The sequence below is a fragment of the Mannheimia glucosida genome (assembly GCF_046267875.1).
GTDB classification, from domain to species: Bacteria; Pseudomonadota; Gammaproteobacteria; order Enterobacterales; family Pasteurellaceae; genus Mannheimia; species Mannheimia glucosida.
On sequence record NZ_CP176502.1, the window covers coordinates 1151025 to 1612397 of the forward strand.

The window sequence follows — 461373 nt, forward strand, 5'->3', positions numbered from 1 at the left end:
TCCATCCGTACACCCGATTTAGCCTGTTTTATTAATGGATTACCTTTGGTGGTGATTGAAGGCAAACGTCCTGACGGTAAAGAAAAAAGCACCATTGAAGAAGGTATTTCGCAGACCCTTCGCAATCAACGCTCGACTGAAATCCCCCATTTATTTGCCTATACCCAGCTGGTTTTGTCACTCAACGGTGTGGACGGGCGTTACGGCACTTGCGGTACACCGTCAAAATTCTGGGCGGCGTGGCGTGAAGAGATGTTCAGCGAGGCGGAAATGGCGGAGATCAAGAATGTTGCAAATTCTCCGCAAAATTTAACCGCTTGTTTGCCCAATGAAGCCGATCGCCTTTGGTATCAGCAACTGATTGCACAGGGAAAATTAGCGGTAACAGAGCAAGATCGGCTGTTGATCGGCTTGCTGACCAAAAAACGTTTGTTTGAAATGATCCGCTATTTCACGCTGTTTGATCGTAAATCACAAATTCGGGTAGTGGCACGCTATCCGCAAGTGTTCGGCGTAAAACGCTTATTGGAACGAGTCACGACACAGAATGAAAAAGGGGCAAGAAACGGTGGGGTAATTTGGCACACCACAGGATCGGGCAAGTCTTTTACGATGGTCTTTTTCAGCAAGGCGTTGCTGCTGCACCCTGCGTTAAAAAGTTGCCGCATTTTGGTGGTGACAGATCGGGTGGATTTAGAACACCAGCTAAGTAATACTTTTTACAACAGTGGCGAACTGGCGACCAAACGGGAGAGACAAAATTCGCTGGCGACAACCGGCAAACGCCTTGCCGAGCAGATCAGCCAAGGCAACGAGCGGATTATTTTCTCCCTGATTCAGAAATTCAATACCGCCATTGCTCAAACTGATTGTTTTAACCCGAGCGAAAACATTATCGTGCTGATTGATGAAGGGCATCGCACCCAAGGTGGGGAGAACCACACGGCGATGCGAAGAGCCTTGCCGAAAGCATCGTTTGTGGCGTTTACCGGTACGCCGTTGTTGAAAGACGATGAAACCACACAGAAATTCGGTAGTATTATCCACGCCTACACGATGCAACGGGCGGTGGAAGATAATACGGTAACACCGTTGCTTTATGAAGAGCGGATTCCCGAGCTTGATGTGAATGAAAGAGCGATTGATAACTGGTTTGAGCGTATTACCAAAGCCCTGAACGAACGTCAAAAGGCGGACTTAAAACGCAAATTCAGCCGTAAGGGGCAGATTTATCAGGCGGACGAACGAATTCATCTGATTGCTTTAGATCTTGCCGAACATTTGGCGACTAAAATTCCGCAAGGATTAAAAGGGCAATTGGCTTGCGAAAGCAAAAGTACCGCTATTCGCTATAAAAAATACTTTGATGAAATCGGCTTGTTTGAAAGTGCGGTGGTGATCAGTCCGCCCGACAGCCGAGAAGGTAACAGTGAGCTAGACGAACAAGCCAGTGATGAAGTGGTGCGTTGGTGGAATGCCAATGTACAAGGCAGTGAAGCGGTATATACCCAGCAGGTACTGAACCGTTTTGCCGACCCCGACAGTTCATTACGCTTACTGATTGTGGTAGATAAATTACTGACTGGGTTTGACGAGCCGAGTAATGCGGTGCTGTATATTGATAAGCCATTAAAACAACACAATTTGATTCAGGCTATCGCTCGGGTAAATCGTCTGCATAAACAGAAAGAATTCGGCTTGCTGATTGATTATCGGGGGATTTTAAAAGAGCTGGATACGACCATCAGCAAATATCAGGATTTAGCAAACAGAACCCAAGGCGGCTATGCGATTGAAGATTTGGCAGGGCTGTACCGCCCTATAAAAAGCGAGTATTTACGCTTGCCGAGCCTGTATAAAGCATTAAAGGCGATTTTTGCAGCGGCTGAAAATCAGGCAGATATTGAGCAGCTTCGCCGTGTGCTAATGCCGAATATGGTACAGGACGAAACAAGCGGTCTTTTTTTCGACAAAAATAACAAATTGCGTGATGATTTCTACCTTGCATTACGGGACTTTAACCGCTGTTTGCAGGTGGCGTTGCAGTCGGAAGCATTCTATCAAGATCCCAATTTCAGTGAAAATGACCGCACTTTATATAAAGAAACCGCCAAACAGTTTGGCTATTTGCGTCGCTTGGTGCAACAAGATGCGGGTGAACAAGTAGATTATGGCGACTATGCCGATCAGGTTGCACAGTTGATTGATAAACATCTGGTAGCAATTGGCATCAAAGAACCGAATGGCGTATATACGGTTACTAAAATGGGTAAAGCGGAAAACAAAGCGTGGGACGAAACCAAAACCCGCAACGAAGCGGATAAAATCCGTTCCCGTTTGGCACGTTCTATTGATCTGGATTTGAATGATGACCCCTACGCCAAAGCCCGTTTTTCCGAGCTGTTGCAACAGGCGATTAAAGAGGCGGAAGCCTTATTTGACAATCCTATGAAGCAATACCTGCTGTTTGAAGCTTTTGAAACCCAACTTAATGCCCGCAAGTTGCCTGAAATTCCCGACCGCTTTGCCGACAACCGTTCGGCACAGGCATATTTCGGCGTATTTAAAACCGTTCTGCCGGAAAGTTTGGCGAATGATGAAACCCAATGGGTTGAGTTGGCATTTACCATTGATCAGTTGATTGTGCAGGTAGTTGCCCAGTATTCACTCAATACCGATCAAGTGGAAAAAGAGATCCGCAAACAGTTATTGCCGATGATGTTTAGAACCTGTCAATCCGTCGGAGCTGGCATAGAACAGGCGAAAGAGATCGTGGAACGCATTGTACAAATCGTGCGAGTAGGACAAGCAAATGGCAACTAATCCTATTCAAGAGTGGCTTGCTATTCCTTATGGCGAAAGCCATTTCACTGTCGGCATTCTTCCCCAAGCGAACTTGAAACGTGTGCGATTAACTGTTCAGCCGAATGGAGAAATTATTGCCAAAGTCCCACCACAAGTGGTCAAAAATGAGCTGATTTTTGCCATATCTAAACAAACCCAATGGATTGCCAAACAGCAACGCTATTTTACCCAAACACCAAAAAGCCGAGAGCGACACTATATCAGCGGTGAAAGTCATCGTTATTTAGGGCGACAATATCAGTTAAAGGTTTATGAAACCCCGCACTTACCGAATCAAGTGAAACTGTTTCGGGGATATTTGGAAATCTATGTTAGGCAAAAAACCACTGAGAATGTGAAAAAATGCCTGCACCAATGGTATCAAGAACGAGCAAAGCACATTTTTCACGAACGCCTTAACCATTTATTGCCACAAGCCCTTTGGATAACCTCACAGCCCAAAATCCACTTACGCACAATGCAAAAACGTTGGGGAAGCTGTTCGGTAAAAGGCAGATTATTACTCAATCCACTACTGGTCAAAGCCCCCAAAGCCTGTATCGACTATGTGATTCTGCACGAACTCTGCCACCTCGCCGAACACAACCACAGCGAACGGTTTTACCGCTTGATGACAACAGTGATGCCAAATTGGAAAACCATAAAAGCAAGGTTAGAGAAAATAGAGGAATAATTTTTACAAAATTTTCAGCAAATTTGACCGCTTGTAGAGGGGTGGGGAGGAATTGTTAGGCATAAATCAAGACAAAGAAGTTTCCGCTCAGCCCGATACTTATCAAGTCGTATTCGGGACATAGCAAGAGATATTGTGGTTTTCCACATATTGGGGGGAAGTTTGATTTGGGTCAAGGGTGAGATATATCCTTATTTTAATAAAATAAGGATATAAATCTATTGAAGCTAAAAAATTTTATAAACTTCTGCTAAATAAGTATAACGAGGAACAACTAAGGGGCGTTCTTCTATATGAGTAGTAAATCTAATTTCAATTTTTTGACCTGCTTTAAGTTCTTTTGGAAAATCAACCCAAGAATACGGAGTACCGAGCAACGCTGAAAATAACCTTTTTCTAAAAGGACGATGATTTATCAACAGATCATTGTTATAGCGAGAATAGGGTGATTCTTTAAACACAGATTCTTTGGGTTTATTTGGCTCTTTAATAAACCGTTCAAGATCCTGTTCAGAGCGTTGATTTATAGCATCTACCAGATCTCGACATTGATCGTTAAGAGGCTTAAGTTTTATGCCAACAAAAAATCCCCCAGCCTCAGTATGATTTATTAATACTGCATTATTTAATACTTCTGATGTTGTTATGCAATTTGTATGAGAAGAGAAAGTAGTGCAACTATTTAAAATAAATATCGTAAAAATACTTAATAATTTTTTATACATTTTAACCCCTATAGATTAACTAAAAAATCAGCAATATAAATATGCTCAACCCCATCCAAATTCTCTTTCCATAATTCATCCATTGTAATCACATATTTAGGGTAATTATCCGCAATTTCCTGTAACGGAGAAAATTCTCTTTTTACAGTCTCTTCACTTTCTAATTTATAGGCAACTTGAATATAGATTTTTTCATTCTGTTTTTGGGCGATAAAATCGATTTCTTGTTTATCCAATTTTCCGATATAAATCTGATAGCCTCGGCGTTTTAGCTCTAAATAGACCAAATTTTCTAAAATGCCTGAAATTAAACTGGTACGGAATCCCATTGTGGCATACAGCAGAGAAACATCACCCAAGTAGAATTTTTCTTGGGTTTTTAAAATCTCTTTGCCCTTAATATCAAAGCGTTCGACACGGTGCAAAATAAAAGCGGATTCTAAGGCTTTTAAATAGTTATAAACCGTATTTAAATCGATTTTGCGTTGCTGACTTTTAAAATAATCGGCAACATTTTTACCCGAAAACGTATTGCCAATATTATCAAAGGCATATTTTACAATGCGCTCCAGTAACTCGACATCACGAATTTTATGGCGTTGAACAGTATCCCGTAAAATAACGGAGGCGTATATATCCTGCACGATTTTATAGACCGTCTCAGCTTCATAATTCGCGGTATGTACCATTGGGAAACCGCCTTTTCGTAAATATTCATGAAAAAGTGCGGTTGGATTTGATGAAGTTTCGGGTGAATATGCCGTCTTGAAATCCAAAAATTCCTGAAAAGAGAGGGTAAAAATCGGGATTTCCACATAACGACCGGCAAGATAAGTGGAAAGCTCGGAAGAGAGTAAGTGCGAGTTGGAGCCGGTGATATAGAGGTCAAGATTAAAATCCACCATAAACGCATTCACCGCTTTTTCCCACTCGCTCACTTCTTGAATTTCATCAAGCAGAAGATAGTATTTATCGGTAGTCAGGATTTTTTCTTTCACCAACATATAAAGCTTGTTGGCGGTTTTAAAGTCGCTAAATGCAAAACTTTCAAAGTTAATATGAATAATCTGCTGTTCGGCAATGCCTTGAGAAATCAGCTCTTCCCGAAGCAGTTTCATCACGGTCGATTTACCCGAACGGCGAATGCCGGTCATTACTTTAATTAACGGTGTATTAATAAACGGTTTGAGTTGTTGAAGATAGTTTGGTCGGTTAATCATTTTTTTATGGGTATAAGCCTAAAAGCATTATTATTTTAACAAGTTTTTATGGTTATAACCATAAATAATATTGAATTATGTTGTATTTTTATGGTTATAACCTAAAATAGTGTAAAGTTTTTGGCTAGATTGACCGCTTATAAACTTTTATCGTATTAGGAAAAAATCACTTCTCTTGCTGAGTCGTGAGGCTGATGATTTGCCCCACACCCACCGTCACCAGCACCGTTAGCCCAAAAATCGAGACAATCCCCAATCCACCATCGACGGCAGTCCAATCAAAATGATACGGATTTTGCAAGGCATTGGTTTTGGCGATGGTTTGGACTTGGATCACCAGCACCCAGCGGAGTAGCCAGCCGAAGGCGATGAGGGCAAGCACTCTGAGGCATTGCAAGCGGTAGTTTTTGGCGGAAAAATTGCAAATGAGGGCAATCAGCCAGAAAATGCCGACAAGGTAGGCGGTGATTGAGCCATTAAAGAGCAGAGCAAAATCACGTTGAGCGGTTTCACTGCTGAAAGCAAGACCAATGAGAGAAAGTGCGGTTAAAATCAGGCAGAGTTTTGTCCATAGCCCCGTGTTGGTTTGGGGGTGGAACAGCATTTTGCAGACCGCTTGGGTAAGCCCAAATGCCACCGCCCACGCCGAAAAGAGCATAATCGGTAATAGCCACGCACTGTGCCACAAGGCTCTTGTGCCGGTTTGATAGGTTTCAAGCACGGTGTAGCCGATAATGCCGACAGCGGTGAGTGCAGCAAACAAGCGGAATGCCCAAAGCAAGCCTTGATTTTTCAGTATTGGCAAGTGTAGCCACGCTAACCATTTCGGCAAGTTCGGCTGGGTGTGATGAGCCAATGCCAGCACAAAATAACCCGCTACCGTCACGCTGAACAGGGGCAAAATAATCGCTCCCCACGCCATTGGCGACCACCACGCAAAATCGGTGTAGAAATGCAGAATACGGCTCGGCTGGTGCAGGTCGGCAGTCAGTGCCACAGGGGCGACAATCGAGCCAATCAAGGCGACCGTCACTGCCGCCAGCTCGCAAGCGGTCGGTTTACTCGATTTTTTTGCAAACAGCACGGCGGTAAACACTGCCGTTGCCGCCACGCCCACGAAGAAGAAATAATGCACAATCCACGGCAACCAGACGATATGTTGCGGTTCCACTAATACTTCACGAATCATTTTACGCCTCCCCCGTCCAGAGCATTGGTTGCCCGTCAATTTTGCTCACAAAGGCATCGTCTAGCCCCACATAGAAAACGTGTGGCATGGTGCCAGCCTCCGGTTTTAGCACTTTCAGGTCATCTTTATGGGATTGATAAAGCTGGGAAATTTGGCTTTTCGGATCATTCAAATCGCCAATTACCCTCGCTCCGCCCACGCAACTTTCCACGCACGCCGGCAGCAGACCTGCCTCCAAACGGTGAGTGCAGAAGGTGCATTTATCGGCAGTTTTGGTCTCTTCATTGATAAAACGGGCATCGTACGGACAGGCTTGCACGCAGTAACCACAGCCGATGCACTGCTCGTTGTTAATCACCACCACACCGTCTTTGCGTTGGAAGGTTGCTTGTACAGGGCAGACCGGCACACACGGAGGTTGGTCACAATGGTTGCACAAACGAGGCAACACCACATTGTTCGCCACCTGCGTGCCGTTGGTGATTTCATACTGACGCACGGTGGTGCGGAAACTGTGCAACGGCGTGGCGTTCTCCACCGAACAGCTCACGGTACACGCCTGACAGCCGATACATTTGCGCAAATCAATCAGCATTGCATAGCGTTTGTTCTCATCGCCCTCACGCCGAGCCGGCATAAACGCCTGAGCCGATTGCAACGGCACAAAACTCGCCCCCACCGTCAAGGCTGAAAGCTCTTTCAAAAAGGAACGTTTGCTTAAATCCATATTTCCCCCACAAATTTAAAAATAACGAGGGTATTCTAAGGCGGAGAGGGAACGGCAAGGTATTGTGGTTTTCCACATATCAGGGGGAAAGTTGATTGAGATCAAGGGGAAGGCGGTCAAGGTGCAAGGATATGTAGGTTGGGTTAGCGATAGCGTAACCCAACGTATTTAGATAGCATAACCCAATCGATTGATTTAGAATTGTTACTTAAAATATGCTCTATCTATCTTAAAAATATGCAATATCGCCGTCTTTATAAACCAAATTCTACCTACTTTTTTACCCTTAATCTGGCAGATAGGAAAAGCGATTTATTAATAAAATATATTAATGAATTACGTATGGCGATTAAAATTGTCAAAAATCGCTACCCATTTGAAATTGATGCGATTGTCGTTTTACCGGATCATTTACACATGCTTTGCACCTTTGGTGAAGATTGTGATTATTCCAAACGTATTCGCTTAATAAAAACACAATTTTCTATGAGTATTCCTAAAAATGAGGAAGTATCGATAAGTCGTCAAAATAAAGGTGAGAGGGGAATATGGCAAAGACGATTTTGGGAACATTGTATTCGTGATGAGAAAGATTTAGAACATCACATTAATTATATCCATATTAATCCGTTAAAACATGGATTGGTTGAGAAAGTCGCTGATTGGAAATATTCCTCATTTCATCGTTATGTCAAAATGAGAATATTACCTAATGATTGGGGTAGTTGATGTTGAAATTTACTGCTTGTTATTTAAATAATGAATCTTGGGTTTCCGTAAGTTTAACCAATAAATGTTGGGTTTTCGCAAGCTCAATCAATAAATGTTGGGTTTCCGTAAGCTCAATCAATAAATGTTGGGTTTTCGCAAGCTCAACCCAACCTACGATATTAAAATGAAAAAACTGTTCCTTTTTCTTCTATTTCTCCCCAATTTGCTTTTGGCAGAAACCTATCAAATCGGCATTCTCGCCCAACGAGGGGAAGCCTACACTCGCACGCATTGGCAGCCTTGGGTGGATTGGTTAAATGCGCAGTTTCCTAACGAGCGGTTTGAGCTTGTTCCATTGGGGATTAACGAGGCGAGTCGCCGTGCGGAGTTGGATTTTCTGCTGACCAATCAAGCTCAGTTTTTCTATTTGAGTAACCAAAATGTGCGTTGGCTTGCTACGCTCAACAGTCCGTTTTCGGCAAATGGTGAGCAAGGGGCGGTGGGCAGTAGCATTTGGGTGCGTGCCGAGAGTCGTTATCAGCAGTTAAGCGATCTGAAAAATCAAACAATCAGTGCGGTGGATAACGATGCCTTCGGCGGTTTTTTGCTCGGGTTGTATCAATTTCATCAGGCAGGAATGCAGCAAAATCGGGATTTTTCGGTGCAGTTTAGCGGTTTTCCGGTGGAAAATGCGTTGGCTTTGCTGGCGGAAAAACAGGTGGAAGCAGCGATTGTGCCGGTCTGCTTGCTGGAAGAATTGGAGAAAGAGGGCAAGTTCAAGCGGTCGGATTTTCGCTTAATTTTGCAAAACCCACAGGCGCAGGGTTGCCTTACCAGCACGCCGTTGTTGCCGAACTGGTCGCTGGCGGCGATGGAAAATGTGCCGAACGAGCTGGCGGTTCAGCTTGCCACCCGCTTGCTAAACAGCCATAATCCCGACCTGCCCCGCTGGACGTTACCGTTTTCTTCCGCCCAAGCCGATCACATTCTGCGTGAACTGTATCGCCACCCGCAACAAAAAAGCCTGTGGGCAACGGTGCTGGATTGGGTTCGGCTCAATAAATTCGGGCTGCTGGCGGTGGCGTTGTTCATTTTGCTCAACTTTGTCGCCCTGCGTTATCAGGTCTATCGCAAAAGCAAGGCGTTACAGCAGGCTCACCGCAAAATGCAGCAGTATCAACAGGAGCTGACCCGAGCTGACCGCCTTGCTTTGTTGGGCGAGATGACCACCGGTTTTGCTCACGAACTGAAACAGCCGTTGTCGGCGGTGCGAATGTACGCTGAGGGGCTGAAAAGCCAAAACAGCGATCCTTATCAACAGCGGATTTTGGATAAGCTGATTGCGCAGGTAGATCGAGCGGTGAAAACGATGCAGAGTATTCGGGACTGGGTGCAAAACCGTCCGAACGGTGAACCGCAAGCGGTCATTTTGAACCAATTAATTACTAATGTGATCGAGTTTGTGGCGGTGGAAAATCGCCAAAATGCACAAATCTTGCTGATTGCCGACCGCACTTTTCGGCTTAATTTACACGCCACGGTACTGGAACAAGTGCTGACCAACTGCCTACTCAACGCCCTGCAAAGCGGTGCAAGCGAGATTTCGGTGCGGTTACAAGCGGTCGAAAACGGCTTGGAAATTGCAATCGAAGACAACGGCGGCGGTTTTTCCCCTGCTCAGCTTGAATTTCCGTTTGCACCGTTTCGCAGCGACAAACCGCACGGCTTAGGGCTAGGCTTGGTGCTATGTCAACGGCTGATGCAATCGCTCAACGGACAGATTGTATTGGCGAACGGGGAGAAAGGGGCGAAGGTAAGCTTGTTTATCCCAGATGATTAACTTACTGAGTACGAGCCGTACTCAGTTAAATAACCCTCGTCACTTTGTGACGATTAGATAGAGCGACAAAGTCGCTCGGATTCAATAACCCTGCACGGCTCGTGCAGGGAGAATACGGAGAAAAAATGATTATCCACATTCTTGATGACGAAGAAAGCATTTTAGACGCCATGTCTTTCCTGCTTGCTCCGCTTGGGGTGGAAATCCAAACGTGGCAATCCAGCCTAGATTTTTTGGCACAGGCGGATTTACACCGGCAAGGCGTGCTGTTACTAGATATTCGAATGCCATTGCCGGACGGGCAGCAGGTTCACCAACAACTGCGAGAGGCACAATCGACCTTGGCGGTGGTGATTATGACCGCCCACGGTGATGTGCCGATGGCAGTCGCTGAATTGAAAAAAGGCGCTGTGGATTTTCTGCAAAAGCCGGCAAGTTTTGAACAGCTAAAACAGGCGATTGTACAGGCGGAAAAAGTAAGTGAAAAAGCGGTGAAAATTCGTGAAATTTCGCAAAATTACGCCAAATTGACGGAAAAAGAGCGTAACCTTGTGCCACTGATTATGCAAGGTTTCACCAATAAACAGATCGCAGATAAATTAGCGATTTCAGTGCGTACGGTGGAAGTACACCGAGCAAATGTGATGGAAAAAATGCAGGCGGAGAGTTTGGCGGGGCTGGTGCAGATGCTCGGAGAGTTACAATATTAAAGGTAGCGGAAATTGTTCTGCTACCTTTAGTTCCGACTTTTGCCGTATTAATTTACTTCTTTAAACTGAATCATTCCCGCTTCGGCAAAATTGTTGTCGTCATCTTCATCTAAGAAAGTTTTGGTTTCAATTTTGACATCATCAAAAGCGGTGTCGCCTTCTATGCCATCAATGGTTTGACCGTGTTTAATCCCTTTAAAATCAAACAATTTCGGATCGCATAAGTGGGACGGCACGATATCTTGCAAAGCACTGAACATCGTTTCTAAACGCCCCGGGTATTGGCGATCCCAAGTATTCAGCATTTCTTTCACCACTTGGCGTTGTAAATTAGGCTGAGAACCACACAGATTACAAGGAATAATCGGGAACTGCTTGGCTTCGGCATATTTGATAATGTCTTTTTCTTTACAATAGGCGAGTGGGCGGATCACAATTTGCTTGCCGTCATCAGAAATCAGTTTAGGTGGCATACTTTTCATTTTGCCGCCGTAGAACATATTTAAGAATAAAGTCGCCAGCATATCGTCACGATGATGCCCTAATGCAATTTTGGTTGCACCCAATTCGGTGGCGGTGCGGTATAAAATCCCACGGCGAAGGCGTGAGCAGAGCGAGCAGGTGGTTTTGCCCTCCGGAATTTTCTCTTTTACGATGCCGTAGGTGTTTTCTTCCACAATTTTATATTCCACGCCAATGCTTTCTAAATAGCGAGGTAAGACTTCTTCCGGAAAGCCCGGTTGTTTTTGGTCTAAATTGACCGCTACCACACTAAAATTGACCGGTGCACTTTGTTGTAAATTGAGCAAAATATCTAACAGCGTATAGCTGTCTTTACCGCCGGAAAGGCAGACCATTACACGGTCGCCCTCTTCAATCATACCAAAGTCAGCAATAGCATTGCCGACATTGCGGCGTAAACGTTTTTGTAACTTGTTGAAATTATAAGTAATTTTTTTATCAGATTTTTGAATATCGTCTGTCATAATAGTTATACTAGGCTTAGAAATTAGCGGTGTATAGTAAAGATTTCGCACTATTTTGCAAGTTAATTATTCGGCTTCAGCGTAGCGATATAGTTACAACTCACATCATTATTGAGCCAAAATTTTTCGGTTAATGGGTTGAAATGGTAGCCTTTCATCTCTTGGCAACGTAAATCAGCCTGATCGCACCAAGCTAACAATTCGGCAGGCTTGATGAATTTTTCAAATTCGTGCGTGCCTTTTGGCAACATTTTCAGCACATATTCCGCCCCGATAATTACCAACATATAGGCTTTAAAAGTACGGTTAATGGTAGAGAAAAACAGCACACCGTCAGGTTTGAGCAATGCTTTACAGCTTTGAACGATAGAAAGCGGATCGGGAACGTGTTCCAGCATTTCCATACAGGTTATCACATCGAATTTTTCTGTATTGCAAGCGGTCATTTTTGCTAAAAAATTTTCAATCGTGGTTTGCTGATAATCAATGTCTAAGCCGTTTTCTTTAGCATGTTGTTTAGCGATCTCAAGTGGCTCGGAGGTCATATCAATGCCGGTAACAACCGCCCCCTGTTTTGCCATTGCCTCACTTAAAATACCGCCGCCACAACCGACATCTAACACCTTTTTGCCAAATAAACCGTTCGATTTTTCTAAAATATAGGCTAAACGCAGTGGGTTAAGTAAATGAATCGGCTTGAAACTGCCGTTTGGATCCCACCAGGTTTTAGCCATATTTTCAAATTTGGTAATTTCTTGCTGATCGACGTTTTGCATAAACTGTTCCTATGGTAAATTTAGCCGTTACTATACCGTATTTAATCTAAAAGGAAAATCATAATGACCCGAATCAACCTTGTTCCGCCAACGGAATTATGTGATCAACATCTGCTTGCCGAACATCGTGAACTCACTCGGATTCCGAATGCGGTAGCGAAAGGTAAATTTAGCTTAAAAGGACAGCCAGAAGATTACAAACTGGGCGAGGGGCACGTTCGGTTTTTCTTTAATAAACTCACGTTTTTGAAAAAGCGTTACGATGCGTTACACGAGGAATGTTTAGCAAGAGGGTTTAAGGTGCAATATTTCTGGGCGGAACATTTACCGCAAGATCCCTCTCTCTGGCTAGATTACCAACCGACTGAAACCGCTCTGGCGGCGAATCGGGAGCGAATTGCATTAAGAATGCCGGCAAATCCGCGTTTTAGCGAAAGAAAATGACCGCTTGTACGCCTTTTTGTTGCTTTTTATGCTATAATCTCGCCAATTTTTTCGCCTTATTTAAGGCTCTTTTACTAATAAAATTAGGAAATTTCAATGAGCGAATTAGCCAAAGATATTATTCCCGTAAGTATTGAGGACGAATTAAAAACCTCTTACCTTGACTATGCGATGTCGGTGATTGTTGGGCGTGCCTTGCCTGATGTGCGAGACGGTTTAAAGCCCGTACACCGCCGTGTGCTTTTTTCAATGGATCAAAACAGCAACACCTATAATAAACCGCACGTTAAATCTGCCCGTGTGGTCGGTGATGTGATCGGTAAATATCACCCACACGGTGACTCTGCGGTGTATGACACCATTGTGCGTATGGCTCAGCCGTTTTCTCTACGTTATATGTTGGTGGACGGGCAAGGTAACTTCGGTTCTATTGATGGCGATGCACCGGCAGCAATGCGTTATACCGAAGTGCGTATGCAGAAAATTACGCAGGAATTATTAACCGATCTCGATAAAGAAACCGTGGATTTCTCACCGAACTATGACGGCAAAGAGATGATTCCTGATGTTTTGCCAACCAAAATTCCGGCTCTGTTAGTCAATGGTTCTTCGGGGATTGCGGTCGGTATGGCAACCAATATTCCACCGCATAATTTAGGCGAAGTATTAGACGGTTGCTTGGCTTACATTGAAAATGAAGAGATTAGTGTTGAAGAGCTAATGCGTTATATCCCGGGACCGGATTTCCCTACCGGGGCGATTATTAACGGTCGTAAAGGGATTGAAGAGGCTTACCGCACCGGTCGTGGCAAGGTGTATGTGCGAGCGAAAGCCAGCGTGGAAACAACTGATAAAGGGCGTGAGCAAATTGTTGTAACCGAACTGCCATACCAAGTGAATAAGGCAAAATTAATTGAAAAAATTGCCGAGCTGGTTAAAGAGAAGAAAATCGAAGGCATCAGCAAAATTGATGACTATTCCGATAAAAAAGGGATTTCGATTGTCATTGAAGTCAAGCGTGATGCCGTGGGTGAAGTGGTGTTAAACCACCTTTATTCTTTAACCCAAATGCAGGTCACTTTTGGTATCAATATGGTAGCGTTAGACAATGGTCAGCCAAAAGTGCTGAACTTACGCCAAATCATCGAAGCCTTTGTAAAACACCGCCGTGAAGTGGTTACACGCCGTACGATTTTTGAATTACGCAAAGCTCGTGAACGTGCCCATATTTTAGAGGGCTTAGCGATTGCGTTAGCGAATATCGACCCGGTAATTGAATTAATTCGAGCCTCAAAAACCGCAGAAGAAGCCCGTGAAGGCTTATTGGCTCGCCCTTGGGCATTAGGCAATGTTGCACCAATGTTAGAGGCTGCTGGTGTTGGGGCTTCCCGACCGGAAGATTTACCTGAACACTTAGGCGTGCGTGATGGCGAATACTATTTATCTGAAGCTCAAGCCAGAGCGATTTTAGAGCTACGCTTACACCGTTTAACCGGTTTAGAACACGAGAAAATCGTTGAAGAATACAAAGAACTCTTAACTGAAATTGGCGAATTAATCCACATTTTAACCAGCCCGGAACGCTTAATGGAGGTGATCCGTGAAGAGTTAGAATGTGTGAAAACTGATTTTAACGATGAACGCCGTACTGAAATTACCGCAGCCTCCGGCGACATCAACATTGAAGACTTAATCGCACAAGAAGATGTTGTGGTTACGCTTTCTCACGCAGGCTATGTGAAATATCAACCGCTTTCAGACTACGAAGCACAGCGTCGTGGCGGTAAAGGTAAGTCTGCAACCAAGATGAAAGAAGATGATTTTATCGAAAAACTCTTGGTGGCAAACACCCACGACACCATTCTTTGCTTCTCAAGCCGTGGGCGTTTATATCAATTAAAAGTGTATCAATTACCGCAGGCAAGCCGTGGGGCAAGAGGCACGCCGATTGTCAATATTCTGCCGTTAGTGAAAGAAGAAAACGAACGGATTACCGCCATTCTGCCGATTCCAAACGGTGAATTTAGTGCCGATAAGTTTATCTTTATGGCAACTGCCAGCGGTGTGGTGAAAAAAGTGTCCCTTGATGCCTTTAGCAATGTGCGTGCAAGCGGTCTGATTGCGTTAAAACTTCGCGAAGGTGATGAGCTGATCGGGGTAGATATTACTGATGGTAACAGCGAAATTATGTTGTTCTCGGCACAAGGGCGAGTAGTTCGCTTTGCTGAAACCGCGGTGCGTGCGATGGGACGTACCGCAACCGGTGTACGAGGGATTAAACTTGCTACCACCGAAATTACAACTGATGAGATAGAAGAAGCTGAAATCATTGAAATTGAAAATGAAGAGGCAGAAGATTCCTCCAGCGTCAGCCTTGATAAAGACCGTGTGGTTTCCTTAGTGATTCCTCGCACCGAAGGCGATATTTTAACCGTTACCCAAAACGGCTATGGTAAACGCACGGTGATTAGCGAGTACCCGGTGAAATCCCGTGCAACTAAAGGGGTGGTTTCAATCAAAGTGAACGAGCGAAACGGTAAAGTAGTAGCGGCTGTTCAAGTTGAGGAAACCGACCAAATTATGTTGATTACCGATGCCGGCACGCTGGTTCGCACCCGAGTGGCAGAAGTCAGCCTCGTTGGACGAAACACCCAAGGCGTACGCATTATTCGCACCGCAGAAGACGAACAGGTCGTCAGCCTAGAGCGAGTTTGCGAACCTGAAGACGATGAAAATGAAAGCCCGGACGCATTAGAAAATGCCGAAACAGCAGAAACATCAACTGAAGAATAATCTTAACTAAACAAGCGGTCGAATTTTCACAATTTTTTGCAAAAATAGAAGGAAATTCGACCGTTTTTGGATCATACATTAGATAATAAAAACTATGGCACTTATCAATCTTTCCAACGCCTACTTAGGCTTTGGCGATCATCCTTTATTAGATCATACCGAATTGCACATTGAACCCGGCGAGCGGGTTTGTTTGGTAGGGCGTAACGGGGCGGGTAAATCGACCTTGATGAAAATTCTGGCGGGCGAAGTTCAGCTTGATGACGGCAAGTTGGTGTTTGAAAAAGACATTGTTGTTACACGCCTTGAGCAAGATCCGCCCCGCCATATTGAAGAAACGGTGTTCGATTATGTGGCAGAAGGCATTGCCCATCTTGCCGACTTATTGAAGCAATATCACCACATTTCCCTGCAAATGCAGACCGATTACAGCGATGAACTGCTCGCCAAACTTTCCGCGGTGCAGTCGCAATTAGAACACGCTAACGGTTGGCAGTTTGAAAACCGCATTCAAGATACCTTGAAACTGTTGGAACTCGACCCTGACAAACGCCTGTGCGAACTCTCGGGCGGTTGGGTACGCCGTGCGGCACTGGCTCGGGCGTTGGTTGCCGATCCTGATGTATTACTGTTGGACGAGCCGACCAACCACCTCGACATTGAGGCGATTGCGTGGCTGGAAAATCTGTTGTTGGATTTCAAAGGCAGTATTATTTTTATCTCGCACGACCGTGCCTTTATCCGCAAAATGGCAACTCGGATTGTGGATTTGGATCGAGGCAAACTGGTATCTTACCCAAGCAATTACGATAAATACTTGGAAGAAAAAGCCGAAGATCTGCGGGTGGAAGCGTTGCAAAATGAGCTGTTCGACAAAAAACTCGCCCAAGAAGAGGTTTGGATCCGTCAAGGGATTAAGGCAAGACGCACCCGAAACGAAGGGCGAGTGCGGGCCTTGAAAGCGTTGCGAGAAGAGCGTAGAAACCGCCGAGAGGTGCAAGGTACGGCGAAAATTCAGATCGACAACACCGCACGCAGCGGCAAAATTGTGTTTGAAGTGGAAAATGCCAGCTATGAAATTGGGGGCAGAACCCTGCTGAAAAATTTCAGTACCACCATTTTGCGTGGCGATAAAATTGCCCTGATTGGGGCGAATGGGATCGGCAAAACCACGCTGATTAAGCTGTTACTTGGCGAAATTCAGCCGACATCAGGTTCGGTGCGTTGTGGCACAAAATTGGAAGTGGCGTATTTCGACCAATATCGAGCCGATCTTGACCCTGAAAAAACCGTGATGGACAACGTGGCAGACGGCAAGCAAGATGTGGAAGTAAACGGGGTGAAACGCCACGTTCTCGGCTATCTGCAAGACTTCCTATTCCCTCCAAAACGGGCAATGACACCAGTGAAAGCCCTCTCGGGTGGTGAACGCAACCGTTTGTTGCTGGCAAAACTGTTACTCAAACCAAACAACTTGCTGATTTTGGACGAACCGACCAACGATTTGGACGTGGAAACCCTCGAACTTTTGGAAGAGATGCTCACCGACTATCAAGGCACCTTGATTATTGTGAGCCACGATCGTCAATTTGTGGATAACACCGTGACCGAATGCTACTTCTTCGAGGGCGAAGGCGTGGTGAATAAATATGTCGGCGGCTATTTCGATGCTAAACAACAGCAGGAAAATTACTTCGCCGCCACTGCCGACAAGCGGTTAAATTCGAGTAAAAATTTGCAAAAAGTGGAAGAAATTCCCCCCCTCCGTCCTGCGGACACCTCCCCCCGCAAGCAGGGGGAGGGAAATCGGAAAACCAAACTTTCCTACAAAGAACAGCGTGAACTGGACGAGTTACCGGCAAAAATGGAACAGCTCGAAGCTGAGATTGAAGCTCTGCAAGCCGAAGTAAATAGTGCCGAGTTCTTCGCCAAAGATCCAAGCTACACCAACGCCCAGCTACAAAAACTTGCTGACACCGAAGCTGCATTAGAACAAGCTTTTGAGCGGTGGGAAGCGTTGGAAAATATTAAAAATGGGAATGTGTAAGCGGTCATTTTTACGGAAAATTTTGCAAAATGGAACGAATTGATAACTACGAACAACGTTTTGGCGGTATTGGTCGTCTTTATACGCCGGAAGGATTGGAGAAACTACGCCGTTCGCATATTTGTGTGATTGGGATTGGAGGGGTTGGCTCGTGGGCGGTAGAGGCATTGGCTCGCTCAGGTATCGGCAAGATCACGATGATTGATATGGACGATATTTGCGTGACCAATATCAACCGCCAAATTCACGCAATGAGCGGCACGGTGGCTCAACTGAAAACCGAAGCGATGAAAGAGCGGATTGAGCGGATTAATCCTGAATGTGCGGTGGAGATTATCGATGATTTCTTAACGCAGGATAATCTCGCAGACTACCTCAATCGGAGCTATGACTATGTGATCGATGCGATTGACAGTGTGCGAGTAAAAGCGGCGATGATTGCGTTTTGTAAACGCAATAAGATCAAAATTATCACCACCGGTGGGGCAGGCGGGCAGACCGATCCGACCAAAATTCAAATTACCGATTTAAGCAAAACGGTGCAAGATCCGTTGGCGGCAAGGGTTCGTACCTTGTTGCGGAAAGAGTATGGTTTCAGCAATAAAAGCAAATTCGGCGTGGAGTGCGTTTCTTCGACCCAGCAACTGATTTTCCCACAAATGGGCGAGGGCTGCGAGGTATCGGCAACAATGAACTGTGCCAACGGCTTTGGCGCGGTAACAATGGTGACTGCAACGTTCGGCTTTTTTGCGGTAAGTCGGGTAATTGATAAACTATTAAAATAACAAGCGGTCATATTAAATGAATTTTTTGCAAATCAAGGAGTAAATAATGGCAATACATCGAGTCAACCCGAAAGGGAGTATGGAACAGCTTTCCCATTTGGAAATGGAGTTGTTGGCAAAGAATACGCAGGGTAATTTGCATCAACTTTATCGTAATTGTTCTTTGGCGGTGCTAAATTCCGGTGTGCATACCGATGACAGCCGAGCGTTGTTAAGCCAATACCCTGATTTTGAAATCCGCTTATTAACCCGTGAAAAGGGCGTTTCGCTTGAATTGCATAATCCGCCCGAAACTGCGTTTGTTGACGGCAAGATGATTTTGAATATTCAATATCACCTTTTTGCGGTGCTGCGGGATATTGTGTTTGTGAATGCGTTAAAAAATGCGATTCGACCGCTTGAAGCGACTTCTTTAGAAGCCTTAACCACGAATACCGTATTTTCGATTTTGCGGAATGCGAAAGCGATTGAAATGAATACCGACCCAAATTTGGTGGTGTGCTGGGGTGGACATTCAATCAATGAAACCGAATACCAATATTGCCGTGCCGTCGGGCAAGAGTTTGGCTTGCGTGAGCTGAATATTGTGACCGGCTGCGGAGCCGGTGTGATGGAAGCCCCGATGAAAGGAGCGGCTATCGGACACGCCAATCAGCGTTATAAAAACGGACGTTTTATCGGCATTACCGAGCCGTCTATTATTGCCTCCGAGCCGCCAAACCCGATTGTGAATGAATTGGTAATTATGCCGGATATTGAAAAACGGTTGGAAGCCTTTGTGCGTTTAGGGCACGCCATTGTGGTTTTCCCGGGCGGGCCGGGAACGCTGGAAGAGTTACTGTATATTATCGGCATTAAATTAAACCCTGCTAACAATGCACAAAAATTACCGCTGATTTTAACCGCTCCGAAAGAATCGGCAGACTATTTCTATGCTATCGATCAATTTATTGGCGAAACCTTAGGCGAAGAAGCACGCAGTTTGTATGAAATTATTATTGATGACCCGGTGTTGGTGGCTCGTAAAGTGAAGCAATCTATGACAGAGGTAAAAAGCAGCCGTTATGAAAGTGGTGATGCTTATAATTTCAACTGGTCGTTAAAAATTGAGGAAGATTTTATTACGCCATTTATTCCAACCCACGAAAATATGGCGAATCTGAATTTAAGTTTAGCACAGCCAAAAGAGCAGTTGGCTGCGAATTTAAGACGGGCATTTTCAGGGATTGTTGCAGGTAATATTAAGCCGGGAACCTCGGATTTAATTGAGAAATATGGCGTGTTTAAATTACACGGCAATCGTAAATTAATGGATCATATGGATAAACTACTGGAACGTTTTGTGGTTCAACACCGTATGAAAATTCCAACCGGAGAGGCGTACCAACCTTGCTATGAAATTGTAAAAAGGTAATGCAACAAGGGGGAAGGTATGTATCTAAAACAGATTGAAATAAGCGGCTTTCGTGGCATTAACCATTTATCGCTCCAACTGCGACCGAATATGGTCTTGATTGGCGAAAATGCGTGGGGTAAATCCAGTCTGATTGATGCATTAAGCCTGATTTTTAACCTTGAACAGGCGTTGTACCAATTTCGGTTTAAAGATTTCCATATTCAATATATCGATACACCTAACCAAGTGCGGGACATCAAATTGGTGTTTACCTTTTGTGAAGAACAGCACGATTTAGTGGTGCAATTTCCCCCTTATTTAGAAAAAGCCGCTTTTTATATGGATAACCACCGCTATGTTTCGCTTGCCGTAACCGGAAAATTACAAGCGGAGCAGATTAGCACCGACTATCAATTTGTCGATCAAGCCCTAAAGCCTATTCACATAGAACAGGCTGAAAACGCCATTCGGCAGTTTATTTATCATCACCCTGTTTATCGCTTGCGTGATGCAAGACTCAATAACAGGGTGCATAATGACTTATTACTTAAAGGATCGTCTCAACTTGAAGATGATTTTCAGCGTGAATTAAATGCCCTCTCTTCGCTGCTTAAATACTATTTTCTAACCAGCCAAAGTCGCTATTTGATCAAAACTAGTATGCAAGATACGACTCTGTGGTGGGAAAAAGTAAAATCCCTCTGTTTACGCCTAAAACAGCAGCCGGAATTGGTCGAATCTGTTCAGCAGCATATTTCTGCTCTATTTTTGTTTAATCCTAAATCTACAGTAATAGAAAAGCCGATTATTTTATTTGAAGATCTGAATGCTCAACTACACCCTCGAATGATTGCGATTTTTTGGGAACTGCTCGGTTTTTTACCCAGCCAACGGATCACCACTACTAATTCTATTGAATTATTATCGCAAGTGCCGCTGCGGGAAATCTGCCGTTTGGTGCGTTATAACGATCACACTCAAGCCTATTGGCTTGAACGCCACAGTTTAGGCAAGGAAGATTTGCGGAAATTAACCTTTCATATTCACCACAATCGGGGCTTGGCTCTATTTGCTAAAGCGTGGATTTTGGTTGAAGGTGAAACTGAAGTATGGTTGTTGATGGAATTGGCTAAGTTACTTGAGATTAATTTAGAGATGGAAGGAATCAAAATTGTGGAATTTGCTCAATGTGGTCTACGTCCATTGATTAAATATGCAAAAGCAATGGGGATTGAGTGGTATGTATTAACCGATGGTGATGATGCAGGAAAGCGCTATGCCGATACGGTAAAAAGTATGGATGTGCATTTTGAGCAAAGGTTGACGACATTACCACAAAAAGATATAGAGCATTTTTTTTATAAAGCTGGCTTGCGAAATGTGTTTGTGCGTTTGGCAAATTGGCGCTCACAAGAGAAATTTCCAGTTTCTTACATTATTAAACGCGCTATTCAAAAAAACTCAAAACCTGATTTAGCCATTGCGTTATCTAATGAGATGCGTAATCGAGGAGAACATTCAATTCCAACTTTATTTAAACAATTATTTGCAGATGTGCTGGCATTGATAAACAAAGTATAGAATACAAGCGGTTAAATTTGACAAAAAATTGCCAATTTTGACCGCTTGTTTGCTTGTGATGAAAACTAATCATACAAAACCCTAATTTATTTCAAGTGCAAGCTATTATTTTATGCGTTATGCTTATTTGGAATAAAAAAATCGGGTTAGTTGATTGACATAGCATTCTAGACGTCTAAAATAACCAAAAATAATAGTTAATTGAATGTGGATAAATAGAAAATGATTCAGCTGAAAAATATCAGCAAACAATTTGAGGTAAAGGGCAAAAAAATTACCGCTCTGGATAATGTAAACCTAGAAGTACCAAGAGGCACTATTTATGGTGTCATTGGGGCATCAGGGGCAGGAAAAAGTACCTTAATTCGCTGTGTAAATTTATTAGAACGCCCGACAATGGGGCAAGTGATTGTTGATGGGCAAGATTTAACGGCAATGTCGGATAAAGAGTTGATTCATGCTCGCCGTAATATTGCAATGATTTTCCAACATTTTAATTTGCTTTCATCACAAACTGTGTTTGAAAACGTGGCGTTATCGTTGCGTTTAAGTAATACGCCAAAAGAGCAAGTTGAGAAGAAAGTTAATGAACTGTTGGATTTAGTGGGCTTAACAGATCGTAAAGACGTTTACCCGGCAAATCTTTCAGGGGGACAAAAACAGCGTGTGGCGATTGCTCGTGCGTTAGCCAGCGATCCGCACGTTTTATTGTGTGATGAAGCGACCAGTGCGTTAGATCCGGCGACTACACAATCCATTTTGCAGTTATTAAAAGATATTAATAAACGTCTTGGTTTGACGATTTTATTAATCACTCACGAAATGGAAGTGGTAAAACGCATTTGTGACCGAGTGGCTGTGATTGATAAGGGGCAGTTGATTGAATCTGGCTCGGTAAGTGAAATTTTCTCTAATCCGAAAACCGAGTTGGCTCAGAAATTTATTCAATCGACTTTCCATTTTGAATTGCCGCAAGAATATACCGAGCAGCTTTTAAGTTCGCCGACTGAGCATAGTAAGCCGATTATAAAGTTTGAGTTTACCGGACGTTCGGTTGATGCTCCTTTGCTTTCAATGGCATCGAAAAAATTCGGCATTGATTTTAGTATTTTGATGTCACAAATCGATTATGCTGGTGGGGTAAAATTTGGGTTTGTGATCGCAGAAGTAAGTGGTAATCCGGATTCTATTGCAGAAGCAAAATTTTATTTAATTGATAACAATGTAAAAGTAGAGGTGTTAGGCTATGTGGGCTGATTTTTTACGTGAGATGACGCCACAGATGTGGGGCTTAGTATGGGAATCTACTTTTGAAACCGTTTATATGGGCTTTGTGGCAACGGCATTGGCGGTAGTCATCGGTTTACCGATTGGTTTCTTGGCTTTTTTAACCGGTAAAGGTGAAATTTTAGAAAATCCGAGATTACATCAAGTGTTAGATGTCGTTATTAACATCGGGCGTTCGATTCCGTTCATTATTTTATTGATTATTTTGTTGCCGTTTACACGTTTAATTGTAGGCACAACATTAGGCACAACGGCGGCTATTGTTCCTTTAAGCGTGTCTGCCATTCCGTTTTTTGCCCGTTTAACTTCTAATGCGTTGCTTGAAATTCCGTCCGGTTTAACAGAAGCGGCAAAATCAATGGGAGCAACAAATTGGCAGGTAGTAACGAAATTTTATTTACCGGAGTCATTACCGATTTTGATTAATGGCATTACGCTAACGCTGGTTGCTTTAATTGGCTACTCAGCAATGGCGGGGGCTGTTGGTGGCGGCGGTTTAGGCAATTTAGCCATCAGCTATGGAGAACACCGTAATATGGTGTATGTGAAATGGATTGCTACCATTATTATTGTTGCAATTGTGATGATCAGCCAAAAATTGGGTGATTATTTAGCAAAACGTTACGATCATCGTTAATTTTATTTAAAAGAGGTTTCTATGAGTTTCAAGAAAATTTTAGGTGTTGCATTGGTTTCTGCATTAGCATTAACTGCTTGTAAAGAAGAGAAAAAGGCAGAATCTACCGCTGCTCCGGCAGCTCAAGCTCCGGCTAAAATCAAAGTAGGGGTAATGTCAGGCCCTGAGCATACCGTTGCAGAACGTGCAGCACAGATTGCAAAAGAAAAATATGGTTTAGAAGTTGAGTTCGTTTTATTTAACGACTACGCTTTACCGAATACTGCAGTAAGTAAAGGTGATTTAGATGCAAACGCATTCCAACACAAACCATATTTAGATAAAGACAGCCAATCAAAAGGTTTAAACAACTTAGTGATTGTGGGTAACACCTTTGTTTATCCGTTAGCGGGCTACTCTAAAAAAGTGAAAAATGTGTCTGAGTTAGCAGAAGGTGCGGTAATTGCAGTACCAAATGATCCTTCAAACTTAGCTCGTGCTTTGATTTTATTAGAAAAACAGGGGTTAATTAAATTAAAAGATAATACCAATTTATTCTCAACTTCAGTGGATATTATCGAAAATCCGAAAAACTTAAAAATTAAAGAAGTGGATACTTCAATTGCCGCAAAAGCGTTAGATGACGTAGATTTAGCGGTGGTAAATAACACTTATGCCGGGCAGGTAGGCTTAAATACCCAAGATCACGGTGTATTTGTTGAGTCTAAAGATTCACCGTATGTGAATATTATTGTGGCTCGCCAAGACAATAAAGATGCAGCTAATGTACAAAACTTTATTAAATCTTACCAAACCGAAGAAGTGTACCAAGAAGCACAAAAACACTTTAAAGATGGTGTAGTAAAAGGTTGGTAATTTAGCTGATTTTTACTTAAATGGCGATTAAGCGCTAGGTTAATCGCCATTTTCATCTTTAAAATATAGGAAGGAGCAAACAATGAACTTTAAAAAATTATTAGGCGTGGCGTTAGTCTCTGCATTAGCGCTTACTGCATGTAAAGATGAAAAAGCACAGTCTGTATCACCGGCTAAAGTTGAAAAACAAGTCCCATTAAAAGTGGGTGTGATGACCGGTCCTGAAGCCCAAATGACCGAAGTGGCGGTAAAAATCGCCAAAGAGAAATATGGCTTAGATGTAGAGTTAGTACAGTTTACGGAATACACTCAACCAAATGCCGCACTTCATTCTAAAGATTTAGATGCTAACGCGTTCCAAACGGTGCCTTACTTAGAGCAAGAAGTGAAAGATCGTGGTTATAAATTAGCGATTATCGGCAATACGCTAGTATGGCCAATCGCGGCTTATTCTAAAAAAATTAAAAACATTTCCGAGTTAAAAGACGGAGCGACTGTTGCGATTCCAAACAATGCAAGTAATACTGCTCGTGCGTTATTATTGCTTCAAGCTCACGGTTTATTGAAATTAAAAGATCCGAAAAATGTGTTTGCTACCGAAAACGATATTATCGAAAACCCGAAAAATATCAAAATCGTACAGGCGGATACCTCACTTTTAACCCGTATGTTAGATGATGTAGAACTTGCGGTAATCAACAACACTTACGCAGGTCAAGCTGGGTTAAGTCCGGATAAAGACGGTATTATTGTGGAATCTAAAGATTCACCGTATGTGAATTTAGTGGTAAGCCGTGAAGATAACAAAGATGATCCACGCTTACAAACTTTCGTGAAGTCATTCCAAACCGAAGAAGTATTCCAAGAAGCGTTAAAATTATTTAACGGTGGCGTAGTGAAAGGTTGGTAATCAGTTGGACGGCATATTCTGCCGTCCTTTTCTTAAAAGGAGAAACAGATAATGAAAATAATGAAATTAGCCGGTGCAGTTGCAATTTTTTCGCTTTTTTTGACCGCTTGTAATGATAAAGCCGAGACGCTGAAAGTGGGGGTGATTTCCGGCCCTGAACATAAGGTAATGGAAGTAGCGGCGAAAATTGCAAAGGAAAAATATAACCGTAATGTTGAATTAGTCGTATTTACCGATTATGCTACGCCAAATGCTGCTTTAGATAAGGGCGATCTGGATTTAAATGCTTTTCAGCACAAACCTTATTTAGATAACCAAATTCAGGAAAAAGGCTATAAATTAGTGCCAGTCGGTAATACCTTTGTTTATCCGATTGCAGCTTATTCAAAGAAAATTAAATCGCTGGCAGAATTGAAAGATGGCGATACTATTGCTGTTCCCAATGATCCGACTAACTTAGCCCGAGCTTTAATTTTATTGGAAAAACAAGGTTTAATTAAGCTGCGAGCAGATGCAGGTTTAAAAGCAACCAGTGTGGATATTATTGAAAACCCTCGTAAATTGGTGATCCAAGAAATTGAAGCTCCATTATTGCCTCGAACATTGGACGATGTTGCCTTTTCGATTATTAATTCTACCTACGCTGGGCAAAACGGATTAACGCCAACCAAAGACGGAGTATTTGTTGAAGATAAGGATTCACCTTATGTGAATTTAATTGTAGCTCGTGAAAATAACCAACATTCTGATGCGGTGAAAGATTTGGTAAAAGCCTACCAAACAGAGGAGGTATATAACAAAGCGAATGAAGAGTTTAAAGGAGCAATGATTAAAGGTTGGTAATTGAAGATAAAATAAGGCATAGATTTCTATGCCTTATTTTTTAGGTTACAGACCTGCTCCGGCTCTTAATGCTTCGGCTTTATCGGTTTTTTCCCAAGGGAAATGTTCACGGCCGAAGTGTCCATAGGCAGCGGTTTCACGGTAGATAGGTTTGATTAAATCTAACATTTTGATTAAGCCATACGGGCGTAAGTCAAAGTTTTGGTAGATTAATTTCACAAGTGTTTCATTGCTCACTTTACCTGTGCCGAAGGTTTCCACCATAATTGATGTTGGGTCAGCCACCCCGATAGCATAAGAAAGTTGGATTTCACAGCGATCGGCTAGGCCGGCAGCAACAATATTTTTTGCGACATAACGGGCAGCATAAGCGGCAGAGCGATCCACTTTTGACGGGTCTTTACCAGAGAATGCACCACCACCGTGGCGAGCCGCACCACCGTAGGTATCTACAATGATTTTACGCCCGGTTAAACCACAGTCACCCATTGGGCCGCCAATCACAAAACGACCGGTTGGGTTGATGAAGTATTTGGTATTTTGGCTGAGCCATTCGCTTGGTAGTACCGGTTTGATGATCTCTTCCATCACCCCTTCAATTAACTCTTTTTGCGAAATATGCTCTGCGTGTTGTGTGGAAAGCACCACGGCATCAATGCCGATGATTTTATTGTTCTCATAAGCAAAGGTTAATTGGCTTTTCGCATCAGGGCGTAACCAGTCGAGTTTGCCCGATTTACGCACTTTCGCTTGTTGTTCCATTAAGCGGTGTGCGTAAGTGATCGGAGCCGGCATTAACACCTCAGTTTCATTGGTGGCGTAGCCAAACATAATGCCTTGGTCGCCTGCACCTTGTTCTAACGGATCGGCACGGTCAACACCTTGATTGATGTCTGGAGATTGTTTACCAATCGCATTTAATACCGCACAAGAGTGAGCATCAAAGCCCATATCAGAGTGAGTATAGCCGATGTCACAAATCACTTGGCGGGTTAAGTTTTCAATATCCACCCAAGCAGAGGTAGTAATTTCTCCCCCTACTAATGCCATACCGGTTTTCACGTAAGTTTCACAGGCAACGCGTGCTTTAGGGTCTTGTTTTAAAATTTCATCTAATACTGCATCTGAAATTTGGTCTGCGATTTTATCCGGATGCCCTTCTGAAACCGATTCAGAAGTGAATAAATTAATTGCCATTTGTATTCCTCTCTATCTTAAATATTAGATTTAAATAATAACAAGCGGTCATTTTTTGCAAATATTTTACAAATATGCACCGCTTGTATGAATTCTGTTTGGAAGTGTTTCCGTCTAGACGTCTATAATATATTTTTTGAACGTTTTAGGCAAATAGAATTTGCTTATTTGGCTAAATATGCTCTCAAGCCAGCCAACGCATTTCGGGCATCTTTTACCCCTAAATCGTACATTCCTTGGATTTTGTCTACATCTTTTTCCAAACGGCTGATTTTGACTGTTCTGCTTGGACGAATCACAAAAATCTGTTGTTTTTCATTGAGTTGAATAATCTGCTCAACAGCTTGATTATATTCCGCATAGCGGTTTTCCCAGCGTTGCACTAATTTCGGATATTTTTTATAAAAACGTTTAAACAGCCACATCGAGCTTGGTTTCTTACGGTATTCAAGTGGGCGAGTAAGCACCACGATAATTTTGTCATATCCCATTTCAATAAATTTCTGCACCGGAATACTGTCTGACACCCCACCGTCTAAGTATTTTTTCCCCTCAATTTCGACTATTTTAGAAACAATCGGCATTGAGGAGGTGGCTCGAAAGGCCTCCATTTGCTCGAACACATTGTCGATTTTGATATATTCGGGTTTGCCTGTTTCGACATTCGTCACGGTGACCCAAAAGTCCATACCGGAAGCCTCAAATGCCTGTTGGTCAAACGGATCGAGCCTAGAAGGAAGTTCATAGTAGGCAAAATCTCGATTAACGATATTGCCGGTGGTGAGCAAACTGTGTAACCCCATATAACGCTTATCTTTAGCGTATTTTTTGTTATATCGCAACGCTCTGCCTTTTTGTTTTGAAGGCAGGTTCACACCAAATAACGCCCCGGCGGAAACGCCGATTGCCCCGTCTATATGAATATTTTCATCTAAAAACACATCTAACACACCGGCGGTAAAAATACCACGTAAACCACCGCCTTCCAGCACTAATCCAACTTTCATATCATTCTCCCTGTAATTTGTGTATTATAACCCGAATTATCTTGCTAGGAGAAATCACAATGGCTGATGCAGAATTTATGGATTTCCTGTTAGATCAACTAAGCCCGATTTCCGGTTTGCGTTCGAAAAAAATGTTTGGTGAATATTGCTTGTTTTTTGATAATAAAATTGTCGCTATTATCAGCAAAGATTATCGCATTTTTGTCAAAGCTAATCCGCAAACCTTGCCGTTATTCTTAGCTGAAAATGCCGAACAATTTCACTATTTTGCTAAAGGAAAAGTGCAAAAAATGCACTACTGGAGCATTCCGGAATTAGCGATTGAAGAAGCTGATGAACTGGTCAAATGGATTCGGCTAGGCTTACAAGCGGTGTAATTTAGCGAAAATTTTGCAAAAAAACGCTAAAATATGCCCTCTTGTTAGGGGCGTTTGTCCTAATATTTCTATACTTTAAGATTTTATATTTATGAACCAGAAAAAATTAGTTTCTTTGATTGTCGTTATTGTGTTGGCAATCATTTCTCAGATTTTTAGCTTTTTTGATAAAAAAGAGCCTTCAAAAGCACAGGAAAAATCTACCCGAAGTAGCCAGACTCATCAAGTTTCAACTTCATCATTGGGTAACTATGATGTGCAGATGAAAAACGACCGTTTGAAACAGCATATTGTAGATACCGATTATTACACCTTAGCGTTGTCGTGGTCGCCGGCGTTTTGCCAAAAACAAAAGCGAAATAATCACGGTAAAATTCCGTCTCATTTGGAATATCAATGTGGTGGCTCAGCAGATTTTGGTTGGGTTATTCACGGCTTATGGCCGCAAAGTGGCAAGGCAAGAAGTGTTGATGAACACCCTCGTTATTGCCAAGGCGATTTGCCGATGGTGGCAGAGCAGACGATTAAGCAATATTTACCCGAATCACCGGGTGCAACTTTGTTGCAAGGCGAATGGGAAAAACACGGTGCTTGTGCCTTTAACCAAGCGAATGATTACTTCGCCAAACAAAAAGAGCTATTTAATCAGCTCAAATTACCGGATACTGAAATGTCTAAATTAGCACTGTTTAACTGGATGCGAGCGAATAACCCTCATTTGCAAAACATCTATTTAGGTGGCGGCAAAGACGAGCTGTATATTTGCTATGATAAGGCATTTCAACCGATGGACTGCCCACGTTAATGGCAGATCTTCGTCAACTAAAAATGCAGGTTCAACGCCAATTAAAGCGTGATCTTGAACGTGCAAATCACTATTTCAATACCACTTTTACGCCACCAACCATTAGCTATGCGGTGCGTGGTGTAAAAGCCGGTGTTGCTTATCTTGAACGCAACGAAGTGCGGTTTAACCCTGTGTTATTGCAAGAAAATGAACAGGCATTTATCCGCCAAGTTGTGCCGCACGAATTGGCTCATATCTTGGTTTATCAACACTTTGGGCGGGTACAATCTCACGGTAAAGAGTGGAAAATGATGATGGAAACCGTACTGGGTGTACCGGCGGAAATTTACCATTGTTTTGATACCCAAAGTGTGCAACAGCAATTTAGTTACCAATGTGCCTGCCAGACTCACCAACTTTCCATTCGCCGACACAATGCGGTGATGCGAGATAAAAAAAGCTATATTTGCCGTTTATGTAAAACCCCGCTCCACCTTGTAGAGAACAGTTAAGGTGGATAAAAGTTAAGAGAATGTTACGATTTAGCTAGACATTCCCATTTAAACACCTAAAATCTGCCATAGTTTTTATTTTAATTTTATTTCCGGAGTATTTATGGAAACGATTGTGATTGTAGGTGGTGGAGCAGGTGGTTTGGAGCTTGCAACCTATCTAGGTAACAAATTAGGGCGTAAACAAAAGGCAAAAGTGGTGCTAATTGACCGTAATGCAACGCATTTATGGAAACCATTATTGCACGAAGTGGCAACCGGTACTATTGATGAAGGTACGGATGCACTAAGCTATCGGGCTCACGCTAAAAATCATAGCTTTGAATTTCAGCAAGGCACGTTGGTGGCGGTAGATAGAGAGAGGAAAACTGTTTCACTCGCTCCAATTTATAATGACCAAAACCAACTTCTCGTCAAAGAACGCCATATTAGTTATGACAAATTAGTGATCGCTATCGGCAGTAAATCCAATGATTTTGGTACTAAAGGGGTTGCAGAGAATTGCATTTTCTTAGATGGCTCAGAGCAGGCAAAAGATTTCCAAAAACGAATGATGGAGCTGTTTTTACGTTTTTCACATAGTGAAAATAAAGATGTAAAAATTGCGATTGTGGGCGGTGGAGCAACAGGTATTGAGCTTTCAGCCGAGCTTTACCACGTTGTGAAGAATTTAAATTCTTACGGTTTTGGTAAATTAAATCGAGCCAGCTTGAAAGTGACTTTAATTGAGGCTGGCCCTCGTTTAATTCCGGCATTACCGGAGAAAGTATCAGTTTCTGCTTTCCACGAATTGAAAAAAGCCGGTGTTTCGGTGCGTTTAGGCACGATGATTACCGAGGCTCGCCCAGACGGATTAATGACCCGCTTAGGTGAGAAAATTGAGGCGGATATTATGGTTTGGGCTGCCGGAGTAAAAGCACCCGAAATCACCCGTGAATTTGGCTTTGAAACGAACCGCTTGAACCAAATTGAGATTAAAGATACGCTACAAACTACCGTTGATGAGTCGGTGTTTGTCATTGGCGATTGTGCGGCGTTAATCCAAGATGGCAAGCCAATTCCGCCAAGAGCGCAAGCGGCTCACCAAATGGCAACCCGATGTGGTAAAAATATTGTGGCACTCATTGATGGGAAAGAGATGAAGTCGTTTCGATTTAACGATAAAGGCTCGTTGCTTTCATTCTCAAAATTTGGCACGGTGGGTAATTTAATGGGGAATTTAGTGAGCGGTGATATGTTTATTGAAGGTAAAATTGCCCGCTTGGCATATCTCTCGCTTTATCGAATGCACCAAGTAGCTCTGCACGGTTGTGTTAAAACCGGCTTGATTGTGTTAGTAGGGCAAATTAACCGTTTCTTAAGACCAACAATGAAACTGCATTAAACGAAAATCCGCATCAAATGATGCGGATTTTTTCTTATAAGCAAATAGCAAGCGGTTGTTTTCTTGCCTATTTTTGCAAATACTCACGCCTAGTTTGCTAATTTAATTTCCGCCAACCATTTATCAATTAAGCGTTTGCCCTCTTCGCTGGAACCTGCTTTTTGGTAATCAATTTCCACAAAGTCTAACGCATCGGCTTTGGTTGATTGTGGCGCAACTTCGGCGTTGATGTTTGTTGGGGTTTGGTAAACACCGTGTTTTTTCCAAGGAATTTCCTGTGCTTCTTTTGAAAGCACCCAATCCATAAACAGTTTGGCGTTATCTAAATTACGGGCATTTTTGATAATGCTGACACCGCCTAACGCATAGCCCACTTTACCTTCCGGAATAATAGCTTCAATAGGCGCACCTTTTTCTTTTTCAGTGGCATAACTATGTACAAAGCCTACTGTAACTGCACTTTCACCACGGGCAAGATTGCTGGTGACTAGGGTGCTTTTCACATATTGTGAGACGTTATTGTTGAGTTTTTTCAGATAATCAAAGGTTTTCTCTTCGCCCCATAAGGTTGAAAGAGTGGTCATAAACGTATAAGTCGTGCCGGAGCTACGAGGATCAGGTAGTTGTACTTCACCTTTTAAGCGAGGATCTAATAAATCTTCCCATTTTTTCGGTGCCTCAATGCCTAGTTTGGCGAGTTTTTCGGTATTCACGCCTAACCCTAATACAAGCATATAAACGATAGAAGTAAATTTACCTTGTTCACTTTCAACTAAGGATTTAAATTGTGGCAGAATTTCAGCTTGTTTTGGTGAACGGTAGGCTTCCAGTAAGCCTAATTCGCCTGCTTGAAAGTGAGGTTCAATCGTGCCGCCATACCAAATATCTGCCTGAGGGTTCGATGCTTCCGCTTTTACTTTTCCGAAAATTGTACCGGTTCCGCCGTGAATGAATTTAGTTTCGACATTATATTTGTGTGAAAATTGCTTGGTCATTTCTTCACAAACATTATTTTGTACCGAGCAATAAACAGTTAAACGGCCTTCTGCTTGTGCTGCTTGAGCTGATAAGAAAATGCCAGAGGCGATTAAGATCGATTTTAATGAGATTAATTTGAGTACGTTCATCACTTTCCTGAAAACATAAAATAAAAGGTAGTGAAGTCTAGCATTTCAAAGCTCTGGTTGAAAATAGTTAATTGCAATGAAGTAGGGCAATTGTGCCTATTACTTTAATATTTACCAACTATTTGCAAGTTTTAGCAAAAAATAACCGCTTGTAGTAGCTCTTGCTATTTTGTCAAAATTCAGAATAATAAATGCCTTTAGTCTAATGTTAAATTTTAGTTATGGAAAATAGTTGGAAATATGCTCTTAAATTAACCATGCCGATTTTTATGGGCTATTTTGCCGCAGGTGTAGCTTACGGAATGCTTGCCACTAATGCCGGAATGCCTGCGTGGTTTACGATTGTAATGAGTTTTACCGTGGTATCGGGGACGGCACAATATGCAGCGATTCCGTTTTTTGTCTCCGGTGTTGGGGCAGTGTCGGTTTTTTTGAGTACGCTGTTAATGAGCCTACGTTTTAGTTTTTATACCTTAAATATGATGGAGCATAAGCCGATATCCAAAGCGAAAAGTTTGGTTGCTATTGCCGGTTTAACCGATGAAGGCTTTGCGGTGTTATCTTCATTACCGAAAGAGCAAAAGCAAGCATTATTCTTTAAAATCGCTGTGCTATGTGTGGCTTATTGGACATTTTCCACGATTGTCGGTGTGTTGTTAGGCGATTCAGTGGCGAACTATATTCCGCATTTGGATTTTGCTCTGCCTTGTTTGTTTGCAATTTTAGCCTATGAGCAATACAAAAACCAAAAACAATGGAAACCGATTGTGATTGCGTTAATCGGATTTTTACTTGCTCGTCAGATTACCGAAACCAGCGTGTTATTGGTGGCAATTTTAGTAGCGATTGTTATTGTGGCTTTATTACCTCAATCTTCTTCAATCAAACTAGAGAAAGGAGTAGAAAATGAGCACAAATGATATTTTGATAATGTTTGCAGCATTAGTGCTCGGCTCGCAAATTTGTCGTTTTTTGCCGGAATTTTTACCGAAAAAGGTGTTATCTTCGCCCATTTTGCAAAAATTAAACAAAATGTTACCGCTTGTGATTATGCTTTTATTGCTTTTAACGAGCCTAAACTTTCCTAAAAACGGGGAAGGCTTTAACTTAATATTGGCACAAATTCTGGCTTTAATAGGCGTATTAGGTAGCTATGTTTGGCTGAAAAATACCTTTTTAAGCGTAGCGTTGGGGATTTTAGGTGTGAATGTGTTTTTATCTATTTTAAGTTGATTGCAAATTTTAGAGCAAAAATAACCGCTTGTAATTGAACATTACAAGCGGTATTTTTTCTCTTATGTTTTGCAAATTAAATCGCTAAGCCAAAAGCGTAGAAGGCAACTAACATAATCGCAATAATCACTGTGCCTAGGTTTAATTTATTGGCTTCACCTGAAATTAAGCGACCAATCACCAGTGTTGCGAAGCCTAGCATAATACCGGTTACGATGTTAGCGGTTAATACGATAAATACCGCACATACTAAGCCTGCCATTGCACCTACAAAATCGCTGAAATCTAATTTAGAGACATTACTTAGCATTAATAAGCCCACATACATTAATGCCGGTGCGGTAGCATAGCTTGGCACTAAGAATGCAAGAGGTTGGAAGAACAGCATAAATAAGAAACCGATACCAACCACTACAGCGGTTAAACCGGTTTTACCACCAACGGCTGTACCTGCTGCCGATTCAATATACACTGCCGCTGGTGCTGTACCAAATAAGCCCGATAAAATTGAGCCGAATGAGTCAGAAGTTAGGGCTTTATCGCCATTGATAATTTGTCCGTCTTTATCTAATAAACCGGCTTGCCCTGCAACCGCACGGATAGTACCTGTTGCATCAAAAATAGCGGTCATTACTAACGCAAATACGACAGGTAAAATGGCGGTATTTAATGCTCCCATAATATCAAGATTTAAGAATTGCGAATTTTCACCAAAACTCGGCATTTTGAAAAAGCCTGCGTATTTTACGTTAGGGTCAAAAATTAAACCTACGATGGTAATAGCAATAATGACCCATAAAATACTGCCTTTTACTTTCAGTTTTTCTAACCCGATAATGGCGGCTAAACCGATTAATGACATTAAAACCGGAAATGAAGTGAAGTCCCCTAATTTAACCGGAATATCCATACCGCTATTGACCACTAATTTAACGTTAGTGGCGGCAATAATCAGTAAGAATAAACCAATACCAATTCCAGCACCGTGGGCAATGCTACTTGGCAAATTACGTAAAATCCAAGTACGGATACCGGTAGCAGAAATCAGGGTAAACACCACCCCCATTAAGAAAATCGCCCCAAGTGCGACAGGAATAGAAACTTGTTGCCCTAACACTAAGCTAAAGGCTGTAAAAGCAGTTAAGGAAATCGCACAACCGATAGCCATTGGTGCATTTGCCCATAAGCCGATTAAAATGGAGCCTAAGCCTGAAACTAAACAGGTGGCAATGAACACCGATTCGGCAGGGAAGCCGGCTTGGCTTAACATTCCCGGCACAACAATAACCGAATACACCATTGCGAGGAATGTAGTTAAACCTGCAATTACTTCTTGACGAACGTTTGAACCACGCTCCTCAAATTTAAATAAAGACATAAGAACCTCAAAAAAGAAAAAATGAAAGGGGAAATTTTGGGATGCGGAATTTTACAGAAATTTGGCACAATAAGCAAACGTTTGCGTAGCTTAAAATATAAGGCAAAAAATAAAAGCAGGAATGAATCCTGCTTTTGTATGATGGTTAGTAATCGATGAAAGCGTCTTGATCTGCCCCTTCTTTTTCAATCTTAGGCTGAACCATATGCTCACGCTTTAAGCCAAGCTGTAGTGCTAAGCCAATGGCAATATAAATCGATGAGTAAGTACCGAAGCCGATACCGATTAATAAAGCCAGTGAGAAACTGTGTAAGGTTGGACCACCGAGATAGTATAGAGCTAACACCACAAATAGGGTAGTTACCGAGGTCATTAATGTACGAGAAAGCGTTTGGCTCAAGGAAATATCAATAATTTCAATGGAGCTGGAGCGGCGAACTTTGGAAAAGTTTTCACGCACACGGTCAAACACCACAATCGAGTCATTTAACGAGTAACCGACAACCGATAAAATCGCTGCTACAAAGGTTAAATCGATTTCAATCTGTAAGAAAGAGAAAATCCCGATAGTCACTAATACATCGTGGAAAAGTGCCACGATACCGCCTACCGCTAAGCGCCATTCAAAGCGTGTTCCTACATAAATGAGTAGCATCGCCAGCGTGGCTAAAGTGGCATAAATTGCCCCTTGAGTCAGCTCTTCCCCTACGTTTGGTCCTACAAATTCAATACTCTTGATAGTGGCATTTGGATCTAATTTCTGATGGATCATCTCCATCACTTTATTCCCAACAGACATATCACCGGCACTGGCGGCAAGTCGGATCATTAAATCTTTTTGACTGCCTGTGGTTTGCACTAACGCATTGCCGTAGCCGCTATTTTCAAGCTCCGTACGCAGTTTTGCTAAATCAGCAGGTTGTGAAAATTGAGTTTCGATTACTGTCCCGCCGGTAAAATCTAACCCCCAGTTAAAGCCTTTTGTCGCAATAGTAAAAATGCATAAAGCAGTTACAATCAGCGAAAAAATGAACCCGACATAGCGGTATTTCATAAAAGGGATTAATTTATAAGGCAGTTTAATCTCTGCTACATCTTGTTTTGTGTTTTCAATAGCCATTCTTCCACCTTAAATCCAAAGTTTTTTCACTCGTTTACCACCATAAGCCCAGTTCACTAACATACGGGTACCGGTGATTGCGGTAAACATTGAAATAATTACCCCTAACGCAAGTGTGACTGCAAAGCCTTTTACCGGCCCTGTACCTACACCATAAAGCACAAGAGAAGTTAAAATTGTGGTGAGGTTAGAGTCAAAAATACTTGAGAATGCGCCATTATAACCTTCGTGGATTGCTTGTTGAATTGGGCGACCGTTACGAATCTCTTCTTTGATCCGCTCGTAGATTAGTACGTTGGCATCAACTGACATACCCACAGCAAGTACGATACCGGCAATTCCCGGCATGGTAAGGGTTGCACCGATTAATGACATTAAACCAATCGTTAAGATCATATTCACAATCAAGGCAAGAGAGGCAAATATACCAAATACTTTATAAAAGGCTAGACAGAACAGGATCGTTAAGCCTAAGCCTAAAATACTAGCTTCCATACCTTGTTTAACATTATCTGCTCCAAGAGAAGCACCGATAGTACGCTCTTCCACAATCACGATTGGAGCAATCAACGCACCTGAACGTAATAATACCGCAAGGTTTTGAGCTTCCGCCGGTGAATTAATCCCTGTAATCTGGAATTGATTACCTAAACGGGTTTGAATGGTTGCAACGTTAATTACCTCTTGGTGTTTTTCTAAAATGACTTTACCGTTAGCATCTTTACGACCTGAATCTTTAAATTCGGTATAAAGTGTTGCCATTGGTTTTTGGATTGCCATTTTAGTAATTTCACCCATCATCTCGCCGCCTTCGGTATCGAGTCGGATACTCACTTGCGGCAAGCCACGCTCATCAGTGCCTGAGGTTGCATCAATAATATGTTCACCCCCTAACGAAGGTTTACGGCGTAACACAACTGGCTCGCCATCACGGGTGTTTTGCACTTCTGAATCAGCCGGCACAATGCCTTTCGCCGCAGAGGCCACATTGGCTTCGGTATTGACTAACCGGAACTCAAGGGTTGCAGTTGCCCCTAAAAGCTCTTTGGCACGAGCGGTATCTTGCACACCCGGTAATTCAACTACGATACGATCTGCACCTTGACGCTGAATGGTCGGCTCAGAAACGCCCAATTCCTCAACACGTTTACGCAAAATAGAAAGGTTTTGTTCGATTGCCATCGTGCGAGATTCAGAAAGAGCTTGTGCTGATGGCGTTAAGGTGACTTTATTATCATTTACCAAAATATCAAGCGTTGGGTGAGAGCGACGCACTAAACGCACAGCTTTTTCTGCCGTATCGTTATCGGCAAATTCAATCTCAGTTGCAAAATTTTCGCCTTTTTTGACCGCTTGATATTGCAATTTTTCTTTACGGAAATCACTACGCAGGCTGTCTTGCAAAGTGTCTTGTTGTTTTGCAAGAGCCGTGTTCATATCCACTTCCATTAAGAAACGAACACCGCCAAGCAAGTCCAAGCCTCGCTTCATCGGGCTACCGCCAATGTCAGACAACCACTGTGGCGTTGCTGGTGCAAGGTTTAAGGCAACAGAGTAGTTATTCCCCAATGCTTCTGAGATTTTTTCTTTGGCAGGCAATTGCTGTTCGCTGCTTTCGAGACGAACCAAAATCGAGCCATTTTCTAACACGGCAGATTTCGGCTGAATATTCATTGCTGAAAGTGTGGATTGCACTTGAGACAGTGTCTCAGGTGTGGCTTGTTGCCCACGAGTACCGGAAATTTGTACCGAAGGATCATCGCCATATAAATTTGGAAGGGCATATAAAGCACCAATGGCGATCACGAAGATCACCATTAAATTCTTCCATAGAGGGAAACGGTTTAACACAATAACTCCCCGAATGTTAAAGTTGGATAAGAGGGTTGATTAAAGTGATTTTAATGAACCTTTTGGTAATACCGCAACAACGAAATCACGTTTGATGGTTACTTCGGTAGTGTCATTTAATGCAATCACGATGTTGTCGTTATCAGCAGTCACTTTAGTAATTTTACCGATTAAACCACCGCTGGTTAACACTTCTTCTCCTTTTGCCAGACTTGCAAGTAAATCACGTTGTTGTTTTTGGCGTTTTGCCTGTGGGCGATAAATCATAAAATAAAAAATTGCACCGAAAATAATCAGGATAAAGATCATTTCCATTCCGCCACCTTGTTGCATAAAAACTCCTTAAATGTTTGAGTGGTATAAAAATAAGTGTTATGAAAAACGCTTGCTAAAATACCACAAATTCAATGAATTAACGAGTAGAAAAATTCATCGAATGCTTTTCTTTTAAACAAAAATTTGAGTAGAATCAGCACTTTTAGTGTAGCATTAGGTTACTGGCGTGTTATGCCGCCGACATAATAGGAGAAAAAATGAAAAAATTATTCACTCAAGCGGTTATTTTTGGGGCTTTTTTTGCAAGTTCCGCTTTTGCTCACAATGTGCAATTAAATCAAGCATTACCTGCTGTCTCGGTTGCCAAAGATGGTGAGTTGGTGGTGTCAGCCGAGAAAGTCAGCTATAAAAATTGGCATTCATCATCTTTGGCAGGCAAAGTACGCATTATTCATCATTTTGCTGGTAGAAGCTCGGTGAAAGAGAAGAATGAGGCCTTGATGACAGCAATTAAAAATGCCGGTTTTGATCGTGCCAAATACCAGACTGTGACGATTGTAAATGCTGACGATGCGATTGTTGGCACAGGGGTATTTGTGAAAAACAGCGTAGAAAACGGCAAACTTGACAACCCTCACAGCCAAGTAGTGTTAGACCAGCAAGGCAGTGTGAAAAAAGCGTGGGGCTTAAAAGAGAAAGAGAGCTTTATTGCGGTGTTGGATAAATCAGGTAAAGTACAATTTACCTCTGAGGGCAAACTCTCTGCAAAACAGATTCAAGAAGTGATTGGGTTGGTGAAAACATTAACGCAATAACCAGTGTTTTTATGGGCAGATTTTGTGTCCGCCCATAATTCTAGATAATAAATCGATAACTTATCGTGTGATGATACCCTTCTCCTGCTTTTGTTATCCCTCCAAATTGGAGTAATTCAGGCTGGTTTAGTGAGTTGGGGAAAAACTCAGGTTCTAACGCCACGCCTGCGTAATCGCTATATTCTCCCCCGTTTAAGTCAGGTTGCCCTTTAAGCCAGTTGCCGGTGTAAACTTGCAGGGCAGGCATTGAGGTGCGGAGTTCCATTTTTAAGTCTTCCACGGCTAAACAAGCGGTCGGATTTTCACTATTTTTTGCAAGATGAAAGGCGTGATCGTAACCTTTTACCGCTTTTTGGTCACTATCCGCCAATAAATCCAGCCCGATTTTTTTAGCACGGCGGAAGTCAAAACCGGTACTGTCCACTTTTTTCAGCGGAGCATTTGGAATCCCGCTTGCATCAACCGGCAGATAGGCTTCTGCATTAACCATCAGTTCGTGATCTAAAATCGTCTCTGAACCTTGCAAATTAAAATAGGCGTGGTTGGTTAAACAAAGCGGAGTGTCTTGGTTGGTCGTGGCATCAAAGCTGATTTGAAGTTCATTTTCGGTTAAGCGATACTCCACAAAAGCGTTCACTTCGCCGCAAAATCCTTCCTCGCCATCTGCAAAAACATAACTAAATTTGACCGCTTGTTCGCTTTGGCTTTCAAGTTGCCACACTACTTTATCTGCCCCAAGCTCGCCACCGTGTAGATTATGTTCACCGTTATTTTTAGCGAGTTGATAGGTTTTGCCGTTTAAGCGATATTCCGCATTGGCAATGCGGTTAGCGTAACGCCCGATGGTTGCCCCAAAGAAAGCGGTCTGTTTTTGCCAATTTTTTGCAGACGTGGTAACTAATACTTCCCGTTCTTCGTTCGGCATTTTGACAATACACGAAAGCCAAGATGCCCCAACATCAGAAAGAGTAATGCGTAAAAATGCATTTTCAAGGGTAAATAATTTCATAGATTACCTCTTTCCCCCATACGAGCCGTATGGGGTTAGAAAATCTGAGCCACTCTGTGGCTCTCTATTTTTCAGCTCCAGAGGAGCTGGGATAATTTAAACTAGCACGGCTCGTGCTAGGTAAGGAGGCTAGACTTCCCGCACCCCATCGGAGGCAGTACAAACGTGGAAGGTTTCTTTAATGCCGGTTTGCTTTTCGTAATTTTCAGCAACGGCTTGGCGAAGATCTTCCACTTTATCATTTGGTACTAGGCACACAACACAGCCGCCAAAGCCGCCGCCGGTCATTCTGGCTCCGCCGTTTTTACCGATAGCTTGTTGGGCGATTTCGGCTAAGCAATCCACTTCAGGGCAGGTGATTTCAAAATCATCACGCATTGAGTCGTGAGATTGAGCCATCAACTCCCCGAGTTTGACCATATCATTCGCTTTTAAGGCCTCTACTGCTTCCAGCACTCGTTGATTTTCGCTGATGATATGTTTTGCTCGTTTATACGCCAGCTCATTCGCTTCGCTGAGTTCCGCTGCACGTTCAATAAATTGTTCAGGTGTAACATCACGCAATTTTGCTTTGCCGAAGAAATGGGCGGCAAATTCGCACTGTTCACGGCGGCTGTTGTATTCGCCTGTGACTAAATCGTGTTTCACATTAGAGTTGATGATCGCAATCGAATAGCCTTGTGGCACAGGGGTTGGGGTGATTTCTAAGCTGCGGCAGTCGATCATCACTAAATGATCTTGTTGCCCGAGAGCGGAGGTGAGCTGATCCATATTGCCACAGTTACAGCCCACAAATTTATTTTCAGCCTCTTGCCCGATTAATGCGATTTGTTGTAAAGAAAGCGGTAAATCGCCGAGTAATTGAGCGGTTTTACCAATCGACACTTCCAATGCAGCAGAAGAACTTAAACCTGATGACATCGGCACATCGCTGGTAATAGCTAAATCTGCCCCTTGTTTGAATTCGGGGTGTTTAGCTTGAATAAATTTCACCACGCCACGCACATAATTCGCCCATTTCTGTTCGCTTAGCTCAATCGGCTGGTTTAAATCAAATTCATCTTGTTGGTTGAGATCAACAGCAAATACCCGCCATTTGTGGTCATTACGTTTGGCAAAACTGACTGCTGTGCCGTAATTGATGGCACAGGGCATTACAAACCCATCGTTGTAATCAGTATGTTCGCCGATAATATTCACTCTGCCCGGGGCAAATACCGTGCGTTCTGCTTTATAACCAAAATGTTGTTCAAATTGTTGCAAAGCGATTTCTTGTGGTTTCATTTCAATTCCTTATTTATCTTTATAGTGTTTGGTATCACTTACCGCATTTAAACGTTCGGCAGCTTGTTCCGGGGTTAAATCACGTTGGCTTTCTGCCATCATTTCATAACCGACCATAAATTTACGCACCGTTGCCGAACGCAAGAGCGGTGGATAGAAGTGAGCGTGTAATTGCCAGTGAGCATTTTCCTTGCCGTTAAACGGAGCGAAGTGAAAGCCCATTGAATAAGGAAAGCTGATGTTAAACAGATTGTCGTAACGGGTGGTGAGCTTTTTCAATGCAAGGGCTAAATCAGCTTTTTCCGCTTCGTTTAAATCGGTAATGGATTTAAACTGTTTAGCTTTTGGCAACAGCAAGGTTTCAAACGGCCACGCTGCCCAGTAAGGCACAACTGCAATCCAATCTTCGGTTTCTGCCACAATTCGCTCTTGTTTGCCTAATTCACGTTGGGCATAATCTAGCAACAGTAGCGAGCCATATTTCGCAAAATATTCCGCTTGGCATTCGTCTTCAATCGCAATTTCATTGGGTAGAAAATTACTTGCCCAAATTTGCCCGTGTGGGTGAGGGTTAGAACAACCCATCATCGAGCCTTTGTTCTCAAAAATTTGCACCCACTGATAACGCTCTCTCAACTCATTGGCTTGCTCTTGCCAAACTGTTACCACATCAGTAATTTCCTCGATGGAAAGTTGCGGTAAGGTTTTACTATGATCAGGCGAGAAACAGATCACACGGCTTTCGCCTTGGGTATGAGAAATCTGAAACAGCGGATCATCATTCGGTGTTGGTGCCGGTGTGTCCGGTAGTAGAGCAGAGAAGTCGTTTTTAAACACAAACGGCTTGGTGTAATTCGGGTTTTGTTCACCGGTAATCCGCTTATTGCCAGGGCAGAGGTAACAACTTGGGTCGTAGCTCGGTTTTTCATCTTGCACGATTTCTTCTTGTTGCCCTTGCCACGGGCGTTTTGCCCGATGCGGAGAGACTAAAATCCATTGGTTTTTTAATGGGTTAAAACGGCGATGTGGGTGATCGTTGAGGACAAATTCGCTCATATAAAACTCCTCGAAATTAGTTATGCAAAGAGTATAGCGAAACTAAGCCAAAATGACTGTGACATAGCTCACAAAATAATGATGTCAAGCGGTCAGATTTCAGAAAAATTTTGCAAGTTTTCCTCCATTTTGCGATTTTAGGTAGCTTAAGTGGAATTGAATGTGGCTTTTGGTAGAATAGATGAATATGCAAGATATTAAGACAAAAATAGATGGAAAGACTGAATAAATTTGACACTTGGTTAATGAATCATAAACCTAATGCTAGGTTAAGTGGAATGAGTCGTTTTTTGACAGAGTTTTGGTTCTTTGGGCTAAAAGAAGCTAGAGCCTGTTTATTTGCGGGATTATTTTTTATTGCGATGTTTTCGGTACCAAAAACGGGATTATGGGGCTTACCTCGTTATGATATTTTGCTGATTTTTGCCGTAGTGGTGCAAATTGCTATGGTGAAAATGGGGCTGGAAACGTGGGACGAGCTAAAAGCAATAAGCCTATTTCATTTGGTTGGTTTTGTGTTAGAAGTATTTAAAACATCGAGTAATATTCAATCGTGGGCATATCCGGATTTTGCCTATACTAAATTGTTCAATGTGCCATTATTTACTGGTTTTATGTATGCAGCAGTTGGTTCTTACATTATCCAAGCGTGGCGGTTGTTTGATTTGAAAATTAAAAGCCACCCGCCCTATTGGTTAGCCACTTTAACGGCACTGATGATTTACCTGAATTTCTTTACGCATCATTACATTGGGGATTACCGTTGGTATATTGCCGCTTTTGCATTAGGGCTGTATGCACGTACTTTTGTATTTTTCACCCCTTATGACATTACACGAAAAATGCCACTGCTGCTTTCTTTCTTCCTGATAGGTTTTTTCATTTGGTTGGCGGAAAATATCGGTACGTTTGCCGGAATTTGGCGCTACCCGAATCAGTTTGGGGCTTGGTCTATGGTGCATATGAGCAAGTGGAGTGCTTGGGCGTTATTGGTGATGATGACTTTTACCATCATTGTGCATTTAAAGCATATCAAGCAAACAGTCAGAGTCTCGAGCGATTAACAAGCGGTGGGTTTTAGCGAAAATTTTACTCATCAGTTATTTTCAGTGAAATTGGGGGCAAATAATAATTTGCCCCTATATCAAATTATGGATTTTTCCCTTCCACATCAATAATCATCACTTCCGACTGTGAGCCTAACCGCATCGGCACGCCCCAGAAGCCGTAGCCGGAGGTGACAAAATAATGCCCGAAACCTATTTTTTCATAGCCATAGTGTAAGCGGTAGATCAGCTTGGTAATAATACTTGCCGGGAAAACTTGCCCTTTGTGAGCGTGGCCGGAAACTTGAATATCAATCGGCAATTTAGCATGTTGCTCAATTTCAGTCGGGCGGTGGTCGAGCAAAATCACCGGTAGCTTGGTATTCACGTTTTGTAAAAGTTGCTCGGTAGAAGGACGGTTTTTGACTAAATCATCATTACGCCCGATAAGGGTAAATTTTCCGTTAATTTCGACCGCTTGATCCCATAAAACAGTAATACCGGCGTCGGTAATTTCTTTTGCAATCGTTTCTTGAGCCCCAAAAAAGTCGTGATTGCCAAGGGTAGCATACACGCCAAGAGGAGCTTTTAATTTGGCTAAATGAGGCTGCATTTTATCGGCAACATAAACTTCGGTATTGTCGTCCATAATATCGCCCGGCAATAAAATCAGATCGACTTTTTGCTGGTTGAAAATCTCTGCCAGTTGGTCAAGTTGCTTGGCTCCGAACAGTTTTCCTAAATGCAGATCGCTTGCCATACCAATGCGAAGCGGTTTCTCTAATGGTTTATCCAATTTCACCGAATAATGTTCTACTGTTGGGGTATAAGCGTTGTAATAGCCAAGCCCAAGTAAGCCAAAGAATGCAAATGGGTAGGCGATTTTCAGCCAGCGATTGACGGTAGTATTGCCGTTGAATATTTTGTAAATACAAGCGGTGAAAAAACTGATAAAAAATGCAAAAAGTAGTAATACCAAGATGAATGCCATTATTCTAAATAGCGTAAAAGTGCGGGTAAGGTGCAAAATCACGAGGCCGTTCATCACTAAGAAAGTGAGAATGCCAACGGTTTTACGACTTTTTGCAGATAAATTAAATAACCAGCCAACTGTTTTAGTTAAACTGAATAGAAACAGTTGCAATAAGGCAACCGCAATAGCAGTAGTGATGTAGTAACGATATTCCATATTATTCCTTTAATTAATAAATTGGCTAAACCCAGCCGATTTGTCTTAATAAAAATAAACCGATACTGGCACTAAACATTGAGCCAAGCGTGGTAATGCCGATAAGATTTGCGGCTGCTTCGCCATCACCGCCGTAATTTCTGGTCATCGCATAAGTGGCGGCTGCTACAGGGGCAGAGGCTGCTACAAAGACAATGCCAAGTTCCATTGGCGGAAGCTGAAATACAAATTTTCCGAGTAGTAGAAAGAAAACCGGGGCAAAAATCAGCCGAATAGAGGCAGAAAACAGCACAATTTTATTGATGGTGCTTTCAGCCCCTTGGTTAAATTGTTTTAATTGCTTGAAATTAATGCTTGCTCCGGTGCAGATAAGTGCCAGTGGAAGCGTCAGACTTGCCATTAATTTACCGGCAGATTCAAGCGGTTTAGGAATGAGGTGGCTGAGTTTAAAATAGTTAAAAATTAAGCCCGCAATCACCGCTAAAATCAGCGGATTTTTCAAAATTGATAGCATTAATCTGCCAAAATTCACTTTTTTATCACTTAATGACGAGGTAAGTGTAATCACTGCCAGCACATTAAAGGTAATCACCAAGCACGAAATATAAACTGAAGCGGCAGCGAGAGCTTTATCGCCATAAGCATTGAGAATTAAGGCAATGCCTAAAATCGCCGCATTGGTACGGAAAGTGCCTTGAGTGAAAATACAACGATAACGGCGGTTTTCAATATATCGAGCCGCCCACCATTCCGCCCATAAATAGATCAAAATCGAACCGCCGACTCCGGTCGAAATCAGGTTGATTTGGCTGGAGAAATCTAACGGGCTTTTTAGCATATTCAAGAAAATCATCGGTGGCAGGGTAAAATTAAACACCACCTTTGATGCCATATTGCAAAAGGTATCGTCAATAAATTTTCGTCTGCGTAGAAAAATACCGAACAGCATTAACAAAATGGTTGGTAAGGTAACGCCAATGCTAAATTGGAGGGAATCGAATAGCATAATGTTTGCCTCGAAATGACACAAGCGTTTTCGCTTGTGCCGTATATTATAAATAAAGTACCAGCGTGGACGCTGGCACTATCATTAATGGGAATGAAATTATAATCCAGCCTTTAAGCTAGCCTCGACAAATTTATCCAAATCACCATCTAATACTTGTTGCGTAGTACGATGTTCCACGCCGGTGCGGTGGTCTTTAATGCGTGAGTCGTCCAACACATAAGAACGGATCTGGCTGCCCCAGCCGATGTCGGATTTATTGTCTTCCATCGCCTGTTTTTCCGCATTTTTCTTGCTCATTTCCAGCTCATATAATTTCGCTTTAAGCTGTTTCATCGCCTGATCTTTATTTTGATGTTGCGAGCGACCGTTCTGGCACTGTACCACAATGCCGCTCGGCATATGGGTAATTCGCACCGCCGATTCGGTTTTATTGACGTGCTGACCACCCGCCCCTGAGGCACGATACACATCAATCCGCAAATCCGCAGGGTTGATTTCAATATCAATATCGTCATCGACTTCCGGATAAACGAAAGCCGCCGAGAACGAGGTATGACGACCATTATTGGCATCAAACGGGCTTTTACGCACCAAGCGGTGAATGCCTGTCTCAGTTCTGAACCAGCCGTAAGCATAGTCACCGGAAATTTTCACGGTGGCGGATTTAATCCCTGCTACATCACCGTCTGAGGCTTCCATCAGCTCGGCTTTGAACCCTTTGCTCTCTGCCCAACGCAAATACATACGCAGTAACATTTCCGTCCAGTCCTGAGCTTCCGTTCCACCCGAACCGGCTTGCAAATCCAAATAGCAATCGGCACTGTCGTGTGGGCCACTGAACATTCGCTTAAATTCTAAATCGGCAAGTTTTTTCTCTAATTCGTCCGCTTCCACTTGAGCTTCGTTAAAGGTATCCACATCTTCAGCCTCCACCGCCAGCTCAATCAAGCCTTCAACATCTTCAATCCCTTGCTCTAATGCCTTGATGGTATTGACGATCTGCTCCAACATAGAGCGTTCTTTGCCTAGTGCCTGTGCCTTTTCCGGCTTGTTCCACACATCAGGCTGTTCCAGCTCTGCATTAACCTCTTCTAAGCGTTCGACTTTATTATCAAAGTCAAAGATACCCCCTGATGACCGCTGTACGTTCGCTTAAGTCAGCCAGTTGGTTTTTAATCGGGTTTAATTCAAACATTGTCTTTCCTGTTTTTGCTTATTTTAAAATAATGAATTATAGCTGAAGTTAAGCAAGCGGTCGAATTTTCACAATTTTTTGCAAAAAATTTCCCAAATTCCACCGCTTGTTGGCGTACAATAGGCATAATTTTGATTTACGATGGAGGCAGAATGTCTGAAGCGATAAAACTTACGCAGTTCAGCCACGGGGCGGGTTGAGGCTGTAAAATTTCGCCTAAGGTGTTAGGGACAATTTTACAAACTCAATTAGAGCAATTTGTCGATCCGAATTTATTGGTTGGCAATGAAACGGCGGACGATGCTGCCGTCTATGATTTAGGGAACGGGCAGGCGATTATCAGCACCACCGATTTCTTTATGCCGATTGTGGACGACCCGTTTGATTTCGGGCGAATTGCTGCTGCCAATGCGATTAGCGATATTTATGCGATGGGTGGCAAGCCGATTATGGCGATTGCGATTCTGGGCTTTCCGGTAAATAAATTGCCGGCGGAAGTAGCTCAACAAATTGTCGAAGGTGGGCGTTTTGCGTGCCGGCAAGCCGGTATTGCGTTGGCTGGCGGACATTCTATTGACTCGCCTGAGCCGATTTTCGGCTTGGCTGTTACCGGCATTGTGCCGACCGAGCGGGTGAAACGCAATGCCTCTGCGGTGGCTAGGTGTGAGCTGTTTTTAACCAAGCCTTTGGGGATTGGCATTCTAACCACGGCAGAGAAAAAAGGCTTGTTGAAACCTGAACATCAACATTTGGCAAGTGAGGTAATGTGCCAAATTAACTTGGTTGGCTCGGCATTTTCCGAACTGCCTGAAGTCACGGCAATGACTGATGTAACCGGCTTTGGCTTACTCGGGCATTTAAGCGAGGTGTGCCAAGGCTCGGGCTTACGGGCGGAGGTTCATTTTGCGGATATTCATACCCTTGACGGCACAAAAGAATATATCGCATTGGGGGCCGTTCCGGGTGGGACAAACCGCAATTTCGACAGCTATGGGCATTTGATTTCGGCAATGACGGACGAGCAAAAAGCGATTTTGTGCGATCCGCAAACCTCGGGCGGTTTGTTGGTGGCGGTGCTGCCACAAGCGGTCGAAAAAGTGCAACAAATTGCAAATCAGGCAAATGTGCCGTTATTCCACGTTGGCAGATTACTGGAAATGGAACAGGGCAAGCCACTGATTGAGGTAATTTGATGTTTAAACCAAATGTAACAATGGCTTGCGTGGTGCATTGCAAGGGCAAATTTTTGTTTGTGGAAGAAATCGAATACGGTAAACGTACCCTTAACCAGCCGGCAGGGCATTTAGAAAAAGATGAAACCTTGCTGGAGGGGGCAAGCCGTGAGCTGTTTGAGGAAACCGGTATTCGGGCAGAAATGGCAAATTTGGTGAAAATTTATCAATGGCAAGCTCCTCGTTCACAAACCGATTTCTTGCGTTTTCTGTTTTCGGTGGAACTGGAAGAGTGGCTGGAGCCGAATCCGCAAGATGCGGATATTACCCAAGCCCTTTGGCTTACTTTAGCAGAATTTGAAGACTACATTCAGCAACAAGGGCAATGTGCCAGAAGCCCGTTGGTGGTTCAATCGGTCAAAGATTATTTAAGCGGTGAGCGTTATCCATTAAGTTTGTTGAATGCGTTTGAATGGGCGAAAAATGGAAAATAAAACAACAACCCAATTTGATGTGGTGATTGTGGGCGGGGCAGTGACCGGCTCGGTGCTGGCATTAGCGTTAAGTAGTTTCACCCATCACAACATCTCGATTGCGATAGTGGAAAAATCGCTGCCGGACTATGAACAGCAAGGCGGTTTTGATGCTCGCAGTATTGCCTTAGCCGAAGGCAGTTTGCAAAAAATGGGGCAAATCAGACCGCTTGCAGGCTCAAGTTTAGGCGAGATGATTAGCGAAATCGGCACGCCGATTCAGCAAATTCAAGTAGCGGATAAAGGGCATTTTGGTAAAACCACCCTGAAAGCGAGCGAGCAGAATGTGGCCCAGCTGGGTATGGTGGTGGAACTTGCAAAATTCGGCAGAAAATTGACCGCTTGTCTTGCACAGCAAGCTAATATTACGCTTTTTTGCCCGAATGAAGTGGTCGGCATTGAGCGTAGCCAGCAACATTGTGAATTGAACTTGAAAAATGGTGAGAAGCTCGATTGTTCCTTGCTGGTGGCGGCAGATGGTATTCAATCCCAGATTGCAAAACAGTGCGGCGTGGAAACCGTAAAAGTAAGGGATTATGCTCAATCGGCAATTATTGCCAACGTAGAGCTGAGTGAACCACACCAAAACCAAGCCTTTGAATATTTTACGCCTCAAGGCCCTTTTGCCTTATTGCCTTTGAGTGGAAATATGATGTCGCTGGTGTGGTGTGTGAAAGAACCGAACGAGTTAATCCAGCTTTCAGACAGTGAATTTCTAGCCCGTTTGCAACAACAATTTGGTTGGAAGTTAGGGCAATTTGTTCGAGTGAGCAAGCGGTTTGTTTATCCGCTCATTTTGCAAAAAGCCCAGTCGCATATTCACCACCGCTTAGCAGTTGTCGGCAATGCCGCACAAATGCTTCACCCGGTTGCTGGGCAAGGTTTCAACTTAGGCTTGCGTGATTTGACTACCTTAGCGGAATTAGTGGCTTTGGCGTTTAATCAAGGGAAAGATATAGGCGAATTTTCGCTCTTATCAACTTTTGAGAATGAGAGAATGCAAGATCAAGCTCGAATGATGGGGGCTACAAGCGGTCTGATTTCGCTTTTTTGTTGCGAAATGTTGCCGGTTCAGGTTGTGAGGAATTTAGGGTTATTAACGGTTTCCCATTCAAAAATAGCCAGAGATTTTGTTGCTAATCAGGCATTAGGTTGGTAAAAACACAAAAGCAGCAATTTTCTATTTGACACTGTTTTTAAAAAGGCGTATTATCCAGCCCGTTTAAAAATCTCACCAAAGCCTTGAATGCAAATTCAAGGCTTTTTCCTTTTTAGTGAAAGCCTATGAATTTTGTTTGCCGTAAAATCGGCAAAAAAATTTTGCCTAAAATTCGCAATCGTTTGCGAAATAGGTTTATAGCGTTGTTTTCATCTGGGTAACTGCAATGGTTACATCGCAATCACATCAAAGAGAGTAAAAAATGACCACAGAAAATATGAGTACGCCAAAGCAGGCGTTTATCGGGCTGCAAATGCTGTTTGTTGCATTTGGGGCGTTAGTATTAGTTCCGCTGATTACCGGTTTAGATCCTAATGTTGCCCTTCTTACCGCCGGTGTCGGTACGTTAATCTTCCAAGTTTGTACTAAACGTCAAGTTCCTGTTTTCCTCGCATCAAGTTTCGCTTTTATCGCTCCAATCCAATTCGGTGTTCAACAATGGGGAATTCCCGTCACAATGGGAGCATTGCTCTGTTCTGGTTTTATTTATATGGCATTATCAGCTTTAGTGAAAGCGAAAGGAGTGAATATTCTGCATAAATACTTCCCTCCAATCGTAATTGGACCGGTAATTATGGTGATTGGTTTAGGTCTTGCTCCTGTTGCGGTGGATATGGCAACGGGTAAATCGGCGAATATTGCCTATAACACCGCTATTATTGTTTCAATGATAACGCTGGTAACTACGCTGATTGTGGCGGTGTTTGCGAAAGGGCTATTAAAGCTCGTGCCAATATTAGCAGGTTTAACGGTGGGATATATCTTGTCTGTTTTTATGGGATTGGTGGATTTTACTAAAGTGGTTGAAGCTCCTTGGTTTAGTTTACCGAAAGTTTCCGCACCAGAATTCCAGCTGGATGCAATTCTTTACTTACTGCCAATTGCTCTTGCTCCTGCGGTAGAACACTTAGGTGATGTAATGGCAATCAGCCAAGTAGCAGGTAAAGATTTTATGAAAAAGCCGGGGTTACATCGTACATTGTTAGGAGATGGTTTAGCCACTTCAGCGGCGGCGGCATTAGGTGGTCCACCAAATACTACTTACTCTGAAGTAACAGGTGCAGTAATGCTAACCAAAAACTTCAATCCGAAAATTATGACTTGGGCTGCGTGCTGGGCTATCGCTTTCTCATTCTGCGGAAAAATCGGGGCATTCCTTGCCACTATCCCTACTTTTGTGATGGGCGGTATTATGATGTTGCTGTTCGGTGCAGTTGCGGTGGTGGGGATCAATACTCTAATTAAAGCTAAAGTTGATTTAAGCATTCCACGTAATCTTTGTATTGCTTCTGTAGTAATGACATTCGGTATTGGCGGTATGTTAATTAACATCGGCGAATTCTCATTAAAAGGGATCAGCTTGTGTGCGTTAGTCGCTATTGTACTTAACATTGTATTACCAAAAGAAAAAGCAGAAGATTCTGCTGCTCATTAATCAAAGGACGCTGTGGCGTCCTTTTTGCTAATAACCCCTCTATTTGTAAATAAAAAGGAATAACACTATGCAAAAACTCACATTTTCACCACCACTTTTAAATGCGCCTTGCCCTTGGTGTTCGGAGTTAGAGAACTTGCGTGAACTTTATGCGTGTGAATATACCGGTGCGGTAACAACCCGTACTTCAATGCCTCAGCCATATCCACACGATTGGGCGAAGAACCAATATGTACTCTTTGATTCCAATGCACAGAAAACAGCAAGCGTGAATACTCAAGATGCAACTAGCTTACAAACAGCAAGCCTTAACACCATCGGTTTAAGCCCAAATAATCTGGATACCACCATCAGCTTTGTACGCACCATTTCAAATGAGCTTACAGTGCCATCAAGCAAACCATTTATTATTTCGGTGTTTGGTTCACCCGAAGAGGTGGGGGAATGTTATGAAAAAATTGTTGCTTTCCAAACTGAAGTGAAAATGCCTTTGGCAATGGAGATTAATATCTCTTGCCCGAATATTCCGGGTAAAGTTTCGCCGGCTTATTCCGCAGAGGAACTTTTACCTTATTTAAATGCACTGCAAACAACATTAGAGAAATTAAATCAAGGGGAAAATGCACTGCCAATCGGCATTAAAATTCCTCCTTTTACCTACCAAAATCAATATGATGAATTGGTTAAAGGGCTATTACAAGCGGTCGAAAATGGCGAAAATTTACCAATTGCCTTTATTACTTCAACCAATACGCTTGGTTCATCGCTCGTCTTAAATGATGGGCAGGCGGTATTAAATTCAGAAGTAGGAACGGGCGTAGGCGGAATGGCGGGAACGGCAATTCACGCCCTCTCTTTGGGAAATGTTTACACACTTCGCCAAATGTTAGATCAAGAGCCTAAGCTCAAACATCTTCAAATCATTGGTGTGGGCGGTGTAAATGATAAAGCCGGCTTTGAGCGAATGAAATCGGTCGGGGCTGATTTTGTGGGGCTAGCAACCGCATTAGGGGTGAAAGGAATCGGGGTCTTTAAAGAGATTCTGTCTGAATAATGAAGAGGGCGTGCTTCGCACGCCCGAATAAATTAACCTAACCATTTCTCCACTAATTCATTGGTGGTTTCTTTATGCACCCACATACTGCCTAGTTCCGGCACTGGGAATTTGGTGTGGTTGTAGCCGACAAATTGACGGAAATCGAACACGGCGTGCGGGTAGCCGTTGATAAGCAAAAAGGCTTGATAGCCGTCTTCACTCCAACAAATTTCTAAACGGCGAGGTTCTTTTAATGAATTTTGCTCAATATCACTCAGCCGAAACACAAATAGACTATCCACCACCGGTTGTTCGGTTTGATGTAAATCCATCGCATAAAAATAGCCGCTTTCTTCATCAATCTCAAACATTACCACTAAATGTTCGTGCTGGGTTGAATGAGCCCCATTGCGATAAGGTTCGTTCAGTAAAATATGATCAGTTAAAACAGAGTAGAGCATTGAATTATCCTTATAAACAAAATGCCACCGATTTCTCAGTGGCATTTAAGAGTATCGAGCCGATTATGCTTGACCTTTAATCTCTTTACGACCGTTGAACGGAGCCGGTGTACCAGCACGCTCTAACGCTTCTTCGATACGGATTAACTGGTTGTATTTCGCTACACGGTCTGAACGGCTCATTGAACCGGTTTTGATTTGACCTGCTGCTGTACCTACTGCTAAATCTGCAATGGTTGCATCTTCAGTTTCGCCTGAACGGTGAGAGATAACTGCGGTATAACCTGCATCTTTCGCCATTTTGATTGCAGCTAAAGTTTCAGTTAAAGAACCGATTTGGTTGAATTTGATTAAGATTGAGTTTGCGATACCTTTCTCAATACCGTTTTTCAAGATTTTGGTATTGGTTACGAATAAGTCATCACCTACTAATTGTACTTTGTCGCCTAATACTTTAGTTTGGTATGCGAAACCTTCCCAGTCAGATTCGTCTTGACCATCTTCGATAGACACGATTGGGTACTCTTTGCATAAGCCTTCTAAGTAGTGAGTGAACTCTTGTGAAGTAAAGGTTTTGCCTTCGCCTTTCATATCGTACACATTGCGTTCTTTATCGTAGAATTCAGATGATGCACAGTCCATTGCTAAAGTTACGTCTTTACCTAACACATAGCCTGCTTTTTCTACTGCTTCTTTAATGCACGCTAATGCGTCTGCATTTGAAGCCAAGTTTGGTGCGAAACCACCTTCATCACCTACAGCAGTATTTAAGCCTTTTGCTTTTAATACTTTTGCAAGATTGTGGAATACTTCAGCACCGATGCGTAACGCTTCTTTTAATGTAGAAGCACCTACCGGCTGAATCATAAATTCTTGAATGTCCACGTTGTTGTCAGCGTGTTCACCACCGTTGATGATGTTCATCATTGGTAATGGCATTGAGTAAACGCCCGGTGTGCCGTTTAATTCAGCAATGTATGCGTAAAGCGGTAAACCTTTTGACGCTGCTGCTGCTTTTGCTGTTGCTAAAGAAACCGCTAAGATAGCGTTTGCACCGAATTTTGATTTGTTTTCTGTGCCATCTAAATCGATCATAATTTGGTCGATTTCAGCTTGTGCAGAACCATCTTTACCTACTAATGCGTTTGCAATTTCGTTGTTTACAGCAGAAACCGCTTTTAATACACCTTTACCTAAGAAACGACCTTTGTCGCCATCACGTAATTCTAATGCTTCACGTGAACCGGTAGAAGCACCTGATGGAGCAGCCGCTAAGCCTACAAAACCACCTTCTAAGTGAACTTCTGCTTCTACAGTTGGGTTACCACGAGAGTCGATGATTTCACGACCGATTACTTTAACAATTTTAGCCATTGTTGATGTCCTCTAATATACGAGTTAATAGAAAAAAAGAATAGGTATATAGTAAAGCGATTTTCTGCTTTTGTCTTGGAAAAACTGATTGAGTGGCGGAAAATTTACCACTAATTTGATCTAAGACTATATTCGGGCAAGATTATAGCAATGTTTGCAAAAAACGGCAAAAATTTGCCCGCTTGTAATGCCTATTTTTTGACTAAAAAAGTCAGCGTTTCATAATGTGCAGTGTGGGCGAACATATCAAATAACTGCACTTTGTGTAGTTCATAGTTGGTTAAAAATGCAAAATCATTCGCCATTGAGATGGCATTACAACTGGAGTAAATCAAATAAGGCGAGCCTAATTGATTTAAAAATTCAGCCAATGGTTTGCCGATACCACGCCGAGGTGGGTTTACAATCACTAAATCGGGCGGAGAACCGGTGTCATTTAAGGCAAATTGTGCCGAATCTAATGAGGCAAATTTCACCTGTTTTAAGCCGAGTTTTTCGGCCGATTTGGTCGCACTTGCAATGGCAGAGGCGGAAATCTCAATGCCGGTTAGTTCCACGTTTGGGCACTTTGCTTGCAAGGCGTTGGCACAATGTAAGCCAAAACCACCGACACCGCAGAACAAGTCCCACAATTTAGTAATAGGTAAATCTTCCACCCAGCTTTGTGCGGTGCGGTAAAGCTGGCTTGCTACCACAGGGTTGGTTTGGAAAAAGCCTTGTGGGCGAATAAAAAGCGGTATGCCGTTAAAATGTTCTTCCAAGACCTTTTGTTCAGTAAGGAAAATCTCGGTTTCGCCTTCTAAAAGAGCAGCGTGTTGGGGCTGAATATTCAGACTAACCACCGAATTAGGTGGCAGTTTTTCCAACAGTTTTGGCAATTCCCGTTCAACCAAGGCTCGCTTTGCCTCGCTGCGAACGACAAAACGGAGCATAAGTGATTGATTATATTGGCTTTCGGTAATCAGAATATATTTTAGCTCGCCCTTTTTCTTGCTGATGTTATACGGCACTAATCCGGCTCGAGCGATAAAATCTTTCAGAATCGGAAACAGCTTGTGAAACGAGGGCGGGTAGAGCAGACAGTCGGTTAAATCCACACCGCTTTGAGCATCATTTTGATCTTTTAAAATGCCTAAAATCGGACGTTCTACACTGCCGGAGACCACCATTTTTGCTTTGTTACGAAATTGCGAAAGTGGCGAGCCGACAAGCGGTAAGATTTCCGTTTTATTTTGCAAAATAAACGGCAAAATCAACTGCTTGAGATCAGCCTCTTTGGCGGCTAATTGGGTAGTGTATGGCTTTTCAATCCATTGGCACGAGCTACAATCACCACGCTCAAAATGCGAACAATGCAACAAGCTAGACATTTGCTTCCTTCCATTCCAGCCAGTTGTTTTGTAAGGCGGTTAATTGCCCTTGAGCTTGTTGGTAGCGAGGGCTGTTTTCCAGTTCCCGCCAAGTCACGGTTTTACGTTTCATTAAAGAGAGATGACGCTCTTTTTGTGCTTGAGTCGGCTGATATTTCAGCCCGTCTAACACTTGCACCACACCTTCAGGCTCGTTGCAAAGGAGTAATAAATCACAGCCGGCTTGGATTGCTTTTTCAGAACGCTCGACAAAATTGCCCATAAAGCCCGCACCTTTCATTCCCAAATCGTCAGAGAATATCACACCGTTAAAGTTCAGCTGTTTACGCAATACCTCTTTAAGCCAATAGCTTGAACCGCTTGCCGGCTGGCTGTCACATTGGGTGTAAACGACGTGGGCTGGCATAATGGCAGAGAGTTTTCCTTTGGCAATAAGCTGTTTGAACGGCAGAATATCGTGATTAAAAATCTGCTCTTTCGGGCGATCATCAAACGGGGTTTCTAAATGCGAATCGGCTAAAACGTGTCCGTGGCCGGGGAAGTGTTTGCCGGTGGTCGCCATACCGATTTCACGCATTCCGTCAATAAAGGCTTCGGCAACAGGCAAAATCGCTACTGGCTCTTGCCCGAATGAGCGATCGCCAATCGCTTTGCATTCGTGTCCTAAATCCAGTACCGGAGCGAAACTGAGGTCTATATCAAGAGCAAACATTTCTGCTGCCATCAACCAACCGGTCTCTTTCGCTAATTGCATTGCTTGCTCTGGCGTTGCGGCAAGTTGGTTAAAAGATTGCATTGCCGGCAGTTTAGTAAAGCCTTCACGAAAGCGTTGTACTCGTCCGCCCTCTTGATCAACAGTAATAAGCAACGGTTTTTTCACCCGCTGGCGAATGGATTTCACTAATGCCTGAATTTGTGCTTTGTCGTAGAAATTACGGGTGAATAAAATTAGCCCGGAAACCAAAGGGTGTTCCAGCATTTCGACTTCTTCTTGAGTCAGTTCTTTATCTTTAATATCAATCAGTAACATAATTTTCGTTGAGCTATTTGCAAAAAAATGAGCAGATATGACCGCTTGTTGTGCCTATTTTACATTAAAAAGCCCTTGATTTTCATCAAGGGCTTAGCGAGTAAATTATATTTGTTGCACTTTTAGTTGATTACGACGCATTTTGATGTTGAGCATTTCAACTACCACCGAGAAGCCCATTGCCGTATAAACGGCTGCTTTTGGAATATGGATATCAAAGGCTTCACCGACTAACACCACGCCGATTAAAATCAAGAATGCCAAAGCAAGATTTTTAATAGTTGGGTTGTTATCCACAAAGTCACCAATGGTTTTCGCTGCTAACATCATTACCGCAACTGCAATGATAATCGCAATAACCATTACCGGAATATCATCTGCCATTGCCACAGCAGTAATGACTGAATCAAGGGAGAAAATAATATCAAAAATTGCAATTTGAATTAACACCATAAAAAAGCTGGCTTTTTTAATGGATTCGCTTTTTTCTTCGTGATATTCGGCAGAAACGGATTCTTTCAGCTCCATTGCACTTTTAACAATCAGGAATAATCCACCGATGAGTAGAATGAGATCTCTACCTGAAATTGGATTGTTGCCAATAGTGAAAAGAGGCTCGACCAAACGCATCATCCAAGCAAGCGAGAGAAGCAATAAAATACGGGTTCCCATTGCCAGAGCCAAGCCGATAATTCGGGCAGATTGGCGTTGTTCAATAGGTAAGCGGGAAACTAAAATGCTGATAACAATAATGTTATCAATGCCTAACACGATTTCAAGCCCGGTAAGTGTAAATAGTGCAACCCAAGCTTCAGGATTTGTGATCCAATCAAACATAAAAATATCCTTTTAAAAATAAGGGATTAAGTGGATTTTTCTATCAATAGAAAGATGAACATCTTATAGAGACTGAACACAAATTTAAAGAGGGGAATGCAAAAAGTTTTGTAAAATTTCGGCAGTAAACTGTTTGCGTAAATAAAATCCTAACGGTAAAGATTGCACCGCCTCGCCTTTGGCATTGATTGCGGTAGTGACGGAGCGGTTATTTCTACCTTTGGGTCTGAGCTGTAACACTTCGCCTAAGGTTGCATTAATTTTATGCAGTTCACCTAACACAATCAACTCCATTAATTCCTCCCAATCTTGCTTTAGGCGGGATTCTTGTGTGATAGTCGGAGACCATAAAATCGGCTGACCGATATGGCGTTCGGCAAGCGGTATGTTTCGCTCGCCCTCAATCGGAATCCAAAGCACTCGAGAGAGTTTATGTTTAACGTGAGAGGTTTCCCAAGTAATACCGTTATTTTGGGTTAAAGGGGCAAGGCTGACGAAGGTAGTTTCTAGTGGTAAACCTTTCTGGTTGACGGGAATGGTTTTCAGCTCAATGCCTAAATGTGCAAAATCCTGTTCGGCTTTACTGCCGGCTTTCGCACCTAAAGCGGTTTCAATCAGAGTACCGACCCAGCCTTTATCTCGTTTCAGATCTGCTGGTATCGGAATATGAAGCATCTCGGCAATTTCACCTAAAGTGAACCCTGCCAGCCATTCCGCTTTGCTTAATAATGCCTGCTCGGTTGGAGAGAATGTAGATAATTGCATTGCACTTAGTTAATTAGACCAAACTGGCAAGCGGTCAAATTTAGGCAGAAATTTGCAAAAAATTACTAAAAAATAACCGCTTGTGAGGAAATTACATCCAAGCATTACTGCGAATAACGCCTACTGCAATGCCTTCAATTTCAATATATTCTTGAGCAGGGTTTACTACAATCGGTTTTAATTCATCGTTTTCAGGGTGTAAGTAAATTAATTCACCTTTCTTCTCTAAGCGTTTAACAGTCACTTCATCATTTACCCGAGCAACCACCACTTGCCCGTTACGAGCGGTATTGGTTTTATGAACGGCTAATAGGTCACCGTCTAAAATACCGATTTTTTCCATTGAATTGCCATTTACTTTGAGTAAATAATCAGCACTTGGATTAAACATCGCACCATTCACCGGGTAATGGTTTTCAACGTGTTCAACAGCTAGAATTGGTGTGCCGGCAGCCACTTTTCCAATTAGAGGTAAGCCTTCATCTTCATCGTTGGCAGCTTGGTTTTCATCTTCGACTAAAATGCGGATCCCTCGAGATGTACCGGATAACATTTCAATATAGCCTTTACGAGCAAGGGCTTTTAAGTGTTCTTCTGCTGCATTAGGCGATTTAAAGCCAATTTCACGGGCAATTTCTACTCGAGTGGGTGGCATACCGGTGGTTTCAATATGGTTTTTGACGAAATCAAAAATTTCTTGCTGACGGGCAGTTAGATGTTTACGCATTTTAAGTTAATCCTCACTGTCTTTATATACAGAAAATATTGATAGTATATACAGTATTTTTGATTTTGTAACTAATAATTTCACGAAATTCCATAAAAATTTATGGTAGAATGGAAGAAATTAGAGGTTAGACCTCCAACAATAACGATTCTAAAAGGATATTTATATGTCTGGCTTATTAAATTTTTATCGAGCTTTCCTAAACTTACCACTTTCACTTTTAGTAAAATCTCGCTCTATTCCGACTCATCCAGTGGCTGAACTGGGACTAAATCTTGAACAGCCGATTGTCTATGTTCTACCTTATACCTCGCAAACCGATTTATTAATTTTACAAAAAAACTGCTTGGCTTTGAATTTGCCCGACCCGTTGCAAGAGAATGTGATTGAAGGGCAAGCTCTGCCTCGTTTTGTATTTTTAGATGAAGGTCGCCGTTTTTTTAAATCTAAAGGGGCGAAAAGTGAGACGGAGTCGATTTTTTATCGTTATTTAGATTTACATCGTGCCAATGCTGAATTAGACGTTCAATTAGTGCCAGTTTCGGTGTTATGGGGGCGTGCGCCGGGTAAAGAAGATGTTCGCCATTTACAGGTGCTTACCTCATTCCAACGTTTTTTATCCATGGTTTGGTTTGGGCGTGATAATTTTGTACGTTTCTCCCCTGCAGTATCGTTACGCTATATGGTAACTGAATATGGTGCAGATGAAAAAATCGCTCAAAAAATCGCGCGTGTGGCGAAAATGCACTTTGCAAAATTGCGTTATTCAGCAATGGGGCCTCGTTTACCAAATCGTGATGCGATGTTTAATAAAATCCTGAATTCAGAGGTGATTCAAGCTGCGATTGCGGAAGAAGCGAAGAAATCATCGCCTGAAAAGGCTCGCAAAGAAGCCGAGAAAATCATTAATGAGATTGCTGCTGATGTGAAACACGAGAGTTTGCGTGTAGCAGATCGAGTTCTGAGCTGGCTTTGGAATAAGCTTTACCAAGGGATCAACGTGCAAAATGCAGACCGTGTGCGTAAATTGGCATTAGAAGGTCACGAGATCGTTTATGTGCCTTGCCACCGTAGCCATATGGACTATTTGCTCCTATCTTATCTACTTTACCATCAAGGATTAGTACCGCCACATATTGCCGCTGGGATCAATTTAAATTTCTGGCCGGCAGGCCCGATTTTCCGTAGTTGGGGAGCATTTTTCATTCGCCGTACCTTTAAAGGAAATCGCCTCTATTCCACCATTTTCCGTGAATATTTAGCGGAATTATTCTATCGTGGTTATTCGGTCGAATATTTTATTGAAGGCGGGCGTTCACGCACAGGTCGTTTATTAGAGCCTAAAACCGGTATGATGTCGATGAGCCTACAAGCCTTACAGCGAGGGCTGAATAGACCTTTAAGTATTGTGCCTGTTTATATTGGTTATGAACACGTGCTAGAAGTCGATACCTACGCTAAAGAGTTGCGAGGTGCGGCAAAAGAGAAAGAAAATGCGGGCTTGGTACTACGGGTACTGAAAAAACTGAAAAATTTAGGTCAAGGATATGTGAATTTCGGTGAGCCGATTTTGGTAAATAATTACCTGAATCAACATTTCCCTGAATGGAAAGAGCATTCTGAAGATGGACGACCTAAGTGGTTAAATGAAGCCGTGGATAATATTTCACATCAAGTAATGGTGAATATCAATAAAGCCGCAGCAGTTAATGCGAAAAACTTAGTCGGTTCAGCGTTATTGGCATCTCGCCAGCGTGCATTAACTCGTGAACAACTGATTGAACAACTTGAAAGTTATATTCAGCTATTTCGCAATGTACCTTATTCTAAAGATATGACATTACCAGCTGAAAGTGCAGAAGTGATGTTGAATCATGTTATTCATTTACCTCGTTCGGGCGTTTTAATTGAAAAAGATAATTTTGGTGAACTGGTTCGTTTAGAACGAGAATCTGCTGTGTTAATGACATATTACAGAAATAATGTGCAGCATTTATTTGTGTTGCCTTCACTTGTTGCAAGTATGGTACTTCATCATGAGGCTGTTTCGAAAGATGTTGTGATTAAGTCGGTTAATCGTATTTATCCATTCTTGCAAGCAGAGTTATTCTTACACTTTAAGCAAGAAGAATTAAAAGCGCATATTGAAGCAATTATTACGGAACTAAGTCGGCAAGGGGTGATTAAAAACGAAAGTGATATGTTAATGATCAATCGCCCACATATTCGTACCTTACAATTACATTCAGCTGGTGTGCGTGAAATCCTTCAACGTTATTATATTAGCCTAAGTGTCTTGTTGGAGCAGCCAAATATTAGTCGTGGCTCTTTAGAAAAAGAGAGTAGTTCAATTGCTCAGCGTTTATCAGTCTTGCATGGTATTAATGCGCCGGAGTTTTTTGATAAAGCGATTTTCTCTACCTTTACATCAAGTCTAAAAGCACAAGGGTATTTTGATGGTGATGATAATTTAGCGATTGCAAAAGTTAAAGAAACGGAATCGTTATTACGTAGTTTGATTTCGATTGAAGTTCAGCAGACCATTCAGGGTGCGATGGCTAAAGTCACAGAATCTGTAGAGAATCCTAATATCGCAGGATAATAAATCAAAGAAGAGCGCTAACAAGCACTCGTTTCTTGCAATTTTGTTGCCAAAAATAAAAGCTGAATGCGATCACATTCAGCTTTTTTACTTCCTATATAATTATTTTGGTTCACCGATTGGTAAAACAGTCTTACCAAAACTTTCATTAATAATATCCGCAGCGGCTAAGTAGAACGCTAAGAATGCGGTTAATAAACCAAAGTTACCACCAATGTTAGTTAGGGTGGTGTTATGAGTGAAATCGCCAGCGGCCAATAGGTAGAATGTAATAGTTAAGCTTAAGAAAATAGCTTGTAATGCACGGGCTTTTGCTAGTGTGCCGATGAACATCATAAGTGTGAATGTTCCCCAAGCTACTAAGTACCAACCAACGAATTCTGCCGATACATTCGCAGCAAAGAACACTTTAAATAATGCAAAAGACCACCAGAATGCACCATAGCTGGTAAACGCAGTAAAGCCGAACGTGTTACCTTTAGCAAATTCAAACATACCTGCAATCATTTGTGCTGTGCCACCGAAAGCAAATCCCATTGCTAAAACTAAACCTACGTTTTCACCGCTGAATGTACCGTTATTGATTAGGCTTAGTAAAAATGTAGTAAGTGCAAAACCGCATAAACCGAGCGGAGCCGGGTTAGTTCCTGAATTTGGAGCTGACATTGAAAACCTCTGTTATATTGTTACACCATAAGTGTGGTAATTGTTTATCTACGCCGATAAATCAGACGTTATATGCCTAAAATTTAGGGCGATAAAGTATAGCGATTTTGCAGTAAATTGACTAGAAATTTCCGAGACAAGCGGTGAGATTTTTGCAAAATTTTGCCAAAAAATGACCGCTTGTTGTTGTCATTTAGCTATGGATTTAACTGCCGATATTGGCTGGGTGTTACGCAATATTGCTTTTTAAAGGCGGTAATAAAATGCGGCTCGGATTGGAAGCCGCAAGATAAGGCGATACTTAATACCGACCCAGCTTGGCTTTTGAGCAGCATTGCTGCTTTTTGTAGCCTGATTTTGTGTACAAAAGCATGTGGGCTAATACATAAATGTTTGTTAAATAAGCGGACTAACTGGGCACGAGAAAGGTGGATAAATGCCGCCATATCATCGACTTGCCATTCGTGTTCGGGATTAAGCAAAATAGCTTTGATCAAAGGTCTTAAGCGTAAGTCTTGCCAACCTTTTAAAATACCGAATAACTGATTGTTATGGTTAACTAGATGTTCTCGTAAGATCATAGTTAAAATAACAACAGCAAGCGAGTTAACCACAGATTTTACGGCTAAATTAGGTGTTTCTGCTTCTTGTTTTAGAATATCTAACATTGCTTTTAATGGTGTCTCGGCAACTTGAAATACGATCATTTCAGGTAAGCTTTCCATTAATTCGGCTTGATGGTCATAATAAAAATGGAGGCAGAACATATCGCATTCTGATTGAGAAAGTCCTGCTTGGGTGAGTGTAAATGCACCCAATTGTTCATGGTTTACCGCATTTTTGCTGGTCAAAGGCTGTATTTGACTACGTAATGTATGATCGGCAAATCTGGGGAAAAATACAATATCTCCCTGTTTAAGGTGATGGGTTTTCCCATTATGTTGTAGATAAGCTTGCCCATAGCTGATGATATGAGCGATTGCTTGTCCGGTTTGATGCGGATTCTCAAGTTGCCAATCTCCCTGTAACTGACATTTCACACTGATTCCGGCTGAGATTTGAGCGAAAGCTAGAAGCCTATCTAATATATCCATTGTTCATTCCTTATATTTCCACCTTAAATTGCGATTATTTCATTATAATATGAGCTGATTTGATAATAAAGTTTATCAGATAAACGCAATAATAAATGCGTTTTTTCATATTATTCACTTTAGGAGGAAATCAATATGTCTTCATTCCAAAATTGGACAGAACACACAGCTCACGTTAAGCAATCTTTTGGTAAATTAGGGCAAAAACACCCTAAAATGCTTGAAGCTTATAAAGCATTAGGTACAGCGGCCGCAGCGGAAGCATTAGATCACAAAACTCGTGAATTAATTGCATTAGCAGTAGCGATTACAACACGTTGTGAAAGTTGCATCAGTGTACACGCAGAAGAAGCGGCAAAAGCAGGTGCAACCGAAAGCGAAATTGCCGGTGCATTAGCGACTGCGATTGCATTAAATGCAGGTGCAGCTTATACCTATGCTTTACGTGCATTAGAAGCGGTAGAAGAGCAAAAATAAGGAGCAATCAATGAAGAAATTGGCTTGGATTTTAGGGTTTGCAACAATGATGCCAATGATGGTAAATGCTGAACAAGCATCGGTGCAGCAAGTACAAGCTGAGAAAGCAGCGGGTATTTGGATTGATGTACGTTCTGCTGAAGAATTTCAGCAAGGGCATTTAAAGGATGCAATTAATTTAACGCATACTGAAATTGCACAACGTATTTCAGAAGTTGCTCCTGATAAAGACCAACCAATTAATCTTTATTGTCGTTCAGGGCGCAGAGCGGAAGTAGCTCTGAATGAGCTCAAAAAATTAGGTTACAGCAATGTAACTAATCATGGTGGTTATGACGATCTGATTAAAGCCGGGTTGAAATAGCTGTTTTGAGTGCCAAGCATTTGCTTGGCACTTTTCGTTTATATCTGAGGTTAAAAATTATGAGTGCTTTTAACAATTTTGTTAATTTTGTTGCAAATATTGTTGCTCCGATGCAACGCCAATTTATTAACTTTGTACGTATTGCCATTTGTATCGTGATGGTTTGGATTGGTGGTTTAAAAGTCTGCCAATATGAAGCAGACGGTATTGCCCATTTTGTGTCTAATAGCCCGTTCTTTAGTTATATGTACAAAAAAGGCCCGAATTTAGTTGATGACGGCACAGGTAAAATGGTGATGGAATATACCCTTCACAAAAACCCTGAAGGTAAAATGGTGGCAAAAAACATCGAATGGCATAAAGAAAACGGCACTTATACTGCATCTTATATCATAGGTGCAACCATTGTGACGGTTGGTTTATTGACGTTATCCGGTATTTGGTTCCCGGTTTCCGGTATGGCGGGGGGCTTACTCACCTTTGGTATGTCGATTGTTACACTCTCTTTTATGATCACCACCCCTGAAATTTGGGTGCCGAATTTAGGTGGGGATATGCCAACCCCAGCGCACGGTTTCCCATATCTGTCAGCAGTCGGTCGTTTAATTGTGAAAGATGTGATTATGATGGCAGGTGGCTTGGTTGCTGCAGCGGAATGTGCTAATCGCATTTTAGCCAGACGTAAAGCGATTGCTTAATTAATAGTGCTAATGCAAGCGGTCATTTTCTTGTAAAATTTTGCAATAAAATGACCGCTTGTTTTTTGTCAATTTGCCATAATTTCAAGTATAATTCGATAACGCAATCGTTTGCTTTTATTAAGGAGAGACAAAAATGACAATAATCGGTACGCCCCTAAGAGCTAATGCTACAAAGGTGATGATGTTAGGTTCGGGCGAGTTGGGTAAAGAGGTTGTAATTGAATTACAACGTTTAGGCGTAGAAGTGATTGCGGTAGATCGCTATGAAAACGCTCCTGCACAGCAAGTAGCTCATCGTGCTTATACGATTTCGATGTTAGATGGGAAAGCATTACGAGAACTGGTTGAAAAAGAAAAGCCGGATTTTATTGTGCCGGAAGTGGAAGCCATTGCAACTGCAACCTTGGTTGAGTTAGAGCAAGAGGGGTATAACGTAATCCCAACGGCAAAAGCAACGCAATTAACAATGAACCGTGAAGGGATTCGCCGATTGGCAGCAGAAGAGTTGGGCTTAAAAACGTCGCCTTATCGTTTTGTGGATAATTTTGAACAGTTTCAACAAGCGATTCAAGAAATTGGGATTCCGTGCGTAGTGAAACCGATTATGTCTTCTTCCGGATACGGACAATCAGTGGTTAAATCTGAAACGGATATTCAACAGGCTTGGGATTATTCACAACAGGGCGGGCGTGCCGGCGGTGGACGTGTGATTGTAGAAGGTTTTATTAAATTTGATTATGAAATTACCCAACTTACCGTTCGCCATATTCACGGCACGTCGTTTTTAGCTCCCATCGGGCATATTCAGGTTGATGGCGATTATCGTGAATCTTGGCAACCGCAGCAAATGTCAGACATTGCATTGAAAAAAGCTCAAGAAACCGCAGAAAAAATTACCTCTGTACTGGGCGGAAGAGGCATTTTCGGCGTGGAACTTTTTGTCTGTGGCGATGAGATTATTTTTAACGAAGTCTCCCCACGTCCGCACGATACCGGAATGGTAACAATGGCATCACAAGAGCTTTCCCAATTTGCCCTACACGCCCGTGCGATTTTGGGCTTACCGATTCCGGAAATTTACCACATCAGCCCAGCAGCCTCTAAAGCGATTGTAGTTGAAGGAATCTCGGATAATGTGCGTTTTGGCGGTTTAGATAAGGTATTAGCTGAAATCGGGACGAATATCCGATTATTCGGTAAGGGCGAAGTAAATGGTCACCGTCGATTAGGCGTGATTCTTGCTCGTGATGAAAGTACAGTGAGAGCATTAGAAAAAGCTCGGCGAGCCTATGATAAGTTAGATATTCAATTATAAAGCTAGGGCTTTGATATTCGTGGATAGTAGGCATTTTTATGCCTACTATCTTATTGGTTTCTAATCACATTAGACAAAAAAGTCGAAGATTGTTAATCTTCTTTGCCGAGAATCTGATTCACTTCACTCTTATACAATACCGCTTTCGCCCCGAAGACAGCTTGTACACCGCCGCCGACTTCCAGCACGTCAATCGCACCAAGTTTTTTCAGCGTTGCTTTATCTACTGCTTTCACATCTTTCACCGCCACACGCAAACGAGTGATGCAAGCATCGACATTTTCGATATTGGTTGCAGAACCAAGCGCAGCGATAATTTTATGGGCATTTTCAGTCAGCGAGCTGGTTTGCTGTTCCACAACCTCTTCGCTATCTTCCGCACGCCCCGGTGTCATTACGTTGAATTTTTTGATCAAGAATAGGAACGAGAAATAATACAGTGCTGCCCACGGTAAGCCTACCAGTATTACTCGAATCCAGTTGGTGTTCTCGTTGCCTTGCAAAATGCCGAACAGGGTGAAGTCAATCACGCCGCCGGAGAAGGTGTTACCAATCGAGATGTTGAGTAAGTCGGCAATGTAGAACGATACGCCGTCTAAAAAAGCGTGGAACACATAGAGCCACGGGGCAACAAACAGGAACATAAATTCAATCGGCTCGGTAATGCCAGTGATAAAAGAGGTGAGCGCTGCACCTAAGAACAGACCGCCAATCGCACCACGGCGGGCTTTCGGCACAGCGTGATACATCGCTAAACAGGCGGCAGGCAAGCCAAACATCATTGTATCGAAACGCCCAGCGAAGAAACGTGTACCTTCGGTAAATAAGCCTTGATGGGTTGGATCGGCGAGTTGGGCGAAGAAGATTTTTTGCGCCCCGATAATGGTTTCACCATTTACCACTTCTGTTCCGCCCAATTCGGTGTACCAAAACAGTGGGTAGATCATATGATGCAAGCCGACCGCACCACTTAACCGCATTAAGAAACCGTAGAAAAAGGTGCCGATTTCGCCCATTTCCGCAATCCCTTGCCCTGCGGAAACCAACCACTGTTGGAAAGTCGGCCAGATCAAAAAGAACACTGCCCCGACAAAAATCGCAGCAAAGGCGGTCACAATCGGCACAAACCGAGAGCCACCAAAGAAACCAAGAATTTGCGGCAGCTGAATGTTGTGGTATCTGTTATGCAGTTTCACCGTAATCAAGCCCATCATCAGCGAGCCGATCACACCGGTATCAATCCCTTTGGTTTCAGGAGAGAACAGCGGAATGAGGGCAGAAATCGTGCCGGTCATAATCAAATAACCGACCACTGCCGCCAGTGCCGCTACGCCTTTATCCCGTTTGGCAAGCCCGATCCCCAGCCCGATACAGAGCAGCAAGGCAAGGTTGCCAAACACCACGCTCCCTGCCGATGCCATAATCTGGAAAATGCCCTGTAAAGTCGGGTTATCCAATATCGGGTAGGCTTGCACCGTTGCCTTATTGGACAAGGCTCCGCCAATCCCTAACAGCAAACCGGCTGCCGGTAAAATCGCAATCGGCAGCATAAAAGCTTTGCCGACTTGTTGCAGTTGTTTGAACATAAAATTTCTCCTTTTTTATGATTGTAATTTGATGGTTTATAGCATACTTAAATTTAAGTAGATACGGTGTGATATAACTCACAGATTTGCAAAATTTTTGCTAATTCTGACCGCTTGTAAAAAAATTACCGCTTGCCGAAAAATTCAAGTAGAATGAAGTATTTTTAGCAAACACAACATAAAAAATTGGAGAAGATTATGCCTATTTTACGTTCAGCGACCTCAACGCAAGGTCGTAATATGGCGGGGGCTCGTGCATTATGGCGAGCAACCGGTATGAAAGAAAATGATTTTGGTAAGCCGATTATTGCAGTGGTGAACTCATTCACCCAATTTGTGCCGGGGCATGTTCACTTAAAAGATATGGGGCAGTTGGTTGCGGCAGAAATTGAAAAAGCCGGTGGGGTGGCAAAAGAGTTTAACACTATTGCGGTTGATGACGGCATTGCAATGGGACACGGCGGAATGCTTTATTCTTTACCAAGCCGTGATTTAATTGCAGACAGCGTGGAATATATGGTGAATGCTCACTGTGCCGATGCGATGGTGTGTATCTCTAACTGCGATAAAATCACCCCAGGAATGTTAATGGCAGCAATGCGGTTAAATATTCCGACTATTTTTGTCTCTGGCGGCCCGATGGAAGCCGGAAAAACCAAACTTTCCGATCAATTAATTCGCTTAGATTTGGTTGATGCAATGATCGAAAGTGCCGACCCGAATGTGTCTGATGAGCGTATTGATGCGATTGAAAAACACGCTTGCCCAACCTGTGGTTCTTGCTCGGGAATGTTTACTGCAAATTCAATGAACTGCTTAACCGAAGCGTTAGGTTTAAGTTTACCGGGCAATGGTTCAATGTTAGCAACTCACGCTGACCGTAAAGAGCTTTTCTTAAGAGCTGGGCGTGAAATTGTGGAGCTTTGCCGTAAATATTACCAACAAGATGATGAAAGCGTGTTACCTCGCTCAATTGCTACCTTTGATGCGTTTGAAAATGCAATGAGCCTTGATATTGCAATGGGTGGCTCAAGTAACACCGTGCTTCATTTGTTAGCTGCGGCTCAAGAAGCAGGCGTGGATTTCAAAATGGCAGACATTGACCGTCTTTCTCGTGTTGTGCCGTGCTTAAGTAAAATTGCCCCGAATACCAATAAATACCATATGGAAGATGTACATCGTGCCGGTGGGATTATGGGCTTACTGGGCGAATTAGACCGTGCTGGTTTAATCCATCGCCACGTTAAAACAGTGTTAGGTTTGACGATTGAGGAGCAGCTTAATCAATACGATATTATTCGTAATAAAGATGAAGATTTACACAAATTCTTCCGTGCCGGCCCGGCAGGTATTCGTACCACCAAAGCCTTCTCACAAGATTGCCGTTGGGATACTGTTGATGATGACCGTGTAAACGGCTGTATTCGCAATGTGGAAAATGCCGTGACCAAAGAGGGCGGTTTAGCCGTATTATTCGGTAATATTGCAGAAGACGGCTGCATTGTTAAAACCGCAGGGGTGGATGAATCTATTTGGAAATTCACCGGCACGGCAATTGTGTTTGAAAGCCAAGAAGATGCGGTAGCGGGTATTTTAGGTGGCAAAGTTAAAGAAGGGCATATTGTGATTATTCGCTACGAAGGCCCGAAAGGAGGCCCGGGTATGCAAGAAATGCTTTATCCAACCAGCTACTTGAAATCAATGGGCTTAGGCAAAAAATGCGCCTTATTAACTGACGGTCGTTTCTCCGGTGGTACATCAGGTTTATCTATCGGACACGCCTCACCGGAAGCGGCTTCAGGCGGTGCGATTGCCTTAATTAATGATGGTGATACGGTATCAATTGATATTCCGAATCGTTCGATTAACCTAATGATTTCAGATGAAGAACTTGCCGCCCGCCGTGCAGAAATGGAAGCCCGTGGCGATAAAGCGTGGCAGCCGCTAAAACGTGAGCGAGAAGTGTCGTTTGCGTTAAAAGTATTCGGGCATTTTGCCACCTCTGCCGATAAAGGTGCGGTGAGAGATAAATCGCTGTTAAAGTAAATAAATTAGAAAAAAAGAAGCATTTCAATAATATATTGATCTGCTCTCCATTCAGCTGGATATTTAATCTAGCTGAATGGAGAGCAGATCGATAGCCTAGTTTACATCTTTTTGTTTTGATACAGGGAAATGTATTACAAGCATTTTGCCGGTTTTGGCAGGCCTGCAATTTTAGTGGCTTGTTTTGCAGGACCATCAGGAAACAAGCGTTGTAAATAACGGCTGTTGCCTTTTTCTTCACCGAATTTTTGTGCCATTGCTTTTACTAGCATTCTGATTGCCGGTGAAGTTTTGTATTCTTGGTAGAAATCTCTTACCAGATAAATGATTTCCCAGTGTTCCGCAGTTAAGCTAATTTGCTCTTGTTCGGCGATCTTTTCTGCTAATTCTACAGACCAATCATTTAAATTGGTTAAATAGCCCGAAGCATCGGTTGGGTATGGGATATTATTTAATTCGATCGTCATCAAATAAAAATGCCACATAATGTGGCATTCCTCTTAAACTAAACTGTTAGTCGTCGCTACCTAGCACACCGAAGATTTGTAAGAAGCTCACAAATAGGTTGTAGATAGAAACATATAAATCAACGGTTGCACGAATGTAGTTGGTTTCGCCACCGTGAATAATATTGCTGGTTGCCAGTAAAATTGCACCGCTTGAGAAAATGACAAATAAGCTGCTTAAGGCTAAGCTTAATGCTGGAATCGCTAAGAAGATATTTGCGATAATACCAACTAATAACACTACGAAAAGAGCCATCATCATTCCGCTGATAAAGCTCATATCTTTTTTAGTGGTTAAAACATAAGCAGAACAAGCGAAGAAAACCAATGCAGTTGCACCTAGTGCAAGGGCAACAATATCGCCTAAACCTGCACCGATGTAGCGGTTTAAAATCGGGCCTAAGGTGTAGCCTAAAAAGCCGGTTAAAGCAAAGACACTTAAAATGCCTGCACTGCTGTTTGCGGTTGCATTGGTTAAGAAAAGTAAGCCGTAAAAGCCGACTAATAATCCCCACCAAGGCATAGCCGGTGCGTTCATTTGCATTGCAACAAAAGCGACAACTGCCGAGAATGTTAGCGTCATTGCCAATAACATATAGGTGTTGCGAAGCACTTTGTGGGTGCTAATCAGTGATTCGCCGGTTGAATAGCTGTGAGCTAAACGATTTTCCATAAAAATTCCTTCTGTTTTGTGTCTAAATCGGAACATCCGATGGATTAATATCTATGGATAAATTTCCATAAAGCAAGAGGTAAGGTAGCCGTAATTTATTGTAAAGTCAATGCGATTTTGTGACAGGAGAGTAAAAAAAAGTATTTAGTTATGTTACACTTGACATCACTCTACTTTATGTTCCTTTTCATCGATGAATTCGCTATGAAGCTCAATTTCCCAACTTATTTAACCTTATTTCGGGTAGGATTAATCCCACTTTTTATTGTGGCTTTTTATCTGCCGACAAAATATGCGCCTGAAATTTCAACACTTATTTTTTTTATTGCATCGATTACGGATGCCTTTGACGGCTATTTAGCACGCAAATGGAATCAAACCACCCGACTTGGTGCATTTTTAGATCCTGTTGCGGATAAAGTCTTGGTTGCGGTTGCTTTTGTCTGCGTGGCGGAGTATTACCACACTTGGTGGATTACTATTCCAATCTGCATTATGATTGCCCGTGAAATTATTATTTCGGCTTTGCGTGAATGGATGGCGGAGCTTGGGGAAAGGGCCAGTGTTGCCGTTTCGATTTGGGGGAAAGTAAAAACGACTGCCCAGATGCTCGCATTAGGTGGAATGTTATGGAGACAGAGCCAACTAATGGAGATTTTAGCCTTTATTCTGCTTTATATTGCAGTGGGTTTAACGATTTGGTCTATGATGCAGTATTTAAATGCTTCGAAGAGTAGTCTATTGAAGTCATAAGCGGTCATATTTTTATTATTTTTTGCAATTTTGTAGAGTGGAAATACCGCTCTACAATTTTCAATTTTATCAACTCTAATGTCTGAATTTAACGCTAAATCTTTCCTGTTAAATGTGCCTCACCAACCGGGTGTTTATCGTATGTATGATAGCAAAGGCACGATAATCTATGTGGGTAAAGCCAAAGATTTAAAAAAGCGTTTAGCCAGCTATTTTCGTAGCCAACTTTCCAGTAAAAAAACGGAAGCCTTGGTGGCAAATATTGCTAATATTGAAACGACGATCACCCATTCTGAAACAGAGGCGCTGCTTCTTGAGCACAATTATATTAAGGAAAATCAGCCGAAATATAATGTGTTGCTAAGAGATGATAAATCTTATCCCTATATTCTGCTAACTAAACATAAGCATCCTCGTTTAACGGCATTTCGTGGCAGTAAAAAGATCGCCGGTGAATATTTTGGGCCTTATCCGAATGTTACGGCAGTTCGGGAAACACTGAATTTATTGCAAAAAATTTTTCCTATTCGTCAGTGTGAAGATACTTATTATAAAAACCGCTCACGACCTTGCTTACAGTATCAGATCGGACGCTGTTTAGCCCCTTGTGTAGAGGGCTGTTATTCACCCGTTGAATACGATCAGCAGGTTAATTTGGTTCGTTTGTTTTTACAGGGAAAAGATCACCAAGTAGTCGAGCATCTGGTACAGAAAATGGAAGATGCGGCGGAGGTTTTGGATTTTGAAGGTGCAGCACGTTTTCGGGATCAAATTCAATCCGTAAGAGCGGTGCAAGAAAAGCAATTCGTCTCTAATGATCGGCTAGATGATCTTGATATTATCTCAATCCTTTATCAAAATGGGATTGCCTGTGTGCATATCTTGTTTGTTAGACAAGGTAAGGTGTTGGGCAATCGTTCTTACTTTCCAAAAGTGCCAAGTAATACAGACTTAACCGAGCTAGCAGATACCTTTGTTGGTCAGTTTTATTTACAAATGAACCAGCATCGCACCATACCTAACCAAATTGTGATTGATCATCAATTAAGTGAATCTAAGGCACTCAGCGAAATTTTAAGTGAGCAAGCAGGGCATAAAGTCAGCATTTTAGATAATACCATCAGAGGTGATAAACAGCGTTATTTAGCTTTAGCGAGAACTAATGCAATGGCAGCATTAGCTTTACAACTTAAGCAAGAATCCCATATTCAAAGCCGTTATCAGGCATTGAAAGAAATGTTGAAAATGTCAGAGATTAAAAGAATGGAGTGCTTTGACATCAGTCATACAATGGGCAACCAAACAGTGGCTTCTTGCGTGGTGTTTGATGAAAATGGGCCGCTAAAATCGGATTACCGCCGTTTTAACATTGAGGGGATTACCGGAGGTGATGATTATGCAGCAATGGAGCAGGCTCTCTTGAAACGCTATAATCGAGAATTACCGCCAGAAAAGATCCCTGATATTATTTTTATTGATGGTGGCAAAGGGCAGTTGAACCGAGCGTTAGATGTCTTCGCTAAACTTGATGTGGAATGGGATAAATCGAAACCACTTTTAATTGGTGTGGCAAAAGGCGTGGAACGTAAAGCTGGGCTGGAAACTTTAATTATCAGCAAATGGGATAAAGAAATTCACTTACCGCCAGATAGTCTTGCCTTGCATTTAATTCAGCATATTCGAGATGAATCCCACCAGCATGCCATTAGTGGGCATCGTAAAAAACGCCAAAAGGCCTTTACCGAAAGTGGATTAGAATCTATTGCCGGTGTCGGTGCAAAACGCCGACAAGCGTTGCTAAAATATTTAGGCGGAATGCAGGGGGTGAAGTCTGCAACCTTGGAAGAGATTCAATCAGTTCCGGGAATTTCTAAAGCTTTGGCAGAGGTTATTTTTGATACATTAAAAAATAGTTAAATTATCAATAGCGATATCGCTTCCAGCCGTAATGGTAGCCCACTCCTATGCTCGGGTAAATTACAGGGTGAATTGGCAGATTTATGCTTTTTGAGCGTTTATCGCTTTGGTTTAATGGCTCATCATGTTGCTTTGTATTTTTATCAACAGTTTGCTTATTGATTACTCGTTGATGGTAATCCTGAACTGCTTGCATATCCATTGGTACTGTGCTTTGTTGTTGGGGTGTCGAACAGGCGGTTAGTGCAACGCTTAATCCGAGTAAAATTAATTTTTTCATATCATTTCCTTATATTGCAAAATATTTTGCTTTTTTGACCGCTTATTTTGCTATTAATTCTTAAAAAGATTATTTTATCCATAAAAAAGGACGCACTAGGCGTCCTCATTTCTATTCTTTAAAATTAAAGAGCAGATTTTGCTTTTTCAACTAAAGCTGCGAAAGCAACTTTGTCAAATACTGCGATGTCAGCTAAGATCTTACGGTCGATTTCAACAGATGCTTTTTTCAAGCCGTTGATGAATTTACTGTAAGATAAACCGTTTTGACGTGCTGCTGCGTTAATACGAGCAATCCATAATTGACGGAATTGACGTTTACGTTGACGGCGGTCACGGTAAGCATATTGAGCAGCTTTAACTACTGCTTGGAAAGCAACGCGATACACGCGTGAACGTGCACCATAATAACCTTTAGCAGCCTTAAGAACTTTCTTATGGCGTGCTCTTGCAATAACACCACGTTTTACACGAGCCATTATTTAATCTCCTAATTGTCTATTTTGATTGGTGGTCGTCATCACGACCTTTACTAAGAATTCTATCCGTACGTCCGTACTTTACTACACTACGCTAACCTAAAAGGCTTATGCGTATGGTAAGCACGCTACTACTAAAACTTGGTCAGCTTTCGCTACCATTGATTTGTGACGTAATTGACGTTTACGTTTAGTGGTTTTCTTAGTCAAAATGTGACGTAAGTGAGATTGTTTACGTTTAAAACCGCCGGAAGCTGTTTTTTTGAAACGCTTAGCAGCACCACGTACTGTTTTAATTTTAGGCATTGTTAAAAAACTCCGCATTGTTTGTTAGATATTATGAAAATAAGGCGAATTTTGTGAACAAAATTACTTGGAAGCACTTATTCTCCGCTATACGATTTTCATCGTTAAAAAGTCAAGCAGGCTGCTGAGTTTGCCTGTTGAGCATTTTCTCTTTCTTGGCTAGGCAAAAAAGCTTGCGAATTTTAGCGAAAATATAACCGCTATGCAAGCCAATTTAAGCTTTATCAAGAAAAAAGCACATTAAAACAATGTGCTTATCGAAATTATTTCTTCTTAGGTGCGATCACCATCACAACTTGGCGACCTTCCAATTTGCCTGGGGCTGACTCTACCATTGCAATCTCTGCGGTATCTGCTTTGACACGTTCTAAAACGTCCATACCGATTTCTTGGTGAGCCATTTCACGACCACGGAAACGCACTGTGATTTTTACTTTATCCCCATCTTCTAAGAAACGGATAATGCTACGAAGTTTAACTTGATAATCGCCATCATCAGTTCCAGGACGGAATTTGATCTCTTTAACTTGAACAACTTTTTGTTTTTTCTTTTGCTCTTTTGCTGCTTTCTCTTTTTCGTAGATGAACTTTCCATAGTTCATAATACGACAAACTGGTGGTTCAGCATTTGGGCTGATTTCCACTAAATCCAATTCAGCTTCCTCTGCTCTATTTAGAGCATCTTGAAGTGATACAATACCCACTTGTTCGCCGTTTTCATCGGTTAAGCGAACTTCTTTTACGCCACGAATTTCGTCATTAAGACGATGTGCACGATTTGATTGAACACGTTTTACAGGTTTAATAGCCTTATTCCTTCTAGTAAATTTTTGCTTAAATTTTACCGCTTGAGAGCGTATAAATATTTTAGATTGCTTGTTTTAAGTGATTAAAAAACAGCTAAACGTGCGGATTCTATAAGATTTTCAGTGCTTATGCAATAATAAAGCCCTTATTTAACTGCCTATTTTCGGTTATTTTGATGTTCTTTGATTAAACTCATAAATGCTTGCCCAAATCGTTCAAATTTTCGTTCACCAACACCATTAATTTCTAACATTTCCACTTTTGAAGTCGGGAGAAATTCTGCCATTTCTTGCAAGGTGGCATCGTTAAAGACAATATAAGGCGGAATATTTTCGAGGTCAGCGATCTGTTTACGCAAGAAACGTAAGCGTGCGAATAAGTCTTTATCATAGCGGTGGCTTGCCTGTTTTTGCACAAATGCCGTAGCAGAAATACCTAAACGTGGCAAAGCAAGCTGTAGTGGTTTTTCGCCACGCAAAAACGGTCTGGCACTTTCGGTTAATTGCAGGGCGGAATGGTTAGCAATATTTTGAATAATCAGCCCTAAATGAATCAGTTGTCGAACCACATTTTGCCAATAATGTTGGCTTTGCTCTTTGCCGATACCATAAACGGAAAGTTGGTCGTGTTGATGCTCACGAATTTTGAGGTTGTTCATTCCTCGCAATACCGCAATAATATGGTGCTGACCGAAAATTTGACCGGTGCGATAAATCACCGACATCACTTTTTGGGCATCAAGTAATCCATCATATTGTTGCGGTGGATCTAAACAAATATCACAGTTTTTGCATTGCTCCTGCCTATGTTCTCCAAAGTAATTCAGCAAGACTAAACGGCGACAAGTTTGTGATTCGGCGAAATCGCCAATCGCTTGTAATTTATGTTGTTTTATATTCCGCTGTTCACTTTCAGGCTCTTCCAATAATATTTTTTGTAGCCAAGCATAATCGCTCGGATCATAAAACAGCACCGCTTCAGAGGGTAAGTCATCTCGTCCTGCTCGTCCGGTTTCTTGGTAGTAAGATTCGATAGAACGAGGCAAATCGAAATGCACTACAAAACGGACGTTAGATTTGTTGATCCCCATACCAAACGCAATGGTGGCAACCACAATTTGAATATCATCACGCTGAAACGCATTCTGCACTCGTTCCCGTTGTTCAAAACTCATACCGGCGTGATAGCCCATCACGCTGATTTTGCGGGCTGAGAGTTTCTCGGTGATTTCTTCCACTTTTTTGCGGCTATTGCAGTAAACAATCCCACTTTTGCCTTGCTGTTTGCTGATGAATTTAATCAGCTGCTCAAGCGGTTTAAATTTTTCCTGCACGGTGTAGCGAATATTTGGACGATCAAAGCTACCTAAATAGATATGTGGGCTATTTAAGCGTAAATGATGCAGAATGTCGGCACGAGTTGTCGGATCTGCCGTGGCGGTAAGTGCCATTAACGGCACATTCGGAAATGTGTTTCGTAAGCCACCCAGTAGCGTGTATTCAGGGCGAAAATCGTGCCCCCATTGGGAAACACAATGGGCTTCATCAACCGCAATAAAGCTAATTTTACACAGTGAAATAAAGTGAAAGAAGCCTTGCGTCATTACCTTTTCAGGGGAAAGATAGAGTAATTTTAATTGCCCGGATAAGGCTTTTTGTTCCACAAATTGCTGTTCTTCAAGCGTTTGAGTGGAGTTAAGATAAGCTGCTTCAATGCCATTAGTGATAAGTTGATCCACCTGGTCTTTCATCAACGAAATCAGCGGAGAAATCACCAAAGTGATGCCGTCTAGGCACAAAGCCGGCACTTGGTAGCACAGAGATTTGCCACCGCCTGTTGTCATAATCACGAGGCAATCACGATTTTCCAACACGGCATTGATAACTTCTTCTTGCCCGTCTCGGAATTTTTGATAGCCAAAAATATTATTTAAAACAGAAATTGCGGTGGTGTTCATTGGTAGTTGGTTGCTACTTACGATAGTACTCGTCTTCTGCGAGTATCTTTTAAAATGAAAATAAAGCACTCATCAAAGACGAGTGCTGTCTTAGTTAACAATTAGGTATTAGAAAGAAACGCTTTCTCCGTGTCGAGCAAAAGCTTCTTCTAAATGTTGCCAGAACGAGCGACCTTCATCTGTTACCCATTCGCCTTCTACATTTTTAAAGTGGAAACCGCCTAATTTGCTGGCAAGCCATAATTCTAACATTGCCTCTTGTTTATTGATGATAATTTGCGATTCATCATCAAAGGTTAAGGTGCAAACCGCTCCTTGGATTTCAGTGTCCACTGATAATCCTTCGTCATCAATTTTTTCCTCAATTTGTTGCCATACTTGCTCTACGGCTTGGTGGAATTGTGCTGTGTTCATTGGTGTATCCTTATTTGAATGTTATATAAGTAGTAAATACTTTTTGTTTTAGCTGTTTAAATGGTCTGTAAAGTTCTTTTTGTATTTTTGTTAAGAAATAATTAGGCTTTTTAAGTTTAGCTTGATTTTTTATTTTATCCTCATTGTTACAACGAATAGCTCTATCACCCTGTAATGAGCTTTTAAAATTAGTTTTACTATTTAAAATAAAATCTTGTACACATAAAGCAGGAGACATTTGTAATACTTTATATTCTTTAATTTTTAAATATTCATCAAAAATTAAGTCGTCAATAGGAATGTTAAGTGTTTTTAATATATTAATTAAAAATTCTGCTCCCTTGGTCGTTAATATGTAGCCAGCCATACCAACATGTCTACTATTTAATTTAAAAAGCTTTCTATTTAATATATATTTCTCGGTTTTGTTAAAACGATTTATTCTATCAAATGGCAGTGTCTCTAATTTAACAATGTGAGTGTCTTCTGGTATATAATTTGTTTTTAGTAATTCAAATGCATTATTACCTAAATAAATATCATCTTCAAAAATACAAATATAATCCAAATTTTGTTGTTTGGCTAAATGCCATAATGCAATATGACTCAAAGCACAGGCTATTTCACCTTTTGTTAAGTTTGTATTTGAAATGTCAATATTAAATGCTTTGGCTTTTTCTTTAATTAAATCCGGCGTAATCGCATCGAAAAATTGAAAAGGAATATTTTGTTTGCCGAATTCAGCTTCAATATGTTTTCTACGCTCCTGTGCGGAGGTTAGGCTAATTACATAATTATTCATAAATTTAATCTATCATATAGCAAGCGGTTATTTTTGATTAAATTTTTGCAAAATTAACAAGAAATTTCACCGCTTGAAAGGTTAATTAATCGGTGGTAATTCGGTCATAGCCCAGCGGGGTTTTACGCTAATGCTTAAGTCGGTTTGTTCGCCGTTTTTTAAGCGAAGAAAGCCAGTGTAGGCAATCATTGCGCCGTTGTCGGTGCAAAATTGCGGGCGAGGGTAGAACACTTCGCCTTTTAATTTTTTCATCATTTCGGCAAGGTCGGCACGTAATTGCTTGTTGGCACTCACGCCTCCTGCCATCACTAGGCGTTTATAGCCGGTTTGCTCTAACGCCCGTTTGCATTTAATTAAAATAGTATCAACCACGGCTTGTTGGAATGCGTGAGCGATGTCGCATTTGGTCTGTTCATCAAGTTCGCCATTTTCATTAAGATTGGCTTTAATCGTATTCGCAGCAAAGGTTTTTAAACCGGAGAAACTGAAATCCAGTCCCGGTCTGTCGGTCATTGGACGAGGGAATTTGAAACGATTTGGCGTGCCGGATTCCGCTAATTTCGACATCGCTACACCGGCAGGGTAGTCTAAACCGAGTAGTTTGCCTGTTTTATCAAAGGCTTCGCCGGCAGCATCGTCAATCGATTCACCAAGTAGTTCGTATTGCCCGACGCCGTCAACTTTTACCAGTTGGGTGTGTCCACCTGAAATCAATAATGCCACAAACGGAAATTCAGGGGCATTTTCTTCCAACATTGGGGCAAGTAAATGCCCTTCCATATGGTGAACGCCCAATGCCGGAACATTCCAAGCATAAGCCAGAGAACGGGCAATGGTTGAGCCGACCAATAAAGCCCCGACCAAGCCTGGGCCGGCAGTATAGGCAATGCCGTCAATATCTGAGGGTTGCAGATTGGCTTCTTTTAAGGCTTCTTGAATTAGCGGCAACGTTTTACGGATATGGTCTCGAGAAGCCAGTTCAGGCACGACGCCACCGTAATCGGCGTGCATATCAATTTGGCTATAAAGCTGGTTTGCCACTAAGCCTTTGTCTTCATCATAAATGGCAACACCGGTTTCATCACAAGAGGTTTCAATACCTAAAATTCGCATAGTGGGTGAAGTCAAAATAAGTTAGAAAACCAAAAGGGGCGAAGAACGCCCCTCACATTATTCTCTGTACGACTAGAATTGTTCGCCATACTTCGGTTTTTCAGGATTCGGTAGCTCTTTGCTTTCATATTCTTGGATCAAGAGTTCCGTTTTTTGCTCTGCATCTGGGATATTCATTTGCTTATATGCTTCTTTTAAGTATGGCAATGCTTGTTTGGTTGCCAGTGTATTCGGGTAAAAACGCAACATTTCTTCGATACGGTTTACTACAGCCACATAGGCATTACGTTCATCATAAAATTTAACAACGGCTAATTCGTGTTCCGCTAAACGGTTAAATAAGTAATTCATCCAATTTTGAGCATCTTGTGCATATTGGCTTTGAGGGTAGCGCTGTACAATAGTTTGGAAGTTACCGTAAGCATTACGAACATTATCTACGGCTCGAGAGGCGCGATTTACACCAAAGAAGTCTTGAATAAAATTATCACTTAGACGTGCATTTGATAATCCTGCTAGATAGAATACGTAATCCATATTAGCTGCATTCTGGTAAGAGCGAGCAAAACGTTCTGCGGCATCAAGTGCTTTGTAGTATTCGCCAACTTTATATTGAGCATAAATTAAACTTAGTTGGGTTTGCTCACCAAGTCCTGAATATTGGCCTCCTTTGGTTCCAACCGCTTCTAAGTAGCGAATGGCAGAATTATAATCTCCATCTTGTAAATAGGTCTGACCTTTGCCATAAAGATCTTGAACGTTGGATTGTTCTAACTCTTTATTTGAATTTGAACAACCTGCAACAAACAGTCCGGCTAATACTAATGTGGCAAGAGATTTAAATTTACGCATATGTTTTACCTATAAAAAGTGTCTAGGACGAAAAGTTAATGTACAATGTCCTCTGACTAAGAATAACTTATGAAGTTCATCTCGCTATTCTATATAACATCACGCAAGTAAGCAAATGACTAATTAGGATTTATGGTTTAATGACTCAACAAAAGATTTTAACAGCAGAAATTACTGCAGATTTACTAGGTGCTCGCCTAGATCAGGCTCTGGCACAACTTTTTCCAGACTATTCTCGTTCACGCATTAAAGTGTGGATTGAAAGTGATCTAGTGAAAGTTAATGGCAATATCGTGAATAAAGCAAGGGAAAAAGTATTTGGTGGTGAAACTGTTGAAATTACCGCTGAAATAGAAGAGGAAATTCGTTTTGAGCCTCAAGATATTCCACTAAATATTGTGTATGAAGATGACGATATTATCGTCATTAATAAACCGAAGGATTTAGTGGTTCACCCAGGGGCTGGTAATCCGGACGGTACAGTGCTGAATGCTTTGCTACATTATTATCCACCGATTGCAGAAGTGCCTCGAGCAGGGATTGTTCACCGATTGGATAAAGACACGACAGGCTTAATGGTCGTGGCTAAAAACATTCCGGCACAGACTCACTTAGTAACCGCATTGCAAAAACGTCGTATTACCCGTGAATATGAAGCGATTGCCAGCGGCATTATGACACAGGGTGGAAAAGTTGATGAGCCAATGGCTCGCCACCCAACTAAACGTACGGCAATGGCTGTTCACCCAATGGGAAAACCGGCGGTTACGCATTATCGTATTATGGAGCGTTTTCGTAATTACACACGTTTACGTTTAAGATTAGAAACAGGGCGTACTCACCAAATTCGGGTACATATGGCGCATATTGCTCACCCATTATTAGGTGATCAGCTCTATGGCGGTAGACCTCGCCCACCTAAAGGTGCGAGTGACTCGTTTTTATCGGTGTTACGAGGCTTCCAACGCCAAGCCTTACACGCCACAATGTTGAGATTAGAGCATCCGATTACTGGTGAAATGATGGAATGGCACGCCCCATTACCTGATGATTTTATTGAATTGATTCAGGCACTAAAAGCGGATTATGAGCTTTATAAAGATCAATTAGATTATTAAGTTTAGGTGTTGCTTAAATAATGTAAAGTTGCTATATTGAAATCGTTTTCATAAGTAAACAACAAAAAAGGAGCTTTCTATGAAAAAATTAGTATTAACTATTTTAGCAGCTGCAACTTTCTTGACTGCGTGTAATACCGTTGATGGTGTTGGTAAGGATGTTGAAAAAGCGGGCGATAAAATTCAGCAGGCTGCACAATAACAAAAAGCTTCGAATTCTAAGAAGCTAATAATATATATACCTTATTGAACAATTGTTCAATAAGGTATATTTTTGCGAAAAATACGGTAAATTTTACCGCTTACTCTTGGAATAAAAAATAGGGCTAAATGATATCTCTCATTTAGCCCTTATTATTAGATGTAAAGTTTAAACATCAATGTTCATTTTTCTCTTTTAGTTTAATTAACTGACCTTCTAATTTCTTCTTAACATCAAAAATTGCAGTATATAAATCTTCATGTTCAGCTTTAGCGACTAAATCACCTAAAGGGGTGCCAATTGTTGCTTCAACTTGGAATGAGTTAGGTTGTTTTATCAGCATAAAATGTGGGTTTATCAATTGGGTGTGGTATTTTTCTAACTTAGCTAAACGCTCCTCAATATGAGTACGGATTGCAGGGGTAATGTCCATTTGTTTGCTTGAAATATTTAATGACATAACATTTTCCTCTTGTTTAGTTAAGGCTTTTGCCGTTGATATTCTAATAACCAAAATATGCTCATCACTCCAAAAATTCAAGTGAAAAATGAAATAAGTTTCCAAAAATTTGATCTACTTAACACTTTTAGCGGTTTTTAGCTATAATATAATCATAATCTAGTATGTGAGAATAATTAATGAGTGAGAAAAAACAGTTACCTCCATTCCAGACACAATTTTTACACCCTAAATATTGGGGATTGTGGCTCGGTTTAGGTGTTTTTAAGTTAATTTTATGTTTGCCTTATCCTATTTTAGTAAAAATTGGTCTGGGACTAGGTAAATTGTTTACTAAATTGGGTTTTGGTAAACGTCGTATGCGTATTGCTCGCCGTAATTTAGAGCTCTGTTTTCCCCATTACTCTGCTGAGAAAGTAGAGGAATTAGTCGAAGAAAATATGAAATCGGTTGGAATGGCGATTATTGAAACCGGTATGGCTTGGTTTTGGTCGGATAAACGTATTCTTAAATGGTCTAAAATCGAAGGGCTAGAGCATTTAACACAGCGTGATCAGGAAAGGGGTATTTTACTTGTAGGGGTGCATTTTCTGACTTTAGAACTCGGTGCAAGAATTATTGGGCTGCATCATCAAGGAGTAGGGGTTTATCGACCGAATGATAATCCATTATTAGATTGGATACAGTTTCGAGGACGTGTTCGCTCAAATAAAGCAATGTTAGACCGTAAAGATGTGCGTGGAATGATTCGAGCTTTAAAAAATGGCGAGATGATATGGTATGCGCCTGATCACGATTATGGAAGACGAAATAGCGTTTTTGTACCATTTTTTGCAGTGGAGGAAACTTGTACTACTGCGGGTAGTTATATGTTACTTCGTTCTGCCCCAAAGAGTTTAGTGATCCCGTTTAGCCCGATGCGAAATTTGGACTATTCAGGCTACACAGTAAAAGTTAGTCCTGCCGTTGATTTTAGTCAATGTCAAAATGAAGTTGAAACGGCTATTTTAATGAATCGGGTGGTAGAACGTGAAATTATGGCTGCGCTAACTCAATATATGTGGCTACATCGCCGTTTTAAAACTCGCCCAAATGAAGGTGATCAAAGCCTATATGATTAATTTTAAATAATTTCAAAAAAGTGCTTGCATATTTAAGCTGAATTTTGCAATCTAGCAATGTTATCAAGCATAATAAAAAAATACAGGAGATGATTATGGCGACCCCTTTATTTCACGGTAGTATCGTAGCATTGGTTACACCAATGACTCATGGTGAGGTAGATTATCAGGATTTAAAAAAATTAGTTGAGTATCATATTCAAGCAGGTTCTCACGCTATTGTATCTGTTGGTACAACAGGTGAATCTACCACATTAAGCATTGATGAAAATGTTAAGGTGATTAAGAAAACGGTTGAATTTGCTGATGGACGTATTCCAATTATTGCAGGAACCGGTTCTAATGCGACCAGTGAAGCTATCACTATGACTAAATTATTAGCAAACAGTGGTGTAGCCGGTTGTTTAAGTGTAGTGCCTTATTACAACAAGCCAACGCAAGAGGGGATGTACTTACACTACAAAGCGATTGCAGAAAGTACAGATTTACCACAAATTCTGTATAATGTGCCGGGGCGAACAGGGAGTGATTTAAAACCTGAAACAATCGGTCGCTTAGCGAAAATTGAGAATATTGTTGCTGTGAAAGAAGCAACGGGTGATTTAAGCCGCTTACCTTTAATTAAGCAATTAGCCGGTGAAGATTTTATTTTCTTGAGTGGTGATGATGCTACTGGTTTTGAGTCTATGAAATTAGGTGGTCAAGGGGTGATCTCGGTCACCAATAATGTTGCCGCTGCTGATATGGCAAAAATGTGTGAGTTAGCCCTTGCTGGCAAATTTGCTGAAGCAGAAGAAATTAATAACCGCTTAATGGCGTTACACCATGACTTATTTGTGGAATCTAACCCGATTCCAGTGAAATGGGCAGCTTACAAATTAGGGTTAATTAGTGAGCCTAATTTACGTTTACCGCTTACCACACTGTCTGAATCAGCACAGCCTATAGTGTTAAAAGCATTGCAACAAGCGGGCTTAATTTAGCTATTTTTTGCAAATTAAATTTGAAACCGGTTAAGTTAATTCTAACCGGTTTTTTCATATCTAAAAGAAATTTCCTCATAAAAATAAAATGCTAAATTTCTTTGATTTAAGTGAAATTTAATTCTGTTTGATTGAATTTTGTTCGCCAAAAATACTATTTTTTCTGCTTTTTCTAGTTTGATCAAAAAACAGTTAAAAATCCGTTGTCTTCCTTTTTTCTGGATCTAATATACGGATAATTATTTTTTAGATACTTGTTTAAGGAGAAGTTATGGCCACTCAATCTCAACGTTTTTCTCTTACTTGGGTACTAAATTTATTTGGTACTGCGGTAGGAGCCGGCGTTTTATTTTTGCCAATTAATGCAGGTATGGGTGGGTTCTACCCACTTATTATTATGACTTTGTTAGTTGGACCAATGACATATTTAGCTCACCGTGGCTTAACACGTTTTGTGCTTTCTTCAAAATACAAAGGGAGCGATATTACGGCTGTTGTTCGTGAACATTTTGGTGAACAGGCCGGTAAATTGATCACGCTACTGTACTTCTTTGCCATTTTTCCGATTTTACTGATTTATGGTGTAGGTATTACCAATACCGTGAGCTCTTTTATAGAGAATCAGCTTCATATCGCGCCACCATCTAGGGCTGTATTATCGTTTATGCTAATAGCTGCTATGATCGGAGTAATGTTATTAAGTGAGCAAGTCATGTTAAAAATCACAACTTGTCTTGTGTATCCATTAGTGTTGATTTTATTGGGCTTATCTATTTATTTAATTCCACAGTGGAATACAGCTGCCTTACAGCAAATGCCAACTACAGGAGACTTCCTTACTACACTTTGGCTGACTATTCCTGTTTTAGTCTTTGCTTTTAACCATTCGCCGGCTATTTCTTCTTTTGCACTTTCTCAACAGAAATATTACCAAGATGACAAGAAGGCTGAAATTGAATCAGCTAAAGTATTACGTTCTACCGCCTTTATCTTGGTGTTATTTGTGATGTTCTTTGTATTTAGCTGTGTATTAACTTTGACACCTGAAGAATTAGCACAAGCTAAAGTGCAAAATATTTCGATTCTTTCTTACCTTGCGAATAAATTTGATAATCCGATTATTTCCTATTTTGGACCGTTGGTTGCTTTTTTGGCGATTGGTAGCTCTTTCTTTGGGCATTATTTAGGTGCGCGCGAGGGGTTAGAAGGATTGGTTAATCAAATGCGTAAAGAGCCGATTGAGCCAAGCAAATTCCGTAAAATTACCGCTATTACTTTTTTAATCATTTTATGGATTGTGGCGACTATCAATCCAAGCATTTTAGGCTTCATTGAAAGCCTTGGCGGGCCGATTATTGCGATGATCTTGTTTATTATGCCTGTCTATGCCGTATATAAAGTACCGGCACTTGCACGTTTTAAAGGTGAATTTGGCCATTTATTTGTGCTTGTTATGGGTTGTATTGCTATTTCAGCAATAGTATATGGGTTACTGTAATCTTTCTAAAATCAATGTAGAATACGCCCTTTTATTTTCTATGTGAATTTGTGTTTATGATTAGTGTATTTGATATGTTTAAAGTGGGAATTGGGCCTTCCAGTTCCCACACAGTGGGGCCGATGAAAGCGGCAAAGGAATTTGTTGATGAGTTACAAAATCGCAAATTTTTAAACAAAATTGACCGCTTGCGGGTAGATGTCTATGGTTCATTATCACTCACCGGGCGAGGGCATAATACGGATATTGCCATCATAATGGGGTTGATGGGGTATTTGCCTCATAATGTGGATATTGAACGTATTGAGCAAACTATTGAAAATCTAAAACAAAATAAGCAACTTATCATTGCTGAAAGCAGTGTTGAGCCTAAAGTGATCGCATTCGACTTTTATGATGATATGCCGTTTCATCGAGATTTCTTACCTCGACACGAAAATGGTGTGAAATTTAGTGCCTTGAGCGGTGAAGAGTTGCTATTTCAAAACACTTATTATTCTATTGGTGGTGGCTTTATTGTTGATGAAGCTAACTTTGAGCAAGTTAAAAATTCAGCTCTTTCTGTTCCATTCCCATATCAGAATGCAGCAGATTTACTTGCACATTGTAAGAATAACGGGTTGCCGCTTTCTTCTTTAGTCTGGAAAAATGAGCTTGCTTTACGCAGTAAAGCAGAAATTTCGGATTATTTGGCAATGATTTGGAAAACAATGGAAGCCTGTATTGAGCGTGGTTTGAATACGGAAGGGTTACTACCCGGTCCTCTGAAAGTGGTACGCCGTGCCAGTGGGCTACGCAGAATGTTAGAGGCAAACAGTAAATTCAATACCGACCCAATGCAAATTATCGATTGGGTGAATATGTTTGCCCTTGCAGTCAATGAAGAAAATGCAGCCGGTGGACGAGTAGTCACCGCACCTACCAATGGAGCTTGTGGTATTGTTCCGGCTGTTTTGGCTTACTACCAGAAATTTATTGCACAGCTTAATCAAGATACTATTGAGCGTTATTTATTGACTACCAGTGTGATTGGTTCGTTATACAAAATGAATGCCTCTATTTCTGGCGCTGAAGTAGGTTGTCAAGGGGAAGTTGGTGTTGCTTGTTCGATGGCGGCAGCAGGTTTAACAGAAATTATGGGGGGCAGTGCTGAACAAGTGTGTATGGCAGCAGAAATTGCAATGGAGCACAATTTAGGCCTAACTTGTGACCCTGTTGGCGGACAAGTGCAAGTGCCTTGTATTGAAAGAAATGCAATCGCTTCAGTCAAAGCGATTAATGCCAGCAGAATGGCACTACGCCGTACTTCTTCGCCTCAGGTAAGTTTAGATAAAGTCATTGAAACAATGTACGAAACCGGCAAAGATATGAATGCAAAATACCGTGAAACCTCAACCGGTGGCTTAGCAATCAAAATTTTACCTTGTGATTAATTAATGAAAAAGGCTATCTTATCAAAATAAGGTAGCCTTTTAGTTTGCAGAACATTAATGACGGAAATGTCTCATTCCGGTTAGTACCATTGCCATACCGTGTTCGTTGGCGGCATCAATCACTTCTTGATCACGCATTGAACCACCTGGGTGAATCACACAAGTAATCCCTACTTTTGCAGCAGCGTCAATACCGTCACGGAATGGGAAGAATGCATCGGAAGCCATTACACAACCGGCAACTTCCAAGCCTTCATCTTCGGCTTTAATACCTGCAATTTTGGCGGAATAAACACGGCTCATTTGTCCTGCACCGATACCGATAGTTTGCCCATCTTTCGCATATACAATCGCATTCGATTTCACATATTTTGCTACTTTCCAGCAGAATAATAAGTCTTTCAGTTCAGTTTCGGTTGGTTTACGCTCTGAAACCACTTGTAAATCCTCAATAGAAACAGAACCTTGATCAGCATCTTGCACTAATAATCCGCCGTTTACCCGTTTGAAATCTAAGCGTTTCACTGCTTCTGAGAACTCGCCACATTCAAGCACACGCACGTTTTTCTTAGTGGCTAACACTTCTTTGGCAGAAGCAGAAACGGTTGGTGCAATAATCACTTCAACAAATTGACGGTCTGCGATGGTTTGAGCAGTTTCGCCGTCTAATTCACGGTTAAAGGCAATAATGCCACCGAAAGCAGAAGTTGGATCGGTTTGGTAAGCACGGTTGTAGGCATCTAAAATATTTTTACCCAAAGCAACACCACAAGGGTTGGCGTGTTTTACAATCACACAAGCAGGCTCGCTAAATTCTTTCACGCATTCAAGAGCCGCATCGGTATCTGCAATATTATTATATGAAAGCGCTTTGCCTTGTAATTGTTTGGCGGTGGAAACAGAGGCTTCTTTTAATTCGTTCTCCACATAGAATGCAGCGTTTTGATGCGAATTTTCGCCATAACGCATTGTTTGTTTCCGCACAAAATTGAGGTTTAAGGTGCGAGGGAATTGCCCACTTGGTTGGGTTAAATCTTCTTCCTCAGCCCCTTGATAAGGCGGCACTTTTTGCCCGAAATAGTTGGCAATCATTGAATCGTATTGTGCGGTATGCTCAAACGCTTTAATAGCAAGATTAAAACGGGTCTCTAGAGTTAAACTGTTTTGATGTTGATCCATTTCGGCAAGAATAGCATCAAAATCATTGTTATTGACCACAATCGCCACATCTTTATGATTTTTCGCTGCAGAACGCACCATTGTCGGACCACCGATATCAATATTTTCCACCGCATCTTCAAGGCTACAATTTGGATTGGCAACGGTTTGAGCAAAAGGGTAGAGGTTTACTACCACCATATCAATTCGTTCAATGCCGTGTTGGTTCATCACTTCATCATCAGTACCACGGCGACCTAGAATTCCGCCGTGCACTTTCGGATGCAGGGTTTTTACACGCCCGTCCATCATTTCAGGAAAGCCGGTGTAATCTGATACTTCTGTTACTGGCAAACCGGCTTCAGCCAGTAATTTTGCGGTTCCGCCCGTAGAAAGTAATTTTACCCCACGAGCCGATAGCCCACGAGCAAATTCGACAATGCCTTTTTTATCAGACACACTTAATAACGCCTGTTGAATCGCCATTTTTAAATTCCTTAAAATGAGTGTTAACGTGAAAATAAACGGCAAAGATTATAACGCAAACGTTTGCTTTTTTCATCTACAAGTGGTCGATTTTGCAAATTTTTCTGCAAAATCGACCGCTTGCACTCGTGATTAAAGCGGGTAGAATAGAGGAAAAAAATCGGAGGAACTATGATTAACCACAATTTAGCAGATTTCGTATTTGAGTATTTTACCGAAAACAACCTAAAAGCAGGCACATTACGTTATCGCTATATAAAAGAGAACGTGATTGATGCTTACAGTACCCGAGTAGATGATGCCTTTCAAGGTAAAGGTATTGCAGGAGAGCTTTACAATGCTTTAATTGCGTTTGCGCAAGAAAAAGGGCTGAAAATCAAGCCAAGTTGTAGTTATATTGAGGTAAAAATGCAACGAAGTCATCGAGATTTAATTGTTTATAGAGGAGCAAGCGGTCGTAAAATGTTAAAAATTTACGACCGCTTGCGTTATTCAATTCTCAAAAATCCGTCACACAAAATATAAGCCCTATTCATTAAACAATGCCATATAAAACTTATTTTCAAACGTATTAAGCGGAGCTCGCTTAGTTTTGCTTTCTAGCTCGCCAGTGGAATAGCCGTTAATAAATTGCACAAAAGCAATGCGTTCGCCACGGGCGTTTTTCATAAAGCCGGCAAGGTTGTAAACCCCTTTCAGCGAGCCGGTTTTAGCAATCAGGTTTTTAGCAAGCGGTTCGGTTGAAATTGAGCCTCTGCCGGAAATAGTACCGTCCACGCCTGCAATCGGGAAGGTTTCAAACAGTTTTAAGCTTTCTTCGTGTTGGGCGATATATTCAAGGCTTTCCAGCATTGTTCGGCTACTCACTTGATTATGGCGGGAAAGCCCTGAGCCGTCAGCCACCACGCTGTTTTTAAAATCAATGTTGGCTTTGGTTTTTAATAACTGGCGAATCACATAACTACCTAATTGGAACGAGGCAGGGCGGTTATGTTGCTTGTTGGCAACGGCCCTAAACAGGGCATCGGCAATTTGGTTATCCGATTTTTTCATCATTTTCTTCAGCAACACCGGCAACGGCTCAGAATAATGCTCGGCAAGTAGCGTGCCGTTTTGGGCGGTTAATGGCTCTTTTACTTGCCCGTTAAACGCAATTTTCAGGCTTTTTAAATGAGCTTTAATGATATTTGCCCCGTAATTGGTTGGATCTTGCACTGAAAAACTTAAGCCGAACGGCTGAGACTGGCGAGCCATACAGCCTTTGATTTGGTAGCGGTTGTTATCGTGAACCACTACATCAAGCTGGCAAAATGGGACTTCTTTCGGCTCGACAATATAAGCAGAGCTAAACACCTGCACTGGGTAGGCAGCCGGCACATTCACTTTAGCAAATTCGCCAATGGGCTGGTCTGCATTTAAAGTGACATAAAAACAGTTGTGATCTACATTAATTGCCGCCGGTGGAGCGTTAAAGCACATCGTCAAGTCGTTCCAAATCCAACCGGAGGCTTTGTCGTGGCTGGCAAAAACCGACGTGTCTAAAATTAAATCCCCTTCAATTTTGGTAATGCCCTGTTGCTTTAATTTGCTAATTAATTGATAAATTTGACCGCTTGTAAGCTCAGGGTCGCCACTAAAACGGGCAATTAAATTGCCTTTTAACACCCCGTTTTCTACTTTTCCGTTGCTTAAAAGGGCAGTTTGAAACCGGAAATCATCGGTTAAGGTTAATTTGGCTGCTAATGCCGTAAAGACTTTTTGGGTGCTGGCAGGTAGCATAAAAATATCACTTTGATATTGAGTGATGATTTGGTTAGTGTCTAAATTTTTAGCAATAAAGCTAACAGAAGTGCCGGCAGGCAAGGTATTTAATAATTCTTCGGTATTAATTTCAGCCTGGGTAATGCTTGGTATCAGAAGTGTAGATAAGATAAATTTATTTAAAAAAGCACGAGTGAAATTTTTAAAAATCATAATAAAAGGGGAGTTGAAATTTTTAGTGAGAAATTGAATAATAGCCCTTTCGTTTTAATTCGTAAACCGATAATTTTTAGTAAGGAAATAGATTTAATGAAACAAATTCCTATGACGGTGCGTGGTGCAGAGCAACTGCGTGAAGAATTGGATTTTCTAAAAAATGTGCGTCGCCCTCAAATTATTGATGCGATTGCAGAAGCCCGTGAACACGGCGATTTAAAAGAGAACGCCGAGTATCATGCAGCCCGTGAACAACAAGGTTTCTGTGAGGGGCGTATTCAAGAAATTGAAGGCAAATTAGGCAATGCTCAAATCATTGATGTAACGAAAATGACCAATAACGGCAAAGTGATTTTTGGGGCAACCGTGCAGTTAGTGAATGCCGATACTGATGAAGAAGTCACTTACCGCATTGTGGGTGATGATGAAGCCAATATTAAAGAGGGCTTAATTTCAGTTAATTCCCCGATTGCTCGTGGTTTAATCGGCAAAGAAGTGGACGATTCAGTCAGCATTACCACACCAGGCGGTAAAGTCGAGTTTGACATTGTGGGTGTAGAATATATTTAATCTACGCTAGGGCGAATTACAATAGTGGGGCGAAAAAATTTTCGCCCCTACTTTATTAAACAATCTCACTCGGCACAAAGAAGTACGCAATTTCACGTTTTGCCGACTCTTCGGAATCTGAGCCATGAACGGAATTTTCACGCATACTTAAGGCATATAAATCTCGAATCGTTCCTTTTTCACGATTATCCGGATTGGTTGCTCCCATTAATGCACGATAATGGTTGATCGCATTTTCCCCTTCCAGTACAGAAACGACAATAGATCCTGATGTCATAAATTCCACTAACGGCTCAAAGAACTCTTTGCCTTTGTGTTCCGCATAAAATCCTTCCGCTTGCTCACGGGTAAGATGTACTTTTTTTAGAGCTTTGATAGTCAGCCCGTTTTCTTCCAATTGAGCCAAAATTTTGCCGATTAAATTACGGCGTGTAGCATCCGGCTTAATAATAGAAAGCGTTTGTTGAATCATCATCTTCTCCTATTTAACTTGCATTCCCGGCTGAACACCGCTGTCTGCATCTAATAAGAACAGGTTCGCACCGCCTGTGCCGGCAGATAAAATCATTCCTTCCGACATACCGAACGACATTTTGCGTGGAGCAAGGTTGGCAATTACAATCACGAAACGCCCGATAAGTGCTTCCGGATTTGGGTAAGCCGCTTTAATACCGGAGAACACTTGGCGTTGGTGGTCGCCTAAATCCAGCTCAAAACGTAACATTTTGTCTGATTTTGGTACTGCCTCGCAGTTCAATACTTTGGCTGCACGCAAATCTAATTTCGCGAAATCATCAATCGTAATTTCAGGGCTGATTGGCTCAACTGTAATATTTTCTTGTTTTTCGACCGCTTGTTGTTCCACTTTTTGTGTTCCTTTAATTTGGTTTTCGGTTTTCTTATTCGCCTCTGCAAATAAGGCTTTGGTTTCATCAATCACTGCATCAATCTGTTTTTTCTCAAGGCGTGAGAACAGCGATTTAAACGGTGCAACAGTATGCCCGAATAATGGGGTAGCGATATTATCCCAACGCAATTCGCTTTGTAAGAATGCTTCGGCACGTTCTGCCAGTTTTGGCAACACCGGTTTTAGGTAGCTCATTAGCACACGGAATAACTCAATGCCCATTGAACAAACCGCTTGTAATTCAGCCTCTTTGCCCTCTTCTTTGGCGATGACCCAAGGAGCTTTTTCGTCAATGTATTTGTTGGCTTTATCGGTTAATTCCATAATGGCACGAATAGCTTTATTAAATTCACGATTTTCATAGAAATTCGCAATGGTTTCCGCTTGAGCAGTAAATTCATTGAATAATGCTTCGTCATCTAATTTTTCAGCTAATTTGCCGTCAAAACGTTTAGCTATAAAACCGGCGTTGCGTGAAGCAAGGTTCACTAATTTATTCACTATATCGCTGTTTACACGTTGCACGAAGTCGTCTAAATTAAAATCTAAATCTTCAATGCGATCGTTTAATTTTGCCGCATAGTAATAGCGTAAACATTCGGGGTCGAGATGTTTTAAATAGGTATTAGCTTGAATGAACGTACCACGAGATTTCGACATTTTCGCCCCGTCCACCGTCACATAACCGTGAGCAAACACATTGGTCGGTTTGCGGTAGCCGCTGCCTTCCAACATTGCCGGCCAGAACAAACTGTGGAAGTAAACAATATCTTTACCGATGAAGTGATAAAGCTCGGTGGTGGAATCTTTTTGCCAAAACTCATCAAAATCAATGCCTGCACGGTCGCATAAATTTTTAAACGATGCCATATAACCAATAGGGGCATCTAACCAAACGTAGAAGAATTTGTTCTCTGCGTCCGGAATTTCAAAGCCGAAATAAGGGGCATCACGGCTGATGTCCCATTGCTGTAAGCCACTTTCAAACCATTCTTGCATTTTATTGGCAATTTCAGGTTGGAGTGAGCCGGAACGAGTCCACTCTTTCAACATTCCCTCAAAACTTGGCAGGTCGAAAAAGAAATGTTCAGATTCTTTCACCACCGGAGTTGCACCGGAAACCGCCGAGCGAGGGTTGATTAAATCCATCGGGCTGTAGGTAGATGCACAGACTTCGCAGTTATCGCCATATTGATCTTCGGCTTTACATTTCGGGCAAGTCCCTTTCACAAAGCGATCCGGCAAGAACATATTTTTTTCAGGGTCGAACAGCTGCGAAATCACTTTGCTTTTAATAAAACCGTTCGCTTTTAAGGTTTTATAAATATCGGTGGTGATTTGGCGGTTCTCTTCGCTGTGAGTGGAATGGTAATTGTCAAAGCTGATATTAAAACCGGCAAAATCCGCTTCGTGATCGGCTTTCGCTTTTTCAATTAACTGCTCGGGCGTAATGCCTAATTTATCTGCATTAAGCATAATAGGTGTGCCGTGGGCATCATCAGCACAGACAAAGTGGACTTCATTGCCACGCATACGTTGAAAACGCACCCAAATATCCGCTTGAATATGTTCAAGCATATGACCTAAATGAATTGCACCGTTAGCATAGGGCAAGGCACAAGTAACAAGCATTTTTCGTTTTTGGTTAGCCATTCTTTTTCTCATTAAAATTAGGGTAAAAATTGCCGTCTATTTTAGCCCAAAAGTGGCGGGTTTACCAGTTGGCGTGAATTTATTAGAGCTTTGGGCTAACAAGCGGTAGAATATGATGTGGTAGGGGCGAAATATTTTTCGCCCTAATTTCCCAAATGATGATGTGGGCGAAAAATGTTTCTCCCCTACACCTATTTTGGATAAAAAATAGTATGCGAAAAGTAAAGTTATACCGCTACCAACTCCCCATTCAAACCGGCGTAGTGTTACGCAAGCAACCTTTGAAAGAACGGCAAGGGTTTCTGGTGTGCTTGCAAGAACAGGAGAAAGTCGGCTGGGGCGAAATTGCACCGCTTCCAAGTTTTAGTCAAGAGAGCCTAGAACAAGCCGAAAACCAAACTGTGAATTGGTTAAAGGCGTGGCAGAAAGGAAAGCCTGAAATGTTAGAGCAGCTTTTCCCGTCTGTCGCTTTTGGGCTAAGCTGTGCTTTGGCGGAGCTGAATAACAAATTAGGCGAGCAGGCGAATAACCAATCGGCGGTGTTGTGTTATGGCGATTTGGAAAAGTTACACACCGCATTTAGCCAACGTTCCCATTCAATCGGTAAGCTCAAAATCGGTCTCAATCCTGAGCAGGAAGGCGAGCAAGCAAATTTGCTGTTGCATACGTTCCCGAATTTACGCCTAAGGCTTGATGCCAACCGTCTTTGGAGCTTAGAACAAGCGGTTAAATTTGCTGAGAAAATTGCAAATGAACATAAACCCCGCATTCAGTTTATCGAAGAACCTTGCCAAACTCCGGAGCTTTCCCGTCAATTTGCTACACAAACCGACATTGCGATTGCGTGGGACGAGACCGTGCGAGAGGCGAATTTTTTGGTAAAAAAAGAGCCAAATTTGACCGCTATTATTATTAAACCTATGCTGGTTGGTTCGCTTGAAAAATGCGTGAATTTAATTCAACAAGCACAGAAGCAAGGATTAGTAGCGGTGATTAGTTCAAGTCTTGAGAGCAGTTTGGGCTTAACCCAACTGGCTCGTATCGCCCACCAATACACACCAAACAATGTGCCGGGGTTGGATACGCTGAATTTAATGCAACACCAATTATTGCGGGCTTGGCACGGCTCAAGCTTGCCGTTGGTTGGGCTAGAAAGCGAATTTGTGAGAGAAGTTGTGGTATAATTACACACCTTTCTAAGGCAAGACTTCAGCTCCCCTCTTTAGCAAAGAGGGGAGGGGGAGATTTGGCAGAGCGAATAAACGGAGAAAATAATCAGTATTTCTCAAAGTAATTAAATTTTGTTTATTCTCTAATTATTTATTATCTTTCTTCGCTAATTATTACTGCCAAATCTCCCCTAGCCCCTCTTTGCTAAAGAGGGGAATTATTCAAAATAAACATAGATTAGAAAATATGCGTTTAGACAAATTTATCGCCGAGAATACCGGTTTAACCCGTTCACAAGCGGCTAAAATGCTGAAAAGTGGCATGGTGACGGTAAACGGCAACATTGAAAAAAGTGGTGCGGCAAAAATCAGCCAAGAAGATGAAATTTATTACGAAGATCAAAAATTAGAGTGGGTGGAAGAGGGGCAGTATTTTATGCTCTATAAGCCACAAGGCTATATTTGTTCGCACGATGATGGCGAATATCCAACAGTTTTTCAATTCTTTGATTATCCGTTAATGACGAAACTACATACCGCAGGGCGGTTAGATGTGGATACCACAGGGCTGGTGCTGTTAACCGATGACGGCAAATGGTCGCACCGTATTACCTCGCCCAAGCACCATTGTGAAAAGACATACTTAGTGACGCTTGCGGATCCGGTGGAAGATTTTTATGCACAGCAGTTGGCAGAAGGAATTTTACTGCGTGGCGAGAAAGAGCCAACTTTGCCGGCTCAACTTGAAATTTTAGACGATTACAATGTGAATTTAACCATTAGTGAGGGGCGTTATCATCAAGTTAAGCGAATGTTTGCAGCATTGGGGAATAAAGTCGAGGCATTACATCGCTGGCGAATTGGCGATGTGGTGTTAGATGAAAGGTTGGAAGAAGGTGAATTCCGTCCGCTCACTTCAGAGGAGATAGCAAGTTTTAATGGAAAGTAGAAGACCAAGCCTGAGCTTTTTCATCATATTAGGTATGATGGCAATGTTGCCGCCATTAGCCATTGATATGTATTTGCCTTCATTTTTAGATATTGCCCGTGACTTGGCGGTTTCGCAAGAAAAGGTGCAAACCACCTTAGCGGTGTTTACCTTAGGTTTTGGGGCAGGTCAGCTATTCTGGGGGCCGATGGCAGACAGCTTTGGGCGGAAAATCATTATTTTAATCGGATTAGTCGGCTCGGCGATTGCCGCTTATTTTCTGACCCAAGTTCAGAATATCGAAACATTTTACCTGCTAAGGTTAGTACAGGGCTTATGTGCGGCAGCCCCGGCGGTGGTGCTGGGAGCATTAGTGAGAGATCTGTTTGAGCGTAATTTATTTGCCAGATTGATGTCGGTTATTATGATTATTTCTATGCTTGCCCCATTGCTTGCACCGATTGTTGGCGGTTATATTGCCAAATATTTCCACTGGCACTCAATTTTCTATGTGTTAGTGGCGATGGGGATTTTGTGCGTGGTCTTAATCAGTTGGAAAATTCCTGAAACATTAGCCCCTGAAAAACGCCTGCCGTTAAGTTTTGCCAAAACCTTAAGCAATTTTGCCACCTTACTGAAACATAAACCTACACTTGGTTATGTGCTGATTGGCGGCTTAACCTTTGCCGGTATTTTCTGTTTTTTGACCTCAGGCTCGATTGTCTATATTGGGCTTTATGGCGTGTCGCAAGAACATTTCGGCTATTTCTTCGGGCTGAATATGATTGTGATGGTGACGATGACGGCAATTAACAGCAAAATGGTGGTGAAAGTCGGCTCTGAAACGATGTTGCGAATTGCCTTAGGTATGCAAGTATTAGCAGGCATTTGGCTGGCTTTGGTGGCGATTTTTGATTTAGGCTTCTGGGCAATGGCAATCGGTATTCCGCTTTATATCGGAATGCTTTCCACTATTGGCAGTAATGCAAGTGCTGCCATTTTAGAGCAATTTCCTCAAATGGCAGGCACGGCTAACGGAGTAGCAGGTACGGCTCGTTTTGGTGTCGCTTCCCTTGTTGGAGCAGGGCTTTCACATATTGCTGTAACCAGTGCTGCCCCAATGCTTTTGGCGATGGCATTGTGCGTTATGTTAGCCGGTGTGGTGTATTATTTTCTGTGTTATAAGCGATAACTAGGTTGGGGTAGCTTGCGAAAACCCAACAAATTTCTACAAGCGGTTAATAATAGTACATTTTTTGCAAATTTTTAGGCAGAATTAACCGCTTGTGTGGTACGAGCGTGGACGCTCGCACCATCGGGGCAATATCTACTAAGATTTTAAAAACAGCGAAATAGATTCCAAATGCCCGGTGTGGGGGAACATATCAATCATTGCCGCTTTTTCTAGCCTGTATCCTAATTGCAACAGCTTTTCGGCATCTCGCACCAGTGTTGCCGGATTGCACGAAACATAAACAATCCGCTCAGGATTGAGCGAAGCTAAATGGTCTAGGCAAAATAATGCCCCGTTGCGTGCCGGGTCGAGCAACACTTTGTTAAACGGCTCTTTTGCCCAAGGTTTGTCAGAAAACGGCTCATCTAAATTGGTTTGGTAAAATTCCACATTTTTTAGACCGCTTGTCACCGCATTCTCTCGGGCTTGTTGCACCATTGGTTCTACCCCTTCCACACCGACCACCGATTTCGCTCGCCCAGCAATAGGTAAGGTAAAATTCCCCATTCCACAGAAGAGATCTAACACTCGATCTTGGCTGGATAATTCCAGCCACTCAAGGGCTTTTTCCACCATTTTTTCATTGAGCGTGGCATTCACCTGAATAAAATCCCGAATTGAAAAATGCAACTTTAGCCCCTGAATTTGATAATACGGGCGTTCACCGCACAGATGTTCAATGCGGTTTTCTTCCGTCATCACAAAAAGAGATAATTGCTCTTGTGCAGCGAATTGACACAAATTGTGGTTATCTTGTGCCGATAATGCCCCTAAATGGCGGAAAAATAGGGCAATGGTATTATCCGCACTGACCAGCTCAATATGCCCCAATTTTTTCGGCTGTTGCCAGTTTTCAATCAGGTGTTTTAATTTGGGGAGCAAATTGGCAAGCGGTTCAACCAGCACTTCACAGTGTGCAAGCGGTATAATTTGGTTGGAATTTTGCAAACGAAAGCCGATTACTGCCTTTCCCTGTTGAATCGCAATGCTTAATTTTGCCCGGCGGCGGTAGTGTTTATCGTGTCCGATAATCATCGGCTGAAAATCAATAGTGTGGGGTTGCAATTTCTGTAAGCGTTGAAATAATGCCTGTTGCTTTGCCTCACGTTGCAGTTCAAGCGAAATATGCTGCATTTGGCAGCCACCGCATTGCCCGTAAAGTTCGCAGCTTGGCATTCGCCGATTTGCAGATTTTTTAAGAATTTTAACCGCTTGTCCACGTCCGTATTGGCGTTTTTCTTCCAACACCTTAAATTCCACCTGCTCTCTCGGCAACGCATTTTCAATAAACCACGTTTTGCCATTGATTTTGGCAATGCCTAAGCCTTGATAGTCTAATGATTGAATCTGTGTGGTTTGGCAAGCGGTCGATTTTTGTGATTTTTTTGCAGATTTCTCGGAATAAAAAATAGCCATTGTTTTCAGATGAATTGTTATGATATAAAGTGTCGAAATGGGGAGATTATATAAGAAAAGCAGTTGGCGGAAAATGGAGGCAATATGATTTCATCGGTTTGGAATGAACGTTATTTGGCGGATAAAAAACGGGAACAAGATCACCGCTCGCCTTTTCAGCGGGATCGGGCAAGGTTGTTGCATTCGGAGGCTTTTCGCTGTTTGCAGGCGAAAACGCAAATTCACGCCGTGGGGGAAGATGATTTTTATCGAACCCGCTTAACCCATTCGTTGGAAGTGGCTCAAATCGGTAGCAGTTTGCGAGAAAAATTATTAGCCGATGTGGAAGGCTTTCAAGCGGTCTGTTCAGAGCAGGAATTTGCAAAAAATACGGTAAATCTGACCGCTTTACTGCCGGATCATAGCTTGGTGGAATCGCTCTGTTTCGCCCACGATCTCGGGCATCCGCCGTTCGGGCACGGTGGCGAAATGGCGTTAAATTATAAAATGCACGCTTTTGGTGGCTTCGAGGGCAATGCTCAATCGTTTCGGATTATGACCCAGCTTGAGCCTTACACTGAAACAGCCGGAATGAATCTAACCCGCCGTACTTTGCTTGGCGTGATGAAATATCCGGCTCTGTTGTCGCAAACCTCGCCGATTGAGCCGGCAGAAATAAGTGAATCTCGGCATATTAATTTGCATCATTTCCCACAGAGCAAAGGGATTTTTGATGACGATACTCATTTTTTTGAGTGGGTATTAGCCCCGTTAAGTGAAAAAGACAGACGCCAATTTTGCACGGTTAAGCCCAATCAAGATCCGAAACAGTCGAATAAAACGCAATATAAATCTCTTGATTGCAGCATAATGGAGTTGGCAGACGATATTGCCTATGGTGTACACGATTTGGAAGATGCGATTGTAGGTGGAATGGTTACACCGCAATCGTGGCAAAATGCGGAAAAATTGCTGGCGGAGTGCCAATCCGATTGGGTGAAACAACGCCTGCTGGAGATTCGGGAAAAGCTCTTTTCTCAGCACCGCTACGAGCGAAAAGATGTGATCGGGGCATTAGTGAATCATTTTATTACCAATGTGCGTTGGAAAGTACTGCCTGAATTTGACGAGCCGTTGCTCCGCTATAATGCTTATTTGCCGGAGAATGTTGCTTGTGTGCTGAAAATCTTAAAAGATTTTGTGTATCAATATGTGATTTGTGATGCCAAAACTCAGCGGGTGGAACGCAAGGGGCAACGCATTCTAATGGAATTGTTCGATATTTTAAGTAGTGATCCGATGAGATTACTCCCTAATAATGTGCGGAAGCGTTGGAAAAATGCGGAAGAACCTAAGCGTGCAAGGGTAATTTGCGACTATTTAGCCGGTATGTCTGACGGGCAGGCGTTTAAACTTTTTGAAAGTTTATAATGAACTTTGTTAATTTTGCAAGGTCTCAGTAATAGGTTTCATTTATTTAATAGGAGATTTCAATGAAAACTGTTTCTAAAGGTCTTTTAGTATTAGCAACTTTGGCTTCTGCAACAGCATTTGCGGTTTCTATTCCAAGTGAAATTTATCAGCCTCGTGGCGAATTAGTTAAAGCAGATCGTCAAGGTAATGGTGAGTTTGAAGTAGAATATCGTGTCAGTGGTAATGATGTTCGTGGCTTAGCGAAAAGTGCGATCGCCCACGCTAAACGTAAAGGTTTCCATTTAGTAGAATCTGATATTCATAGAGATGATGCTGATTTAAAATTCAAACGTGGTGACCAAGAGCTGGATATTGAAATTGAAGTAAAAGGTAGAAATCGGATTGAATATAAGGCAGATCTAGATTTAGATAAAAACTAAATTTACCCCTTAAAACGACCGCTTGTGTGATTTAACCGCACAAGCGGTCTTTTTATTGTGCTTTTTTGCAAAAATACTCAAGCCGACCGGTCCCGGAATTTGGTAAAATAGCCGTTTAAATGACAATAATGATGCTTTTACTTATTACTTAGAGGAAAAAATGTTTTTAGTCGGTCAGCGTTGGCTAAGTGAATCGGAAAATAATTTAGGTTTGGGAATCGTGACTTCGGTGGATCATCGCACTGTCACTATCAATTTCCCGGCAGCGGAAGAAGAGCGGGTCTATGCGATTGCAGTTGCACCTTTAACTCGAGTGCAGTTTCAAGCCGGAGATAGAATTAACAGTATAGATGGCTGGCAGTTAGAGGTTTCAGAGGTTGTGGAAAATCAAGGTGCCGTAATCTATTTGGGCAAAAGGGTGGATAACGGTGAAGAAGCGGTACTGCCTGAAATGTTGCTCGATCATAAAATCAGTTTCAGCAAACCGCAAGACCGCCTTTTTTCGGCTCAGATTGATCGCTCAGATCGCTTTGCATTACGCTTTAACGCTTTGCAGCACCAGCAAGCGCAATATCAGTCGCCACTGCGTGGTTTGCGAGGCATTCGAGCTAGCCTGATTCCACATCAATTACATATTGCAAAAGAAGTCGGGCAACGCCTTGCTCCTCGTGTCCTATTAGCCGATGAAGTGGGACTGGGTAAAACTATTGAAGCCGGTATGATTTTGCAGCAACAGCTATTTTCGGGCAGAGCAGAACGAGTATTGGTATTAGTGCCGGAAAGTTTGCAACACCAATGGTTGGTGGAAATGCTTCGCCGTTTTAATCTGAAATTCTCGTTATTCGATGAAGAACGTTGTAGTGATTTTGATAAACAAGATGAAAATGGCGATGATGTTAGCGAAAATCCGTTTGAAAGCGAAGCGTTAGTAATCACCTCGCTAAATTGGTTGGAAACTGCCCCAAACCGAGCCAATCAAGTGCTTGCGGCTGACTGGGATCTCTTAATTGTGGATGAGGCTCACCATCTGGAATGGTCGGAAACCGAATCTTCTATCGGCTATCAGTTGGTAGAGCGTTTATCTCAACAAATTCCTGCCGTTCTGCTTTTAACGGCAACACCGGAACAATTAGGGCAAGAAAGCCATTTTGCCCGCTTGGCGTTGTTAGATTCGGATCGTTTTTATGATTATGCCGAGTTTGTACAGGAGCAAGCACAGTATAAACCGGTTGCAGATGCGGTGAGTAGCTTATTAAGCGATAAACCGCTAACCAATGACGAGCAGAATGCGATAGCAGAGCTGCTAAGCGAGCAAGATACCGAGCCGATGTTCCGTGCGATTAATAGCAAAAAATCGGACGAAAATGACCGCTTGCAAGCCCGTCAAGAGCTAATTAGTGAGTTAATTGACCGCCACGGCACCAGCCGAGTGCTGTTTAGAAATACCCGTCAGGGGGTGAAAGGTTTCCCACATCGGGAATACCACCAAATCAGCCTAGAAATGCCTAAACAGTACCAAAATGCGTTAAAAGTGATGGGTATGATGGGGAGCGTGAGCCAAAGTGATTTGCTCTATCCTGAATATTTGTTCCAACGAATGAACCCGAATGCGAAATGGGCTGAATTCGACCCTCGGATTGATTGGCTTATCACCTTCTTAAAAAATCATCGTGATGAAAAAGTGCTGGTGATTTGCAAACAGGCAGACACCGCAATTGCTTTGGAGCAAGTTTTGCGTGAGCGTGAGGCAATTCGTTCGGCAGTGTTCCACGAGAAAATGTCGATTGTAGAGCGGGATAAAGCGGCGGCTTATTTTGCTCAACAAGAAGAAGGAGCTCAGGTGCTGATTAGTTCAAGCATCGGTTCAGAAGGGCGAAATTTCCAATTTGCTAAAGATTTAGTGCTGTTTAATTTGCCGGATAACCCGGATTTATTGGAGCAAAGTATTGGGCGATTAGATCGTATCGGACAGAAAAATGACATTCAGATTTATGTGCCTTGCTTTAATTTATCGGCTCAACAGATGTTGGCAGAGTGGTATCACAAGGGCTTGAATGCGTTTGAAGAAACCTGCCCGATGGGAACAGCGATCTTCCGTGAATTAGGTGAAGAATTGCAACAATTCCTGCAAAAACCGGAACTTTCAGCCCAATTTGATGATTTTGTTGCGAAAACCTATAAACGCCAACAGTATTTGAAAGCCGAACTGGAGAAAGGACGGGACAGATTATTAGAACTGAATTCTAATGGCGGAGAAGCAGCTCAACAGCTCGCTAATGATATTGCGAAAGAAGATAATAATCCGCAGTTGGTTAATTTTGCCTTGAGTTTGTTTGATGTGATTGGCGTTGAACAGGAAGATTTAGGCGAGCAGAGCATTGTGATTAGCCCAACCGGACATATGCTTGTGCCTGATTTCCCGGGGCTATCGGAAGATGGCACGACCATTACCTTTAATCGTGAACTGGCGTTAATGCGGGAAGAGGTGGAATTTCTCACTTGGGATCACCCGATGATCCGCAACGGTATTGATTTAATCACCTCCGGCGATATTGGCAAATCGGCAATCTCATTGCTGGTGAATAATAAATTGCCTGCTGGTACATTATTACTTGAAGCGATTTATGTAGTGGAAGCACAAGCACCGAAAGGGCTAAATTTAACCCGTTTCCTACCGCCAACCCTGATTCGGGTTTTAGTGGATAACAAAGGCAACAATATTGCTCCGCAGGTCTCTTTTGCCGGGCTTGAACGCCAATTAAAACCAGTGAATAAACAGATGGCAAATAAAATTGCCAAAATGGCTCGAGCGGATATTGAAAAATTAATTAAAGCGAGTGAAAAAGCGGTAGAACCTCAGGTTCAACAGGTGATTGAAACTGCCAAATTTGAGGCAAATAGCAAATTAAAAGCAGAATTACACCGCTTGGAATCACTCAAAATGGTGAATAAAAATATTCGAGCCGATGAAGTTGAAGCCTTAGAACAACAGCTTAACGATTCCCTTGCCCAGCTTGAAACGGCAAATTATCGCTTAGATAGCTTGCGAGTGATTGTAAGTAATAAAGCGTAATTTTTTGCAAGTACGAAAAGTGATTTTTTCGATCTGTGTCGAAAAAATCACTTTTCTATTTTGTGTCATCCTTGCAGATTATTTATGCTATTCCTCATATTGTAAAAGGTATAAAAAAGGAATAGTATGTATATAGATTTGCAATATGCTGCACCGTTATTATTTGAATACGACCCAAACAAAAGCCAAATTAATTTAGCCAAACACGGTATTGATTTTGAACAGGCAAAGTTGCTTTGGGAAGATGAAAAACGAGTGACATTAGTTTCACGTTCAGATATTGAACCTCGTTATTTAACGGTTGCAAAATTAGCTGGCAAACATTGGAGTGCATTTTTTACAATGCGAAATGAGGCTATTCGTTTGATTTCCGTCAGACGTTCACGTAAAAAGGAAATTTCTTGTTATGAAAAATACCATTAGTGCCGAAGAATTAGAACGTATCTTCGATGAAGGCAAAGAAGATGTTATTCAATATTTTGATCTTTCCACCGCTCATCGCCCGGGGCAGATGAAAAGGGTGAATGTTGATTTCCCAAATTGGATGGTGGAAGCGTTAGATAAGCAAGCCAGACATTTAGGTGTGCCACGTCAAGCCTTGATTAAAATGTGGATTGCGGAAAAATTACCGGCTCAATCACCTAGGTAAGCGAGTGGCAAATGGCATTAATTGAATATAACCCTCCATTAGAACCTTTTTTAGATGAGGTTTATCGAGATAACTATATTTTAGTGATTAACAAGCCGAGTGGTTTGTTATCAGTACCGGGCAATCGCCCCGAATATTACGACAGTGCAATGACTCGAGTACAGCAAAAATATGGCTTTACCGAACCGGCTCACCGTTTGGATATGGCAACAAGCGGTATTCTTTTGTTCGCCCTGAGTAAAGCGGCGGAAAAAGAACTAAAACGCCAATTTCGGGAACGCGAACCGAAAAAACACTATATTGCCTTACTTTGGGGCAAATTAGGCGAAAAAGTTGGGGATAAGGGCGAAATGAATTTTCCGCTGATTTGCGATTGGGAAAATCGCCCTCGTCAGAAAATTTGTTATGAACGGGGTAAAAAAGCGATTACCCATTATGAAGTGTTAGCTCATTATCCGAATAATACAACCCGAGTAAAACTCACACCAATTACCGGTCGTTCGCACCAGCTAAGGGTTCATAGCCTTGCATTAGGGCACCCGATTATTGGTGATAAGTTTTACGCTAATCCGCTGGCAAAAAGTTTGTCACCTCGATTATGTTTGCACGCGGAGTCTCTGACCATTACTCATCCGATTACAGGTGAGCTGATGACGTTTACTGCTGAGCCGGCTTTTTAGCCTCGTTCAGTAGGTGCTTGTAATATGCCCAATCAAAATATTGCCCCGGGTCGATTTTCCGTTCCGGGGCAATATGGCAATGCCCAGTGATGCGTTCATCGGTAATTTGTGGATAGCTTTGCTGAATGGCTTTGGTCAAATTAGCTAAAGATTGATATTGAGCCTGGGTAAACGGCTGATTATTACTGCCTTCCAGCTCAATGCCAATCGAATATTCATTGCATTTCTCCCGCCCTTCAAAACAAGACACGCCGGCGTGCCACGCCATATCGTTAAAATTCACATATTGCGTGATTTCCCCCTCCCTATTAATCAAACAATGGGCGGAAACCCGTAGATCTTTGATTTCTTCAAAATAAGGGTGAACGGTTGGATCGAGTTTTCCTTGGAAAAACAGATCGATAAAATTTCCACCAAATTCTTCCGGCGGTAAGCTGATGTAGTGAATAACCAACAAGGAAATATCCTCTTGATCAGGACGTTGGCTAAAATGCGGAGACGGCACTTGTTTTTGACGGGTTAAGCAGCCCTGTTCGATTTTTAAATTTGGCATAGTCTAAATAGGGTGAATACGTTAAAATATGGCTCATTTTACTAGAAAAAGAGAAGAATATGTTAAGTTATCGCCACAGTTTCCACGCCGGCAACCACGCTGATGTGTTAAAACACATTGTCCAACTTTTGATTTTACGTTCCTTAAAAGAGAAAGAAAAAGGGTTTTTATATCTCGATACCCACTCTGGTGTAGGTCGTTATAGCCTGTTAAGTTTTGAATCGGAAAAAACAGGCGAGTATTTAGAGGGCGTTGCCCGTTTATGGGAACGTGACGATTTACCGGAAGAAGTGGCATTCTATATTGATGAGCTGAAAAAATTAAACCGTGGCGGCAAGTTAAAGTATTACGCCGGTTCACCATTATTGGCGGTACAGCAACTGCGTGAGCAAGACCGAGCCATTCTTACCGAACTTCACCCCAATGATTTTCCGCTATTACGACAAGAATTTGCCAAAGCAAAAAACGTGCAAACCAAGCGTGAAAACGGCTTTCAACAATTAAAATCCGCTCTGCCGCCTAAAGAACGCCGAGGCCTTGTGCTGATTGACCCGCCTTATGAATTAAAAGAAGATTATGAATTGGTGGTTAAAGCGATTGAAGAGGGATACAAACGGTTTGCCACCGGTGTGTATGCCATTTGGTATCCGGTTGTGCTTCGCCAACATACTAAACGCATCGTGCGAGGTTTAATGGATACCGGTATTCGCAAAATTCTACAAATTGAACTTGCCGTTCGCCCTGATAGCGACCAACGAGGAATGACGGCAAGTGGTATGATTGTGATCAACCCACCTTGGCAGCTTGAAACTCAGATGAAAAAAATCCTGCCTTATTTAACCGAGGTGCTTGTGCCGGAAGGAACAGGTTCTTGGAAGGTGGAGTGGATTACGCCTGAGTAAATTAAATACGGATAGCACAAGCGTGGACGCTTGCGCCATCATAAATTCTGATTTGCAATATTTTTTAGAAAAATAACCGCTTGTCTTATCAAGAAGTGGGGGAAATATAAAAGGAAAAAACTATGCAACAATACAAACACGACTTTATTGAATTTGCCTTAAGCCGTAATGTGCTGAAATTTGGCGAATTTACCTTAAAATCAGGCAGAATCAGCCCCTATTTTTTCAATGCAGGGCTTTTCAATACCGGGCGGGATTTAGCCAAATTAGGCGAATATTACGCCAAAGCAATTCAAGCCAGCGGCATTGAGTATGATGTACTGTTCGGGCCGGCTTACAAAGGCATTCCGATTGCAACCACGGTTGCGGTGGCACTAGCCAACCTGTTTGATGTGGATAAACCTTGTTGCTTTAACCGCAAAGAGGCAAAAGATCACGGAGAGGGCGGGAATTTAATCGGTGCTCCTTTAGCGGGCAAGATTTTGCTGGTGGACGATGTGATTACCGCAGGCACGGCAATTCGTGAGTCGATGGAAATTATCAATGCCAATAATGCCCAACTTGCCGGTGTGCTGATTGCGTTAAACCGCAAAGAGAAAGGCAAGGGCGAGTTGTCTGCGATTCAAGAAGTCGAACGTGATTACGGTTGCCAAGTTTTCTCGATTGTGGATTTTGATGATTTGGTAGCATTTATTGAAACGTCGCCACAATACGCTCCTTATTTGCCGAAAATGCGTGAATATCGTGAAAAATACGGTGTTTAAGTTTTGCAAAAAAACAGCAAAAATTCACCGCTTGTACTTCTATAATCTCACCATTATGAATCACTTTCATCTTTTGGTGAGATTTTTTCAATTAAAAAGCCGATAAATTGATTGTGAGCTTGGCTTAATTGGCTTAGGATAAACTCCAGTAATACAGGAGTTGGAGAACTAAAATGGCAAATCAAAAATTACCTTTTCACGCAGACACCGTTGGCTCATATTTGCGTTCCGATGCTTGGAAAAAAGCTCACGCAGACTATAAAGCAGGCCACATTTCCCTCGAAGAGCGTGATGAAATTGTAGAAGCGGAAGTGAAAAAATTAGTACAAGCTCAATTAGATGCGGGCATTCAAGTTGTTACAGACGGCGAATATCACCGCTCTTGGTGGCATATTGATTTCTTGGAAAACCTGAACGGCATTGAAGGCTATGTGCCGGAAAAAGCCTATGCGTTTAAAGGGGTTGAGGTTCGCCCTTATAATACACGTTGTTGCGGTAAGGTTTCTTGGAATCCGAATCACCCTTTTATTGAGCATTTCAAAAAATTCAATGCGATTGTAGGCGGTCGTGCGGTGGCGAAATTTACCATTCCAAGTCCAAACCAATTAATGTACCCGATTCAGTGGGATCACGGCATTTATCCAAACCGTGAGGAATTTGCCAAAGATGTACAGCAGGCTTACAAAGAGGCGATTAAAGCATTTTACGATGCCGGTTGTCGCTATTTGCAAATTGATGATGTGTATTGGGGATCGTTGTGTAATAACGTTGGTCAACCGACATTTGAAGCCGATAAAGCTCAGGCGGTGGCAAATATTCAAGCGATTCTTGCCGATAAGCCGGAAGATCTAACCATCACCACCCACGTTTGCCGAGGTAACTATAAATCCTCTTATTTATTGACAGGGGCTTATGACCCGATTGCTGACGGCTTATTTGCTCAAACCAACTATGACGGCTATTTCTTAGAATATGATGATGAGCGTTCAGGCGGCTTTGAGCCGTTAAAACATTTTGCCAACAACAAAGGGCGTGTGGTGTTAGGCTTAATTAGTTCAAAATTCCCTGAATTGGAAGATAAAGAAGCGGTTAAAGCCCGTATTCAAGAGGCGGCAAAATATGTGCCGTTAGAGCAGCTTTGTCTCAGTCCGCAATGTGGTTTTGCCTCAACCGAAGAGGGAAATATAATGTCGGAAGCACAACAGTGGGCGAAAGTCCGCTTTGTGGAAGAAATCGCCAAAGAAGTTTGGGGCGAAGATTAATGTGAGAAAATGCCCGCAACAAGCGGGCATTTTTTGCAAATTGAATCGATTTAGCGAATGCGGTTAAAACCTTGTTCTAAATCGGCAATTAAATCTTCCACCGCTTCCAAGCCAACGTGAATGCGAATTAATGTACCCGTTAGTTTTCGCTCAATAGACGGACGGATTTTGGCAATTTCTTCCGGCTGATTGGCAAGAATCAGCGATTCAAACCCACCCCAAGAATACGCCATTGAAAACAGTTCAAAATGCTCTAGGAAGTTGGCTAATTTCTCATTCGAGAGCTTTTCGCAAAGTTCAAACGAAAATAGACCGCTTGATCCTAAAAAATCCCGCTTGAAAAACTCGTGCCCCGGGCAGCTTTCCAACGCCGGGTGATAAACTGCTTTCACTTCAGGACGTTGAGCCAGCCAGTTGGCAACCGCAATACTGCTTTGTTCGTGCTGCTTTAAGCGAATGCCTAAGGTGCGTAGCCCCCGAGCAGTGGTATAAGCGGAATCGGCATCCACCATTTGTCCCATTAAATAAGAGCCTTCACGCAGTTTATCCCAACAACGGGCGTTGGAAACGGCAGTCCCGATCATCACATCAGAATGCCCGACCAAATATTTAGTGCCGGCTTGAATTGAAATATCAATCCCATATTCTAAAGCAGGGAACAGCACACCGGCAGACCAAGTGTTATCGATCATAATCACGATTTCCGGATTGATTTCACGAGCAACACGCACTAGAGTCGGAATATCAGGCACTTCCATTGTCAGCGAACTCGGCGATTCTAAAAAAAGCACTTTGGTATTCGGTTGTACAAGGGCTTTCAAGCCTTCGCCAATCATCGGGTCATAATAAGTAGTTGAAACACCCATACGTTTTAACAGCATATTGCAGAACTCTTGTGTTGGTTCGTAAGCCGCACTGGTCATTAAAACGTGATCGCCTTGTTCCACAAAAGCTAAAATTGCATTGGTGACTGCCGCCGCACCGCAAGGGTAGAGGTAGCAACCTGCCCCGCCTTCTAATTCACACATTGCTTCTTGTAATGAAAAATGAGTGAGAGTGCCACGTCTGCCATAAAATAATGCTCCTTTGTAGCGGTTTTGTGTAGCGTGTTTTTTCTCTTCTAAGGTTTCAAACACTAAAGATGAAGCACGCTGAATCACCGGGTTAACTGCTCCTTGTGTGTTACGTTTTTTACGCCCTGTATGAACAAGTTTGGTGGAAAGATTTTTATAGTTAGGCATAACTTTTCCTAAAGTAAAATGCATAGGGGCAAATCAACATTTGCCCCTTTATTAATAATTAACGAAACATAAAGTTATTTCTTTGACGGCTACGTTTAAATTGGCTGATTAGCACAATGACCGCAACAATTAAGTAAACCGCAAAAGTAAAGATTAGCCATTGTGCCATTGAAAAGCCGAACATTTCCCATTGGCTTTGGCTACAATTAACCGGACCGGGGGCAAACACTTGTGGTAGCCATTGGTCAAGCGGCAAGGTTTGCGGGAAATTAACTTTAAATTCGCATTGATTCCAAGGCGATGGATTGACTTGGTAATCGTGATGTTTAATCGAAAGGGTTAAACCTTTGAATGCACTACCCAACCAAATTAAAATGGCGAGCCAACGCATAATGGCATAGCGGTTGCCAAGAAAACCTAAAATACCGGCAAATAAAATACCAAATAAGGCAACCCGCTCATAAATGCACATTACACAAGGCACAAGCCCCATTCCGTGTTGGAAATAAAGTGCTACACCTTCCAGCACAATACAGCTTAAGCATAATAGAAACCACGCTCCACGAGAGAGTGATAGCGTTTTAAAATAGTGGAGCATAGTTATTCCTCATTTTATGAACTTTAGGCATTCTACCTTATTTGCGTTGGCTTATCTATTGAATTAACGTGTTACGATCCAACCCCAATTTAGCATCATTTCCGTGAGTGATGGCAGTAAAAATTCCAAGGATAAAAAGCCAACAATGGAAAGTACGATAGTATAAGGCAATGCCATATAAACCATTCTGCCGTAAGAAAGTTTAATTAACGGAGCAAAAGATGATGTTAATAAGAACAAGAATGCTGCTTGCCCGTTCGGTGTTGCCACAGACGGTAAGTTTGTACCTGTATTGATCGCAACCGCAAGTAGATCAAACTGTTCACGTCCAATAATACCTTCGGTTAAGGCAGTTTTCGCTTCGTTAATATACACCGTTCCTACGAACACATTGTCTGAAATCATTGAAAGTAAACCGTTGAAAATGTAGAACAACGACAGTTGTGAATGCGGTTCAGCCGATAACACAAAAGCAATGATCGGTTGGAATAATTTTAAATCAATAATTACTGCTACAACGGAAAAGAATACAATAAGTAATGCTGTAAAAGGCATAGATTCTTGGAATGCTTTCCCTAAAGTGTGTTCATCAGTAATGCCACAAAATGCAGTGCAAATAATGATGATGGTTAAGCCAATAATCCCTACATCGGCAAGGTGTAGCGCTAAGCCAATAATTAACCAAATTCCAGCAATGGCTTGTACCAGCATCTTTAAGCGATCTTGTTTCGTCATTTTTTGTTCTTTTAGTTGGCTATAGCGGGCGAGTACGACCCAAACTTTGCGAGGAAGCCTGTCTCCATAACCAAATAATTTATATTTTTCTACAAGAAAGCAGGTTGCAATCCCACAAATTAACACAGGTAAGCTAACTGGTAATACTCTAAGTAAGAATTCGATAAATCCCCATTCCGCTTGTGAGGCAATAATTAAGTTTTGTGGTTCTCCCACCATGGTCATTACGCCACCTAAAGCTGAGCCAATACCGGCGTGCATCAATAAACTTCTTAAAAAACCACGAAATTGCTCTAGGATTTCTTTATTAGAGATGATTTTTTCATCATTAGTAATATCAGTAGAATCTTCAAAGTTATTACCTGATGCGACTTTATGATATACGCCGTAGAAACCTGTCCCAACGCTAATGATTACAGCAATAACCGTTAAAGCATCAAGAAAGGCGGATAAAAAAGCAGCGCTTAAGCAGAAAGAAAGGGAAAGAATTTTTTTCGAATGAATGGCGACAAGTAGTTTGGTGAAAATATAAAGCAATAATTGCTTCATAAAGTAAATACCGGCAACCATAAACATTAAAAGAAGAATAACATCAAAGTTCGCAATAATTTCTTCTTTAATGTGGTGAGGGCTTGTCATACCGATTACAACTGCCTCGATCGCTAATAAACCACCGGGCTGTAATGGATAACATTTTAATGCCATAGAAAGAGTAAAAATAAATTCAGCAACTAGAAACCAGCCTGCAACAAAAGGGCTGATAAAGAAATAAATGAGCGGATTGATAATTAAAAATGCCAAAATGCACAATTTATACCACTCGGGGCTTTTTCCTAAGAAACTTTTAAAAAGAGCATCAATGCTACTCATATAAAGGACCTCAAAATTTGTAAACAGATATTACAATTGTAATATAGTTTAGATTAAAGGATAATAGTATTACTGAACTTTTTAGTCGCAATAATTGATTAGAAATAAAGAATAGTTAGATTTTAGATAAGTATATTTTATGCTTGGGGGGCATTAATGGGTCACAGTGATATTTTAAAAGCGCAGAGCCCGGCAGCATTAGCGGAAGAATATATTGTAAAGAGTATTTGGAATAATCATTTCCCTGCCGGCTCTGATCTTCCTGCCGAGCGAGAGCTAGCAGAGCGCATTGGGGTAACAAGAACAACTTTACGTGAAGTCCTACAACGTCTAGCGCGAGAAGGCTGGTTAAGTATTCAGCATGGAAAACCAACAAGAGTGAATGATATTTGGGAAACTTCCGGGCCTAATATTATTGGCACTATCATTAAGCTTGATAAAAGCTATCTTCCGGTGGTAATTGCCAATGTGGTGTCATTACGTACTCGTATGGCGGAGGCTTATATTCCAGAAGCGATTTACCTTGCTCCTGAAGCAAGTGCTAAACTCTTTGATGGGCTAAATGAATTAGAAAATACAGCAGTTGCTTATGCTGAATTTGATTATAAGTTATTCAGACAATTTACTTTTTTAGCTAATAAGCCCGTGTATGCATTGATCTTAAATAGCTTTAAATCAATGTATCATCAAGTCGCAAAAATTTTCTTTGCTGATGAAAATAATCGCCAATTAACGTTAAGTTTTTACAGAGCATTATTAGCTGCCTGTATTGCAAAAGATAGCGAAAAAGCGGCCGCTTGTATGGCTAAAAATCGCCAATCTAGTGGTGAAATTTGGCAAAAATTATCCGCTAATATTCCTGAAAGCTTTGGTCAGCTTTAACAGAAGGTAGAATGTTGAACGAAATTATTTTTAGTTTAGAACCGCAAGATAATGCTCGTCTGCAATCGCTTTGTGGTGCATTTGATGAGCATTTAGCCTTAATTGAAAAAAGTTTTAATCTCATTATTGCTCGAACAGGCTTCAACTTTACGATTCAATCGGAAGATGACAATCACTATTCTGCTACCTTAGTTCAAAATAGTGTGAAGCTGATTAAGCAACTGTATAATGAAACTGCCCCGATTAAAGGCAAAATTAAGGAATTGGACTTAGAAGATATACATTTGGCGATTCAGGAAAGCCGAATGCTACTACAAAACCAATGGCAAGCCGGCTCGCAAGGCGAAATAGCGATTAAAACCAAGCGAGGGGTGATTAAACCTCGTGGCGAACATCAACAAGCCTATCTGCGGAATATTTTAAGCCACGACATCAGTTTCGGTATCGGACCGGCAGGCACGGGCAAAACCTTTTTGGCGGTAGCGGCGGCGGTAGAATCGCTTGAACGCCAAGAAATCCGCCGTATTTTACTCACCCGCCCTGCAGTGGAAGCCGGTGAAAAGCTCGGTTTTTTACCCGGCGATTTAGGGCAAAAAATTGAGCCTTACTTACGCCCGTTATATGATGCCCTGTTTGAAATGCTTGGCTTTGAAAAAGCTCAAAAATTGATGGAGCGTGGTGTGATTGAAATTGCCCCACTTGCTTATATGCGAGGGCGTACTTTAAACGATGCGTTCATCATTTTAGATGAAAGCCAAAACACCACCACCGAGCAAATGAAAATGTTCTTAACCCGTATCGGCTTTAATTCCAAAGCGGTAATTACCGGCGATATTACCCAAGTGGATTTGCCCCGCAGCCAAAAATCGGGCTTAAAACACGCAATGGAAGTGCTAAAAGACGTGTCGGAACTCAGCTTTAATTTCTTTGATAGCAAAGATATTGTCCGCCACCCTGTGGTTGCCAAAATTGTGCAAGCCTATGATGCGTGGGAAGCGGTTGATGAAGAGCGTAAAGAACAGCGAAAACTGGAAAAATTAGCTTTAGAGCAAGAAAAAATTCTTGCTCAAGCTGAAATGTTATAGCTTACAAGCGGTCATATTTCGCTAATTTTTTGCAAAAAATCGCTGAAATTTCACCGCTTGTCATAACAGTTGTTCAACAAAAAAGCGGGAAGTTAATTCCCGCTTTTCTTTATCTTATTGTTTCATTATAAGATTTCTTTTGCTTTAGCAACCACGTTTTCAACGGTAAAGCCGAAGAGTTTGAATAATTGATCTGCTGGTGCGGATTCACCAAAGCTATTCATACCTACAATTCGACCATCAAAGCCGACATATTTATACCAGAAGTCAGCTAATTGAGCTTCAATCGCCACACGTTTAGTGACTGAACGTGGTAATACCGATTCACGATAGGCTTCATCTTGTTTGTCAAACACGTTGGTGCTTGGCATTGAAACTACACGCACTTTCACGCCTTCTGCATCTAACACATCAGCGGCTTTCATTGCTAAATCTACTTCAGAACCGGTTGCAATTAAGATTAAATCCGGGCAACTACCTTTTTCGCAACATTCACGCAAGATATAACCACCACGAGCTACGTTGGCTAATTGCTCCGCAGTACGTTGTTGTTGAGCCAGATTTTGGCGAGTAAAGATTAGTGCTGTCGGGCCGTCTTTACGTTCTACCGCCGCTTTCCAAGCAACAGCAGATTCTACTTGGTCTGCCGGACGCCAGGTTTCTAAGTTTGGAATTTGGCGTAATGAAGCAGTTTGTTCTACCGGTTGGTGGGTCGGGCCGTCTTCACCTAAACCGATGGAGTCGTGTGTATAAACAAATAAGGCACGTTGCTTCATTAAGGCTGCCATACGCACCGCATTGTGTGCATATTCGTAGAACATTAAGAAGGTTGCACCGTAAGGAATGAAACCACCGTGTAGGGCAATCCCGTTCATAATCGCAGACATACCGAATTCACGCACGCCGTAGTTGATGTAGTTACCATCTACATTGTGTTCCGCACGAATCGGTTTTGAGCCAGACCATAAGGTTAAGTTAGAGCTTGCTAAGTCAGCTGAGCCGCCGAGGAATTCAGGTAAGATTGGCGCGTAAGCTTCGATTGCATTTTGTGATGCTTTACGGCTTGCAATGGTTGCCGGATTTGCTTGTAATTTTTCAATAAAAGCTTTGCTTTCAGCTTCCCAGTTAGCCGGTAATTCGCCTGCGTAACGGCGTTTAAATTCAGCGGCTAGTTCAGGGTATGCCGCTTCATAAGCAGCAAATTTAGCGTTCCAATCTTTTTCTGCTAATGTACCTTTTGCTTTTGCGTCCCACTCTGCATAAATTTCAGCTGGAATCACAAATGGGGCATGTTCCCAACCTAAAAATTCACGAGCGGCTTGGATTTCAGCATCACCCAATGGCGCACCGTGGCAATCGTGAGAGTTTGATTTATTTGGTGAACCATAGCCGATAATGGTTTTACAAATAATTAAAGTTGGACGCTCGGTTTCGGCTTGTGCATTTTCAATCGCAAATTTGATTTGTTCTGGGTTATGACCATCGACATTACGGATAACTTGCCAGCCATAAGACTCAAAGCGTTGTGCGGTATCATCAGTGAACCAACCATCAACGTGGCCGTCGATAGAGATATTGTTATCATCGTAGAAAGCAATCAGTTTGCCTAAGCCTAATGTACCGGCGAGAGAGCAAGCTTCGTGTGAGATACCTTCCATTAAACAGCCATCGCCTAAGAAAGCGTAAGTGTAGTGATCGACAATTTTATGACCTTCACGGTTAAATTGTGCTGCAAGGGTTTTTTCCGCAATCGCCATACCGACCGCATTGGTAATACCTTGACCTAACGGGCCTGTGGTGGTTTCAACACCCGGTGCATAACCATATTCAGGGTGACCAGGTGTTTTAGAATGTAACTGACGGAACTGTTTTAAATCTTCAATAGAGAGATCATAGCCGGTTAAATGAAGTAAGCTATAGATTAACATTGAACCGTGTCCGTTAGACAGAACAAAACGGTCACGATCTGCCCATTTAGGATTAGTTGGATTGTGTTTTAAAAAATCACGCCATAAAACTTCTGCAATATCAGCCATACCCATTGGTGCGCCAGGGTGGCCTGAATTAGCTTTTTGTACAGCATCCATACTTAAAAAACGAATTGCATTCGCTAGCACTTTACGTTCTGTCATTTGTGTTACTCCTAATCGAGAATGTTATATAAAATGGAAAGGATATCGAATTGGATTCTACACTATTTTGCTAGAAAAACTCAAAAATGGAAATGAGAAATGTGATCTGTATCACAAAAAATGATTAAATTGTGATTTGTTTTGATTGGATTTGATTTGATTTTAATAGACGTTTTTTTCCTAATACAATATTTTCTTGATAAAGCGAATGTTTAGTAGTTGATCTAGGCAACAAATTTCTCTAAAATACGCACTCTTTTTGGCGTTGAGCATTTGCTCAACATTTTTATTAATTACATATGGTACCTATCAGCGGTAGAGATTCTAACAAGATAGGCGGCGATATGGCTTCTTATGAGGTTCCCCAATGAAACAAGGTATTCACCCAGAATATAAAGAAATTACGGCAACTTGCTCTTGCGGTAATGTAGTTAAAACTCGCTCAACAGTGGGTAAAGATTTAAACTTAGACGTATGTGGCAACTGCCACCCGTTCTATACTGGTAAACAACGTGTTGTTGACACCGGTGGTCGTGTTGAACGCTTTAACAAACGTTTCAGCATCCCAAGCTCAAAATAATTTGATTATTGCAAACCCCGCTAATGCGGGGTTTTGTTTTGCTTATATATCTATATAGAATTAACAAGCGGTGTATTTTTCTATCAATTTTGCAAATTGGTGATTTAACCATTTTGCAGGAGCTACCAGAGAAAAACCTCGAGTATCATTATTATCCTCAGTCCATTTGTTTGCGATAACCATAAAAGTTTCAATATCTTTTTTAGGTTTTGGATACCAGCGTGCAATATTAGCTGGGTGGTTGGCATAAAATGAGAGCAATTTTTTTCCTAATGCGCAAGAAATATGAACTCCACCTCCATCAACTGCAATCACAATATCTGAAGAATTGACTAATGCACAATAACCTAAAATATCACTACTAGGAGCTAGCTCTATTTCAAGCGGAGTTTCCAGTCTTGATAAATATTCGGCACTATTGGTTGTATTGGTCATCAAGCAACTAATATGTTGAACATATCTTTTATCAATCATAGATAATAGCTCTGATAATTCTTGAGTAGGAATTTCACGCATACTACCTTGAGGATTCAGTAGTAATCGGATTTTCTTCTCTTGCCACAGATTATTTGCAAAACTGATTTTTTCACTAGGAATGGCTAAATTATAATTGACCTGATTTTTTTCTAAAAAATCAGCAAAAATAGCATAGTTTAGATAGTCAGCAAAATGAACCTGCTTTGGAAAGATAGTAGTGAAATCGTAATTTTTTACGGTATCTAAATTGTAAATACTTTTCTGTTTTTTGCCGAAGTTAATAATAAATTTAGGCTTTAAAATACTATCTAAAATAATACTTTTTGTGGTAAATGTTGGTTTGAAATCTAAATAAAGATCCCATTTTCCCTGTTGGGATAAATAAGTGGATACTTTATCTTCTAAGATCAGATCTACCACATTTGCTTGAGAAAAAATCAATTTGTTACGAGCTGTAACTAAAACCGCTATTTTTACATTTGGGAGAGCTTTTTTAATTTGCTCCAAATGAGCTATATGCACAACAGCATCACCAATAGCATCTCCGATAGGTTTGAGTAATACGGATTCTATTTTGCTAAATTTGAAGGTTTTTTTCTCTTTTTTTGTACCAAAAAGTTTTATAACTAAGGATTTCATCTCTATAATAGGTTGATTCTTTTAATGATTGGTTATAGTAAGTAAAAATGAATATTAAAGCAACGTTAAGAAAAGCAAGATTGGCGATAGGTAAAGCCATTTTAGATAGTAAAAATACTGATCTGATATTATCGGAAATTCCCAATAAAATTCTATTTCTTCGTCACGATGGTAAAATTGGTGATTATGTCGTTAGTTCCTTTGTCTTCCGTGAAATAAAAAAACAGTCTCCCCAAACGCAAATAGGCGTGGTTTGCTCACAGAAAAACCGATATTTATTTGAGAATAATCCTTATATTGATAAGCTCTATTTGGTTAAGACAAAAAGTATTCCTGATTATATTCGTGGTGGCAAACAACTTGCAAAAGAGCAGTATGATGTTGTAATTGATCCGACTGTTACTTTACGGAATCGTGATCTCTTATTTTTACGCACTATATCAGCCAAACATTATGTAGGTTATCAGAAACAAAAATATCGATTATTTGATCTAAATGTAGAGGATAGAAAACAGCATTTTTCAGAGATTTATCAAGATGCGTTAGCTTTAATCGGGTTTGAAAATATAGAAACTCAGTATGATGTGCCACTAAATGCCACAAGCAACCAATCCATAAAGCATTATTTATATGAAAACCAAATTAGAAATTATATTGCGTTAAATCTTTTTGGTGCAGGTTCGGCAAGACGTTTTAGTGACCAGAAAATTAATGAATTGCTAAGTTACTTAGCACAGCATAGTGATAAACCGATAGTTTTACTTACTTTTCCTGAAGTAACGGAAAAATTGTGTTCCTTCACTAAGCAGTATAAAAATATATTTGTGTATGAGAAAACCAAAAGCGTTTTTGATTCAATAGAACTGATTCGTTTTGCGGACTTATTAATTTCACCTGATACTGCAACCGTGCATATTGCCTCAGGCTTGAGTAAAAAGATAATTGCTTTTTACAGTAGCGATGAACAGAATTTTATACATTGGCATCCGAATAATCAGGCTGAAACCCATATTCTCCGTTTTAGAAAAAGCGTGAATGATTTAGATTTTGCTGCAATAAAACCGGAGTGGCTAAAATAATATGGACTTCCAAAGCCTTAAACTTTTCCTAGATATAGCCCAAAGCCGTAGTTTTATTCGCAGTGCGGAGAAGAATTATATGACGGCTTCCACTCTTACCCGCCATATTCAGCGTATGGAGGAGGAGCTAGGGCAGCCGTTGTTTTTGCGTGATAACAGGCAAGTCCATTTAACTGAAGCTGGGGAAAGGTTTTTGGCATTTGCTCAACAAGGTTGGGCAGAGTGGCAGCAGTTGCAAAACCAGTTGTCGCCTGCTCAGGGGGAGTTAGAGGGGGAGCTAAAAGTATTTTGCTCGGTAACGGCTTCTTACAGCCATTTGCCGCCGATTTTAGGGCGGTTTCGCCAAAAATATCCGAAAGTAGATATTAAACTAAGTACCGGCGATCCTGCTTTGGCATTGGAACAGGTTCAGTCATTGACTGCGGATATTTCGGTTGCGGGTAAGCCGGAATTTCTGCCGAATAATATTGTGTTTCACTATATTGATGATATTCAACTTTCGATTATTGCCCCTCGTGTGGCGAGCCAAGCCACTCAATTTTTGCAACAGTCGCCGATAGATTGGAAAAATATCCCCTTTATTTTGCCGGTGAACGGGCCGGTGCGAAAACGGATTGACCGTTGGTTTAAAGAGCAAAAAATCAAAGACCCGATTATTTATGCTACCGTCTCCGGACACGAAGCGATTGTGCCGATGGTTGCACTAGGCTTTGGGGTCGCACTGTTGCCGGATATTGTGATTAAGCATAGCCCGATGAATAATCAAGTTTCTTATGTGAATTTGCCCTCGCCGATAACCCCATTTGAGCTAGGCATTTGCGTTCAGCAAAAACGCTTGCAAGAGCCGATTATCAAGGCATTTTGGCAATTATTGTCTGACAATTAAGCATAACAAGCGGTCAGATTTTATGAAATTTTTGCAAAAAATAGAGCAAAACCGACCGCTTGTAGATAAATGACAGATAAAAAATAAGGTGAGACTCAATCTTAAAGTCGCACCTTATGTTATTTTAGATTATTGCACTTTATTGTACTGTGGCTTTAGCTCGCGGTTTTTTCACCTTGATCTCGGCTTTTGGCAAGATTTCAATCCCCATTGGCGGATTTTCTAATGCCAGAGCTAGTACCTCGTCAATGGTTTCTACTGCGTGAATATCCAACGCTGCTTTTGCATTTTCCGGAATTTCCTCTAAGTCTTTTTCATTTTCTTTCGGAATAATTACCGTCGTAATGCCGCCACGATGGGCTGCCAGTAATTTCTCTTTTAAGCCGCCGATTGGCAATACTTTGCCACGCAAGCTGATTTCACCGGTCATCGCTACTTCTTTACGCACAGGGTTACCTGTTAGGCTAGAAATTAATGCGGTACACATCGCAATCCCTGCACTCGGACCATCTTTCGGTGTTGCACCGTCCGGCACGTGAACGTGAATATCCCGTTTTTCGTAGAAGTCTTCGGCAATGCCTAATTTTTCTGCACGGGAGCGAACAACGACCATTGCCGCTTGAATTGACTCTTTCATTACATCGCCTAATGAGCCTGTGTAAGAGAATTTACCTTTACCTACAACAGAGGCTGTTTCAATGGTTAATAAATCACCGCCAACTTCTGTCCACGCTAAGCCGGTCACTTCGCCAATGCGGTTTTGACTATCCATTTTGCCGTAGTCAAAACGTTTCACACCTAAGTATTCTTCGATATTTTTCTCAGAAACCGTAATGGATTTTAATTTCTTATCCAACACTAATGCTTTCACGGCTTTACGGCAAATTTTCGCAATTTCACGCTCAAGGCTACGAACACCGGCTTCACGGGTATAGTAGCGGATAATGCTTAAAATCGCACTGTCTTCAACGGTCAGCTCACCTTCTTTTAGCCCGTTATTTTCTTGCTGTTTAGCCAGTAAATGACCACGAGCAATGTGCATTTTTTCATCTTCTGTATAACCTGAAAGACGAATCACTTCCATACGGTCAAGCAATGCCGGTGGGATATTCATTGAGTTTGAGGTTGCCACAAACATTACATCGGATAAATCGTAATCCACCTCTAAATAATGGTCGTTAAAGGCTTTATTTTGCTCAGGATCTAACACTTCAAGCAGAGCAGAAGCCGGGTCGCCACGCATATCTTGAGCCATTTTGTCGATTTCATCTAACAAGAACAGCGGATTACGCACGCCGACTTTCGCCATTTTCATCATTAGGCTACCCGGCATTGAGCCGATGTAAGTACGGCGATGCCCTCGGATTTCCGCTTCATCACGCACGCCACCTAACGCCATACGCACATATTTACGCCCTGTGGCATTGGCAATAGATTGCCCTAACGAAGTTTTACCGACCCCCGGCGGACCAACCAAGCATAAAATCGGACCTTTTAATTTATTTAGACGACTTTGCACTGCTAAGTATTCCACAATCCGTTCTTTCACTCGTTCTAAGCCATAGTGGTCTTTATCCAAAATCTCTTGAGCTTTGGCTAAATCTTTTTTGACCGCTGATTTTTTATGCCACGGCATTTGTAAAATCCAGTCGATATAACCACGCACAACGGTGGCTTCGGAAGAGCTTTGTGGCATTGCTTTGAGCTTTTTGAACTCCGTATCCAGCTTGTCTTTTACCTCGGTCGGTAATTTTGCGGCGTCAATTTTCTCTTTAAGTTTATCTAGCTCGCTTTGTTCAACGTCATCGCCATTACCTAACTCTTTTTGAATCGCTTTAATTTGCTCGTTGAGGTAGTAATCACGTTGGTTTTTTTCCATTTGTTGTTTAACACGATTACGAATCCGAGTTTCGGTTTCAAGCGTATCCATCTCAGTTGCCATCGCAATTAACAGGGCTTCAAAACGGGCAATCAGATTTGGTTGCTCTAATAATTCCTGTTTTTTCTTCACCGGAGCAATTAAGTTAGAGGCAATGGTATCCGCCAAGCGGTCTTCCAGCGTAATTTTTTGCAGTTTAGCAATAATTTCCGCTGGAATTTTCTTGTTATTTTTAACGTAATTTTCAAATTCAGTTAAAGTGGTTTTAGCAATCGCTTTTAACTCTTCGTTTTCGTCATCATATTCCGAATACATCGGCTGAATTGCCGCCCAGAAGCCGTTTTCATCATCGTGAATTTGCTCGATTTTGGCACGGGTTTGCCCTTCCACCAGCACTTTAACTGTGCCGTCTGGCAGGTTTAACATTTGAATAATGTTGGCAATTACACCTACGCCATACATATCTTCTGCATTCGGCTCTTCTTTATTTGGATCTTGTTGGGTGACTAAAAACAGTTGTTTATTAGAATCCATCGCCGAGCGTAGGGCTTGAATTGATTTTTCACGTCCTACAAATAACGGCATAACCATATAAGGAAAAACCACCACATCACGCAATGGGAGTAGTGGTAATTCAATCGCTTTCTTTTTTCTTGGTGCCATAAATTTGCTCTCTTCTATAAAAATATAATTCCCCATTATGAGGACGAATTTGGGAAAAACAAGGGATAAATTTGATTTATCTTAAAAAAACTCTGGCTATCAAAACAGTAGATGCTGGCGATTTAATCAATCGTTAAAATCAGGGTAATTTGCTCAATTTCTCGCTTGACATCAAATCGTAATGCGAGCAAAATTCTTTGCATATTTTAATCTTCAGGGCAGGGTGAAATTCCCGATCGGCGGTAAAGTCCGCGAGCCGAGTAATCGGCAGGATTTGGTGAAATTCCAAAACCGACAGTATAGTCTGGATGAAAGAAGAGTCAAAAATCGCAAAAATACCGTGCAAGCGGTTATTTTTTGTGTCTTTTTTGCAAGCCTTGAGTCGTGAGATTTCAAGGCTTTATTGTTTTGCAGGCAGCGTTTGCAAATTTTTTACTAAAAACGACGGCTTGTATTGCAATAATCCTTTCATTACGCCCTCTATTTTTGCTAACAATTTATGACAGACGCTCAATATATGGCTTATGCCATCACCCTTGCCGAAAAAGCTCGAGGCTGGACAAGCCCAAATCCGTTGGTGGGCTGTGTGATTGTCAAAAATGGCGAGATCATCGCCGAAGGCTATCACCAAAAAGCCGGCAGTTGGCACGCAGAACGTAATGCGATTTTAAACTGCGAGGAAGATCTGAGCGGGGCAACTGCTTATGTCACCTTAGAGCCTTGTTGCCACCACGGGCGAACGCCACCTTGTTCCGATTTGCTGATTGAACGAGGGATTAAAAAAGTGTTCATTGGCTCTCGGGATCCGAACCCTCTGGTGTCAGGCAAAGGGGTAGCACAACTGAGAGCCGCCGGCATTGAGGTAGTGGAAGATTTTATGCGTGCCGAGTGCGATGCACTAAACCCGATTTTTTTCCACTATATTCAAACCAAACGCCCTTATGTGTTGCTGAAATATGCGATGACGGCAGATGGTAAAATTGCAACTTCCAGCGGTGAATCTAAATGGATTACTGGGGAGCTTGCTCGTGCTAACGTGCAGAAAACCCGCCACGAATATAGTGCAATTATGGTTGGGGTGGAAACGGTACTTGCCGATGACCCAATGCTCAACAGCCGAATGGAAAAGGCTAAACAGCCGGTACGGATCGTGTGCGACAGCCAACTGCGTACGCCACTGGATAGCAAGTTAGTTCAAACTGCACGCCAATATCGCACCATTATTGCGACCCTCAATAATGATGCAAAAGAACAGGCAGAATATACCGCTTGCGGTGTCGAGATTTTAGTGACAGGCGAACGTAACAAGCGGGTGGATTTAGCCGATCTTTTGCAAAAGCTGGGCGAACTCGGGATCGACAGCTTATTGATTGAAGGCGGTTCACAACTCAATTTCAGCGTGCTGGAGCAGGGTTTAGTTAATCGAGTACACTGCTATATTGCCCCGAAACTGATTGGCGGCAAAGAGGCGAAAACGCCGATTGGTGGCAAAGGGATTAGTGAGTTAGCACAAGCGGTTAAATTACGTCTAAAATCTACCGAATTAATCGGAGAAGATATTTTATTGGATTATGAAGTGGACTCGCTTCGTAATTAAATTGAAATTTCCTTACTCTCGCCCGTTTAAGGGAGAGAGACAGCATAAAATTTCGTTCAGAAATTTGATGCAGAGAGAGGGGAAAATGAGTGGAATCTTCCCTCTCCCTCCGAAAATCCTACGGATTTTCTCTTCCCTCTCCCGTAAACGGGAGAGGGGAATAGTAAGATAAGCAGTTCTCAGACTAAATTGGAAGTAAATCGGAGAAAAATTTAAATGTTCACAGGCATTATCGAAGAAGTTGGTCAGATAGCCCAAATTAAGAAACAGGGCGAGTTTGCGGTGGTAACGGTTAAAGCAAAAAAGATTCTGACCGATGTACATTTAGGGGATAGCATTGCGGTAAATGGCGTGTGTTTAACCGTGACTTCATTCACGCAGGAGCAATTTACTGCTGATGTTATGTCAGAAACTTTAAAACGTACATCACTTGGCGAATTAAGTATCAATAGCCCGGTTAATCTTGAGCGGGCAATGGCGGCGAACGGGCGTTTTGGTGGACATATTGTGTCAGGTCATATTGACGGCACTGGCGTGGTGGCAGAGATTACACCGGCAGATAATTCAACTTGGTATCGAATTAAAGCCGAGCCTAAGTTAATGCGTTACATCATTGAAAAAGGCTCGATTACTATTGATGGCATTAGTTTAACGGTGGTGGATGTTGATGCGGAATCTTTCCGAGTATCGATTATTCCGCATACCATTAAGGAAACCAACCTCGGTACGAAAAAAATCGGTAGTTTGGTGAATTTAGAAAATGACATTGTCGGCAAATATATCGAACAGTTTTTATTGAAAAAAGAGCCTGAAAATCCGCAAAGTAAAATCACCGCGGATTTTCTTAAAAATGCAGGGTTTTAACCAAATAAAGGACAAATAATGTTTAAGTTTTCAACGGTAGAAGAAGCAATTCAAGCAATTGCACAAGGGAAAATTATTTTAGTCAGCGATGATGCCGACCGTGAAAATGAAGGGGACTTCATTTGTGCAGCGGAATTTGCGACACCGGAAAATATCAACTTTATGGCGAAATATGGTAAAGGGTTGATTTGTACGCCGATTTCGACAGAAATTGCCAAGAAATTAAATTTTCACCCGATGGTGCTAGAGAACGAAGATAATCATCAAACCGCATTTACCGTTTCTGTTGACCATATTCAAACCGGCACCGGTATTTCCGCTTTTGAGCGTTCATTAACTTGCCTGAAAATGCTTGATGAAAACGCTAAACCGGAAGATTTCAGACGTCCGGGACACGTTTTCCCGTTAGTGGCGAAAGACGGGGGCGTATTAGTGCGTAACGGGCATACTGAAGCAACGGTGGATTTAGCTCGTTTGGCGGGCTTGAAACCGGCAGGGCTTTGCTGTGAAATTATGGCAGAAGATGGTACGATGATGCAGATGCCGGAACTAAAGGCGTTTGCTCAAGCACACAATATGCCGTTTATTACTATTCAGCAATTACAAGAGTATCGTAGAAAACACGACAGCTTGGTGAATGTGGTTTCGGTGGTAAAAATGCCGACCAAATATGGTGAGTTCAAAGCACACAGTTTCGTTGAAACCATTTCAGGAAAAGAGCATGTCGCTTTAGTTAAAGGCGATATTGGTGATGGCGAAAATGTATTGTGCCGTATCCATTCCGAATGTTTAACCGGCGATGCCTTTGGCTCACAACGTTGCGATTGTGGTCAGCAATTTGCCGCGGCAATGAACCAAGTGGAGCAAGAGGGCAGAGGCGTGGTGCTTTATTTACGCCAAGAAGGACGTGGCATCGGTTTAATTAATAAACTGCGTGCTTACGAATTGCAAGATAGAGGAATGGACACGGTTGAAGCCAACCTGGCATTAGGTTTCAAAGATGATGAGCGTGAATATTATATCGCCGCTCAAATGTTTGAAAAATTAGGCGTAAAATCGATTCGTCTGTTAACCAATAATCCGGCAAAAATTGAAGGACTCATTGAGCAAGGTTTAAACGTAGTGGCTCGTGAGCCGATTATGGTTGAGCCAAACGAACACGATTTGGAATACCTTAAAGTTAAACAGCACAAAATGCGACATATGTTTAATTTTGATAAAGCGTAACAAATTCTGGTGTAGGGTGGACGTAAGTCCACGTAAAAAAGTTAAATAGATTGCGTGGGCTTACGCCCACCCTACAATTTACCTTATAAACCCATTTTTAATTGATTATTCTTTTAGAAGGAAAACCAACAATGGCAACATTTCAAGGAAACTACATCGCAACCGGTTTAAAATTCGGTATTGTGGCAACTAACTGGCACAAAATTTTTATCGACCAACTGTTAAACGGTGCAACCGATAAATTATTGCGTCACGGCGTAGAAGAAAAAAATATCGACACCGTATGGGTGCCGGGTGCATTAGAAATCTCAATTGCAGCGAAAAAAATGGCACAAAGCGGTCGTTATGATGCGATTATCTGCTTAGGTGCGGTCGTGCGTGGAGCAACCAGTCACTATGATGTGGTAGTGAACGAGTCAGCAAAAGGCATCAGCTCTTCTGCTTTAGAAACCGGCGTGCCGATTATTAACGGTATTTTAACGGTGGAAAATTTAGAGCAAGCGATTGAGCGTTCAGGCACTAAAGCCGGTAATAAAGGCGAAGAGTGTGCAATGGTAGCGATTGAAATGGCGAACCTATTAAAAGCCTTAGCCTAATCAGCGATAAAATCCCCTTAGACCCAAGAGCCTAAGGGGATTTTTTTATTTTTTGCGTAGTAACAGGCTGGCAATGACACAAAATAGACTAAAACTGTAAATCAACCAGTGACCGAATTGTTTAAATGGTGTATCGCCTATGGTTGGCACAATGGTAGCAGTTAGTACATCGGTAGTGAATTGCGGCAGTTGTTCTGTTACTTTTCCGTTGGCATCAACAATGGCGGTAATACCGGTATTCGCAGCTCTAAGTAATGGTTTGCCGAGTTCTAACGCTCGCATTCTTGCCATTTGGAAATGTTGCCAAGGCCCGATAGAAGAGCCAAACCACGCATCATTGGTGATAGTTAATAAATAATCTGAATTTTGGCTTTTTTGGTTTTGTTGTAACTGATCACCAAAAATAATTTCATAGCAAATCGCCATATTAAAGCGGTTGTTTTTCGCCAAGAATGATGGTTGAACGAAACTGCCTTGTGAAAGATTAATCGGCAGAATAAACACGTCTCGCATCCAATCCAGCACCGAGCCAAACGGCACATATTCGCCAAACGGCACAAGGTGATGTTTGTTGTAGCGAGGGTTGCCGTGCAGGGCATATTCCCTCTCTTTTTCGCCTAATAGCACGCTACTGTTAAACAGTTCCTCTTGCTCATTTTGATAGAGCGTGCCGATAATAATTTCACTTCCGTGTTGGCGGGCTAAGTGGTCGAGCGAGCCAAGCAACGGGCTGATTTGATTTTCAAGTGCCGGAATGGCGGATTCAGGTAAAATAATCAACTCACTTTTACCTAACAGCGGTAGAATAAGTTGCTCGTAAGTTCGCACGCTGTGGTTGAAATGTTGCGGATCCCATTTCATTTTTTGCTCAATATTCCCTTGCACCAAACTCACTACAAGCGGTTGTTTTTGGTCATCAATTTGCACAAATTGGATAAAGCGAGTTGCAAAACTTAAGCCAAAAATGACTGCTAGTGTTGCTAATGATGGCACTATTTTCGCTTCTTTTTGAGCAAAATGAACCAAATAGCCACTTACAAGGATCACTAAGAAAGTTAAACCTTCCACGCCCAAAATCGGAGCAACGCCGGCAAAAGGGCTGTCTATTAAACTATAGCCGAATTGTAGCCACGGAAAGCCGGTAAACACGACGCCTCGTAAATATTCGGTAAAGGTAAAAATGGCTGCTAATGCAAACGGATTATTCAGCTTTAGCCTGTGTGAAATCACACTAAACAGCAGATTATAAATAGCGAGATAACACGCCAACAGAAATACGGCAATATAGCTTACAATGGTCGGCACACCGCCAAATTGGGTCATACTGACGGAAACCCAGTTTACACCGGTGCAGAAGTAGCCGATAGACCAAGCAAAAGTTGCCCACAATGCAGTTTTTCGATTTGCTAGAGTGGCTGACCAAACCAAGCCGGCTGCGGAAGCAAAGGCAATAATCCAAATATCAAAAGGCGAATAGGCGAAAGTGCCGATAGCTCCTAGCAAGAGAGCAAGAATACAAGCGGTTAAAAATGGTGGATTTTTTGCAAAATTCATAATGGCTCACTAAATAAATGAGGCACGCCGAAACGTGCCTTGGTTGATATTCTCTATATTATTCTTCTTCGTTTGGAGAGACTTTTTCCATTTTCTCCAACTGCTCATCGGAAAGTGTGACTCGTAGCTGAATCAACTGGCGGCTATTGGCTGAGGTGACTTTAAAATCAATTCCGTTTAACTCAATTTGCTCATCTCGTTTCGGGAAATAGCCGAAAGCCTGCATCACTAAACCACCAATGGTATCCACCTCTTCGTCATTAAAGTCGGTAGCAAAAAATTCATTGAATTTTTTGATGTCGGTGAGCGGTAATACCGCATAAGTATGTCTTGAAAGCTGGCGAATTGGTTTGACCTCTTCTTCATCAAACTCATCTTCAATATCACCCACAATTTGTTCAAGAATGTCTTCAATAGTGACTAAGCCTGAAACCGCACCAAATTCATCAACCACTACTGCCATATGGAAGCGTTCTGAACGGAACTCTTTTAGCATTCGGTCTAGGCGTTTGCTTTCCGGTACAATAACCGCAGGGCGTAATACCTGTTGCAGATTAAAGGGTTCAGAGTCAGAACGTAAATATTTCAATAAATCTTTAGAGTGAAGAATACCTTCGATAATATCTTTCTCACCCCGAATCACTGGAAAACGAGAGTGTGCGGATTCAATAATTAAATCAATACAGACATCTAAAGGTTCATTGGCATCAATAAACACGATTTGTGCTCGGGGGATCATAATATCCCGCACTCGTAATTCCGAGATTTCCATTACTCCTTCGATCATCTCTTTGGTGTCGCTGTCGATCAATTCATTTTCGACAGAGTCTCGAATCACTTCGACTAGATCTTCACGGTTTTTAGGCTCGTTTTGAAAAAGCCCGCTAAATAGAGAGTGTAAAATCGATTTTTTTTCTGATTTTTCGGTGGTGTTTACACTTTGCTGTTCATCACTCATAGTTTGTTCCACTTAAATAAAGTACGCTTATAATAAGCAAATTCAGTCACAAAGCAAATAAAACATTGCTATTTTCACTCAAATTAGCATAGGATAAGCAAAAATCTTTTTATTTCTTCATATTTTAGGAGTTTGAAATGAAATTAACCAAAATAGCAGTAAGTTTAGCAGCTTTAGTCGTCAGTTCGATGAGTATGGCCGGGACGTTAAGTACATCATCAATGGTGGACATTTTAGCCTTTGACGGGCAACGTGTTAAATCCGGCACGACTTCGGTTCAAATGAGTGAGAATAAAACGCATCAAGTGGTAGTGGAAGTCGGTGGAACAGTTGAAGGGGATTTTTTCACCTCTGATCAAATCATTTTGACTTTCCAAGGCAGTGCGGAAAATGCAAAATTAGAAACGCCAAGATTAAATTCAAAGTTAGATCTTCGTAAATTCCAAGAGAATCAGACTGTGGCAATTAAAACCGATTCAGGTAAGGTTATTTCACATAAACAAGATTTCTTAAAAGGGGAAGGTTTCCTTGCGAAAACAAGAGTTGAAGATAATTTAACGAAATATAACTTAGCGAAAAAAACAGCTTCAGTTGAACAGTTTGCGACGGCACCTCTTGAAGCAAAAGGACAAATTGTGGTGGATACAAATAAAGTTTCACAAGAAGAGTTACAGCTTTTATTTAGGAAAGCAGATAAAGACACCCAAAAACGTTTCTTAGAATGGGCGAAGAAAAATATAAAATAAGCCTATCAATTAATAAGCGGTCATTTCTCGCCAATTTTTTGCAAGGTGTTAAAAAATGACCGCTCATACAATGAGATTTACCAGCAATAATAGCAGTAACGCCAGCCTCTATACATATAATCTCTATCGTAATTCCAACGAATTTCTTCAAGTTCTACTTGTGCCTTGTAATTTTGCCAAGCAAGATTATAACAGGCTTGGAACATTGGGTCATTGACTTTTTCGGCATAGCGTTTCTTAAATGCTTTCTCTTCTTGTTTAGTTTGGCTAAGTGGCGGATTAAATTGTTGGTAGATTAACTCCGCCGTTTCTACATCACATTGTTTGGCGAGCTGAACTTGCAAATCTTGTTCTGCCCGAATTTGCTTCGCTTTACGTTCAGCTTGTTGCTCTGGAGTTGAAGTACAGCTACTTAACATAAGTGCGAGTGAAAAAATGCAGCCTAATTTGAGTGTTTTCATGGCTGAATCCTCTAGTTGAAATTGGTGATTTATTCTACCGCTTCTAACTCACTTTCTTCAAGTTCATCAGCCATAGCACTAAGGGCATCACGGCTAAGTTGTGCGAGGGCTTTATAAAAACCATTGTCGAAAGCTTCTATTTTTCCTAAGAATTTGCCTGCACAAGGTAGTAAAAATCGTTCGAATAATATTTTTTGAGCTAAGGCAGAATCGAGATTATCTTCGATCCAAGATGCCGTGAGAAATAGTAACCCAACGTGATCGGCATTTTCTAATTCAGGCATTGCCCGTTCTTGTCTAAAAGCCACAAAATCACTAACTGATAATCCATAGGCTGAAATTGTTGGAGAAATAGCCCCATTTTCAGCAAAAAGCGCTTGATAGCTTGCCTCTAATTGCGTAGGGTTAGCATTCTTTTGTAAGAGAGTCAGCGCATTTTCACTTTGGCTATCTGTATTTAAGGCCCAAGCTTGGCGTAATCCTCCTTGGGCAAGCCAGTTAAATGTGCCAGCTAAAATAGGGTCGGTAGGGTGACGATAAAATAAGTTGCCAAACAAACGGCAAAGCAGGGAAAAATCGTTAATGGTAGTTTCGCTCATAATTTGAAATAGATAGAAAAAAAGAATTGCTAGTATAGCAGAACACAAGAGAGGACTGAATGAAATATATAGGCGCACACGTTAGTGCTTCAGGTGGGATGGAAAATGCAGTTTTGCGTTCCGTAGAAATTGGTGCTAATGCATTTGCGTTATTTACTAAGAATCAACGTCAATGGCAGGCACCGGCATTAAAAGCCGAAACTATCGAAAAATTTAAGCGTTTTTGTAAAGTGCATCATTTTTCAGCAGAGCAAATCTTACCACACGATAGCTATTTGATTAACTTAGGAAATCCGGAAGCGGAGGCATTGGAGAAATCTCGTGTAGCATTTATTGATGAGATGTCTCGAGCAAATCAATTAGGTTTAAAATTGTTGAATTTTCACCCGGGGGCGCATTTAAAGCAAATTTCCGAGCAAGATTGTTTGGCTAGAATTGCAGAATCGATCAATATTGCAGTTGAAAAAGTACCGAATGTTATTGCCGTGATTGAAAATACGGCAGGACAGGGTTCTAATTTAGGTTGGCATTTCGATCATTTGGCAACTATTATTGAGCAAGTTGAGGATAAAAGCCGAGTGGGGGTGTGTTTAGATACTTGTCACTTATTTTCTGCCGGATATGATATTAGCTCTTATGAAAAGAGCGAGGCGGTATTTAATGATTTTAACCAAACGGTTGGTTTCTATTATTTAAGGGGGATGCACTTAAATGGTTCAAAAACACCATTAGGTAGCAGAGTAGATCGCCATCATACTTTAAGAGAAGGTACAATAGGGACTGATGTATTTGCATTTATTATGCAAAATACGAATTTTGACCATATTCCTATGATTTTAGAGACAATTTCGCCTGAAATTTGGGCAGATGAAATAAAATTTCTACGCACATTGGAACTAAAATAGGTTATACTGGTCTGAGTAGTGGGTCTAGCAGAGTCTAGACCTTATTTTGTTATCTTTTTTAATCTTTTAGAAGATTTAGTTAAGGAATTTACCGCTGTAATTGTTCTGGCGAGACGAGACATAAATTATGAAAAAAAATCTTTTTGCAACAACCTTCAAGCCCGTATTTATTGCTTCTATTTTGTCTGTTTTTGGAGGGTATTCTTCCATTGCTGTAGCAAGTTTAAGTTCTAAACCGGCCACACCAAATCAAATCATTGCAAGTAAAGCAGAAAGATTAGCTAAGTCTTCTTCAGTATTTACCAATCGAGAAAATCTTCCAATTTCTGCCGCTCATACAGCGAATTATAGTGGTCGTATTAATAGTGTTTATCATAATTGGGTAGGGACACGCTATCGTTTAGGCGGCACAACAAAAGCAGGGATTGATTGTTCCGCCTTTGTGCGTGAAGTGATGGGCAAAGCATTTAGTAAAGATATGCCTCGTTCAACTGCAGAACAACGCCATGTCGGGCATTCCATTTCAAAATCTGATTTACGCCCAGGTGATTTAGTCTTTTTCCGTAAGAATAACCATGTAGGGGTTTATATTGGTAATGGTAAATTTGTACACGCTAGTTCAAGTAGAGGGGTAACCACCAGCTCATTGTCAGAAAGCTACTGGTCAAGAAACTACACACAATCTCGCCGTGTAATTTAATAAATTACAATTCCAAGATGAAAAGAACACTCACTTTTGCGAGTGTTCTTTTTTAATTAAAAAAGTTATGCTACGCGTTGCTTAGCTTGTGTAAATGCTCCACGAGTACGCATTTGATGAACCACATTAGTAATTACACCTGCTATTTTTACTTCAGCCCAATCAGCAATTCTAAGATTTGGTTCGCTCACATCTAATGAAAATAAAATTTTTTCAGCAATACCTTCCCCATTCTGAATTTCATTAAAGAATTGATAGAATTTATATTCCCCATCTTTTTCAAGCACCAATAGATCATTAACTAAATATTGATTGGTCTGTTCTACAATCAATAAATCGTCTAGTTCAATTCCCCACGCGATTAAATTTGGGTTTTTCACGTGGATAAAAAAAGTGTCTCTCGGACGTTTGATACAAAGTGAGTTAAGATCGAGTTTTACAGAGCGGCTGCTATTGAAATCCCGATAAAGCGGAATCGGCTGATAAGCTGCCGTTTGATCTGAAATTTGTCTAATTGAAGCCATAGTAAAATCCTCTATCTGTTTTTTTATACAGGTGTATTTTACTGGCTAAAATAGCAGTGTCAACCATTATTTTGGAATTTTTTGTAAATTTAACCAGTGTTTTGACCGCTTGTTATCCTTTAAAAAGTAATAAAAAAGCACCCATAGGGTGCTTCTTATGCTTAAAAGCTGTTATTATAGGCTTTCAGTAAATGTACGAGTAATAACATCGCGTTGTTGCTCAGGGGTTAATGAGTTGAAACGAACTGCATAACCTGAAACACGAATCGTTAATTGTGGGTATTTCTCAGGGTTTTGAATCGCATCTTCTAATGTTTCACGGCGTAAAACGTTCACGTTTAAGTGCTGACCGCCTTCAACTTTAATCGTTGGTGCAACATTAACCGGAACTTCGCGGTATGCGATATCACCTAATTCGCTGATAGCAACAACTTGATCTTCTTCAAAGCCAGCTTTCGCAGCTAAACAACGAGCTTCATTTTTAGATTCGTCTAATAACCAGAAAGAGTTTAATAAGTTGCTGTTTGATGATTTTGTGATTTGTACACCTTTAATCATTTTGATATCTCCTATAAGGGTAAATTGTAAAAAAATTTTAAAAATTCAAATTTATTTGAAGTTATTGTACCCCTTTTTAGATAAAAAGCGATAAAAATTTAACCATTTTTAGACATGATTAAGTTAATTGAATAAAAAATATACATTTGGTGGTTTTATGAAAACTTGGACAGAAGCCTTAGGTGAAGAAAAGAAAAAAGCGTATTTTCAACAAATTTTACACTATGTACATAACGAGCGATTAGCCGGCAAAGTCATCTATCCTCCGCAAAACGAGGTGTTTAGTGCTTTTGCCTTAACTGAATTTAGTGAGGTGAAGGTGGTGATTTTGGGGCAAGATCCGTATCACGGCCCAAATCAAGCTCACGGTTTAGCATTTTCGGTGAAACCACCAGTTGCTCCACCGCCTTCTTTGGTTAATATGTATAAGGAATTGTCTGAAGATATCGAGGGCTTTCAAATTCCACAACATGGGTATTTAATTGATTGGGCAAAACAAGGTGTGTTTATGTTAAACACCAGCTTAACGGTTGAGCAAGGTAGAGCAGGTTCGCATTCACAAATTGGTTGGGAAATTTTTACCGATAAAGTGATCGCACAATTAAATCAACACCGTGATAATTTAGTCTTTCTACTTTGGGGAAGCCACGCTCAGAGAAAGGGGCAATTTATCGATCGTAATCGCCATTGTGTGTTAGCTTCTCCGCACCCATCACCACTTTCCGCATATCGTGGATTTTTTGGTTGTAAACATTTTTCTAAAGCCAATAACTACTTGATTTCTCAAGGAATATCCCCAATTAATTGGCAATTATCAGTAGACGTTAGTTATTCTTCAACACATTAGTTTAAGGAGCAAACGATGACTTTTGATTTACCGATTGTTAGTATTGCATTTGTTGTGCTTGTTTTAGTTGCATTAAGTTCGACTATTAAAATTGTGCCACAGGGCTATCATTGGACAGTAGAACGTTTTGGTCGTTACACTAAAACGCTAAGCCCTGGATTGAACATTGTTGTGCCTTTTATTGATCGTATTGGTCGGAAAATGAATATGATGGAACAAGTTTTAGATATTCCATCGCAAGAAGTTATTTCACGTGATAATGCAAGTGTTGCGATTGATGCCGTATGTTTTGTTCAAACGGTTGATGCTCGCCGAGCTGCCTATGAAGTGAATCATTTAGAGCAAGCAATTGTCAATTTGACCATGACAAATATGCGTACTGTACTTGGCTCTATGGATCTAGATGATATGCTCTCTCAGCGTGATTTAATTAACGGTAGATTACTTTCTATTGTCGATGAAGCGACTAATATTTGGGGAGTAAAAGTCACCCGTATTGAGATTCGGGATGTTCGTCCACCGAAAGAGCTGGTTGCGGCAATGAATGCTCAAATGAAAGCTGAACGTAATAAACGTGCTGATATTCTTGAAGCAGAAGGGATTCGACAAGCTGAAATCTTGCGCGCTGAAGGGGAAAAACAATCTCGTATTTTAAAAGCAGAAGGTGAAAGACAAGAAGCATTCTTGCAGGCAGAAGCTCGTGAACGAGCCGCAGAAGCGGAGGCTAAAGCGACCCAAATGGTTTCTGAAGCGATTGCTAAAGGCGATACTACAGCGATTAACTATTTTATTGCACAAAAATACACCGAAGCCTTGAAAGAAATAGGTTCTTCAGATAACAGTAAAGTTGTGCTTATGCCGTTAGAAGCCGGAAATTTGATTGGTTCGGTTGCCGGTATTGCTGAAATTTTAAAAAGCAATAAAACAAACTCATAGCCTCAAACTGGATTAATTGAGTATATGGAGGGAGTATGGATTGGTTTTTTAATTGGATTGGCTGGAGCATATTAGGCTTTGTGCTCCTTGCATTAGAATTAGTATTACCGGGTGTCTTTATTATGTGGTGGGGATTTGCCTCGCTTATTCTTGCTTTCATCGTTGCATTTTTTACATTAGGGCAGGCGTCACAAATCTCGTTATTTGCGATAATTGCGACTATCTTTAGTCTGATTTGGTGGAAATATCAACATGGAAAAGACAAGAAAGAGGATCAGAACAGTTCCCTTAACTCTCGGGAGCATGCTATGCTAGGAGCTCAAGGTTTTGTGGTTGAAATCTTACCTAACGGCATAGCTCGAGGAAAATTTGGTGATACGACTTGGCGTGTTATAGGTAATAATTTACAAGTGGCAGATAAGATTGAGGTCCAGAAAGTTGATGGGATTACCTTGTTTGTCCGTAAGCAATAAGTTGTTTCTTATTTAGTCATAGAACACTAAACAAAAACCTTGAACAGTTGTTCAAGGTTTTTTCTCTCAAGCGGTTGAAAATAGAGTGAAATTTGCAAATTTTCACCCTAAATTAACCGCTTGTATCCCACCATAATAAGTTAGAAACTAAAACCAACATTTACTTTCCAACCAAATAGGTTTGCAGATTTCACTCGACTGTAATCTAAATTCATCGCAGTAAACCAATTTTTATAATGCAGTTTCACCCCGACTTCGCCGTTTAATTGGCGATTACGTTTCGTCGTTGTTTCACTATGCAGTGTTTTTCCTGCAATGTCACTGGTAATTTTGGTCGTTTTTCCATTTAATCTGTGCAAGTAATTTAACCCGATATAAGGGGAAATAGAGCCTTGCTCAAGTTGGAAAGTTCGCTGTAATTTCACGCTTGGAACAATATTCACATCACGATAACGCATTGCAGCCGTTTGAGTCGCAAGTTCGCCGCTTTCATTTAAACCATTCATTTTGGTTTGAATCCATTGTACGCCAAGGCTTGGTTCAATTATCCATTGGTTTGGCATAAATTGATAACCGATCCGCATTTCACCACCGAGTGTTGAACCTCTGGTTTCTGCAGTACCTAGTTGATGGCTAGCAAATCGACGGCTTTGTTGATATTTCTGGCGAGCAAATTGCAATGTAGCTTCACTAAACCAAGCGTTATCTAAATGATAACGTAAGCCAATATTTAATGCTGTTTGTTTTAAGGTAGCTTGTGCAAATGGTTTTTCTAAGCGGTTTTTTTGCTGTGAAAGTGTTGCGCTAAGTACCGTTTTATCTGCCAGTTTGTGGTTTACTCCCAATTGTGATTGGTGGTGTTTAACATCGGTATGCTTCGATGAGGCTGATTGTTTTTGATTCAAATGTTCAGCCCAAACAGTTGTTTGCAGTGGTGTATGGTATGCCGTAAACAAATGTTGCTGTGCTTGGGTTAAGCCTTTGGCATTTTGGCTACGTAGCAATTCAAGGCTATCTGGATAAATATTGTTAGATACAGCATAGTGCAGATTATCTAATTTACGTTGTTCGAGTGCAGATTGCAGCCAACCGTTATACCAACTACGGCGATAGGCAATAGGTGTAGTTCTTAACGCATTTAATAATGCTAAACCGGCTTGCCCGTTTGTATCGGCTTTCTCATCAGTTAGTGGCTTATTCACTTTTGCGATAATTTCGCTGTCTTTGAAATAGAGATCTTGGATTAACCCTCGTTTGGCTAAATTCTCGTTTTCGGCTAATTGTGTAAATCCGCCTTGATAAGTTGCTTTATCTTTCAACTGTACTACGGTCGCTGAAACATCACCTGCTTCGGTTTTTTCTGTTAATTTATCATCAATTTTTAACGAGCCGGCTAAATGTATATTGGCTTGAGCATTGGCAATTAGTCCAGATTTGCCCAACACTTCTAATTGGCTTTGTCCAGACGAAGAATAATTTTGCTCAACTTCGGTTCCATTGACAGCTAAATTTGCATGGTTACTGATTGTTTTCACCTTAGTTTTACCGTTTAAGGCCAATCTACCTTCTTCAACTGCTACCGTAGCTAAATGATTTTCGCCGTCTAAATGCAGTGATTTGTCCCCTTTTTTTGTAATTTTAAATTGGCTGGCGAGTGGGTTTGACCAATGGTCATCACGAGTTACGGTAATAGTTTCATCATTTAAGAATTGAGTTGGGCCATTAACAGCTTTTTTCAGGTTAATGAGACCCCAGCCATAAACATTATCGACCCCTTTTTCACCTAAATCAGTGGCGGTGGTCAATAAAGTATCGCGAATTTGAGTCGCAGTCAGATAATCAAAGCGTTCTTTTAATAATGCTAATGAAGCAGTTATAGCGGGTGCTGAAAATGACGTACCTTGTTCTTTTGTTAAGCCATATTGTGGTTTTTTATGTTCATCAGCAACGCCAATTAAAACATGTAAATCGCCCGGTGCTGCTACACACCAGTTTTTACTTGCTCCGCAGTGGTTAGAGTATGGAGCAATTTTTTGTTCTTTATCTACCGCAACGGCAGAAATTAAATTTTTCTCAAGCTCGGGAAAGTAACGTGGTAGAAGAGCCATTACGCCTGGCTGTTTCTTGCTCTCATTACCAGCAGCAAAGACTAATAAGGTGTTGCTATTTTTGGCTCTCATAATAGCTTGAAGTAGCGGATTGTGCTTATTTTGCTTGATAGATTGATAAAATTTATCTACAACATTGATGTCATCTCTAATAGAAAAAGGATTCCAACTATTATTGATTGCAAAAACATTATTATCTAGTAATTTATTCAGCCCGGATGCCCATTCAGCACGTTCAATTGCCATTTCTTTTTCTTTGCTTGCTAATAAGTCATTCTTTGCCATCTGATCCAGACTTGGCGTTTTTTCATCCTCTTCGTCTTGTGCATTTTCTAATTCTTTCTTAGCATCTTGAATAACTTCTTCTAAAGTTCGCTTATATGACTTCGTTGCAACATAAAGCTCAGCTCCCTTTGCAATACCACCACTATAGCCATCACCAAGAGTTTTATCTGCTTGAGCAGCAATAATACCAGCTACACCTGCACCGTGTGTTTCAAGAGAAGGAATAAGATCAATTCCATCTTCTTTTTCTACGGGTTTTACCTCGAATTGAGGATAACTTGAATCGTAGATTCTTACTTCGCCTTCGGGTGTTGTTAATTGGTGAGTAAGAGGATGAAGATGTGAACTATGGCGAGGGTGTTTAACCATGAAGCCCTCATCCATTACCCCTAGTTTAACACCCTTGCCACTATATTTTGAGCTGAGGCTCTCAGATAATTGAATGATAGGTTGTGGATTCTCTATTGATTCTGTAGCGTATGCAATAGATAAAAAACTAGAAATGCTAATTGCAATAAGTGTTTTGTTAAATGAGTGCTTTATTTTATACATGATTTTACCTCCAAAAAATAAGCTTATTTTACGTAGTTAATTTTTTATTACAAATAATTATCATCTGGTTAATGATAAAGATCAAACTTTTTGATATATTTAGTTTTCTAATTTTTATCTTGAGATTTTTTTAATCAAAAAAATGTAGCAGGTTTGCTTCTGAAGCGAGAGGAATAGGTATTCGAGAAAACAAGCGGTCAGAGTTGCAAAATTTTTTACTTATCTGACCGCTTGTTGTATAGGGAATATTACTTTATTTCATTGATCGCATTCAAAATCCGCTTGTCCGAAATCGGGTATTTTGTGCCGAGCTGTTGAGCGAACAGGCTAACCCTAAGTTCTTCGATCATATAGCGAATTTCCAGTACCTCGTCCGGCACGGCTTTGGATTTTGGCAATTTGGCAAGGAGCTGTTTATATGCCTCTTGCACCGCTTCCACCCGTAGCATTTTGGCTCGGTCGGTGTTGCTGTCCACCAACAGTTTATCCAAACGGCGTTCGATAGCGGTTAAATAACGGTATAAATCCGCAAGGCGGGCGTAGCCGGTTTTGGTGACAAAATCGGGGTAAATCAGCCCTTCGATTTGGGCTTTGATGTCGCTTAACGCAAACGCCATCGTAAAATCGAGCTTGCCTTTTAACCGCTTGTTTAGCTCGTATGCCAGCGTGAGGCATTTTTCAACCTGTTTGGCAATTTCTACGGTTTTATCGTTTAAATTTGCCCGTACAAATTCGTGCAGTTGAGTGAATTTTTCCTCCGTCCAGACAAAGCCGCCGAACTCTTCTACCAGCTGATCTACCGCACAGGCAATGCAGTCGTCAATCAGCTCCAACACTTTGCCGAACGGGGCAAAATATAAACCGAGCTTGGCTTTGTTCGGCAGTTTTTCGTGCAGATATTTAATCGGCGATGGTACATTCAGCAGTAGTAAACGGCGAAGTCCCGCTTGCATTGCACGTTGTTGTTCAAACTCGGTTTCAAACAGTTTTACCCCCACAGCCGTTTGTTCATCGACAATCGCAGGGTAGGCTTTCACGCTGAAATGGGCTTTTTTCTGCTCATAGCACTGTGGTAATTCAGCAAAATTCCAAATATGCACGCCACTTTGCTCAATGCCGTCATCGGCAATGTTAGAAAGGGTGTTCTGCACCTCATCTTTCAAGGCAAATTTCAGCTCATCAAGGTTTTCGCTCTCTTGCAGTTTCTTGCCTTTATCGTCAATCACACGGAACGTCATTCGCAAATGTGGCGGCAGTTGGCTTAAATCCCACTGCTCAGGCTCGACCAATACACCCGTCATTCGGCGTAGTTCGTGGCTTAGGCTGTCCAGCAACGGCTTTTTAAACGGCTCGGCTCGCCCTAAAAAAGCGTCCGCATAATTCGGTGCCGGTACAAAATTTCGCCGTAGCGACTTCGGTAAAGATTTAATCAGCGAGACGATCAACTCGTGGCGTAGCCCCGGAATTTGCCAATCGAAACCTTCGGGTTCCACTTGGTTGAGCAGCGGCAGCGGAATATGCACCGTCACGCCATCGTGATCTTTTCCGACCTCAAACTGATAGCTCAGTTTGAGTTTTAAATCGCCTTGATGCCAGAAATTCGGGAAATCCAGCTCACTGGCAAGGTTGGCGTTGTCGTTGATCAGGAACGATTTTTCAAAGTTAAGCAGTTCAGGATCTTTTTTGCTTGCCTGTTTCCACCAAGTATCAAAATGCTTGCTCGACACGACTTCGGTGCCAATCCGTTGATCATAGAACTCAAACAGCACTTGCTCGTCCACCAAAATGTCACGGCGGCGGGATTTATGTTCCAATGCCTCGACTTCACGGATCAAGCGGTGATTTTCTTTGAAAAATTTGTAATTGTTGTGCCATTCGCCTTCCACCAACGCCGAGCGGATAAAAATCTCACGGCTGACGGTTGGGTCTATCGAGCCATAATTTACCGAGCGTTGTGCCACAATCGGAATGCCATAGAGCGATACTTTTTCCGATGCCATTACCGCCCCTTTTGACTTCGCCCAGTGCGGTTCGCTGTAACTGGATTTAGTGAGGTGTACCGCTAACGGTTCTACCCACTCCGGCTCAATCTGTGCCACCATTCGACCCCAGAGTTTGGTGGTTTCTACCAGCTCTGCCGCCATTACCCATTTTGGCTGTTTTTTGAAAAGTGCCGAGTTCGGGAAAATGAAAAAGTGGGCATTTCTTGCCCCCAAATAGTGCATTTTTTCATTATCTTTCAAGCCGATATGCGATAACAAACCGGTGAGCAAGGCGGTGTGAATTGGCTGGTAACTTGCAGGCTCACTGTTAATTTTTAAGCCCATTTCTCTCACTGCAAGGCGGAGCTGGTGATAGATATCCTGCCACTCCCGCACACGGTTGTAGTTTAAATAATCCTTACGGCAGAGATTACGGAACTGGTTTTTCGACAGTTCTTTTTGTTGGGCTTGGATAAAGTGCCACAAATTCACAAATGCCAAGAAATCGCTCTCTTTATCGGCAAAACGGCGGTGTTTGTCGTCCGCCGACTGCTGTTTCTCCTGCGGACGCTCACGGGGGTCTTGGATTGAGAGTGCTGAGACGATCATCATTACTTCGTGCAATGAACCGTTTTTCGCCGCCTCGATCACCATTCTGCCTAAGCGAGGATCGACCGGCAGTTGAGCGAGTTGGCGACCGATTGGGGTTAATCTAAACCCCTCCCCCCGTTTACGGGGGGAGGTTGGGAGGGGGGGAGTGCCATCATTAGAATGGTTTTCCCCCCTCCCTAGCCCTCCCCCGCGAGCGGGGGAGGGGATTTTTTCATTTGGAATAATCGCCTGCAATTCCTCCAACAACCGAATCCCGTCCTGAATTTGTCGGCTATCAGGCGCATCAACAAACGGGAAATTGGCAATATCACTCAATCCAAGTGAAGTCATTTGTAAAATAACGGCTGCAAGGTTAGTTCGCAGAATTTCCGGGTCAGTAAATTGCGGACGGCTGTTGAAATCTTCTTCCGAATAGAGGCGGATACAGATCCCTTCCGAGGTTCGCCCGCAACGCCCTTTACGCTGATTGGAGGAGGCTTGCGAAATCGGCTCAATCGGCAGACGTTGCACTTTGGTACGATAGCTATAACGAGAAATACGAGCCGTGCCGGTATCGATCACATATTTAATATTCGGAATAGTGAGCGAGGTTTCCGCCACGTTAGTCGCCAGAATAATGCGGTTTAGCCCACCGCTTGGCTGGAAAACCCGTTGCTGTTCAGCAGCCGACAAGCGGGCGTAAAGCGGTAAAATTTCGCTATGTCGCAGTTCCTGCTTTTGCAAGGCTTCGGCGGTGTCACGAATTTCCCGTTCACCGTTCATAAAAATCAGAATATCGCCACGCCCTTCGGCTTGCAGTTCGTCCACCGCATTCAGAATACCTTGTAGCTGATCTTGATCCTCTTCCTCAACAATCGGGCGATAACGTACTTCCACCGGGAACGTCCGCCCAGAGACTTCAATAATCGGGGCGTTGTTAAAATGTTTGGAAAAACGTTCTACATCAATGGTTGCCGAGGTGATGATCACTTTCAGATCGGGGCGTTTATGCAGAATTTGTTTCAGATAACCCAAAATAAAATCGTTGTTCAACGAACGCTCATGGGCTTCGTCAATAATTAGCGTGTCGTACTGATTTAAATAGCGGTCGTGCTGGATTTCCGCCAGCAGAATACCGTCCGTCATTAGTTTGATTAAGCTGTTTTCGCTGACTTGGTCGTTAAAGCGGACTTTGTAACCGACCGTCTCGCCCAGTTCCGATTTCAGCTCTTCGGCAATGCGAGTCGCCACCGAACGTGCCGCAATTCGGCGGGGCTGGGTATGCCCAATCAAGCCCTTTACGCCGCGTCCAAGTTCCAAGCACATTTTCGGTAACTGGGTGGTTTTGCCCGAACCGGTTTCCCCTGCGATCACCACCACCTGATTTTCGCTAATCAGTTTTAAAATTTCCTCACGGCGAGCGGAAACAGGCAGATCAGGGTAGTCAATTTTCAGGTTTTGGGCGTGCTGAGTTCGTGCGAAAAAACGTGCCTGACAAGCGGTGAGATCTTGCGAAATTTCTGCTAAAACTGACCGCTTGTTCTCCTCGTTTTTAATGTTTTCCGCCCCTTTTAAGCGCCCCAACAGACGGCGGAAATCGGCGGTGGTGATATTTTCCAGCTTCACAAGCGGTGATTTTTTATGATTTTTTTGCAATTTATCTGTCATCACGATTTCCCTAATACCAACGACAAAATCCCTGCCGCAATCAACGGTCCGACCGGTACACCTTTTAAGAACGCCACACCGATCACCGTGCCGATTAAAAGCCCAGTCACCAGCACCGGTTGGTTGCCCATTAAATTCACGCCTCTGCCACCTAGCCACGCTACCAGCACGCCGGCAATTATTGAGAGTGCCATTTTCCAGTTCAGCAGTTGGGCAAGTTCGGGGAGCGTAATTCGCCCTGAAACCAAGGGGCTAAGTACGCCGATGGTTAAAATGATAATCCCGATTTTTAAGCCGTATTGATCGACAAAGGGGATAAATTTAGAAAGTAAGGTTTGTTGCATAATCAGCAACACCGCTGCCGAAATGGTAACAGCACTGTTTTGGCTGATTAAACCAAGTACAATTAATACCACTAAAAGTAGGGCAACAGAATTAAATTGTAATGTCATAGCGATTTAAAAATGTAAAAACCCTTACCTCAAAGGTAAGGGTAGATTAAAGGAAATGAGTGTTAGTTGATAAATTTCATCAGCCCCATAAGCACTCCCACACCAGCTAAAATAAATCCTGCCATTTTATACATTGACGAGGTTAATCTCACTTCAAGTTGAGAAATTTCGGTTCGAATTTCTGCTTTTAGTTCTTTGAGATCTTGCTTGGTTGCTAATGCTGATTGGCTCTGTTCTAACGCATCATCTAATGCGTCTGCAAAAGCTTCGGCAATCTCAGGCGATTGATTGGCTTCTTGTAGCTTTTTCACAAAGCGTAATTTATCAAATTTTAAGCTCATTGTTGCTTCCATTTTGTAGCTCCTGTTGCAGTTGAAGTGCATTTAATTTAGCACAACCACAAGAGCAAGTTTTAGCTGATTTTGCGATCTTCGTCGAAAATTTACAATTTAGTTTGCCACCATCACCATAGCAGGGCGAATCACTCGTCCGTGAAGCGTGTAGCCTTTTTGTAGAACGCTGCTGATATGGTTCGCTTCAATTCCTTCGGCAGGTTGCATTGAAATAGCTTCGTGCAATTCAGGGTTAAATGCTTCACCCACTTCGCCAATTGCCACCACACCAAATTTAGCCAGTGTGTTGATGAATTCTTTATGGGTCATTTCAACGCCGTCAACTAACGCTTGAGTGGTTTCATCGGTTACGGCTTTATCAAGGGCATCTAAACCACGCTCAAGGTTATCAACTACAGTTAATAATTCCTTAGAGAATTTTTCTAAAGCGAATTTGTGAGCTTTTTCAACATCTTGCTCTGCACGGCGGCGGATATTTTGAATTTCCGCTTGAGCTCGTAGTTGAATATCTTGCTCACGTTTGTCGGCTTCTGCAATATAGGCTTCTAACTCGGCAATTCGAGCTTGAGCGAGAGCTAACGGTTCTTCTTGAGGTGTATTTTGTTCTTCCGCTTGAGTTTCTTCAGTTACAACTTCAGGTTGAATTTCTTCTTGTTTTACTTCTTCTTGTAAGTGTTCATTTTGAGTGGTCATTTTTTATCCTTTAAAAGACTAATCTGGAAATGTAAATCTTCCTTAATATAGCGATAAATTAAGGGATTTCAAGCATATCTCTTTCTTTTTGCGAAAATAATTCACTTTTTAATCAGAAAAGGCTTGCAAAATACGGGGGGGGGCTTAAAATGCCCTAGTCTTTTCCGCCCTTAGGCAAGGCTATATTTTTTAATCACTTTTCTTTAACGGAGAAAACTTAAATGAAAAAATTAGCGGGTTTATTTGCAGCAGGTTTAGCAACAGTTGCATTAACAGCGTGTAATGAAGAAAAAGCAGCAGAGCCAAAAGCAACTGCGGCTGAAGCAAAACCTCAAGCAACAAATCAAACAGTTCATCTTTATACTTGGACTGAATATGTGCCTGAAGGTTTGTTAGATGAATTTACGAAAGAAACTGGCATTAAAGTTGAAGTTTCAAGTCTTGAATCTAACGAAACAATGTACGCTAAATTAAAATTACAAGGTAAAGATGGCGGCTATGATGTAATTGCTCCATCAAACTACTTTGTATCTAAAATGGCGAAAGAAGGAATGTTAGCGGAATTAGATCACGCACAACTTCCGGTTATTAAAGAATTAAACCAAGATTGGTTAAATAAGCCTTACGATCAAGGTAACAAATATTCATTACCTCAATTATTAGGTGCACCGGGTATTGCATTTAATACGGCAGATTACAAAGGTGAAACATTCACTTCTTGGGGTGATTTATGGAAACCTGAATTTGCAGGTAAAGTGCAATTATTAGATGATGCTCGTGAAGTATTCAATATTGCATTATTAAAATTAGGTAAAAACCCGAATACTACTGATCCGGCTGAAATTAAAGCAGCTTACGAAGAGTTAAGAAAATTACGTCCAAACGTACTTTCATTTACCTCTGATAACCCTGCAAACTCATTTATTTCCGGTGAGGTTTCAGTAGGTCAGTTATGGAACGGCTCTGTGCGTATTGCTAAGAAAGAAAACGCACCTGTTGATATGGTGTTCCCGAAAGAAGGTCCGGTACTTTGGGTTGATACATTAGCGATTCCTGCAAGTGCGAAAAACAAAGAAAACGCACATAAATTAATCAACTACTTGCTAAGTGCAAAAGTAGCTGAAAAATTAACGTTAGCGATTGGCTACCCAACTTCAAACGTGGAAGCGTTAAAAGTATTACCAAAAGAAATTACCGAAGATACAGCAATTTACCCATCTGCAGAGGTTTTACAAAAATCTCAATGGCAAGATGATGTTGGTGATGCAATTGAGCTTTACGAAAAATACTACCAAGAGTTAAAAGCAGCAAAATAATAGCTGATTAATTCTGAAGCCTCTAGGGAGCAATCTTTAGAGGCTTTCTCTTTTGAGTTGCAAAAAATTTGGCAAAAACGACCGCTTTCTAAGGTACAATCATAAAAACATACTTAGATTTTGAGAGATTAAACCATGAACTTAAGATGGCAAGAATATCCTGAAAATGCCCGCAAATTATTTAAACTATCCCTACCCATTTTTATTTCCCAGCTTTCAGCTTCCGGAATGGGGCTGGCGGATATTGTAATGGCTGGCTTGGTGAGTGATGATGATGTCTCGGCGATTGCGGTAAGTAATTCGATTTACTTTCCGCTCTTTCTGTTTGTGTTAGGGTTGCTGAATGCAATTACCCCAACCGTTTCTTACTTAAACGGCTCGAGCAATCGCCATTTAATTGCTAACCAAGTAAGGCAGGGCTATTGGATTGTGTTTGCAATGTCTATTCCATTAATGGCAATTTTCCTAAACAGCCATCTGATTTTAGACTTAATGCAAACACCGGCTGAGTTTTCAATCAAATCGCAACAATATTTAGCAGTAATGGCAGTTGGGCTTATTCCTGCTTTGCTGGCGGTGAGTTTACGTTGTATGAATGATGGTTTATCCAATCCAAAACCTGCAATGCGGATTACTTTTTTCGGCTTATTGCTAAATATTCCGCTAAACTATATTTTCATTTTCGGCAAATTTGGACTGCCCGAAATGGGGGCGGTAGGCTGTGGCGTGGCAACCGCAATTATTAACTGGATAATGTTTTTGATGCTGTTGCATTATTGCTACACCAATTCTGCCCAAAAAGATATTCGTTTGTTTGAGAAATGGATTGATGCCCCAAGCGGTCAAATTTTGCTAAAACTTTGCAAATTAGGGCTGCCGATTGCCTTTGCGATTTTTACCGAAGTGATGTTGTTTTCTACCTCATCGCTGATTCTGTCACCACTTGGTTCACAGGTGGTGGCTAGCCACCAAGCTGCATTGCAAACCAGCTCGCTATTTTTTATGATTCCGATGTCGTTTGGTATTGCAACCACCATTATGATCGGGCAAACACTCGGGCAGCAAAATGTGGAAGGGGCGAAAGTTTTAAGCTACCACTCTTTAATTACCGCTACCATTTTTGCCATTATTGCGGCGGTGATTATTATTTTATTGAATAATCTGATTCCGCTTGCGTTTACCAGCAATCCGGTTTCGATTGCGATTACCGCTCATTTATTGATTTTTGCGGCGGTTTACCAAATTCCTGATGCCATTCAAGCGGTAGCAAACGGGATTTTACGTGGCTATAAATATACCCAACCGATTTTATATATAACCCTTTTTTGCTACTGGGGTGTCAGTATGCCACTGGGTTATATTTTGGCAAGAACCGATTGGATTGTGCAACCGATGGCGGCTCAAGGTTTTTGGTTAGTCTTTTGTATCGGCTTAAGTTTGGCTGGTGGCTTGTTATTATGGCAAATGCGAAAAATACAAGCGGTACCAAAAGCTCAATTAATTGCAAAATTAGAACAGATTAAATAACAGATTCTCTGCTATGGAACATAGCAGAGATTTTCACTTTTAGAAGATGACCTTGCTGATGAAAAATCTAAATCCTATTGAGTTACCGTTGAATAAATCGGTGCTAATTGAGGCTTCCGCCGGTACGGGGAAAACGTTCACCATTGCCAACCTCTATTTGCGTTTATTGCTCGGAATTGGTTGCTCCCCATTAACGGTAGAACAAATTTTGGTGGTAACTTTTACCAAAGCCGCAACCGAAGAGTTGAAAAACCGTATCCGTAAAAATATTCAGCAATGTGCCGACTTTTTAAAAGATCAAGCCGATGGTTTGGAAGCGGAAAATACAAAATCCTATCGAAACAATCTTGAATTTTTAGCACAGATTTATCCGCTCATTCCGAATATTCAAAAAGCATTGTTACGTTTAAGCATTGCCGAACGGGAAATTGACACTGCCAGCGTGTTTACCATTCACGGCTTTTGCCAAAAAATGTTGGTGCAGTTTGCATTTGAATCGGGGGTGCGATTTGATCTTGATTTACAGCCAAACCAAAGCGATCTACTTAAAAAATTAAGTGAAGAAGTCTGGCGGGAACAATTTTATCCGCAAGATTTAGATATTACTTATGCGGTTGCTGAGCAACTGGGTACGCCGGAATATGCCCTCAATGCAGTAAGGCGTTATTTATCTACTGAATTACCTGCACCAAAGGCATCTTTAAATCAAGATATTGCCGAGCATTTGGCACAATACCAGCAGTTTATTACGCAAGTAAAATCCTACTGGAAAACGCATTCAGCCGAACTGGTTGAAACTATCCGCCACGATTTAAAGCATAAAATTACGCTACACGGAGGTTGGTATAAAGCAACCACTTTTGAAGCCGGTGTGGAAGTAATGAACCAGTGGGCAACTTCACCACATAACTATTTCCCGGCAGAGCTTTATTTGTTTACGGCAGAGAAAATTGCGGCTGGTACGAAAAAGAGCAGTGAGCCGATAGATTCCCCCAATCTTGCAAAAAATCAGGCATTTTTAACCGCTTACAAGGAAGATTTTGAGAACAACTTGTCAGCGATGTTGCTATATCAATTTTTAATTGCTCTCAAAGCAAAATTGGCAGAGTACAAACAAACGCACCCACAACGCAGTTTTGATGATTTACTCACAATGCTAAACCAAGCGTTGAAAAATCCACACACGGGCGAAGCCTTAGCTCAAAAAATTCGGGCGATTTACCCTTTTACGATGATCGATGAGTTCCAAGATACCGATTTAACCCAATATGAAATTTTCAGCCAAATTTTTATGGCAGAGAATGCAGAGAACGGCTTTATTATGATTGGCGACCCGAAACAGTCGATCTATAAATTCCGTGGGGCGGATATTTTCACGTATTTGCGAGCAGCAAAGCAGGCTGATGAACAATTCACATTGGGCAAAAACTGGCGTTCGTTGCCTGAAGTGGTGCAAGCGGTCAATAATTTGTTTTCTTTTGCAAATGATAACTCTCCGTTTCTTTATGAGGATATTGGCTTTCACCCAGTGGAGGCTGATAGCCAAAAAGGTCAGTTAGTTAGTGAGCAAGGGCATTTTGTAGGCTACATCACGGAAAACAGTAAATTAGATGATTTGGCTGAAATGTGTGCTTATCAAATTCATCAACAGCTTGAGGCGATGGCTCAAGGCAAATTCGGAGTTGAAAAAAACGGCGAATTTCAATCCTTTGCTGCAAAAGATATTGCGATTTTAGTCCGAAAAGGTTCACAAGCTAAGCGAATCAAAAAGGCGTTGGCAAAACGTAATATCAAATCCGTCTATTTAGCTGAATCAGCTTCTGTATTTGGTTCGGAAATTGCAACAGAATTGTGTTGGTTATTGCAAGCCGCACTGAATCCGTATCATTACAAGGCATTATTATCGGCGTTAGGCTCAACCTTGTGGGGCTTAACGGCGGCAGAGATCTACCGCTATAAGGAAAATGAGCAACTTTGGGATCTGAAAGTCAATCAGTTTGTGGAATACAGCAACATTTGGAAAGAGCAGGGCGTTCTGCCGATGCTGCATAAAATCTACTTAGAGCAGGGCATTATCGAACGTTTGAAAGGTTTGGAAAATGCGGATCGCTTGATTACGGATTTATTGCATTTAACCGAAATTTTGCAGGAAGCCTCGCAAGCGTTAGAGTCTGAAGCCGAACTATTGCGGTGGTATGAAAAGCAAGTTAATTCGCCGGATTTTAATGATGAGCAACAACTTCGCCTAGAAAGTGAAGAGGAGCTCATCAAAATTGTGACGATTCACGGCTCGAAAGGCTTGCAATATCCAATTGTTTGGCTACCTTTTGTTTCACAAAAAAGTGAGGGCGACACACAGACAGCATTAAGTTTATATCGCAATTCGCAAGGTGAGCTGGATTGGTGTTTAGGCTCAGAAGATGCAACTCTTTCGCTACAGAATGAGGCTTATGCGGAAGATTTACGCTTGCTGTATGTGGCATTAACCCGTGCGGAATCTCAGCTTAACTTAGTGTTGCCGAAAGAGATTTCCGGTTGGTCTCCACTCCATTACTTATTGGCAGACGGGGAAATACCTACAGGAAAAGTGCCTGTTTCAGATTATTTTAGCCAAAAACGGATTGCTGCTAATTTGGTTGAAGTAGCAGCGGAATTGCCTTTCTCGTTGTGGGAAGGGGAGCCATCTTCAGACGATTACCAAGCAAAAACCTTTAGCGGCAATATCCGTGTGGTCGGGCAAATTACCAGCTTTACGTCGCTTTACGCCCAACACGAGCGTTTTAGTGAACGGAAAGCAGAAAAGGTAATGGATTTAACCCAAGATCGAGATGTGCATATTGAAAGCATTGAAGCGGATTATTCAAGTGAAACTGCCGCTTTCTCACCATTTCAATTCCCACACGGTATTAAAGTAGGCACGGTGTTACATCACTTCTTTGAGCATTGCCGATTTAACGAACAAATTGATAGAGATGCAGTAGCTAAAGTATGCGAGCAATTAGGGATAAGCGAGGAATGGATTGAACCAACCGCATTATGGTTTGAACGTATTCTTAACACACCTTTGGCACAGTCGAATTTCTGCTTAAAACAGATTGATGAAACCAAACGATTAAACGAATGGCAATTCTATTTACGCTTAAAAAATGATAAAGCCTTACACCAATTAAAGGCGTTATTAAAGCAACATAGCCCGTTAGCGAAAACCTTACCTGAATTGCAATTACCGCAATTAGAGGGTTTTGTGCGAGGTTTTGTCGATTGCATCGTGCAAGTGGAGGGGAAATTCTATTTGATTGATTACAAATCGAATTTCTTAGGCTATCTGCCACAAAATTATGTGAAAGAACACATTCAACGGGAAATGGGCAGACAACGCTATGATTTGCAATATCTGCTGTACACTCTCGCCCTCCACCGCTATTTAACTGCCCGTTTGGGGGAGAAATACGACTATGAACGAGACTTCGGCGGTGTAGCTTACTTGTTCTTACGGGCGATGAACGGCGAGAACGATAACGGCGTTTATTTTGACAAACCAACTAAGCAGTTGATTGAAGAAATGGATCGGTTGTTTGGGTAAATATGTGTAGGGGCGAAAAATTTTTCGCCCCTTTAATTTTTAGCCCCTTTACGAGTAATTAATTCGCTTGCCCATACCAAATCTTATTGATATAAAGCAACACTTTGCCAAGCGGCGTTTCTACCCGAATTTCATCGTCAACCTGTTTGCCGATTAAGGCTCGGGCGACAGGGGAGTCGATGGAAATCCAGTTTTTTGCCGGGTCGAACTCATCGCAGCCGACAATACGGTACTGCTTTACCTCGCCTTCTTCATTTTCCAATTCCACCCAAGCACCGAAAAAGACTTTGCCTTCTTGTTTAGGGTGATAATCAACAATTTGCAGTACCTCTAGCCGCTTAGAGAGAAAACGCACACGGCGGTCGATTTCCCTCAAACGGCGTTTACCGTAAATATATTCGGCATTTTCACTTCGATCACCCAATGCGGCAGCATCAGACACCGCTTGGGTTACTTTGGGGCGTTCTTCTCGCCATAGAAATTTTAATTCCTGATCTAAGGCTTGCCAGCCTGAACGGGTAATGTAATTGGATTTAGCCATAATTATTTAATTGTTTATAGGGCAAATAGTGATTTGCCCCTACTAAGTTTCTATTTTGAAAGCAACAAATTCGCGACTGTTCTCATTCCCAGTCCGGTTGCCCCTGCCGCCCATAAATCGTTAGCGGTTTTGCGGAAAGTTGCTGAAGCATCAATATGTAGCCAGTTTTTCTGGTAGTTTTCTACAAAGTAAGATAAAAATGCGGTGGCGGTACTTGCCCCTGCACCCACTGGCACTGAGCCGATATTGGCGATGTCTGCAAAGGAAGAAGAAATTTGCCCACGGTGAAATTCTTCAAAAGGTAAACGCCAGAACGGTTCATTTTCCGCTTTGGCAGACTTAAACAGTGATTCGATTAGGCTTTCGTCCATTGAAAGCACAGAGTGGTAGTCATTACCAACCGCTACTTTGGCTGCCCCTGTGAGGGTTGCCGCATCAACAATAAATTGTGGATTTTGCTTGCACGCATCAATTAAACCATCTGCAAGCACTAAACGCCCTTCGGCATCAGTGTTTAATACTTCAACAGTTACGCCATTGCGGTAAGTGATAATATCGCCTAATTTGAACGCATTGTGACTGACCATATTTTCTGCACAGCAGAGGTAGAGTTTCACTCGTTTATTCAAGCCTCGAGCAATGGCAAAAGCAAGTGAGCCGGTTAAAAGTGCCGCTCCGCCCATATCGGTTCGCATTGTGCTCATACTGTCGCTTGGTTTTAGACTATAACCGCCGGTGTCAAAGGTAATGCCTTTACCGACCAAGCAAGCCAGTACCGGTGCGTTTTCATCATTGGTTGGGTTAAAGTCTAATGCTAAGAATGCAGGCGGATTGGCAGAGCCTTTTCCAACTGTCCAAATGCCGTGATAGCCTTGTTCTTGTAATGCTTCACCACGAATGATCTGATAAGAAACCGTATTCGGTTTTGCTATTTTTTGGATAAATTCGACCGCTTGTTCGGCTAATTTTTCAGGGGTTAATTTATCTGATGGCTCATTAATTAATTCACGCACGAAAGTGGCACATTTTACACGGTTATCAAATTTGGCTTGCTGTTCGCCTAAGTCAGGATATTGTACCGAGCCTTGATTTTTTACCGAATGAAATCCTTGATGAAACGCCCAGCAGGATTCTAAATCCCAACTATCGCCTGCTAGTTCCACGGTTGAAATCCCTTGATTTTTAATTTTGCGGGCGGCTTTTTGAATAGTGGCTAACTCATTTTTGGGATTATGTACGGTAAACCCCGTGTCATTTGCAGAAAGAATGGCATTCTTACCCCAAATTTCAGGGGCATTTTGAGTAGAAAGTGAAATTTTCATTGCTGTCATTATCGGTTTCCTTAAAGAATGGATTTTGCTTTATCCTAACAAACTTTTGCAAAGTTTTATACAAAAATGACCGCTTGCAGAGCATAGCCTTGACAAGCGGTCATTGTTGCGTGTTTTTTACAACCTGATTAAGGGCGGATTATTTGCCGTCCCAAGCCTTAATTGCATTGTGGCGGATTTTAACACGGCTTTCAGCGTTACCTTTGTAGTAATCTTTATCTAAACCGCCTTCCCAGTCACCATAGTTCGGGTTCGGTAACATAATGAATTTTTTACCGAATTGTTGGCTGTTTTCGGCGACGAATGCACGGCGTTCCGCGTTTGATTTACGGTAAGTCGCATCGCCGAAATCGTTTAAGTTGTCGCCAATATAGAGCACGATTTCATAGCCTTGTTTTTCGATTTCTTCAAAGCGAGGGGTTTTGTTCGATTTGTCTTTTTTCAACAAGAGCGTTTGTTCGCTCACGCCGCTAAAGCCTAATTTGTTCATATCATCAATAGTACCGGCTTTTTCACTGCTGTCTTTACGGTTTGAAACGTAGAACATAGTCCCTTTGTGGCTATTAACGTAGTTGTTAAATTCCACTGCACCGGCAATCGCTCCGGTTTGGCGGGCATTTACCCAGCGAGTCCAGCTTTCGCCGTCAAACGGCTTGTGGTTTTTTACCTGCCAGCCTGCATAAGGGCTGTTGTCCACCATAGTTTCATCTAAATCCACCACTACGGCTTTTTTCTTGCCTTTTTTCACTTTGGCTTGGTCGAACGCTACTTTAGCTGCATTGAATGCTTGGTGGGCAAGAGCTTGGTATTCGCCGGATTGTTGCATCCAGTTTACCCCTAATGTGGCTTGCTCTTGTAACACCATTTGATGATGCTCATCGCTGTTTTTATGCGTGTGTGAACAAGCAGTTAATACAAATAAAGCTGTGAGGCTCATAGCAGAAAGTTTGATGTTTTTCATACGTATATCCTTAGTTTTATTGTTGATAAACAGAGTGATTATACCTAAAAAGAGTTGCTTATGGCTAATAGTTTATTGCTCCTATTCACTTTTAAGGCAAACTGAGGTAGCCTATTAACCTTTTTATAACAATTACACAGAGGCTATATGCAAACATTATTAAAATTTACACAATTTATCAGCAAAACGTTCGCCATTTGGGTGGTGGTTTTTGCTTTCATCGCAGCACAATTTCCGGAAACCTTTAAGCAATTCGTGCCTTGGATTCCTTATCTGTTAGGGATTGTGATGTTGGGAATGGGGTTAACTTTAACTTTCAAAGATTTTGCCGAGGTGACGAAAAATCCGAAATCGGTCATTATCGGCGTGATCGCTCAATTCGTGGTAATGCCGAGTGTAGCTTATGGATTGGCAAAAGCGTTTAACTTACCCGCAGATTTAGCCATTGGCGTGATTTTAGTCGGTTGCTGCCCGGGCGGTACTTCTTCAAATGTGATGACCTATTTGGCTCGTGGTAACACTGCGTTATCGGTAGCTTGTACCACTATTTCAACTTTACTTGCTCCAGTGTTAACGCCGGCAATTTTCTATTTATTTGCCAGCCAATGGTTAGAAATTAATGCCTCTGCAATGTTTATTTCGGTGTTGCAAATGGTGTTATTACCAATTTTTGTGGGTGTGGTAATTCGTACTATTTTCAAACAAAAAGTAGAGCAATTTAGCCAAACAATGCCATTGATTTCAGTAATTGCCATCGTATTAATTGTAACGGCGGTAGTTTCAGTTAGCCGTGATCGCATTATTGAATCCGGATTATTAATTTTTGCGGTGGTTGCATTACACAATGGCTTAGGCTATTTAATTGGCTACCTCGCAAGCCGTTTATTAAAATTACCGATGGCAGACAGCAAAGCGGTAGCAATTGAAGTGGGGATGCAAAACTCAGGATTAGGGGCAGCACTTGCCGCATTACACTTTAAAGCAAATCCGGTCATTGCGGTGCCGAGTGCGGTATTTAGCTTCTGGCACAATATTTCAGGCCCGATTTTGGCGATGATCTTCGCTAAAATGAAAAACGATAATGAGAAATAAAGATTTGTTTTAAACAGACGTTTTAATAAAGAATAGACAAGTGGTTAAATTTTTCTGGTTTTTTGCAAAATGTGAAGGAAATTTAACCGCTTGTGATTTGGCGGGGACTTAGAGAATTCTTGGGCCTCGTGTGGTACTTACGTTCTCTCCGTCTGCTCTTTGGGTAACAATCACTTTCTCGCCCTCGCTCAAGCCTGTCAACACCTCAGTATTTTGCGCATCTGCAATGCCAATTTGGATTGCTTTTTCAACCGATTTTCCGTTTTCTAGTACCAATACATAATTCTCTTTGCCACGTTTTTTGATTACGCTGGTGGGTACAACTAAAACTTGTTCCCGTTTATCAATAGTAATTTGGGCTTGAGTAGTCATTCCGATGCGTAAACTGTTATCGGCATTATCAACGGAAACATTAGCGTAGTAATAAACCGCTTCGGTATTACCCGATTGTTCGGTGTAGTTATTATCGGTCAGCGTGGTGAGTGCCGGATCAACTGAATCAATGGTAGCACTATATTCTCGATTTGGCTCAGCAAGGGTGGAAAACTTAACTTTTTGCCCGACTTTAACCTGTGCAATATCGCCCTCCGAAATTTCAAGTTTAATCAGCATCTTAGATAAATCTGCTACCTGTACAATAGTTGGCGAAGTTTGATTGGAATTGACCGTTTGCCCGACAGAAACTGGTACAGACACAATCACGCCGTCCATTGGCGAGATAATTTGCGTATAAGTTAAGTTGGTTTTAGCATCGTTTACCGAAATTTCAGCCGATTTTAATTGTGCTTTAATGTTATCCACCGTGGCTTTGGCTGAAGCTAAGGTATTTTTAGCCGTTTCAAGATCGTTTAAAGAGGCACTATTTGCCCGATAGAGTTTATTTAAGCGGTTGTAGTTCGATTGAGCTACTTCAAGTGCAACCTGTGCAGAGGTGAGCTGTGCTTTATAAGAAGAAAGCTGGGCTTGAGCGGTGCTTAAGGTGTTGCTCTGGTTGCTGGAATCAATATCTGCAATTAAATCTCCTTGCTTCACCGATTGCCCGAGCTCGACATAGAGTTTTTGGATTTTGCCCGAAACTTGAGCCCCCACTTCGGTGCGTTTATTCGCTCGAACCGAACCGGTTGCCAGCACATTTTTGTTAATTTCTGCCCGTGTGACAGCTTGGGTAATGTAATGGATTTGCGGTTTATTGGTTTGTTGCTGATAATAAAAATAGCCGCCTATTCCGAGAGCGGCAATTAGCACAAGAGTGGCTAATGTTTTACGTTTCATACTGTTCCTTGATGATATACAAGCGGTCAAATTTAGACAAAAATTTGCAAAAAAGTTGCTCTCAACTAAACAATGCCAAATGTGGCTCGAAGATAGCTTGCTACCGCTTCATCTTTGTTAAAACCAATCACTTCATTATTCGGCAATACGGCTTTTAAACGAGGGTCTGCATTGCCCATTAAGCACCCTTTTCCGGTTAAACTCAGCATTTCAACATCATTCATACCGTCACCAAAGGCGATACAATCGGCTAAGGTGTAGCCCCGTAATTTGACCAATTCGGCGAGAGCATTGGCTTTGCACACTCCTTTTGCCATCACTTCAAGGCAAAGTAGGGCAGAGTAGGTCATTTGCACACGGTCGCCATAGGTATCCCGAATATAATGTTCAATCTGTACTAAAGCTTCAGCAGTTTTGCCGATAAAAAACACTTTCTCGGTATTTCGACCGTGATGATGAGCAAAATTCACTACTTGATAGCTAAACCCTGAATCTTGATGGAATTTTTTCAGCTCTGCAACCTCTTTATTGATAAACCATTCATCACCTTGATAACTATTTAGGCAAACATTTTGATCGTCAAATTCAATGTTCATTAATTCAAAGGCAAGATCTTCCGGTAAATAATGGTTGAGAATTTTTTTACCCTCTAAATTGTTGGCTCTTGCTCCGTTTGAAGTGACTAACATTGCATTTTTAACGTTTACTTTCCCAATAATCTGGGACACATCTGGATGATTGCGACCGGTGGCGAAAAAAATATCAACACCTTTTTTTGATAGTTGTTCTAATGTATCAATAGTGAAATCACCAATTTTATGATTAGCATTTAATAGTGTGCCATCAAGATCGGAAATAACTGCACGAAATGGGAGAGTCATAATCTATTCCTAACAATAAAATAATACCAAAGGCTACCAAATTTGATCTGAAACTTCAAAGAAAACAAATTTTTTTAAATTTTTTTACAAAAATATCATTAAATTCTAAATATCTGTTTTATGATTAAAATTAATTCTTTGTATTATTTTGTTTAAATGAATTAGTGTTTTTAACTGATAAGTGGGTTATATTCAATATAATAATCTGGTATGACTTGAATTAATGGGCGGGTAAACGGTTGCGTAAAGAGAAAAATGCTATTGACATTGATTTGGATAAGGATAATATAAGCTTCAACTACCGAATAACAATGCAAACATAAACACATAACACAACATGGAAAAATTTACCTTACTCCGATTATCTCTGTTATCGCATTCTGTGCGAGGATAAAGATTGGTTGGAAAAAGTAAATGGACTATCCACATTCTTGCCCGCACCTTAAAATGCGGGCTTTTTTTATCAAATAAAAAACTAAAAAGAGGCTTCTATGAGCAACAATAACATTATTATTTTTGATACGACTTTACGTGATGGCGAACAATCATTAAAAGCAAGTTTAACTGTAAAAGAAAAATTACAAATTGCCCTTGCTTTAGAGCGTTTAGGGGTTGATGTTATGGAAGTCGGCTTTCCGGTTTCATCAGCGGGTGATTTTGAATCGGTACAAACCATCGCTCGTCATATCAAAAACAGCCGTGTGGCGGCACTTTCCCGAGCGGTCGCAAAAGATATTGATGCAGCTTATGAAGCCTTAAAAGTAGCAGAAGCATTCCGTATTCATACCTTTATTGCTAGCTCGGCATTACACGTTGAAGCTAAATTAAAGCGTTCATTTGATGATGTAGTCGAAATGGCGGTTGCAGCGGTAAAACGTGCCAGAAATTATACTGATGATGTTGAGTTTTCCTGTGAAGATGCTGGGCGTACTGGAATTGATAACATCTGCCGTATTGTAGAAGCTGCCATTAATGCCGGTGCAACCACAGTGAATATTCCGGATACAGTCGGTTTCTGTTTGCCGAATGAATACGGCAATATTATCCACCAAGTGATGAACCGTGTTCCGAATATCGATAAAGCGATTGTCTCTGTTCACTGCCATAACGATTTAGGTATGGCAACCGCCAACTCATTGACAGCGGTGCAAAACGGAGCGAGACAGATTGAGTGTACTATCAACGGTATTGGCGAACGTGCCGGTAACACCGCACTTGAAGAAGTGGTAATGGCAATTAAGACCCGCCAAGAATTTATGGGGGTTGATACCCGCATTAATACCCAAGAGATTCATCGTGTCAGCCAAATGGTGAGCCAGCTTTGCAATATGCCGATTCAGCCGAACAAAGCGATTGTCGGTAGCAATGCCTTCGCTCACTCTTCAGGTATTCATCAAGACGGTATGCTGAAAAATAAAAATACCTATGAAATTATGTCACCGGAAACTATCGGCTTGAAAAAAGAGAAGCTGAATTTAACTGCCCGTTCAGGTAGAGCAGCGGTGAAAGGGCATATGGCTGATATGGGTTATACGGAAACGGATTACGATTTAGATAAACTTTATGAAGCCTTCTTGCAACTTGCTGATAAAAAAGGACAAGTGTTTGACTATGACTTAGAAGCTCTTGCCTTCATTGATATGCAGCAAGGCGATGAAGACCGCTTAAAGTTAGATGTGATCACCACCCAACTTATCAGCGGTTTACCGGCATCTGCTTTCGTACAAGTTGAATTAGACGGCGTTCGTCAAAGTGCGACTTCTCAAGGGGGAAATGGTCCGGTTGAGGCAACTTACAATGCCATTATGAACATTGTAGGAATGGAGCTCAAAATGTCGCACTATAATCTGACTGCGAAAGGCGAAGGAGCAGAAGCATTAGGGCAAGTGGATATTGTAGTGGAATATGAAGGTCGAAAATTCCACGGTGTGGGTTTGGCAACCGATATTGTGGAATCTTCAGCCCGAGCTTTAATTCACGCCATTAATGCGATTTACCGTTCACAAAAAGTGGCAGATTTAAAAGCGAAGAAATAACTTATAGAGCGAAAGCATAACATAGACAAGCGGTCGGATTTTTTGAAATTTTTGCAAAATTTCGCTAAAATCCGACCGCTTGCTTAGTTTATTAAGTAGGTTTTATCTAGGAATGTAAAAAATTACACAATTTTTCAAATTTTTTGAACTTTTGTCATAAAGCACGCACTAACAAAGTGTGCAATGGAAAATGACATATTGATATTTAGGAGAGTCCGCAGTTGAGCGAACAGATCACCGACCAAGAATTAGTCGAAAAAGCACAAAAAGGTGATAAAAAAGCATTTAATTTACTTGTTGTACGTTATCAAAATAGAGTTGCCGGTTTGCTGACTCGTTATGTTGCAAGAGATGATATTCCGGACATTGTGCAAGAATCTTTTATTAAAGCCTATCGTTCTTTAGAGTCTTTCCGTGGCGAAAGTGCTTTTTATACGTGGCTTTATCGGATTGCAGTGAATACTGCGAAAAATCATTTAACCTCTTTAGGTAGAAGACCGCCAAAAGAAGATATTCTCGCCGAAGACGCTGAAAGTTATGATGTAGGCGCGCAGCTTCGTGAAAGTGATACACCGGAGAATTTGATATTATCTGAGGAATTAAAGCAAGTCGTGTTTGATACGATTGAAAATTTACCTGATGAGCTTAAAACCGCCATTCGTTTAAGAGAATTGGAAGGTCTAAGTTACGAAGAAATCGCAGAAGTGATGGAGTGTCCGGTTGGTACTGTACGTTCCCGTATTTTCCGAGCAAGGGAAGCGATTGATGCTAAAATCAAGCCACTTATGCAATAGATAGAAAGATTATTTTAGAAGAGATTTAAATCATTGGAGTCAATCATGCAAGAACGCATCACTCAACAAAATGAACGCCTTTCAGCTTATATGGATGGGCAAAATGTTGATACTACATTTGTAGAAACATTAACTAACAGCCCTGAATTACAGCAAAAATGGGCAAGTTATCACACTATTCGTAGTGTGATGCAAGGTGATGAGATCATTTTAGGGACAGATTTCTCTGCTAAAATGGAAGCATTACTGGAAAATGAAGAAATTGAATCTCAAGCAAATGTAGAGAAACCTAAAGGCTTATTGCTCAAGCTCAAGCGTTGGGGAACTCCAATTATGCAAGCCGGTATTGCAGCTTCAGTGTGCTTAGTTGCGGTATTAGGGGTTAATTCAATGAATGCGAGTGATGAAATGGCTCAAACGCAACAACCAGTATTACAAACATTGCCATTTAGCAATTCAGTTGAAGCGGTAAGTTATAATGCGCCAGTTCAAGATCAACCAACAGAAGAACAGTTAGAGCTTCAACAGCGTAAGATTAATGCGTTATTAGAAAACCATGAGTTACAACGCCGTACTAATAACGTTAAAAATTTAACCTTATCTGAGGAAGAAAAGCAAAAAGCACAAACTTCTTCCAATACAGAATCAGAGTCAAATATACAAAAATAATAGGTAAAATAAGTTACTGAAAGCCACATAATTTATCCATAATTATGTGGCTTTTTGTATGTAAATGTAGCGAAAAAATAAGAAATAACCAACAAGTAGCGAAATAGTGAAAATTTTTTGCTAAAATAACCTAAGTTAATTTGGCTTGAGAATAAATATGCTTTTTAAGATAAAAAAATACTTATTGTTGTTTTGGGTTATTTCTGCCTGTTATACATTTGCTTGGGCAGAATCAACTATTAAAACACCATTAGCATATTTAACGGCTATGTCAGAAGCACATAAAAAATCCACTTATGAATTAGTTTATATTCTTCAACAGGGAAGTGATACAGAATCTTTCCGTTTACGTCATGCTTTTACCCATAATAAAGAATATGCCCAATTACTGAATTTAGATCATAGCCGAGAAGAAATTATTTTAAAAAATAACAAGGTCAGCTATTTGGGTTATAATTTTCGTCCTTTTAGTTTAAATAGTTCACAGATTTTAGATAACCTCCCTAATGTACTTTACACAGATTATGCAAATTTAAAAGGTTATGCCTTTTTAGATGCTGGTAAAGATCGTATTTCTGACCGAATTACAAAGGTAATTCGTATGAAGCCAAATGATACTTTAAGATATGCTTACACACTATGGATTGATGAAGAAACACATTTATTACTTAAAAGCCAAGTCTTGAATATGGATAATTTGGTATTAGAAGAATTCAGAGTTTTGCAACTTTATCAATCTCCAGAATTGGATAGGATTGCAAATGTAATAGGATCACTAATGTTACCAACATTAACGACAGTGAAAAAAGAAGAATTTCCCAAGTCTGATGGCTGGAAGGTGAATTGGTTGCCGACAGGGTTTAGGTTAATTCAGCAACAAACAGTCACAGGTGCGACATATCAAGTGGAAAGTGAGTATGTAGATAGCAGAGTATATAGTGATGGTTTATCTACATTAACTATTTATATTATGCCTAGCCAAGGTGTGAGTTTTAATGAGTACGCTTGGCAACAAGGTAAATTAACGATTTTAAATCAAACGATTAATGATAAAGATATTGTGATTATTGGTGATGTGCCGTTGCAATCTGCTAAGCAAATTATGAAAAATATTCACTTTAAGGAAGGGATTCAGCCATGATGATTGAACAGGCAACAGTAGTAGAATATCAGAATGGTGTGGCTATTGTACAATGTTATGCTAAAAGTAGCTGTGGTGGCTGTGCAGCTCAGTCTGCTTGTGGAACAAAAGCATTGTCGGCATTAGCTGGGGAAAAAATTGCCCCTCGTTTTAGTATTGAGGTAGATGAACCCCTAAAAGTAGGCGATAAGGTTCAACTGGGCTTAGCTGAAAATATCTTGCTCAAAAGCGTGTTTTTAATTTATGGCATTCCTCTGCTGGTTCTTGTGATGACAGCGGTCGGATTTTCGCAATTTTTTGCAAATGAGCTTATTGTTTTATTTATAATGTTGCTTTCAACAGGTATAACATTCTGGGCTGTAAGAAAATTGATTCATAAACACAGCAAACAAGCAAATTTTTCACCTATCTTTTTAGGTAAGGTTTTAGGAGACTATAATGGAAAAAATATGGCTAAATAATTATCCGCCTTATTCACCAAAAACGATTGAAACAGATCAATATGAATCGTTAGTGGAAATGTTTGAAACAGCGATAAACCGCCACCCCGATATTCCTGCTTACATCAATATGGGGCAAGTTTTGACTTTCCGCAAATTGGAGGAGCGTAGCCGTTCTTTTGCAGCCTATTTGCAAAATGAATTACGCCTGAAAAAAGGTGATCGAATCGCATTGATGATGCCGAATTTATTGCAATATCCGATCGCTTTATTTGGCGCATTACGTGCCGGGCTTGTAGTAGTGAATGTCAATCCGCTTTATACGCCACGTGAATTAGAACATCAATTAAATGATAGTGGTGCGAAAGCGATTGTGATTGTTTCGAACTTCGCGGCTACCTTAGAAAAAATTGTCTTTAATACTGAGATTAAGCACGTTATTTTGACCCGAATGGGCGACCAACTTTCATTCGGCAAACGCACCTTAGTCAATTTTGTGGTGAAATACATCAAAAAATTAGTGCCGAAATATAAATTGCCACATGCGGTCAGCTTCCGTGAAGCCTTAAGCATTGGCAAACAGCGTCAATATGTAAAACCGAATATTGTCAGCCAAGATCTCGCCTTTTTACAATACACTGGCGGTACTACAGGTGTAGCGAAAGGGGCAATGCTGACTCATCAAAACTTAATTGCTAATATGATGCAGGCAAAATGGATTGTTGAGCCATTGTTGGGTAATTCTGCCAATATGATTGGATTGGTGCCTTTACCGCTGTATCACGTCTTAGCACTTTCGATGAATTGCTTGCTCTTTATCGAATTAGGACTTACCGGATTATTAATTACTAATCCGCGCGATATTCCAGGCTTTATTAAAGAATTAAAAAAGTACAAAGTTTCAGTGATTACTGGGGTAAATACATTGTTTAATGCATTACTTAATCACGAAAGTTTTAAAGAGGTTGATTTTTCACACCTAAAATTAAGTGTAGGTGGCGGTGCAGCGATCCAATCTAGCGTGGCAAAACGCTGGCACGATTTAACCGGAGTACATATTATCGAAGGTTATGGAATGACAGAATGTTCTCCGCTGATTAGTGCAACCCGTGGCGATTCGGTGGAATATTCCGGCTCTATTGGTGTGCCGGTGCCAAATACTGACATTCGTATTGTGGATGATGAAGGCAAAGAAGTGCCACAGGGCGAACGAGGAGAATTAGTCGTTAAAGGTCCGCAAGTGATGCAAGGCTATTGGAACCGTCCTGATGAAACGGCACAAGTGCTACAAGATGGTTGGATGGCAACCGGTGACATTGTGGTAATGGGGGATGATCTGAACTTACGCATTGTTGATCGTAAAAAAGATATGATTATTGTCTCCGGTTTTAATGTGTACCCAACCGAAATTGAAGAAGTGATTTCCCAAAACCCAAAAGTGAATGAAGTAGTGGCGATTGGTGTGCCGAGTGAGGCTTCCGGCGAAAGCATTAAAATTTTTGTAACCAAAAAAGATGAAAGTTTAACCCGAGATGAATTGAGAACCTATTGTCGTCAATTCTTAACCGGCTACAAAATTCCAAGAGACATCGAATTTCGTGACGAACTACCAAAAAGTAATGTTGGCAAAATTCTTCGCCGAGTATTAAGAGATGAAGAATTAGCAAAGGTTAATAAGGCTTAAATTACCCTAATTAAGGAGCTTAAAATGAAAATTGTTGAAGTAAAACACCCGCTTGTAAAGCATAAATTGGGCTTAATGCGTGAAGCGGAAATCAGCACCAAAGATTTCCGTGAGCTAGCGAATGAAATTGGTAGTCTGCTTACTTACGAAGCAACCAAAGATCTGGAAATGGAAACAGTTGAGATCAATGGCTGGAGCGGAGAGAAAATTGCGGTTGAGCGAATTAAAGGCAAAAAAGTGACTGTTGTGCCGATTCTGCGTGCTGGCTTAGGTATGATGGACGGTGTGTTAGAGCATATTCCAAGTGCCAGAATTAGCGTGGTTGGGATTTATCGTGACGAAGAAACCTTAAAACCTGTGCCGTATTTCTCAAAACTTGCTAACGATGTTGATGAGCGTTTAGCCATTATCACCGACCCAATGCTTGCAACCGGTGGCTCAATGGTAGCAACCATTGACCTCCTGAAAAAATCAGGCTGTAAGCAGATTAAAGTGCTAGTGTTAGTTGCCGCTCCAGAGGGGATTAAAGTATTAGAAGCTGCTCACCCTGATGTTGAACTCTACACCGCCTCAATCGATAGTCACTTAAACGAAAACGGCTATATCATTCCAGGCTTAGGCGATGCAGGGGATAAAATTTTCGGCACCAAGTAACATCAAAACTAAGTAACAGCAAAACAAGTAAAGCTGATTTAAACAAGCGGTCATTTTTCACTAAAGATTTGCAAATCTTGGTAGAAAAATGATCGCTTGTAATTTATTGATTAGCAATCTTCATCAACCAATTCTTCGGTTGTATCAATTGTCGGCGGGTTGTCGTGTAGCCAGTTAGCCAAACGCACATAATCGGCAATGGTAAGGTTTTCCGCTCGGGCGGTTAAATCAACGCCTAAGGCTTCTAGTTGCTCCGCACTAAACAGGGTTGAAAGAGCATTGCGTAAGGTTTTACGGCGTTGGTTAAAGGCTTGGGTTGTGACCCGATTGAGCCAATACACATCTTTTGCCGGATAAGGCAGTTGGTTATAAGGCACTAAACGAACCACCGCAGAATCCACTTTTGGTGCTGGTTTAAAGGCGGTTGGCGGCACTTCCAGCACCGGAATTACTTGGCAATAGTATTGAGCCATAATGGTTAAACGCCCGTATGCTTTACTGTTTGGCGCGGCACATAAACGTTTCACCACCTCTTTTTGCAACATAAAGTGCATATCTTGAATTAAGTCGTGAAAGGTCAGCAGGTGGAATATCAAGGGCGTAGAAATGTTGTAAGGTAAGTTACCAAACACACGCACCGAGTCTTCGTCTAAGTTGAGTTGGTTAAAATAGTCACGGAAATTAAAGCGTAGGGCATCTTGCTCAATAATGGTGAGTTTTTGGTTTAAAAACGGGTGGTGGCGTAAACGCTCTGCTAAATCACGGTCAATTTCAACCACCGTGAGTTTATCTACCAATTCGGCAACCGGCTCGGTTAATGCTCCTAAACCCGGACCGATTTCTAATAAAAATTGTCCGTTTTTCGGGTTAATGGCTGAAACTATGCTGTGAATAATGTTCATATCGTGCAAAAAGTTTTGCCCGAAACGCTTACGAGCGGTATGACCTAAATGTTTTTTGGAATTTGTGGAACTCATTGTTATCCTTTTTAAAGTTATCCTTTTTGAAATAAGAAAAGAACCCCGCATATGCGAGGTTCTTGAAGATTTTAATTATTGACCGACATATTGAATATTGGCGGTTTTTCTAAGGGCTTTTACCCAATCTTTAGAGGCTTCTTCGGCTTGCTTGTTCACCAGTTGCTGATAAGCACGTTGGTGGTAAGCATCTTCGGTTCTGTCTCCGTTACGAGTGTCGGTGACTTTCAAAATATGCCAACCAAATTGCGATTTAAACGGAGCAGAAATTTGGTTTGGTTTGATTTTTGATGCAACATTCGCAAATGCCGGATCGTAAATTTCTAAGAAGTTAAAACCTAAATCTCCACCGTCTGCCCCTGAGGCATAATCAACAGAATGGGTTTTTGCCGCTTCTTCAAAGCTGATTTTGCCTGAGTTAATATCAGTAGTTAAGCTGCTAAGTTTTGCTTTGGCTTGAGCATCATTTAAAATCGGGTTGGTTTTGAGCAAAATATGACTAATGCGATGCTCTTTGCCAGAAACGGTTTTCAATTTGCCCGCTGCTTTATCTTTCGCCATTAAATCTTTTGCGAGAGCTTGCACTTGCTGTGGCGCAACCTGAATAGATTTGCTGATACTGATGTGGCGAACCTGCTCCATTGCCATTTGTTGAGCAATATTACGTTTGAATTGCTCCAGCGTAATGCCTTGATAATCTAACGCATCTAATAACTGACCGTAAGTAATACCGTTTTGAATTGCCACATTTTCAACCGCTTGGTTTACCGCAGCTGGGCTGACTTTAACGCCGGCTTCTTTCATTGCCTGTTGCACCAACATATCATCAATCACTTGATCAATAGCCGCACGTTGAGCAGTTTCTGTCGCCTTTTTCTTGCCAAGCACACGTTGAACCTGGCTTTGCATAATAGGGGTATCATTCACTAATACCACCACTCTTTCTTCAAATGCGTGGGCGGTTTGGGTAAGACTCATTGTTGCAACGGCAACAGCAAATAATGATTTGATTAATTTCATTTTTATAACAATCCTAATGGAGATAATTAAGGAATCACTTTTCCTTAGAGATAAGTTTACCGAAAAGGTTCACTTAATTTAAGCACTTTCTTTATTTGCAGCAGGAACTAAGACCACTTGATTAATCCCATCGTAAGAAACCGTCTGCACTTGAATTTGCTCGTTTTTAGCGGTCGGGATATTTTTTCCGACATAATCGGCTCGGATCGGCAATTCCCGATGACCTCTATCGACCAAAATCACTAGCTCAATTCTAGCGGCTCTGCCGAAATCTAAGAGTGCATCAAGAGCCGCCCGAATGGTTCTGCCGGTAAAGAGAACATCATCAACTAAAATCACTTTTTTACCGTTCAGATTTAGCTGGTTATCCGCTCCCATAAATACGGGGTCTTGATAAATCAAATCTAAGTCATCACGGTAGAAAGTAATATCCAACGCCATTATTGGTAATTCAATTTGAGCCAATTCTGCGATACGTTTTTGAATAAATTCAGCAATGTTAGCACCTCGGCGTTTGATGCCAACAATCACAACATCTTGCAAGCCACCGTGTTTTTCAATAATTTGGTGTGAAATACGAGATATTGTGCGATGAAATTGCTCGGTATCAATAATGATTTTTTCTATCGCCATTAGTTATATACCGTTAGAGTGCTTGAATTTTTTTAATCACATTGGTGGTAGAGCAGCCGTTTTCAAAGTTTAACACTCTGACATCACCACCGTTTGCCCATACTTCTTGGCTACCGGCGATTTCTTCCGGTTTGTAATCGCCACCTTTTACTAATAAATCCGGCAAAATTTCACTAATTAAGCGTTGCGGTGTATCTTCATCAAAAGGTACAACCCAATCTACAGAGGCTAAACCAGCTAAAACTGCCATACGGGCAGCTAAATCATTAATCGGGCGAGCTTCGCCTTTTAGGCGTTTTACCGAAGCATCGGTATTGACGGCTACAATTAATCGGTCGCCTAATTTACGGGCGTTTTCTAAATAGGAAACGTGGCCGGGGTGGAGAATATCAAAGCAACCGTTCGTCATCACGATCTTTTCGCCACGTTTTTTCGCTTCTTCCACAATCGCTTTTAATTCGGCTTCGGACACCACGCCAAAACCGGTGCTGGTGCGTTGGTGAATCGCATTTTCCAGCTCAACCGGGCTGACTGTTGATGTACCTAATTTACCTACTACTACACCGGCAGCAGCGTTCGCTAAATAGCAGGCTTCTTCATAGGCTCTGCCATCGGCAATCGCAGTGGCTAATACACTGATTACGGTATCGCCGGCACCGGTTACATCATAAACCTCTTTGGCTTGGGTCGGCAGATGATAAGGCTCGTGGTTCGGGCGAAGTAAGGTCATTCCTTTTTCCGAACGGGTAACTAATAGTGCAGATAAATCATAGTCGGCAACCAGTTTTAACCCTTTGCTGACAATCTCATCCTCATCTTTACAATGCCCAACCACCGCTTCAAATTCCGACATATTTGGTGTAAGCAATGTTGCCCCACGATAGCGTTCAAAGTCTATGCCTTTCGGGTCGATCAACACCGGCACGTTCGCATTGCGGGCAATTTGGATCATTTGTTGCACCGATTCCAACGTGCCTTTGCCGTAATCTGAAAGAATTAATGCACCGTAAGCGGTGATTTCTTGCGAAAGTTTTGCAAGTAGGGCAGTGGAATCGACATTATGAAAGCCCTCTTCAAAATCTAACCGTAATAATTGCTGATGGCGGGAAAGAATCCGCAATTTGGTAATGGTTGGGTGCGAATTAATCGCCACACATTGATTTTGAATCTGGTGTGAATTCAGTAATTTATCTAAAGCACGTCCGGCATCATCATCGCCAATTAAGCCGTGTAATGTTACCGGTACGCCAAGACTGGCGATGTTCATCGCCACGTTTGCCGCACCGCCGGCACGCTCTTCAATATCTTGTACTTTAACCACCGGCACAGGGGCTTCAGGCGAAATTCGATTGGTTGCCCCGAACCAGTAACGGTCTAACATTACATCGCCAAGCACCAGCACTTTAGCATTATTAAATTTTGGAGAGTATTGCATCATCATAGTTAATATTCTCTGTTAAATGATGGCGCAAGCGGCCACGCTTGTGCCATTATTAGTTTTAGCACAAGCGTGGACGCTTGCGCTATCGTTAGATATTATTTCTTACTTTTCTTAATAAACTTCATCAAACGTTTACGTTTGCGTAATTGGCTTGGCGTTAGTTTGTTTTTCTTACCGGCAAACGGGTTATTGCCTTCTTGGAATAAAATCCGAATTGGCGAGCCGATAATTTTTAAACTTTTACGGAAATAATTACTTAAATAACGTTTGTAAGAATCCGCTAATTTTTCAACCTGATTGCCGTGAATCACAATAATTGGTGGGTTGTAGCCACCCGGGTGAGCATATTTTAATTTCACTCGGCGACCATTAACCAATGGTGGTTGGTGTTCATCAGCAGCCATACGCAAAATGCGAGTCAGCATTGAGGTCGAGGTTTTTTGCGTTGCACAAGCGTAGGCTTCTTTTACCGAATCAAACAAATTCCCCACGCCTGAGCCGTGCAATGCCGAGATAAAATGCACTCTGGCAAAATCAATAAAATCTAAACGGCGATCTAACTCCGATTTCACTTGATCTTTAATATCTTGCGATAAACCGTCCCATTTGTTTACTACAATTACCAATGAACGACCGGCATTCAGAATAAAGCCGAGTAGTGATAAATCCTGATCGGAAATGCCTTCACGAGCATCAATGGTTAATAGCACCACGTTTGCATCTTGAATGGCTTGCAAGGTTTTAATTACCGAGAATTTCTCAACCGCTAAGTTCACTTTGCCACGCTTACGCACGCCGGCGGTATCAATAATGGTATATTGCTGACCGTCACGCTCCATTGGAATATAGATAGAATCACGGGTTGTTCCCGGCATATCATAAACCACCACACGCTCTTCGCCTAAAATGCGGTTGGTCAGCGTTGATTTACCGACATTCGGACGACCGACAATCGCAATTTTGATATTTTTATCTTCAATCGACTCTTCTGCCTCTTCTGCCAAGACTTCATCTAATAATGCCGCATCTTCTTCGCTCTCAAAGTCGAATTCGGTATCCCATTCATCGGTTTCTTCATTTGCAACATTTTCAGCATTTTCGCCCGCTTGTTCTTCGTTAAATTGCTCAGCATTTAGCTGTTCTCCTAACGGAGCTAACACTTGCTCGATAAGCTGTGTAACTCCACGCCCTTGTGCAGCGGCAATTTGTTCTACTTCGCCTAAGCCTAATTGATAGAATTCGGCACAGTGAGAGTCGGCATCAATACCATCGGTTTTATTGGCAACCACCACCGTGGTTTTTTCACGTTGGCGTAAATATTGAGCAATGCCGACATCAGCAGGTAATAATCCGGCTCGGGCATCAACCAAGAAAAGCACCACATCGGCTTCTTCAATCGCCAATAACGATTGTTCTGCCATTTTTTCTTCTACGCCTTCTTCAGTGCCATCAATACCACCGGTGTCGATTACGATGAAATCGTAGCCTGCAATATTAGCGTGGCCATATTTACGATCTCGGGTTAAGCCGGGAAAATCTGCTACTAAGGCATCTCGGGTGCGAGTTAAACGGTTAAATAAAGTCGATTTGCCGACATTAGGTCTGCCCACTAGGGCAACAACAGGAGTCATTTTGTATCCTCTATATCCAGTTATTTGCAAAATCGTTGCAAAAATTGGCTTATTATAGCGGAAATTTGGGGAAGTTGAAATTAGAAGAAGATCGGGAACACGGGGAGGAACGCACGGCGTGCGTCCGCAAGCGGTTAAAAATGTTCAATTTTTTGCAAATATGCCTAAAAGAATGTGCTGAGAATCATTCTTCTAGCCGTAATGCTCTTGAAAAACTTTGCAAGCCGGTGGAGTTGCCACTTTTTGCCATTGCTTGTAACGCTTGGGTTGGAGCGTGTAGTAACTGGTTGGTGAGTTTGTAGCTTAGCTCGCTCAACACTTTTTGGCTGTCTTGCCCTTGACTGATTGCTTGCAGGGCTTTTTCCAACAACTCTTGGCGTGTTTGCTCTGCGTCTTGGCGGTAGCGTTTAATTAAATCGCTAGACTGCTGTTGTTTTAACCATTCAAAAAACGCTTTGCTTTCCTCTTTGACAATTTCAGCGGCTTGTTTGGCGGCTTCTTCACGCTGAGCCATATTGCGTTGGATAATATTTTGTAAATCATCAACACTATAAGAATAAACGCCATCTAAATCGCCGGCTTTTTCATCAATATCACGAGGGACGGCAATATCAATCAGCAAAAATGGGTCAAATTGGCGTTGTTTTTGTGCAATTTCCACCATTTCTTTGCTAATTAGCGTATCAGGGCTACCGGTGGAGCTAATGACTACATCAGCTTGGTTTAAACCGAGCTGCAAAGCACTTAACGACAGAATTTGCATTGGAGCGTTTAGTTTTTCCGCCAACATTTCCGCCCGAATATGGGTGCGATTTGCCAACATTATATTTTTCGCCCCGTGTTGAATTAAATAGCGGGCGACTAATTCAATGGTTTCGCCTGCCCCTACCAGCAAAAAGCGTAACTTGCCAAAATTATCGAAAATTTGACGGGCTAAACCGCAAGCAGCATAAGCAACCGACACCGCTTGGCTACCGATTTCGGTTTCGGAACGTACTCGTTTGGCGGTGGCAAAGGTGCGTTGGAACAAGCGAGAAAGCTTGGTGGACATTGCTTTTTGCTGATGTTGGTAGAAATCTTCGCTATATTGATAGGCTTGTTTAACCTGCCCTAAAATTTGTGGTTCGCCTAAAATTAGTGAATCTAATCCGCTTGCCACTTTCATTAAGTGGCTAGCGGCGTCTAAATTTTGTTTAAAATATAAACATTCACGCAACTCGTTTTCATCAAGTTGATGAATTTGGGCAAACCAGCGGAAACATTGCTCACGCCATTGGATATTTTCCTCGCTCTCTTCACGGGGAGAAATATTAGGCTGGTGGAAATAGAGTTCGGTGCGGTTGCAGGTAGAAAGAATGACCACGCTTTCAGCCAATCCGCTCGTTTGGATTTGTTCAAGAGCCAGTTTACGTTTGTCATCTACAAACGCCACTTTCTCTCTTAAACCCACAGAGGCGGTTTTATGGTTGATTCCTAACGCTAAAATTGTCATTGCTACCCACAAAAATAAAGATCAAAATAAAAACGCAAGTATTTTAATCAAGAGCGTGAAGTCGTGCAAATGATTGTGTTGATAGGTTTGATTTATCACAAGGTTGCTACCTCTTAAGGAGTAAAGAGGATAAGACAACTTGGATTAAATTTTCGATTAGGGGTAAATTTTTTCTGAATTTCAACGTATAATAAAACTCCATTTTAAGCGATAACAAGCGGTCTGATTTCCACAAAAATTTACAAGGAGGCCTTATGGTAGCAATTCGTTATTCCCATCAACTTGATCCGAATAATTTTGAGTTGTCGAGTTGGTGTGCAAGCCTGAATATGTCTCCTGTGACTTTTGAGCAGATTCACAATGCGTGGACTTATGCACAGGAAAAGCTGGATACAGACTACAGCCTGATGTGGTATGGCATCGAAATGGTTGAAGTATTGCACGGTTTGAATATGGACGATGACAGTTTGGTTGCCGCCTTGCTTTTTCCGCTGGTCAAACACAATGTAATCGACTTGGTGCAATTAAAAGAAGATTTCAGTAACGACATCAAAAACTTGGTGAAAGGCGTACTCGAAATGGAGAATATCCGCCAGCTTAGTGCCAATAATGTGTCGGATCTGCAAATTGACAATATCCGCCGTATGTTACTGGCGATGGTGGACGATTTCCGCTGTGTGGTGATTAAACTTGCCGAGCGAATCGCCTACCTGCGTGACGGTAACCACCATTCCGAAGAAGATACCGTGCTTGCCGCTAAAGAGTGTTCCCACGTTTATGCCCCGCTTGCCAATCGCTTAGGAATCGGACAGCTCAAATGGGAGCTGGAAGATTACTGTTTCCGCATTTTACACCCTGTCTCTTACACCCAAATTGCTAAATTTGAATTGGGCGAACGCCGTGTGGATCGTGAGCGTTATATTGCAAATTTTGTGGCAGAACTGACCGCTTGTTTAAGCCCTGAAATCAACAATGTACAGATTTATGGTCGCCCGAAACATATTTATAGCATTTGGAAGAAAATGCAGAAAAAACGCTTGAAATTCAATCAGTTATTTGATGTGCGAGCGGTGCGGGTGATTGTGCCAACGTTAGAAGATTGCTATACAGCATTAGGCATTATTCACACCAAATATACCCATTTGCCGGAACATTTCGATGATTATATTGCCAACCCGAAACCTAACGGCTATCAGTCTATTCATACGGTTGTATTAGGCGAAGGCGAAAAAGCGATTGAAGTGCAAATTCGTACCCAGCAAATGCACGATGACGCGGAGCTAGGCGTAGCCGCTCACTGGAAATATAAAGAGGGCGCAACAGCAGGGCGTTCCGGCTACGAAGAAAAAATTGTGTGGTTACGCAAATTGCTCGAGTGGCAAAACGATCTTGCCGATTCGGGCGATATGGTGGCGGAAATGCGTTCGCAAATTTTTGATGATCGTGTTTATGTCTTTACCCCGAGAGGCGAGGTGATCGATTTACCACAAAAAGCCACACCGCTTGATTTTGCTTATGCGATTCATAGTGAAATCGGACATCGTTGCATTGGTGCAAAAGTGGCAGGGCGGATTGTGCCGTTCACTTACCATCTGCAAATGGGCGATCAGGTTGAAATTATCACCCAAAAAGAGCCGAACCCAAGCCGAGATTGGCTCAATCCGAATACCGGTTTTGTGAACACCGGCAAAGCTCGCTCAAAAATTATTGCGTGGTTTAAAAAATTAGATAGAGAGAAAAATATTCCAATCGGCAAAGAAGCCCTTGAAGCCGAAATGGAAAAATTCGGTTTTACACTCAAGCAAATTGAAGAATATGCACTGCCTCGCTATAACTTAAAACAGTTTGACGATCTCTATGCCGGTATTGGCGGTGGTGATATTCGGCTTCATCAGCTAATGCACTTCTTGCAATCAAAATTAATTAAACCGACTGCCGAACAAGAAGACGAAGCGGTGCTTAAACAGGTGAATAAAAACACCAATCAGCCGAAGCCAAGCAAAGGCTATGTGATTGTAGAAGGGGTGGGGAACTTAATGCACTCCATTGCCCGCTGCTGCCAGCCAATTCCGGGCGATCCTATTGTTGGTTACATCACTCAAGGCAGGGGCATTTCGATTCACCGTGCAGATTGCGAGCAACTGTTTGAATTACAAAGTCTAAATCCTGAGCGAGTTGTGGAGGCTGATTGGGGAGAAGGCTACACATCAGGCTTAAGCTTAACCATTCGAGTGATTGCCAATGACCGCAACGGATTACTGCGAGATGTCAGTGCAATTATGGCAAATGAAAAAGTAAACGTGTTAGGCGTTTCCAGCCGAACTGATGTGAAACGCAGCCTCGCAACCATTGATATGGAAATTCAGCTTAACAACGTTGAAATTTTGAATAAATTATTGGCTCGCATCGCTCAATTAGATGATGTTATTGAGGCAAAACGGCTTTCGAGTTAATTTACAAGCGGTCGTTTTTGCTAAAAAATTTACTTATAACAAAGTAGTAATGAGCATACTTGAAGCGTAGGGGCGAAAAATCTTTCGCCCTTATCAGTCATTAGATAAAGAGAAACAGAATGAAAAAATTAGTGATTTTAGGTTCAACCGGTTCTATCGGTAAAAGCACCTTATCGGTGGTTGATCATAACCCAAACCAATATGAGGTGTTTGCCTTAGTTGGTGGTAAGAATGTTGAATTAATGCTGGAGCAATGTCGTCAATATCAGCCGACTTTTGCGGCAATGGATGATGAAAAAGCCGCACAAGCATTAAAAACGGCATTGGCAACTTTGGGGTCTAAAACTGAAGTGTTAGCCGGTCAAGCAGCTATTTGTGAGCTTGCTGCACATTCCGAAGTGGATATGGTAATGGCTGCTATTGTAGGGGCAGCAGGACTATTGCCGACGCTTTCTGCAGTGAAAGCCGGTAAAACCGTGTTGTTGGCGAATAAAGAATCGCTGGTAACCTGTGGGCAAATTTTTATTGATGAAGCCCGTAAATCTGGGGCGAAACTTTTGCCGGTGGATAGTGAACATAATGCGATTTTTCAATCTCTCCCACCGGAAGCCCAGCAAAAAGTCGGGTTTTGTCCACTCGCTGAACTGGGTGTCAGTAAAATTATTTTAACAGGATCGGGTGGACCGTTCCGTACTAAGCCATTAAATGAATTTGATGCGATTACACCGGCTCAAGCAGTGGCTCACCCTAATTGGTCGATGGGAAAAAAGATCTCGGTCGATTCAGCCACAATGATGAACAAAGGCTTGGAGTATATTGAAGCTCGCTGGTTGTTTAATGCCTCGGCGGAGGAAATGGAGATCATCATTCACCCGCAATCAATTATTCATTCAATGGTGCGTTATATTGACGGCTCGGTGATTGCTCAAATGGGCAACCCTGATATGTGTACGCCAATTGCTCACACGATGGCATATCCAAACCGAATTAATGCCGGTGTGCCACCATTAGATTTCTTTAAATTAAAAGAGCTAACTTTTATTGAGCCGGATTTTGCCCGTTACCCGAACTTAAAATTAGCGATTGAGGCTTTTGCAGAAGGACAGCATGCGACAACAGCGATGAATGCCGCCAATGAAATTGCCGTTGAGGCGTTTTTAAACGAGCAAATCCGCTTTACGGATATTGTGAACGTGAATAGAGCGGTGGTGGAAAATATTGCTCCAATTCAAGTCAGTGAAATTGCTGATGTATTGCATATTGATAAGCTCGCCAGAGAATTAGCAAAACAAGCAGTGTTGCAACTTTAGCGGAGAAAAGAAAATGCCTACAAATTTGTAGGCATTTTTCACATATTAGTTAGCTTTTTTACTGATTGTTACCCCGGTAAATCCAAAAATTAAGGTAAGGATTAAACAGATATAACAGAAGAATGCGTATGGTAGATAATCTAACACCGGTACATTTAATACGCTACTGATAAAGACACCGCATACACTCCAAGGCACTAACGGGTTGATAACTGTGCCTGCATCTTCAATGGTACGGGATAAATTTTTCAACTCTAAACCTAAGCGTTCGTAAGTTGAGCGGAAAGTATTACCCGACAATAATAAACTTAAATATTGCTCACCGATTAAGACGTTAATTCCCACCGCGGTGCTGGCAACCACAAAGGTAACTCGTCCGGTATTGGTTAAAAAGCCGCTAATGCCTTTCAGTAATGCCGGCAAAATACCGAGGATTTGTAATAATCCACCCAAGCTTAATGCTAATACGACAATGGTAATGGTAAAGAACATACTGTTAATCCCTCCTCGAGAGACTAACGATGCCACATCTCCTAAATCCACGCCTTCAACGGGTTTATAACCGGTAAAGAAATAATTACCGAGTTGTTCTAATGTCGGCGAACTATGAATATAGGTAATCACTAATGATAATGCGACAGTAGTAACAATGATATAAATCGAATTAATCCGTTTCATTGCCATTAAAATTAAGGTAATGAAAGGCAATAATGTATAACCGTGAATCAAGCCTGTTTCTTGTAAATTGGTTTTTAATGCCTCAATGTTGGCTAAGTTGTGAGCATCAGAAGGATCGGTTAAAAACCAAAGGAATAGTGCTGTTAAACCCCACGCCGGAATGGTGGTATAAAGCATATTGCGGATATGAGCGAACATATCAATGCCCACTACAGAAGCGGCAATAGTAGTTGTATCTGAAAGCGGCGAGGTTTTATCGCCAAAAAACGCCCCTGAAACCACCGCTCCTGCGACAATTGCAGGGTTCGCCCCAAAAGCGGAAGCCATTCCGATAAAGGCAACGCCAATGGTGGCGGTGGTGGTTAAACTACTACCTAATGCAATCCCCACTACTGAACTTAACGCAAAAGCCGAAATATAAAATAACTCAGGCGAAATAATGCTTAAACCGTAATACATTAAGGTTGGAATTGCCCCCGACATCATCAACGCCGATACCAATAAGCCGATGAAAAAGAATAAGTAAACTGCCCCAATTCCTGACATCAAGCCTTTAGACATCCCATCTTGCATCTCTTTAAACGGGATTTTATTGACTAATCCAAACAATAACAGAATGACAATAACCGCTAAAATTGAAATTTGCGGTACCCAACCCAGCCCGATCATCGTAAAACCTAAGATAAAAACGGTTAAAAGTGACAGTATGACAGCGGTAGTCGGTTTTAATTTAAGTAGGTAGTGGTTCATTCATACTCCTAGATTTATTATTCTTAAAACAAACGTGCATTATAGACTAATTTTGTTCATCTAAGTAGTGTGCACCTAAACTCTGCTCATTTAGCATTTGATTGACCACTAATTGTGCGGTTTTTAACGCATTGTACACCTCAATCCCTTGATATTGAGCGTGGTAAAGTGGGTCAAATTTTTGCTCTAACCTTGCTAATTCATTCAGTAGATATTGAAGATTTTCTCTGGTTCGGTAAACATTGGCATATAACGCCATATTTTCCCGAATGGTCGAAAGCACTTCGCTTGCTGTCAGTGCTAAATTTGCATTGGGGTTGGCAAGCTGATTTAACGCCTTTTCTGCCTTTGCAAGCGGTGAAATTTCGCTGTTTTTTTGCAAATTACCTGATTGCAAATCCTCTTGTTGCAATCTCTGCTTAATTTCGGCTATCGCCCGTTTAGCGAATACTAAACCACCACCCACGGAATTTCCGCCCATACGGTTTGCCCCTTCAATGCAGTGAGAAATTTCGCCAATCGCAAATAGCCCTTTTACTGCACTTTCGCCCCATTGATTAATTTGAATGCCGCCGTTACAGCTATGAGCAAACGGCTTGATTGCAATTTTATCTTGCACTAAATCAATCCTGACTTCATTTTTGAGCCAATTCAAATAGACGGTGTAAAACTCTTCCGTGTCTTCATACAGTTTTGGGCTGTATTTTAGGTAAATGCCTTTTTCGTGAGGGTTTTCAAGCAAATGTTTCATCATCACTAAATCGAACTCCACGCCGGCAAAATCAAGGCTGAAAGGAGCATAATGGCTACGTTCCAGCACCATTTTTGCAAATTGCTCGGCATTTAAGTGTGGAAATAGGTTGTTGTCCTTAGAATCGGTAATTTGGGTGACATATTTCAATGTATGTTCGCCAAATAGCACCTTGTATTTTGGCTCGACAAAGGCAGGAATGAACTGAATAAAGGCAAGATTAACCAAGGTTGCCCCGGCTTGTTGTGCCACATAATGAAGTGAACCGATAACATCAGCCGGGTAGAGATTATCTTTATACAGCCCGGCAATCCCGCCTGCGGCTAAAATAAGATGCTTGGTTTTGCAAAAAATATAGGAAATTTTACCGCTTGTAGAGAGCGAAAATACCGCACCTTGCACCTGATTATCTTCCACCACAATGTGTAGTAAGGTAGCATTTTCATAGAAAGCAATGTGTTGCTCTTGCAAAATCTGCTTCGCTCGCAGAGCAGATTCTCGCCAATCTTTAATTAAATAAATCGGGCGAGGGTATTTGGCAAAACAAGCAGGACGGTTATCGTTACGTTTCCAAGGCTGAAAGCCGATACGGTTTAGTAATTCAATTGCTTGTGGTGAATCTTCAATATAAGCTTGCACCACATTGGGGTTGATTTTACCCTTGCCGATGTTTTCAATATCTTCTTTAAAGTGAATTTTATCGGCTTCATCGCCGGTTACTTGAATGCCAAGTGTCGCTTTAAGCGGAAAGTAGCTTGCTCCCGAGCCAATGGTGGATTTGCTAATCAGTAAGGCATTAATGCCTTTTTCTTTTGCCTTAACAGCCGCAGAAAGCCCGTCGATGCCAGAGCCGACAATTAATAAATCGGTGTTAATGGTTTGGGTAATTTGGATCATAGAATAAAACACAAGCGGTAAAATTTTTCAAAAATTTTACCGCTTGTAGGCACAAAGCACAATTATAATAAAGATGGTGCTGCTTCAATTAAGGTTCGGGTGTACTCTTGCGTTGGGCGTTCAAATACGTCTGAAGCATCGCCCATTTCCACAATTTTACCGCCGTTCATAACCACAATGCGGTCTGAAACTTGGTGAACGGTTTGTAAGTCGTGAGAGATAAATACCATCGCTAAATTGAGTTCTTTTTTCAAGTCTGCCAGCAGGTTCAGTACTTGAGCTCGAACCGATACGTCAAGTGCAGAGGTTGGTTCATCAGCCACAATCAGCTTCGGATTTAATGCCAATGCACGAGCAATCGCTACACGTTGCTTTTGCCCACCGGATAATCGGGTTGGCTCGACCAACGCCGCTGAACGAGGTAGACCGACTCGAGAGAGCAAATCATAAACCCGCTTCTCACGTTCTTGCGGTTGTAAGATATTATGAATATCCATCGGATCTTTTAAAATATCTAACACACGCATACGCGGATTTAGGGCGGTTGCCGGGTCTTGGAAAATTACTGACACTTGGCTACCGAAATATTTGCGAGCTTCCGCACTGCCATATTTCATCTCTAAGCCGTTAAATTTTACTGTGCCGGAGGTTGGTTTTTGAAGCCCGATCATCACACTGGCTAAAGTAGATTTGCCACAACCAGATTGTCCAACCAGACCGACTGTTTCACCGGCGTGAATTGCTAGGCTGACATCATTTACCGCCGTGAATTTTTTCGGGTTAAATAAGGTGCCGTCACGAGAAGCAAATTGCACAACAATATTAGACAGTTCAATAATTGGCTGTTCTTTGATAAATTTCATACTCATCGTATTGCTCTCCTTTATGCTTCTTTAGATTGTGGATCTTCTAAGTGTGAAGCCCAGAAGTGTTGTGGGTGATCACCGGTTGGCACTAATTTCAAGTGCTGTTCAGGGTTTGCATCTGGTCTTAATGAACGACTCGCAAAACGGTCACCTTTCGCAAAATCAAATGGTGAAGGCACACTGCCCGGAATTTGATATAAGCGTTCTGCACGCAATTCGGTAGAAAGTACCGAGCCTAATAATCCACGTGTGTATTCGTGTGTTGGGTTTGCCAATAATGGCGTAGTTGGTGCAGTTTCAACCACTTGACCAGCATACATTACCGTGATGTGGTGAGCGATTTGTGCCACTAAAGCTAAGTCGTGGCTCACGAATACCATTGCAAATCCAAGTTTCTCACGTAATTCGTTTAATAATTTGATCACTTCAGCTTGAACGGTTACGTCTAATGCTGTTGTTGGTTCATCAGCAATCAATAGTTTCGGTTCACGAGCAAGTGCCATTGCAATTAATACACGCTGACGTTGTCCTCCGGATAACTCGTGAGGATAACGGTTGAGCGTTTTTTCCGGGTCAAGTTTTACCCATTGCAATAATGTTTCTGCTGATTGTTTACCACCACGGCTGATTAATTGTGCCATTTGGTCTTTAATACGCATTGATGGGTTTAACGCACTTAATGCATCTTGGTAAATCATCGAGATTTCGTGACCACGAAGGGCATTTAAATCGGCTGATTCTAAAAGATTGTGTTGTTTACCTGAACGGTCGGTAAAGAGGATTTCACCAGTGATTCTTGCAGTTTTTGGTAATAAACCCATAATTGAGAATGCGGTGATTGATTTACCACAACCAGATTCACCCACTAAGCCCATGGTTTCGCCTTCGTGAACAGTAAAGCTGATATTATCAACAAGCGGAGTTTCACCATAACGATTCGGAAAACGGATTGATAAGTTTTTCACTTGTAAAATCGGTTTGGCCGTTGAGTTTAATTGCATACGGTCAGTACGGGTCGTTTCTTTCTCGTGTAATTTGAGTAAGTAACGTTTTAACGCAAGAGTTTCAGACATTGCTTCTTGAACGTCTGTTGCCAATGGTTTTGCGACATCTTCTTTACTTTGAGTTGAACGTTTTAGTTTTGGATTTACTAACGCATCGGTTAAGCCTTCAGCAAGGATATTTAACGCAAGTACGGTTAATAAAATCATAATCCCTGCGAAAGTTGTCGCCCACCAGAAGCCACTTAAGACTAAGTTACGACCTTCAGATAAAATATTTCCCCAAGATGGGAATGGAGGTTGCACACCTGCACCTAAGAATGAAAGTGATGCTTCAAATACGATGGCATCAGCAACCATCACTGTTGCGAATACTAAAACCGGTGCAGCAGTATTACGCACAACGTGTTTTAATAGAATATAAGTACGGCTACCACCAATTACACGCTCGGCACGCACATAATCTTCTTCCCATTGAGATACTACGTTAGCACGCACCACTCGGGCAAGTTGGGGAGTGTAAACAACCGCAATAGTCACGATAATCACAGGTACAGAGTTACCGAAAGTGGCAAGTAATACAGCAGCTAATGCGATACCCGGGAATGCCATTAAGATATCCATAAAACGCATAATCACTTCGTTACCGAATTTATCGGCGGTTGCCGCGGTTGCCCCTAAAATACTACCGAATAGAATCGCAACGCCTACCGCACCTAAACCGATAAAGAGAGATGTTCTTGCTCCCCATACCATACGCGAGAAAATATCACGTCCTAAACGGTCTGTACCGAATAAATAATCACCGCTTGGAGCTTGCACTGGACGTAGCGTTTGCAGTGGGTCATAAGGCGCTACTAATGGTGCAAAAATAGCGACTAATGCGATAAATACAATAAAGAGTAAGGCGATTTTTGAACTGGTTGATAATGCTCTAAATCTTGCACCGCCTGAAGCAAGTCGAGCAGCTAATCCTTGGCGAAACATATTATAAACTCCGAATTTTTGGATTAATGAGCAAGTAAAGAATATCAACAATGATATTCACCAACACGAAGGTAAATGCAATGGTTAATACCACACCTTGCACTAAGTTTAAGTCGTGATTGACGATACCGTTGAAAATTAATTTACCCATTCCCGGTAAGTCGAAGATCTGTTCAATCACAACTGCACCACCTAATAAATAACCAACCCGTAAACCTAGCACGGTTACCGGAGTAATTAAGGCATTACGAAGCACGTTGTGGCGAATCACCGTTGAGTAAGGTACACCATTACCGATGGCTGTTCGAACATAATCTTTATCCATTTCTTCTACCATTGTTGTACGCACGACACGGATCAATGAGGCACATACAGGAACAGCTAAAGCGAGTGAAGGGAGAACCATTGAGTTTACATAGCCTTTTGGATCTTCGCTAAATGGAATAAAACCGCCTGAAGGCAACCAATCTAATTTTAAGGAGAAGTATTGAATCAATAAAATACCCAACCAGAAAGAAGGTGTGGCAACAGCGGCAACCGAGATTAAACGGATTAATTGATCAATCCAAGTATCACGGTAAAGTGCTGCCGTTACACCTAATGTGAAAGAGACGATAGCAGCTAAGAAGACCCCAATAAAGGTAAGCTGTAATGTTAAAGGGAATGCTTTAGCAATCATATCAACAATAGGCTGTTCTGGAGGGGTTGTCATACCGAAATCTAATACGAATAAATTCCCTAAAAAGCGAAAATATTGTACAAGCAATGGATCATTTAACCCATGTTGTTCACGATAGATTTCTTTAGCGGCTTCGCTGGCGCTTTCACCGAGAGCAACGGTTGCCGGATCTCCGGGGGTGAATTGTAAAACAATAAATACCAAGGCAGTTACGCCTAAGATCATTACCGGCAGAGCCATTAGACGACGCCATAATAATCGGAGTATAATTTCCATTTTCTTCTCCTTGAGTGTAGTTACACTCCAAAATTAAATCTAAGTTTACCTACAAGCTAATATAGTGATATGTAGGATTATAAATGAAAATATAGAAATGGTAAGAATTCTGAGTGATATAAGACGAATATTACATCATTTTGATTTTTATTTATGCAAGCGGTAAATTTTTTGTAAAATATTACCGCTTGCATTTAGCTAGCCGTTAAGACTATTTAGCACGACCAACACCGATAAATGACATACCTGTTGTTGGTAATGGTTGGAAACCTGTTAATGCCTTATCATTCCACGCAGTTGGCAATTTACGGTGAATAATTGGGTAAAGAGGCACTTGTTCAGCGATAATATTGATTGCTTTCGCCCAGGCTTCTTTAGAAGCAGCAGGATTTTTGGCCGCTTCATCAAGCAGTTTTTGTACTTCTGCATATTCAGCTGTTTCAGACCAGCGGAAACGACGTTTCGGCCATACATCACCACGATACCACCAGCTTAATAATAGGTCTAAGTCATTACCGAAAACTGATGGGTCGCCAGGTGCAATCACAACTTCATATGCGCCTTTATCTACGTGTGTGCCGTATAATGCACCAGATTGTAAATGTTTAAGAGAAACTTTTACGCCTTTTAAGCTGTTCCACGATTCAAGAATTAATGGCGCACATTCTTTCACCCAAGAGTGATCTGTTGCTAACAATTCAAATTTTAACTCTGTCACGCCCGCTTCTGCTAATAATGCTTCGGCTTTCGCTTTATCGAAATCATATTGCGAATTTGCTTTCACATAATCCGGGTGAGTATCTTGCACGTAAGATGTAGCAGCTTTTGCATTGCCTAAGAACACCACATCAATTAATTTTTGGGTATCTAAGCCATAATGTAACGCTTGGCGAACTTTCGGGTTGTTAAACGGTGCTTTTTCACAGTTAAACATTAAGAACAGTAAGCCGAATGATTGTACTGACTCAACTGTACCTTTACGTTTTAAGCGTTCTGCGTCTAAGTAAGGCACAGACTCGATTGCTTGAACACGGCCAGATTCTTGAGCAGTTACACGAGCGGCATCATCAGAAAGTAAGAACCAAGTCATTTTCTCGACTTGTGCCGGGTAGCCACCGTTATAATCTGCAAATGCTTCGAAAACAATACGATCATCTTTAGTTGCGGATACAAATTTATATGGGCCAGTCCCCACTGGATTAGCATCAAATGCAGCTTGACCAGCTTCAACTACTGCTTTCGGTACGATTTTAACGATAGTTAAACGCTCTTTGAATAACGCAAACGGATATTTCAATTTGAATTCAACCACTTTTTCATCGACTTTTTTCACTGTATCAATGAACGGAATAAATTGTGCGAAAAGTGATGCTTTAGCTGGGTCTAATACACGTTCAAATGAGTAAACTACGTCTTCAGTGGTAACCGGATTACCATTGTGGAATTTAGCCCCGTCACGTAAAGTAATTCGATAGGTTACATCATCAATTTTTTCAGGCTCTGCTGCTGCCAATGCTAAATATGGTTTGCGAGTGGCTGGATGTAAGTCCACGAGGCCTTCAAAAATATGGAGGTTTGCCGCCATTGAGGATGCACCGCTTGAGGTAAGCGGGTCAAATCCGGTTGATATGGGATAAGCTATACCGGCCTCAATCGTTGAGCCGGCGGCAGGGGCTGCAAATGCTTTAGGTGTAAATGTACCTAAAGTGCCACTAAATGCCATACCGGCACCAACACCTGCAATTAGTTTCATAAAACCACGACGGGATTCGTTGTGTTCAAACTGTTTTTTCATCTTAAAGCTCCTTTAAGTTTTTATGATAGGGGCGGTATTGTTTGCTGAAGTGAATTTGTCAAAAAATACACTTTTTTTGAATTGAATTTATCATATCATTAATGTTAAAGCGGTAAAGCAAGAATTATTGAATTTGTGATCTAGCTCACGAAAATCTTTGCTTTTCACTTCACTTGCTTTTCGTTATTATTTGCCAATTTAATCATAAATGAAAAATTGACAGTGAACCTGATTTTACCGCCTTTAAGCCTTTATATCCATATCCCTTGGTGTGTGCAAAAATGTCCTTATTGCGATTTTAACTCGCACGCTCAAAAAGGAATCATTCCCGAGCAAGAATATATCGAACATTTACTTGCAGATTTATCCCAAGATTTGACCGCTTACCGAGTGGCAATAGGTGATCGTAAATTACATTCTATTTTTATTGGCGGCGGCACACCGAGCTTATTTTCAGCGGAGGGGATAGCTTATTTATTAAGCGAAGTAGAAAAACGGATTGCATTCGAGCCAAATATCGAAATTACACTGGAAGCGAACCCGGGAACGGTAGAGGCAGAGCGATTTTTAGGTTACGCACAAGGTGGCGTAACCCGCATTTCAATGGGAATCCAAAGTTTTGAGCCGGAAAAATTATTGAAATTAGGACGGATTCACGATGCAAATGAAGCAAAACAAGCGGTTAAATTTGCCCAAAATTCTGCAAAATCGGGCTTGCAAAGTTTTAACATTGATTTAATGCACGGTTTACCAAACCAATCGGTTAAACAAGCCTTGGCGGATTTAGAAACAGGGATTTCACTCAATCCACCGCATTTATCGTGGTATCAGCTCACGATTGAGCCTAACACGATGTTTTATTACCGCACGCCAACTCTGCCCGATGATGACGAGTTATGGGATATTTTCGAGCAAGGGCATCAACTTTTGACTAATGCCGGCTATGAACAATACGAAACTTCGGCTTATGCCAAAAAAGGCTACCAATGCAGACATAATTTAAATTATTGGCGATTTGGAGATTATTTGGCGATTGGTTGTGGGGCTCACGGCAAAATTTCGTATCCGACAGGGGAAATTTATCGTTTTAGCAAAACCAAACACCCGAAAGGTTATATGCGAGGTGAATATCGCTATAGCCAAGAGCTGATTGAATTAGACGACCGCCCGTTTGAGTTTTTTATGAACCGCTTTAGATTACTTGAAGCTACACCAAAACAAGAATTTGAATGGTTTACCGGGTTAGACAGGGAAGTTGTTCGACCGACAATGGATTGGGCATTAAGCCAAAACTATATTTCAGAAACCTCAACTCACTGGCAAATTACCCAACACGGTAAACTGTTTTTAAATGAATTATTGGAAGGCTTCTTGGACTAATTTGCAAAAAAACGACTCAAAAAGACCGCTTGTAATGTTAAATTACAGGCGTTTTTTTGTGATCTGCGTCGAAAAATCTTCATTTTTTACTAGACAAAAAAACAGTGTTCAGTAGCATAGCCTTCACGAATAAGGAGAGCTTATGACCGATAAACAAATCCGTAATAGTACCGCCGAATTTTTGATTTTTACTCAACAAAATGGGGCAGAAAATATTACTATTCGTTATGAAAATAACGAAATTTGGCTTACGCAAAAATTAATTGCTCAGCTTTTTGATTGCTCAACAGATAATGTTTCTTTGCATTTAAAAAACATTTTTAATAGTGGGGAACTCGATCCAAATTCAGTTACCGAGGATTTCTCGGTAACTGCCGCAGACGGCAAAAATTATCGTACTAAACACTACAACCTTGATGCCGTTATTTCGATAGGCTATCGGGTAAACTCGGTGCGGGCGACACAATTTCGCCAATGGGCAACTAAAGTATTACGGGATTTCGCCCAAAAAGGCTATGTGATTGACCGCCAAAGAATGGAAAACGGTACATTTTTAAATGAAGATTATTTTGAGCAGTTGCTGGCAGAAATTCGTGAAATTCGGTTATCTGAACGGCGTTTCTATCAGAAAATTACGGATATTTATGCAACCTCAGTGGATTACAATAAAGATGCACCAACCACCAAGCAATTTTTTGCCAGCGTGCAAAATAAATTGCATTTTGCTATTCATCAACACACGGCAGCTGAGCTGATTTATGAACGAGCAGATAGCGAAAAACCAAATATGGGGCTAAGTAGTTGGGCGAAATCGCCTGACGGCAAAATTTTAAAAAGTGATGTTGTAGTGGCAAAAAATTACTTAACACCGGAAGAACTCAAAGAGCTAGGGCTAATTGTCAATGCCTTTTTAGATTTAGCAGAAAGGCGAGCGAGACGTAAGATTCCGATGACGATGGAAGATTGGGCAAAAAGGTTGGATATTTTCTTGAATGCCGATGAACTACCTCTACTTGAAGGCAAAGGCAAAATGCGTTTTGATGAAGCAAAATTGCACGCAGAAAGTGAGTTTGAGAAATACCGCATTGTTCAAGACAGATTATTTGAAAGCGATTTTGATAAGGTTTTGAAAGAAGTGCTGCGTTCGGAAAATCAATACAGCCCATCATTTTCAACAACATAAAACAACCGTATTTTGCAAATTTTTTGCCAAGTTTGACCGCTTGCCGTGTATAATGCAAGCGGTTATTTTTTATGGAAAAATTACAAATGAATACTTTAAAAGCAGGCGATAAAGCCCCTCAATTTACCCTTCAGAATCAGGCTGATGAGTCGGTTTCACTCTCTCAATTTGCCGGTAAAAAAGTGTTGGTTTATTTTTACCCGAAAGCCCTTACACCTGGTTGCACTACGCAAGCTTGTGGATTGCGTGATAGCAAGTCAGAACTTGACGAACTAAATGTCGTTGTTTTGGGAATTAGCACTGATTTACCGAAAAAATTAGCTCAATTTGTAGAGAAAAAAGCCCTTAATTTCACATTATTATCTGACCCGGCTCACCAAGTTGCGGAAGCCTTTGGTGTATGGGGCGAAAAGAAGTTTATGGGAAAAACCTATGACGGCATTCACCGCATCAGCTTTTTAATTGATGAACAGGGCGTGGTTGAGCAAGTGTTTGATAAATTTAAAACCGGCGAACATCACCAAATGATCGTTGATTATCTACGGGGTTGCTAATGGGAAAAAAAGCCATTTTTTTAGACCGAGACGGCACAATTAATATCGATCACGGCTATGTGCATCAAATTGATGATTTTCAATTTATTGACGGTGTCGGCAAGGCGTTAAAACAGTTGCAAGACAAAGGTTATTTATTGGTGTTGGTGACCAATCAATCCGGCATTGCCCGGGGCTATTTTAGCGAAGCACAATTTATGCAACTGACCGAATGGATGGATTGGTCGCTCGATGAAGATCATGGCGTGGTGTTAGATGGCATTTACTACTGCCCACATCACCCCGAGGGCAAAGGTGAATACCGTGAAGATTGCGATTGCCGTAAGCCTAAAGCCGGTATGTTTACCCAAGCGATTCAAGATTTAAACATCGACCCAAGCCAATCTTATATGGTAGGTGATAAATTAGAAGATCTCCTCGCCGCCGAAGCCGCCGGCGTGAAAACCAAAGTGCTGGTTCGCACCGGCAAAACGGTGACAGAAGAAGGCCAAGCTAAAGCCGATTTGGTGTTAGATAGTTTAGTTGATTTAGTGAAATATATTAAATAACGCAATGAATTATAACGATAAATCTCTTTCAGCCCTGAAATTAGGGCAAAAAACCGAGTACAAAAGCGAATATGATGCCTCGCTTTTGCAACCTGTTCCTCGCAAATTAAACCGTGATGGTTTAGGCATTACACAAGATCAGCCTTTTAACCGAGGGGCTGATGTGTGGACTTGTTATGAGCTATCTTGGTTGAACCAAAATGGGCTGCCGCAAGTAGCGATTGCAGATGTCGCCATTGATTTTAAGAGCGAAAACTTAATTGAATCGAAAAGTTTCAAGCTCTATTTGAACAGTTTTAATCAAACCAAATTTAGCTCAATAGAAGACGTTGAGAAAACGATCCAAGCGGATCTGGCTCGTTGTGCAAGCGGTCAAGTTTCGGTAAAAATTTACAAATTATCGCACTACACAAAACAACCAATAGTTGATTTTGCAGGTGATTGCATTGATGAGCAAGATATTCAAATCGACAGCTATGCGTTTTCGACTCATTATTTAGAGAACATTGCAGAAGATGATCTGGTGGAAGAAACCTTAGTCAGCCATTTGCTCAAATCTAACTGCTTAATCACCTCACAGCCTGACTGGGGAAGTGTGCAAATTCGCTACAAAGGCAAAAAGCTAAACCGTGAAAAGCTATTGCGTTACTTGGTGTCATTCCGTGAGCATAATGAGTTCCACGAACAATGTGTGGAACGCATTTTCTGCGATTTAATGCAATTTGCTCAGCCGGAAAAATTAACAGTTTACGCACGCTACACCAGACGAGGCGGGCTAGACATCAATCCGTTTAGATCGAATTTTGAGGTAGTGCCGGAAAATCTAAGAATGGCACGTCAATGATTTCATTGTTTTTTGTTCCCGTCTGAACCGCCTGAGCGTGTTTGAATTGGTAGGTAAATTTACTCTGAGCGGAGCGAATGTAAATTTGCCGTTAAGCCAATTCAAACTAAGCGAGGATAGCGGTGAAGCTCGGGTTGCCTTTCTTTTGGTTACTTTTCTTTGGCAAAGCAAAGAAAAGTAACAAATAGCAGATGTTGATTTTTATGATGAATGAATATAGCCCAAATTACTATATAGGCGTAATGTCCGGCACGAGCCTTGATGGGGTGGATATTGCTTTGCTGGATTTTGCAAAAAATCCACCGAAAATGACCGCTTGTGATTTTTTTCCAATGCCGGAGGAATTACGGGCGGATATTTCTGCGTTACTTAAAACCGGCGAAACCAATCTTCAAAAACTGGGGGAAATTGATCACCGATTAGGCTTGCTTTATGCAGAAACGATTAATGCGTTTTTAGCGAAAAATCAGCTAAAAGTAGAGGATATTCAAGCCATAGGTTGTCACGGGCAGACGGTGTGGCATTCACCGGATTCTGCATATCCCTTCACTACCCAAATTGGCGATATGAATTTGGTGGCAGAGCAAACAGGTATTACCACTATTGCTGATTTTCGGCGTAAAGATATGGCGGTTGGCGGACAAGGGGCTCCGCTTGTGCCGGCATTTCATCAAGCTGTTTTTAGCGATCCAAATCGTCTAACAGTGGTGCTGAATATTGGCGGCATTAGCAATATTTCGGTGTTAAATCCCAATTCCCCTACAGTTGGTTATGATGTAGGAGCCGGAAATACTTTGATGGATAGTTGGATCGAACAACATCAAGGCAAAAGATACGATAAAAACGGTGAATGGGCGAGAACGGGCAAGATTAATATCGAACTGTTATCAGCCTTATTAGACGAGCCGTTTTTTGCCAAAGCACCCCCAAAAAGTACCGGGCGAGAGTTATTTAATTTAACGTGGCTTGCAAAAAAACAGCAAAATTTGACGTCTTGTCAGCCACAAGACGTGCAACGCACGCTGGCAGAATTTACTGCTCAAAGTATTGCCAATGAGTTATTACGCTTTGAAAGCTCTCTGCCTCGCTTGCTTTTAGTTTGTGGTGGTGGGGCAAGAAATCCGTTATTAATGGAACGGATTTCTGCTTTACTTCCCGAGTGGGAGGTTACAACCACTACAGAATTTGGTTTAGATATTGATTATGTAGAGGCTGCCGCTTTTGCTTGGTTAGCTTACCAGCGAATCCATAATTTACCCAGTAATATGCCTAGCGTGACAGGAGCAAAAAAAGCCGTGAGTTTGGGCGTGATTTACCCTGCTTAGATTAAGAAAATGTAAGGTAATACATTCATTACTCCGAGAGTGGTAATAGCTAAAATTAATTTAGAGCTTCCAAACATTAAGCCTTGGTTTTTACCATTGTCTAATTTCACTAGCATATTAGATAGTGCCGTATTCGCATACACGGTAATAGTGGCAAAAATCACTAAATAGAGAAATGCAGTGATGGTTGAAAGCCATTGGAGTGCATAAAACCAAGGCATTATTTGAAGTATAATCAGTATTGGTGCAATATAAATAAGTTTATGTACTGTCAGATTTAATTTTCGTGAAAAATCAGATTGCAATAGCACTGCAATTAAATTATTCACAAAGAATGCGACAGAGACTAATTCTGGTTTATCCAGAAGATTGGTGAATATATAGGGGAATATAATATAAAATGCACTTCCTAAACCAAGCGGAATAAAAAGTAATAAATGCACAAAAATAAATTGTTCATTTAGTATTCCTTTTAATGCACCAAATTTAAAGCGTTCGCATTGCCCATTTGCACATTCATGCGTTTTGGGTGCGGTTTTAAACATAACGAATAGCATAATAATTTCAATGCAGCAGCTAATCCAAATAAGCCATTCTGCTTTACGGTAGAAAATAAATGGAATAGTAAGTAATGGTGCTACCATCGCTGACAGGCTTGATACCTTCAGAAATTTACCTTGAGCCTTAGTTTTGAGTTGGTAACTATCTCCGGTATCTTGAATATTGGCTAATAAGAATGCTCTCGCATTGGTACTAAATAAGGTGCTACCGAGCCCGAAGAAAAAGGTAGCAAGTAATAGCAGGGGGTAATTTTTTGTTGTCAGTAATAAAATGTAAGCTAGGGCATCGAGCAAACAGCCAAGCATCATGATAGGGTAACGTCCAAAACTATCACCCCAAGAACCTGCAAAAAGGGAAAATGCTTGGCTGGTAAAGACCAACAAAGAAAATGCAGTTGCAATTTGGCTGGTTTCAAAGCCTTTGTAGAATTGTAAGTAGATAAAAAATACGCTTTGCATTGCAGCATAAGCAAGACCGGAAAAGAATTTCCGCCATAAAATGATATTTTGGATATTCATAGACAATATTTAATGAGAAAAATGATTTCTAATATAACTAAATTTAATAAGGAAGCACAATGAGAAAAATCAAATTATTGCATGTTATTTTATCTTTAATATTAGGGCTTTCTGCGGCAGCAATTGGGAGTTATCCGGCAATAAAAGAGATTGGCGAGGAGCGGGCAAAAAAACATCAAGATATATTAGATTTAAATAGAGAACTTTATAGTGCAATGGTGAACCGTGATTTTTCGGCTTTACAAGCATTATTAAGCGATGATTTTGAGCTTTACTCATCAACAGGTGAAGTGATTGATAAGCAAGAATGGATCAAATTAATCCAAAAGAGAGTATTGGAATTTGATAAGGTTGATTTGTTATCTACCGATTTTCAGGGAAATCAATCATCTGGATTATTAAGAGTAAATGGTGAGTTTTTTGGGATAGAGAGGGATAATGTGGTGGTAGAAATGAATATTCGAACCATTGTGAGAAATACAGAACGTCAAATTAAATGTATTGTGATTAAAGAGGTTTAAGTGTCGCAACTATTGAATGCCTTAGGGCAGATGATTACCGAGCAACGCAATCCGAATTCGATGAATATTGACCGCCTTTCGGCGTTAGAGATAGTCCAAGTCATCAACCAAGAAGACAAACAAGTAGCGATTGCGGTGGAGAAGTGTTTGCTACAAATTGCTCAAGCGGTGGAAAAAATTGTGCAAGCCTTTGAGCAAGGTGGGCGATTGGTTTATGTTGGTGCTGGCACGAGCGGAAGATTAGGCGTACTCGATGCTTCGGAATGCCCGCCTACTTATGGCGTGAAGCCTGAAATGGTGGTTGGGTTGATTGCTGGTGGTGAGAGAGCCTTACGTTTTCCGATTGAAGGGTCGGAAGATAATCGTGAGCAAGGCAAAGTGGATTTACAAGCGGTCAATTTTAGCCAAAAAGATGTATTGGTTGGGATTGCTGCCAGCGGGAGAACGCCTTATGTGCTAGGAGCGATGGAATATGCCAAGCAACTTGGGGCGACCTCGGTGTCGATTGCCAGTAACCCAAATTCGGCAATGGCACAAATTGCGGATATTGCGATTGAAACTGTGGTTGGGCCGGAAGTGCTAACCGGTTCCAGCCGTATGAAATCCGGCACGGCTCAAAAATTGGTATTGAATATGCTCACCACCGCTTCGATGATTTTAATCGGTAAATGCTACCAAAATTTAATGGTAGATGTGCAAGCAACCAATGAAAAACTCAAAGCCAGAGCAATTCGGATTGTGATGCAAGCGACAGAATGTGAACGAGAAGTGGCTGAAGATACACTAAAATTAGCCGAAAATAACGCTAAATTGGCAATTATGATGATTTTAGGTAACTTAGATAAGCAGAAAGCCGAAGATTTATTAAGCCAAAATCAAGGGCGATTACAAAAAGCGTTAAAATAGAAGTATGTCTGCTCTCTCCCCTTATGGGAGAGAGACAGATAAATCATTCGTTCAGAATGATTTATCAGAGAGAGGGGAGGCAGATTTAAGCAAATAAATGACGATGTTTCACTAACTCCTCTTTGCTTAAACTGAACACCCCTAAGCCACCATGTTCAAATTCCAGCCAGTTAAACGGCACACTTGGGAATTGTTCGACTAAATGCACCATACTGTTGCCGACTTCGCAGACTAGCACGCCATCATCATTTAAATAATCAGCGGCTTGGGCAAGAATACGTTTGGTTAAATCCAAACCATCTTTTCCTGAACCAAGGGCTAATGCCGGCTCGTGGTGGAATTCTTGTGGCATATCGCCTAAGTCTTCTTCATCAACATAAGGTGGATTAGTCACAATTAAGTCGTATTTATCTTGTGGTAGATCGTTAAACAGATCGGAACTGATCGGGAACACTCGGTGAGACACCTGATGACGCTCAATATTAATTTGAGCAACGTCCAAGGCATCAAGGGAAAGATCGACCGCATCGACTTCGGCTTCCGGAAAACGCTCTGCACAGGCAATCGCAATGCAACCGCTACCGGTACACATATCCAAAATTCGATGTGGCTCGTTTTTGATAATGCCTTTAAACCCTTTTTTGATCAGCTCACCAATCGGCGAACGAGGCACTATTACACGCTCATCAACGTAATATTCACCGCCACAAAACCAAGCTGAGTTGGTAAGGTATGCAACCGGTTTGCGAGAGCTTAAACGCTCACAGATTAAATTGATGATACGTTCTTTCTCAACTCGGGTTAAGCGAGAGGAATAAAGTGTTTCCGGTACATCAAAGGGTAAATAAAGTCCTGCCAACACTAATTGTTGTGCCTCGTCCCACGCATTATCGTAGCCGTGTCCGTAATAAAGATCAGAAGCGTTAAAATAGCTATATCCCCAACGCATCATATCTTGAATAGTGACTAAATCATTCACAATGGGCAGGGCGGAAATTTCATCAAGAAGTTCGGTATTATATTTAAACATTGGCGTGCCTTTTTTCGTATTGTTAAAATGGCTGTGTTATACCATATTTTGCTTTGTGTTAGAATGTAAAAATGAATAAGAAGGAAAAGATAATGAATGATACTTTATTAGACGATGAATTCGCATTATTCAGAGAGGCAGCAAAAGGCACGAAAAAGCTGACACAAAATACCTTTGTGCCGAAAGCAGAACCTCGTAAGAAATTGCAAGAATTGCGAGAGTTAAAAGAAAAAGCCGATACGGAATTTTATTTCTCGGATGAATATGAGCCTTTGTTGAAAGAAGAAAATGAAAAAGTGAAATATCTGCGAGAAGATGTTGATCCTTATATTCTCAAACAATTACGGCGAGGCGATTTCCAACCCGAGCTATTTTTAGACTTGCATGGTTTAAGCCGAGAAAAAGCGAAGAAAGAGTTGGCTGCGTTGATTTTAGCCTGTGAGCGGGAAAAGGTATATTGTGCCAGTGTGATGACCGGCTTTGGTACTCGCACGCTTAAAGATCAAATTCCACGCTGGTTGGTTCAGCACCCCAAAATAATGGCGTTGCACCAAGCCCCGAAAGAGTGGGGGGGCGATGCCGCCATTCTGATTTTGGTCGAACAGCCGGAAAACCCTGAAAAAATGTTTGGGCGTTAAAATTCGGCTTAATTACCAATAATGGTAAATTTTTTATTAAAAACGACCGCTTGTGTCTCATTAAGGAGAAATGATGTCAGAACAAACTTTCCGCCAACTTACAGCATTGTTAGATTCGCACCAAGCTCGCTATCGTGTGGTAGAGCATTCTTCTGCCGGGAAATCAGAAGAAGTGGCAAAAATTCGAGGAACAGAAATCGGGCAAGGGGCGAAAGCCTTAGTTTGCAAGGTAAAAGGCAATGGGGTAAAGCAAGCTGTGCTTGCTATATTACCTGCTGATTACCAAGCGGATTTAACGAAAATTGCAGAGCATCTTGGTGGGTTAAGAGCCTCACTTGCCAGCCCGGCTGAAGTGGCAGAATTGACCGATTGTGTATTTGGGGCAATTCCGCCGTTTAGCTTTCACCCCGATTTACTATTGGTGGCTGAGCCAAGTTTATTCGAGCGTTATGATGAATTAGCTTTCAATGCAGGCACATTGGAACGTTCGATTATTCTAAATACGGAAGATTATCAGCGGATAGTTAATCCTGTGTTGATTCAATTCGCTAAAGGCTAACTTATGGGGCGAAAAACTCCACGATTTTGCCGATAGCGATATCCATTAATTTAGGGTTAGAAAAAGCGTGATCCGCTCCTTCAATCGGGAGCAGTTCAATCACGTTATTATCGGCAAACTGCTGCGAAGTGCTTAACGCGACCATTTCATCTTCCGTGCCGTGCAGAATTAACATTTGCTCGGCATAATCCAAATAATCGTTTTGGGTAATATCGGTTAGCTCATCAAAAAAGGCTTGGCTGATTTTCATCTGGCGATCAAACCCCCACAAAATTTCTCGCCCTTTGGCAAGTTTTTGCCGTTCATCTTCTGACAAGCGGTTCATTAACGAATGGTAGATTTGCACTGCCGGTGCCCGCAATGCAATTTTCCGAAACGGATTGCCTTTTTCCGCCAGATATTTCAAGGTTAAATAGCCACCAAAACTGGTGCCGTAAGCATACAGATTTTTAGCATTCAGGTTGGTTTTGGCATAATCAATCACCAGTTGCAGATAAATAATGGATTCCTCAACCGAGAGTTTTTTACGGGCATCATTACCGTGGCAAGGGAAATCAAAGGCAAGGGCAGCGTAGCCTTTATATTTTGAGCTAAGGCGTTCCCCAAATTTGGTATTCGATTTCAGATCTTTAGACGAACCAAAGCCGTGCAACACAATCACTACATTCTCGATCTGCTGCAATTCTTTTTCATAAAACAGTTTACAGCGAATGCTGAGACCCTGTTCATTAATCTCAAAGCGTTTTTCCATTTTACTAAGTATTGAAATTGAAGATGACAAAATTTTAGCACTATTTGAGTGCAAGCGGTCGGATCTCTCACAAAATTTGCAAATTTTCCGCTAAATTTAACCGCTTGTACTAGCCAAAATTTAAGCATATTTATAGAATACAGCCTTCGTTTTTAAAAGGAGAAATGAAATGTTACAACTTATTTTAGCGATTTTATGTAGCGTGACTGTTGGCGTGTTAATTAAATTCGCCCGCCAAAAAGGTATTCGGATTGACCAAAGTATTGCGGTGAACTATATCGTCACCACCACGATGACTTTTTTATTACTGAAGCCGGATTACCAAGGGCAGTCGATTACCGATATTATCGCTAATAATCCGACTTCTTACATTTTTGTGATTTTAAGCATCACATTACCGACTATTTTTTTAGTGCAAGCAAAAGCTTTAGAGTTTGCCGGTATTATCCGAACCGATGCAGCACAACGCTTATCACTGTTCCTGCCGATTTTGGCGGCATTCACCATTTTTGGTGAGCAGGTCACTCAAAACAAATTAATTGCTCTGTTATTAGCTTTTGTGGCACTCGGTTGCTTATTATGGAAAGGCAATCAGGGAATGGAAAAAGGCGGGAAAATTGCGATTATCAGCCTCGCTCTGGTTTGGGTCGGCTATGGTGTGAATGATATTTTATTTAAACAGATTGCCAAATCAGGTTCGGCCTTCCCGGTTACGCTTTCGATTGCCTTTATCGGTGCAGGTTGTTTTATGTTTATCTATTTGCTGCTAAAACGTACTCAATGGCACGTTCCAAGTGTCTTAACCGGCTTGTTATTAGGTGTACTCAACTTCGGCAATATTCTGTTCTATATTCAAGCTCACCAAGCAATGAAAGATGATCCAACCTTAGTGTTTACGGGAATGAACTTAGGGGTAATTTGCTTAGGCACTTTCGTAGGGGCATTCTTCTTTAAAGAGAAAATCCACAAAGTGAACTACTTAGGCGTAGCGATTGCGATTGTGGCGATTATTTGCTTGTTTTACTGGCGGTAAATATACTTTCCAAAATTAAGGGCGAACATAATGTTCGCCCTTAATTTTTGAGCAATATAGTGTAAAATATTCGCTAAATTCGACCGCTTGTTGTACCGATTCATATTTTATAAAGGACAAAAAATGAAGCTAAAAGCCTTATCTACACTTATTGCCTCTTCAATGCTATATACTCAGAGTTTTGCTGCACCGCCGGAAAAACCGGCTGAAGAGACACAGCCATTCTTTAATAAGACTGAATCGGGCTATGATTTAGTCTTTAATGATCAAAACTACCGTTTAATTGAAACGGAATTAAATGGTGAGAAGATCCAATTCCGTGCCTTTGAGCGAATAGTGTATGTAAATAATCCTGTTGAGCCTGAATATCAAACGCTCAACTTTTATGTGCCTGAAGCCTATTATAATGAGGGCGAGATCAACGGTTATAAAGCGAATACCGCCCCGATCTTCTTGCCAAATTCAGTGGGGGGCTATATGCCGGCAAAAGCGGCAAGTTATGATAGAAAAAGACGTGACGGTTCACCAAGTACGATTTTGGTGGCGTTATCTAAAGGCTATGTGGTGGCAAGTGTGGGAGCAAGAGGACGCACGCTACAAAAAGAGGGAAAATACACCGGCAAAGCACCTTCTGCTATTATTGATTTAAAATCAGCAGTGCGGTATCTGCACGCTAATGATGAAAAAATGCCGGGCGATGCAAATAAAATTATCTCAAACGGCACCAGTGCCGGAGGAGCATTATCTACTTTGTTAGGGGCTTCAGCTGATCATTACGACTATGAGCCTTATTTGAAAGAGGCGGGGGCATTGAATGCCAGTGACAAAATTTTTGCAGTTTCTGCTTATTGCCCAATCACCAACCTTGAAAATGCGGATATGGCGTATGAATGGCAATTTAACGGTGTAAATGAATATAGCCGAATGGATATGAGCCGATTAAATGCAGCAGAGTTTAACGACCGCTCAAAACCAAAGCCAAAAATTGAAGGCTCGTTAAATGAGGCGGAAATTAAAGTTTCTAATGAATTGGCAGAACGCTTTCCGACTTATTTGAACAGTTTGCATTTGGTTGATGAGAAAGGCAATCCTTTAACTCTTGATCCAAAAGGCAACGGCTCGTTTAAAGATTATTTGGCTGAAGTGGTAAAAACGTCGGCAAATAAAGCCTATAGCGATTTAGCTCAAGATAGCGAAGAGCAAAAAGCCTTTCAACAAACCAGTTGGCTTTCATTTGAGAAAGGAAAAGTCAGCAGTGTGGACTGGTTTGGTTATGTGTTTTCAGATAAACGAATGAAATCTCCACCGGCGTTTGATGCGTTAAATGGAAGTTCGGGCGAGAACAATTTATTTGGCACAGAAACGGAAAATAACCGCCATTTTACGCTTTATAGTGCAGAACGCTCTGCCAATAAAGATCTTAATTTAGCCGAATCACAAATCGTGAAACGTATGAACCCGATGCACTATTTGGATAATCCAAATGCGGCAGAGCATTGGCGGATTAGGGTGGGGACGGCAGATAGAGATACCTCGCTGGCAATTTCGGCGATCTTAGCCATAAAACTGCAAATGGCAGGCAAGAATGTCAGCTATGAAACCCCGTGGAATGTACCCCATTCAGGTGATTATGATGTAGATGAATTATTCCAATGGGCTGATGAGCTAGTCAAAGGCAAAAAGTAAAAAATAGAGTAGAATAAAGCAGATCAAATGGTCTGCTTTTTGTTTTGAGGTCGTATGCAAGTTAAAAAATTTAGCCAAAAATATATTAATTGGGTATTAAAGCTAGGGCGGTTAAAAGCTTCTCTTTTAGGCTTTTTTATGGTCGCTCTTTCGGCAATTTTAATTCAAAGTAGCTTAACCTATCTTTTTATTGGGCGAGTAGTCGTGGTGGATATTTTACGCTCCATCGCTTTTGGTTTAATTTCTGCGCCTTTTGTGCTTTATTTCTTCACGTTATTGGTGGAAAAACTTGAAATATCTCGCTTGAAATTAGAAAAAGCAGTAAGAGATTTGGAAGAACTCCGGGAACAAGATGCCTATCTTAACGCTAAATTAGAAAAAAACAGCCGCGATAAAAGCATTTTAATGGCGACCATTAGTCACGAACTTCGTACTCCCCTTAATGGAATTATCGGCTTGAGCCAAATTTTGCTAGATGATAAAACCACCGAAAAACAGCAAGAATATTTAAAAACTATCAATATGAGTGCCACTGCATTGGCTCATATTTTTGGCGATATTATTGATTTAGAAAAAATTGATAGTAGCCGAATTGAATTGGTAAGAAAAGAGGTGGAATTTGAACAACTCATTCACGATATTGCTAATTTTGGGCATTTTATGGCGGGCAATAAGCAGATTAATTTTGAAGTGAAGTATCCGCCTGATTTGCCGAAGTATATCTATATTGACCACGCACGCTTGAGCCAAATTTTATGGAATTTGATCAGCAATGCGGTGAAATTTACCCCTGCAAGCGGTCGAATTTTGCTGGAAATTTACCAATTAGATAAAGAACAGTTTAGCTTTGCGGTGACGGATTCAGGCATCGGTATTCCGGAAAAAGATCAACGCAAAATTTTTGATATGTTCTACCAAGCGGAAAACTCTAAAGAGAAAAAAGCGCAAGGTAGCGGGATTGGCTTATCGGTCTCGAAACGCATTGCGAAGCTAATGGGCGGTGATTTGGTGGTGGCAAGCCAAGAAAATCAAGGCTCAACTTTTACCCTCACTGTGCAGGCGGAAAGCACGGAAACCAAGCCGATATTTGCTATTCAGCAACATTCCCTTAAGGTGCTATTGGTAGAAGACATCGAAATGAATGTGGTGGTTGCTCGAGCAATGTTGGAAAAAATTGGTTGTGAGGTTGATGTGGCAATGAGTGGTGAAGAAACGTACCAACATTTTGCACAGAACAGCTATGATCTGATTTTACTTGATATTCAACTGCCCGACACCACCGGCTTTGAGATTGCTCAGCAATTAAGAAGGCAATATGAAAACGAGGAAATTGACTATTTACCGTTGTTGGTTGCTTTGACTGCGAATGTGATTCAAAGCCGACAAGAATACCAAGCACAAGGTATGGACGATGTTCTACACAAACCGCTCTCTTTAGATGAATTAATGCGTTGTTTAAATCAGTATTTTGGCGATAATTTTTTGCAAAAAAATGAAGAAAAACAACCGCTTGTAGAGAGCGGTTCTGAAAATTTACCTTATAGCATCACAATTCTTAATGAATTGATTGGGGTAATGGGGAAAGAGAATGTGCTTGCCAATATGGATTTATTTGCTGATTTAATGCCCACTTATTTGGCAAATTTACAGCGTTATTTAAGCGATTGGCAAACCACAAATTCGGCGGAAAGCCGTAAATTAACGGCAGATGAGGCTCATAAGATTAAGGGAGCATTAGCATCAGTCGGATTACATCAGCTACAACAAACTGCTCAGCTTGCTCAATCCGATAACGGCGAGCAGTGGGAGCAAAATATTGCACACTGGGTGGAAATGATTTATTCCAAATGGCAGATGGATTTACAATTAGCTAAGGAATATGTTAGAAGCAAGGGGGACATTTAGTAAATTTGAAATGTTACGATGGCGCAAGCGTCCACGCTTGTGCCAAATTTTAAGATCTAAGCACAAGCGTGGACGCTTGCGCTATCAAAACGTATTTACCATTTCTTAGTTTTCGGTTTTACAAATTCAATGCCTTTATCTTTATAGGCAATGCCTTCAAGCTGTAATAGAAAACGTTTATTCGGCAAGCCACCACCGAATCCGGTTAAGGCTTGATTTTTCCCTAATACTCGATGGCAAGGCACTAAAATCGAAATCGGATTTCGCCCAACCGCACCGCCGACGGCTCGCATTGCACTTGGTTTGCCTAATTGGGTGGCAATTTCGCCATAGGTTGTGGTTTGCCCGTAAGGAATTTCACGCAAAATTTTCCAAACTGATTGCTGGAATGGTGTGCCTTGCGGAGCAAGAAAATCCAACTGCTGAAAATCTAATAGCTCGCCGGCAAAATAGCGGTCTAAAATCTCTTTGGTTTTGCAAAAAATTTCTAAAATCTGACCGCTTGCAACTTGAGCAGAAAGAAAATTATCAAGCGAGGTGGTTTGTTGCTCTTGCCCTAGCTCAATGTAAATTAAGCCTTTTTCTGTGACTAAAAGCAATAATTGCCCGATGGGGCTAGGGTAGTAATCGTAGTAAATTTGAAATTTCATTTTTTTATGCCAATAAAAAAGAGGTGTAATTGATTTTACACCTCTTTAAACCTTAATTCATCAAATTAGAATTTGTAGTTTACGTTTAAACCGTAAAGGTTAGCACGTGATTTCACGTTAAATACTGCATTTCCTTCTTTAAATTGGTTTTTTGAACCTCTTAAATGCGAGTAACCTAAATCTGCTGAAAGATTTGGGGTGAAGCGATAGGTTGCGCCTAGGCTATACCAAGTACGATCAGTGTCTGGAATAGAAATTGACGGACTGGTTACACTTGCAGTTTCATCATAGGCAATGCCGGTACGCAATGTTAAGGATTCGTTTACATCATAAGAGAAACCTAATGCAACACGAGAAGAGTCGCTGTAGTTTTCTTCTTTATTTAATAAAACATTACCGGATTCACCATAAGCGGTTAAAGCTTTGAATTTTTCCCATTCTGTACGTTTATAGCTATATTGCATTGCTAATTTGTCGGTTAGTTTGTGATAACCTGAAATTTCCCAGTAAGCCGGTAGATGTAGCGTTAAGCGACCCGGGATTTCTTGTCCGCCGGTTGCTTGGCTCATTGGTGATTGAGCTGCAATAGCTGGGTTTGCTAACAAAGCGTTAAATGCGGTTGGGAACCCATTTGAGTATTGGCCTTTAAATTTCACATTAACTGCAGAGTGATAAGCAACACCTAAACGGTTTCTTTCATTGATCTCATACATTAAACCAGCATTCCAGCCTAAGCTCCATTCATCGCCTTTAACACGGGCAATTTCAGTATTATTTTGCATTTGAGCTAGTGAGGCGGCAGCTGTAGGCAATCTGCTTGCTAATACTTTACCGCCAATACCTAGATGGCGAATAAATTCCGCTTCAGAGTAAAGTACATTTAAGCCCGCACCAGCACTAAAACCGTAGCCTAAATTATAAGCACCGCTTAAGTTAAAGTTGATGACTTTTAATTCGGTATTACCGCCGTACATACCTGCATTGAAATCAGGATCAAAGTGTGACTTCATACCATAGTTTACATTTACGCCACCACCAATTGCAAAGCGGTCATTGATAGGTGAAACAATATATAAATTCGGGACTAAAGCAGTTGGAATAATATTCTTTTGAGATGCTTTATAAGGGCCTAAGTTGCCATCAACATTAACATCAGCATTAACCACAACACCACCAGCAGAAATTTCAGTTTGTTTAAATAATGTCATCAATGCCGGATTGCTTGCCACCACAGAAGCGTTATCGGCAACTGCAGCATTACCTGCATAGGCCATTCCTAAGCCTGAAGTTGAAACTTCTGCCAATTGGAATGCAGCAGCTGATGCCCCTGCTGAACTAAGTGTAATCACTGAAGCAAGTAATGTTTTTGAAAAGTTTTTCATAGTAAGTCTCTTAAATTTATGAAAAGGAAAGAATTGTAATTTGAATAAATAAAATGATGTATTGTTAATATTTAATATAACAGGCGGATTTTACGGGGCTAAATTTACTCTATCAATTAAATTTTTATAAAAAAACATCTGTTCCGATCAGTTGAACGCAAAATTGCGTAAATTATCGACTTATTTTGACTTTCTTTTGGTTTTTTAGTGTATTTTTCCGTATAATTAGCTCGGACATTTAGGGTATTTTTAATATATAAAACCTTTCACACTAATTAGTTCTAAATGATTGACTAAATTAGTGGGGTATATCAAAATTTAACAACTTCCCCAGATGATTTTCTGGGAAATTCACGAGGAGATTTATGAAACTTACCTCAAAAGGCCGTTATGCGGTAACAGCTATTTTAGATATTGCTTTACACGGAAAATCAGAACCGGTGAGTTTAGCCGATATTTCAGATCGCCAAGCTATTTCCCTTTCCTATTTGGAACAGCTTTTTGCACAACTTCGCCGTGATGGGCTTGTGCAAAGTGTTCGAGGCCCGGGTGGTGGTTATCAGCTAGGTAAAAGACCTGAAGATATTAGCGTAGGAATGATTATTAACGCAGTTAATGAAAATATTGATGTAACTAGATGTAAGGGCAGTGGTAATTGTCGTAAAGATTCTCAATGTTTAACGCATTCTTTGTGGGAGCGATTAGAAGATCAAATTGAGCAGTTTTTAGGGACAATTTCAGTTGCTGATTTAGCTGCTGAACATGCTGATCACGATTGTGAAAAAGAGCATTGTCACGATCATCCGCATCATCACTAATTGCAAATTTTTTATTAAAAATAACCGCTTGGTTATTTTAATCAGGAGTAAAAATGAAATTACCAATTTATTTGGACTATGCTGCAACTACGCCAATGGATGAGCGTGTTGCAAAAAAAATGATGGAATATATGACCAAAGACGGCATCTTTGGTAACCCTGCTTCTCGCTCACACAAATTTGGTTGGGAAGCAGAAGAAGCTGTTGATGTGGCTCGTAACCAAATTGCCGATTTAATTGGTGCAGACAGTCGTGAAATCGTTTTCACTTCTGGTGCGACAGAGTCTGATAACTTAGCTATTAAAGGTGCTGCGCATTTCTATCAAACCAAAGGTAAACACATTATCACTGTTAAAACCGAACATAAAGCAGTATTAGATACTTGTCGTCAGTTAGAGCGTGAAGGTTTTGAAGTAACTTACTTAGACCCTGAAGAAGACGGTATTTTAGATTTAGCTAAATTAGAAGCGGCTATCCGCCCGGACACGATTTTAATTTCGGTAATGCACGTCAATAACGAAATGGGCGTAATTCAACCGATCAAAGAAATCGGTGCAATCTGCCGTGCGAAGAAAATCATTTTCCATGTTGATGCAACCCAGTCTGTAGGTAAAATTCCAGTTGATGTACAAGAGTTAAATGTTGATTTAATGTCTTTCTCAAGCCACAAATTATACGGACCAAAAGGGATCGGCGGTTTATATGTTTGCCGTAAACCACGTGTACGTTTAGAAGCGATTATTCACGGTGGCGGTCACGAGCGTGGTATGCGTTCGGGTACATTACCTGTTCACCAAATTGTAGGTATGGGTGAAGCATATCGTATTGCTAAAGAAGAAATGGCAAGCGAAATGGCTCGTTTAACCGTGTTACGTGATCGTTTATATAACGGCTTCAAAGATATTGAAGAAGTATATGTAAATGGTTCAATGGAAGACGGTAAACGTATCGGTTCAAACCTAAATATCAGCTTTAACTTTGTTGAGGGCGAATCGTTAATGATGTCATTACGTGATATCGCAGTATCATCAGGTTCAGCTTGTACTTCTGCAAGTTTAGAGCCATCTTATGTATTACGTGCAATCGGTCGTGACGATGAATTAGCTCACAGCTCAATCCGTTTCACTTTAGGTCGTTGGACGACTGAAGAAGAAATCGATCATACTATTGAAATCGTGAAAAAAGCTATCGTGAAATTGCGTGAGCTTTCGCCTCTTTGGGAAATGTTCAAAGATGGTGTAGATTTGTCTAAAATCGAATGGAATCACCACTAATTCAGAAAAATTTTGCAAGGGCAAATAATAATTTGTCCCTACAAAATAAGCTTTCATCACAAATAGTAAATTGAATGTAGGGGCGAAATATTTTTCGCCGGAAATAAAAGGAATATAAAAATGGCATATAGCGAAAAAGTAATTGATCATTACGAAAACCCACGCAACGTAGGGACTTTTGATAAAGAAGCATCAGACATCGGTACCGGTATGGTAGGTGCGCCAGCTTGTGGTGATATTTTACGTTTACAAATTAAAGTGAACGATCAGGGTATCATTGAAGATGCACGCTTTAAAGCATACGGTTGTGGTTCTGCAATCGCATCAAGTTCTCTCATTACCGAATGGGTAAAAGGTAAATCCTTAGAGGAAGCAGGTGCGATTAAAAACAGTGATATCGCTGAAGAGTTAGAATTACCACCGGTAAAAGTTCACTGTTCAATCTTAGCAGAAGATGCAATCAAAGCTGCAATTGCAGACTACAAAGAAAAACAAGCTAAGTAATATGATACAATCAATGCAAGCGGTCGATTTTTGCAAAAAATTTGCAAAATTTAACCGCTTGCATTTGCTATTTCTATCTTGATTTAATCCATTCACATAAGGAAAACTATGAGCATTACCTTAACAGAAGCTGCCGCAAACCGAGTTCGTACATTCTTAGAAAACCGAGGTAAAGGCATTGGGCTAAGGCTTGGCGTAAAAACCTCCGGTTGTTCGGGGCTTGCCTATGTGCTTGAATTTGTTGATGTATTAAATGAAGACGATCAGGTTTTTGAACAACACGGTGTAAAAGTTATTGTGGATGAAAAAAGTCTGACTTACTTAAACGGTACGCAGCTGGATTTTGTGAAAGAAGGCTTAAACGAAGGCTTTAAATACACCAACCCGAATGTTAAAAACGAATGCGGCTGTGGCGAAAGTTTTAGTGTGTAAGGAACTGTAATGAATAACCCTTTTACTTTATTTGATTTACCCGTTCAATTTCAACTTGATAACGCCCAGCTTTCTGAGCGTTATCTTGCATTACAGAAACAGCTTCATCCAGATAATTTTGCTCATAAATCAAGTGCAGAACAGCTAGAAGCAGTGCAAAAATCTGCTGATGTCAATGAGGCACTCAATATTCTTAAAGATCCGGTTTTACGGGCAGAAGCGATGATTGAAATCCATACAGGTGAAGCCAAAAATCTCGAAGAAAAAAGTATGCGAGATGTGGATTTCTTAATGCAGCAACTCGAATGGCACGAAAAACTGGAAACCATTGAGCATCGTAAAGACGAAACCGAACTGACCGTCTTTTTAAAACAGATTAAAGCGGAACAAAAAGCAGTATTAGAACAGCTTGAACAAACGTTAAATGCAGCCGACTGGCAAAAAGCCAATGCGTTAACCGACAAGCTCCGTTACTTTAAAAAATTAATTATTCAGATTGAGAAAGTGGAAGAAAAATTCTTTGATTATTAGTCCTATATTTGTATGGTTTTCGCAAGCGGTCAAATTCTAAGGAAATTTTGCAAATGAAAAATTTAGAACAATTATTAGATAAACAATCGGCTTGGTTAATTTTAAGAGACTGGTTTACCCAAGCCAAAAATCATTACGAAATTTTAGCGAGTTACCCTGAAGATGCCGGAAGTGCTTTAGTTGGTATGCAACTTTCCACTCGTTCGCCGCTTGGGGCAATACTTTATGAAACAGGTGGTGTGTTTATTGATCACGGCTGGTTACGTATTTTAGGCTCGGGTAATGAGAAATTACCTCGAGGGCTATTCGATTGGAACTTCGGCAAAACGTTTAAACAATCGGGCGAGCAACCTAGCCATTTATTAATCGCTGATGATGCAATTGGCGGTTATTTTGCTATTAATGCAGGCGGAATTGGCTCAGAGCTCGGCAAAGTTTATTACTATCACCCAAAAGCTAAAAAATGGGAAAACACCCAATTAGGTTATTCAGAATTTCTAGGCTGGGCATTAGCAGGGGATTTAAACCATTTTTACCAGGATTTGCGTTGGGAAAACTGGCAAACCGATGTAGAAAAATTACAAGGACATCAGGTGCTGGATCTCGCTAGTAAAATCGCTGTACCGATTGAACGCCACTACCAGGGTGAATTTGCCCCTGAAAATATGGGATATTCGGTGGCGTAGTTTTAACTTTCTCCCACAAGGGGAGAGAGTTAATTTTGCGGTTATTTTAGAATTTTGAAAGAACAACATTTTCTCCTACAAAAGGAGAATGCTAATTTTTTAGTTGTTTTGACTTTTTGAAAGAATAACCCTCTCCCCTTGTGGGAGAGGGATAGATTTTTCTTCGTTCAGAAGAAAAATCAGGGAGAGGGGAATCTCCAGCTTCTCTTAAACAATATATTTCACTCCATTTAATACAATAGAGAACTAAGTTAGAAAGATAAAGAGATAAATAAATGGCATTATTACAAATTTCTGAACCCGGTCAAACCGCTGCACCGCATCAACATAAATTAGCGGTAGGAATTGATCTAGGGACAACTAATTCATTAGTAGCTGCTGTGCGTAGTGGGCAGGCTCAAGTATTACTTGATGAACAAGAAAGAGCATTAGTGCCGTCAGTAGTGCATTATGCAGAAGTAGAAAAAACGGTTGGGGTTGAAGCCTTTGCCAAAGCGGCTCTTGACCCGAAAAATACCGTTATTTCAGCTAAACGGCTAATTGGGCGTTCTTTGGCAGATGTTCAGCAACGCTATCAAAATTTACCTTATCAATTTGTGGCGAGCGAAAACGGTTTACCTTTAATTCAAACTGCTCAAGGCAATAAAAGCCCGATTGAAGTTTCGGCAGATATTCTAAGCCACTTGACACAATTTGCTGAAAAGCGTTTAGGTGGAGAGCTTTCAGGTGTAGTAATTACCGTACCGGCTTATTTTGATGACGCACAACGCCAAAGCACCAAAGATGCTGCTCGTCTTGCAGGCTTAAATGTCTTGCGTTTACTCAATGAACCAACGGCAGCAGCGATTGCTTATGGCTTAGACAGCGGACAAGAAGGTGTGATTGCTGTTTACGATTTAGGTGGAGGTACTTTCGACTTATCCATTTTGCGTTTACGCAAAGGCGTATTTGAAGTATTGGCAACCGCAGGGGATACCGCACTTGGCGGCGATGATTTCGACCACCTATTAGCGGAATGGATTGCCAAACAGGCAAATTACCAGCCACAAACTGCAAGCGAACAGCGTGAGTTATTAACCTTAGCTACTCAAGCAAAAATTGCTCTTTCGCAAGCGGTCGAATTTGAGGTGAAATTTGCAAATTGGATAGGTGTAGTAAGCCGTTCGCAATTTAATGAGCTAATCCAACCGCTTGTAAAACGTTCATTGATGACTTGTCGCCGAGCATTGAAAGATGCAGGTGTTGAAGCAGAAGAAATTCAAGAAGTGGTAATGGTAGGCGGTTCAACCCGAGTTCCGTTTGTGCGTGAACAAGTCGGCGAGTTTTTTGGTAAAACGCCATTAACCTCTATCGACCCGGATAAAGTGGTTGCTATTGGTGCGGCGGTGCAAGCGGATATTTTAGTCGGCAATAAACCGGATTCCGATATGTTGTTGCTTGATGTTGTGCCGCTTTCACTCGGAATTGAAACGATGGGCGGTTTGGTGGAGAAAATTATTCCACGCAATACCACCATTCCGGTGGCTCGGGCGCAAGAATTTACCACCGGTAAAGACGGACAAACGGCGATGACAATCCACGTTTTACAAGGCGAGCGTGAATTAGTGGAAGATTGCCGCTCTTTAGGCAAAATCACCTTGCGTGGCATTCCGGCAATGGCGGCAGGGGTTGCACAGGTGCGAGTGACTTACCAAGTCGATGCAGACGGTTTATTAAACGTGACCGCAATGGAAAAATCGACCAAAGTGCAGGCTTCAATTCAAATCAAACCATCTTATGGTTTAACTGATGAAGAAGTGACACAGATGATTAAGTCCTCGATGGCAAATGCCAAAGAAGATATGGAAGCTCGTCAGTTAGTTGAGCAACGGGTTGAGGCCGACCGAGTGATTGATAGTGTCGTAACGGCATTGAAAGAAGATGGTGCAGAGGTGTTGAGCGTAGAGGAATTCCAAGCGATTGAAGCACAATTAGCCCGTTTAATCGAATTAAAAGAAGGTACTGATCGCTTTGCAATTCAGCAAGGTATCAAAGAGGTGGATTTAGCTACGCAAGAATTTGCAGCACGGCGTATGAATTTATCAATTCAAAAAGCGTTAGCCGGTAAAAAAATGGACGATTTAGCATAAGGGGGCAGTATGTCTAACTATGTAAAAACCGAGATTTCAGAACAATTCAGAACCGTTGCAGTTGAATTTGATTTAGAGGATAACCGCATTTTTGAGCTGGGCGAGCGGATTAATACTGAATATGATGTTGCTTATATGAACGGTTATAACTGGGCTGCATTTTTACGGGCTTATCTTAGTATTTATCGTCCAAGCCTATTAGAGTTATTAGAAGAAGATCCGGACGTAGGATGTTATTATGTTACCTATCCGCTTTCCGAGAAAAGTAAAGAGAAAGCAAGGGAATTAAAGAAGATTATTGTTTATCTGGTTGAAAATGAGGAAGAGATTTTAAACTTCATCGGCGAACATCTGGATAATATTGAATGGGATTAGTAAAAGGAAACTAAAAATGCCAAAAATTGTTTTTCTTCCACACGAAGAGTTCTGTCCGGAAGGTATGGTTGTTGAAGCTAAAGCCGGCGATAATTTATTAGAAGTTGCACACGAAGCAGGCGTTGAAATTCATCACGCTTGCGACTGTTCTTGTGCTTGTACCACTTGCCATGTGGTGATTCGTGAAGGTTTTGATTCGTTAAATGATACTTCAGATCAAGAAGAAGATATGCTAGATAAAGCTTGGGGTTTGGAAATGGACAGCCGCTTAAGTTGCCAATGTATTGTTGGTGAGGAAGATTTAGTCGTTGAAATTCCGAAATATAATTTAAATCACGCAAATGAGGCAGCACACTAATGAAATGGACAGATACCCGAATGATTGCAGAAAATCTGTATGATATGAACCCGGATTTAGACCCGACCACGGTTCGTTTTACAGATATGCATAAATGGATTTGCGAAATGGAAGATTTCGATGATGATCCGGAAGCATCAAACGAACATATTCTTGAAGCGATTTTAACTATTTGGCTAGAAGAGTATGAATAGCAGCAAGAACCTAAAGCAAGTGCTTTAGGTTTTTCTTATTACAAGCGGTTAGAAAAATAACATTTTTTACATATGACTGTTATAAAGGCGAATACAGTTATGCATTATATGAGGACAAATTTATGAGTGAATCTAAACCTTTTCCAATAACGACAGGTTTTTTTGCAATGCCATTAGGGCTGGGAGCGTTAGGCCTTGCCTGGTTAAATGCAACGCCTATCACTCCTTATGCTACAACAATTGGTAATATCATTGCTGGAACGTCAGTCATACTTTGGGTAGCCTTATTAGGCTGTTATGTGTATCGTGTGTTTTTTTGTTTTGAGCAGATTAAAGCAGAATTTATGCACCCGGTGCAATGTTGTTTATTTTCCTTAGTGACAATGACAACCATGATAAGCGGTGATGTACTCTATGTATGGGGCTTTTATTTAGGCGAACTATTGATTTTTTTAGGCGTCATTGTGCATTTAATTTTCTTGGTTTTTATTATTGGTGGATTATGGAAAGGCACACAATTTTTGCCGGAAACGCTACACCCGGTACATTACCTACCGCCAATTGCAGGAAGCTTCACTATGGCAAGTTCATTAAGCTTAATTGGCTACAGTGAAATTGCCTCTTTATTTTTAGGCATTGGCATAATTTCCTGGTTAGTATATGAACCCACTATGTTACAAAGAATTCGGCTTAGTCCGCTTTTTCCGATTGCTAGACCATCTTTAGGAATTGTTCTTGCTCCGGCATTTGTGGGCGCTTCTGCCTATTTTTCTATGGGTGGAGAATTAGACTTGTTGGCAAAAATGTTATGGGGATATGGATTCTTACAATTCTGTTTTATTTTACGAAACCTCAAATGGATAGCTGAAAATGGCTTCTCGATGGGTTTCTGGGCATTTTCATTTGGTTTAGCTGCAATGGCAAGAGGTGCGATTGAATTTTATCAATTTGAACCTTTATCTTTTATTGGGTTAGCCGGCTTCACTATTGCCAATTTCGGCATTGGGTTATTGCTGATCTTTACCCTGAAATTGTGGCTACAACAATCAAGAGCATAGGAACATTATAAATTCACTAAAATAACGCCACCTTTTAAAGAATCCATACATTTAACCAACTTGAACTTTGGGAATTGATTTTGAGAAAGTGGCGGATAACCTAATGGTTTATTAGGTCGCTATCTAGCTTGATGCTTCTTACCGCATACACTCTGCGTTTATTCAGCTCTTCCCGAATTGCTTGTTTTTCAAAACCGTCTTGAATAACTTGCTGCACATCAATTTCGATTGCGGCTTGGTAATATTTTTTCGCCAATTCAGGTTGGGGGTAATTCCGCTGTTCAAAACCTAATCGCCCTCTAGCATCCGCTTCACAGGCGAGCAGGAAATCAAAAAAGCGGTTTGGTTTACGCCACACATCTAGGCTGTTAAACAGTTTTATTACCGTTTCAGGGCGAAGTTCTGCCATTTTATGGCAATGCGTGTGGTATTCGGTCACTAAAAGGGCAAAATCTTTAATCTCAGTTGGGATTTTTAATCGATTGGCTAACTCTCGGGTTGGTTGAATACCTTTGACTTCGTGTCCGTAGTGATGAGGCAAAATATCAGCAGGCGTTAAGCCTTTGCCTAAGTCGTGGCAAAGAGCAGAAAATAGTAAAGCGGTCGGATTTTCCGCTTTTTTTGCAAGTCTTTTTGCCTGTTGTAGCACCATTAACGTGTGTTTGCCGGAGTCAATTTCAGGGTGGTGTTGGGTAGGCTGTGGCACGCCAAACAGGCGATCCAGTTCAGGGAATAGCACTTTTAACGCCCCAACTAAGCGTAAAATGTCAAAATAAACGTGCGGATTATCGGTTTCAAAGGCTTTTTGTGTTTCCAGCCACACCCGTTCTGCGGTTAAATTTTCCAACTCACCGCTTTTTACCATCTCTCGCATTAATTTCAGGGTTTCAGGAGCAATGGCAAAACCAAATGAATGAAAACGGGCGGCAAAGCGGGCAACCCGTATCACCCGTAGCGGATCTTCACTGAATGCCGGAGAAACGTGGCGGAGTAGCCGATTTTCTAAATCTTGCACACCGCCATAAGGATCAAAAAGCGTGCCGTTCTCATCTTGGGCGATGGCGTTAATGGTTAAATCTCGGCGGATTAAATCTTGCTCAAGCGTGACGTTTGGGGAGAAATCGCAAATAAAGCCGTTGTAACCATTGCCGTTTTTACGTTCTTGGCGAGCAAGGGCATATTCTTCTTTGGTTTTTGGGTGTAAAAACACCGGAAAATCTGCCCCAACTTGTTGAAATCCTTGGGCTAAAAGTTGTTCGGCAGTTGCGCCAACCACTAAAAAATCTCTATCTTTCACTGGCAGCCCAAGAAGTTGATCCCGCACTGCTCCACCGACTAAATAAATATCCATTTGCAAAAAATCTCAAAAAAATGACCGCTTGTCGTATTTTACGCTCGATCTAATTCCCCTCTTTAGCAAAGAGGGGGTAGGAGAGATTTGGCAAAATTTCTATACGCTCATACGAAATGTTGAAATAGTATCAAATCTCCCCCAGCCCCTGATTTTCTAAAGAGGGGAGTTATTTATTAGACTATGAATACCATCGGATAATGTTATTCCGTTTTCTCTTTAAATTCGCATAAATCTTCAATAATACAAGAGCCACAACGAGGCTTACGGGCAATGCAAGTGTAGCGTCCGTGTAAAATCAGCCAATGGTGAACATCGACTTTAAATTCATCTGGTACAACTTTCAGCAGTTTTTCTTCCACCTGAACCACATTTTTGCCCGGGGCGAAGTTTGTGCGGTTTGATACTCGGAAAATATGGGTATCAACTGCAATTGTAGGGTGTCCGAATGCGGTATTCATCACCACATTGGCGGTTTTTCTGCCGACACCGGCAAGGGCTTCGAGGGCATCTCTGTCTTCAGGCACTTCGCCGTTGTGTTTTTCGATCAGATCTCGGCAGGTCTTGATAATATTTTCTGCCTTGCTGTTAAATAAGCCGATAGTTTTGATGTACTCTTTTAGCCCATCTACGCCTAAATCTAAAATCGCTTGTGGCGTGTTGGCGACAGGGAAGAGCTTGTCTGTGGCTTTATTTACGCCTTTATCGGTCGCTTGGGCGGATAGAATTACGGCAATTAATAATTCAAACGGATTACTGTAATTGAGTTCAGTTGTCGGTTTTGGATTTTCATTGCGTAAACGGGTTAAAATCTCAATACGTTTTGCTTTATTCATTGTTAATTAAAAATTCCTTGCTCGTAGAGCATTTTGCCGACCATCATAAAAGACATCGTCACTAGCATCGGACGGATTAATTTTTTGCCTTTTGTCATTACCATTTTCGCACCGAGTGTGCCGCCAATAAATTGCCCGACCATCATAATTAAGCCGATTTTCCACATTACCGCACCACCAAGTGTAAAGAAAATTAATGAGGCAAAGTTGGAGGTAAAATTAATCACTTTGGCGTGTGCTACGGCTTTAGAGAGGTTGAAGCCGAGCAGCAAAATAAATGCCAGAGTCATAAAAGAGCCGGTTGCCGGTCCGAACATTCCATCATAAAAACCGAGAGCGACAGCGGCGGTAAAGGCAAATAGGGTAAAGCTAATGCGTTGTTTACGATCTTCATCGCCAATTTTAGGGCTGACCAAAAAATAGATGCCGATAATCAGAATTAAGAAAGGCAACAATGTTTTTAAGAAATCGACATTGATCATTTGCACAAAAATAGTACCGGCGGCAGAGCCTAAAAAAGTGCATAGAATTAGCAACCAAATTTGTTTTAAATTAACAGCTTTTTTGCGAATAAAATAGAGTGAGGAAGAGAGTGAACCGCCACACGCCTGTAATTTATTCGTGCCAAGTGCCATTGCCGGAGGAAGCCCTGCTGCCATTAATGCCGGAATAGTGAGTAAGCCACCGCCACCAGCGATGGCATCAATAAAGCCGGCAAGGGTCGCAACGGCAAACAAGATTGCTAAAACATCAATTCCCAATTCCATTAATACACCACCATTTCGTCACTATGCACTGCAACAGAACCAAATTCATAACCAAGGAGCGATTCAATTTCTTTTGATTTCTTACCTTTAATTCGCAGCAATGCCTCACTGCTATAACGGGCAATGCCGAGTGCTAAGGCTTTGCCGTCTTGGCTGAAAATTTTGATTACTTCACCTCGAGTAAATTCGCCTTTGATGGCAGAAACTCCCACCGGCAGTAATGATTTATGTTGAAGCAAGGCTTGTTCCGCCCCGAAATCTACCACAATTTCACCCACTTGCGGAGCAGCAAATAACCAGCGTTTTCTGCCTTCCAAGCGGTCAGATTGGACTAAAAATTTACTGCCGATGTTTTGCCCGTTTGCTAAATCAACTAACACATTTGGGCGAGAACCGGAGGCGATGATGGTTTCCACACCGGAGCGGGTAGCAATATCAGCAGCAGTAATTTTGGTACTCATTCCGCCTGTGCCTAATCCGGTTGAACTGCCACCGGCAATTTGGCGGATTTCAGGCGTGATTTTTTCCACCACCGAGAGCAGTTTGGCATCAGGGTTCGAGCGAGGGTCGGCACTAAATAAGCCCTCTTGGTCGGTTAATAAATAGAGCTGATCTGCTTGAGCCAAAATCGCAACTAAAGCTGATAAATTATCGTTATCACCGACTTTAAATTCTTCGGTGGCAACGGCATCGTTTTCATTAATCACCGGAATGATTCTTTGTGCAAGCAGAGCATCAAGGGTATCTCGAGCATTAAGGAAACGTTCACGATCGTCCAGATCGGCTCGGGTTAAGAGCATCTGCCCGATATGAATATTATAAATATCGAATAAATTTTCCCACACCCGAATAAGCTGACTTTGCCCGACCGCCGCTAACATTTGCTTAGAGGCTAAGGTTTTAGGGAGTTCAGGGTGTCCTAAATAGTCCCGACCGGCAGCAGCAGCCCCGGAAGTCACCACAATCACACGATGTTGTTGGTGTAATTGAGCGATTTGCTTTACCAGCTCTAACATATAAGGACGGCTTAAACTTTTAGTGCCGTGTGTGAGAGTGCTGGTGCCAAATTTTATCACGATAGTTTTTGACATAATCTGTTCACTTGTAACTAAAAATAATGTTGCCAAAAGTATCACTTTTAGGGTGTAAAATCACGCTTAATTTGATATAAAATCAAACCAATTTGCATAATAGGAGAAAAAATGAAAATCAGCATTATTGTTGCCCGAACAATCAACAAGGTGATTGGCAAAGATAACCAAATGCCGTGGCATTTGCCGGTAGATTTAGCGTGGTTTCGCCAAAACACGTTAGGCAAACCAGTGATTATGGGGCGTAAAACCTATGAATCAATTGGTAGGCTATTGCCAGAACGTCCTAATATTATTCTTTCCCGTTCAGGTTTTACAGTGGAAGGGGCTTATGCGGCACAATCGCTTGAACAAGCGGTCGAATTAGCAAAAAATTTTGCAAGCACAGATGAAATAATGATTATTGGTGGCGGAGAACTATTTAAACAGGCACTACCGAAGGCTGACACGCTGTATCTCACAGAAATTCAAGCGGAAATTGATGGCGATACGTTCTTTGAATTTGATGAACAAAATTGGGCGTTAGCAGAAGAAAGGTGGTCAGAAATTGATGAAAATAACCCGTTACGCTGCCGTTTTATGCGTTTAGAACGAAAATCTGCTTAATAACTAAGCGGTTAAAAGCAAAAATGTGAACGCAAACCTTTGCTATTTTTGGAGCTAGATACAAATAAAAAAACAGCCTTTAAAATATCGGCAGTTTATTTTATTTGAGGAGGTTCTAAATGGACTATGTTGAAATACTTGGCTATGTGGCGATGATTTTAGTTGCCTGTTCTTTTTTATTAAAAGATGTGATTAAACTGCGGGTGGTGAATTCGCTGGGTTGTGCCTGTTTTGTTATTTATGGCTTGCTGATTGGCTCGATTCCGGTGACTGGCTTAAATGCGTTGGTGGTGTGCATTAATTTGTACTATATTTTCAAAGCGAATCAACTGACAACTGCACATTCGTAAATTTTTGTCTAAAACAGACCGCTTGTAAGACAGGCTTACAAGCGGTTTTTGATTTTAGAGATTATACAGAATATCTAACGCATCACTGAGTTTTTTCACGGTGAACACCTGCATATCTTTAATTGCCTTTTTCGGGGCATTGCCGTGAGGAATTATCGCCCGTTTAAAACCGTGTTTTGCGGCTTCGCTGATCCGTTCTTGCCCACTGGTAACTGGGCGGATTTCCCCAGCTAAACCGACTTCTCCAAAAATTACCAAATCCTGCGGTAACGGGCGGTTACGGAAGCTGGAAATTAACGCTAAAATTAAGGCTAAATCGGCACTGGTTTCCGTGACTTTCACCCCACCGACCACATTCACAAACACATCTTGATCCGACATCTGCAAGCCACCGTGTCGGTGTAGCACCGCAAGTAATAGCGATAAACGGTTATGATCTAAGCCAACCGCCACTCGGCGAGGGTTTGCCAGCATTGAGTGATCAACTAAGGCTTGAATTTCAACCAACAATGGGCGTGTCCCTTCCCATAACACCATTACCGAACTGCCCGGCGTTTGCTCTTCGCTACGGCTTAAGAAAATCGCTGATGGGTTTTTAACCTCTTTTAGCCCCTGTTCGGTCATCGCAAATACGCCCAATTCATTAACAGCACCAAAACGGTTTTTCTGGCTACGCAAAGTCCGGAAGCGGGAATCGGATTCGCCTTCCAAAAGCAAGGAGGCATCAATGGCGTGTTCCAATACTTTCGGGCCGGCAAGCGTGCCATCTTTAGTGACGTGCCCAACCATAATAATCGCCACTTGGCGGGTTTTGGCGTAGCGGGTAAGGAAAGATGCACATTCACGCACTTGTGAAACACTGCCGGGTGAAGATTGAATATCCGACAAGTGCATAACCTGAATTGAGTCAATCACCATAATCTTCGGTTTTTCTTGGTCTGCAATATTGCAAATATGCTCGACAGAGGTTTCAGACAACATTTTCAGATTTGCGGTTGGTAAGCCTAAGCGATTTGCCCTCATTGCCACTTGTTGTAACGACTCTTCACCGGTGACATACAGCGTTGGCAGATGTTGGGCTAAACCGCACATTACTTGCAGTAATAATGTACTTTTCCCTGCCCCCGGGTGGCCACCAATCAGAATGGCCGACCCCGGCACCACACCGCCACCGAGTACACGATCCAGCTCGTTAAAGCCACTGCTAAAGCGAGGCACTTCCTGCAAGCTGATGTCAGACAGCGTTTGTACTTTGCCTGACGTTTCACCGGCATAGCCGCTAAAGCGGTCAGATTTCGCCGTTTCTTTGCTGGAAATCAACCGTACTTCACTGATGGTATTCCAAGACTTACATTCCTTACATTGCCCCATCCAACGGGAATATTCAGCCCCGCAATCGTTACAAACATAAGCGGTTTTAGGTGCTTTTGCCATTCTTGATTCCTAATTGAGTAAATTTGGCAAATTCTAACAAAAAACTGTATGGATAAACAGATAAAAATTTTATTTTTTCGATCTGCGTCGAAAAATTAAAATTTGCCGGTCGCAAAGCAGGCAAAAAATTTGCACACTTGATTCGCCACAATTTGTTGGTGCAATTTATAAGGAATTTATATGCAAAAAATTGTACATTTTCGACCGCTTGGCATTCGCCAACTTCATCGGGCATTTACCCTCATTGAGTTGATGATCGTGATTGCGATTATTGCCATTCTTGCCACTATTGCGATCCCTTCCTATAACTCATACACCCAAAAGGCGGCGTTATCGGAGTTATTACAAGCATCTGCTTCGTATAAATCAGACGTTGAAGTCTGTATTTACAACAGTGGCGGGTTGGATAACTGCTCCGGTGGCACGAATGGGATTCAGGCGAATAAAACCAGCAGTAATACCACTAAATACCTAAATTCGATTGCGGTAACAAAAGGCGTGATTACAGTAACCGGCAAAGGCTCGCTGAATGGTTATAGCTACACCTTAACACCATCGTTCTCAAATAATACGATTAGCTGGGCGGCAAGTTGTAGCGGCAGTGATACCAGCCTATTTCCAGCTAATTTCTGTAGCACAACCACTACACCAAACGGCTAATTTGAGGTGAGGAAATCAAAATGGAGTATTCGGTAACCGACTTAAACAGCCAAAGGTTCATTGAGATTTCAGCAGAGCAGTGGCAGAAAAATTGCAATGAAAAACAGATTTTGTTGCGTTATTTAGCTGTTCCACTGCAAGAAACCGAAGAACAGCTTTGGCTAGGGATTGATGATATGCAAAACCTCAATGCCTGCGAGATTTTTGCGTTTATCTACCACAAACAGATTGAACCTGTTTTGATTTCCTCCGAAGAATTAAAATTTTTGCTCAATGCCCTTTCGCCTGAGCAGAGTAGCCAGCAGAGTGAAATTTATGAAGAAAATCCGCTTTATCCTTTTTCCGAGAATAACGAGCAGCCGGATAGAAATGATCCGATTATCCAAATTTTAGAGAATTTGTTTAAGTTCTGTTTGCAACAGAACGCTTCCGATATCCATCTTGAACCACAAAAAGAGACATTATTAATTCGATTAAGAATTGATGGCGTGCTACATATTTATAAAAGCTTGCCGAGTAGTTTATCCAGCCGTTTGATTTCACGGGTTAAATTATTGGCGAAGCTCGATATCAGCGAGACTCGCTTGCCACAAGACGGGCAATTTCATTTCAAAACACTGTTAGCTGAAACACTGGATTTCCGTGTTTCTACCTTGCCAACGCACTTCGGCGAAAAAGTGGTGCTACGGCTACAAAAAAATAAACCGACCCATTTTGATTTTTTAGATTTAGGCTTTAACCCGGCTCAGAAAGCCAATTTGCTGAATGCCCTCAGTCAGCCTCAAGGGTTGATTTTAGTAACCGGCCCGACCGGGAGCGGTAAAAGCATCACGCTTTACAGTGCATTAAGCCATTTAAACAGCAGTGAAAAGCATATTTTAACCGCGGAAGACCCGATTGAAATTGAGATTGAGGGAATTATCCAAACCCAAGTGAATCGAGGGATTAATTTAGATTTCAGCCAACTGTTAAGAACCTTTCTACGCCAAGATCCGGACATTATTATGCTCGGCGAAATTCGTGATGAAGAGAGTGCAGAAATGGCACTAAGGGCAGCACAAACCGGGCATTTGGTGCTTTCGACTTTGCACACCAATGATGCCCCTTCAGCGGTGGAACGGTTGCTACAGCTTGGCATAAAAGAGTATGAACTTAAAAATTCATTGCTACTCGTGATTGCTCAACGCCTGTTACGCCGAGTGTGTGAGAAATGTAGCGGAGCAGGTTGCGAGCATTGTTATCAAGGCTATAAAGGGCGAATCGGTGTGTATCAACTCTTTAGCCGAGCTGCAAAAAATTTTGAAAAAAACACCGCTTGTTTGGATTTTAAAACCCTTGCCGACAGTGCAAAAGAAAAATTGGCGGAAGGAAAAACCAATCAGGCAGAAATTTTAAGGGTGCTAGGCAATGACGAAAATCTATGAATTTCACTGGAAAGCTCTGAGCCGATTCGGGCAGAAACAGAGGGGCAAGCGGTTGGCAACGAATCGAGAAATGTTGGAAAACCTTTTACTGGCACAAGGTTATCAGCACATTCGGATTAGCCGAAATTTTGTGCTTTCAGCGAACCCAAAAAAAGAAGAGGTAAATAGCCTGTTATCACAGCTTGCATTGTTGGTTAATTCTGCCATTCCGCTAAAACAGGCATTGTCTATGTTATTGCAAAACTGCCGAAATATCCGCCTTTATCAATGGTTGAATGCACTGATTCAACTCATTGAAAGTGGCTATGCTTTTTCACAATCGTTAGAAAAACTAGGTCAATTTGTGAGCAATCAAGAAATTCAGCTAATCAAAATGGGCGAACAAAGCGGAAAACTGGGCATTATGCTGACTAATTTAGCTGAAAGCCGAGCGAAATCGGAAAAATTGGCGAAAAAAGTGAAGAAAATCCTGTTCTACCCGGTGATTGTGTTGCTGATTTCACTCGCTTTATCTATCGGGCTATTGGTTTTGATTGTACCGCAGTTTGCTCAACTTTATGGCTCAAAAGACAAAACTTTACCCCTCATTACCGATATTTTATTTACCCTTTCCGAATGCTTGATTGAGCAAGGTACAGTGTTGCTTGGTACGTTACTACTAGCGGTCATTTTTTACCTGTTTTTTGCAAAAAAGAGCAGGTTAGTCGCAAAGTGGAAAATGGCTCTATGGGCTAAAATGCCACTGTTTAGTCGAATTATTGAGCAATCTCGCATTATCTTTTTCAGCCAAAACATTGCCTTAATGCTGAATGCCCATATTCCGCTTGATGTTGCCTTGAGGTCGTTTTTATCCGAGAAAAATGATGACCCGATTTTACAGCAAGAAATTGGCACTATGCTTAATTTGTTACAACAAGGCTACAAATTTTCACAAGGGATCAACCCGAATGTGTTTGGGGCTGAGATGGCACAAATGCTTGAGGTTGGGGAGAAAAGTGGCAATGTGGCGAAAATGTGTGAGCATATTAGTGAGATGTACCAACAAAAATTAGATTACCAAATTGATATTTTGTCTCAGCTATTAGAACCGATGCTAATGCTGATAATAGGCGTGATTGTCGGCACTATTATTGTCGGGCTGTATTTACCGATTTTTGATATGGGTGCTTTGGTGGAGTAGCGATGTTAATACTGTTTTCCCTCTTCATTGCGGTTTGGCTCAAAGCGGAGATCCCTCGATTTGCTATTAGAGTTAATCACCAAATTTACCAAGAAACGACTTCATTGGTGAATATTGGCTTAACCGAGCAACAGTTTTTGGCTCAATCGTTGCTACAACCGAAACAGCCCCAATCGGCAAATCTATTTTTTCTCCTTTTCCCATTAATTATGCTTTGCTCGGAAAGCCCTATTATCGGCACGATTTTTATTCTGCTCTGTTTTTTATCACTGTTAGATATGTGCTATTACCTAACGGATATTCGCTATCTCGTGCTTATTTTTTTGTTGGTGTTATGGGAGAGTTTAGCCGATTTCCAACACCAAACTTTTACCTTTACCCTTGTTTTTTGCCTGTTGATTGGCTGTGTATCACAGCTTGTGTTTAAAAAGGAGGCATTTGGCTACGGCGATATGTTGCTATTGGTTGCGTTATCCCCACTCTTTCGGCTCGAAAAAATGCTCTTATTGATATTAGCCGCTTGCCTGCTAGGGATTGGATATTTCTTGGTTTATTGGATAATGAAAAAGCAGAAATTAGCAAAATTGGCGTTTATTCCGTTTATTAGCACAGCGATGTTGCTAGTGCTAATGCTTGAAAGCAGGGGGATTAATTACTAGAATTGAGTTGTTTTCATTTTGAGGAAAGGAATTAATTTTTATGACTTACGTTGTAGGCTTAACCGGTGGAATAGGTAGTGGCAAAACCACAGTGTCTGATTTATTTTCAGCTCTTGGGGTAGAGGTAATTGATGCTGATGTGGTGGCTCGCCAAGTTGTTGAACCGGGTACACCGCTTTTAGCCAAGATTGTAGAACACTTTGGCGAAGAGATCTTAACCGCTGAAAAAGCATTAGAACGCACTAAACTTCGCCAAATTGTCTTTAACAATGAACAGGAAAAAACGTGGCTCAATAATTTGCTTCACCCCGCCATTCGAGAAGAAATGGTAAAAAAATTGCAAGAATCGACCGCTTGTTATGTGATTTGGGTCGTGCCGCTTTTAATTGAAAATAAGCTCACCGAATATTGTGATCGCATATTGGTTGTTGATGTTTCTCCTGAAATCCAACTGGAAAGAGCAACCAAACGTGATAACAGTAAAATTGAAACCATTAAAAATATTATGGCAGCCCAAGTCAGCCGTGAAGAAAGATTAAGTTATGCTGATGATGTGATTGAAAATAACTTGCCATTTGAACAGGGCTTGCTTTTAATTAAAGAGCAGGTTCAAGCCTTACATTATAAATACTTAGCATTAGCAAAAAAGGAAAAAGAATGCCAGAAACTATTGTAAACTGCCCGACTTGTGAAAAAGATGTGGTGTGGAGTAAAGAAAGTAAATACCGCCCGTTTTGTTGTGAGCGTTGTCAGCTCATTGATTTAGGGGATTGGGCGGCGGAAAAGCATAGTATTGCGAGTGTGGAAGAAACACTGTTTAGTGAGGATTTGGAAAAGTATTGATTTACGCAAAATTAGCGGAGAAACGTTCCAGCTCTTGCCAAATATCATCGCTAAACTCTTGTTTCACCTTACGCTCTAATTCAGCAAGTTGTTGGATTAGAGCGTAAAGTTTTTGGTAAGTCAGTCGTTGAGTGATCTGGTTGTAAAAAGGTCTGCGGTTTTGCCAAATTTTCAGGCGGTCAAATTCTGTTCGTAAATTACCAATAAAAAGCGGTTGTTCGCTGGAAATCACGTCAGTAGGGTTCCGTGTGATTTCGAGCAAAATCATCAACTCTTTTTGCACAATTCTTAATAAAACGACCGCTTGTACTTCTTCATTTTGCAGATGGTGCAAAATGCGTTGAGCTCTTTGGATTTTCCCTTCAAATAACGCATCAATCCATTGAAATGGGGTAAATTGGGCGGAGTGTTCAACCACTTCTTGGGCTTTTGTCAGCGTGATTTTTCCATCAGTCGCATTGAGTTGTAGCAGTTGTAATGCCTGTTTAAGAGCCAGTAGATTTCCTTCATAGCTATAACAAAGCAGTTGGGTTGCTTCATTTTCAATCTGCAAATTCATCGCTTTTGCTCGATGATTTACCCATTGTGGGAGCTTGCTAAGTTCCGGTGTTTGGCAGTTGATTTGCACGAGATTTGGCTCAATTTGCGTGAACCAAGCCTGTTTTTCCATTGTTTTGGAAAATTTAGGTAAGTGCAGAATAAAGAGCAAATCACCATGAATGAAGGTGCAAAGCTCAGCCAGTTTTTTAAACTGTGTTGCCGTGGGGGAATCCGGAAAATTCAGTACCATAATTTGGCGTGCAAAAAACAATCCCATTGATTGGGCTGTTTCAAAAAGCTCTTCCCAGTTGGTGTCGTTTTTGATTTCAACTTCTTTTTTTTCATCAAAACCGTTGAGGCGGGCGGTGTGAATAATGGCATCTTTGGTTTCATTCACCAATAGTAGATCGTTCCCTGTTAATAGATAAAAGGGCTGCAGGCCTTTGTTTAATGAAAGTTGAAGTGTTTCCGGAAAGATTTTTTGCATATAGATAAACAATGGGCGAAATATATTTCGCCCCTACAATGATTATTTTGAAAGTTCTTTTTTTAAGCCCGCCATTTTGATAATTAATTGGCGAGAGGCTTGTTCATACATATCTTTCATAATCATCTCTTTTTCAGCGGATTTTGCCAGTGCTGCACGAGAATCATCAAAGAATGTACGGTGAACTGAAACTTCTAATGGGTATTGCCCTTTATTTGGAATATCGGCAATCGCATCAACGTTTAGCGTTAAGATTTTTTCTGCTTCACGGGCTTGTTTAAATACAGAAACTACCTTGCTATCTGTTGAGGTTGAAACCAAACGTAGTTTTGCCACATTAGCAGAGCTTGGCACTAATTTTACATCGCTTAGTTGTAACTGATTGCGTAAAATTCGAGACATTTCGCTATGTTGATCTGCACTTTCAAAGGTTAATGTTCTGAGCGATTCAGGTAATACCTCATTGTTTTTAAAGTGCCAACCGCAGGCGGTAAGAGCAAAAACAGCAATGAGAGAGAGTTTTTTAATCATAACTTTTCCTCTAAATCGGTGTAAGCGTTACGCTTATGCCATTGATTAAAATGGTACAAACGTAACGCTTGCACCATCTATTTATACGGATATTATCCTTTTACTGCAAAGCTCAACATTTTAAATGGAATGTAGATTTCTTTTACAATCTGCTGACCATCTAAGAATTTAGCCACGTTTGGATCGGCTTTGGCGATGGCTTTAACTTCATCTTCCGTTGCGGTTGCTGAAACAGTGATTTTTCCACGCACTTTTCCGTTTACTTGTACTACCACCAATTTTTCGTCTTCCACCATAGCGGATTCGTCAGCTTGTACCCAAGGGGCAAAATCGATGGTTTGCTCATTGCCTAATACTTGCCATAACTCAAAGCAGATATGTGGCGTGATTGGGTAAAGCATACGCACCACCGCACTTAATGCTTCTGCCATTACGGCTTTATCTTGTTCGGTTTCAAGTGGGGCTTTGGTGAGCTTGTTCATCAATTCCATCACCGCAGCAATCGCTGTATTGAAGGTTTGACGACGACCAATATCATCACTCACCTTAGCGATGGTTTTGTGTACATCACGGCGAAGTTCTTTTTGAGCTTTGTCTAAGGCATTCACATCTAATGCAGTCGTTGCCGGATCTTGAGCATAGTTATACACTAAATTCCAAACACGACCTAAGAAACGTTTTGCCCCTTCAACGCCGGATTCTTGCCATTCTAATGTCATTTCCGCAGGGGAGGCAAACATCATAAACAAGCGAACTGTGTCAGCACCATATTTTTCCACCATTTCTTGCGGATCGATACCGTTGTTCTTTGATTTCGACATTTTAGTCATACCGCTGTGAACCAGCTCACGCCCTTGTGGATCGGTTGCTTTGATGATACGACCTTTCTCATCACGTTCTAATGTGACTTGTGTCGGACTGACCCAAATACGCTCGTTAGTCGGGCTGGTGTAATAGAACGCATCGGCAAGTACCATACCTTGGCATAACAGTTTAGTCGCCGGTTCGTCCGAATTTAAAATGCCTGCATCACGCAATAATTTGTGGAAGAAACGGAAGTAGAGCAAGTGCATTGTGGCGTGCTCAATGCCGCCGATATATTGATCGACCGGTAGCCAGTAGTTTGCCTCGTCTGAATCTAACATTCCTTCGTGATATTGTGGGCAAGTATAGCGTGCATAGTACCAAGAGGATTCCATAAAGGTATCGAAGGTATCGGTCTCACGCAATGCCGGTTTGCCGTTGTAAGTGGTTTTGGCCCACTCAGGATCCGCTTTAATCGGGCTTTGAACGCCGTTCATTACCACATCTTCAGGCAGAATCACCGGTAAATCTTGTAATGGAACGGTAACCACTTCGCCCTCTTCTGTCGTCATCATTGGGATTGGTGCACCCCAATAACGTTGGCGAGAAACGCCCCAGTCACGCAGGCGGAAGTTTACTTGGCGTTTACCTACGCCCATTGCTTCTAATTTATCGGCAATTGCATTGAAAGCCGTATCAAATTCTAAGCCGTCAAACTCGGCAGAGTTGATTAATTTACCGTGTTCGGTGTAAGCCGCTTTGCTGAAGTCCCACTCTGAACCATCAAGCGGTTGAATTACCTGATTAATTTGCAAATCGTATTTTTGTGCAAATTCAAAGTCACGCTCATCGTGAGCCGGAACTGCCATTACTGCACCTGTACCGTAGTGCATTAACACGAAGTTTGCGACCCAAACCGGTACTTCTTTGCCTGTTAATGGGTGAATAGCAAACAAGCCGGTTGCCATTCCTTTTTTCTCCATGGTGGCTAATTCTGCTTCTGCCACTTTGGTGTTTTTCGCTTCACGGATAAATTCAGCCAATGCCGGATTATTTTGTGCAGCTAATTCTGCTAATGGGTGAGCCGCAGCAATCGCCACATAGCTTACGCCGAAGAAGGTATCCGGACGGGTAGTGTAAACCGGTAATTCTGCATTTGAACCGGCAATTTTAAAGGTGATTTCTACCCCTTCGGAACGACCGATCCAGTTGCGTTGCATGGTTTTTACTTGATCCGGCCACTGTGGGAGATTATCTAACTGCGTTAATAATTCTTCAGCATAGTCAGTGATTTTGATAAACCATTGCGGAATTTCACGCTGTTCCACCGGGGTGTCACAACGCCAGCAACAACCTTCGTGCACTTGCTCGTTGGCAAGTACGGTTTCATCATTCGGACACCAGTTTACGGTTGAGGTTTTTTTATACACCAAGCCTTTTTTATAAAGCTCAGTGAAGAACCATTGCTCCCATTTGTAGTATTCCGGACGGCAAGTGGTGACTTCACGATCCCAGTCATAAGAGAAGCCCAACATTTTAAGCTGACCTTTCATATATTCGATGTTTTCGTAAGTCCATTTTGCCGGTGCGGTATTATTTTTCACCGCAGCACCTTCCGCCGGTAAACCGAAAGCGTCCCAACCCATTGGCTGTAATACATTTTTACCGATCATTCGCTGATAACGAGACACTACATCACCAATGGTGTAGTTACGCACGTGCCCCATATGTAGCTTACCTGACGGATAAGGCAACATTGAAAGGCAATAATATTTCTCTTTGGTAACGTCTTTAACTGCTTTAAAAACTTTATTTTCTGCCCAATAACGCTGAACCTTAGGTTCAATCTCACTTGGGTTATACTGCTGTTGCATAAAATTTAACCTTTAAATTTAACTGAAAAAATTGCCGATAGGATACCGCAAAAACGCCTTTTTTTGAATGGCAAGCGGTGGAATTTAGCTGGTTTTTTGCAAATTTTTGCTATTAGCCACATATTGACTCACAAGGTATTCCATCTCGATCTCTATCTAAGCTTTTTATGCCACATTGGCGTAAATAAAATTTAGCCTCAGCACAGTTATTCATTTCTGAACAATATCGTTTTCCCCCACATTGTAATGATGTTGCTGGCTTTTGAGTATTTCTAGAGTTTAGTTGTTTTGTGTTTGTCTTTGGTTTTACTTTAGTTTGTGAAGTAGATAATGTTTTGGCTGATTCTGGGTGATTTATTTTCTTAGAATAATTTTGTTTTTGATTATTTGAATTTAAGGGGATCTCTTTTGTAGATATAAGAACATCTTTCTCTTTTTCCTGATCGTTTATTAGAGATGAATTTTGAGCTGGTTTAGATGGTGTATCTATTGATTGCACTAATGATTGAGTTTGTGTAGAGCTCCCTTTTAAAGGTTCTTTGGAATCTCCACCAATACATTTAGATAGTCCGCTGGCAACGAAGAGTATTAGCATAAAGCCCCCTATATTGCCTGAACCTTTTATTTTTCTACGTCTTGCCATATAGCCTCCATAAACAAAAAAACCAACCCCATTTCTGAGATTGGTTTCATTTATTAATTATTAAGCTGCAATTACTTCCAAACCACCCATATAAGGTCTTAACACCTCAGGTACAGTAATAGAACCGTCCGCATTTTGGTAGTTTTCTAGCACAGCAACCAGTGTACGACCAACCGCTAAACCCGAGCCGTTTAAGGTGTGAACCAAGCGAGTTTTCTTGTCGCCTTTGGCTTTGCAGCGGGCAGACATTCGGCGGGCTTGGAAATCCCACATATTTGAGCAAGAAGAAATCTCACGGTAAGTGTTTTGTGCCGGTAGCCACACTTCTAAGTCGTAGGTTTTTGCCGCACCAAAGCCCATATCACCAGTGCAGAGTAGAACTTTGCGGTATGGCAAGCCTAAAAGTTGTAATACTTTCTCAGCGTGACCGGTTAATTCTTCTAAGGCTTCCATTGATTTTTCAGGGGCGACAATTTGCACCATTTCCACTTTTTCAAATTGGTGCATACGAATTAAACCACGAGTATCACGCCCATAAGAACCGGCTTCTGCACGGAAACAAGGAGTGTGGGCGGTATAACGCAGTGGTAAGCTGTCTTCATCAATGATTTCATCTCGCACTAAGTTCGTTACTGGCACTTCAGCGGTTGGAATCAAACCGAATGGGCGTTGCACCTCGTTTGGATCTTGCCCTGTTAATGGTTGAGTATGGAATAAATCTTCGCCAAATTTTGGTAGCTGACCTGTGCCGTATAGAGTGTCGTGATTGACTAAAAATGGCACATTGGTTTCCACATAGCCGTGTTGTTCAGTGTGTAAATCCAACATAAATTGAGATAATGCACGATGTAAACGGGCAAGTTTACCTTTCATCACCACAAAACGGCTGGCGGTTAATTTTACACCGGCAGCAAAATCTAAACCGTTTAAGTTTTCGCCAAGGGTAACGTGATCTTGAACTTCAAAGTCAAATTGACGTGGTTCACCCCAACGTAATACTTCTAAATTCTCGCTGTCGTCTTTACCAAGAGGCACTTCATCTGCCGGTAAGTTTGGTACAGAAAGCAATAACTCACGGATTTCTGCCTGTACTTTATCCAATTCTACTTTCGCAGTGTCTAATTCGTTGCCCATTGAATCCACTTCGGCTAATAAGGCTGAAATATCTTCGCCACGGGCTTTTGCTGCACCGATATTTTTAGAACGAGTGTTACGTTCTGCTTGTAAGGTTTCTGTTTTAACTTGTAGCGTTTTACGTTGTTCTTCAAGGTTTTTTACCCGCTCTACATCTAAAATAAAATTACGTTTGATTTTAAGAGCTGCAGCAATGTCTTCTAAATTGGTACGAAGTAGGTTTTGGTCGATCATTTTATGTTCCTTAGTTTAAATTTGTTTTTCACTCTCTCTTTATGGGAGAGAGTAATTATTCATTTAGCCACGATTGGCATTTTTCATAATACGCTGTTTAGCCACTTGCCATTCACGGTCTTTAATATCTTCACGTTTATCGTGCAGTTTTTTACCTTTGGCTAAGCCGATTTTTACTTTCACCCACGCATTTTTCCAATACATTGAGGTGGCAACAATGGTATAACCTTCACGATTGACTTTACCGAACAGTGAGTCTAACTCACGTTTATTCAGTAAAAGTTTTCGGGTGCGGGTTGGGTCGCTGACAATATGAGTGGATGCCATATTCAAAGGCGTAATCATTGCCCCAAACAAGAAAGCTTCGCCATTGCGAAATATCACATAGCTATCGCTGATATTGCCTTTGCCGGCACGCAATGCTTTGACTTCCCAGCCTTGTAGCGCTAAGCCGGCTTCAATTTCATCTTCAATGAAATATTCGTGTCTGGCACGTTTATTTAATGCAATCGTATTTGATGCAACTTTAGGTTTTTTTGCCATAATTTTAAAAGTCTTATAAAAATTCCTTAAATTCTACCCTAAACAAGCTAAACAGTGAACAACCAAAGGGCGGAAAGGTTTACAAGCGGTCAAATTTGCTGAATTTTTTGCAAAAAGCCAGAGAAAAATCACCGCTTGTAATTACTCAAACATATCCGCCAATAAAAATTGTAGCACCGAATCCATTCTGAGGTGTGGAATCGGTTGGTCGTAGGCAATTTGTTTGGGCTCGAATTGATCAAATTCAAAACGGTTAAATTGCCAGTAATGCTTATCCGGTAAACGGCTTGGCACTGTGCCGGGGTAGAGCGTGACTTGTTTTCTGTCGCTAGAACGAATCCCTCTTATCGCTTTAATAACTTTATCCTGCTGAGTCACTTTCACCGCATCGGTCGCTTGAATCGAGGAAATGGCTAAATAGCCGGTTTCGATACCGTCAAATTCTGCGTGTCTTCCGCCTTCTTGCACTAATTGTCGCATTAGGCTTTCTAAATTTGGCACTTGGTCGCTGGTAATGTGATCCGCCTTTGTTGCGATAAACAGCAGTTTGTCAATATTTGACGAAAACAGGCGGTGGAACAGCGAACGATTGCCATAATGAAAATGTTTAAACAGTTGCTGTAACCCTAATTTCATTTCCATAAATTCATTGTAGCCATAATTTAACGGAGTTAGGCAGTCTGCCAGAATCACTTGGCGGTCAAATTGCGAGAAGTAATCTTCATAAAACGGCTTAACGATTTTTTTCTGGTAATGCTCATAGCGTTTTTTGAGAGTATGGAAAACACTGTTTCTGTCGCTTTGTTCCAATTTCTCCCAATCCGTTTCGCTTAAATCTAATAACGGAAAAAATTGGAAAACCGGTGCACCTTTGGCGTTCTCAGTGGGCAGTACAAACCGCCCCGGCTGAATATATTGCATTCCTTGAGCTTTGCAGGCGAGCAAATAATCGGTGTATTGTTGGCTGAGGTCTGCCAGTAAATTTTCATCAGCTTTTGCAAAAAGATCGAGTTTTTTAACCGCTTGTAACCAAGGCGTGGCAAGCTCTGCACGCTCATCTTTATGCACATTTTGTTGCGTTTGCGACCACTCTTTATAGGAAAGGGAGAGCAAGGGTAAATCTAGCAACCATTCGCCCGGGTAGTCGAAAATATCCAAATAAAGCGTGCCGGTTTCCTTAATATGACGCAGCAGGGAATGTTGCCGTTGGTAGCGAATTGCAAGGCGAATTTCGCTGATGCCGGTAGTTGAATTTGGCCAACAGGGAGGCTGGGCTTCAAAACATTGCCGGTTTTTGTCATATTCAAAACGAGGAATAGTTAAATCCCCTTGCTCAACGCGTTTTACCGATAGAATCTGCCCGTGGCGTGCAGGCGCAAACAGGTTTAAATGCGAATTACCGCCTTTGTTGATATGCAAAAGCTGATCAACCAAGCTGGTAATAAACGCCGTTTTACCACTACGGCTTAAGCCGGTAACGGCGAGGCGTAAATGGTTGTCGAGTCCACGCTGGACAAAGTTATTCAGTTTGTGGTGAATTTTTGAAAACATTTTGCAAAATTTATTGATAAAATAACCGCTTGATTATACAACGTTGCAGGGGCGTGTGAAATGGAAAACCAAAAACAAGCAGAAATCGAACTGAAAATAATGTTGGAGCCGCAGAATGTGGCGTTAGTGGAAAACTACTTGAATCAAACCATGCCATTCCCTGTGCTTGCTCATCAAACAGAACTGTTAGGCAACACCTATTATGATACCCCGGCACAATTTTTTGCTACGCAAAAAATGGGGTTACGGGTGCGTTCCGTGAATCAACAATATGAAATCACGCTAAAAACGCAAGGGGAAATTGTAGGCGGTCTGCATATTCGCCCGGAATATAATTTAGCCTTACCCAATAGCCAGCCGGATTTTCAAACATTAGTGGAAAAATACCAGTTGCCGTTTGAAAATTCAGAGCAGATTGCAGAAAGCCTGCAAGCGACTTTCAGCACCGACTTCACCCGCAAAACTTGGTTGTTGCGAGTGGGGCAGTCTGAACTTGAGGTAGCGTTAGATTTGGGCACCATTAAAAATCATTTTGGTGAAGAGCCGATTTGTGAATTGGAATTTGAAATCAAGCAGGGAGAATTGAGCGATTTGTTTACCTTGGTTGATGCAATACCAAAAGCGAATGGGATGTGGTTGAGCAATTTAAGCAAAGCCCAGCGGGGTTATTTGCTTGGGCAAGCGGTCAAATTTGAGCAAAAAATTGCAACCGCAGTGGTGGGGGAAAACAGTGAAAAATTAGCTCAATTATTGGCTGATTTTATTCGTATCGGTAATGAAAAATCAGAAGTGCTGGCACGTTTTAATCAATGCACTCAGCAACAATTTAGCAACTGGCAACAGGCGAGAGCCTTTGTGAAAAGTCAGGCTTATTTAGAGGATAATTTAAAGGCATTGAAACAACAATTCTAATAAAGAAAGCCACAGAGAGTATATACTCTGTGGCTTTTAAGTTATTTTACAATTTCAAATTCTAAACCTTTGAAAATGTGATCGTTAATTTGAATTTCCATTTTGTATTTACCGACAGGGTCAGTTTTATCAAAACCCCAGCAACGATTTAATACTTGATTATTCGCAAGGTTTATTTCAGTAATGATAGTATGATTTTTCTTGTCAGCAGAAGAATCAATTTTAGAGCCGGGAGAAGCTAATTTCATTGCAGCAGGAGCATAGAAAGCTTCTGCAATAGTAACTTTATTTTGTACAGGAAGATTAATACTGTGCCAGCAAAGCCTTGTTTGTTTTTTGCTAATAAAGAGCTTATTCCCCTTAATAGGTTTTGCAATTTTTCCACTTTCATCAAAAACCTGTAGCACGACTGCAGGTTTTCCTTCTGCCGGTAAATCTTTAGTGACTGTTTTTTCAGCGGCAGCAAAGCTATAGTGGGAAGTTATTGTTAGGGCAAGCACTGTCCATAATCTATTCATTGTTTGATTTCTCCAATATTTGATGTTTGTCACGTAATTGATTAGCAATACGTTGAATTGCTTCTCCGGCACTTACGCCTTCTGCCATCAGTTTTTGAATTTCTTCCACTGCGGCTTGTTGTTGCTCGTGTGTCAATGATAAAAGTGAATTATCCATTCAATCCTCTTTTTTGTCTAATAATATTGAGTAAAGTTCCAGTCAAAAAATGCAAAGAGGCGTTGCCATTGCTCATCAAACGGTGCAATTATCTCTATTTTTTGCAAATTTTTCGGGTGCTGAAATTGCAATTTATGGGCGTGTAACATTAAACGACTTACGCCTGATTTTTCAGCTAAAGCACGGTTTTGGTGTAAATCGCCATATTTGCTGTCTCCCATAATCGGGTGAAACAGGTGTTTCAGATGGCGACGTAGCTGATGTTTCCGCCCGGTTTTAGGACTAAGTTCAACCAAACTATAACGAGCGGTTTGGTGTTTGCCGACAGCGTAAGGCATTTCAACCTTTGCCAAGCCTTTATAATCCGTAATGGCTGCTTGAGCCTCTTTTTCCTGTGAAAATTTATCCGCAATTTTATCTAAAATCACTTTAAGTGGATAATCAATTTGTGCCGAACCTTGTAAATAGCCACGTACCACCGCCAAATAAATTTTTTGCACTTGATGTTGCTCAAATTGTTCGCTCATTACTCGGGCTGTTTCACTGTTGAGAGCAAAAAGCAACACTCCGGAGGTTGGGCGGTCAAGGCGGTGAATCGGAAAAACGTGTTGCCCGATTTGATCCCGCAGGGTTTGCATTGCAAACACCGTTTCGTGCTTATCTAACCAAGAACGATGCACCAACATTCCGGCAGGTTTGTTGATGGCGATAAGAAAGTCGTCTTGGTATAAAATATCTAAAGTCATAATACATTAAGTATAATTTATCAAATCTCTATGATGGCGCAAGCGTCCTCGCTTGTGCCAAATTTTGAAACAAACGATTAATTTAGCATTAAACTTAGCACCAGCGTGGACGCTGGCGCTATCAACAAGATTTGTCAGATTAATAAAAGAACTGAGAGAGAAATTAATCTTTCAACAACGTTTCCAAGCCTAATAGCGGTTCACAAATTGCTTGTAAATAACTCTCGTTTTTCAATGCCTCTTCTAAATAAGGGGTGATTGCAAAATTGCGAGGTAAATCGGCATTTGCATCTAAAATGGCTCGCATTCTGGGAATAAAAATCCACTGTAGCCATTGGGTTGGGGTTAAAGTTTCCACGCAGAAAGGTTGTTCATTGGCTAAGGCTTCAGGGCTTGGTGGTGTCACCTCCCAAAGTTGATTAACTCTAAGGGCGATTTCTAAATCAGATAAATGCTGTATAACTTGTGATTTCATCTTAGTTTTGCTTGTGAAATGAGGCTTTTTCGGGTAAAAATAAGGGCAAATTTTACCATTCAAACCGATTTCGCTCTAGGAATTTATATGCAAAACACCGTTCAAGATAACGCTCAACAAAACCAACCAACGATTTTACAAAAGATCGTACAAGATAAAGCCATTTGGGTAGCACAAAAAGAGCAAGCCTTTCCGTTAAGTGAATTTCAGCACAAAATTGTTAAAAGTGACCGTGATTTCTATGCGGCTCTTGCCAAAGGCACACACCAAGAACCGGCTTATATTTTAGAATGTAAAAAAGCCTCACCGTCAAAGGGGTTAATTCGTGCTGAGTTCGATTTAGACAGTATTGCTCAAGTGTATAAAAATTATGCTTCAGCGATTTCAGTTTTAACCGATGAGCAATATTTCCAAGGTGATTTCCGTTATATCGATCAAGTTAAACGCCAAATCACACAGCCGATTTTGTGTAAGGATTTTATGATTTCGGCGTATCAAGTTTACCTTGCGCGTTTTTATAATGCCGATGCGATTTTGTTGATGTTATCGGTGGTAAATGATGAGACCTACCGTGAACTTGCCGCACTTGCGCACGAGTTAGGAATGGGCGTTTTGACCGAAACCAGTACGGAGGCGGAATTTGAGCGTGCTTTAGCTTTAGGGGCGAAAGTGATTGGTGTGAATAACCGTGATTTGCACACGCTTACGATTGATATGAACCGCATTGTGCGTTTGGTGGAAAAATACCAAGCTCAAATTCCTTCTGATGTCTGTTTGATTTCGGAATCAGGCATTAACGATCACCAGCAAGTCAAAAACATAAAGCCGTATGTCCACGCTTTTTTAATCGGCAGTAGTTTAATGGGAAGTGCGGATCTTAATAATGCGGTGCGGGCAGTGATTTTCGGCGAAAATAAAGTCTGTGGCTTAACCCGAGTGCAAGATGTGAAAGCGGTTTATGAGCAAGGGACATTATATGGTGGTTTGATTTTTGCTGAAGGCTCGCCTCGCCAGCTTTCACTTCGCCAAGCCCAAGAATTGGTAGTGAATGCACCGTTACGTTATGTAGGCGTGTTCCAAAATCAAGCGGTCGAATTTGTGGAAAAAATTGCAAAACAGCTTGAATTATTTGCGGTTCAATTGCACGGCTCGGAAGATGAGCAATACATTGCAGAACTGGCAGAAAAATTAGGTGGTAAAACCCAAATCTGGAAAGCTTTATCGGTTGATGTTGAGGCTGAAAGCCTAGAATTTAACGACAATCCGCAGATTGCCCGTTATGTGCTAGACAGCAAAATAGGCAATCAGCAAGGCGGCACAGGCAAAACCTTTAATTGGGCGTTGATTCCAGAAACCTTAAAACAAAAAGCGTTATTGGCAGGTGGCATTGGCACTGAGAATATTGAGCAAGCCCTTGCTCAAGGCTGTGTCGGGTTAGATTTAAATTCTGGCGTGGAAAGTGCCAAAGGCGTAAAAGATTTACAAAAATTGACCACTTGTTTTGGCAAAATTATTCAAGCATAGGCATTCAAAGCGATGGAAATTATGCTAGAATAAAGCCGTTTTAATCATAATTAACAATGAGGATTGTAAAATGGGTACTTTTGGTTATTCAATGCTAACGGTTGTAGGCGCACTTGGTATGATCGTTATTTTTGCCAGCAACATTTTCTAATATTGGTACTATTGAACTGGTTGAAACACGGAAAATCTTGAGGTTTTCCGTGTTTTGTTTTTTAAGGGGATATGATGGGTAAACTGACTTTTGCGACACTTACATTTAATGATGCAGATACACCGGTGTCGGCGCAATTTGATGATATTTATTTTTCCACCCAAGATGGTTTGGCGGAAAGTTACTATGTGTTTCAAGAAGGTAACCAACTGTGGGAAAAGTGGCAATCTCACCCGAAAGAGGCTTTTGTTATTGCGGAAACCGGCTTTGGCACGGGCTTGAATTTTTTAGCCGTTGCTGACAAATTCCAACAATTTCGGGCAGCATTTCCGCAAAGTAAACTAAAACGACTCTATTTTATCTCATTTGAGAAATTTCCTCTGACGGCCAGCCAATTAGCTGATATTCACCAACGCTATCCGCAATTTGCAACATTATCTGAAAATTTAACCGCTTGTTGGCAGCCTCGCCAAATAGGTTGCCAACGTTATCATTTTGAGCAGGTTTATTTAGATTTATGGTTCGGTGAGATTGCTGAAAACTTACCCCAATTAGGCGATCTTTATAGCGGCACGATTGACGCTTGGTTTTTAGATGGCTTTTCGCCTGATAAGAACCCCGAAATGTGGAACGAACAGTTATATCGCCAAATGTTTCGATTAAGTGCGAATGGCGGTAGCTTTGCCACTTTTACCGCCTCAAGTATGGTAAGAAGAGGGCTGGAACAGGCTGGGTTTACAGTAAAAAAACGCAAAGGATTCGGCAAAAAACGTGAAATGCTTTGGGGCGAGAAACCGTTAGATAGCCAAATTATTACACCTCAGTACCCCTATTTTTATGCCAAAAATGAAACCGCTGATGACATTGCGATTATTGGTGGTGGAGTAGCGAGTTTCTTCGTTGCGTTATCGCTGTTAGAAAAAGGCAAGCAAGTTACGCTGTATTGTAAAGATGAAACCTTGGCAATGAATGCTTCAGGAAATTTACAAGGGGCGATTTACCCACAGTTGAGCGATGATGACGAGCGAAATGTGCGATTTTATATTCATAGTTTTGATTATGCGTTGCAACGCTTACAACAACTGAAATCCAATATTGAGTTTGAGCATAATTTAAGTGGAGTAGTGCTTTATGCCTATAACGAGAAAACGGCTAAAAAGCTGGAAAAAATAGCGGAGCAGACGGCTGATGAGACCTTATTAAAATCTTGCTCAGCGGCAGAATTAAGCGACAAATTAGGCTTAAGCGTGCTAAACAAGGGAGCATTTATTCCACAAGGTGGTTGGCTTTCACCGGTACAACTTGTTAGAAATGGCTTTGCTTGGTTGGAGCAGAAAGGTTTGAAGATTGTATTGAATCACAAAGTTGAGAATTTAGCCTTTTCTAATAGAATGTGGCAATGGCAAGCAAAAGGAAAAACGGTTCGACACCAAGCGGTTGTGCTGGCAAATGGGCATACGTTGAATGAATTTAGCCAAGCAAATGGCATTCCGTTGTATCCGGTGCGAGGGCAAGTGAGCCAAATTCCGACTACAAGTCAATTACAAAAACTGAAGTGTGTGCTTTGTTATGATGGTTATTTAACGCCGATTTCTACTTCGGGCACACATTGCATTGGAGCAAGCCATATTCGGGATAATGCAGAAACCGAGTTTAGTTTATCGGAGCATTGGGAGAATGTTGCAAAACTTCAGCAAAATGTAACCGCTTGTGAGTGGACGAAAGGAATTGATTTATCTGAAAATAAAGCCAAAGTCGGTATTCGTGCGGCGTTTCGTGATCGTGTACCGATGGCCGGGGCAGTGCATCATTTTGAGCAGCAAAAAAGCCAATATGCTAATTTATACAACCAGTTGAGACGCAAACAAGCGCTCGAAAATGCCGACATTTTTACCAATCTGTATATGGTAAACGGCCTGTCTTCTCGAGGTTTGACGACTGCACCACTTCTAGGGGAATTGTTAGCAAGCCTGATTGTGAATGAGCCTGTGCCAATCAGTGAGGATATTTGGCATAACCTTAGCCCAAATCGAGCTTGGATTCGAAAATTGTTGAAAGGTTCGACAGTCGCTTGATAAAACAAACCCCGAATTGATTTCGGGGTTTCGTTTATTAACGAATAATACCACGGGTAGAACGTTTGAAGAATTGTTTAAAAATAGCAATTGCAGGTTCTGTTGCTGCAATTTGCTCAATTTCTACTAGGCACTCTTCCAATGTTTTTCCGCTGGAGTAAATCAGTTTATAGACTTTGCGAATAGCGTGCATAGTTGGTTTATCAAAGCCACGACGTTTTAACCCTTCAAAGTTAATACCAAATGGGCGTGCGTGGTTACCTTGTGCCATGACATAAGGCGGTACGTCTTGGCTGACCATTGAACCGCCTCCAAGCATAACGTGTGAACCAATCACAACGAATTGGTGAATGGCGGACATTCCTCCCACAATCACGAAATCATCTAGGGTAACGTGACCTGCCAGCGTACCATTATTGGCGATAATACAACGGTTACCGATAGAGCAGTCGTGTGCGATGTGGGTGTTGATCATAAATAAGTTATCATCACCGATTTTCGTCACGCCACCGCCTTGTACTGTACCTCGGTGAATAGTAACACTTTCACGAATACGGTTACGATTACCGATCACCACTTTGGTTGGTTCGCCTTGGTATTTTAGATCTTGATTAATTTCACCAATGCTGGCAAATTGGAAAATATGGTTATCTTCACCAATTTCAGTCATACCGTTAATGACAACATTTGAGTGAATTTTTGTTCTCGCCCCGATTTTGACATCTTTACCGATGACTGAAAATGGACCAATTTCAACGTGAGCGCCAATTTCAGCACCTTCTTCAATGATGGCAAGCGGGCTAATTTTTGCTGTTGAATCAATTAGACGCATAGTTTGTTCCCTCTAGTTTGGGCTTATATCGAATTATTTACGGCGAGCGCACATTAAATCTGCTTCACAGACTAATTTGCCATCAACGTATGCTTTACCGGTAAATTTAGTAATACCACGTACTTCTTTAAGAAATTCAACCTCAAGTTGAAGTTGATCGCCCGGCACAACAGGGCGTTTAAAGCGAGCATTGTCAATTGCGGCAAAATAGTAGAGTTCGTCTTCACTTAACTTACCATAAGTGGCAACGGCTAATACGCCAGTTGCTTGAGCCATTGCTTCAAGAATCAATACTCCTGGGAAGATTGGTGCGCCAGGAAAATGCCCGGTAAAACAAGGTTCATTGAAGGTTACATTTTTAATGGCTTTTAACCATTTCCCTTCTTCATAATCGGTTACGCGATCAACTAACAGGAAAGGGTAGCGATGCGGTAACATATCCATAATTTCGGTTACTTCAATAATATTTGGCTCACGATTTTCAGTTGTCATTTCTGTCACTTTAAGACCTCTAATAAAATTAATCGTTAAAACGTTTTTCTAACGATTTTAAGCGTTTGTTCATTTCATCAATATTCATTACAAGTGCTGCGGTTTTTCGCCATTCTTTATTGGTTTGTAATGGAATACCTGATGAGTAAATTCCTTTTTCTGTAATTGGGCGCATAACCATACCCATACCGGTAATTATGGCACCATCACAGATTTCCATATGACCGTTGATAACACTTGCTCCACCAATTTGGCAAAAGCGACCAACTTTTAGACTGCCTGCCATAATGACGCCGCCGGCAACGGCAGTGCCAAAACCAATGTGTACATTATGGGCGATTTGGCAAAGGTTATCAATAATCACATTATCTTCGATTACGGTTGGATCTAATGCACCTCGGTCAATACAAGTACAAGCACCAATTTCAACTCGATTGCCGATAATCACACCACCGGTTTGTGGGATTTTAATCCATTGCCCTTTGTCATTCGCATAGCCAAAACCATCACTCCCGATAACCGTTGAGGATTGGATTAAGCAATCAGCACCGATTTGTACATTGTGATATACCGAAACATTTGCCCAGAGTTGGGTTCTTGCCCCGATTTTACTGTTTTTTCCCACAAAACAGCCTGCACCGATCACGGCATCATCGCCCAATTCTACGCCACTTTCAATAACGGCATTTGCCCCTACCGATACGTTATTACCCAGTTTAGCTTCAGGTGAAATCACCGCACTTGGGTGGATTTCGCTCGCTGCTTTCGGAGTAGAATCCATATATTGAGCCAGTTGAGCATAAGCAACATACGGATTGGCAACGATGATAAGATTTTGATCTGCTCGGCAAAATTCCACATCTGCCGGGCTGACGATAATAGCTCCAGCATTGCAAGCGGTCAAATTTTCCCGATATTTTGCATTTGAGATAAAGGTAATTTGCGAGCTGTCGGCTTTATCTAAAGCAGCAATACTTTGAATAGCCAAATCGGCGTTACCCCTAAGAGTACCGCCGATATGCTCCGCTAAATCAATTAAACGGAAATTTGCCATTATTTTTTCGCTTCTTCTGGTTTAGTTTCTTCAGCTTTGGTTTCTTTTTCTGTAGCTGGTTGAGCTTCAGTTGCAGGTTTTTCTATTTTAATTTCCGGATGTTTTTTAACAATAGCATCAAGTACTGCTTCAGTAATATCTTTACCTTCATCTTCAGCATAAAGTGCTACTTGTGGTTGTAATACTAAAGTGTAACCTTTCGATTTTGCGATCTCTTTAATGGTTGCATTTACTTCATCAACCGCTTGTTTTTGCGCTTCTTGTGGGTTAATGCCACCATTTTCTTTATTTGCTTGTTCAATACGTTTTTGGAATTCATCTGCACGTTTCTGGAAGGCTTCTGCTTTTTTTGCAAAATCAGCTTCACGTTTTTGAATTGCTGTTACTTTAGCTTGGAATGCGTTTGCTTCTTTTTGAATCGCATTTTGACGTGCTTGAATCTCTTTTGAACGTAAGCGAGGTGCATCTTTCTCTAATGCTGCAACTTTTTTCTTGATAGAAGCTTCTACATTTTTTTGTTCATTTTGTAGTTTTTGTGCATCTTCGTTAATTTTGTTACGTTCAGCCGTTAATGTTTTATTCTCATCAGCTAATTTTTTTTCATCAGCAGCAAATTTTTCTTGGCTTTCTTTCATAAATTTATCAAATTTTGCTGAAGCATCTAATAATACAGGGTGGTTTTGTAATACATAGCTTGGATCTACGAAACCAATAGTATCTGCAGCATTCGCGATTCCGGTTGTAGAGGCTAAAGCTACGGCTAAGCCAGTCATTTTAAATAATTTTTTCATTTGTTTTCCTTGTATGAACAGTTTTGAAATAAGCGGCTAAGTTGCAAATTTTTACATTTATTAACCGCTTGTGGTTAATTAGAATGAACTACCAATGTTGAACTGGAATTGTTCAATATCATCATTATCATATTTACGAATTGGTTTCGCATAAGAGAATGATAATGGCCCGATTGGAGACATCCATTGGAATGCAATACCGGCGGAAGCACGGAAACGTTTGAAATCACCATAGTCAGGCAAGTTCGTATATTCATCTTTCTTCCATTTTGTATTCCATGCACTTGCAGCATCAACAAAGAGAGAGGTTCTTACATTGTGCTGATATTTTTCGCTCACAAATGGCGTTGGTGTGATTAATTCCAAGCTTGCCGCAGCTAACGCATTACCACCGATAATATCATTATTCATGCTATCAAATTTGCCGGATTTTGTATTATAGTAAATCGCTTGAGGCCCTACTGCACCGTAAGAGAAACCTCTTAGTGTACCAATACCTCCGGCAGTATAAAGCTGATAGAACGGAACTTCTTTACCACCAAATCCATTAGTATAAGCAATGCTAGCTTTCGTTGAAATTACCCATTTGTGCTCACGGTTTAACGGGTAATAATTTCTAAAGTCTGCACTGACTCGGTAATATTTATTATCAGAGCCAGGAATTGTGATTTTACCGCCAATGTTTGCGGTAGTTCCTTCAGTCGGGAAATAGCCTCTATTCAAGCTGTTGTAGTTCCAACCGAGAGAAAAATCAAAATCGTCCGCTTTGATTTTTTTGTAATAATCGGCAGCTGGATCGAACTCAAAGTTCATTGATTTTACATATTTTTCTCGAGTATATTCTCGAGCCGCATTTTTTATTTTATCGTGTGTGTAACCTAAGCCTAAATAATAGGAGTTATTTTCATTAACAGGGAAGCCAAGAGTTCCGTTAATACCATAGGTTTGGCGCTTATATGACGCTACGGAATCATTGTCTGAGTTATCATAATCTTCATAGAAAATATTACCGCCTAAACTTACACCATCTTTAGTAAAGTAAGGTTCGGTATAGCCTAAGTTAACGCTGGTACCATAGTCATTACGGGTACCATTTAGACTGATAGTTGACCCCATGCCTAAGAAATTGTCTTGTTTAATTCCTGCTTGATAGCTGATACCGCTTTCCGTGCCGTAACCGATACCAAAGTTAATACTACCGGTATTGCGTTCTTTAATTTTATACACTACATCAACTTGATCGGCTGTACCTTCTACATTTGGCATTGACATATCAACACTTTCATAGAAACCGGTTCTTTCTAAACGAGCTTTACCTAGAGAAGCTTTGTTTGTGGAAAGCCAAGCACCTTCTTGTTGGCGCATTTCACGACGTAATGTTGAATCTGCAGTGACATCATTACCTTCAAAACGGATTTTACGAACATAAATACGACGACCGGCATCCACAACAAAACTGATTTTTACGGTTTTATTTTCTTCATTAAATTGAGGATAAATGTCTACTTTAGCTGAACCATAACCTGCGTCCCCTAAAATAGATTTAATTTCTTCCTCAATTTGAGTAAGGTCTGATTTACGGAATAATTGACCTGGTTTGAATTCTTTTAGTAGGGCGTTGAGCTTGCTATCCATATTGGCTGTATTGCCGATAATTCGCATTTCACTGACATGGTACTGTGACCCTTCATCTAATTTATAGGTCAATGCAACTTCCGTTTTATTATCATTGAATTGAACATCGGTATCTTGGATAGCAAATTTTGCATAGCCACGATTTAAATAGAAGTCTCTTAATGTTTCTAAGTCTTTTTGATAGGTGGTTTGTTCAAATTTGCTACTTTCAAAAATATTCCACCAAGAAACATCAGGCTGAATATCTAAGTTTTCTAATAATTTTTTATCAGAGAAGGCATTATTACCTTCAAACTTAATTGTTTTGGCTTTAGCGACTTCACCTTCATTAATCACTAATTTAATATTAACGCCACCCTCTGTGTTATGCACGACAGATGTGTCAATTTTGGCTTCATAACGACCAGTAGAGTGATAATGTTCAATTAGCCCTTCTTTAAAAGTCTCAAGTTTGGCAGCATCAAAAATTTCACCTTGGTTAATTAAGTTTGCTTTCAAATTTTGCTCTAAAGCATCTTTAGGAATCGCTTGGTTACCCTCGATCTCTACCTTGCCAATAATAGGTTTTTCTGCGACTTTGATTACAAGCGTATTGCCTTCTCGTGTTGCACGAACATCTGCAAAACGTTGTTGGCTGAATAGATGGCGGACGACATTAGATACATCAGTATCTGTCGCTGTTTGGCCTACTCTGACTGGAATAGATGAAATGATAGCTTCACCTGTTGTAGGTTGCACACCTTCAACACGAATGTCTTTTACTACGAAAGGTGCAGCAACTACACCGTTTGCAATTAAAAGAGAGGAAAGTAATAATTTTTTCATTGAAATTATCCTATGATCGTTTTGCAATATTATTAATAATATAGTTTAAATCCACATTATGGATTTTGATGTATGGGTGCTTTTTGCAAAAAAGTCACCTTTTTTAACCGCTTGTTAAAAGTGAATTATATCGTTGGCAAAGGCGAATAACATTAAACTCAGTACGAATGCAATTCCTATTTGTTGGAATCTGAGTTGTACTTTTTCTGATAATGCTTTTCCACGAATTGTTTCAACAGCCAATAAAACAAGTTGCCCACCATCTAAGGGTAAAAGTGGAAATAAGTTCATTACCCCCAAATTGACACTGATTAGAGCCATAAAACTAAGGTAATAAACTAAGCCGATTTCAGCTGTTGCACCGGCTCCTTTTGCCATTGAAATTGGCCCACCTAAATTTTTAATGGACAAATCACCGCTTATTAAATTACCGATAAATTGGAGTATGGTTTGGGTAAGAGACCACACTTTTTCGATACTTTTATAAAATGCGGTAAGAATATCATATTTTAATTCGGTACGATATTTATCTGCAAGAGGCTCATAGGTCGGAATCACACCGATAATATAGCGTTCATCTTGTTTTTTTGGTTGGATAACAAGGTCTTTAATCTGACCTCGTTGTTCAATTTTAAGTTCAATAGGTTTACCTGTTTGTACCAGTTCAACTAAATTGAACCAATTAAACGGTTGCTGATTAATTTGAAGAATCCGATCACCAGCTTGAATGCCTACCTGGCTTGCAGGAGAATTTTCGACAACTTGTTTAATTTCAGCGGTAACTTTTGCACTTTTTGGGCGAATACCTAATGCGGTTAATGGGTTTTCTTTGGCTGAGTCAATATTCCAGTTAGACAAGTCGAGTTCATATTTTTGTGTTGATTTGCCGTAGATATTGCCCTCTAACGGTACATTTTTATTGCCCACGAAACCAACTAGTGCTAAAGATGCACTTTCCCAGTCTTGAATAGATTGATGACCAATTTTTGTAATCTCAAGTTCACTAGGCAGCTTTGCTTGGGCTGCAATAGTATTTGGTAAAATTTCCCCAATAACAGGTTTAACAGTTGGAATACCGGCAATAAAAACGACCCAGTATGACAAAATCGCAAAAATAAAATTTGCAGCAGGACCGGCTATAATAATAAATGCACGTTGCAATACAGATTTTGTTTTAAGAGCTTGTTGAGCTGGAGCGTTGATATCCGTTTCACCATTCCACATTTGTACATAGCCGCCCAGAGGAATAAGTGAAAAAACAAATTCGGTTCCTTGTTTATCTTTTTTCTTAAATAAGACTTTACCAAATCCGATCGAAAAACGGATCACCTTTACCCCGCATTTGCGAGCAGCCCAAAAGTGCCCGTATTCATGCACAAAAACCAGTACACAAATTAAAATAAAAAATGCAATGATGGAAGTCATATTCTATAGTACAAAAAAGAAGAATGTGGCAAAAAATGGAACTGCAGCAGTTAAACTATCAATACGATCTAAAATACCACCGTGACCGGGGATAAGTTGGCTACTGTCTTTAATGCCTGCTTGGCGTTTAAACATACTTTCTGCAAGGTCGCCTAATACTGAAATAGCAACTGTTGCGATTGAAACTAAAATAAATGGCATTGTTGATAGTGCTTTGCCGAACACATTTGCAGGAGTAAGTTGTAAAAAGACAAAGGCAATCACGCCTGAGGTAAGGACACCGCCAATCACCCCCTCCCACGATTTACCCGGAGACACTTTTGGAGCAAGTTTACGTTTTCCAAAAGCTCTACCAACGAAATAAGCACCGGAATCAGCCCCCCAAACTAATAAGCAAACATAGAGGAATAAATAAGTACCTTGGTATGGATCAAGTGCATAATTATGGAAACGCAATGCGAGCGTGCCAATTAAAAACGGCACTAAGGTAGCAAATCCGAATAGGAATTTAGCTGCAACAGATTTTTCCCACAGTTTTGCCGAGTTGGGGTAAGTTGCCACTAGGACAAGGGCAATTAACCACCAAATACAGCCAATAAAGAGGATAGGGGTAGTCTCATCAGTAATAAAACGGGTTGCTCGGATATAATCAGTATTCGCAACGATTGCAAAAAGTAATAAGCAGATTGTCACCATTGCCACAATTGCACGCGGCACAGGGCGTTTAAAGCCGGCAAATTGAGCCCATTCCCACATTGCTGCCACAACAATTGCCGATAACACTAAAGTTAAAGGAAGTGGTGAGAGCCAAAATATGGCAGCCAGCACGGCAATAATCATAATAATCGCTGAAAGTACACGTTCTTTAAGCATTGTATTTCCTTATTCTTTTTATATTAACAACCACCGAATCGGCGTTCACGTTGCTGATAAGCATAAATTGCATCACTAAAAGCCTCATCATTAAAATCAGGCCATAAAACCGGGCTAAAAAACAGCTCGGCATAAGCAATTTGCCATAATAGAAAATTGCTGATCCGCTGCTCGCCACTGGTTCGAATTAATAAATCCACTTGCGGCTGGTTTTCTGTCACTAAATGTTGTTGAAATAATGCGGGTGTAATCTGCTCCACAGCAAGTTGTTCTGATTTAACTTGTGCTGCTAGTTGTTGAGCAGCTTGAACAATATCCCAGTAACCACCATAGTTGGCAGCAATGTTTAAGATTAGCCCGGTATTGTTTTCGGTTAATTTTTCCGATTCGGCAATGCGTTTTTGTAAATTTTCGCTAAAGGCGGATTTATCGCCAATAATCTTTAAGCGAATATTATTTTTATGTAATTTTTTAACTTCAGAATCTAAAGCTTTCATAAACAGAGACATTAAAGCTGAAACTTCAGTTTCTGGTCTGCTCCAATTCTCACTGCTAAATGCGTAGAGGGTTAAAACTTGGATATGATGCTTTGCTGCAAAACTAACGGCAGAACGAACTGCCTTTACACCATTCTGATGACCAAAAATGCGTAATTTTCCTTTCTGCTTAGCCCATCTGCCATTGCCATCCATAATAATGGCAACGTGCTTAGGCATATTTTGAGGATCGAAGTTCACAGAATTTTACTCACTAAAATAATAAATTAAGCTAAAAATAGTCGTAACTATACCATAGGATAAGCCAGAGTGGAATTGACAAGCGATGTTTGCAAAGGTTTTATTTAACCAAAAAGCATTAAAGTAAGAGGCTTTAATGCTTAATTAGAAATATGAGGTTAAAAATTGTCTTTTTGCTGACGAAGTGCAATAAATTCGGCTAAATCGACCGCTTGCATAAACGGGTTCACCTGCATTTCCAAGCCAATAGTGGTTGGCAAAGTCGGTTTGTTTTGCGAACGTAAAAGATCAACCTGTTCTTGATATTCTGCCAATATACAGCTTGGCGGTAGAACTGCTTCGACAAATTTCAAATTACTTTGGGTGTATTCGTGAGCGGGGTAGACTTGAGTGGAATTAGGTAGTTGTTTAAAGCGTTGTAACGCATCAAATTGCGCTTGGTAATCACCAGTAAAAACCCTGCCACAGCCACCAGAAAAGAGCGAATCCCCACAGAATAGGTAATCATACCCAAACAAATAGCTAATATGCCCTGCAGTATGCCCCGCGCTTTCAAGAATGTTTACTTCATAATCAAATAATTTAAGCTGTTGATCCGGCGATACAATAACGGTAGCAAATTTTGCGGCTTCTTTCGGACCGTAAACCGGAATATTGGGGTAGCTTTTTGCTATGTTAGGCACGCCGTCAGTATGGTCGTGATGATTATGGGTAAGCAAGATAGCGGTCAAATTTAGCGAATTTTTTGCAATAAAATCAAATACAGGTTGTGATTCAGCCGGATCTACGATAATCAGATTGTTGTGTTGTTGGATTGCCCAAATGTAATTGTCACTTAAGGCTGGAATTGGGGTAATCTGGAGCATCATTTTCTCCTGATAAATAGGGTTTAAATAAAAAGGGTGGGGCGTTACCAGCAACCCTCGGCACACAGAAATTTCAACCCAGACTGCTTTCTTCCGAACCTGATCAAGTAAGCTGAACACCATTGCGAGGAACCAATAACGCCCCATCGAATTACGCAAGCTCGCGTAAGACCTCACATTATAGATAAATTTTAAAATAAGACAAGAACGAATTTGACAAGCGGTTATTTTATGTTAGAAATTTGCGTAAAATAACGCTTGATTCTTTAATTTTTAGGCAAAAATCATTGGCACTCAGGCTATATATTGTAGCGGATATAAATCTAATTTATCCATTAATTGGCGATCATGATCTTCTTCCGGATTTTCTGTAGTAAGTAATTTATCGCCATAGAAAATAGAATTTGCTCCCGCCATAAAACAGAGGGCTTGCATTGCTTCCGGCATAGTAGTTCTGCCAGCAGAAAGTCGGACAAAGCTTTGAGGCATAGTAATTCTTGCTACCGCAATGGTACGAACAAATTCTGTCCAGTCTAAATCTTCGGCATTGGTAAGCGGTGTACCTTCTACTTTAATCAACTGATTAATCGGTACGCTTTCAGGTTGAGGATCGAGGTTAGCGAGGCTTGCAATTAGGCCTGCTCGCTCGGGGCGGGTTTCGTTCATTCCCACAATACCGCCACAGCAAACTTTCAAGCCGGCATTGCGAACTTTACCTAAAGTGTCCATTCGATCTTCGTGATTTCGGGTATGGATAATTTTGTTATAGCGTTCAGGGTCGGTATCTAAATTATGGTTGTAGTAATCCAGCCCTGCTTGCTTTAATTCCTCTGCCATTCCCTCTTCAAGCATACCGAAGGTACCACAGGTTTCTAGCCCCAATGATTTCACCGCATTGATGATTTCTGAGACTACTTTAATATCTTTAGGCTTAGGTCCTCGCCACGCTGCCCCCATACAAAAGCGACTTGCTCCACGCTCTTTGGCAATTTTAGCTTTTTCTACAATCGTCTCTACATCAAGCATTGTTTGCTTTTCTATTCCTGTATCATAGCGGGCAGATTGGGGGCAATATTCGCAATCTTCCGGACAGCCTCCTGTTTTAATTGAGAGTAACGTCGAAAGCTGGATAGCATTAGCATCAAAATTTTCACGGTGAACTTGTGCCGCTCTAAACACTAAATCCATAAACGGCAGATCAAATAGTTCTTCCACTTGGCATTTTCGCCAATATTGTGCTGTTGGGTGTGGGGTGAGTTCATCTTTGGCTTTCAGCCTTAATTGGAATGTTGTCATTATTGTACTTCTCCTTTATACAAAAGGACTAAACCTCATTCAAGGTTTAGTCCTAAACTAATTTTTTAGCGATTATAACTTATAATTACAACTTATAACTTCGGACCAGCAGCAATTAATGCTTTGCCTTCCTCGTTGGTCGCATATTTTTCAAAGTTTTTCACAAATCTGCCTGCTAAGTCTTCCGCTTTAGCTTGCCATTGTGCTTTGTCTTCATAAGTGTTACGAGGGTCTAAAATGTGGGTTTCTACACCCGGTAACGCAGTTGGAATTGCTAAATTGAAGATTGGTAATGTACTCATTTCTGCTTTTTCGATTGAGCCGTCTAAGATGGCATCAATAATACCCCGTGTATCTTTAATCGAAATACGTTTACCTGTGCCGTTCCAACCGGTATTCACTAAATAGGCTTCCGCACCAGCTGCTTCCATACGTTTCACTAACACTTCTGCATATTGTGTTGGGTGAAGTGATAAGAATGCCGCACCGAAACAAGCAGAGAAAGTTGGGGTTGGCTCGGTAATACCCCGTTCTGTACCGGCTAATTTAGCTGTAAAGCCTGATAAGAAGTAATATTTGGTTTGTTCAGGCGTTAATTTAGACACCGGTGGCAATACGCCGAATGCATCTGCTGTTAAGAAGATCACTTTCTTAGCGTGCCCTGCTTTTGACGGTACAGCAATATTATCAATATGATAAATCGGATAGCTTACACGGGTATTTTCTGTTTTTGATTTGTCATCAAAATCAATAGTGCCATCTTCACGCACCACCACGTTTTCTAATAACGCATCACGGCGGATTGCACGGTAAATATCCGGTTCGTTTTCAATAGAAAGGTTGATGGTTTTCGCATAACAACCACCTTCATAGTTAAACACACCGTTTTCATCCCAACCGTGTTCATCGTCACCGATTAATTTACGTTTCGGATCGGTTGAAAGTGTGGTTTTACCGGTTCCTGATAAACCAAAGAACACCGCTACATCACCTTCTTCGCCCACATTGGCTGAACAGTGCATTGAAGCGACACCTTTTAATGGTAAGAAGTAGTTCATCATAGAGAACATACCTTTTTTCATCTCACCACCGTACCAAGTACCACCAATAATTTGAACGCCCTCTGTCACATTAAAGGCTACAAAGTTTTCTGAATTTAAGCCTTGCTCTTTCCAGTTCGGGTTAGTTACTTGGGAACCGTTCATTACCACAAAATCCGGTTTGAAATCTTTTAATTCTTCTTCTGTTGGACGAATGAACATATTTTTCACAAAGTGAGCTTGCCACGCAACTTGGGTAATAATACGCACATTGATGCGATGCTCAGGGCTTGCACCACAGAAAGCATCAATAATAAATAAACGCTTATTAGATAACTCATCGGTCACTAAGGTTTTTAAACTTTGCCAAGTAGATTGAGTCATCGGTTTATTATCATTTTTAGCTGCATCAGATGTCCACCAGACGGTATCTTTTGTCGTTTCATCTAATACGATATATTTATCTTTCGGCGAACGCCCCGTGAAAATGCCGGTATCTACCGCTACTGCGCCTAAATTTGTTAGGACGCCTTTTTCATAACCTTGAAGGTTTGGATTCATCTCCTCCTCAAACAGTTGCTCATAGCTAGGATTACGCACGATTTCTTTTACATTTGTAATGCCTAAGTCTGCAAGTTCTTGTTCAATACGATTTAACATAGTGTTTACCTCATAATAGTTATAAATTTAAAACTGGGTTGATTATACGAAAATTGAAAAATAAAAAATGTTACATACTTCAAATTTTTGACATTTAGTTTAAAAAAATCGCTTTAAAATACGCATTTGTTTGTTTTATATCAATTTTTCGAATACATTTAGCACTATCCATCGCCTGTTTAAGTAACAAGCGGTAAGATTTTTAGAATTTTTTGCAAATTCAAGGTAAAATCAACCCGCTTAGTTCATTACTATTTCATATAAGAGAAAATAAATGCGTTTATTAATTACTTTTTTTGCCCTATTACTCGGCTTTTTCCAATATAGCTTTTGGTTTGGAAAAAATGGTTGGAGTGATTATCAAGAAGTGCAAGAAGAAATTGCTTTATTAAAAGTAGAAAACACAAAGCTTACTTCACGCAATAAACTAATTGAAGCCGAAATTTACGATTTAAAGAACGGCGTAGATGCACTTGAAGAGAGAGCAAGACTTGAACGAGAAATGGTAAAAGAGAACGAGATGTTCTACCGAATTGTACCAAAAAACAAATAATACATAATTGATATATTATGAAGCGAAAAATTATTGCAGTAATTCCGGCGTCAGGAGTTGGTAGCCGGATGCAAGCAGAAAAACCAAAACAATATTTACAATTAAAGGGTAAGACTATCTTAGAGCATACAGTGTCTATTTTTCTTGAACACCCTCATGTTGAAAAAGTGATTGTAGCGGTGGCAAGAAAAGACCCTTTTTATTCCACATTGGAACTCCTAAAATCCCCTAAGATCCAACTTGTTTTTGGAGGAGAAACGAGAGCAGATTCAGTGCTAAATGCCTTACAGGAAATCAACACTGAAAATGCTTGGGCATTAGTTCACGATGCGGCTCGCCCTTGCCTCAAGCGGTCAGATTTAGATAAACTTTTGCAAATTAACGATCCGCAAGGTGGCATTCTCGCCATTCCAGCGGTAGATACGATGAAAAGAGCAAACGGCACGAAAATCGCACACACAGAAGATCGCTCAACCTTATGGCACGCTTTAACCCCACAATTTTTTCCTGCTCAAGCATTAAAACAAGCATTATCCTCTGCTTTTGCCAATAAGCTTCAGGTAACAGACGAAGCATCTGCAATGGAGCTTGCAGGCTACCAGCCACAATTGGTTTCAGGTAGAAGTGATAATATCAAAATCACTCGCCCTGAAGATTTAGCCTTAGCGGAATTTTACCTTACACATAATTTGGAGAACTAAAATGATACGTATTGGACACGGTTTTGATGTTCACGCTTTTGGCGAAGATAGACCACTGATGATTGCTGGGGTTGAAGTGCCTTATCATACAGGCTTCATTGCGCATAGTGACGGAGATGTAGCGCTGCACGCTTTAACAGATGCATTGCTTGGCGCAGCAGCTTTAGGTGATATCGGCAAATTATTCCCTGATACTGATATGCAATACAAAAATGCCGATAGTCGTGGTTTGTTGATTGAAGCTTACCGACAAGTGCAAGAATTGGGCTATCAAGTCGGTAACGTCGATGTAACCATTATTGCTCAAGCTCCGAAGATGCGACCACATATTGATAAAATGCGTCAGATTATCGCAGGCGATTTGCAATGCGATATTTCACAGGTAAATGTAAAAGCCACTACAACAGAAAAATTAGGGTTTACCGGGCGAGGTGAAGGCATAGCTTGTGAAGCCGTAGCATTGTTACTAAAAAGGGCATAGCTTAGAGAAGTGAGGAAGCGGTCTTATTTTCACTAGCCTTAGCGGTCTTATTTTCACTAGCCTTTTGGGGTGTTTAGCGAAAAATACGCAATTTTTTCGAGAAATATGACCGCTTGTATTGTTTTAAATTTGGCGGAAACTACCAGCTCCCTCCGGCTCCACCACCGCCTGATGAACCACCGCCGAAGCTGTCGCCACTGCCTCTGCTTCCGCCAAAACCACCACCGAAGCCTCCGCCAAATCCGCCTGAGCCACCACCAAAGCCACCTCCGAGACCACCGCCAAAGCCTCCACCTCTGCGTTGGCTTTCTCTTAGTATTTGTCCTAGTTGATCCATTGAACCAGGGCTAATATAGGTGCTGTTTCCTCGTGGGCGGAAAATTAGGAAAATCACAATGCCGGCAAACAAGAAAAAGAGTAAGCCGTCTATGTCATCAAATTCTTGCATTTCTTCGCCATAACTTGCATAAGGGGCATATTCCCCGTTAATGGCTGCCATAATGGCAGATAAGCCACGAGCGATACCGGCTGCATATTGCTCTTGTTTGAAGAATGGCGTGATGTCATTGCGGATAATGCTCGATGCAATCGCATCAGGTAACGCTCCTTCAAGCCCACGACCTGTGGCAATAAAGAGTTTGCGATCATTTTTGGCAATTAATAACAGTACACCATTGTTTTCGTTGTTTTTGCTCCGCCCGATCCCCCATTTGTTAAACAAGGTGTGAGCATAGGTTGAAACCGCTTCGCCTTCCGTACTTGGGACGATTACGACAGCAATTTGCGAACTCGTTTTGGCACGGTTGGCAATTAAGGCATCTTCTAATGTCCGCCATTCTTGTTGGCTTAAGGTGTTTTTGGTGTAGTCCGTAATGTAATAAAACGGATTTGGCGGTTCAGGGTAGGTCACCGCCGTGGCATTTAGGCTAAACAGAGCCAAGCACACCAATAACAAGCGGTTGAAAATAGATGGAAATTTGCAAAGGGATTTCATCATTTGACTACCACCTCGTTTGAAAGCTCGTTTTTATCATCAGCCTGATAAGGGAAATGGTGAGCAAGCGGAGCTTCCACCATTTTGATTGCATCGCAAATGGCTTGGGTGTAATCGCTCTTTTGGCAATCTAGGCACATAGTGGCATAGATTTTTTGCCAAAAATCATCATCGACTTTTTGGTGAATGCCTTCATCACCAATAATGGCAGCGTAGTGAGGTTTGAACGAAAGGTAGATCAACACACCGTTACGTTCAGCCGTTTCACGCATTTTTAATTCATCGAAAAGCTCGCTTGCTCGCAACATAGCAGCGTTGTCGGTTTTGCCGATTTTGGCTTTTCGTTCCACCACCACACGCAATTCGGCAGAGGTTTTTTGCTCTAAATCGGCAATTGCTTGTTCAATGCGTTGCGTATCTATCGGTAATTTGTTGGAGAGAAAAGAAAATAATCCCATTTGTTCCCCTTAAAAATAAAGCAATAAGCACCGGATTTGAAAGAGCTTATTGCTTTTAATATGAATAAATTGAAACTAAAATTAGTTGAAGTTTACGGTTGGTGCTTTATCAGAACCTGCTTCAGATTTAAATTGTGGTTTTGCTTTAAAGCCCATAATCATTGCCGCTAATTTGGTTGGGAATTCACGCACTTGTTTGTTGTACTCTTTCACTTTTTCGTTAAAGTTATTGCGTTCAACGTTAATGCGGTTTTCCGTGCCTTCTAATTGAGCTTGCAGATTTAAAAACGCTTCGTGAGCTTTTAATTCAGGGTATTTCTCAACTGAAACCAATAAACGTGAAAGGGCAGAGTTTACACCTTGTTGTGCTTCTTGGAATTTAGCCATTTGCTCTTCGGTAGCATTGCTTGGGTCAATCGTTACCGCAGTCGCTTTTGCACGAGCCTCAATCACAGAGGTTAAGGTTTCTTTCTCAAAGTTAGCCTGACCTTTTACGGTATTCACTAAGTTTGGAATTAAATCCGCACGGCGTTGGTAAGCCGATTCAACATTTCCCCATACGGAGTTGATGTCTTCTTCTGCACGCATTAAATCGTTGTATTTTGTTAAAGAATAACCGCCAACGGCAAGCACAGCGATCAGTAAAATCCAAAAAATCTTTTTCATTATGAAATCCTATAAATAAAAGAGTGAAAAATTGGGAGCATTGTATCGGGAAAAAGCGGATATAGCTAGCGTACTTACAAATTTTTTCATACTATGGGGCGTAGATAAGATTTGTAAATTTTTGTTCAAAGTCAACCGCTTGTTGTTTGATTGTTGATAAGAGGAAAGCCAAATGCTCAAAGGAATTTTAGCTTCGCTTGCAGCCAATGTACTGTTTGGAGCAGTTTACTATTTTGCGATATTGCTTCGCCCGTTAGAGGGAGAGGCGATGTTCGGCTTTCGGATAGTGGTGGTGATTCCGTTTATTTTGCTCGCGATTATATTGTTTAAACAGCAATCGGCTTTTGCTGACCTTTTGCAAAAAATTCGACAAAATCCACCGCTTGCATTCGTCATTTTGCTCCTTGCATTCAACACCGGTGTACAGCTTTGGCTGTTTTTATGGGCACCGAATCACGGGCAAGCGTTACAGGTGTCGCTCGGTTACTTGCTTTTGCCGATTGTGGCGGTAGCATTAGGTAAAATGGTGTTTAAAGAGCATTTTACCCGGCTGAAATGGCTTTCTTTGCTTTTTGCGGTAATCGGTGTTGGCAGCAGTGTGTTTTTTAGCGGCACGATTTCGTGGGCGACTTGGGTAGCTGGGCTAGGCTACCCGCTTTATATTACTCTTCGCCGTTATTTTCAAATCAACACGTTAGCTACTTTTTTTGTGGAGTTGTTATTGGTGTTACCCGTTGCACTTTATTACCTCAGCCAAGTAGAAATGACGCCGATTGTGGCAGCAAATCCGCAAATTTATTTCTACCTTGCATTGCTTGGCGTGGTAAGCGGTAGTGCCTTTATTCTCTACATTGCTTCCAGTAATTTATTACCGATTAATGTGTTAGGCTTGCTAGGCTATGTTGAACCGCTGGTAATGTTGCTGATTTCTTTTGCCATCGGTGAAAAACTCGATGCCAATTCCTATATTTTGATGGTCTGTTTGCTGACTTCGATTGGATTATTGAGTTGGGATAGTTTTCGTAGAAAGGTGCAATAATTCAGGAAAAATAAACCGCTTGTAGCACAAGCGGTGTAAAGATTATTTGACAGGTTTCAATAGACCGGCTTTTTTTGCTCGCTGATAGGCTTGCTTAAAAGCAATTAAACCTTCTTTCATTTTAGATTTCCTTTTGGCGTAATTAAAATGAAACAATCTTGATTAACGCTCAAGGGATAAATCACTTGGAAAGATTGCATAAAATCACATCGTGGCACACACATACGCTGATATATTCGTTATCTATGTGATATAAAAAACGGAGCATTTCGCTCCGTTTTTTGTTCGTAAATTATTCCGCTTTTTGTTTGATAGCGGCATAGACTACGCCGGTGACTAATGAGCCGATGGCAATAGCAGCTAAGTACATTAACGGTTGTGAAACGAATGGAATCACGAATAATCCGCCGTGTGGGGCTTGTAGGGTAATGCCTAGTGCCATTGAAATTGCACCGGCGGTTGCACCGCCTAAGATTGAGCTGGCAATTACACGCACAGGGTCTGCCGCTACGAACGGTAATGCCCCTTCTGAAATAAAGCATAAACCTAACACGAATGAAGCTTTACCTGCATCACGTTGGTTGGTGTTGAATTTGCTACGAGCAATCAGGGTCGCAATCGCCATACCAATTGGTGGAACCATACCTGCCGCCATCACCGCTGCCATTGGCATATATTGTTGTGAAGCAATTAAACCCACACCAAAGGTATAAGCCGCTTTATTCACCGGACCACCCATATCGGTACACATCATCGCACCGAGAATAATACCTAAAATAATTGCATTGGTTTGCCCCATCGTGTTTAACCATTCCACTAAGGCGTCCATTAATGCTTTCACCGGTGGGTTGATAACATAAATCATCAACAAGCCAACAATCGCAGAGCCTAAGAGCGGTAAAATCAAAATCGGTTTAAGCGAGGTTAAACTTGCCGGTAGCTGAATTGCACCATTTAAGAATTTTACGGTATAACCGGCTAAGAAACCGGCTACGATACCACCTAAAATCCCTGCTCCTGCGGTGGTGGCAAGCATACCGCCGATAAGACCGACTGCTAACCCCGGACGGTCTGCAATTGAGAACGCTACATAGCCAGCGAATACTGCAATCATTAAGTGGAATGCCGCACCGCCACCAATATCCATTAAGGCTTTCGGTAAACCACCTGCGATAGTTTCATCTTTGAAGGCTTCAATCCCGAACATAAATGAGATCGCGATTAATAAGCCACCTGCTACCACCAGCGGTAACATATGTGATACACCGGTCATCAAGTGTTTATATAACCCTTTTTTCTCAGAAGTTGGAGCTTCAGCATTATCCGCTTTTGCCACACCACCTTCGTAAATTTTCGCTTGAGCAAAGGCTTTTTCAAATTCTTGAGCGGTTTTCTTCAATGCTAAACCGGTTGAGGTGCGATACATCGGCTTGCCTTTGAATTTTTCCAAATCAACATCAATATCGGCAGCTACAAAGACTAAATCTGCCGCTGCGACTTCTTCGGCGGAAATCGGATTTCCTGCTCCTACTTGACCACGGGTTTCAACCTTGATGTTCCAACCCTGTGCTTTGGCATAATTTTCGATTGCTTCCGCAGACATAAAAGTATGAGCCACACCGGTTGGGCAAGCAGTAACCGCAACGATATTTTTCACACCAGATGAAACCGCTGAAACCGCATTGGTTGCGGTGGCATTTGCAAAAGTTTGTGCATTTTCGACCGCTTGTTTGAGACTGGCTTCAGGTTGAGCAAAGGCTTGTTCTAAGTCCAAAATTGCCCCTTGCTTGCCGGTAGCTTCTTGTGGAATTGCGTTATCGAATAACACCACAAAATCAGCTTGGTTTGCCGCCACAACATTGTGTCCTTGTTGCTTGGCAGCCGTAGATAACATTTCATTCACTAAGAAACGGCGTGCGTTGCCTAGTGTTTGAGGAAATACAAAAGAAATATTCATATTGGTTTGTTCCTTTGATTGAGGTTTAATGATTTTCTGAAATCACGGTAATGTCGGTTTGTTTAATAATATCGTCTAACGCCGCACGGTCTGCAATCCCAACGTTACTTTGAGCAACAGCTAGAGCAGAAGTAGCTGAGGCAAAACGCAAGGTTTGCTCTTTGCTCCAACCTTGAGATAAGCCGTAAATCAAGCCGGCAACCATTGAATCACCTGCACCTACCGTGCTGACTACGTTTTCACAACGTGGCGGACGGGCTTGTAATACGCCTTCTTGATTGAGCCAAAGAGAGCCTTTTTCGCCCATTGATATAATTACATTTTCAATACCACGGGAACGTAATTGTTCAGCTGCACTAATAATCTCTTCGATTGAGTTGAGTGGATGCCCGACCAGCACTTCCAGCTCACGGCGGTTTGGTTTTACTAACCAAGGGTGAGCAGTTAAGCCAGCGGTGAGTGCCGCATTGCTGGTATCTAACACCACTTTTAAGCCTTGGCGGTGTAAAGATTCCAACCAAGAAGCAAATTTTTCCGGCGTTACACCACGAGGAAGCGAGCCACACACCGCAATTAAGTCAAATTTATTTTTCCATTGGCTGGATTGAATGACAAAATTATCCCAATCGTTTTCCGAAATTTCAAAGCCGAGGAAGTTCAGATCGGTGACATCAGCTTCGGTTTCGGTAATTTTAACGTTAATGCGAGTTTTGCCTTGAATACGGTAAAACTCATCAGTGAGATCGTTTTGTTTGAAAGCAGTAACGAAGTCGCCTTGATTCTCCTCGCCTAAAAAACCGGTTACAGAAAGTTTTGTGCCTAAGTCAGCTAAAACTTTAGCAACGTTAATGCCTTTGCCGGCAGGGTATAAACCAAGAGTTTCTACGGTGTTCACTTCGCCGATTTCAATACGTTGAAGTTTGCCGACTAAATCAAAGGCGGGGTTGAGGGTAACGGTTGCAATACGCATAATGATTCCTCACTTATTCGCCTAAACCGGCTTCAATCGCAGCTCCGATAGCCACTAGTGCTACTTCGGCATCATCACCGGTTGCGACAAAGCGTAGCGTCGTGCCTTTGGTTACGCCAAGGGCAACAATTTTCATTAGGCTTTTGGCACTGACAAGCGGTGAATTTTTATCAACATTTTGCACTTCAATTTTGGCGTTGAATTTTTTTACTTCATTCACCAACACAGCACTTGGTCGAGCGTGTAAACCGTGTTCGTTTTTGATTACAAAGGTGGCTTCTTTCGTATTGGCATCGGTAGCAGTCGCAGTTTCTTCCGCAGGAATTGCTGAAACAGCAACGCTTTCAATCGTATCTTCTACAGCCGGCACAAATGAAACATTTTCACCTAAACCGTTAATAATGGCTTGTTGTAATGCCTCAATCGCTTGTTGGGCGTCTTCGCCCTCTGCCACAAAGCGTAAACGATGCCCTTGGCTCGCCCCTAACGCTACTACTTTCATTGCACTTTTCGCACTTGCCGGAGAAGTGTTGCGGTCTAAGTTTTCTACGCTAATTTTTGAGGAGAAAGGTTTCACTGTTTGTACTAACACCGCAGCAGGGCGGGCGTGTAAGCCGTTGTCGTTACGAATAGTGAATGTGCCAACCACTTGGTTGCCACTCGTTTCGGCATTGGTTACAGGGGGTGTAGCTACGTTTTCGCCTTTTAATAAACCAAGCATTTGCTCCGCAGAGAAATGAGCAAATTGAGTTCTCACTTCTGATTTTAATAATTGAGCTAACAGTGGCTGTAGAGCGTTGTCGGTTTCTGCCACAGTTAGTAGGGTTTGACCTTGCGTATTACGGGCAATAGCGATACCGTTAGCTTGGTTACCTTTGGCGGAATCCACCACAAATAGATTATTGCCTAAATGTAATGCTTTGTTGGCAACCACATCACTGATGAATGCTTGGGAAACATAGCCTTGCTCTTGTAGTTTTGCGGCGTTAATGGCTGATAAAGTGATAAGGCTTGAAGACTCTACATTCAAAGAAATCAGCTCTGGAGATAAGGTAGGAAGGTTTTTCTTACCGCTTAATACGGCAATAAATTCATCTAAATTTTGCGTTTTCGCTAAGATGGCAGCAGCCTCTTCATCGCTTAACACGGTAGTCAGTTGGCGGAGTAAAGTAAGGTGTTCGTCTGATTTAGCCGCAATCCCAATAACCACATAAGCGGTATTACCTTCCCCCCATTCCACGCCTTGTGGAAGTTGGATAATTTGCACGCCGGTTTCTTTGACTAAATCACGGGTATCAAGTGTGCCGTGGGGAATAGCAATTCCGTTACCTAAAAAAGTAGAGGTTTGGGTTTCACGATTAAGCATACCGACTTCATAGCCGGCTGCTACATTGCCCTTGGCGACTAATTCGGCGGCAACAAAACGGATAACTTCTTCTTTGTTGCTTGCTGAACCATTTAAACGGATGTTTTTTGCCGATAAATTAAGCATTTTAGCTCCTTGGATTTAAAGTTGATTTTTAAACTGTAATGTTATGGTTAGTTTACTCTATATTTTGCTAAACCGTTATAGCCAACTAAAAATATCCATAAAAATGTTTCAAAATGTGATCTATGTCACAAAATTTAAGGTTTGATGATTTAAACTAAAGATTAAAACGATTTTATTTTGTGATTTAGCTCAAAAAATGGCGTAAATCCACTTCTTTTATTTCTATTTAGTGATAGAGTGAGAACTATTGAAATTTAAGTATTAAACGCTTTAAGCAAGGAGTGCCGATGCAAGACTATACTTATTCTGAAAAAGAGGCTTCTTTTGTTGAGCGACTTTCTTCGGGTTCTTGTAATGATCCTTTCTCCTACCTAGGTATTCACCCTAGCAATAACGGCGTTATTATTAGGGTATTTCTTCCTTCTGCTATAGCTTGCCAAGTGATCGATTTAAACGGAAAGCCTGTGTCATCAATGCTAAAAATTGATGATAGAGGCTTTTTTATTGCAGAGCTGATTGGTAAAAAAACAGATTTTTCTTACCGCTTGTTGGTGGAATACCCCGATTTAACAGTAGATATTGAAGACCCTTACCGTTTTAAAACCCACATTCAAGAGCTGGATAACTGGCTGTTTGCTGAGGGAAAACAACTTCGCCCGTACGAAAAATTAGGCGCACATTTAGTCACACAAAATGAAGTTGGGGGCGTGCATTTTAGCGTCTGGGCGCCGAACGCTCAGCGGGTTTCCGTGGTTGGGGATTTCAACCACTGGAACGGCTTGGTGCATTCAATGCGATTCCACCCCGATTCCGGCATTTGGGATATTTTCCTGCCGAATGTGAAAAAAGGGGCTTGCTATAAATTTGAAGTGTTGGATCGAAACGGCGTGCTACGGTTGAAATCCGACCCTTACGCCTTTGCCTCCCAATTCCGCCCAGAAACAGCCTCTATTGTTTCCGGCTTGCCAAGCATTGTGCCAGCCGAGAAAACCTGCCGTAATGCGAATGCTCCCGATAAACCGATTTCCATTTATGAAGTGCATTTAGGCTCTTGGCGACGCAATATTGAAAACAATTATTGGCTTAGCTATGAAGAACTCGCTGATGAACTCATTCCTTATGTGAAAGATATGGGCTTTACCCATATTGAATTGCTGCCTATTTCCGAATTTCCGTTTGATGGCTCTTGGGGTTATCAAACCACCGGCATTTATTCGCCAACCAGCCGTTTTGGTACGCCTGAGGGCTTGAGTTACTTTATCCAAAAAGCTCACGATAAAGGCATTGGCGTGATTCTGGATTGGGTAGTGGGGCATTTTCCGGTTGATGAGCACGGCTTAGTCTATTTTGACGGCACCCATCTCTATGAGCATTCCGATCCGAAAGAGGGATACCACAAAGACTGGAACACCTTAATTTTTAACTATGGCAGAAACGAGGTGAATAATTATTTGTCAGGTAATGCACTTTATTGGATTGAGCGTTTTGGCATTGATGCGTTGCGAGTTGATGCGGTGGCATCAATGATTTATCGAGACTATTCACGTTCAGACGGCGAGTGGATTCCAAATAAATATGGCGGGCGTGAGAACTTAGAGGCAATCGACTTCTTGCGTCATACCAACAATATTTTGAGAGATGAAAGTCAAGGTGGTGCGAGCATTGCAGAGGAGTCCACCTCTTTTGCCGGGGTGTCTCACCCAACCGAACAAGGTGGCTTAGGCTTTAATTACAAGTGGAATATGGGCTGGATGAACGATACTTTACGCTATATGCAAAAAGATCCGATTTACCGCCGTTATCACCACAATCTAATGACTTTTGGTATGACCTACCAATACAGCGAACAGTTTGTTCTACCGCTTTCACACGATGAAGTCGTTCACGGCAAAGGTTCATTACTGAATAAAATGCCGGGGGATTGCTGGCAAAAATTTGCGAACTTGCGAGCCTATTATGGCTATATGTGGGGCTATCCGGGCAAAAAATTACTCTTTATGGGCAATGAATTTGCACAAGGTAAAGAGTGGAATTTTGCCGAGAGCTTAGATTGGTATTTACTCGGGGAAGAAGGGGGCGAATGGCATAAAGGCGTGTTGGGTTGGGTAAAAGCCCTTAACCATTTATACACCCAAACCCCTGCACTGTTTGAGCAAGATTACAATCCTGAAGGTTTTGAGTGGTTAGTGGTGGACGATCACGATAATTCGGTGTTTGCTTTTGAGCGTAAAGCCAAAAATGGCGATTCGGTGATTGTGGTGAGTAATTTCACCCCGATTGTGCGTGAAAATTACCGTTTTGGAGTGAATGAATTATCGGAATATCAAGAAATTCTTAATTCTGATTTAGCTTGCTATTGCGGTAGTAATATCAGCAATGCAAACCGATTTGCCAGTGAGTTGGTCGCATCGCACGGTAAAGCCTACTCCTTGAGCATTACTTTGCCACCACTATCGACTATCTTCCTCAAAAGAGCCGCAGACAAAAAAACAAAACAAAACATAACTTAAAGAAACATAAAAAATAATATGCACTATTTTAGAGGTAAGCCTTTTCCTTTAGGCAGTAAACTTGATAGACAAGCGGGCGAATTTGGTACAAATTTTGCAATTTTTTCGCAAAATGCAACCGCTATTGAGTTATGTCTTTTTGATGAAAATCACCACGAAACCCGTATTCCGATGTTTTCTTCTGGAGATACTTGGCATATTTTTGTAGCAGGTGTACAAGCAGGGACAAAATATGGCTACAGAGTGAAAGGCATACAAGATGAACAAGCCGGTTTGTTATTTAATCCGCAAAAATTATTGATTGATCCTTACGCTAAAGCGATTGAAGGGAAGCCGGATTTAAGTAGTGCAGAGGTAGCCGCTTGGTATAAATGGAACGATGAACGGGATAATGCCTCTCTTGCACCTAAGTCTATCGTGATTGATGAGCATTTTGATTGGGAAAATGATAGCCAGTTATTCATTCCTTGGGCAGAGACTATTATTTATGAAATGCAGGTGAAAGGTTTTAGCCAGCGAAATTTTCAGCTTCCAAGCGATATTCGAGGCACTTTTGCCGGTTTGGCTCACCCTGTTTCGATAGACTATTTAAAAACCTTAGGAATAACCGCTGTAGAACTTCTACCCGTTACTTATCATATTGATGAAACCCATTTGCAGAAACAAGGGCTTGTGAATTATTGGGGCTATAATGTATTAGGCAATTTTTCCGTTGAATCGAACTTAGCCGCTGATAAGCAAAATCCTCTCAAAGAGTTTAAACAGCTCGTAAAAACGTTACATCAAGCACATATCGAAGTGATTATGGATATTGTGTTTAACCACACAGCTGAAAGTGATAAAAGCGGGCCGATGCTGAGTTTTAGAGGCATTGACAATACAGCTTATTGGCTAGATAAACAGGGCGAATACGAAAATTGGACAGGCTGTGGCAATACTTTAAATTTGAGCAATCCTTATATACTTCGATGGGCAATCGATTGCTTAACCTATTGGGTGGAGGAGTGCCATATTGATGGATTCCGCTTTGATCTTGCCTCAATTCTAGGTAGAACACCGAGTTTTTCTGAAAAAGCAGATTTTTTCACAGCACTTAAAAGCCATTCTAAATTAACGCATATTAAGCTGATTGCCGAGCCTTGGGATATTGGTGCAGAAGGTTATCAATTAGGGCAATTCCCCGAGTCTTTTTATCAGTGGAACGATCGTTATCGTGATGATATGCGTCAATTTTGGTTGCAAAGCCAAGGTGATTGGGGGCTTTTTGCACGGCGATTGGCTGGAAGTGATGATGTATTTAAAAGATATTCCGGCTCAAAAAGTATCAATTTCATTACTGCGCACGATGGTTTTAACTTACAAGATCTCACTAGCTATCACCAAAAACATAATTGGGCAAATAGTGAACAAAACCGAGACGGGCATAACAGCAACTATAGCAATAACCACGGTGTTGAAGGGCAAACAGCTGATGAATTTGTAAAAAAACAGCGAGAAATCACCGTTTGTAGTTTGCTCTCTACTCTCTTTTTATCGGCAGGTGTTCCAATGCTTTTAGCCGGTGATGAAATCGGGCATAGCCAGCAGGGTAACAATAATAGTTACTGCCAAGATAATGAGATCACTTGGTTAGATTGGGAAAATATGAATCAGATAAGACTGGATTATGTTCGTAGTTTAATTCGGTTGCGTAAAAAAATCGCTTTGCTTTCCAAGCAAAATAGTTGGTGGTACGAGGATTCAGTACAATGGCTGAATCCTACTGCTCAGCCAATGAATATTGATGATTGGCATAATCAACGTAATGGGCTTGCCGTTTTATTACAGCAAGAATGGTTGCTTTTATTCAATGCTAATCGACAACCTCAATCGTTTTTACTGCCACAAGGCAACTGGAAAGTTGTGTTGGAGCAGGCTCAAGGTACTTTGATGACAGACACGCAAGCGGTTACGCTCAATAATATGGGGGTATGCGTACTTCAAAAAAGTGATGTAATGTTCGCTAATAAATTGGAGACACAATATGCTTAACCAAGAATCAACGGCTCTTGTTGCAAGACAAGATTTAACCAACGATACCTTAGTATTAATTCTCGCAGGAGGACGAGGCTCTCGCCTATACGAATTAACCGATAAACGTGCAAAACCAGCAGTCTATTTCGGTGGAAGTCGCCGTATTATTGATTTTGCGTTATCAAACTGTATTAACTCGAATTTATTAAAAATCGGGGTAATTACCCAATATGCAGCACACTCTTTGTTGCGCCATTTACAACGTGGTTGGTCATTTTTACCTTATGAACGTAACCAATATATTGATATGTTACCGGCACGCCAACAGCTAGATGAAAACACTTGGTATCGAGGCACAGCCGATGCGGTGTATCAAAATATGGCGATGATGAAATCGCACTATAGACCAAAATATGTGGTGATTCTAGCCGGTGATCATATCTATAAAATGGACTACACCCAAATGTTGAAAGATCACGTCGATCAAGGTGCAAAATGTACGGTAGGTTGTATCGAAGTGCCTCGCTCACAAGCAACGGAGTTTGGGGTAATGGCGGTGAATGAAAAGCTGAAAGTGAAAGAGTTTGTAGAAAAACCGGCTGATCCACCTGCAATGCCGGGAAAACCTGATTCCTCGCTCGCATCAATGGGGATTTATGTATTTAATGCAGATTATCTATATGAAATGCTGGAAAAAGAAGCCTCTACACCAGGAACCTCACATGATTTCGGTAAAGATATTATTCCAAAAGCAGTAGAGCAAGGTGTGCTATATGCCCACCCATTTGAACGTTCTTGTAAAGGGCGTAATGCCAGTGGGGCAATTTACTGGCGAGATGTTGGGACGATTGACAGCTACTGGGCTGCCCATATGGATTTAGTGTCTGAAGATCCGGAATTAGATTTATATGATGAATCTTGGCCGATTCACGGTCGTCCGCAACAAACCGCACCGGCACGTTTTTTCTATAATCGTGCACGGGCCAGAACCTTAGATAACTCTCTGATTGCCGGTGGTTGTGTGATTACCGATGCAGAAATCAGTAATTCGGTCTTATTTAACCGTGTTCACGTTGAAGCGGAGTCGGTGATTGAACACACAGTGATTTTACCGCAGGTGACTATCGGTAAAAATTGCGTGATTAAGCGCGCTGTGATTGACAGACATTGTGTAATTCCTGATGGCTTAGAAATTGGTGTAAATGCCGAAGAAGATGCGAAACGTTTTCGTGTCAGCAAAAATGGCATTGTATTAGTGACACAGTCAATGTTAGATAAATTAGCGGGAAAAGAAGCCAATTCGGATATTAAATATACAATTTAGTAAGAGATGATATAATGCTTCGAGTTTGTCATTTGAGGTCGCAAGCTCGAAGTATTGTTATGATTAAAGCGCTTCAAGCGGTCTTATTTTTCAACTATTTTACACATAGAAAACGGTTAAAAATGAAAGTTTTACATATTTGCTCTGAAATGTACCCTTTAATTAAAACAGGCGGTTTAGCTGATGTAATGGGGGCATTGCCATTTGCGCAACAGCAAGCTGGTAATGATGTCAGAGTGTTAATTCCTTATTACCCGAAAGTCGCGCAAACTTTAGGGGAAACGGTAGAAGTTGCTACTATCGGCACTTTTGCCGGAACAGTCTCTGTTCGATTTGCTTATTTTAATGGCTTAGGCGTTTACGTTATCGATGCGCCTCATTTATTTATGCGTGATGGTAACCCTTACCACGACAGCAATTATCAAGACTATCCAGATAACTATAAACGCTTTGCTTTATTAGGTTACATTGGGGCGCAATTAGCCCAAGGTTTGGATCATTGGTGGGGAACCGCTCAAGTTTTACACGCACACGATTGGCAAGCAGGGCTTGCTTGTGCCTATCTTAAAAGTTGGGGAAGCAATGTAAAAACGCTCTTCACTATTCATAATATTGCCTATATCGGGCGCTTTAATGCCTTCCATTTAGCAGAGCTTGGCTTACCTTGGGAATTTTTCCACGCCGAAGGCTTAGAATTTTACGGTGAAATTTCGTATTTAAAAGCTGGATTATATTTTGCTGATCGCATTACTACCGTTAGCCCGACCTATGCTCGTGAAATTACTGAGGAAATTGCCGGTGCAGGCTTGCATGGTTTACTGGCAACCCGTCAATATCAAGGTAGATTGCGTGGCATTTTAAACGGGGTCGATGCTGAGGTGTGGAATCCTGAAACGGATACGCATATTGTAGCGAATTACCGAGCGAACTATATGCACGGTAAAGCTAAAAACAAAGCGGAACTTCAACGAATTTTTGGTTTGCCGGAAGACAAAGAAGCATTGTTGATGGTAATGGTGACTCGTTTAACTGAGCAGAAGGGGGCAGATTTCTTACTCGCCAATATAGATACCTTAATGCAACATAAGGTACAGATTATTGTATTGGGCAGCGGTTCGCCTGATTTGGAAAATGCACTACGTTATTTCCAACACAAATACCCAAATCAAATTGGCATACGAATTGGCTATGATGAAGCTTTATCGCACCAAATTATTGCCGGTGGTGATCTGATTTTAGTGCCGAGTCGTTTCGAGCCGTGCGGATTAACTCAACTTTACGGGCTGAAATATGGCACATTGCCTCTGGTTCGTCGCACCGGTGGCTTAGCGGATACGGTGGTAGATAGCCATAAAGAGAGCATTGAAAATCGTAGTGCCACCGGATTTGTATTTGATTACCCTGATGCTCCGGCATTTTTAGAGGCAGCAATGCGGGCAATCAGCTTATGGCAGAAACAAAAATTGTGGTCGAGCGTTCGCCAGAATGCCCTTGCTCAAGATTTTGGTTGGGCAAAAGTGGCTGAACAGTACCAAAATTTATACCACGAAATTGTTTAATTTGTATTCACAACATCATTTCAAGCGGTCAAATTTGCGGATTTTTTTGTAAAAACGACCGCTTGCGATATTAAAAATTAGGAGAATTTACTCAATGAGCAGGCAGTCATTAAGCCCGGAAATGATCAAAAATGTTAAAAATGCGATTTTGCACAAAATGGTGTTCGCTTTAGGGGTTGAACCCCGTGATGCCAGTAAGCGTAACTGGCTTAATGCAACGTTGCGTGTAGTGCGTGATTTATCTACCGAAGATTGGTTACAAACCCGCCGTAGCCAGGTGGCAAATGGTAGCCGCCGTGTTTATTACCTTTCAATGGAATTTTTAATGGGGCGTACGTTCAGTAACGCAATGATTTCTGAAGGTGTGTATGAGCTGATTGGCGCAGCGTTAAAAGAGCTAGGGCAAGATTTGGAAGAAATTATCAATGAAGAGGGCGATCCGGGCTTAGGTAACGGTGGCTTAGGGCGTTTAGCCGCCTGCTATATGGACAGCCTTGCTACAATGAAAATTCCGGCAATCGGCTACGGTATTCAATATGAATACGGTATGTTCCGCCAAGAAATCCGCAACGGGGAGCAAATTGAGCAACCTGATGAATGGTTAGAGAATGAATTTGTGTGGCCATATCTACGTTCAAGCAAGCGTTTCCCGGTACGCTTTGGCGGTAAAACCTGGCGTGAAGGCAAAAAAGTAGTATGGCAGCCGGAAGAAGAAATTACCGCTCAAGCTCACGACCAACTGATCCCGGGCTTTGAGACCACCTCAACTAACAGCTTACGTTTATGGTCTGCACACGCATCGGGTAGAGGGTTTGGCTTATCTGATTTTAACCGTGGCGATTATTTTGCAGCAATGGTTAAACAAAACAGCTCGGAAAACGTCTCTCGTGTGCTTTATCCGGACGATTCTACTTATAACGGTCGTGAATTACGCTTACGCCAAGAGTATTTCCTTTGCTCGGCATCTGTACAAGATATTATCCGCCGCCACGAAGCGGAGTTCGGCTCTTGTGTGAATTTAGCTGACAAAGTGGCAATTCACCTAAATGATACTCATCCAACCCTTGCCGTGCCTGAGTTAATGCGTATTTTAATTGACAAAAAAGGCTATGACTGGGAACAAGCGTGGGCGATGACTCGCAAAATTTTCTTCTACACCAATCACACTTTGATGAGTGAAGCGTTAGAAACTTGGCCGGTAGAAATGTTAGCCCGTGTGCTACCACGCCATTTAGAGATTATTTTCGACATTAACGAATATTTCTTAGAGGAAGTGCGTAGCCAATTCCCGGAAGATCACGATTTGATTTCTCGTGTTTCCTTAATTGATGAACAAGGCGATCGCCGTGTGCGTATGGCGTGGCTTGCGGTAGTCGCCTCAGCAAAAGTAAACGGCGTGGCGAAAATTCACTCTGATTTAATGGTTGAATCTATTTTTGCCGATTTTGCCCGTATTTACCCAAATCGTTTTACTAATGTGACTAATGGGGTAACACCTCGCCGTTGGATCAAAATTGCCAACCCAGGGCTTGCTAATATTTTAGATAAATGTATCGGCAATAAGTGGCTGACTGATTTAAGTGAGTTGGAAAAATTCAACGTGTTTGTTGATGATGCTGATGTGCAAGCTCAGGTGGCTGCGGTGAAAGTGGAAAATAAACGCCGCTTAGCTAAATATGTGGAAGAAACACAAGGCATTAAACTCAATCCTGAAGCGATTTTTGATGTACAAGTTAAGCGTATTCACAAATATAAACGCCAGCAAATGAACGTGTTGCATATCATCACGCTTTATAACCGCATTTTGAAAAACCCGAGCGCGGATTGGACGCCTCGTGTATTTATCTTCGCAGGGAAAGCAGCAAGTGCCTATTATGCAGCGAAAAAAGTGATTCGTTTGATTAATGATGTGGCAAATGTGGTGAATAATGACCCTCGCATTAATGATTTAATTAAGGTGGTGTTTATTCCGAACTACGGTGTTTCATTAGCACAAATGATTATTCCGGCAGCGGATGTTTCAGAGCAAATTTCCTTAGCGGGTACAGAGGCCTCCGGAACCTCTAATATGAAATTTGCCCTCAATGGTGCTTTAACCATTGGTACATTAGACGGTGCGAATGTCGAAATTTTAGATCACGTTGGTAAAGAGAACATCTTTATTTTCGGTAATGAAGTAGAGCAGGTGGAAGAGCTTCGCCGCAACGGTTACTCACCGTATCACTACTACGAAAAAGACAGCGAATTGAATGAGGCAATTTCACAAATTCTAAACGGTAAATTCTCACCGGAAGATCCGTATCGCTATCAAGATTTGATCTTAAATTCAGGTGACTACTACCAAGCCTGTGCCGATTATCGTAGCTATGTGGAGGCTCAAGAAAAAGTGGCTCAAGCCTATCGTAACAAGAAAGCTTGGACACGTTCAGCCATCATCAATATTGCCAATATGGGCTATTTCTCCTCAGACCGCTCGGTGATGGATTATGCGAAAAATATTTGGCATATCGAACCGATGAGCGAAGAACAATTAAAAGGCGATTCTACAATGGGCAGTATTATTGAAAGTTCAAATAAACTGTTGAATTTAAAATAATGATTTAGAGAAAACGGTAAGAGTAATCTTACCGTTTTTGTTTTAGTCAGGGATTTTGCAAATTTCTACTAAAAATTAACCGCTTGTCAATTTGCCTTCTCCACCGCCGTGAGCATTCCCCTCAGTAAATTCAGCTCATTAGTTTCCAGTTCGGCACGTTGGTATAAACGGCGGAGTTTTAGCATCACTGAATCATTGCGGATAAAGCCTAATTCGGTATATAAGCGTTCGGTGTGAGCAAAGAAATGCTCTAAGGCCTGAGCGGTTGGGTAATCCTTATCTGCTGCAAGCGGTTGTTTTTCGCCAGAATTTTGCAAATAAGCCATTCGGATTTCATAACTTGCGAGCTGTACTGCCATTGCCAAATTCAGAGAGCCATAATCAGGATTAGTCGGGAAATTCAAATGGTATTGGCATTTCAATAATTCTTCGTTGGTTAGCCCCACCCGTTCACGTCCAAATACAATCGCCACTTTGCCAAGATTGGCTCGATTTACCACTAATTCACCACAGTCTCTTGGTTCAATCAGGGTATTTTGCAAATGGCGAAGTCTGGCACTGGTGCCGATCACCAGTTGGCAATCGGCAATAGCTTCATCAAAAGTAGCGTAGCATTGAGCGTTATCCAACACATCTTTTGCCCCGGCAGCAAGGGCTTCGGCTTGTTCATCAAGCGGTTGTTTTGGGGCGACTAATCGCAAATGGGTTAAGCCCATTGTTTTCATTGCTCGGGCTGCGGAACCGATATTTGCCGGGAGTGAAGTTTCAACAAGAATGATCTGAATTTGGTTGAGAATCTGCATTGGTTTTGTTTCTTTTTTGTTAAATTTAGCCTGTTAATAGTGTAGCAAAAATTTAGCCTGCTTAAAATTTGAAAAAATGGGAAATAATCGGTTTAATTGGGAATAATTTTTTACCTATTTGTTTTATTTAGTGGTACATTTAGAGCGTTTTTAATCACAACAACCATACAGGAGTCTTTATGCTTATTGGTGTACCAAGAGAGCTGTTAGACGGTGAAACTCGAGTGGCGGCAACGCCAAAAACCGTTGAGCAGATCAAAAAACTTGGCTTTGACGTACTTGTGGAACAAGACGCGGGTTTTAAAGCCAGTTTTGAAGATAATGCATTTTTAACTGCAGGTGCAAATATCGGCACACAACAAGAAGTTTGGAATGCAGACATTATTTTTAAAGTGAATGCGCCGACAGAAGCTGAAATTGAGTTAATCAAAGAAGGGGCAACCTTAGTCAGCTTTATTTGGCCGGCACAAAATCCACAATTGATGGAAAAATTGCAGTCTAAGAAAATTAATGTGTTGGCAATGGACGCTGTGCCTCGTATTTCCCGTGCCCAAGCTCTCGATGCTTTAAGTTCGATGGCAAATATTTCGGGTTACCGTGCGGTGATCGAAGCGGCAAACGCTTTTGGTAGCTTCTTTACTGGGCAAATTACTGCAGCAGGTAAAGTACCACCGGCAAAAGTGTTGGTAATTGGAGCCGGTGTTGCTGGCTTGGCTGCAATCGGGGCGGCAAATAGCCTGGGGGCGATTGTGCGTGCCTTTGACTCTCGTCCTGAAGTAAAAGAGCAAGTTAAATCAATGGGGGCTGATTTCCTCGAAATTGATTTTGAAGAAGAAGGCGGCTCAGGTGACGGCTATGCGAAAGTGATGTCGGAAGAGTTTAACCGTCGTGCAATGGCGTTATATGCCGAGCAAGCCAAAGAGGTGGATATTATTATTACCACCGCTGCCATTCCGGGCAAACCTGCTCCTCGTTTAATCACTAAAGAGATGGTTGATTCAATGAAACCGGGTTCAGTGATTGTTGATTTAGCCGCTGCAACCGGTGGTAACTGTGAATACACCAAAGCCGGCGAGATTGTGGTGACCGATAATCAAGTGAAAGTGATTGGCTATACCGATTTTCCTGCACGTTTACCAACGCAATCTTCGCAACTTTATGGTACTAACTTGGTGAATTTACTCAAACTGTTAGCACCAAATAAAGATGGTCAAATTGAGATTAATTTTGATGATGTAGTGTTGCGTGGCGTAACGGTGGTGCGTGACGGCGAATTAACCTGGCCGGCTCCGCCGATTCAAGTATCTGCGCAACCGCAAAAACAAGCAGCCGCACCACAAGCGGTCAAAAAAGAGGAAAAACCTGCAGACCCTCGAGTGAAATATGGCGTGATGGCAGCAGCAGGCGTGCTGTTCCTATGGCTTGCATCTGTGGCTCCGGCAGCGTTTTTATCGCATTTTACCGTATTCGTTCTCGCTTGTGTGGTAGGGTATTATGTGGTTTGGAACGTCAGCCACGCACTACATACCCCATTAATGGCGGTAACAAATGCGATTTCAGGGATTATCATCGTAGGTGCGGTATTACAAATTGCCCAACCGACCGGTAATTTCTTTATTGATATTTTGGCATTTATTGCGATTTTGGTTGCCAGCATCAATATTTTTGGTGGCTTTAAAGTAACGCAACGTATGCTTGCAATGTTTAGAAAAGGTTAAGGAGAAACGAAACTATGTCTTTTGGATTTGTGACTGCTGCGTACATTATTGCAGCTATTCTCTTTATTATGAGCTTAGCCGGTCTTTCTAAACACGAAACCGCCAAAGCAGGTTGTTGGTATGGGATTGTGGGTATGGCGATTGCTTTAGTGGCAACCATTTTCGGCCCGCAATCACATGGCACGATTTGGATCTTAATCGCAATGGCAATCGGTGGATTCATCGGGGTGAAAAAAGCCCTAAAAGTAGAAATGACCGAAATGCCTGAATTAGTGGCAATTCTACACAGCTTTGTCGGTTTAGCAGCGGTATTGGTTGGTTTTAACAGCTACGGACTTCATACCAATGCATTAATGCCTGCAAATTTAGATGAAACTGCACAAGCGGCATTTTTAGCGGAACAAGCCACTCTTGCCAATATCCACAATGTGGAAGTGTTCTTAGGTATTTTCATTGGAGCGGTGACTTTCTCCGGTTCATTGGTTGCCTTTGGTAAACTAAGCGGTAAATTATTTGGTCGTAAAGTTTCTTCTGCGGCACTGAATATTCCACACAAACACAAATGGAACTTAGCTGCCATTATCGTTTCTGTCTTTTTGATGATCGTCTTTTTAAATAATCCGCACAATATCTTCCCTGTGCTGATTATGACAATTATTGCGTTAGTTTTCGGCTGGCACTTAGTTTCTTCTATTGGCGGGGCGGATATGCCGGTGGTGGTTTCAATGCTGAACTCTTATTCAGGTTGGGCAGCCGCAGCGGCAGGCTTTATGCTAAGCAACGATTTATTAATCGTAACCGGTGCATTAGTGGGATCATCAGGTGCTATCCTTTCTTATATTATGTGTAAAGCAATGAACCGCTCATTCATTAGCGTGATTGCCGGTGGTTTTGGCAATGAAGTTCAGTCTGGCAAAGGTGATGAAGAATACGGTGAACACCGTGAAACGACAGCCGAAGAAGTTGCAGAAATGCTGAAAAATGCAAGCTCTGTGATCATCACGCCGGGTTATGGTATGGCAGTGGCTCAAGCACAATATCCGGTAGCGGAAATCACCGCAAAATTGCGTGAAAAAGGCGTGAATGTGCGTTTTGGTATTCACCCTGTGGCAGGGCGTTTACCGGGGCATATGAACGTATTATTGGCGGAAGCGAAAGTACCTTATGATGTAGTGCTGGAGATGGACGAAATCAATGACGATTTTGAAGAAACCGATGTGGTATTGGTAATCGGCGCAAACGACACCGTAAACCCTGCTGCATTAGACGACCCATCAAGCCCTATTGCCGGAATGCCGGTGCTTGAGGTATGGAAAGCACAAAATGTTATCGTGTTCAAACGTTCAATGGCAGTAGGCTACGCCGGTGTGCAAAACCCACTGTTCTTTAAAGAAAATACCCAAATGCTATTTGGTGATGCAAAAGAACGTGTTGATGATATTTTACGAGCGTTAAATTAAATTTAAATAAAAAGGCGAACATAAGTTCGCTTTTTTGTGCTTAGGCTAACATAAATTGTTAATTTTTTACTCTAATACCATCAATCCAGGAAGAGTCGCAAAACTCTGCGATTTTACGGTATCATGGAAATCATCTAAGTAGGCTAGGGTAGCATCGGCTTCTCGAATAGCGCCATAAAGGGTGCTATATAGCCCTTGCTGAGTTATTTTTCTTGCCACCACATACCCCCTATCTAAATATGGTTTAACCGCCCAATAAGGTAGTGCAGCAATGCCTCGCCGACTTGCTACTAGCTGAATAATAGCAATAGTTAACTCACTATTACGCCTAGTAACTTTGATGCCAGCAGGACCTAATATTTTTCGCAGTAAATCTAGCATATCATCAGGTACTGGATAGGTAATTAATGTCTCATCTTTAAAATCTTCAGCTTCCCATACATCTTTTGTGGCAAGAGGGTGATCTTTAGAGCAAATAGCTACCATTTCATATGAAAAGAGAGGTTTGTATATAATACCAGCACTATCTTCCTCTTCAGCGACAATTGCCAGATCTGCACGATGGCTTAATAGCAAACCAACCGTATCAGTATGGAAACCCGATACGATATCTAATTCAACTAGAGGCCAATGTTGGCGGAAGGTATCCATTGCCGGCATCAGCCAGTCAAAGCAAGTATGGCATTCTACCGCCACTCGCACTTCTCCCACTTCGCCCTGTTTTACGCGGGCTAAATCCAACTCGGCTTCAATGACCTGTGGCAAAATATCATAGGCAAGTTTGATTAAACGCTCACCGGCAGGTGTGAAGCGAATAGGTGAACTTTTGCGTTCAAATAGGGTGAGATCGTACTGATCTTCCAATAATTTAATTTGATGAGAAAGAGCAGACTGGGTCAAATGCACACGCTTTGCCGCTAAAGAAACGCTGCCACTCTCTTTTAAAGCGATTAGGGTACGAAGATGGCGGATTTCTAAAAAGATGGGTTTCATAATTTAAAGATTGAAAGCAAAAGACTAAAAGCAAAAAGTAGGGCAATTATAACAAACAAGCGGTCAAATTCTGCAAAAAATTTGCAAAATTCAACCGCTTGTAGAAGCTGGTAAATTATTGGGTTAATTGAACTAAAATGCGGCGTACCGGCTCAGCAGCACCCCATAATAATTGGTCACCTACCGTAAATGCAGCTAAGTATTCGCCACCCATCGCTAATTTACGCAAACGACCAACCGGCACGCTCAATGTACCGGTCACTTTCGCCGGTGTTAATTCATGCAATGTAGTTTCTTTATCGTTTGGAATTACTTTCACCCATTCATTGTGAGCGGCAATAATTTGCTCAATTTCCGCTAACGGAATGTCTTTTTTCAGTTTAATCGTAAATGCTTGGCTATGGCAACGTAATGCCCCGATACGCACGCACAAACCATCAACCGGAATCGGGTTATCACTTAAACCTAAAATTTTGTTGGTTTCAGCATAGCCTTTCCACTCTTCTTTGGTTTGTCCGGTTTCCGGTAATAATTTATCGATCCAAGGAATTAAGCTACCGCCTAATGCGGCACCGAAGTTCTCGGTTGGGAAGTCTTCCGCACGCATTTTAGCCGTCACTTTACGCTCAATCTCTAAAATAGAAGAGGCAGGGTTTGCTAATTCAGCTTTTACGCTATCTTCTAATTCACCCATTTGAGAAAGCAATTCACGCATATTTTTCGCACCGGCACCGGAAGCAGCTTGGTAAGTTGCCACAGAAACCCACTCAACCAAATCTTTTTCAAATAAACCACCGATAGCCATTAACATTAGGCTCACTGTACAGTTTCCGCCTACAAAGGTTTTAATGCCGTTTTTTAAGCCTTCTGAAATAACGTGTTGGTTTACCGGATCTAACACAATAATGGCATCATCTTTCATACGCAATGCAGAGGCAGCATCAATCCAATAACCGTTCCAGCCGGTTTCTTTTAATTTTGGATAAACTTCGTTTGTGTAATCGCCACCTTGGCAAGTGACGATAATGTCTAATTTTTTTAATTCTTCGATATCAAACGCATTTTTTAATTCGCCGGCATCTTTTCCACCAAATACCGGTGCTTTTTGACCCGCTTGTGAAGTAGTGAAAAAAACAGGGTTGATATTGGCAAAGTTATTTTCTTCAACCATACGATCCATTAAGACCGAACCGACCATACCACGCCAACCGATAAAACCTACATTTTGCATTGTGTTTGCTCCTAAAAATGATGTTATAAAGATTGTGAATAAATACAGGATTTTAGTGCAAAAATCAATGTTTTTTATTGATTTGCAAAGTTTTGACAAAATTTAACCGCTATTGTTAAAATAAAACATCGATTATGGTGTATTTTTGGAAATAAAGAGAATCTTATAAATAGGGAAATGCTCACAATTTATGCATTCCAATTGTGGTCTAATCAATAAATTTTGCCGATATATCGATAGGAAGTAGATGTAATTACCTAAAGTTTGATCTAGGTTAGTTAAATGGGAGGTTTTTAACTATTATTTCTAATACTTTTATTTTAAGCTTTACAGTAATGAATGAGTTTATTTTACATTTTACAAAGGAACATTCTATGTCTAAGTTAAACAAATTATTATCGAGAAAAACATCGCGTAAAATTATTCCTGAGCAAGTTAATTTTGACATTAACTTACCTATCTATATCCCGCTGTTTTTATCAGATAAGACAGCGAAAATTCAAGCAGTATGGGAGTTAGAACAAGAAAATGGTGAGCGTGATGCTGGCGCTGTAAAGCGAAATCGTATTCAGTTTAGATACTTGCCAGAAGGGGTACATAAATTAACATTAATTGTTGGTACGCCTTTATTATCAAAAGGAAGTAAGGTTTATCAATGCCTAATTAAAGTTAATAAATAATATTAACTTTATGTTGTGATCGTATTTATGTGTATATTGTAAAACAGAAACTATTTTAAAAATAACAAACACACTGATGAGGGTAGTTTAAAAGAAATCAAAGATAAATTACGTCAACATAGTAATTTAGAAAGAAGTATAATATATTATTTATACAATTTTTTTAAAATTTTGATTTTACTACTACATTTATTTTTATGAAAAATAAAAAGCCTTGAAATATTTATTTTCAAGGCTTTTTTACTATATCTATAATACTATAGAATTTTAATTTGGTGCTCTGGGCGAGACTTGAACTCGCACGGACTACGTCCACCACCCCCTCAAGATGGCGTGTCTACCAATTCCACCACCAGAGCTTATATTCTATTTTGTAACGATTATTGAGGGATATCGTTATTTTCGGTTTTTACCGGTTCTGCTTGTTTTTGTTCTACTTGACTTAAATCTTCGAATTGGCTTTTTGGTGCTACGCTATGAGAGCTTAAATTGCCAATCACTAAGCTAATTGCGAAGAAAATTGTTGCAAGTAGAGCAGTTGTTCTTGATAAAAAGTTTGCTGATCCTGCTGATCCGAAAACTGTTGCTGAAGCACCAGCCCCGAAAGAAGCACCTGCATCAGCACCTTTACCTTGTTGCATTAATACAAATGCAATCAATAATACGGCAACCACAAGATAAACAATAGTGAGTACATTAATTAACATTAATTTATTCTCTTGTATTCTTTATGCGAAATTTGCAATGGCGTGCATAATATAGAATTTACGCCCGTTTGACAAGTGCCAAACAGTAATTTTTACCTGCTTGATTTAATTTTCAGCAGTTTGTGTTCGCTTTTTAAAATAACGAGGTTTATTGCCGCTTGCAAGCGGTGTAATTTTCGCTAAATTTTGCAACACTTGGCGGTTTGGGCTTTGCAATAAATGTGGGAGCTGTTGGTTTAGCTCAAACATAAATTGCTGATAGCTAGTCTCTTTTTTGCTGATTTGATTCAGCTGCATTTCCCAATGAGCGGTCATATCCGGCTGGGTAGCCGAGTCGGGCAGTGCTTGAATCAGTGTTCTGCCGGCTTCTGTGCTGTGGATATTTTTCCCTTTGCGGATTAAAAAACCACGTTTAAACAGTAATTCGATAATGCCGGCTCGGGTTGCCTCCGTGCCTAAACCATCAGTTTCACGCAAGATTTTTTTCAATTCTTTATCTTGTACAAAACGGGCGATCCCGGTCATTGCTGAAAGCAAACTGCGATCAGTAAAGTGGCGGGGCGGTTGTGTTTTTTTGCTGACAATTTCCCCTTTTTCACAATGAAGGACTTGCCCTTTTTTGACAATCGGTAGTAGTGGTTCTGCATCGTCAAGGCTATCTTCTTTACCCAGTAACGCTCGCCAACCGGCAATTACAAGGTTGCGAGCTTGAGCGACAAAGCTTCCGCCGGCAATTTCAAGTCCGATTTTACTTTTGCGATATTCTGCATCAGGGCAGAATTGCATTAGATATTGGCGTGCGATGAGTTGATAAACTCTTTTTTCATTTTCGGTTAAATGCACCGTTCCTTGCCGTGCAGTGGGAATAATGGCGTGGTGAGCTTCCACCTCTTTATCATTCCAGCAACGATTGCGAATAGCTGGATCAACGACTTCCGGTTTTTGTTGATATTCAGGTAAATGATGAGCAATTGCCGCCATCACTTTAAATCTGTCGTTGAAATGTTCGGTCGGCAAATACCGATTATCAGAACGAGGGTATGTAATCAGTTTATGGGTTTCATACAGCTTTTGGCAAATATCCAGCACTGCTTGGGCAGAAAGTCCATATCTGCCGGCGGCTTCCATTTGTAATACTGAAAGAGAATAAGGCAGCGGTGCAGTTTCTTTTTCAATTTTATTTTGATATTCGGTGACGGTTGCCGGCTGGTCGGTAATCCGTTTTACCACATTTTCTGCCAATGGACGAGACAGCACTCGCCCATCTTCATCTTGATAATCTTCACAGGCTTTGCTCGGTTGCCACTGCGCCTTAAATCGCTCTTGGGTTTCCGGCACGACAATCTGTGCCAGCACCTCAAAATAATCCTTTGGCACGAAATGCTCGATCTCCAGATCTCGGCGAACAATCAGCCCTAATACCGGCGTTTGCACACGCCCGACTGATAACACGCCTTTATAGCCTGCCCAACGCCCCTGTAGGGTATAGGCTCGGGTCATATTGATACCATACAGCCAATCCGCTCTGGCTCGGGCGAGAGCAGAGGTTGCAAGCGGTATAAAATCGCTGTTTTTTTGCAATTTCTCAATGGCTCTGCTCACGGCAGTCGGGTTGAGATCGCTCACTAAACAACGCTGAATTTGGCTTTTGCGTTCGGTAGATAAATTCAGATAGCCAAAAACTTCGTCAACCAGCAGTTGTCCTTCTCGATCCGGGTCACCGGCATTGACTAAAATATCAGCTTTTTTAATCAGCCTTTCCACTACTTTAAACTGCTTGAGCGTTTCTTTTTTGGGAATCAATTTCCATTGTTCAGGTACGATCGGCAAATGTTCCATTCGCCACATTTTAAAACGCTCATCATAGGCATCGGGTTCAGCCTGTTCCAATAAATGACCGATACACCAAGTGACGGTATCGTGTTCGCCGCATTGAATGAAGCCATCGCCTTTGGTATGAGGTTTTGGTAACACATCGGCAATCGCTCGGGCAAGGCTGGGTTTTTCGGCAACAAATAAACGCATAATCGTAAATTATTTAAGAAAATGAACCGCTTGTGGGCTGACAAGCGGTCACAAAAAGCTGGGCTTTTTGAACGTTGGCTTGCCAACGGCAGCGAAGCTGTGAACAATCCTTATAAGGATTGTGAATAAAAAAGGTTGTTATTTTGCAATTAATTCAAACCTTGTTCAGATAAAATCATCTGACACTGAACAGGTGGTGTGGGTAGCACTTTAGCTCTTGGAGTGCTTGAGGCTTCTTTCGGTTCAAACCAAGAGTAAAGCTCTTCCCCGCAACCATCACCGGCAGGCACCGGGGCTTGATTTTCACAACTTGCGGCATCAGCCGGGCAGGTTAAACGAACGTGGAAATGGGAGTCGTGTCCGTACCACGGGCGAATTTTGCGTAACCAAGCACGATCATTGCCCGCGGTTTGGCAGAGTTTCACTTTAATGGCAGGGTTCACAAAAATGCGATCCACAAGAGGATCGGTTGCCGCAAGTTTTACTAAATTAGTATGGTGCTGATTCCAGAGGGAATCATCAACCCGTTCGGTACTGTGGTTTACCATAATGGTGGCAAGCCCTGCCGGATTGCGGGCGGTTTCATCGTCCATCGGTCCGAACTTAAACCAAATATCAGCATCCAGCCCGGTTTGGTGGGAGGCGTGACCGGAAGAAAAACGCCCACCGGCAGGCATTCCCATATCGCCGATTAAAATAGTCGGCACACCGGCAGCTTTGGTTTTTTTACCTAAGTTAGTGAGATAATCCAGCAGTTGTGGGTGTCCGTAATAGCGGTTACGAGCCGAGCGGATCACTTGGTAGCCCTCGCCTTTTAATGCAAGTGGTTGTGCCCCAATAATACAGCCGTTACTATAACCGCCGATAGATTGTGCTTTGCCCTGAACCGGAGTTTTGATTTTCTCCCATTGCGTTGCATTCAGTGCGGTAGCAGTAAAAGCAAGGCTTGAGATTAAAAGTGCTTTCAGTAAATTCATTTTGTGTTCCGAATGAAATAAACAAGCGGTCATTTTTCACCGATTTTTTGCAAAAAATCAGCTAAATATCACCGCTTGTGGGTGTTTAACGGCATTGAGCCTTAAATCTTAGCAGGTGGTCGAGCAGTACAATCGCCATCATCGCTTCTGCAATCGGCACGGCACGAATACCTACACAAGGGTCGTGTCTGCCTTTGGTGATCACTTCAACCACTTCGTTATTTTTGTTTACACTTCTGCCGGGAATGGTAATACTTGAGGTCGGTTTTAACGCAATATGAGCGATAATCGGCTGACCGGAGCTAATACCACCTAAAATACCGCCTGCATGATTAGAAAGGAAACCTTCTGGCGTCATTTCATCACGATGCTGGCTACCACGTTGTTCCACAACTGCAAAACCATCGCCAATTTCCACCGCTTTCACAGCGTTGATTGACATTAAGGCGTGGGCAAGGTCGGCATCTAGGCGGTCAAACACAGGCTCGCCTAACCCTACAGGTACACGCTCTGCAATCACGGTTAATTTTGCCCCCACCGAATCGCCCTCTTTTTTCAGCTCACGAATTAAGGCATCAAAGCCTTCAATCGCAACGGGATCGGGGCAGAAGAAAGGATTACTATTGACTGCGTGCCAATCAATTTGTTCAATATTTTCAACGGTTTTCGGGTCAATTTTGATATTGCCGATTTGTGAGAGGTAGCCTCGCACTTCAATGCCAAATTGCTCACGCAAATATTTTTTGGCAATCGCCCCGGCGGCAACCCGCATTGCGGTTTCCCGAGCAGAAGAACGCCCACCGCCACGGTAATCTCGAATGCCGTATTTTTGCTGATAGGTATAATCTGCGTGCCCCGGGCGGAATTTTTCGGCAATGTCGCCATAGTCTTGTGAGCGTTGGTCACCGTTTTTAATGATTAAACCAATGCTTGTTCCCGTCGTTTTGCCTTCAAAGACGCCCGATAAAATTTGCACTTCATCATCTTCACGGCGAGGCGTGGTGTAGCGTGAAGTACCGGGTTTACGGCGGTCTAAATCCGGCTGTAAATCTGCTTCGCTTAAAGCCATATTCGGCGGTACGCCATCTACGATACAGCCTAATGCAATACCGTGAGATTCGCCGAAAGTGGTCACTTTAAATAATTGTCCGATGCTGTTGCCTGCCATTGTTATTCCTTTTCTTTTGCTGTTATGTTATTTGGTCGTTCAAACTCAAAGCGTTTTGAATCTACTTTAATTTCATCTTGTGTATCGTTGTTTTTGATATAAACATCTAATTGGTTAAATGCAATATCAATATTATGTTCATTAAAGAGCTGGTGGATGCGTGTATTTAGTGCATCAATAGTTGGGTTACGATCAGATAAATCGTTCACATAGGCTCTTAATTCGTGATCTAAAGTGCTTGCACCAAAGGTAAGGAAATAAGCCCTTGGTTGCGGATCTTTCAAGACTTTCGGATTTTCTTCCGCCACTTGTAATAACAGCCGTTTGACTAATTCTAAATCAGACCCGTAAGCCACGCCGACTTGAACAATAATGCGGGTTGCGGTGCTGCTTAATGCCCAGTTCACCAAGCGTTCGGTTACGAATGCTTTGTTTGGTACAATCACTTCTTTGCCGTCAAAATCGACTAAGGTTGTGGCACGAATACGAATTTTGGAAACCGTACCGCTGTAAGTGCCGATGGTAATGGTGTCGCCAATCCGCATTGGACGTTCAAACAAGATGATAATCCCTGAAACGAAGTTTGCAAAGATCTCTTGCATACCAAAACCCAGACCGACAGAAAGTGCAGTTAGTAGCCATTGGAGCTTGCTCCAAGACATCCCTAATGTACCGAACGCAAAGATTGCCCCTAACGCAATAATCAAATAGGTTAAGAGTGTGGTAATTGTGTATGGTGTACCTTGCGATAACTTGAAGTGCGAGAAAATCAGGGCCTCAAGTAAACCGGATAAGTTCCGAATGAGTACCACCATTACCACAATAATCAGAATAGCAGTGAGTAAATTCAGCAGGGTAATGGATTCCATTACAATCCCGGCTTCTGTTGTAACACTTTGTTGCCATAAGGTAACGCCGTCTAGGTAGAGTGCAACAGTAATTAAGTCCGACCAAACCCAGTAAAGCAGCACAAATAAGCCAATCCAAAGCACAAAATCAGTTAATTTCAACATTTGGTTCTTGACTTCGCTTACGGCAATAGAGTCTTCTTTTAGCTCAAAAGGAAGCTCGACACCGTCCGGGTTTTCATCATTTTGTTCTGCTTTAGCTCGTGCTTTGGCTTCAGCTGCTTCTCTTTTTTCTTGTAAACGTCTGTAAGCCAGACGGCGTGATGAAATAGAGAATGCTCGATAGAGAATATTACGAATAATAATCCAAGTAATGATCGCAAAATAAGAATCTATTAAATGCTCAATGATCACCAGTGCAGTATAGTAATAGCCCAATGCAATCAGAATGATAAGAATGATAGGGGCAAGCAGTAGCACTAATTTAACAATAGTGAGCAAAATACTTTTAGATTCTTTTTTCTCTTCTGTTGTGACATTCTCATAGGTGGAAATAGCTTGCCTAAATGCCGGTACAATCATCCAAATCATTAATATAAGGACAAAAATAGTCATTGTTTGTCCAAGCATGTCGTAAGATATTCCCATCTCTAAGTTTGTAAAAATAGAGGTGTTCAGTAATAAAGCAATGATCCATACCGAACGTTTTAAAATATTACGGAAGATTTCATTACTTTTTTGTGGCATATTAAAGTGAATATGTCCTATGCCGTGCGGGCGTAGCATCGCCACTAAAAAGGCAAAATACAGCCAATAAATTGCCATTTTTAATCCCCAAGTCCAGACTTCCTGAGGATTTTCAAATGAAATATAAGTGATAGCAATAAATCCGGCTAAGAACATTAGTGTACTTGGCAGGCAAAGCACTAATGTCCAAAAAATAGCAAGAGGGGTGTTCCATTGGCTATCTGTGGCGACAATTTTTAGTCGATTATTAATTTGGTGTAATTTTTGTTTAATTTTATCTTTTTGGCGGTTAATAAAGATGGCTAATAGCAATAAAATTCCGACTAAAATACCTGCAGGTAATAAATTATCCCGCCAATTTGAAAAATTGAGTTTTTTTCCAATATCAATAAATTGATAGTGGGTAATATCGACAAATTTACTAAACCATTCAAGATCAATGGGGTTGTTACTTTTAACCCAGAAGCTTTGCTGTTGCAGTTTTTGCTGTAACGCATCACTAATGGTTTGCACTTGTTGTTGGTTTAGTTCGATATTGATTAATAAATTGAGCTGATTATTTAATGATTTAATCATCTCAGTTAAAGTATCAGAACGTTCCTGTAAAATTTTACTAAGTTGTTCTTTCTCTTTACTCGTAAAGGTTGTTTTTTCATCTTGCTCTATACGGCTAATATAAGCATTTATGTCCGCAAAAGAATCTTTGAATTCAGTAATATCAAAAACACGTACGCGTAAATCTGCAATTTGTTTTGATAATCCGGAAATCATTTCATCTTGCGGTAATGATTGCTTTTGTTTATTAATAATACGCGAAAGCACCAGCGTACCTTGTAGAGAACTGATTTGTTCTTCAATATTACGTTGGGTTTGCTGCAAGTTATCTAGCACACTTTTGATTCGCAAATTATCTTGTGATAACTGCGTCATATCTTTGGTCTGTTTTAGCAACTCTTGAGTGACTTTGGTATTTATATCCAACTCACGCAAGATAACTGGGTTCGTCGTTGCATTATTTTGCTGATTTTGAACCGCTTGTGCTTGATCTAGCTTGTTCTGAGACTCTTCTACAATTTTATTGTTGATAGCAGTCTGCAGGTTTGCAATTTCTGCTTGTAGATTTTGCTGCTCTTGCTTTTTTTCATCTAATTGAGCAGAGTAAAGCGCAGATAAATCCTCGCTACCACCAAGTAATATTTGATTGTAAGTGTTTTTTAATTCTATTAATTCTAATTCTACTTCTAACTTGGTCTGTAGTTCATTTTTAATATTAGCTGCTGAAAGTTGGCTATTAATTTCTTGTTTACGTTTAACCATCTCGGTTAAAGCCGCTTGAGCCTTATCCGGTGCGGTATTTTGTGCAACTAAATTATTATTAATAATGCTTAAATCGTGTTGTACTGTTTCAAGCTGAGATTGTGTAGAGGTTAACTCTTTTTGTAAATCTGTTGTCGGTTTTTGTGTTAAATTATCGACACTTGCGATAGTCACTTCTTTTAATTTTTCAAGATTATGTTGGCTTGTTTTTAATGCTTTTTGGGAATCTTGAATAGATTTATTCAATGCCTGATTGTCTGCTTTTTGTTTATCAATTTGGGCTAAGAATGCAAGCGTATCTTCAAGTGTTTGAACCAATGCTTTATTATTCGCATCGGCTTGATCTAATTTTTTTGCGCTATCTAACTGCGTTTGCACCGCCTGTTGGGTCGGCAACTCAGCTAATGTATAACTACTTAGCATTAAGCCTAAACTAAGCACAAATGTTTTTAAAATCGGTCTAAACATAGATTTCCTTTAATTCGTTATGTGTTAAATCTTGTTGTAATTGTGTTCTTGAGAGTTTAATTGAGCCTTGTTTTTGGTATTTGTCTATATCCAGTAAATAATAAGCAACAGGCTGTTTGAATCTTTCTAATTTATCAGACAGCCAAATTTTTAATTTATGGAGTTCATTTTTTGAATCAGATTGCTTGAATTGTAAGAACGCCACTGGTCGATGTCCAAACTGCTGATCTTCAATCGGCAACACGATAATCTGTTCGACAAGCTGAGAACGAAAAATCAGTTGTTCAATTTCCTCAGGTTGGATATTTTCCCCTCCTGAAATAAACATATTATCCAATCGTCCTTTTATTACAAGCTGTTTTTTGTGATTCCATTCACCACGATCTTTAGTAGCAAACCAGCCTTGTGTGTTTATAAGCGGTCGAATTTGCCCATTTTTTTGCCAATAGCCTAAGCCGAGTGATTTGCCTTTTACCCAAATTTCACCATTTTCTAATTTTAGTTCCCGATGTTTTAACGGAAAACCAACACTGTTTAAATCATTTTCTACTGCACAAATGGTTGATGCCATCTCGGTCATTCCGTAGCCTGAAAAGGTAGTCATCCCAGATTGTTGTGCTTGAGCAATCAATTCGACTGGAAGCATAGACCCACCCAGTAAACATTTTTGGCTGACTACAGAATCTAATTGGCTTAAATAGCGTTGTAATTGGGTGGGGACTAAAGAGAGATGGCTCACTTTTTGTGCTGACAGAAAAAAATCGCTTTTGTCTTCGTGGATATACAGTGTTGCGCCTTTGAATAGCCAACGCCAAATAATGCCTTGTCCGGAAACGTGAAACAGAGGCAAGCTCAGTAGCCAAGAGTTTAGCTGCTCAAATGCCATTAATTCACATACTCCTTCGGCACTATAGAGATGGGCCGCTATAGAATGCACCACTGCTTTAGGTTTACCGCTTGAGCCTGAGGTTAGGGTTAGGGTAGCTGGTTTTTCAAAATCAATCGTAGGGAAGAAGGCATTACAAGCGGTCGTTTTTGCTGAAAATTTTGCAAAATCGGCATCATTAATAATGAGATCAACACCATTGTCATCTAAGATTGCTTGTCGTTGACTTGCTGTTTGAGCTGGGTTAAGCATTAGAATCTTAGCTCCCAAAGCAAGGCTAGCACAATAAGTGAGCAAGCCAATGAGCCGATGAGAACCACAATAGGCAATCAAACTGCGCGGAGTAGCACCTTGTTGTTGCAACACGAAAATAGCTTGTGAAATCAACTGATTCAAACTGTGCCAAGTGATGTTTGATGGAAGGTGGTTAAGATAGTCTGATGTTCCTTTTTCCCAAATAATCGCCAGATTTTGGGCTGAATGAGCAGCCCAAAATTGGGTAGGAAAGCGAGTAGAATTGATGAGCATTTCAATTAATTAGACAAAAAGCGCTTGAATGCGTTCGATTAACTGGCTTGGTACTTTCATGGATTCCATTACACCTTTGAGAATAAGTCCCTTGCGTGCGGTATTATTATTTGTAATTACCCAAAATGGTGAATCTGGGATCTGCTTGGCTTTTACTCCACTCCCAGTGGCTAAAATTTCATCTTCACTTTGCGAAAAGTAGATACGTTCATTACCACGCACTTTTTCTGTTGCTTTAGCAAAAGCCTCCGGATTTGCTCGGTATAATGCAGCTAATAGCATGGTAAAACGCACTACATTTTTATTTTCGTTCATAAAATGCTCGGAATTTAAAATGTTTTCCAATTTTTCAACGGTCTTTTCGGCATTGGATTCATTTTTTTTTGTAGCACGAGAAGGCGTTTTGACCAGCTCTTTAAGCTCGTTGATCATATGTTCTTGCACTAAAACAAAAGGCTGAGGCGATTGTGGCAGGCGTAATAGACGGCGTAATATATCTGACGCAGTTTCACCAATAGATTGTGTACGGCTTGCAATATACTGATATAATTCATCATCAATTTCGATTCGTTTCATCGGGATCCTCAAATATCTTCGGGTATTAAATGCGTTAATAGTGCTTGCTATTATACGCATTTCTATTGTTTTTTATAGAGGATTATCGCTGAAAATTTATATGAACAATGACATTTATATGACAGAAAAATCGCAGTTAAACTTTAATTACCAACCTTCGAATAATCATTCTGATGCTCAGACGATGATCTTCTTACATGGATTGTTTGGAGATTTAAATAACCTCGGAGCAATAGCAAAAGCGTTCGCAGAACGTTACTCCATTTTAATGGTTGATCTCAGAAATCACGGGCGATCTTTTCATTCACTAGAAATGAATTACACTTTGATTGCACAAGATTTAAAACAATTACTGATAGAGCTGAATATCCAAAATGCTATTGTAGTTGGGCATTCAATGGGCGGAAAAAGTGCGATGGCATTGGCTGCATTTGCCCCTGAATTGGTGGAGAAAGTAGTAGTGATTGATATTGCCCCGGTCACTTATACCCAAAATAGGCATCAGCAGGTTATGGCAGCCTTATTTGCGGTGAAAGAAGCTAAACCTCAGAACCGTCAGCAAGCTAAAGCGATAATGGCTGAATATATTCGAGATGAAGGCGTGCAACAGTTTATGTTGAAGTCTTTTGATGCCCAAAGCGAGCAATCTTTCCGTTTTAATTTACAGGCGCTAAAAGATAATTATCAGAATTTGATGGATTGGCAGCAAGTATTTGTGGATAAACCGACCTTGTTTATTAAAGGTGCATTGTCGGATTATATTCAAGCAGAGCATACACAAACGATTTTGGCACAATTTCCGCAGGCCAAATCTTTCATTGTGGCAAACGCTGATCACTGGGTTCACGCAGAAAAAACAGAAACTGTTGTGAGAGCAATCAATAAATTTTTAGAAAAATAAGGGAGAAAAATGCAAAGAGATACATTATTTTCCGCCCCGATTGAGAAATTGGGCGATTTTACTTTTGATGAATCGGTTGCTGAAGTGTTTCCGGATATGATCCAGCGTTCTGTGCCGGGCTATTCCAATATTATTACTGCTATTGGAATGCTGGCGGAGCGTTTTGTCACAGATAATTCAAATGTTTATGATTTAGGTTGTTCACGAGGCGCAGGGATTTTATCTATTCGCCGTAATGTGAATGCGAAGAATGTGCAGATTATCGGGGTAGATAATTCTCAGCCGATGGTTGAGCGTTGTAAAACCCATTTAAGTGCTTATCACTCTGAGATCCCAGTGACGATTTTACTTGATGATATTCGCCACATTGAAATTAAAAATGCTTCAATGGTGGTACTTAATTTCACCTTGCAATTTTTACCAAGAGAAGATCGCCTAGCATTATTACAGAAGATTTATCAAGGATTAAATGCCAATGGCATTTTAGTGTTATCGGAAAAATTTACCTTTGAGAGTGAGGAAATGAACGAGTTGTTGATCGACCTTCATCACACATTCAAACGAGCAAACGGCTACAGTGAATTGGAAGTCAGCCAAAAGCGTAATGCTTTGGAAAATGTGATGCGAACAGATAGTATTGAAACCCATAAAAAACGTCTGCAAGAAGCTGGTTTTACACAAGTTGAACTTTGGTTTCAATGCTTTAATTTTGGATCAATGGTGGCAATTAAAGCCTAACAAGCGGCGATATTTGTAAAATTTCTTGCAAATTCTTGATAAAAAGCAACCGCTTGCATTCTATCTATTTCTTTATAATAAAAGTCAGTTAGAATCAGTTATAATGCACCACTACTTATTTAGGAGGAAAAAGGTATGGCAACGATAAAAGATGTCGCAAAATATGCTGGTGTATCGACTACAACGGTTTCTCACGTTATAAACAAAACCCGCTTTGTAGCAGAGGACACTACAAAAGCAGTTTGGGAGGCTATTAAAGCGCTGAACTATTCTCCTAGTGCTGTAGCTCGAAGTTTGAAAATTAATACGACTAAATCTATCGGTATGATCATTACAACCAGCGAATCACCGTTTTTCGCTGAAATTGTGTTAGCGGTAGAGGAATTTTGCTATAGCAAAGGATATTCACTATTTTTGTGCAATACTCAAAACAAACTTGAGAAAATTCAAAATCATTTAGATATGCTCATCAAAAAACGGGTTGATGGCATTTTGGTGATGTGCTCCGAATATACAGCTAATTCATTTGATATCTTTGAAAACAGCAATATCCCAATAGTGATTATGGATTGGGGACGAAGTGATGAACGCAGTGATATTATTTTAGATCACGGTGTGGAAGGTGGTTATATTGCTACCCAGCATTTAATTGAAAACGGGCATCAAGATATTGCGGTAATTACCGGTAATTTAGATAAAGAAATTGCCAGAACTCGGTTCGAAGGTTTTAAAAAGGCGTTATCTGAGGCAGGGTTATCGGTTCGTGAAGAATGGGTTCAAGAAGGCGATTTTGAACCGGAGGGGGGCTATGAGTGTATGAATAATTTGCTTAAGAGCAGTGAAAAATTACCAACCGCGGTTTTTTGTTTTAATGACTCAATGGCACTAGGGGCAATTTCAGCTATTACCGAAAAAGGGCTGAATGTGCCGCAAGATATTTCAGTGATCGGGTATGATAACGTGCATAGCTCACGCTTTTATGCACCGCCTCTTACGACAATCCATCAGTCAAAATCTCGCTTAGGCTCGGCAGCATTAGAATTATTATTAGAACGTATTGAAGATAACGAAAACGCAAAAGAGCCTAAAGTATTAGAGTTCTTTCCTGAATTGGTCAAACGTAAATCGGTTCGGAATTTAAACATTAAGGAGTAATATGGAAACGTTGATTGAATTTTTTAGTAGCTATGGTTATTGGGCTGTTTTTCTTGTGCTACTTGCCTGTGGTTTCGGTGTGCCGATTCCTGAAGATATTACGTTAGTATCCGGTGGTGTTATTTCAGGATTAGGCTACACCAATGTGCATTGGATGCTGGTTGTTAGTATGTTAGGAGTATTAGTTGGCGATAGCACAATGTACTGGCTAGGTAGAATCTATGGCGAAAAAATTCTCAAATTTCCATTAATCAGGAATGTTGCGACGCCTGAACGTTTTGCAACCGTGCAAGAACGTTTTGAAAAACAAGGATGGAAACTACTTTTTATGGCTCGTTTCTTACCTGGCTTGCGCGCGGTGGTTTACTTAGTTTCAGGTATTACTAGAAAAGTCAGCTTCGTAAAATTTTTATTAGTTGATTTCTGTGCCGCTATTATCTCTGTGCCAATTTGGGTTTATTTAGGCGACTATGGGGCATCTAATTTGGATTGGCTAAAAGAACAAGTAGCTAATGGGCAGCACCTCATTTTTGCCATTTTAGGCATTGTTATTCTATTTTTAGGCTGGAAATGGTATAAAAATAAAAAGCAGTATAAAAAGTGAAACAAAAGACGAGCATTTCATCTTAAAAAGATATAATAGCAAAACAGTTGGTAAGAATAATTATAAATATCCATTACCAACTGTTTTTTTGAACTATATTTTAACTTAAAAAATTAGGTTTAACTGTGTCACTTTTTCTTGAAGAAGAACGAAATGACAGTAAGTACTAAAAAGACAAAAAAGAGAATTTTGGCAATTTCAGTAGCACTTCCTGCAATACCACCAAAGCCTAATAGCGCTGCGATTATAGCGATGACAAAAAATACGACTGCATAATGTAACATAGTTATACTCCTTACTGTGTAATAAACTGATTAAAAAACTAACATAGTTAATCTATTATTGCAAGGCATGCACTATATTAATCTTGATTAATACGACTTGAAATGGCACTTTGCTGGTTCTTATATTTTGCATCTTTTCGCGCATTATAGGGTTTTGCAGCATCACCACTTAAAATCTCAAAGCTTAATGCGCCAATTGCCATATTAGGGCGTAAAGCTAGGGGTAATTTTCCAGCATTAAAAAATTCCAATACAATTTTGCCTTCCCAACCCGGATCGATTCTGTGGGCGGTAACGTGTACCATTAAGCCTAATCTAGCAAGTGACGAACGACCATCTAACCATCCAACGATATTGGCTGGTAAGGAAACCGATTCAAGGGTTGTTGCGAGTGCAAGGTCACCGGGATGAAGGAAAAATGCTTCATCATCACCGATGATAATTTCATCACTCATCACTTTATTTAACTGAGCGGCAACTTCTTCTCGAGGGCCACTTAAATCAATATAGGGCGTTTTATGTTCACGAAATACACGAAACGAATTACCTAAACGCACATCTGCAGTGGCGCCAGAAATTTTATCGTCTGAAGGTCGAGGCGTTATGGCAATAATACCTTCATCTAAGTAACGTTTAATATCTGTATCACATAAACGCATATTTAGCTCCTATTTAAGTAATTGCTTAATTTGTGCTTTAAGAATATCAATAGCAATACGGTTTTTGCCACCTTTTGGCACAATAATATCAGCATATTGTTTAGAGGGTTCGATAAATTGTAAGAACATTGGGCGAACGGTTTTGCGATATTGACTAATCACTGATTCCATCGAACGCCCACGTTCTACCATATCACGTTGTAAGCGGCGGATAAAGCAGATATCCAGAGGAGCATCTACGAAAATAGAAACATTAATTTCATTGCGAATATTCTCATCCGTCAGTAATAAAATACCTTCTAAAATAATGATTTTCTTTGGTTCAAAGTGCTTTGTGGTCGTTTTACGATTATGTTCGGTATAGTCATATTCCGGAATTTCAATCGCATTACCTTGTTTTAATTGGCGTAAATGTTCAACCAATAAATGATGATCCATTGAATTAGGGTGATCGTAATTGGTTTTAATCCGTTCTTCCATTGTTAAATGAGATTGATCTCTATAATAAGCATCTTCGGAAATAATACCGATATTATCTGTTCCCAATTCATTTTTAAGTTCTTTATAGATGGTTGAAGCAATCAGGCTCTTACCTGAGGCAGATGCGCCGGCAATCGCAATGACAACGCAAGATGAAGTATGGCTAGTATCAGTCATAAAAAATTTCCTATTCAGTCAAAAGAGTATTCGATAAATTATACCGAAGTTTTGAAAAATTTTCTGTATAATTGACCGCTTGTTACGCGATTTTGGAGAAAAAATGGATATTTTCATTCAAGGATTTATAGTGTGTTTTGGCTTAATTGTCTCTATTGGCGCACAAAATGCCTTTTTATTAAAGCAAGGGATTTTAAAACAACACATATTTTGGATTGCATTGCTCTGTTTTTTAGGTGATGTATTTTTAATGACGATAGGTGTGCTAGGCTTAGGCACGTTAATTGCGGAATTGCCTGTTGTAAGTTTCATTATTTCGCTTTTAGGGGCCATTTTTCTATTAAGCTACGGTAGCCGTTCATTTATCAGCGTATTTAAAAGTGGTGAATACCTTGTGGCAAGTGGAGAGAATGCAACGAGCTTAAAAAAGGCTTTACTGATTACCTTTGCGATTACATTCTTAAATCCTCACGTTTATATTGATACGGTTGTGATTGTAGGGAGTATCGGTGGGAAATTAGATTTTAACGGTAAAATATACTTTTTAGCAGGTGCATTACTTTGCTCATTTATTTGGTTTTTTGGCATAGGTTATGGAGCAAGCTTACTTTCCCCTTATTTTGCAAAGCGAAGAACTTGGCAAATTTTAGATGCTGTTACCGGGCTAATTATGTACTTTATCGCTTTTAGTTTACTGATTTATACTTATCAACTTGCTCTGCAAATTTTCTAGTGGAGTTTAAATTTTTTCATTGATGAATGAGGGGCTTTTTTGCTATATTAGTAGCAATGTTCGCACTATAAAATGTGCTTATTTTTGAATAATTTTATTTTAACGGATTCTTTTATGTTTAAAAAATTTTTAGGATTATTTTCAAACGATCTTTCTATCGATCTCGGGACAGCAAATACACTGGTTTATGTTAAAGGTCAAGGTATTGTGCTAGATGAACCCTCAGTGGTTGCTGTACGTCAAGATCGTATGGGATCGCTAAAAAGTATTGCGGCGGTAGGTTCACATGCAAAATTAATGCTAGGCCGTACACCAAAAAGCATAATGGCGATTCGTCCAATGAAAGATGGTGTCATTGCGGATTTTTTTGTAACAGAAAAAATGTTGCAACACTTTATTAAACAAGTACATAGTAATAACTTTATGCGCCCAAGCCCTCGTGTATTAGTGTGCGTGCCAGCAGGTGCAACACAAGTGGAACGCCGTGCAATTAAAGAATCTGCAATTGGAGCAGGAGCGCGTGAAGTCTATTTAATTGAAGAGCCAATGGCGGCTGCAATCGGTGCAGGTTTGCCGGTTCACGAAGCAATGGGGTCAATGGTAATTGACATTGGTGGCGGTACAACCGAAGTGGCAGTGCTTTCTTTAAACGGCATTGTGTATTCAACTTCTGTGCGTATTGGTGGTGATAAGTTAGATGAAGCTATTATTGCTTATGTACGTCGTCATTTTGGTTCTGCTATTGGTGAAGCAACGGCAGAGCGAATTAAACAAGAAATTGCTAGTGCTAAGATTGAATCCGATGATGATGTTAAAACAATGGAAGTACACGGACACAATTTAGCTGAAGGCGCTCCTCGTACTTTCGAGCTTAACTCAAGACATGTATTAGAAGCGATTGAACAACCATTAAATGGTATTGTAGAGGCAGTTAAATCAGTCTTAGAACAATGCCCACCTGAATTGGCAGCAGACATTTTTGAGCGCGGTATGGTGTTAACAGGAGGTGGTGCATTATTACATAATTTAGATCGTTTACTTTCTGATTCAACTGGCGTGCAAGTCGTAGTAGCAGAAGATCCATTAACTTGTGTAGCTCGTGGTGGTGGTAAAGCATTAGAAATGATCGATATGCACGGTGGTGATGTATTTAGTATTGATGATTAATACATTTCTCTTAGCAGCTGTTTAAATGGAGGTTGGCAATGGATTGATTCTATTGTCAATTTTCGTTATAGATTCCCAATAAATTCACATATATTTCTCTAATGAAACCTATTTTTGCTAAAGCCCCCTCTTTAGGGATGCGCCTGATTATCGCAGTGATATTTTCTATTATGCTGATTATTTCCGATGGGCGTAGCTCTTTAATGATTCAAGCGCGTAATCTATTAGAAACCGCGGTAAGTGGATTATATTATTTTGCTAATACCCCCCGTTCAATTTTAGATGGGGTAAGTGGCAATTTTATTGATAATAATAAATTACAGCTTGAGAATAATTTATTAAAAGAGCAGCTAAGAGAAAAAAGTGCCGATTTATTATTGCTTGATCAGCTAAAGGTTGAAAATCAGCGTTTAAGATTGTTATTGAGTTCTCCGCTTCGCCAAGATGAGTATAAAAAAATTGCTGAAGTATTAGCTGCTGAGATGGATGCTTATCGTCAGCAAGTAGTGATTAATCAAGGGCGTTTAGACGGTGCTTTTGTCGGGCAACCTATTATTGATGAAAGAGGTGTTGTTGGACAAGTCATTTCTGTAGGAGAAAAATCTAGCCGTGTTTTATTGCTCTCTGATATTACTCATGCTATTCCTGTTCAAGTGCTACGCAATGATGTACGTGGAATTGCCAGTGGTACAGGGGTGAATAATGAATTGGTCATTGATAACTTGCCTCGTTCTATTGATGTAGTAAAAGGTGATGTGCTAGTTACCTCGGGCTTAGGTGGACGTTTCCCTGAGGGATATCCTGTGGCGATTGTAGAAACGGTTGAAAATGATACCAAAAGTCAATTTGCCAGGATTGTTGCACGTCCGTTAGCCTCATTTGATCGCTTACGTTACTTATTACTGCTTTGGCCGACAGCGGAAGAGAAAAACTACTCCCAAAGCTTGTCGCCAGCGCAAGTACGTGAAGTTGTTGAAGAAAGACGTAATAGCGTGAATCCATTTGAACGTTTAAAACAGATGTCTAACAAGAAAACTGAAGTGCAGTTAGAGGCAAAAGAAGAACAAATAGAGAATGATGAGATAAATGAGAATCCGGCAGCACAACCAGAAGCGGAAAATGAACAAAACTATCATACGGAAGAAGGAGCGGAATAATGAGAACAAACCCGATTTTTCAGATCCTTGTGATAATTGCGATTTTTGTGGTTGCTTTTGTACTTGAGATTATGCCTTGGCCGGTGGGATTCCAAGGGCTACGCCCTACTTGGGTCGTTTTGGTGTTAATTTATTGGGCATTGGCATTACCTGATAAAATGAGTGTGGGGACAGCTTTTGTTGCCGGTATCGTCTGGGATCTGATTCTTGGCTCGATTTTAGGCATCCACGCCTTAGTGTTATCGGTGGCGATTTATTTTGTTGCGAAATACCATCTGATTTTACGGAACTTATCGCTATGGCTACAAAGCCTATTAGTAATGGCATATATTGTGCTGATCCGTTTCTTTATTTTCGTGATTGAATACATTTTACACAGTGCCGAATTTAATTCACAGGAATTGTTAGGTGCTGTAATTAGTGGTGTGCTTTGGCCTTGGATTTTCTTATTAATGCGCCATATTCGCCGCCAATTACGTTTACGCTAAGAGGTTGAAATGAGCAGTTTGTCTTTTGATTTTAGTGAGGATTTTCGACCGCTTGCAGCCAAAATGCGACCTCGCAACTTGGCTGAATATGTCGGGCAATCTCATTTAATTGGTGAAGGCAAACCGTTACGCAGAGCGATTGAAGCCGGGCATAGCCATTCAATGATTTTTTGGGGGCCTCCGGGTACCGGAAAAACAACCTTAGCCGAAATCATTGCTCATCATCTTAATGCGGAAGTAGAACGTATTTCCGCTGTGACTAGTGGCGTAAAAGAGATCAGAGAGGCGATTGAACAAGCCAAATTAAACCGCCAAGCCGGCAGACGAACGCTGCTTTTTGTGGATGAAGTTCACCGTTTTAACAAAAGCCAGCAAGATGCGTTTTTGCCGCATATTGAAGACGGCACTATTATTTTTATTGGTGCAACTACTGAAAATCCCTCTTTTGAGCTAAATAACGCACTGCTTTCCCGAGCTAGAATTTATATTTTAAAGCCGTTACAAGCGGTCGAAATTCTAAAAATTTTGCAAATGGCGATAGCGGATACCGAACGTGGTTTAGGCAATGAAACTTTGGTACTTGAAGATGATGTGCTGACACTACTTGCCGATTATGTCAATGGCGATGCTCGTTTTGCCTTGAATTGCTTGGAATTAATGGTCGATATGGCACAAGATTCGGCTCAGGGAAAAGTGCTGAATAAAAGTTTGCTGACCGAAGTGTTAGGCGAACGACAAGCTCGTTTTGATAAGGGCGGTGATCGTTACTACGATCTCATTTCTGCTTTACACAAATCTATTCGAGGCTCATCAGCCGATGGAGCATTATACTGGTATGCCCGAATTTTAACCGCCGGTGGTGATCCGCTTTATGTGGCAAGAAGACTGCTTGCGATTGCCTCTGAAGATATTGGTAATGCCGACCCTCGAGCAATGCAAATTGCGATTGCCGCTTGGGATTGCTTTACCCGAGTAGGAGCTTATGAAGGCGAAAGAGCCATTGCCCAAGCGATTATTTATTTGGCAGTTGCACCGAAAAGTAATGCAGTCTATCAAGCCTTCAATGAAGCAAAACGCCTTGCTAAAGAAGCAAAAGACTACGATGTGCCGGCGCATTTGCGTAATGCCCCCACTCAATTAATGAAATCCTTAGGCTATGGCGAAGAGTATCGCTATGCTCACAATGAGACAAACGCTTATGCCGCTGGGGAGAATTATTTCCCGCCTGAGTTGAAAGATACCGAATTCTATTTCCCGAGTGAGCGGGGAATGGAAAAACAGATTAAAGAAAAAATGGCGTGGCTGAAAGCACAAGATCAAGCCAGCCCGATTCAACGTTATAAATAAGTGCGACAAGCGGTCGAAATCAGCAAAAAATTTGCAAATTTTCCTTAAAAAATGACCGCTTGTTTTCATATCTTGAGAACCAATATGTTTGATATTTTATTTCCTGCCTGGCTTGCCGGCGTTTTGTTAGCTTTTATCACCGCACCTCTAGGGGCTTTTGTGGTGTGGCGAAAAATGGCGTATTTCGGTGATACCCTTTCTCATTCTGCATTGCTCGGCGTGGCATTAGGGATTTTTTTAGAACTCGATCCTTATCTTGCTGTGATTGGAATGACTATTATCCTTGCACTCTTGCTAGTTTGGCTGGAGCAAAAAACTAATTATTCGGTGGATACTGTGCTGGGGATTATCGCCCATACCAGTCTTTCTCTCGGGGTGATCACCATTAGTTTGTTGGATAATGTACGAGTGGATCTGATGTCTTACTTATTCGGCGATTTACTGGCAATTAATTTTTCTGATGTGGTGTTTATAGGCATTGGTGCAGCCTTGATTTGTCTGATTTTAATGCTGTTTTGGAAGCGGTTGTTGTCGATTACCATCAGCCCGGAACTTGCTCAAATTGAAGGCTTAAATGTGGCTCGTTTACGTTTATTGCTGATGATTTTAACCGCATTAACCATCGCATTAAGTATGAAATTTGTCGGAGCGTTAATTATTACCTCACTACTGATTATTCCTTCCGCCACGGCAAGACGCTTTGCTAAAACGCCTGAAAAAATGGTGTTGATTGCGATTTTCTTCAGTATTATTGCAGTCAGCGGCGGTTTATTGTTATCCGGTTGGAAAGATACACCGGCAGGGCCTTCGGTAGTCATTTGTGCCGGCTTGATTTTTCTATTATCGCTATTCAAAAAAGAATACCATTAAACAGCATAATGTATGAAAATAAAGCATAAGATTTTTATGTAAAGAGCATTGAATTTTCTAATCAATCTGTTTAAATGTAACAATTATTTTTTGTTGTAAATTATTTGGTTTTTAAGAAGCAAATTATGTGTCAATTACTTGGAATGAATTGTAATACGCCAACTGATATTACTTTTTCTTTTGATGGATTTCGCCGTCGGGGTGGGCTGACGGATCACCATACTGATGGGTTTGGAATTGCCTTTTTTGAAGGCAAAGGGGTACGGGTTTTTCGTGATAACCGACCGGGGGCATCATCGCCGATGGCAGAAGCAATCAGCCAATATCAAATTAAATCGCTCAATGTGATTGCACATATTCGTAAAGCCACTCGTGGAGATGTAAATCTAGAAAATACCCACCCCTTTATTCGTGAATTATGGGGCGAAAACTGGGTTTTTGCCCATAACGGCACAGTAGAAGGTGTCGGCGTCTGCGAAGAGTGCCACTATCAGCCGATTGGCACCACCGATTCTGAAGCGGCATTTTGCCGTATTGTGTCGGAATTAAAAGAGATGCACCCGGCTAAGCCGAGCGAGAAAGAAATTTTTGATGCGGTGGTGCAAATTACTTCAAGAATTGCAGAACACGGGGTGTTTAACTTTGTTTTATCCAACGGTCATTGGATGATTGCCCGCTGTACGACCAATCTGCACTATGTTTGCCGCAAAGCTCCGTTTGGTAAAGCATTGCGTGATGATGATGTGTCGATTGATTTTAGCCAATACACCAAAATTACCGATAAAGTGACGATTATTACCACCCAGCCACTTACCAAAAATGAAAACTGGACCAAAATGAAAAACGGTGGCTATGTTTTCTTCAAAGACGGCGATGTAGTATATGAAATTGAAGGCACATTGCCGGAAGCTAATCCCCACGTTTAATCACTAAAAAAACCTAGCTTCGGCTAGGTTTTTTCTTAGTTTTCACGCTTAACAATAAAATTAGCCAACTCTTTTAATGCGGTGGTATCGAAAGGTAACTGTTCAAGCGAATGCAGAGCAGTTTGATAAAGCATTTTGGCTTTTTGTTTTGCACCGTCTAAGCCTAACAGTTTTGGATAGGTGCTTTTATTTAAGTGTTCATCTGAACCTACTGTTTTGCCGATTTTATCGGTTTCGCCAACCACGTCTAAAATATCATCTTGCACCTGAAAGGCTAAGCCAATCGCTTTGGCATAGTTTACAAGCGGTTTTTTTATGGCTACATTTTGCGAATGTTCGGAAAGGTTCAATCCCATCATCACGGATGACAGTATCAATGCACCGGTTTTGTTGCGATGAATTAATTCAAGCTCTTCCAAGCTCACTGCTTTATTTTCCGCAACCAAATCCAAACTTTGCCCTAAGCACATTCCTTTTGCACCGGAAGCAGTTGCTAATTCTGTAACTTGAGCGACTTTTTCTCGGTCGGTCAAATGCGGATCGGTTGCCAGCAGTTCAAACGCAAAACTTTGTAACGCATCACCGGCTAAAATAGCGGTAGCTTCATCAAAGGCAATATGGCAGGTTGGCTTGCCACGGCGTAATCTATCATCGTCCATTGCAGGTAAATCATCGTGAACCAGCGAGTAAGCGTGAATAGCCTCCATTGCCGCCGCACTATGATCTAATTTTTCCAACGGCACACCAAGCATTCTGCCGGTGGCATAGATTAAAAACGGTCGCACCCGTTTACCGCCCAGCAATACCGCATAAGCCATTGCTTCTACTAAAGGCGAACCAACGCTATCTGTCGTGTTTAATTTTTCAGCGAGAAAATGGTTAATTCGTTGTTGCAGGTGAGTCAGATCGGTTGCTAATAGATAGCTCATTGTGATTATTCTCTTTCGTAATCGCTAAGTGGGGCAGTATCGTTTTTATTTAATAAGATTTGAATACGTTGCTCGGCTTTTTGTAACCGTTCTTGCCCTTGTTGCACTAATTTGATTGCAGTTTCAAATTCGTTGAGGGCATCTTCAAGCGGTAAATCACCGGATTCCAAATGGGTAACGATTGCTTCTAATTCTTTAAGTGTGCTTTCAAAATCTTGAGAGGGTTTCTTTGCCATTGCTACTGACCTATTGCTGTAAAGGTTGCTCAAGTTTACCGTTCTCACAAGGGATTTGCAAATTCCTTTTACTTTTCGACCGCTTGCAGGTATTGTAGTCGCATTTTAGCCAGAGGATTTTCTATGCGAGTTACCGAACTGAATATCTACCCGATAAAATCAACCCAAGCTATTCAAGTTTCACAGGCGTTTGTTGAGCCGAAAGGATTGAATCTTGACCGTGAATTTATGCTAACTGAGCCTAACGGCACATTTATTACTGCCCGTAAAGATCCGGAATTATACCGTTTAGCAGCTTTTCCGATTGCAAACGGGGTAATGATTACTCATACAAGCGGTCAAAAATGCGTTGCACTTTACCAAGATTTTGTGGAAGAGCAGAGTAGTGAAGTATGGGGAACGCATTTTAATGCCAAAGTGGCGGCAGAAGCAGTCAATCAATGGCTGAGCGAAGTTTTAGGCAGAGCTGTACAATTACGTTGGCTTGGTTCGCAAAGCCAACGCACTGTAGCGAATTTTGTCGATCACCCAATGAGTTTTGCCGATAGCAACCCGGTGAGTTTGATGTCTCTAAAATCGCTTGAGCAAGTGCAACAATGGTCGCCGATTCCGCTCGAAATGGCTCGTTTTCGCCCGAATATTGTGATTGATGGCAATTTTGCTTTTGAAGAAGAGCAGTGGCAACAAGTTCAAATTGGCGAAGTGCTATTTACCAAAGCGGCATTATGCACCCGCTGCATTTTGATTACACGGGATTTAACCACACTAGAATTAGACCCAAAATCAGAGCCGTTTAGAACTTTAAAAGAAAAACATTGTGATGAAAAAGGTAAACCGGTGTTCGGTATTCACCTTGTACCACAAAACAGTGGCGTGATCAGAGTAGGGGATAAGCTGATTGTGCGGTCTTAGAAAAAGCCCCTTCTTTTATTAGAAGGGGCAGCAAGAACGTCTATTTTAAGAATAGTGCCGCTGCACCACGAGTGCCGCCGGAGTCGCCGTGAATCGCTTTTTTGATGACCGGCACTTTTGCTGAACGCATTAAGCGTTTTGGTAACGCTTTTGGTAAGGCTTGGTAGATATAATCAAAGTTGGATAAACCACCACCGAATACAATCATATCCGGATCTAAAATCGTAATCAGATTTCCGATACTGATTGCCATTAGCTCAATATATTTTTCGACAAATTCCACTACTTTGGTTTCTTGTTGGTAGAAACGTTCGATAATCTCTTTAGCCGAGACTTTTTCTCCCACTAGATCATTAAACAGTAGCTCAAAACCTCGACCTGAAATATAGGTATCTAAACAGGCTTTATTACCACAGCCACATTCATAAATCGGGGCTTTATCCCAGCCGAGCAATTTGAGTGCGTGGTAGTTAAGTTGCATATGCCCAACTTCGCCCGCCATTCCGATTCTGCCTGAATGAATTTTACCGTCAAACACAAACCCACCACCAAAACCGGTGCCGATAATCAGCCCTAACACAGTTGAATAAGGCTTATTGCTTTCGTCCCATGCTTCAGACAGGGCAAAGCAGTTGGCATCATTTTCGGCACGCACTTCACGCCCTAAACATTCGGCTAAATCTTTCAGAATCGTTTTGCCGTCAGCCACCCGAATATTGGTAATTTCCGCAATGCCGGTTTCACGGTTTACAAAGCCCGGAATACCCAGCCCGACAGTGCCTTTTTCACCAAATTTGGCATCAGCGGTATCCACCAGCGTTTTAATTGCCATCAGCCAATCTTGATAATTAGTCTGCGGTGTCGGCACACGTTCGCTGTGTAGTTTCTCTAATTTTTCATTAAACGCGGCTAACTCAATTTTAGTGCCGCCCACATCTAAGCCATAATAAATTGCCATAATTACGCTCTCTTATGAAATAAATTGAAAGGATTTCTTCTTTCCAACCAAGGCACGAACCATACAAATAATGCCAAATTGGTTAGAAACGCAATTAAACTACTGGTGAATAAGTCAATCGGGTAGTGCATACCTAAACGCAAGCGGCTAATCAGCATTAACGCTGCCCAAGTAATTGCAAAAAAATGAGCCGAAACGACCGCTTGTCCTCGCATATTACGGCAGAATCCGACCACCAATAATAGCCAAGAAACCGCAAAAATAGTGTGGCCTGATGGGAAAGAATAGCCCACTTCTTTGGCTTGGTGAGTGGTAACGAAGTTTTGATTTGCACCGATTTTCTCTATCACTGCAAGCCCACGTTGTTCCCGTGTTAATTGATAAAAATCGTCAGTTTTCTCTTGGAAAAGGGCGCTAACAAAGGGGCGAGGCTCTTGAAAGCTCGATTTCATCGCTGTTTTGATTGCTTGAGTGGCTACCATTGAAGCGACACACACGGTGATCACAAAAATTAAAGAGTAGCGTTTGCGAACTACCCACGCCAGTAACAAGGCGAAAACCACACAGGTGATGATGGCATAAGGGACGGAGCCAGTTTCGGTAATTAAGAATAAAAAATAATCAAAACCGTATTCCGGGTATTGAATTGCCAAAGACCATTGCCAATTCGCCAGCCAAGTCACGACAGGAATGAGCAACATTGCAAGAGTATAAAGGGAGAATTTTTTAAACATAGAAAGTCCTATAAAAAACCGCTTGAAGACAAGCGGTTGAATTTTAAGAAATTTTTGCAATTAGATTGCTTTAGTCGCTTTCGGCAAGCTGATTTTTTTCTCTTCACTTTGGCGGTAAAGCACTAAAATATGCCCGATGGTTTGCACTTCAGCCGCTTTAGTTTCACGCAGAATGGCATCAATAATTAATTGCTTGGTTTCACGATCAGCCCCGGCAACTTTTACTTTAATCAGTTCGTGGTGATCTAGGGCGTTATCGATTTCAGCCAGCACGCCTTCGGTTAAGCCGTTACCACCCAGCATCACGACCGGGCTTAAATGATGTGCCAAGCCTTTTAAGTATTGTTTTTGTTTGGTTGTTAATGTAATTGACATTCTTTTTCCGTTAATTTGTTTTGTTGATAAAATTTGGCGTAGAAAATAGCACAAAAACCGCTTTTTTTAAAGTAAAATACAACGAATAGCAGAAAAACACACGACAAGAATAGAGAAGGATCAACTATGCCGACATTAAGTGTTGCAATGATTGTTAAAAATGAAGCTCAAGATTTACGGGATTGCCTTGACACGGTAAAAGATTGGGTTGACGAAATTGTGATTTTAGATAGTGGCAGTACCGATGAAACGCCACAAATTGCCGCTGAATACAACGCAAAGTTCTACACTAACACCGATTGGCAAGGTTTTGGCAAACAGCGTCAGTTAGCTCAACAATATGTGACCAGTGATTATGTACTTTGGCTTGATGCAGATGAGCGGGTAACGGCTGAACTGAAGCAATCTATTTTACAAGCGGTCAAAAATGATGAAAAAAATACCGTTTATCAAATCAGCCGCTTAAGCGAAGTCTTTGGCAAACAAATCCGTCATTCCGGTTGGTATCCGGATTATGTGGTGAGATTATATCGCACGGAATTTGCCAAATATGGCGATGAATTGGTACACGAAAAAGTGCATTACCCAAAAGAGGCAAAAATCCAAAAACTACAAGGCGATTTGCTACATTTTACCTATAAAGATATTCATCACTATTTGGTGAAATCGGCAAGTTACGCTAAAGCGTGGGCAATCCAACGGGCAAATGCAGGCAAAACAGCCAGCTTATTTGATGGCGTGACTCACGCTATTGGTTGTTTTGTGAAAATGTACCTATTAAAAGCCGGCTTTTTAGACGGCAAGCAAGGCTTTTTATTGGCCGTCCTTTCCGCACATTCTACTTTTGTAAAATATGCGGACTTATGGAATCGTACTCGGAAATGATACTTTTTAAGCACTCTCTCCACTTGTGGGAGAGAGGCTGATAAAATTGCGTGCAGCAATTTTATCAGAGAGAGGGGGTATTCCACATTCTCCGAATAAACGGTACTATCGTTTTTAATGCCTCAGAAATAGAAATTAAAGTTAAATTCATTTGTGAGGCTTTATCTGACGGCGGACAAAATGCAATATGTTTATCCGCATCATTAATCGGTTTCCAACGGCGAGGAATGGCAGAAAGTCGGCTCGGGTAGAAGCCGATGGTTGGAATATTTAACGCCCCACTAATATGTAACGGACCGGTTGAGCCGGCAATGAATAAATCTGCACAGGCGAGCGATCGGGTAAAATCTTTTAACCCATCATTTTTATCATAAACCACTACATTTTGGTGATTGATTTGTTGAGCTAACTGCTGGGCTTTTTCGCTTTCGCCTTTCCCTGCGGTGAGTACCACATAGCAATCAAATTCTGCCAAAATACCTTGAATTAACTCTGCATACTGTTCTATAGATAAATTATTTGCCGAACCACCGGTTGAACTATGCACAAATACCCACTTTTTAACGGTGGTAATATTGAGTTGTTCGCATAATTTTGCTTTTTGTACTTGGATGGTTTGCTGTTCAACGCTTAAGTATGGCGTGTGTGGTTCAATAATTTGGATATTGTGTTTGTTTAAAAAAGCACGGGCTAAATCCAAATTATATTCGGATTCCGCTTTTGCCGACTGAGAACGACGTTGGGTTAAACGGTGGTTATATAAAAATTGGAATAATTTAGTTGCTGGAGCTAGGCGGTATTTAATCCCACTTTGCCAGGTGAGCTTGGCATTATACCAGTCTGAAACAAAGCAAATAACCGCATCAAATTGCTCATTTTTAACCGCTTGTAAAATACGGTTAAATTCATTTTTATCTTTTTTATTCGCAGTATCAATAATAATCTTATCAATAGAAGGGCAAAGCTCGGCAAGTGGAGCTGTGTAACTTGGCACAAGAGCGGTAATTTCCACATTCGGCATTGATTGCTTCAACATAGCAAATGCTGGAAAGCAGACCATAAAGTCCCCAATTTTATCATTACGGATTACGAGTAGTTTTTTCATTCTGATTTTCTCTATTACTTTTAGGTTTTCAGTAAATTATAAGCGGTCAAATTTCACAAAAAATTTGCAAATCATCGGGCTAAATTTTAGATGAATTTTTACTACTTTTCAGCTAGAATATTTTGCTTGAACGTAAGCATTTGCGTTTGAATATTTTTACTTTCAAAATTTATAGGAATTCGTATGTCAGCAACAATTTTAGAAGCTTTACCTTTAGGGCAGAAAGTGGGTATCGCCTTTTCAGGCGGTTTAGATACCTCAGCAGCACTGTTATGGATGCGTAAAAAAGGGGCAGTGCCTTATGCGTACACCGCAAATTTAGGTCAGCCGGATGAAGATGATTACAACGCAATTCCGAAAAAAGCGATGGAATATGGGGCTGAAAATGCACGTTTAATCGACTGTCGCCAACAGTTAGCTCACGAAGGAATTGCCGCAATTCAATGTGGTGCCTTCCATATTTCAACCGGCGGTATTCCGTATTTCAACACCACGCCTCTTGGTCGTGCGGTAACCGGCACAATGTTGGTTGCAGCAATGAAAGAAGATGATGTGAATATTTGGGGCGATGGTTCAACCTTTAAAGGTAACGATATTGAGCGTTTCTATCGTTACGGTTTATTAACCAATCCAAAATTAAAAATTTATAAGCCGTGGTTAGACCAACTGTTCATTGATGAATTAGGTGGTCGTTTAGAAATGTCCAAATTCTTAATTGAAAACGGTTTTGACTATAAAATGTCGGTGGAAAAAGCCTACTCTACAGACTCGAATATGTTAGGTGCAACCCACGAGGCGAAAGATTTAGAAGAATTAAGCACCGGTATGAAGATCGTAAAACCGATTATGGGCGTGGCATTCTGGGACGAGTCAGTTGAAATTAAAGCGGAAACCGTTTCTGTTACCTTTGAAGAAGGTGTGCCGGTAGCGTTAAACGGTAAACGTATTGATGACGCTGTTGAATTAATTATGGAGGCGAACCGCATTGGTGGTCGCCACGGTTTGGGAATGTCAGACCAAATCGAAAACCGTATCATTGAAGCGAAATCTCGTGGTATTTACGAAGCACCGGGAATGGCATTATTACACATCGCCTATGAGCGTTTAGTCACCGGTATTCACAACGAAGATACGATTGAGCAATATCGCATTAACGGATTACGTTTAGGGCGTTTATTGTATCAAGGCCGCTGGTTTGACCCGCAAGCTTTAATGTTGCGTGAAACGGCTCAACGTTGGGTGGCAAAAGCGATTACCGGTACGGTCACGCTTGAGTTACGCCGTGGTAACGATTTCACTATTCTTAACACTGAATCGCCAAACTTAACCTACGAAGCAGAACGTTTAAGTATGGAAAAAGTAGAAGATGCACCGTTTACGCCGGCGGATCGTATTGGTCAATTAACAATGCGTAACTTAGATATTGTCGATACCCGTGGTAAATTAGCAGTTTATACCGATGCAGGTTTATTGGCGGCTAATAATAGCGTGATTCCACAACTTGGAAAAAAATAATCAGTTGATCTCCATTCTGATAACTTTTAGAATTTAGCCTAAAAGCTGCCCCAAAGTTAATGCTTTGGGGCTTTTATTTTCAAAGCGTGATGATGAAATTAGTTGAAATTTTTACAGACGGTTCTTGTTTAGGCAACCCCGGCAAAGGGGGGATTGGTATTTTGCTGCGTTATAACGGGTACGAAAAAACCGTGAGCAAAGGCTATTTTCAAACCACCAATAACCGAATGGAATTGCGGGCGGTGATTGAGGCTTTAGCAATGCTAAAAGAGCCTTGTAAGGTGCAACTCAATAGTGACAGCCAATATATGAAAAACGGGATCCAAAAATGGATTTTTAACTGGAAGAAAAATGACTGGAAAACCAGCGATAAAAAGCCAGTTAAAAATAAAGATTTATGGGTTGCTTTAGACCAAGAAATTCAACGCCACCAAATTGAATGGAGTTGGGTGAAAGGGCATTCAGGACATCGTGAAAATGAGATTTGCGATGAGCTGGCTAAACAAGGAGCAAATAATCCAACGTTGGACGATGTTGGTTATATTGCAGACTAGGTTTTACAAGCGGTCGGATTGTGTAAATTTTTTACCGAATTTAACCGCTTGTATTTGCATAAAGCACTTATTTTTAGCAAAATAGTGCTACGCAAACGTTTTCTTTTTTTGTAGAATAGGAGAGCTTTACGCTTTAAGGTGTGTTATGGTTGATTTAATTGTTATCGGAATCATTGCTTTTTCAGTGCTTATCAGTTTATGGCGAGGTTTTACCAATGAAGCATTATCGCTACTTGGTTGGGTAATCGCCTTTTTTGTGGCAAGCTCGTTTTATCCTTATTTAAGCGGTTATCTCACACAAATTAATTCGGTTTATTTGCAAAATTCAGAATTTTTACGCAATGGTATTGCAGCAGCGATTCTGTTCATTTTGACTTTAATTGTTTGTGGTGTGATCAACGGTTTATTAGGCAAAGTGATTGATTTGAGCGGAATGTCTATCACCGACCGTATTTTAGGCGGTGCTTTTGGGGCATTGCGTGGTATTTTAATTGTGTCGGCTATTTTATTTTTCTTAGATACCTTTACCCAAGCAAGCCAAACGGAATTATGGAAATCATCGCTATTAATTCCGCATTTTGACTTTATTGTGAAGTGGTTCTTTGAACAGTTACAAGCAAATTCCAGTTTTTTAAACACGACTAAATAAAGAGGTTTTTCTATATGTGCGGCATTGTCGGTATTATTGGGAACTCGCCGGTGAATCAGGCGATTTATGATGGTTTAACATTACTTCAACACCGAGGACAAGATGCCGCAGGTATCGTCACCATAGACGATGAAAATCGTTTCCGCTTACGCAAAGCTAACGGCTTAGTCAGCGATGTTTTCCAGCAAGAGCATATGGTGAGATTACAAGGTAATGTTGGAATTGGTCACGTTCGCTACCCAACAGCAGGTAGCTCAAGTGTGTCTGAAGCCCAGCCATTTTATGTCAATTCACCTTTCGGCATTACCTTAGTTCACAACGGTAATTTAACCAATAATGCGGAACTTAAAGAGCGTTTATACAACGAAGCCCGTCGTCACGTAAATACCAATTCCGATTCTGAATCCCTTCTTAATATTTTTGCTTACTTTTTAGATCTCTATTCCACTCAGCATTTAAGTCCAGATAATATCTTTGAAACGGTTCGTAAAACCAATGATAGCATTCGTGGTGCTTATGCTTGCATTGCGATGATTATCGGACACGGTATGGTTGCCTTCCGTGATCCATTCGGTATTCGCCCGTTAGTGTTGGGTAAACGTGAAATCGAGGGCAAAACCGAATATATGTTTGCTTCGGAAAGTGTGGCTCTTGATGTAGTCGGGTTTGAATTTGTGCGAGATGTACTGCCGGGTGAAGCGATTTATGTTACCTTTGATGGGCAATTACATTCGCAAATTTGTACCGATAATCCAAAACTGAATCCTTGTATTTTTGAATATGTCTATTTTGCCCGTCCTGATTCCGTCATTGATGGCGTTTCTGTATATTCTGCACGAGTGCATATGGGCGAATTATTAGGTGAGAAAATTAAACGTGAATGGGGACGAATTATCGATGATATTGATGTGGTGATCCCGATCCCTGAAACCTCAAATGATATTGCGGTACGTATTGCTAATATGTTGTATAAACCGTATCGTCAAGGGTTTGTTAAAAACCGCTATGTAGCTCGAACCTTTATTATGCCGGGGCAAGCTCAGCGTAAAAGCTCGGTTCGCCGTAAATTAAATGCGATTGCCTCGGAGTTTAAAGGTAAAAGTGTGTTATTGGTTGATGATTCTATTGTACGAGGCACAACGTCTGAACAAATTGTGGAAATGGCAAGAGCTGCCGGTGCAAAACGGGTTTATTTTGCCTCTGCCGCACCGGAAATTCGCTACCCGAATGTGTATGGCATTGATATGCCGACTTGTGAGGAATTAGTTGCTTATGATCGTTCGGTGGAAGAAGTGGCAGAGATGATTGGGGTGGATAAATTGATTTTCCAAGACCTTGAAGCACTTTATAAGTCTATTCAACTGGAAAATCCGACTATTCATCGCTTTGATGACTCTGTATTTACAGGAGAATATATTACAGGTGATGTAGATAAATGCTATTTAGACAGTATAGCAAGATCTCGAAACGATAAAGCAAAAGCAGAAGCTGCCAGACAAGCCACCAATTTAGAAATTCATAACGAAAGATAAAAGAAACTCGCAGTGAAAACTGCGAGTTTTTTACTATTGATTTTTCTTAGTGAGTGCATTTTCCATACTTTTATAAATCTCTTTATATCTAGGTTTAAATGTATCGCATTTTTCGGGATCTACATTTGCTTTTTGGTGATTTAAACGAGAATGCAGTAAATGGAAATACTCGGTAGAAAGCGTATCATTTTGCATCAGTTTCTGATTTTCCTCTCCGAGCAACTCTTTTAGAAGCTGATATTCAAAATATTGCATCGTTAAATTTTCAGCCAGATTCCAATTTGCGTAGATTTGCTGGTAACCGGGTTTAGCTAACTCAGGATAGATACATTGCTCAATATTATTGAGCTGGCGTATCAAAATTCTGACATCTATTTCTGAGATTTTATATTTAGGCTCAGTTGAAGCGGTTATATTTTGCAAATTATTTGCAAGCACGGCGCTCGGTAGAAGTAAGAATATGGCAGATAGTTTTTTTAACATAGTTACTCTGTATTAATTTAATACCCAAACACGGCCGTAATGTTTCATTAAACCTGCGATATGGCCTGCTTTATCGCCAATCCCTTGATATAAATCGAAGTGATGGCCTTTCACTGCACCGCCAACATCAAGAGCCACCATTAAACGCATTTCGTGTTTGCCGGTCCAATTTCCTTTGCTATCAATCAACGGCATTTCGACCAACAACACGCTACCTGATGGCACAATGCTACGATCTGATGCAACAGATGCAAGTGGTACTAACGGCACACCGGCAGAGCCTTTTACCTGACCGGTAGGATCGTTTTTAAAGAAAACATACGATGGATTACGCTCCAACAAACCTTGAACACGGCTAGGGTTACGTTGCCCCCATTCACGGATAGCCTGCACTGACATTTTCTCTTTCGGAATTTCGCCATCTTCTACTAATAAACGCCCAACGCTGGCATATTTAAAGCCATTTTGCCCTGCATAAGCAAAATAGTTTAAGCGACCATCGCCAAAGTCAACGTAACCGCTACCTTGAACACCTAATAAGAAGTTATCGAGCATTGAATTACTATAAGCCAGTTCTAAGCCCTGACCTTGCAATGCTCCTGCGTAAATTTCCGCCCGTGAAAAACGTTTGCTAGACGGCATCGCATAAATTGGGTATTGGTATTGCCCCTGAGGAGTTCTACGGGCTTTGATAACCGGCGAGTAATACCCTGTCATTAACACATTCTGATAGCCATCTTCGCCACGCATTAAACGAGTACTAATACCATATTTTGCTAAATCATTAATATTACCGCCCGATGAGATCCAACGACTGATTTTTCCGTAAGCGATAGCATAAGAATCTGCCAAGCTACTATAGGCTCTGACATTAGAAAGCTGCTGTAAAAAGTCTCGTTGATTAACAGGAGCAGCATTTAATCCTAAACGTCCAGCTTGAAAATGTGTGCCATAAGGCATAAAGTGACGACCATTATATTTTGCTCCAAATTTAGCTTTTTCCGCATCATAAGAGGTTGTTTTGCCTTTTTGGCCTGAAGACGAACACGCCACTAATACCGTTGCAATCGCTACCACGCTAGCTGCCGCAATAGCTTTTTTATATGCTTTCCAATTCATCGAATATCCTTGTATCGTTAATAAAATGTGAAAAATAAACAGAAGAATAGCAAAAACAGCGACAAAATAAAACCAGAATATAATTTGATCGTTTTTACAACGATAAGCGTATTTTTATACTATATCTGTTGAAATTTACATCACTTAGAGTAATTTTGTATGATTTTACTTGTCATTATGTCAAATTGATATATTATAGCCTCATCAGACGCGGGGTGGAGCAGCTTGGTAGCTCGTCGGGCTCATAACCCGAAGGTCGTTGGTTCAAATCCAGCCCCCGCAACCACATTCCAAACCCTCGATAGTGAATCACATCGAGGGTTTTCGTTTTATTTGCCAAAAAACAGCAAAAAATAACCGCTTGTTGACTGCAAAAGCTTCCTCTCGCTTTCATTTCTCGTTACACTTCTACTACATTTACGCTTTTTTGATTATTATGAGCAATATTTTAACTGTTACCCAACTCAACTATTCCGTCCGCCATTTGCTCGAAATGGAAATGAGCCATATTTGGCTAACCGGCGAAATCTCAAATTTCAGCCAACCAGTTTCGGGGCATTGGTATCTCACTTTAAAAGATGACAAAGCACAAGTGCGTTGTGCGATGTTTAAAATGAAAAATGTAAGAGTGAATTTTCGCCCACAAAACGGTATGCAGGTGCTGGTGCGGGCAAGTGTTACACTCTATGAACCACGAGGTGACTATCAGCTCATTATTGAGAGTATGCAACCGGCGGGCGAAGGCTTGTTACAGCAGCAATTTGAGCAACTTAAAGCAAAACTTTCAGCTCAAGGCTTGTTTGCTCAAGAGCATAAAAAGCCAATTCCTACTTTTGTTAAAACCGTTGGTATTATTACCTCCTCAAGCGGAGCCGCATTACAAGATATTTTACATATTTTGCAACGACGAGATCCGAGCTTATCAGTGGTTATTTACCCGGCTCTCGTGCAAGGCAAAGAAGCAACGCAAGATATTGTGAATATGATTGAACTGGCAAACCGCCGCAATGAGTGTGATGTATTAATTGTCGGGCGAGGTGGCGGTTCATTAGAGGATTTATGGTGTTTTAACGAAGAGAGTGTCGCTTATGCCATTTATCATTCACAAATCCCGATTATCAGTGCGGTGGGACACGAAACCGATGTGACCATTGCTGATTTTGTTGCAGATTTGCGCGCACCAACGCCTTCGGCTGCTGCGGAATTAGTCAGCAGAGTTCAAAATGAATTGAAACGCCAATTACAACATCAGTTTGATAAAGTGAATTTAGCCTTTGACCGAGTTTGGAACCATAAATTTAACCGTTTCCAACAACTCACCTTACGCCTGAATGCTCAGCATCCAAGCAAACAAATTCAATCGCAACAGCAACGTTTTGATTATATGGAATACCGCCTCGAGCAGGCAATTTATGCACTTGTTGCAGCCAAAAAGCAGGTGGGGAAAGAGCTAAATGTCCGTTTAATTCACCAACATCCGCAAAAGCAGATTGAACGCCAATCCCAAATGCTTAAGCAATTGGAGCTGAAACTCCATTGGCAAATGGAGCAGCAACTCAGCAAAAAACAGCAAAAATGGAAAAACATTACGCAACGGTTTGAACGCAACCCGCTACCTTATCAACTTTATCAGCAACAAACGATGGTGGCAAAAATGTCGCAACGCTTGGCTTATTCTATCGAAAAAATAATGCTGAAAGAGCAGCAACATTTTCAAGAGTTATGCACTAAACTTGATGGACTTAGCCCATTGAAAATCTTGACGAGGGGTTATTCGATTACGCAAACCAAGGACGGTAAAACGCTTACTTCAACAGAAAATATTGAACGTGGTGAGGCTATTATCACCCAACTAAAAACAGGAAAAATAATAAGTCAAGTAGTGGATTTTTTGTAGGGGAAATTTTGAACGCCACCAATTTTTAAAATTATTTATAGTAAAATCAGTAGGTTAAATATTTATAAACAGGGTTGTTCACTTAGTTATCCACAGATGATGTGCATAACTATTTTTGTAAAAATGAATCGAGTGCTGATTTTTAAATCAACCGATTTTAAAAGGCATTTTTACGCTTGCACAAGCGGTTATATTTCCCTATAATCTTGCAAAAATTAAGCCAGTGTGGCGAAATCGGTAGACGCAGCGGATTCAAAATCCGCCGCCCATAAAGCGTGTCGGTTCGAGTCCGACCACTGGCACCACTCACTGCGTAAAATTTAGTTTTACATAGTTTGCTGTAAGCATTGATAATCAAAGCAGATTAAACAATGCAAAATGAATTTTGAATCAACCGTGTTAAACTAGATACCTAATTACTACACTTGCATACTTTAACTAACTTTAGAGAGTTAATTTATGCAAATCCAAACTTCCAGAGAACCTTTCATCGTTTCCGTTATGTCCACCAAAGGTGGGGTAACTAAATCCACTAACGTTGCCAATATCGGTGCCTTTTGTGCAGATCACGGACTTAAAGTCTTAATGATTGATACCGATACTCAGCCCACACTATCCTCTTACTATCACTTAGTCCAGCAAGCTCCTTATGGCTTGTATGAGTTTGTCATGCGTAACGATGTTGCCTTTCAACAACTCATTTCCCACACGGAATATGAAAACTTACACATTATTCAGTCTAATGACCCGTTGGACAGATTAACTTCAGACCTTTCAAAAAATTCAGCGGGAGCATTATTTTTCCGGACACGTATTCAGCAACTTTGCCAATCGACGGATTATGATCTAATTATTATTGATACTCGTGGTACTCGAGGAGTAACAGTAGATATGGCTGTACTTGCTAGCGATCTCGTTTTATCCCCAATTAAGCCCGAGTTGGTCTCAGCTCGTGAATTTTTACGTGGCACGATTTCCCTTTATGAAGATCTTTCGCTATTCACGCAATTCGGTCTTTCTCTTCCTCCTCTTAAAGCAGTCATTAATTGTTTAGATAAAACGAAAGATGCTAAAGAAGTAGTTGATTTGCTTTATAAAATTTTTAGCGATCTTAATAAAGACAATATTGATTTACTCAATATCGAGATTCCAAACCGGGTAGCATACCGAGAAGCGGCATCTCAATCAAAGCCGGTACATCGCCATTCAGCAGAGCAGGCAGAAATTATATTTAAACTTTGCTCTGCAATATTTCCACAATGGTCTGAACGTTTTGCAAAATAAGGGAGGGGAAAAGATGAATACACAAGAGCAAATGGTACCTTATTCCGTTGAAGCAGAACAAGCCGTCCTAGGGGGATTAGTATTAGATAATGCTAAATGGGATGATATTAACCCTATTTTGTCGGAACAAAATTTTTACCTGGGATTACATAAAGAGATTTTTAAAATTATTCGTGAAATGCTGAATAAAAATCAATCTGTAGATGTACTTACCTTAGATCGTGCAGCCAGAGAAGCCAATCTTTTAGAAAAAAACGGGGGATTTGCTTATATCGCTGAGCTGTGCAAAAACACCCCATCGGCTGCAAATATTGTCGCTTATGCACACATTGTGAAAAGAGATAGTCAAGCAAGAGCGTTATTTGCATTAGGAAATGAGCTGCGTAGCTCTGCCTTACAGATTAATTCACAGGAGAAGCTAGATACTGTGTTAGGTCAGACTGAAAAATCCTTAACTGAGCTGACATTCAACCAGCTGGATGATAATACCACTATTTCTGTTAATGATGGCTTGATTCAAGTGGTGAAAAATATGGATGCCAGCATCAAGCACCGCTCTTTAGTGACCGGTATTCCATTTGGGATTGACCGTTTAGATGAAAATACGACAGGGGGGCAGTCTGGTGATTTAGTTATTTTGGCCGCTCGCCCATCAATGGGTAAGACAGCTCTTTCATTACGTTTTGTTACCGCTGCAATGAAAAAAATTATTGCAAGTCGTGAGAACGAACCATTTTTCAATAAAACGGTGCAATATTTCAGCTTAGAAATGCCAGCAGTACAGATTTTCCAACGCCTCATTTCAATGCAAGCGAAAGTAGCAAGTCAGAAAATGAGACAGGCTATTCAACTTACTGACGAAGAAACAGCCAAAATTGCAGAAACTTTAGGGGTGATGAATACACAATGGCAAGACCGATTATTAATTGATGAGAGTAATTACCTTACCCCTCAAATGTTGAAATCTAAAGTTCGCCGTAATGCACGTCAATACGGTAAACCTGCTGTCATTATTGTTGATTATATCCAGTTGATGTCTGATCCAGCTTATAAAGATGGAAAAAATCGCCACCTTGAAATTTCATCAATTTCCCGAGAGTTAAAGTCTTTAGCCAAAGAAATGGATTGCCCTGTTATCGCTCTATCTCAGTTGAACAGAAGTTTGGAACAGAGAGCGAATAAACGCCCAATGCCATCAGATTTAAGAGAGTCCGGTTCACTTGAACAAGATGCGGATTTATTGCTCTTTATTTACCGTGATGAAGTGTATAACGATGTTGAGCCTAATGAACAAGGGATTGCCGAAATTATGATTGGTAAACAGCGGAATGGTCCTATTGGAACGATATTTACACGTTTTAGAGGAGAATACTCACTCTTTGAGAATTTAACTGATGCTGAATATAGTCGTTTCGAGGGGTAACTTATGGGATACCGTATTAGTAAATACCCCCAACCTCAAGATTGGGCAGGAGAACACTATTTGAGCTGTGTGCATAAATTAGGTCGTGCCGCTATCAATTATTTAATGTACTGCAATGTATTGAAAGAGGTATCGGGTGGAAGACTAAAAGTAAAAGTGTTTGGCTACCGTTGGGGAAGAACAGAAGGCGAGCGAATCCGTTATGTGGAAAGACACAAAGTACGAAGTGTAACGGATTTTGAGGATTAAAAAATGCAAATACTAAATAATAAAGAAGCACAAAGAAAGCAGCAGATGTTAAAAAATCTGATGCAGGGCAGTATTAAAAATACGTCTGTGGAATATAACCAGCCTACTCATTCAGTCTTGCCGGAAACCCATCGGCAGCTTATTAGTGTCACGCTGGATAAGTTGAAGCCTTTTGAAGGGAATCCTCGTAAAACCAAGAACCCTAAATACGAGGAAATCAAAGCCTCCATTAAGGCTCGTGGGCTTGATCACGCTCCAAATGTGACTAAACGACCAGGCGATGATTTTTATACTGTTGCAGATGGGGGAAATACCCGTCTGCAGGCACTCAAAGAGCTATTTGAGGAAACGCAAGATCCCAAATTTTGGAGCATTGATTGTGTTTTCAAACCTTGGCAAGGTGAAGCGGATGACATCAGTTCTCGCATTGATACCCTTGTAGGGCATTTAGCCGAAAATGAGGTACGAGGTGACTTATCCTTTGTGGAAAAAGCTCTTGGTGTTAGAGATGTGAAGGCGTTGTATGAAGAGAAATTTCAGGAAAATTTCTCGCATCGTAAATTGGCTGATACGCTCACTGAGCAAGGTTATCCAATATCCCATCAACTAATTGCACGAATGGAGCAATGTTTGGTCTATCTCTATCCCCACATTCCTAATGTGTTATTAAGTGGGTTAGGTAAACCACAGATTGAAAAGTTACTCACTATTCATCGAAATGGGCAAAATGCATGGGATAACCACCAGTATCAAGTGCGAACTGAGCCAACTGGTAATTTTGATGAAACGTGGGTAGCAGCTCTTTCTCCAATGGATGAGGAGCCAGATAGTTTCTCGGTCACGGATTTTCAAGATAACCTGATTGGGGCAATCACAGAAGCCTTTGGTTATCAGCTTGAGTATAGTGTATTCAAGGCTGAAATTGACTTGGAAGAACGTAAATTATTGCGATTACGAGAGAAACAAGCTGAAATTGCTCAACAGGCGTTAGAGAGTGAGCAACGCTTAGCCGAACCTGAACCAGCTAAAACTAAAGCAAAATCTGAACCAGTTCAATCTGAAATAGCAAAATCAAAATCTGTTGCAGATGATGTTGAATTTAAGCCTGAATCAGATAATGACAGTGAGGAACCTGAATCAGAATTCGACACCCTTTCAATCGGTAGTTTACCGACATTTGAACAGGTGAATGATAGCGAGGATGTGACGGAAAGTGTACTTAATCATTTTGCAGATTTAGGTATGCAACCGGGAGTAAATCCTGAAGCAGAACGAGCAGTACAAGCGGTTGAAAATGGTTTGGAATTTGCAAATATAGGACGGCAGCCGGTTTCTAACATTTGGAAAATTTATCCGAGTCGTCAGCATAAAATGGAGGCTTATTCCTTAGCTTTAGATATTGCAGATGAGCTTGGCTTTATTGATTGCATTGAACATGTGGTCAAAGAGCCGGTTGATTACAGTTTTCGGGTGAAAACACTCACAGGAAAACATTCGGATTTTGTACAAGCAATGCACGGTATGTTGGTCGCATTATCAACCGATCAGATTGAGAGTGCTGATTATACTCAAGCACTATCTATCAGTAGCATTGATTTACTCGGCACATTAGTGGTCGAGCCGGCAATATCTGATTTACTGCTGGTACGTTTATTCCGTTTAATCCGTCTTACTCGTTATATCAAACAGCAAGCCAGAGGAGCATAAAAATGGATGCGACTATTAATTTAAATAGAGCGGTCATTGGTGAAGTGATTGAAAGAATTGAGCGTGGTGAAATTGGTTATTGCAGACAACTTGGCTTTGCTGAAGATGAACTTGCAGTAATCGAAAATCTTACTCAACGAGAATTGAATAGATTAGCTAAAAGCCCGGTAACGTTCGTCAACGCAACCATTAACCACCACACATTTTGGCAGCTCATTAATAATGTGAGAGAAGATAGCCGGCAACAACAAATTATTGATCGTGCTTTATTACTAGGGGCTTCTTCTGAGCTGTTAAGAGAGATGTTTAATCTTTCTTCAGCTGATGTATCTGCTCGCCGGAAATTATTAAGCATTAAAGAGGCGATGGGACGAAAACCCAATGCAGATGAAGAAACAGAAGTTTCAGTTTGGTTGCTTTGGGAACAATATCGTAATGGCTTGGATGGAACTGATAAAGAGATTACTGAATTTATTAGTGATAAAGCCTTTGAAGCCTTAATGGTGATTAGTGAAGAAAGTGGTGTCAGTTTAACCGAAGTGGTGAGATTGGTGCGTAACGGTGAAAAACAGCAGTATTAGAAAATAAAAAACCACAGAGCTGCTACTCTGTGGTTTTGGACTTTCCCCCAAAGGAGAAACACTTGATATGGATAGAATTATACAACAACACACAGCACTTGCAAGAGAAAAACTATTAGAAAAGTCAAAACAAAAAAATCAGGTGACTGAAGCAGAGAAACCGTTTCAGGGATTGCTCTTTGTTGGGAATAAACACGAAACGGTACCACTTCGTCTTTTGACTGATCGTTATCTATCACCAAGAGCAAAAGTAGCTTGGCAAATGATTAAACTCAATGCCTACCAATTTCAAGGCACCGCATTTCCAAGCTATGACGAGTTAGCTTTATGGTTATCTGATAGAGCTTTTCAGGGTAAATCGGTATCTCGCAAGGTAGTCAGTCAAACTCTATTGCTCTTACGCTTGACCCGATGGCTGACATTATGTGAGACCGTACGAAATGAACGTGGGCAAGTATTAGGTAATGTTTATGTTATGAACGATGAACCACTTTCACTGGCAGATAGCTTACAGTTAAATGGCGATTATTTGAAATTGCTAGAAAAATCAGCGAAACACGCTGATCCGTTAGTGTGTGCAGTTGCCAATGCAATTATTGATGAAATGTTGAAACCTGAAAATCAGCTTCATCATTTTGTTTCACATATTCCGGTTATTCAAGCTCGTATTGCTCAACAGCATAATCAGTTTGTAATTCGATCACAAGCGGTCGAATTGAATGAAAAAGCTGCAAACATTGTGCAACAAGCTACAGAGATTTTTACGAGTTCCAATATGGAACTCAGTGAAGAATCAATGAATTTACAGAGTTCCAATATGGAACTCAGTGAAAAATCAGTAAATTTACAGAGTTCCAATATGGAACTCAGTGAAAAATCAGTAAATTTACAGAGTTCCAATATGGAACTAAGTACAGAAAAATCATCTAACCCATTGATTTCATTAGCAGTTCCAAATCGGAACTCAGATACAGTACAGTATAGTACTAAGTATAGTAAGTACAGTACTGTAGCGAGTGATCAAGTTTCAGTAGAATCGGCGTTGTTGAAATTTGAACTTAGCAAAATGGAATTACAACAGTTATCGCAATTACTGCAAACGTTATCTGAAGAAACTCGCCAAGCTGTTTTACTTGAAGCGGAAAAACGCATTGCAAGTGGTAGCGTGAAAAAGCCGGCTGGTTATCTATTTAGCTTAATTCGTAAAGCTCAGACTGGCGTATTTAATCCTTACTTCAAGCAAAAATCAGTAGAGCAGGTGCAAGCTAAGCCAAAGGAAAGTAGGGAAAAGCAAGGCTCAATGCGAGTATTGCCATCTAAAGTAACTCGTTCATCAGCTAATAACCAGCGTAGCCTAGAGATAATTCAGCAATTAGCAAAGTCGATGGTGTGTTAATATGTTTATAAAATATACAGCGTTCACAGTGTGAACAGCGAGCAAAAAACATACAGTGGCACCAGTGGCGACAGTGAGCGGAAAATATACAGTGTTCACAGTGTGAACAGTGAGCAGAAAACATACAGTGCCACCACTGGTGGCAGTGAATAGAAAATGTACAGCTTATTTTAAGCAGGAGATTTTATGTTACAGCCTGAATCTACAACTCAAAAACTCGGTGCATTACGCTCCGATATTTCTATTACTTTACATTCTCGTATGGGAACAATGCTTTGGAGTGGTCGTTCTCCGGTTTATGAAAACGGTAAGACGGTTCGTAGTGCTATCACGAGTATGCCTAAAGCCTTGAAACTACTGACTCAAATCCAGCGGGATGCAGAAAATGACGATCCGTTTGCTGATTACTATCTACTTAATTTTGAGAAAATGGTGCTTGCCCATCGTGAAAAAATGCAACATTTAATCAGCGAGATAATGGAACGCTATGCGGTAGATATTCCGGAAGGAATTGATATTTCTCGTTGTGAGAATATAACACCAGTAACTTATCAGATTTTAAGCAATTCTCAGCTTGGATTTAAGCTAATCTATTTGCTTAATGATTTTGATGTGTACGCCCGTACGGTGGCTACCGCACAACATATTGCCTTAATTACCAGACGAGAAGCTGCACAGCTAAATGACAAAGGAGCAACCTTGCTTCGTCAATGCTTTGGTGTGGTTGAGACCTACCGTCATTCCGGTGTAACCCGACAAGATGCTATTGAAGACAATGCTCGCTATAAAGAAGCCTTATCTCGCTTTAAGTTGAATAGCTTGTCGCAGGAGGTATTAAGTGGCGAGTTAAGAGCTGAATTTGCCCCAGCCATTCGTAATCCATCTATTAAGCCTGTTTCAGAAGTCAGTGAAATAAAAGGAGAAACTGCTTCAACAGAGTCATTTATTGAGATTAAGGAAGTACAAGAGGATTCATTGTAATGACGGAAACTGAAATGTTTTTGACCAGTGAACAATATCGGAAGCTGGCTCAGGATTCAGGTTTAAATGGGTTGATGAGAGAGTTGTTTACGCCAATTACAACCGCTGAAGAATGCCGCAGATTACATGAAAAAGCAGATGCCGTGCGGCAGGGAATCCTTGAGTTACAGCCAACTATTTTCAACAAAGTAACCACTGGAGTATTGAAGAGTGTTCCTTTACGTTTTGTAAGAGATACTTATACGAGAACTGGAATCACATATCTTCGCTGGCGTAATTATGCCAATACCAAAAATGGTAATGCAGCGTGGCAAAGTTTAATGGATGATGTTAATCAACCTGAAATTATCAGAACCTCATTAGCTCAGGTGGAGAACACAAGGTTAGTCTTAAATATGCAGCTAGGTATTATTTCTAGCATATTAGAGAAGTTAGAAAAAACAGGGAAAGAGTTAGATAGGGTGGAAAAAAGTCTGTTACGAAATGGCTGATTTTCTTGTTACGACGAAGCTTATTTTGCTGTTACGTTAGGGATTTACTAAAAGGCCTTTAAAGGTAAGGGGAACAAGCCCCCTTACCTTTAGAAGCGGAAAGGATTTTGGGGATTTCTGGGAAAGAAACAAACACCGAGTGTGAGTCGGTGTTTGGAATAAATTTTAATGAAGTGATTTTTTTATTCGTTTATCAAGTTGTTTGGATTCTGTTCTCCTAAATTTAGCGATAAGGATTTGAAGCCGCAATAACCGCCTCTCCAAAGGTAATGTTGCGTTTCTCTGACATGTTGAGTTTCCTATGTTTTGTTGTGGTAGATAAAAAATAGAGACTCAATATACCACATATGGCTGGTGTGGTTAAATAAACAGCTACTTACCTCTCTAAAAGTCTCCTCAATTCAAAAATAGAAAATCGCTGATTTTTATACCATAGCACATTATTCTACATTCAACCTTTTATTTTATCAGGAGCAAATATGGCAGGGTTTAATAAAGCAATTATTGTTGGCAATTTGGGGCAAGATCCAGAGATGCGTACAATGCCAAATGGTGAGGCAGTTGCAACAATTAGTATCGCCACATCTGAAACTTGGGTAGATAAAAATACCGGTGAGAAAAAAGAAAATGTTCAATGGCATCGAGTTGTATTCTATCGCCGTCAAGCAGAAATTTGTGGGCAGTATTTGAAGAAAGGTAGTAAGGTGTTAGTAGAGGGGAGTTTTCATACTAGAAAATGGGAAGATCCTCAAACTCACGAGACAAAATATGCAACGGAAATCCGAGGAAGCGTATTACAAATGTTAGATAGTCGCCCACAAGGAGATAATTCAGGAGATATGCCTCCAGTAGAACAACTTCCTGATGATCATGATATTCCCTTTTAACGTAGATTATTGCTTATTTAGATTGAATCCCGATATTTTGTATAGTCGGGATTTTTATTTTTTTTTAAAAGTATAAATTTTGGGAAAAGATTAAAACCTTAATTTCTGATTATTCATTCAGTATTTTTGCTCCTGGTGTAAAAAACACCATTTTAATGGAGTGATGAAAAGGCTTTCACTCGGCTTTATTTATTTTTATAAGAGAGTTTTTACTATGAATCGTATTTTTAAAATTACTGAATTGTCTAACAATAAGGGTAAAATTTCGACATCTTTATTTATTATGTTGATCGGGGTATCAGGTTTAGCAGATGCTAGTCCAGTAAGCATCCAAGGCTCTGCGATCTCAGAAAATGCTGTATCTATTGGTAGTAATGGGTATGCAACTGCTGTTGACGGTATCGCCACTGGTCAAGGCTCTGTTGCAACTGGTGGAGGATTTAGCCGAGAGAATTTTGCTAGTAAAGTTGCTGAAAATAAAGCAGCTATAGATATTGTGAATACAAAGCAAAATGAGCTTAATAATGTAAATAATCAATTAGATGCTACAAAAGATGCAATTGATTCACTTAGTAAGCAAATTGATGATTTAACAAAACAACAGGATTCTATTAAAGATAAAATTTCTATAAAAGAAGAATTAGAAAATCATAAAAATAGCATGGATAAGAATTTGAATGATAAAGAAAATGAGCTGAATATAGCAAAAGCTGCTTTAGAAAATATTCTTATCAATGGTGATAATTTATTCCTGGATTTCACTCCATTACTACAATCATTGAGTTGGGATAAATATTCTCATCTAAATGGTGAGGCTTTGGTAATTGATGAGTTAAAGTCTATTATCACAGAAAGATTTCCTTATTTTTCGTTCTCTGATGAGAAATATAAGGAAGTTGTAAAAGGCTATGTAAATAAAAATGCGACTTATAATGGAGCAATTAATTCATTAATAAATGAACTTTCTCCTGTTGTAAATTCTTCACCAGGTAAAAATAAAGTAGATTACCTTAATACTGCTTTAAAGGATTTCTATTCAAATAAGACATCTCTAAATCAAGACGGGTATATTTCAGATATGTCTGAATTTATAAGAGATGATAAAGGCTCTCTATATGAGGGATATTCAGGCTATTTCTTTAATGATACAAATTCATTTGAGTTGAGAAACAAACGTTATAATGATCACGTAAGTGTAAAGTCTAAAGTTGTTATTGGTTCTCTTTACGAAAATTGGGCAATGGAAGAATACCATAGAAAACTGGGTAACGAAAATTTCCAAAAATTATTAAATACTTTGGTTTTAGCTTCTGTATCTCAATCAGAGAATGATAAATCATTAATTAGTGGAATTACTCAAGGTTTTAGCCCAGCTTCTGGAGATAGAATAGGAACTGGTGAAAATGATATTTTTGGTACACAAGTTATAGCCTTTAATCTGAGATCATTATCTGGAGATAAGATACCGGTGTTTAATATAGATTATAACTCGATGTATCTGGATCTTTTAAACTCTATTGATAATGATGCATCTGATGTGCTTAATTCCCAAGATATTGCTAATTTTAATAAATATAGAAATGCACTATTAGATTTTTATAATAATGTTAATTGGAATGATAAAGAGTCTCCTTATAATCTGATTGCATACAAGGAACGAATGGATAAAGTTATTGAGTTTAATGATAAATTAAATGATTATAATATGCTTTATCTTAAAGAAGATAAAACAAATAATGATATATCAACCCTGATGAAGCTTTTAAAAGAAATTAAGGAGTTAGGTAATAATGATGAATATAGGCTGGGTTCATTCAGGCTTGAGTTGACAGAATATGCATATAAAGAGCTGAATTATTCTAAGGATAAAGTAGATGCTATTATTTCTCGAATTAATGAGGAGCTTAAACTTTATGAGCCAAATAATGAAATTGTGGTAAAAACGAAAGAAAAAGCTAAAGAACTTCAAGAGGCTTATGATAATGCTAAAAAGTCAATTGATGATACTCAAAAAGAAATTGATGCTTTAAGTAAGGAAATTGAAAATTTAGCTTTGACAGAAGACGAGAAGGCTATTGATAATAAAAAACTTGGGAAACAAGTAGAGCTTGATGAAATTAAGAATAAAAAACTAGAATTAGAACAGCAACTTAAAGATAGAGAAAGTGAGCTTAATAGAGCTAAAGATGAACTGGCTAAAACGTCATTAAAAGATTTAGGGTTACATTCCCAAGCTTATGGCTCAAATGCATTTTCATCAGGTAATGATTCTATTTCTATAGGAACCAATGCGATAGTTACCTCAACAGATGGTATTAGTATCGGACGTGATAGTGCTGTAATTGGTAATCAATCTATTGCAGTGGGAGCTGACAGCTCTGTAACCGGTAATAGCTCAATTGTCATTGGTGTTGAGCATACAGTATCAGGTGCTCGTTCAGGTACTCTTGGTACTATGAATATGGTAAACGCTGATGATGCTTATGCTTTGGGTAATAACAATATTCTGAATCATGGTGCAAGTAATACCTTTGTTTTAGGTAGTAATATCATTACTGATGTTGCTAACTCGGTAGCATTAGGGGCAAATACAGTATTGCCTAAAACTGTTGGTACACCAAGTATTGAGGTTAAAGGCAAAATATATAATTTTGCAGGTGCTGATCCTGTTGGTACAGTTAGTGTAGGAGCTGAAGATGTCGAGCGTACGATCACTAATGTTGCAGCTGGTCGTATTTCAGATATATCGACTGATGCAATTAATGGTTCTCAGCTTTTTGCTGTTATCAATGCTATTGATAATTTAAAAATGTCTGAGAGTAACTCTATTACTACTATACAAACAATTAAAGGTGGCACTGGAGTTACTGTAACCATTGATACTGATAAAGTGCAAACAGTCAATGTGGTTGGTGTAACAACGACAACTGATGAGGGTAAATCTCATACTCGTTCGGATTTAACCAAGTCCGTTGGTGTAAAAGGTGATCGTAAAAATATTCGTACCACTACTGCTGCAAATGGTGATGTACGAGTGAGTATGAGTGATAACATTCAAGTCAATAGTGTATCTATCCATAATGGGCCAAACATTACACAAAATGGTATCAATGCCAATAATACTCGTGTCACCAATGTACAAGATGGAATTTCTCCGACCGATGCGGTGAATGTTCGTCAATTAAACCAGCAAGGAAATGTTCTCAATCAGCGTATTGATAACCTTGCAAATAATGTGAAGAAAAACAAAAAACGTGCCGATGCTGGCATTGCTGCAACAGCAGCGATGAGCAACATTCCGCAGGTGATGTTAGCAGGTAAATCGGGCGTTGGTGTAGGTGTAGGTAACCATAGCGGACAAACTGCTGTGGCCGTTGGTTACTCTCGTGCATCAGATAATGCAAAACACATTATTAAGCTATCCGCAGGTGTGGATACGCAAAGCAAGGCAACCTTCGGTGCAGGTTATATGTATCAATGGTAATTTACTGAATGAACAGGAACGCTAATATTGGCGTTCCACTTCTCTCAAATGATTTAAAAGGTTTAAAAGATGACAACATTAAAATTCACTGCTCTTGCAATTTCTTGTGCAATTTTAACCGCTTGCGGTAATCTCTCTCAGGTTTCAACTGATGGAACAACAGACAAACCAGTGTTCCCGAAATTAACTGAAACCAAATTTAACCACGATGGCTCACAAGTCGGTTCGTGGGTAAACTGGAACAATGTTCGCCAAATTGAACGTGGTATGAACAAAGACCAACTTTACAATTTGATCGGTCGCCCTCACTTTTCAGAGGGACTATATGGCGTACGTGAATGGGATTATGCATTTAACTACCGTGAAAACGGTGTGCATAAAATCTGTCAATACAAAATCCTATTCGACACCAATATGAACGCTCAACAGTTCTACTGGTATCCGAATGGCTGTAACTCTAATCACGAGTTCAATATAGCTGCAGACTTCTTATTCGACTTTGACAAAGACAACTTGACTACAGAGGGCAAACAAGTCGTCGCTGAATTAGCCGAAAAAATGCGTGGTTTAAACATTACATCAGCAAGCGTGGAGGGTCATACTGACCGAATGGGAAGCGATGCGTACAACCTTGACTTATCCCAACGCCGTGCAAATACCGTGAAAGTAGAATTACAACGTTTAGGCCTACAAACAGAAATGACCGCTGTCGGTTACGGTGAAGCCTATCAAGTGAAGCAATGTGTGGGGGAAGATGATACGGCGAAAGCGTGCTTGAAACCAAATCGCCGAGTGGTGGTAAAAGTGAATGGTAAAAAAGTGGTTGCGAGCGGTGCAGAGCAAAAAGCAGGTCCAATCGGTCCAGCTCCACTCTACGATGTAAACTATCCTTATTCACTAAAAATCACTGGTAATCCTTATCCGGCATTTTCTATACAAGGTTTTTAATAAATAATAGTTTTTAAACTAATTAATTTTTTAAAGGCTTTTCATATTCATAAAATCAATAGCAACGGTTTAAGATTGCTATTGATTTTATTGGATATAGAATAGGTTTTTTAAAACTTAAAGTGTCAATAGTTCTTGGTGTATTTTCTGAATAACTGGCTCCCAATCATAATCTAAGTCTTGTCTGAATAAACGAACACTTTGATACCAAATACTATCCTCTCTAAATAATAACCAACGAAAATCAGGTTTATAATTAATCAAAATCCAAGTTGCTTTTCCCATTGCTGCAGAAAGATGAGCCACTGAGGTATCCACACAAATCATTAAGTCCATTTGCTCAACAATCGCTGATGTGTCAAAGAAACTGTCTAACTTGGAATGAAAGTCATAGACGTTGGGATAATTGCGTAAAATATCAGCCTCTGTAGCATTCACTTCTTTTTGTAAAACATAAAAGTCCGCATTTGAGGAAAATAATTGAGAGAATAAAGTGAGTGGAATGCTACGAATTTTATCATTATCCGTATTTGAGCCTCCACGCCATACGATGCCAATTTTAGGCTTACCTACGATAAGCGGTAATTTTTCCTTCCACTTTTGCAAATATTCTAATGATGGTATTAAATAACGTGAGTTAAAAGGAATATTATCTATTGTTGTTCCGCATAAATAAGGCAAACTCATCATTCTTACCCAATGAGAAAACTGAACTTCATCACCTAATTTTGCTGTTGTTATGCCATGTTTAGACAAATTAAATGTGAGAAAATCATCAATATGAGAGTTATTCCAAACTAAAACATCAATGCCTTGTTGTTTAAGATAAATAGCATAACGTACAAATTGGATATTATCCCCAATTCCTTGCTCTGAACAAATGAGTAAACGACTTTGGGAATCCAGAGGTTCGCCTTGCCACAGAGGTCTTGGGAGGGACATTGGATTTTTAAATGATTTATAATGAGTTTCCCAGCGTTTTTCATACAATGCCCACCCCATTTGATAATCTCCAACTAGCAATAGTAGCAGGGCTTTATTCAGTGTTGCTATAGCTTGTTCTTGAGGAAATTTTTCAAGATATTTTATTGCATCATTGCAATCTCTCAGAGATAGATTGAGTAGCCCTAAGTTAATCGCATTTCCGCTACGAAGAGCAAAATGAATTGGATCAATATATTCGGTTAATAATGCTTTATCATTTTTCAATATATCGAAGAAAAATTGATAATAAGGTGTATCTGACTCTGATTGATATAAATTTGCAAAATCCTCTTCAGAAAAAGTAATTTTGTGAATAAATTTTTCTGCTTCATTGCTTTGTGTTAAATAGGCATAAATTTGATTATCGTAGTTTGAAAGTGATGTACAACCTAATTCTTGAAAAAGTAATGCTCGTTTACGGTAGATTATTGGATTTTGAGGATCAAAGGATAACGCTCTATCTACTTCTTCCAATTTTTTTAATTTTTCTAAGAGGGGAGTGTTTGTAGCTGATATAGTGGTTTGTTGCATTATTTAATTGTTAATAAGATTCAATATGCCTATATTCTAGCTATTCTTATTGATTAAATAAATACTGTTTTAAGAAATGTATATGAAACTCTTAGAAAGGTAAATATAGTTTTATATAGTAATTTTTTATAGCTTTTATAACATAGCCCAGGTTTGGATGAACTGTTATTATACTTATAATCACTCCTAATAATTTGGATTTGCTACACCTCGCTCTGCGGGGTGTTTTTTTTGATAAGGATATATGAAACGGAGCAAAGTTATTGATGTAATCTATTTAATTGCTATGGCTCTTATTGCTATATGCTTAAGTTAAATTTTGCTGACATATTAACCTCACTTTATATCTCGGACTTAGGATAATAGTTTTCCCTTGTTTAGGATTTCTCTCTTTTTTAATCTAAAAATAAGAAAATAGCAACATATATTCTCAATATTTAGATTTAAGGAGACACCCAATGCCCACTAAACATATCGAATCAGAATTATGGCAACAAATTGAAGCGAAAACAGTTGAGACAATTATGCAGGCTCAGGTAATGATTAAGGAAACTGATATTTTGCAAGAAATCATTAAAAAAGGGTTGCAGCATATTTCTATTGAAGAATTAAAACAGTTTGCACTACAGAAAAAAGCATCAAGAGGGGAATAACGATGAAATTATTTATCTGTGAAAAACCATCTCAAGCTCGGGATGTAGCAACGGTACTAGGTGCAACTAAAAAATGTGATGGCTACCTAAGCACATTGGATGGCAGTATTATTGTTGGATGGGCAAGAGGGCATTTAGTCGAACAAGCAGCTCCATCTGAGTATAACAATGGGATATGGGAAAAATGGAATTTAGAAACACTACCTATTATACCTAGTAAATGGAAAGTATCCTTAAAAAAGGATACCTCTCGTGAATATAAAGTTCTCTCTAGGCTCATAAAAAATACTGCTGATATTGTAATTGCAACGGATGCGGATAGAGAGGGAGAAATGATTGCGAGAGAGCTACTGGATTTACTTAATTATCGTGGAGCAATAAATCGTTGTTGGATAACTGGACTGGATTCAGTAAGCATTCGTAAAGCGTTACAAACAATAAAAGCAGGTCCAGAAACCGAGAATCTTTATTATGCAGCTCTTGCTCGTAGTCGCTCAGATTGGCTTATTGGTATGAACTTTTCTCGCTTGTTTACCCTAATGGCTCAGGCAAAAGGTTATTCAGGCAAGCCTTTAAGTGTTGGACGAGTTCAAAGCCCCACACTTGCAATGGTGGTGAAACGTGATCGTGAGATTGCCCATTTCGTACCAAAGTCTCACTATCAATTAGGTGTACAGTGTGCTACTTCAACGGATGAATGTTTTGTTGCAGGTCTTGTTATTTCTGAACGATACCTTGATGAGTCAGGTTTATGCTTAGATGGACGAGTTGTGCAACAGGCGGAACAGCAAATTAAGCAATCCGGAATAGCGAAGATTATTTCTGTTGAAACAAAGCGTGAAAAGAAATCTCCACCATTGCTGTATGCGTTAAGTGATTTGCAAGGAGAATGTAACCGGTTATTTGGGTTTGGAGCTCAACAAGTATTAGATATTGCTCAAGCCTTGTATGAAGTGCATAAATTGACTACTTATCCACGTACTGATTGTGGTTATCTGCCTGAATCTCAGTTTGCTGAAGTTCCTGTAGTTATTCAATCTTTAATTGCATTAGAAAGTAGTTTACAGGGTTTTCTGCCGAGACTTAATTTGAAACAGAAAAGTCGAGCTTGGGACGACAAAAAAGTAACAGCTCACCATGGAATTATCCCAACAATGAATAAGAAAGCAGACTTAAGTAAATTAAGTGATGCTGAGATGAAAGTATATGATTTAATTCGTCGCCGTTATTTAGCTCAATTTTTGCCTAATTTGGAAACAGATAAAACAGTCGTACAATTGCAATCAGCAGGACATACTCTTATAGCTCGTGGTAATGTGATCGTGGCTCAAGGCTGGCGTATTTTATTTGGAAAAAATATGGATGATGAGAATAGTGATGATGAAGCTAAGCAAGGTTTACCAACATTAAGTGTTAATCAACAATGTAAGGTGGTTTATACCGAGATTCGTTCATTACAAACTAAGCCTCCTGCTCATTACACCGAGGGAACATTACTTGATGCAATGAAAAATGCAGCTCGTTTTGTCACCGATGAACGCTTGAAAAAACGCTTACGGGAAACAGAGGGGCTTGGTACAGAAGCGACTCGTGCTGGATTAATTCAGGGCTTGATTGATAAAGGTTTTCTGTTGAAAAAGAAAAAATCCTTGGTTGCTTCGAACGAGGCGGTGGCATTGATTGATAGTCTGCCGGCTTTATTGAAAGATCCGGGATTGACTGCATTATGGGAGCAAGAGCTTAATCGTATTGCAGAGGGGGAAGCTACCTTAGACAGTTTTATGCAAAAACAAGAGCAATTTGTTAGGCAGTTGATGAAATCCTGTATGGCTCAAGGGGTCGATATGGGCAAAATTGAAGTTAAACAATGTCCAAAATGCAATTCACCAATGCGTAAACGAAAAACAGATAAAGCTGAATTTTGGGGATGTACTCGCTATCCTGATTGCGATGGTATGGAATGGGTGGATACAAGCAAGAAAAAAGGCAGCAGAAGCGGAAAGGGCGGAAAACGTACATCTGTAGCAGATATGGTTCGAGGTCAGATTTTATCGTAGGATGAAATTCAATGACCTAGCCTTTTTAATTGATGATAGAAGAGGGAAGCAGATGAAAAAGAGTAGCTTAGAGGCTAAATTTTATGAAGTCATCAATATTGACTGTAATCATAAATATGTCGTTGGCTCTATACATTTATGAAAAACAAATGCCCAACTTCAGACATTACTGAATGAAGAGAAAAATATCCCAGAGCCTATTGTCGGAGATAGGGTTATATCAGAATTATGTCTCCTTAACCTGGATACAGAGTGTGGTAACTAGATGGAGAAATGATTTTCTGATAGACTATTGGTTGGGGAATGTTCCCCTTTCATCCTTGCCACAGCTCCGTGGTGAAAAATGGAGTGCCTTTTGTACCGTATGGTGCGTGTTTAGCAATAAGTGACCACAATGTTATTGCGACTACAGAGAAAAAAGAGTTTTAGATGATGTTTGAAGCGGATTGTCTGCAATTCTTATGCGTGTAGAATTTGGTCATATTTGTCAGGTTATAAATTTGATGTAATCTTAGTTATAATCAGTCTTATACTCCTTTGTCCTTTGGGACAACAATGCCCAGTTCAGTGATGAATTGGGCATTTTCTTATTTTAATGCTGTTTGTGAGTGTGTGTTTAAGCGAGCGAATTTGAGTTCATCAAATTCATCGTGAATAACATATTGATATATCAGCACTAAATCCCCTTGGATATGGCAGTCACGATAACCTTTCCATTCACCGGATAAAGCATGATCTTGATAGCTTTCCGGTAAAAGTAAACGATTGAGAAGGCAGTGAATAGCAGTAATGTATTTTGTGCCAATCAGTACATTAGGGTGTCGTTTAGCCAAATCAGTTAAATCTCTCACAAACTGCTTAGAATAACTCACTTTTAATGGTTTGCTTTCCATTATTGTCCACCATTAAGAATTCGTTTTGTGAACTCTTCAGTAGAATAATTTTCACCGGCTTCGATAAAAAAACTGGCAGCTGAACCATTATCCAGTTCATCAATTGCCGATAATGTGTCTTTATTCGGGCGAAGATAGTTTAAATCTACCGGAATAGAACGTGTCTTTGCAATTTGGTTTAAGAACATATTAAACACTTGAGATGGAGTTAACCCATATTGTTCAATGACTTGATAGGCTTCTGCTTTTGTGCGTTCAACTGTTCTGAAACTGATTGAAGCATCCGTAATCGCCATAAATAATTTCTCCCTTTAGTATGACATTGAAAGACTATTCTAATAAAAATGAGTTAAAAAAGCTACAATCTCTCCAAAATACGTTTCTAATTTTTTACTTGCTAAATAGATAACTTTACTTATAATCCAAAACATACTTCTGTATCTGCGGATACAAAGTAGGTAGCTTGGAACTGCATTCAGATGCGTCTGAATTGAGCTACGGATTCACTGCGGTGAATTTAGTTCATTCCCTTTGTTGGTCGGTTCGCCAATGTAAATAAAGAACTGCCTTTTAAAGCTGACTCCATTCTGCAATCAGCTGCAAACTCGCTTGAGTTTGGAATGGATTTTGCAAAATTCGTTTTTTTACCCAGTGGGGATCATTTACCCCGTTGGGATAGATGTTTCTCCACTTTTTTCATTTGGAGAAACTCTTATGGAAAAATTTAGTCTCAGACGTTTTATTAAACGCCCTGTAGATATTTCAATTTTAGAATCTTGGGCAAAGATGTGCGATGATTTAGCTAAAACAGCTATTCTCGGTATTTTTGGTTCGATGTTCTTTGCTGATGAATTTGGAATCTTCTTTAAGATTTTTTCTTTTATTGGATTGTTGGGTGCATTTGTTATACTAATGCTATCATCTATTCATTTTCGTCAGTTGATTGTTGAACGTAAGGAGAAATAAAAATGCTAAATGTATTTTTTATTTTGGTTTTATTAGCTGGTTCTATCGCAATTCTAAGATTTGCTCAGAATCTCTACAACGAAGAAATGGAACGAAAAGCTAAAAATTAGTTTTAACCATTTTTTCAATTCAATATATTGGCACAAAATGTTTGTGTCTCACTTCAACCCAACGGGGTACATTATTCCCCGAATGGGCATAGTGTATCCCTTTAATTTTTTACTTTTTAGAGGAACATTACTATGTCTAAATCTACTCAAACTCAAAATTTCTTTAATTTACATACTAACGGTATCGGATACTTAAATAATATCCGTGAGGTTCCTAACAAAGGAAACACTTATCTTAGTTGTAACATTGCTGCGTTAACTGGCGATTCTTCTAAACCTAATTACCGACACTTCAATGTAAATGTAGTAGGTTCAGAGAATGAGCTTCTTATCCGTAAGTGCCAACAAGCCGTAGATGCTAGAAAAAAAATTTTGATTGCGTTTACATTTGGTGATTTATGGACTGAAATTTTCACTTATGATAAAGACAGTCAATATCATCAAAAAGGTGATACCGGTGTAATGCTTAAGGCTCGCCTGATTCGAATCAAATCTATCTCGATTGATGGCAAGAAAGTGTATCAGGAAGAACCTAAAGAGCAGTACTCAACTTCAGTTCCAGTATCTACTCCGCAGATTCCATCTGAGCCGGAGGTTGCTGCTGAATTTGATGAAGAACCTGTACAACATCAAAAAAGACAGCCGTCTTTTCGGGTTAGCCGTAAGCAATCTCAAAATGCTTCAGCTCAATATCCAAAAGATTCTTTCTAATCACCTTAAGCCCAACAAATGTTGGGCTTTCATTTAATTTATTCCCTTGGGGAAACACTCCCTAAGGTGTGTTTCCCTGTCTTTTACAAGTTTAGGAGAAACACTATGACTATTAACACTTATGCAAAATTTGCACCTACCGTTTTTGTTGCAAAATGCCCAGAACCACATACAAAAGGTGAAATTATCACACTAACGAGCAAATATGGTAATGAAACCGAGGTTCAAGTACATAATCTTGTTAAACAAGATAGCGAGTATTACTTTTATTCCTTTACCCGTTGTGACGGAATGGATAGCCAGTCATTTGCTCAGCAGAAGGCAGACCGTTATCAAGGTTATGCGGATAATGCAACCAAACGCAGCCAAAGCTGGACAAATGCAGCTAATGAGGGGCTGGAGTTTTTGAGACTAGGTGAGCCAATAAAAATTGGGCATCATAGTGAAAAACGCCACCGTAACCTTATTGAACGTAATGCTCGCCGTATGGACAATGCGGTTGCAGAAATGAACAAAGCTGCAAGTTATGAATCTCGTATCGCATATTGGGAAAAAATGGCAGGAAAAATTGACCTGTCTATGCCGGAAAGTCTGGAATACTTTAAGTTTGAATTGGATAAAGCCAAAACAAAGCACAAAGAATTGAAGGATAATCCTGAGAAACGAGGGCATAGTTATTCACTTACTTATGCTAAAAAAGCAGTTAATGAACTTGAGAAAAAAGTAAAGTTAGCTGAATTACTTTGGGCATAATCATTTACAAAGGAGATGACTATATGAATCGACAAGGTATCTACATTAACGGTAAACAGGTGTTTGATTCACAGGGCGAAGATATTCAAAGCATTGAATTTTTTGGCTGCAATATTCAAACGGTCGTAGGCATAAACAAAGGAAGTATTTCAGTCTCGTCCAATGGTAATCAATTATTGGTGAATGGACAGTCGATTGAATTAGGTTCTGAGCCAGTCCTCAAAATTGAGGTGTTTGGCAATGTGCAGAAACTGAGTGCCGGTGCCGCAGATGTCTCTATTACAGGAGATGCTGGCAGTGTTGACACAGTTAGCGGTGATGTCTCTATTAAGGGAAATGTTGCCTCTTATGTGAAAACCGTGAGTGGCGATGTTCGTTGCAGTGCTATTACTGGTTCGGTGGAAACCGTCTCCGGTGATATTTATCGCTGATATTTACTCATTTTATTATTTACCACCCTATTGGGAAGCAATTTTCCCAAGGTGGGCAGATTGTTTCCCATTTTTATTTTGAATTTGGAGAAACATAATGATAGACACCTTTTTTGACCTTGATGACACCTCGTGCAATTTAGGTAATTGGGAGGATATACTGGAAGAGTACGACGATAGTCTTTCAGTTGAAGATTTTTGGCATTACGCTAAAGAATTTGAAACTATACCTCATTTTGGCAACTTATACCAGGAGCGTGTCATCCTTAAGTTGATTGCTCGATTCTGTATTGAGCTGGATATTGAGCAAGATTCGGGTTTAGTCGAATTTAGTTACTATATCAATGGAATAGACACGCATTTCTACATTAATAGCCAAAGAATCTGCGATATAGATGATTGGAATGAGATGTTAGATGAAGTGCGTGAAGAAATTTTAATGATTGGAAACTTGGCTGCCTGATTTTTATTTCTACTTTACTTCCCACGGGGATACCTCCCTAGTGGGCGGTATTCCCAATCTTTTTTAAGGAATACCGTTATGTGTAATATCAATTTAACATCTGCTCAAAAAGCAAAATTGACTAAAGCAAACCGCCTAATTTCATCTGTAATGGAGGAGGCTGGTGTTCAATATCTATCAAGCACACCTTTTTCTATGCCTATCCAAGTTTTTGACTATTTAAGAACCTTAATTGGATTTGAGGAAAAAGAGGTATTTGCCACAATGTTTTTGGACAATCAGAACAGGTTGATTAAAGGCAAAGTAATGTTTATGGGGACGATTAATTGTACCACTATTCATTCCAGGGAAATTGTAAAAGAGGCATTACTTTGCAATGCGGCTGCTATCATTATTTCTCATAATCATCCATCTGGTACTTTGATACCAAGTCAAGCAGATATTAATATCACGAAGAAAATCCTAAGTGCTTGTCAGCTTGTAGATATTCAGTTGTTAGATCATTTGATTGTATCTGCTACTGATTACCACTCAATGCGTGATTCTTTTGAGATGGAGGCATAATATGGGGTTAGATGCGTGGCTATTTAGCTTACCACGAAAAGTGGATAATGAAGTGGACTTTATTCTGTGTGAGGATGAATCACCAGCTGAAATCGCTTATTGGCGTAAAAATTGGGATATTCATCAATTTTTGGCTGATATATATTTTGATCGAGGAGGTCTAGGTGAGTTTAACTGCAATAGGCTCGTGCTTGATGAAGTTGATTTGGATTGTTTGGAAGAAGCTATTCAAGAAAGTTTTGAGTATGACTACGAATATCCGGAAGATATTGAAGTTGAGCGAGTTCGAGATCTTAATATCGTGAAAAAAGCCCGTGCTGAACTTGCCAAAGGCAACACGGTTTACTACGACTCGTGGTGGTAGTTTTTAATAATATGTCGTAGCAATACGATATTTCCCTTGGGGATACACTGTATCCCCATTGGGGGCATAGTGTATCCCTGTTCTTTTTAATTGAATGGAGTATATTGTGTTTAACTTATTTAAACGTCCTTATTCGAAAGAAGACTTTGAGGATTGGTCAAAGTTTTGTTATGATTTGGCAAAAGTATCTGTTTCAGGTTCACTTGTGACCTGTTTTACAGGAGATTACGGTATAACTCAACGTGTTTTTTATGTTATCGCTTTGCTTTTTATTACTTATATATTAGGTCTAGCTGCTAGGAAATTTCGTTTAGTTTCTTGTAATGTAAAAAAAGGAGAGTAATATGTTTGCTTCTATTATGCTTGTCGTAACAATCATTGGATTGCTTTACCTTAATGTAAAACTGGACAAAATGATTAAAGATGGTTCATACGCTGAAAAGTGATAAAACCTGATAATTGACATCGAGAGTCATTTCATCAACCCCATTGCAGCCAGTCTGTAATGGGGTTTTTATATTGATAGTACTAGGATAATCGTATAACGGCGATGAAAATTAGTCGCAGAGAGAAAATGCTAAAAAATTGAATTTCGAATAAATATAGATTTCATAACCTAAACTCATAAAAATGCTGAATGTTTATTTTCACTTGTAGGAGTTTAAAATGATTAGAAAATTCAGCATGTTTGCACTTCTCTCTTTATTATTGGCTGCTTGCACTCATCAACATAAATCGACTGAGAGCGAAAAAAATTGGGAACATAGGACACCAAAGGCTGAGGCAGAGTTGCCATCTACTAACCAAGAATCTGAAACAGGCTGGGTTCCTGTTGGTAATCAGGTTGAAAATAATATGAACTCTCCCATTGCTTCTGCTAATACAGCAGAAGTAAAACCGCTTATTCAGCATCGAGTGGTGAAAGATGACATCTATACGGCTGCTATAGAAACTCACCCTGAAGTTGTGCGTTATGACCGCTATTTATTAGTAGATAGTGAGCCACAAGATGGGCAGAAGTATCTGTTAGAACAAATGGTTACCATCAATATGAAAGGAAGTGGTTTAAGCGTTGAAAGTGGCATGTGGAATACATTAAGTGGCACAGGTTATACGCTATGTTCACCAATTAATCAGGCTGTCTCGGCATTGTTCCGATTACAGCTACCAAAAGTGCATTATAAATTTGGTCCTGTTCGGTTGCGTGATGCGTTGCAAATGTTGGCCGGTGAAGCATACGAATTAACAGTCAATGATGCACTACGTCAAATTTGTTATGTGCCTAGAGTGGGGGATGTCCCGACTAAAGCGACACCTAAAACGGTGGTGGCTGCTGATTTAGTCGTCTCAGAGGGAGGGGAATAAATGGCTAAATGAATTTCAAGTAAAGAACAATAGCCTAAGAAAAGTGGTTTGTATCTCACGTTAGTTGGAATGCACACAGGCAATTATTTTCAGTATGAATTGAATGAGTTTGATGTTGCTGAACAACGTTGGCTTTTTTAGAACCAAGAGAGTCTGTTCGATTTTGGCAAGCCTTACCTAGAATGCCGGAATGAATGGCATAAAACTCTCTAAAATAGATTTAGACTTCTTTATTATTTTTCCTCATTTGCTTTGGCATAGTTATTTCAATGTATTTTCTTATTGGGATAACTATGTCATTCAAACCTATCAAATCATCATTTGTATTGCTATTTTGTATGTCTGCAGCAGCGTGGGCGAATCAGGCCACACAAAATACCCAAATTCAAGCAACCCTATCTCAATCTCAAATCCTGCAAAAGTCGGCGGAACAACAATCTAATCAATCTCGCTTAACCGAAAACCGTTGGTCAGAATGGGGGTTAACCGAACAGGATTGGACTCGTTATGAGGAATTAAAAAAAGGTCCTCAAGGCGTTTGGAGTCCTAATCTTGACCCTCTCACTATGTTAGGCATTGAAGCTCGCTCGGAGAGTGAACGTAATCGCTATGCTGAGCTGTTGGCTCGTAAAGAATTTGAGCGTAATGAAAAAATCCTTACTTTTCAGCTTGCCTACGATGCTGCGTTTAAACGTCTCTATCCGAATATTTTACCTTTTCAAGTTGATGAGCAAGGCTCGCCAAATGATGTTCCGACATCCAGTAGTCGAATTATCTATTTCACACGTAGTGACTGTGGCGAAAAATGTATAACCGACCTGAAAAAACTCTTTGCGTATGCTGGTAGCAATCCAGTTGATATTTATCTTGTGGATAGCGAGCAGTCTGACGAGAAAATCCGTAAATGGGCTATGGACAATAACATAGATGTGGAAAAGGTACGCTCTCGCCAAATCACGCTTAATCACGACAGAGGGCTGTGGTTAAAAAATACGAACGGTAAGATTCCGGTAGCGTATCGCATTATGGGTGGAACAGAGTGGAAAAGAATAGGTTATTAAATACAGTTAAATATAGCTTATCCGTTATTTTTTTAACTGGAAGTATCGCTTCTAAGGCAGAACCATTTTTTGGATTTGGCAAGGAAGTTGATGGCTATATTCACCTTGCAGCTAACCAGTATCAAGTAAGTGAAGGCATGCTGCGTGGGCTTGTTAAATTTGAAAACGGTTGGACAGGCAATATTTCGCCAACCGGAGCAACTGGTGTTGGTCAATTTACTGTGGGTACTTGGAATTGGCTAGCAGATACCTATCGAGGAAGAGAGATTGGGATGAGACCGGTAACGAGAAATAATCGTGGAACCAGTTTTGACCCTCGTCACAATAAATACATCAATACATTGGCAACCGCATTATTGGCACGTTGGCATATTGAGCAATTCTCTGAGCGTAATATCCCAGTCAATGATGAAAATCTCTATATGGCTCACAATATTGGCTTAGATGGTTTCCATAGAGCATTATTAGGGCAATCTACTCGTAAAGACATTGAGAATATGCGTAAGAATGGGATGAAACCTTGGATGACCGTCAACGAGTTTATTTCCTACCAGAAAGGTCGTTACACCGAGCATAAATATGTTGCAAATTTCCAATTACCGCCGAATCGCTTAGCTGAGTCTGTATCAAATGGAGCGATAGTATCTGAAACAAAGCCTAAAAAGAATATTCGTTTAGTGCTTCCTGCAAAAGTTCGTTATATCGAGCCTAATGATGAATTGGCTATGCAGAAGCAGGGGCATTCGTCTAGTAGGGTTAATTGGATTGAACCAAGCTCAGGCAATACAGTGTGGATTTCGCCTAAATAACCGGGAGTCATGTATGGAATATCAAGAAAAATTAGATAAACAGCAAAAATTTTGGAATAAAGCCGTAAAGCGAGAAAGGTTTGTTCAGTTAATTTTATGGAGTGCTAAGCTGATTTTCAGTTGGCTTGTGCTTTCTGTTGCTATTTATGGCGTGATTTGGATGGTGTTATTGAGTGAGGGGCGGCTTGAAGAAACACTGAATATGTTAAATAACATAGGAGAAGAGCGACAACAGCTTTTACGAGGTATAGAAGAGTGGACTTTATTACTAGGGGGCTTTTTTGTATTTGCTTTTCAGGTCGTTGTTCAATTTAACAGAGAACGATTTGGGCGAGTTCTTTTTTTGTTAGGATTGGGATGCCTTGGTGTGTCTTTAATTTCAACCTCCTATGCAGAGCTTAGAGTTATTTCCGATTTAGGGGGTGAAAGTGCGGTACGTTTCTATGAACCTATTCAGCCAGTACACACGTCCGATGCTCCCGCTCATCCCAATGCTGTGCCTGCGACACTTAATGAAGAAAATATGTTACCAGTTGTTTCACATAAATTTTCAGTTGGTAACGTGCAACCTAGAGCATTGGACTTACCGGGTGCAGCACCGATGTTTTTATTAGGAGCAGACGATGTTTCTCGCCGTTGGCTTGCTCAAAATAAAGATAAGTTAGCCTCTATTCATGCCATAGGGCTTGTAATTAATGTTCAGACCTTAGATGAGTTAAAGTCATTGCGGTTGATTGCTCCGGAATTGGAATTATTACCGGCTCCTGCTGATACTTTGTCTGACCGTTTAGGCTTACATCATTATCCTGTCATCATTAGTGCCGAGGGAATTTCACAATGAGTAATAAATATAACGTTGAATCGCTTTTACGTCCACCGGTGGAATATTACACCTCCGTCGTCTCAGGTGGTGCGGCTGCACTTTGTGCGTATGCACCTTGGGCTGTGGCTATGACACCATCTGTTGGATATGGAATGGCTGCAGGATTTGCTTATTTGGGTGTACAGCGTTTCCGAGAGGGTAAAAGAATCAGCCGATACCATAAAAACTTAAAGCGTTTACCCTATTATGCCTTAACCAGTAAAGAAATACCGGTGTTAAATAAAAACTTATTTTTAGGCAAAGGTTTTCGCTGGACACAGAAACATACGCAAAGGTTATATGATTGTTCTCTCGCCGGTAATGAAAAATATACTTCTCCTTCACCGTTGTTTCAGTGGGTTAAAGAGTATGAGAAAAATCACGAAGAGAGCTGGATTGCAAAATTAACATCAAAAGATACTGCTTGGAATCCGTTTCGCCCATTACCCCCGGTAGAAGGATTACCTCAAATTCACGGTGTAGAGTTGGATGAAGTCAATGTGACGATTCCAACATCAAGTCGTGTAGGTCACCAGTTAGTGTTAGGTACAACTCGTGTTGGCAAGACTCGCTTGGCAGAACTCTATGTCACCCAAGATATTCACCGGGGTAAAACCTTTGATGACAGGGAGGTTGTTATTTTCTTTGACCCGAAAGGCGATGCTGATATTTTAAAACGTATGTATGCAGAAGCTAAACGTGCCGGTCGTGAAAAAGAGTTCTATTGTTTCCATCTAGGTTGGCCTGAATTATCTGCCCGTTACAATGCGGTTGGACGATTTAATAAAATTACGGAGGTTGCAAGCCGTATCTCCGGACAATTAAGTGGAGCAGGAAACTCAGCCGCATTTAAAGAGTTTGCGTGGCGATTTGTTAATATCATTGCCAGAGCATTAGTCGAGCTTGGTCGTCGTCCGGATTATGAGCAAATTGCTCGTTATGTACGGAGTATTGATGCGTTATTCTTGGATTATGCAAAACACTATTTCGACCGTCAAAATCCACAGTTATGGCAAGCGATTATGCTGGCTGCAGCAAATATTGATGAAAAAAATCTCTCGTTTGCAATGAAGGGGAGAGACTTAAAAGTCGTTGCTGTCGATCAGTATATTCGAGATGAGAAAATTTTTGACCCAGTATTAGATGGGTTATGCAGTGCAGTTCGTTATGATAAAACCTATTTTGACAAAATCGTGGCTTCACTTTTACCATTACTTGAGAAGCTCACATCCGGAAAAGTCGCTGAATTACTGTCACCCGATTACGCTGATATTACCGATTCCCGACCAATTTTTGATTGGGAAGAAGTGATTCGTAAGCGTGGGATTGTTTATATCGGCTTAGATGCGTTATCCGATCTAACGGTGGCTTCTGCTGTTGGAAATTCAATGTTTGCTGATTTAGTGTCAATGGCAGGTCACATCTATAAATTTGGTGTGAATGATGGATTACCAACGCTAGATGGTAAGAAAGCTAAACCAGTTAAAATTAATCTTCATTGTGATGAATTTAACGAATTAATCGGCGATGAATTTATTCCTCTGATTAACAAAGGGGGTGGTGCCGGTATTCAGGTCACAGCCTATACGCAGACAATTTCGGATATTCAAGCTCGTACCCAAGATGGTTCAAAAGCAGGGCAGATTATCGGTAACTTTAATAGCCTAGTGATGTTGCGAGTAAAAGAGCCGGCAACAGCGAAGTTGCTGACGGAAACACAACAAGATGTCACTATTTACGAGACGATGATTATATCTAGTACCACGGATAATAACGATCCTGATTCAGATAAAGACTTCGGCTCCAGTTCCGGCGACCGTGTAACCACCAAATCAATGCCGCTTGTACCGATGTCGGCAATTATGAATTTACCTAAGGGGCAGGCATTCGCTCTTATTGAGGGAAGCCAACTTTGGAAAATTCGGATGCCATTGCCAAAAGAGGATGAGGATGATTGTATGCCAAAAGATTTACAACAGCTCGCCTCGCTGATGCGAGAAAATTACCGAACAAGTGAAAGCTGGTGGGAAGGCGTACATAACTATCAGCCAAGCAATGATGCTGTTTTAGCATTTGAAGAGATTGGCAAAGCTCAATTCCCTGATGCGGTTAAAGCGAAGTTGGATGATGTTGAGGAGGTTGCATAGTGGCAGAGCAACGAACAGCACCACAGCAGGTGCCTGTACAGAAAGAGCCTGGTTTGATTAGCTCAGTCATAGGTACACTCCTCTTATCTTTATTTTTGAGCATTATTGTTGAGTGGGTTTGTATGACCTGGGTTTGGGCAGAGGCTGGAGCAGAGCATAGCAAAGCCGTGATGTACGAAGAATTTGGCTGGTTTTCATCCGAGTTCCAGCAAAGTCTTATTTATAATAAGCCGGTTGCATTTGCCGAAGAATCTATTCGTTTTTTATATGAATGGCTGCTGGTAAAAACAGGTATCCAAGGTTGGCTTGATAGTCCCGGTGCAGGTTGGGGTAGAGAACTTTATGATTATGCAGGAGCTTATATTGAAGCAATGTTTTATGTCATCATTGTGTTTGTTATCCGGCTTTTCATCATCATATTAACTAGCCCATTATTTTTATTAGCAGGTTTGGTTGGACTGGTTGATGGATTAGTGCAGAGGGATTTGCGTAAATTTGGTGTTGGACGAGAATCCGCATTTAAATATCATCATGCTAAAAAATCGCTCACGCCGATTATGTTGGTTGCTTGGATTTTGTATCTGTCCATTCCATTCTCGATTCACCCTAATTTAATTCTTATTCCGGCTGCAGTGTTGTTTGGATTAATGATTAGATTGACGGCAAGTAATTTCAAAAAATACTTGTAGAGACTGTGATATGATAGGCTCTATATTATGCCATTATATGGAGCCTATATTTATGCTTGATTTTATCGAGTTAAATTCTGCTAATTTTTTCCTCATGTTGATTATTGCAATGTTGGCCGCATTTGTTTTTGCCATCGGTGTAGCTGGCACGATTGAAGTTCTCCGTTATTATCAAAGTCGAAAGCTGTATGACTGGCTGAAGATTGTACTAAAAAATGGCAACTTAACGCTATTCACATTGAATGAAAAGCGGAGTTTATTGCCATACGTTACTCGAAAAAACACGGAGCTGATACTGAGCGAATTGATTGCTGAATTGTCCGGAGTAGATGAAGAGGAAAATAAGACTGATATTTTGCTTATGAAAGCATTAAAAGAGGAATATATTCGTTGGGAAAAACTACAAACGATTAGTTCCCCGATTGCGAGAGGCAGCCTTGCAAAACTAGCAGTTGGTGAACATCATTCTCTCCAAGATATTGATTTGCTGATTGATGAATTAGACAGGGTGTTAACGATTGAGAAAACTGAGGCAGAACAAGAGAGAAAAATGTCTAAACGCTCATATATACTGGCATTCTTTGGCTTTTTATTCAGTTTACCAAGTTTAATTAACGTTGTCGCCCCTTATTTCTCTAAGATGTTTGAATAGTTTTAAGTTCCAATATCTACTTTTTTCAGACAGACTATTTTTATCAAAAGTACATATTGGAGATGGTATGTTAGATTCATTAAGAAGATGCTATAACAAGTGGGTTTATGAATATTATGGTAATAAATTAGTAAAGTTTGTAAAAAAAGTAATAATCACACAGCATCATCCACCTAATCGGCAGGATTTTGCACGATTTGAGCATGCTCATAAATTATCATCTGATGCAGTCGCCACACTCATTGCAATTCAAAGTTCAAGCCCTCGAATTTCATATCCGCCTAAATTGCATTATACCTACCAAGAAATTTACGGTACGGAGCCTATTTTAAGATTTATTTTGCCAAAAGAAACCTTGGCTATCTTAGATAAATTACAGGAGCAATATGGAGATAATCGTGATTTTAATGAAATGAAATTCAATATTGCCTTTGAATTGATCAATGTAAAAGCGTATTTACGCAAGCCTCTCAAATAATCTTACAACATATTACCTTTTTATAAATAAAGTACTGTGTAATGTTAATTACTCAGTGCTTTTTATCTTTGGTTTCGAAATAAAAACTCTCCGTTTTTTAAAAACAGTTTTCTGTGTTTTTCCTTTTTTCGTTTAGGCATTATTTCTCTAGCAATAAAAATAACATGGAGAAATCGATGAGAAAGTCACTTTTTATCCTTTCATTATGCTTTGTAAGTACATTTTCCAATGCGACAGAGCAGTCTGAGCTTGATCAGGCAATTCGCCAACTGCAATCGGCGAAAGTGGCATTAGAGCGTGCAAATAAAGCAGCCCAGAATATTCGAGTGCAAGAACGAGTCTATTTTGATTATGTGAAAGCTCATCAAGAGATCGATCTGATTATTCGAGGTATTAAGCAATACAGTAATGGTAATCGGGCTCAACCTAGAGATCCTCGCCAAGTCAAAACTTTGACAGGAGAGTATGACAAGGTAAGAGCAAGATGAGTAGTGCAACTGATGCTTTTAAAGCCGCATCTGGTATGGAGGCTAGTAGTTTAGGTGATGTCATCGTTGTGTCCTTTTTCGGCATATTACTTCTTGTCATCGCTTATATTGCCATTCAGAAGTTTAAACAACTTGAAAAAGGCGGCGATATGAAAGGGTTTGTAAGAACCATTATTCGTGCTGTTTTTATTGTGATTATATGTAGTGTCTTCTTAATTTAAGGATTTTTATGAAAATGATGTCTTTTAGAAATTTAAAAGAAAAAGCGAACAAAGTCTTTACAAGCACTTGTTTGGCTTTAGTACTACCGGCAACCGCTCTCGCAAATACCCCGATTAGTGGGGGTGGGGGTTCCGGTAAGCCTGATCGTAGCCATTTGAAAGGATTTGGTGATTATTCAACGAATGCTCCAATCGATCAAACACTTTGGAAATTGCTTGGTGCAATTGCTTTATTAGTGGGTATGGGACTTGCCGGTTACGCTTTATTTGTTGTAGCAGGTGCGTTAATTGGCGAATTTTCTGATTTGCGTACAGGTAAAGGTTCTTTAGGAAAGTTACTTGGCTTATTGGTAATCGGGGTTGCAGTCATTATTTTTGTGTACTTCCTCGTGACTAAAGCTCTCGATCTCTTTGGAGTGTAAAGATGAGTCGGCAGAATGAAACCATTCAATTTCTTCCAACATTGATCAATAGAAATCCTGTCGTATTTAAACAAATGACCCTTATTGAGGCGGTTATCGCTTTTATGTTAGGTGTCGTTGTTGGGTTCGTTATTGGGGTTGTGATTGTATTCGTGTTTCAGGTTTCATTCTCTGTCTCAATGGTATTTGCGTTATTAGGTGGACTTGCCGGTGGCAATATTGGGGGATTTGTGATCTCTCGATTAAAACGTAATAAACCTGATACATGGTTTGACCGCTATATTGAATTTAAACTTTCACCTTCTAAATTTATTACTCGTGATCAAGTTTGGTCAATTAAACGCTCTGTACGGAGTCTTAAATAATGATTTTTTCCAAGTATTTAAACGCTCTGAAATCAGAGCGTTTTCATATCCAGTCGTTACGTTGGATCATTGTCTTTTTAATCGCAGTTGTGGGGTATTTGGGCTATGTTGTGCAAAGTTTACCAAGGCAACTCACCGTTTATCACCCACCGGAATTTCAACAACAAGGTTCATTACGAAAATGGTGGGAAGTGCCGGAAAGTACCGTGTATGCCTTTTCGCTTTATACCTTTCAACAACTTAACCGTTGGTTAAAAGATGGGGAGGTAGAGTATCTCGATAACATTGAGCGATTACGTCCGTATCTGACTACACAGTGTTATAACTATTTAAAACGAGATTATGATAACCGTTCATTGTTAGGCGAGCTACGTACTCGATCTCGTGCGGTATATGAGATCCCAGGGCGTGGCTATTCTCTCGACCGTGTTCATGCAAATAGTGAAAATGACTGGAACGTCACTCTCGATCTTTATACCGATGAAGAATGGATGGGGAAGGAAGTCGATGAAAAATTAAAACGAGTGCTTGTTCGCTATCCATTACACGTTGTAAGAATGGATGTCGATGTCAGTAGCAATCCTTGGGGGTTAGGTTTGAATTGCTACCGCTCACAGCCACAACGAATTGAATTGCAATCTGCGGAAAGCTCGACACAAGGAGAGAAATAATGCGTTTATCTTTCAAAAAACATCTTATTGTATCCATTTTAGGTCTGTTTGCATCCTTTGCTGCTCATGCTGAAGTATTGATGCAATGGAATCGTATTCCACTTCGAGTTGATTTGCACGTGGGGCAAGAGCGTATTGTATTCTTTGATAAAAACGTGCGTGTTGGCTTACCTACTGAGATGGATGGCAAAATTGAAGTGCAAAGTACCGGTGGAGCTGTGTATTTTAAAGCAAAAGAGGCATTTGATTTAAGTCGTATTCAATTCCGTGATATGGAAAGTAATCAGCTAATTTTGATTGATATGAAAGCCCTCAATGCAAAAGGAAAATTAGACAATGTCCGAGTGCTATATTCAGAAACGGTCACCAATAATACGCATACCATACCTCAAACTGAAGTATCAGATGGTTTACCTGAACGGCGAGAAAGTGCGTTACCTCCTCAAGCTGCTCTTACTCGCTATGCAGCTCAATCACTTTATGCTCCACCACGTACGATTGAACCCTTAGAGGGGGTAAAACGTGTGGCAGTCAAGCTACCTAAAAATATCAGTAATCTGATGCCAAATTTTTTAATTCAAGCGACACCGCTAGAAGCGTGGGGACTGGATAAATATGTAGTGACGGCAGTACGGATTAAGAATTTAGAAAATATTCGTATTCAGTTAGATCCTCGCTATTTGCAGGGCTATTTCTATGCGGCCACATTCCAACACAACTGGTTAGGTGAAAAAGGAACACCTGAAGATACCACGGTTGTTTATTTGGTGACGGAAGGCAGACCTGAAAATGCGTTTATCCCGGTCAGCCAAATGGTCAATAAAGCAAAAAAATCAACCGCTAAAACCAAAAACTCAAGTAAAGCGGCTCAACGTAACAAAAAATAGGAGGAGATAATGGCAGTCAATAAATCCAATGGGCTATTAAAAATTCTCGCTATCGTGATGGTTGCCATTATCGCTGGCGTATTTTTTGTTGCTAAAAATAATGCGAATAACGCTCCTCCTGAAAAGAATGAAAGCGATGTAGTGTATGACTTAAGTGATGAGGAGGCGAATACATTAGGTATTACTGCCGGAGATACGCCTCACGATACACTAAAAACGCTGGTAGGAGCATTAAAAGACACGCGTGAAGAAGCTCGTAAAGCAAATGAGCGTGGTGATCGCTTCGAGAAAGAGGTATTACGCTTACAAGCAAGGGAAGCCGAAGTGGATTCACGTATTGCGGGTGAAGTAGAAAGTCGTGTAGAAAGCCGTTTGGCTGCTGCTTGGGATGGATTCAATCGCCAAATCGAAGAACTGAAAGGGCGAGTTCAAGGTGGGAATCAGCAGCAGAAAGAAGCGGAAGCAATCCCTGTAGGAGGGGCTTCGTCTGGCTTTGGAACTGAATCAGCAGGACAAACAGGGAATGTCGATAACAATGGTATTCGCTGGGTCGATCCTAACGATATGGTGCTGACCGATGAACAAGGTAAATCGGTTACAGGCAATTATTCCGGGAAAACAAAGATCACCTTCCCAAGCCCTTTTAAAGCAGAGGGGGAAAGTTCAAATACTGGGACAGCATTAAATAATAATGCTGGGACAGAAAATATGACCGGTAATACTCAGACACAGGAAACAAAGCGTACACCTTATTACACGATTCCCGAAAATTCGACGTTAATGGGTTCTACTGCATTGACGGCGTTATTAGGTCGTGTACCTATTCAAGGTGCTGTGACAGATCCGTATCCGTTTAAAGTATTAATCGGGCGAGAAAATTTAATTGCCAATGGCATTGATTTACCTGATGTTGAGGGAGCGATTGTATCGGGTACATCAAAAGGGGATTGGACGTTATCGTGTGTTTATTCTGAGGTAACGAGCATTACTTTTGTGTTTGCAGACGGTCGTATTTCCAATGGGCGAGCGAGTGGAGCGAGCAGAGCTGTGAATGGGACAAGTAATAATAAAATCGGCTGGCTTTCTAATCCTGCTGGAGTACCTTGTATTCCCGGTGATCGCAAAACCAATGCGAAAGAGTATTTAAGCTCACAATTCTTACTTGCCGGGGCGAGTGCCGCAGCCCAAAGCCTGTCACAAGGTCAAGTCACGACGGTGGTCGATGGAGGAGCTGTTTCCAGTGCGATGACTGGAAATACCGGGCAATATGTGTTAGGTCAGGCGTTAAGCGGTGGCTTATCCGAAATGGAAAACTGGTATCGTCAGCGTTATGGGCAAATGTTTGATGCCGTTTATGTACCACCCGGTCAGGAAGTTGCAGTACATATTACCACTGATTTAGAAATTGACTACGATACCGGAGCGAGAAAAGTGAAATACAACAATAAACGTAGTACACGTGGAATGGATTAAGGAGATTGGAGATGAATTTGCAAAAAATTTGGTTAATTGCACCGCTTGCGATAGTACTTACCGGCTGTTCAACATCACAAGAAGAATTACTGCCGACAGATGATAGCACAATGAGCGACATTTGGGCTGAAAAAAGTGGAGGGGTGCAATCAGGAACTCAAGAAGCTCGCAATGCGTTGCAATTTGTTCGCCCTATCCATAGTCCGTTTAATCATTCCGCTGAGATGACTCAGTACACTCGCACTTCCTATAATGAGGCAACAAATCTGTTCCCTCGTTTACCGAACCCTGATTTGACGATGTATGTGTTTCCGCATTTGACGGATAGTGCAGAGCAGTTACCGATTCCCGGGTATTCGACAGTATTTCCATTCTATAGTCGTACACAATACGCTCAGCCGGGTGAGCGTACTGCGGATTACTAGGGGGATTAATGGATTTATTTAATCTTCTTAAACGCCCTAGCAGAGCGGAAAAAGCAAGGGTTGAACCAGTGTTAGGGGCTGAAACCGTAGATGAAACCGCTTCAGTAGCTCAATCTGTTGCTTCTGACCAAGAAACGCCGGATAAAATCCAATTTATTCGTCGGCAGGGGAATTATACTCGTGCGGAACATCTTAGACAGTATCAATCCAATTCATCTTTTGTAGATAAGTTGCCCTATACTGAATTTTTAGATGAGCAAAAAATGTTATTGCTCGAAGATGGTAAGTCCGTCGGAGCTGTATATGAATTAACAATGATCCCAACAGAGGGTCGTTCTGCTGATTATCTTGGTGAACTTAGAACACAAGTAACGGATGCGTTACAGGATAGCTTCCAAGAGCTTGATGTAAATCCTTGGGTAGTACAATTCTATTGTCAAGATGATGAGATGGCAATGGATTATGAAGATGTTCTACGTGATTATGTACGCCCGAATGCTCAAGGCACAGAGTTTACAGAAAAGTGGCTCTCTATTATGGGGAAGCACTTGCGTGATGTATCTAAACCAGGCGGTTTATTTGAAGATACCGTAGTGACAGGTACTCAATGGCGAGGACAGCAACGGCGTGTTCGAATGGTCATTTATCGTTATGTGCCAAGAATGACGACCTTTGAACAAGCAGTAGAGGAATTATCCACGACGTGTGAAAGCGTGGAAAATGCCTTATTTGCGACCGGCGTAAGAGTAAAACGCTTAGATGGAAGAGTGATCCACGAATGGTTGCTTCGTTGGTTTAATCCAAAACCTGATTTATTTGACGATCAGGAAATGTTTTATCGTACCTGCCATTACACGATTAAAGAGCAAGGAAAAGATTCTCTGTATTTGGCTAATGATTTTGCCGAAACACTCTTTGTAAAACCACCTGAGAGCAAAGGTGGATATTGGTATTTTGATGATATGCCTCACGATGTGGTCGTGGTAGATTCAATTCGCCGAGCACCACAAGTTGGGCTACTTACTGGAGAAGTACAGCGAGGCGATAAATTTAATTCTCTATTTGATTTATTACCGGAAAATACGGTAATGGTCATGACGATGGTGGTTTACCCTCAGGATTTGTTGGAGCAGCACTTTAGCTCTATTTATAAATCCGCAGTAGGAGACAACTCGGAATCGCAGCAAGCTCGCCGAGATACTTCACGAGTTAAAGATTATTTAGCTGAAAAGCACAAGCTATATCGTTCATCTCTCGCTTTCTACTTGAAGGCAGACGATGATAAGACCCTTAAACGGAATACCCGTAAACTGCGTGCGATGTTGCAATCTGCTGGACTTATCCCTGTACAAGAGGGAACAGAAATTGCTCCTTTGAGTAGTTATCTTCGTTGGTTACCCATGAATTTTAATCCGATGGATGATAAGAAAAATCTCTACACCAAATTTAACTGGGTACAGCATATTGCAAATTTATTACCTTTATTTGGTCGTTCGATTGGTACTCGTCATCCGGGGATCACCTACTTCAACCGAGGTGGCTCACCGCTAGATTTTGACCCACTTAATAAAGATGATCGCTCTAAAGCTGCTCACTCTTTAATTTTAGGACCAACAGGTGCCGGGAAATCAGCTACGCTCAATGGCAAAATTGCTCAATTAATGGCAATCCATCGGCCTCGTCTATTTGTGATTGAGGCCGGTAATTCCTTTGGCTTAATGACAGAATACTTGGAACGGCACGGTTTGACGGTAAACCGTATTCAATTAAAGCCAGGTTCCGGCGTGACTTTGCCTCTTTTTGCTGATTGTCACCAACTGCTGACTGATGAAATGAAAGCAGAGATTGATCGGGTCAAACGAGGGGAAAGTCCCGAGGAAATGAGAGCCAAAATTAAGGCCGATATTGAATGGGAGGCAGCAAAAGCGGAGCAAGAGCCTGATATAGAGTCTGAAGTCGATATTGAAGAGGACGATCAGCGAGACATTTTAGGCGAAATGGAGCTGACTGTACGTTTAATGGTTACCGGTGGTGAAGCGAAAGAGGATGATCGCTTGACTCGTCCGGATAAAGCGATGATTCGTAAAGCCATTTTAATCGCCGCAACACAAACTTACAAAGATAGCAGAATGACACTCACGCAGGATATTCGTGATGCGTTTTATTCAATGCGTGATGATACTGAACTCTCGCCGGAGAAACGTCGAAGAGCGGAAGAGATGGGTGATTCTATCGGTATGTTCTGTGAAGAGGGATCGTTTGAGGCAGAACTCTTTAATCGTGAAGGGGAAATTTGGCCAGAAGCGGATATTACTATCGTAGATTTGGCAACACTTGCTCGTGAGGGGTATGAGGCTCAGTTAGCGATAGCTTATATCTCTTTGATTAACCACATCAACTCACTCGGTGAAAAGTATCAGTTCAGTGGCAGACCTATCGTTAATATTACTGATGAAGCTCATATTATTACAGTAAATGCAATGTTGGCCCGCTTCTTAATTAAAGCCGGGAAGATGTGGCGTAAATTAGGTATTTGGTTATGGTTGGCGACACAAAATCTGAAAGACTTTCCAAATGATGCAGCAAAACTACTTTCGATGCTGGAATTTTGGGAATTATTATGCCTTGAGAAAGCGGAGGTGCAAGAAGTTATTCGCTTTAAGCAACTGACTGAAGCTCAAATTCAGCTGATTACCTCGGTGCGGAAAGAGAACCGTAAATATACTGAAGGGGTGTTGCTATCAAGCAAACAGGAGGCGTTATTCCGTGTCGTTCCGCCGAGTATTTACCTTGCATTGGCAATGACAGAGCCGGAAGAAAAAGCTGAACGAGCGGAATTGATGCGGAAATATAATATTTCTGAACTCGATGCAGCACTGAAAGTAGCAGAGAACATTGATAGAGCAAGAGGTATCTTGCACTAAATCACTTGAATTAAGGAGAATAGAGATGAGAACAAAGAACAGTGAAAGAGAGAAGACTTTACCGAATGAATTACGCAGATTGACCTTTTTTACCGTGAATCCGACCGATACAGATAAAACGCCGGAAGCGTTGCTTAGAGATAATCAACGTGAACAGGTTGCTCGACTCACTGCTTTGATTGAACGCTATACCGGTCTTGTTCTGAATGTTACGCAGCGTTATTACCGAGTAGTAAATACTAACTATGTTAAAGTTTATTTTGACGGCAAACGAAATCAAGCAAGTAATTTAACACCATTTTGTTTAACCGTCTCCTTATCGGGCTTTAACGATATTCCTCATTCTGATGGGAATCCCGGTTTCTTAACGATGAGTGCGGTAGATTATGTTGATGTGCATTGGTTAATTGAACTATTGAAATCTAAATTACAAGGGGTTGACGATGGTATGGCTACGTAAGTTTGCCGGAATAGGAAAATTCCTGTTTACGCTAGTTGCAGTCTTGGTCTTAGTATTTGTTATTGGGCATTTTGGATTGCAATATGGTATAGAAGCCGGTGAAGTGCCAAGGTTTCTTGAACGCACGTGGTTACTTTGGTTAGTTATTCGATGGGGAATGTATGCAGTAAGCGGTTGGTTTTTATGGAAATTAAGCAAAATACCGGCGGTTACCGGTACAGATGAAAATCATCAACAATATAAAAGACTGGTGCGAGCAGCGGTCATTGGGGCTGTGTGTATTGAAGTTGTGATATTCAGCCGACTTTTGGGAGGTTAATGTGGATTTAAATTTAACCGTTGATAGTTATTTTGAATATTTCCTGACCGTATTTGGTTGGATTATTGGCAACAATATTTGGGATTTATTAATAGATACCGGGCTGGTTGCCGCTCCTTTTGTTGCTCATATTATTAATGCCTTTATGAAAGTGCGTGAACAAGGTGATGATGAGGGGAATAAGGGTAGCCTTTTAACTGCTTGGCTGGAAAATAAACTCTATGCCAGCTTGGTTATTATGCTGATGTGTTGTGTGCCGCTATTTAATGTCTCATTTAGCACGTTGAAGTTTGATACACCACGGATGAAAGAGTGCAAAATTTCGGTACTCTCTCCGGAGCAAACGGGATTAGGTCATTTGAAAACAGAGCTAAATGGACAGACGGCCCGATTACCATTGTGGTGGAGTTTAACTTACACGGTAAGTAAAGGCTTAACTCACGGTTCGATTGCCAGCATTCCTTGTAAGCCTGATTTACGGCAAATCCGATTTGAAGTACAGAATACGCAAATTAAAGACCAATTCTTGCGTAAAGAAGTCAGCGATTTTGTTCAGGAGTGTTTTATTCCGGCGAGAACTTACTTGAAAAATTTTGGCCAAATCCGAAATTTAGATGATGCTTCTGCCCAAGATTTAGCTTGGATAGGTTCTCGAATATTGCTGGACAATCCGCATTTATACCCAAAAATCCGAGCGAAAACACCGAATCCGTTTTTCCCTTGGGATCCTAATCGTGATGCTACGTTGCCAAGTGGTTTAGGTGGTGGTTTTCCTTATTGTAATGTCTGGTGGCAAGACGGTACAAATGGACTTCGGGCAAGATTATTAGGACAAATTGAGCCAAGCACGTGGCAAAAAATTAAAGCTGCTGCAGATTCGACAATAGGAAATTCAAACTATGATGATGCAGTTTTACGAGGTATGCTGGCTTTTCAGGATATAAAATCTGATAATAAAATAGGCAAGCGGTATGATTCGTTCCGTACGATGCAAGTGGATGGTGTAGATTCAACTGTGGGAGACCTCTATAAAGGTGTAGTAGGAACGGGAGCAAAGATTTTTGGAAACGCTTTGACTGGTCCGGCATTCGATGTATTAAAACAATCATTACCTTATATACAAGCCTTGATTTTATTTGCGTTAACTCTCAGTATGCCATTTGTTATGGTCTTTAGTGGCTATAGTGCAAAAGCAATGATGGCAATGACGTTTGGGTGGTTCTCCGTATTTTTCCTATCCTTTATTTGGGAAATTGCTTATTGGTTAGATACCTCAATCTACACGGCGTTATATGGTGATGATTTGCTGGATTCCATTATGCAGTCAGGTGAAGGGTTTACGATCAATCTTGTGTTAAACACAATGTATTTAGTGATGCCGGCATTATGGATTGGCTTCTTAGGTTGGGCTGGTATTAAAGCTGGATCTGGCATTGATGGTGCTATTAGTGGTGGTAGTAAGAATGTTCAGCAATCTACGCAAAAATCCACAGATAAAGTAGCTAGATAATTAGGAAAATATAAAAAATAGCGGTGACATAGTTACCGCTATTTATTCATTATCATAGGTTTCTACTGCATGAATACCACAACCATAATGGTCAGCAAAGTAAGTAGAACGCTTTTGAGGCTTAAGGGAGAACCCATTCATCTCAGCTCTCATTTCAGCAGCATTTTTCAAGGCAACATTTAAATTGTTTGAAGACTGGCGTTGAGCTTCATTTTTAGTTCGCACGTCATTAAAAATAGAAATAAACGTTTGTGCTTTTTTAAGTAGAGACATTGTGGTTCTCCTGTTTTTAATTAAGTTCTGGGGTAGATCCTGCTTGAGTGAATTATAGCAATAATCCAAATGTGATCTTCTCGCTCTTCATAAACAATTCGATAGCCCCTAATAAATGCTTCTCGTGTCTTTTCGTCACGGATTCTACCAATCGCTGAAGGCATAAATCCAATAGAGTCTATCTTAGAAAAAATATCTTCTTGTAGCTTGATTCCACTATTTTCAAAACCTGTATATATCATTACTTGACGTACACAAGTTCTTATATCATTAATCGCCTCGGGCGATAAAATTACTGGTTTAGACATATGCTACTGCACGCTCAAAATCTGCTAACTCTTGAGCAGTTTCTTCAATAGTTGACTGAACTAACAATTTGGCTTGCTCAAGAGGAATACCTTTTCCGGATTCTAATTCAGCTCTGCCTCTTGCAATTTTTTGAGCAAGGAACTCATCGTAGCCTTTTTCTTTAAATAGCATTTTATGCTCCTTTCACTTATTACACGGCTTTCGGGCATAGGGATTATGTTCTCCCAAATGCGAAATATTGGAACAATTTACGCTTAAAGCAATAGAGTGTCAAGAGCAGGGTTTTTGGAAGTGTGGTTTGGGAATATTAAAAATTATCGTCATAAGTTTCATCGTAGTTATCGTTTTCATCGCCGGCATCATTTTCATCGGAATATTCTTCTTCGCTATATTCCTCTTCGTTATATCCATCATCAAGTTCTAGTTCTTGTTCCCTTAGTGATTCTTTAGCTTCAACTTCAGGCATAAATTGCTGGTAATTGCAGAAAAAAGTACCATCGCTGTCTTTTTCCCAAAGTCCGGCGTAGTTGTATTTTACATATTCAGGATCAGCGTGGCATATCATCCCTAATTGAGGGCTGGCTGTAAGCGACATCGAAATGCTACTAAGGATAAGTATGAGAAGTTTTGGTTTCACAGCAAAATAGGATTAGGTAAATTTACTTCAGTGTATGGAAAAACATAAGAATGTTGAGTAGAAACTAAAAATGATTTGAATATAGTTTTTGGTTTCTATTTATAAAAATGTTGCCAAAATACTGAGAACTTTTTCAGGTTTATTATGTTATTGGAGACTTTATATGACTAATCAGCAATTACTGGCTATTGCTCAAGAGTATCGTGAGCGTTATCAAGATAACCATCCCTGTATGTTGAGTAGCGGCTATGTTCGTATTTATCAAGGTGAGGCTTATGGTTGGTGTGCTGAAAAAGGAGAGGCAAATACAGAATGCCCGGAGGCCTTATTGGTGAGTTTAACCGGCGATATTTTTGAAGCTGTCGGCGGAGATAAGTTGAACGGTGCCAAAAAATGGAAGCCTTACAAGAAAGAATGACAGATGGATACGACAAAAAAACGTGTGGCTTTATTCATCATTGGATTATCTGTTGTGATGTGGTTAAGAAAGCATAATTGCTGTGCAACTATATTTGTGTTGCTATTGGCAGCTTTAGCCTTCATCTACGCTATCGCTGACTAATTGAAATTAGCCAAGAAAAACTAACCCACCAAACTCTTTGAGAAAGGTGGGTTAATACTTCGGTTAGGCTGCAAATCCGGATTTTCTCATCAGTTTGCGATCAAAGTTGTGGCGAATAGGCTTATCGGAACGACATTCAAATGATGTAATACTATTCCCTGTTTTAATATCCTTAACCTGAACACTCGCTTCAAAAGGTGATTTAGGATCTGCTTCTATATGACCTACAATATAAGATTTTCCTGCATTTCTTAATTCGAGCGAGATTGTTGTGAATTGTGAGCCACCTGCAATCTCCGATGCCGGATTTTTGAGAGCTTCTTTTACAGGATTTTTGAATGTGGTGTCACCGTGAGAGTACACATAGTTTCCCCCCTCTTTGGTAACTTTTAACGTTTGGTTATCTGTAGTTGTGCAAGAATACACTACATTGTTATTTGCAAAAGCATTCATTGAGAAAAATGCTGATAAAGCTACAATTGCCATTTTTTTCATAGGTTAGTTTCCTTTTGGTGCGTTGATAATGTAATCGGCTTCCTGGTTACGTCTTCGAGCATTAACACCATTATTATGCCCTTGTAAATTTCGGATTGAGTTAGCTAAAGCCGTCATATCACCTGATTGTGCAGAGACAGCCGCCGCTTTTTGAACACTTTCTAGTTTGGATAATGAACCATAGTTGTATGATACCGACGTTAATGCTGCTTGGGCTTGAGGAGTCAATTTGGCCCAAACATCGGTACCAACATTACCTCTTGCAACATTCATAAATTGAGGCATTCTTCGTGCTAAATCACGTTCAGCATCTTCCCGGCTTACATAAGTGCCTTTTTGAACTCGATGAACTATACCATCTGCAGTAGTATAGGTATCAGAGCCGTATCCGGCACGGTTAGCATTTACATCCCATTTCCCGTGGCTTAAATATCCTTCAAACTGTTTGATAAGAGCCGTTGCTTGTTCATTCGCATTGCCGTTCATTTGGGCAATTTGGGTATAGCTCCCTACATTCACGTTACTGACAATGTTTGTTGGGGAGGCTTTATATGCCCCATAAAAATCACTCATGCCTGAGCCGTCTGATTTTGGGATAGCAATATATCTATCGCCAACGGCATTTTGTGCAGAATTAGCAATGCCACTGGTGTTGAGATTATTTGCTCCGGCTTGATTGCTTAAATTGGCAAAGCGACGGTTTCCATCACCCATCGCATTATCATCAATAGCAAGAGCTTGTTCGTTCATCTGTTGAGTAATTGCAGCTAATGCTGTATTACCGTTGATTGAACGTTGCAATTCCATTTCGAGTTTAACTTGCTCAATTTCTCTGTCAAGTAATTTGAGGTTTCTTTCTGCTTCTTCTACTAAGGAAGATTTTATAACATTTGGCTCACGCATACCGGCTAACATTGCTCGGCGAATCAGTAGCAACTTTTCCATTTCTTTAGAAATAGCTAATTCTTGCGATAACCTTGCACCCAGCAAGGCTGCATCCGGCGAAGCAGCAATGGCTTCTAATACGCCTTTTGTTACACTGACCGTTGATGTACTCAGTGAATTGAGTTGCTCCGGCGTTAAACTATCTAAGTGATTCAGTGCCGCTTCTAGCTTTGTGGCTTTTTCAATAGTTGTTTGTTCAATAAAATGGGCGATTCCTTTCCCGGCTTTAGCTCCACTTGAACTTTGTTCACAAGTTTCACAGGCATCAAGGAATGTTTCACCAATCACTTCACTTGCATAGGCAGCAGCCTCGCTTGGATTTTTCCATTCCGTACAAAGCATACCATCACAGCTTGCAATAGGTATATCTCCTTTTTCTAATGGTCCTCGTCCTAAAGCGAGGTTATATCCGGCTCCAACAATGTCAGCAACGATAGCCATTGGTTTTTGATTTTTACCACCACGTTGTTCGCCACCTACCCAAGGGATGCCTTTTTCAGCATCTTTTTTATCCATTTTCTTCTTGGCTGCCATTGCATCAGGCTCTGTTTCAGCAATTTCAGCGGCTCGGTGTAATCCGGCCATCTTTGCTAATTTACTGTCCATTGCTAAATCAGCAAGTTGGCTAGACATGGCTTCGCAACTGGTTTTGAAGTTGTTGAAGTCAAGTTTTCCTTGATATAGACCATTAGAAAGAATGTCATACAGTTGAGGATTTGCTCGTTGGATAATCATCGCCGGGAGGCTGGCAACTGCACCGGTTGCTGACTCAATAATATTGCCATAAAGATCTTTAAAACCTTCAGTAATACCATTAAGCTGGTTTTTAATGGAAAGTTTAATATCAAAGTTGCCACAAGTTAAATTCGATTTCCAGCCAATACCAATCCCATATTGATTTGGTCTGCCACGGGAAGCTGGTGCGGAAATGGCACTACCTCCTCCAATGGAGTAGTGCATATAATCAGAAAGGACAGGGTAGTATTCCGTGAGAGCGTTATTACCAGAAACGCCTAGATTACCAGTCCTATAGCCTGTTGTATTTTCAATGAAATTACTAATGCTATTGCCAACATTAACGGTATTACTATTTGCGTATCCGCTCATGGTTGTTAGCATTATACAAGCGGTTAGAAATTTGAGACTTTTTGCTTTTTTCATTTATTTATCCTAAATAATGCTGATAATTTAATGAGTATGTGTACTTTTCCAGTCCACATGACCTAAAAAAATTTGCCCTTGTTTTTTACAGCAAGAATAAGGTCTCCATAATGCCCAGCTGTAATTCTCAGTATTGGAGAAACTATCTGAATGGGTAGCCCAATCACCACTGTGCGGAAAGACTTTACAGCTTTGTTCCATTTTAGGAGAGAGTAGTTGCCAGCGATGGGTTTTCTTATCACCTTCAATAACTTCTTTGGGATACCATTTACCTTTTCCTCCGCTTTTCTGAACCGGGTAATAGACGTGTAATTGGCCAGTTCGACTCACAATATCGCCTACTCGTTGAGCAATAACTGCTGAGGCTTTATAGTCGTGAGTTTGTGTGATACTGCCTGAGCGAGGATAGAGGTTTCCCCATATATCTGTTGTAGTACCCACGTTTCGCATATTGGGAGCTAATGCCTCAGGATAGAACATTTCCGGCATATTGTTATTCCAAGCGAGATAGTCCAATGCACTCAGGAAATAAGGCATATAAGGTGTTGTTTGACTTTCACAGGAATAACCAAGCGAGCCGATCATTTGCATCGCCATACCTCCAGGATGTCCTATTGCTTCGGCGTTCTTAAAACGATATTGGGTGTATTTTTGATTTAGGCGATTATTCATTCCGCCTTTTGCTCCCTGGTTTAGCCATTTCATTTCGGTCCAAGGGCTTTGGTTATCGTGGTTATAAGCAGATATAACCATTTCAGGGATAAAGTGATGTACTTTGACAGATGTCTTTACACTGCATTTCCAGTAGGTACATTTAAGCCAAAAACAAGTACCAACAACGCTCCAATCAGCACAACTGGGAGATGCTGTAGAACTCATAATCGTTGCAGTATTGATGTTATTTGCCTCAATCGCTGCACTTTGCTCTACGACTGATAGAGATAGCGTACAAATTAAGGCAGAGTAAATGGAGGATACTCTTACTTTTGAGACGATATTCATTAATATCCTCCTTGTTGTTGGTCTGCGAGATAACGTTCAATGGCTCTGCCTATATCACTTTCTCCGTAGATGACGGAGGAGAACGCAGGATTTTGTTTTTCAAATACGACCGCTGGAATTTTCATTACTCCCTGTTTCCAGCCCTCAATTACGCCTTGATAAGCTGTTTTAAGTTTTGTTTCAAACTGTGTCCAAGCTGTTGTATTCATTACTTGTCGTACTTGTTGTTCTGCTTGTACAGGATCAGTAGATAAATTTGCTAAAAATGAGTCTTCCAATTTTTCTACGCTGTCTAAATAGTAAACTTCATCGGCAAGATGAGGCTGTTGAATAGGGTAGGATTCGGAAGTAAATACCTTAACTGTTACATCTGAGAGTTTATTAGCAGGACTAGCACTTGCCATAGCTGAAAGCAGCAGTAGTGGTAAATAGTAAAATGTCTTAGCTTGCATAAATGCTCCACAAATAGAGTAATTCACGCTTACCTTAAAAGATGATATGGGGAGAAGAAATCGGAAATTGTTTTTTGGTTTTGGAGAGTTTTAAAAAATTCTCTAAATAGGCTTTACAGTTTTTGCTTGTGTTAAAGATAGAAAATTCGATAATAAACTTAACTTTCTGTATCTGTGGATACAAAGTAGGTAGCTTAGAACTGCATTCAGAAGCGTCTGAATTGAGCTACGGATTCACTGCGGTGAATTTGGTTCATTCCCTTTGTTGGTCGGTTCGCCAACTTAAATAAAGAACTGCCTTTTAAAGCTGACTCCATTCTGCAATCAGCTGCAAACTCGCTTGAGTTTGGAATGGACTTTTCATTTCTTATCAACCTGTCCAGGGAAACATCAATTTCCCCATGGGCAATAGGTGTTTTCTCTTGGATATAATTTAGGAGATTACCCTATGATTCATATCAGATTTAACTGTCTGTCGGATATTTTGGATTGTAAGAATATTCGTGGCCAAGATCATGTTGTTAAACAAATTAAAGCAAATGCTTTGAATGCTTGGCAACATCGTCAGAAATCGGAGACTAGCGTGCGTTTTGTCACCAAAATCAGCGATAGATTATTCCGTCATTTGAGTGTGACAGAGAAATCAGATGGTTCTCTGCTAGTTTATCGTTAAATGCAGGGCGTTTCTTATATTTAACCTTATAAATCTTAATTTATAGTCCCTTCAATTTTAACCTTCACCCTATCGGGAAACACAATTCCCGAAACGGGCAATGTGTTTCCCTTATTTTATTTGGAGAAACACAATGAACCTTTTACAAATCTATTTTCAACAACAGCTTGTCACAGCCGGATTTCCTAATGATTTAAAAATTGAGTATTCACTCTCTCATTGTCAGGGAGATGGCGTAGCATTTTACGGTAGCCTTAATACCGATACATTAATTAAACTCTTTAACAGCCTAAATCCGCAGAAACGCAAACAAAAAATGTTTGCCAATCTGCTAAGTCACATTGAGTCTTGGGAATCGTATGGCGTAGATTTTGACATTACACGAAACAGTTTTGGGTATCACTACTCACATTGGAATACGATGGAACTTTATGCTAAAACTGCAGATCAGTTAGCGTTTTTCAATGATAGTGATGCTCGAAGAAACTGGTATTTTCCGACTTCAAAAGTGTATAAATATAAAGGCTTGTGGGATGAGTTTATTCAGGATTTAGAACAGTATATTAAGGGTACTTCTCGTGAGTTGGAAACGAATGGCTATCAGATTATTGATGCCTCGCCGGATCAGACGGAGACCGTTTTCAAATTTAACACGGAAAACTACCTGGTAGAGCTTAAACGTAAACCCTCTAAATTTTATTTAGAGCCTATTGATTGGGTGTTTGGTGATGAATGCAACTTTAAGACAAGCATAGAGGAACTCCTACAAGGAAAAATTTTCTATGCTGATTTTGAAGCAATCGTTACTGATAAAGAAAGTGGCATTCAGCTAGGATTTGACAGCATCAGTGGATTAAGTTATTCCCCGACTGATCGAACATTTAGTGGTTATCGGCAAGAACTTATTGGCAATGCTATCGCTTCTGCCCGTAGCAATGCGGCACGCTTTTCCTACTTACACGCCTAATTTACAGATTTTTACTTAAAATTGACCGCTTGTAGAAGTTGGTTTTCACCCCGTGGGGAAATATTTTCCCTATTGGGTAAGATGTTTCTCCACTCTTTTCATTTGGAGAAATATGATGAAACACAATTTAGATTTACTCAAATACATCTGGGATAACCGCAATTTAGATAATAAAGCCTACCAATACCTCTTTCACATTTGCATAGAGCCGATGAAAAAAGGAGATTGGAATCGTTACACGATTTGGCTGAATCAGCACGGCAATTTAGTCAATATTTCTGCGGTGGTTTATGAGATTGTGAGCTATCAACAGTTAAAAGATGATATTAAACTTTGGCAGGATACGCAGTTTTATTGCCGTCCGGAAAAAGTTGAAACAACCGGTTTTGTATCATTTCTATTGCATCAGTTTTTTAATGGCATTGCCCATATTTTACTGGAACAGAAAATGATTACTGAGACTGAAGCAGGGGAAAAAAGCTATAACTTTCTCGCTGCAAATAGTTTTCAACGTTTACTTTAATGGGGGCGAAATTATGGAAACTCGTACTGTTAAAGTCATTTACGATGATGGCGATTATTTTTTCACTCGAATCAATGGTGATGAACAAACTATCCGTAGTTACTACGCTATAGGTAGTTCCGTTGGTTTTGATGATTCCAGAAAAATAGCTGCTATTGAGATTTTATAAACCACCCATCGGGGAAACAAGTTCCCCAATAGGGTAGCCGTGTTTCCCCATTTTTCTACCCGAACTTTGGAGAAACACATGATGAACACTCAACAACCTAAATTTGATTTATACCAACATATCACTGATAGAATCATTGCTGCATTAGAACAAGGTACAGCTCCGTGGTTAAAACCGTGGAGCCATCCGGAATGCAATATGGCATTACCTCGCAATGCGGTTTCTAACCGTCTGTATTCCGGTATCAATACGCTATTGCTTTGGATTGCTACCGCTGAACACGGCTACAAACAGTGTAAGTGGATTACGGCGAAAAAAGCCAATGAACTCGGTGGATATATCCGTAAAGGGGAAAAAGCTACGGTTGTGATGAACTACCGTCCTAATGAGAGAGAAAAACTCGATGAGGAGGGAAATATTGTGTATGACGAGGAAGGAAATCCGGAAATGGAACAACACTTTTTCATTGCTAAGCACAATCTGTTCAATTTAGACCAGTGTGAAAATTTACCGGCGGAACTGTATGATCCTGTATCAGAACCAAAACAACCTAAATCTGAGCCAAACCAATACGATATTTTTGCTGATATTCGGCAGATTATCAAAGGAATGGATTTGCACGTGGAAATAAAACCGAGTAACTGGGCTTTCTATCGAGCAAGTGAAGATAAGGTTGTAATGCCTGAGATGAAGCAATTTAAAAATGCCCAAGCGTTTCATAGCGTGTTATTGCATGAAATGACCCACGCTACCGGTGCTTTCAAACGGCTTGATCGTGAGGGTATTACCTCTGGAAAAGCAAAATTTGGAAACAAAGTCTATGCTTTTGAGGAATTGGTGGCTGAAATGGGAGGAGCATTTTTATGTGCCTACCTTGGATTCGATACAGTGCCTCAAAATGCAGCGTACATTGATAGTTGGATTCGAGTGCTGAAAGAAGATAAACGGGCTATTGTCCGTGCTTCCGGTAAAGCTCGTGAAGCATGTCAATATATGTTGGATGCACTAAACGTCGCCCAGCTAGCTGACAAATACGAAGTATTTGATGAAGCAGCTTAATCACTTGCCGAAAGGCATTTCCCGAAGGGATACCGTACCCTTTGGGCATTGTGTATCCCTATTACTTTTAATTGGAGAATACACGATGAGTATGACACCTCGCAGACAGAATTGCTGGATTGTTACTGGGAAAGATGAGAATGGTATTTTGCAAAAATGCCGTTATTTGTATTATTCTCGCCGAGAAGCGGTAAAACGTTTTCGAGAGCAATTTAATTGTGTTGGTAAACACGGTGTGATTGAATCAGTAACACCACAATTTGGTTGGTATTAACCGGCTTTCCCATAGGGATACATAATCCCTATGGGCATTGTGTATCCCTGTTTTATTAATTTAAATCGGAGAACACAATGTTTAATTTAAACTTGTTTAAACGACCCATTGAGCTTTCAACGCTTGAATCTTGGTCTAAATTCTGTGATGATGTCGGTAAAGTTGCATTTATTGCGATACCGCCGATGATTTATAGTAATTATGATCTATGTATCAAAATAGGAAACATAAGTGCTTTATTGGCAATTACCTATGGATTCTTATTATCAGGCAGGACTATCCGTCAATTTATTGAGAAGGAGAAATCAAAATGGGATTAACAATCGGCTTATGGATCATTGCTTTTATAGGCTTTGCACTGGTTTTTTGGGCAAATAGCTTACTCAAAGAGCAAGATGAACGCCTTAAACAGCTAAAAAAATAGCTGAATTTTAACAAGTAGATACGGCACATTTTGTGCCGTATTTTCTTTTCACCCACAGGGTACATTAGCCCTGTGTGGCATAGTGTACTCATATTTATTGGAGATTTTACTATGCCAAATTGGTGTCAAAATAAACTCGAAATAACATTTGCAGCAGAGCGACACGAGGCTCTTCATCAAGCTCTTTTTTCCACTGATGAAGTAGGTCGAGTTGAACTTAATTTTCACAATCTCATTCCTATGCCGGCAGAATTGGATGTTGGTCTAGTTTATGGCAATAGGGAACAACTGGAACAGCAATATCAACACAATATAGATCATTATGGCTATAAAGATTGGTATGATTGGTGTATCGCCAATTGGGGCTGTAAGTGGAATGCCTCTTCAACCGTTATTTTTGATGAGTGTGAGGAACACATTTCACTCTACTTTGATTCTGCGTGGACACCTCCGGAAACGTGGTTTAAAGTACTATGTGAGAAGTTTCCTGATGTAGATTTTACATTATCATACTATGAACCAGGCTGTTGGTTTGCCGGTAGTATGGAAGCTGATTTAGAGGGTGACTATTTTCATACTCAAATCAGCGATGATGAAATTAAACTATTTGCTATAGATGTCTTTGGCGAGTCTTTCGAAGACAACGATGTTGAATAGTGGATTATATGTCTAAATGCCGATGTTTTATCGGCATTTTTTATGTTCTAATAAAAGTAATTCATCATTTATTCCTAGCAATTTATAAAAGTTATACATTAAAAATAAATTTTTATGGCGTTCATAATCTATTTTGGGGTCAAATATAGGAGTGTTATTTTGGAGATGATTTTTTATTAGAGCATTGAGTTCGAATTTTGCTCTAGCGAAATATATCATGCCGTAAATCATATAATTATCCTTATGTATAATTAGATTTATTAATGTAGTGTACTTTTATTTTGATATTTAATGAAATTATCAACCATCTTTTCTAAATCTGTTTTTAACAGAATATCCCAATTTATCTGCATATCAGATGGTTCATTGAGAATGGTATCATATTTAAAACGTAAGCTCCAAACTTCGCCTTTTATTATTTCATCTATAATATCTTTATAGGAATCTGTAGTGTCTTTCGAGAATGGTAAAATCTTTACATTAAGTAATGTTTTTTGTTCGATAAATGCACAACCAAAAATAAGAGAGATTTCTTCTTCTAAGCAAAAAGCAAAATAACCATTATTTGTTTCCTGTTCTAGGATTTTACCCCCTTCTTCTGTCTGAATGAAATTTGAAAATAAATCAATCATGGTTGTACTATCTAAATATAAAGCTAATATGGTTTTATTGACATCGATACCTCTATGTTCTAACTCCGCTACAATATATTTTGGCACATCTAAATGTAATTTTTTCATATTATTCGCCTTTGAGTACTTTAAATTTGTTATCAAATCTATTTTTTCTTATGACTAAATTTAGCCTTCTAGCCAAAGACTCTAAGTTTACCCTATGCTCTTGCTCTTTTGTTAGATATGTACAGCTTTCTATAAGAAGTATAAAGTTTTTTGAGCTGTCGCAGTTTATCACGTTTTTGACCGATTCGAGATTCATAAGGTCATCTAATGATAAATTTATTATTTTATTATATTGAAGTTTAGAATAAAAGTATGTGACTACACACAAGGTAAAAAGTAGTAACCAACCAATGGGGAAATTAAAAAACATTATGAAAAATATACAGCCTATAGGGATTGACAGGAATTTAATTGGTTTTTTAATTCTTTTGGCTATGCCTATATCTATAAGGTTTTCTATTTCCTTATAAGCATTGTTAATTAATTCTAGTTGAGAGTCATTGCAAAAGTAATCTTTAGTAACTCTATCATCAATTCTTTGGAGAATTGCCCATTTTTCATTATCCATTTTAAAGTTCCTTTGTTAAAATAATTATACTAATGTTCTACATGTTTTAATTTAGAAAGTTCTTTTTTATACTCTGTAAGTACATTATTGAGCATTTCCTGTGATGTTGATTTTGTCATTCCTATCTCTATTTTTTGTACTTCAATCGCTAAATATCCTATTTTAGCTATTCTTTGTGCAATGTAAAATTCATCGGCAAAACTTACTTTATTCACAGTTTACTCCTTTTTTAATAATTGTGTGTATATTAAGTATTAAGGCATTGATTTCCTTCATTTTGCAAAGTTAAATATGTCACAATCAAATCTATAGTTTACTTCTTTAAAAAAGATGAAAAACCGGATATGAATAATGCTGCTCCTGTAATTTTAATTAAAAGATATATCAATGAAGATTTTTCTAATGAATAAAAAATTAGCAGTATTGCGATTGTGACTTGAGTTAATGCCCATAAATAATATAAAATATTAATCATTGTTTACTGCTCATTCCATTTGCAATAATCATAATTCGTAATGCTTATATCGTATGTGTTTTCATTATTATCGTTAATTGTTATATAATTGCCTTTATCTAACCTTTTTATCTTTCCTAATAGCTCAAGCTCGATATTGCTATTGCGATAGCACGTTATTTTATATTGGGTGTTTGAATCAGTCCAAATGTAAATGAGTATAATGACCATAGAAATGGATATAATTCCTAATGGGGTTATTATGACATCTTCTATAAATTTCATCATTTATTTTACCTCGTTAGATACATGCCATTAAAATCAATGTCAGTATTAAAAGTAAGACTACTAACTTTATAATCTTTGATTCGGCTTTTTCTTGTTCACCATCCAAATATGCACCACGACTACACTCTGATTCAATATGAACTATAAGCATAAATAAAGTGATTCCTATAAGGAAAGTTAGAAATATAATTCCCATTTACATCATTCTCTAATATGTACTTTAAATCTATAAGTAACTTTATTCTATTCACAATAAATAGAATGACAATAAAAAACTGTACAAAACTCTTAATGAGTTTTCACAGATGACTCAAAAGAAAGGAGTAAAAGGCTAAGGGAAGAAGGGTAATTTGCACAAGGGTAACCGCTCTGCAGGGGCAGAGCGGCCTTACCCGAAAGGGTTGATATGGACTTGCAAAAAGGCTAAAAGGCCTAAATTATCTAAGATTCATATTCTATTTCTACTTCACATTGATAGGTGATGTTTGATTTAATGCCATCAATAACTATTGAATAGGGGGATATATGCTATTGGGTCTTATAGTGTCAATTTTATTTTTAGTTTTATTATTACCTTCCGTTATAAGGTATTTCAGTTAGGTGAGTAGTATTAATAATAGTGAATCGAGGAGCAAAATTTTAATTTCATTCGTATGCTTAAATTATTAGAAAAATTAAGACCACGTAAAAAACTGAGTAATCAAGACCATAGCCAGACAATTATAGACTCTCCAGCAGGCTGGCATAGTCCTATGTCAGCCCAGAGATTGTTAGATACTCCATTACGCCAGCAATATATCACAACGATTTGGCAGAACGTTTCTATGTCTCCCAAAATGTTTGATTTACTCTATCAAACACCAATTAATCGCTATGCCGAAATGGTTCAATTATTACCGGCTTCAGAAAGCCACCACCATTCTCATTTAGGTGGAATGATCGATCACGGATTAGAGGTAATTGCGGTTGCGAGCAAACTTCGTCAGAGTTATGTTTTACCGCCGAATGCTGCTCCTGAAGACCAAGCAAAGCAACGAGATGTATGGACGGCCGTAGTGATTTATGCTGCTCTTATTCATGACATTGGCAAGATTGCTACAGATCTGGAGATTGTATTATTAGATGGCTCACGTTGGTTTCCTTGGCAAGGGATTCCAAAACAGCCTTATAACTTTCGATATATTAAGGGTAGGGACTATCATTTACATCCTGCGTTAGGAGGTTTCTTTGCTAGTCAGCTGATTCCTCAAGAAGCCTTTGATTGGATTGCTCCATTTACAGAAGCTTTTTCCCATCTGATGTATTTTGCAGCAAATCATGCTGACAAAGCCGGTATTTTAGGTGAAATTATCCAAAAAGCGGATCAGTATAGTGTTGCGATGGCTCTCGGTGGAGAACTGACCAAATTATCAGAAAAACCAAAGGCTTCATTTGCTAAACAACTTCATCTTGCATTGCAAGAGGTTGTGAAGACCTACAAATTAAACACTCCAAGGGGTGGTGGACAGGGCTGGTTAACCGACAGTGGATTGTGGGTAATGTCAAAGACGACAGCTGATTCAGTTAGAGCGTATTTATCTGGGCAAGGGATTTCAGCACCAAGTAAGAATGGAGCGATGTTTGATGAATTAATTGCACATAATCTCATTGAAGCAACCAGTGATAAAGCGGCAATTTGGGATGCTAAAGTTTGTGCTAATAGTGGGTGGTCATCAGGTAAATTTACTATGCTAAAAATAAGACCTACCGTCATTTGGGAAAATATTGATGAACGCCCTGAACTATTTGACGGTTCAGTATTATTGGTTGATAAAGATAACAATGTTTTGCCTACTTCTAAGGTAGTGTCAGAAATAGCAACATTAACACTACCTGTGACAGAATTGAATACTCAGGAACAATTGGATGCTGCACCAGTATTAGATGTACAAGAGGCTGTAACAGATTCGTCCCTACAACAAGACGTTCAGACGTTTAACTCGATAGATGAGATAAAAATAGAAGAGAACGGTGGCGATGATATGGATATGGTATTGAGCCTATTTAGTGATAGTCCAATGCCATTTACTGAAACAGAATCAAACCAGGTAGAAACTGAAGCAGAACATAAAATCGCTATTCCTCAGGAAACTGAAGCAGTTATAGAAAATCGTAGCAACCTCCCAGAGAAGGGAGATATAAACGTTCCTAAACTTAAGCAAACAGCACCTTCCGAAATTGAAACTGAGTTCAGTATAGATGTACAGAATTTTATTGATTGGATAAAAAGTAGTGTTTTATCGGGTAAATTGCCAATGAATCAAACGAATGCAAAGTTGCATTTTGTTGAAAATCATCTTTTTATGGTAACACCGAGTATTTTTCAGGTATATTGTACGGAAGTAATCGGAAACGTTGAAAAATCAACATGGGAAAGATTACAGAAGCAATTTCAGAATTTGGCTATTCATAAACGCCAGCATACTGACGATGGCGATAGCCGGAATATCTGGACTTGCAAAATTGCAGGACCTAACCGCTCTTCAACACTTAATGGTTACTTAATTGAGAATGTTGAATTGTTTGTTGGGAATAAATTAGTTATCAACAATCAGTGGCTCACACTGAAGGGGAAAATACAATGAATACTGAATTGGATTTTGAGCAACTACTTGAAAAATTTTTGCGTTAGAAAACTTAGAGAGGCAACAGTACATACTTATATTAAAGTATTTTCTCGGTTTCGGCAATTCTATCCGGATTTACTCCCACAGAATGTGACTCAGGAACATATTCTAAAATGGAGAGCATATATCTTAAAAACAGCGACTAATACAACATACAATACGTATGCTAGACATCTTAGAAGTGTGTTTAATTTTGCGATAGAGCAAGAAATTCTATATTTTAAGCGTAATCCAGTAGTAAAAACCTTTTTAAGAGATGGGGCTAAGAAACGTAAAACTTTTTCAGATAAACAAATTAAAGCAATATTTGATTTTTTAGACTATTGTGAGGATTTACCGCAGATTTTAAGGCCTCGCTGGTTTACTTTGGCTATTATTAATACATTTAGATATACGGGTATTCGCAGAAGCCAGTTAGTGCAGTTAAGGGTAAAAGATGTGAGTATAGATCGAGGAATCATTATGATACCTGCTCATATTAATAAGAACCACAATTATCATGAAATCCCGATTTCTAATAAATTGCGACCGTATATTGAGAAAGTTGCCTATGAACATAAACAGAGAAGATCGAAAGATGATGAACAGTTCTTCAATTTAAATAAGTTTTCTAGCTATACGCTAAATAGAGACCAAAAGATGAGTGTTCATCAACTACAGAATGCGTTTGTATGGATTTCAGAGAAGGTTGGTTTTAAAGTATCGCCTCATCGTTTTAGGCACACTATCGCAACCCAATTAATGAGAGAACCTGAAAATCTTTATACAACGAAGCAACTACTGAATCATAGTGATGTAAAAGTAACAATGAGTTACATAGAGTATAATACGGAAATGATAAGGAATAAAATTGATGAGCTTTTATAAGGATATTACTTTTTTACGAAATAGCTTTACACTCTTGTAAAAAGTCATATAATGAAAATGTTCACTATAAGAGCAAATGAATTCAACCGTATGCCAAGTGTGTAATAGCACTTAGTACACGGTTGATTCAAAATCCGCCGCCCATAAAGCGTGTCGGTTCGAGTCCGACCACTGGCACCACTCTAATATCTTTTCTTATTTACTATTAAGAATTTCTCTATTATCTTCCTATATCAATTTTTCTCAAAATATTGTATTTATAAACCCGTATAGATGGGAACTTTAGCCATTTATGTGAGAAATGGGGCAATAATAAATCTGTCAATAAGTTACTTATTAATCGAATGAAAAGTGGATTTATTAATTAATAGGGAACACTTCCAAGTAATAAGTGTTCCCTATTATTTTGAGTAAGGTAGGGGCGCTTTATATGAGTAGCTTTTTATTTCATCGAAATGCGGTGTATGGAACCCATGAGCTACTTAAGTCAATACTTTGATTAGAACGGAATATCATCATCAAAATTGTTCATTGCCGGCTCAGGCTGTGGTGCCGGTTTAGATTGCGGTGCAGCACTTTGGGTTTGGTTGTAACCATAATTGCTGTTGCCTTGATTGTAGCTATTATCCGCAGGAGCAGAATTTCCCCAACCGCCTTGCTGACCGCCCATATCATTACCTTGACGGCTGCCGAGCATTTGTAGCACATCGCCTTGAATTTCGGTGGTATAACGATCTTGCCCGTTTTGGTCTTGCCATTTACGGGTTTTTAAACGTCCTTCTACGTAAACTTGAGAGCCTTTACGTAAATATTGCCCGCATACTTCTGCTTGACGACGGTAGAATACAATACGATGCCACTCGGTTACTTCACGGCGTTCACCGGTGTTTTTATCCGTCCAACTTTCTGAAGTTGCTACACTAATATTTGCAACCGCTTCGCCATTTGGCATTGTACGCATTTCCGGGTCGTTACCTAAATTACCGACAATAATTACTTTATTGATACCAGCCATAAAATCCTCTGTTTGCTAAATTAAACTAAAATTTACCAAGTATTCTACCTGAAAATCCAAAAGATGAACACCAAAAAACTGATATTTTGTACAGTTTTATTAAAATATGCGATAATGATCGAAAATTGAGAAAATAGCACTGGACATTAAAAATATGCAACATATCGATATTCGCGGAGCAAGAACGCACAACCTAAAAAATATCAATTTAACTTTGCCGAGAGATAAATTCATTGTAATTACCGGTCTTTCCGGCTCGGGCAAATCGTCTCTTGCATTTGATACGCTTTATGCGGAAGGGCAACGCCGTTATGTGGAATCGCTTTCTGCATACGCCCGCCAATTTCTCTCCTTAATGGAAAAGCCTGATGTGGATCATATTGAAGGGCTTTCCCCTGCGATTTCGATTGAGCAAAAATCAACCTCTCACAACCCACGTTCGACCGTAGGAACGGTAACCGAAATTCACGACTATTTACGTCTATTGTTTGCTCGAGTGGGGGAGCCTCGTTGCCCTGATCACGATGTGCCATTGGCTGCTCAAACCATTTCTCAGATGGTAGATAGAGTATTGGAAGAACCGGAAGGCAAGCGATTAATGTTGCTAGCCCCCGTGGTGAAAGAGCGTAAAGGCGAACACGTAAAATTATTGGAAAATTTGACCGCTAGTGGCTATCTGCGGGCTAGAATTGACGGCGAAATTTGCGATTTATCCGACCCGCCGGCATTAGAATTACAGAAAAAACACACCATTGAAGTGGTGGTGGATCGCTTTAAAGTAAGAGCTGATCTTGCCACCCGTTTGGCGGAATCTTTTGAAACAGCGTTAGATTTATCCGGCTCTACCGCAATTATTGCAGATATGGACGACCCGAATGCCGAAGAAATTGTGTTTTCGTCCAGCTTTGCTTGTCCGCATTGTGGTTACTCTTTACACGAATTAGAACCACGCCTTTTCTCGTTTAATAACCCTGCCGGGGCTTGCCCGACTTGCGATGGTTTGGGCGTTGAGCAGTTTTTTGATGCCAAAAAAGTGGTACAAAATGAAGAGGTTTCATTAGCTGCAGGGGCGATCAAAGGCTGGGATCGCCGCAGTTTCTACTATTTTGGTTTATTGAAAGCCGTTGCCGAGCACTATGGCTTTGATTTAGAAACGCCATTTGGGCAGCTACCGAAAAAATACCAAAACATTATTTTAAATGGCACTAAAGAAGAGATTGAATTTGTTTATGTCAATGACCGAGGCGATAAGGTTAAACGTAAACACGCCTTTGAGGGGGTGTTGAATAATATGGCTCGCCGCTATAAAGAAACCGAATCAAACTCGGTGCGTGAAGAGTTGGCGAAGTATATTAATAATCGTCCTTGTATGGATTGCGAAGGCTCACGGTTACGCCGTGAAGCCCGTTATGTATTCTTAGATAAAACCAATTTGCCGATGGTTTCTGAAAAAAGCATTGGTGAGGCATTAACCTTTTTTGAAGAGCTGAAATTAGCTGGTCAGAAAGAAAAAATTGCTGAGAAAATCCTCAAAGAAATTCGTGAACGGCTACAGTTTTTAGTGAATGTCGGCTTGAATTATCTTTCGCTTTCTCGTTCGGCAGAAACCCTCTCAGGGGGCGAGGCTCAGCGGATTCGCCTTGCCAGCCAAATTGGTGCGGGCTTGGTAGGTGTAATGTATGTGCTAGATGAGCCTTCCATCGGCTTGCACCAACGAGACAATGAACGCCTATTGAATACTTTGGTGCATTTACGCAATTTAGGCAATACCGTGATTGTGGTTGAACACGATGAAGATGCGATCCGAGCCGCAGATCATATCGTGGATATCGGCCCGGGTGCCGGTGTACACGGCGGGCAAGTTATTGCACAAGGTACGGCAGCTGAAATTATGCAAATTGAGGAATCCATTACCGGACAATTCCTCTCAGGCAAACAAAAAATTGAGATTCCGGCTCAACGTGTGCCTTATGATCCAACTAAATTGCTCACCTTATCGGGAGCAAGCGGTAATAACTTGAAAAAAGTGAAATTAGAGATTCCGGTTGGTTTATTTACTTGTATCACGGGTGTATCAGGTTCGGGCAAATCAACTTTAGTTAATGACACACTATTCCCTCTGGCACAGAATGCGTTAAACCGAGCGGAAAACAGTGATGTTGCCCCTTATGAAACGATTGACGGCTTATCCCATTTTGACAAAGTAATCGATATTGATCAAAGCCCGATTGGGCGAACTCCTCGCTCAAATCCGGCAACTTACACCGGATTATTTACGCCAATCCGTGAACTTTTTGCCGGCACGCAAGAAGCCCGAGCCAGAGGGTATAACGTAGGGCGGTTTAGCTTTAATGTACGGGGCGGACGTTGCGAAGCCTGCCAAGGTGACGGTGTGATTAAAGTTGAAATGCACTTCTTGCCTGATGTGTATGTGCCTTGCGACCACTGCAAAGGCAAACGCTATAACCGTGAAACCTTGGAAATTCGCTATAAAGGTAAAACTATTCACCAAGTGTTAGAGATGACAGTGGAAGAGGCGAGAGAATTTTTTGCCCCTGTACCGATGATTGCACGCAAGCTACAAACCTTGATGGACGTAGGGTTATCTTATATCCGTTTAGGGCAATCTTCCACCACGCTTTCAGGCGGTGAAGCCCAACGGGTGAAATTGGCTACCGAGCTTTCCAAACGAGATACCGGCAAAACGCTCTATATTTTAGATGAACCGACTACCGGCTTGCACTTTGCTGATATTAAACAGTTACTCGGCGTGCTACATCGCCTGCGTGATCAAGGCAATACGATTGTGGTGATCGAACATAATTTAGATGTGATTAAAACCGCAGACTGGATTGTCGATCTCGGACCTGAAGGCGGGAGCGGTGGCGGTGAAATTATTGCCACCGGCACACCGGAACAAGTGGCAAAAGACAAACGCTCCCATACCGCACGCTTCTTAAAAGAGATTTTGGCTAAGGGCTAATGTTCAACACAAGCGGTCATATTTTCGGAAAGTTTTGCAATTTGCAAAAAAGTTGGAAAATATGACCGCTTGTTTTATATCCAGAGCTTATTCCTAGTTAGCCTGTCTGATTTTGTCGAAGGCAGATTCAAGATCGCTGCTGAATTGAATTTGCTGGATTTCGGTTACGGTTTTTTGTGAGCGGACTAGCATTCTCATCGGTTGAAATTGTACATTACAGAGATGAAGTTGCTGATGTGGCAACATATGTTGTACAAAACAGGTGAGGGCGTGAATGCCACCGGCGTCTAATACTGTAACGGCATCGCATTGCAGCACAATATGTTTAATTTGGTGATCGGTATGTACGGTTTTATTGTGTAAATCGGCAAAGAGGTTATCGGCAGCAGCAAAAAATAACGGGCCACTGATCCGATAAACCAATACATTATCCAAATCGGTTGGGTGAGCCATTTCAAAGGATTTCGTCATTTCTGCAATAGTACGGATAAATAGCAGGCTCGCCAGTAACACCCCTACTGTAATGGCAATTACCATATCAAATAATACCGTGAGGGTAATGCAAGTCAGTAAAACCGCAATTTCATTTTTACCTGAACGGCGGGTAAGTTGAATGATTTGTGGAATATCTGCCATATTCCAAGCTACTACCAATAATAGTGCAGCCATTGAGGAAAGTGGCAAATAGGAAAGTGCTTTAGCCAAAAAGAGTAGGGCAAATAAAACCAACAAGGCGTGAACCACACTGGAAATGGGGGAAACTGCTCCGGAACGAACATTGGCAGCCGATCTCGCAATCGCTGCTGTTGCGGTAATTCCTCCTAAAAATGGTGATGCAATATTACCTAAGCCCTGGGCTAATAGTTCGTTGTTAGAGTGGTGCTTGGTATCGGTCATATTATCGCACACTACCGCACACAGTAACGATTCGATTGCCCCCAGCATTGCCATTGAAAAGGCAGCCGGTAATAAGGCTTGAATAGTGGTTAAGTTCCAATCTATCCGATTTCCTTCCGCATTCGGAAGATTCCAAGGTAACACAAATTCAGGTAATACGCTTGGAATACCATACCCTGTGGAGCCATCAGAGAGTGTGTAGTGAAATGCTGAGCCGATGGTAGCAACGTTTTGTCCGAAATGAATCAGCAATAATGATAACAGCGTGCCGATAAAGACAGCGGGTAAATGCCCGGGAATGGGTAGTCGTAGCTTATGCCAACGGGTTAAAACCAACAATGTTACGATACCCACTAAGGTGTCTGCCCAACTTATAGTAGGCAGTGCTGAGAAAATAGCTTCTAGCTTGCCAAGATAGTGTTCGGGCATTTTTTCAATGCTTAAACCCAGAAAATCTTTGATTTGCAAGGTGGCAATCACGATGCCGATACCACAGGTAAAACCCAGTGTGACAGGTAGTGGAATATACTCAATTAACCGTCCTAATCGGAGTAACGCCATCAATACTAAGATTACCCCGGACAGCATTGTTGCCATTAGTAATCCGCTTAATCCAAACTGCTGCGTGACGGGGTATAGAATCACCACAAAAGCGGCTGTCGGACCTGAAATGTTAAATCGTGAACCACCTGTAAGGGCTATCACAATTCCGGCAACAATCGCCGTATATAAACCGTGTTGTGGCGGCACACCGCTGGCAATCGCCAATGCCATAGATAGCGGAATAGCGATAACCCCAACTGTTAAGCCTGAAATGATATCCCTGATTAAATGTTGTTTGCCATAACCTGCATTAAGTGCATCTTTTAATGCACTAAAAGGTTTGACCGCAAGGAAAGCATTTTTAGTTAAAAACCATTTATTTAACATAGTGTGTTTGAGAGAAGAGAATGTTTCACTTATTTTACTGCAATGAATAAAATTAAATTTGAGCTAACGCAATAAAAAGCAGGAAAGAGCAAATATATTAAGACAAGCGGTTGTTTTAGGCGAAAAATTTGCAAATGCAAATAATTAGCTGATTTTATCTTTAAAATAGCGTAAAATGCCGCTTTAATTTGTACTACTATAGTAGTGCATTTGTTGTGATTTCATTGACTATAATAAACAAATGGACAGTCTTATTCATTTTTTGAGTGCCTTTTTAACTAATATCACTTGGATTGGGGCGTTAGAGCTGGGCTTAATTTATGCCCTTGTTGCCCTTGGGGTATTAATTTCTTATAAAATTCTGGATTTTCCGGATCTGACCGCAGACGGTAGTTTCCCACTAGGCGGAGCGGTGTGTGTGATCGGCATTTTAAACCAAGTCGATCCTTGGTTGGCAACCTTATACGGCACGCTTGCCGGAGCGGTAGCCGGTATGGTTACTGCAAGTTTGCATATCGGCTTTAAAATCGAGAAATTGCTTGCCAGTATTTTAATGATGATCGCACTCTATTCGATTAATCTACGCATTATGGGAATGCCGAATATTGCGATTTTAGGCGAAACCACGATTTACGATGTAATGCCGATTGAAAGCGATCTACAGTTAGCCTTAGTACGATTAGTGATGGCATTGCTGGTTGTTATTATCGTAAAAGGTTTGTTTGACCTCTTTTTTGCGACCGAAATCGGTTTGGCGGTTCGGGCAACCGGCACCAATAGCCGAATGGCGAAAGCACAAGGCATTGCAATTAATAAAATGACGATTTTAGGGATGGCAATTTCCAATGCGTTAATTGCGTTAGGTGGTGCTTTGTATGTGCAAAGTAATGGTGGTGTCGATATTTCGATTGGAGTAGGAACTATCGTGATTGGCTTGGCGGCGGTGATTATCGGTGAGGCGATTTTTTCGGTAAAACGGATTATTTGGCTTACCTTTGCAGTGATTATCGGTTCGATTCTTTACCGTTACTTCATCGCACTGGCATTAAATAACGAAACCTTAAACGGCATTGGCTTTGGACCACAGGATCTCAATTTAATTACGGCGTTATTGGTGGTGATTGTATTAGCGGTTCCTCGAATTAAACACAAATTGCTCGGTAAGCGAGGTTAATATGATTGAACTCAATAACTTATTTATTACTTTCAACAAAGGGACTGCGATTGAAAACCCTGTGCTGAGAGGCTTATCACTAAAAGTTGAGCAAGGCGAATTTGTGTCCGTAATTGGCAGTAATGGGGCGGGTAAATCGACAATGCTCAATGCAATTAGCGGCGATTGTTTGGTTGATAGTGGCGATATTATTATTCAAGGCAATAAAGTCAATAACACTACAACCTGGCAGCGAGCAAATCAAGTCGCCCGAGTGTTTCAAGATCCGATGGCAGGCACCTGTGAAAGTTTAACGATTGAAGAAAATATGGCGTTAGCTTATCAGCGTGGTGGTAAGCGAGGTTTAGGTTTTGCGATTAAACGCCAAATGCGAGAGTTATTCAAAGAAAAACTATCTCTTTTGGGATTAGGCTTAGAAAACCGTTTAACCGACCAAATGGGGCGGTTATCAGGTGGACAACGCCAAGCCGTTAGTCTTTTAATGGCATCGCTTAAGCCTTCTAACATTTTATTGCTTGATGAACACACAGCAGCGCTTGATCCGAAAACCACCGATTTTGTGATGGAGCTGACGAACAAAATTGTTCGAGAGCAAAAATTGACTACGTTAATGGTAACGCACTCAATGCGACAAGCCTTAGATTATGGAGATAGAACGGTAATGCTCCATCAAGGGCAAGTGGCGTTTGATGTTTCGGGCGAGCAACGGCAAAAAATGGACGTGCCGGATCTGTTACAACTGTTCCAACAAAGTCGCCACGAGCAGTTGAGTGACGATGGATTATTACTCGGCAATTAATTTTGCGATCTGCATCGAAAAAATGAACTTCTCCTTTTGTATTTGGCTTTCAGATTTTAAATAATAAGCCCAAAAGGATGTATTCAATGTTAAGTATTTTCAAAACTCCGGTAGAGAAAGAAACGCTAGACGATTGGGCTAAAATTTCGGTAGATGTAGCGAAAGTTGCGATTTTGGCAATTCCTGTTATACTTTTTGGCAAAGAGCCAACGCTGATTAAATTGACTAACTCAGCATTATTAGTATTGAGTATTTATGTTTTTTTGACACTTGGGCGAAAATTGCGGCAGCTAAAGGAGGTGTTGTGATGGAACTAGGTTGGAATTTAACTCTAGGTTTGCTAATTTTAAACGTTTTTGCGTTTGGTTGGCTTTATATTATTAATCGGATTTCTAAAGAACAATTATCTAAAAACCAATAATTTTTACTTTTCACAAGCGGTTGTTTTTGCAAAATATTTTGCAAATTCGACCGCTTGCCTGTTTTTAAATGACAAAATACGACGATAACATTCAGCACGCATTTAGCGACAATGGGCTGCTTAGCCAAAATATCAGTGGATTTCGCCCACGCCAAGCACAGCTTGAAATGGCTCAAGCGGTCGCAAAAGCGGTAAAATTTGCGACACCTGTGGTGGTAGAGGCGGGGACCGGCACAGGCAAAACCTTTGCTTATCTGGTGCCGGCACTACTTTCAGGCAAGAAAACCATTCTTTCGACCGGTTCTAAAAACCTGCAAGATCAACTTTTCAACCGAGATCTTCCCACTATTCAAAAAGCCCTAAAATACAAAGGCAAAATTGCGTTACTCAAAGGACGGGCGAACTATTTGTGTTTAGAGCGTTTAGATCAAGTGACCGCAATGGGTGTATTGGGGGATAAATCCGTTCTTGCCGATTTGAAAAAAGTCAGCAAATGGCAAAATGCCACTAAAACAGGGGATTTAAGTGAATGTATTACCATTGCCGAAGATAGCCCGATTATACCGCAGTTAGTCAGCACCACCGAGAGTTGCTTAGGCTCGGATTGCCCGCATTTTAAAGATTGTTATGTGGTACAAGCCCGCCGTAAAGCAATGGAGGCGGATGTAGTCGTGGTAAACCATCACCTATTTTGTGCCGATATGGCAGTAAAAGAGACCGGTTTTGGTGAGTTGATCCCTGAAGCTGAACTGGTGATTTTTGATGAAGCCCATCAACTGCCGGATATTGCCAGCCAATATTTCGGGCAATCGCTTTCTTCCCGCCAATTATTTGATATTTGCAAAGATACCAATATTGTTTACCGCACTGAACTTAAAGATCTGGCTCAATTAGGTAAAGCGGCTGATCACTTGATGAAAGTGGTACAAGATTTCCGATTACTGATGGGCGGAGAAGGGCAGATTCGAGGCAATTTGCGAGATTTATTTCGTGATAAAAAAGTGATCGATGGCTTGGTAAAAGTGGCTGAGAATATCGACTTTTTGAGTGAAGTGGTAAAAAAATCGCTGGGTCGGTCGGAAACGTTGGATAAAATTTTCGAGCGGTTGGCAGAAGTCAAAATTCAACTTAAAAAATTAATGGATACCGGTGTGACCGGCTATTGTTATTGGTATGAGGCGAATGGGCGATCCTTTGGGCTGCATATTACGCCGCTTACGGTGGCAGATAAATTTGGCGAGCAGTTGAAGAACCAGCAAATTGGTTGGGTGTTTACCTCAGCCACACTCGAAGTTGGTGGCAAATTCGATCATTTTTGCCAACGGCTAGGCATCGAAAATGCGGAGCAGTTGGTGTTACAAAGCCCGTTTGATTACCAAAATCAATCTTTACTCTGTGTGCCTCGCTACTTGCCGGATACTAATAAATCCAATACCTTAACTGCTCTCGGGCAATTATTAAAACCGGTGATTGAAGCAAATAAAGGACGTTGTTTCTTGCTTTGTACTTCCTATTATATGATGCGGGGTTTAGCCGACTTTTTACGCGAACACAGTTCGCTAAATGTATTGTTGCAAGGCGAAACCAGCAAAAGCCTGTTATTGGAAAAATTTGTGAAAGAAGATCACAGCGTATTGGTGGCAACCCAAAGTTTTTGGGAGGGGATTGATGTGCGGGGCGATGATTTATCGTTGGTGATTATTGATAAATTGCCTTTCACTTCACCAGACGAACCGTTACTCAAAGCCCGAATGGAAGATTGTAAAATACAGGGCGGCGATCCGTTTAACGATATTCAAATTCCGGAAGCGGTGATTACCCTCAAACAAGGCGTAGGGCGTTTAATTCGTGATGTGACCGATAGAGGTGTAGTGATTATTTGCGATTCCCGTTTGGTGATGCGAAATTATGGGCAAACTTTCTTGAAAAGTTTACCGCCGTCTAGACGCACCAGAGATTTGGGGAATGTTATTCAATTTTTGAAACAAAAATAGGGTTACAAGCGGTCAGATTTCTGCAGATTTTTGCAAAAAAACGGATAAAAATAACCGCTTGTTGAGGAGTTATATGTTGTCTACATTGCTGCGTATGGTTGCTTCTTTGGCATTGTTATTTGTGATGCTTTATTTAGGCAAGTTAATCGTTTATCTATTCCCCATCGGGATCCCGGATAGTATTTTAGGTATGCTTATCTTATTCGGCTGCTTGGTTATCGGCATTGTTAAAGTGGAATGGGTGATACCGAGTGCGAAACCGCTCACACGTTATATGACGCTATTTTTCCTACCGATTTGTGTCGAACTCATCGAACATCTTGATCTGTTACGCCAAAATCTGAACACGTTTGTGTTGGCAACGGCATTAAGCACCTTAGTTTCTGTGGTAGCGATTGGGCTGTTTGCACAGTGGATTTTTCATCACAAGAGAGGGTAAAATGAGCTATCTTTATACTGTGTTGACGGTAATCATGTTTATTGCCGGTTTGAAAATCAGCCAAAAACTCAAGAGCAGTTTTCTGAACCCTTTCTTAATTGCTCTCGCTTTGCTAATCGGTGTATTACTGATTTTTGATATCCCTTACCGAGACTATTATCAAGGTAATTCCCCCTTGAATAACTTACTTGGCGTTTCTGTTGTAGCACTTGCTTACCCTTTTTATGAACAATTACCTCATATCCGCAAAAAATGGCGGCAGATTGTCGTGATTTTGCTGTTTAGTACCCTAATTACGATGATAACCGGGATTGGGTTCTCATTGTTGTTTGGAGCAAGCCAAGAGATCTTAGCCGCCATTTTGCCTAAATCGGTATCAATGCCAATGGCAATTATTATTACGAATGAAATTAATGGAAATGTTGCAATCGCAGCGGTTGGGGTGATGATCGCAGGCTTAGTGGGATCTATTTTAGGCTTTACACTTCTGCGCCTGGCAAAAGTAAGAAATGTGATGGCGATTGGGTTAAGTATGGGAGCTGCTTCCCACGCATTAGGCACGGCAAGATGCTTAGAGCATAGTATGAAAGCCGGTAGCTATAGTTCTATCGCATTAGTGGCTTGTGGTGTGCTGTCTTCTATATTTGCACCTTTAATATTTAACGTTATCGTCACGTTATGTTACTAAAAACAGTGAAATCTCAAACCTTATTTGGTAACTGGCTGAAATCAAGGTACAATACCGTGATTTTTCAATGAAAATAGAGAATTATGCAAGAACAAATAACACAAGAAAAAGATCTTTCTACGCTTAAAACCTTTAAGCGTTTATGGCCGACTATCAGCCCGTTTAAAGCAGGGTTGATTACAGGGGCAATCGCTTTAGTATTAAATGCTTTGGTAGATTCCGGGCTTATCTATCTCCTAAAACCCTTGCTAGATGAAGGCTTTGGGCAAGCTAATAATGATTTTCTAAAATTGATGGCAGTGCTTGTTGTGGTGTTTATTTTAGTTCGTGGTATTACTAATTATACTGCCAGTTACTGTTTAGCTTGGGTTTCAGGCAAGGTGGTTATGACATTACGCCGCCGCATTTTTCAGCATTTGATGTATATGCCGGTGAGCTATTTTGATAATAACCCGACAGGGCGTTTGCTCTCTCGTGTGACTTACGATACCGAAATGGTAGCAAGTTCTGCTTCTCATTCCTTAGTGACTATTGTGCGAGAAGGGGCGTATCTGCTTTCGTTGTTTGTGGTGATGATCTATACCAGTTGGCAGCTTTCCATTGTACTCTTTATTATGGCTCCGATTATCGGTGTATTAATTGGCTTTGTATCAAAATATTTCCGTCAATTAAGCCGTAATATTCAAAACTCAATGGGGGAGCTTACTGTCACGACAGAACAAATGCTTAAAGGGCATAAGGTGGTACTTTCCTTTGGTGGGCAGGAAATTGAGAAAGCTCGTTTTGACCGAGTCAGTAATGATATGCGGCGTAAAGGTATGAAAGTCGTTTCTGCTGATGGTATTTCTGACGGTGTGGTGCAACTTATTGCCTCTTTTGCCTTATCTGCAGTGCTTTACGTTGCGACCTTTCCTGAGGTGATGAGTGAGAATTTAACTGCAGGTTCATTCACAGTAGTGTTTTCTTCGATGATGGCAATGTTACGCCCTCTAAAATCACTCACCAATGTGAACTCACAATTCCAACGTGGAATGGCAGCTTGCCAAACATTATTTGAATTTTTAGATTTAAAAACTGAAAAAGATCACGGCTCAATCTCTGTTGCTAAAGCAGAAGGCAATGTGGAATTTAAAAACGTGAGCTTTAGTTATGAAGGCAAAGATGAAAAAGCATTAAATAATATTTCTTTCACCATTCCTAAAGGCAAAACAGTAGCATTGGTTGGGCGTTCCGGCTCGGGTAAATCAACCATTGCCAATTTGCTTACCCGTTTTTATGATGTGACTGACGGTGAAATTTTGCTTGATGGCATTAACATTCAAGATTACCGCTTAAAAAACTTAAGAGAACAATGTTCAGTGGTTTCGCAGCAGGTGCATTTATTTAACGACACTGTTGCCAACAATATAGCCTATGCTGCCACCGATAAATACACTCGAGAAGAAATTATTGCCGCTGCGAAAGCTGCACACGCAATGGAGTTTATCGAAAAATTGGAAAATGGCTTAGACACGGTAATCGGTGAAAACGGAGCAAGTCTTTCCGGTGGGCAACGACAACGCTTGGCAATCGCACGTGCATTACTGCGAAATTCGCCGGTTCTGGTGCTGGATGAAGCTACCTCTGCATTAGATACGGAGTCAGAAAGAGCGATCCAATCTGCACTTGAAGTGCTACAGAAAGATCGTACGGTGCTGGTTATAGCACACCGGTTATCAACGATTGAAAAAGCAGATGAAATTTTGGTGGTCGATCACGGAAATATCATCGAGCGTGGCAGCCATACGGAATTGTTAGCACAAGGTGGGGCTTATAAACAACTCCATAGTTTACAATTCGGAGCCTAATTTGTAGGGGAGAAATATGTTTCTCCCCAATTAATGATAAAAACAGGGCGAAAGATTTTTCGACCCTACAATAATATTTAGACACTATGAAAAAACTGACAAAACTTTTATCTCTCAGTGCTTTGCTGGTTTTAACTGCCTGTAATTCGGTGTTAAATGCACCAACAGAGGTGCAACAACCAACAGTACAAATTCCGCATAACGATCCACAATGGCAGCAGCATTTAGCGAAACTAAGCCAAATTCAAGGCTATACCGCAACAGGGCAATTTGGCTATATTTCACCTGAAGAGCGTTTTTCTTCCCATTTCAAGTGGCGTTATACTAATCCAACCCAATTTAGGTTAGAGCTTTCCTCGAATCTCTCGACTAAATCACTGAAATTAGAGCGTAATAAACGGGGCTTAACGGTTTCAGACAGTGAGGGTAATAGCCGTTCTGACCGTGATGTTGATGCGTTAATGCAAGAGATTATCGGTGTTTCGTTTCCTATCGATCAGTTTTCCTATTGGGTAAAAGGCTTGCCTGAAAAAGATGGCAACTATATTGTGAATGAAAAACGCCAGCTGTCGCAATTTAGTTATCCTCTTAATGGCACGCTTTGGAAAGCAAGCTATGTGGAGTATCACGAAGATCGTGTACCAAACTTACCGAAGCTGATTGTGCTTGAAAACGGCACTCAGACATTGAAGCTCCGCATTGAAAAATGGGCGTATTAATGAAGAAAGTCACCTTACCCAGCCCGGCAAAATTAAACCTGTTTTTATACATTACCAATAAGCGGGCAGACGGTTATCACGAGCTACAAACGCTGTTTCAGTTTTTAGATTTTGGCGATGAAATTGAGATTGAGATCACAGAAAGTTCAGAGATTGAATTAATTAATCCGGTAGAAGGGGTGGCAACTGAGGAGAATCTCATTTACCGAGCAGCAAAACTTTTGCAAAAAACGACCGCTTGTAGGCAAGGCTGCCGTATTGGGATTAAAAAAAACCTACCGATGGGCGGAGGTGTTGGTGGTGGATCTTCTAATGCTGCAACAGTATTAGTCGGTTTAAATCACTTGTGGAATACCGAGCTTTCATTGGAAAAATTGGCAGAATTAGGCTTAAGTTTAGGGGCTGATGTGCCGATATTTGTTAGAGGTATGGCTGCTTTTGCCGAAGGCGTGGGGGAGGTGTTAACCCCTTGTGATCCACAAGAAAAATGGTATGTAGTGCTAAAACCAGAAGTGTCGATTTCAACCGCAGCGGTGTTTACCGACCCGAATTTACCTAGAAATACTCCAAAACGCCCCTTAGCCGAATTATTATCTTTACCGTGGGAAAACGATTGCGAAAAAGTTGTACGAGAAAAGTATTCTGCGGTTGAAGATCTTATACAAGAATTGTTACAATATGCCCAGTTTAGGCTAACAGGCACAGGTGCTTGTATTTTCGCCGAATTTGAAACAAAAGCAGAAGCCGAGCAGGTTTTTGCACATAAACCGGAAGCCGTCTTCGGTTTTGTGGCGAAAGGGCAAAATATTTCGCCATTACATCAAATGTTATTCCAAATCTAACCATCTTAACCTTAAGGATCAATCCATGACAGATATTAAACTGTTTGCGGGCAACGCAACTCCGGAACTTGCTAATCGTATTGCAAAACATCTTTATACCTCATTAGGTAATGCAACAGTTGGTCGTTTTAGCGATGGTGAAATTCAAGTACAAATCAATGAAAATGTGCGTGGAGGCGATATTTTTATTGTGCAATCCACTTGTGCACCAACTAATGATAATTTAATGGAATTGATCGTGATGGTAGATGCGCTTCGCCGTGCATCAGCTGGTCGTATTACCGCAGTGATTCCGTATTTCGGTTATGCACGCCAAGACAGACGAGTGCGTTCAGCCCGTGTGCCAATTACCGCAAAAGTGATTGCTGATTTCTTATCTAGCGTAGGGGTAGATAGAGTCTTAACCTGCGACTTACACGCAGAGCAAATTCAAGGTTTCTTTGATGTGCCGGTAGATAACGTATTTGGTTCCCCTGTGTTAATCGATGATATTTTGAAAAAATCCGATTTGGTCAACCCTATCGTGGTTTCTCCAGATATTGGCGGGGTTGTTCGTGCAAGAGCGGTGGCAAAATTATTAAATGATACTGATATGGCAATTATTGATAAACGCCGTCCAAAAGCGAATGTATCACAAGTAATGCACATTATCGGTGATGTGGCTGATCGTGACTGTATTTTGGTTGATGATATGATTGATACTGGTGGTACTTTAGTCAAAGCGGCTGAAGCGCTGAAAGAACGTGGCGCCCGTCGTGTCTTTGCTTATGCCACACATGCAGTTTTTTCAGGCACTGCAGCACAAAATTTAGCGAATCCAGCTTTAGATGAAATTGTGGTAACTGATACTATTCCACTGAGTAATGAGATTAAAGCATTAAATAAAGTACGTGTTTTAACATTATCCGGTATGTTAGCAGAAGCAATTCGCCGTATTAGCAATGAAGAATCCATTTCAGCAATGTTTGATGCCTAATTTATGAGATAAAAACCCAGTCGAAAGATTGGGTTTTTTATATCTATTCACTACTATATTTAGTTTAAGATAATTTGTATGTATTCCCTGATTCGTAAATTACTTTTTGCACTAGATGCGGAAAAAGCACATCAATTCTCTATTCAGGCACTTGCTTTAGCCGGAAAATCGCCTTTTTCGATTCTGCCAACACCCGATAATCCGACCCAAGTAATGGGACTCACGTTTAAAAATCCAATAGGGCTTGCAGCCGGAGCAGATAAAAACGGTGAAGCGATAGATGGTTTTGGGAAATTAGGATTTGGGTTTATTGAGGTTGGGACTGTCACCCCTCTCGCTCAAGACGGAAACCCTAAACCAAGGCAATTTCGTATTGTAGATGCAGAGGGAATTATTAACCGCAATGGATTTAATAATAAAGGCGTTGATGTTTTAGTCGAAAATGTAAAAAATGCAACCTATAGTGGTATTTTAGGTATTAATATTGGAAAAAATGCGGTTACACCAATTGAGCATAGCTTTGATGACTACCAAATTTGTTTGCGTAAGGTTTATCAATATGCGGATTATGTGGCGGTAAATATTTCATCACCTAATACCAAAAATTTGCGCAGTTTACAATATGGTGAGGCATTAGATGATTTACTACGAAACCTCAAAAATGAGCAGGCACAACTTGCGCAAAAAATGGGGAAATATCGACCGCTTGTCTTAAAAATTGCGCCTGATTTAACTGATGAAGAAATAGCTTCCGTGGCCGATAGCCTTGTTCGCTACCAAATTGATGGGGTGGTTGCCGGCAATACTACCTTGTCTCGTGAAAGTATTGCCGGATTACCGTATTCGGAACAACTGGGTGGATTAAGTGGCAAGCCATTACACTCATTAAGTACAAGGTTAATTTCAAAATTATCTGCCGAGTTGGGCGAGAGAATACCAATTATAGGTTGTGGGGGAGTCCATTCGTTAGAGAGTGGGCAGGAGAAAGTGAATGCAGGTGCTAGTTTATTGCAAGTCTATTCCGCAATGATTTACCAAGGACCATCATTAATTCAAACCTTAGCCAAACACCTTCAGCTGAACAGTTAGGGATAGATTTCTAGTTAAAAATGATTGGTTAGGTTTATTTCTGTCATCTTAGTGGAATGGATGGCGGTATTAGCTATCTATCAAAAATAGACAAAATTGCCTATTTTTGCTATCTTGCACTGCAAATTTATCTACAAAATTTAAACAAATTTTATAAAATTATATAAAAATCGTTTAAAATCAAATAGATAATAAGTTTTAATTATGATTTTTAGTATATGCCTCAAGAGAGGTTTAATTCGGAAATTGTTGTTTTACTGAAATTTTTTCGATAAAAATTGGTCTAAAAATCACCAAGCAAACAAAATTTGTTAAAATTTTGTTATTTATCACCTCAATCGTTAATTTATAAGGAAGAATACTATGTCAGAGAACTTAAGAAATGACGTAGATCCAATCGAAACTCAGGATTGGTTAGCATCACTCGATTCATTAATTCGTGAAGAAGGTTTAGAGCGCGCTCAATTTATCATTGAACAAGTTATTAGCCAAGCTCGTGCAGGTGGCGTGGCATTACCAACAGGCGTAACAACAGATTATGTCAATACTATCCCTGTTTCCGAGCAGCCAGCTTATCCGGGTGATCATAAAATCGAACGTCGTATTCGTTCTGCGGTACGTTGGAATGCGATTGCGGCAGTACTTCGTAGCCAGAAGAAAGATCTTGACTTAGGTGGTCATATTTCAACTTTCCAATCTGCGGCAACTATGTATGAAGTGTGTTTTAACCACTTTTTCAAAGCTCCAACCGAAAAAAATGGCGGTGATTTAGTCTTCTTCCAAGGTCACGCAGCACCGGGTATGTATGGTCGTGCGTTCTTAGAAGGTCGTATTAGCGCAGAACAAATGGATAACTTCCGTCAAGAAGCGTTCACTGATGGTTTATCATCTTACCCACACCCTAAATTAATGCCTGAATTCTGGCAATTCTCAACTGTATCTATGGGTTTAGGTCCGGTAAATGCTATTTATCAAGCTCGCTTCTTAAAATATTTAGAAAACCGTGGCTTAAAAGATACTGCTGACCAAAAAGTATATGCATTTTTAGGCGATGGCGAAATGGATGAAATCGAATCTAAAGGTGCATTATCATTCGCCGGTCGTGAAAAATTAAATAACTTAATCTTTACTATTAGCTGTAACTTACAACGTTTAGACGGTCCGGTTAACGGTAACGGTAAAATCGTACAAGAATTAGAAGCTCTCTTTACCGGTTGTGGCTGGGAAGTGATTAAAGTGTTATGGGGCAGCGGTTGGGATAAACTGCTTGAAAAAGATACCTCAGGTAAACTTAAACAGTTAATGATGGAAGTACTTGATGGTGACTATTTAACCTTCAAATCCAAAAATGGTGCTTACGTACGTGAACACTTCTTCGGTCGTTACCCTGAAACTGCAGCATTAGTTGCCGATATGACGGACGATGAAATTTGGGCATTACGCCGTGGTGCGCACGATTCTGAAAAACTTTATGCTGCTTATGCAAAAGCACAAAAATCGGACAAACCGGTTGTCATTTTAGCTCACCAAGTGAAAGGCTACCGTATTCCTGAAGCGGAAAGTAAAAATACTGCTCACCAATCGAAAAAAATGTCATTAGATAGCTTAAAAGGCTTCCGTGACTACTTCGAGCTACCATTAACCGATGAGCAAGTAGAACGCCTAGAGTATGTAAGATTCCCTGAAGGTTCTGAAGAGTACAACTACTTACACGGACAACGTAAAGCCTTAAACGGTTATGTGCCTGTACGTAAACCGAAATTTACGGTTGATTTCAAAGTGCCTGAATTAAGCGAATTCCAAGCATTATTGGATGAGCAACCACGTGGTATTTCAACCACAATGGCGTTCTCTCGTGTATTGAATACTTTATTGAAAGATAAAAATATCGGTCAGCAAATCGTGCCAATTATTGCGGATGAAGCCCGTACTTTCGGTATGGAAGGTTTATTCCGTCAAATCGGCATTTACAACCCACACGGTCAAAACTATGTACCGTCAGACCGTGATTTAGTGGCTTACTACCGTGAAGCAAAAGATGGCCAAGTATTACAAGAAGGTATCAATGAGTTAGGCGCAACAGCCTCTTGGGTGGCAGCAGCGACTTCTTATTCTGTTAGCAACTTACCGATGATCCCATTCTTCATCTACTACTCAATGTTTGGTTTCCAACGTGTAGGCGATATGATGTGGTTAGCCGGTGACCAATTAGCTCGTGGCTTTATGATTGGTGGTACTTCAGGTCGTACAACATTAAACGGCGAAGGTTTACAACACGAAGATGGTCATAGCCATATTCAAGCAGGTGTAATCCCGAACTGTGTAACCTATGACCCGGCATTTGCCTTTGAGGTTGCGGTTATTGTTCAAGACGGTATTCGTCGTATGTATGGTGAAAACCAAGAAGATATCTTCTACTACATTACTACCTTAAATGAAATTACCGAACAGCCGGCAATGCCAGCAGGTGCGGAAGAAGGTATCCGTAAAGGTTTATATAAATTTGAAACCGTTGAGGGTAAAGGTAAAGGTCACGTACAATTGTTAAGCTCTGGTGCAATTATGCGTCACGTGCGTGCAGCGGCACAAATTCTCGCGAATGATTATGGTATTACAGCAGATGTATTCTCAGCACCATCATTCAATGAATTAGGTCGTGACGGAGCAGATGTAGCTCGTTGGAACTTATTACACCCAACTGAAACACCACGTGTACCGTACGTTGCTCAAGTGTTAAAAGATTTACCAACTGTTGCTTCAACCGACTATATGAAGATGTACGCAGAGCAAATCCGTGCTTATGTACCAAGTAAACACTATCACGTGTTAGGTACAGACGGTTTCGGTCGTTCAGACAGCCGTGCAAACTTACGCGAACACTTTGAAGTGGATGAGCGTTATGTAGTGGTTGCAGCCCTAGCTCAATTAGCAAAAGAAGGCACAGTTGAAAACAAAGTGGTTGCGGAAGCTATTGCTAAATTCGGCTTAAATGTAGATCGTATTAACCCATTATATGCGTAATTTTTAATACTCTCTCCCTTAATGGGAGAGAGACGGCTAAAGGTTTCGTTGAGAAACTTTTAGCAGAGAGAGGGTGTTATTTTTATTTGCAAAAATGTTGAGAAAATCAACCGCTTGTATTTCCCCTCTCCCTGATTTTTCTTCATCTAAGAAGAAAAATCTGTCCCTCTCCCACAATGGGAGAGGGGGTAACTCAAGAAGGATTTCAAAATGTCAAAACAAATTAATGTGCCGGATATCGGTTCGGATGAAGTCAGCGTAACTGAAGTGATGGTTAAAGCTGGCGATACTATTTCAGTAGATCAATCAATTATTAATGTAGAAGGCGATAAAGCCTCTATGGAAGTGCCGGCTCCTGAAGCAGGTGTGGTAAAAGAAGTTTTAGTGAAAGTGGGTGATAAAGTTTCAACCGGTTCACCAATGTTAATTTTAGAGTCAGCAGATGTTGCTCCTGCTCAAGAAGCACCAAAAGCAGAAGCAGCTCCTGCTGCTCCAGTAGCAACAACTTCAGCCGTTGTTGAAGTAAATGTACCTGATATCGGTAGCGATGAAGTTAACGTAACCGAAATTATGGTAAAAGTGGGTGATAGCATTGAAGTGGATCAATCTATCATCAATGTTGAAGGCGATAAAGCGTCAATGGAAGTCCCTGCACCGGTTGCCGGCGTAGTAAAAGAAATCTTAATCAATGTGGGTGACAAAGTTTCAACCGGTAAATTGATTATGAAATTTGAAACGGCTTCAGCAGCTCCAGCACAATCTGCACCGGTTGCAGAAGCTGCACCGGCTCAACAAGCTTCAGCATCTGCAATTAAAGATGTTAATGTACCGGACATCGGTGGAGATGAAGTAAACGTCACTGAAATTATGGTTAAAGTAGGTGATTCTGTTGCAGAAGAGCAATCTTTAATCACGGTTGAAGGCGATAAAGCATCAATGGAAGTGCCGGCTCCATTTGCCGGTGTGGTAAAAGAAATTTTAGTGAAATCAGGTGATAAAGTATCAACCGGTTCATTAATTATGAAATTTGAAGTAGCGGGTGCGGCACCGGCTCCGGCGGCTGCTCAAGCGGCTTCAGCTCCTGCTCCACAAGCAGCAGCTCCGGCGAAAGCTGACGCAGCTCCGGCAGGTCAAAACCAATCAGGTTTAAGCCAAGAACAAGTGGTGGCTTCAGCTAGCTATGCACACGCAACACCGGTAATTCGCCGTTTAGCTCGTGAGTTTGGTGTAAACCTAGACAAAGTAAAAGGTACAGGTCGTAAAGGTCGTATCGTTAAAGAAGATATTCAAGCATACGTTAAAACGGCTGTTCAAGTATTTGAAAAACAAGGCGGAACAGCAGCGGCAGCAACAGGTGCGGCAAACGGTGCAGGCTTAGGTTTATTACCGTGGCCGAAAGTAGATTTCAGCAAGTTTGGTGAAGTTGAAGAAGTTGAATTAAGCCGTATCAATAAGATTTCCGGTGCGAACTTACACCGTAACTGGGTAATGATTCCTCACGTTACACATTTCGATCGCACAGACATTACAGAGTTAGAGAACTTCCGTAAAGAGCAAAACAAAGAAGCTGAAAAACGTAAGTTAGATGTGAAGATCACACCTGTAGTGTTCATTATGAAAGCAGTGGCAAGTGCATTAGAAGCCTTCCCTCGTTTCAACAGCTCAATTTCTGAAGATGCACAACGTTTAACCTTGAAAAAATATATCAATATCGGGGTTGCGGTTGATACACCAAACGGCTTAGTGGTGCCGGTGTTCAAAAATGTGAACAAAAAAGGCATTATCGAGCTTTCTCGTGAATTAATGGAAGTATCGAAAAAAGCCCGTGAAGGTAAATTGACAGCATCTGATATGCAAGGTGGCTGTTTCACAATTTCAAGCTTAGGCGGTATTGGTACAACTCACTTCACACCAATCGTGAATGCACCGGAAGTAGCAATTTTAGGTGTGTCTAAATCTGAAATGCAACCGATTTGGAATGGTAAAGAATTTGAACCACGCTTAATGCTTCCGCTTTCATTATCATTCGACCACCGCGTGATCGATGGTGCTGATGGTGCACGCTTCTTAAGCTACATTAATAGCGTATTAGCAGATATCCGTCGTTTAGTGATGTAATTGACAGTACAAGCGGTTGATTTTGCAGATTTTTTTGCAAATTTGACCGCTTATGGTAGGGACGCAATGCTTGCGTCCGCGGACACACCCAGTGTGTCCCTACAAAGAGGAAAAACTATGAGCAAAGAAATTAAAACCCAAGTTGTTGTACTTGGTGCAGGCCCGGCAGGTTACTCAGCGGCATTCCGTTGTGCAGACTTAGGCTTAGAAACAGTGATTGTTGAACGTTATTCAACCTTAGGTGGTGTTTGCTTAAACGTGGGTTGTATCCCTTCTAAAGCACTATTACACGTTGCAAAAGTAATTGAAGAAGCTAAAAATGCAGTACACAACGGTGTGACCTTTGGTGAGCCAACGATTGATTTAGATCAGGTGCGTGCCGGTAAAGAAGCGGTTGTTTCAAAATTAACCGGTGGTTTGGCTGGTATGGCTAAAGCTCGTAAAGTGACTGTAGTAGAAGGCTTAGCAGCATTTACCGGCCCGAACACATTAGTTGCTCGTGATCGTGATGGTAATCCTACAACGGTTACTTTCGATAATGCAATTATCGCAGCAGGTTCTCGCCCGATTCAACTGCCATTTATTCCACACGAAGATCCACGTGTTTGGGATTCAACCGATGCTCTTAAATTAAAAGAAGTACCGAAAAAACTCCTTATTATGGGTGGTGGTATTATCGGTTTAGAAATGGGAACTGTATATAACGCGCTTGGTTCAGAAGTGGAAGTGGTTGAAATGTTCGACCAAGTGATTCCTGCTGCAGATAAAGATGTTGTAGCGATTTACACCAAACAAATCGAGAAAAAATTCAAGCTAATGCTTGAAACCAAAGTAACCGCAGTAGAAGCGAAAGATGACGGTATCTATGTATCAATGGAAGGAAAAGCCTGCAACGATACTAAACGTTATGATGCGGTGTTAGTGGCTATCGGACGTGTGCCAAACGGTAAATTAATTGATGCCGGTAAAGCAGGTGTAGAAGTGGATGAGCGTGGCTTTATTCGTGTGGATAAACAAATGCGTACCAATGTACCACACATCTTCGCTATTGGTGATATTGTCGGTCAGCCGATGTTAGCTCACAAAGGCGTACACGAAGGACACGTAGCGGCTGAAGTGATTGCGGGAATGAAACATTACTTCGATCCGAAAGTCATTCCGTCCATCGCTTATACTGAACCAGAAGTGGCTTGGGTTGGTAAAACTGAGAAAGAGTGTAAACAAGAAGGCTTGAACTACGAAGTGGCGAAATTCCCTTGGGCTGCTTCAGGTCGTGCGATTGCTTCTGAATGCTCAGAAGGTATGACCAAGTTAATTTTTGATAAAGATACTCACCGTGTATTAGGTGGTGCGATTGTCGGTAGCAACGGTGGTGAATTATTAGGCGAAATCGGACTTGCAATCGAAATGGGTTGTGATGCAGAAGATATCGCATTAACCATTCACGCTCACCCAACGTTACACGAATCGGTGGGATTAGCAGCAGAAGTATTTGAAGGTTCGATTACAGACTTACCAAATGCGAAAGCGAAAAAACGCTAATCAGATTATTTAGTCTCTAAAAACAAGCGGTTGGATTTTGTAAATTGTTTGCAAAAATCAACCGCTTGATTATTTTTAAAACTAAACTATTGCATAGTGAGTTTTTTTTCAGCATTTGAATCTGGAATGCTAAATTTAGCATTGACATAAAATGATAAATCCGTAAAATGCACCTCGTTCCACAGCGCAATGTTGTGAGACTTCAAATGCGGGAATAGCTCAGTTGGTAGAGCACGACCTTGCCAAGGTCGGGGTCGCGAGTTCGAGTCTCGTTTCCCGCTCCAATTTTCAAATCTTATGGCGTGTTAGCAAAGCGGTTATGCACTGGATTGCAAATCCATGTAGCTCGGTTCGACTCCGGGACACGCCTCCATCACTATTTAAATAGCAACTCTTGTTCTAAATCTTCAATTGCTTTTAAACATTTCATTTTGCGATATTCTGTCTCTGTAATTTGATTTTGCAGGGTTTGTTTAGTTGCTTCATTTTGCGTATTTAAATTTTGCTCAACTAACCAGCTAATTTTCTCGTTCAATGCACGTAACGCTTTACGGTATTCTTGTAAGCGTTTGTTGGGCGCTAAACGATGAATATTTGGAGAAAATTGATAGGAAGAATGGAATTGAGCTGATTCTGGCTTACTTTGGATTTTTTCTACGGCATTCTTTAATGCATCAAATTGTTTAACTAATTTTTCAGCGTAAAATTCACTATATAACACCTCAGTTTGGTTCAATAATAGCTCAACTGTTTTTTCAATTTCAGCAATGAACACACTCACCAAACCGGTTTGCTGTGAGAAATAGGGTGAATTCAGAAAAATATTATCCGTTGAAAATACATTTAATTCCGAGAGGTTTTGTTTTATTTGGGCGATAAAAAGTTTTTTTTGCATGCTTGATGTTATCAATAAAGAAAATTTAAGTGAATTTTATTTCATATAACTTCTATTTTAAAGCAAAACACCTTGCATTCAAGCGGTTGATTTTTATTGATTTCTTATAGTTCGTGTGTGAAAAATAAGCAAAAAAGAAATTAAATATCAAAAATGTGAACTATGTCACAAAATAAATGAACTTTCTGATAAGTTTGAACTATATCAAATTAAATATAAAAAACGCTTATTTATCAATGTGTTATGTACTTCATTTTTTCTGTTGAAAATGAGTGGATTTTCTCCAAATGAAATAATGTAAGTATAACCATTTGATTTTAAAAGAAAAAATGGCGTCTTTGTTTTGGAGTTTGAACTATTGACATTAAGTTTTCTTTTTGCAATTATTCTGGCGAAAACAATGTTAGGCGTTTTGCTGATACATTGTATCTTGGATAATTACTCTTACACCTTAATGAGGGTAATTACTTATCATATAACATATAAAATCTAAGGTGAAAATTATGAAAAAAACATTAGTTGCATTAGCAGTAACCGCGTTCGCAGCGTCAGCATCAGCAACCACCGTTTACGATGCAGAAGGTTCAAAAGTAGATTTTGACGGTTCTTTACGTATCGTTCTTGATAGAACGAATTCTAAAGAGCTAGACAATCATAATGTTGTTAAAACTAAAAAAGATGCACACACAGGAATCCGTAATGCTGGTTCACGTTTTGGTGTGAGAGTAAAACATGATTTAGCTCAAGATTTCTATGCATTAGGTCGTGTTGAGTTCCGTTTTAACAAAAATACCAGTGATGATGGTTTTGGTGATTTATATACTAAACGTGCTTATGTTGGTTTAGGTAGTAAGCAATATGGTGAATTAACTTTTGGTCGTCAATTAACGATTGCTGATGATTTAAGTCAATCAGTAGATTACAACTACGGTATTAATCCAAAAGGTGATTATATTCAAACCGATGGTAACCAAGTTATTCGTTATGACTACCGTGGTGTTGAAAACTTACATGTAAGTGCAAACTATAACTTTGCACAAGATCGTGATGCAGCTGGTGAAGTATTAGTAAATTCACTTCAAAATGCATACGGCATTGGTGCATTATATACTGTAGATAACTGGGATTTACGTGCAGCTTATGGTCATACAAACTACAAAACAGCTACTGATAGCACTAAGCACCGTAAAGATGGTGTATTAGGTTCTGTTGGTTATAAATTTGGTGACTTAAAATTAAGTGTTGACTCTGGCTATCGTCATGAAAAAGTAGAAAATGAGAAAGGAAATGCTTTCTATGTGTCTCCAAACTTTGAATACCAAGTAGTACCAGCATCTAAAGTATATGGTAACTACCTATATGAGCGTGAAAAAGTGAAAAACGTAAGTAAAGAAAAAACTCATGGCTTCTTACTAGGTGTTGACTACCAATTCCATAAACAAGTAGTTGCTTTTGTTGAGGGTTCTTATACTCGTACTAAGGGTTACGATAAAGTAACTAATGGTTATGAATACACAGGCAAATCAACTAACAAAGCTATCGGTGTTGGTATGCGTGTATACTGGTAATCAATTGATTTCCTAAATTGATAAACCCCTAACAATATTTATTGTTAGGGGTTTTGTTTTAAATATATTGTTCATTATCCTTTTTAAAGTGTATGGCTTTGCTGTTATTGGCAAAGCCAATTTTTAAATATAATAACTTTTGACCACTGGCATTATTTCTTTTTAGTCGGGCGTTGCCAGCCTTGAATGTGGCGTTGTGGCACACGGCTAATGACCAATTCATTTTCTGCAACGTCTTTGGTAACGGTTGCTCCGGCACCAATGGTTGAGCCACTGGCAATCGTAACCGGGGCAATGAGTTGGCTGTCTGAGCCGACAAATACATTATCACCGATAATGGTTTTGAATTTATTCGCACCATCATAGTTACAAGTGATCACACCCGCGCCGATGTTACATTCTTTGCCGATTTCCGCATCGCCGACATAAGTGAGATGATTTACTTTTGAACCTTTTCCGATGGTCGCTTTTTTGATTTCCACAAAGTTACCGATATGGGTTTCTTCCGCCAGTTCCGCACCCGGGCGTAAGCGAGAGAATGGACCGATAGCGGATTTTGCGCCGACAATCGAATCTTCAAGCACAGAATATGGTTTAATTTCAACATTATCGCCAATTTCGCAGTTTTTCAGTACGCAACCTGCACCAATTTTGACATTGTTACCAAGTTTGATGTTACCTTCTAGAATGACATTCACATCAATCTGAACATCTTTTCCGTGAGTGACCGTGCCACGAAGGTCAAAACGGCTTGGATCGATAATAGTCACACCAGCTAACAGCAGTTTTTCTGCTTCACGTTTTTGATAGAAACGCTCAAGGGCAGCAAGTTGCAAACGGTTGTTTGCCCCTTCCACTTCCATAAATTCAGTAGCTTGAACCGCTTGTACTTTAAAACCTTCTTGGTTTGCCATTGCAATTACATCAGTAATGTAATATTCGCCTTGAGCATTGTTATTATTTAGGTTTTTCAGCCATTTTTTGAAACTTGCTCCGCTTGCGACCATCACGCCGGTATTTACTTCTTTAACCTTGAGTTGTTCTTCATTAGCATCTTTTTGCTCAACAATTGCTACCACAGAGCCGTTTTCACGAATAATTCGCCCATAGCCGGTCGGGTTTTCCAATTCAACGGTTAATAATGCAATGCCATTTTCCGGTTTGGCTGCGATTAAACGTTCTAAAGTAGCTTTTGTGATTAGAGGTGCATCACCATAAAGCATTACAATGTTTTCATCGTCAGCGAAAAAAGGAGCAGCTTGTTGCATTGCGTGACCTGTGCCTAATTGCTCGGTTTGGAACACCCAGTTTACCGGCTCTTCGTTTAAACGTGCTTTTAATAAGTCTGCACCGTGTCCGTAAATTAAATGAATTTGCTGGGCATCTAGTTGTTTGGCAGTATCAATAACGTGTTTTACCATCGGTTTACCAGCAACAGGGTGCAATACCTTTGGTAAATCAGAATACATACGAGTGCCTTTACCGGCAGCTAAAATCACAACGCTCAGTTGAGTCATAGAGAATCCTTATTTGACTAAATAGATGAAGGCTTATAGCAACATCTGATTGCTACAAGTGATATTTTTGCAATATTTTAACCTTTTTATGAATGGATTTCATCGACAAGCAAAAGAAATTTGCCTGTTTGTTGTTAGCTTTTTCTATTAATTGATTTGGAACTTGTGGAAAACCGGCATAAATAGGTAGCACTTATTTGAGCTATCTCTCTACAATAGTGTATATCTTTGCTAGAATACTCGATTAATTATACATAATAAGCTGGGCTAAATTTTAGAACATCTCTTGAATTTGCTAATTTAAACCTTATTATAAATCGTTGAATTAATTAATATAGAAGAAAAAATGGGTAGAAAACGAAGTGCGAGTTCATCACGTTGGCTTGCAGAACATTTTAAAGATCAATTTGTGCAAAAAGCACATAAGCAAAAATTGCGTTCACGGGCGTATTTTAAGTTAGATGAAATTCAACAAACCGACCGTTTATTCAAACCGGGGATGACGGTGGTGGATCTCGGCGCTGCACCGGGCGGTTGGTCGCAATATGTGGTGACGCAAATCGGGAGCAAAGGCAGGGTGATCGCCTGTGATATTTTAGATATGAACCCGATTGCGGGCGTGGATTTCTTACAAGGTGATTTCCGTGAAGAATCTGTACTGAATGCGTTGCTTGAACGAGTGGGCGAAGACAAAGTGGATGTAGTGATGTCGGATATGGCACCTAATTTCAGCGGAATGCCATCGGTGGATATTCCCCGTGCAATGTATTTGGTGGAATTGGCATTGGATATGTGTCGCCAAGTGTTAGCAACCAAAGGCAGTTTTGTGGTAAAAGTCTTCCAAGGCGAAGGATTTGATGAATACCTTCGAGAAATCCGTTCACTCTTTAGTGTGGTAAAAGTCAGAAAACCGGAGGCATCTCGAGATCGCTCTCGAGAAGTTTATATTGTAGCGACAGGTTATAAAGGCTAGAAAACAGGCAAGCGGTCACTTTTTATTAACATTTTGCAAAAAAATTGGAAAATTTGACCGCTTTTATAGTAATCTTGAACAGTTTTTTATTCAGCAGATAGGGGATTAACCTTGAACGATATGGTTAAAAATATTTTACTTTGGGTAGTGGTTGCCATTGTGATGATGACGGCCTATGAAGGCTTTAACGCTAATTTCAGCGGAAGCTCAAACACAGTGCCATATTCGACTTTTTTAAGCGATATTAAAGAAAATCGCTTAAAAGGGGTCGATTTCAAACAGAATGACGACACTATTTTGGTTACCAAAAATGACGGTGCAACCTACCAAACCGTAATGCCAATGTATGATGAATACTTAATGGCAGATTTAGCTAAAACCAATGCGGTAATTACCGGTCAGCCTGCGGAACGCCGTGGCTTACTCTCGCAAATTCTGATTTCTTGGTTCCCGATGTTGCTGTTAATTGGCTTTTATGTGTTCTATATGCGACAAATGCAAGGCGGTGGCGGACGCGGTGCAATGGGCTTTGGCAAAAGCAAAGCCAAAATGCTCACTGCCGATGAAGTCAAAACCCGATTCTCTGATGTTGCCGGCTGTGATGAGGCAAAAGAAGAAGTGGGCGAAGTGGTTGAGTTTTTGCGTGACCCAAGCAAATTCCAAAAACTGGGCGGACGTATTCCGAAAGGGATCTTGATGGTAGGTCCTCCGGGTACAGGTAAAACCTTATTAGCGAAAGCCATTGCCGGTGAAGCGAGAGTGCCGTTCTTTACAATGGCAGGTTCGGACTTCGTGGAAATGTTCGTCGGTGTTGGTGCGTCACGCGTGCGTGATTTATTCGACCAAGCCAAGAAAAATGCCCCTTGTATTATTTTTATTGATGAAATTGATGCAGTGGGACGTAAACGTGGCGGTGCAGGTTTTAGCGGCGGACACGATGAGCGTGAACAGACCCTCAACCAAATGCTAGTTGAGATGGACGGTTTTGAAGGTTCTGAAGGTGTGATTATTATTGCAGCAACCAACCGTGCCGATGTGTTAGATGATGCCTTAACTCGTCCAGGTCGTTTCGACCGCCAAGTAACAGTCGATTTACCGAACGTGAAAGGGCGTGAGCAGATTTTGAAAGTTCACCTGAAAAAAGTACCGCTTGCAGAAGGCGTTGATCCAATGCAAATTGCCCGTGGTACGCCGGGTTACTCTGGTGCTCAATTGGCAAACTTAGTGAACGAAGCTGCCTTATTTGCTGCCCGTAAAAATAAACGTGTGGTAACGATGGAAGATTTCGAAGAAGCCCGTGACAAGATCAATATGGGGCCTGAACGCCGTTCAAATACAATGACGGAAAAAGAGATCATCAACACCGCTTACCACGAAGCTGGACACGTGATTGTTGGTTATTTAATGCCGGAACACGATCCGCTAAATAAAGTGACGATTGTGCCTCGTGGTCAGGCATTAGGTTTTGCTCAATTCTTACCGGAAGGAGACCGTGTGAGTGAAACCTTTACTAAATTAGAAAGCCAACTTTCCACCCTATTTGCAGGGCGAATTGCGGAAGGCTTGATTTTTGGTGAAGATAAAATTACCACAGGGGCTTCGTCCGATATTCACCGAGCAACCCAAATTGCACGAGCAATGGTTACTCAATGGGGTTTCTCGAAAGAATTAGGGCCGATTTTCTATCAAAATGAAGATGGAATGGGGGCGATTAAAGGTGTATCTGAAGAGTCGCAAAAATTGATTGATGTGGAAATGCGTAAGATCATTGACCGCAACTATCAACGAGCGAAGCAAACGCTAGAAGAAAATATAGACATCTTACACGCAATGAAAGATGCCTTATTGAAATACGAAACCTTAGACAGCAAGCAAATTGATGATTTAATGGCACGCCGTCCGGTGGGTGAACCATCAGGTTGGAGCGATACCCCGACTAAAGATGACAATGCGACCCCACCAAGTGGAGAGCAGTCGGCAGATACTACATCGACGACCTTAGATGATAAGCCGACTAAGGATAATAATATTGGTGATTCCCTTGCAGATACACAAGCAGGAAACTAATCATAAGACTGAAACCGAGAACAATTTTGTTCTCGGTTTTTTTGTGTACAAGCGGTTGTTTTCTGCCGATTTTTTGCAAATGACAAAAGGATTAGATTGTACTTATTTCTTGCCATTTGTAACAAAATTTTTACTGGCAAAAAGGGACTTTCTCCACTAAAATCACTTGATATTTTAATAAGAACAACAGAGGTTATTATGCAATTTATCAACATCGCAAATGAGGGCGTGAAATCGCTTTCGCCTTACCAAGCCGGAAAGCCGATTGAGGAGTTAGAGCGTGAATTAGGGATTCAAAATATCATTAAACTAGCTTCGAATGAAAACCCGTTTGGTTTTCCTGAAAGTGCAAAAAAGGCTATTCTGAACCAGCTTGACGATTTAACCCGTTATCCGGATTCAAACGGTTTTGAATTAAAAACCACGATTGCCCAAAAATTTGGCGTACAAGCTAATCAAATCACCTTAGGCAATGGCTCAAATGATTTATTGGAACTGTTTGCCCACACCTTCGCTGGTGAGCAAGATGAAATTATCTATTCTCAGTATGCGTTTATTGTGTATCCGTTGGTGACGAAAGCGATTAATGCCGTTGCCCGTGAAATTCCGGCTAAAAATTGGGGACACGATTTAGATGCCTTTTTAGCTGCAATCACCGACAAAACTAAATTAATTTTTATTGCCAACCCGAATAATCCGACCGGTAATTTTTTAACCCAAGCGGAAATTGAGGGCTTTTTAGCCAAGGTGCCGGCGAATGTGATCGTGGTACTGGACGAAGCCTATACTGAGTTTACTGCGCCTCAAGAGCGGGTGGATTCGTTTGGCTTATTGGCAAAATACCCGAATTTAATTGTGTCACGTTCGCTCTCTAAGGCTTATGGTTTAGCAGGGCTTCGGATTGGCTATGCGGTGTCAAACCCTGAAATTGCAGATTTATTAAACCGTGTTCGCCAGCCATTTAATTGCAACAGCCTTGCTTTAGCTTCAGCGATTGCGGTGATGAATGATGATGAATTTGTCAAAAAAGTGGCAGAAAATAACCGCTTGGAAATGGCTCGTTATGAGGCTTTCTGCCAAGCAAACGGCTTGGAATATATTCCGTCTAAAGGTAATTTCATTACTATCGATTTCAAACGTCCTGCTGCTGCGATTTATGAGGCACTATTGCGTGAAGGCGTGATTGTTCGCCCGATAGCAGGTTATGGAATGCCGAATCATTTACGCATTAGTATCGGTTTACCGCAAGAAAACGAGAGATTTTTTACTGCCTTATTGAAAGTGTTAGCTTAACAAGCGGTTACCTTTTATGAAAATTTTACAAATTTAAAGAGAAAATGGAAAAACTAACTTTAACTCCGATTTCCCGTGTAGAAGGGGAGATCAATTTACCCGGCTCCAAAAGCCTGTCTAACCGAGCCTTATTATTAGCCGCCTTAGCCACCGGTACGACCCGTGTGACCAATTTATTAGATAGTGATGATATTCGCCATATGCTTAATGCTCTAAAAGCGTTAGGCGTGAAATATGAGCTATCGGAGGATAAAACCGTCTGCGTAGTTGAAGGGATTGGCGGAGCTTTTAAGGTTCAAAACGGATTATCATTGTTTCTCGGTAATGCAGGCACGGCAATGCGGCCGCTTGCAGCAGCATTGTGTTTAAAAGGTGAGGAAAAGGCTCAAGTCATTCTTACCGGTGAGCCAAGAATGAAAGAACGCCCGATTAAACACTTAGTCGATGCTTTACGCCAAGTCGGTGCTGAGGTGCAATACTTAGAAAATGAAGGTTATCCGCCGTTGGTAATTACTAATAGCGGTTTGCAGGGTGGAAAAGTACAAATTGATGGCTCAATTTCAAGCCAATTTCTAACCGCATTACTGATGTCTGCTCCACTAGCGGAAAGCGATATGGAAATTGAGATTATTGGTGATCTGGTATCAAAACCTTATATCGATATTACCCTTTCGATGATGAAAGATTTTGGTATTATGGTTGAAAATCGTGATTACAAAACCTTTTTAGTTAAAGGTAAACAAGGCTATGTTGCCCCACAAGGTAATTATTTGGTGGAAGGTGATGCCTCTTCTGCCTCTTATTTCTTAGCCGCCGGAGCGATTAAGGGCAATGTGAAAGTAACAGGGATTGGTAAAAAATCGATCCAAGGCGACCGCTTGTTTGCTGATGTGTTGGAAAAAATGGGGGCAAAAATCACTTGGGGAGAGGATTTCATTCAAGCCGAGCAAGCTCCGTTAAAAGGCGTAGATATGGATATGAACCATATTCCTGATGCCGCAATGACGATTGCAACAACCGCTTTATTTGCTGAAGGGGAAACCGTTATCCGCAATATTTATAACTGGCGGGTAAAAGAAACCGACCGTTTGAACGCAATGGCAACCGAATTGAGTAAAATCGGGGCGGTAATTGAAGAAGGGGAAGATTTTATTCGGATTCAACCGCTTGCGTTAGAACACTTCCAACACGCTGAAATTGAGACCTACAATGATCACCGTATGGCAATGTGTTTTTCGTTGATTGCGTTATCCAATACGGAAGTAACCATTCTAGATCCAAACTGTACGGCAAAAACGTTCCCAACTTACTTTAGTGAATTGGAAAAATTATCGGTTAGATAAAAGCAAAAAAGGATTCAGAAAACTGAATCCTTTTTACTTTCTACACTTTATTATGCCCAACCGCTATTGTTACGTCTGCGGCGAGGAATCAGTAATGGGATAATTAAGCCGAGTAATAACCCTGCTCCCAATACGGCACCACCATAAATAAACCACTGAATCACGATTTCACGTTTCTCGGAATCGTGCATTGTTTCTAAATCACGATTTTTGTTTTTCAGAATTTCCAGTTCACGTTTGAGTTGTGCGTTTTCTTCTACTAAATCACTGCTTTTTTGCACCGAATCTTGGGTTCTACGTTGCATTTCTGCGGTACGTTGTTGCCAGTCGGTGTCAATTTTGCTCAGGCGATTGGTTAAATCTTGCACCTGTTGTTTTAATTGAGGAATGAGGTCTTTCGGGCTGGCGGTCTCGCTTAATTCAGAATTCAGCACCCAACCTTCACGGTTACGGCTGTCTCGAATCAGGCTATAACGCTCTTTGCGGTCTAAAACCGTGACTTTTTCGCCTGCTTGGATTGCACCTGAAATACGGAATTGATCACCAGCACCTTTACGCATAAATGTACTCAGATTTTCAGTAATGTATGTATCTGCCGCAAAGGCTGGGCTAGATAGACCGAGTAAAAGACAAGAGAGTAGAGCTGATGATAATTTCTTCATATTGATTCCTCAAAGCTAGTAAGAATGCAGCGAGCTGCATTCTTATATTAATTAATAGAAAATAGCACTTAAAATATAGTAAATGATGATAGAAAGCACCGCTCCGGCAGGAAGGGTAATCACCCACGAAATGACGATATTGCGAATCACCCCTAAATTTAAAGCAGCAATACCGCGTGCGAATCCAACCCCTAACACCGCACCCACTAGGGTTTGGGTGGTTGAAATTGGAAGTCCTGTTCCAGAAGCAATTACAACGGTGACTGCACAGGCAAATTGAGCAGCAAAGCCACGGCTTGGGGTGAGTTCGGTAATCCCTGAACCTACGGTTGCCATTACAGCTTTGCCCATAACGGCTAAGCCAACCATCATACCTACTGCACCGAGTGGTAGAATCCAAGGGGCAATAGCGGTTTTTCCTTCAATTAGACCACCGCTACGCACAATAGATTCAACCGCAGCTAAAGGCCCGATGGCATTAGCTACATCATTTGAACCGTGAGCAAATGCCATAGCACAAGCAGTTAATAGCATTAAAATACTAAAAATTTTCTCTACACCGGCAAAGCCTCTACCTTCAGCACGCGCTTTCATCGCAAAACTTTTACTACGGAAGTAGAAAAAGCCGATTACCACCGCAACTAAGGCAAGAGCGAGTGAAATACCTAAGGTTTCCACCGTATTTAAATGTAATCCAACGTGTTTTAAACCCTTTGATACCGTTACAATCACTAGAATAAAAATAGTAATGCCCATATACATCGGGCCATATTTTTTCGCTTGTTTAAACGGATTTGAGCGGTTGAAAATTAATTTTTGTGAGTTAATAAAAATTAAATACGCTACAATACCGGCAATTAACGGCGTAATAAACCAGCTGCCAACAATACCGCCTAAAGCATCCCATTGAATAGCATCAGCACCGACAGTAACAAGGGCAAAACCGATAACCGCACCGATAATAGTATGCGTGCCTGAAACCGGCCAACCCATTTTGGTTGCCACAATTAACCACACGCCTGAAGCACAAAGTGAAGACATCATACCCAGCACTAAAGTATCCGGACGGTGTGTAAACTGGGCTGGCTCAATAATACCGCTTTTAATGGTATCTGCTACTTCACCACCGGCAAGGTAAGCTCCCGCTACTTCAAACACCATTGCAATTAAAATGGCTTGTTTAATCGTAATAGTACCGGAGCCGACTGATGTTCCCATTGCGTTAGATACATCGTTTGCCCCAATCCCGAATGCCATCAAAAAACCTAAAACAGCCGTCACAATCACCAAGATTGTGCCATATTGGTTGAGAAATTCCATTGATGATCTCCTAGGATTTTGCCAGCATCAGCTCAATACGAGAACCAATTCGTTGGGCTTGGTCGGCTAAAATACTGATACGTTCGATACATTTGTATAAAAACATCACATCAATAGGATTGAGTGTTTTTTCTAACTCAAGCAACGTATGACGTAGGGTAATTTGATATTGATCCGTATCATCTTCGATTTGGTCGAGTTCCATAATCATTTTATTGACGAAATCAAGCTCTCGCCCTCTAAAACCAGTTTCTAATAACTGATCCATTTCATCTAAAACTTTGCGTACTTGACGGCTGGCATCAATACTACGAGAAAGGAATTTTTGGAAAAGTGGCTGCATTTCGGCAGGAATAATTAATTTACGCCCAATAATGCGACCGGAAATATCTCTTGAATAGTTTGCTAATTTATCTAATTGTGTAACTAATTCTAATAAATCACTTCTTTCCACAGGCATAAATAGTCCACGCGGAAGTTTTAAGCGGATTTCACGTTTAAGGGCATCCGCGCGGCGTTCTAAATCAACAATTTTACCGCGCACTTCGGCTGCTTTTTCCCAATCATGTTCAAAAGTTGCCTCAAAAAAAGGTTCTAATAACTCACTACATTCTGTCACTTTATTTGAATGTTTTTGTAATGGCTTAAGTGGGGACTGGGCGAATAAACCTAAAATGTTATTCAATGCCATAAAATATCTCCATAGTGATAATGTTTATAATGACTTCTTACTGTAAAGTCTGGCGTATTTTACTTGATGTATTAGTAAAGATCACGAAATTAAATTATGTTTTTAGGGCAAGCGGTTTGTTTTAATAATTTTTTTGCAAAAAATGGAAGAAATTTATGCTTGTTTTTTTATTATTGCTTATTATCTTATTTGAGCGATCTTAAGAAAGAATATTATGCTTTTAAAAATAGCATCTTATGCAAGTTTGCCAAAATAATTTTTTCTGTTTTTATTCTACCATTACGCTTTTTTTCAGATAGAATACCATCAATATTATGACTATATGAGGTGAAAAATGACAGACGTATATAACTTCAGTGCAGGCCCGGCAATGATGCCGAAGAAAGTACTCGAAAAAGCACAACAGGAATTATTAAATTGGCTAGACCAAGGCACATCGGTGATGGAAGTGAGCCACCGTGGAAAGCTATTTATGGAGCTGGCGGCACAATCGGAGGCAGATTTACGCAAGCTGTATAATGTGCCGGACAATTATCGTATTCTATTTCTTCAAGGTGGTGCAAGGGGGCAATTTGCAGCCATTCCAATGAATTTAATCGGTAAAAAAGGCAAAGCGCTTTACCTTAATTCAGGGCATTGGTCGGCAACAGCAGCAAAAGAGGCACGTAACTTTGCGGAAATTGATGAAATCAATATTTTAGAGACTGAACCGCAACTTAAAGTGAGTCGTTTAGATTTCAGCGATATTGCAGAGCAATATGATTATGTCCATTATTGCACCAATGAAACCATCAGTGGGGTAGAAATTTTCGATATTCCAAATGTCGGAAACACCCCGTTAGTGGCAGATATGTCGTCTAATATCTTAGCCCGTGGGATTGATATCAGTAAATTTGGCGTGATTTATGCCGGAGCGCAAAAAAATCTAGGGCCTGCTGGCATTACGATTGTGATTATTCGTGATGATTTAATTGGCAATGCACGCAAAGATACCCCATCTATTTGGAATTATGCAACTCAGCGAGATGCTGATTCGATGATTAATACCCCGCCAACTTTCGCTTGGTATTTATGTTCTTTAGTGTTCCAACATTTACTGGCAGAGGGTGGTTTGAAAGCTACTGAAGAACGTAATCTTGCTAAAGCTACGTTGCTTTATGAGTATTTGGATAGTTCAACATTCTATTACAATACGGTAGCACATGAAAACCGTTCCTTAATGAATGTAACCTTTACCACGGGTAATGACGAGCTAAATGCAAAATTTGTGGCAGAAGCGACCGCTTGTGGTTTACAGGCCTTGAAAGGCCATAAAGTATTAGGTGGAATGCGTGCCTCAATTTATAACGCAATGCCGATTGATGGGGTAAAAGCACTCATTGAATTTATGAAGGCATTTGAACAACGTAATGCTTAATTCAAGCTTAAGCATATAAATTAAAGAGCCACGTTTGTGGCTCTTTGAATTTGGCACTAGACCGCAGTTTTAAACAAATAGAAATTATAGCCTACATAAGCGGCAAAGAGTAATAAGCCCTCTAACCGATTAATTCTGCCACCTTCTGTCCGACGATAGAGGTTGATCCCGAAAATGAATAATAAGAAGGTGAGAGCCGACATTATCAAGACATCGCGAGAAAACACTTCCGTTGAAACTTGCATTGGTTCTATAGCACCGGCAATTCCCACCACGGCTAACGTATTAAATAAGTTAGAACCGATAATGTTACCTAAAGCTAAATCCACTTCTCCTTTACGAGCAGCTGCAATAGAAGAGGCTAATTCAGGTAGTGAGGTGCCTACCGCTACAATAGTAAGCCCTATTACCAAATCACTGACGCCAAAAAATTTAGCCACTTCAACTGCTCCCCAGACTAAGAATTGGGAACTAATTACTAGCAATACTAAACCAATAATTAGCCAAAGAATGGATTTTCCTAATCCCATCTCAGCACTATTGGTTAATTCTGCATCAACATCTAAGCTTAATGCATCATTTTTACTTTTCATTGCGGTAATAATTGTCCACGCCATATATACAAAAAACACAGCAAGTAAAATAATCGCATCAAGTTGAGTGACGTTTGCATCATAAACCAAATAAGCAGAAAGCAGGGTGACAGCCATTAAAATCGGTAATTCTTTTTTTAACACATCAGAATTAACTGATAGCGGTTTAATTATTGCGGTTAAACCTAAAATCAGCGCAATATTGGTAATGTTAGAACCGTAGGCATTACCGAGAGCGATACCCGGCGATCCGCTTAATGCAGAAGAGGCAGATACGATCATCTCCGGTGCAGATGTACCAAAACCAATGACCACAATACCGATTAACAAGGGTGTCATACCAAAATGGCGAGCCGTAGATGCTGCCCCTTCCACAAAACGATCCGCACTCCAAACTAATATCATTAAGCCGCCGATAATAGCGGCAACAGCAAGTGTCATAAACTATCCTTTTAGATGAAAAACATAAAGGCATTATAAGCATTTTAGCCAAAATAAATATAGGCAAACGAAAATAAATGACCTATTATTTTGCCAGTTTAGGAAGAGATTATGATGAAAAACAGCAACGAATTAAAAACGCTTTTATCAGCATTTACGGAGCAACAGCGGCAAGCATTTCAATCCGAAAATGTACTCAGCTTACTTGCACAACGTAGCCAATTTTATGACCAACTATTGCAAGCACTTTGGCAAGATTTTGAACTGACCCAATATGAACATATTACCCTATTAGCGGTAGGGGGGTATGGGCGTGAGGAGATGTTTCCGCTTTCGGATCTGGATATTTTAGTGTTAACCGAAAAACCGCTAGAAGAGGCTATTCAGCAGCGTTTAACCGAACTATTTGCCTTGCTTTGGGACAGTAAACTGCAACTTGGCACCAGTGTGCGTACGCTCGAAGAATGTATTCAGATTGGGAAAGCAGAAATTTCGGTTGCCACTAATATGTTGGAAGGGCGATTTTTATTAGGTAATAAATCGCTTTGGCTAAGATTAAAAGAAGCACTTTATCAGCCGGATTTCTGGGATATTAAAGCGTTTTTTAGAGCGAAAATGGCTGAAAAAAATGAGCGTTATGCACGTTATCATAATACTAGCTATAACCTTGAGCCAGATCTCAAGCATAGCCCGGGAGGATTGCGAGATCTGCATTTAATCTCTTGGATTATGCTACGGCATTATGGTGTATCTTCTTTTGTCGATCTCCTCAATAAAGGGCTACTTTACCCGGAAGAATATAAGGAGCTGCTCGCAGCACAAGCGGTACTTTTTCGGATGCGTTTTGCACTTCATTTGCAACTGAAACGTTACGATAATCGCCTTCGGTTTGACAGACAATTACAACTGAGTGAAATATTAGGCTACCAAGGCGAAGCAAATCAAGCGGTGGAATTAATGATGCGAGATTATTTTCAAGCCACAAAATCCATTTCGCAACTGAGCCAATTATTGTTAAACAGTTTTGAACAAGCCTATGTAAACGAGTTGCAAAAAAATGCACAAAAACAACCGCTTGATCAGTATTTTTATCGGCAAGAACAGCAATTATTTGTGGTCGAACGTAAAATATTTAAAACCCAACCCACAACAATGTTGGATCTCTTTTTTCATCTTACAAACGATCCTACGTTGATAGCGAATGCCGACACCTTACGTCAGTTGAGACTGTGTTTACAGCAACAACACGAGCCTATGTGCTTTTTGCCTGAAATGCGAGCGAAATTTGTACAGCTTTTTGCTCAACCGAAAGTCATAAGCCGAGCAATACTTCCAATGCACCAACTGGGTTTTTTGAGTGCTTATCTACCGCAATGGAAGGGGATCGAAGGGCTAATGCAATTCGACCTATTCCATATTTATACAGTCGATGAGCATACGGTCAGAGTCATGTTAAATTTAGAAAATTTTAGCGAAGATCCAAGTCGGGCGTTTTTCCCACTATGTCATCAGCTATTTGCAACGCTTTCTGAGAAACCGTTGCTCTATCTTGCGGCTCTTTTCCACGATATTGGCAAGGGTAGAGAGGGCGAACACGCTCAAGTTGGTGCGGTGGATATGCGAGAATTTGCGGAACTACACGGTTTTTCTCAAGCACAAATCAATGATATGGTTTGGCTGGTGGCAGAGCATTTGACAATGTCGATCACCGCACAAAGACGAGATATCCACGATCCGCAAATCATCAGCGAATTTGCAAAAAAAGTGCAAAATCAGACCGCTTTATCTTCACTACTTTGTTTAACGATTGCAGATATTTGTGCAACTAGTGAGAGCCTCTGGAATGATTGGAAAGCCTCGCTGTTTACCCAATTATATCAATTTACGCTACAGCAACTGGCTCAAAATTTGAATTATCAAGCAGTGGCACAAGAGCATCGCTTGCAAGCATTAGAACTGATGAAGTTCGTGCTTTCAGCTGATGAGCGAGTAGCATTAAACGCATTTTGGCAACCTTGCCCGGAGCGTTATTTTCTTCACCATACACCGACTCAGTTGGTATGGCACGCTCTGCATTATGTAAAAACTCGCCGGTTGCCGATGGTTTTAATCAGTAATGAATATGCCCGTGGTGGTACAGAAATTTTTGTATGTTGCCAAGATCAACCTCAACTGTTTGCTCGAATCGCCCAATTACTCAGCCAAAAACGCATTAGCATTCACGATGCACAAATTATTACTACTGAAAATGGCGTAGTATTAGACAGCTTTATTGTGAGCGAGCGTGATGGTGATGATTTAACCGATGAGAGATGTATGCAAATTCAGCAGGCGATGATGAAAATGTTAAGCTTAACTGAAACAGGCATAAAATTTACCAAAAAACCGGTGAAACATTTGTCATTTAAGCGTAAAACTCGGCTGCGTTTTCTTCCTCCGTCATCAAAGCAACAAACCGAATTTGAACTTTTTACCTTGGATAGAGAAGGGTTGTTGGCACAAATAGGCTATATTTTTAACCGGCTCCGATTAAATTTAATTAATGCGAAAATTACGACTATTGGTGAAAGGGTAGAGGATTTCTTTGTGGTCAGTAATGATCAAGGAAAAGCTTTATCGGAACAAGAACAGTTAGAACTAAAAGCCATTCTAATTACCGAACTAGATAGTGAATGAAAACAACCGCTTGGAGTGAAGACTGCAAGCGGTAAATTTTTCAACGTTTTAGGTAAATTAAATCACGAGTTAAGAGAGGTTGAGAATTCAAGAAATTAGAAACTAAATATAAGTTTCTATCGTTTAGATTAATAAATTAAGACGCAATTTTTATTAATTACCATGATCTTCAAACGTTAAATATGATGAATAACTAAAGGTTTGCCTTGGCATTCTAACACTTCGGCATCAAGATTAAACACTGTTTTTAAATTTTCAGTGGTGATAATCTCTTTTGGGGTGCCGATCATCTTAATTCCACCATCTTTCATTGCAATAATAGTATCTGCGTAAGCAGCAGCAATGTTGATGTCGTGTACCACCATTATAGTAGTTAAGGCGAGTTCATCGGTTAATTTTCGTAATAATTTCATTAATTCCCGAGCATGGAACATATCTAAATTATTCAGTGGTTCATCTAATAAGATATGATCGGTTTGCTGACAGAAGGTCATTGCAATTAATGCCCGCTGGCGTTGCCCTCCGGATAATTCATTTAAGAATCGGTGGGAGAAAGTCGATAAATCAAATCGTACCAGAGCTTCTTCTACAATGGCATTATCGTGCGAAGTGATTCTGCCTTGATGATGAGGGTAACGCCCAAATAACAGCAGATCTTTGACGGTAATACGGCTATGAATCACATTATCTTGGGTCAAGATAGCCAGTTGTCGAGCGATAGTTTGAGAAGCTGTATTGGCTATATTCAGCTCATTTAAGTGGATTTCACCCTGTTGGATAGGTTGCAAGCGTGCAATTAAAGAGAGCAGGGTGGATTTGCCCGCACCATTTGCTCCGATTAAAGCGGTAATGCCGCCATTTGGAATGGTTAAATTGATATTATTCAGAATTTTTGCATTGCCGATTTTGTAGTGAAGATTTTTAACCGTTATCATTTTCTTCCTTAATTTATGGTTATTTTTTCCGTTTTAAGATGAGATAAATAAAGACTATACCGCCAATAAATTCAATAACGACACTCAGAACCCCTTGCATTTTCAGCACTTGCTCGAAGATTGCTTGCCCTAAAATTAAGGTGATGGCAGAGATTAAAAAAGTCATTGGCATTCGTACGCTATGGCAAACGGTCGGGCTAATGGCATTCACAATGGCACAAACAAGTAGCCCAAGAAATAGAATCGGGCCGACAAGTGCGGTTGAAACAGATACCAACAACCCACAACAGATTAGTAATTGACGTGAAAATTGATGATATTCTAATCCAAGCCCAATCGCCTTATCTTTGCCGAGTAACAAAATATCTAATTTATGCCGTTGTAACCAGATCCAAATGGCAGAGAGAAGGGCGATAATAGCACCAATCCAAAGTAATGAGGGGGTAGTCAGGTTAAATGAGGCAAAAGAAGAGCCTTGAGCAACGGCAAACTCTGTTGGGTCGATCATACGTTGCAACAAATTATTTAGGCTCCTAAATAAGACGCCAAAGATGACCCCAATTAAAATCATTCGGGTTAAATCGGATCTATTTTTATTCAGTGAGCTAAACAATAATATTGATGCTCCTAGCATTAACAAGGTTTCAAAGAAAAACTTATAGCTTGGGTCTAACTGAGTAAAGCCTAAACCGCCAAATAAAAATACTAACGAGGTTTGCAATAACAAGTAGAGCGAATCGAACCCCAAAATACTTGGAGTTAAAATAGGATTATGTGTGAGTGTTTGGAATAACAGGGTCGAAATACCAATCGTATAAGCAATAGTACAGAGCAAAATAAGCTTTTTGCCACGCAGTTGCAATATAAAGGCCCAATTACCTTTCGCATTATAGGTCATATAAAACAGAATGCTTGCCAATAACATCAAGCTTAAAACAATAAAACGTGATCTAACCACGAGTTTTCTCCTCAGCCCGTTTCCCTTTGAGCAATAAATAGAGGAAAATCAGTGTGCCGATAATGCCAAAAATAGTTGAAATCGGCACTTCATAAGGGGCATTAATGGCTCGCCCTAAAATGTCACAAATTAGCACTAAATTCGCACCTAACACCACGACCGCAGGCAGATTTTTACGCAATCGGTCACCTGCTATGCGAGAGACAATATTAGGGACGACCAAGCCGATAAACGGAATCTGTCCAACCGTCACCACGACAATAGCGGTAATCATCGCCACCACAATTAAGGCAAGCCAAGTCATTTGTTTGTAGTTAATGCCTAAGTTGGTACTAATATTTTCACCAAGGCCTGCAATGGTTAATTGATCTGCCATCACATAAACCACAACAGCCAGAATAGCGGTAATCCAGAGCAGTTCATACCGACCTGCCAAAATACCGGAGAAATCCCCCGAAAACCAAATCGAAAGCACTTGTAGGCTGTCAGTTTCATAAGCAATAAAAGTAGTGATAGCTTCAATGACATTACCAAAAACGATCCCGATTAATGGCAGCATTAATTGTTGATGAGGCGGTAATTGGCGAATGAGTAACATAAAAAGCCCCATTCCCATTAATGCACTTAATGTCGCAATAGACATTTTCAACAGTAATGCTGATGTTGGGAAAAGTAAACTTGCAAGCAAAATACCAATCGCTGCACTTTGGCTGGCACCAATCATACTGGGTTCAATAAAACGGTTCTTCAGCACAATTTGTAGCACCATACCTGCAACAGCTAATGTTGCACCGACTAAGATCACCGCAAGCGTTCTTGGCAAACGGCTGATAAAAAAGATCTGACTTTGTTCGGAAGAATGAAAAATTTCACTCCAATGAAAATCTGCCACGCCCACACTGGCACTGATTGGAATGAGTAATATTAAAAGAAACAGATTTAATCTAAAAAAAGAGAACATAGCGATAAATAGCAAGCGGTCATATTCTCTCTCTTTTTTGCAAAGACAGAGGACTTGCAAAAATATGAGGAAATTTGACCGCTTGTAAGGTTAATTATTTTTTCTCAAATGCTGTTTTAATGTTAGTCAGGTCGGTTTTCATCTGCTCATAACCACCCGGCGCTAAATATGAGGCAGCACTTAGATAAACGATATTACCGTTTTTCCAAGCTTTAGTTTGACGAACTAATTCATTATCCAACACTTGTTGGGCTGATTGACCTTCTTGCCCGATAGCCGCAATACGGTCTAGCACAAATAACCAATCTGGATTGAGTTTTTGGATAAATTCAAACGAAACCGGCTGACCGTGACCGGTATTTTTAATGCTCGGATCTGCCATTGGAATCCCTAAATTATCGTGAATCCAACTTAAACGATAACCTGAACCAAATGCAGAAATTTTGCCACCATTGACTAAAATAATCAGTCCGTTACCTTTACCTTTTACTGCCGCTTTGGTTTGGTCTAATAAGGTATTAATTTCTGCTTTTAGTTTTTCGGCTTCCGCTTCTTTATTGAATAATTTGCCGAATGAATCAAGACGCTGTAATCCGCTCTCAATTAATTTATCGCCATTGTCAGTCATATCAATGGTTTTAGCTAGTTGGCTGACTTCATCAAATTTTTTCGCTGTGCGTGTACCAACAATGATTAAGTCTGGATTTAACGCATTTAATGCTTCTAAATTCGGCTCAAATACCGTACCGACATTCACCGCTTTGTCTGCACTCGGCTTAAGATAAGAAAGCACTTTAAATTCAGGCATACCGTCAATTTTTACGCCTAAGGCTTGTAAAGTATCCAAACTTCCGGTATCAAACACGGCAATTTTAGATGGGGTTTCTTTGAAAGTGACCTCTCCACGTGCAGTTGGAATAGTAACATCTTTGGCAAATGCAGACGCGGCAAACACAGCAGTTGCGGTCAATGCAAACAAGGCTTTTTTAATCATTGGATAACTCCATTTATATTGAAAATAATTCTCAAAGATTTTAACGAAAATTGATTTTAAGTAAAGCGGAAAATAACAAGCGGGCGAATTTTGCCTAAAATTTGCAAATTTCAATTTAATTAAAATTCCGATACACTATGTACATCAATACGTCATTATAGCAAGAGAAAAATATGGCAGAATATAGCGGAACAACCCAAGAGAAGATGAAAGATAAGCAGGTTGAGCAAATTAATATCTCACCACATTCGATTGAGGCAGAGCAAGCGGTGCTTGGTGGCATTATGCTCAGTAATGATCACTGGGATAATGTTGCTGAGCGTGTACAACCGCACGATTTTTACAACTATGCGCATCGAATTATTTTTGAACAAATGGCGGAGTTGGTGCGCCACAATAAACCGATTGATATTATTACGCTGGATCAAGCCTTAAAAGACAAAGGGGTGCTGCAAGATGTAGGAGGTTTTGCCTATTTAGCAGAGCTTTCTAAAAATACCCCGAGTGCAGCAAATATTTTAGCCTATGCGGATATTGTGCGAGATCGTTCCGATTTAAGAAGTGTAATCAGTGCCGGCAATCAAATTGCGGAAATGGGCTACAAAACGAAAGGGCGTAACTCCAAAGAAGTGTTAGACGAGGCAGAGCGAATTGTGTTTGAAATTGCAGAAAAACGCAATAATGCCAATGAAGGGCCACAACGTATTGACGATATTTTACTTAAAACACTCGCCCGAATGGATACGCTATCTAAAAATCGCCATAACGGTGGAGTTACCGGTGTTTCTACTGGATTTGTGGATCTCAACAAAAAAACCGCAGGGTTACAGCCTTCAGATTTAATCATTGTGGCTGCTCGTCCTTCAATGGGGAAAACCACTTTTGCAATGAACTTATGTGAAAATGCCTCATTAGTGGATATTGAAGATAAAGATGATTTAGACGAACAGGGTAATCCGAAGAAAAAACCGGCAAAACCGGTACTGATTTTCAGCCTTGAGATGCCGGCAGACCAAATTATGATGCGTATGCTTGCCTCGCTCTCTCGGGTCGATCAAACTAAGATCCGAACCGGCCAGATTTCAGATGATGAAGATACCGCTAAAATCTCTAGCACAATGGCAATTTTACAGGAACGGAATAATATCTATATTGATGACAGCTCCGGTTTAACTCCGACCGAATTACGTTCTCGAGCGAGACGGATTTATCGTGAAAATGGCGGATTAAGCTTGATTATGGTGGACTATCTCCAATTAATGCGAGCGCCGGGATTTGCAGATAATCGTACTTTAGAAATTGCAGAAATTTCCCGATCTTTAAAGGCATTAGCGAAAGAATTAGAAGTGCCGGTAGTCGCTCTTTCCCAGCTAAACCGGAGTTTGGAACAACGTGCCGATAAACGTCCGGTAAACTCGGATTTGCGTGAGTCAGGCTCTATTGAGCAAGATGCGGACTTAATTATGTTTATTTATCGTGATGAAGTCTATAACGACAATTCCGATCTGAAAGGCATTGCGGAAATTATTATCGGAAAACAACGTAACGGCCCGATTGGTCGGGTGCGTTTAACGTTCCAAGGGCAGTATTCCCGTTTTGATAATTACACAGGAGGGCATTATGATGATGAATACTAAAACAACTCAGCCAATCACACTTTGTGCGATTTATCGCAGTAAGGCAAAAGAAGGAATGTATTTATATGTGCCTAAGCGTGACCAATTTGAACAAGTGCCGGAAACATTACGCCAGTTATTTGGTAAGCCTGAATTTGTGATGATGTTTAATTTAACCGGTGAAAAGCCATTGGTGCGAGCTAAAAATGCTGAAGTGTTGCAATTACTCATAGAACAAGGCTACTACTTGCAGATGCCACCTCCACCGGAGAATTTACATAAGGCCTTTATTGCACAACAGAAAGGGGAAAAATAATGCGTTGCCCATTTTGCTCTACTGAAGAAACTAAAGTGATCGATTCACGGCTTGCAGCAAGCGGTTATCAAATTCGCCGCCGCCGTGAATGTATAAGCTGTAAAGAACGTTTTACTACCTTTGAATCGGCCGAATTAGTTGTGCCTTATGTGATCAAAAATAATGGTAGCCGAGAGCCGTTTGATGCCGAAAAATTAAGAACAGGGTTAAGACGTGCGTTAAATAAACGCCCTGTAAGTGCTGATGATGTCGAAAAAGCCATTAGCCAGATCATTATTCAGTTACAGGCGATGGGCGAACGAGAAGTGCCAAGTCGCCATATCGGTACATTGGCAATGAACGCACTCAAACAATTAGACAAAGTGGCATATATCCGCTTTGCCTCTATTTATTTAAGCTTTAGTGATATTGAAGAGTTCATTAAAGAAATTGAAAAATTAAAAGAGTAGTTGCAAAAAAACATAAAAAAATGACCGCTTGTGAGTTTAAAATCCACAAGCGGTCATTTTTCTTTAATAATACTCAATGAGCTTTTACTTGTTCCAACACAAACCCTACAAACGCCCGTACAATGCTAGACGGATAACGGTGGGCGGCATAAATCATCGTCAAATCAAATTTAGGGTTTTCTGTTTCGCCCAAGACTTCCACCAAGCCATTTTCTGCCACCAATCTATCCACCGTGCTGTCAGCAAGCAGAGCCACTGCTTTGCCCTGTTTTGCCATATATTCAATGGCATAGCTGTCATTGCTGGCAAAAAGATAGGGAATTTCCACCGCTTGTCTGCCTGTGCCAAGTGTAATGACGCTTGCTTAATTTTTTGCCCAAGCGGCAATGGGGAAATTTTTCAAATCTTTGATGGTATTGGGCATACCCAATCGTGCCAATAAATCAGGGTGTGCCACCCATTTACTGCCGATTTGTCCCACTTTTTTGGCGATAAACTGTTCACCGTGTAACTGCCCAATCCGAAATGCCACATCAATGCCATCTGCCGACAAATCCAAAAGACGGTCGGTCAGCGTGCAATGCACTTGTACTTGAGGATAAGCTGCCTGAAAATCAGCTATCCACGCCAAAACAGGCTCGCAGGCAGGGCTTGCCGACAGGCGTAATTTACCCTTTAAATTGCCTTGCTCTTCAAACAACACTTCTTTGGCAGTGGCAAGCTGTTCAATGGACAAATACACCTGTTCATACAGGCGTTGCCCTGCCATTGTGGGTTTAACACCTGATTTTTGGCGGTCAAAGAGTTGAATATTCAGCTCTTTTTCCAAGTCGGCAATTTGACGGCTAATGGTCGCAATCGGCACATTGAGTCGCTCAGAGGCTTTGGACAAACTGCCGTGCTGGATAACGGCAACAAAAAGGCGGAGGGTGTTGAGGTTCATTGTTTTTCTCCCCAATGTTCAATTTCTTGAATAAAATGTTTAATGCTGCCTTGGACTTGTTGATTTTTATCATATAGATAATAAACTCCCGAAAGTTCTTGTAAAAATTTACTTTCTTTATAAGCGTGTTTTTCACCCAACACAGTCCAAACTAACTTTAACTCATGCTCTTTTAAAAAATCCAAAAATTTATCTTTTTTAACCAGTAAGCTATTTTGAAATTTTTCATTTATCTCTGGATTAAAGCAAACCAAATTATTTTGTGAATCAACCCAATAACCATCTTTAATCGCATTTTTCATTTTCATTCCGTGATAAAGCATAGGAATTGGTGCATAAAATGAAATGCCGTCATTGCCATAAGTAGATTCCCAAGTGTGGGAATCGACACTAGGTATTACCTTAAATGAAGGCGATTCATTTTCCCTATGTCGATAAATTTCTTGCCACTCATTTAATGTATTTTCGGCAAAAAATTGATGAATATTCATTCCATAGTGTTCATTACCTTTTGGCATCCATCTTTCCATAAAATCTTGGTGTACCAACCAATTTTTTGCTTTTGAAAATTGAGATTCTTTAACTAAATAACTTCTAATTTGTAAACACATTTGCCTATCATAAGTTTCTTTTTGCCCAAATTTTGCTAATTCACGAAAATCATCGTGTCTTTCTAAAACAAGCCACTGTTCATCATTAATCGTTACTTCCAAAAAATTACCAACATCAGGAAAATCATTTGTTTTTACCCAGTCATCAATTAATTCATCATTTTGAAGTGTAAAATAATGTTTTGTTCTGCATTGCTCTTTATTTATGTATTGAGAAAAGACATCAGTTCTGATTGGTGGCACAATTTTAATTTGCGTTTTTGGCAAATAAAAGTCATCTAGATTTCTTACATAATCACGCTTCACACCATCATTGTAGGAATCAATAAAAGCAGGAAAATTATCCATCACTCTTGCTAAAATTTCATATAAAGCCAGCCATTGATATTTTTTGCCAATTCGCTCAATTTTGCTGGTATCATCTCTTCGCCAATATCTTGAACAAGTTTCTTTATCAAATTCAAGGTGCTTCTTGTCATCATAGCCAAATTGCTCAAAAATCATTTGGCAAGCATAATTACTTAATAAATCAACATTGATGAGATTGCCGAATTTATAACTCTCCCAATTTCGGAATTTGGCTTCAAAAGTATATCTGCCAAAGTCGCCATATCCGCCACCACGACCATATTCAGTTGTCATTGAACGGATAATTATTCTTTGTCCATCAGAATGATATTTTTTATCAATCTCTTCATTGGTTGGTAAGTTTTGGGGAAATGAACTTCTATAAGGTGGCGTAATTCTTTCTCTGATTATCTCAATATCATCTGATGAATATTCATCTTTTTGCAAAGAGTATTCAATAATATGGCGAGCATAATCACGAACCAAAACATTTGGATAAATTTCTTCTGTTTCAGGTTGATTAAATATTTGATTATCTATCTCTAATGCAAGTGCTTTTAAGCCAGATGAATTTTCAGAATAAGCAACAGCTCCGTGAATGGCAGATAAAATACCTTCCATAACATAAGGGTCATTAACCTCTATAAATTCCTTAAATAACGCCAATGCAATTTCCAATCTATTCCATAATAAATGAGCCAGTGCATTAATATAGCCATTTCTACTTCGTTTATCGGTAGAAGTAAATAGCCAACTAACAGCAATTGCACCCAATAATAGTGCTTCAGGTTCAATATTTTCTTGACCACTTGATTTCTGACACCAAGTTAGTAATCGTTCAATTGCTGGGCATTGATCAGATTCCAAAGCAATAAAAGTCGTCCAAATCTCATCTCTATCTGCCAAAGAAAAAGAATAAAGTTTGTTATGTAAATATTTTATATTTAATGGGTGGTTAATTTCGGTAGCCAGTTGATATAAAATATTAATCCAAGTTGCTTGATTAAAATATGGACTATTTTTGAAAAATTGATGTAGTTTTTGCATATTGATTTTTTCAGGCTGCCTCCAAAAGAGATTTTCTACAATAATCTCAAACCAAGACAACTCCTTTGAATAATCAATCACTTCAAATACTTCAAAATCAAATTTCTCAGGCAATAATACGCTCAATGCCTCCCATACGCCTTTATCATAGCCAACTCTACCATGTAGTTTTTTCCCTTGTTCAGTGCTTAACCATTGAGCAAAATCATCTTTATTATGAATGTTTTTTAATATTAAATTGGCTTTTTGATAATCCCCAATTCGTTCATAATTAAAATAGATATACTCTTCATCTCTGTTATAGTAAGCATTTTTACTAATAACATTTTCTTTGATTAAATAATCAAGAAATTTTTTAGCATCTGTTTCTGCAATATCTACTATTAATTCATCACAAACGGCTCTCTTAACCGTCATATAATCTAAACTATATTGATCTTCTTCCAATTGTAATTTAGCAATGACATTAATCGCCCTTTGAACTAGATGAGAACCAATATCCTGTTCAATTTGTTCGCAAATGCGTTTTTCAACACCATCTAAATAAGATTTTACAATGTGATTAAATCCCTTATGACCTTTTGGAACACAGGTTTCCCCTTGATACTTCAAAGATTCACAAAATAATTTTAAATATAATGGGTTGGAAAATTCTGGATTAAGCAAAGGAATGCTTGGTAATTGCAAGCCATAATAAGGAAAAAATATTTGAATGGCTTCAAATTCATTATCCATAAATCCAGTATGATTTACATAGCATAATTTGTCTTTATTTTTTGCATTTAATTTTTCAAAAATGATTTCTTGATAGCTATTTCGCACACTAAGAACAAGCCCAATATTTGGATATTGACTTACCAACTCAATCAATCCATTAAGTTGGTTATTCCATAAGGATTTTCCTTCACCTTCATTTAATGCATCTATGGCTAAAATAACTCGCTCTTTTTGCATTTCTCCTATGCTATCCAATGCGGACAAAAATACTTCGGGTGTGATATTAAGGTTTAATTGTTTGGATAAGATTTGATTCCAAATATTGGATTTTTCTGTAAAATCTTGACCCAATAACAATAAAGCATATTTTCCATAAGATTTTCTTTTTTGGACAAAATCGCCTAATAAATGCGATTTTCCACTACCAGCCAAACCCGTTAAAACAAGCACTTTGCCATTAAATAGCGATAATTCAGATGATTTTAACAACTCAATAATGCTTGCTAAACCATTAATTAAATTTCTAAAATGATAGTAGTCATTATTATTGGATTTTTCGTTGTTTAGATTGTTTTTTGAAAAATCTTGAAAGTATTCTATTAATGTATTAATTTTTTTAGTTATTAGATGAATATCAATTGTTGTTTCTAAATTATTTATATTTAATAAATTAAGTTTATTAATTAAAAGTTCATATACAGATTCAAAATGATTTTTCAACGCTTCATAATCATAAAGAGATTCGTATTGTGATGTGATTTCTATTAATAATTTATGAAATTTATCACTCAGATGTTTTTTGAAAATTTTGGTTCTTGCCAAGCTCTCTAATTGCATTGCAATAGGTAAATCAACATTAATTTCAGGTGTATAACGCACGCCAAGATTATTAATGGCTTGTTGATTGTATTGTTCAAACCATTTGTCAGATAATTCGCTTTCGTTAAACCAAAAGAATTTTTTGCCTGCATTTTCAGGTTTTGATAATAAGTCAGATAATTCAAAACTTCCCCAAAATTCAAATTCTATTTCACGACCTTGTGTTTGAGCAAAGTCTTTCCATCTTTGGGTATGCTCCTCCCATTTGGTAAGAAATGATTTCTTTCCAGATACATTGGCATTTGCTCTATCGGTTGCCACACAAACATAGTATTTGGTTAGTTTAGGATAGTTTTTTAAAGATTCTTTAAAGGAATCTTCAATTTGTTGCCATTGTGATGAAGAAAATGAGCTTAAAAAATATTTGGCTTGCCAACCGTATACGGAACCATCTGGCAATTCACACATTGCTTCAATCCCACCATCAGGTGCAGAAATTCGAGTAAATTTTCCTTGAGATTTAAATTCTTGGCGTGCCAATTGGCATACTAGCTCTTCAAAAGCACTATTTTGAGAACCTTGTAAGGGCTTGATGTTTTCCCATCTAATAGACATTTTCTTTTACCATAATTAAATATTCAATTTTGTTGATATGAGGATTGGCGTGTGTATTTCAAGTATTTTAGCATTGATAATTTTCCAAATCCGAAAACCACCTTCCCATTTTCACTCATTCCATACCAAATCCAAAACCGTTAAAATACGCTTAATTCTTTTCATTCAAACAGGAAAATCCAATGAACCGCATTACCCAAATCTTAAATATCAAACACCCCATCGTCCAAGCCCCAATGAGTTGGCTGACCGATGCACATCTGGTGGCAAGCGTTGCCGAGGCTGGTGGGCTTGGTTTTTTAGCCCCACACGCAGGGCAGACGACCAATCCAACTTCCAATCAAGAAGTACTTGACCGTATGCGTAATGAAATCCGTAAGGTGAAGGCACTGACCGATAAGCCCTTTGGCGTGCCGTTTATGTTGTCTTATGATTTTTCGCTGATTCCGTTAATGGTGGATTTGTGCATTGAAGAGCGTGTGCCTGTGGTGCTGGATAACGGCTGGCTTGACCCTGAAATTTACGCCAAACTCAAACAGGCGGGCATTAAAATCATCTGCCGTTTGCCTAATCCCAATTTGGCGGACGCACTCAAAGCCCAAGAATTGGGCGCAGATATTTTGGTGCTGACGGGGTTTGATGAGGGCGGTACTTTGCCGATGAAAGAAGTGGGCAGTTTTAATGTGCTTTCAGAATTTGTGGGTAAGGTGGATTTGCCGATGATGCTGGCTGGTGGCATTGCTGATAAAAAAGCGGTACAGGCTGCCTTGACGCTTGGGGCAGAGGGCGTGTGGATTGGCACGGCATTTATCGCCACAACCGAGTGCCGCAGCCATCAAAAGGTTAAAGAATGGATTGTAAATGCAACCGCTAATGATTTGCTGTTGTTCCGCACCGAGCCGTATTATTACCGCTCTTTGCCAACCAAATTGGCGAAAAAATGCTTTGAAATGAGCGAAAACGGGGCGACTCGTAGCGAGATTGCTAAGGTAATGAACGCCGGCACAGGAATGCGTTTGGGTATGCTGGAAGGCGATTTTGAGAATGGCTATGTGTCGCTTGGTAACGGCATTTCAGCGATTGACCGTATTAAAACGGTGAAAGAGTTGATTGATGAGTTGATGGCATAATTTTGGTAAAAAAATGACCGCTTGTTGTATGGTTAATTCATATACCAAGCGGTCTTTTATGCTTTATTTTTTGCAATATTTTACTAGCAATAATGCAAGTGATGCACCTAGCATATCTGCCAGTCCATCAAGCCAAGATCCTTCTCTGGTTGAGGTGAAAGTTGCCTGAGCCCATTCGCTGGTGAAAGCATAGAGTAAGGCAAAAATTATTAACCCGAAATAAGGTATCCCTTTCTTTGAGCGGATAAAGGCGTTTGCAGATAACCAAATCTGGATAAAGAATAAGGCAAAATGGCTTGCTTTATCAAAATGTGGAAAAGGTGGTATATCATTGGTGCTTTCACGAAAAAGTAAAGCATAAATGCCAATAATAAACCAAAATATTGCAAGTAAAGCGTATTTATTCATTTTTCTTTTACCTCTTAGAATAAAACGAGCCTTGCGTTACAAGGCTCTTGAATAGTTGATATTTTACGACAAGCGGTCGTTTTTCACTAATGTTTTGCAATTAACGCTGAATTAAATAGCGTAATTTAGTGCCGTCTTGTTCTACGCTTAATAGGGTATAGCCGTGATTTTTAGTATCAATCGGAATATTATTAATCGATTGGGCACAATCGCTTAACAGTTCCAATATCTCTCCTTTTTGTAGTTGTGGCATTGTTTCTAACATCGTAATCGCAGGGTAAGGGCAAGGTTCGCCTAAGGTATCTAAGGTGTAATCAGGCGTGATGTCTTTTGGATCTTTATCTAGTTTTTGTACAACGGTGAATGCCATAGTCATTTTCCTCTTGTTGGTTGAAAATAAATTAAAAAGATTATGCAGTTGCCCATTTTGCTTTCGCTTTGGCAAGGAAGCGTTTTTCCCACCAAACCACAGCAATTAAGCAAAGAATTAATAAGCCATAATTCACGAATAATCCGCCAACCGGTCCAAATTCTTTGAGTAGGTTGATTTTTTCATAATCGAGGGCAAGCACCGGAGCTAAGTCGTCCCAGTAGTAAGCCAGCAGCGTTGAGCCGACTACATTGCCTACGCCGACCCACATAAAATGAACTTGTCCTTCCATTGAGCGGTACATCCAGCCGGTTTCGCAGCCGCCGGCAAGCACAATGCCAAATCCGAATAATAGCCCACCGATAATGGCATTTGGACCAGCCCACAAAATTTTAGGTGAAACGCCTAATTGAATATAAGAGAATACCCCGATTGTGCCGGCAATAATGCCGAAAATAATTGCTTTTGCCATATAAGCCCGTCCGGTTACCCATAAGTCACGGAAAGCGGAGGTAAAGCAAATTTGGGCTCGTTCAATCAATAAGCCAAAGGCTAAGCCGCAAAGCATTGCAAAACCAAGTTTGATTGAGGATTGCATTACATAAAGGGAAGCAGAAAGATAAGTGATAAAAATGAGCATACCAACCCAAAAACGGCGATTAGCTTGTTTCGGATCGTTTTCTTTGATTTTTGCTGCCCCTTTTTTCAGTTCTAATTTCACCCGAAACATCGGTAATAAAGTCACTTTGACCCCAAAGTAAGTGCCGATGGCGGTTGCAAAGGTGAAAAACCACGCGTGGACGGAGAATTGCGGAATACCGGTAAAAAGAGAGGCGAGGTTACAGCCCATTGCTAAACGGGCTCCGAAACCGGCTAACGCACCGCCAATCAAGGCTTGGATAATCCGTTTTTTATGTGGCTGATTACGCCATTTGACGTTGTTCGCCCATAATGCGGCAGAAAGACAGCCGGCAAACATACCGAGAATCATCACACCGTCAATTCGGGTAAAGATGGTCCCGTCTAAGCCGATGAGTTGGAAATAGCTCCAGCTTGAAACATCAACACCCAGAGCGTTTAACAGATGGCCTCCCCAACGGGTAAATTCCCCTGTTACTGCCCAATAAGTGCCGGTAATGCCGAAATAATAAGTTGAAATAATACCAGCTACGATCACCGCCGCAACAGGATTCCAATATTTGATCAGATAATTTTGTTTAAAACTTTGCCAAATCGCTAACATAAAGCACCTTAACTAAGGATAGATTAATAGGATTTGCAAGGGTGGTATAACGATGAAGAAAGGGACTGATTGGACACAGTAATTAGTTCATTTCCTATACACAAAACTTGCGATATATCAATGCACATTTTACAAATGCGTCTTTATAGTAGATATTTTTTGTACAGATGTAAATAACAAGCGGTTGTTTTTAGCAAAAATAACCGCTTGTGATACTTAAATTATTTAATCTGTATTTAAAAACAGCGCTTTTTCTACCACAGGAATGCCTTGCTTATAACGTTGCATAAAGCGTTCATAACCTTCACTCATTGTTTTATCCGGTTGAACCAGATTGAGTTTGGTGGTGTTGAAAATGCAATTATCTAAATATTCTTCTAAACTGTAACGGTCTGATACGCTGAGAAAGTCTGCCAGTAATGCAATTCCCCAAGCTCCGCCATTTGAAGCAGTACTTGCGGTAGCCAATGGAATATTCAGTGCGGAAGACAGAATTTTTTGTGCAACACCTTCTGTTTTAAATATACCACCGTGACCGAGAATACGGGAAATTTCCACTTTTTCTTGGTTAATGAGAATGTCCATTCCTAATTTCATCGCACCGAAAGCGGTGTAGAGATGGGTTCGCATAAAGTTTGCTAAGTTAAAATGGGCATTCGTTGGGTGTAAGAAAACTGGACAGCCTTCGGATAAACCGACATTATGTTCACCAGAGTGGAAGCCGTAAGATAATAACCCTCCGCAATCTACATCGCCTTGCAAGGCGTGGAGAAATAACATTTCATAAAGTTCTTCGGTGCAGATATTTACGCCAAAAACCGATAAGCATTCGCCGAATAAATTTACCCACGCATTAATATCCGAGGTGCAATTATTAGCGTGAGCCATTGCCACTAATTTACCTGCTGGGGTGGTGACAATATCCAGCTCTGAATAGACTTTGGAGAGAGCTTTCTCTAACACAATCATTGCAAATGCAGAGGTGCCAGCCGAAATATTGCCGGTTTTTTCTTTGATACAGTTGGTAGCAATCATACCTGTTCCGGCATCACCCTCCGGAGGGCAAAGTGGAATACCTGCTTGCAAGTTACCGGTTGGATCTAACAATTTTGCACCTTTTTCGGTTAATTTGCCCGCTTGTTCACCAGCAACACGAACTTGTGGCAAAATCGCTTCCAATTTCCAAGGCATACGGTAGTTGGTAATAGCTTGATCAAATTGAGCCAGCATTGTTGGATTGTAGGATTTCAGCTCGGTATCTATCGGAAACATACCAGAAGCATCACCAATACCTAAGACTTTGTAATCGGTCAATTGCCAATGCACATAGCCTGAGAGGGTTGTCAGGTAATCAATTTCCGGCAAGTGAGGCTCTTGGTTAAGCAGTGCTTGGTATAAATGAGCAATGCTCCAACGTTGCGGAATTGGGTATTGAAAGAGTGCGGTCAATTTTTCCGATGAGGTTAAGGTAATGTTGTTTCGCCAAGTTCTAAAAGCAACCAGTTGATTTCCGTGTTTGTCGAAAGGTAAATAGCCGTGCATCATCGCACTAATTCCCAGTGCTTTGGCTGTGCGAATAGTTGTGTGATATTTTTCTTTGACCGTCTTGCTTAAATCCATATAGGCAGCTTGTAGTTTTTCCCATATTTCATCTTGATGATAGGTCCAAATACCGTCAATCAGTCGATTTTCCCAATCGGCACCACCGGTTGCTAAAATCGTCCCATCTGAGCTAATTAACACCGCTTTAATTCGGGTTGAACCTAATTCAATACCAATAACAATATGACCTTGTTCAATGAGTTGTTTTTCATTTTGCATAATCCACCACCATTACTGTGTTAGTCGGAAAAGGCGATTTTTTTGGAGCAAGATAAAGAATAGCAATAAGCTTCCCCATAAAATCATTGTAATGTAACTGCTGATGCCAAGCATATTTAAGCCACTTTCAATCACTTGTAATAAAACTAAGGCGAGCATAATCCCTAATAGTTTCCCTTTACCTCCGTCAGGGTTAATACCGCCTAATACTGCGGCTAAAATGGAGATTAACAAGTAGGAATCACCATAAGAGGCTTTTGCAGAATTGAGTTTAGACATCATCAAAATAGCGGCAAATACACAGAGAATTGAGGAAATAACATAAACCCAAATCAGCACTTTTTTGGTATTGATGCCTGAATAATAAGTAGCTTTTTCATTGTTGCCAATAAAATAAACTGCTTTACCCATTGCGGTTTTTTCTAAGAAAAACCAAATCAGCCCAGCAAGAAAGAGAAAGATCAGAATAGGTAGCGGAATCCATAAAAAGGTTGAGGCATTGATACTCAGCATCGTTTCCGGAAAATTCGCAATGGTTGAACCGTTAGTGACTAGAATATTGATGCCGTTAATTAAAGTCATTGTGCCTAAGGTTGCCAAAATCGGTGAAACACGAACGACAGCAATTAATGTACCATTGAGTAATCCAATGGCTAAGGCACAGCAAAGGCTTAATAAAATAGCAATGAATAACCAAGAAATACAGGTATATTGTGTAATAAAGTAGGCAATAATTAATGAGCAAGCATTCATTCCGGCAATAATGGAAAGATTTATTCCGCCTGTTAACATCGGTAATGCCATTGCTAGGGTTAAAATACCTAATACTGGAATTTGTGATGCCATAGATTGAAAGTTGCTCATAGACCAAAAGATGTCAGGAATAAAAATACTAAAGGCGATAACTGCAACTGCAAAGAGTGCTAAGAGATAGAAAATTGTTGGGTCCAGTTTACTTTTCATCGTTATACTCCTTGTTTTTTCCGCTGACTTAATGCTGTTGCACTAATACTTAAGATAATGATGACACCGGTGATAATGGTTTGCCAGTAAGACGAAACATTCATCAAATTTAGCCCATTTTGAATAATCGCCAGTAACATTACGCCCATTACCGTACCAAATAAGGTACCTCTACCTCCTGATAAACTAGCACCACCGAATACCACTGCTGCGAGTACGGTTAATTCATAACCCAGTAATGAATCCGGTGCGACAGATTGTACGGTATAAGATTGCACAATACCTGCCAAACCTGCCATAAAGCCCATATAACCGTATGCAAACAGATGGAGAAATAAGAGATTAAATCCAATACGGGAGGTTGCATCCGGATTACCACCAAGGGCGTAAATTTTTCTGCCAATAGTGAGTTTATTCGTAATTAAGCCGGTTAATAGCACCGCCAAAATAGCCATTAATGCTTGAAACGATAATCCAAATTCCACTCCCTCGGCAGTGGTCTGTTTAAAGAACACGATTTCTTGGGTAAACCATTCAGGATACTCATAAAGCCATACACCTTTGGTAAAATAGAGTAGTCCGCCATAAAAAATATTGAGTGTTGAGATCGTAATAATAATGGAAGGAACACTAAGCTGATTAACAAATAGGGCATTAATAAAACCTAATAATATGCCGATAATGGAAGAGATAACAAAAACGCCAGCAAATCCCACATCATATTTACCGATGGCTGCAACCATAATATATTGAGAAATAATGGTGATGGCAGGGAAAGAAATATCAATGCCACCTGACAGCAATACCACAAATAAGCCACAAGCTAAAATCATTAACATTGAGTAATTATTTACAACATCATAAAGGTTCTCAATGGTTGCAAAATCACGGGTAAATAGCGTTAATAATAGGATTAAAATCAGTAACGTACCGGAAAGAATATGATTATTGCTGATTTTCATAAATCACCTCCGCAATCGATTTTTCATTGGAATATGCCGGCAAGATTTCATCAACAATGCGACCTTTTTTCATTACAATTACCCGATGGCTGTTGTAATAGGCTTCTTCTACTTCATCAGTCACAAAAATAACTGCAATGCCTTGCTGAGCCAATGATTTAATAATTTGGAAGATCCCTTCTTTATTGGCGATATCAACCCCAATAGTCGGAGCATCTAAAATCATAATTTTCGGTTCAATTGCCAGCCATTTTGCAATCGAAACCCGCTGTGCATTCCCTCCGGAAAGGGTATTAACAGGCAAGTCTGAATCGGATACTTTAATCTTTAATGAATCAATCAAGGCTTGGCTACTTGCATAAGCCTTTGAGGATTGAATAATCTGTAATTTATCGGTGATTTTGTGGAAAATGGTCGAAATAATATTGTGATGAATCGATTCTGCCATAATCAGCCCAGTGTGCATTCGATCTTCCGAGACATAAGCAATCCCTTTGGCAATGGCATCACGGTTAGTGTTAAATCTCACTTTTTCACCGTTTAATAAAATATCGCCGGATTGTGGCTGAGTAATGCCGAATAAACTTAGGCAAAGTTCAGTACGCCCCGAACCGAGCAACCCTGTAAGAGCAACAATTTCCCCCTCTCGTAGCGAAAAGTTAATCTCTTCATACTGATGAGGCAGTGTTAAATTGCGGACTTCCAATACCGTTTTTCTTTGCAAAAAATCCGGTAAATCTAACCGCTTGTAATCGATTTCCAGCCCAGTCATTAGGAAACCGAGGCGTTTTTCATTCATTTCACGGATAGGATATTGTCCAACCATATTGCCGTCTTTCAGCACTAATACACTATCAGAAACACTCATCACTTCTTGCAATTTATGACTGACAAAGATGATGCTAATACCTTTGCTTTTAAGTTTAATGACGACATCTAACAGGTCTTTAACCTCTTTTGCGGTAAGTGAGGCAGTCGGCTCGTCCATAATCAATAATCTGGCATTTTGTGCTAACGCTCGACAAATAGCGACTAACTGTTGTTGAGCAATCGGTAAATCCTCTAATACCGCATTTAGGTCTAAATTTGCATTGATGCTTTGAATGGCATTAAGAGCAACTTGATGAATTTCGTCTTGACTCACCCAGCCAAATTTTCGGTGCAGGTTAATGGCAATATTTTCCGCAACGGTTAAATTTGGGAAAAGGGCTAAATCTTGATAAATCACTTGAATGCCTTTATCAATCGATTCCTGCGGTGTCAGCCTGGTATATTGGGCTGCACCAATTTGGATTTCAGCCCCTTTATCCGGTTGATAAACGCCGGAAAGAATTTTGATCAAGGTTGATTTTCCACAACCATTTTGACCAGCAAGGCAAAGTGCTTCACCATAATCTAATGAGAGATTGACTTGATTTAATGCTTTTATGCCGTGGAATGTTTTACTGATATGCCGCATCGAAATAAATGCCATAAATGCCTCCTGAGGGGAAAATATGGGCTGGTTATCAGCCCATATGTCAGCGCAAATTAATATAATTTATCGATATTTTCCTTGGTGACTTTCAGTACATTGTGGAATTGAAGTAACTTTTTCTCACCATCTACTTTGGCTTTACCAACGGTTGGAATCTCTAATCCGTCCTCAATTTTTTCGCCTTTTAATACTTTGGCAGCAACAGCCGCTAACGCATAACCTGCATTGGCTGGGTCATAGGTAATTCCCATTGTAATATCACCACTTTTAATTAAATTGGCTGCTTGGGAAGGAATCATCATTCCGAAGACATTTAATTTATTTTTTAAGCGTTTTTCTTTCACCGCCAACCCTGCACCGATAGGACCTTGTGAACCAAAAGAAACGACTGCTTTGAGATCGGAATGGGCTTTCACTAAATCAATAGTGGTACGGCGTGCATCATTAATATTTTCAGCGACAGGCATTCTGCTGGTCACTTCAAACATATCTGGGTAATGCTCTTTTTGATATTTCACAAATAAATCAGCCCACAGATTATGTTGAGGCACGGTTAATCCACCGACATAAATCACATAGCCGCCTTTACCGCCCATAGCTTTTGCTACTTCTTCTACATAGTCTGCCGCAAATTGTGCATTATCGATAATTTCAATATCCCAATCGGCACTAGGTTGTCCGACTGACTCATTAGTTAATACCACAATGCCGCTCTGTTTCGCTTTTTTCAGCACCGGTTCTAAGGCATTTGCATCGTTAGGGACGATGGAAATAGCACTGACTTTTTTCGCAATTAAATCTTCAATTAATTTCACTTGTTGTGGTGCATCGGTATTGGATGGGCCGACTTGATAAGCATTGACACTGTTATCTTTACCTGCTTGCACAACACCTTCTGCCATACGGTTAAACCACGGCATACCGTCAATTTTGGAGATATTAACGACATCATTGGCAAGTGCCGAACCGTAACAGGCTAAAGCTAAAATACTTGAAAATAATGCGTGCTTGAACGTTGGTTTTTTCATTGTTCTTCCCTCATACATAAGAAGTTATTTCACTGAATATCACTCACAGAGCTTGATATCCCTTCTCTAATAGAAACAGCACTATTAAAGCTGTTTGTATCTTATGCTTTTGAGTGAGAGAAAAACAGGTAACTTTTTGTTATCGATATGGAAAATTCTGCTACGCAAAGTAAAGTGAGATCAAGATCACATTTCACTATCTTTACGCCGTTCTAAGGTTCTAAACTCAGAAGGTGACAGTCCAGTATGCTTTTTGAAAATTTTGGAGAAATAGAGAGAATCCTCATAACCTAAGGATTTCGCAATATTAGAGATAGAGATATTAGAGAAATAAAGTAATTTTTTGGATTCAGAAATGCGTTGTAATTCCCGCCATGGTACTAAGCTGATCCCCAAAGATTGTTTGAAAAGATGGGATAGGCGTGATGGCGATAAAAACACTTTTTCTGCCATAGTTTCTAAGCTCTCATTTTTAGCGAGATTCGTTAAAATTAAATCACAAACTGTTAAAATGCGTTGATCGATGACAGGAATAACCTCAATTTTCTCGGCAGAAATACATTTCATAAGTAAGTATTCCAATAAACTAGTCGCAATATCTTCTTTAAAAAATTTACTGGATTTAAGTTCTAATTCAATTTTACTGAAAAGTTGGCTAATTTCCAGAAAGTAACGGTCATCGCTAATGGTGATCCGCCCTATTTTTTCTTCCATATTTGACCAATTCAGCCATTTATTCCACTTTGGATTAGGCAGAAAATAGACCCATTTATAGTGCCAATATTGGCTTTCTGGGTGACGATGGTAGTGTTGAACTGCATTGGGTGTAAATAGGAGTAATTGACCTCGATGGGCTGAAAAGACGTGTTTACCATCAGAAACAGAGCCATGCCCAAAAGTAGTTAATTGCAACATATAACCTTGCATCCCTTGTTGTCTATCGACAATAGAATCAAGATAGTTGCCTTTCTCACATTGAGTAAGACCGGCGATGAATTCAAGGTCAAATGGATAAGTCGGTGAAAGCAAAGAAAGGTTTTTATACATGACTATCAGTATTTACCAAAAAATAATAAAAAATAACCGCTTGTTTATCATTACTAATGAACGCCCAGATTAGTAAACCAAATGTAATTTTACCAATATTAATTAGCAAAGATCCTAATAGTGCTTAGGATATTTTACTAACTTTAAGGCGATACTTGAGCCTAAAATCACAATACAAGCAAAGCCCATTTGAACAATGGAAATACGTTCGTCCAGTAAAATATAAGCAATGATGGCTGTTGAAACCGGCATTAATAGTTCCAATACTTGGTAGGTTATCAGTCCTTGGGTTTGGATAATGTGAAAGGTTAATACCATTCCGATCATAATCGCATAAATACCAGCAGCCATCAGAGAGAATAGTAGCCAGTTTGGTGCAGTAAAAAGCTCATTAAATTTACCTGCTTGTTGGCTAAGTAATAGACTTGAGAGTGAAGTAGTCAAAGATGTTACACAACTTAGTGTAAATACGTTCAGCTCTCGAGCGAATTTTACAACTAGGTTTTGTATGTTACGGATAATAATTGACAGAAATAAGAACACAGAACCAAGAATAAATCCTTCGCTAATTGAGAGTGTTTTTCCGTGCCAAATAAATCCAAGTGAACCGATGATCGTTAAAATTGAGCCGAACCAGAAAGCTTTGCTTTTAATGCGTTCTCTTTCATCTTGAAAGAATATGGCGGCAATAATCACGCCAAATGGCATTGCCAATACCCCAAAAATAGAGGCGGTAACAGCATTTGTAATTTTGACCCCTTTTAGCCAAAAATACATATTTGCGGACATCATTAACCCGACAAATAGAGAAATCGCAATCAATTTTGGAGTTTTAATCAGCTGAGACAGCGATGTGCGTAATCTCCATAAAATGAAAAATAATAAGGTGAACCCACCAACAAGAAAACGTATACCGTTATTATTTAATGGGTCAAAATGCAAACTGAGAAACCTAAGCAGTACAATATTTAGACCAATACCGAAGATATAAAGTAGGTTAATTAAGACTAATTGATAAGAGGAAGGCATATTCAAAAAACAAAAATGGCTCAGCTGTAAGCTGAGCTTTAAAATCTAATAAAGTATGGTTATAACAATAATTTTATTAACGACGGATTATAACGCTTTTTCGCTTATAGGCGTGATATTTGAGGCTGAGGCACCTCGCTCTCCTTGAACTAATTCAAACTGTACTTTTTGGCCGACTTTTAAAGAGCGATAACCTTCTGCTTGAATTTCAGAAAAATGAGCAAAAATGTCTCCTTCACATACATCCGATGTAATAAAACCAAATCCTTTTACATTGTTAAACCATTTAACAACACCGATATCCATACAAATCTCCAATATAGTGAATGACGATAGTTGGATTGTAAATAAAATGCGTAAAAGCTCAACTATCAAAGTGTAAAAATTAGACGAAGATCACAAAATTATTTAAAAAATAGTGGTTTCTAGCTTGATATTACCATTTTCTACTACAATGGCTTTGCCGAACTTTTTCACCATTGCTTCTTTTGTTTTATTTTCATCTAAAGTATAAACAGGCGTACTGTTTAAAAAACTACTTAATCCATCAGCCAACACCGGCAAAAACATTTGCAGTTCTGCTTGATATTTAGCCGGTGTTGCAGACCAGCTTAACAATCTGACATCTTTAAGAAATAATGCCCCTTTTTGGGGATCGTAATAAGGCGTGGTATCCATATTTAACTGGATGGACGCATCATATTTCTTGCCTTTCGCTTTTAAAAGCCCATCAACAACACTGGAAATAGCCACTTTTTTCTCTTCGGTTCTACCAATTTGGCTTGTCAGCGAATGCAGATGGTAATCCAATTCAAATAAATGCGGAACGCCCACTTTATCCTGTAAAGGGATTTTTTCAGCTAATTTGGTGGCTAAATAGTCGTTGATTTCTTGCTCGCTAATGCTGAGTAAATTACCGTTAGCAGAGAGCATAGCCATTGAGGCAACGCATACAGCAGCGAATTTATGTAAAATTTTCATAATTTACCTTTTAAAATTAGGTTTAATCCATTAAACAGGTTAGAATAGATTGGGTCTATCATAGACTCTCTTTTTCGTTTAGGACAGAAAAAAATGAAAAAATTCTTATTATGCTTAGGCATTTTAACGTTAGTCGCTTGCTCCTCAACTGGTGTAGGTGGCAATGTCGGAGTCGGTGGCGGCTCTAATGGAGTTGGAATCGGCTTAGGTGTCGGCACCGGCTTTCGGTTCTAATTGGTAAATTTTTGGTGGTTTTTGACCGCTTTCACGAACTGTTTATTTGTGGATAAAAATGAAGTACGAATTAAAAAAAACAAGTGGTAATGCTCGCCGTGGGCGTTTAACCTTTAACCGCCCACAAGGCGAATTTCACGTGGAAACACCGGCATTTATGCCGGTAGGCACTTACGGCACGGTAAAAGGTATGACTCCTGAAGAAGTTAAAGCGACAGGAGCACAAATTTTATTAGGTAACACCTTCCATTTATGGTTAAGACCGGGGCAAGAAGTGATGAAAATGCACGGTGATTTGCACGATTTTATGCAATGGCACGGCCCGATTTTAACCGATTCCGGCGGTTTCCAAGTTTTTAGCTTAGGCAAACTGCGTAAAATTAAAGAAGAGGGTGTAACTTTCCAAAACCCGATTAGCGGTGAGAAAATTTTCCTTTCGCCGGAAAAATCAATGGAGATCCAATACGATCTTGGTTCAGACATTGTAATGATTTTTGATGAATGTACTCCTTATCCGGCAACCTTTGATTATGCAAAAAAATCAATGGAAATGTCACTACGTTGGGCGAAACGTTCTCGTGATCGCTTTGATGAACTTGAAAACCCGAATGCGTTATTTGGGATTATTCAAGGTGGTGTGTATGAAGAGCTACGCAAAGTCTCGGTGGAAAAATTAGTCGAAATCGGCTTTGATGGCTATGCAGTCGGTGGCTTGGCGGTAGGTGAACCGAAAGAAGATATGCACCGCATTTTAGAATACGTTTGCCCACAAATTCCGGCAGATAAACCACGCTATTTAATGGGCGTAGGCAAACCGGAAGATTTAGTCGAAGGGGTTCGCCGTGGCATTGATATGTTTGACTGCGTAATGCCAACCCGAAACGCCCGTAACGGACATTTATTTGTGACCAACGGCATTGTGAAAATTCGTAATGCGAAATACCGTAACGATACCACACCGCTTGATCCTGAATGTGATTGCTACACTTGCAAAAACTACACCAAAGCCTATTTATATCACTTAGACAAATGTGGTGAAATTCTAGGGGCAAGACTAAACACCATTCATAATTTACGATACTATCAACGCCTAATGGCAGAAATTCGCCAAGCGATCGAAGAAGATCGTTTTGATGATTTTGTGGTGGAATTTTATGCTCGAATTGGCAAAGAAGTGCCACCTTTACAATCTGAAGTAAACGGTCAGAAATAACAAGGAGTGTATATGCAACAACTTGAACCACAAACCTTTGCAAGCTGGGCAGAGCCGATTGATATGCTTTATGCTTGCCACAGCAAAGTAAAAAGTTTCTGCAAACAGCTACAAATTTTGCCGGATTACCTTGAGAAAAATGGGGTAAACCAAGCAGTGAAGAATGACGTGCAGCAGATTTTGAATTACTTCAACATTTCTGCCCCTTTACATCACGAAGATGAAGAAGATGATTTCTTCCCTGAGCTTATTAAGGTGCAACCACAAGCTCAAGCAGAGGTGGACGAACTGGAACGCCAGCACGTTCATTTGCATAAAAACTGGGACGAATTATCTGCACAGCTTGAAGAGTTACTTGCTGGCAAACGTGAAAATGTGGATAGAGATTTAATTGAGCGTTTTGTGGCAGGTTATGATGTGCATATTGCGATTGAAGAGCCACTTTTTGAGCTAGGGCGTGAGCATTTGGCTCAAGAAAAATTATCGGAAATGGGCAAAGTAATGGCAGATCGCCGCAAACTGTAATTTTAGTAAAAAGGCAAACCACACGTTTGCCTTTTGTGTATTGAAATAATGGAATATGTTTTAGATTTAACCGGCTACGCTTGCCCTTTGCCGTTATTAATGGCGAAAAAAGCGATGAACGATCTTAAAAAGGGCGATAGCTTGGAAATTTTACTCAATCAGCAGAGCAGTCTTACCGATTTTGAGCTACTTGCCAAAGAGCAAGGTTGGCTTTGTGAGCTACAAGCGGTCGAAAATCGGGTGATTTTTACCATTGCTCAATTTGAGCTGCATTTATTGCTACCCAGTAATGCTTTTAACCCGTCACTAATAAGCCCTTGCCAAGCTAAATAGCCGTGAGAGGTTGATTGTTCAATATAAGTAACCGGATAACCTTTAGCGAGTAAAACATCTTTTAAATGGCGAGAAGTTTCTAAAATAGTTGATTTCCCGCTTTCATAAAAACCAGCACTGATGAAAAAGCAGAGCGGTAATTTTTCTTTTTGGATAAATTGTTGAACAATATAGTGGCTTTGTTCACTAGGAGTGCCTTTGGGTTTCCACCAAAATGAGCCGGATAGAATCAATGCTTTACTAAATACATTAGGGTAGTTGAGTACTGTATAGGCAGAGGATAACCCCCCATAGCTAGAGCCGCCAATAATTCGCTCCTTTGCACTTATATTGAGCTGTTTTTCAACAAAAGGCACGAGTTCTTCTGCTAATACTTGCGTAAATATTGGATTCGCAGGGAGCTCAACTCGTCTTGATTCACTCGATGGGTTTTCGATAAACACCGCTACGGTAGGCGGAATCACTTTCTGAGCGATCATATTATCTAAAATTGTTTTGGTGGGTACTCGTTCGGTATATTCAACACCGTCAAATAAATAGAGAACCGCATAGTTTTTTTCTGCACTAAAACCGTCAGGCAGATAGACGAATAATCTGCGTTTATTGCCGAGTGTTGCACTCTCAAAAATCAACTGCTGCATTTTACCTTTTGCAATATTCGGTGCTTCACTCAAAAAAGATTGAGTAGGTGCGTTCGGCAATTTAAGGAGCGAAGCGTAGTTGAATTTATCGGTATTATGAATATTTTGTCCGATTTTCTCGAAGTACGGTGTTTTATTTAGCGGATCGGCTTGAGCTGTAGCCAGTAATGCTCTGCGCTGGGTATATTCATCAACGGGCAATGTCGGCACATCCGGAGCTAATTTGTATTCCACTAAGGTGTCATTAGGCACTATATAACTTTTATACCATAGATCGATTTCACCAAAGCGTTGCATAAAATCGTGTTCAGTACTCACTCCGCCCCAAATGCGAACATTGTGCTGAGCTCCACGCCATAAGAAAGTTACACGGCTTTGTTGTTCATTCAGTGGTTCAACCAATGGTGTGCTGGTTTGTTTTATGCTGTCCCAAAAATCGTTAAGTATAGCGGTCTGTTTTTCAGGATTTTTTGCAATTTTTTGACTAAGTTCTTCAAGCTGTGTATTTTCAATCACTTTAGGTAGGGCAACTTGTGCCGAGATTGGAATATGCCGTTCAATCGTTAAGGTGAAATCTTGGTCTGAGACGGTTGCACCATTTGCTAGAATAGAAAAAGTTGCCGTGCCATTTTGTTCTGATTTAAACATAAAATCTTGTTCACCAAAGACATTTTGAGCCAGTACGCGAGAGCTTTGGTCAGGAAAAATAATCGATAACGAAAGTGGCTGTTGAGCTTTCTGAATCAATTTGCCTTGCACAAAGTCATTCTGCTTAAGCTCAATGGTTATATTGTTAGCACAAAGCACAGATGAAACCAAAAAAGTAAGAATACAAGCGGTCGTTTTTTTCATATTTTTTACAAAAGTTTAAGCCCTCTTATATGAGGGCTGTTAAAGATTAAAAATGATAGTTTAGCGTTGCACTTAAATTGCGATCTTTTCCATAGAAACAGGAAAAATTATTCGCACAGCTTGCGACATATTTTTTATTAGTCAGGTTTTGTGCATTGAGCTGTAAGTTTAAGTTAGGCGTAAAATCATAAGCCAGTAGCATATCGTAAAGTGTGTATGCGGGGACGGTAAAAGTATTTTGGTTATTACCAAAAGTCGTTCCCATATAGCGTACTCCTACACCAGTGGTCAGCTTATCAAAGAATTTATATTTTGCCCAAAGTGATGCTTGATGGCGAGGCACTCCCCATTGCGTTTTTCCAATCGTCGTGCCATCTTTATCGGTAGTAATCTCTTTTTTCAAGTAAGCATAAGAAGCCGCTATTGAAAATTTATCGGATAATTGCTGATTTAAACTCACTTCAATCCCTTTAGTTTGTACTTCACCAATTTGCTCATAAGAGCGGGTTTGCCATTGATAATTGGCTAAATCTTTTTGTGTAATTTTAAATCCTGTTAAGGTGAGTAAGGTGTCTTGGGTAGGTTGGTATTTCATTCCCACTTCCCATTGCCCAGCAGTTGTTGGTTTTAAGAAATTTCCTTGAGCATCTTTTTCAGCCGATGGCACAAAAGAAGTGCTGTAGCTGATATACGGAGCGATACCGTTTTCAAAGTTGTAAACTAAGCCGGTACGCCAAGTAAATTTTCCTTCTTGGTTATTCTCTGTTTTACTGTTCAAACGATCTTGGTTGCTGTTTTTTGCTCGATCGTAACGACCGCCTAACAGGAAGTCAAAATTACCGATTTCTATTTGATCTTGTAGATAAACCCCAAGTTGTTTTAAATGCTTCACTTCACTTGAAAATAAGCTAGGCTCAGTAACGGTCACGCCATAAACAGGGTTCTGCCAATCAAAATCAGGGGCAATCCCCATATAGTTATCAAGATCTTCACGCACCCGTTTATAATCAATACCGGCTAACAAGGTATGATTTATATTTGCTGTGCTAAATACCCATTCTAATTGGTTATCTAAGTTGATTTCTTGGGTTTTGACATCCCAACGGCGAGCTCTACGTTCTAAAACCGAACCAACATCGCCCCAATAAACTAGATTTTTGAAATTCTCTTCGCCATTATGGTAACTTGCATTTTGGCGGAATGTCAGGTTTGGTGCTAATTTATGTGAAAAATTGTAACCTACTTGCATTTGTTCGGCTTTTAAATCGTGATAGTTCAGATCGCTGAGGAACATATCATAGGGTAGCTTCTTCCCGTTTACGCTATTAATCGTCCCTTCTTTCGGTAAAAAGTTACGATCACCGGCTTTCGGTTTTTTTGCATAGTAAGCGTAAACATTAAGTTCTGTATTTGTAGTCGGTTTCCATAAAATGCTTGGAGCAAAAGCACCGCCTTTTTCTTTTACAAATTGGGTATTCCAGTTTGTTCGTTCTAATTGACCGATTAAGCGAGCGGATAAGGTATTGGAGAGATTTTCTTCAATATCCAGCCCGATTTGGTATCGTTGATGGTTTCCCACCACAAATTGCAAATGGCGATGTGGGTTACTGCCGGCTTTTTTGGTGATAATATCCATTACGCCACCGGGATTAGCTTGCCCGTATAAAATGGAGTTTGGGCCTTTAATCACATTGATACTTTCTAAGAAGAACGGATCGATTTCAAATGCGGTTTGGTAGCGAGAACCGTTTAAATAAGTTGGAATTGTACCGCCATCACTTTTATTGCCAATTCCACGAATGGAGATTTCGATAAGCGAATTGTTACCACGATAGCCACCCATCATACCGGAGGTGTAAGCCACTGCATCGGTAACAGAACGAACAGCTTGGTCATTCATTAAATCATCAGAGACAACATTGATACTAAAAGGTGTGCGAGCTAAAGAGGTCAATGTTTTGGTTCCTACAGTCGTATAAACAGGAATATAGCCGGTGGTAGCTGCTAATTTCTCTTTGACCTCAATAGCATTTAGTTCTGCTTGAGAGGCTGTTTCAGCTAATACTTGAGGTGCTACAATCGCTAAAGTGATTAAAGAGAGTGAGTGTTTTTTTATGTTCATTATTTTATCCTTAAATAAGAATGATTATTGAACATAATAATATCTTGTTTTTATGCAAAAAACCTTTGTAAAATAAAATTTTTACTGTGCGAAAAAAAGTTTTTAACGATGAAAACAATTTTGATTGATGAAGCTAACCAAATGAAAGGTTTTTCAAATTTATACCGATTACGTTCAGATCTTATGCTGAAATATACAGAGATTTCAGTCACTGAAACCGTAGACCAAGAACCTGCGGAATTTGAAGCCGGACTAAGATTGGTTATATTGTTGAGTGGTCGATCGGAAATTGATTTTAATTCGGAAGTATTTGAATTAGATGCAAGTTTAAAACCTCAAGCCGCATTTTTACCGCTAAATAGAGCTGAAATGGGGCGTAAAATTTTTAGGAAAGGGCAACTTCAAAAAGAGCTTGTTATCTTTCTCTACCCTAAATGGCTAATAGAAAGCCAGTTGAATTTGGCAAGCTATCATCACTTTAAACAGCATTTAAAAGCCCACCAAATTATTTTGACTCAGAGTATGTTAAAACTTATTCACGATATTGTGTCAGAGCAGGAAATGCAACCATTTGGGTTGCTTGAGAAAGAAGGGAAGCTATTAGCTTTATTAGCAAGTGCTTTTTCTCAGCTGACGCATGCCCCCCAGTTAAAAAAAGATCGAGTACAGCAATTAACGGAATCGTTAGATAGCGGCAAATTTGACGGTTGGAGTTTGAAACAGATTGCAATATATTTCCATACCAATGTGACCACATTACAAAATGAATTTCAGCATTACCACAAAACCTCTATTTTTGCGTATTTAAGGCGTTCTAAATTAGAACAAGCCTATAAATTACTATTACAAGGGCAGAGTATTACACAAGCAGCTGAATTTGCCGGATATGCCAATTCGGAGAATTTTTCAACGGCATTTAAGCGAACTTTTGGGATAACACCAAGCCAAATCAAACGGGATAAGGCTAAAGGCATTATTTGAGCTTCAAATTATATTTCTCTCCCAAATCGTCTTTTTCGCAAACATAAGTTTATTACCGGTGTGCTTGATGGTATTGAATGATAATACCCAAACATCGCTAGGCTTAAGCCGTGCAAGCGGGTGTTTTTGGTAATAAATTTGCAAAGCGGCTTTTTCGGCTTGTTTATCTTCTAAACATTCGGCGGTAGCGGAGAATTGGACACCTTCAATTTCGTTGATCTTCTCAATTTGCCCACAAATTGTGCCGACAATATGTGGGTTTTCAAGCATCAAGCCAGCGTGTCTGGTTTTCTTGGCGGTCAAGATAATCAAGCGAGCATTTTCTTGGTCAAAGGCATAAAAGCAATTTGCTGCCCAAAAATCCTGTTCGGTATGAGCTGCAATATTGACAACGTGGTTAGTTTGAATGAAATCTAAAATATGGGTCGGGATTGGATTGCGCATAAAAATACCTGATAGTTTTTATCAGGTATTCTAGCATTTCAAAAAGCAAAAGATAAGCCGAATTATTCTCCCCAATGTGGGGTATTTGGAATGTCAATATCCAACAGGGAAAGGGCGTGGCTCACGCTGTGGGTGACCATTTCATCGAGGCTTGTTGGCTTTTGGTAAAACGCCGGAATGGGGGGGAAAATAATTCCGCCCATTTCCGTTACTTTTCGCATATTGTCAATGTGGGCAAGATTGAGTGGGGCTTCTCTCACCATTAATACCAGTTTACGCCGTTCTTTTAACACCACGTCTGCCGCACGGGTTAGTAAATTGTCGCTAAATCCATTAGCAATAGCGGCAAGCGTTCGCATAGAACAAGGGGCGATTATCATACCCGCTGTTTTAAATGAACCGCTGGCAATGCTTGCTCCCACATTTTGTAGAGAATGTACTTCATCTGCTAACTGATGTAAGGCTTCTCGCTCGTAATCTGTCTCAAGCGTTCGAGTTAGTTCAGCCCCTTTGGTCATTACAAGGTGGGTTTCAATTTCTGAAAACGGTTTCAGCAGTTCCAACACTTTATAGCCATATTGAAAACCACTTGCCCCACTAATGCCGACAATAATACGTTTTTTCATCATTAATGTACCAACCATTCCCAGAAATAAGACATTGGCATCGCAAGGATCAGTGCCGGTAGCATATTCGCCACCGGGAAGTTTTTAATCCCACAAATGCGAAAACCGGTTGCAAATAACAATAAGCCGCCCGTTGCAGAGAAATCTGCCATCATATTGGCAGTAGTTAAAGGCATTATCACGGTTGCCAGTAGAATTAAAATCCCTTGTACGAGAATTAACGGTGCTGCAATCGCCGCAATGGCATAGCCTAACGAAGCAGCGAAAATCATTGCGGTGAAGAAATCTAGAATCGATTTAATGTAAAGAATACTTGGATCGCCTGTCATTCCTTCCTTTATTGCTCCGAAAATACCAGTGCCGCTCACACAAAACAGTACAAGCAGAGCAATAAATTTCTCTAAAAACTCTTCTTGGGAAAGACTATGCACCGGTGGGAATAGGCGGTCAATTAAACCACGAGCTAAACCGGCAATTTTGCCGATTCGTTTTTCTAAATAAATCAGCTCACCGATGATCGTGCCTAAAATCAATGCTAAGGCAACCGCAGACATATATTTTACGGAGGCAGTCAGCATCATACCTAAGCCGAAACAGCATAGCCCAAACACAAGTGGCAAGCTGGTACGAATGCGTTCAGGCAAGCGGCTACCTAAATAAGCCCCTATCACTCCCCCTAAAATAATGGCACCGGCATTCACAAAAGGCCCGATCATAGTTTCCCTTATTTAGTGAAAAGTGGCAGTTAGCATCATTAATAAGAATGAGACTACGGCTAACAGATAAAATTTGAGTGAAAACAGTTGTCCTTTTTTGAACGCTTTTGTCGCAAATACAATATAAAGTACTAAGAAGAGTAACTTTGGTAGCAACCAACTGAATTGTGCTAAGGTGAAAAAATCATAAGCTAAGAAAATAGCGACAGCAGCAATACCGGTGATAAGTAAGAAGGTATCAACTGCGTGTGGGGCAATGCGCAAAATTTTATATTGTCGCCAATCCACCATCTTTGACGATAAAAATCCACGGGTTAATAATAAAATTAAACTAATATAAGCTAAGCCGATATGAGCTTTAAGAATGGTTGATAGGTACTCCATAATAATCACTCCACGATTTCAGTTTTTAAATATTGATAAATTTCACGGTAATTTTTTGCCGGTTTATTGGCTTCACGCTCTTTAATTGCCCCACGAATTAAATTACGCAAATGTTGGCGGTCTAATTGAGGATATTCCGTCAATAAATTATCTAATGATGCGTCGCCCATTGCAATCAGTTGATCCCGAACTAATTCCAATTTATGTAATAGGGCTTGTTGCTGATTATGGCGATTTTTCACTTTATCTAAGGCTTCTTGAATCGGCTCTGGGTCACGGTTGCGTAATAATTTGCCGATAAATTGAATTTGACGGCGACGAGCCTCCATTTTAAAGCCTTGAGCTTGGCGAATTGCCTCTTTTAAATCATCGTCTAGCGGGATCTTTTCTAAATTTTGCGGGGTTAATTCAATTAATTCAGCCCCAATTTTTTTTAAGTGTTCCGAATCTCGTTTTATTTCGCTTTTGCTGACCCAGATGATTTCTTCTTCCTCATCTGTCCAGTCAATTTCGTTTTTACTCCGTTTTTTAGCCATTCTTTATCCTTTCATTACATAAACTCTAAAAAATGCCGTATTCTAACAGAAATTTGAGTTAGAATATATTCATCAATGTAATCAATCAATGGAACAAAATGTCAATTACAGATAAACAAACCTTGTTACAACAAGAACAGGAACTACGACAAGCGGTCGAATTTGCCTTAAATTTTGCAAAACAGGCTGGAGCAGAGGCAGAAGTAGGGGTGACTAAAGTCGCAGGGCTTTCGGTTTCAAGCCGTTTAGAGCAAGTTGAAAACATCGAGTTCAATAACGATGGCTCGCTCGGTATTTCAGTCTATTTAGGTAAACGCAAAGGTAATGCCTCCACGTCCGATCTACAGCCAGAATCGATTCAAAAAACGGTCGAGGCAGCCCTTGCGATTGCAAAATATACCTCAGAAGATGATTGCACCGGGCTTGCTGATAAAGAGTTGCTTGCCTTTGAGGCAAAAGATTTGGAACTGTACCACCAAGCAGATATTTCAGTTGAGCAAGCGGTCGAATTGGCGATCGAGGCGGAGCATTATGCCTTAAATGCAGACGAAAAAATTGTGAATAGTGACGGAGCAACTTTCAATTCTCACAGTGGTGTGCGTGTTTATGGCAATACGCACGGAATGTTGCAGAGTTACCTTTCGAGCCGATATTCACTCTCTTGTAGTGTGATTTCAGCCTATGAAGATCAGCTTGAGCGTGATTATGAATATGCCATTTCCCGTGAGTTTGATAAACTCCAAGCACCGCAATGGGTAGGGCAGCAAGCAGCGGTGAAAGCGGTAGATCGTTTAAATCCTCGTAAGATCAAAACAGGTGAAATGCCGGTGATTTTTTACAATGATGTTGCTACCGGCTTGGTCGGGCATTTAGCCGGAGCAATTAGCGGCGGAGCGTTATACCGTAAATCCAGCTTTTTGTTAGATAAACTTGGCGAGCAAATTTTGCCAAGCTGGTTTGCGATTTCAGAACGCCCACACTTATTACGCCAACTTGCTTCATCAGCCTTTGATAGCGAAGGAGTAATTACCCAAGACCGAGAAATTATTACCGATGGTATCTTACAAACTTACCTAATGACCAGCTATTCCGGCAGAAAAATGGGGCTAAAAAGCACAGGGCACGCCGGCGGTATTCATAATTGGTTGGTTAAACCAAACCGTACAGGCGGGTTAAACAGCTTACTCAACGAAATGGGAACGGGCTTGCTAGTGACAGAAATGTTAGGTTCGGCAATTAATAGCGTAACCGGCGAATATTCTCGTGGAGCAGCGGGTTTCTGGGTTGAAAATGGCGAAATTCAATACCCGGTCGCAGAAATTACCATTGCAGGGCAACTACAAGAAATGTATAAAAACATCGTTGCGGTGGGCGATGATATTGAGCATCGCTCCAATATCCAAACCGGCTCGATTTTATTAGAAAAAATGACGGTTTCAGGGGAATAATTTGCAAAAAAAGAGCAAATTTAGACCGCTTGTAATCAAATTATTAGGAGAAATAAATGAAAAAGCATCATATTGAAACACTGATTGCCAAAGAGGAAGTCATACAACGTATTGACGAATTAGCAAGCTCAATTAATCGACATTATCAAGAAAATGATTGTAAACATTTAGTGGTGATTGGTTTATTACGAGGTTCATTTATGTTTATGGCAGATCTTGTCAGAAAATTAGATTTACCGGTAGAAGTAGATTTTTTAACCGCCTCAAGCTATGGCAGCAGCACCGAATCCAGCCGAGATGTGAAAATCCTCAAAGATTTAGATGGCGAGATTCAAGGCAAAGATGTTTTGATTGTTGAAGATATTATCGACACAGGTTTCACCTTGAGCAAAGTAGGGGAAATTCTAAAACTGCGTGAGCCAAATTCATTAGCGATTTGTACTTTACTCGATAAACCGTCTCGCCGTGAAGTAGAAGTACCGGTTAAATGGGTCGGGTTTGAAATTCCGGACGAATTTGTTGTGGGCTATGGCATAGATTACGCCCAAAAATACCGTCATTTAGATTATATCGGGAAAGTAGTGATTGAAGAGTAGATAGGTTTTAGTTGCCCAGCCGAGTTTGAAATGCTTGCTTAGAGGCTTGTTATTATTGAGAGGTGCTATTAAGGATTGTTAAATATACCCTTAAATGTACCCTTAAAATGAAAAGTCATTAGGAAATGTGGCTAATTTGTGGGGGTATTTAATATCATTCCGCCATTTGTAGCAAGTTGTTAATTTATACATAGATTTGTGTCGTTTCATACAAAAATAAAAAGCCTAGAGGATTATCTAGGCTTTATTTGTGATTATGGTTTCTTTTCCTCAATGATAGTTACTGCTTCCACTAAAAGGGAATGAATGCCGCCTATTGCTTCGCTAATCTCTAGCCCGTCCATTCCTTGAAAGTCTGATTTGCTCAATATCTCTAAAAGGTTTGTTACTTGCCACGCTTGGCGGATTGCTTGATCGTATGATTTAATCATTTCTTCGCCTCCTTGTTGCTACACACTAAAAAGGCTTTCCTGTTATGTGTATGTAGTCGTTCAGCCGTATCTTTGGCATTTTCTATAAGGGTTTGGGCTGTCCATAGCATACCGCTAACAATATCAGTACTTACTGAAAACTCTTTATTCTCGCCTAAATCAACGCTTAAGTAGTTGATAACGGCTTCTACCTGTAACAGGTGTTGATCTAACTCATTGACAAGGTCTAAGTAGTCTGTTCTGTCTTGGTTACACATCTTTACCCCCTTAAATCTCTTCCAAACGTGTTACGCTGTCATCAATCACCTTGACCACGCCCCTTAAAGCCGTGCCTATATTGATAGTATCTTCGTTAGCAAGTAGGTTAAAGTAATTTCGGGATAGCTCCCTATGCCTAAATCGCTTTCTTTGCCTGTGATAGGCTTTTTATACCTAAACCGCCATAGCTTAGAGCCACTTTTCTTAACCAACAAAAATAGCCCTTTGCCGTCCATTAGCTTGTAGTCTTTCGTTTGAGCCTTTGCGTTTTTGATTTGGGTATTGTTTAATTCGGTAGTAACTCTAGCCATAGAAATTTACCTTAAAATCTCATAGAGCTTTATCAAATAATAAGGGGTTTAAGGGTATGGGTTTCGTACCATTTTACGTTATACCCTCAAATATACCCCTAAAATAAGGGTATGTAAACGAATGAATGCGAAAGTATACGAATGAAGAAATAAGTTAAAATTCAGTTTGTACTAGTATTATCAAGGGTTTTGCGTAAGATTGCGAAAGAAGAAATAAGAGTGGAAAACTTGAATTGGTCCCCCCAGCCGGACTTGAACCAGCGACCAAGCGATTATGAGTCGCCTGCTCTAACCACTGAGCTATGGGGGGATTGGAAAGTGGTTGGAATTATAGAGAAAAACCGAGTAGTCGTCTATAGCTAGAGGATTACTCGGTTAATTATTGAACGAGAGAAAATAGGGTTATTCTGCTCGCCAAATTAAGGTTGCCATTCGTCCGGTTTGTTTGTCTCGGCGGTAGGAAAAGAACAATTCTGATTGGCTGTAGGTGCAATACTCACCACCTGAAATGGCGGTAATGCCTAATTTATTTAGACGTTGGGTGGCAATTTGGTAAAGATTTCCTAAAAATTTACCGCTTGTAGTGCTGTCTTCAATAAAGGCTTCTTTGGCTATTGGGTCAAAAGCACAGAATTGGTCTGCCACTTCACTTCCTACTTGAAAGGCAGTCGGCCCGATAGCCGGCCCTAGCCAAGCGGATATTTCGTGTGGCGGGCATTTAAATTTATCAACTGTTGCCTCAAGCACGCCATCGCATAACCCACGCCAGCCGGCGTGTGCTGCCGCAATTTCCGTCCCGTCTTGGCTGGCAAATAATACCGGCAAACAATCGGCGGTCATCACTAAGCAGACTTGGTTTGGTTGATTGGTGTAAACCGCATCGGCTTCAAGATTATCGCCTGAATAGGGCAGTTCAATCACTCGGGTGCTGTGAGTTTGGGTTAAAAACAGCGGAGCTTGTGGTAATTGAAATTTCTCAACCAATAAAGCACGATTTTGTGCTACATCTTGCGGCTCATCATTAACGTGATCACCTAAGTTAAAACTGTCAAACGGCGGTTTACTTACGCCACCCGTTCTTAAGGTTGTTAATGCGTGAATATGCTTAGGCACATTCCAATTTGGAATAATTTTATCCATTTGCAAAAAATCTCAAGAAAATGACCGCTTGTTATCAGCGTACTGCAATCGCTTCGATTTCAATACCCACATCTTTTGGTAAACGAGCCACTTCCACACAAGAACGAGCCGGAAAATTCGGGTGTCCGTTTTCTTGGAAGAAGGCTTGGTATTCCGCATTTACCTTTGCGAAGTCGTTAAGATCTTTGACAAATACAGTGGTTTTCACAATATCGGCAACACTTAAGCCGGCTTGTTCGATAATTGCTTTCACGTTATTCAGAGATTGGCGGGTTTGTTGCACAATATCACTCGGGATTTCACCGGTTTGAGGATTCACCGGAATTTGCCCTGAAGTTAAAACCATATTGCCTAAATCAACTGCTTGCACATAAGGCCCAATCGCTGCCGGTGCATTTTCTGTGTGGATAACTGTCATCTTGTGTTCCTCTTAATGAAAAATAAACGGATTAATGATAATATCTTTTCTTATTATTTGGAATAAAGAGAAGTGAATTAATGAGCATTAATGTTTCTGAAATCGTGTTACATCAATTACAAAAAACAGAGGGCGAGAACCCGGAGCTTAATACGTTTTTGCGAGAAAATTTATTGGCAATTTCCCCTGAAGTTGATCAAATGATGTTGCAGTTACATCAAGCCTATCAAAGTAAAGCAAAGGCTTACGGTATATTTAAACCGGAGTCTGTTTTTGCTCAACAGCTCAACCGTTTATTGGAGCAAGAAACCGATTTTTTACCTTTTAGCCATAGCTGTGCCAAAATGCTGGCGGCAGAGCTGATCAAATATCCGTTTGCGGATGGCGGCACCTTTATTTTGTGTCGTTACACTTTTTTAGCCACCGAATATTTGTTCATTGCGTTGATTGATAGTCGCAATTCGATGTTGGTTGATGAGCAATTAGAGATCAAACGAACGCAGTATTTGGAAATTGCACAATACGATATTGCTTGCCGAATTAATTTAACCGAATTGAAACTTGATGCTACTTCTAACCGCTATTTAACTTTTGTGAAAGGCAGAGTAGGGCGAAAAATCGCCGATTTCTTTATGGATTTCTTAAGTGCGGAAGAAGGGTTTAATCCACAACTGCAAAATCAAACCTTGTTGCAAGCAGTGAGCGATTATTGTGAACAAGGGGAGTTATCCGCCCCTCAAACTCGAGAAGTGAAAAAGCAAGTGTTCGAATATTGTAAAGGGCAGATAAATAGTGGCGAAGAAATTGCGTTAAATGAGCTTTCTAATGCTCTACCAACACTGAATGAAATTGATTTTGCCCAATTTACGCAAGAGCAAGCATACGGCTTGGAAGAGAATATTCCCCCTATGCGAAATGCTCTTAAAACCCTGACTAAATTTTCCGGTTCGGGCAAAGGAGTCACGATTAGCTTCAATGCCGAATTATTAGGAGAGCGTTTAATTTGGGATGAACTAAACGACACACTGACAATCAAAGGATTACCGGCAAATCTGCGTGACCAGCTGGAACGTAACAAATAATGGAAAATTTTTATCAGTTTAGGTATTATCTCGTTATCTGAATTTTGGATTATCAAAAGGTCAATTATGAAAATGAAATCTCTTTTAGCTGCAATGTTGCTTGCACTGGGCGTAACGGCTTGCTCAACCGTTGAGAAAGTGGTGTATCGTATTGATGTACCGCAAGGCAATTACTTAGAACAAGATAAAATTGCTCAACTTAAAGTCGGTATGACAGCAGAGCAAGTTGAGTATTTGCTTGGCACGCCAATGTTGAAGAACATTTTTGAAACCCACCGCTGGGATTATGTGTTTATTAAACGTGAAGGTTATAAAGATCCTGAACAACGCAATCTGTTTGTGTATTTTGATGCTAAAGGGTTAGTCTCAAAAATTGATGACAGCAATGCGAATGCGGAACAAAAATAATCAGATTACCGAATCAATAAAGCTCACTTTCAAAGTGGGCTTTATTTTTTTGAGTAAAAAAACAGCAATTAGACTTAATTTTTCTTATTTTAATGATAAATTTTTCTAATCTCTCTTTTCAAACGCCAAATTGCTTGCTAGACTTCGCACATCTTAAATACACAACATCAAAATAAAATTCAGGAGTAGTAAATGAGCGATTTAAACGCACTTTTTCAAAAAATCAAACAACGTGATCCGAACCAAGCACCTTTCCACCAAGCGGTTGAAGAAGTGTTCGGGAGCCTTGCCCCATTTTTAGCCAAAAATCCAAAATACACCCAACAAGGTTTATTAGAGCGTATTGTTGAGCCTGAGCGTGTAATTAGTTTCCGTGTAACTTGGGTTGATGATAAAGGCCAAGTACAAGTAAACCGTGGTTACCGTGTGCAAATGAGCTCGGCAATCGGCCCATATAAAGGTGGTATTCGTTTCCACCCAACGGTTGATTTAGGCGTATTAAAATTCTTAGCCTTTGAGCAAGTATTCAAAAATGCGTTAACGACATTGCCAATGGGCGGTGGTAAAGGTGGTTCAGACTTTGACCCGAAAGGCAAATCTGATGCCGAAGTAATGCGGTTCTGCCAAGCATTTATGAGCGAGTTATATCGCCACATTGGTGCGGATACTGACGTACCTGCAGGTGATATCGGCGTGGGCGGTCGTGAAATCGGCTATATGTTCGGTCAATACAAAAAATTACGCAATGAGTTTACGTCAGTATTAACCGGTAAATCGCTTACTTGGGGCGGTAGCTTAATTCGTCCTGAAGCAACAGGTTATGGTGCGGTGTATTTTGCAGAGTCTATGTTAGCGACTAAAGGTCAGCAGATTGAAGGTAAATCAGTGGTGATTTCCGGTTCAGGTAACGTGGCACAATATGCGGCTGAAAAAGTAATTCAAAAAGGCGGTAAAGTATTAACGGTTTCCGATTCTAACGGTTATGTATTATTCCCTGAATCCGGTATGACAGAAGCACAATTACAAGCATTATTAGTGCTTAAAAACGAACGCCGTGAACGTTTATCTGTATATGCACAAGAAGAAGGCTTAAAATACTTTGACGGTCAAAAACCGTGGGGCGTGAAATGTGACATCGCTTTACCTTGTGCAACCCAAAACGAATTAGATACCGAAGATGCTAAAGAATTAGTGAAAAACGGCTGTATTTGTGTGGCAGAAGGTGCGAATATGCCAACCACATTAGGTGGGGTTGAAGTCTTTATCGGTGCGAAAATTCTTTATGCGCCGGGTAAAGCGGCTAACGCAGGTGGTGTAGCAACTTCAGGTTTAGAAATGAGCCAAAATGCAATTCGTTTATCTTGGAGCCGTGAAGAAGTTGATCAACGCTTATTCAACATTATGAAAGCAATCCACGAAAACTGCGTAGAAAACGGTACTGAAGCAGATGGTTTCGTAAACTATGTAAACGGTGCAAACATTGCAGGCTTCAAAAAAGTGGCAAATGCGATGTTAGAACAGGGTATTGTTTAATCTCTATATCTATATATATAGCCCTCCTCGTGAGGGCTTTTTTATGTTTGAAATTTAGAGTTTTACGACATTTTTTTGAAAAAATATGAAGTAGATCACAAATTTAAACATTGGTCTGTATTTTTGACAGATTTTGTTTGAAACTGTTAGTAAATTCGCTTAACCTTAAGGCAACAAGAATAAGTGTTGTACCTAGCAACCTAACACATAAATTTGCTTTCCGAGTGGCCCCAAGAATTGGGGCTTTTTTTATGCTTGATGAGTTATTTTGAGAGTAAAAAAATACCAGCATATTTGCTGGTATTTGAATGAAGAGAGTTAGATTAGAACGCTACGCTTTCTTTTAAGCTGACAGTTAAGTTAAATACAAGGTTGTCTGCCGAACCATCTTTGCTGTCTAAGCAGTAGTAACCTTCACGCTCGAATTGATAGCCTTGTTCGGGTTTGGCTTGTGCTAAACTTGGCTCAACAAAACCATGCTTAACCACTAATGATTCAGGATTTAGCACCGCATTGATGTCTTCTTCCGCACCCGGGTTTGGTACGGTAAATAGGCGGTCGTAAATGCGAAACTCTGCCGGTTTGTTATCTTCAGCCGATACCCAATGAATCACGCCTTTTACTTTGCGACCGTCAGCCGGGTTTTTGCCTAATGTATCCGGGTCGTATGTGCAAAAAATAGTTGAAATTCGACCGCTTGCATCTTTCTCCACACGTTCGGCCTTAATCACATAGGCATTGCGTAAACGCACTTCTTTACCTAAGACCAAGCGTTTATATTGCTTATTGGCTTCTTCACGGAAGTCGGCTTCATCGATATAAATCTCACGGGTGAACGGTAAATCACGCTCGCCAAGCTCCGGACGATTCGGGTGATTAGGGGCTTTTAAGATTTCCTTTTCACCGAAGTTTTCAATCACTACTCGAACCGGGTTAATCACCGCCATCGCGCGTGGTGCGTTTTCATTTAAATCTTCACGAATACAAGCCTCAAGTGCAGAGTATTCAACCACGTTATCTTGCTTGGTTACCCCAATACGGCGACAAAATTCACGTAAAGATGCTGGAGTATAACCACGGCGGCGTAAGCCGGAAATGGTTGGCATACGAGGGTCATTCCAACCATCAACAATGCCATCTGTGACTAATTTTAATAATTTACGCTTAGAGGTTAAAGTGCCTTCTAAATTTAAACGTGAAAATTCGTATTGGTGCGGTAATGGTCTTTCAATCGAAATATTGTCCAGCACCCAATCATATAGGCGGCGGTTATCTTGGAACTCCAACGTACATAGCGAGTGGGTGATTCGCTCAATCGCATCGGAAATGCAGTGGGTAAAATCGTACATCGGGTAGATGCACCATTTATCACCGGTTTGATGGTGGTGAGCAAATTTCACACGGTAAAGCACCGGATCTCGCATTACAATAAACGGAGAAGCCATATCAATTTTTGCTCTCAAGCAGGCTTTCCCTTCCGCAAACTCTCCGTTTTTCATTTTTTCGAATAACGCTAAGTTTTCTTCCACGCTACGATCACGGTAAGGGCTGTTTTTGCCCGGCTCGGTTAAAGTACCACGGTATTCACGCATTTCATCAGGCGATAATTCATCAACATAGGCTAATCCTTTGTTGATTAACTCAATCGCGTAGCCATAAAGCTGGTCGAAATAGTCTGAGGCATAACGAGGCTCACCCTCCCATTTAAAACCTAGCCACTCCACATCTTGCTTAATTGAATCTACATATTCCACGTCTTCTTTAACCGGATTGGTGTCATCAAAACGCAAGTTACATAAACCGTTATAATCTTGAGCGATACCAAAGTTTAAGCAGATCGATTTAGCGTGTCCGATATGCAAATAACCGTTTGGCTCAGGCGGGAAACGGGTGTAAACATTGTTGTGCTTTCCGCTTGCTAAATCTTCATCAATAATATGGGTAATAAAATTGGCTCGAGTGCCAGTTTCTGCCGTTAAAATTTCTTCGCTCATAGTTCTCTCTAAATGTATCAATAAAAATAACGGATTATTCTACACTTAATTGAAACAGACTTAAAGACTAAAGCAAAATTCCTCGGTTTCCTCCAAAGAATTTTGCTGTTTTAGTAAGATGAAATGGAATTGCAAATTTTTAGCTAAAGTTAACCGCTTGTTATTGACTGATTTCACGGCTTTCGCTGATCATAAAATTCGCAATCCGTTTGGCAATCAACCATTTGCCCTCTTGTTTAACGTAGGTATCGGCATAACGCACGCTGTGATCGTGCAAGATCTCTTTGCCCTCTTTGGTTTCTACCAGTTTCACCGCACAATAGTTGATCGCAGTGGCGTTATTTTCATCAATAAAAGTCACCGTATGCTGACCGTTTAAATGATAAACGCGGTGAAATGGCGTTAAAAAGGTGGTAAACACCTGTTCGATTTCCGCCACACCGTGCATTTCAAACACTAATTTGCCGCCAATGTAGGTATGCACAATCGCATCGGGCGTAAAAAGCAGCATCTGCTCGGCAACCTTTTTTTCATCGGCAAGGTTGGAGAAGGTATCTACTAAGTCTTTCAGTGCTAAACGATCTTGGATTTGTTGTAAGTTCATTGTGTTTTCCTTCTGATTTTTGCAAATTTTCTTTGGTTTTTCACCGCTTGTTAGGCTGCAATACCAACACTTTCACGGATTTCGCTGTTTTCACGCAAAATGCGAACCACAAAATCGGCAATGGATTTGCGGGAAACATTATGCCCTTTGAACGGTTCGCCTTTGTGAGTCAGTTGATATTGCACTTCCGAACCGTTGGTAAACCAGCCCGGGCGAACAAGGGTATAATCCAACTCGCTGGCTTCAATCACGGCTGCCGATTGGCGGTAAGGCTCTAAAATTGCCCCGTGATCTTCGCCGGTTTCGCCATAAATCCCCATTGAGCTAATCCAAACCAAGCGTTTTACCTGAGCGTTATTCATTGCTTTCACCATATTTTCCGCCATCGCTTTTAAGTCGCCGGCAAGTCCAGCGTAAACGGCATCAACGCCTTGCATTGCTTGGGTTAATGCGTGGAAATCCAACACATCGCCTTGTACGATTTTGACGCGTTCACTTTGAAATTTCGCTACCGACTGTGGACGACGGACGAAAAGAGTTAATTGCACATTGTCATCTTTTAGAAGTTCAGGAATAACGACATTCGCAAGGCTACCGCTTGCCCCTAAAATTAAGATCTGTTTCATTGCTGTTCTCCATTGAATGAAACAAGTATAGCGATGTAGATTGCATTTGATTAGTGGGGTAAAATTGTTTGAAGTAATGAGAAAAATTCATTAATAAGGTGGTTAAATGAAAGAAAACCTCAACGATTTAAGAGCCTTTTTGCTGGTGGCGCAAACGGGCAGTTTTACCAAAGCGGCGGCGCAGATGGGCGTGTCGCAGTCGGCGTTGTCGCACAGCATTCGGGGGATTGAAGAGAGGTTGAAAATCAAGCTGTTTCATCGCACCACTCGCAGCATTTCAACCACTGAGGCAGGGGAGCGGTTGTATCAAAGGTTGTTACCGCTGTTTGATGAAATCGATCAAGAAGTGAACGGGCTGAGTGAGTTTCGCAATGCGTTAAAAGGTGGGCTGAGAATTAACGGCAACGAACACGTTTTTCGTGATGTGTTGGCAGATAAATTCGCTGAATTTGCTAAACGCTACCCTGAAGTGGCGTTGGAACTGGCGGCGGAAGATCGCTTTGTAGATATTGTCGCCGAGCGTTTTGATGCCGGCATTCGGCTTGGGGTAGATGTGGCGAAAGATATGATTGCACTACGCATTTCGCCCGATGTGAAAATGACCGCAGCTGCCAGCCCCAACTATTTGGCACAGCACGGCACGCCGAAAACGCCCTTTGATTTAACTGAACACCATTGCCTCAAACATCGTCTTGCGACATTGGGCGGCATTCTGGCGTGGGAATTTCGGGATCCCATCACCAAGAAAATCGTTAAATTCCAACCGCAGGGCAATCTTACTGCCAATAACGGCTTATTGCTGAAACACTATGCCAAGCAAGGTTTAGGCATTCTTTGGAGTCCGCAAGACAGTATTCAAACCGAGTTGGATAACGGCAGCCTTGTGCCGATTTTAACTGACTGGGCAATGCAGTATGAGGGTTATCATCTCTATTACCCCAACCGTCGCCAAAATTCGCCTTTGTTGAAAGTGTTAATTGATGCGCTGAGAGGATAGGTAAAAAATAAGCGGTCGTTTTTAGCAAAAAATTGACCAAAAACGACCGCTTGTAGAAGGAGTTAAATTATTTCACACGAGAAACATATTCGCCTGAACGGGTATCCACACGGATAACTTCACCGATTTGAACGAATAAAGGCACGTTTACCACCGCACCGGTGCTTAATGTTGCCGGTTTACCGCCTGTACCTGCAGTATCGCCTTTTAAGCCCGGGTCGGTTTCGACGATTTCTAACTCAACGAAGTTTGGTGGTGTGACTGCAATCGCTGAACCGTTCCATAAAGTCACGATACATTCTGCATTATCAACTAACCATTTTACGTTGTCGCCTAACGCTTTTTCATCTACTGAGATTTGTTCAAAGGTTTCAGGGTGCATAAAGTACCAGAAATCGCCATCGCTGTAAGAGTAGTTGTAGTTAGAATCTACTACATCAGCCGCTTCAACAGAAGTGCCTGATTTGAAGTTGATCTCTAATACTTTGCCAGAGATTAATTTACGGATTTTAGTACGGGTAAATGCTTGGCCTTTACCCGGTTTTACGAATTCGTTTTCAACGATTACACAAGGTTCGCCATCTTGAATAAATTTTAAACCTTTTTTAAAGTCGTTAGTGCTGTAGCTAGCCATTATTTCCTCAATTATTTAAAAAATAACAATAAATTAACAAATTTTGAACCCAACCCTATTGGGTTTGTCAAAAAGAGCCATATAATAACCTAAATTCACAAAATTAGCGAAAGATCTCTTGCGATTTTTGCTATAATTTTTCAAACTTTATTGATAAGGAATGAGAATGAAAAAACTGATTACTCTTTCTGCGATTTTAGCCGTTTCTGTTGCAACCGTGGCAGAGGCAAAGCGTGGAGGCGGGAGTTTCCGTTCTGTTAGCCCGTCAAGAGCGGTAGTAACTAAGCCGGTGACTTCCCAAAAATCAACCACAAACCAGCAAACGCAACAAAAAGATGCTACTTTTGCGAATACACCAAACAGTGCAACTGCCCAGCCACAAGTGCGTCAAGGCAGTACGATGGCAAATGTAGCGATGGGGGCAGCAGCCGGTTATATTTTAGGTGATATGATGTCATCGAATGCACACGCCAATCAGCCTAGCCAGCCGGCGGGTGCAAATGCACAAGCGGTCAATTCTGCTGAAAATGTTGCAAACGCGTCAGCACCTGCTATTGCGGAATTTAAGAGTATTGGCGGTCAAATCGATCCGTTTTTAGTAGAAAAAACCGATGGTTATCGCCGTTATTGTATTTCAGGCGTGCAATACCTAGTCGCTGCACAAGGTGTACAAACCTCACCAACTGTAATGGTTAATCCAAATGGCACGCCATTACAATGTAACTTAATTCCATAATTATTTTTATTTGCGGGCAGGCTAAAACCTGCCCCTTGTATCTACAATATTCAATGCAACCAATTCAACTCAAACCGCTTTGGCTAACCGAGCTGGCTCAAGCCTTTAATAACCCTATCGACTTATTGCAATTTCTTGAACTCAATCCAAATGATTTTGAGGGCGATATAGCTGCCCGTAAATTATTTGCTCTTCGAGTGCCAAGAATGTTCGCCGAAAAAATGGAAAAGGGTAACCCAAACGATCCGCTTTTTTTGCAAGCAATGTCTTCACAGGCGGAATTTATTGAGGCAGAGGGGTTTGTGGTAGATCCATTGGAAGAGCAACAAAGCCCGGCACCGAATATTTTACATAAATACTACAACCGTTTGTTATTTATGCTTAAAAACAGTTGTGCAATTAACTGCCGTTACTGTTTCCGCCGTCATTTCCCTTATGAGGAAGTGAAAAGCGGTAAAGCTGTGTGGCAACAGGGACTAACTTATATTGCTGAGCATCCCGAGCTGGAGGAAGTGATTCTGTCCGGTGGTGATCCGCTAATGGCAAAAGATCAGGAATTAGATTGGATATTAACGCAATTAGAGCAGATTTCGCATATCAAAACCCTGCGTATTCATTCACGCTTGCCGGTCGTTATTCCCAATCGAATTACGACAGAATTATGTGAACGGTTATCAAAATCTCGCTTGAATGTGGTGTTGGTTACCCATATTAATCACGCCAATGAAATTGATGCTGTTTTTGCAAACAAAATGGCTCAACTGAAAAAAGCCGGCGTTGTATTGCTGAATCAATCGGTGATGTTAAAAGGTGTAAACGATAATGCTCAAATCTTAAAAAGGTTAAGTGATAAACTTTTTGAATATGGGATTTTGCCTTACTATTTGCATTTATTTGATAAAGTGGCAGGGGCGAGCCATTTCTATATTGAAGATGAACAGGCTGGTGAGATTTACCGAGAATTGCAACGCATTAGCTCAGGCTATCTTGTGCCGAAGCTGGCAAGAGAAATAGCGAAAGAGCCAAATAAAATTTTGAAAGGTTAGCTTAAACAGAAATCAAAAAACAAAAGGCGAAAATGGTAAAATTTTCGCCTTTTTTAACCGCTTGTTGCAAGCGGTTAAATTCTCTTACTTTTTTGCAAATTAGAAGTTCGCATTGCGTGGAGCACGAGGGAATGGGATTACATCACGAATGTTTTGTAACCCGGTTACATACACGATTAAACGCTCGAAACCTAAACCGAAACCTGAGTGTGGCACTGTACCGTATTTACGCAAATCACGATACCACCAGTAATCTTCAGGGTTTAAGCCCATTTCATTCATACGCTGATCTAACACTTCTAAACGTTCTTCACGTTGAGAACCACCGATAATTTCACCGATTCCCGGAGCTAAAACGTCCATTGCGGCAACCGTTTTGCCGTCATCATTTAAACGCATATAGAAGGCTTTGATGTCTTTTGGATAGTTTTTCACTACCACTGGCGATTTAAAGTGTTCTTCGGCTAAGAAACGCTCGTGTTCAGAGGAAAGATCGATTCCCCAAGACACCGGGAATTCAAATTCTTTGCCGGATTTCAATAAGATCTCAATCGCATCGGTGTAATCTACTTGAGCAAATGGCGAATTGATAAAGTTTTCTAAACGACTAATCGCTTCTTTATCAACGTGTTTAACGAAAAATTCCATATCATCTTTACGTTCTGCAAGCACCGCTTTAAACACATATTTCAGCATATCTTCGGCTAATTTTGCATTGTCGTTTAAGTCGGCAAAGGCAACTTCCGGCTCCATCATCCAGAATTCTGCAAGATGGCGAGTTGTGTTTGAGTTTTCTGCACGGAATGTCGGACCGAAAGTATAAACTTTACTTAAGGCACACGCATAGGTTTCCGCATTTAACTGGCCGGATACGGTTAAGAACGATTCTTTACCGAAGAAATCTTGGTTAAAATCCACTTTGCCGTTTTCGCCACGAGGTAGATTTTCTAAATCCAGCGTAGAAACACGGAACATTTCACCTGCACCTTCAGTATCTGAGGCGGTAATTACAGGTGTTGCTACCCAATAGAAACCTTGCTCGTGGAAGAAACGGTGGATAGCTTGAGCTAAACAGTGACGAACACGAGCAACTGCACCGATTAAGTTCGTACGAGGGCGTAAGTGAGCGACTTCACGCAGATATTCGATAGAGTGGCGTTTCGCTGCCATTGGGTAGGTATCAGGATCTTCCACCCAACCAAGCACTTCCACTTTACTTGCTTGTAATTCAACGGCTTGACCTTCAGCAGGGGATTCCACAACTTTACCGGTCACCACCACAGAGCAACCTGCGGTTAAACGTAATACTTCGTCATTATAATTTGGTAAATCGTTATTAATAATCGCTTGAATCGGATCAAAGCAAGAACCATCGTAAATGCTCAAGAAAGATAAACCGGCTTTTGAATCACGGCGGGTACGCACCCAACCACGCACTGTCGCTTCTTCACCTACCGCTACTTTGCCGGATAGGATTTCCGAAACTGTTGGAAATTTAGACATTGAATACCTCAAATTCTTTATTGTGAGTTTTAATATAAGAAACGTTTCGTATTCTACAAGAAAATAGGGGGAAATATAATAATTTTACGGAATTATTTGCAAATTTGTGAGTCTATATAAGCATTGCAAGTAGTTAAATCTGATTTTGCTTGGTGTTAAAAAATTTTTTATTTTTTAATGAACTTTCGTTCAGTTAGGCAGTCTGAGTATATGTAACAGATTTATGCAAGTTTTTTTCATATTTCCTTAGGTAAGACCTCCGCCCCTTTTCGCTTTTTTTGATTAGGGGCTTTTTTTTATTTTAGCATTTGCAAATTTCTAACGGAAATTGACCGCTTGTATTCCCTCCTTTCTGCCTTACTGTGCTACAATCACCCCAATTTTTTTCTAACAAATTGAACGAATGAGCGATAAATTCTCTTTTTTCTTTTACGATTATGAAAGTTTCGGCGTGAGTCCGGCGTTAGATCGTCCGGCACAATTTGCCGGTATTCGAACCGATGCGGATTTTAATATTATCGGTGAACCGGTAATGTTTTTTTGTAAGCAAACGCCGGATTATTTACCCAGCCCCGAAGCGGTGATGGTTACCGGGATTACACCGCAACAATGTAACGCTGAAGGTGTATCTGAGCCGGAATTTGCAGCCCGAATTCACGCTGAATTTAGCCGAGCGAATACTTGTACTATCGGTTATAACAATATTCGTTATGATGATGAGATGACCCGTTATACCTTCTTCCGCAATTTTTACGATCCTTATGAATATAGCTGGAAAAACGGTAATTCACGTTGGGATTTATTGGATTTAGTGCGTGCCTGCTATGCGTTACGACCTGATGGTATTGAGTGGCCAACAGACGAAGCGGGTATGCCGAGTTTTAAGTTGGAAAACCTCACCAAAGCCAATGGGATTGCTCACGAAAATGCACACGATGCGATGTCTGATGTGTATGCCACCATTGCAATGGCAAAATTAATTAAGCAAAAACAGCCGAAACTGTTCGATTTTTTCTTCAATTTACGCAGTAAAAAAGAGGTGGAGAAGTTAATTGACACCGGCGAAATGACACCGCTTGTACACGTTTCCGGTATGCTGGGCAATTATCGGGGCAATACCGCTTGGGTTGTGCCGCTTGCTTGGCACCCAACTAACCAAAACGCCGTAATTGTGTGTGATTTATCGGGCGATATGAATGGTTTATTGACTGAAAATGCGGAGGTTTTACGCCAACGCTTATACACCAAACGAGATGAATTAGCCGAAAATGAGCTACCTGTGCCGTTGAAATTAGTGCATATTAATAAATGTCCGATTTTAGCACCGGCAAAAACCTTGTTACCTGAAAATGCAGAGCGGTTAGGTATTGATAGAGCATTATGTTTAGAAAATTTGAAAGCTCTCAAAGCTCAGAAATCATTAGTGCGAGAAAAAGTGCTGGAAATCTTTACTGACGAACGCACATTTGAGCCTTCGGCCAATGTAGAAACCACTTTGTATGATGGCTTTTTCTCGCCTGCGGATAAAAATAATATGGCGATTTTACGCACGCTACCACCTGAAGATTTAGCCAATCACGGCTTGAAATTTGAAGATCCTCGAGTAGATGCGTTACTATTCCATTACCGAGCAAGGCACTATCCACAAACACTCAGTCGAGCCGAGCAGATCAAATGGCAGAAACATTGCAACCAGCAAATTGAGGCAAAAGCCGAACAATTCGCCCAATCGATTGACGACTTGTTCCAACAACATCACGATAATCCGGCAAAGGTAAAATTATTGGAAAACTTGACCGCTTACGCAGAGCAGATTTCGCAACAACAAGCGGTCATTTATGGTCAAAATGTTGCAAAAGATGAAAAATTGCTGAGCGAGCTTAACAGAGTAGCGGAACAGCCTCTAGATAAAACCGAAAAGCTCAAGATGTTAAAAGAGTTGATTAAATGACAATAGATAATTTACCGCTAGAACAGCACCCGTTTGACCCTATTTTGCCTGAACAAGCAACAGTGGTGATGGTCGGCACTTTTCCCCCAACATCGGAAAAGCGTTGTATGGAATTTCATTACCCGAATTTCCAAAATGATATGTGGCGAATTATGGGCAATATTTTTTATGATGACCCTGACTATTTCCGAGTGGGCGAAGAAAAACGCTTTGACCCTGTTCAGATTGAGGCATTTTTGCGAGAAAAGGGCATTGCTCTTTGTTCTTCGGCAAAAACAGCGATTCGTTTAAAAGGAAATGCTTCAGATAAAGATTTAAAAATTGTTGATCCTATCGATATGGACGAACTGTTGCTCAAATTACCTAAACTGAAATGGTTATTTACCACAGGTGGTTTGGCAACCGATACATTGCTCGGTTTATTGCCGGAAAAACACAAAGCACCGAAAACCAATGAATGGGTGGTCTATCCTTATTCCGCCACAAGAGAACTTTATTTATATCGTCTGCCTTCGACTTCGAGAGCTTATCCACTCAGCTTAGCCAACAAAACCGAAGCCTATCGCCAATTTTTTAGGACTGCCGGCTTAATTTAAGGATAAATAAAATGAAATATGATTTACACGCCCACAGTACTGCCTCTGATGGTGTACTTTCCCCGACTGAATTGGTTCAACGTGCGGTGGAGCAAGGGGTAACAATGTTAGCTTTAACCGATCACGATACGATTTCGGGCATTAGAGAGGCGAAAAATTTTGCCCAAAATCAACCGCTTGAGTTTATCTCTGGGGTGGAAATCTCAATTTTATGGCAAGAGAAAAGCATTCATCTTGCAGCGTTGAATATTGATGAAAACAACGAGGAATTGGTGAGGTTTTTGGATAACCAAGCCCAATTAAGGGAAGCACGAGCGGTCGAAATTGGCGAAAAATTAGCAAAAGTCGGGATTGCGAATGCCTATGAGGGGGCAAAAGCGTTGGCAACAGGGGAGGTAACTCGAGCACATTATGGGC

At 40.8% G+C, this 461373-nt stretch carries 437 protein-coding genes, 7 tRNA genes, 1 other RNA gene, 4 pseudogenes and 1 riboswitch (2 of these 450 running past the window's edge); of the genes and pseudogenes, 249 read left to right on the forward strand and 200 right to left on the reverse strand.

Annotation, left to right across the window (positions count from 1 at the left end; genetic code table 11):
- Together ACJ7Z2_RS05650 and ACJ7Z2_RS05655 are read left to right on the forward strand one after the other, a co-directional pair.
- Positions 1-2823, forward strand: the 3' portion of a protein-coding gene (locus ACJ7Z2_RS05650) for a type I restriction endonuclease subunit R (RefSeq protein ID WP_409501069.1). 441 nt of this gene lie to the left of the window's left edge; the window shows 2823 of its 3264 coding nt (coding positions 442-3264); its start codon lies off the left edge, out of view; it ends in the stop codon at positions 2821-2823.
- On the forward strand, positions 2813-3538 hold the full coding sequence (locus tag ACJ7Z2_RS05655; protein ID WP_409501070.1) for a M48 family metallopeptidase: 726 nt from the start codon (positions 2813-2815) through the stop codon (positions 3536-3538). The genes ACJ7Z2_RS05650 and ACJ7Z2_RS05655 overlap by 11 nt, the downstream gene beginning before the upstream one ends.
- Positions 3539-3765: 227 nt before the next feature.
- Here ACJ7Z2_RS05655 and ACJ7Z2_RS05660 read toward each other — a convergent pair whose 3' ends face one another.
- The 4 genes from ACJ7Z2_RS05660 to ttrB all read right to left on the reverse strand — a co-directional run bounded on the left by ACJ7Z2_RS05660 (position 3766) and on the right by ttrB (position 7399).
- Complete coding sequence (locus tag ACJ7Z2_RS05660) at positions 3766-4263, reverse strand: hypothetical protein (RefSeq protein ID WP_409501071.1); 498 nt, start codon at positions 4261-4263, stop codon at positions 3766-3768.
- Positions 4264-4271: 8 nt separating this feature from the next.
- A complete protein-coding gene (locus ACJ7Z2_RS05665) occupies positions 4272-5483 on the reverse strand; it encodes an ATP-binding protein (protein ID WP_409501072.1) in 1212 nt (403 codons plus the stop codon).
- A gap of 166 nt (positions 5484-5649) precedes the next feature.
- A complete protein-coding gene (gene nrfD, locus ACJ7Z2_RS05670) occupies positions 5650-6672 on the reverse strand; it encodes an NrfD/PsrC family molybdoenzyme membrane anchor subunit (protein WP_409501073.1) in 1023 nt (340 codons plus the stop codon).
- Between the two features lies 1 nt (position 6673).
- Complete coding sequence (gene ttrB / locus ACJ7Z2_RS05675; RefSeq protein WP_409501074.1) at positions 6674-7399, reverse strand: tetrathionate reductase subunit TtrB; 726 nt, start codon at positions 7397-7399, stop codon at positions 6674-6676.
- Positions 7400-7636: 237 nt separating this feature from the next.
- Between ttrB and ACJ7Z2_RS05680 the strand changes: the two genes are divergently transcribed.
- From ACJ7Z2_RS05680 to ACJ7Z2_RS05690, 3 genes are all read left to right on the forward strand, one after another.
- Positions 7637-8128, forward strand: coding sequence for an REP-associated tyrosine transposase (locus ACJ7Z2_RS05680; RefSeq protein ID WP_409501113.1), 492 nt, complete (start codon positions 7637-7639; stop codon positions 8126-8128).
- Between the two features lie 166 nt (positions 8129-8294).
- Complete coding sequence (locus ACJ7Z2_RS05685; protein ID WP_409501075.1) at positions 8295-9950, forward strand: PhnD/SsuA/transferrin family substrate-binding protein; 1656 nt, start codon at positions 8295-8297, stop codon at positions 9948-9950.
- A 125-nt stretch (positions 9951-10075) separates the two neighbouring features.
- Positions 10076-10660: a response regulator gene (locus tag ACJ7Z2_RS05690; RefSeq protein WP_409501076.1), complete on the forward strand. Its 585-nt coding sequence runs from the start codon at positions 10076-10078 to the stop codon at positions 10658-10660.
- Between the two features lie 47 nt (positions 10661-10707).
- Here the strand turns inward: ACJ7Z2_RS05690 and ttcA are convergent, their stop codons facing one another.
- Positions 10708-11646, reverse strand: a complete 939-nt coding sequence (ttcA, locus tag ACJ7Z2_RS05695; protein WP_409501077.1) for a tRNA 2-thiocytidine(32) synthetase TtcA — start codon at positions 11644-11646, stop codon at positions 10708-10710.
- Positions 11647-11708: 62 nt separating this feature from the next.
- Positions 11709-12422, reverse strand: coding sequence for a bifunctional 2-polyprenyl-6-hydroxyphenol methylase/3-demethylubiquinol 3-O-methyltransferase UbiG (gene ubiG, locus ACJ7Z2_RS05700; RefSeq protein WP_409501078.1), 714 nt, complete (start codon positions 12420-12422; stop codon positions 11709-11711).
- A gap of 63 nt (positions 12423-12485) precedes the next feature.
- On the opposite strand from ubiG, the gene ACJ7Z2_RS05705 reads away from it, so the two are divergent.
- The 11 genes from ACJ7Z2_RS05705 (at position 12486) to metQ (ending at position 26000) form a co-directional block, all read left to right on the forward strand.
- Positions 12486-12866, forward strand: a complete 381-nt coding sequence (locus ACJ7Z2_RS05705) for a pyrimidine dimer DNA glycosylase/endonuclease V (RefSeq protein WP_409501079.1) — start codon at positions 12486-12488, stop codon at positions 12864-12866.
- Positions 12867-12962: 96 nt separating this feature from the next.
- Positions 12963-15659 carry a DNA topoisomerase (ATP-hydrolyzing) subunit A gene (gene gyrA, locus ACJ7Z2_RS05710; protein ID WP_409501080.1) on the forward strand — a complete coding sequence of 899 codons (2697 nt, stop codon included), beginning with the start codon at positions 12963-12965 and terminating at the stop codon, positions 15657-15659.
- A gap of 94 nt (positions 15660-15753) precedes the next feature.
- Positions 15754-17706 carry an ABC transporter ATP-binding protein gene (locus tag ACJ7Z2_RS05715; protein WP_409501081.1) on the forward strand — a complete coding sequence of 651 codons (1953 nt, stop codon included), beginning with the start codon at positions 15754-15756 and terminating at the stop codon, positions 17704-17706.
- A 29-nt stretch (positions 17707-17735) separates the two neighbouring features.
- Positions 17736-18491, forward strand: coding sequence for a tRNA cyclic N6-threonylcarbamoyladenosine(37) synthase TcdA (gene tcdA, locus ACJ7Z2_RS05720; RefSeq protein WP_409501082.1), 756 nt, complete (start codon positions 17736-17738; stop codon positions 18489-18491).
- Between the two features lie 46 nt (positions 18492-18537).
- Positions 18538-19905, forward strand: coding sequence for a nucleotide 5'-monophosphate nucleosidase PpnN (gene ppnN, locus ACJ7Z2_RS05725; RefSeq protein ID WP_409501083.1), 1368 nt, complete (start codon positions 18538-18540; stop codon positions 19903-19905).
- Positions 19906-19923: 18 nt separating this feature from the next.
- Positions 19924-21468 (forward strand): DUF2813 domain-containing protein, encoded by a 1545-nt coding sequence (locus tag ACJ7Z2_RS05730; RefSeq protein ID WP_126302386.1) that lies wholly within the window; start codon positions 19924-19926, stop codon positions 21466-21468.
- Positions 21469-21690: 222 nt separating this feature from the next.
- Positions 21691-22725 carry a methionine ABC transporter ATP-binding protein MetN gene (gene metN / locus ACJ7Z2_RS05735; RefSeq protein ID WP_126302385.1) on the forward strand — a complete coding sequence of 345 codons (1035 nt, stop codon included), beginning with the start codon at positions 21691-21693 and terminating at the stop codon, positions 22723-22725.
- Positions 22715-23392: a methionine ABC transporter permease gene (locus ACJ7Z2_RS05740; RefSeq protein ID WP_021279529.1), complete on the forward strand. Its 678-nt coding sequence runs from the start codon at positions 22715-22717 to the stop codon at positions 23390-23392. The genes metN and ACJ7Z2_RS05740 overlap by 11 nt, the downstream gene beginning before the upstream one ends.
- A 21-nt stretch (positions 23393-23413) precedes the next feature.
- Positions 23414-24247: a MetQ/NlpA family lipoprotein gene (locus tag ACJ7Z2_RS05745; RefSeq protein WP_006249127.1), complete on the forward strand. Its 834-nt coding sequence runs from the start codon at positions 23414-23416 to the stop codon at positions 24245-24247.
- Positions 24248-24329: 82 nt separating this feature from the next.
- Positions 24330-25157, forward strand: a complete 828-nt coding sequence (locus tag ACJ7Z2_RS05750) for a MetQ/NlpA family ABC transporter substrate-binding protein (RefSeq protein ID WP_126302384.1) — start codon at positions 24330-24332, stop codon at positions 25155-25157.
- Between the two features lie 51 nt (positions 25158-25208).
- On the forward strand, positions 25209-26000 hold the full coding sequence (gene metQ, locus ACJ7Z2_RS05755; RefSeq protein ID WP_409501084.1) for a methionine ABC transporter substrate-binding lipoprotein MetQ: 792 nt from the start codon (positions 25209-25211) through the stop codon (positions 25998-26000).
- Between the two features lie 45 nt (positions 26001-26045).
- Here metQ and metK read toward each other — a convergent pair whose 3' ends face one another.
- Entirely contained in the window at positions 26046-27197 is a 1152-nt protein-coding gene (metK, locus tag ACJ7Z2_RS05760; RefSeq protein WP_409501085.1) for a methionine adenosyltransferase, read from the reverse strand.
- A gap of 164 nt (positions 27198-27361) precedes the next feature.
- The gene (locus tag ACJ7Z2_RS05765; RefSeq protein WP_409501086.1) at positions 27362-28204 is read right to left on the reverse strand and encodes a patatin family protein; all 843 of its coding nucleotides are present in this window, start codon (positions 28202-28204) and stop codon (positions 27362-27364) included.
- Positions 28205-28263: 59 nt separating this feature from the next.
- On the opposite strand from ACJ7Z2_RS05765, the gene ACJ7Z2_RS05770 reads away from it, so the two are divergent.
- The 4 genes from ACJ7Z2_RS05770 to ACJ7Z2_RS05785 all read left to right on the forward strand — a co-directional run bounded on the left by ACJ7Z2_RS05770 (position 28264) and on the right by ACJ7Z2_RS05785 (position 31264).
- On the forward strand, positions 28264-28581 hold the full coding sequence (locus ACJ7Z2_RS05770) for a TfoX/Sxy family protein (protein WP_006249132.1): 318 nt from the start codon (positions 28264-28266) through the stop codon (positions 28579-28581).
- Between the two features lie 91 nt (positions 28582-28672).
- On the forward strand, positions 28673-29386 hold the full coding sequence (locus ACJ7Z2_RS05775) for a ribonuclease T2 family protein (protein WP_409501087.1): 714 nt from the start codon (positions 28673-28675) through the stop codon (positions 29384-29386).
- Positions 29386-29880: a SprT family zinc-dependent metalloprotease gene (locus tag ACJ7Z2_RS05780; protein WP_409501088.1), complete on the forward strand. Its 495-nt coding sequence runs from the start codon at positions 29386-29388 to the stop codon at positions 29878-29880. Before ACJ7Z2_RS05775 ends, ACJ7Z2_RS05780 begins: the two co-directional genes overlap by 1 nt.
- A 103-nt stretch (positions 29881-29983) precedes the next feature.
- Positions 29984-31264, forward strand: a complete 1281-nt coding sequence (locus ACJ7Z2_RS05785; protein WP_409501089.1) for an NAD(P)/FAD-dependent oxidoreductase — start codon at positions 29984-29986, stop codon at positions 31262-31264.
- Positions 31265-31353: 89 nt separating this feature from the next.
- Here the strand turns inward: ACJ7Z2_RS05785 and ACJ7Z2_RS05790 are convergent, their stop codons facing one another.
- Positions 31354-32391 carry an ABC transporter substrate-binding protein gene (locus ACJ7Z2_RS05790; RefSeq protein ID WP_409499638.1) on the reverse strand — a complete coding sequence of 346 codons (1038 nt, stop codon included), beginning with the start codon at positions 32389-32391 and terminating at the stop codon, positions 31354-31356.
- 221 nt (positions 32392-32612) lie between these two features.
- Here ACJ7Z2_RS05790 and ACJ7Z2_RS05795 point away from each other — a divergent pair, with 221 nt between their 5' ends.
- Positions 32613-33311 carry an AzlC family ABC transporter permease gene (locus ACJ7Z2_RS05795; RefSeq protein WP_126302369.1) on the forward strand — a complete coding sequence of 233 codons (699 nt, stop codon included), beginning with the start codon at positions 32613-32615 and terminating at the stop codon, positions 33309-33311.
- Positions 33298-33624: an AzlD domain-containing protein gene (locus ACJ7Z2_RS05800; RefSeq protein WP_172595358.1), complete on the forward strand. Its 327-nt coding sequence runs from the start codon at positions 33298-33300 to the stop codon at positions 33622-33624. Before ACJ7Z2_RS05795 ends, ACJ7Z2_RS05800 begins: the two co-directional genes overlap by 14 nt.
- 76 nt (positions 33625-33700) lie before the next feature.
- Here the strand turns inward: ACJ7Z2_RS05800 and ACJ7Z2_RS05805 are convergent, their stop codons facing one another.
- From ACJ7Z2_RS05805 to yajC, 4 genes are all read right to left on the reverse strand, one after another.
- Entirely contained in the window at positions 33701-35002 is a 1302-nt protein-coding gene (locus ACJ7Z2_RS05805; RefSeq protein WP_409499639.1) for an NCS2 family permease, read from the reverse strand.
- Between the two features lie 145 nt (positions 35003-35147).
- Entirely contained in the window at positions 35148-36122 is a 975-nt protein-coding gene (secF, locus tag ACJ7Z2_RS05810) for a protein translocase subunit SecF (RefSeq protein WP_409499640.1), read from the reverse strand.
- 9 nt (positions 36123-36131) lie between these two features.
- The gene (gene secD / locus ACJ7Z2_RS05815) at positions 36132-37973 is read right to left on the reverse strand and encodes a protein translocase subunit SecD (RefSeq protein WP_409499641.1); all 1842 of its coding nucleotides are present in this window, start codon (positions 37971-37973) and stop codon (positions 36132-36134) included.
- 39 nt (positions 37974-38012) lie between these two features.
- Positions 38013-38306, reverse strand: a complete 294-nt coding sequence (yajC, locus tag ACJ7Z2_RS05820) for a preprotein translocase subunit YajC (RefSeq protein ID WP_126302365.1) — start codon at positions 38304-38306, stop codon at positions 38013-38015.
- Between the two features lie 200 nt (positions 38307-38506).
- Between yajC and ACJ7Z2_RS05825 the strand changes: the two genes are divergently transcribed.
- Positions 38507-39064: a YtfJ family protein gene (locus ACJ7Z2_RS05825; RefSeq protein ID WP_409499642.1), complete on the forward strand. Its 558-nt coding sequence runs from the start codon at positions 38507-38509 to the stop codon at positions 39062-39064.
- Between the two features lie 40 nt (positions 39065-39104).
- Here ACJ7Z2_RS05825 and ACJ7Z2_RS05830 read toward each other — a convergent pair whose 3' ends face one another.
- The 3 genes from ACJ7Z2_RS05830 to galT form a co-directional block, all read right to left on the reverse strand.
- The gene (locus ACJ7Z2_RS05830) at positions 39105-40073 is read right to left on the reverse strand and encodes a galactose-1-epimerase (RefSeq protein WP_409499643.1); all 969 of its coding nucleotides are present in this window, start codon (positions 40071-40073) and stop codon (positions 39105-39107) included.
- Positions 40074-40202: 129 nt separating this feature from the next.
- Positions 40203-41357 carry a galactokinase gene (gene galK / locus ACJ7Z2_RS05835; protein WP_409499644.1) on the reverse strand — a complete coding sequence of 385 codons (1155 nt, stop codon included), beginning with the start codon at positions 41355-41357 and terminating at the stop codon, positions 40203-40205.
- Between the two features lie 9 nt (positions 41358-41366).
- Positions 41367-42413, reverse strand: a complete 1047-nt coding sequence (galT, locus tag ACJ7Z2_RS05840) for a galactose-1-phosphate uridylyltransferase (protein ID WP_409499645.1) — start codon at positions 42411-42413, stop codon at positions 41367-41369.
- Positions 42414-42625: 212 nt separating this feature from the next.
- Between galT and ACJ7Z2_RS05845 the strand changes: the two genes are divergently transcribed.
- Complete coding sequence (locus tag ACJ7Z2_RS05845) at positions 42626-43477, forward strand: DUF817 domain-containing protein (protein WP_409499646.1); 852 nt, start codon at positions 42626-42628, stop codon at positions 43475-43477.
- An 85-nt stretch (positions 43478-43562) separates the two neighbouring features.
- On the opposite strand, the gene ACJ7Z2_RS05850 is transcribed toward ACJ7Z2_RS05845, so the two are convergent.
- The 3 genes from ACJ7Z2_RS05850 to prfB all read right to left on the reverse strand — a co-directional run bounded on the left by ACJ7Z2_RS05850 (position 43563) and on the right by prfB (position 46852).
- On the reverse strand, positions 43563-44648 hold the full coding sequence (locus ACJ7Z2_RS05850; protein ID WP_409499647.1) for a metallophosphoesterase: 1086 nt from the start codon (positions 44646-44648) through the stop codon (positions 43563-43565).
- Positions 44649-44673: 25 nt separating this feature from the next.
- A complete protein-coding gene (locus ACJ7Z2_RS05855; protein WP_409499648.1) occupies positions 44674-45654 on the reverse strand; it encodes an AEC family transporter in 981 nt (326 codons plus the stop codon).
- A 99-nt stretch (positions 45655-45753) separates the two neighbouring features.
- A protein-coding gene (prfB, locus tag ACJ7Z2_RS05860) for a peptide chain release factor 2 (RefSeq protein ID WP_409499649.1) occupies positions 45754-46852 on the reverse strand; the annotation gives its coding sequence in 2 pieces (ribosomal slippage) (positions 45754-46776 and positions 46778-46852; 1098 coding nt in all).
- 152 nt (positions 46853-47004) lie between these two features.
- Here prfB and selD point away from each other — a divergent pair.
- The 5 genes from selD to ACJ7Z2_RS05885 all read left to right on the forward strand — a co-directional run bounded on the left by selD (position 47005) and on the right by ACJ7Z2_RS05885 (position 52265).
- Positions 47005-48045, forward strand: a complete 1041-nt coding sequence (gene selD / locus ACJ7Z2_RS05865; protein WP_409499650.1) for a selenide, water dikinase SelD — start codon at positions 47005-47007, stop codon at positions 48043-48045.
- On the forward strand, positions 48045-48518 hold the full coding sequence (locus ACJ7Z2_RS05870; protein WP_409499651.1) for an NUDIX hydrolase: 474 nt from the start codon (positions 48045-48047) through the stop codon (positions 48516-48518). Before selD ends, ACJ7Z2_RS05870 begins: the two co-directional genes overlap by 1 nt.
- Positions 48508-49716, forward strand: coding sequence for a 2-octaprenyl-6-methoxyphenyl hydroxylase (gene ubiH / locus ACJ7Z2_RS05875; RefSeq protein WP_409499652.1), 1209 nt, complete (start codon positions 48508-48510; stop codon positions 49714-49716). Before ACJ7Z2_RS05870 ends, ubiH begins: the two co-directional genes overlap by 11 nt.
- Positions 49717-49978: 262 nt before the next feature.
- Positions 49979-51211 carry a uracil-xanthine permease family protein gene (locus tag ACJ7Z2_RS05880; protein WP_154704065.1) on the forward strand — a complete coding sequence of 411 codons (1233 nt, stop codon included), beginning with the start codon at positions 49979-49981 and terminating at the stop codon, positions 51209-51211.
- Between the two features lie 67 nt (positions 51212-51278).
- Positions 51279-52265, forward strand: a complete 987-nt coding sequence (locus ACJ7Z2_RS05885) for a dihydroorotate dehydrogenase (protein ID WP_409499653.1) — start codon at positions 51279-51281, stop codon at positions 52263-52265.
- Between the two features lie 32 nt (positions 52266-52297).
- Here ACJ7Z2_RS05885 and ACJ7Z2_RS05890 read toward each other — a convergent pair whose 3' ends face one another.
- The 7 genes from ACJ7Z2_RS05890 to lexA form a co-directional block, all read right to left on the reverse strand.
- Positions 52298-52708 carry a DUF2251 domain-containing protein gene (locus ACJ7Z2_RS05890; RefSeq protein WP_409499654.1) on the reverse strand — a complete coding sequence of 137 codons (411 nt, stop codon included), beginning with the start codon at positions 52706-52708 and terminating at the stop codon, positions 52298-52300.
- Between the two features lie 63 nt (positions 52709-52771).
- Positions 52772-54082 carry a phosphopyruvate hydratase gene (gene eno / locus ACJ7Z2_RS05895; RefSeq protein ID WP_006251191.1) on the reverse strand — a complete coding sequence of 437 codons (1311 nt, stop codon included), beginning with the start codon at positions 54080-54082 and terminating at the stop codon, positions 52772-52774.
- A 191-nt stretch (positions 54083-54273) separates the two neighbouring features.
- Complete coding sequence (gene rlmC / locus ACJ7Z2_RS05900) at positions 54274-55452, reverse strand: 23S rRNA (uracil(747)-C(5))-methyltransferase RlmC (protein ID WP_409499655.1); 1179 nt, start codon at positions 55450-55452, stop codon at positions 54274-54276.
- Positions 55445-56482 (reverse strand): beta-N-acetylhexosaminidase, encoded by a 1038-nt coding sequence (gene nagZ / locus ACJ7Z2_RS05905; protein ID WP_409499656.1) that lies wholly within the window; start codon positions 56480-56482, stop codon positions 55445-55447. Before nagZ ends, rlmC begins: the two co-directional genes overlap by 8 nt.
- Before the next feature lie 105 nt (positions 56483-56587).
- Entirely contained in the window at positions 56588-57319 is a 732-nt protein-coding gene (locus tag ACJ7Z2_RS05910) for a TerC family protein (RefSeq protein ID WP_409499657.1), read from the reverse strand.
- Between the two features lie 84 nt (positions 57320-57403).
- Positions 57404-58084: a DNA mismatch repair endonuclease MutH gene (mutH, locus tag ACJ7Z2_RS05915; protein WP_409499658.1), complete on the reverse strand. Its 681-nt coding sequence runs from the start codon at positions 58082-58084 to the stop codon at positions 57404-57406.
- A gap of 91 nt (positions 58085-58175) precedes the next feature.
- The gene (gene lexA, locus ACJ7Z2_RS05920) at positions 58176-58811 is read right to left on the reverse strand and encodes a transcriptional repressor LexA (protein WP_006250537.1); all 636 of its coding nucleotides are present in this window, start codon (positions 58809-58811) and stop codon (positions 58176-58178) included.
- 166 nt (positions 58812-58977) lie between these two features.
- On the opposite strand from lexA, the gene plsB reads away from it, so the two are divergent.
- Positions 58978-61413 (forward strand): glycerol-3-phosphate 1-O-acyltransferase PlsB, encoded by a 2436-nt coding sequence (plsB, locus tag ACJ7Z2_RS05925; protein WP_409499659.1) that lies wholly within the window; start codon positions 58978-58980, stop codon positions 61411-61413.
- 102 nt (positions 61414-61515) lie between these two features.
- Here plsB and ACJ7Z2_RS05930 read toward each other — a convergent pair whose 3' ends face one another.
- A complete protein-coding gene (locus ACJ7Z2_RS05930) occupies positions 61516-62079 on the reverse strand; it encodes an acetate uptake transporter (RefSeq protein WP_006250539.1) in 564 nt (187 codons plus the stop codon).
- A gap of 197 nt (positions 62080-62276) precedes the next feature.
- Positions 62277-63173, reverse strand: coding sequence for an AraC family transcriptional regulator (locus ACJ7Z2_RS05935; RefSeq protein ID WP_409499660.1), 897 nt, complete (start codon positions 63171-63173; stop codon positions 62277-62279).
- Between the two features lie 135 nt (positions 63174-63308).
- Between ACJ7Z2_RS05935 and ACJ7Z2_RS05940 the strand changes: the two genes are divergently transcribed.
- From ACJ7Z2_RS05940 to purT, 4 genes are all read left to right on the forward strand, one after another.
- Positions 63309-63650 carry a carboxymuconolactone decarboxylase family protein gene (locus tag ACJ7Z2_RS05940; RefSeq protein WP_006249954.1) on the forward strand — a complete coding sequence of 114 codons (342 nt, stop codon included), beginning with the start codon at positions 63309-63311 and terminating at the stop codon, positions 63648-63650.
- Between the two features lie 10 nt (positions 63651-63660).
- Positions 63661-64014 carry a rhodanese-like domain-containing protein gene (locus ACJ7Z2_RS05945; RefSeq protein ID WP_409499661.1) on the forward strand — a complete coding sequence of 118 codons (354 nt, stop codon included), beginning with the start codon at positions 63661-63663 and terminating at the stop codon, positions 64012-64014.
- A gap of 59 nt (positions 64015-64073) precedes the next feature.
- A complete protein-coding gene (locus ACJ7Z2_RS05950; protein WP_005719747.1) occupies positions 64074-64712 on the forward strand; it encodes a DUF417 family protein in 639 nt (212 codons plus the stop codon).
- A 136-nt stretch (positions 64713-64848) separates the two neighbouring features.
- Positions 64849-66030, forward strand: coding sequence for a formate-dependent phosphoribosylglycinamide formyltransferase (gene purT, locus ACJ7Z2_RS05955; RefSeq protein WP_409499662.1), 1182 nt, complete (start codon positions 64849-64851; stop codon positions 66028-66030).
- Between the two features lie 92 nt (positions 66031-66122).
- Here purT and ACJ7Z2_RS05960 read toward each other — a convergent pair whose 3' ends face one another.
- Positions 66123-67616, reverse strand: coding sequence for a PTS transporter subunit EIIC (locus ACJ7Z2_RS05960; protein ID WP_409499663.1), 1494 nt, complete (start codon positions 67614-67616; stop codon positions 66123-66125).
- Between the two features lie 198 nt (positions 67617-67814).
- Here ACJ7Z2_RS05960 and ilvD point away from each other — a divergent pair, with 198 nt between their 5' ends.
- On the forward strand, positions 67815-69662 hold the full coding sequence (ilvD, locus tag ACJ7Z2_RS05965; RefSeq protein WP_409499664.1) for a dihydroxy-acid dehydratase: 1848 nt from the start codon (positions 67815-67817) through the stop codon (positions 69660-69662).
- Between the two features lie 134 nt (positions 69663-69796).
- On the opposite strand, the gene ACJ7Z2_RS05970 is transcribed toward ilvD, so the two are convergent.
- Both ACJ7Z2_RS05970 and ACJ7Z2_RS05975 read right to left on the reverse strand, forming a co-directional pair.
- Positions 69797-70147, reverse strand: coding sequence for a TusE/DsrC/DsvC family sulfur relay protein (locus ACJ7Z2_RS05970; RefSeq protein WP_409499665.1), 351 nt, complete (start codon positions 70145-70147; stop codon positions 69797-69799).
- Between the two features lie 28 nt (positions 70148-70175).
- On the reverse strand, positions 70176-70841 hold the full coding sequence (locus tag ACJ7Z2_RS05975) for a Bax inhibitor-1 family protein (RefSeq protein WP_409499666.1): 666 nt from the start codon (positions 70839-70841) through the stop codon (positions 70176-70178).
- Positions 70842-71045: 204 nt separating this feature from the next.
- Here ACJ7Z2_RS05975 and pgsA point away from each other — a divergent pair, with 204 nt between their 5' ends.
- Together pgsA and uvrC are read left to right on the forward strand one after the other, a co-directional pair.
- On the forward strand, positions 71046-71594 hold the full coding sequence (gene pgsA / locus ACJ7Z2_RS05980; RefSeq protein WP_154704767.1) for a CDP-diacylglycerol--glycerol-3-phosphate 3-phosphatidyltransferase: 549 nt from the start codon (positions 71046-71048) through the stop codon (positions 71592-71594).
- Positions 71595-71672: 78 nt separating this feature from the next.
- Entirely contained in the window at positions 71673-73511 is a 1839-nt protein-coding gene (uvrC, locus tag ACJ7Z2_RS05985) for an excinuclease ABC subunit UvrC (protein WP_409499667.1), read from the forward strand.
- A gap of 4 nt (positions 73512-73515) precedes the next feature.
- Here uvrC and ACJ7Z2_RS05990 read toward each other — a convergent pair whose 3' ends face one another.
- The 9 genes from ACJ7Z2_RS05990 to ACJ7Z2_RS06030 form a co-directional block, all read right to left on the reverse strand.
- Complete coding sequence (locus ACJ7Z2_RS05990; protein ID WP_154704081.1) at positions 73516-73791, reverse strand: hypothetical protein; 276 nt, start codon at positions 73789-73791, stop codon at positions 73516-73518.
- Between the two features lie 124 nt (positions 73792-73915).
- A complete protein-coding gene (gene rplT, locus ACJ7Z2_RS05995) occupies positions 73916-74269 on the reverse strand; it encodes a 50S ribosomal protein L20 (protein ID WP_006249240.1) in 354 nt (117 codons plus the stop codon).
- A 108-nt stretch (positions 74270-74377) separates the two neighbouring features.
- The gene (gene rpmI, locus ACJ7Z2_RS06000; protein WP_006249241.1) at positions 74378-74575 is read right to left on the reverse strand and encodes a 50S ribosomal protein L35; all 198 of its coding nucleotides are present in this window, start codon (positions 74573-74575) and stop codon (positions 74378-74380) included.
- Positions 74576-74838: 263 nt separating this feature from the next.
- Entirely contained in the window at positions 74839-75381 is a 543-nt protein-coding gene (gene infC / locus ACJ7Z2_RS06005; protein WP_075270716.1) for a translation initiation factor IF-3, read from the reverse strand.
- A gap of 158 nt (positions 75382-75539) precedes the next feature.
- Entirely contained in the window at positions 75540-77339 is a 1800-nt protein-coding gene (gene recQ / locus ACJ7Z2_RS06010) for a DNA helicase RecQ (RefSeq protein WP_409499668.1), read from the reverse strand.
- A 108-nt stretch (positions 77340-77447) separates the two neighbouring features.
- Positions 77448-77753: an iron donor protein CyaY gene (gene cyaY / locus ACJ7Z2_RS06015; protein ID WP_126302337.1), complete on the reverse strand. Its 306-nt coding sequence runs from the start codon at positions 77751-77753 to the stop codon at positions 77448-77450.
- A gap of 10 nt (positions 77754-77763) precedes the next feature.
- On the reverse strand, positions 77764-78555 hold the full coding sequence (locus ACJ7Z2_RS06020; protein ID WP_409499669.1) for a glycosyltransferase family 25 protein: 792 nt from the start codon (positions 78553-78555) through the stop codon (positions 77764-77766).
- Between the two features lie 81 nt (positions 78556-78636).
- Positions 78637-79668 (reverse strand): tRNA (adenosine(37)-N6)-threonylcarbamoyltransferase complex transferase subunit TsaD, encoded by a 1032-nt coding sequence (gene tsaD, locus ACJ7Z2_RS06025; RefSeq protein ID WP_409499670.1) that lies wholly within the window; start codon positions 79666-79668, stop codon positions 78637-78639.
- 72 nt (positions 79669-79740) lie between these two features.
- Positions 79741-80520 carry an outer membrane protein assembly factor BamD gene (locus ACJ7Z2_RS06030; protein WP_409499671.1) on the reverse strand — a complete coding sequence of 260 codons (780 nt, stop codon included), beginning with the start codon at positions 80518-80520 and terminating at the stop codon, positions 79741-79743.
- 140 nt (positions 80521-80660) lie between these two features.
- Here ACJ7Z2_RS06030 and rluD point away from each other — a divergent pair, with 140 nt between their 5' ends.
- On the forward strand, positions 80661-81638 hold the full coding sequence (rluD, locus tag ACJ7Z2_RS06035) for a 23S rRNA pseudouridine(1911/1915/1917) synthase RluD (protein WP_006250557.1): 978 nt from the start codon (positions 80661-80663) through the stop codon (positions 81636-81638).
- 79 nt (positions 81639-81717) lie between these two features.
- Positions 81718-81840: an entericidin A/B family lipoprotein gene (locus ACJ7Z2_RS06040; protein ID WP_006250558.1), complete on the forward strand. Its 123-nt coding sequence runs from the start codon at positions 81718-81720 to the stop codon at positions 81838-81840.
- A 175-nt stretch (positions 81841-82015) separates the two neighbouring features.
- Here ACJ7Z2_RS06040 and hpf read toward each other — a convergent pair whose 3' ends face one another.
- Positions 82016-82300 (reverse strand): ribosome hibernation-promoting factor, HPF/YfiA family, encoded by a 285-nt coding sequence (hpf, locus tag ACJ7Z2_RS06045; RefSeq protein WP_006253705.1) that lies wholly within the window; start codon positions 82298-82300, stop codon positions 82016-82018.
- Between the two features lie 179 nt (positions 82301-82479).
- Here hpf and ACJ7Z2_RS06050 point away from each other — a divergent pair, with 179 nt between their 5' ends.
- From ACJ7Z2_RS06050 to ACJ7Z2_RS06065, 4 genes are all read left to right on the forward strand, one after another.
- Entirely contained in the window at positions 82480-83421 is a 942-nt protein-coding gene (locus ACJ7Z2_RS06050) for a Kdo(2)-lipid IV(A) acyltransferase (protein WP_126302334.1), read from the forward strand.
- An 89-nt stretch (positions 83422-83510) separates the two neighbouring features.
- Positions 83511-84404, forward strand: a complete 894-nt coding sequence (gene dapA, locus ACJ7Z2_RS06055; RefSeq protein WP_409499672.1) for a 4-hydroxy-tetrahydrodipicolinate synthase — start codon at positions 83511-83513, stop codon at positions 84402-84404.
- Between the two features lie 271 nt (positions 84405-84675).
- Positions 84676-85902, forward strand: coding sequence for a serine/threonine transporter (locus ACJ7Z2_RS06060; RefSeq protein WP_409499673.1), 1227 nt, complete (start codon positions 84676-84678; stop codon positions 85900-85902).
- A gap of 56 nt (positions 85903-85958) precedes the next feature.
- A complete protein-coding gene (locus ACJ7Z2_RS06065; RefSeq protein ID WP_409499674.1) occupies positions 85959-87335 on the forward strand; it encodes an L-serine ammonia-lyase in 1377 nt (458 codons plus the stop codon).
- Between the two features lie 54 nt (positions 87336-87389).
- Here ACJ7Z2_RS06065 and purH read toward each other — a convergent pair whose 3' ends face one another.
- Entirely contained in the window at positions 87390-88979 is a 1590-nt protein-coding gene (gene purH / locus ACJ7Z2_RS06070) for a bifunctional phosphoribosylaminoimidazolecarboxamide formyltransferase/IMP cyclohydrolase (protein ID WP_409499675.1), read from the reverse strand.
- A 171-nt stretch (positions 88980-89150) separates the two neighbouring features.
- Here purH and ACJ7Z2_RS06075 point away from each other — a divergent pair.
- Positions 89151-89414: pseudogene (locus ACJ7Z2_RS06075) on the forward strand (GNAT family N-acetyltransferase); the annotation flags it as partial.
- A gap of 93 nt (positions 89415-89507) precedes the next feature.
- Here ACJ7Z2_RS06075 and dacB read toward each other — a convergent pair.
- On the reverse strand, positions 89508-90953 hold the full coding sequence (dacB, locus tag ACJ7Z2_RS06080; RefSeq protein ID WP_409499676.1) for a serine-type D-Ala-D-Ala carboxypeptidase: 1446 nt from the start codon (positions 90951-90953) through the stop codon (positions 89508-89510).
- A 96-nt stretch (positions 90954-91049) separates the two neighbouring features.
- Here dacB and greA point away from each other — a divergent pair, with 96 nt between their 5' ends.
- Entirely contained in the window at positions 91050-91526 is a 477-nt protein-coding gene (gene greA, locus ACJ7Z2_RS06085; protein WP_409499677.1) for a transcription elongation factor GreA, read from the forward strand.
- 55 nt (positions 91527-91581) lie between these two features.
- Here greA and ndk read toward each other — a convergent pair whose 3' ends face one another.
- A complete protein-coding gene (ndk, locus tag ACJ7Z2_RS06090) occupies positions 91582-91998 on the reverse strand; it encodes a nucleoside-diphosphate kinase (RefSeq protein WP_409501114.1) in 417 nt (138 codons plus the stop codon).
- A 9-nt stretch (positions 91999-92007) separates the two neighbouring features.
- Positions 92008-94086 carry a methionine--tRNA ligase gene (gene metG, locus ACJ7Z2_RS06095; protein ID WP_409499678.1) on the reverse strand — a complete coding sequence of 693 codons (2079 nt, stop codon included), beginning with the start codon at positions 94084-94086 and terminating at the stop codon, positions 92008-92010.
- Between the two features lie 212 nt (positions 94087-94298).
- Between metG and menC the strand changes: the two genes are divergently transcribed.
- The 3 genes from menC to ACJ7Z2_RS06110 all read left to right on the forward strand — a co-directional run bounded on the left by menC (position 94299) and on the right by ACJ7Z2_RS06110 (position 97375).
- A complete protein-coding gene (menC, locus tag ACJ7Z2_RS06100; RefSeq protein ID WP_409499679.1) occupies positions 94299-95270 on the forward strand; it encodes an o-succinylbenzoate synthase in 972 nt (323 codons plus the stop codon).
- Between the two features lie 232 nt (positions 95271-95502).
- Positions 95503-96204, forward strand: coding sequence for a 16S rRNA pseudouridine(516) synthase RsuA (gene rsuA, locus ACJ7Z2_RS06105; protein WP_409499680.1), 702 nt, complete (start codon positions 95503-95505; stop codon positions 96202-96204).
- Entirely contained in the window at positions 96194-97375 is a 1182-nt protein-coding gene (locus ACJ7Z2_RS06110) for a Bcr/CflA family multidrug efflux MFS transporter (RefSeq protein WP_126302322.1), read from the forward strand. Before rsuA ends, ACJ7Z2_RS06110 begins: the two co-directional genes overlap by 11 nt.
- Positions 97376-97513: 138 nt before the next feature.
- Here ACJ7Z2_RS06110 and rlmD read toward each other — a convergent pair whose 3' ends face one another.
- Positions 97514-98833 (reverse strand): 23S rRNA (uracil(1939)-C(5))-methyltransferase RlmD, encoded by a 1320-nt coding sequence (gene rlmD / locus ACJ7Z2_RS06115; RefSeq protein ID WP_409499681.1) that lies wholly within the window; start codon positions 98831-98833, stop codon positions 97514-97516.
- An 84-nt stretch (positions 98834-98917) separates the two neighbouring features.
- Here rlmD and ACJ7Z2_RS06120 point away from each other — a divergent pair, with 84 nt between their 5' ends.
- The 6 genes from ACJ7Z2_RS06120 (at position 98918) to rluA (ending at position 105067) form a co-directional block, all read left to right on the forward strand.
- Complete coding sequence (locus ACJ7Z2_RS06120; RefSeq protein ID WP_409499682.1) at positions 98918-100243, forward strand: anti-phage deoxyguanosine triphosphatase; 1326 nt, start codon at positions 98918-98920, stop codon at positions 100241-100243.
- A 62-nt stretch (positions 100244-100305) separates the two neighbouring features.
- Positions 100306-100665 (forward strand): hypothetical protein, encoded by a 360-nt coding sequence (locus ACJ7Z2_RS06125; RefSeq protein WP_126302319.1) that lies wholly within the window; start codon positions 100306-100308, stop codon positions 100663-100665.
- A 160-nt stretch (positions 100666-100825) separates the two neighbouring features.
- A complete protein-coding gene (rapA, locus tag ACJ7Z2_RS06130; RefSeq protein WP_409499683.1) occupies positions 100826-103738 on the forward strand; it encodes an RNA polymerase-associated protein RapA in 2913 nt (970 codons plus the stop codon).
- A gap of 126 nt (positions 103739-103864) precedes the next feature.
- A complete protein-coding gene (locus tag ACJ7Z2_RS06135; RefSeq protein ID WP_409499684.1) occupies positions 103865-104161 on the forward strand; it encodes a BrnT family toxin in 297 nt (98 codons plus the stop codon).
- Positions 104145-104387, forward strand: coding sequence for a type II toxin-antitoxin system BrnA family antitoxin (brnA, locus tag ACJ7Z2_RS06140; protein WP_409499685.1), 243 nt, complete (start codon positions 104145-104147; stop codon positions 104385-104387). Before ACJ7Z2_RS06135 ends, brnA begins: the two co-directional genes overlap by 17 nt.
- Positions 104388-104398: 11 nt before the next feature.
- Entirely contained in the window at positions 104399-105067 is a 669-nt protein-coding gene (gene rluA / locus ACJ7Z2_RS06145) for a bifunctional tRNA pseudouridine(32) synthase/23S rRNA pseudouridine(746) synthase RluA (RefSeq protein ID WP_154704098.1), read from the forward strand.
- Here the strand turns inward: rluA and ampD are convergent.
- Positions 105045-105620, reverse strand: a complete 576-nt coding sequence (ampD, locus tag ACJ7Z2_RS06150; protein ID WP_409499686.1) for a 1,6-anhydro-N-acetylmuramyl-L-alanine amidase AmpD — start codon at positions 105618-105620, stop codon at positions 105045-105047. The two genes, rluA and ampD, sit on opposite strands and share 23 nt — an antisense overlap.
- A 59-nt stretch (positions 105621-105679) precedes the next feature.
- Between ampD and ACJ7Z2_RS06155 the strand changes: the two genes are divergently transcribed.
- The 3 genes from ACJ7Z2_RS06155 (at position 105680) to ACJ7Z2_RS06165 (ending at position 108548) form a co-directional block, all read left to right on the forward strand.
- Positions 105680-106522 carry a 23S rRNA (adenine(2030)-N(6))-methyltransferase RlmJ gene (locus tag ACJ7Z2_RS06155; RefSeq protein WP_409499687.1) on the forward strand — a complete coding sequence of 281 codons (843 nt, stop codon included), beginning with the start codon at positions 105680-105682 and terminating at the stop codon, positions 106520-106522.
- Between the two features lie 122 nt (positions 106523-106644).
- The gene (pyrE, locus tag ACJ7Z2_RS06160; RefSeq protein ID WP_409499688.1) at positions 106645-107286 is read left to right on the forward strand and encodes an orotate phosphoribosyltransferase; all 642 of its coding nucleotides are present in this window, start codon (positions 106645-106647) and stop codon (positions 107284-107286) included.
- A gap of 173 nt (positions 107287-107459) precedes the next feature.
- Entirely contained in the window at positions 107460-108548 is a 1089-nt protein-coding gene (locus ACJ7Z2_RS06165; protein ID WP_409499689.1) for a 5-methyltetrahydropteroyltriglutamate--homocysteine S-methyltransferase, read from the forward strand.
- A gap of 50 nt (positions 108549-108598) precedes the next feature.
- Here the strand turns inward: ACJ7Z2_RS06165 and metC are convergent, their stop codons facing one another.
- The 3 genes from metC to nhaB all read right to left on the reverse strand — a co-directional run bounded on the left by metC (position 108599) and on the right by nhaB (position 111992).
- Positions 108599-109789, reverse strand: coding sequence for a cystathionine beta-lyase (metC, locus tag ACJ7Z2_RS06170; protein ID WP_409499690.1), 1191 nt, complete (start codon positions 109787-109789; stop codon positions 108599-108601).
- Positions 109790-109847: 58 nt separating this feature from the next.
- Entirely contained in the window at positions 109848-110387 is a 540-nt protein-coding gene (dsbB, locus tag ACJ7Z2_RS06175; protein WP_409499691.1) for a disulfide bond formation protein DsbB, read from the reverse strand.
- Between the two features lie 63 nt (positions 110388-110450).
- On the reverse strand, positions 110451-111992 hold the full coding sequence (nhaB, locus tag ACJ7Z2_RS06180) for a sodium/proton antiporter NhaB (protein WP_409499692.1): 1542 nt from the start codon (positions 111990-111992) through the stop codon (positions 110451-110453).
- A gap of 156 nt (positions 111993-112148) precedes the next feature.
- Between nhaB and fadR the strand changes: the two genes are divergently transcribed.
- Together fadR and ACJ7Z2_RS06190 are read left to right on the forward strand one after the other, a co-directional pair.
- Positions 112149-112874: a fatty acid metabolism transcriptional regulator FadR gene (gene fadR, locus ACJ7Z2_RS06185; protein ID WP_409499693.1), complete on the forward strand. Its 726-nt coding sequence runs from the start codon at positions 112149-112151 to the stop codon at positions 112872-112874.
- A 14-nt stretch (positions 112875-112888) separates the two neighbouring features.
- Positions 112889-113959: a PhoH family protein gene (locus ACJ7Z2_RS06190; protein ID WP_409501115.1), complete on the forward strand. Its 1071-nt coding sequence runs from the start codon at positions 112889-112891 to the stop codon at positions 113957-113959.
- Positions 113960-114084: 125 nt separating this feature from the next.
- Here the strand turns inward: ACJ7Z2_RS06190 and tkt are convergent, their stop codons facing one another.
- On the reverse strand, positions 114085-116091 hold the full coding sequence (tkt, locus tag ACJ7Z2_RS06195) for a transketolase (protein WP_409499694.1): 2007 nt from the start codon (positions 116089-116091) through the stop codon (positions 114085-114087).
- A 367-nt stretch (positions 116092-116458) separates the two neighbouring features.
- On the opposite strand from tkt, the gene rpmE reads away from it, so the two are divergent.
- Positions 116459-116671, forward strand: coding sequence for a 50S ribosomal protein L31 (rpmE, locus tag ACJ7Z2_RS06200; RefSeq protein ID WP_006249284.1), 213 nt, complete (start codon positions 116459-116461; stop codon positions 116669-116671).
- Positions 116672-116731: 60 nt separating this feature from the next.
- On the opposite strand, the gene ACJ7Z2_RS06205 is transcribed toward rpmE, so the two are convergent.
- The gene (locus tag ACJ7Z2_RS06205) at positions 116732-117787 is read right to left on the reverse strand and encodes a glycosyltransferase family 9 protein (RefSeq protein WP_409499695.1); all 1056 of its coding nucleotides are present in this window, start codon (positions 117785-117787) and stop codon (positions 116732-116734) included.
- A 47-nt stretch (positions 117788-117834) separates the two neighbouring features.
- Here ACJ7Z2_RS06205 and ACJ7Z2_RS06210 point away from each other — a divergent pair, with 47 nt between their 5' ends.
- Positions 117835-118866 (forward strand): glycosyltransferase family 9 protein, encoded by a 1032-nt coding sequence (locus tag ACJ7Z2_RS06210; RefSeq protein WP_409499696.1) that lies wholly within the window; start codon positions 117835-117837, stop codon positions 118864-118866.
- A 1-nt stretch (position 118867) separates the two neighbouring features.
- Positions 118868-119752 (forward strand): HTH-type transcriptional activator IlvY, encoded by an 885-nt coding sequence (ilvY, locus tag ACJ7Z2_RS06215; protein WP_409499697.1) that lies wholly within the window; start codon positions 118868-118870, stop codon positions 119750-119752.
- A gap of 139 nt (positions 119753-119891) precedes the next feature.
- Here the strand turns inward: ilvY and lon are convergent, their stop codons facing one another.
- Complete coding sequence (gene lon / locus ACJ7Z2_RS06220; RefSeq protein ID WP_409499698.1) at positions 119892-122294, reverse strand: endopeptidase La; 2403 nt, start codon at positions 122292-122294, stop codon at positions 119892-119894.
- Between the two features lie 205 nt (positions 122295-122499).
- Positions 122500-122618: riboswitch (FMN riboswitch) on the forward strand.
- Between the two features lie 175 nt (positions 122619-122793).
- Here lon and ribD point away from each other — a divergent pair.
- The 4 genes from ribD to ribH all read left to right on the forward strand — a co-directional run bounded on the left by ribD (position 122794) and on the right by ribH (position 126578).
- The gene (gene ribD / locus ACJ7Z2_RS06225) at positions 122794-123891 is read left to right on the forward strand and encodes a bifunctional diaminohydroxyphosphoribosylaminopyrimidine deaminase/5-amino-6-(5-phosphoribosylamino)uracil reductase RibD (RefSeq protein WP_409499699.1); all 1098 of its coding nucleotides are present in this window, start codon (positions 122794-122796) and stop codon (positions 123889-123891) included.
- Positions 123892-124107: 216 nt separating this feature from the next.
- Positions 124108-124755, forward strand: coding sequence for a riboflavin synthase (ribE, locus tag ACJ7Z2_RS06230; protein ID WP_409499700.1), 648 nt, complete (start codon positions 124108-124110; stop codon positions 124753-124755).
- An 18-nt stretch (positions 124756-124773) separates the two neighbouring features.
- Complete coding sequence (locus tag ACJ7Z2_RS06235) at positions 124774-125982, forward strand: bifunctional 3,4-dihydroxy-2-butanone-4-phosphate synthase/GTP cyclohydrolase II (protein WP_409499701.1); 1209 nt, start codon at positions 124774-124776, stop codon at positions 125980-125982.
- 131 nt (positions 125983-126113) lie between these two features.
- On the forward strand, positions 126114-126578 hold the full coding sequence (gene ribH, locus ACJ7Z2_RS06240; RefSeq protein WP_006249293.1) for a 6,7-dimethyl-8-ribityllumazine synthase: 465 nt from the start codon (positions 126114-126116) through the stop codon (positions 126576-126578).
- A gap of 45 nt (positions 126579-126623) precedes the next feature.
- Here ribH and lnt read toward each other — a convergent pair whose 3' ends face one another.
- The gene (gene lnt / locus ACJ7Z2_RS06245) at positions 126624-128132 is read right to left on the reverse strand and encodes an apolipoprotein N-acyltransferase (protein WP_409499702.1); all 1509 of its coding nucleotides are present in this window, start codon (positions 128130-128132) and stop codon (positions 126624-126626) included.
- Between the two features lie 58 nt (positions 128133-128190).
- Positions 128191-129090, reverse strand: a complete 900-nt coding sequence (gene corC / locus ACJ7Z2_RS06250; RefSeq protein ID WP_409499703.1) for a CNNM family magnesium/cobalt transport protein CorC — start codon at positions 129088-129090, stop codon at positions 128191-128193.
- A gap of 137 nt (positions 129091-129227) precedes the next feature.
- Between corC and ACJ7Z2_RS06255 the strand changes: the two genes are divergently transcribed.
- On the forward strand, positions 129228-129836 hold the full coding sequence (locus ACJ7Z2_RS06255; RefSeq protein WP_409499704.1) for a DUF2057 family protein: 609 nt from the start codon (positions 129228-129230) through the stop codon (positions 129834-129836).
- 77 nt (positions 129837-129913) lie between these two features.
- On the opposite strand, the gene ACJ7Z2_RS06260 is transcribed toward ACJ7Z2_RS06255, so the two are convergent.
- Together ACJ7Z2_RS06260 and ACJ7Z2_RS06265 are read right to left on the reverse strand one after the other, a co-directional pair.
- Positions 129914-130297: a hypothetical protein gene (locus ACJ7Z2_RS06260; RefSeq protein ID WP_409499705.1), complete on the reverse strand. Its 384-nt coding sequence runs from the start codon at positions 130295-130297 to the stop codon at positions 129914-129916.
- A gap of 29 nt (positions 130298-130326) precedes the next feature.
- On the reverse strand, positions 130327-130896 hold the full coding sequence (locus ACJ7Z2_RS06265; RefSeq protein ID WP_409499706.1) for a molecular chaperone: 570 nt from the start codon (positions 130894-130896) through the stop codon (positions 130327-130329).
- A gap of 59 nt (positions 130897-130955) precedes the next feature.
- Between ACJ7Z2_RS06265 and nfo the strand changes: the two genes are divergently transcribed.
- Positions 130956-131801 carry a deoxyribonuclease IV gene (gene nfo / locus ACJ7Z2_RS06270; protein ID WP_409499707.1) on the forward strand — a complete coding sequence of 282 codons (846 nt, stop codon included), beginning with the start codon at positions 130956-130958 and terminating at the stop codon, positions 131799-131801.
- A gap of 127 nt (positions 131802-131928) precedes the next feature.
- Positions 131929-132501, forward strand: coding sequence for an NlpC/P60 family protein (locus ACJ7Z2_RS06275; RefSeq protein WP_154704118.1), 573 nt, complete (start codon positions 131929-131931; stop codon positions 132499-132501).
- Positions 132502-132566: 65 nt separating this feature from the next.
- Here ACJ7Z2_RS06275 and ACJ7Z2_RS06280 read toward each other — a convergent pair whose 3' ends face one another.
- Together ACJ7Z2_RS06280 and grcA are read right to left on the reverse strand one after the other, a co-directional pair.
- Positions 132567-133025 (reverse strand): LexA family protein, encoded by a 459-nt coding sequence (locus ACJ7Z2_RS06280; RefSeq protein ID WP_154704119.1) that lies wholly within the window; start codon positions 133023-133025, stop codon positions 132567-132569.
- A 174-nt stretch (positions 133026-133199) separates the two neighbouring features.
- The gene (grcA, locus tag ACJ7Z2_RS06285; RefSeq protein ID WP_154704120.1) at positions 133200-133583 is read right to left on the reverse strand and encodes an autonomous glycyl radical cofactor GrcA; all 384 of its coding nucleotides are present in this window, start codon (positions 133581-133583) and stop codon (positions 133200-133202) included.
- A 157-nt stretch (positions 133584-133740) separates the two neighbouring features.
- Here grcA and ung point away from each other — a divergent pair, with 157 nt between their 5' ends.
- The 3 genes from ung to ACJ7Z2_RS06300 are packed head-to-tail and all read left to right on the forward strand — an operon-like array spanning position 133741 to position 135839.
- Positions 133741-134430: a uracil-DNA glycosylase gene (gene ung / locus ACJ7Z2_RS06290; protein WP_154704121.1), complete on the forward strand. Its 690-nt coding sequence runs from the start codon at positions 133741-133743 to the stop codon at positions 134428-134430.
- Between the two features lie 15 nt (positions 134431-134445).
- The gene (locus tag ACJ7Z2_RS06295; protein ID WP_154704122.1) at positions 134446-135366 is read left to right on the forward strand and encodes an SPFH domain-containing protein; all 921 of its coding nucleotides are present in this window, start codon (positions 134446-134448) and stop codon (positions 135364-135366) included.
- A gap of 35 nt (positions 135367-135401) precedes the next feature.
- The gene (locus ACJ7Z2_RS06300) at positions 135402-135839 is read left to right on the forward strand and encodes an NfeD family protein (RefSeq protein WP_154704123.1); all 438 of its coding nucleotides are present in this window, start codon (positions 135402-135404) and stop codon (positions 135837-135839) included.
- Positions 135840-135979: 140 nt separating this feature from the next.
- Here the strand turns inward: ACJ7Z2_RS06300 and ACJ7Z2_RS06305 are convergent, their stop codons facing one another.
- From ACJ7Z2_RS06305 to grpE, 5 genes are all read right to left on the reverse strand, one after another.
- Positions 135980-138784, reverse strand: a complete 2805-nt coding sequence (locus tag ACJ7Z2_RS06305) for a S8 family peptidase (RefSeq protein ID WP_409499708.1) — start codon at positions 138782-138784, stop codon at positions 135980-135982.
- Positions 138785-139032: 248 nt separating this feature from the next.
- Positions 139033-143025, reverse strand: a complete 3993-nt coding sequence (hrpA, locus tag ACJ7Z2_RS06310) for an ATP-dependent RNA helicase HrpA (protein WP_409499709.1) — start codon at positions 143023-143025, stop codon at positions 139033-139035.
- On the reverse strand, positions 143025-143477 hold the full coding sequence (locus ACJ7Z2_RS06315) for a DUF441 domain-containing protein (protein ID WP_126302286.1): 453 nt from the start codon (positions 143475-143477) through the stop codon (positions 143025-143027). Before ACJ7Z2_RS06315 ends, hrpA begins: the two co-directional genes overlap by 1 nt.
- Before the next feature lie 62 nt (positions 143478-143539).
- Positions 143540-143830, reverse strand: a complete 291-nt coding sequence (locus ACJ7Z2_RS06320) for a hypothetical protein (protein ID WP_126302285.1) — start codon at positions 143828-143830, stop codon at positions 143540-143542.
- A gap of 96 nt (positions 143831-143926) precedes the next feature.
- Entirely contained in the window at positions 143927-144523 is a 597-nt protein-coding gene (grpE, locus tag ACJ7Z2_RS06325) for a nucleotide exchange factor GrpE (protein WP_126302284.1), read from the reverse strand.
- A 221-nt stretch (positions 144524-144744) separates the two neighbouring features.
- On the opposite strand from grpE, the gene ACJ7Z2_RS06330 reads away from it, so the two are divergent.
- The 3 genes from ACJ7Z2_RS06330 (at position 144745) to recB (ending at position 150949) form a co-directional block, all read left to right on the forward strand.
- Positions 144745-145839: an extracellular solute-binding protein gene (locus tag ACJ7Z2_RS06330; RefSeq protein WP_154704126.1), complete on the forward strand. Its 1095-nt coding sequence runs from the start codon at positions 144745-144747 to the stop codon at positions 145837-145839.
- A gap of 135 nt (positions 145840-145974) precedes the next feature.
- On the forward strand, positions 145975-147366 hold the full coding sequence (locus ACJ7Z2_RS06335) for an MATE family efflux transporter (RefSeq protein ID WP_409499710.1): 1392 nt from the start codon (positions 145975-145977) through the stop codon (positions 147364-147366).
- A gap of 58 nt (positions 147367-147424) precedes the next feature.
- The gene (recB, locus tag ACJ7Z2_RS06340; protein ID WP_409499711.1) at positions 147425-150949 is read left to right on the forward strand and encodes an exodeoxyribonuclease V subunit beta; all 3525 of its coding nucleotides are present in this window, start codon (positions 147425-147427) and stop codon (positions 150947-150949) included.
- A gap of 58 nt (positions 150950-151007) precedes the next feature.
- Here recB and greB read toward each other — a convergent pair whose 3' ends face one another.
- From greB to ACJ7Z2_RS06355, 3 genes are all read right to left on the reverse strand, one after another.
- The gene (greB, locus tag ACJ7Z2_RS06345; RefSeq protein ID WP_409499712.1) at positions 151008-151490 is read right to left on the reverse strand and encodes a transcription elongation factor GreB; all 483 of its coding nucleotides are present in this window, start codon (positions 151488-151490) and stop codon (positions 151008-151010) included.
- Between the two features lie 50 nt (positions 151491-151540).
- On the reverse strand, positions 151541-152821 hold the full coding sequence (pepB, locus tag ACJ7Z2_RS06350) for an aminopeptidase PepB (RefSeq protein ID WP_409499713.1): 1281 nt from the start codon (positions 152819-152821) through the stop codon (positions 151541-151543).
- A 139-nt stretch (positions 152822-152960) separates the two neighbouring features.
- Positions 152961-153782 carry a 5'-nucleotidase, lipoprotein e(P4) family gene (locus ACJ7Z2_RS06355; RefSeq protein ID WP_126302281.1) on the reverse strand — a complete coding sequence of 274 codons (822 nt, stop codon included), beginning with the start codon at positions 153780-153782 and terminating at the stop codon, positions 152961-152963.
- Between the two features lie 147 nt (positions 153783-153929).
- On the opposite strand from ACJ7Z2_RS06355, the gene ACJ7Z2_RS06360 reads away from it, so the two are divergent.
- On the forward strand, positions 153930-154874 hold the full coding sequence (locus tag ACJ7Z2_RS06360) for a bile acid:sodium symporter family protein (RefSeq protein WP_409499714.1): 945 nt from the start codon (positions 153930-153932) through the stop codon (positions 154872-154874).
- Between the two features lie 108 nt (positions 154875-154982).
- Here ACJ7Z2_RS06360 and ACJ7Z2_RS06365 read toward each other — a convergent pair whose 3' ends face one another.
- Both ACJ7Z2_RS06365 and ACJ7Z2_RS06370 read right to left on the reverse strand, forming a co-directional pair.
- Positions 154983-156146 (reverse strand): efflux RND transporter periplasmic adaptor subunit, encoded by a 1164-nt coding sequence (locus ACJ7Z2_RS06365; protein ID WP_409499715.1) that lies wholly within the window; start codon positions 156144-156146, stop codon positions 154983-154985.
- A gap of 65 nt (positions 156147-156211) precedes the next feature.
- Complete coding sequence (locus tag ACJ7Z2_RS06370; RefSeq protein ID WP_126302278.1) at positions 156212-157027, reverse strand: Cof-type HAD-IIB family hydrolase; 816 nt, start codon at positions 157025-157027, stop codon at positions 156212-156214.
- Positions 157028-157518: 491 nt separating this feature from the next.
- Here ACJ7Z2_RS06370 and leuA point away from each other — a divergent pair, with 491 nt between their 5' ends.
- From leuA to upp, 7 genes are all read left to right on the forward strand, one after another.
- Complete coding sequence (leuA, locus tag ACJ7Z2_RS06375; RefSeq protein ID WP_006249367.1) at positions 157519-159063, forward strand: 2-isopropylmalate synthase; 1545 nt, start codon at positions 157519-157521, stop codon at positions 159061-159063.
- 221 nt (positions 159064-159284) lie between these two features.
- A complete protein-coding gene (rpoE, locus tag ACJ7Z2_RS06380; RefSeq protein WP_409499716.1) occupies positions 159285-159857 on the forward strand; it encodes an RNA polymerase sigma factor RpoE in 573 nt (190 codons plus the stop codon).
- 45 nt (positions 159858-159902) lie between these two features.
- A complete protein-coding gene (locus ACJ7Z2_RS06385; RefSeq protein WP_154704136.1) occupies positions 159903-160526 on the forward strand; it encodes a sigma-E factor negative regulatory protein in 624 nt (207 codons plus the stop codon).
- A 157-nt stretch (positions 160527-160683) separates the two neighbouring features.
- Positions 160684-161667: a MucB/RseB C-terminal domain-containing protein gene (locus ACJ7Z2_RS06390; RefSeq protein ID WP_409499717.1), complete on the forward strand. Its 984-nt coding sequence runs from the start codon at positions 160684-160686 to the stop codon at positions 161665-161667.
- Positions 161664-162128 carry a SoxR reducing system RseC family protein gene (locus ACJ7Z2_RS06395; protein ID WP_154704137.1) on the forward strand — a complete coding sequence of 155 codons (465 nt, stop codon included), beginning with the start codon at positions 161664-161666 and terminating at the stop codon, positions 162126-162128. The genes ACJ7Z2_RS06390 and ACJ7Z2_RS06395 overlap by 4 nt, the downstream gene beginning before the upstream one ends.
- Complete coding sequence (fadD, locus tag ACJ7Z2_RS06400; protein WP_126302274.1) at positions 162106-163791, forward strand: long-chain-fatty-acid--CoA ligase FadD; 1686 nt, start codon at positions 162106-162108, stop codon at positions 163789-163791. Before ACJ7Z2_RS06395 ends, fadD begins: the two co-directional genes overlap by 23 nt.
- Positions 163792-163815: 24 nt before the next feature.
- The gene (upp, locus tag ACJ7Z2_RS06405; RefSeq protein WP_126302273.1) at positions 163816-164445 is read left to right on the forward strand and encodes a uracil phosphoribosyltransferase; all 630 of its coding nucleotides are present in this window, start codon (positions 163816-163818) and stop codon (positions 164443-164445) included.
- A gap of 110 nt (positions 164446-164555) precedes the next feature.
- Here upp and rsmA read toward each other — a convergent pair whose 3' ends face one another.
- The 6 genes from rsmA to hemA all read right to left on the reverse strand — a co-directional run bounded on the left by rsmA (position 164556) and on the right by hemA (position 171639).
- The gene (gene rsmA, locus ACJ7Z2_RS06410) at positions 164556-165422 is read right to left on the reverse strand and encodes a 16S rRNA (adenine(1518)-N(6)/adenine(1519)-N(6))-dimethyltransferase RsmA (protein ID WP_126302272.1); all 867 of its coding nucleotides are present in this window, start codon (positions 165420-165422) and stop codon (positions 164556-164558) included.
- A gap of 75 nt (positions 165423-165497) precedes the next feature.
- Complete coding sequence (locus ACJ7Z2_RS06415) at positions 165498-166442, reverse strand: peptidylprolyl isomerase (protein WP_409499718.1); 945 nt, start codon at positions 166440-166442, stop codon at positions 165498-165500.
- Between the two features lie 78 nt (positions 166443-166520).
- Positions 166521-167069 (reverse strand): bifunctional pyr operon transcriptional regulator/uracil phosphoribosyltransferase PyrR, encoded by a 549-nt coding sequence (gene pyrR, locus ACJ7Z2_RS06420; protein ID WP_409501116.1) that lies wholly within the window; start codon positions 167067-167069, stop codon positions 166521-166523.
- Positions 167070-167088: 19 nt separating this feature from the next.
- A complete protein-coding gene (gene hldE, locus ACJ7Z2_RS06425; protein WP_409499719.1) occupies positions 167089-168516 on the reverse strand; it encodes a bifunctional D-glycero-beta-D-manno-heptose-7-phosphate kinase/D-glycero-beta-D-manno-heptose 1-phosphate adenylyltransferase HldE in 1428 nt (475 codons plus the stop codon).
- A gap of 95 nt (positions 168517-168611) precedes the next feature.
- The gene (gene der, locus ACJ7Z2_RS06430) at positions 168612-170147 is read right to left on the reverse strand and encodes a ribosome biogenesis GTPase Der (RefSeq protein WP_126302269.1); all 1536 of its coding nucleotides are present in this window, start codon (positions 170145-170147) and stop codon (positions 168612-168614) included.
- Positions 170148-170331: 184 nt separating this feature from the next.
- Positions 170332-171639, reverse strand: a complete 1308-nt coding sequence (gene hemA / locus ACJ7Z2_RS06435) for a glutamyl-tRNA reductase (protein WP_409499720.1) — start codon at positions 171637-171639, stop codon at positions 170332-170334.
- A 254-nt stretch (positions 171640-171893) separates the two neighbouring features.
- On the opposite strand from hemA, the gene relA reads away from it, so the two are divergent.
- Positions 171894-174092, forward strand: a complete 2199-nt coding sequence (gene relA, locus ACJ7Z2_RS06440) for a GTP diphosphokinase (RefSeq protein WP_409499721.1) — start codon at positions 171894-171896, stop codon at positions 174090-174092.
- A gap of 119 nt (positions 174093-174211) precedes the next feature.
- On the forward strand, positions 174212-175402 hold the full coding sequence (gene ispC / locus ACJ7Z2_RS06445; protein WP_154704146.1) for a 1-deoxy-D-xylulose-5-phosphate reductoisomerase: 1191 nt from the start codon (positions 174212-174214) through the stop codon (positions 175400-175402).
- A 45-nt stretch (positions 175403-175447) separates the two neighbouring features.
- Here ispC and nhaC read toward each other — a convergent pair whose 3' ends face one another.
- From nhaC to ACJ7Z2_RS06475, 6 genes are all read right to left on the reverse strand, one after another.
- Positions 175448-176830: a Na+/H+ antiporter NhaC gene (gene nhaC / locus ACJ7Z2_RS06450; protein WP_126302265.1), complete on the reverse strand. Its 1383-nt coding sequence runs from the start codon at positions 176828-176830 to the stop codon at positions 175448-175450.
- A gap of 46 nt (positions 176831-176876) precedes the next feature.
- On the reverse strand, positions 176877-178478 hold the full coding sequence (locus ACJ7Z2_RS06455; protein WP_409499722.1) for an FAD-binding protein: 1602 nt from the start codon (positions 178476-178478) through the stop codon (positions 176877-176879).
- Between the two features lie 62 nt (positions 178479-178540).
- Entirely contained in the window at positions 178541-179347 is an 807-nt protein-coding gene (locus ACJ7Z2_RS06460; protein WP_006250193.1) for an ABC transporter ATP-binding protein, read from the reverse strand.
- 14 nt (positions 179348-179361) lie between these two features.
- On the reverse strand, positions 179362-181332 hold the full coding sequence (locus tag ACJ7Z2_RS06465) for a dipeptide/oligopeptide/nickel ABC transporter permease/ATP-binding protein (RefSeq protein WP_409499723.1): 1971 nt from the start codon (positions 181330-181332) through the stop codon (positions 179362-179364).
- A 1-nt stretch (position 181333) separates the two neighbouring features.
- Positions 181334-182287, reverse strand: a complete 954-nt coding sequence (locus tag ACJ7Z2_RS06470; protein ID WP_006250191.1) for an ABC transporter permease — start codon at positions 182285-182287, stop codon at positions 181334-181336.
- Positions 182288-182498: 211 nt separating this feature from the next.
- On the reverse strand, positions 182499-184082 hold the full coding sequence (locus ACJ7Z2_RS06475; protein ID WP_126302262.1) for an ABC transporter substrate-binding protein: 1584 nt from the start codon (positions 184080-184082) through the stop codon (positions 182499-182501).
- 222 nt (positions 184083-184304) lie between these two features.
- Here ACJ7Z2_RS06475 and hemW point away from each other — a divergent pair, with 222 nt between their 5' ends.
- From hemW to ACJ7Z2_RS06505, 6 genes are all read left to right on the forward strand, one after another.
- Positions 184305-185462 carry a radical SAM family heme chaperone HemW gene (gene hemW / locus ACJ7Z2_RS06480; RefSeq protein WP_409499724.1) on the forward strand — a complete coding sequence of 386 codons (1158 nt, stop codon included), beginning with the start codon at positions 184305-184307 and terminating at the stop codon, positions 185460-185462.
- Positions 185463-185604: 142 nt separating this feature from the next.
- Positions 185605-186645 carry a virulence RhuM family protein gene (locus tag ACJ7Z2_RS06485; protein ID WP_409499725.1) on the forward strand — a complete coding sequence of 347 codons (1041 nt, stop codon included), beginning with the start codon at positions 185605-185607 and terminating at the stop codon, positions 186643-186645.
- 86 nt (positions 186646-186731) lie between these two features.
- Positions 186732-187199: a thioredoxin-dependent thiol peroxidase gene (gene bcp / locus ACJ7Z2_RS06490; RefSeq protein ID WP_409501117.1), complete on the forward strand. Its 468-nt coding sequence runs from the start codon at positions 186732-186734 to the stop codon at positions 187197-187199.
- Positions 187199-187747, forward strand: coding sequence for a D-glycero-beta-D-manno-heptose 1,7-bisphosphate 7-phosphatase (gene gmhB, locus ACJ7Z2_RS06495; protein ID WP_409499726.1), 549 nt, complete (start codon positions 187199-187201; stop codon positions 187745-187747). The genes bcp and gmhB overlap by 1 nt, the downstream gene beginning before the upstream one ends.
- Positions 187748-187751: 4 nt before the next feature.
- Positions 187752-188591 carry an NADPH-dependent 7-cyano-7-deazaguanine reductase QueF gene (gene queF, locus ACJ7Z2_RS06500; RefSeq protein WP_409499727.1) on the forward strand — a complete coding sequence of 280 codons (840 nt, stop codon included), beginning with the start codon at positions 187752-187754 and terminating at the stop codon, positions 188589-188591.
- Positions 188592-188782: 191 nt separating this feature from the next.
- Entirely contained in the window at positions 188783-189916 is a 1134-nt protein-coding gene (locus ACJ7Z2_RS06505) for an anhydro-N-acetylmuramic acid kinase (protein ID WP_409499728.1), read from the forward strand.
- On the opposite strand, the gene ACJ7Z2_RS06510 is transcribed toward ACJ7Z2_RS06505, so the two are convergent.
- Complete coding sequence (locus ACJ7Z2_RS06510; RefSeq protein ID WP_154704156.1) at positions 189913-190995, reverse strand: MFS transporter; 1083 nt, start codon at positions 190993-190995, stop codon at positions 189913-189915. The two genes, ACJ7Z2_RS06505 and ACJ7Z2_RS06510, sit on opposite strands and share 4 nt — an antisense overlap.
- Positions 190996-191054: 59 nt before the next feature.
- On the opposite strand from ACJ7Z2_RS06510, the gene ACJ7Z2_RS06515 reads away from it, so the two are divergent.
- Entirely contained in the window at positions 191055-191516 is a 462-nt protein-coding gene (locus tag ACJ7Z2_RS06515; RefSeq protein WP_126302255.1) for a nuclear transport factor 2 family protein, read from the forward strand.
- On the forward strand, positions 191517-192422 hold the full coding sequence (murQ, locus tag ACJ7Z2_RS06520) for an N-acetylmuramic acid 6-phosphate etherase (protein WP_409499729.1): 906 nt from the start codon (positions 191517-191519) through the stop codon (positions 192420-192422). It abuts the gene before it with no gap.
- A gap of 85 nt (positions 192423-192507) precedes the next feature.
- Here the strand turns inward: murQ and prmB are convergent, their stop codons facing one another.
- A complete protein-coding gene (prmB, locus tag ACJ7Z2_RS06525) occupies positions 192508-193452 on the reverse strand; it encodes a 50S ribosomal protein L3 N(5)-glutamine methyltransferase (RefSeq protein ID WP_409499730.1) in 945 nt (314 codons plus the stop codon).
- Between the two features lie 92 nt (positions 193453-193544).
- Between prmB and smrB the strand changes: the two genes are divergently transcribed.
- Both smrB and ACJ7Z2_RS06535 read left to right on the forward strand, forming a co-directional pair.
- Positions 193545-194090, forward strand: coding sequence for an endonuclease SmrB (gene smrB / locus ACJ7Z2_RS06530; protein WP_409499731.1), 546 nt, complete (start codon positions 193545-193547; stop codon positions 194088-194090).
- A gap of 73 nt (positions 194091-194163) precedes the next feature.
- Positions 194164-194649, forward strand: a complete 486-nt coding sequence (locus ACJ7Z2_RS06535) for a YbaK/prolyl-tRNA synthetase associated domain-containing protein (protein ID WP_409501118.1) — start codon at positions 194164-194166, stop codon at positions 194647-194649.
- A gap of 1 nt (position 194650) precedes the next feature.
- On the opposite strand, the gene ACJ7Z2_RS06540 is transcribed toward ACJ7Z2_RS06535, so the two are convergent.
- A complete protein-coding gene (locus ACJ7Z2_RS06540; protein WP_409499732.1) occupies positions 194651-195400 on the reverse strand; it encodes an alpha/beta hydrolase in 750 nt (249 codons plus the stop codon).
- 169 nt (positions 195401-195569) lie between these two features.
- Here ACJ7Z2_RS06540 and ACJ7Z2_RS06545 point away from each other — a divergent pair, with 169 nt between their 5' ends.
- From ACJ7Z2_RS06545 to ACJ7Z2_RS06555, 3 genes are all read left to right on the forward strand, one after another.
- Entirely contained in the window at positions 195570-196433 is an 864-nt protein-coding gene (locus ACJ7Z2_RS06545; protein ID WP_006248311.1) for a hypothetical protein, read from the forward strand.
- 162 nt (positions 196434-196595) lie between these two features.
- Complete coding sequence (locus tag ACJ7Z2_RS06550) at positions 196596-198119, forward strand: subtype B tannase (RefSeq protein ID WP_409501119.1); 1524 nt, start codon at positions 196596-196598, stop codon at positions 198117-198119.
- A gap of 54 nt (positions 198120-198173) precedes the next feature.
- Positions 198174-200024, forward strand: coding sequence for an ATP-binding protein (locus ACJ7Z2_RS06555; protein ID WP_409499733.1), 1851 nt, complete (start codon positions 198174-198176; stop codon positions 200022-200024).
- 95 nt (positions 200025-200119) lie between these two features.
- On the opposite strand, the gene ACJ7Z2_RS06560 is transcribed toward ACJ7Z2_RS06555, so the two are convergent.
- Both ACJ7Z2_RS06560 and ACJ7Z2_RS06565 read right to left on the reverse strand, forming a co-directional pair.
- A complete protein-coding gene (locus tag ACJ7Z2_RS06560; RefSeq protein ID WP_409499734.1) occupies positions 200120-200674 on the reverse strand; it encodes a methylated-DNA--[protein]-cysteine S-methyltransferase in 555 nt (184 codons plus the stop codon).
- A gap of 65 nt (positions 200675-200739) precedes the next feature.
- A complete protein-coding gene (locus ACJ7Z2_RS06565) occupies positions 200740-202056 on the reverse strand; it encodes an outer membrane protein transport protein (RefSeq protein WP_409499735.1) in 1317 nt (438 codons plus the stop codon).
- Between the two features lie 365 nt (positions 202057-202421).
- Here ACJ7Z2_RS06565 and iscR point away from each other — a divergent pair, with 365 nt between their 5' ends.
- The 11 genes from iscR to ACJ7Z2_RS06620 all read left to right on the forward strand — a co-directional run bounded on the left by iscR (position 202422) and on the right by ACJ7Z2_RS06620 (position 210415).
- The gene (gene iscR, locus ACJ7Z2_RS06570; protein ID WP_126302247.1) at positions 202422-202874 is read left to right on the forward strand and encodes a Fe-S cluster assembly transcriptional regulator IscR; all 453 of its coding nucleotides are present in this window, start codon (positions 202422-202424) and stop codon (positions 202872-202874) included.
- A 53-nt stretch (positions 202875-202927) separates the two neighbouring features.
- Positions 202928-204148 (forward strand): IscS subfamily cysteine desulfurase, encoded by a 1221-nt coding sequence (locus tag ACJ7Z2_RS06575; RefSeq protein ID WP_409499736.1) that lies wholly within the window; start codon positions 202928-202930, stop codon positions 204146-204148.
- A 120-nt stretch (positions 204149-204268) separates the two neighbouring features.
- Positions 204269-204652 (forward strand): Fe-S cluster assembly scaffold IscU, encoded by a 384-nt coding sequence (gene iscU, locus ACJ7Z2_RS06580; protein WP_126302245.1) that lies wholly within the window; start codon positions 204269-204271, stop codon positions 204650-204652.
- A 108-nt stretch (positions 204653-204760) separates the two neighbouring features.
- Positions 204761-205084, forward strand: a complete 324-nt coding sequence (gene iscA / locus ACJ7Z2_RS06585) for an iron-sulfur cluster assembly protein IscA (protein WP_006248385.1) — start codon at positions 204761-204763, stop codon at positions 205082-205084.
- A gap of 9 nt (positions 205085-205093) precedes the next feature.
- Positions 205094-205615: a Fe-S protein assembly co-chaperone HscB gene (gene hscB, locus ACJ7Z2_RS06590; RefSeq protein WP_409499737.1), complete on the forward strand. Its 522-nt coding sequence runs from the start codon at positions 205094-205096 to the stop codon at positions 205613-205615.
- Positions 205616-205668: 53 nt separating this feature from the next.
- The gene (locus ACJ7Z2_RS06595) at positions 205669-206301 is read left to right on the forward strand and encodes a DUF2625 family protein (protein ID WP_409499738.1); all 633 of its coding nucleotides are present in this window, start codon (positions 205669-205671) and stop codon (positions 206299-206301) included.
- A 275-nt stretch (positions 206302-206576) separates the two neighbouring features.
- Positions 206577-208430 (forward strand): Fe-S protein assembly chaperone HscA, encoded by a 1854-nt coding sequence (gene hscA, locus ACJ7Z2_RS06600; RefSeq protein WP_409499739.1) that lies wholly within the window; start codon positions 206577-206579, stop codon positions 208428-208430.
- Positions 208431-208439: 9 nt separating this feature from the next.
- The gene (locus ACJ7Z2_RS06605; RefSeq protein ID WP_006248389.1) at positions 208440-208805 is read left to right on the forward strand and encodes an Imm51 family immunity protein; all 366 of its coding nucleotides are present in this window, start codon (positions 208440-208442) and stop codon (positions 208803-208805) included.
- A gap of 16 nt (positions 208806-208821) precedes the next feature.
- Positions 208822-209163, forward strand: a complete 342-nt coding sequence (gene fdx, locus ACJ7Z2_RS06610) for an ISC system 2Fe-2S type ferredoxin (protein ID WP_409499740.1) — start codon at positions 208822-208824, stop codon at positions 209161-209163.
- Positions 209163-209357 carry a Fe-S cluster assembly protein IscX gene (gene iscX / locus ACJ7Z2_RS06615; protein WP_006248391.1) on the forward strand — a complete coding sequence of 65 codons (195 nt, stop codon included), beginning with the start codon at positions 209163-209165 and terminating at the stop codon, positions 209355-209357. Before fdx ends, iscX begins: the two co-directional genes overlap by 1 nt.
- 122 nt (positions 209358-209479) lie before the next feature.
- Positions 209480-210415, forward strand: coding sequence for a TDT family transporter (locus ACJ7Z2_RS06620; RefSeq protein WP_061887166.1), 936 nt, complete (start codon positions 209480-209482; stop codon positions 210413-210415).
- A gap of 100 nt (positions 210416-210515) precedes the next feature.
- On the opposite strand, the gene ACJ7Z2_RS06625 is transcribed toward ACJ7Z2_RS06620, so the two are convergent.
- From ACJ7Z2_RS06625 to proB, 4 genes are all read right to left on the reverse strand, one after another.
- The gene (locus ACJ7Z2_RS06625; protein ID WP_409499741.1) at positions 210516-211766 is read right to left on the reverse strand and encodes a multifunctional CCA addition/repair protein; all 1251 of its coding nucleotides are present in this window, start codon (positions 211764-211766) and stop codon (positions 210516-210518) included.
- A 203-nt stretch (positions 211767-211969) separates the two neighbouring features.
- Complete coding sequence (nth, locus tag ACJ7Z2_RS06630) at positions 211970-212602, reverse strand: endonuclease III (RefSeq protein WP_006248394.1); 633 nt, start codon at positions 212600-212602, stop codon at positions 211970-211972.
- Positions 212603-212604: 2 nt separating this feature from the next.
- Positions 212605-213369 carry a TSUP family transporter gene (locus tag ACJ7Z2_RS06635; protein ID WP_006248395.1) on the reverse strand — a complete coding sequence of 255 codons (765 nt, stop codon included), beginning with the start codon at positions 213367-213369 and terminating at the stop codon, positions 212605-212607.
- Complete coding sequence (gene proB / locus ACJ7Z2_RS06640; RefSeq protein ID WP_409499742.1) at positions 213369-214460, reverse strand: glutamate 5-kinase; 1092 nt, start codon at positions 214458-214460, stop codon at positions 213369-213371. Before proB ends, ACJ7Z2_RS06635 begins: the two co-directional genes overlap by 1 nt.
- Before the next feature lie 111 nt (positions 214461-214571).
- Here proB and ACJ7Z2_RS06645 point away from each other — a divergent pair, with 111 nt between their 5' ends.
- Both ACJ7Z2_RS06645 and ACJ7Z2_RS06650 read left to right on the forward strand, forming a co-directional pair.
- Positions 214572-215066: a dihydrofolate reductase gene (locus tag ACJ7Z2_RS06645; protein ID WP_409499743.1), complete on the forward strand. Its 495-nt coding sequence runs from the start codon at positions 214572-214574 to the stop codon at positions 215064-215066.
- 119 nt (positions 215067-215185) lie between these two features.
- Positions 215186-215416: a YgjV family protein gene (locus tag ACJ7Z2_RS06650; protein ID WP_154704173.1), complete on the forward strand. Its 231-nt coding sequence runs from the start codon at positions 215186-215188 to the stop codon at positions 215414-215416.
- A gap of 54 nt (positions 215417-215470) precedes the next feature.
- On the opposite strand, the gene radA is transcribed toward ACJ7Z2_RS06650, so the two are convergent.
- A complete protein-coding gene (radA, locus tag ACJ7Z2_RS06655; protein ID WP_409499744.1) occupies positions 215471-216850 on the reverse strand; it encodes a DNA repair protein RadA in 1380 nt (459 codons plus the stop codon).
- Positions 216851-217030: 180 nt separating this feature from the next.
- Here radA and ppdD point away from each other — a divergent pair, with 180 nt between their 5' ends.
- Genes ppdD through yacG form a run of 6 tightly spaced genes read left to right on the forward strand, consistent with a single transcriptional unit; the run spans position 217031 to position 221616 of the window.
- Positions 217031-217510 (forward strand): prepilin peptidase-dependent pilin, encoded by a 480-nt coding sequence (ppdD, locus tag ACJ7Z2_RS06660; RefSeq protein WP_409499745.1) that lies wholly within the window; start codon positions 217031-217033, stop codon positions 217508-217510.
- 20 nt (positions 217511-217530) lie between these two features.
- Entirely contained in the window at positions 217531-218934 is a 1404-nt protein-coding gene (locus ACJ7Z2_RS06665; protein WP_409499746.1) for a GspE/PulE family protein, read from the forward strand.
- Positions 218918-220114 (forward strand): type II secretion system F family protein, encoded by a 1197-nt coding sequence (locus ACJ7Z2_RS06670; protein WP_409499747.1) that lies wholly within the window; start codon positions 218918-218920, stop codon positions 220112-220114. The genes ACJ7Z2_RS06665 and ACJ7Z2_RS06670 overlap by 17 nt, the downstream gene beginning before the upstream one ends.
- Before the next feature lie 2 nt (positions 220115-220116).
- Entirely contained in the window at positions 220117-220773 is a 657-nt protein-coding gene (locus tag ACJ7Z2_RS06675; RefSeq protein WP_409499748.1) for a prepilin peptidase, read from the forward strand.
- A gap of 40 nt (positions 220774-220813) precedes the next feature.
- Positions 220814-221449 (forward strand): dephospho-CoA kinase, encoded by a 636-nt coding sequence (gene coaE / locus ACJ7Z2_RS06680; RefSeq protein ID WP_020831305.1) that lies wholly within the window; start codon positions 220814-220816, stop codon positions 221447-221449.
- Positions 221431-221616 (forward strand): DNA gyrase inhibitor YacG, encoded by a 186-nt coding sequence (yacG, locus tag ACJ7Z2_RS06685; RefSeq protein ID WP_409499749.1) that lies wholly within the window; start codon positions 221431-221433, stop codon positions 221614-221616. Before coaE ends, yacG begins: the two co-directional genes overlap by 19 nt.
- 1 nt (position 221617) lies before the next feature.
- On the opposite strand, the gene holA is transcribed toward yacG, so the two are convergent.
- The 7 genes and pseudogenes from holA to ACJ7Z2_RS06720 all read right to left on the reverse strand — a co-directional run bounded on the left by holA (position 221618) and on the right by ACJ7Z2_RS06720 (position 229957).
- Entirely contained in the window at positions 221618-222643 is a 1026-nt protein-coding gene (holA, locus tag ACJ7Z2_RS06690; protein ID WP_409499750.1) for a DNA polymerase III subunit delta, read from the reverse strand.
- A gap of 42 nt (positions 222644-222685) precedes the next feature.
- The gene (lptE, locus tag ACJ7Z2_RS06695) at positions 222686-223174 is read right to left on the reverse strand and encodes an LPS assembly lipoprotein LptE (protein ID WP_409499751.1); all 489 of its coding nucleotides are present in this window, start codon (positions 223172-223174) and stop codon (positions 222686-222688) included.
- Between the two features lie 92 nt (positions 223175-223266).
- Positions 223267-225852: a leucine--tRNA ligase gene (leuS, locus tag ACJ7Z2_RS06700; protein WP_409499752.1), complete on the reverse strand. Its 2586-nt coding sequence runs from the start codon at positions 225850-225852 to the stop codon at positions 223267-223269.
- Between the two features lie 112 nt (positions 225853-225964).
- A pseudogene (locus ACJ7Z2_RS06705) lies at positions 225965-226093 on the reverse strand (excalibur calcium-binding domain-containing protein); the annotation flags it as partial.
- 462 nt (positions 226094-226555) lie between these two features.
- Positions 226556-227863: a serine--tRNA ligase gene (gene serS / locus ACJ7Z2_RS06710; RefSeq protein ID WP_409499753.1), complete on the reverse strand. Its 1308-nt coding sequence runs from the start codon at positions 227861-227863 to the stop codon at positions 226556-226558.
- A 63-nt stretch (positions 227864-227926) separates the two neighbouring features.
- Positions 227927-228406 (reverse strand): SsrA-binding protein SmpB, encoded by a 480-nt coding sequence (gene smpB, locus ACJ7Z2_RS06715; RefSeq protein ID WP_409499754.1) that lies wholly within the window; start codon positions 228404-228406, stop codon positions 227927-227929.
- Positions 228407-228547: 141 nt separating this feature from the next.
- Positions 228548-229957 (reverse strand): YcjX family protein, encoded by a 1410-nt coding sequence (locus ACJ7Z2_RS06720; RefSeq protein WP_409499755.1) that lies wholly within the window; start codon positions 229955-229957, stop codon positions 228548-228550.
- Positions 229958-230017: 60 nt separating this feature from the next.
- On the opposite strand from ACJ7Z2_RS06720, the gene ACJ7Z2_RS06725 reads away from it, so the two are divergent.
- Positions 230018-230869 carry an inorganic triphosphatase gene (locus tag ACJ7Z2_RS06725; protein ID WP_409499756.1) on the forward strand — a complete coding sequence of 284 codons (852 nt, stop codon included), beginning with the start codon at positions 230018-230020 and terminating at the stop codon, positions 230867-230869.
- Between the two features lie 41 nt (positions 230870-230910).
- Here the strand turns inward: ACJ7Z2_RS06725 and ACJ7Z2_RS06730 are convergent, their stop codons facing one another.
- The 4 genes from ACJ7Z2_RS06730 to ACJ7Z2_RS06745 all read right to left on the reverse strand — a co-directional run bounded on the left by ACJ7Z2_RS06730 (position 230911) and on the right by ACJ7Z2_RS06745 (position 232765).
- On the reverse strand, positions 230911-231387 hold the full coding sequence (locus ACJ7Z2_RS06730; RefSeq protein WP_409499757.1) for a hypothetical protein: 477 nt from the start codon (positions 231385-231387) through the stop codon (positions 230911-230913).
- Positions 231380-231544, reverse strand: coding sequence for a YoaH family protein (locus tag ACJ7Z2_RS06735; RefSeq protein ID WP_409499758.1), 165 nt, complete (start codon positions 231542-231544; stop codon positions 231380-231382). The genes ACJ7Z2_RS06730 and ACJ7Z2_RS06735 overlap by 8 nt, the downstream gene beginning before the upstream one ends.
- Before the next feature lie 17 nt (positions 231545-231561).
- Positions 231562-232290, reverse strand: coding sequence for a tRNA pseudouridine(65) synthase TruC (gene truC / locus ACJ7Z2_RS06740; RefSeq protein ID WP_409499759.1), 729 nt, complete (start codon positions 232288-232290; stop codon positions 231562-231564).
- Positions 232291-232453: 163 nt separating this feature from the next.
- Positions 232454-232765, reverse strand: a complete 312-nt coding sequence (locus ACJ7Z2_RS06745; RefSeq protein WP_409499760.1) for a YqcC family protein — start codon at positions 232763-232765, stop codon at positions 232454-232456.
- 87 nt (positions 232766-232852) lie between these two features.
- Here ACJ7Z2_RS06745 and trpCF point away from each other — a divergent pair, with 87 nt between their 5' ends.
- On the forward strand, positions 232853-234289 hold the full coding sequence (gene trpCF, locus ACJ7Z2_RS06750) for a bifunctional indole-3-glycerol-phosphate synthase TrpC/phosphoribosylanthranilate isomerase TrpF (RefSeq protein WP_409499761.1): 1437 nt from the start codon (positions 232853-232855) through the stop codon (positions 234287-234289).
- A 225-nt stretch (positions 234290-234514) separates the two neighbouring features.
- Positions 234515-236515, forward strand: coding sequence for a bifunctional tRNA (5-methylaminomethyl-2-thiouridine)(34)-methyltransferase MnmD/FAD-dependent 5-carboxymethylaminomethyl-2-thiouridine(34) oxidoreductase MnmC (mnmC, locus tag ACJ7Z2_RS06755; protein WP_409499762.1), 2001 nt, complete (start codon positions 234515-234517; stop codon positions 236513-236515).
- Positions 236516-236552: 37 nt separating this feature from the next.
- Here mnmC and lpxA read toward each other — a convergent pair whose 3' ends face one another.
- The 12 genes from lpxA to pckA all read right to left on the reverse strand — a co-directional run bounded on the left by lpxA (position 236553) and on the right by pckA (position 249041).
- Positions 236553-237347: an acyl-ACP--UDP-N-acetylglucosamine O-acyltransferase gene (lpxA, locus tag ACJ7Z2_RS06760; protein WP_006248427.1), complete on the reverse strand. Its 795-nt coding sequence runs from the start codon at positions 237345-237347 to the stop codon at positions 236553-236555.
- 33 nt (positions 237348-237380) lie between these two features.
- Positions 237381-237839: a 3-hydroxyacyl-ACP dehydratase FabZ gene (gene fabZ, locus ACJ7Z2_RS06765; RefSeq protein ID WP_006248428.1), complete on the reverse strand. Its 459-nt coding sequence runs from the start codon at positions 237837-237839 to the stop codon at positions 237381-237383.
- 28 nt (positions 237840-237867) lie between these two features.
- Positions 237868-238893, reverse strand: a complete 1026-nt coding sequence (gene lpxD, locus ACJ7Z2_RS06770; protein ID WP_006248429.1) for a UDP-3-O-(3-hydroxymyristoyl)glucosamine N-acyltransferase — start codon at positions 238891-238893, stop codon at positions 237868-237870.
- A complete protein-coding gene (locus tag ACJ7Z2_RS06775; protein WP_006248430.1) occupies positions 238893-239684 on the reverse strand; it encodes an OmpH family outer membrane protein in 792 nt (263 codons plus the stop codon). The genes lpxD and ACJ7Z2_RS06775 overlap by 1 nt, the downstream gene beginning before the upstream one ends.
- Positions 239685-239762: 78 nt before the next feature.
- A complete protein-coding gene (bamA, locus tag ACJ7Z2_RS06780; protein ID WP_409499763.1) occupies positions 239763-242144 on the reverse strand; it encodes an outer membrane protein assembly factor BamA in 2382 nt (793 codons plus the stop codon).
- A gap of 114 nt (positions 242145-242258) precedes the next feature.
- A complete protein-coding gene (gene rseP / locus ACJ7Z2_RS06785) occupies positions 242259-243569 on the reverse strand; it encodes an RIP metalloprotease RseP (RefSeq protein ID WP_409499764.1) in 1311 nt (436 codons plus the stop codon).
- Between the two features lie 3 nt (positions 243570-243572).
- Positions 243573-244442 (reverse strand): phosphatidate cytidylyltransferase, encoded by an 870-nt coding sequence (locus ACJ7Z2_RS06790; protein WP_154704194.1) that lies wholly within the window; start codon positions 244440-244442, stop codon positions 243573-243575.
- A gap of 23 nt (positions 244443-244465) precedes the next feature.
- Positions 244466-245179, reverse strand: coding sequence for a polyprenyl diphosphate synthase (uppS, locus tag ACJ7Z2_RS06795; RefSeq protein ID WP_409499765.1), 714 nt, complete (start codon positions 245177-245179; stop codon positions 244466-244468).
- A 158-nt stretch (positions 245180-245337) separates the two neighbouring features.
- Positions 245338-246045: a hydroxyacylglutathione hydrolase gene (gloB, locus tag ACJ7Z2_RS06800; RefSeq protein ID WP_154704775.1), complete on the reverse strand. Its 708-nt coding sequence runs from the start codon at positions 246043-246045 to the stop codon at positions 245338-245340.
- A gap of 41 nt (positions 246046-246086) precedes the next feature.
- Positions 246087-246184, reverse strand: an RNA gene (gene ffs, locus ACJ7Z2_RS06805) — signal recognition particle sRNA small type.
- 155 nt (positions 246185-246339) lie between these two features.
- Positions 246340-247341, reverse strand: coding sequence for a biotin synthase BioB (gene bioB, locus ACJ7Z2_RS06810; RefSeq protein WP_409499766.1), 1002 nt, complete (start codon positions 247339-247341; stop codon positions 246340-246342).
- A gap of 92 nt (positions 247342-247433) precedes the next feature.
- Positions 247434-249041, reverse strand: coding sequence for a phosphoenolpyruvate carboxykinase (ATP) (gene pckA / locus ACJ7Z2_RS06815; RefSeq protein WP_409499767.1), 1608 nt, complete (start codon positions 249039-249041; stop codon positions 247434-247436).
- 274 nt (positions 249042-249315) lie between these two features.
- Between pckA and ftsB the strand changes: the two genes are divergently transcribed.
- From ftsB to ispF, 3 genes are read left to right on the forward strand one after another with little or no spacing between them, the layout of a single operon-like run.
- Positions 249316-249594: a cell division protein FtsB gene (ftsB, locus tag ACJ7Z2_RS06820; RefSeq protein ID WP_006248439.1), complete on the forward strand. Its 279-nt coding sequence runs from the start codon at positions 249316-249318 to the stop codon at positions 249592-249594.
- Positions 249595-249611: 17 nt separating this feature from the next.
- Positions 249612-250295 carry a 2-C-methyl-D-erythritol 4-phosphate cytidylyltransferase gene (ispD, locus tag ACJ7Z2_RS06825; RefSeq protein ID WP_006248440.1) on the forward strand — a complete coding sequence of 228 codons (684 nt, stop codon included), beginning with the start codon at positions 249612-249614 and terminating at the stop codon, positions 250293-250295.
- 1 nt (position 250296) lies between these two features.
- Positions 250297-250776, forward strand: coding sequence for a 2-C-methyl-D-erythritol 2,4-cyclodiphosphate synthase (gene ispF / locus ACJ7Z2_RS06830; protein ID WP_154704198.1), 480 nt, complete (start codon positions 250297-250299; stop codon positions 250774-250776).
- A 139-nt stretch (positions 250777-250915) separates the two neighbouring features.
- Here the strand turns inward: ispF and ACJ7Z2_RS06835 are convergent, their stop codons facing one another.
- The 3 genes from ACJ7Z2_RS06835 to ACJ7Z2_RS06845 form a co-directional block, all read right to left on the reverse strand.
- On the reverse strand, positions 250916-251773 hold the full coding sequence (locus tag ACJ7Z2_RS06835) for a TPM domain-containing protein (RefSeq protein ID WP_126302204.1): 858 nt from the start codon (positions 251771-251773) through the stop codon (positions 250916-250918).
- Entirely contained in the window at positions 251770-252228 is a 459-nt protein-coding gene (locus ACJ7Z2_RS06840) for a TPM domain-containing protein (RefSeq protein WP_409499768.1), read from the reverse strand. The genes ACJ7Z2_RS06835 and ACJ7Z2_RS06840 overlap by 4 nt, the downstream gene beginning before the upstream one ends.
- An 81-nt stretch (positions 252229-252309) precedes the next feature.
- Positions 252310-252894: a LemA family protein gene (locus ACJ7Z2_RS06845; protein ID WP_006251323.1), complete on the reverse strand. Its 585-nt coding sequence runs from the start codon at positions 252892-252894 to the stop codon at positions 252310-252312.
- Positions 252895-253066: 172 nt separating this feature from the next.
- Here ACJ7Z2_RS06845 and rarD point away from each other — a divergent pair, with 172 nt between their 5' ends.
- Positions 253067-253933, forward strand: a complete 867-nt coding sequence (rarD, locus tag ACJ7Z2_RS06850; RefSeq protein ID WP_409499769.1) for an EamA family transporter RarD — start codon at positions 253067-253069, stop codon at positions 253931-253933.
- 292 nt (positions 253934-254225) lie between these two features.
- On the opposite strand, the gene ACJ7Z2_RS06855 is transcribed toward rarD, so the two are convergent.
- Genes ACJ7Z2_RS06855 through fruB form a run of 3 tightly spaced genes read right to left on the reverse strand, consistent with a single transcriptional unit; the run spans position 254226 to position 258352 of the window.
- Complete coding sequence (locus ACJ7Z2_RS06855) at positions 254226-255890, reverse strand: fructose-specific PTS transporter subunit EIIC (RefSeq protein ID WP_409499770.1); 1665 nt, start codon at positions 255888-255890, stop codon at positions 254226-254228.
- 25 nt (positions 255891-255915) lie between these two features.
- Positions 255916-256860, reverse strand: coding sequence for a 1-phosphofructokinase (gene fruK / locus ACJ7Z2_RS06860; RefSeq protein WP_409499771.1), 945 nt, complete (start codon positions 256858-256860; stop codon positions 255916-255918).
- A 13-nt stretch (positions 256861-256873) separates the two neighbouring features.
- Entirely contained in the window at positions 256874-258352 is a 1479-nt protein-coding gene (gene fruB / locus ACJ7Z2_RS06865) for a fused PTS fructose transporter subunit IIA/HPr protein (protein WP_409499772.1), read from the reverse strand.
- A gap of 287 nt (positions 258353-258639) precedes the next feature.
- Here fruB and glgB point away from each other — a divergent pair, with 287 nt between their 5' ends.
- From glgB to ACJ7Z2_RS06890, 5 genes are all read left to right on the forward strand, one after another.
- The gene (glgB, locus tag ACJ7Z2_RS06870) at positions 258640-260862 is read left to right on the forward strand and encodes a 1,4-alpha-glucan branching protein GlgB (RefSeq protein ID WP_409499773.1); all 2223 of its coding nucleotides are present in this window, start codon (positions 258640-258642) and stop codon (positions 260860-260862) included.
- An 18-nt stretch (positions 260863-260880) separates the two neighbouring features.
- The gene (glgX, locus tag ACJ7Z2_RS06875; protein ID WP_409499774.1) at positions 260881-262893 is read left to right on the forward strand and encodes a glycogen debranching protein GlgX; all 2013 of its coding nucleotides are present in this window, start codon (positions 260881-260883) and stop codon (positions 262891-262893) included.
- Positions 262886-264199, forward strand: coding sequence for a glucose-1-phosphate adenylyltransferase (glgC, locus tag ACJ7Z2_RS06880; RefSeq protein WP_006248929.1), 1314 nt, complete (start codon positions 262886-262888; stop codon positions 264197-264199). The genes glgX and glgC overlap by 8 nt, the downstream gene beginning before the upstream one ends.
- Positions 264200-264321: 122 nt before the next feature.
- Positions 264322-265758 (forward strand): glycogen synthase GlgA, encoded by a 1437-nt coding sequence (glgA, locus tag ACJ7Z2_RS06885; protein WP_409499775.1) that lies wholly within the window; start codon positions 264322-264324, stop codon positions 265756-265758.
- A 94-nt stretch (positions 265759-265852) separates the two neighbouring features.
- Positions 265853-268354: a glycogen/starch/alpha-glucan phosphorylase gene (locus ACJ7Z2_RS06890; protein WP_409499776.1), complete on the forward strand. Its 2502-nt coding sequence runs from the start codon at positions 265853-265855 to the stop codon at positions 268352-268354.
- Between the two features lie 86 nt (positions 268355-268440).
- Here the strand turns inward: ACJ7Z2_RS06890 and trmJ are convergent, their stop codons facing one another.
- Positions 268441-269157 carry a tRNA (cytosine(32)/uridine(32)-2'-O)-methyltransferase TrmJ gene (trmJ, locus tag ACJ7Z2_RS06895; RefSeq protein ID WP_006251311.1) on the reverse strand — a complete coding sequence of 239 codons (717 nt, stop codon included), beginning with the start codon at positions 269155-269157 and terminating at the stop codon, positions 268441-268443.
- Positions 269158-269336: 179 nt separating this feature from the next.
- Here trmJ and pntA point away from each other — a divergent pair, with 179 nt between their 5' ends.
- Together pntA and pntB are read left to right on the forward strand one after the other, a co-directional pair.
- Positions 269337-270875, forward strand: a complete 1539-nt coding sequence (gene pntA / locus ACJ7Z2_RS06900; RefSeq protein WP_409499777.1) for a Re/Si-specific NAD(P)(+) transhydrogenase subunit alpha — start codon at positions 269337-269339, stop codon at positions 270873-270875.
- Positions 270876-270889: 14 nt separating this feature from the next.
- Complete coding sequence (gene pntB / locus ACJ7Z2_RS06905; RefSeq protein WP_015484594.1) at positions 270890-272335, forward strand: Re/Si-specific NAD(P)(+) transhydrogenase subunit beta; 1446 nt, start codon at positions 270890-270892, stop codon at positions 272333-272335.
- 66 nt (positions 272336-272401) lie between these two features.
- Here pntB and ACJ7Z2_RS06910 read toward each other — a convergent pair whose 3' ends face one another.
- On the reverse strand, positions 272402-273328 hold the full coding sequence (locus tag ACJ7Z2_RS06910; protein ID WP_409499778.1) for a LysR family transcriptional regulator: 927 nt from the start codon (positions 273326-273328) through the stop codon (positions 272402-272404).
- A 115-nt stretch (positions 273329-273443) separates the two neighbouring features.
- Positions 273444-274559: an aspartate-semialdehyde dehydrogenase gene (asd, locus tag ACJ7Z2_RS06915; RefSeq protein WP_409499779.1), complete on the reverse strand. Its 1116-nt coding sequence runs from the start codon at positions 274557-274559 to the stop codon at positions 273444-273446.
- 374 nt (positions 274560-274933) lie between these two features.
- Here asd and ACJ7Z2_RS06920 point away from each other — a divergent pair, with 374 nt between their 5' ends.
- The gene (locus ACJ7Z2_RS06920) at positions 274934-275239 is read left to right on the forward strand and encodes a hypothetical protein (protein WP_006248936.1); all 306 of its coding nucleotides are present in this window, start codon (positions 274934-274936) and stop codon (positions 275237-275239) included.
- A gap of 273 nt (positions 275240-275512) precedes the next feature.
- Here ACJ7Z2_RS06920 and ACJ7Z2_RS06925 read toward each other — a convergent pair.
- The 8 genes from ACJ7Z2_RS06925 to seqA form a co-directional block, all read right to left on the reverse strand.
- Positions 275513-275598, reverse strand: a tRNA-Leu gene (locus ACJ7Z2_RS06925).
- A 21-nt stretch (positions 275599-275619) separates the two neighbouring features.
- Positions 275620-275946, reverse strand: coding sequence for a preprotein translocase subunit SecG (secG, locus tag ACJ7Z2_RS06930; RefSeq protein ID WP_126302189.1), 327 nt, complete (start codon positions 275944-275946; stop codon positions 275620-275622).
- Positions 275947-276051: 105 nt separating this feature from the next.
- Positions 276052-277971 (reverse strand): DNA topoisomerase III, encoded by a 1920-nt coding sequence (locus ACJ7Z2_RS06935; protein ID WP_409499780.1) that lies wholly within the window; start codon positions 277969-277971, stop codon positions 276052-276054.
- A 149-nt stretch (positions 277972-278120) separates the two neighbouring features.
- The gene (gene mepA / locus ACJ7Z2_RS06940) at positions 278121-278948 is read right to left on the reverse strand and encodes a penicillin-insensitive murein endopeptidase (protein WP_409499781.1); all 828 of its coding nucleotides are present in this window, start codon (positions 278946-278948) and stop codon (positions 278121-278123) included.
- 85 nt (positions 278949-279033) lie between these two features.
- Positions 279034-280116, reverse strand: a complete 1083-nt coding sequence (gene aroC, locus ACJ7Z2_RS06945; RefSeq protein ID WP_409499782.1) for a chorismate synthase — start codon at positions 280114-280116, stop codon at positions 279034-279036.
- 2 nt (positions 280117-280118) lie between these two features.
- Entirely contained in the window at positions 280119-283496 is a 3378-nt protein-coding gene (gene mscK, locus ACJ7Z2_RS06950) for a mechanosensitive channel MscK (RefSeq protein ID WP_409499783.1), read from the reverse strand.
- The gene (gene menE, locus ACJ7Z2_RS06955) at positions 283489-284910 is read right to left on the reverse strand and encodes an o-succinylbenzoate--CoA ligase (protein ID WP_409499784.1); all 1422 of its coding nucleotides are present in this window, start codon (positions 284908-284910) and stop codon (positions 283489-283491) included. Before menE ends, mscK begins: the two co-directional genes overlap by 8 nt.
- Positions 284911-284919: 9 nt before the next feature.
- Positions 284920-285486 carry a replication initiation negative regulator SeqA gene (gene seqA, locus ACJ7Z2_RS06960; RefSeq protein ID WP_126302183.1) on the reverse strand — a complete coding sequence of 189 codons (567 nt, stop codon included), beginning with the start codon at positions 285484-285486 and terminating at the stop codon, positions 284920-284922.
- Between the two features lie 118 nt (positions 285487-285604).
- Between seqA and ACJ7Z2_RS06965 the strand changes: the two genes are divergently transcribed.
- From ACJ7Z2_RS06965 to ACJ7Z2_RS06980, 4 genes are all read left to right on the forward strand, one after another.
- Positions 285605-286387 carry an alpha/beta fold hydrolase gene (locus ACJ7Z2_RS06965; protein ID WP_409499785.1) on the forward strand — a complete coding sequence of 261 codons (783 nt, stop codon included), beginning with the start codon at positions 285605-285607 and terminating at the stop codon, positions 286385-286387.
- A 9-nt stretch (positions 286388-286396) separates the two neighbouring features.
- Positions 286397-287125 (forward strand): carboxy-S-adenosyl-L-methionine synthase CmoA, encoded by a 729-nt coding sequence (gene cmoA, locus ACJ7Z2_RS06970; protein WP_409499786.1) that lies wholly within the window; start codon positions 286397-286399, stop codon positions 287123-287125.
- Between the two features lie 135 nt (positions 287126-287260).
- Positions 287261-288280, forward strand: coding sequence for an HTH-type transcriptional repressor PurR (gene purR, locus ACJ7Z2_RS06975; RefSeq protein ID WP_126302180.1), 1020 nt, complete (start codon positions 287261-287263; stop codon positions 288278-288280).
- A gap of 1 nt (position 288281) precedes the next feature.
- A complete protein-coding gene (locus ACJ7Z2_RS06980) occupies positions 288282-288884 on the forward strand; it encodes a DedA family protein (RefSeq protein ID WP_006248950.1) in 603 nt (200 codons plus the stop codon).
- Positions 288885-289012: 128 nt separating this feature from the next.
- Here ACJ7Z2_RS06980 and ACJ7Z2_RS06985 read toward each other — a convergent pair whose 3' ends face one another.
- The 3 genes from ACJ7Z2_RS06985 to udk form a co-directional block, all read right to left on the reverse strand.
- Positions 289013-289168 (reverse strand): DUF1328 domain-containing protein, encoded by a 156-nt coding sequence (locus tag ACJ7Z2_RS06985; RefSeq protein WP_032844580.1) that lies wholly within the window; start codon positions 289166-289168, stop codon positions 289013-289015.
- 77 nt (positions 289169-289245) lie between these two features.
- Complete coding sequence (dcd, locus tag ACJ7Z2_RS06990) at positions 289246-289827, reverse strand: dCTP deaminase (RefSeq protein WP_006248952.1); 582 nt, start codon at positions 289825-289827, stop codon at positions 289246-289248.
- A gap of 9 nt (positions 289828-289836) precedes the next feature.
- Positions 289837-290484: a uridine kinase gene (gene udk / locus ACJ7Z2_RS06995; RefSeq protein ID WP_154704221.1), complete on the reverse strand. Its 648-nt coding sequence runs from the start codon at positions 290482-290484 to the stop codon at positions 289837-289839.
- A 103-nt stretch (positions 290485-290587) separates the two neighbouring features.
- Between udk and ACJ7Z2_RS07000 the strand changes: the two genes are divergently transcribed.
- The 7 genes from ACJ7Z2_RS07000 to ACJ7Z2_RS07030 all read left to right on the forward strand — a co-directional run bounded on the left by ACJ7Z2_RS07000 (position 290588) and on the right by ACJ7Z2_RS07030 (position 297172).
- Positions 290588-291217: a LysE/ArgO family amino acid transporter gene (locus ACJ7Z2_RS07000; RefSeq protein ID WP_006248954.1), complete on the forward strand. Its 630-nt coding sequence runs from the start codon at positions 290588-290590 to the stop codon at positions 291215-291217.
- 114 nt (positions 291218-291331) lie between these two features.
- Positions 291332-292384: a rod shape-determining protein gene (locus ACJ7Z2_RS07005; protein WP_006248955.1), complete on the forward strand. Its 1053-nt coding sequence runs from the start codon at positions 291332-291334 to the stop codon at positions 292382-292384.
- A 101-nt stretch (positions 292385-292485) separates the two neighbouring features.
- On the forward strand, positions 292486-293541 hold the full coding sequence (mreC, locus tag ACJ7Z2_RS07010; protein WP_006248956.1) for a rod shape-determining protein MreC: 1056 nt from the start codon (positions 292486-292488) through the stop codon (positions 293539-293541).
- Complete coding sequence (gene mreD, locus ACJ7Z2_RS07015; protein WP_409499787.1) at positions 293541-294029, forward strand: rod shape-determining protein MreD; 489 nt, start codon at positions 293541-293543, stop codon at positions 294027-294029. Before mreC ends, mreD begins: the two co-directional genes overlap by 1 nt.
- 9 nt (positions 294030-294038) lie before the next feature.
- A complete protein-coding gene (locus ACJ7Z2_RS07020; RefSeq protein ID WP_409499788.1) occupies positions 294039-295376 on the forward strand; it encodes a replication-associated recombination protein A in 1338 nt (445 codons plus the stop codon).
- An 84-nt stretch (positions 295377-295460) separates the two neighbouring features.
- Complete coding sequence (gene znuB, locus ACJ7Z2_RS07025) at positions 295461-296246, forward strand: zinc ABC transporter permease subunit ZnuB (RefSeq protein ID WP_409499789.1); 786 nt, start codon at positions 295461-295463, stop codon at positions 296244-296246.
- Positions 296247-296371: 125 nt separating this feature from the next.
- Positions 296372-297172 carry a class II glutamine amidotransferase gene (locus ACJ7Z2_RS07030; RefSeq protein WP_409499790.1) on the forward strand — a complete coding sequence of 267 codons (801 nt, stop codon included), beginning with the start codon at positions 296372-296374 and terminating at the stop codon, positions 297170-297172.
- A gap of 35 nt (positions 297173-297207) precedes the next feature.
- Here the strand turns inward: ACJ7Z2_RS07030 and ispA are convergent, their stop codons facing one another.
- A complete protein-coding gene (gene ispA / locus ACJ7Z2_RS07035; RefSeq protein WP_409499791.1) occupies positions 297208-298101 on the reverse strand; it encodes a (2E,6E)-farnesyl diphosphate synthase in 894 nt (297 codons plus the stop codon).
- Positions 298102-298106: 5 nt separating this feature from the next.
- The gene (xseB, locus tag ACJ7Z2_RS07040) at positions 298107-298337 is read right to left on the reverse strand and encodes an exodeoxyribonuclease VII small subunit (protein ID WP_126302172.1); all 231 of its coding nucleotides are present in this window, start codon (positions 298335-298337) and stop codon (positions 298107-298109) included.
- A 123-nt stretch (positions 298338-298460) separates the two neighbouring features.
- On the opposite strand from xseB, the gene ACJ7Z2_RS07045 reads away from it, so the two are divergent.
- Positions 298461-299249, forward strand: coding sequence for an MOSC domain-containing protein (locus tag ACJ7Z2_RS07045; protein WP_409499792.1), 789 nt, complete (start codon positions 298461-298463; stop codon positions 299247-299249).
- A gap of 40 nt (positions 299250-299289) precedes the next feature.
- Here ACJ7Z2_RS07045 and nagK read toward each other — a convergent pair whose 3' ends face one another.
- Genes nagK through yhbY form a run of 3 tightly spaced genes read right to left on the reverse strand, consistent with a single transcriptional unit; the run spans position 299290 to position 301316 of the window.
- The gene (gene nagK / locus ACJ7Z2_RS07050) at positions 299290-300207 is read right to left on the reverse strand and encodes an N-acetylglucosamine kinase (RefSeq protein ID WP_409499793.1); all 918 of its coding nucleotides are present in this window, start codon (positions 300205-300207) and stop codon (positions 299290-299292) included.
- Between the two features lie 2 nt (positions 300208-300209).
- Positions 300210-300941, reverse strand: coding sequence for a phosphatase PAP2 family protein (locus ACJ7Z2_RS07055; RefSeq protein ID WP_409499794.1), 732 nt, complete (start codon positions 300939-300941; stop codon positions 300210-300212).
- Positions 300942-301001: 60 nt separating this feature from the next.
- On the reverse strand, positions 301002-301316 hold the full coding sequence (yhbY, locus tag ACJ7Z2_RS07060; protein ID WP_409499795.1) for a ribosome assembly RNA-binding protein YhbY: 315 nt from the start codon (positions 301314-301316) through the stop codon (positions 301002-301004).
- 126 nt (positions 301317-301442) lie between these two features.
- Here yhbY and ACJ7Z2_RS07065 point away from each other — a divergent pair, with 126 nt between their 5' ends.
- A complete protein-coding gene (locus tag ACJ7Z2_RS07065; RefSeq protein ID WP_409499796.1) occupies positions 301443-302201 on the forward strand; it encodes a glycosyltransferase family 2 protein in 759 nt (252 codons plus the stop codon).
- 64 nt (positions 302202-302265) lie between these two features.
- Here the strand turns inward: ACJ7Z2_RS07065 and ACJ7Z2_RS07070 are convergent, their stop codons facing one another.
- Entirely contained in the window at positions 302266-303306 is a 1041-nt protein-coding gene (locus ACJ7Z2_RS07070) for a glycosyltransferase family 9 protein (protein WP_409499797.1), read from the reverse strand.
- A 183-nt stretch (positions 303307-303489) separates the two neighbouring features.
- On the opposite strand from ACJ7Z2_RS07070, the gene argG reads away from it, so the two are divergent.
- The 4 genes from argG to purF all read left to right on the forward strand — a co-directional run bounded on the left by argG (position 303490) and on the right by purF (position 307556).
- The gene (argG, locus tag ACJ7Z2_RS07075; RefSeq protein ID WP_006248842.1) at positions 303490-304821 is read left to right on the forward strand and encodes an argininosuccinate synthase; all 1332 of its coding nucleotides are present in this window, start codon (positions 303490-303492) and stop codon (positions 304819-304821) included.
- A 92-nt stretch (positions 304822-304913) separates the two neighbouring features.
- On the forward strand, positions 304914-305375 hold the full coding sequence (gene rnhA, locus ACJ7Z2_RS07080) for a ribonuclease HI (protein WP_031192856.1): 462 nt from the start codon (positions 304914-304916) through the stop codon (positions 305373-305375).
- 145 nt (positions 305376-305520) lie between these two features.
- Complete coding sequence (locus ACJ7Z2_RS07085; protein ID WP_006248845.1) at positions 305521-306024, forward strand: CvpA family protein; 504 nt, start codon at positions 305521-305523, stop codon at positions 306022-306024.
- A 14-nt stretch (positions 306025-306038) separates the two neighbouring features.
- Positions 306039-307556: an amidophosphoribosyltransferase gene (gene purF, locus ACJ7Z2_RS07090; RefSeq protein WP_409499798.1), complete on the forward strand. Its 1518-nt coding sequence runs from the start codon at positions 306039-306041 to the stop codon at positions 307554-307556.
- 33 nt (positions 307557-307589) lie between these two features.
- Here the strand turns inward: purF and ACJ7Z2_RS07095 are convergent, their stop codons facing one another.
- Together ACJ7Z2_RS07095 and mltA are read right to left on the reverse strand one after the other, a co-directional pair.
- A complete protein-coding gene (locus ACJ7Z2_RS07095; RefSeq protein WP_006248847.1) occupies positions 307590-308039 on the reverse strand; it encodes a DUF5358 family protein in 450 nt (149 codons plus the stop codon).
- A gap of 12 nt (positions 308040-308051) precedes the next feature.
- Entirely contained in the window at positions 308052-309158 is a 1107-nt protein-coding gene (mltA, locus tag ACJ7Z2_RS07100) for a murein transglycosylase A (RefSeq protein WP_409499799.1), read from the reverse strand.
- Positions 309159-309367: 209 nt separating this feature from the next.
- Here mltA and ACJ7Z2_RS07105 point away from each other — a divergent pair.
- The 14 genes from ACJ7Z2_RS07105 (at position 309368) to ACJ7Z2_RS07170 (ending at position 324486) form a co-directional block, all read left to right on the forward strand.
- Positions 309368-309444: transfer RNA gene (locus ACJ7Z2_RS07105), tRNA-Met, on the forward strand.
- 150 nt (positions 309445-309594) lie between these two features.
- A complete protein-coding gene (gene xseA / locus ACJ7Z2_RS07110) occupies positions 309595-311055 on the forward strand; it encodes an exodeoxyribonuclease VII large subunit (RefSeq protein WP_409499800.1) in 1461 nt (486 codons plus the stop codon).
- 219 nt (positions 311056-311274) lie between these two features.
- Positions 311275-311360 (forward strand) — tRNA-Leu (locus ACJ7Z2_RS07115).
- Positions 311361-311514: 154 nt separating this feature from the next.
- A complete protein-coding gene (locus ACJ7Z2_RS07120) occupies positions 311515-312339 on the forward strand; it encodes a ParA family protein (protein WP_409499801.1) in 825 nt (274 codons plus the stop codon).
- Between the two features lie 13 nt (positions 312340-312352).
- Complete coding sequence (gene dnaB, locus ACJ7Z2_RS07125) at positions 312353-313762, forward strand: replicative DNA helicase (protein ID WP_409499802.1); 1410 nt, start codon at positions 312353-312355, stop codon at positions 313760-313762.
- Positions 313763-313765: 3 nt separating this feature from the next.
- A complete protein-coding gene (locus ACJ7Z2_RS07130) occupies positions 313766-314011 on the forward strand; it encodes a hypothetical protein (RefSeq protein WP_409499803.1) in 246 nt (81 codons plus the stop codon).
- 3 nt (positions 314012-314014) lie between these two features.
- Complete coding sequence (locus ACJ7Z2_RS07135) at positions 314015-315718, forward strand: ParB family protein (protein ID WP_409499804.1); 1704 nt, start codon at positions 314015-314017, stop codon at positions 315716-315718.
- A gap of 2 nt (positions 315719-315720) precedes the next feature.
- Entirely contained in the window at positions 315721-316299 is a 579-nt protein-coding gene (locus ACJ7Z2_RS07140) for a DUF2857 domain-containing protein (RefSeq protein ID WP_249763615.1), read from the forward strand.
- 67 nt (positions 316300-316366) lie between these two features.
- The gene (locus ACJ7Z2_RS07145; RefSeq protein WP_409499805.1) at positions 316367-317695 is read left to right on the forward strand and encodes an STY4528 family pathogenicity island replication protein; all 1329 of its coding nucleotides are present in this window, start codon (positions 316367-316369) and stop codon (positions 317693-317695) included.
- Positions 317696-317881: 186 nt separating this feature from the next.
- Positions 317882-318676, forward strand: a complete 795-nt coding sequence (locus ACJ7Z2_RS07150) for a PFL_4669 family integrating conjugative element protein (RefSeq protein WP_409499806.1) — start codon at positions 317882-317884, stop codon at positions 318674-318676.
- Entirely contained in the window at positions 318676-319167 is a 492-nt protein-coding gene (locus ACJ7Z2_RS07155; RefSeq protein WP_409499807.1) for a DUF3158 family protein, read from the forward strand. The genes ACJ7Z2_RS07150 and ACJ7Z2_RS07155 overlap by 1 nt, the downstream gene beginning before the upstream one ends.
- Positions 319168-319646: 479 nt before the next feature.
- Positions 319647-320054, forward strand: coding sequence for a single-stranded DNA-binding protein (gene ssb / locus ACJ7Z2_RS07160; RefSeq protein ID WP_409499808.1), 408 nt, complete (start codon positions 319647-319649; stop codon positions 320052-320054).
- A 214-nt stretch (positions 320055-320268) separates the two neighbouring features.
- A complete protein-coding gene (locus ACJ7Z2_RS07165) occupies positions 320269-323538 on the forward strand; it encodes a YadA-like family protein (protein WP_409499809.1) in 3270 nt (1089 codons plus the stop codon).
- 69 nt (positions 323539-323607) lie between these two features.
- A complete protein-coding gene (locus ACJ7Z2_RS07170; protein WP_409499810.1) occupies positions 323608-324486 on the forward strand; it encodes an OmpA family protein in 879 nt (292 codons plus the stop codon).
- A 117-nt stretch (positions 324487-324603) separates the two neighbouring features.
- Here the strand turns inward: ACJ7Z2_RS07170 and ACJ7Z2_RS07175 are convergent, their stop codons facing one another.
- Positions 324604-326001, reverse strand: a complete 1398-nt coding sequence (locus tag ACJ7Z2_RS07175) for a glycosyltransferase (protein WP_409499811.1) — start codon at positions 325999-326001, stop codon at positions 324604-324606.
- 458 nt (positions 326002-326459) lie between these two features.
- Here ACJ7Z2_RS07175 and ACJ7Z2_RS07180 point away from each other — a divergent pair, with 458 nt between their 5' ends.
- Together ACJ7Z2_RS07180 and ACJ7Z2_RS07185 are read left to right on the forward strand one after the other, a co-directional pair.
- Complete coding sequence (locus ACJ7Z2_RS07180) at positions 326460-326654, forward strand: hypothetical protein (RefSeq protein ID WP_409499812.1); 195 nt, start codon at positions 326460-326462, stop codon at positions 326652-326654.
- Positions 326655-326656: 2 nt separating this feature from the next.
- Complete coding sequence (locus ACJ7Z2_RS07185; RefSeq protein WP_409499813.1) at positions 326657-328711, forward strand: DNA topoisomerase III; 2055 nt, start codon at positions 326657-326659, stop codon at positions 328709-328711.
- Positions 328712-329298: 587 nt separating this feature from the next.
- Here the strand turns inward: ACJ7Z2_RS07185 and ACJ7Z2_RS07190 are convergent.
- A complete protein-coding gene (locus ACJ7Z2_RS07190) occupies positions 329299-329607 on the reverse strand; it encodes a YafQ family addiction module toxin (RefSeq protein ID WP_409501120.1) in 309 nt (102 codons plus the stop codon).
- Positions 329604-329900, reverse strand: coding sequence for a type II toxin-antitoxin system RelB/DinJ family antitoxin (locus ACJ7Z2_RS07195; protein WP_409499814.1), 297 nt, complete (start codon positions 329898-329900; stop codon positions 329604-329606). Before ACJ7Z2_RS07195 ends, ACJ7Z2_RS07190 begins: the two co-directional genes overlap by 4 nt.
- 418 nt (positions 329901-330318) lie before the next feature.
- Between ACJ7Z2_RS07195 and ACJ7Z2_RS07200 the strand changes: the two genes are divergently transcribed.
- The 28 genes and pseudogenes from ACJ7Z2_RS07200 (at position 330319) to ACJ7Z2_RS07335 (ending at position 352194) form a co-directional block, all read left to right on the forward strand.
- A complete protein-coding gene (locus tag ACJ7Z2_RS07200; RefSeq protein WP_409499815.1) occupies positions 330319-330570 on the forward strand; it encodes a hypothetical protein in 252 nt (83 codons plus the stop codon).
- Between the two features lie 242 nt (positions 330571-330812).
- Positions 330813-331220, forward strand: a pseudogene (locus tag ACJ7Z2_RS07205) (STY4534 family ICE replication protein); the annotation flags it as partial.
- A gap of 276 nt (positions 331221-331496) precedes the next feature.
- Complete coding sequence (locus ACJ7Z2_RS07210; protein ID WP_409499816.1) at positions 331497-332144, forward strand: DUF3560 domain-containing protein; 648 nt, start codon at positions 331497-331499, stop codon at positions 332142-332144.
- Between the two features lie 23 nt (positions 332145-332167).
- Positions 332168-332575, forward strand: a complete 408-nt coding sequence (locus tag ACJ7Z2_RS07215; protein ID WP_409499817.1) for a heme utilization protein — start codon at positions 332168-332170, stop codon at positions 332573-332575.
- A gap of 97 nt (positions 332576-332672) precedes the next feature.
- Entirely contained in the window at positions 332673-333038 is a 366-nt protein-coding gene (locus ACJ7Z2_RS07220; protein ID WP_409499818.1) for a hypothetical protein, read from the forward strand.
- A 78-nt stretch (positions 333039-333116) separates the two neighbouring features.
- A complete protein-coding gene (gene radC / locus ACJ7Z2_RS07225) occupies positions 333117-333602 on the forward strand; it encodes a RadC family protein (RefSeq protein ID WP_409499819.1) in 486 nt (161 codons plus the stop codon).
- 1 nt (position 333603) lies between these two features.
- Complete coding sequence (locus tag ACJ7Z2_RS07230) at positions 333604-333966, forward strand: hypothetical protein (protein ID WP_409499820.1); 363 nt, start codon at positions 333604-333606, stop codon at positions 333964-333966.
- Positions 333967-334072: 106 nt separating this feature from the next.
- On the forward strand, positions 334073-334309 hold the full coding sequence (locus tag ACJ7Z2_RS07235) for a hypothetical protein (protein WP_409499821.1): 237 nt from the start codon (positions 334073-334075) through the stop codon (positions 334307-334309).
- Positions 334310-334632: 323 nt separating this feature from the next.
- Positions 334633-335331 (forward strand): hypothetical protein, encoded by a 699-nt coding sequence (locus ACJ7Z2_RS07240; RefSeq protein ID WP_409499822.1) that lies wholly within the window; start codon positions 334633-334635, stop codon positions 335329-335331.
- Between the two features lie 293 nt (positions 335332-335624).
- Positions 335625-336392 carry a TIGR03759 family integrating conjugative element protein gene (locus ACJ7Z2_RS07245; protein ID WP_409499823.1) on the forward strand — a complete coding sequence of 256 codons (768 nt, stop codon included), beginning with the start codon at positions 335625-335627 and terminating at the stop codon, positions 336390-336392.
- The gene (locus tag ACJ7Z2_RS07250; RefSeq protein ID WP_409499824.1) at positions 336371-337201 is read left to right on the forward strand and encodes a lytic murein transglycosylase; all 831 of its coding nucleotides are present in this window, start codon (positions 336371-336373) and stop codon (positions 337199-337201) included. The genes ACJ7Z2_RS07245 and ACJ7Z2_RS07250 overlap by 22 nt, the downstream gene beginning before the upstream one ends.
- Positions 337202-337214: 13 nt before the next feature.
- Positions 337215-338042 (forward strand): integrating conjugative element protein, encoded by an 828-nt coding sequence (locus ACJ7Z2_RS07255; RefSeq protein ID WP_409499825.1) that lies wholly within the window; start codon positions 337215-337217, stop codon positions 338040-338042.
- Positions 338039-340210 carry a type IV conjugative transfer system coupling protein TraD gene (traD, locus tag ACJ7Z2_RS07260; protein ID WP_409499826.1) on the forward strand — a complete coding sequence of 724 codons (2172 nt, stop codon included), beginning with the start codon at positions 338039-338041 and terminating at the stop codon, positions 340208-340210. The genes ACJ7Z2_RS07255 and traD overlap by 4 nt, the downstream gene beginning before the upstream one ends.
- Complete coding sequence (locus ACJ7Z2_RS07265) at positions 340210-340899, forward strand: TIGR03747 family integrating conjugative element membrane protein (protein ID WP_409499827.1); 690 nt, start codon at positions 340210-340212, stop codon at positions 340897-340899. Before traD ends, ACJ7Z2_RS07265 begins: the two co-directional genes overlap by 1 nt.
- 52 nt (positions 340900-340951) lie before the next feature.
- Positions 340952-341551 (forward strand): hypothetical protein, encoded by a 600-nt coding sequence (locus tag ACJ7Z2_RS07270; protein WP_409499828.1) that lies wholly within the window; start codon positions 340952-340954, stop codon positions 341549-341551.
- 67 nt (positions 341552-341618) lie between these two features.
- A complete protein-coding gene (locus ACJ7Z2_RS07275) occupies positions 341619-342029 on the forward strand; it encodes a hypothetical protein (RefSeq protein ID WP_409499829.1) in 411 nt (136 codons plus the stop codon).
- A 176-nt stretch (positions 342030-342205) separates the two neighbouring features.
- A complete protein-coding gene (locus ACJ7Z2_RS07280; RefSeq protein ID WP_409499830.1) occupies positions 342206-342517 on the forward strand; it encodes an RAQPRD family integrative conjugative element protein in 312 nt (103 codons plus the stop codon).
- On the forward strand, positions 342514-342738 hold the full coding sequence (locus ACJ7Z2_RS07285; protein WP_409499831.1) for a DUF3262 family protein: 225 nt from the start codon (positions 342514-342516) through the stop codon (positions 342736-342738). The genes ACJ7Z2_RS07280 and ACJ7Z2_RS07285 overlap by 4 nt, the downstream gene beginning before the upstream one ends.
- Before the next feature lie 8 nt (positions 342739-342746).
- Entirely contained in the window at positions 342747-343160 is a 414-nt protein-coding gene (locus ACJ7Z2_RS07290) for a DUF2976 domain-containing protein (RefSeq protein ID WP_409499832.1), read from the forward strand.
- A gap of 2 nt (positions 343161-343162) precedes the next feature.
- Complete coding sequence (locus ACJ7Z2_RS07295) at positions 343163-343525, forward strand: TIGR03750 family conjugal transfer protein (RefSeq protein ID WP_409499833.1); 363 nt, start codon at positions 343163-343165, stop codon at positions 343523-343525.
- On the forward strand, positions 343525-344196 hold the full coding sequence (locus ACJ7Z2_RS07300) for a PFL_4703 family integrating conjugative element protein (RefSeq protein ID WP_409499834.1): 672 nt from the start codon (positions 343525-343527) through the stop codon (positions 344194-344196). The genes ACJ7Z2_RS07295 and ACJ7Z2_RS07300 overlap by 1 nt, the downstream gene beginning before the upstream one ends.
- The gene (locus ACJ7Z2_RS07305) at positions 344196-345083 is read left to right on the forward strand and encodes a TIGR03749 family integrating conjugative element protein (RefSeq protein WP_409499835.1); all 888 of its coding nucleotides are present in this window, start codon (positions 344196-344198) and stop codon (positions 345081-345083) included. The genes ACJ7Z2_RS07300 and ACJ7Z2_RS07305 overlap by 1 nt, the downstream gene beginning before the upstream one ends.
- 9 nt (positions 345084-345092) lie before the next feature.
- A complete protein-coding gene (locus tag ACJ7Z2_RS07310) occupies positions 345093-346556 on the forward strand; it encodes a TIGR03752 family integrating conjugative element protein (protein ID WP_409499836.1) in 1464 nt (487 codons plus the stop codon).
- A gap of 17 nt (positions 346557-346573) precedes the next feature.
- Positions 346574-346981 (forward strand): TIGR03751 family conjugal transfer lipoprotein, encoded by a 408-nt coding sequence (locus ACJ7Z2_RS07315; RefSeq protein WP_409501121.1) that lies wholly within the window; start codon positions 346574-346576, stop codon positions 346979-346981.
- 8 nt (positions 346982-346989) lie between these two features.
- Positions 346990-349905, forward strand: coding sequence for a conjugative transfer ATPase (locus tag ACJ7Z2_RS07320; RefSeq protein WP_409499837.1), 2916 nt, complete (start codon positions 346990-346992; stop codon positions 349903-349905).
- A gap of 25 nt (positions 349906-349930) precedes the next feature.
- Positions 349931-350365, forward strand: a complete 435-nt coding sequence (locus ACJ7Z2_RS07325) for a hypothetical protein (protein WP_409499838.1) — start codon at positions 349931-349933, stop codon at positions 350363-350365.
- A complete protein-coding gene (locus ACJ7Z2_RS07330) occupies positions 350349-350684 on the forward strand; it encodes a hypothetical protein (protein ID WP_409499839.1) in 336 nt (111 codons plus the stop codon). The genes ACJ7Z2_RS07325 and ACJ7Z2_RS07330 overlap by 17 nt, the downstream gene beginning before the upstream one ends.
- Before the next feature lies 1 nt (position 350685).
- Complete coding sequence (locus ACJ7Z2_RS07335; RefSeq protein WP_409499840.1) at positions 350686-352194, forward strand: conjugal transfer protein TraG N-terminal domain-containing protein; 1509 nt, start codon at positions 350686-350688, stop codon at positions 352192-352194.
- Positions 352195-352236: 42 nt separating this feature from the next.
- On the opposite strand, the gene ACJ7Z2_RS07340 is transcribed toward ACJ7Z2_RS07335, so the two are convergent.
- The 4 genes from ACJ7Z2_RS07340 to ACJ7Z2_RS07355 form a co-directional block, all read right to left on the reverse strand.
- The gene (locus tag ACJ7Z2_RS07340; protein ID WP_142789595.1) at positions 352237-352467 is read right to left on the reverse strand and encodes a hypothetical protein; all 231 of its coding nucleotides are present in this window, start codon (positions 352465-352467) and stop codon (positions 352237-352239) included.
- A gap of 20 nt (positions 352468-352487) precedes the next feature.
- Positions 352488-352775 (reverse strand): type II toxin-antitoxin system RelE/ParE family toxin, encoded by a 288-nt coding sequence (locus ACJ7Z2_RS07345; RefSeq protein WP_409499841.1) that lies wholly within the window; start codon positions 352773-352775, stop codon positions 352488-352490.
- On the reverse strand, positions 352768-352947 hold the full coding sequence (locus tag ACJ7Z2_RS07350) for a hypothetical protein (protein ID WP_409499842.1): 180 nt from the start codon (positions 352945-352947) through the stop codon (positions 352768-352770). The genes ACJ7Z2_RS07345 and ACJ7Z2_RS07350 overlap by 8 nt, the downstream gene beginning before the upstream one ends.
- Positions 352948-353083: 136 nt before the next feature.
- Positions 353084-353371: a hypothetical protein gene (locus ACJ7Z2_RS07355; protein WP_409499843.1), complete on the reverse strand. Its 288-nt coding sequence runs from the start codon at positions 353369-353371 to the stop codon at positions 353084-353086.
- 205 nt (positions 353372-353576) lie between these two features.
- Here ACJ7Z2_RS07355 and ACJ7Z2_RS07360 point away from each other — a divergent pair, with 205 nt between their 5' ends.
- Complete coding sequence (locus ACJ7Z2_RS07360) at positions 353577-353831, forward strand: hypothetical protein (protein WP_409499844.1); 255 nt, start codon at positions 353577-353579, stop codon at positions 353829-353831.
- 207 nt (positions 353832-354038) lie between these two features.
- Here the strand turns inward: ACJ7Z2_RS07360 and ACJ7Z2_RS07365 are convergent, their stop codons facing one another.
- From ACJ7Z2_RS07365 to ACJ7Z2_RS07380, 4 genes are read right to left on the reverse strand one after another with little or no spacing between them, the layout of a single operon-like run.
- A complete protein-coding gene (locus tag ACJ7Z2_RS07365) occupies positions 354039-354470 on the reverse strand; it encodes a hypothetical protein (RefSeq protein WP_044428441.1) in 432 nt (143 codons plus the stop codon).
- 3 nt (positions 354471-354473) lie between these two features.
- The gene (locus tag ACJ7Z2_RS07370) at positions 354474-356576 is read right to left on the reverse strand and encodes an integrating conjugative element protein (RefSeq protein ID WP_409499845.1); all 2103 of its coding nucleotides are present in this window, start codon (positions 356574-356576) and stop codon (positions 354474-354476) included.
- 27 nt (positions 356577-356603) lie between these two features.
- Positions 356604-357578, reverse strand: a complete 975-nt coding sequence (locus ACJ7Z2_RS07375; RefSeq protein ID WP_409499846.1) for a TIGR03756 family integrating conjugative element protein — start codon at positions 357576-357578, stop codon at positions 356604-356606.
- Complete coding sequence (locus ACJ7Z2_RS07380; RefSeq protein WP_409499847.1) at positions 357578-358030, reverse strand: TIGR03757 family integrating conjugative element protein; 453 nt, start codon at positions 358028-358030, stop codon at positions 357578-357580. The genes ACJ7Z2_RS07375 and ACJ7Z2_RS07380 overlap by 1 nt, the downstream gene beginning before the upstream one ends.
- Before the next feature lie 448 nt (positions 358031-358478).
- On the opposite strand from ACJ7Z2_RS07380, the gene ACJ7Z2_RS07385 reads away from it, so the two are divergent.
- From ACJ7Z2_RS07385 to ACJ7Z2_RS07420, 8 genes are all read left to right on the forward strand, one after another.
- Positions 358479-358703, forward strand: a complete 225-nt coding sequence (locus ACJ7Z2_RS07385; RefSeq protein WP_134916642.1) for a hemophilus-specific protein — start codon at positions 358479-358481, stop codon at positions 358701-358703.
- Positions 358704-358836: 133 nt separating this feature from the next.
- Positions 358837-359670: a hypothetical protein gene (locus ACJ7Z2_RS07390; protein WP_409499848.1), complete on the forward strand. Its 834-nt coding sequence runs from the start codon at positions 358837-358839 to the stop codon at positions 359668-359670.
- 115 nt (positions 359671-359785) lie between these two features.
- Entirely contained in the window at positions 359786-360193 is a 408-nt protein-coding gene (locus tag ACJ7Z2_RS07395) for a hemophilus-specific protein (protein ID WP_409501122.1), read from the forward strand.
- Between the two features lie 13 nt (positions 360194-360206).
- Complete coding sequence (locus ACJ7Z2_RS07400) at positions 360207-360362, forward strand: hypothetical protein (protein ID WP_409499849.1); 156 nt, start codon at positions 360207-360209, stop codon at positions 360360-360362.
- Positions 360363-360443: 81 nt separating this feature from the next.
- Complete coding sequence (locus ACJ7Z2_RS07405) at positions 360444-361421, forward strand: ArdC family protein (protein ID WP_409501123.1); 978 nt, start codon at positions 360444-360446, stop codon at positions 361419-361421.
- Positions 361422-361506: 85 nt separating this feature from the next.
- On the forward strand, positions 361507-361695 hold the full coding sequence (locus tag ACJ7Z2_RS07410; RefSeq protein ID WP_409499850.1) for a hypothetical protein: 189 nt from the start codon (positions 361507-361509) through the stop codon (positions 361693-361695).
- 77 nt (positions 361696-361772) lie between these two features.
- Complete coding sequence (locus ACJ7Z2_RS07415) at positions 361773-362015, forward strand: hypothetical protein (protein ID WP_409499851.1); 243 nt, start codon at positions 361773-361775, stop codon at positions 362013-362015.
- Positions 362016-362230: 215 nt separating this feature from the next.
- Positions 362231-362776, forward strand: coding sequence for a hypothetical protein (locus ACJ7Z2_RS07420; protein ID WP_409499852.1), 546 nt, complete (start codon positions 362231-362233; stop codon positions 362774-362776).
- Positions 362777-363036: 260 nt separating this feature from the next.
- On the opposite strand, the gene ACJ7Z2_RS07425 is transcribed toward ACJ7Z2_RS07420, so the two are convergent.
- The 3 genes from ACJ7Z2_RS07425 to ACJ7Z2_RS07435 are packed head-to-tail and all read right to left on the reverse strand — an operon-like array spanning position 363037 to position 364239.
- Entirely contained in the window at positions 363037-363516 is a 480-nt protein-coding gene (locus tag ACJ7Z2_RS07425; RefSeq protein WP_409499853.1) for a hypothetical protein, read from the reverse strand.
- A 1-nt stretch (position 363517) separates the two neighbouring features.
- On the reverse strand, positions 363518-364024 hold the full coding sequence (locus ACJ7Z2_RS07430) for a hypothetical protein (RefSeq protein WP_409499854.1): 507 nt from the start codon (positions 364022-364024) through the stop codon (positions 363518-363520).
- Between the two features lie 29 nt (positions 364025-364053).
- A complete protein-coding gene (locus ACJ7Z2_RS07435; RefSeq protein WP_409499855.1) occupies positions 364054-364239 on the reverse strand; it encodes a hypothetical protein in 186 nt (61 codons plus the stop codon).
- 1180 nt (positions 364240-365419) lie between these two features.
- Between ACJ7Z2_RS07435 and mobH the strand changes: the two genes are divergently transcribed.
- From mobH to ACJ7Z2_RS07450, 3 genes are all read left to right on the forward strand, one after another.
- Positions 365420-367390 carry a MobH family relaxase gene (mobH, locus tag ACJ7Z2_RS07440; protein ID WP_409499856.1) on the forward strand — a complete coding sequence of 657 codons (1971 nt, stop codon included), beginning with the start codon at positions 365420-365422 and terminating at the stop codon, positions 367388-367390.
- A 27-nt stretch (positions 367391-367417) separates the two neighbouring features.
- On the forward strand, positions 367418-368299 hold the full coding sequence (locus ACJ7Z2_RS07445; RefSeq protein WP_409501124.1) for a tyrosine-type recombinase/integrase: 882 nt from the start codon (positions 367418-367420) through the stop codon (positions 368297-368299).
- A 92-nt stretch (positions 368300-368391) separates the two neighbouring features.
- A tRNA-Leu gene (locus ACJ7Z2_RS07450) sits at positions 368392-368479 on the forward strand.
- 319 nt (positions 368480-368798) lie between these two features.
- Here ACJ7Z2_RS07450 and ACJ7Z2_RS07455 read toward each other — a convergent pair.
- Positions 368799-369314: a single-stranded DNA-binding protein gene (locus tag ACJ7Z2_RS07455; protein WP_409499857.1), complete on the reverse strand. Its 516-nt coding sequence runs from the start codon at positions 369312-369314 to the stop codon at positions 368799-368801.
- Between the two features lie 154 nt (positions 369315-369468).
- On the opposite strand from ACJ7Z2_RS07455, the gene uvrA reads away from it, so the two are divergent.
- On the forward strand, positions 369469-372297 hold the full coding sequence (uvrA, locus tag ACJ7Z2_RS07460) for an excinuclease ABC subunit UvrA (RefSeq protein ID WP_409499858.1): 2829 nt from the start codon (positions 369469-369471) through the stop codon (positions 372295-372297).
- Between the two features lie 93 nt (positions 372298-372390).
- On the opposite strand, the gene dauA is transcribed toward uvrA, so the two are convergent.
- Positions 372391-374124, reverse strand: a complete 1734-nt coding sequence (gene dauA / locus ACJ7Z2_RS07465) for a C4-dicarboxylic acid transporter DauA (RefSeq protein ID WP_409499859.1) — start codon at positions 374122-374124, stop codon at positions 372391-372393.
- A gap of 241 nt (positions 374125-374365) precedes the next feature.
- Here dauA and ACJ7Z2_RS07470 point away from each other — a divergent pair, with 241 nt between their 5' ends.
- The 16 genes from ACJ7Z2_RS07470 to ACJ7Z2_RS07545 all read left to right on the forward strand — a co-directional run bounded on the left by ACJ7Z2_RS07470 (position 374366) and on the right by ACJ7Z2_RS07545 (position 392166).
- Positions 374366-375298 (forward strand): ABC transporter permease, encoded by a 933-nt coding sequence (locus ACJ7Z2_RS07470; RefSeq protein WP_409499860.1) that lies wholly within the window; start codon positions 374366-374368, stop codon positions 375296-375298.
- 1 nt (position 375299) lies between these two features.
- Entirely contained in the window at positions 375300-376097 is a 798-nt protein-coding gene (locus ACJ7Z2_RS07475) for an ABC transporter ATP-binding protein (protein WP_409499861.1), read from the forward strand.
- 86 nt (positions 376098-376183) lie between these two features.
- A complete protein-coding gene (locus ACJ7Z2_RS07480) occupies positions 376184-376405 on the forward strand; it encodes a hypothetical protein (RefSeq protein WP_409499862.1) in 222 nt (73 codons plus the stop codon).
- Between the two features lie 181 nt (positions 376406-376586).
- A complete protein-coding gene (locus ACJ7Z2_RS07485) occupies positions 376587-378512 on the forward strand; it encodes an ATP-dependent DNA helicase (protein ID WP_409499863.1) in 1926 nt (641 codons plus the stop codon).
- Between the two features lie 73 nt (positions 378513-378585).
- On the forward strand, positions 378586-378951 hold the full coding sequence (locus tag ACJ7Z2_RS07490) for a CidA/LrgA family protein (RefSeq protein ID WP_409499864.1): 366 nt from the start codon (positions 378586-378588) through the stop codon (positions 378949-378951).
- Between the two features lies 1 nt (position 378952).
- Positions 378953-379639 carry an LrgB family protein gene (locus ACJ7Z2_RS07495; RefSeq protein WP_409499865.1) on the forward strand — a complete coding sequence of 229 codons (687 nt, stop codon included), beginning with the start codon at positions 378953-378955 and terminating at the stop codon, positions 379637-379639.
- A gap of 83 nt (positions 379640-379722) precedes the next feature.
- A complete protein-coding gene (gene msbA, locus ACJ7Z2_RS07500; protein WP_409499866.1) occupies positions 379723-381486 on the forward strand; it encodes a lipid A ABC transporter ATP-binding protein/permease MsbA in 1764 nt (587 codons plus the stop codon).
- 86 nt (positions 381487-381572) lie between these two features.
- Entirely contained in the window at positions 381573-382205 is a 633-nt protein-coding gene (gene lolB / locus ACJ7Z2_RS07505) for a lipoprotein insertase outer membrane protein LolB (RefSeq protein ID WP_409499867.1), read from the forward strand.
- Complete coding sequence (ispE, locus tag ACJ7Z2_RS07510; RefSeq protein ID WP_409499868.1) at positions 382193-383047, forward strand: 4-(cytidine 5'-diphospho)-2-C-methyl-D-erythritol kinase; 855 nt, start codon at positions 382193-382195, stop codon at positions 383045-383047. Before lolB ends, ispE begins: the two co-directional genes overlap by 13 nt.
- 25 nt (positions 383048-383072) lie before the next feature.
- The gene (locus ACJ7Z2_RS07515) at positions 383073-384023 is read left to right on the forward strand and encodes a ribose-phosphate pyrophosphokinase (protein ID WP_006250220.1); all 951 of its coding nucleotides are present in this window, start codon (positions 383073-383075) and stop codon (positions 384021-384023) included.
- Between the two features lie 78 nt (positions 384024-384101).
- Entirely contained in the window at positions 384102-385112 is a 1011-nt protein-coding gene (gene pyrD, locus ACJ7Z2_RS07520) for a quinone-dependent dihydroorotate dehydrogenase (protein WP_409499869.1), read from the forward strand.
- 363 nt (positions 385113-385475) lie between these two features.
- Positions 385476-388133 carry a pyruvate dehydrogenase (acetyl-transferring), homodimeric type gene (gene aceE / locus ACJ7Z2_RS07525; RefSeq protein WP_409499870.1) on the forward strand — a complete coding sequence of 886 codons (2658 nt, stop codon included), beginning with the start codon at positions 385476-385478 and terminating at the stop codon, positions 388131-388133.
- A gap of 210 nt (positions 388134-388343) precedes the next feature.
- Positions 388344-390251, forward strand: coding sequence for a pyruvate dehydrogenase complex dihydrolipoyllysine-residue acetyltransferase (gene aceF, locus ACJ7Z2_RS07530; RefSeq protein ID WP_409499871.1), 1908 nt, complete (start codon positions 388344-388346; stop codon positions 390249-390251).
- A 117-nt stretch (positions 390252-390368) separates the two neighbouring features.
- Entirely contained in the window at positions 390369-391793 is a 1425-nt protein-coding gene (lpdA, locus tag ACJ7Z2_RS07535) for a dihydrolipoyl dehydrogenase (RefSeq protein ID WP_409499872.1), read from the forward strand.
- 208 nt (positions 391794-392001) lie between these two features.
- Positions 392002-392077 (forward strand) — tRNA-Gly (locus ACJ7Z2_RS07540).
- 15 nt (positions 392078-392092) lie between these two features.
- Positions 392093-392166 (forward strand) — tRNA-Cys (locus ACJ7Z2_RS07545).
- Between the two features lie 3 nt (positions 392167-392169).
- Here ACJ7Z2_RS07545 and priC read toward each other — a convergent pair.
- Complete coding sequence (gene priC, locus ACJ7Z2_RS07550) at positions 392170-392688, reverse strand: primosomal replication protein PriC (protein WP_409499873.1); 519 nt, start codon at positions 392686-392688, stop codon at positions 392170-392172.
- A gap of 503 nt (positions 392689-393191) precedes the next feature.
- Here priC and ACJ7Z2_RS07555 point away from each other — a divergent pair.
- A complete protein-coding gene (locus ACJ7Z2_RS07555; protein ID WP_409499874.1) occupies positions 393192-394256 on the forward strand; it encodes a porin in 1065 nt (354 codons plus the stop codon).
- 152 nt (positions 394257-394408) lie between these two features.
- On the opposite strand, the gene glmU is transcribed toward ACJ7Z2_RS07555, so the two are convergent.
- A complete protein-coding gene (gene glmU, locus ACJ7Z2_RS07560) occupies positions 394409-395773 on the reverse strand; it encodes a bifunctional UDP-N-acetylglucosamine diphosphorylase/glucosamine-1-phosphate N-acetyltransferase GlmU (protein ID WP_409499875.1) in 1365 nt (454 codons plus the stop codon).
- A 346-nt stretch (positions 395774-396119) separates the two neighbouring features.
- Between glmU and rlmE the strand changes: the two genes are divergently transcribed.
- The 4 genes from rlmE (at position 396120) to aroA (ending at position 401449) form a co-directional block, all read left to right on the forward strand.
- Positions 396120-396746, forward strand: a complete 627-nt coding sequence (rlmE, locus tag ACJ7Z2_RS07565) for a 23S rRNA (uridine(2552)-2'-O)-methyltransferase RlmE (protein ID WP_409499876.1) — start codon at positions 396120-396122, stop codon at positions 396744-396746.
- Positions 396747-396866: 120 nt separating this feature from the next.
- A complete protein-coding gene (ftsH, locus tag ACJ7Z2_RS07570) occupies positions 396867-398813 on the forward strand; it encodes an ATP-dependent zinc metalloprotease FtsH (protein ID WP_409499877.1) in 1947 nt (648 codons plus the stop codon).
- Between the two features lie 198 nt (positions 398814-399011).
- A complete protein-coding gene (hisC, locus tag ACJ7Z2_RS07575; protein WP_126302138.1) occupies positions 399012-400106 on the forward strand; it encodes a histidinol-phosphate transaminase in 1095 nt (364 codons plus the stop codon).
- 44 nt (positions 400107-400150) lie between these two features.
- Positions 400151-401449 (forward strand): 3-phosphoshikimate 1-carboxyvinyltransferase, encoded by a 1299-nt coding sequence (gene aroA / locus ACJ7Z2_RS07580; RefSeq protein WP_409499878.1) that lies wholly within the window; start codon positions 400151-400153, stop codon positions 401447-401449.
- A gap of 50 nt (positions 401450-401499) precedes the next feature.
- On the opposite strand, the gene ACJ7Z2_RS07585 is transcribed toward aroA, so the two are convergent.
- Genes ACJ7Z2_RS07585 through ACJ7Z2_RS07595 form a run of 3 tightly spaced genes read right to left on the reverse strand, consistent with a single transcriptional unit; the run spans position 401500 to position 404122 of the window.
- Positions 401500-402111: a TIGR04211 family SH3 domain-containing protein gene (locus ACJ7Z2_RS07585; protein ID WP_126302136.1), complete on the reverse strand. Its 612-nt coding sequence runs from the start codon at positions 402109-402111 to the stop codon at positions 401500-401502.
- Between the two features lie 51 nt (positions 402112-402162).
- The gene (locus tag ACJ7Z2_RS07590; RefSeq protein ID WP_126302135.1) at positions 402163-403431 is read right to left on the reverse strand and encodes an inorganic phosphate transporter; all 1269 of its coding nucleotides are present in this window, start codon (positions 403429-403431) and stop codon (positions 402163-402165) included.
- A gap of 10 nt (positions 403432-403441) precedes the next feature.
- Positions 403442-404122 carry a TIGR00153 family protein gene (locus ACJ7Z2_RS07595; RefSeq protein WP_126302134.1) on the reverse strand — a complete coding sequence of 227 codons (681 nt, stop codon included), beginning with the start codon at positions 404120-404122 and terminating at the stop codon, positions 403442-403444.
- A gap of 334 nt (positions 404123-404456) precedes the next feature.
- Between ACJ7Z2_RS07595 and serC the strand changes: the two genes are divergently transcribed.
- Entirely contained in the window at positions 404457-405539 is a 1083-nt protein-coding gene (serC, locus tag ACJ7Z2_RS07600; protein ID WP_126302133.1) for a 3-phosphoserine/phosphohydroxythreonine transaminase, read from the forward strand.
- 56 nt (positions 405540-405595) lie between these two features.
- Here the strand turns inward: serC and ACJ7Z2_RS07605 are convergent, their stop codons facing one another.
- Positions 405596-406573 (reverse strand): calcium/sodium antiporter, encoded by a 978-nt coding sequence (locus tag ACJ7Z2_RS07605; protein ID WP_126302132.1) that lies wholly within the window; start codon positions 406571-406573, stop codon positions 405596-405598.
- A 111-nt stretch (positions 406574-406684) separates the two neighbouring features.
- Here ACJ7Z2_RS07605 and glnD point away from each other — a divergent pair, with 111 nt between their 5' ends.
- Complete coding sequence (glnD, locus tag ACJ7Z2_RS07610) at positions 406685-409249, forward strand: bifunctional uridylyltransferase/uridylyl-removing protein GlnD (RefSeq protein WP_409499879.1); 2565 nt, start codon at positions 406685-406687, stop codon at positions 409247-409249.
- Positions 409250-409425: 176 nt separating this feature from the next.
- On the opposite strand, the gene ACJ7Z2_RS07615 is transcribed toward glnD, so the two are convergent.
- The 4 genes from ACJ7Z2_RS07615 to ACJ7Z2_RS07630 form a co-directional block, all read right to left on the reverse strand.
- Positions 409426-410184, reverse strand: a complete 759-nt coding sequence (locus ACJ7Z2_RS07615) for an ABC transporter ATP-binding protein (RefSeq protein ID WP_126302130.1) — start codon at positions 410182-410184, stop codon at positions 409426-409428.
- 19 nt (positions 410185-410203) lie between these two features.
- Complete coding sequence (locus ACJ7Z2_RS07620; protein WP_154704777.1) at positions 410204-411109, reverse strand: iron chelate uptake ABC transporter family permease subunit; 906 nt, start codon at positions 411107-411109, stop codon at positions 410204-410206.
- Positions 411110-411134: 25 nt separating this feature from the next.
- Positions 411135-412103, reverse strand: a complete 969-nt coding sequence (locus ACJ7Z2_RS07625; RefSeq protein ID WP_409499880.1) for an ABC transporter permease — start codon at positions 412101-412103, stop codon at positions 411135-411137.
- A 94-nt stretch (positions 412104-412197) separates the two neighbouring features.
- A complete protein-coding gene (locus ACJ7Z2_RS07630; protein WP_409499881.1) occupies positions 412198-413097 on the reverse strand; it encodes a siderophore ABC transporter substrate-binding protein in 900 nt (299 codons plus the stop codon).
- 173 nt (positions 413098-413270) lie between these two features.
- Between ACJ7Z2_RS07630 and ACJ7Z2_RS07635 the strand changes: the two genes are divergently transcribed.
- From ACJ7Z2_RS07635 to nrdR, 3 genes are read left to right on the forward strand one after another with little or no spacing between them, the layout of a single operon-like run.
- Positions 413271-414734: a replicative DNA helicase gene (locus ACJ7Z2_RS07635; protein WP_006253414.1), complete on the forward strand. Its 1464-nt coding sequence runs from the start codon at positions 413271-413273 to the stop codon at positions 414732-414734.
- Positions 414724-415029 (forward strand): YcgL domain-containing protein, encoded by a 306-nt coding sequence (locus ACJ7Z2_RS07640; RefSeq protein ID WP_409501125.1) that lies wholly within the window; start codon positions 414724-414726, stop codon positions 415027-415029. The genes ACJ7Z2_RS07635 and ACJ7Z2_RS07640 overlap by 11 nt, the downstream gene beginning before the upstream one ends.
- A complete protein-coding gene (gene nrdR, locus ACJ7Z2_RS07645) occupies positions 415029-415478 on the forward strand; it encodes a transcriptional regulator NrdR (RefSeq protein WP_006249443.1) in 450 nt (149 codons plus the stop codon). Before ACJ7Z2_RS07640 ends, nrdR begins: the two co-directional genes overlap by 1 nt.
- A 73-nt stretch (positions 415479-415551) precedes the next feature.
- Here nrdR and ACJ7Z2_RS07650 read toward each other — a convergent pair.
- Both ACJ7Z2_RS07650 and ACJ7Z2_RS07655 read right to left on the reverse strand, forming a co-directional pair.
- Positions 415552-416421, reverse strand: a pseudogene (locus tag ACJ7Z2_RS07650) (LysR family transcriptional regulator).
- The gene (locus ACJ7Z2_RS07655; protein ID WP_409499882.1) at positions 416418-420578 is read right to left on the reverse strand and encodes a hypothetical protein; all 4161 of its coding nucleotides are present in this window, start codon (positions 420576-420578) and stop codon (positions 416418-416420) included. Before ACJ7Z2_RS07655 ends, ACJ7Z2_RS07650 begins: the two are co-directional and overlap by 4 nt.
- Before the next feature lie 182 nt (positions 420579-420760).
- On the opposite strand from ACJ7Z2_RS07655, the gene ACJ7Z2_RS07660 reads away from it, so the two are divergent.
- On the forward strand, positions 420761-421708 hold the full coding sequence (locus tag ACJ7Z2_RS07660; RefSeq protein ID WP_409499883.1) for an NAD(P)H-dependent flavin oxidoreductase: 948 nt from the start codon (positions 420761-420763) through the stop codon (positions 421706-421708).
- A 63-nt stretch (positions 421709-421771) separates the two neighbouring features.
- On the opposite strand, the gene ACJ7Z2_RS07665 is transcribed toward ACJ7Z2_RS07660, so the two are convergent.
- From ACJ7Z2_RS07665 to ACJ7Z2_RS07720, 12 genes are all read right to left on the reverse strand, one after another.
- Positions 421772-422116, reverse strand: a complete 345-nt coding sequence (locus ACJ7Z2_RS07665; protein WP_409499884.1) for a VanZ family protein — start codon at positions 422114-422116, stop codon at positions 421772-421774.
- A gap of 100 nt (positions 422117-422216) precedes the next feature.
- Positions 422217-422486, reverse strand: coding sequence for a sulfurtransferase-like selenium metabolism protein YedF (yedF, locus tag ACJ7Z2_RS07670; RefSeq protein ID WP_006250922.1), 270 nt, complete (start codon positions 422484-422486; stop codon positions 422217-422219).
- Positions 422487-422526: 40 nt separating this feature from the next.
- Positions 422527-423729, reverse strand: coding sequence for a selenium metabolism membrane protein YedE/FdhT (gene yedE, locus ACJ7Z2_RS07675; protein ID WP_409499885.1), 1203 nt, complete (start codon positions 423727-423729; stop codon positions 422527-422529).
- Positions 423730-423954: 225 nt separating this feature from the next.
- Complete coding sequence (locus ACJ7Z2_RS07680) at positions 423955-425550, reverse strand: xylulokinase (protein ID WP_409499886.1); 1596 nt, start codon at positions 425548-425550, stop codon at positions 423955-423957.
- Between the two features lie 12 nt (positions 425551-425562).
- The gene (locus ACJ7Z2_RS07685; RefSeq protein ID WP_409499887.1) at positions 425563-426513 is read right to left on the reverse strand and encodes an ABC transporter permease; all 951 of its coding nucleotides are present in this window, start codon (positions 426511-426513) and stop codon (positions 425563-425565) included.
- 2 nt (positions 426514-426515) lie between these two features.
- Positions 426516-427475 (reverse strand): ABC transporter permease, encoded by a 960-nt coding sequence (locus ACJ7Z2_RS07690; protein ID WP_409499888.1) that lies wholly within the window; start codon positions 427473-427475, stop codon positions 426516-426518.
- Entirely contained in the window at positions 427459-428949 is a 1491-nt protein-coding gene (locus ACJ7Z2_RS07695; RefSeq protein ID WP_409499889.1) for a sugar ABC transporter ATP-binding protein, read from the reverse strand. Before ACJ7Z2_RS07695 ends, ACJ7Z2_RS07690 begins: the two co-directional genes overlap by 17 nt.
- A gap of 56 nt (positions 428950-429005) precedes the next feature.
- Positions 429006-429980 carry a substrate-binding domain-containing protein gene (locus ACJ7Z2_RS07700; RefSeq protein ID WP_409499890.1) on the reverse strand — a complete coding sequence of 325 codons (975 nt, stop codon included), beginning with the start codon at positions 429978-429980 and terminating at the stop codon, positions 429006-429008.
- Positions 429981-430166: 186 nt separating this feature from the next.
- A complete protein-coding gene (araC, locus tag ACJ7Z2_RS07705) occupies positions 430167-431027 on the reverse strand; it encodes an arabinose operon transcriptional regulator AraC (protein WP_126302116.1) in 861 nt (286 codons plus the stop codon).
- A 114-nt stretch (positions 431028-431141) separates the two neighbouring features.
- Complete coding sequence (locus ACJ7Z2_RS07710) at positions 431142-432056, reverse strand: DMT family transporter (protein WP_409499891.1); 915 nt, start codon at positions 432054-432056, stop codon at positions 431142-431144.
- A gap of 87 nt (positions 432057-432143) precedes the next feature.
- On the reverse strand, positions 432144-432362 hold the full coding sequence (cspD, locus tag ACJ7Z2_RS07715; RefSeq protein ID WP_409499892.1) for a cold shock domain-containing protein CspD: 219 nt from the start codon (positions 432360-432362) through the stop codon (positions 432144-432146).
- A gap of 102 nt (positions 432363-432464) precedes the next feature.
- The gene (locus ACJ7Z2_RS07720; protein WP_409499893.1) at positions 432465-433037 is read right to left on the reverse strand and encodes a DUF1439 domain-containing protein; all 573 of its coding nucleotides are present in this window, start codon (positions 433035-433037) and stop codon (positions 432465-432467) included.
- A 93-nt stretch (positions 433038-433130) separates the two neighbouring features.
- Here ACJ7Z2_RS07720 and ACJ7Z2_RS07725 point away from each other — a divergent pair, with 93 nt between their 5' ends.
- From ACJ7Z2_RS07725 to ACJ7Z2_RS07740, 4 genes are read left to right on the forward strand one after another with little or no spacing between them, the layout of a single operon-like run.
- Positions 433131-433271 (forward strand): hypothetical protein, encoded by a 141-nt coding sequence (locus ACJ7Z2_RS07725; protein ID WP_409499894.1) that lies wholly within the window; start codon positions 433131-433133, stop codon positions 433269-433271.
- 58 nt (positions 433272-433329) lie between these two features.
- Positions 433330-434484 (forward strand): tRNA guanosine(34) transglycosylase Tgt, encoded by a 1155-nt coding sequence (tgt, locus tag ACJ7Z2_RS07730; protein ID WP_409499895.1) that lies wholly within the window; start codon positions 433330-433332, stop codon positions 434482-434484.
- Between the two features lie 12 nt (positions 434485-434496).
- The gene (locus ACJ7Z2_RS07735; protein WP_409499896.1) at positions 434497-435009 is read left to right on the forward strand and encodes a hemerythrin domain-containing protein; all 513 of its coding nucleotides are present in this window, start codon (positions 434497-434499) and stop codon (positions 435007-435009) included.
- A 48-nt stretch (positions 435010-435057) separates the two neighbouring features.
- Positions 435058-435342, forward strand: coding sequence for a sulfurtransferase TusA family protein (locus ACJ7Z2_RS07740; RefSeq protein WP_409499897.1), 285 nt, complete (start codon positions 435058-435060; stop codon positions 435340-435342).
- On the opposite strand, the gene ACJ7Z2_RS07745 is transcribed toward ACJ7Z2_RS07740, so the two are convergent.
- A complete protein-coding gene (locus ACJ7Z2_RS07745; protein ID WP_409499898.1) occupies positions 435267-436835 on the reverse strand; it encodes an alpha/beta hydrolase-fold protein in 1569 nt (522 codons plus the stop codon). The two genes, ACJ7Z2_RS07740 and ACJ7Z2_RS07745, sit on opposite strands and share 76 nt — an antisense overlap.
- 46 nt (positions 436836-436881) lie before the next feature.
- Entirely contained in the window at positions 436882-438957 is a 2076-nt protein-coding gene (locus ACJ7Z2_RS07750; RefSeq protein WP_409499899.1) for a TonB-dependent siderophore receptor, read from the reverse strand.
- Positions 438958-439065: 108 nt separating this feature from the next.
- On the opposite strand from ACJ7Z2_RS07750, the gene ACJ7Z2_RS07755 reads away from it, so the two are divergent.
- Positions 439066-439938 (forward strand): helix-turn-helix transcriptional regulator, encoded by an 873-nt coding sequence (locus ACJ7Z2_RS07755; protein ID WP_409499900.1) that lies wholly within the window; start codon positions 439066-439068, stop codon positions 439936-439938.
- A gap of 3 nt (positions 439939-439941) precedes the next feature.
- On the opposite strand, the gene ACJ7Z2_RS07760 is transcribed toward ACJ7Z2_RS07755, so the two are convergent.
- The 5 genes from ACJ7Z2_RS07760 to yjgA form a co-directional block, all read right to left on the reverse strand.
- Positions 439942-440382, reverse strand: coding sequence for a pyridoxamine 5'-phosphate oxidase family protein (locus tag ACJ7Z2_RS07760; RefSeq protein WP_409499901.1), 441 nt, complete (start codon positions 440380-440382; stop codon positions 439942-439944).
- Between the two features lie 62 nt (positions 440383-440444).
- The gene (locus tag ACJ7Z2_RS07765; protein WP_409501126.1) at positions 440445-441008 is read right to left on the reverse strand and encodes a UbiX family flavin prenyltransferase; all 564 of its coding nucleotides are present in this window, start codon (positions 441006-441008) and stop codon (positions 440445-440447) included.
- A 2-nt stretch (positions 441009-441010) separates the two neighbouring features.
- Positions 441011-441724, reverse strand: coding sequence for a DUF554 domain-containing protein (locus tag ACJ7Z2_RS07770; protein ID WP_409499902.1), 714 nt, complete (start codon positions 441722-441724; stop codon positions 441011-441013).
- A 12-nt stretch (positions 441725-441736) separates the two neighbouring features.
- Complete coding sequence (locus ACJ7Z2_RS07775; protein WP_409499903.1) at positions 441737-442108, reverse strand: SirB2 family protein; 372 nt, start codon at positions 442106-442108, stop codon at positions 441737-441739.
- 5 nt (positions 442109-442113) lie between these two features.
- Positions 442114-442644, reverse strand: coding sequence for a ribosome biogenesis factor YjgA (gene yjgA / locus ACJ7Z2_RS07780; RefSeq protein WP_154704289.1), 531 nt, complete (start codon positions 442642-442644; stop codon positions 442114-442116).
- Between the two features lie 98 nt (positions 442645-442742).
- Between yjgA and pmbA the strand changes: the two genes are divergently transcribed.
- Both pmbA and hpt read left to right on the forward strand, forming a co-directional pair.
- A complete protein-coding gene (gene pmbA / locus ACJ7Z2_RS07785; RefSeq protein ID WP_409499904.1) occupies positions 442743-444092 on the forward strand; it encodes a metalloprotease PmbA in 1350 nt (449 codons plus the stop codon).
- A 56-nt stretch (positions 444093-444148) separates the two neighbouring features.
- The gene (gene hpt, locus ACJ7Z2_RS07790) at positions 444149-444688 is read left to right on the forward strand and encodes a hypoxanthine phosphoribosyltransferase (RefSeq protein ID WP_409499905.1); all 540 of its coding nucleotides are present in this window, start codon (positions 444149-444151) and stop codon (positions 444686-444688) included.
- 254 nt (positions 444689-444942) lie between these two features.
- Here hpt and ACJ7Z2_RS07795 read toward each other — a convergent pair whose 3' ends face one another.
- The 6 genes from ACJ7Z2_RS07795 to ACJ7Z2_RS07820 all read right to left on the reverse strand — a co-directional run bounded on the left by ACJ7Z2_RS07795 (position 444943) and on the right by ACJ7Z2_RS07820 (position 447246).
- Positions 444943-445119, reverse strand: coding sequence for a hypothetical protein (locus ACJ7Z2_RS07795; protein ID WP_409499906.1), 177 nt, complete (start codon positions 445117-445119; stop codon positions 444943-444945).
- Positions 445116-445376 (reverse strand): hypothetical protein, encoded by a 261-nt coding sequence (locus ACJ7Z2_RS07800; RefSeq protein WP_409499907.1) that lies wholly within the window; start codon positions 445374-445376, stop codon positions 445116-445118. The genes ACJ7Z2_RS07795 and ACJ7Z2_RS07800 overlap by 4 nt, the downstream gene beginning before the upstream one ends.
- A 75-nt stretch (positions 445377-445451) precedes the next feature.
- Positions 445452-445688: an integrase arm-type DNA-binding domain-containing protein gene (locus ACJ7Z2_RS07805; protein ID WP_409499908.1), complete on the reverse strand. Its 237-nt coding sequence runs from the start codon at positions 445686-445688 to the stop codon at positions 445452-445454.
- Between the two features lie 234 nt (positions 445689-445922).
- A tRNA-Ile gene (locus tag ACJ7Z2_RS07810) sits at positions 445923-445998 on the reverse strand.
- Between the two features lie 92 nt (positions 445999-446090).
- Positions 446091-446828 carry a peptidoglycan editing factor PgeF gene (pgeF, locus tag ACJ7Z2_RS07815; RefSeq protein ID WP_409499909.1) on the reverse strand — a complete coding sequence of 246 codons (738 nt, stop codon included), beginning with the start codon at positions 446826-446828 and terminating at the stop codon, positions 446091-446093.
- 34 nt (positions 446829-446862) lie between these two features.
- Positions 446863-447246: a RidA family protein gene (locus tag ACJ7Z2_RS07820; RefSeq protein WP_409499910.1), complete on the reverse strand. Its 384-nt coding sequence runs from the start codon at positions 447244-447246 to the stop codon at positions 446863-446865.
- An 80-nt stretch (positions 447247-447326) separates the two neighbouring features.
- On the opposite strand from ACJ7Z2_RS07820, the gene yejK reads away from it, so the two are divergent.
- The 3 genes from yejK (at position 447327) to gdhA (ending at position 450269) form a co-directional block, all read left to right on the forward strand.
- Positions 447327-448328, forward strand: coding sequence for a nucleoid-associated protein YejK (yejK, locus tag ACJ7Z2_RS07825; protein WP_409499911.1), 1002 nt, complete (start codon positions 447327-447329; stop codon positions 448326-448328).
- 66 nt (positions 448329-448394) lie between these two features.
- Positions 448395-448736: an outer membrane protein assembly factor BamE gene (gene bamE / locus ACJ7Z2_RS07830; protein ID WP_126302100.1), complete on the forward strand. Its 342-nt coding sequence runs from the start codon at positions 448395-448397 to the stop codon at positions 448734-448736.
- Positions 448737-448928: 192 nt separating this feature from the next.
- Positions 448929-450269 (forward strand): NADP-specific glutamate dehydrogenase, encoded by a 1341-nt coding sequence (gene gdhA / locus ACJ7Z2_RS07835; protein ID WP_409499912.1) that lies wholly within the window; start codon positions 448929-448931, stop codon positions 450267-450269.
- A gap of 323 nt (positions 450270-450592) precedes the next feature.
- Here the strand turns inward: gdhA and glnS are convergent, their stop codons facing one another.
- The 3 genes from glnS to ACJ7Z2_RS07850 form a co-directional block, all read right to left on the reverse strand.
- Positions 450593-452263, reverse strand: coding sequence for a glutamine--tRNA ligase (gene glnS / locus ACJ7Z2_RS07840; RefSeq protein ID WP_409499913.1), 1671 nt, complete (start codon positions 452261-452263; stop codon positions 450593-450595).
- Positions 452264-452423: 160 nt separating this feature from the next.
- Complete coding sequence (locus ACJ7Z2_RS07845) at positions 452424-452867, reverse strand: nuclear transport factor 2 family protein (protein ID WP_409499914.1); 444 nt, start codon at positions 452865-452867, stop codon at positions 452424-452426.
- 50 nt (positions 452868-452917) lie between these two features.
- Positions 452918-453493 (reverse strand): NAD(P)H-binding protein, encoded by a 576-nt coding sequence (locus tag ACJ7Z2_RS07850; protein ID WP_409499915.1) that lies wholly within the window; start codon positions 453491-453493, stop codon positions 452918-452920.
- A 106-nt stretch (positions 453494-453599) separates the two neighbouring features.
- Between ACJ7Z2_RS07850 and ACJ7Z2_RS07855 the strand changes: the two genes are divergently transcribed.
- Complete coding sequence (locus tag ACJ7Z2_RS07855) at positions 453600-454490, forward strand: LysR family transcriptional regulator (protein ID WP_409499916.1); 891 nt, start codon at positions 453600-453602, stop codon at positions 454488-454490.
- A 67-nt stretch (positions 454491-454557) separates the two neighbouring features.
- Here the strand turns inward: ACJ7Z2_RS07855 and efp are convergent, their stop codons facing one another.
- Positions 454558-455124, reverse strand: a complete 567-nt coding sequence (gene efp / locus ACJ7Z2_RS07860; protein ID WP_006250738.1) for an elongation factor P — start codon at positions 455122-455124, stop codon at positions 454558-454560.
- A gap of 166 nt (positions 455125-455290) precedes the next feature.
- On the opposite strand from efp, the gene ACJ7Z2_RS07865 reads away from it, so the two are divergent.
- Together ACJ7Z2_RS07865 and epmB are read left to right on the forward strand one after the other, a co-directional pair.
- Positions 455291-455860: a hypothetical protein gene (locus ACJ7Z2_RS07865; RefSeq protein ID WP_409499917.1), complete on the forward strand. Its 570-nt coding sequence runs from the start codon at positions 455291-455293 to the stop codon at positions 455858-455860.
- Between the two features lie 53 nt (positions 455861-455913).
- Positions 455914-456906 (forward strand): EF-P beta-lysylation protein EpmB, encoded by a 993-nt coding sequence (gene epmB / locus ACJ7Z2_RS07870; RefSeq protein ID WP_409499918.1) that lies wholly within the window; start codon positions 455914-455916, stop codon positions 456904-456906.
- 99 nt (positions 456907-457005) lie between these two features.
- Here epmB and asnS read toward each other — a convergent pair whose 3' ends face one another.
- On the reverse strand, positions 457006-458409 hold the full coding sequence (gene asnS, locus ACJ7Z2_RS07875) for an asparagine--tRNA ligase (RefSeq protein ID WP_409499919.1): 1404 nt from the start codon (positions 458407-458409) through the stop codon (positions 457006-457008).
- A 403-nt stretch (positions 458410-458812) separates the two neighbouring features.
- Between asnS and sbcB the strand changes: the two genes are divergently transcribed.
- The 3 genes in view from sbcB to ACJ7Z2_RS07890 are tightly spaced (at most 11 nt apart) and all read left to right on the forward strand, a layout consistent with a single transcriptional unit that may run on beyond the window.
- Positions 458813-460360 carry an exodeoxyribonuclease I gene (gene sbcB, locus ACJ7Z2_RS07880; protein ID WP_409499920.1) on the forward strand — a complete coding sequence of 516 codons (1548 nt, stop codon included), beginning with the start codon at positions 458813-458815 and terminating at the stop codon, positions 460358-460360.
- On the forward strand, positions 460357-460956 hold the full coding sequence (locus tag ACJ7Z2_RS07885) for a DNA glycosylase (RefSeq protein WP_409499921.1): 600 nt from the start codon (positions 460357-460359) through the stop codon (positions 460954-460956). The genes sbcB and ACJ7Z2_RS07885 overlap by 4 nt, the downstream gene beginning before the upstream one ends.
- A gap of 11 nt (positions 460957-460967) precedes the next feature.
- Positions 460968-461373, forward strand: partial view of a PHP domain-containing protein gene (locus ACJ7Z2_RS07890; protein WP_409499922.1) — the 5' end (the start) only. It continues 413 nt past the right edge of the window; only the first 406 of its 819 coding nucleotides appear in the window; it begins with the start codon at positions 460968-460970; the stop codon falls past the right edge of the window.

Coding starts and splice junctions, on each gene's coding strand:
- ACJ7Z2_RS05845 (WP_409499646.1), top strand. CDS start 42,626: ATGGAAAGACTGAATAAATTTGACACTTGGTTAATGAATCATAAACCT.
- ACJ7Z2_RS06390 (WP_409499717.1), top strand. CDS start 160,684: ATGCTTTTTAAGATAAAAAAATACTTATTGTTGTTTTGGGTTATTTCT.
- ACJ7Z2_RS06575 (WP_409499736.1), top strand. CDS start 202,928: ATGAAATTACCAATTTATTTGGACTATGCTGCAACTACGCCAATGGAT.
- pyrE (WP_409499688.1), top strand. CDS start 106,645: ATGCAACAATACAAACACGACTTTATTGAATTTGCCTTAAGCCGTAAT.
- smrB (WP_409499731.1), top strand. CDS start 193,545: ATGAATGATACTTTATTAGACGATGAATTCGCATTATTCAGAGAGGCA.
- ACJ7Z2_RS06725 (WP_409499756.1), top strand. CDS start 230,018: ATGGAAAACCAAAAACAAGCAGAAATCGAACTGAAAATAATGTTGGAG.
- ACJ7Z2_RS05795 (WP_126302369.1), top strand. CDS start 32,613: ATGGAAAATAGTTGGAAATATGCTCTTAAATTAACCATGCCGATTTTT.
- uvrC (WP_409499667.1), top strand. CDS start 71,673: ATGTCTGAATTTAACGCTAAATCTTTCCTGTTAAATGTGCCTCACCAA.
- ACJ7Z2_RS07130 (WP_409499803.1), top strand. CDS start 313,766: ATGGGATACCGTATTAGTAAATACCCCCAACCTCAAGATTGGGCAGGA.
- ACJ7Z2_RS06235 (WP_409499701.1), top strand. CDS start 124,774: ATGTTTAAGTTTTCAACGGTAGAAGAAGCAATTCAAGCAATTGCACAA.
- udk (WP_154704221.1), bottom strand. CDS start 290,484: ATGACTGATACTAGCCATACTTCATCTTGCGTTGTCATTGCGATTGCC.
- mltA (WP_409499799.1), bottom strand. CDS start 309,158: ATGAATTGGAAAGCATATAAAAAAGCTATTGCGGCAGCTAGCGTGGTA.
- ACJ7Z2_RS07325 (WP_409499838.1), top strand. CDS start 349,931: ATGAGAACAAAGAACAGTGAAAGAGAGAAGACTTTACCGAATGAATTA.
- ACJ7Z2_RS07805 (WP_409499908.1), bottom strand. CDS start 445,688: ATGGCTAGAGTTACTACCGAATTAAACAATACCCAAATCAAAAACGCA.
- fadR (WP_409499693.1), top strand. CDS start 112,149: ATGGGTCACAGTGATATTTTAAAAGCGCAGAGCCCGGCAGCATTAGCG.
- araC (WP_126302116.1), bottom strand. CDS start 431,027: ATGTATAAAAACCTTTCTTTGCTTTCACCGACTTATCCATTTGACCTT.
- glgB (WP_409499773.1), top strand. CDS start 258,640: ATGCAAGACTATACTTATTCTGAAAAAGAGGCTTCTTTTGTTGAGCGA.
- ACJ7Z2_RS07275 (WP_409499829.1), top strand. CDS start 341,619: ATGTTAGATTCATTAAGAAGATGCTATAACAAGTGGGTTTATGAATAT.
- ACJ7Z2_RS05930 (WP_006250539.1), bottom strand. CDS start 62,079: ATGTCAGCTCCAAATTCAGGAACTAACCCGGCTCCGCTCGGTTTATGC.
- ACJ7Z2_RS06565 (WP_409499735.1), bottom strand. CDS start 202,056: ATGAAAAACTTTTCAAAAACATTACTTGCTTCAGTGATTACACTTAGT.
- ACJ7Z2_RS05800 (WP_172595358.1), top strand. CDS start 33,298: ATGAGCACAAATGATATTTTGATAATGTTTGCAGCATTAGTGCTCGGC.
- rarD (WP_409499769.1), top strand. CDS start 253,067: ATGCTCAAAGGAATTTTAGCTTCGCTTGCAGCCAATGTACTGTTTGGA.
- ilvY (WP_409499697.1), top strand. CDS start 118,868: ATGGACTTCCAAAGCCTTAAACTTTTCCTAGATATAGCCCAAAGCCGT.
- ACJ7Z2_RS06985 (WP_032844580.1), bottom strand. CDS start 289,168: ATGTTACATTATGCAGTCGTATTTTTTGTCATCGCTATAATCGCAGCG.
- ACJ7Z2_RS05970 (WP_409499665.1), bottom strand. CDS start 70,147: ATGTGGCATTTTTATTTGATGACGATCGAATTAAATAATATCCCATAC.
- aroA (WP_409499878.1), top strand. CDS start 400,151: ATGGAAAAACTAACTTTAACTCCGATTTCCCGTGTAGAAGGGGAGATC.
- sbcB (WP_409499920.1), top strand. CDS start 458,813: ATGAGCGATAAATTCTCTTTTTTCTTTTACGATTATGAAAGTTTCGGC.
- eno (WP_006251191.1), bottom strand. CDS start 54,082: ATGGCTAAAATTGTTAAAGTAATCGGTCGTGAAATCATCGACTCTCGT.
- ACJ7Z2_RS06370 (WP_126302278.1), bottom strand. CDS start 157,027: ATGACTCTCCCATTTCGTGCAGTTATTTCCGATCTTGATGGCACACTA.
- glgA (WP_409499775.1), top strand. CDS start 264,322: ATGAAAGTTTTACATATTTGCTCTGAAATGTACCCTTTAATTAAAACA.
- cyaY (WP_126302337.1), bottom strand. CDS start 77,753: ATGAACACAGCACAATTCCACCAAGCCGTAGAGCAAGTATGGCAACAA.
- ACJ7Z2_RS07845 (WP_409499914.1), bottom strand. CDS start 452,867: ATGAACTTACAACAAATCCAAGATCGTTTAGCACTGAAAGACTTAGTA.
- lpxD (WP_006248429.1), bottom strand. CDS start 238,893: ATGGCAAATTTCCGTTTAATTGATTTAGCGGAGCATATCGGCGGTACT.
- ACJ7Z2_RS07320 (WP_409499837.1), top strand. CDS start 346,990: ATGGATTTATTTAATCTTCTTAAACGCCCTAGCAGAGCGGAAAAAGCA.
- nagK (WP_409499793.1), bottom strand. CDS start 300,207: ATGGCAATTTATTATGGCTTAGATGTGGGCGGCACTAAAATTGAGTTA.
- ACJ7Z2_RS07400 (WP_409499849.1), top strand. CDS start 360,207: ATGGAAACTCGTACTGTTAAAGTCATTTACGATGATGGCGATTATTTT.
- ACJ7Z2_RS07065 (WP_409499796.1), top strand. CDS start 301,443: ATGCCGACATTAAGTGTTGCAATGATTGTTAAAAATGAAGCTCAAGAT.
- ACJ7Z2_RS07800 (WP_409499907.1), bottom strand. CDS start 445,376: ATGTGTAACCAAGACAGAACAGACTACTTAGACCTTGTCAATGAGTTA.
- ACJ7Z2_RS06845 (WP_006251323.1), bottom strand. CDS start 252,894: ATGAAAAAGATTTTTTGGATTTTACTGATCGCTGTGCTTGCCGTTGGC.
- mscK (WP_409499783.1), bottom strand. CDS start 283,496: ATGTTTAGACCGATTTTAAAAACATTTGTGCTTAGTTTAGGCTTAATG.
- radC (WP_409499819.1), top strand. CDS start 333,117: ATGTGTAATATCAATTTAACATCTGCTCAAAAAGCAAAATTGACTAAA.
- ACJ7Z2_RS06920 (WP_006248936.1), top strand. CDS start 274,934: ATGTCTAAGTTAAACAAATTATTATCGAGAAAAACATCGCGTAAAATT.
- glnS (WP_409499913.1), bottom strand. CDS start 452,263: ATGAGCGAAGAAATTTTAACGGCAGAAACTGGCACTCGAGCCAATTTT.
- ACJ7Z2_RS07165 (WP_409499809.1), top strand. CDS start 320,269: ATGAATCGTATTTTTAAAATTACTGAATTGTCTAACAATAAGGGTAAA.
- hrpA (WP_409499709.1), bottom strand. CDS start 143,025: ATGACAGATAAATTGCAAAAAAATCATAAAAAATCACCGCTTGTGAAG.
- grcA (WP_154704120.1), bottom strand. CDS start 133,583: ATGATTAAAGGTGTACAAATCACAAAATCATCAAACAGCAACTTATTA.
- truC (WP_409499759.1), bottom strand. CDS start 232,290: ATGACTTTAGATATTTTATACCAAGACGACTTTCTTATCGCCATCAAC.
- ispF (WP_154704198.1), top strand. CDS start 250,297: ATGATACGTATTGGACACGGTTTTGATGTTCACGCTTTTGGCGAAGAT.
- ACJ7Z2_RS07640 (WP_409501125.1), top strand. CDS start 414,724: ATGAATACTAAAACAACTCAGCCAATCACACTTTGTGCGATTTATCGC.
- rpmI (WP_006249241.1), bottom strand. CDS start 74,575: ATGCCTAAAATTAAAACAGTACGTGGTGCTGCTAAGCGTTTCAAAAAA.
- ACJ7Z2_RS06965 (WP_409499785.1), top strand. CDS start 285,605: ATGACAGAAAAATCGCAGTTAAACTTTAATTACCAACCTTCGAATAAT.
- metQ (WP_409501084.1), top strand. CDS start 25,209: ATGAAAATAATGAAATTAGCCGGTGCAGTTGCAATTTTTTCGCTTTTT.
- ACJ7Z2_RS06675 (WP_409499748.1), top strand. CDS start 220,117: ATGTTAATACTGTTTTCCCTCTTCATTGCGGTTTGGCTCAAAGCGGAG.
- ACJ7Z2_RS05690 (WP_409501076.1), top strand. CDS start 10,076: ATGATTATCCACATTCTTGATGACGAAGAAAGCATTTTAGACGCCATG.
- msbA (WP_409499866.1), top strand. CDS start 379,723: ATGCAAGAACAAATAACACAAGAAAAAGATCTTTCTACGCTTAAAACC.
- ACJ7Z2_RS05825 (WP_409499642.1), top strand. CDS start 38,507: ATGAAAAAATTATTCACTCAAGCGGTTATTTTTGGGGCTTTTTTTGCA.
- mepA (WP_409499781.1), bottom strand. CDS start 278,948: ATGAATTTACTGAAAGCACTTTTAATCTCAAGCCTTGCTTTTACTGCT.
- secG (WP_126302189.1), bottom strand. CDS start 275,946: ATGTTAATTAATGTACTCACTATTGTTTATCTTGTGGTTGCCGTATTA.
- ACJ7Z2_RS06635 (WP_006248395.1), bottom strand. CDS start 213,369: ATGGAATTGGGAATTGATGTTTTAGCAATCTTGTTTGCCGTTGCGACC.
- ACJ7Z2_RS07820 (WP_409499910.1), bottom strand. CDS start 447,246: ATGACAGTTATCCACACAGAAAATGCACCGGCAGCGATTGGGCCTTAT.
- rplT (WP_006249240.1), bottom strand. CDS start 74,269: ATGGCTCGTGTAAAACGTGGTGTTATTGCAAGAGCACGCCATAAGAAA.
- ACJ7Z2_RS06540 (WP_409499732.1), bottom strand. CDS start 195,400: ATGGAAAAACGCTTTGAGATTAATGAACAGGGTCTCAGCATTCGCTGT.
- leuA (WP_006249367.1), top strand. CDS start 157,519: ATGAGCAACAATAACATTATTATTTTTGATACGACTTTACGTGATGGC.
- ilvD (WP_409499664.1), top strand. CDS start 67,815: ATGCCTATTTTACGTTCAGCGACCTCAACGCAAGGTCGTAATATGGCG.
- lpxA (WP_006248427.1), bottom strand. CDS start 237,347: ATGCGTCTAATTGATTCAACAGCAAAAATTAGCCCGCTTGCCATCATT.
- ACJ7Z2_RS05785 (WP_409501089.1), top strand. CDS start 29,984: ATGGAAACGATTGTGATTGTAGGTGGTGGAGCAGGTGGTTTGGAGCTT.
- ACJ7Z2_RS07295 (WP_409499833.1), top strand. CDS start 343,163: ATGAGTCGGCAGAATGAAACCATTCAATTTCTTCCAACATTGATCAAT.
- ttcA (WP_409501077.1), bottom strand. CDS start 11,646: ATGACAGACGATATTCAAAAATCTGATAAAAAAATTACTTATAATTTC.
- ispC (WP_154704146.1), top strand. CDS start 174,212: ATGAAAAAATTAGTGATTTTAGGTTCAACCGGTTCTATCGGTAAAAGC.
- ACJ7Z2_RS05680 (WP_409501113.1), top strand. CDS start 7,637: ATGCAATATCGCCGTCTTTATAAACCAAATTCTACCTACTTTTTTACC.
- ACJ7Z2_RS07285 (WP_409499831.1), top strand. CDS start 342,514: ATGAGTAGTGCAACTGATGCTTTTAAAGCCGCATCTGGTATGGAGGCT.
- ACJ7Z2_RS05685 (WP_409501075.1), top strand. CDS start 8,295: ATGAAAAAACTGTTCCTTTTTCTTCTATTTCTCCCCAATTTGCTTTTG.
- ispE (WP_409499868.1), top strand. CDS start 382,193: ATGGGCGTATTAATGAAGAAAGTCACCTTACCCAGCCCGGCAAAATTA.
- ACJ7Z2_RS06065 (WP_409499674.1), top strand. CDS start 85,959: ATGATTAGTGTATTTGATATGTTTAAAGTGGGAATTGGGCCTTCCAGT.
- ACJ7Z2_RS06020 (WP_409499669.1), bottom strand. CDS start 78,555: ATGAATAATTATGTAATTAGCCTAACCTCCGCACAGGAGCGTAGAAAA.
- ACJ7Z2_RS05885 (WP_409499653.1), top strand. CDS start 51,279: ATGCAAAAACTCACATTTTCACCACCACTTTTAAATGCGCCTTGCCCT.
- ACJ7Z2_RS06855 (WP_409499770.1), bottom strand. CDS start 255,890: ATGAATATTTCTTTTGTATTTCCTCAAACACTAGGCAACGCACGCCGT.
- ACJ7Z2_RS07290 (WP_409499832.1), top strand. CDS start 342,747: ATGAAAATGATGTCTTTTAGAAATTTAAAAGAAAAAGCGAACAAAGTC.
- ACJ7Z2_RS07045 (WP_409499792.1), top strand. CDS start 298,461: ATGCGAGTTACCGAACTGAATATCTACCCGATAAAATCAACCCAAGCT.
- priC (WP_409499873.1), bottom strand. CDS start 392,688: ATGCAAAAAAAACTTTTTATCGCCCAAATAAAACAAAACCTCTCGGAA.
- iscA (WP_006248385.1), top strand. CDS start 204,761: ATGAGCATTACCTTAACAGAAGCTGCCGCAAACCGAGTTCGTACATTC.
- ACJ7Z2_RS07740 (WP_409499897.1), top strand. CDS start 435,058: ATGGAATATGTTTTAGATTTAACCGGCTACGCTTGCCCTTTGCCGTTA.
- pgeF (WP_409499909.1), bottom strand. CDS start 446,828: ATGGATAAAATTATTCCAAATTGGAATGTGCCTAAGCATATTCACGCA.
- coaE (WP_020831305.1), top strand. CDS start 220,814: ATGACTTACGTTGTAGGCTTAACCGGTGGAATAGGTAGTGGCAAAACC.
- ACJ7Z2_RS07245 (WP_409499823.1), top strand. CDS start 335,625: ATGTCATTCAAACCTATCAAATCATCATTTGTATTGCTATTTTGTATG.
- bcp (WP_409501117.1), top strand. CDS start 186,732: ATGAATACTTTAAAAGCAGGCGATAAAGCCCCTCAATTTACCCTTCAG.
- ACJ7Z2_RS07620 (WP_154704777.1), bottom strand. CDS start 411,109: ATGTTATTGGCAAGCATTCTGTTTTATATGACCTATAATGCGAAAGGT.
- ACJ7Z2_RS06840 (WP_409499768.1), bottom strand. CDS start 252,228: ATGGGATTATTTTCTTTTCTCTCCAACAAATTACCGATAGATACGCAA.
- ACJ7Z2_RS07180 (WP_409499812.1), top strand. CDS start 326,460: ATGCCCACTAAACATATCGAATCAGAATTATGGCAACAAATTGAAGCG.
- ACJ7Z2_RS06365 (WP_409499715.1), bottom strand. CDS start 156,146: ATGAAACGTAAAACATTAGCCACTCTTGTGCTAATTGCCGCTCTCGGA.
- ACJ7Z2_RS07660 (WP_409499883.1), top strand. CDS start 420,761: ATGAACCGCATTACCCAAATCTTAAATATCAAACACCCCATCGTCCAA.
- ACJ7Z2_RS07760 (WP_409499901.1), bottom strand. CDS start 440,382: ATGCGCAATCCAATCCCGACCCATATTTTAGATTTCATTCAAACTAAC.
- rlmE (WP_409499876.1), top strand. CDS start 396,120: ATGGGTAGAAAACGAAGTGCGAGTTCATCACGTTGGCTTGCAGAACAT.
- ampD (WP_409499686.1), bottom strand. CDS start 105,620: ATGCCAAATTTAAAAATCGAACAGGGCTGCTTAACCCGTCAAAAACAA.
- fadD (WP_126302274.1), top strand. CDS start 162,106: ATGGAAAAAATATGGCTAAATAATTATCCGCCTTATTCACCAAAAACG.
- ACJ7Z2_RS07850 (WP_409499915.1), bottom strand. CDS start 453,493: ATGAAACAGATCTTAATTTTAGGGGCAAGCGGTAGCCTTGCGAATGTC.
- ACJ7Z2_RS06210 (WP_409499696.1), top strand. CDS start 117,835: ATGAATATTAAAGCAACGTTAAGAAAAGCAAGATTGGCGATAGGTAAA.
- lnt (WP_409499702.1), bottom strand. CDS start 128,132: ATGAATTTTGCAAAAAATCCACCATTTTTAACCGCTTGTATTCTTGCT.
- nth (WP_006248394.1), bottom strand. CDS start 212,602: ATGAATAAAGCAAAACGTATTGAGATTTTAACCCGTTTACGCAATGAA.
- gmhB (WP_409499726.1), top strand. CDS start 187,199: ATGGGAAAAAAAGCCATTTTTTTAGACCGAGACGGCACAATTAATATC.
- ACJ7Z2_RS06595 (WP_409499738.1), top strand. CDS start 205,669: ATGAAAAATTTAGAACAATTATTAGATAAACAATCGGCTTGGTTAATT.
- ACJ7Z2_RS07120 (WP_409499801.1), top strand. CDS start 311,515: ATGCAAATCCAAACTTCCAGAGAACCTTTCATCGTTTCCGTTATGTCC.
- dnaB (WP_409499802.1), top strand. CDS start 312,353: ATGAATACACAAGAGCAAATGGTACCTTATTCCGTTGAAGCAGAACAA.
- ACJ7Z2_RS05960 (WP_409499663.1), bottom strand. CDS start 67,616: ATGTTCAAACAACTGCAACAAGTCGGCAAAGCTTTTATGCTGCCGATT.
- ACJ7Z2_RS06475 (WP_126302262.1), bottom strand. CDS start 184,082: ATGAAAAAACAGTTTGAACACAACGAATCCCGTCGTGGTTTTATGAAA.
- ACJ7Z2_RS05935 (WP_409499660.1), bottom strand. CDS start 63,173: ATGGATATATTAGATAGGCTTCTAGCTTTCGCTCAAATCTCAGCCGGA.
- ACJ7Z2_RS05990 (WP_154704081.1), bottom strand. CDS start 73,791: ATGAAAAAATTAATTTTACTCGGATTAAGCGTTGCACTAACCGCCTGT.
- lolB (WP_409499867.1), top strand. CDS start 381,573: ATGAAAAAACTGACAAAACTTTTATCTCTCAGTGCTTTGCTGGTTTTA.
- ACJ7Z2_RS05655 (WP_409501070.1), top strand. CDS start 2,813: ATGGCAACTAATCCTATTCAAGAGTGGCTTGCTATTCCTTATGGCGAA.
- ACJ7Z2_RS05805 (WP_409499639.1), bottom strand. CDS start 35,002: ATGTCTTTATTTAAATTTGAGGAGCGTGGTTCAAACGTTCGTCAAGAA.
- rseP (WP_409499764.1), bottom strand. CDS start 243,569: ATGACTTCCATCATTGCATTTTTTATTTTAATTTGTGTACTGGTTTTT.
- ACJ7Z2_RS07280 (WP_409499830.1), top strand. CDS start 342,206: ATGAGAAAGTCACTTTTTATCCTTTCATTATGCTTTGTAAGTACATTT.
- ACJ7Z2_RS05715 (WP_409501081.1), top strand. CDS start 15,754: ATGGCACTTATCAATCTTTCCAACGCCTACTTAGGCTTTGGCGATCAT.
- ACJ7Z2_RS06665 (WP_409499746.1), top strand. CDS start 217,531: ATGGAGTATTCGGTAACCGACTTAAACAGCCAAAGGTTCATTGAGATT.
- ACJ7Z2_RS06645 (WP_409499743.1), top strand. CDS start 214,572: ATGAAAATCAGCATTATTGTTGCCCGAACAATCAACAAGGTGATTGGC.
- rlmC (WP_409499655.1), bottom strand. CDS start 55,452: ATGTCTAGCTTGTTGCATTGTTCGCATTTTGAGCGTGGTGATTGTAGC.
- ACJ7Z2_RS07750 (WP_409499899.1), bottom strand. CDS start 438,957: ATGAACATAAAAAAACACTCACTCTCTTTAATCACTTTAGCGATTGTA.
- trmJ (WP_006251311.1), bottom strand. CDS start 269,157: ATGCAGATTCTCAACCAAATTCAGATCATTCTTGTTGAAACTTCACTC.
- rsuA (WP_409499680.1), top strand. CDS start 95,503: ATGCGTTTAGACAAATTTATCGCCGAGAATACCGGTTTAACCCGTTCA.
- ACJ7Z2_RS07735 (WP_409499896.1), top strand. CDS start 434,497: ATGCAACAACTTGAACCACAAACCTTTGCAAGCTGGGCAGAGCCGATT.
- ACJ7Z2_RS06030 (WP_409499671.1), bottom strand. CDS start 80,520: ATGCGTAAATTTAAATCTCTTGCCACATTAGTATTAGCCGGACTGTTT.
- pyrD (WP_409499869.1), top strand. CDS start 384,102: ATGTATTCCCTGATTCGTAAATTACTTTTTGCACTAGATGCGGAAAAA.
- mobH (WP_409499856.1), top strand. CDS start 365,420: ATGCTTAAATTATTAGAAAAATTAAGACCACGTAAAAAACTGAGTAAT.
- ACJ7Z2_RS07375 (WP_409499846.1), bottom strand. CDS start 357,578: ATGAATATCGTCTCAAAAGTAAGAGTATCCTCCATTTACTCTGCCTTA.
- ACJ7Z2_RS06415 (WP_409499718.1), bottom strand. CDS start 166,442: ATGAAATTAATCAAATCATTATTTGCTGTTGCCGTTGCAACAATGAGT.
- fdx (WP_409499740.1), top strand. CDS start 208,822: ATGCCAAAAATTGTTTTTCTTCCACACGAAGAGTTCTGTCCGGAAGGT.
- iscX (WP_006248391.1), top strand. CDS start 209,163: ATGAAATGGACAGATACCCGAATGATTGCAGAAAATCTGTATGATATG.
- metN (WP_126302385.1), top strand. CDS start 21,691: ATGATTCAGCTGAAAAATATCAGCAAACAATTTGAGGTAAAGGGCAAA.
- ndk (WP_409501114.1), bottom strand. CDS start 91,998: ATGATTCAACAAACGCTTTCTATTATTAAGCCGGATGCTACACGCCGT.
- ACJ7Z2_RS07615 (WP_126302130.1), bottom strand. CDS start 410,184: ATGATAACGGTTAAAAATCTTCACTACAAAATCGGCAATGCAAAAATT.
- ACJ7Z2_RS05775 (WP_409501087.1), top strand. CDS start 28,673: ATGAACCAGAAAAAATTAGTTTCTTTGATTGTCGTTATTGTGTTGGCA.
- ACJ7Z2_RS07185 (WP_409499813.1), top strand. CDS start 326,657: ATGAAATTATTTATCTGTGAAAAACCATCTCAAGCTCGGGATGTAGCA.
- ACJ7Z2_RS06280 (WP_154704119.1), bottom strand. CDS start 133,025: ATGGCTTCAATTAGACAAATTTCAGATCAAACGGCAGCTTATCAGCCG.
- serC (WP_126302133.1), top strand. CDS start 404,457: ATGACAGACGTATATAACTTCAGTGCAGGCCCGGCAATGATGCCGAAG.
- ACJ7Z2_RS06535 (WP_409501118.1), top strand. CDS start 194,164: ATGTCAGAACAAACTTTCCGCCAACTTACAGCATTGTTAGATTCGCAC.
- ACJ7Z2_RS06135 (WP_409499684.1), top strand. CDS start 103,865: ATGTATATAGATTTGCAATATGCTGCACCGTTATTATTTGAATACGAC.
- ACJ7Z2_RS06165 (WP_409499689.1), top strand. CDS start 107,460: ATGGCAAATCAAAAATTACCTTTTCACGCAGACACCGTTGGCTCATAT.
- xseB (WP_126302172.1), bottom strand. CDS start 298,337: ATGGCAAAGAAACCCTCTCAAGATTTTGAAAGCACACTTAAAGAATTA.
- yejK (WP_409499911.1), top strand. CDS start 447,327: ATGAGCATTAATGTTTCTGAAATCGTGTTACATCAATTACAAAAAACA.
- lpdA (WP_409499872.1), top strand. CDS start 390,369: ATGAGCAAAGAAATTAAAACCCAAGTTGTTGTACTTGGTGCAGGCCCG.
- bamE (WP_126302100.1), top strand. CDS start 448,395: ATGAAAATGAAATCTCTTTTAGCTGCAATGTTGCTTGCACTGGGCGTA.
- hpt (WP_409499905.1), top strand. CDS start 444,149: ATGAAAAAGCATCATATTGAAACACTGATTGCCAAAGAGGAAGTCATA.
- ACJ7Z2_RS06275 (WP_154704118.1), top strand. CDS start 131,929: ATGAAAAAAAATCTTTTTGCAACAACCTTCAAGCCCGTATTTATTGCT.
- fabZ (WP_006248428.1), bottom strand. CDS start 237,839: ATGACAACTGAAAATCGTGAGCCAAATATTATTGAAGTAACCGAAATT.
- pntB (WP_015484594.1), top strand. CDS start 270,890: ATGTCTTTTGGATTTGTGACTGCTGCGTACATTATTGCAGCTATTCTC.
- ACJ7Z2_RS06890 (WP_409499776.1), top strand. CDS start 265,853: ATGAGCAGGCAGTCATTAAGCCCGGAAATGATCAAAAATGTTAAAAAT.
- prmB (WP_409499730.1), bottom strand. CDS start 193,452: ATGTTTAAATATAATACCGAACTTCTTGATGAAATTTCCGCCCTGCCC.
- ACJ7Z2_RS07155 (WP_409499807.1), top strand. CDS start 318,676: ATGACGGAAACTGAAATGTTTTTGACCAGTGAACAATATCGGAAGCTG.
- ACJ7Z2_RS05740 (WP_021279529.1), top strand. CDS start 22,715: ATGTGGGCTGATTTTTTACGTGAGATGACGCCACAGATGTGGGGCTTA.
- ACJ7Z2_RS06050 (WP_126302334.1), top strand. CDS start 82,480: ATGAGTGAGAAAAAACAGTTACCTCCATTCCAGACACAATTTTTACAC.
- serS (WP_409499753.1), bottom strand. CDS start 227,863: ATGATCGACCAAAACCTACTTCGTACCAATTTAGAAGACATTGCTGCA.
- ACJ7Z2_RS07770 (WP_409499902.1), bottom strand. CDS start 441,724: ATGATCGGGCCTTTTGTGAATGCCGGTGCCATTATTTTAGGGGGAGTG.
- hldE (WP_409499719.1), bottom strand. CDS start 168,516: ATGATGATGCAATACTCTCCAAAATTTAATAATGCTAAAGTGCTGGTG.
- nagZ (WP_409499656.1), bottom strand. CDS start 56,482: ATGTTACTGATTGATATTAAAGATAAAGAACTGACTCAAGAAGAAGTC.
- ACJ7Z2_RS06910 (WP_409499778.1), bottom strand. CDS start 273,328: ATGAAACCCATCTTTTTAGAAATCCGCCATCTTCGTACCCTAATCGCT.
- ACJ7Z2_RS07665 (WP_409499884.1), bottom strand. CDS start 422,116: ATGAATAAATACGCTTTACTTGCAATATTTTGGTTTATTATTGGCATT.
- ftsH (WP_409499877.1), top strand. CDS start 396,867: ATGGTTAAAAATATTTTACTTTGGGTAGTGGTTGCCATTGTGATGATG.
- ubiH (WP_409499652.1), top strand. CDS start 48,508: ATGGAAAATAAAACAACAACCCAATTTGATGTGGTGATTGTGGGCGGG.
- ACJ7Z2_RS07300 (WP_409499834.1), top strand. CDS start 343,525: ATGATTTTTTCCAAGTATTTAAACGCTCTGAAATCAGAGCGTTTTCAT.
- cmoA (WP_409499786.1), top strand. CDS start 286,397: ATGCAAAGAGATACATTATTTTCCGCCCCGATTGAGAAATTGGGCGAT.
- ACJ7Z2_RS07555 (WP_409499874.1), top strand. CDS start 393,192: ATGAAAAAAACATTAGTTGCATTAGCAGTAACCGCGTTCGCAGCGTCA.
- leuS (WP_409499752.1), bottom strand. CDS start 225,852: ATGCAACAGCAGTATAACCCAAGTGAGATTGAACCTAAGGTTCAGCGT.
- ribH (WP_006249293.1), top strand. CDS start 126,114: ATGGCAACATTTCAAGGAAACTACATCGCAACCGGTTTAAAATTCGGT.
- ung (WP_154704121.1), top strand. CDS start 133,741: ATGAAAACTTGGACAGAAGCCTTAGGTGAAGAAAAGAAAAAAGCGTAT.
- cspD (WP_409499892.1), bottom strand. CDS start 432,362: ATGGATATCGGTGTTGTTAAATGGTTTAACAATGTAAAAGGATTTGGT.
- ACJ7Z2_RS07345 (WP_409499841.1), bottom strand. CDS start 352,775: ATGTCTAAACCAGTAATTTTATCGCCCGAGGCGATTAATGATATAAGA.
- ACJ7Z2_RS06455 (WP_409499722.1), bottom strand. CDS start 178,478: ATGATCCAAATTACCCAAACCATTAACACCGATTTATTAATTGTCGGC.
- ACJ7Z2_RS07350 (WP_409499842.1), bottom strand. CDS start 352,947: ATGCTATTTAAAGAAAAAGGCTACGATGAGTTCCTTGCTCAAAAAATT.
- ACJ7Z2_RS05870 (WP_409499651.1), top strand. CDS start 48,045: ATGTTTAAACCAAATGTAACAATGGCTTGCGTGGTGCATTGCAAGGGC.
- xseA (WP_409499800.1), top strand. CDS start 309,595: ATGAGCAATATTTTAACTGTTACCCAACTCAACTATTCCGTCCGCCAT.
- ACJ7Z2_RS06205 (WP_409499695.1), bottom strand. CDS start 117,787: ATGAAATCCTTAGTTATAAAACTTTTTGGTACAAAAAAAGAGAAAAAA.
- yacG (WP_409499749.1), top strand. CDS start 221,431: ATGCCAGAAACTATTGTAAACTGCCCGACTTGTGAAAAAGATGTGGTG.
- pepB (WP_409499713.1), bottom strand. CDS start 152,821: ATGACAGCAATGAAAATTTCACTTTCTACTCAAAATGCCCCTGAAATT.
- mnmC (WP_409499762.1), top strand. CDS start 234,515: ATGGGTAAACTGACTTTTGCGACACTTACATTTAATGATGCAGATACA.
- ACJ7Z2_RS07145 (WP_409499805.1), top strand. CDS start 316,367: ATGGATAGAATTATACAACAACACACAGCACTTGCAAGAGAAAAACTA.
- recQ (WP_409499668.1), bottom strand. CDS start 77,339: ATGAACACCACCGCAATTTCTGTTTTAAATAATATTTTTGGCTATCAA.
- ACJ7Z2_RS06360 (WP_409499714.1), top strand. CDS start 153,930: ATGCAAACATTATTAAAATTTACACAATTTATCAGCAAAACGTTCGCC.
- ACJ7Z2_RS07390 (WP_409499848.1), top strand. CDS start 358,837: ATGAACCTTTTACAAATCTATTTTCAACAACAGCTTGTCACAGCCGGA.
- dacB (WP_409499676.1), bottom strand. CDS start 90,953: ATGATTTTTAAAAATTTCACTCGTGCTTTTTTAAATAAATTTATCTTA.
- ACJ7Z2_RS05660 (WP_409501071.1), bottom strand. CDS start 4,263: ATGTATAAAAAATTATTAAGTATTTTTACGATATTTATTTTAAATAGT.
- ACJ7Z2_RS06730 (WP_409499757.1), bottom strand. CDS start 231,387: ATGAATAGATTATGGACAGTGCTTGCCCTAACAATAACTTCCCACTAT.
- bamA (WP_409499763.1), bottom strand. CDS start 242,144: ATGAAAAAATTATTACTTTCCTCTCTTTTAATTGCAAACGGTGTAGTT.
- hemA (WP_409499720.1), bottom strand. CDS start 171,639: ATGACAATTTTAGCGTTAGGAATCAACCATAAAACCGCCTCTGTGGGT.
- purR (WP_126302180.1), top strand. CDS start 287,261: ATGGCAACGATAAAAGATGTCGCAAAATATGCTGGTGTATCGACTACA.
- ACJ7Z2_RS07365 (WP_044428441.1), bottom strand. CDS start 354,470: ATGAAAAAAATGGCAATTGTAGCTTTATCAGCATTTTTCTCAATGAAT.
- ACJ7Z2_RS06300 (WP_154704123.1), top strand. CDS start 135,402: ATGGATTGGTTTTTTAATTGGATTGGCTGGAGCATATTAGGCTTTGTG.
- ACJ7Z2_RS06605 (WP_006248389.1), top strand. CDS start 208,440: ATGTCTAACTATGTAAAAACCGAGATTTCAGAACAATTCAGAACCGTT.
- ACJ7Z2_RS07095 (WP_006248847.1), bottom strand. CDS start 308,039: ATGTTAAAAAAACTATCTGCCATATTCTTACTTCTACCGAGCGCCGTG.
- ACJ7Z2_RS06110 (WP_126302322.1), top strand. CDS start 96,194: ATGGAAAGTAGAAGACCAAGCCTGAGCTTTTTCATCATATTAGGTATG.
- nrdR (WP_006249443.1), top strand. CDS start 415,029: ATGCGTTGCCCATTTTGCTCTACTGAAGAAACTAAAGTGATCGATTCA.
- asd (WP_409499779.1), bottom strand. CDS start 274,559: ATGCAAAATGTAGGTTTTATCGGTTGGCGTGGTATGGTCGGTTCGGTC.
- iscU (WP_126302245.1), top strand. CDS start 204,269: ATGGCATATAGCGAAAAAGTAATTGATCATTACGAAAACCCACGCAAC.
- ACJ7Z2_RS07745 (WP_409499898.1), bottom strand. CDS start 436,835: ATGAAAAAAACGACCGCTTGTATTCTTACTTTTTTGGTTTCATCTGTG.
- ACJ7Z2_RS07140 (WP_249763615.1), top strand. CDS start 315,721: ATGGATGCGACTATTAATTTAAATAGAGCGGTCATTGGTGAAGTGATT.
- nhaC (WP_126302265.1), bottom strand. CDS start 176,830: ATGAACCACTACCTACTTAAATTAAAACCGACTACCGCTGTCATACTG.
- ACJ7Z2_RS07135 (WP_409499804.1), top strand. CDS start 314,015: ATGCAAATACTAAATAATAAAGAAGCACAAAGAAAGCAGCAGATGTTA.
- ACJ7Z2_RS07405 (WP_409501123.1), top strand. CDS start 360,444: ATGAACACTCAACAACCTAAATTTGATTTATACCAACATATCACTGAT.
- ACJ7Z2_RS07370 (WP_409499845.1), bottom strand. CDS start 356,576: ATGAAAAAAGCAAAAAGTCTCAAATTTCTAACCGCTTGTATAATGCTA.
- glgX (WP_409499774.1), top strand. CDS start 260,881: ATGCACTATTTTAGAGGTAAGCCTTTTCCTTTAGGCAGTAAACTTGAT.
- ACJ7Z2_RS07000 (WP_006248954.1), top strand. CDS start 290,588: ATGGATATTTTCATTCAAGGATTTATAGTGTGTTTTGGCTTAATTGTC.
- ACJ7Z2_RS06550 (WP_409501119.1), top strand. CDS start 196,596: ATGCTATATACTCAGAGTTTTGCTGCACCGCCGGAAAAACCGGCTGAA.
- ACJ7Z2_RS06745 (WP_409499760.1), bottom strand. CDS start 232,765: ATGAAATCACAAGTTATACAGCATTTATCTGATTTAGAAATCGCCCTT.
- nhaB (WP_409499692.1), bottom strand. CDS start 111,992: ATGAGTAGCATTGATGCTCTTTTTAAAAGTTTCTTAGGAAAAAGCCCC.
- ACJ7Z2_RS05975 (WP_409499666.1), bottom strand. CDS start 70,841: ATGGAAAATCGTTTAGCTCACAGCTATTCAACCGGCGAATCACTGATT.
- smpB (WP_409499754.1), bottom strand. CDS start 228,406: ATGGCAAAAAAACCTAAAGTTGCATCAAATACGATTGCATTAAATAAA.
- ACJ7Z2_RS06775 (WP_006248430.1), bottom strand. CDS start 239,684: ATGAAAAAATTATTTAAAATGACTGGCTTAGCCGTAGCTTTAGCCTCT.
- ACJ7Z2_RS07585 (WP_126302136.1), bottom strand. CDS start 402,111: ATGAAGAAATTATCATCAGCTCTACTCTCTTGTCTTTTACTCGGTCTA.
- ACJ7Z2_RS06260 (WP_409499705.1), bottom strand. CDS start 130,297: ATGAAAACACTCAAATTAGGCTGCATTTTTTCACTCGCACTTATGTTA.
- ACJ7Z2_RS06735 (WP_409499758.1), bottom strand. CDS start 231,544: ATGGATAATTCACTTTTATCATTGACACACGAGCAACAACAAGCCGCA.
- recB (WP_409499711.1), top strand. CDS start 147,425: ATGAAAAATCTAAATCCTATTGAGTTACCGTTGAATAAATCGGTGCTA.
- glnD (WP_409499879.1), top strand. CDS start 406,685: ATGATGAAAAACAGCAACGAATTAAAAACGCTTTTATCAGCATTTACG.
- lexA (WP_006250537.1), bottom strand. CDS start 58,811: ATGCGTAAACATCTAACTGCCCGTCAGCAAGAAATTTTTGATTTCGTC.
- ACJ7Z2_RS06510 (WP_154704156.1), bottom strand. CDS start 190,995: ATGAATATCCAAAATATCATTTTATGGCGGAAATTCTTTTCCGGTCTT.
- trpCF (WP_409499761.1), top strand. CDS start 232,853: ATGCAAAACACCGTTCAAGATAACGCTCAACAAAACCAACCAACGATT.
- yedE (WP_409499885.1), bottom strand. CDS start 423,729: ATGTTAGCGATTTGGCAAAGTTTTAAACAAAATTATCTGATCAAATAT.
- ACJ7Z2_RS06385 (WP_154704136.1), top strand. CDS start 159,903: ATGCAAGAACGCATCACTCAACAAAATGAACGCCTTTCAGCTTATATG.
- ACJ7Z2_RS06460 (WP_006250193.1), bottom strand. CDS start 179,347: ATGAGTATGAAATTTATCAAAGAACAGCCAATTATTGAACTGTCTAAT.
- ACJ7Z2_RS06060 (WP_409499673.1), top strand. CDS start 84,676: ATGGCCACTCAATCTCAACGTTTTTCTCTTACTTGGGTACTAAATTTA.
- ACJ7Z2_RS06305 (WP_409499708.1), bottom strand. CDS start 138,784: ATGTATAAAATAAAGCACTCATTTAACAAAACACTTATTGCAATTAGC.
- ACJ7Z2_RS06335 (WP_409499710.1), top strand. CDS start 145,975: ATGAACTTAAGATGGCAAGAATATCCTGAAAATGCCCGCAAATTATTT.
- mutH (WP_409499658.1), bottom strand. CDS start 58,084: ATGCAATTATCTACATTCTCTCCAACCGAGCAGGCATTATTAAGCAAA.
- ACJ7Z2_RS07360 (WP_409499844.1), top strand. CDS start 353,577: ATGACTAATCAGCAATTACTGGCTATTGCTCAAGAGTATCGTGAGCGT.
- greB (WP_409499712.1), bottom strand. CDS start 151,490: ATGGCTAAATCCAATTACATTACCCGTTCAGGCTGGCAAGCCTTAGAT.
- ACJ7Z2_RS06620 (WP_061887166.1), top strand. CDS start 209,480: ATGAGTGAATCTAAACCTTTTCCAATAACGACAGGTTTTTTTGCAATG.
- radA (WP_409499744.1), bottom strand. CDS start 216,850: ATGGCAAAAGCACCTAAAACCGCTTATGTTTGTAACGATTGCGGGGCT.
- ACJ7Z2_RS06515 (WP_126302255.1), top strand. CDS start 191,055: ATGAGAAAAATCAAATTATTGCATGTTATTTTATCTTTAATATTAGGG.
- argG (WP_006248842.1), top strand. CDS start 303,490: ATGTCAGCAACAATTTTAGAAGCTTTACCTTTAGGGCAGAAAGTGGGT.
- ACJ7Z2_RS06980 (WP_006248950.1), top strand. CDS start 288,282: ATGGAAACGTTGATTGAATTTTTTAGTAGCTATGGTTATTGGGCTGTT.
- ACJ7Z2_RS05950 (WP_005719747.1), top strand. CDS start 64,074: ATGAGTGCTTTTAACAATTTTGTTAATTTTGTTGCAAATATTGTTGCT.
- hpf (WP_006253705.1), bottom strand. CDS start 82,300: ATGTCATTAAATATTTCAAGCAAACAAATGGACATTACCCCTGCAATC.
- ACJ7Z2_RS06395 (WP_154704137.1), top strand. CDS start 161,664: ATGATGATTGAACAGGCAACAGTAGTAGAATATCAGAATGGTGTGGCT.
- ACJ7Z2_RS06670 (WP_409499747.1), top strand. CDS start 218,918: ATGACGAAAATCTATGAATTTCACTGGAAAGCTCTGAGCCGATTCGGG.
- ACJ7Z2_RS07595 (WP_126302134.1), bottom strand. CDS start 404,122: ATGGCATTGAATAACATTTTAGGTTTATTCGCCCAGTCCCCACTTAAG.
- ACJ7Z2_RS06470 (WP_006250191.1), bottom strand. CDS start 182,287: ATGGAAATTATACTCCGATTATTATGGCGTCGTCTAATGGCTCTGCCG.
- ribE (WP_409499700.1), top strand. CDS start 124,108: ATGTTCACAGGCATTATCGAAGAAGTTGGTCAGATAGCCCAAATTAAG.
- ACJ7Z2_RS07055 (WP_409499794.1), bottom strand. CDS start 300,941: ATGTTTAAAAAATTCTCCCTTTATACTCTTGCAATGTTGCTCATTCCT.
- ACJ7Z2_RS06125 (WP_126302319.1), top strand. CDS start 100,306: ATGAAAACTGTTTCTAAAGGTCTTTTAGTATTAGCAACTTTGGCTTCT.
- ACJ7Z2_RS07410 (WP_409499850.1), top strand. CDS start 361,507: ATGAGTATGACACCTCGCAGACAGAATTGCTGGATTGTTACTGGGAAA.
- yedF (WP_006250922.1), bottom strand. CDS start 422,486: ATGGCATTCACCGTTGTACAAAAACTAGATAAAGATCCAAAAGACATC.
- asnS (WP_409499919.1), bottom strand. CDS start 458,409: ATGTCTAAATTTCCAACAGTTTCGGAAATCCTATCCGGCAAAGTAGCG.
- ACJ7Z2_RS07200 (WP_409499815.1), top strand. CDS start 330,319: ATGGAAAAATTTAGTCTCAGACGTTTTATTAAACGCCCTGTAGATATT.
- ACJ7Z2_RS05830 (WP_409499643.1), bottom strand. CDS start 40,073: ATGAAATTATTTACCCTTGAAAATGCATTTTTACGCATTACTCTTTCT.
- ACJ7Z2_RS07635 (WP_006253414.1), top strand. CDS start 413,271: ATGGCAGAATATAGCGGAACAACCCAAGAGAAGATGAAAGATAAGCAG.
- ACJ7Z2_RS07330 (WP_409499839.1), top strand. CDS start 350,349: ATGGTATGGCTACGTAAGTTTGCCGGAATAGGAAAATTCCTGTTTACG.
- ACJ7Z2_RS07430 (WP_409499854.1), bottom strand. CDS start 364,024: ATGGATAATGAAAAATGGGCAATTCTCCAAAGAATTGATGATAGAGTT.
- uvrA (WP_409499858.1), top strand. CDS start 369,469: ATGCAACATATCGATATTCGCGGAGCAAGAACGCACAACCTAAAAAAT.
- dsbB (WP_409499691.1), bottom strand. CDS start 110,387: ATGCTCCACTATTTTAAAACGCTATCACTCTCTCGTGGAGCGTGGTTT.
- fruK (WP_409499771.1), bottom strand. CDS start 256,860: ATGCGTATTGCAACCGTTACCCTCAACCCCGCCTTTGATTTAGTCGGC.
- ACJ7Z2_RS07605 (WP_126302132.1), bottom strand. CDS start 406,573: ATGACACTTGCTGTTGCCGCTATTATCGGCGGCTTAATGATATTAGTT.
- ACJ7Z2_RS06315 (WP_126302286.1), bottom strand. CDS start 143,477: ATGACATTACAATTTAATTCTGTTGCCCTACTTTTAGTGGTATTAATT.
- menE (WP_409499784.1), bottom strand. CDS start 284,910: ATGCTCATCAATTCTACTCGCTTTCCTACCCAATTTTGGGCTGCTCAT.
- gyrA (WP_409501080.1), top strand. CDS start 12,963: ATGAGCGAATTAGCCAAAGATATTATTCCCGTAAGTATTGAGGACGAA.
- ispD (WP_006248440.1), top strand. CDS start 249,612: ATGAAGCGAAAAATTATTGCAGTAATTCCGGCGTCAGGAGTTGGTAGC.
- seqA (WP_126302183.1), bottom strand. CDS start 285,486: ATGAAACGAATCGAAATTGATGATGAATTATATCAGTATATTGCAAGC.
- ACJ7Z2_RS06560 (WP_409499734.1), bottom strand. CDS start 200,674: ATGAAATTTCAAATTTACTACGATTACTACCCTAGCCCCATCGGGCAA.
- ACJ7Z2_RS06295 (WP_154704122.1), top strand. CDS start 134,446: ATGACTTTTGATTTACCGATTGTTAGTATTGCATTTGTTGTGCTTGTT.
- dcd (WP_006248952.1), bottom strand. CDS start 289,827: ATGCGTTTATGTGATACAGATATTAAACGTTACTTAGATGAAGGTATT.
- ACJ7Z2_RS06790 (WP_154704194.1), bottom strand. CDS start 244,442: ATGCTTAAAGAACGTGTACTTTCAGCGATTATTATGATTATTGCCGTG.
- ACJ7Z2_RS06355 (WP_126302281.1), bottom strand. CDS start 153,782: ATGAAAAACATCAAACTTTCTGCTATGAGCCTCACAGCTTTATTTGTA.
- ACJ7Z2_RS07355 (WP_409499843.1), bottom strand. CDS start 353,371: ATGTCGCTTACAGCCAGCCCTCAATTAGGGATGATATGCCACGCTGAT.
- glmU (WP_409499875.1), bottom strand. CDS start 395,773: ATGACTCAACTGAGCGTTGTGATTTTAGCTGCCGGTAAAGGCACTCGT.
- ACJ7Z2_RS07480 (WP_409499862.1), top strand. CDS start 376,184: ATGTTAAGTATTTTCAAAACTCCGGTAGAGAAAGAAACGCTAGACGAT.
- ACJ7Z2_RS07485 (WP_409499863.1), top strand. CDS start 376,587: ATGACAAAATACGACGATAACATTCAGCACGCATTTAGCGACAATGGG.
- ACJ7Z2_RS06485 (WP_409499725.1), top strand. CDS start 185,605: ATGACCGATAAACAAATCCGTAATAGTACCGCCGAATTTTTGATTTTT.
- ACJ7Z2_RS07195 (WP_409499814.1), bottom strand. CDS start 329,900: ATGGCGATTACGGATGCTTCAATCAGTTTCAGAACAGTTGAACGCACA.
- tkt (WP_409499694.1), bottom strand. CDS start 116,091: ATGACAGAACGTAAAGTGCTAGCGAATGCAATTCGTTTTTTAAGTATG.
- ACJ7Z2_RS07700 (WP_409499890.1), bottom strand. CDS start 429,980: ATGAAAAAACCAACGTTCAAGCACGCATTATTTTCAAGTATTTTAGCT.
- ACJ7Z2_RS07210 (WP_409499816.1), top strand. CDS start 331,497: ATGACTATTAACACTTATGCAAAATTTGCACCTACCGTTTTTGTTGCA.
- ACJ7Z2_RS06330 (WP_154704126.1), top strand. CDS start 144,745: ATGAAAAAATTAGCGGGTTTATTTGCAGCAGGTTTAGCAACAGTTGCA.
- metC (WP_409499690.1), bottom strand. CDS start 109,789: ATGCCTAACTATAAAAATCTTTCCACCAAACTTGTTCATACAGGGCGT.
- ACJ7Z2_RS07765 (WP_409501126.1), bottom strand. CDS start 441,008: ATGAAAAAACGTATTATTGTCGGCATTAGTGGGGCAAGTGGTTTTCAA.
- traD (WP_409499826.1), top strand. CDS start 338,039: ATGAGTAATAAATATAACGTTGAATCGCTTTTACGTCCACCGGTGGAA.
- ACJ7Z2_RS07175 (WP_409499811.1), bottom strand. CDS start 326,001: ATGCAACAAACCACTATATCAGCTACAAACACTCCCCTCTTAGAAAAA.
- fruB (WP_409499772.1), bottom strand. CDS start 258,352: ATGCTTAATTTATCGGCAAAAAACATCCGTTTAAATGGTTCAGCAAGC.
- ACJ7Z2_RS06720 (WP_409499755.1), bottom strand. CDS start 229,957: ATGTTTTCAAAAATTCACCACAAACTGAATAACTTTGTCCAGCGTGGA.
- ACJ7Z2_RS06935 (WP_409499780.1), bottom strand. CDS start 277,971: ATGCGTTTATTTGTTGCCGAAAAACCCAGCCTTGCCCGAGCGATTGCC.
- brnA (WP_409499685.1), top strand. CDS start 104,145: ATGAAAAATACCATTAGTGCCGAAGAATTAGAACGTATCTTCGATGAA.
- ssb (WP_409499808.1), top strand. CDS start 319,647: ATGGCAGGGTTTAATAAAGCAATTATTGTTGGCAATTTGGGGCAAGAT.
- corC (WP_409499703.1), bottom strand. CDS start 129,090: ATGAGTGATGAACAGCAAAGTGTAAACACCACCGAAAAATCAGAAAAA.
- purT (WP_409499662.1), top strand. CDS start 64,849: ATGACAATAATCGGTACGCCCCTAAGAGCTAATGCTACAAAGGTGATG.
- znuB (WP_409499789.1), top strand. CDS start 295,461: ATGTTTGATATTTTATTTCCTGCCTGGCTTGCCGGCGTTTTGTTAGCT.
- ACJ7Z2_RS07865 (WP_409499917.1), top strand. CDS start 455,291: ATGAAAAAACTGATTACTCTTTCTGCGATTTTAGCCGTTTCTGTTGCA.
- ACJ7Z2_RS05705 (WP_409501079.1), top strand. CDS start 12,486: ATGACCCGAATCAACCTTGTTCCGCCAACGGAATTATGTGATCAACAT.
- ACJ7Z2_RS07795 (WP_409499906.1), bottom strand. CDS start 445,119: ATGATTAAATCATACGATCAAGCAATCCGCCAAGCGTGGCAAGTAACA.
- ACJ7Z2_RS07070 (WP_409499797.1), bottom strand. CDS start 303,306: ATGAAAAAACTACTCGTAATCCGTAATGATAAAATTGGGGACTTTATG.
- ACJ7Z2_RS06120 (WP_409499682.1), top strand. CDS start 98,918: ATGATTTCATCGGTTTGGAATGAACGTTATTTGGCGGATAAAAAACGG.
- dauA (WP_409499859.1), bottom strand. CDS start 374,124: ATGTTAAATAAATGGTTTTTAACTAAAAATGCTTTCCTTGCGGTCAAA.
- ACJ7Z2_RS05790 (WP_409499638.1), bottom strand. CDS start 32,391: ATGAACGTACTCAAATTAATCTCATTAAAATCGATCTTAATCGCCTCT.
- proB (WP_409499742.1), bottom strand. CDS start 214,460: ATGTCAAAAACTATCGTGATAAAATTTGGCACCAGCACTCTCACACAC.
- plsB (WP_409499659.1), top strand. CDS start 58,978: ATGTCTGGCTTATTAAATTTTTATCGAGCTTTCCTAAACTTACCACTT.
- mreC (WP_006248956.1), top strand. CDS start 292,486: ATGAAACCTATTTTTGCTAAAGCCCCCTCTTTAGGGATGCGCCTGATT.
- ACJ7Z2_RS07470 (WP_409499860.1), top strand. CDS start 374,366: ATGGACAGTCTTATTCATTTTTTGAGTGCCTTTTTAACTAATATCACT.
- purF (WP_409499798.1), top strand. CDS start 306,039: ATGTGCGGCATTGTCGGTATTATTGGGAACTCGCCGGTGAATCAGGCG.
- ACJ7Z2_RS07885 (WP_409499921.1), top strand. CDS start 460,357: ATGACAATAGATAATTTACCGCTAGAACAGCACCCGTTTGACCCTATT.
- dapA (WP_409499672.1), top strand. CDS start 83,511: ATGATTATGGCGACCCCTTTATTTCACGGTAGTATCGTAGCATTGGTT.
- aroC (WP_409499782.1), bottom strand. CDS start 280,116: ATGGCAGGCAACAGCATCGGACAATTATTTAAAGTGACCACTTTCGGC.
- ACJ7Z2_RS07385 (WP_134916642.1), top strand. CDS start 358,479: ATGATTCATATCAGATTTAACTGTCTGTCGGATATTTTGGATTGTAAG.
- ACJ7Z2_RS07005 (WP_006248955.1), top strand. CDS start 291,332: ATGTTTAAAAAATTTTTAGGATTATTTTCAAACGATCTTTCTATCGAT.
- yjgA (WP_154704289.1), bottom strand. CDS start 442,644: ATGGCTAAAAAACGGAGTAAAAACGAAATTGACTGGACAGATGAGGAA.
- lon (WP_409499698.1), bottom strand. CDS start 122,294: ATGGCACCAAGAAAAAAGAAAGCGATTGAATTACCACTACTCCCATTG.
- nrfD (WP_409501073.1), bottom strand. CDS start 6,672: ATGATTCGTGAAGTATTAGTGGAACCGCAACATATCGTCTGGTTGCCG.
- ACJ7Z2_RS07150 (WP_409499806.1), top strand. CDS start 317,882: ATGTTACAGCCTGAATCTACAACTCAAAAACTCGGTGCATTACGCTCC.
- relA (WP_409499721.1), top strand. CDS start 171,894: ATGGTAGCAATTCGTTATTCCCATCAACTTGATCCGAATAATTTTGAG.
- ACJ7Z2_RS06320 (WP_126302285.1), bottom strand. CDS start 143,830: ATGGAAGCAACAATGAGCTTAAAATTTGATAAATTACGCTTTGTGAAA.
- ACJ7Z2_RS07085 (WP_006248845.1), top strand. CDS start 305,521: ATGGTTGATTTAATTGTTATCGGAATCATTGCTTTTTCAGTGCTTATC.
- glgC (WP_006248929.1), top strand. CDS start 262,886: ATGCTTAACCAAGAATCAACGGCTCTTGTTGCAAGACAAGATTTAACC.
- ACJ7Z2_RS07395 (WP_409501122.1), top strand. CDS start 359,786: ATGAAACACAATTTAGATTTACTCAAATACATCTGGGATAACCGCAAT.
- tgt (WP_409499895.1), top strand. CDS start 433,330: ATGAAGTACGAATTAAAAAAAACAAGTGGTAATGCTCGCCGTGGGCGT.
- ribD (WP_409499699.1), top strand. CDS start 122,794: ATGACAGACGCTCAATATATGGCTTATGCCATCACCCTTGCCGAAAAA.
- ppnN (WP_409501083.1), top strand. CDS start 18,538: ATGGCAATACATCGAGTCAACCCGAAAGGGAGTATGGAACAGCTTTCC.
- ACJ7Z2_RS07420 (WP_409499852.1), top strand. CDS start 362,231: ATGCCAAATTGGTGTCAAAATAAACTCGAAATAACATTTGCAGCAGAG.
- ACJ7Z2_RS07495 (WP_409499865.1), top strand. CDS start 378,953: ATGAGCTATCTTTATACTGTGTTGACGGTAATCATGTTTATTGCCGGT.
- rpmE (WP_006249284.1), top strand. CDS start 116,459: ATGAAACAAGGTATTCACCCAGAATATAAAGAAATTACGGCAACTTGC.
- ACJ7Z2_RS07240 (WP_409499822.1), top strand. CDS start 334,633: ATGATTAGAAAATTCAGCATGTTTGCACTTCTCTCTTTATTATTGGCT.
- ACJ7Z2_RS05880 (WP_154704065.1), top strand. CDS start 49,979: ATGACCACAGAAAATATGAGTACGCCAAAGCAGGCGTTTATCGGGCTG.
- yhbY (WP_409499795.1), bottom strand. CDS start 301,316: ATGTCAATTACATTAACAACCAAACAAAAACAATACTTAAAAGGCTTG.
- ACJ7Z2_RS05770 (WP_006249132.1), top strand. CDS start 28,264: ATGGCTGATGCAGAATTTATGGATTTCCTGTTAGATCAACTAAGCCCG.
- ACJ7Z2_RS07685 (WP_409499887.1), bottom strand. CDS start 426,513: ATGAAAAGTAAACTGGACCCAACAATTTTCTATCTCTTAGCACTCTTT.
- ACJ7Z2_RS06505 (WP_409499728.1), top strand. CDS start 188,783: ATGTTGATTTTTATGATGAATGAATATAGCCCAAATTACTATATAGGC.
- ACJ7Z2_RS07475 (WP_409499861.1), top strand. CDS start 375,300: ATGATTGAACTCAATAACTTATTTATTACTTTCAACAAAGGGACTGCG.
- metG (WP_409499678.1), bottom strand. CDS start 94,086: ATGGCTAACCAAAAACGAAAAATGCTTGTTACTTGTGCCTTGCCCTAT.
- ACJ7Z2_RS06555 (WP_409499733.1), top strand. CDS start 198,174: ATGCAAGTTAAAAAATTTAGCCAAAAATATATTAATTGGGTATTAAAG.
- ubiG (WP_409501078.1), bottom strand. CDS start 12,422: ATGCAAAACGTCGATCAGCAAGAAATTACCAAATTTGAAAATATGGCT.
- rluD (WP_006250557.1), top strand. CDS start 80,661: ATGACTCAACAAAAGATTTTAACAGCAGAAATTACTGCAGATTTACTA.
- secF (WP_409499640.1), bottom strand. CDS start 36,122: ATGGCTATTGAAAACACAAAACAAGATGTAGCAGAGATTAAACTGCCT.
- pckA (WP_409499767.1), bottom strand. CDS start 249,041: ATGTTAAATCGTATTGAACAAGAACTTGCAGACTTAGGCATTACAAAT.
- grpE (WP_126302284.1), bottom strand. CDS start 144,523: ATGACCACTCAAAATGAACACTTACAAGAAGAAGTAAAACAAGAAGAA.
- ACJ7Z2_RS06255 (WP_409499704.1), top strand. CDS start 129,228: ATGAAATTAACCAAAATAGCAGTAAGTTTAGCAGCTTTAGTCGTCAGT.
- ACJ7Z2_RS07030 (WP_409499790.1), top strand. CDS start 296,372: ATGTGTCAATTACTTGGAATGAATTGTAATACGCCAACTGATATTACT.
- ACJ7Z2_RS07255 (WP_409499825.1), top strand. CDS start 337,215: ATGGAATATCAAGAAAAATTAGATAAACAGCAAAAATTTTGGAATAAA.
- upp (WP_126302273.1), top strand. CDS start 163,816: ATGAAAATTGTTGAAGTAAAACACCCGCTTGTAAAGCATAAATTGGGC.
- greA (WP_409499677.1), top strand. CDS start 91,050: ATGAAACAAATTCCTATGACGGTGCGTGGTGCAGAGCAACTGCGTGAA.
- rapA (WP_409499683.1), top strand. CDS start 100,826: ATGTTTTTAGTCGGTCAGCGTTGGCTAAGTGAATCGGAAAATAATTTA.
- ACJ7Z2_RS07310 (WP_409499836.1), top strand. CDS start 345,093: ATGGCAGTCAATAAATCCAATGGGCTATTAAAAATTCTCGCTATCGTG.
- ACJ7Z2_RS07720 (WP_409499893.1), bottom strand. CDS start 433,037: ATGAAAATTTTACATAAATTCGCTGCTGTATGCGTTGCCTCAATGGCT.
- galT (WP_409499645.1), bottom strand. CDS start 42,413: ATGAGCGAATTTGTCCTCAACGATCACCCACATCGCCGTTTTAACCCA.
- aceF (WP_409499871.1), top strand. CDS start 388,344: ATGTCAAAACAAATTAATGTGCCGGATATCGGTTCGGATGAAGTCAGC.
- ACJ7Z2_RS05665 (WP_409501072.1), bottom strand. CDS start 5,483: ATGATTAACCGACCAAACTATCTTCAACAACTCAAACCGTTTATTAAT.
- menC (WP_409499679.1), top strand. CDS start 94,299: ATGCGAAAAGTAAAGTTATACCGCTACCAACTCCCCATTCAAACCGGC.
- aceE (WP_409499870.1), top strand. CDS start 385,476: ATGTCAGAGAACTTAAGAAATGACGTAGATCCAATCGAAACTCAGGAT.
- ACJ7Z2_RS07340 (WP_142789595.1), bottom strand. CDS start 352,467: ATGTCTCTACTTAAAAAAGCACAAACGTTTATTTCTATTTTTAATGAC.
- ACJ7Z2_RS05855 (WP_409499648.1), bottom strand. CDS start 45,654: ATGCTATTCGATTCCCTCCAATTTAGCATTGGCGTTACCTTACCAACC.
- ppdD (WP_409499745.1), top strand. CDS start 217,031: ATGCAAAAAATTGTACATTTTCGACCGCTTGGCATTCGCCAACTTCAT.
- der (WP_126302269.1), bottom strand. CDS start 170,147: ATGACTCCTGTTGTTGCCCTAGTGGGCAGACCTAATGTCGGCAAATCG.
- tcdA (WP_409501082.1), top strand. CDS start 17,736: ATGGAACGAATTGATAACTACGAACAACGTTTTGGCGGTATTGGTCGT.
- efp (WP_006250738.1), bottom strand. CDS start 455,124: ATGGCTAGCTACAGCACTAACGACTTTAAAAAAGGTTTAAAATTTATT.
- ttrB (WP_409501074.1), bottom strand. CDS start 7,399: ATGGATTTAAGCAAACGTTCCTTTTTGAAAGAGCTTTCAGCCTTGACG.
- bioB (WP_409499766.1), bottom strand. CDS start 247,341: ATGACAACATTCCAATTAAGGCTGAAAGCCAAAGATGAACTCACCCCA.
- ACJ7Z2_RS05890 (WP_409499654.1), bottom strand. CDS start 52,708: ATGCTCTACTCTGTTTTAACTGATCATATTTTACTGAACGAACCTTAT.
- ACJ7Z2_RS07380 (WP_409499847.1), bottom strand. CDS start 358,030: ATGCAAGCTAAGACATTTTACTATTTACCACTACTGCTGCTTTCAGCT.
- ACJ7Z2_RS07515 (WP_006250220.1), top strand. CDS start 383,073: ATGACAGATATTAAACTGTTTGCGGGCAACGCAACTCCGGAACTTGCT.
- ACJ7Z2_RS07170 (WP_409499810.1), top strand. CDS start 323,608: ATGACAACATTAAAATTCACTGCTCTTGCAATTTCTTGTGCAATTTTA.
- tsaD (WP_409499670.1), bottom strand. CDS start 79,668: ATGCGAATTTTAGGTATTGAAACCTCTTGTGATGAAACCGGTGTTGCC.
- ACJ7Z2_RS07220 (WP_409499818.1), top strand. CDS start 332,673: ATGATAGACACCTTTTTTGACCTTGATGACACCTCGTGCAATTTAGGT.
- ACJ7Z2_RS07020 (WP_409499788.1), top strand. CDS start 294,039: ATGAGCAGTTTGTCTTTTGATTTTAGTGAGGATTTTCGACCGCTTGCA.
- holA (WP_409499750.1), bottom strand. CDS start 222,643: ATGCAAAAAATCTTTCCGGAAACACTTCAACTTTCATTAAACAAAGGC.
- ACJ7Z2_RS07755 (WP_409499900.1), top strand. CDS start 439,066: ATGAAAACAATTTTGATTGATGAAGCTAACCAAATGAAAGGTTTTTCA.
- pgsA (WP_154704767.1), top strand. CDS start 71,046: ATGAAGCTCAATTTCCCAACTTATTTAACCTTATTTCGGGTAGGATTA.
- ACJ7Z2_RS07725 (WP_409499894.1), top strand. CDS start 433,131: ATGAAAAAATTCTTATTATGCTTAGGCATTTTAACGTTAGTCGCTTGC.
- ACJ7Z2_RS07710 (WP_409499891.1), bottom strand. CDS start 432,056: ATGCCTTCCTCTTATCAATTAGTCTTAATTAACCTACTTTATATCTTC.
- ACJ7Z2_RS05910 (WP_409499657.1), bottom strand. CDS start 57,319: ATGTTTGATTGGATCACAAATCCTGAAGCTTGGGTTGCACTATTTACA.
- ACJ7Z2_RS06835 (WP_126302204.1), bottom strand. CDS start 251,773: ATGATGAAATCCCTTTGCAAATTTCCATCTATTTTCAACCGCTTGTTA.
- ACJ7Z2_RS07775 (WP_409499903.1), bottom strand. CDS start 442,108: ATGGAGTACCTATCAACCATTCTTAAAGCTCATATCGGCTTAGCTTAT.
- ispA (WP_409499791.1), bottom strand. CDS start 298,101: ATGAGCTATCTATTAGCAACCGATCTGACTCACCTGCAACAACGAATT.
- pntA (WP_409499777.1), top strand. CDS start 269,337: ATGCTTATTGGTGTACCAAGAGAGCTGTTAGACGGTGAAACTCGAGTG.
- ftsB (WP_006248439.1), top strand. CDS start 249,316: ATGCGTTTATTAATTACTTTTTTTGCCCTATTACTCGGCTTTTTCCAA.
- pmbA (WP_409499904.1), top strand. CDS start 442,743: ATGTCAATTACAGATAAACAAACCTTGTTACAACAAGAACAGGAACTA.
- ACJ7Z2_RS05765 (WP_409501086.1), bottom strand. CDS start 28,204: ATGAAAGTTGGATTAGTGCTGGAAGGCGGTGGTTTACGTGGTATTTTT.
- ACJ7Z2_RS07855 (WP_409499916.1), top strand. CDS start 453,600: ATGAAAGAAAACCTCAACGATTTAAGAGCCTTTTTGCTGGTGGCGCAA.
- ACJ7Z2_RS05945 (WP_409499661.1), top strand. CDS start 63,661: ATGAAGAAATTGGCTTGGATTTTAGGGTTTGCAACAATGATGCCAATG.
- ACJ7Z2_RS07695 (WP_409499889.1), bottom strand. CDS start 428,949: ATGGCATTTATTTCGATGCGGCATATCAGTAAAACATTCCACGGCATA.
- ACJ7Z2_RS07455 (WP_409499857.1), bottom strand. CDS start 369,314: ATGGCTGGTATCAATAAAGTAATTATTGTCGGTAATTTAGGTAACGAC.
- queF (WP_409499727.1), top strand. CDS start 187,752: ATGAATTATAACGATAAATCTCTTTCAGCCCTGAAATTAGGGCAAAAA.
- rsmA (WP_126302272.1), bottom strand. CDS start 165,422: ATGAGTTCCACAAATTCCAAAAAACATTTAGGTCATACCGCTCGTAAG.
- rluA (WP_154704098.1), top strand. CDS start 104,399: ATGGCATTAATTGAATATAACCCTCCATTAGAACCTTTTTTAGATGAG.
- ACJ7Z2_RS07270 (WP_409499828.1), top strand. CDS start 340,952: ATGCTTGATTTTATCGAGTTAAATTCTGCTAATTTTTTCCTCATGTTG.
- ACJ7Z2_RS07625 (WP_409499880.1), bottom strand. CDS start 412,103: ATGTTCTCTTTTTTTAGATTAAATCTGTTTCTTTTAATATTACTCATT.
- nfo (WP_409499707.1), top strand. CDS start 130,956: ATGAAATATATAGGCGCACACGTTAGTGCTTCAGGTGGGATGGAAAAT.
- ACJ7Z2_RS05850 (WP_409499647.1), bottom strand. CDS start 44,648: ATGGAATATCGTTACTACATCACTACTGCTATTGCGGTTGCCTTATTG.
- purH (WP_409499675.1), bottom strand. CDS start 88,979: ATGGCGATTCAACAGGCGTTATTAAGTGTGTCTGATAAAAAAGGCATT.
- ACJ7Z2_RS07680 (WP_409499886.1), bottom strand. CDS start 425,550: ATGCAAAATGAAAAACAACTCATTGAACAAGGTCATATTGTTATTGGT.
- hscB (WP_409499737.1), top strand. CDS start 205,094: ATGAATAACCCTTTTACTTTATTTGATTTACCCGTTCAATTTCAACTT.
- ACJ7Z2_RS07425 (WP_409499853.1), bottom strand. CDS start 363,516: ATGAAAAAATTACATTTAGATGTGCCAAAATATATTGTAGCGGAGTTA.
- rlmD (WP_409499681.1), bottom strand. CDS start 98,833: ATGGCTATTTTTTATTCCGAGAAATCTGCAAAAAAATCACAAAAATCG.
- metK (WP_409501085.1), bottom strand. CDS start 27,197: ATGGCAATTAATTTATTCACTTCTGAATCGGTTTCAGAAGGGCATCCG.
- yajC (WP_126302365.1), bottom strand. CDS start 38,306: ATGCAACAAGGTGGCGGAATGGAAATGATCTTTATCCTGATTATTTTC.
- iscR (WP_126302247.1), top strand. CDS start 202,422: ATGAAACTTACCTCAAAAGGCCGTTATGCGGTAACAGCTATTTTAGAT.
- epmB (WP_409499918.1), top strand. CDS start 455,914: ATGCAACCAATTCAACTCAAACCGCTTTGGCTAACCGAGCTGGCTCAA.
- ACJ7Z2_RS07415 (WP_409499851.1), top strand. CDS start 361,773: ATGTTTAATTTAAACTTGTTTAAACGACCCATTGAGCTTTCAACGCTT.
- ACJ7Z2_RS07305 (WP_409499835.1), top strand. CDS start 344,196: ATGCGTTTATCTTTCAAAAAACATCTTATTGTATCCATTTTAGGTCTG.
- ACJ7Z2_RS05750 (WP_126302384.1), top strand. CDS start 24,330: ATGAACTTTAAAAAATTATTAGGCGTGGCGTTAGTCTCTGCATTAGCG.
- ACJ7Z2_RS07655 (WP_409499882.1), bottom strand. CDS start 420,578: ATGTCTATTAGATGGGAAAACATCAAGCCCTTACAAGGTTCTCAAAAT.
- galK (WP_409499644.1), bottom strand. CDS start 41,357: ATGAAACCACAAGAAATCGCTTTGCAACAATTTGAACAACATTTTGGT.
- ACJ7Z2_RS05745 (WP_006249127.1), top strand. CDS start 23,414: ATGAGTTTCAAGAAAATTTTAGGTGTTGCATTGGTTTCTGCATTAGCA.
- hscA (WP_409499739.1), top strand. CDS start 206,577: ATGGCATTATTACAAATTTCTGAACCCGGTCAAACCGCTGCACCGCAT.
- ACJ7Z2_RS06265 (WP_409499706.1), bottom strand. CDS start 130,896: ATGAGCGAAACTACCATTAACGATTTTTCCCTGCTTTGCCGTTTGTTT.
- ACJ7Z2_RS06625 (WP_409499741.1), bottom strand. CDS start 211,766: ATGGATATTTATTTAGTCGGTGGAGCAGTGCGGGATCAACTTCTTGGG.
- ACJ7Z2_RS06465 (WP_409499723.1), bottom strand. CDS start 181,332: ATGTTTCGCCAAGGATTAGCTGCTCGACTTGCTTCAGGCGGTGCAAGA.
- ACJ7Z2_RS07630 (WP_409499881.1), bottom strand. CDS start 413,097: ATGATTAAAAAAGCCTTGTTTGCATTGACCGCAACTGCTGTGTTTGCC.
- ACJ7Z2_RS05940 (WP_006249954.1), top strand. CDS start 63,309: ATGTCTTCATTCCAAAATTGGACAGAACACACAGCTCACGTTAAGCAA.
- ACJ7Z2_RS07590 (WP_126302135.1), bottom strand. CDS start 403,431: ATGGAATTTCTCAACCAATATGGCACAATCTTGGTGATTGTGACGGCT.
- ACJ7Z2_RS07215 (WP_409499817.1), top strand. CDS start 332,168: ATGAATCGACAAGGTATCTACATTAACGGTAAACAGGTGTTTGATTCA.
- hisC (WP_126302138.1), top strand. CDS start 399,012: ATGCAATTTATCAACATCGCAAATGAGGGCGTGAAATCGCTTTCGCCT.
- ACJ7Z2_RS07690 (WP_409499888.1), bottom strand. CDS start 427,475: ATGAAAATCAGCAATAATCATATTCTTTCCGGTACGTTACTGATTTTA.
- gloB (WP_154704775.1), bottom strand. CDS start 246,045: ATGCTCCAGATTACCCCAATTCCAGCCTTAAGTGACAATTACATTTGG.
- ACJ7Z2_RS05780 (WP_409501088.1), top strand. CDS start 29,386: ATGGCAGATCTTCGTCAACTAAAAATGCAGGTTCAACGCCAATTAAAG.
- ACJ7Z2_RS07230 (WP_409499820.1), top strand. CDS start 333,604: ATGGGGTTAGATGCGTGGCTATTTAGCTTACCACGAAAAGTGGATAAT.
- ACJ7Z2_RS05730 (WP_126302386.1), top strand. CDS start 19,924: ATGTATCTAAAACAGATTGAAATAAGCGGCTTTCGTGGCATTAACCAT.
- ACJ7Z2_RS06040 (WP_006250558.1), top strand. CDS start 81,718: ATGAAAAAATTAGTATTAACTATTTTAGCAGCTGCAACTTTCTTGACT.
- ACJ7Z2_RS06650 (WP_154704173.1), top strand. CDS start 215,186: ATGGACTATGTTGAAATACTTGGCTATGTGGCGATGATTTTAGTTGCC.
- gdhA (WP_409499912.1), top strand. CDS start 448,929: ATGAGCGATTTAAACGCACTTTTTCAAAAAATCAAACAACGTGATCCG.
- lptE (WP_409499751.1), bottom strand. CDS start 223,174: ATGATTAAAAAACTCTCTCTCATTGCTGTTTTTGCTCTTACCGCCTGC.
- ACJ7Z2_RS06545 (WP_006248311.1), top strand. CDS start 195,570: ATGTTACAACTTATTTTAGCGATTTTATGTAGCGTGACTGTTGGCGTG.
- rnhA (WP_031192856.1), top strand. CDS start 304,914: ATGAAATTAGTTGAAATTTTTACAGACGGTTCTTGTTTAGGCAACCCC.
- ACJ7Z2_RS07490 (WP_409499864.1), top strand. CDS start 378,586: ATGTTGTCTACATTGCTGCGTATGGTTGCTTCTTTGGCATTGTTATTT.
- mreD (WP_409499787.1), top strand. CDS start 293,541: ATGAGAACAAACCCGATTTTTCAGATCCTTGTGATAATTGCGATTTTT.
- ACJ7Z2_RS06155 (WP_409499687.1), top strand. CDS start 105,680: ATGTTAAGTTATCGCCACAGTTTCCACGCCGGCAACCACGCTGATGTG.